The organism is Curtobacterium sp. AB7 (genome assembly GCF_044909335.1).
GTDB lineage: Bacteria > Actinomycetota > Actinomycetes > Actinomycetales > Microbacteriaceae > Curtobacterium.
The window spans coordinates 507617-964237 of sequence record NZ_JBIYED010000001.1 but is presented as its reverse complement, the minus strand read 5'-3'; the positions used below and the strand labels follow the sequence as shown (position 1 = coordinate 964237).

General features: G+C 70.9%; 435 protein-coding genes, 5 tRNA genes and 3 pseudogenes (2 of these 443 only partly in view). 181 read left to right on the top strand and 262 right to left on the bottom strand.

What is annotated here, in order from left to right; all coding sequences use genetic code 11:
- The 18 genes from ABH929_RS04800 to ABH929_RS04715 all read right to left on the bottom strand — a co-directional run.
- Positions 1-1804: the 5' portion of a fructose-specific PTS transporter subunit EIIC gene (locus ABH929_RS04800; protein ID WP_263091249.1), read on the bottom strand. The gene continues 281 nt to the left of window position 1, outside the view; only the first 1804 of its 2085 coding nucleotides appear in the window; the start codon lies at positions 1802-1804; the stop codon falls past the left edge of the window.
- A 95-nt stretch (positions 1805-1899) separates the two neighbouring features.
- Positions 1900-2895 carry a 1-phosphofructokinase family hexose kinase gene (locus tag ABH929_RS04795; protein WP_404560332.1) on the bottom strand — a complete coding sequence of 332 codons (996 nt, stop codon included), beginning with the start codon at positions 2893-2895 and terminating at the stop codon, positions 1900-1902.
- Complete coding sequence (locus ABH929_RS04790; RefSeq protein WP_205463808.1) at positions 2892-3680, bottom strand: DeoR/GlpR family DNA-binding transcription regulator; 789 nt, start codon at positions 3678-3680, stop codon at positions 2892-2894. Before ABH929_RS04790 ends, ABH929_RS04795 begins: the two co-directional genes overlap by 4 nt.
- 239 nt (positions 3681-3919) lie before the next feature.
- Positions 3920-4726: a carbohydrate ABC transporter permease gene (locus ABH929_RS04785; RefSeq protein ID WP_240347571.1), complete on the bottom strand. Its 807-nt coding sequence runs from the start codon at positions 4724-4726 to the stop codon at positions 3920-3922.
- A 77-nt stretch (positions 4727-4803) separates the two neighbouring features.
- Positions 4804-5847 (bottom strand): carbohydrate ABC transporter permease, encoded by a 1044-nt coding sequence (locus ABH929_RS04780; RefSeq protein ID WP_404560331.1) that lies wholly within the window; start codon positions 5845-5847, stop codon positions 4804-4806.
- A 3-nt stretch (positions 5848-5850) separates the two neighbouring features.
- Entirely contained in the window at positions 5851-7176 is a 1326-nt protein-coding gene (locus ABH929_RS04775) for a sugar ABC transporter substrate-binding protein (protein ID WP_404560330.1), read from the bottom strand.
- Between the two features lie 284 nt (positions 7177-7460).
- Positions 7461-8648 carry an ABC transporter permease gene (locus ABH929_RS04770; RefSeq protein WP_404560329.1) on the bottom strand — a complete coding sequence of 396 codons (1188 nt, stop codon included), beginning with the start codon at positions 8646-8648 and terminating at the stop codon, positions 7461-7463.
- Positions 8645-9382, bottom strand: coding sequence for an ABC transporter ATP-binding protein (locus ABH929_RS04765; protein ID WP_404560328.1), 738 nt, complete (start codon positions 9380-9382; stop codon positions 8645-8647). Before ABH929_RS04765 ends, ABH929_RS04770 begins: the two co-directional genes overlap by 4 nt.
- Complete coding sequence (locus ABH929_RS04760) at positions 9379-10470, bottom strand: peptidoglycan-binding protein (protein WP_404560327.1); 1092 nt, start codon at positions 10468-10470, stop codon at positions 9379-9381. The genes ABH929_RS04765 and ABH929_RS04760 overlap by 4 nt, the downstream gene beginning before the upstream one ends.
- The gene (locus ABH929_RS04755; protein ID WP_263055007.1) at positions 10467-10973 is read right to left on the bottom strand and encodes a hypothetical protein; all 507 of its coding nucleotides are present in this window, start codon (positions 10971-10973) and stop codon (positions 10467-10469) included. Before ABH929_RS04755 ends, ABH929_RS04760 begins: the two co-directional genes overlap by 4 nt.
- A 17-nt stretch (positions 10974-10990) precedes the next feature.
- The gene (locus tag ABH929_RS04750) at positions 10991-12208 is read right to left on the bottom strand and encodes a sensor histidine kinase (protein WP_404560326.1); all 1218 of its coding nucleotides are present in this window, start codon (positions 12206-12208) and stop codon (positions 10991-10993) included.
- Positions 12205-12858, bottom strand: coding sequence for a response regulator transcription factor (locus tag ABH929_RS04745; protein WP_263055005.1), 654 nt, complete (start codon positions 12856-12858; stop codon positions 12205-12207). Before ABH929_RS04745 ends, ABH929_RS04750 begins: the two co-directional genes overlap by 4 nt.
- 186 nt (positions 12859-13044) lie before the next feature.
- Positions 13045-13605, bottom strand: a complete 561-nt coding sequence (locus tag ABH929_RS04740; RefSeq protein ID WP_263055004.1) for a DUF2231 domain-containing protein — start codon at positions 13603-13605, stop codon at positions 13045-13047.
- Between the two features lie 82 nt (positions 13606-13687).
- The gene (locus tag ABH929_RS04735; protein WP_404560325.1) at positions 13688-15856 is read right to left on the bottom strand and encodes an ATP-dependent Clp protease ATP-binding subunit; all 2169 of its coding nucleotides are present in this window, start codon (positions 15854-15856) and stop codon (positions 13688-13690) included.
- A gap of 53 nt (positions 15857-15909) precedes the next feature.
- Positions 15910-17310 carry an MFS transporter gene (locus tag ABH929_RS04730; protein ID WP_404560324.1) on the bottom strand — a complete coding sequence of 467 codons (1401 nt, stop codon included), beginning with the start codon at positions 17308-17310 and terminating at the stop codon, positions 15910-15912.
- Between the two features lie 127 nt (positions 17311-17437).
- Positions 17438-17728 (bottom strand): twin-arginine translocase TatA/TatE family subunit, encoded by a 291-nt coding sequence (gene tatA / locus ABH929_RS04725; RefSeq protein ID WP_263055002.1) that lies wholly within the window; start codon positions 17726-17728, stop codon positions 17438-17440.
- 169 nt (positions 17729-17897) lie between these two features.
- On the bottom strand, positions 17898-19370 hold the full coding sequence (locus tag ABH929_RS04720; protein ID WP_404560323.1) for a sugar transferase: 1473 nt from the start codon (positions 19368-19370) through the stop codon (positions 17898-17900).
- 123 nt (positions 19371-19493) lie between these two features.
- Positions 19494-22235, bottom strand: coding sequence for a glycoside hydrolase family 2 protein (locus ABH929_RS04715; protein WP_404560322.1), 2742 nt, complete (start codon positions 22233-22235; stop codon positions 19494-19496).
- A 237-nt stretch (positions 22236-22472) separates the two neighbouring features.
- On the opposite strand from ABH929_RS04715, the gene ABH929_RS04710 reads away from it, so the two are divergent.
- The gene (locus ABH929_RS04710; protein WP_404560321.1) at positions 22473-22892 is read left to right on the top strand and encodes a pilus assembly protein CpaE; all 420 of its coding nucleotides are present in this window, start codon (positions 22473-22475) and stop codon (positions 22890-22892) included.
- Positions 22893-22965: 73 nt separating this feature from the next.
- Entirely contained in the window at positions 22966-23796 is an 831-nt protein-coding gene (locus ABH929_RS04705; RefSeq protein WP_404560320.1) for an aldo/keto reductase, read from the top strand.
- 88 nt (positions 23797-23884) lie between these two features.
- On the opposite strand, the gene ABH929_RS04700 is transcribed toward ABH929_RS04705, so the two are convergent.
- Entirely contained in the window at positions 23885-25027 is a 1143-nt protein-coding gene (locus ABH929_RS04700; RefSeq protein ID WP_404560319.1) for a class I SAM-dependent methyltransferase, read from the bottom strand.
- 112 nt (positions 25028-25139) lie between these two features.
- Here ABH929_RS04700 and ABH929_RS04695 point away from each other — a divergent pair, with 112 nt between their 5' ends.
- A complete protein-coding gene (locus tag ABH929_RS04695; RefSeq protein ID WP_404560318.1) occupies positions 25140-27746 on the top strand; it encodes a hypothetical protein in 2607 nt (868 codons plus the stop codon).
- 75 nt (positions 27747-27821) lie between these two features.
- On the opposite strand, the gene ABH929_RS04690 is transcribed toward ABH929_RS04695, so the two are convergent.
- The 4 genes from ABH929_RS04690 to dnaK all read right to left on the bottom strand — a co-directional run bounded on the left by ABH929_RS04690 (position 27822) and on the right by dnaK (position 31896).
- The gene (locus ABH929_RS04690) at positions 27822-28232 is read right to left on the bottom strand and encodes a heat shock protein transcriptional repressor HspR (protein ID WP_263092185.1); all 411 of its coding nucleotides are present in this window, start codon (positions 28230-28232) and stop codon (positions 27822-27824) included.
- A 125-nt stretch (positions 28233-28357) separates the two neighbouring features.
- On the bottom strand, positions 28358-29368 hold the full coding sequence (locus tag ABH929_RS04685) for a DnaJ C-terminal domain-containing protein (protein WP_404560317.1): 1011 nt from the start codon (positions 29366-29368) through the stop codon (positions 28358-28360).
- 23 nt (positions 29369-29391) lie between these two features.
- Positions 29392-30033 (bottom strand): nucleotide exchange factor GrpE, encoded by a 642-nt coding sequence (locus tag ABH929_RS04680; RefSeq protein WP_404560316.1) that lies wholly within the window; start codon positions 30031-30033, stop codon positions 29392-29394.
- Positions 30034-31896 carry a molecular chaperone DnaK gene (gene dnaK / locus ABH929_RS04675; protein ID WP_404560315.1) on the bottom strand — a complete coding sequence of 621 codons (1863 nt, stop codon included), beginning with the start codon at positions 31894-31896 and terminating at the stop codon, positions 30034-30036. It lies immediately after the preceding gene.
- A gap of 1039 nt (positions 31897-32935) precedes the next feature.
- Between dnaK and ABH929_RS04670 the strand changes: the two genes are divergently transcribed.
- From ABH929_RS04670 to ABH929_RS04660, 3 genes are all read left to right on the top strand, one after another.
- On the top strand, positions 32936-36334 hold the full coding sequence (locus ABH929_RS04670) for a hypothetical protein (protein WP_404560314.1): 3399 nt from the start codon (positions 32936-32938) through the stop codon (positions 36332-36334).
- 91 nt (positions 36335-36425) lie between these two features.
- The gene (locus ABH929_RS04665; RefSeq protein WP_404560313.1) at positions 36426-36878 is read left to right on the top strand and encodes a DUF3060 domain-containing protein; all 453 of its coding nucleotides are present in this window, start codon (positions 36426-36428) and stop codon (positions 36876-36878) included.
- Between the two features lie 10 nt (positions 36879-36888).
- Positions 36889-38406: an oligosaccharide flippase family protein gene (locus ABH929_RS04660; RefSeq protein WP_404560312.1), complete on the top strand. Its 1518-nt coding sequence runs from the start codon at positions 36889-36891 to the stop codon at positions 38404-38406.
- A 61-nt stretch (positions 38407-38467) separates the two neighbouring features.
- Here ABH929_RS04660 and ABH929_RS04655 read toward each other — a convergent pair whose 3' ends face one another.
- Genes ABH929_RS04655 through ABH929_RS04640 form a run of 4 tightly spaced genes read right to left on the bottom strand, consistent with a single transcriptional unit; the run spans position 38468 to position 42712 of the window.
- Positions 38468-39613: a glycosyltransferase gene (locus ABH929_RS04655; protein WP_263091499.1), complete on the bottom strand. Its 1146-nt coding sequence runs from the start codon at positions 39611-39613 to the stop codon at positions 38468-38470.
- Positions 39610-40716, bottom strand: a complete 1107-nt coding sequence (locus ABH929_RS04650) for a glycosyltransferase (RefSeq protein WP_263054988.1) — start codon at positions 40714-40716, stop codon at positions 39610-39612. The genes ABH929_RS04655 and ABH929_RS04650 overlap by 4 nt, the downstream gene beginning before the upstream one ends.
- On the bottom strand, positions 40713-41306 hold the full coding sequence (locus tag ABH929_RS04645; protein WP_263054987.1) for a hypothetical protein: 594 nt from the start codon (positions 41304-41306) through the stop codon (positions 40713-40715). The genes ABH929_RS04650 and ABH929_RS04645 overlap by 4 nt, the downstream gene beginning before the upstream one ends.
- On the bottom strand, positions 41303-42712 hold the full coding sequence (locus ABH929_RS04640) for a polysaccharide biosynthesis tyrosine autokinase (RefSeq protein ID WP_263054986.1): 1410 nt from the start codon (positions 42710-42712) through the stop codon (positions 41303-41305). The genes ABH929_RS04645 and ABH929_RS04640 overlap by 4 nt, the downstream gene beginning before the upstream one ends.
- 72 nt (positions 42713-42784) lie before the next feature.
- On the opposite strand from ABH929_RS04640, the gene ABH929_RS04635 reads away from it, so the two are divergent.
- Together ABH929_RS04635 and ABH929_RS04630 are read left to right on the top strand one after the other, a co-directional pair.
- Positions 42785-44176, top strand: a complete 1392-nt coding sequence (locus ABH929_RS04635) for a hypothetical protein (protein ID WP_263054985.1) — start codon at positions 42785-42787, stop codon at positions 44174-44176.
- A gap of 10 nt (positions 44177-44186) precedes the next feature.
- Entirely contained in the window at positions 44187-45392 is a 1206-nt protein-coding gene (locus ABH929_RS04630) for an ankyrin repeat domain-containing protein (protein ID WP_263091497.1), read from the top strand.
- Between the two features lie 13 nt (positions 45393-45405).
- On the opposite strand, the gene ABH929_RS04625 is transcribed toward ABH929_RS04630, so the two are convergent.
- From ABH929_RS04625 to ABH929_RS04595, 7 genes are all read right to left on the bottom strand, one after another.
- Complete coding sequence (locus ABH929_RS04625; protein WP_374114440.1) at positions 45406-46599, bottom strand: glycoside hydrolase family 1 protein; 1194 nt, start codon at positions 46597-46599, stop codon at positions 45406-45408.
- Between the two features lie 8 nt (positions 46600-46607).
- Positions 46608-47477, bottom strand: coding sequence for an alpha/beta fold hydrolase (locus ABH929_RS04620; RefSeq protein WP_263054983.1), 870 nt, complete (start codon positions 47475-47477; stop codon positions 46608-46610).
- Positions 47474-49333 (bottom strand): ABC transporter ATP-binding protein, encoded by a 1860-nt coding sequence (locus tag ABH929_RS04615; protein ID WP_404560311.1) that lies wholly within the window; start codon positions 49331-49333, stop codon positions 47474-47476. The genes ABH929_RS04620 and ABH929_RS04615 overlap by 4 nt, the downstream gene beginning before the upstream one ends.
- Positions 49330-50280: an ABC transporter permease gene (locus ABH929_RS04610; RefSeq protein ID WP_263054981.1), complete on the bottom strand. Its 951-nt coding sequence runs from the start codon at positions 50278-50280 to the stop codon at positions 49330-49332. Before ABH929_RS04610 ends, ABH929_RS04615 begins: the two co-directional genes overlap by 4 nt.
- Positions 50277-51257 carry an ABC transporter permease gene (locus ABH929_RS04605; protein WP_111085432.1) on the bottom strand — a complete coding sequence of 327 codons (981 nt, stop codon included), beginning with the start codon at positions 51255-51257 and terminating at the stop codon, positions 50277-50279. The genes ABH929_RS04610 and ABH929_RS04605 overlap by 4 nt, the downstream gene beginning before the upstream one ends.
- On the bottom strand, positions 51254-53011 hold the full coding sequence (locus ABH929_RS04600; RefSeq protein WP_263054980.1) for an ABC transporter substrate-binding protein: 1758 nt from the start codon (positions 53009-53011) through the stop codon (positions 51254-51256). The genes ABH929_RS04605 and ABH929_RS04600 overlap by 4 nt, the downstream gene beginning before the upstream one ends.
- A gap of 280 nt (positions 53012-53291) precedes the next feature.
- On the bottom strand, positions 53292-54353 hold the full coding sequence (locus tag ABH929_RS04595) for a LacI family DNA-binding transcriptional regulator (protein ID WP_263091496.1): 1062 nt from the start codon (positions 54351-54353) through the stop codon (positions 53292-53294).
- Positions 54354-54619: 266 nt separating this feature from the next.
- Here ABH929_RS04595 and ABH929_RS04590 point away from each other — a divergent pair, with 266 nt between their 5' ends.
- Positions 54620-54772, top strand: coding sequence for a hypothetical protein (locus ABH929_RS04590; protein ID WP_263054978.1), 153 nt, complete (start codon positions 54620-54622; stop codon positions 54770-54772).
- A 155-nt stretch (positions 54773-54927) separates the two neighbouring features.
- Here the strand turns inward: ABH929_RS04590 and ABH929_RS04585 are convergent, their stop codons facing one another.
- The gene (locus ABH929_RS04585) at positions 54928-55629 is read right to left on the bottom strand and encodes a GntR family transcriptional regulator (RefSeq protein ID WP_263054977.1); all 702 of its coding nucleotides are present in this window, start codon (positions 55627-55629) and stop codon (positions 54928-54930) included.
- 75 nt (positions 55630-55704) lie between these two features.
- Between ABH929_RS04585 and ABH929_RS04580 the strand changes: the two genes are divergently transcribed.
- Positions 55705-56922, top strand: a complete 1218-nt coding sequence (locus tag ABH929_RS04580) for an MFS transporter (protein WP_263091495.1) — start codon at positions 55705-55707, stop codon at positions 56920-56922.
- Between the two features lie 118 nt (positions 56923-57040).
- Here the strand turns inward: ABH929_RS04580 and ABH929_RS04575 are convergent, their stop codons facing one another.
- Positions 57041-58204 (bottom strand): Vms1/Ankzf1 family peptidyl-tRNA hydrolase, encoded by a 1164-nt coding sequence (locus tag ABH929_RS04575; protein WP_404560310.1) that lies wholly within the window; start codon positions 58202-58204, stop codon positions 57041-57043.
- 187 nt (positions 58205-58391) lie between these two features.
- Here ABH929_RS04575 and ABH929_RS04570 point away from each other — a divergent pair, with 187 nt between their 5' ends.
- From ABH929_RS04570 to ABH929_RS04555, 4 genes and pseudogenes are all read left to right on the top strand, one after another.
- The gene (locus ABH929_RS04570; RefSeq protein ID WP_404560309.1) at positions 58392-59750 is read left to right on the top strand and encodes an ABC transporter substrate-binding protein; all 1359 of its coding nucleotides are present in this window, start codon (positions 58392-58394) and stop codon (positions 59748-59750) included.
- Positions 59747-60667 (top strand): annotated as a pseudogene (locus tag ABH929_RS04565) (carbohydrate ABC transporter permease); the annotation flags it as partial. The gene ABH929_RS04570 and the pseudogene ABH929_RS04565, both read left to right, overlap by 4 nt.
- 167 nt (positions 60668-60834) lie before the next feature.
- Positions 60835-61770: a carbohydrate ABC transporter permease gene (locus ABH929_RS04560; RefSeq protein ID WP_240347563.1), complete on the top strand. Its 936-nt coding sequence runs from the start codon at positions 60835-60837 to the stop codon at positions 61768-61770.
- A complete protein-coding gene (locus tag ABH929_RS04555) occupies positions 61767-64826 on the top strand; it encodes a glycoside hydrolase family 2 TIM barrel-domain containing protein (protein WP_404560308.1) in 3060 nt (1019 codons plus the stop codon). Before ABH929_RS04560 ends, ABH929_RS04555 begins: the two co-directional genes overlap by 4 nt.
- Positions 64827-64937: 111 nt before the next feature.
- Here the strand turns inward: ABH929_RS04555 and ABH929_RS04550 are convergent, their stop codons facing one another.
- Positions 64938-65363, bottom strand: a complete 426-nt coding sequence (locus ABH929_RS04550) for a DUF3151 domain-containing protein (protein WP_404560307.1) — start codon at positions 65361-65363, stop codon at positions 64938-64940.
- Between the two features lie 274 nt (positions 65364-65637).
- On the opposite strand from ABH929_RS04550, the gene ABH929_RS04545 reads away from it, so the two are divergent.
- Entirely contained in the window at positions 65638-67209 is a 1572-nt protein-coding gene (locus ABH929_RS04545; RefSeq protein ID WP_404560306.1) for an ABC-F family ATP-binding cassette domain-containing protein, read from the top strand.
- Between the two features lie 37 nt (positions 67210-67246).
- Here the strand turns inward: ABH929_RS04545 and ABH929_RS04540 are convergent, their stop codons facing one another.
- The 11 genes from ABH929_RS04540 to ABH929_RS04490 form a co-directional block, all read right to left on the bottom strand.
- Positions 67247-67942 (bottom strand): SDR family oxidoreductase, encoded by a 696-nt coding sequence (locus tag ABH929_RS04540; RefSeq protein WP_404560305.1) that lies wholly within the window; start codon positions 67940-67942, stop codon positions 67247-67249.
- A gap of 10 nt (positions 67943-67952) precedes the next feature.
- Positions 67953-68444, bottom strand: coding sequence for a DedA family protein (locus ABH929_RS04535; RefSeq protein WP_404560304.1), 492 nt, complete (start codon positions 68442-68444; stop codon positions 67953-67955).
- Positions 68445-68486: 42 nt separating this feature from the next.
- Positions 68487-69518, bottom strand: a complete 1032-nt coding sequence (locus ABH929_RS04530) for a YihY/virulence factor BrkB family protein (RefSeq protein ID WP_123310554.1) — start codon at positions 69516-69518, stop codon at positions 68487-68489.
- Positions 69519-69522: 4 nt separating this feature from the next.
- Positions 69523-70038, bottom strand: a complete 516-nt coding sequence (locus tag ABH929_RS04525; RefSeq protein ID WP_123672087.1) for a hypothetical protein — start codon at positions 70036-70038, stop codon at positions 69523-69525.
- Positions 70039-70194: 156 nt separating this feature from the next.
- Positions 70195-71238 carry a Gfo/Idh/MocA family protein gene (locus ABH929_RS04520; RefSeq protein WP_404560302.1) on the bottom strand — a complete coding sequence of 348 codons (1044 nt, stop codon included), beginning with the start codon at positions 71236-71238 and terminating at the stop codon, positions 70195-70197.
- Between the two features lie 230 nt (positions 71239-71468).
- Positions 71469-72395, bottom strand: coding sequence for a prenyltransferase (locus ABH929_RS04515; RefSeq protein ID WP_123672088.1), 927 nt, complete (start codon positions 72393-72395; stop codon positions 71469-71471).
- On the bottom strand, positions 72392-72808 hold the full coding sequence (locus tag ABH929_RS04510) for a lycopene cyclase domain-containing protein (protein WP_263054964.1): 417 nt from the start codon (positions 72806-72808) through the stop codon (positions 72392-72394). The genes ABH929_RS04515 and ABH929_RS04510 overlap by 4 nt, the downstream gene beginning before the upstream one ends.
- On the bottom strand, positions 72805-73137 hold the full coding sequence (locus ABH929_RS04505; protein WP_111085416.1) for a lycopene cyclase domain-containing protein: 333 nt from the start codon (positions 73135-73137) through the stop codon (positions 72805-72807). The genes ABH929_RS04510 and ABH929_RS04505 overlap by 4 nt, the downstream gene beginning before the upstream one ends.
- Complete coding sequence (crtI, locus tag ABH929_RS04500; protein WP_404560299.1) at positions 73137-74777, bottom strand: phytoene desaturase family protein; 1641 nt, start codon at positions 74775-74777, stop codon at positions 73137-73139. Before crtI ends, ABH929_RS04505 begins: the two co-directional genes overlap by 1 nt.
- Positions 74774-75712, bottom strand: a complete 939-nt coding sequence (locus tag ABH929_RS04495) for a phytoene/squalene synthase family protein (protein ID WP_404560297.1) — start codon at positions 75710-75712, stop codon at positions 74774-74776. Before ABH929_RS04495 ends, crtI begins: the two co-directional genes overlap by 4 nt.
- Entirely contained in the window at positions 75709-76767 is a 1059-nt protein-coding gene (locus tag ABH929_RS04490) for a polyprenyl synthetase family protein (protein ID WP_404560295.1), read from the bottom strand. The genes ABH929_RS04495 and ABH929_RS04490 overlap by 4 nt, the downstream gene beginning before the upstream one ends.
- 21 nt (positions 76768-76788) lie before the next feature.
- On the opposite strand from ABH929_RS04490, the gene idi reads away from it, so the two are divergent.
- From idi to ABH929_RS04460, 6 genes are all read left to right on the top strand, one after another.
- Positions 76789-77331: an isopentenyl-diphosphate Delta-isomerase gene (gene idi, locus ABH929_RS04485; protein ID WP_111085474.1), complete on the top strand. Its 543-nt coding sequence runs from the start codon at positions 76789-76791 to the stop codon at positions 77329-77331.
- Between the two features lie 348 nt (positions 77332-77679).
- Positions 77680-78744, top strand: a complete 1065-nt coding sequence (locus tag ABH929_RS04480) for a magnesium and cobalt transport protein CorA (protein ID WP_404560293.1) — start codon at positions 77680-77682, stop codon at positions 78742-78744.
- A gap of 164 nt (positions 78745-78908) precedes the next feature.
- On the top strand, positions 78909-79928 hold the full coding sequence (locus tag ABH929_RS04475; RefSeq protein ID WP_404560291.1) for a LacI family DNA-binding transcriptional regulator: 1020 nt from the start codon (positions 78909-78911) through the stop codon (positions 79926-79928).
- A gap of 367 nt (positions 79929-80295) precedes the next feature.
- Entirely contained in the window at positions 80296-81819 is a 1524-nt protein-coding gene (gene mmsA, locus ABH929_RS04470; RefSeq protein ID WP_181437544.1) for a multiple monosaccharide ABC transporter ATP-binding protein, read from the top strand.
- Entirely contained in the window at positions 81816-83108 is a 1293-nt protein-coding gene (gene mmsB, locus ABH929_RS04465) for a multiple monosaccharide ABC transporter permease (protein ID WP_205463748.1), read from the top strand. The genes mmsA and mmsB overlap by 4 nt, the downstream gene beginning before the upstream one ends.
- A gap of 62 nt (positions 83109-83170) precedes the next feature.
- Positions 83171-84274 (top strand): sugar-binding protein, encoded by a 1104-nt coding sequence (locus ABH929_RS04460; RefSeq protein ID WP_205463747.1) that lies wholly within the window; start codon positions 83171-83173, stop codon positions 84272-84274.
- A gap of 160 nt (positions 84275-84434) precedes the next feature.
- On the opposite strand, the gene ABH929_RS04455 is transcribed toward ABH929_RS04460, so the two are convergent.
- From ABH929_RS04455 to dcd, 3 genes are all read right to left on the bottom strand, one after another.
- A complete protein-coding gene (locus ABH929_RS04455; protein WP_205463746.1) occupies positions 84435-84782 on the bottom strand; it encodes a DUF86 domain-containing protein in 348 nt (115 codons plus the stop codon).
- Entirely contained in the window at positions 84779-85294 is a 516-nt protein-coding gene (locus ABH929_RS04450) for a helix-turn-helix domain-containing protein (protein ID WP_404560288.1), read from the bottom strand. Before ABH929_RS04450 ends, ABH929_RS04455 begins: the two co-directional genes overlap by 4 nt.
- Before the next feature lie 153 nt (positions 85295-85447).
- Entirely contained in the window at positions 85448-86035 is a 588-nt protein-coding gene (dcd, locus tag ABH929_RS04445; RefSeq protein WP_111085408.1) for a dCTP deaminase, read from the bottom strand.
- A gap of 89 nt (positions 86036-86124) precedes the next feature.
- Between dcd and ABH929_RS04440 the strand changes: the two genes are divergently transcribed.
- The 3 genes from ABH929_RS04440 to ABH929_RS04430 all read left to right on the top strand — a co-directional run bounded on the left by ABH929_RS04440 (position 86125) and on the right by ABH929_RS04430 (position 90095).
- Positions 86125-87219 carry a GNAT family N-acetyltransferase gene (locus tag ABH929_RS04440; protein WP_404560286.1) on the top strand — a complete coding sequence of 365 codons (1095 nt, stop codon included), beginning with the start codon at positions 86125-86127 and terminating at the stop codon, positions 87217-87219.
- A 9-nt stretch (positions 87220-87228) separates the two neighbouring features.
- A complete protein-coding gene (locus tag ABH929_RS04435) occupies positions 87229-87927 on the top strand; it encodes a DUF6882 domain-containing protein (protein ID WP_404560284.1) in 699 nt (232 codons plus the stop codon).
- Between the two features lie 107 nt (positions 87928-88034).
- A complete protein-coding gene (locus ABH929_RS04430; RefSeq protein WP_404560282.1) occupies positions 88035-90095 on the top strand; it encodes a cytochrome c oxidase assembly protein in 2061 nt (686 codons plus the stop codon).
- A gap of 28 nt (positions 90096-90123) precedes the next feature.
- On the opposite strand, the gene ABH929_RS04425 is transcribed toward ABH929_RS04430, so the two are convergent.
- Both ABH929_RS04425 and ABH929_RS04420 read right to left on the bottom strand, forming a co-directional pair.
- Positions 90124-90471, bottom strand: coding sequence for a hypothetical protein (locus tag ABH929_RS04425; protein ID WP_123293483.1), 348 nt, complete (start codon positions 90469-90471; stop codon positions 90124-90126).
- Positions 90461-91576, bottom strand: coding sequence for a DUF6177 family protein (locus ABH929_RS04420; protein ID WP_404560279.1), 1116 nt, complete (start codon positions 91574-91576; stop codon positions 90461-90463). Before ABH929_RS04420 ends, ABH929_RS04425 begins: the two co-directional genes overlap by 11 nt.
- Before the next feature lie 199 nt (positions 91577-91775).
- Here ABH929_RS04420 and ABH929_RS04415 point away from each other — a divergent pair.
- The 8 genes and pseudogenes from ABH929_RS04415 to ABH929_RS04380 all read left to right on the top strand — a co-directional run bounded on the left by ABH929_RS04415 (position 91776) and on the right by ABH929_RS04380 (position 98991).
- Positions 91776-91849, top strand: a tRNA-Gly gene (locus ABH929_RS04415).
- A 14-nt stretch (positions 91850-91863) separates the two neighbouring features.
- Positions 91864-92364: pseudogene (locus ABH929_RS04410) on the top strand (GntR family transcriptional regulator); the annotation flags it as partial.
- Positions 92289-92543: a hypothetical protein gene (locus tag ABH929_RS04405; RefSeq protein ID WP_404560277.1), complete on the top strand. Its 255-nt coding sequence runs from the start codon at positions 92289-92291 to the stop codon at positions 92541-92543. The pseudogene ABH929_RS04410 and the gene ABH929_RS04405, both read left to right, overlap by 76 nt.
- A gap of 26 nt (positions 92544-92569) precedes the next feature.
- Complete coding sequence (gene bla, locus ABH929_RS04400) at positions 92570-93541, top strand: class A beta-lactamase (RefSeq protein WP_404560275.1); 972 nt, start codon at positions 92570-92572, stop codon at positions 93539-93541.
- Between the two features lie 101 nt (positions 93542-93642).
- Positions 93643-94911 (top strand): NAD(P)/FAD-dependent oxidoreductase, encoded by a 1269-nt coding sequence (locus ABH929_RS04395; protein ID WP_404560273.1) that lies wholly within the window; start codon positions 93643-93645, stop codon positions 94909-94911.
- Positions 94908-96044 (top strand): FAD-dependent oxidoreductase, encoded by a 1137-nt coding sequence (locus ABH929_RS04390; protein ID WP_404560271.1) that lies wholly within the window; start codon positions 94908-94910, stop codon positions 96042-96044. Before ABH929_RS04395 ends, ABH929_RS04390 begins: the two co-directional genes overlap by 4 nt.
- A complete protein-coding gene (locus tag ABH929_RS04385; protein ID WP_404560269.1) occupies positions 96041-97600 on the top strand; it encodes an ABC transporter substrate-binding protein in 1560 nt (519 codons plus the stop codon). The genes ABH929_RS04390 and ABH929_RS04385 overlap by 4 nt, the downstream gene beginning before the upstream one ends.
- A complete protein-coding gene (locus ABH929_RS04380; protein ID WP_404560267.1) occupies positions 97597-98991 on the top strand; it encodes a M20/M25/M40 family metallo-hydrolase in 1395 nt (464 codons plus the stop codon). The genes ABH929_RS04385 and ABH929_RS04380 overlap by 4 nt, the downstream gene beginning before the upstream one ends.
- A gap of 132 nt (positions 98992-99123) precedes the next feature.
- Here the strand turns inward: ABH929_RS04380 and ABH929_RS04375 are convergent, their stop codons facing one another.
- From ABH929_RS04375 to ABH929_RS04350, 6 genes are all read right to left on the bottom strand, one after another.
- Positions 99124-102693: an HtaA domain-containing protein gene (locus ABH929_RS04375; RefSeq protein WP_404560265.1), complete on the bottom strand. Its 3570-nt coding sequence runs from the start codon at positions 102691-102693 to the stop codon at positions 99124-99126.
- A gap of 70 nt (positions 102694-102763) precedes the next feature.
- Positions 102764-103339, bottom strand: a complete 576-nt coding sequence (locus ABH929_RS04370; RefSeq protein WP_222659337.1) for a hypothetical protein — start codon at positions 103337-103339, stop codon at positions 102764-102766.
- A complete protein-coding gene (locus ABH929_RS04365) occupies positions 103336-104394 on the bottom strand; it encodes a hypothetical protein (protein ID WP_404560263.1) in 1059 nt (352 codons plus the stop codon). Before ABH929_RS04365 ends, ABH929_RS04370 begins: the two co-directional genes overlap by 4 nt.
- Complete coding sequence (locus ABH929_RS04360; RefSeq protein WP_404560262.1) at positions 104391-105194, bottom strand: heme ABC transporter ATP-binding protein; 804 nt, start codon at positions 105192-105194, stop codon at positions 104391-104393. Before ABH929_RS04360 ends, ABH929_RS04365 begins: the two co-directional genes overlap by 4 nt.
- Positions 105191-106294, bottom strand: a complete 1104-nt coding sequence (locus tag ABH929_RS04355) for a FecCD family ABC transporter permease (protein ID WP_374114439.1) — start codon at positions 106292-106294, stop codon at positions 105191-105193. Before ABH929_RS04355 ends, ABH929_RS04360 begins: the two co-directional genes overlap by 4 nt.
- Positions 106291-107418: a hemin ABC transporter substrate-binding protein gene (locus ABH929_RS04350; protein WP_404560260.1), complete on the bottom strand. Its 1128-nt coding sequence runs from the start codon at positions 107416-107418 to the stop codon at positions 106291-106293. The genes ABH929_RS04355 and ABH929_RS04350 overlap by 4 nt, the downstream gene beginning before the upstream one ends.
- 118 nt (positions 107419-107536) lie before the next feature.
- Between ABH929_RS04350 and ABH929_RS04345 the strand changes: the two genes are divergently transcribed.
- Positions 107537-108568 carry a glycerate kinase gene (locus tag ABH929_RS04345; RefSeq protein WP_404560258.1) on the top strand — a complete coding sequence of 344 codons (1032 nt, stop codon included), beginning with the start codon at positions 107537-107539 and terminating at the stop codon, positions 108566-108568.
- Positions 108569-108682: 114 nt separating this feature from the next.
- Positions 108683-109729 carry an NAD(P)-dependent alcohol dehydrogenase gene (locus tag ABH929_RS04340; protein ID WP_205463722.1) on the top strand — a complete coding sequence of 349 codons (1047 nt, stop codon included), beginning with the start codon at positions 108683-108685 and terminating at the stop codon, positions 109727-109729.
- 77 nt (positions 109730-109806) lie between these two features.
- Here ABH929_RS04340 and ABH929_RS04335 read toward each other — a convergent pair whose 3' ends face one another.
- From ABH929_RS04335 to ABH929_RS04320, 4 genes are all read right to left on the bottom strand, one after another.
- Entirely contained in the window at positions 109807-111231 is a 1425-nt protein-coding gene (locus ABH929_RS04335) for a hypothetical protein (RefSeq protein WP_404560257.1), read from the bottom strand.
- Positions 111221-112060 carry a TIGR03943 family putative permease subunit gene (locus tag ABH929_RS04330; protein WP_404560255.1) on the bottom strand — a complete coding sequence of 280 codons (840 nt, stop codon included), beginning with the start codon at positions 112058-112060 and terminating at the stop codon, positions 111221-111223. The genes ABH929_RS04335 and ABH929_RS04330 overlap by 11 nt, the downstream gene beginning before the upstream one ends.
- Positions 112047-113060, bottom strand: a complete 1014-nt coding sequence (locus tag ABH929_RS04325; RefSeq protein ID WP_404560254.1) for a permease — start codon at positions 113058-113060, stop codon at positions 112047-112049. Before ABH929_RS04325 ends, ABH929_RS04330 begins: the two co-directional genes overlap by 14 nt.
- Positions 113061-113226: 166 nt before the next feature.
- Positions 113227-113805 (bottom strand): TetR/AcrR family transcriptional regulator, encoded by a 579-nt coding sequence (locus ABH929_RS04320; protein ID WP_240347556.1) that lies wholly within the window; start codon positions 113803-113805, stop codon positions 113227-113229.
- Positions 113806-113901: 96 nt separating this feature from the next.
- On the opposite strand from ABH929_RS04320, the gene ABH929_RS04315 reads away from it, so the two are divergent.
- Both ABH929_RS04315 and ABH929_RS04310 read left to right on the top strand, forming a co-directional pair.
- The gene (locus ABH929_RS04315; RefSeq protein ID WP_263091473.1) at positions 113902-114216 is read left to right on the top strand and encodes a multidrug efflux SMR transporter; all 315 of its coding nucleotides are present in this window, start codon (positions 113902-113904) and stop codon (positions 114214-114216) included.
- A gap of 1 nt (position 114217) precedes the next feature.
- Positions 114218-114586, top strand: coding sequence for a DMT family transporter (locus tag ABH929_RS04310; RefSeq protein WP_404560252.1), 369 nt, complete (start codon positions 114218-114220; stop codon positions 114584-114586).
- Positions 114587-114728: 142 nt separating this feature from the next.
- Here the strand turns inward: ABH929_RS04310 and ABH929_RS04305 are convergent, their stop codons facing one another.
- The gene (locus tag ABH929_RS04305) at positions 114729-115898 is read right to left on the bottom strand and encodes a CE1758 family FMN-dependent luciferase-like monooxygenase (RefSeq protein WP_404560250.1); all 1170 of its coding nucleotides are present in this window, start codon (positions 115896-115898) and stop codon (positions 114729-114731) included.
- A gap of 86 nt (positions 115899-115984) precedes the next feature.
- Positions 115985-116884: a phosphatase PAP2 family protein gene (locus tag ABH929_RS04300; RefSeq protein WP_205463716.1), complete on the bottom strand. Its 900-nt coding sequence runs from the start codon at positions 116882-116884 to the stop codon at positions 115985-115987.
- Between the two features lie 238 nt (positions 116885-117122).
- On the opposite strand from ABH929_RS04300, the gene ABH929_RS04295 reads away from it, so the two are divergent.
- A complete protein-coding gene (locus ABH929_RS04295; RefSeq protein WP_165901145.1) occupies positions 117123-117572 on the top strand; it encodes a DUF4383 domain-containing protein in 450 nt (149 codons plus the stop codon).
- A 123-nt stretch (positions 117573-117695) separates the two neighbouring features.
- Here the strand turns inward: ABH929_RS04295 and ABH929_RS04290 are convergent, their stop codons facing one another.
- From ABH929_RS04290 to ABH929_RS04235, 12 genes are all read right to left on the bottom strand, one after another.
- Positions 117696-119021, bottom strand: coding sequence for an ATP-dependent RecD-like DNA helicase (locus ABH929_RS04290; RefSeq protein ID WP_194648368.1), 1326 nt, complete (start codon positions 119019-119021; stop codon positions 117696-117698).
- Positions 119018-120955 (bottom strand): bifunctional copper resistance protein CopD/cytochrome c oxidase assembly protein, encoded by a 1938-nt coding sequence (locus ABH929_RS04285; protein WP_263055400.1) that lies wholly within the window; start codon positions 120953-120955, stop codon positions 119018-119020. Before ABH929_RS04285 ends, ABH929_RS04290 begins: the two co-directional genes overlap by 4 nt.
- A gap of 190 nt (positions 120956-121145) precedes the next feature.
- Positions 121146-121433, bottom strand: coding sequence for an HU family DNA-binding protein (locus ABH929_RS04280; protein WP_111085379.1), 288 nt, complete (start codon positions 121431-121433; stop codon positions 121146-121148).
- Positions 121434-121722: 289 nt separating this feature from the next.
- Positions 121723-122028, bottom strand: coding sequence for a 30S ribosomal protein S14 (gene rpsN / locus ABH929_RS04275; protein WP_111085378.1), 306 nt, complete (start codon positions 122026-122028; stop codon positions 121723-121725).
- Between the two features lie 2 nt (positions 122029-122030).
- Positions 122031-122201, bottom strand: coding sequence for a 50S ribosomal protein L33 (rpmG, locus tag ABH929_RS04270; protein ID WP_017886456.1), 171 nt, complete (start codon positions 122199-122201; stop codon positions 122031-122033).
- Positions 122201-122437: a 50S ribosomal protein L28 gene (gene rpmB / locus ABH929_RS04265; RefSeq protein WP_111085377.1), complete on the bottom strand. Its 237-nt coding sequence runs from the start codon at positions 122435-122437 to the stop codon at positions 122201-122203. The genes rpmG and rpmB overlap by 1 nt, the downstream gene beginning before the upstream one ends.
- Before the next feature lie 230 nt (positions 122438-122667).
- Positions 122668-123360 (bottom strand): alpha/beta fold hydrolase, encoded by a 693-nt coding sequence (locus ABH929_RS04260; protein ID WP_404560246.1) that lies wholly within the window; start codon positions 123358-123360, stop codon positions 122668-122670.
- 10 nt (positions 123361-123370) lie between these two features.
- Entirely contained in the window at positions 123371-123814 is a 444-nt protein-coding gene (locus ABH929_RS04255) for a Fur family transcriptional regulator (protein ID WP_263055398.1), read from the bottom strand.
- On the bottom strand, positions 123811-124779 hold the full coding sequence (locus ABH929_RS04250) for a metal ABC transporter permease (protein ID WP_404560245.1): 969 nt from the start codon (positions 124777-124779) through the stop codon (positions 123811-123813). The genes ABH929_RS04255 and ABH929_RS04250 overlap by 4 nt, the downstream gene beginning before the upstream one ends.
- Positions 124779-125624, bottom strand: a complete 846-nt coding sequence (locus ABH929_RS04245) for a metal ABC transporter ATP-binding protein (protein WP_263092215.1) — start codon at positions 125622-125624, stop codon at positions 124779-124781. Before ABH929_RS04245 ends, ABH929_RS04250 begins: the two co-directional genes overlap by 1 nt.
- A 47-nt stretch (positions 125625-125671) precedes the next feature.
- Positions 125672-126583, bottom strand: a complete 912-nt coding sequence (locus ABH929_RS04240; protein WP_404560244.1) for a metal ABC transporter solute-binding protein, Zn/Mn family — start codon at positions 126581-126583, stop codon at positions 125672-125674.
- A gap of 127 nt (positions 126584-126710) precedes the next feature.
- Positions 126711-127976: a PTS transporter subunit EIIC gene (locus ABH929_RS04235; RefSeq protein WP_205463710.1), complete on the bottom strand. Its 1266-nt coding sequence runs from the start codon at positions 127974-127976 to the stop codon at positions 126711-126713.
- Positions 127977-128154: 178 nt separating this feature from the next.
- On the opposite strand from ABH929_RS04235, the gene ABH929_RS04230 reads away from it, so the two are divergent.
- Both ABH929_RS04230 and ABH929_RS04225 read left to right on the top strand, forming a co-directional pair.
- A complete protein-coding gene (locus ABH929_RS04230; protein WP_071253138.1) occupies positions 128155-128391 on the top strand; it encodes a PTS transporter subunit EIIB in 237 nt (78 codons plus the stop codon).
- Positions 128388-128840 (top strand): PTS glucose transporter subunit IIA, encoded by a 453-nt coding sequence (locus ABH929_RS04225; protein WP_404560242.1) that lies wholly within the window; start codon positions 128388-128390, stop codon positions 128838-128840. The genes ABH929_RS04230 and ABH929_RS04225 overlap by 4 nt, the downstream gene beginning before the upstream one ends.
- Before the next feature lie 102 nt (positions 128841-128942).
- Here ABH929_RS04225 and ABH929_RS04220 read toward each other — a convergent pair whose 3' ends face one another.
- Positions 128943-129677 carry a GntR family transcriptional regulator gene (locus ABH929_RS04220; protein ID WP_123293453.1) on the bottom strand — a complete coding sequence of 245 codons (735 nt, stop codon included), beginning with the start codon at positions 129675-129677 and terminating at the stop codon, positions 128943-128945.
- A gap of 128 nt (positions 129678-129805) precedes the next feature.
- A complete protein-coding gene (locus ABH929_RS04215) occupies positions 129806-130387 on the bottom strand; it encodes a GNAT family N-acetyltransferase (protein ID WP_263055393.1) in 582 nt (193 codons plus the stop codon).
- Positions 130388-130509: 122 nt separating this feature from the next.
- On the opposite strand from ABH929_RS04215, the gene ABH929_RS04210 reads away from it, so the two are divergent.
- Both ABH929_RS04210 and ABH929_RS04205 read left to right on the top strand, forming a co-directional pair.
- Entirely contained in the window at positions 130510-131568 is a 1059-nt protein-coding gene (locus tag ABH929_RS04210) for a hypothetical protein (protein ID WP_263092213.1), read from the top strand.
- Positions 131565-132401, top strand: a complete 837-nt coding sequence (locus ABH929_RS04205) for a hypothetical protein (protein ID WP_263055391.1) — start codon at positions 131565-131567, stop codon at positions 132399-132401. Before ABH929_RS04210 ends, ABH929_RS04205 begins: the two co-directional genes overlap by 4 nt.
- A 6-nt stretch (positions 132402-132407) precedes the next feature.
- Here the strand turns inward: ABH929_RS04205 and ABH929_RS04200 are convergent, their stop codons facing one another.
- The 4 genes from ABH929_RS04200 to ABH929_RS04185 all read right to left on the bottom strand — a co-directional run bounded on the left by ABH929_RS04200 (position 132408) and on the right by ABH929_RS04185 (position 137350).
- Positions 132408-134018 carry a dihydrolipoamide acetyltransferase family protein gene (locus tag ABH929_RS04200; RefSeq protein WP_404560240.1) on the bottom strand — a complete coding sequence of 537 codons (1611 nt, stop codon included), beginning with the start codon at positions 134016-134018 and terminating at the stop codon, positions 132408-132410.
- Positions 134019-134064: 46 nt separating this feature from the next.
- Entirely contained in the window at positions 134065-135024 is a 960-nt protein-coding gene (locus ABH929_RS04195; protein WP_123312162.1) for an alpha-ketoacid dehydrogenase subunit beta, read from the bottom strand.
- An 86-nt stretch (positions 135025-135110) separates the two neighbouring features.
- On the bottom strand, positions 135111-136247 hold the full coding sequence (locus ABH929_RS04190; protein ID WP_263092073.1) for a thiamine pyrophosphate-dependent dehydrogenase E1 component subunit alpha: 1137 nt from the start codon (positions 136245-136247) through the stop codon (positions 135111-135113).
- A 23-nt stretch (positions 136248-136270) separates the two neighbouring features.
- Positions 136271-137350 (bottom strand): histidinol-phosphate transaminase, encoded by a 1080-nt coding sequence (locus ABH929_RS04185; RefSeq protein ID WP_263092074.1) that lies wholly within the window; start codon positions 137348-137350, stop codon positions 136271-136273.
- Between the two features lie 71 nt (positions 137351-137421).
- On the opposite strand from ABH929_RS04185, the gene ABH929_RS04180 reads away from it, so the two are divergent.
- From ABH929_RS04180 to ABH929_RS04160, 5 genes are all read left to right on the top strand, one after another.
- Positions 137422-137820: a phage holin family protein gene (locus tag ABH929_RS04180; RefSeq protein WP_111087052.1), complete on the top strand. Its 399-nt coding sequence runs from the start codon at positions 137422-137424 to the stop codon at positions 137818-137820.
- 47 nt (positions 137821-137867) lie between these two features.
- Positions 137868-138380, top strand: a complete 513-nt coding sequence (locus ABH929_RS04175) for a low molecular weight protein-tyrosine-phosphatase (RefSeq protein ID WP_111087056.1) — start codon at positions 137868-137870, stop codon at positions 138378-138380.
- Positions 138377-139762, top strand: a complete 1386-nt coding sequence (gene purB / locus ABH929_RS04170; protein WP_404560238.1) for an adenylosuccinate lyase — start codon at positions 138377-138379, stop codon at positions 139760-139762. The genes ABH929_RS04175 and purB overlap by 4 nt, the downstream gene beginning before the upstream one ends.
- Before the next feature lie 189 nt (positions 139763-139951).
- The gene (locus tag ABH929_RS04165; RefSeq protein WP_404560237.1) at positions 139952-141070 is read left to right on the top strand and encodes a hypothetical protein; all 1119 of its coding nucleotides are present in this window, start codon (positions 139952-139954) and stop codon (positions 141068-141070) included.
- A 101-nt stretch (positions 141071-141171) separates the two neighbouring features.
- Complete coding sequence (locus tag ABH929_RS04160; RefSeq protein ID WP_404560236.1) at positions 141172-141999, top strand: L,D-transpeptidase family protein; 828 nt, start codon at positions 141172-141174, stop codon at positions 141997-141999.
- 140 nt (positions 142000-142139) lie between these two features.
- Here the strand turns inward: ABH929_RS04160 and ABH929_RS04155 are convergent, their stop codons facing one another.
- Positions 142140-143054: a LysR family transcriptional regulator gene (locus ABH929_RS04155; protein WP_263092077.1), complete on the bottom strand. Its 915-nt coding sequence runs from the start codon at positions 143052-143054 to the stop codon at positions 142140-142142.
- A 71-nt stretch (positions 143055-143125) separates the two neighbouring features.
- Between ABH929_RS04155 and ABH929_RS04150 the strand changes: the two genes are divergently transcribed.
- Positions 143126-144097 (top strand): EamA family transporter, encoded by a 972-nt coding sequence (locus tag ABH929_RS04150; RefSeq protein WP_404560235.1) that lies wholly within the window; start codon positions 143126-143128, stop codon positions 144095-144097.
- Here the strand turns inward: ABH929_RS04150 and ABH929_RS04145 are convergent.
- Entirely contained in the window at positions 144066-145043 is a 978-nt protein-coding gene (locus tag ABH929_RS04145) for an epimerase (protein WP_404560234.1), read from the bottom strand. The genes ABH929_RS04150 and ABH929_RS04145 overlap by 32 nt on opposite strands.
- Before the next feature lies 1 nt (position 145044).
- Positions 145045-145710, bottom strand: coding sequence for a DUF4166 domain-containing protein (locus tag ABH929_RS04140; protein WP_404560232.1), 666 nt, complete (start codon positions 145708-145710; stop codon positions 145045-145047).
- 47 nt (positions 145711-145757) lie between these two features.
- On the opposite strand from ABH929_RS04140, the gene ABH929_RS04135 reads away from it, so the two are divergent.
- Positions 145758-146678: a cation diffusion facilitator family transporter gene (locus ABH929_RS04135; RefSeq protein WP_404560231.1), complete on the top strand. Its 921-nt coding sequence runs from the start codon at positions 145758-145760 to the stop codon at positions 146676-146678.
- Between the two features lie 196 nt (positions 146679-146874).
- Here the strand turns inward: ABH929_RS04135 and ABH929_RS04130 are convergent, their stop codons facing one another.
- Both ABH929_RS04130 and ABH929_RS04125 read right to left on the bottom strand, forming a co-directional pair.
- Positions 146875-147480, bottom strand: a complete 606-nt coding sequence (locus ABH929_RS04130; RefSeq protein WP_404560230.1) for a hypothetical protein — start codon at positions 147478-147480, stop codon at positions 146875-146877.
- Positions 147481-147562: 82 nt separating this feature from the next.
- Positions 147563-148690, bottom strand: a complete 1128-nt coding sequence (locus ABH929_RS04125; protein ID WP_404560228.1) for an MFS transporter — start codon at positions 148688-148690, stop codon at positions 147563-147565.
- Between the two features lie 236 nt (positions 148691-148926).
- Between ABH929_RS04125 and ABH929_RS04120 the strand changes: the two genes are divergently transcribed.
- Positions 148927-149805, top strand: coding sequence for a LysR family transcriptional regulator (locus tag ABH929_RS04120; RefSeq protein WP_404560227.1), 879 nt, complete (start codon positions 148927-148929; stop codon positions 149803-149805).
- A gap of 72 nt (positions 149806-149877) precedes the next feature.
- On the opposite strand, the gene ABH929_RS04115 is transcribed toward ABH929_RS04120, so the two are convergent.
- The 6 genes from ABH929_RS04115 to ABH929_RS04090 form a co-directional block, all read right to left on the bottom strand.
- Positions 149878-150621 (bottom strand): hypothetical protein, encoded by a 744-nt coding sequence (locus ABH929_RS04115; RefSeq protein WP_404560226.1) that lies wholly within the window; start codon positions 150619-150621, stop codon positions 149878-149880.
- Positions 150611-151150, bottom strand: coding sequence for an RNA polymerase sigma factor (locus ABH929_RS04110; RefSeq protein WP_404560225.1), 540 nt, complete (start codon positions 151148-151150; stop codon positions 150611-150613). The genes ABH929_RS04115 and ABH929_RS04110 overlap by 11 nt, the downstream gene beginning before the upstream one ends.
- Positions 151151-151274: 124 nt before the next feature.
- Positions 151275-151538: a hypothetical protein gene (locus tag ABH929_RS04105; RefSeq protein WP_111086912.1), complete on the bottom strand. Its 264-nt coding sequence runs from the start codon at positions 151536-151538 to the stop codon at positions 151275-151277.
- Complete coding sequence (locus ABH929_RS04100; protein ID WP_404560224.1) at positions 151535-152194, bottom strand: DUF308 domain-containing protein; 660 nt, start codon at positions 152192-152194, stop codon at positions 151535-151537. Before ABH929_RS04100 ends, ABH929_RS04105 begins: the two co-directional genes overlap by 4 nt.
- Before the next feature lie 145 nt (positions 152195-152339).
- On the bottom strand, positions 152340-154298 hold the full coding sequence (locus tag ABH929_RS04095; protein WP_404560222.1) for a hypothetical protein: 1959 nt from the start codon (positions 154296-154298) through the stop codon (positions 152340-152342).
- Positions 154299-154408: 110 nt separating this feature from the next.
- Positions 154409-156052 (bottom strand): alpha-amylase family glycosyl hydrolase, encoded by a 1644-nt coding sequence (locus ABH929_RS04090; RefSeq protein ID WP_404560220.1) that lies wholly within the window; start codon positions 156050-156052, stop codon positions 154409-154411.
- Positions 156053-156158: 106 nt separating this feature from the next.
- Between ABH929_RS04090 and ABH929_RS04085 the strand changes: the two genes are divergently transcribed.
- The 5 genes from ABH929_RS04085 to ABH929_RS04065 all read left to right on the top strand — a co-directional run bounded on the left by ABH929_RS04085 (position 156159) and on the right by ABH929_RS04065 (position 160013).
- A complete protein-coding gene (locus ABH929_RS04085; protein ID WP_111086916.1) occupies positions 156159-156716 on the top strand; it encodes an NADPH-dependent FMN reductase in 558 nt (185 codons plus the stop codon).
- 152 nt (positions 156717-156868) lie between these two features.
- Positions 156869-157381 carry a MarR family winged helix-turn-helix transcriptional regulator gene (locus ABH929_RS04080; protein ID WP_111086917.1) on the top strand — a complete coding sequence of 171 codons (513 nt, stop codon included), beginning with the start codon at positions 156869-156871 and terminating at the stop codon, positions 157379-157381.
- Positions 157382-157489: 108 nt separating this feature from the next.
- On the top strand, positions 157490-157996 hold the full coding sequence (locus ABH929_RS04075; RefSeq protein WP_111086918.1) for a Dps family protein: 507 nt from the start codon (positions 157490-157492) through the stop codon (positions 157994-157996).
- Between the two features lie 8 nt (positions 157997-158004).
- Positions 158005-158805, top strand: a complete 801-nt coding sequence (locus ABH929_RS04070) for an SDR family NAD(P)-dependent oxidoreductase (protein ID WP_263092091.1) — start codon at positions 158005-158007, stop codon at positions 158803-158805.
- A gap of 14 nt (positions 158806-158819) precedes the next feature.
- Positions 158820-160013, top strand: coding sequence for an NAD(P)/FAD-dependent oxidoreductase (locus tag ABH929_RS04065; protein ID WP_404560218.1), 1194 nt, complete (start codon positions 158820-158822; stop codon positions 160011-160013).
- Positions 160014-160112: 99 nt separating this feature from the next.
- On the opposite strand, the gene ABH929_RS04060 is transcribed toward ABH929_RS04065, so the two are convergent.
- From ABH929_RS04060 to ABH929_RS04040, 5 genes are all read right to left on the bottom strand, one after another.
- Positions 160113-161192 (bottom strand): alpha/beta fold hydrolase, encoded by a 1080-nt coding sequence (locus ABH929_RS04060; RefSeq protein WP_263092093.1) that lies wholly within the window; start codon positions 161190-161192, stop codon positions 160113-160115.
- Positions 161193-161263: 71 nt separating this feature from the next.
- The gene (locus ABH929_RS04055; protein ID WP_263092094.1) at positions 161264-162139 is read right to left on the bottom strand and encodes an SMP-30/gluconolactonase/LRE family protein; all 876 of its coding nucleotides are present in this window, start codon (positions 162137-162139) and stop codon (positions 161264-161266) included.
- 61 nt (positions 162140-162200) lie between these two features.
- Positions 162201-163034, bottom strand: coding sequence for a DUF1206 domain-containing protein (locus ABH929_RS04050; protein ID WP_263092095.1), 834 nt, complete (start codon positions 163032-163034; stop codon positions 162201-162203).
- 120 nt (positions 163035-163154) lie between these two features.
- Entirely contained in the window at positions 163155-163772 is a 618-nt protein-coding gene (locus tag ABH929_RS04045; protein ID WP_404560216.1) for a DUF6226 family protein, read from the bottom strand.
- A gap of 1 nt (position 163773) precedes the next feature.
- Positions 163774-164940, bottom strand: a complete 1167-nt coding sequence (locus ABH929_RS04040) for an RtcB family protein (protein ID WP_404560215.1) — start codon at positions 164938-164940, stop codon at positions 163774-163776.
- 566 nt (positions 164941-165506) lie between these two features.
- Between ABH929_RS04040 and ABH929_RS04035 the strand changes: the two genes are divergently transcribed.
- Together ABH929_RS04035 and ABH929_RS04030 are read left to right on the top strand one after the other, a co-directional pair.
- Positions 165507-167336, top strand: a complete 1830-nt coding sequence (locus ABH929_RS04035) for a glycoside hydrolase family 15 protein (protein ID WP_263092098.1) — start codon at positions 165507-165509, stop codon at positions 167334-167336.
- A gap of 13 nt (positions 167337-167349) precedes the next feature.
- On the top strand, positions 167350-167952 hold the full coding sequence (locus ABH929_RS04030; RefSeq protein ID WP_404560213.1) for a DUF1992 domain-containing protein: 603 nt from the start codon (positions 167350-167352) through the stop codon (positions 167950-167952).
- A gap of 82 nt (positions 167953-168034) precedes the next feature.
- Here ABH929_RS04030 and ABH929_RS04025 read toward each other — a convergent pair whose 3' ends face one another.
- The gene (locus ABH929_RS04025; RefSeq protein WP_131922103.1) at positions 168035-168715 is read right to left on the bottom strand and encodes a hypothetical protein; all 681 of its coding nucleotides are present in this window, start codon (positions 168713-168715) and stop codon (positions 168035-168037) included.
- A 197-nt stretch (positions 168716-168912) separates the two neighbouring features.
- Between ABH929_RS04025 and ABH929_RS04020 the strand changes: the two genes are divergently transcribed.
- The 5 genes from ABH929_RS04020 to ABH929_RS04000 all read left to right on the top strand — a co-directional run bounded on the left by ABH929_RS04020 (position 168913) and on the right by ABH929_RS04000 (position 174006).
- Positions 168913-171309 carry a phosphoketolase gene (locus ABH929_RS04020; protein ID WP_404560211.1) on the top strand — a complete coding sequence of 799 codons (2397 nt, stop codon included), beginning with the start codon at positions 168913-168915 and terminating at the stop codon, positions 171307-171309.
- Positions 171310-171402: 93 nt separating this feature from the next.
- On the top strand, positions 171403-171753 hold the full coding sequence (locus tag ABH929_RS04015) for a hypothetical protein (RefSeq protein ID WP_205463683.1): 351 nt from the start codon (positions 171403-171405) through the stop codon (positions 171751-171753).
- A 229-nt stretch (positions 171754-171982) separates the two neighbouring features.
- Positions 171983-172666 carry a fumarylacetoacetate hydrolase family protein gene (locus ABH929_RS04010; RefSeq protein WP_404560210.1) on the top strand — a complete coding sequence of 228 codons (684 nt, stop codon included), beginning with the start codon at positions 171983-171985 and terminating at the stop codon, positions 172664-172666.
- 159 nt (positions 172667-172825) lie between these two features.
- A complete protein-coding gene (locus ABH929_RS04005) occupies positions 172826-173818 on the top strand; it encodes a sugar phosphate isomerase/epimerase family protein (protein WP_404560209.1) in 993 nt (330 codons plus the stop codon).
- A gap of 11 nt (positions 173819-173829) precedes the next feature.
- The gene (locus ABH929_RS04000; RefSeq protein ID WP_205463679.1) at positions 173830-174006 is read left to right on the top strand and encodes a hypothetical protein; all 177 of its coding nucleotides are present in this window, start codon (positions 173830-173832) and stop codon (positions 174004-174006) included.
- Positions 174007-174071: 65 nt separating this feature from the next.
- Here the strand turns inward: ABH929_RS04000 and ABH929_RS03995 are convergent, their stop codons facing one another.
- From ABH929_RS03995 to ABH929_RS03970, 6 genes are all read right to left on the bottom strand, one after another.
- Positions 174072-174401 (bottom strand): hypothetical protein, encoded by a 330-nt coding sequence (locus tag ABH929_RS03995; RefSeq protein WP_404560208.1) that lies wholly within the window; start codon positions 174399-174401, stop codon positions 174072-174074.
- The gene (locus ABH929_RS03990; protein ID WP_404560207.1) at positions 174398-174967 is read right to left on the bottom strand and encodes a hypothetical protein; all 570 of its coding nucleotides are present in this window, start codon (positions 174965-174967) and stop codon (positions 174398-174400) included. The genes ABH929_RS03995 and ABH929_RS03990 overlap by 4 nt, the downstream gene beginning before the upstream one ends.
- Positions 174964-175494, bottom strand: a complete 531-nt coding sequence (locus ABH929_RS03985) for an RNA polymerase sigma factor (RefSeq protein WP_404560206.1) — start codon at positions 175492-175494, stop codon at positions 174964-174966. Before ABH929_RS03985 ends, ABH929_RS03990 begins: the two co-directional genes overlap by 4 nt.
- Positions 175495-175731: 237 nt before the next feature.
- Complete coding sequence (locus ABH929_RS03980) at positions 175732-175887, bottom strand: hypothetical protein (protein WP_205463676.1); 156 nt, start codon at positions 175885-175887, stop codon at positions 175732-175734.
- A 166-nt stretch (positions 175888-176053) separates the two neighbouring features.
- Positions 176054-178570 carry an ATP-dependent DNA ligase gene (locus tag ABH929_RS03975; protein ID WP_404560204.1) on the bottom strand — a complete coding sequence of 839 codons (2517 nt, stop codon included), beginning with the start codon at positions 178568-178570 and terminating at the stop codon, positions 176054-176056.
- Positions 178567-179457, bottom strand: a complete 891-nt coding sequence (locus ABH929_RS03970) for an SDR family oxidoreductase (protein WP_404560203.1) — start codon at positions 179455-179457, stop codon at positions 178567-178569. The genes ABH929_RS03975 and ABH929_RS03970 overlap by 4 nt, the downstream gene beginning before the upstream one ends.
- 106 nt (positions 179458-179563) lie before the next feature.
- Between ABH929_RS03970 and ABH929_RS03965 the strand changes: the two genes are divergently transcribed.
- Positions 179564-180586 carry a Ku protein gene (locus ABH929_RS03965; RefSeq protein ID WP_404560202.1) on the top strand — a complete coding sequence of 341 codons (1023 nt, stop codon included), beginning with the start codon at positions 179564-179566 and terminating at the stop codon, positions 180584-180586.
- Positions 180587-180632: 46 nt separating this feature from the next.
- A complete protein-coding gene (locus ABH929_RS03960) occupies positions 180633-181253 on the top strand; it encodes an antibiotic biosynthesis monooxygenase (protein WP_404560200.1) in 621 nt (206 codons plus the stop codon).
- Here ABH929_RS03960 and ABH929_RS03955 read toward each other — a convergent pair.
- From ABH929_RS03955 to ABH929_RS03930, 6 genes are read right to left on the bottom strand one after another with little or no spacing between them, the layout of a single operon-like run.
- Positions 181250-181858 carry a TetR/AcrR family transcriptional regulator gene (locus tag ABH929_RS03955; RefSeq protein WP_404560199.1) on the bottom strand — a complete coding sequence of 203 codons (609 nt, stop codon included), beginning with the start codon at positions 181856-181858 and terminating at the stop codon, positions 181250-181252. The genes ABH929_RS03960 and ABH929_RS03955 overlap by 4 nt on opposite strands.
- Positions 181855-182565: a DUF998 domain-containing protein gene (locus ABH929_RS03950; protein ID WP_404560197.1), complete on the bottom strand. Its 711-nt coding sequence runs from the start codon at positions 182563-182565 to the stop codon at positions 181855-181857. The genes ABH929_RS03955 and ABH929_RS03950 overlap by 4 nt, the downstream gene beginning before the upstream one ends.
- Before the next feature lie 19 nt (positions 182566-182584).
- Positions 182585-183529: a Ppx/GppA family phosphatase gene (locus ABH929_RS03945; RefSeq protein ID WP_404560195.1), complete on the bottom strand. Its 945-nt coding sequence runs from the start codon at positions 183527-183529 to the stop codon at positions 182585-182587.
- A 28-nt stretch (positions 183530-183557) separates the two neighbouring features.
- Entirely contained in the window at positions 183558-184439 is an 882-nt protein-coding gene (locus tag ABH929_RS03940) for a ribokinase (RefSeq protein ID WP_111085834.1), read from the bottom strand.
- Positions 184436-185866: an MFS transporter gene (locus tag ABH929_RS03935; RefSeq protein WP_111085835.1), complete on the bottom strand. Its 1431-nt coding sequence runs from the start codon at positions 185864-185866 to the stop codon at positions 184436-184438. The genes ABH929_RS03940 and ABH929_RS03935 overlap by 4 nt, the downstream gene beginning before the upstream one ends.
- A 5-nt stretch (positions 185867-185871) precedes the next feature.
- Positions 185872-186912, bottom strand: a complete 1041-nt coding sequence (locus ABH929_RS03930) for a nucleoside hydrolase (protein ID WP_404560194.1) — start codon at positions 186910-186912, stop codon at positions 185872-185874.
- A gap of 163 nt (positions 186913-187075) precedes the next feature.
- Here ABH929_RS03930 and ABH929_RS03925 point away from each other — a divergent pair, with 163 nt between their 5' ends.
- Positions 187076-188074: a LacI family DNA-binding transcriptional regulator gene (locus tag ABH929_RS03925; RefSeq protein ID WP_404560193.1), complete on the top strand. Its 999-nt coding sequence runs from the start codon at positions 187076-187078 to the stop codon at positions 188072-188074.
- A 245-nt stretch (positions 188075-188319) separates the two neighbouring features.
- On the opposite strand, the gene ABH929_RS03920 is transcribed toward ABH929_RS03925, so the two are convergent.
- The 9 genes from ABH929_RS03920 to ABH929_RS03880 form a co-directional block, all read right to left on the bottom strand.
- Positions 188320-190023 carry an MDR family MFS transporter gene (locus ABH929_RS03920; protein ID WP_263091085.1) on the bottom strand — a complete coding sequence of 568 codons (1704 nt, stop codon included), beginning with the start codon at positions 190021-190023 and terminating at the stop codon, positions 188320-188322.
- On the bottom strand, positions 190020-190640 hold the full coding sequence (locus ABH929_RS03915) for a TetR/AcrR family transcriptional regulator (RefSeq protein WP_404560191.1): 621 nt from the start codon (positions 190638-190640) through the stop codon (positions 190020-190022). Before ABH929_RS03915 ends, ABH929_RS03920 begins: the two co-directional genes overlap by 4 nt.
- Before the next feature lie 52 nt (positions 190641-190692).
- Positions 190693-191175: a GNAT family N-acetyltransferase gene (locus ABH929_RS03910; protein ID WP_404560189.1), complete on the bottom strand. Its 483-nt coding sequence runs from the start codon at positions 191173-191175 to the stop codon at positions 190693-190695.
- Positions 191176-191241: 66 nt separating this feature from the next.
- Positions 191242-191931 (bottom strand): HAD family hydrolase, encoded by a 690-nt coding sequence (locus ABH929_RS03905; RefSeq protein ID WP_404560188.1) that lies wholly within the window; start codon positions 191929-191931, stop codon positions 191242-191244.
- Positions 191932-191986: 55 nt separating this feature from the next.
- Positions 191987-192628, bottom strand: coding sequence for an MBL fold metallo-hydrolase (locus ABH929_RS03900; protein WP_404560187.1), 642 nt, complete (start codon positions 192626-192628; stop codon positions 191987-191989).
- Positions 192629-192685: 57 nt separating this feature from the next.
- Positions 192686-193111, bottom strand: coding sequence for a MarR family winged helix-turn-helix transcriptional regulator (locus ABH929_RS03895; RefSeq protein WP_404560186.1), 426 nt, complete (start codon positions 193109-193111; stop codon positions 192686-192688).
- Between the two features lie 78 nt (positions 193112-193189).
- Positions 193190-193762 carry a DUF3618 domain-containing protein gene (locus ABH929_RS03890; RefSeq protein WP_404560185.1) on the bottom strand — a complete coding sequence of 191 codons (573 nt, stop codon included), beginning with the start codon at positions 193760-193762 and terminating at the stop codon, positions 193190-193192.
- Entirely contained in the window at positions 193759-194205 is a 447-nt protein-coding gene (locus ABH929_RS03885; RefSeq protein ID WP_404560183.1) for a phage holin family protein, read from the bottom strand. The genes ABH929_RS03890 and ABH929_RS03885 overlap by 4 nt, the downstream gene beginning before the upstream one ends.
- Complete coding sequence (locus tag ABH929_RS03880) at positions 194202-194960, bottom strand: hypothetical protein (protein WP_404560182.1); 759 nt, start codon at positions 194958-194960, stop codon at positions 194202-194204. Before ABH929_RS03880 ends, ABH929_RS03885 begins: the two co-directional genes overlap by 4 nt.
- A 148-nt stretch (positions 194961-195108) precedes the next feature.
- Here ABH929_RS03880 and ABH929_RS03875 point away from each other — a divergent pair, with 148 nt between their 5' ends.
- Positions 195109-195864 (top strand): glycosyltransferase family 2 protein, encoded by a 756-nt coding sequence (locus ABH929_RS03875; RefSeq protein WP_404560181.1) that lies wholly within the window; start codon positions 195109-195111, stop codon positions 195862-195864.
- A gap of 35 nt (positions 195865-195899) precedes the next feature.
- On the opposite strand, the gene ABH929_RS03870 is transcribed toward ABH929_RS03875, so the two are convergent.
- Positions 195900-196523, bottom strand: coding sequence for a helix-turn-helix domain-containing protein (locus tag ABH929_RS03870; protein WP_404560180.1), 624 nt, complete (start codon positions 196521-196523; stop codon positions 195900-195902).
- 67 nt (positions 196524-196590) lie between these two features.
- Here ABH929_RS03870 and ABH929_RS03865 point away from each other — a divergent pair, with 67 nt between their 5' ends.
- Positions 196591-197580: an NAD(P)/FAD-dependent oxidoreductase gene (locus tag ABH929_RS03865; RefSeq protein ID WP_404560178.1), complete on the top strand. Its 990-nt coding sequence runs from the start codon at positions 196591-196593 to the stop codon at positions 197578-197580.
- Between the two features lie 62 nt (positions 197581-197642).
- Here the strand turns inward: ABH929_RS03865 and ABH929_RS03860 are convergent, their stop codons facing one another.
- The 14 genes from ABH929_RS03860 to ABH929_RS03795 form a co-directional block, all read right to left on the bottom strand.
- The gene (locus ABH929_RS03860; RefSeq protein WP_205463662.1) at positions 197643-198308 is read right to left on the bottom strand and encodes a pentapeptide repeat-containing protein; all 666 of its coding nucleotides are present in this window, start codon (positions 198306-198308) and stop codon (positions 197643-197645) included.
- A gap of 34 nt (positions 198309-198342) precedes the next feature.
- The gene (locus tag ABH929_RS03855) at positions 198343-198762 is read right to left on the bottom strand and encodes a DUF6314 family protein (RefSeq protein WP_404560176.1); all 420 of its coding nucleotides are present in this window, start codon (positions 198760-198762) and stop codon (positions 198343-198345) included.
- 9 nt (positions 198763-198771) lie between these two features.
- Complete coding sequence (locus tag ABH929_RS03850; protein WP_404560174.1) at positions 198772-199026, bottom strand: SHOCT domain-containing protein; 255 nt, start codon at positions 199024-199026, stop codon at positions 198772-198774.
- Positions 199023-199376, bottom strand: a complete 354-nt coding sequence (locus tag ABH929_RS03845; RefSeq protein WP_263091114.1) for an SHOCT domain-containing protein — start codon at positions 199374-199376, stop codon at positions 199023-199025. Before ABH929_RS03845 ends, ABH929_RS03850 begins: the two co-directional genes overlap by 4 nt.
- A 174-nt stretch (positions 199377-199550) precedes the next feature.
- A complete protein-coding gene (locus ABH929_RS03840) occupies positions 199551-200597 on the bottom strand; it encodes an NAD-dependent epimerase/dehydratase family protein (protein WP_263091117.1) in 1047 nt (348 codons plus the stop codon).
- On the bottom strand, positions 200597-201790 hold the full coding sequence (locus tag ABH929_RS03835; protein WP_404560172.1) for a zinc-dependent alcohol dehydrogenase: 1194 nt from the start codon (positions 201788-201790) through the stop codon (positions 200597-200599). The genes ABH929_RS03840 and ABH929_RS03835 overlap by 1 nt, the downstream gene beginning before the upstream one ends.
- A 124-nt stretch (positions 201791-201914) precedes the next feature.
- Entirely contained in the window at positions 201915-202802 is an 888-nt protein-coding gene (locus tag ABH929_RS03830) for an aminoglycoside phosphotransferase family protein (protein ID WP_404560171.1), read from the bottom strand.
- A gap of 106 nt (positions 202803-202908) precedes the next feature.
- Positions 202909-203466: a TetR/AcrR family transcriptional regulator gene (locus tag ABH929_RS03825; protein ID WP_263091121.1), complete on the bottom strand. Its 558-nt coding sequence runs from the start codon at positions 203464-203466 to the stop codon at positions 202909-202911.
- 8 nt (positions 203467-203474) lie between these two features.
- Positions 203475-205007 (bottom strand): MFS transporter, encoded by a 1533-nt coding sequence (locus ABH929_RS03820; RefSeq protein WP_404560169.1) that lies wholly within the window; start codon positions 205005-205007, stop codon positions 203475-203477.
- Positions 205008-205076: 69 nt separating this feature from the next.
- Positions 205077-205721: a DNA alkylation repair protein gene (locus ABH929_RS03815; RefSeq protein WP_404560168.1), complete on the bottom strand. Its 645-nt coding sequence runs from the start codon at positions 205719-205721 to the stop codon at positions 205077-205079.
- A 116-nt stretch (positions 205722-205837) separates the two neighbouring features.
- Positions 205838-207031, bottom strand: coding sequence for a peptidoglycan DD-metalloendopeptidase family protein (locus ABH929_RS03810; protein ID WP_194648933.1), 1194 nt, complete (start codon positions 207029-207031; stop codon positions 205838-205840).
- 123 nt (positions 207032-207154) lie between these two features.
- On the bottom strand, positions 207155-207631 hold the full coding sequence (locus ABH929_RS03805; RefSeq protein ID WP_404560167.1) for an SRPBCC domain-containing protein: 477 nt from the start codon (positions 207629-207631) through the stop codon (positions 207155-207157).
- Positions 207628-208044: an ArsR/SmtB family transcription factor gene (locus ABH929_RS03800; protein ID WP_404560165.1), complete on the bottom strand. Its 417-nt coding sequence runs from the start codon at positions 208042-208044 to the stop codon at positions 207628-207630. The genes ABH929_RS03805 and ABH929_RS03800 overlap by 4 nt, the downstream gene beginning before the upstream one ends.
- Before the next feature lie 77 nt (positions 208045-208121).
- Positions 208122-208877: an AraC family transcriptional regulator gene (locus ABH929_RS03795; RefSeq protein ID WP_404560164.1), complete on the bottom strand. Its 756-nt coding sequence runs from the start codon at positions 208875-208877 to the stop codon at positions 208122-208124.
- 77 nt (positions 208878-208954) lie between these two features.
- Here ABH929_RS03795 and ABH929_RS03790 point away from each other — a divergent pair, with 77 nt between their 5' ends.
- The gene (locus ABH929_RS03790) at positions 208955-209773 is read left to right on the top strand and encodes a TSUP family transporter (RefSeq protein ID WP_404560163.1); all 819 of its coding nucleotides are present in this window, start codon (positions 208955-208957) and stop codon (positions 209771-209773) included.
- Between the two features lie 29 nt (positions 209774-209802).
- Positions 209803-211680 (top strand): gamma-glutamyltransferase family protein, encoded by a 1878-nt coding sequence (locus ABH929_RS03785; protein WP_404560161.1) that lies wholly within the window; start codon positions 209803-209805, stop codon positions 211678-211680.
- 107 nt (positions 211681-211787) lie between these two features.
- On the opposite strand, the gene ABH929_RS03780 is transcribed toward ABH929_RS03785, so the two are convergent.
- Positions 211788-212831 (bottom strand): NAD(P)-dependent alcohol dehydrogenase, encoded by a 1044-nt coding sequence (locus ABH929_RS03780; protein WP_404560160.1) that lies wholly within the window; start codon positions 212829-212831, stop codon positions 211788-211790.
- A 287-nt stretch (positions 212832-213118) separates the two neighbouring features.
- Between ABH929_RS03780 and ABH929_RS03775 the strand changes: the two genes are divergently transcribed.
- Together ABH929_RS03775 and ABH929_RS03770 are read left to right on the top strand one after the other, a co-directional pair.
- On the top strand, positions 213119-213559 hold the full coding sequence (locus ABH929_RS03775; protein WP_111085865.1) for an OsmC family protein: 441 nt from the start codon (positions 213119-213121) through the stop codon (positions 213557-213559).
- A 113-nt stretch (positions 213560-213672) separates the two neighbouring features.
- On the top strand, positions 213673-215202 hold the full coding sequence (locus ABH929_RS03770) for a threonine/serine exporter ThrE family protein (RefSeq protein WP_404560159.1): 1530 nt from the start codon (positions 213673-213675) through the stop codon (positions 215200-215202).
- Positions 215203-215211: 9 nt separating this feature from the next.
- On the opposite strand, the gene ABH929_RS03765 is transcribed toward ABH929_RS03770, so the two are convergent.
- Positions 215212-215895 (bottom strand): TetR/AcrR family transcriptional regulator, encoded by a 684-nt coding sequence (locus ABH929_RS03765; protein WP_404560158.1) that lies wholly within the window; start codon positions 215893-215895, stop codon positions 215212-215214.
- Positions 215896-216073: 178 nt separating this feature from the next.
- On the opposite strand from ABH929_RS03765, the gene ABH929_RS03760 reads away from it, so the two are divergent.
- Complete coding sequence (locus tag ABH929_RS03760; RefSeq protein WP_205463648.1) at positions 216074-216391, top strand: hypothetical protein; 318 nt, start codon at positions 216074-216076, stop codon at positions 216389-216391.
- Between the two features lie 91 nt (positions 216392-216482).
- Here ABH929_RS03760 and ABH929_RS03755 read toward each other — a convergent pair whose 3' ends face one another.
- Positions 216483-217409 (bottom strand): SDR family oxidoreductase, encoded by a 927-nt coding sequence (locus ABH929_RS03755; RefSeq protein WP_404560157.1) that lies wholly within the window; start codon positions 217407-217409, stop codon positions 216483-216485.
- A gap of 198 nt (positions 217410-217607) precedes the next feature.
- Here ABH929_RS03755 and ABH929_RS03750 point away from each other — a divergent pair, with 198 nt between their 5' ends.
- Positions 217608-218336 (top strand): hypothetical protein, encoded by a 729-nt coding sequence (locus ABH929_RS03750; protein WP_404560156.1) that lies wholly within the window; start codon positions 217608-217610, stop codon positions 218334-218336.
- A 1-nt stretch (position 218337) separates the two neighbouring features.
- Here ABH929_RS03750 and ABH929_RS03745 read toward each other — a convergent pair whose 3' ends face one another.
- The 3 genes from ABH929_RS03745 to ABH929_RS03735 form a co-directional block, all read right to left on the bottom strand.
- Positions 218338-219120, bottom strand: coding sequence for an endonuclease/exonuclease/phosphatase family protein (locus ABH929_RS03745; RefSeq protein WP_263091143.1), 783 nt, complete (start codon positions 219118-219120; stop codon positions 218338-218340).
- Between the two features lie 34 nt (positions 219121-219154).
- Entirely contained in the window at positions 219155-220648 is a 1494-nt protein-coding gene (locus ABH929_RS03740) for an LCP family protein (protein ID WP_404560155.1), read from the bottom strand.
- Positions 220649-220737: 89 nt separating this feature from the next.
- Positions 220738-222090 (bottom strand): MFS transporter, encoded by a 1353-nt coding sequence (locus ABH929_RS03735; RefSeq protein ID WP_404560153.1) that lies wholly within the window; start codon positions 222088-222090, stop codon positions 220738-220740.
- A gap of 108 nt (positions 222091-222198) precedes the next feature.
- On the opposite strand from ABH929_RS03735, the gene ABH929_RS03730 reads away from it, so the two are divergent.
- Together ABH929_RS03730 and ABH929_RS03725 are read left to right on the top strand one after the other, a co-directional pair.
- The gene (locus ABH929_RS03730) at positions 222199-224445 is read left to right on the top strand and encodes an FAD-dependent oxidoreductase (protein WP_404560151.1); all 2247 of its coding nucleotides are present in this window, start codon (positions 222199-222201) and stop codon (positions 224443-224445) included.
- Positions 224446-224474: 29 nt separating this feature from the next.
- Positions 224475-225251 (top strand): IclR family transcriptional regulator, encoded by a 777-nt coding sequence (locus ABH929_RS03725; protein WP_404560150.1) that lies wholly within the window; start codon positions 224475-224477, stop codon positions 225249-225251.
- A gap of 105 nt (positions 225252-225356) precedes the next feature.
- Here the strand turns inward: ABH929_RS03725 and ABH929_RS03720 are convergent, their stop codons facing one another.
- Together ABH929_RS03720 and ABH929_RS03715 are read right to left on the bottom strand one after the other, a co-directional pair.
- Positions 225357-226007, bottom strand: a complete 651-nt coding sequence (locus ABH929_RS03720; protein ID WP_404560149.1) for a GntR family transcriptional regulator — start codon at positions 226005-226007, stop codon at positions 225357-225359.
- Between the two features lie 12 nt (positions 226008-226019).
- Positions 226020-228140 (bottom strand): MMPL family transporter, encoded by a 2121-nt coding sequence (locus tag ABH929_RS03715; protein ID WP_404560148.1) that lies wholly within the window; start codon positions 228138-228140, stop codon positions 226020-226022.
- Positions 228141-228250: 110 nt separating this feature from the next.
- Here ABH929_RS03715 and ABH929_RS03710 point away from each other — a divergent pair, with 110 nt between their 5' ends.
- Both ABH929_RS03710 and ABH929_RS03705 read left to right on the top strand, forming a co-directional pair.
- The gene (locus tag ABH929_RS03710; RefSeq protein ID WP_205463644.1) at positions 228251-228664 is read left to right on the top strand and encodes a MarR family winged helix-turn-helix transcriptional regulator; all 414 of its coding nucleotides are present in this window, start codon (positions 228251-228253) and stop codon (positions 228662-228664) included.
- Positions 228665-228742: 78 nt separating this feature from the next.
- Positions 228743-229783 carry an LCP family protein gene (locus ABH929_RS03705; RefSeq protein WP_404560147.1) on the top strand — a complete coding sequence of 347 codons (1041 nt, stop codon included), beginning with the start codon at positions 228743-228745 and terminating at the stop codon, positions 229781-229783.
- Positions 229784-229849: 66 nt separating this feature from the next.
- Here the strand turns inward: ABH929_RS03705 and ABH929_RS03700 are convergent, their stop codons facing one another.
- The 6 genes from ABH929_RS03700 to ABH929_RS03675 form a co-directional block, all read right to left on the bottom strand.
- Positions 229850-230542 carry a transglycosylase family protein gene (locus ABH929_RS03700; protein WP_404560146.1) on the bottom strand — a complete coding sequence of 231 codons (693 nt, stop codon included), beginning with the start codon at positions 230540-230542 and terminating at the stop codon, positions 229850-229852.
- A 302-nt stretch (positions 230543-230844) separates the two neighbouring features.
- On the bottom strand, positions 230845-231996 hold the full coding sequence (rlmC, locus tag ABH929_RS03695; RefSeq protein ID WP_404560145.1) for a 23S rRNA (uracil(747)-C(5))-methyltransferase RlmC: 1152 nt from the start codon (positions 231994-231996) through the stop codon (positions 230845-230847).
- Positions 231997-232003: 7 nt separating this feature from the next.
- A complete protein-coding gene (locus ABH929_RS03690) occupies positions 232004-232882 on the bottom strand; it encodes an SMP-30/gluconolactonase/LRE family protein (protein ID WP_404560144.1) in 879 nt (292 codons plus the stop codon).
- 37 nt (positions 232883-232919) lie between these two features.
- Positions 232920-233540 carry a DedA family protein gene (locus ABH929_RS03685; RefSeq protein ID WP_404560143.1) on the bottom strand — a complete coding sequence of 207 codons (621 nt, stop codon included), beginning with the start codon at positions 233538-233540 and terminating at the stop codon, positions 232920-232922.
- Positions 233541-233606: 66 nt separating this feature from the next.
- The gene (locus tag ABH929_RS03680; protein WP_404560142.1) at positions 233607-234266 is read right to left on the bottom strand and encodes a FadR/GntR family transcriptional regulator; all 660 of its coding nucleotides are present in this window, start codon (positions 234264-234266) and stop codon (positions 233607-233609) included.
- Entirely contained in the window at positions 234263-234985 is a 723-nt protein-coding gene (locus ABH929_RS03675; RefSeq protein ID WP_404560140.1) for an SDR family oxidoreductase, read from the bottom strand. Before ABH929_RS03675 ends, ABH929_RS03680 begins: the two co-directional genes overlap by 4 nt.
- Positions 234986-235043: 58 nt before the next feature.
- Between ABH929_RS03675 and ABH929_RS03670 the strand changes: the two genes are divergently transcribed.
- Entirely contained in the window at positions 235044-235793 is a 750-nt protein-coding gene (locus tag ABH929_RS03670; RefSeq protein WP_404560139.1) for an SDR family NAD(P)-dependent oxidoreductase, read from the top strand.
- A gap of 4 nt (positions 235794-235797) precedes the next feature.
- Here ABH929_RS03670 and ABH929_RS03665 read toward each other — a convergent pair whose 3' ends face one another.
- A complete protein-coding gene (locus tag ABH929_RS03665) occupies positions 235798-236205 on the bottom strand; it encodes a MarR family winged helix-turn-helix transcriptional regulator (protein ID WP_111085883.1) in 408 nt (135 codons plus the stop codon).
- An 81-nt stretch (positions 236206-236286) separates the two neighbouring features.
- On the opposite strand from ABH929_RS03665, the gene ABH929_RS03660 reads away from it, so the two are divergent.
- The 8 genes from ABH929_RS03660 to ABH929_RS03625 all read left to right on the top strand — a co-directional run bounded on the left by ABH929_RS03660 (position 236287) and on the right by ABH929_RS03625 (position 244712).
- Complete coding sequence (locus ABH929_RS03660; RefSeq protein WP_404560137.1) at positions 236287-237231, top strand: zinc-binding alcohol dehydrogenase family protein; 945 nt, start codon at positions 236287-236289, stop codon at positions 237229-237231.
- 109 nt (positions 237232-237340) lie between these two features.
- On the top strand, positions 237341-240253 hold the full coding sequence (locus ABH929_RS03655) for a Na+/H+ antiporter subunit A (protein WP_404560135.1): 2913 nt from the start codon (positions 237341-237343) through the stop codon (positions 240251-240253).
- Entirely contained in the window at positions 240250-240702 is a 453-nt protein-coding gene (locus tag ABH929_RS03650; protein WP_308202611.1) for a Na(+)/H(+) antiporter subunit C, read from the top strand. Before ABH929_RS03655 ends, ABH929_RS03650 begins: the two co-directional genes overlap by 4 nt.
- Positions 240699-242390, top strand: coding sequence for a Na+/H+ antiporter subunit D (locus ABH929_RS03645; RefSeq protein ID WP_404560133.1), 1692 nt, complete (start codon positions 240699-240701; stop codon positions 242388-242390). The genes ABH929_RS03650 and ABH929_RS03645 overlap by 4 nt, the downstream gene beginning before the upstream one ends.
- Positions 242387-242971, top strand: a complete 585-nt coding sequence (locus ABH929_RS03640; protein ID WP_123294606.1) for a Na+/H+ antiporter subunit E — start codon at positions 242387-242389, stop codon at positions 242969-242971. The genes ABH929_RS03645 and ABH929_RS03640 overlap by 4 nt, the downstream gene beginning before the upstream one ends.
- A complete protein-coding gene (locus ABH929_RS03635; RefSeq protein ID WP_404560132.1) occupies positions 242968-243312 on the top strand; it encodes a sodium:proton antiporter in 345 nt (114 codons plus the stop codon). The genes ABH929_RS03640 and ABH929_RS03635 overlap by 4 nt, the downstream gene beginning before the upstream one ends.
- 5 nt (positions 243313-243317) lie before the next feature.
- Positions 243318-243665, top strand: coding sequence for a monovalent cation/H(+) antiporter subunit G (locus ABH929_RS03630; RefSeq protein ID WP_228505532.1), 348 nt, complete (start codon positions 243318-243320; stop codon positions 243663-243665).
- A 210-nt stretch (positions 243666-243875) separates the two neighbouring features.
- Positions 243876-244712 (top strand): hypothetical protein, encoded by an 837-nt coding sequence (locus ABH929_RS03625; protein ID WP_404560131.1) that lies wholly within the window; start codon positions 243876-243878, stop codon positions 244710-244712.
- Positions 244713-244767: 55 nt separating this feature from the next.
- Here ABH929_RS03625 and ABH929_RS03620 read toward each other — a convergent pair whose 3' ends face one another.
- Positions 244768-246033, bottom strand: coding sequence for an MFS transporter (locus ABH929_RS03620; protein WP_263091171.1), 1266 nt, complete (start codon positions 246031-246033; stop codon positions 244768-244770).
- A gap of 206 nt (positions 246034-246239) precedes the next feature.
- On the opposite strand from ABH929_RS03620, the gene ABH929_RS03615 reads away from it, so the two are divergent.
- Positions 246240-247286: an aldo/keto reductase gene (locus ABH929_RS03615; protein WP_404560130.1), complete on the top strand. Its 1047-nt coding sequence runs from the start codon at positions 246240-246242 to the stop codon at positions 247284-247286.
- An 8-nt stretch (positions 247287-247294) separates the two neighbouring features.
- On the opposite strand, the gene mgrA is transcribed toward ABH929_RS03615, so the two are convergent.
- Positions 247295-248338, bottom strand: a complete 1044-nt coding sequence (gene mgrA, locus ABH929_RS03610; RefSeq protein WP_404560129.1) for an L-glyceraldehyde 3-phosphate reductase — start codon at positions 248336-248338, stop codon at positions 247295-247297.
- A gap of 139 nt (positions 248339-248477) precedes the next feature.
- On the opposite strand from mgrA, the gene ABH929_RS03605 reads away from it, so the two are divergent.
- Positions 248478-249524, top strand: a complete 1047-nt coding sequence (locus ABH929_RS03605; RefSeq protein WP_404560128.1) for a YdcF family protein — start codon at positions 248478-248480, stop codon at positions 249522-249524.
- A gap of 79 nt (positions 249525-249603) precedes the next feature.
- Complete coding sequence (soxR, locus tag ABH929_RS03600) at positions 249604-250086, top strand: redox-sensitive transcriptional activator SoxR (RefSeq protein WP_111085894.1); 483 nt, start codon at positions 249604-249606, stop codon at positions 250084-250086.
- Here the strand turns inward: soxR and ABH929_RS03595 are convergent.
- Positions 250083-250523, bottom strand: a complete 441-nt coding sequence (locus ABH929_RS03595; protein WP_404560127.1) for a MarR family winged helix-turn-helix transcriptional regulator — start codon at positions 250521-250523, stop codon at positions 250083-250085. The genes soxR and ABH929_RS03595 overlap by 4 nt on opposite strands.
- A gap of 46 nt (positions 250524-250569) precedes the next feature.
- Here ABH929_RS03595 and ABH929_RS03590 point away from each other — a divergent pair, with 46 nt between their 5' ends.
- Positions 250570-251811, top strand: a complete 1242-nt coding sequence (locus ABH929_RS03590; RefSeq protein ID WP_404560126.1) for a multidrug effflux MFS transporter — start codon at positions 250570-250572, stop codon at positions 251809-251811.
- Positions 251812-251892: 81 nt separating this feature from the next.
- Here the strand turns inward: ABH929_RS03590 and ABH929_RS03585 are convergent, their stop codons facing one another.
- Complete coding sequence (locus ABH929_RS03585) at positions 251893-252591, bottom strand: phosphatase PAP2 family protein (RefSeq protein WP_194648962.1); 699 nt, start codon at positions 252589-252591, stop codon at positions 251893-251895.
- 89 nt (positions 252592-252680) lie between these two features.
- Here ABH929_RS03585 and poxB point away from each other — a divergent pair, with 89 nt between their 5' ends.
- Complete coding sequence (gene poxB / locus ABH929_RS03580; RefSeq protein ID WP_205463627.1) at positions 252681-254405, top strand: ubiquinone-dependent pyruvate dehydrogenase; 1725 nt, start codon at positions 252681-252683, stop codon at positions 254403-254405.
- 66 nt (positions 254406-254471) lie between these two features.
- On the opposite strand, the gene ABH929_RS03575 is transcribed toward poxB, so the two are convergent.
- The gene (locus ABH929_RS03575) at positions 254472-255155 is read right to left on the bottom strand and encodes an SDR family NAD(P)-dependent oxidoreductase (protein WP_404560125.1); all 684 of its coding nucleotides are present in this window, start codon (positions 255153-255155) and stop codon (positions 254472-254474) included.
- A gap of 101 nt (positions 255156-255256) precedes the next feature.
- Between ABH929_RS03575 and ABH929_RS03570 the strand changes: the two genes are divergently transcribed.
- The 3 genes from ABH929_RS03570 to ABH929_RS03560 all read left to right on the top strand — a co-directional run bounded on the left by ABH929_RS03570 (position 255257) and on the right by ABH929_RS03560 (position 257918).
- Entirely contained in the window at positions 255257-256099 is an 843-nt protein-coding gene (locus tag ABH929_RS03570; protein WP_404560124.1) for a helix-turn-helix transcriptional regulator, read from the top strand.
- A 141-nt stretch (positions 256100-256240) separates the two neighbouring features.
- Positions 256241-257722, top strand: coding sequence for a putative Ig domain-containing protein (locus tag ABH929_RS03565; RefSeq protein WP_404560123.1), 1482 nt, complete (start codon positions 256241-256243; stop codon positions 257720-257722).
- 1 nt (position 257723) lies between these two features.
- Positions 257724-257918: a hypothetical protein gene (locus tag ABH929_RS03560; RefSeq protein WP_404560122.1), complete on the top strand. Its 195-nt coding sequence runs from the start codon at positions 257724-257726 to the stop codon at positions 257916-257918.
- Positions 257919-257939: 21 nt separating this feature from the next.
- Here the strand turns inward: ABH929_RS03560 and ABH929_RS03555 are convergent, their stop codons facing one another.
- Positions 257940-258239 (bottom strand): Dabb family protein, encoded by a 300-nt coding sequence (locus ABH929_RS03555; protein WP_404560121.1) that lies wholly within the window; start codon positions 258237-258239, stop codon positions 257940-257942.
- Between the two features lie 17 nt (positions 258240-258256).
- Positions 258257-259144, bottom strand: coding sequence for an SDR family oxidoreductase (locus tag ABH929_RS03550; protein WP_404560120.1), 888 nt, complete (start codon positions 259142-259144; stop codon positions 258257-258259).
- Between the two features lie 187 nt (positions 259145-259331).
- On the opposite strand from ABH929_RS03550, the gene ABH929_RS03545 reads away from it, so the two are divergent.
- On the top strand, positions 259332-261098 hold the full coding sequence (locus ABH929_RS03545) for a hypothetical protein (protein ID WP_194673814.1): 1767 nt from the start codon (positions 259332-259334) through the stop codon (positions 261096-261098).
- 17 nt (positions 261099-261115) lie between these two features.
- On the top strand, positions 261116-261949 hold the full coding sequence (locus tag ABH929_RS03540) for a family 16 glycosylhydrolase (RefSeq protein ID WP_404560119.1): 834 nt from the start codon (positions 261116-261118) through the stop codon (positions 261947-261949).
- 96 nt (positions 261950-262045) lie between these two features.
- Here ABH929_RS03540 and ABH929_RS03535 read toward each other — a convergent pair whose 3' ends face one another.
- Positions 262046-262777, bottom strand: a complete 732-nt coding sequence (locus ABH929_RS03535; protein WP_404560118.1) for a S1 family peptidase — start codon at positions 262775-262777, stop codon at positions 262046-262048.
- Between the two features lie 134 nt (positions 262778-262911).
- On the opposite strand from ABH929_RS03535, the gene ABH929_RS03530 reads away from it, so the two are divergent.
- On the top strand, positions 262912-263229 hold the full coding sequence (locus tag ABH929_RS03530; protein WP_404560117.1) for a hypothetical protein: 318 nt from the start codon (positions 262912-262914) through the stop codon (positions 263227-263229).
- A 57-nt stretch (positions 263230-263286) separates the two neighbouring features.
- Here ABH929_RS03530 and ABH929_RS03525 read toward each other — a convergent pair whose 3' ends face one another.
- On the bottom strand, positions 263287-265425 hold the full coding sequence (locus ABH929_RS03525; protein WP_404560116.1) for an Ig-like domain repeat protein: 2139 nt from the start codon (positions 265423-265425) through the stop codon (positions 263287-263289).
- 93 nt (positions 265426-265518) lie between these two features.
- Positions 265519-266805: a HupE/UreJ family protein gene (locus ABH929_RS03520; protein ID WP_404560115.1), complete on the bottom strand. Its 1287-nt coding sequence runs from the start codon at positions 266803-266805 to the stop codon at positions 265519-265521.
- Positions 266806-266927: 122 nt separating this feature from the next.
- Here ABH929_RS03520 and ABH929_RS03515 point away from each other — a divergent pair, with 122 nt between their 5' ends.
- Positions 266928-267650 carry a hypothetical protein gene (locus ABH929_RS03515; protein WP_404560114.1) on the top strand — a complete coding sequence of 241 codons (723 nt, stop codon included), beginning with the start codon at positions 266928-266930 and terminating at the stop codon, positions 267648-267650.
- A 23-nt stretch (positions 267651-267673) separates the two neighbouring features.
- Here the strand turns inward: ABH929_RS03515 and ABH929_RS03510 are convergent, their stop codons facing one another.
- The 5 genes from ABH929_RS03510 to ABH929_RS03490 form a co-directional block, all read right to left on the bottom strand.
- Positions 267674-268597, bottom strand: a complete 924-nt coding sequence (locus tag ABH929_RS03510) for an ROK family protein (RefSeq protein WP_404560113.1) — start codon at positions 268595-268597, stop codon at positions 267674-267676.
- Complete coding sequence (locus tag ABH929_RS03505) at positions 268594-270282, bottom strand: ABC transporter ATP-binding protein (protein WP_263091188.1); 1689 nt, start codon at positions 270280-270282, stop codon at positions 268594-268596. The genes ABH929_RS03510 and ABH929_RS03505 overlap by 4 nt, the downstream gene beginning before the upstream one ends.
- Entirely contained in the window at positions 270282-271175 is an 894-nt protein-coding gene (locus ABH929_RS03500) for an ABC transporter permease (RefSeq protein WP_111085912.1), read from the bottom strand. Before ABH929_RS03500 ends, ABH929_RS03505 begins: the two co-directional genes overlap by 1 nt.
- A gap of 55 nt (positions 271176-271230) precedes the next feature.
- Positions 271231-272190, bottom strand: a complete 960-nt coding sequence (locus tag ABH929_RS03495; protein WP_404560112.1) for an ABC transporter permease — start codon at positions 272188-272190, stop codon at positions 271231-271233.
- Between the two features lie 93 nt (positions 272191-272283).
- Entirely contained in the window at positions 272284-274080 is a 1797-nt protein-coding gene (locus ABH929_RS03490) for a peptide ABC transporter substrate-binding protein (protein ID WP_404560111.1), read from the bottom strand.
- A gap of 216 nt (positions 274081-274296) precedes the next feature.
- On the opposite strand from ABH929_RS03490, the gene ABH929_RS03485 reads away from it, so the two are divergent.
- From ABH929_RS03485 to ABH929_RS03460, 6 genes are all read left to right on the top strand, one after another.
- Entirely contained in the window at positions 274297-275481 is a 1185-nt protein-coding gene (locus ABH929_RS03485; protein WP_205463619.1) for an ROK family protein, read from the top strand.
- On the top strand, positions 275474-277039 hold the full coding sequence (locus tag ABH929_RS03480; protein WP_404560110.1) for a M81 family metallopeptidase: 1566 nt from the start codon (positions 275474-275476) through the stop codon (positions 277037-277039). The genes ABH929_RS03485 and ABH929_RS03480 overlap by 8 nt, the downstream gene beginning before the upstream one ends.
- Positions 277036-277776, top strand: coding sequence for a copper homeostasis protein CutC (locus tag ABH929_RS03475; RefSeq protein WP_404560109.1), 741 nt, complete (start codon positions 277036-277038; stop codon positions 277774-277776). The genes ABH929_RS03480 and ABH929_RS03475 overlap by 4 nt, the downstream gene beginning before the upstream one ends.
- Before the next feature lie 90 nt (positions 277777-277866).
- Entirely contained in the window at positions 277867-278886 is a 1020-nt protein-coding gene (locus ABH929_RS03470; protein WP_404560108.1) for a Gfo/Idh/MocA family protein, read from the top strand.
- The gene (locus ABH929_RS03465; protein WP_404560107.1) at positions 278883-279911 is read left to right on the top strand and encodes a Gfo/Idh/MocA family protein; all 1029 of its coding nucleotides are present in this window, start codon (positions 278883-278885) and stop codon (positions 279909-279911) included. Before ABH929_RS03470 ends, ABH929_RS03465 begins: the two co-directional genes overlap by 4 nt.
- 49 nt (positions 279912-279960) lie before the next feature.
- Entirely contained in the window at positions 279961-281202 is a 1242-nt protein-coding gene (locus ABH929_RS03460) for an MFS transporter (protein WP_205463616.1), read from the top strand.
- Positions 281203-281217: 15 nt separating this feature from the next.
- On the opposite strand, the gene aztA is transcribed toward ABH929_RS03460, so the two are convergent.
- The gene (aztA, locus tag ABH929_RS03455) at positions 281218-281850 is read right to left on the bottom strand and encodes a zinc ABC transporter ATP-binding protein AztA (RefSeq protein WP_404560106.1); all 633 of its coding nucleotides are present in this window, start codon (positions 281848-281850) and stop codon (positions 281218-281220) included.
- A gap of 50 nt (positions 281851-281900) precedes the next feature.
- Between aztA and aztB the strand changes: the two genes are divergently transcribed.
- The 4 genes from aztB to ABH929_RS03435 are packed head-to-tail and all read left to right on the top strand — an operon-like array spanning position 281901 to position 286103.
- Positions 281901-282779: a zinc ABC transporter permease AztB gene (gene aztB, locus ABH929_RS03450; RefSeq protein WP_404560105.1), complete on the top strand. Its 879-nt coding sequence runs from the start codon at positions 281901-281903 to the stop codon at positions 282777-282779.
- Complete coding sequence (locus ABH929_RS03445; protein WP_404560104.1) at positions 282776-283990, top strand: ABC transporter; 1215 nt, start codon at positions 282776-282778, stop codon at positions 283988-283990. Before aztB ends, ABH929_RS03445 begins: the two co-directional genes overlap by 4 nt.
- Positions 283987-284895, top strand: coding sequence for a metal ABC transporter solute-binding protein, Zn/Mn family (locus tag ABH929_RS03440; protein WP_404560103.1), 909 nt, complete (start codon positions 283987-283989; stop codon positions 284893-284895). The genes ABH929_RS03445 and ABH929_RS03440 overlap by 4 nt, the downstream gene beginning before the upstream one ends.
- Positions 284896-284924: 29 nt before the next feature.
- Positions 284925-286103, top strand: a complete 1179-nt coding sequence (locus tag ABH929_RS03435; RefSeq protein ID WP_404560102.1) for a hypothetical protein — start codon at positions 284925-284927, stop codon at positions 286101-286103.
- 78 nt (positions 286104-286181) lie between these two features.
- Here the strand turns inward: ABH929_RS03435 and ABH929_RS03430 are convergent, their stop codons facing one another.
- A complete protein-coding gene (locus tag ABH929_RS03430; protein WP_404560101.1) occupies positions 286182-286538 on the bottom strand; it encodes a VOC family protein in 357 nt (118 codons plus the stop codon).
- A gap of 178 nt (positions 286539-286716) precedes the next feature.
- On the opposite strand from ABH929_RS03430, the gene ABH929_RS03425 reads away from it, so the two are divergent.
- Both ABH929_RS03425 and ABH929_RS03420 read left to right on the top strand, forming a co-directional pair.
- A complete protein-coding gene (locus ABH929_RS03425; protein WP_123312179.1) occupies positions 286717-287175 on the top strand; it encodes a DUF4383 domain-containing protein in 459 nt (152 codons plus the stop codon).
- 141 nt (positions 287176-287316) lie between these two features.
- The gene (locus ABH929_RS03420; protein ID WP_404560100.1) at positions 287317-288138 is read left to right on the top strand and encodes an aldo/keto reductase; all 822 of its coding nucleotides are present in this window, start codon (positions 287317-287319) and stop codon (positions 288136-288138) included.
- 71 nt (positions 288139-288209) lie between these two features.
- Here ABH929_RS03420 and ABH929_RS03415 read toward each other — a convergent pair whose 3' ends face one another.
- Both ABH929_RS03415 and ABH929_RS03410 read right to left on the bottom strand, forming a co-directional pair.
- Positions 288210-288797 (bottom strand): HEAT repeat domain-containing protein, encoded by a 588-nt coding sequence (locus ABH929_RS03415; protein ID WP_404560099.1) that lies wholly within the window; start codon positions 288795-288797, stop codon positions 288210-288212.
- On the bottom strand, positions 288797-294406 hold the full coding sequence (locus tag ABH929_RS03410; RefSeq protein WP_404560098.1) for a putative toxin: 5610 nt from the start codon (positions 294404-294406) through the stop codon (positions 288797-288799). The genes ABH929_RS03415 and ABH929_RS03410 overlap by 1 nt, the downstream gene beginning before the upstream one ends.
- A 1068-nt stretch (positions 294407-295474) precedes the next feature.
- On the opposite strand from ABH929_RS03410, the gene ABH929_RS03405 reads away from it, so the two are divergent.
- Together ABH929_RS03405 and ABH929_RS03400 are read left to right on the top strand one after the other, a co-directional pair.
- Entirely contained in the window at positions 295475-298663 is a 3189-nt protein-coding gene (locus ABH929_RS03405) for a hypothetical protein (protein ID WP_404560097.1), read from the top strand.
- A 227-nt stretch (positions 298664-298890) separates the two neighbouring features.
- On the top strand, positions 298891-302133 hold the full coding sequence (locus ABH929_RS03400) for a LamG-like jellyroll fold domain-containing protein (RefSeq protein WP_404560096.1): 3243 nt from the start codon (positions 298891-298893) through the stop codon (positions 302131-302133).
- A 13-nt stretch (positions 302134-302146) separates the two neighbouring features.
- Here ABH929_RS03400 and ABH929_RS03395 read toward each other — a convergent pair whose 3' ends face one another.
- Entirely contained in the window at positions 302147-302521 is a 375-nt protein-coding gene (locus tag ABH929_RS03395; protein WP_404560095.1) for a hypothetical protein, read from the bottom strand.
- A gap of 148 nt (positions 302522-302669) precedes the next feature.
- Between ABH929_RS03395 and msrA the strand changes: the two genes are divergently transcribed.
- Positions 302670-303191, top strand: coding sequence for a peptide-methionine (S)-S-oxide reductase MsrA (msrA, locus tag ABH929_RS03390; RefSeq protein WP_205463610.1), 522 nt, complete (start codon positions 302670-302672; stop codon positions 303189-303191).
- Positions 303192-303281: 90 nt separating this feature from the next.
- On the opposite strand, the gene ABH929_RS03385 is transcribed toward msrA, so the two are convergent.
- The gene (locus ABH929_RS03385) at positions 303282-304283 is read right to left on the bottom strand and encodes an aldo/keto reductase (protein WP_404560094.1); all 1002 of its coding nucleotides are present in this window, start codon (positions 304281-304283) and stop codon (positions 303282-303284) included.
- A gap of 103 nt (positions 304284-304386) precedes the next feature.
- Between ABH929_RS03385 and ABH929_RS03380 the strand changes: the two genes are divergently transcribed.
- The 4 genes from ABH929_RS03380 (at position 304387) to ABH929_RS03365 (ending at position 308797) form a co-directional block, all read left to right on the top strand.
- A complete protein-coding gene (locus ABH929_RS03380) occupies positions 304387-306624 on the top strand; it encodes a hypothetical protein (RefSeq protein WP_404560093.1) in 2238 nt (745 codons plus the stop codon).
- A gap of 117 nt (positions 306625-306741) precedes the next feature.
- On the top strand, positions 306742-307650 hold the full coding sequence (ppk2, locus tag ABH929_RS03375) for a polyphosphate kinase 2 (protein WP_240347528.1): 909 nt from the start codon (positions 306742-306744) through the stop codon (positions 307648-307650).
- An 86-nt stretch (positions 307651-307736) separates the two neighbouring features.
- Positions 307737-308285, top strand: coding sequence for a hypothetical protein (locus ABH929_RS03370; RefSeq protein WP_111086462.1), 549 nt, complete (start codon positions 307737-307739; stop codon positions 308283-308285).
- A complete protein-coding gene (locus ABH929_RS03365; protein WP_404560092.1) occupies positions 308282-308797 on the top strand; it encodes a DUF6611 family protein in 516 nt (171 codons plus the stop codon). The genes ABH929_RS03370 and ABH929_RS03365 overlap by 4 nt, the downstream gene beginning before the upstream one ends.
- A gap of 42 nt (positions 308798-308839) precedes the next feature.
- On the opposite strand, the gene ABH929_RS03360 is transcribed toward ABH929_RS03365, so the two are convergent.
- Positions 308840-309649, bottom strand: a complete 810-nt coding sequence (locus ABH929_RS03360; RefSeq protein ID WP_404560091.1) for an N-acyl homoserine lactonase family protein — start codon at positions 309647-309649, stop codon at positions 308840-308842.
- Between the two features lie 76 nt (positions 309650-309725).
- On the opposite strand from ABH929_RS03360, the gene ABH929_RS03355 reads away from it, so the two are divergent.
- Positions 309726-310376 (top strand): cyclase family protein, encoded by a 651-nt coding sequence (locus ABH929_RS03355; RefSeq protein ID WP_205463605.1) that lies wholly within the window; start codon positions 309726-309728, stop codon positions 310374-310376.
- Positions 310373-311059: an alpha/beta fold hydrolase gene (locus ABH929_RS03350; protein ID WP_404560090.1), complete on the top strand. Its 687-nt coding sequence runs from the start codon at positions 310373-310375 to the stop codon at positions 311057-311059. The genes ABH929_RS03355 and ABH929_RS03350 overlap by 4 nt, the downstream gene beginning before the upstream one ends.
- A 30-nt stretch (positions 311060-311089) precedes the next feature.
- Here ABH929_RS03350 and ABH929_RS03345 read toward each other — a convergent pair whose 3' ends face one another.
- The 10 genes from ABH929_RS03345 to ABH929_RS03300 form a co-directional block, all read right to left on the bottom strand.
- Complete coding sequence (locus ABH929_RS03345; protein WP_404560089.1) at positions 311090-312367, bottom strand: amidohydrolase family protein; 1278 nt, start codon at positions 312365-312367, stop codon at positions 311090-311092.
- A gap of 19 nt (positions 312368-312386) precedes the next feature.
- Positions 312387-313205, bottom strand: a complete 819-nt coding sequence (locus ABH929_RS03340) for an ABC transporter ATP-binding protein (RefSeq protein ID WP_111086467.1) — start codon at positions 313203-313205, stop codon at positions 312387-312389.
- Positions 313202-314944 carry a dipeptide/oligopeptide/nickel ABC transporter permease/ATP-binding protein gene (locus ABH929_RS03335; protein ID WP_235035917.1) on the bottom strand — a complete coding sequence of 581 codons (1743 nt, stop codon included), beginning with the start codon at positions 314942-314944 and terminating at the stop codon, positions 313202-313204. Before ABH929_RS03335 ends, ABH929_RS03340 begins: the two co-directional genes overlap by 4 nt.
- Positions 314937-315998 (bottom strand): ABC transporter permease, encoded by a 1062-nt coding sequence (locus ABH929_RS03330; protein WP_111086468.1) that lies wholly within the window; start codon positions 315996-315998, stop codon positions 314937-314939. Before ABH929_RS03330 ends, ABH929_RS03335 begins: the two co-directional genes overlap by 8 nt.
- A gap of 93 nt (positions 315999-316091) precedes the next feature.
- Positions 316092-317672 (bottom strand): ABC transporter substrate-binding protein, encoded by a 1581-nt coding sequence (locus ABH929_RS03325; protein ID WP_165918706.1) that lies wholly within the window; start codon positions 317670-317672, stop codon positions 316092-316094.
- Positions 317673-317782: 110 nt separating this feature from the next.
- Positions 317783-319174, bottom strand: coding sequence for an amidohydrolase (locus tag ABH929_RS03320; RefSeq protein ID WP_404560088.1), 1392 nt, complete (start codon positions 319172-319174; stop codon positions 317783-317785).
- Positions 319167-319772, bottom strand: coding sequence for a cysteine hydrolase family protein (locus ABH929_RS03315; RefSeq protein ID WP_111086471.1), 606 nt, complete (start codon positions 319770-319772; stop codon positions 319167-319169). The genes ABH929_RS03320 and ABH929_RS03315 overlap by 8 nt, the downstream gene beginning before the upstream one ends.
- Before the next feature lie 113 nt (positions 319773-319885).
- The gene (locus ABH929_RS03310; RefSeq protein WP_404560087.1) at positions 319886-320440 is read right to left on the bottom strand and encodes a hypothetical protein; all 555 of its coding nucleotides are present in this window, start codon (positions 320438-320440) and stop codon (positions 319886-319888) included.
- A complete protein-coding gene (locus tag ABH929_RS03305) occupies positions 320437-321198 on the bottom strand; it encodes an amidohydrolase family protein (RefSeq protein WP_111086473.1) in 762 nt (253 codons plus the stop codon). The genes ABH929_RS03310 and ABH929_RS03305 overlap by 4 nt, the downstream gene beginning before the upstream one ends.
- Before the next feature lie 141 nt (positions 321199-321339).
- Positions 321340-321840, bottom strand: coding sequence for a hypothetical protein (locus ABH929_RS03300; RefSeq protein WP_404560086.1), 501 nt, complete (start codon positions 321838-321840; stop codon positions 321340-321342).
- A gap of 110 nt (positions 321841-321950) precedes the next feature.
- Between ABH929_RS03300 and ABH929_RS03295 the strand changes: the two genes are divergently transcribed.
- Positions 321951-322646 carry a GntR family transcriptional regulator gene (locus ABH929_RS03295; RefSeq protein ID WP_263054853.1) on the top strand — a complete coding sequence of 232 codons (696 nt, stop codon included), beginning with the start codon at positions 321951-321953 and terminating at the stop codon, positions 322644-322646.
- A 102-nt stretch (positions 322647-322748) separates the two neighbouring features.
- Here ABH929_RS03295 and ABH929_RS03290 read toward each other — a convergent pair whose 3' ends face one another.
- The 5 genes from ABH929_RS03290 to ABH929_RS03270 are packed head-to-tail and all read right to left on the bottom strand — an operon-like array spanning position 322749 to position 330096.
- Positions 322749-324182, bottom strand: a complete 1434-nt coding sequence (locus ABH929_RS03290; protein WP_263054852.1) for an amidase — start codon at positions 324180-324182, stop codon at positions 322749-322751.
- The gene (locus tag ABH929_RS03285; RefSeq protein ID WP_404560085.1) at positions 324182-326182 is read right to left on the bottom strand and encodes a primary-amine oxidase; all 2001 of its coding nucleotides are present in this window, start codon (positions 326180-326182) and stop codon (positions 324182-324184) included. Before ABH929_RS03285 ends, ABH929_RS03290 begins: the two co-directional genes overlap by 1 nt.
- Before the next feature lie 28 nt (positions 326183-326210).
- Positions 326211-327767: a gamma-glutamyltransferase gene (locus ABH929_RS03280; RefSeq protein ID WP_404560084.1), complete on the bottom strand. Its 1557-nt coding sequence runs from the start codon at positions 327765-327767 to the stop codon at positions 326211-326213.
- Entirely contained in the window at positions 327764-328858 is a 1095-nt protein-coding gene (locus tag ABH929_RS03275; protein ID WP_404560083.1) for an FAD-dependent oxidoreductase, read from the bottom strand. The genes ABH929_RS03280 and ABH929_RS03275 overlap by 4 nt, the downstream gene beginning before the upstream one ends.
- On the bottom strand, positions 328855-330096 hold the full coding sequence (locus ABH929_RS03270; RefSeq protein WP_131844896.1) for an aminotransferase class V-fold PLP-dependent enzyme: 1242 nt from the start codon (positions 330094-330096) through the stop codon (positions 328855-328857). The genes ABH929_RS03275 and ABH929_RS03270 overlap by 4 nt, the downstream gene beginning before the upstream one ends.
- A 100-nt stretch (positions 330097-330196) precedes the next feature.
- Between ABH929_RS03270 and ABH929_RS03265 the strand changes: the two genes are divergently transcribed.
- Positions 330197-330703: a RidA family protein gene (locus tag ABH929_RS03265; RefSeq protein WP_131844897.1), complete on the top strand. Its 507-nt coding sequence runs from the start codon at positions 330197-330199 to the stop codon at positions 330701-330703.
- On the top strand, positions 330700-331902 hold the full coding sequence (locus tag ABH929_RS03260; protein WP_159572869.1) for an MFS transporter: 1203 nt from the start codon (positions 330700-330702) through the stop codon (positions 331900-331902). The genes ABH929_RS03265 and ABH929_RS03260 overlap by 4 nt, the downstream gene beginning before the upstream one ends.
- Here the strand turns inward: ABH929_RS03260 and ABH929_RS03255 are convergent.
- Positions 331889-333343, bottom strand: a complete 1455-nt coding sequence (locus ABH929_RS03255; protein ID WP_404560082.1) for an aldehyde dehydrogenase family protein — start codon at positions 333341-333343, stop codon at positions 331889-331891. The two genes, ABH929_RS03260 and ABH929_RS03255, sit on opposite strands and share 14 nt — an antisense overlap.
- Positions 333344-333389: 46 nt before the next feature.
- Positions 333390-334409, bottom strand: coding sequence for a hypothetical protein (locus ABH929_RS03250; protein WP_404560081.1), 1020 nt, complete (start codon positions 334407-334409; stop codon positions 333390-333392).
- Positions 334410-334633: 224 nt separating this feature from the next.
- Between ABH929_RS03250 and ABH929_RS03245 the strand changes: the two genes are divergently transcribed.
- The 9 genes from ABH929_RS03245 (at position 334634) to ABH929_RS03205 (ending at position 345527) form a co-directional block, all read left to right on the top strand.
- Positions 334634-336262, top strand: coding sequence for an APC family permease (locus ABH929_RS03245; RefSeq protein WP_404560080.1), 1629 nt, complete (start codon positions 334634-334636; stop codon positions 336260-336262).
- 13 nt (positions 336263-336275) lie between these two features.
- Entirely contained in the window at positions 336276-337115 is an 840-nt protein-coding gene (locus ABH929_RS03240; protein WP_263054846.1) for an urea amidolyase associated protein UAAP1, read from the top strand.
- Entirely contained in the window at positions 337115-337819 is a 705-nt protein-coding gene (locus tag ABH929_RS03235) for an urea amidolyase associated protein UAAP2 (protein WP_134195549.1), read from the top strand. The genes ABH929_RS03240 and ABH929_RS03235 overlap by 1 nt, the downstream gene beginning before the upstream one ends.
- 26 nt (positions 337820-337845) lie before the next feature.
- On the top strand, positions 337846-341511 hold the full coding sequence (gene uca / locus ABH929_RS03230) for an urea carboxylase (RefSeq protein ID WP_404560079.1): 3666 nt from the start codon (positions 337846-337848) through the stop codon (positions 341509-341511).
- Positions 341508-343226, top strand: coding sequence for an allophanate hydrolase (gene atzF, locus ABH929_RS03225; RefSeq protein ID WP_404560078.1), 1719 nt, complete (start codon positions 341508-341510; stop codon positions 343224-343226). The genes uca and atzF overlap by 4 nt, the downstream gene beginning before the upstream one ends.
- A 23-nt stretch (positions 343227-343249) precedes the next feature.
- On the top strand, positions 343250-343942 hold the full coding sequence (locus tag ABH929_RS03220; RefSeq protein WP_404560077.1) for a TetR/AcrR family transcriptional regulator: 693 nt from the start codon (positions 343250-343252) through the stop codon (positions 343940-343942).
- Between the two features lie 45 nt (positions 343943-343987).
- A complete protein-coding gene (locus ABH929_RS03215) occupies positions 343988-344596 on the top strand; it encodes a biotin transporter BioY (RefSeq protein ID WP_248704406.1) in 609 nt (202 codons plus the stop codon).
- A gap of 287 nt (positions 344597-344883) precedes the next feature.
- Positions 344884-345108 (top strand): hypothetical protein, encoded by a 225-nt coding sequence (locus ABH929_RS03210; protein WP_404560076.1) that lies wholly within the window; start codon positions 344884-344886, stop codon positions 345106-345108.
- Positions 345108-345527, top strand: a complete 420-nt coding sequence (locus tag ABH929_RS03205; protein ID WP_131844908.1) for a hypothetical protein — start codon at positions 345108-345110, stop codon at positions 345525-345527. Before ABH929_RS03210 ends, ABH929_RS03205 begins: the two co-directional genes overlap by 1 nt.
- Positions 345528-345543: 16 nt before the next feature.
- Here ABH929_RS03205 and mpaP read toward each other — a convergent pair whose 3' ends face one another.
- From mpaP to ABH929_RS03145, 12 genes are all read right to left on the bottom strand, one after another.
- Complete coding sequence (mpaP, locus tag ABH929_RS03200) at positions 345544-347166, bottom strand: daptide biosynthesis intramembrane metalloprotease (protein WP_404560075.1); 1623 nt, start codon at positions 347164-347166, stop codon at positions 345544-345546.
- Positions 347163-347918 carry a hypothetical protein gene (locus tag ABH929_RS03195; protein ID WP_404560074.1) on the bottom strand — a complete coding sequence of 252 codons (756 nt, stop codon included), beginning with the start codon at positions 347916-347918 and terminating at the stop codon, positions 347163-347165. The genes mpaP and ABH929_RS03195 overlap by 4 nt, the downstream gene beginning before the upstream one ends.
- A complete protein-coding gene (locus tag ABH929_RS03190; RefSeq protein ID WP_263054837.1) occupies positions 347915-348637 on the bottom strand; it encodes an ABC transporter ATP-binding protein in 723 nt (240 codons plus the stop codon). The genes ABH929_RS03195 and ABH929_RS03190 overlap by 4 nt, the downstream gene beginning before the upstream one ends.
- Before the next feature lie 138 nt (positions 348638-348775).
- Positions 348776-348934 (bottom strand): hypothetical protein, encoded by a 159-nt coding sequence (locus ABH929_RS03185; protein ID WP_181433321.1) that lies wholly within the window; start codon positions 348932-348934, stop codon positions 348776-348778.
- 66 nt (positions 348935-349000) lie between these two features.
- Positions 349001-349153 (bottom strand): daptide-type RiPP, encoded by a 153-nt coding sequence (locus tag ABH929_RS03180; RefSeq protein ID WP_263054836.1) that lies wholly within the window; start codon positions 349151-349153, stop codon positions 349001-349003.
- Positions 349154-349182: 29 nt separating this feature from the next.
- Positions 349183-350361 (bottom strand): iron-containing alcohol dehydrogenase, encoded by a 1179-nt coding sequence (locus tag ABH929_RS03175; protein ID WP_404560073.1) that lies wholly within the window; start codon positions 350359-350361, stop codon positions 349183-349185.
- A complete protein-coding gene (gene mpaD, locus ABH929_RS03170) occupies positions 350345-351616 on the bottom strand; it encodes a daptide-type RiPP biosynthesis aminotransferase (RefSeq protein WP_404560072.1) in 1272 nt (423 codons plus the stop codon). Before mpaD ends, ABH929_RS03175 begins: the two co-directional genes overlap by 17 nt.
- Positions 351609-352418 (bottom strand): daptide-type RiPP biosynthesis methyltransferase, encoded by an 810-nt coding sequence (gene mpaM / locus ABH929_RS03165; protein ID WP_263054833.1) that lies wholly within the window; start codon positions 352416-352418, stop codon positions 351609-351611. Before mpaM ends, mpaD begins: the two co-directional genes overlap by 8 nt.
- A complete protein-coding gene (locus ABH929_RS03160) occupies positions 352415-353371 on the bottom strand; it encodes a hypothetical protein (RefSeq protein ID WP_404560071.1) in 957 nt (318 codons plus the stop codon). The genes mpaM and ABH929_RS03160 overlap by 4 nt, the downstream gene beginning before the upstream one ends.
- A 105-nt stretch (positions 353372-353476) precedes the next feature.
- Positions 353477-354064, bottom strand: a complete 588-nt coding sequence (locus tag ABH929_RS03155; protein WP_404560070.1) for a hypothetical protein — start codon at positions 354062-354064, stop codon at positions 353477-353479.
- Positions 354065-354069: 5 nt separating this feature from the next.
- Positions 354070-354249 carry a hypothetical protein gene (locus tag ABH929_RS03150; RefSeq protein WP_263091214.1) on the bottom strand — a complete coding sequence of 60 codons (180 nt, stop codon included), beginning with the start codon at positions 354247-354249 and terminating at the stop codon, positions 354070-354072.
- A 440-nt stretch (positions 354250-354689) separates the two neighbouring features.
- Positions 354690-354779, bottom strand: a tRNA-Ser gene (locus ABH929_RS03145).
- A gap of 143 nt (positions 354780-354922) precedes the next feature.
- Here ABH929_RS03145 and ABH929_RS03140 point away from each other — a divergent pair.
- A complete protein-coding gene (locus tag ABH929_RS03140; protein WP_404560069.1) occupies positions 354923-355888 on the top strand; it encodes an SGNH/GDSL hydrolase family protein in 966 nt (321 codons plus the stop codon).
- Positions 355889-355898: 10 nt separating this feature from the next.
- The gene (gene radA, locus ABH929_RS03135) at positions 355899-357260 is read left to right on the top strand and encodes a DNA repair protein RadA (RefSeq protein WP_185021261.1); all 1362 of its coding nucleotides are present in this window, start codon (positions 355899-355901) and stop codon (positions 357258-357260) included.
- Between the two features lie 58 nt (positions 357261-357318).
- Here the strand turns inward: radA and ABH929_RS03130 are convergent, their stop codons facing one another.
- Positions 357319-357702 carry an SseB family protein gene (locus tag ABH929_RS03130; RefSeq protein WP_131922013.1) on the bottom strand — a complete coding sequence of 128 codons (384 nt, stop codon included), beginning with the start codon at positions 357700-357702 and terminating at the stop codon, positions 357319-357321.
- Between the two features lie 281 nt (positions 357703-357983).
- On the opposite strand from ABH929_RS03130, the gene ABH929_RS03125 reads away from it, so the two are divergent.
- Positions 357984-358193 (top strand): cold-shock protein, encoded by a 210-nt coding sequence (locus tag ABH929_RS03125; protein WP_017887662.1) that lies wholly within the window; start codon positions 357984-357986, stop codon positions 358191-358193.
- Between the two features lie 216 nt (positions 358194-358409).
- Here ABH929_RS03125 and ABH929_RS03120 read toward each other — a convergent pair whose 3' ends face one another.
- A complete protein-coding gene (locus ABH929_RS03120) occupies positions 358410-359066 on the bottom strand; it encodes a hypothetical protein (protein ID WP_404560068.1) in 657 nt (218 codons plus the stop codon).
- Between the two features lie 64 nt (positions 359067-359130).
- Positions 359131-359673 carry an amino-acid N-acetyltransferase gene (locus tag ABH929_RS03115; RefSeq protein WP_404560067.1) on the bottom strand — a complete coding sequence of 181 codons (543 nt, stop codon included), beginning with the start codon at positions 359671-359673 and terminating at the stop codon, positions 359131-359133.
- A 98-nt stretch (positions 359674-359771) separates the two neighbouring features.
- On the opposite strand from ABH929_RS03115, the gene ABH929_RS03110 reads away from it, so the two are divergent.
- From ABH929_RS03110 to ABH929_RS03090, 5 genes are all read left to right on the top strand, one after another.
- On the top strand, positions 359772-360224 hold the full coding sequence (locus tag ABH929_RS03110) for an SRPBCC family protein (protein WP_123311007.1): 453 nt from the start codon (positions 359772-359774) through the stop codon (positions 360222-360224).
- 211 nt (positions 360225-360435) lie between these two features.
- Complete coding sequence (locus ABH929_RS03105; protein WP_263054826.1) at positions 360436-360879, top strand: hypothetical protein; 444 nt, start codon at positions 360436-360438, stop codon at positions 360877-360879.
- The gene (locus ABH929_RS03100) at positions 360876-361334 is read left to right on the top strand and encodes a hypothetical protein (protein WP_263054825.1); all 459 of its coding nucleotides are present in this window, start codon (positions 360876-360878) and stop codon (positions 361332-361334) included. The genes ABH929_RS03105 and ABH929_RS03100 overlap by 4 nt, the downstream gene beginning before the upstream one ends.
- Positions 361331-362281 (top strand): hypothetical protein, encoded by a 951-nt coding sequence (locus ABH929_RS03095; protein ID WP_263054824.1) that lies wholly within the window; start codon positions 361331-361333, stop codon positions 362279-362281. The genes ABH929_RS03100 and ABH929_RS03095 overlap by 4 nt, the downstream gene beginning before the upstream one ends.
- A complete protein-coding gene (locus ABH929_RS03090; RefSeq protein ID WP_404560066.1) occupies positions 362278-363312 on the top strand; it encodes a hypothetical protein in 1035 nt (344 codons plus the stop codon). Before ABH929_RS03095 ends, ABH929_RS03090 begins: the two co-directional genes overlap by 4 nt.
- 254 nt (positions 363313-363566) lie before the next feature.
- Here ABH929_RS03090 and ABH929_RS03085 read toward each other — a convergent pair whose 3' ends face one another.
- Positions 363567-366086 (bottom strand): ATP-dependent Clp protease ATP-binding subunit, encoded by a 2520-nt coding sequence (locus ABH929_RS03085; protein WP_404560065.1) that lies wholly within the window; start codon positions 366084-366086, stop codon positions 363567-363569.
- Between the two features lie 223 nt (positions 366087-366309).
- Positions 366310-366786 carry a Clp protease N-terminal domain-containing protein gene (locus ABH929_RS03080; RefSeq protein WP_404560064.1) on the bottom strand — a complete coding sequence of 159 codons (477 nt, stop codon included), beginning with the start codon at positions 366784-366786 and terminating at the stop codon, positions 366310-366312.
- An 83-nt stretch (positions 366787-366869) separates the two neighbouring features.
- Here ABH929_RS03080 and ABH929_RS03075 point away from each other — a divergent pair, with 83 nt between their 5' ends.
- Entirely contained in the window at positions 366870-367802 is a 933-nt protein-coding gene (locus tag ABH929_RS03075; RefSeq protein ID WP_111086944.1) for an NAD(+)/NADH kinase, read from the top strand.
- A 148-nt stretch (positions 367803-367950) separates the two neighbouring features.
- Here the strand turns inward: ABH929_RS03075 and ABH929_RS03070 are convergent, their stop codons facing one another.
- The 14 genes from ABH929_RS03070 to tilS all read right to left on the bottom strand — a co-directional run bounded on the left by ABH929_RS03070 (position 367951) and on the right by tilS (position 380768).
- Positions 367951-369009: a sigma-70 family RNA polymerase sigma factor gene (locus ABH929_RS03070; RefSeq protein WP_111086943.1), complete on the bottom strand. Its 1059-nt coding sequence runs from the start codon at positions 369007-369009 to the stop codon at positions 367951-367953.
- A 381-nt stretch (positions 369010-369390) separates the two neighbouring features.
- Positions 369391-369522 carry a hypothetical protein gene (locus ABH929_RS03065; RefSeq protein ID WP_258373406.1) on the bottom strand — a complete coding sequence of 44 codons (132 nt, stop codon included), beginning with the start codon at positions 369520-369522 and terminating at the stop codon, positions 369391-369393.
- A 164-nt stretch (positions 369523-369686) separates the two neighbouring features.
- The gene (locus ABH929_RS03060; protein ID WP_111086942.1) at positions 369687-369890 is read right to left on the bottom strand and encodes a hypothetical protein; all 204 of its coding nucleotides are present in this window, start codon (positions 369888-369890) and stop codon (positions 369687-369689) included.
- 29 nt (positions 369891-369919) lie between these two features.
- On the bottom strand, positions 369920-371446 hold the full coding sequence (gene lysS / locus ABH929_RS03055; RefSeq protein WP_263054819.1) for a lysine--tRNA ligase: 1527 nt from the start codon (positions 371444-371446) through the stop codon (positions 369920-369922).
- 249 nt (positions 371447-371695) lie between these two features.
- Positions 371696-372388, bottom strand: coding sequence for a Rossmann-like and DUF2520 domain-containing protein (locus tag ABH929_RS03050; protein WP_185002924.1), 693 nt, complete (start codon positions 372386-372388; stop codon positions 371696-371698).
- The gene (locus ABH929_RS03045) at positions 372385-374142 is read right to left on the bottom strand and encodes a PH domain-containing protein (protein ID WP_404560063.1); all 1758 of its coding nucleotides are present in this window, start codon (positions 374140-374142) and stop codon (positions 372385-372387) included. The genes ABH929_RS03050 and ABH929_RS03045 overlap by 4 nt, the downstream gene beginning before the upstream one ends.
- Positions 374143-374151: 9 nt before the next feature.
- Positions 374152-374673, bottom strand: coding sequence for a PH domain-containing protein (locus tag ABH929_RS03040; protein ID WP_205463570.1), 522 nt, complete (start codon positions 374671-374673; stop codon positions 374152-374154).
- A gap of 89 nt (positions 374674-374762) precedes the next feature.
- Positions 374763-375251: a DUF3180 domain-containing protein gene (locus tag ABH929_RS03035; RefSeq protein ID WP_159572844.1), complete on the bottom strand. Its 489-nt coding sequence runs from the start codon at positions 375249-375251 to the stop codon at positions 374763-374765.
- A complete protein-coding gene (folK, locus tag ABH929_RS03030; protein ID WP_404560062.1) occupies positions 375248-375805 on the bottom strand; it encodes a 2-amino-4-hydroxy-6-hydroxymethyldihydropteridine diphosphokinase in 558 nt (185 codons plus the stop codon). The genes ABH929_RS03035 and folK overlap by 4 nt, the downstream gene beginning before the upstream one ends.
- A complete protein-coding gene (gene folB, locus ABH929_RS03025) occupies positions 375802-376191 on the bottom strand; it encodes a dihydroneopterin aldolase (protein WP_263055428.1) in 390 nt (129 codons plus the stop codon). Before folB ends, folK begins: the two co-directional genes overlap by 4 nt.
- Complete coding sequence (folP, locus tag ABH929_RS03020; protein WP_404560061.1) at positions 376188-377054, bottom strand: dihydropteroate synthase; 867 nt, start codon at positions 377052-377054, stop codon at positions 376188-376190. Before folP ends, folB begins: the two co-directional genes overlap by 4 nt.
- A 9-nt stretch (positions 377055-377063) precedes the next feature.
- Entirely contained in the window at positions 377064-379052 is a 1989-nt protein-coding gene (ftsH, locus tag ABH929_RS03015; protein ID WP_205463568.1) for an ATP-dependent zinc metalloprotease FtsH, read from the bottom strand.
- A gap of 135 nt (positions 379053-379187) precedes the next feature.
- Entirely contained in the window at positions 379188-379739 is a 552-nt protein-coding gene (gene hpt, locus ABH929_RS03010; protein ID WP_205463567.1) for a hypoxanthine phosphoribosyltransferase, read from the bottom strand.
- Positions 379740-379748: 9 nt separating this feature from the next.
- Positions 379749-380768 carry a tRNA lysidine(34) synthetase TilS gene (gene tilS, locus ABH929_RS03005; RefSeq protein ID WP_205463566.1) on the bottom strand — a complete coding sequence of 340 codons (1020 nt, stop codon included), beginning with the start codon at positions 380766-380768 and terminating at the stop codon, positions 379749-379751.
- 64 nt (positions 380769-380832) lie between these two features.
- Here tilS and ABH929_RS03000 point away from each other — a divergent pair, with 64 nt between their 5' ends.
- Positions 380833-381324 carry an inorganic diphosphatase gene (locus tag ABH929_RS03000; protein WP_111086931.1) on the top strand — a complete coding sequence of 164 codons (492 nt, stop codon included), beginning with the start codon at positions 380833-380835 and terminating at the stop codon, positions 381322-381324.
- 205 nt (positions 381325-381529) lie between these two features.
- Here the strand turns inward: ABH929_RS03000 and ABH929_RS02995 are convergent, their stop codons facing one another.
- Both ABH929_RS02995 and ABH929_RS02990 read right to left on the bottom strand, forming a co-directional pair.
- Positions 381530-382999, bottom strand: a complete 1470-nt coding sequence (locus tag ABH929_RS02995; RefSeq protein ID WP_404560060.1) for an NlpC/P60 family protein — start codon at positions 382997-382999, stop codon at positions 381530-381532.
- Positions 383000-383032: 33 nt separating this feature from the next.
- On the bottom strand, positions 383033-384310 hold the full coding sequence (locus ABH929_RS02990) for a M23 family metallopeptidase (protein ID WP_205463564.1): 1278 nt from the start codon (positions 384308-384310) through the stop codon (positions 383033-383035).
- Between the two features lie 258 nt (positions 384311-384568).
- Here ABH929_RS02990 and ABH929_RS02985 point away from each other — a divergent pair.
- The 3 genes from ABH929_RS02985 (at position 384569) to ABH929_RS02975 (ending at position 384845) form a co-directional block, all read left to right on the top strand.
- Positions 384569-384641: transfer RNA gene (locus ABH929_RS02985), tRNA-Glu, on the top strand.
- 53 nt (positions 384642-384694) lie between these two features.
- A tRNA-Asp gene (locus ABH929_RS02980) sits at positions 384695-384771 on the top strand.
- A gap of 1 nt (position 384772) precedes the next feature.
- Positions 384773-384845, top strand: a tRNA-Phe gene (locus tag ABH929_RS02975).
- Between the two features lie 209 nt (positions 384846-385054).
- Here the strand turns inward: ABH929_RS02975 and ABH929_RS02970 are convergent.
- Positions 385055-386065, bottom strand: coding sequence for an aldo/keto reductase family protein (locus tag ABH929_RS02970; RefSeq protein ID WP_263092228.1), 1011 nt, complete (start codon positions 386063-386065; stop codon positions 385055-385057).
- Positions 386066-386305: 240 nt separating this feature from the next.
- On the opposite strand from ABH929_RS02970, the gene ABH929_RS02965 reads away from it, so the two are divergent.
- Together ABH929_RS02965 and ABH929_RS02960 are read left to right on the top strand one after the other, a co-directional pair.
- Positions 386306-386938 (top strand): hypothetical protein, encoded by a 633-nt coding sequence (locus ABH929_RS02965; protein WP_404560059.1) that lies wholly within the window; start codon positions 386306-386308, stop codon positions 386936-386938.
- Between the two features lie 58 nt (positions 386939-386996).
- Positions 386997-387989, top strand: a complete 993-nt coding sequence (locus ABH929_RS02960) for an NAD-dependent epimerase/dehydratase family protein (RefSeq protein ID WP_404560058.1) — start codon at positions 386997-386999, stop codon at positions 387987-387989.
- Positions 387990-388075: 86 nt separating this feature from the next.
- On the opposite strand, the gene rocD is transcribed toward ABH929_RS02960, so the two are convergent.
- Both rocD and ddaH read right to left on the bottom strand, forming a co-directional pair.
- Positions 388076-389305 carry an ornithine--oxo-acid transaminase gene (gene rocD, locus ABH929_RS02955; RefSeq protein ID WP_404560057.1) on the bottom strand — a complete coding sequence of 410 codons (1230 nt, stop codon included), beginning with the start codon at positions 389303-389305 and terminating at the stop codon, positions 388076-388078.
- Positions 389305-390207 (bottom strand): dimethylargininase, encoded by a 903-nt coding sequence (gene ddaH, locus ABH929_RS02950; RefSeq protein ID WP_404560056.1) that lies wholly within the window; start codon positions 390205-390207, stop codon positions 389305-389307. Before ddaH ends, rocD begins: the two co-directional genes overlap by 1 nt.
- Before the next feature lie 247 nt (positions 390208-390454).
- On the opposite strand from ddaH, the gene ABH929_RS02945 reads away from it, so the two are divergent.
- Both ABH929_RS02945 and ABH929_RS02940 read left to right on the top strand, forming a co-directional pair.
- Complete coding sequence (locus ABH929_RS02945) at positions 390455-390892, top strand: Lrp/AsnC family transcriptional regulator (protein ID WP_111083794.1); 438 nt, start codon at positions 390455-390457, stop codon at positions 390890-390892.
- A gap of 147 nt (positions 390893-391039) precedes the next feature.
- A complete protein-coding gene (locus ABH929_RS02940; protein ID WP_263092233.1) occupies positions 391040-391813 on the top strand; it encodes a YqjF family protein in 774 nt (257 codons plus the stop codon).
- Here ABH929_RS02940 and ABH929_RS02935 read toward each other — a convergent pair.
- Positions 391785-392447: a hypothetical protein gene (locus tag ABH929_RS02935; RefSeq protein WP_404560055.1), complete on the bottom strand. Its 663-nt coding sequence runs from the start codon at positions 392445-392447 to the stop codon at positions 391785-391787. The genes ABH929_RS02940 and ABH929_RS02935 overlap by 29 nt on opposite strands.
- Before the next feature lie 100 nt (positions 392448-392547).
- Between ABH929_RS02935 and ABH929_RS02930 the strand changes: the two genes are divergently transcribed.
- The 4 genes from ABH929_RS02930 (at position 392548) to ABH929_RS02915 (ending at position 394746) form a co-directional block, all read left to right on the top strand.
- The gene (locus tag ABH929_RS02930) at positions 392548-393543 is read left to right on the top strand and encodes an SDR family oxidoreductase (RefSeq protein WP_404560054.1); all 996 of its coding nucleotides are present in this window, start codon (positions 392548-392550) and stop codon (positions 393541-393543) included.
- Positions 393540-393887, top strand: a complete 348-nt coding sequence (locus ABH929_RS02925) for a hypothetical protein (RefSeq protein WP_404560053.1) — start codon at positions 393540-393542, stop codon at positions 393885-393887. The genes ABH929_RS02930 and ABH929_RS02925 overlap by 4 nt, the downstream gene beginning before the upstream one ends.
- A 108-nt stretch (positions 393888-393995) precedes the next feature.
- Positions 393996-394538, top strand: coding sequence for a dihydrofolate reductase family protein (locus tag ABH929_RS02920; protein ID WP_404560052.1), 543 nt, complete (start codon positions 393996-393998; stop codon positions 394536-394538).
- 10 nt (positions 394539-394548) lie between these two features.
- Positions 394549-394746, top strand: a complete 198-nt coding sequence (locus ABH929_RS02915) for a hypothetical protein (protein WP_123339214.1) — start codon at positions 394549-394551, stop codon at positions 394744-394746.
- Positions 394747-394864: 118 nt separating this feature from the next.
- Here the strand turns inward: ABH929_RS02915 and ABH929_RS02910 are convergent, their stop codons facing one another.
- Positions 394865-398437 carry a proline dehydrogenase family protein gene (locus ABH929_RS02910; RefSeq protein ID WP_404560051.1) on the bottom strand — a complete coding sequence of 1191 codons (3573 nt, stop codon included), beginning with the start codon at positions 398435-398437 and terminating at the stop codon, positions 394865-394867.
- 128 nt (positions 398438-398565) lie between these two features.
- Here ABH929_RS02910 and ABH929_RS02905 point away from each other — a divergent pair, with 128 nt between their 5' ends.
- Entirely contained in the window at positions 398566-399042 is a 477-nt protein-coding gene (locus ABH929_RS02905) for a MarR family winged helix-turn-helix transcriptional regulator (protein ID WP_111083786.1), read from the top strand.
- A gap of 160 nt (positions 399043-399202) precedes the next feature.
- On the opposite strand, the gene ABH929_RS02900 is transcribed toward ABH929_RS02905, so the two are convergent.
- The 3 genes from ABH929_RS02900 to ABH929_RS02890 are packed head-to-tail and all read right to left on the bottom strand — an operon-like array spanning position 399203 to position 401108.
- Positions 399203-399910, bottom strand: a complete 708-nt coding sequence (locus ABH929_RS02900) for an anti-sigma factor family protein (protein ID WP_404560050.1) — start codon at positions 399908-399910, stop codon at positions 399203-399205.
- Positions 399907-400422, bottom strand: coding sequence for a sigma-70 family RNA polymerase sigma factor (locus tag ABH929_RS02895; RefSeq protein WP_123294523.1), 516 nt, complete (start codon positions 400420-400422; stop codon positions 399907-399909). Before ABH929_RS02895 ends, ABH929_RS02900 begins: the two co-directional genes overlap by 4 nt.
- Positions 400419-401108, bottom strand: coding sequence for a YceI family protein (locus ABH929_RS02890; protein WP_404560049.1), 690 nt, complete (start codon positions 401106-401108; stop codon positions 400419-400421). Before ABH929_RS02890 ends, ABH929_RS02895 begins: the two co-directional genes overlap by 4 nt.
- Positions 401109-401175: 67 nt before the next feature.
- Between ABH929_RS02890 and ABH929_RS02885 the strand changes: the two genes are divergently transcribed.
- The 5 genes from ABH929_RS02885 (at position 401176) to ABH929_RS02865 (ending at position 405084) form a co-directional block, all read left to right on the top strand.
- Entirely contained in the window at positions 401176-401514 is a 339-nt protein-coding gene (locus tag ABH929_RS02885) for a hypothetical protein (protein ID WP_159573718.1), read from the top strand.
- A 109-nt stretch (positions 401515-401623) separates the two neighbouring features.
- Positions 401624-402634 (top strand): TerC family protein, encoded by a 1011-nt coding sequence (locus ABH929_RS02880; RefSeq protein WP_123294520.1) that lies wholly within the window; start codon positions 401624-401626, stop codon positions 402632-402634.
- 13 nt (positions 402635-402647) lie between these two features.
- Positions 402648-403160 (top strand): GNAT family N-acetyltransferase, encoded by a 513-nt coding sequence (locus ABH929_RS02875; RefSeq protein WP_404560048.1) that lies wholly within the window; start codon positions 402648-402650, stop codon positions 403158-403160.
- 56 nt (positions 403161-403216) lie between these two features.
- A complete protein-coding gene (locus tag ABH929_RS02870; RefSeq protein WP_404560047.1) occupies positions 403217-404074 on the top strand; it encodes an NAD-dependent epimerase/dehydratase family protein in 858 nt (285 codons plus the stop codon).
- Between the two features lie 65 nt (positions 404075-404139).
- Positions 404140-405084, top strand: a complete 945-nt coding sequence (locus ABH929_RS02865) for a hypothetical protein (RefSeq protein WP_404560046.1) — start codon at positions 404140-404142, stop codon at positions 405082-405084.
- Positions 405085-405190: 106 nt separating this feature from the next.
- Here the strand turns inward: ABH929_RS02865 and ABH929_RS02860 are convergent, their stop codons facing one another.
- Positions 405191-406087, bottom strand: a complete 897-nt coding sequence (locus ABH929_RS02860) for a DNA-3-methyladenine glycosylase family protein (protein WP_404560470.1) — start codon at positions 406085-406087, stop codon at positions 405191-405193.
- A gap of 202 nt (positions 406088-406289) precedes the next feature.
- On the opposite strand from ABH929_RS02860, the gene ABH929_RS02855 reads away from it, so the two are divergent.
- The 6 genes from ABH929_RS02855 (at position 406290) to ABH929_RS02830 (ending at position 412039) form a co-directional block, all read left to right on the top strand.
- Positions 406290-407318, top strand: a complete 1029-nt coding sequence (locus tag ABH929_RS02855; RefSeq protein ID WP_111083779.1) for a 6-phosphofructokinase — start codon at positions 406290-406292, stop codon at positions 407316-407318.
- Positions 407319-407441: 123 nt separating this feature from the next.
- Entirely contained in the window at positions 407442-408419 is a 978-nt protein-coding gene (locus ABH929_RS02850) for an MDR family oxidoreductase (protein WP_404560045.1), read from the top strand.
- Between the two features lie 85 nt (positions 408420-408504).
- Complete coding sequence (locus tag ABH929_RS02845; protein WP_404560044.1) at positions 408505-409173, top strand: GntR family transcriptional regulator; 669 nt, start codon at positions 408505-408507, stop codon at positions 409171-409173.
- 5 nt (positions 409174-409178) lie between these two features.
- Positions 409179-410540, top strand: coding sequence for an FCD domain-containing protein (locus ABH929_RS02840; RefSeq protein WP_404560043.1), 1362 nt, complete (start codon positions 409179-409181; stop codon positions 410538-410540).
- A complete protein-coding gene (locus ABH929_RS02835) occupies positions 410537-411325 on the top strand; it encodes an ABC transporter ATP-binding protein (RefSeq protein ID WP_404560042.1) in 789 nt (262 codons plus the stop codon). The genes ABH929_RS02840 and ABH929_RS02835 overlap by 4 nt, the downstream gene beginning before the upstream one ends.
- Before the next feature lie 120 nt (positions 411326-411445).
- Entirely contained in the window at positions 411446-412039 is a 594-nt protein-coding gene (locus tag ABH929_RS02830; RefSeq protein WP_111083775.1) for a hypothetical protein, read from the top strand.
- 226 nt (positions 412040-412265) lie between these two features.
- Here ABH929_RS02830 and ABH929_RS02825 read toward each other — a convergent pair whose 3' ends face one another.
- The 12 genes from ABH929_RS02825 to hemE all read right to left on the bottom strand — a co-directional run bounded on the left by ABH929_RS02825 (position 412266) and on the right by hemE (position 422425).
- Complete coding sequence (locus tag ABH929_RS02825) at positions 412266-412730, bottom strand: DIP1984 family protein (protein WP_205463545.1); 465 nt, start codon at positions 412728-412730, stop codon at positions 412266-412268.
- A 46-nt stretch (positions 412731-412776) separates the two neighbouring features.
- A complete protein-coding gene (gene hemL / locus ABH929_RS02820) occupies positions 412777-414108 on the bottom strand; it encodes a glutamate-1-semialdehyde 2,1-aminomutase (RefSeq protein ID WP_404560041.1) in 1332 nt (443 codons plus the stop codon).
- Positions 414105-415160 (bottom strand): porphobilinogen synthase, encoded by a 1056-nt coding sequence (gene hemB, locus ABH929_RS02815; RefSeq protein ID WP_404560040.1) that lies wholly within the window; start codon positions 415158-415160, stop codon positions 414105-414107. Before hemB ends, hemL begins: the two co-directional genes overlap by 4 nt.
- On the bottom strand, positions 415157-415873 hold the full coding sequence (locus ABH929_RS02810) for a uroporphyrinogen-III synthase (RefSeq protein WP_404560469.1): 717 nt from the start codon (positions 415871-415873) through the stop codon (positions 415157-415159). Before ABH929_RS02810 ends, hemB begins: the two co-directional genes overlap by 4 nt.
- Positions 415874-415908: 35 nt before the next feature.
- The gene (gene hemC / locus ABH929_RS02805) at positions 415909-416868 is read right to left on the bottom strand and encodes a hydroxymethylbilane synthase (protein ID WP_194647159.1); all 960 of its coding nucleotides are present in this window, start codon (positions 416866-416868) and stop codon (positions 415909-415911) included.
- Entirely contained in the window at positions 416865-418100 is a 1236-nt protein-coding gene (locus ABH929_RS02800) for a ferrochelatase (RefSeq protein WP_404560039.1), read from the bottom strand. The genes hemC and ABH929_RS02800 overlap by 4 nt, the downstream gene beginning before the upstream one ends.
- Positions 418097-418840: a hydrogen peroxide-dependent heme synthase gene (gene hemQ / locus ABH929_RS02795; RefSeq protein WP_228509865.1), complete on the bottom strand. Its 744-nt coding sequence runs from the start codon at positions 418838-418840 to the stop codon at positions 418097-418099. Before hemQ ends, ABH929_RS02800 begins: the two co-directional genes overlap by 4 nt.
- A 68-nt stretch (positions 418841-418908) precedes the next feature.
- A complete protein-coding gene (locus ABH929_RS02790; protein ID WP_111083767.1) occupies positions 418909-419139 on the bottom strand; it encodes a DUF3618 domain-containing protein in 231 nt (76 codons plus the stop codon).
- 32 nt (positions 419140-419171) lie between these two features.
- Complete coding sequence (locus ABH929_RS02785; protein WP_263055086.1) at positions 419172-419630, bottom strand: phage holin family protein; 459 nt, start codon at positions 419628-419630, stop codon at positions 419172-419174.
- Positions 419627-419881, bottom strand: a complete 255-nt coding sequence (locus ABH929_RS02780; RefSeq protein ID WP_017887727.1) for a hypothetical protein — start codon at positions 419879-419881, stop codon at positions 419627-419629. Before ABH929_RS02780 ends, ABH929_RS02785 begins: the two co-directional genes overlap by 4 nt.
- 100 nt (positions 419882-419981) lie before the next feature.
- On the bottom strand, positions 419982-421322 hold the full coding sequence (locus ABH929_RS02775; protein WP_404560038.1) for a protoporphyrinogen/coproporphyrinogen oxidase: 1341 nt from the start codon (positions 421320-421322) through the stop codon (positions 419982-419984).
- A complete protein-coding gene (gene hemE / locus ABH929_RS02770) occupies positions 421319-422425 on the bottom strand; it encodes a uroporphyrinogen decarboxylase (protein WP_404560037.1) in 1107 nt (368 codons plus the stop codon). Before hemE ends, ABH929_RS02775 begins: the two co-directional genes overlap by 4 nt.
- A gap of 47 nt (positions 422426-422472) precedes the next feature.
- Here hemE and ABH929_RS02765 point away from each other — a divergent pair, with 47 nt between their 5' ends.
- Positions 422473-423795, top strand: a complete 1323-nt coding sequence (locus tag ABH929_RS02765) for a glutamyl-tRNA reductase (RefSeq protein ID WP_404560036.1) — start codon at positions 422473-422475, stop codon at positions 423793-423795.
- The gene (locus tag ABH929_RS02760; protein WP_404560468.1) at positions 423792-424229 is read left to right on the top strand and encodes an NUDIX domain-containing protein; all 438 of its coding nucleotides are present in this window, start codon (positions 423792-423794) and stop codon (positions 424227-424229) included. The genes ABH929_RS02765 and ABH929_RS02760 overlap by 4 nt, the downstream gene beginning before the upstream one ends.
- 3 nt (positions 424230-424232) lie before the next feature.
- On the opposite strand, the gene ABH929_RS02755 is transcribed toward ABH929_RS02760, so the two are convergent.
- On the bottom strand, positions 424233-424508 hold the full coding sequence (locus ABH929_RS02755; protein WP_205463534.1) for a hypothetical protein: 276 nt from the start codon (positions 424506-424508) through the stop codon (positions 424233-424235).
- Between the two features lie 99 nt (positions 424509-424607).
- Here ABH929_RS02755 and ABH929_RS02750 point away from each other — a divergent pair, with 99 nt between their 5' ends.
- Positions 424608-425306 carry a DUF4232 domain-containing protein gene (locus ABH929_RS02750; protein WP_404560035.1) on the top strand — a complete coding sequence of 233 codons (699 nt, stop codon included), beginning with the start codon at positions 424608-424610 and terminating at the stop codon, positions 425304-425306.
- Between the two features lie 7 nt (positions 425307-425313).
- On the opposite strand, the gene ABH929_RS02745 is transcribed toward ABH929_RS02750, so the two are convergent.
- The gene (locus ABH929_RS02745; RefSeq protein WP_404560034.1) at positions 425314-426297 is read right to left on the bottom strand and encodes a zinc-binding alcohol dehydrogenase family protein; all 984 of its coding nucleotides are present in this window, start codon (positions 426295-426297) and stop codon (positions 425314-425316) included.
- Positions 426294-426776, bottom strand: coding sequence for a MarR family winged helix-turn-helix transcriptional regulator (locus tag ABH929_RS02740; protein ID WP_263055091.1), 483 nt, complete (start codon positions 426774-426776; stop codon positions 426294-426296). The genes ABH929_RS02745 and ABH929_RS02740 overlap by 4 nt, the downstream gene beginning before the upstream one ends.
- A gap of 75 nt (positions 426777-426851) precedes the next feature.
- Here ABH929_RS02740 and ABH929_RS02735 point away from each other — a divergent pair, with 75 nt between their 5' ends.
- A complete protein-coding gene (locus tag ABH929_RS02735; RefSeq protein WP_263055092.1) occupies positions 426852-427274 on the top strand; it encodes an ester cyclase in 423 nt (140 codons plus the stop codon).
- Between the two features lie 30 nt (positions 427275-427304).
- A complete protein-coding gene (locus ABH929_RS02730) occupies positions 427305-427724 on the top strand; it encodes a GNAT family N-acetyltransferase (RefSeq protein ID WP_263055093.1) in 420 nt (139 codons plus the stop codon).
- A 42-nt stretch (positions 427725-427766) separates the two neighbouring features.
- On the opposite strand, the gene ABH929_RS02725 is transcribed toward ABH929_RS02730, so the two are convergent.
- A complete protein-coding gene (locus ABH929_RS02725) occupies positions 427767-428705 on the bottom strand; it encodes a serine hydrolase (protein ID WP_404560033.1) in 939 nt (312 codons plus the stop codon).
- Positions 428705-430669: a M13 family metallopeptidase gene (locus ABH929_RS02720; protein ID WP_404560032.1), complete on the bottom strand. Its 1965-nt coding sequence runs from the start codon at positions 430667-430669 to the stop codon at positions 428705-428707. The genes ABH929_RS02725 and ABH929_RS02720 overlap by 1 nt, the downstream gene beginning before the upstream one ends.
- 81 nt (positions 430670-430750) lie before the next feature.
- On the opposite strand from ABH929_RS02720, the gene ABH929_RS02715 reads away from it, so the two are divergent.
- The 3 genes from ABH929_RS02715 (at position 430751) to ABH929_RS02705 (ending at position 433504) form a co-directional block, all read left to right on the top strand.
- The gene (locus ABH929_RS02715) at positions 430751-432088 is read left to right on the top strand and encodes a uracil-xanthine permease family protein (protein WP_404560031.1); all 1338 of its coding nucleotides are present in this window, start codon (positions 430751-430753) and stop codon (positions 432086-432088) included.
- Positions 432089-432267: 179 nt separating this feature from the next.
- Positions 432268-432669 carry a hypothetical protein gene (locus ABH929_RS02710; RefSeq protein WP_404560030.1) on the top strand — a complete coding sequence of 134 codons (402 nt, stop codon included), beginning with the start codon at positions 432268-432270 and terminating at the stop codon, positions 432667-432669.
- A gap of 22 nt (positions 432670-432691) precedes the next feature.
- Positions 432692-433504 carry an isocitrate lyase/phosphoenolpyruvate mutase family protein gene (locus ABH929_RS02705; RefSeq protein ID WP_404560029.1) on the top strand — a complete coding sequence of 271 codons (813 nt, stop codon included), beginning with the start codon at positions 432692-432694 and terminating at the stop codon, positions 433502-433504.
- Positions 433505-433633: 129 nt separating this feature from the next.
- On the opposite strand, the gene ABH929_RS02700 is transcribed toward ABH929_RS02705, so the two are convergent.
- The 3 genes from ABH929_RS02700 to ABH929_RS02690 form a co-directional block, all read right to left on the bottom strand.
- Positions 433634-434530, bottom strand: coding sequence for an exonuclease domain-containing protein (locus tag ABH929_RS02700; protein WP_404560028.1), 897 nt, complete (start codon positions 434528-434530; stop codon positions 433634-433636).
- Positions 434531-434635: 105 nt separating this feature from the next.
- Positions 434636-435043, bottom strand: coding sequence for a hypothetical protein (locus ABH929_RS02695; protein ID WP_404560027.1), 408 nt, complete (start codon positions 435041-435043; stop codon positions 434636-434638).
- A gap of 85 nt (positions 435044-435128) precedes the next feature.
- Positions 435129-435719, bottom strand: coding sequence for a hypothetical protein (locus tag ABH929_RS02690; protein ID WP_404560026.1), 591 nt, complete (start codon positions 435717-435719; stop codon positions 435129-435131).
- 160 nt (positions 435720-435879) lie between these two features.
- Between ABH929_RS02690 and ABH929_RS02685 the strand changes: the two genes are divergently transcribed.
- Both ABH929_RS02685 and ABH929_RS02680 read left to right on the top strand, forming a co-directional pair.
- Positions 435880-437190 (top strand): MATE family efflux transporter, encoded by a 1311-nt coding sequence (locus ABH929_RS02685; protein ID WP_404560025.1) that lies wholly within the window; start codon positions 435880-435882, stop codon positions 437188-437190.
- A gap of 74 nt (positions 437191-437264) precedes the next feature.
- Positions 437265-438437, top strand: a complete 1173-nt coding sequence (locus ABH929_RS02680) for a lipopolysaccharide biosynthesis protein (RefSeq protein ID WP_404560024.1) — start codon at positions 437265-437267, stop codon at positions 438435-438437.
- A 132-nt stretch (positions 438438-438569) separates the two neighbouring features.
- On the opposite strand, the gene ABH929_RS02675 is transcribed toward ABH929_RS02680, so the two are convergent.
- On the bottom strand, positions 438570-439385 hold the full coding sequence (locus ABH929_RS02675; protein ID WP_404560472.1) for a hypothetical protein: 816 nt from the start codon (positions 439383-439385) through the stop codon (positions 438570-438572).
- A 105-nt stretch (positions 439386-439490) separates the two neighbouring features.
- Positions 439491-439625, bottom strand: a pseudogene (locus ABH929_RS02670) (DUF4236 domain-containing protein); the annotation flags it as partial.
- 912 nt (positions 439626-440537) lie between these two features.
- Here ABH929_RS02670 and ABH929_RS02665 point away from each other — a divergent pair.
- Entirely contained in the window at positions 440538-441332 is a 795-nt protein-coding gene (locus tag ABH929_RS02665) for an ABC-three component system protein (protein WP_404560023.1), read from the top strand.
- Positions 441333-441547: 215 nt separating this feature from the next.
- Positions 441548-443284 carry a DUF2326 domain-containing protein gene (locus ABH929_RS02660; RefSeq protein ID WP_404560022.1) on the top strand — a complete coding sequence of 579 codons (1737 nt, stop codon included), beginning with the start codon at positions 441548-441550 and terminating at the stop codon, positions 443282-443284.
- A 94-nt stretch (positions 443285-443378) separates the two neighbouring features.
- Here ABH929_RS02660 and ABH929_RS02655 read toward each other — a convergent pair whose 3' ends face one another.
- Positions 443379-444512: a LacI family DNA-binding transcriptional regulator gene (locus ABH929_RS02655; RefSeq protein ID WP_404560021.1), complete on the bottom strand. Its 1134-nt coding sequence runs from the start codon at positions 444510-444512 to the stop codon at positions 443379-443381.
- A gap of 118 nt (positions 444513-444630) precedes the next feature.
- Here ABH929_RS02655 and ABH929_RS02650 point away from each other — a divergent pair, with 118 nt between their 5' ends.
- From ABH929_RS02650 to ABH929_RS02635, 4 genes are all read left to right on the top strand, one after another.
- Complete coding sequence (locus ABH929_RS02650; protein WP_404560020.1) at positions 444631-446007, top strand: MFS transporter; 1377 nt, start codon at positions 444631-444633, stop codon at positions 446005-446007.
- A gap of 9 nt (positions 446008-446016) precedes the next feature.
- Positions 446017-446712, top strand: a complete 696-nt coding sequence (gene nucS, locus ABH929_RS02645) for an endonuclease NucS (protein WP_123311144.1) — start codon at positions 446017-446019, stop codon at positions 446710-446712.
- 127 nt (positions 446713-446839) lie between these two features.
- Positions 446840-447496, top strand: a complete 657-nt coding sequence (locus ABH929_RS02640) for an HAD hydrolase-like protein (protein ID WP_123294473.1) — start codon at positions 446840-446842, stop codon at positions 447494-447496.
- A complete protein-coding gene (locus ABH929_RS02635) occupies positions 447493-448815 on the top strand; it encodes a CynX/NimT family MFS transporter (protein WP_404560019.1) in 1323 nt (440 codons plus the stop codon). The genes ABH929_RS02640 and ABH929_RS02635 overlap by 4 nt, the downstream gene beginning before the upstream one ends.
- Positions 448816-448830: 15 nt before the next feature.
- Here the strand turns inward: ABH929_RS02635 and ABH929_RS02630 are convergent, their stop codons facing one another.
- A complete protein-coding gene (locus tag ABH929_RS02630) occupies positions 448831-449664 on the bottom strand; it encodes an SDR family oxidoreductase (RefSeq protein WP_404560018.1) in 834 nt (277 codons plus the stop codon).
- A gap of 37 nt (positions 449665-449701) precedes the next feature.
- Complete coding sequence (locus ABH929_RS02625) at positions 449702-450340, bottom strand: nucleoside/nucleotide kinase family protein (protein ID WP_404560017.1); 639 nt, start codon at positions 450338-450340, stop codon at positions 449702-449704.
- Between the two features lie 54 nt (positions 450341-450394).
- Here ABH929_RS02625 and ABH929_RS02620 point away from each other — a divergent pair, with 54 nt between their 5' ends.
- Positions 450395-450763, top strand: coding sequence for a VOC family protein (locus ABH929_RS02620; protein WP_404560016.1), 369 nt, complete (start codon positions 450395-450397; stop codon positions 450761-450763).
- A 9-nt stretch (positions 450764-450772) separates the two neighbouring features.
- Here ABH929_RS02620 and ABH929_RS02615 read toward each other — a convergent pair whose 3' ends face one another.
- The 5 genes from ABH929_RS02615 to ABH929_RS02595 form a co-directional block, all read right to left on the bottom strand.
- Positions 450773-451213, bottom strand: coding sequence for an NUDIX hydrolase (locus ABH929_RS02615; protein WP_111083749.1), 441 nt, complete (start codon positions 451211-451213; stop codon positions 450773-450775).
- Positions 451214-451292: 79 nt separating this feature from the next.
- Entirely contained in the window at positions 451293-451883 is a 591-nt protein-coding gene (locus ABH929_RS02610; protein ID WP_404560015.1) for a TetR/AcrR family transcriptional regulator, read from the bottom strand.
- A gap of 63 nt (positions 451884-451946) precedes the next feature.
- On the bottom strand, positions 451947-453269 hold the full coding sequence (locus ABH929_RS02605) for a carboxylesterase family protein (RefSeq protein ID WP_404560014.1): 1323 nt from the start codon (positions 453267-453269) through the stop codon (positions 451947-451949).
- Positions 453270-453279: 10 nt separating this feature from the next.
- On the bottom strand, positions 453280-454512 hold the full coding sequence (locus ABH929_RS02600) for an MFS transporter (RefSeq protein ID WP_404560013.1): 1233 nt from the start codon (positions 454510-454512) through the stop codon (positions 453280-453282).
- Between the two features lie 4 nt (positions 454513-454516).
- The gene (locus ABH929_RS02595; RefSeq protein ID WP_111083746.1) at positions 454517-455815 is read right to left on the bottom strand and encodes an MFS transporter; all 1299 of its coding nucleotides are present in this window, start codon (positions 455813-455815) and stop codon (positions 454517-454519) included.
- 256 nt (positions 455816-456071) lie between these two features.
- Here ABH929_RS02595 and ABH929_RS02590 point away from each other — a divergent pair, with 256 nt between their 5' ends.
- Positions 456072-456621 carry the 5' portion of a sugar phosphate isomerase/epimerase family protein gene (locus ABH929_RS02590; RefSeq protein ID WP_404560012.1) on the top strand. 251 nt of this gene lie beyond the right edge of the window, so 550 of the gene's 801 nt are visible here — the first part of the coding sequence; it begins with the start codon at positions 456072-456074; the stop codon falls past the right edge of the window.

Genomic DNA, 456621 nt, shown 5'->3' with positions numbered 1-456621 from the left:
CACGCAGCGGGTCGGCGGCCGCGAACGGGATCGCACCCTCGGAGATGAAGGACGCTCCGAGCAGCCAGGCGGCCTTGCCGTTCTCGCGCTCGGGCTTCGTGAACCCCTTGCGGTACAGGACGGTCGACGCGAGTGCCAGGGCGAGCGGCGGCACCATGCCGGCTGCCATGACGGCGGCCATGATCTCGAACGGCACGACGTTCGTGGCGGTCCCGGCACCGAGCCCGGCGACGGCGAACGCGTAGGCCACCTTGTTGACCGGGCCACCGAGGTCGAACGCCATCATCAGGCCGAGGATGATGCCGAGCAGGATCGCCGAGGCACCGGACAGCGAGTTGAGGAACTCGGTCAGCTGTGTCATCAGCCAGGCGATCGGTCCACCGAGCACGAGCAGCATGAGGCCGGAGGCGATGATCGACGCGAAGAGCGGGATGATCACGACGGGCATCAGGCCGCGCAGCCAGCGCCAGGTCGGGATGCGCCCGATCCAGTACGCGGCGGCACCGGCGATGAGGCCGCCGATCAGGCCGCCGAGGAACCCGGCGTTCATGAACACGGCGATGGAGCCGGCGACGAAGCCGGGCGCGATGCCGGGTCGGTCGGCCATGGCGTAGGCGATGTACCCGGCGAGCGCTGCGACCAGGAAGCCCAGCGACACGGAGCCGATCTGGAACGCGGCGGCACCGAGGTAGTAGCGGAGCCCCTCCGGCGGCAGGTCGACCAGGTTGTAGTGCTGGAGCGCGAAGACCGCGTTGTTGACGCCGTCGTCACCGTGGGTGAGTGCGATGCCGTACCCGGCGAGCAGGAAGCCGAGCGCGATGAGCAGCCCGCCGCCCGCGACGAACGGGATCATGTAGCTGACGCCGGTGAGCAGCCAGCGCTTCAGCGCCTGGCCGAAGTGCTCGTTCTTCGTGTTCGTCTCGGTCGTGGCGGCACCACCCTGGACCCGCGCGGCGTTCGGGTCGTCCGAGGCGCGGATGGCCTCGGCGATCATCTTGTCGGGCTCGTCGACGCCGCGCTTGACGGGGCCGGAGACGAGGGGCTTGCCGGCGAAGCGACCGCGGTCGCGGACGTCGACGTCGACCGCGAACACGACGGCGTCGGCGCGGGCGATGAGGGCCGGGTCGAGGGGCTCGACCTGCGAGGAGCCCTGGGTCTCGACGTGCATCTCGGCGCCGGCGCGCTGCGCCGCGGCGACGAGGGCGTCAGCCGCCATGTAGGTGTGCGCGATGCCGGTCGGGCAGGCGGTGACGCCGACGAAGACCTTGCGGCCCGGCGCCGGTGCGGCGGTCGGACTGGAGGCACTGCTCGCCTTCCCGACGCCGGCTTCGGACACCTCGCCGCTCACCTCGCGGTCGACGAGCTGGACGATCTCGTCCGGGGTGGCTGCGGCGCGCAGGGCGGCGGTGAAGTCGTCACGGATGAGCGCACGGGCCAGGGTCGAGAGGACCGTCAGGTGGTCCTTGTCGGCGCCCTCGGGCACGGCGATCATGAAGACGATGTCGGCGTCGCCGTCCGGGGCGCCGAACGACACCTTCCGGGCGAGGCGAGCGAACGCCAGGGTCGGCTCGGACACCGACGCCGAACGGGCGTGCGGGATCGCGATGCCACCGGGCACGCCGGTGCCGACGCTGGCCTCGCGCTTGATGGCGTCCTCGGCCAGGACCCGGCCGTCGGCGGCGCGGCCGGTCGCGGCGACGCGGTCGGCGAGGACGCGGATGACGTCGGCCGAGGTGGCACCGAGGTCCTCGTCGAGGCCGACGAGCTGGGCGCTGATGAGGCGCGGACTCGAGTCTGCGGACATGTGCTTGCTCCTTCGCAATGGCGCTGGTCGCGCGGGTCGTGCAGGTGTTCGGGGAGTGGGGGTGTTCTGGCTGGCTGGGGCGGGGTCGGGCGGGGTCAGGCGGGCTCGGGTGCCGGGTGCGTGGTGAGCACCCGGACCGAGATCGCCGTCGGGTCGGTGTGGTCGAGGGCGGGGACGTCACTGCCGGGCAGGGCTGCGGCTGCGGCTCCGGTCGCGACGGCCTGGGCGAGGCGCTGCTCGGGCGACGCTCCGGCCACCTCGGCGAGCAGGTAGCCCGCGAGCGAGGAGTCCCCTGCGCCGACGGTGGAGCGGGCGACGATCCGCGGTGCTGCGGCGGCGAAGGCACCCTCGTCCGACACCAGCACGGCGCCGGCGCTGCCGAGGGTCAGCAGGACCGAGCCGACGTTCCGGTCGCGCAACCGCTCTGCAGCGGCGACGGCGGCGTCGAGGTCCTGCTCGTAGGTGTCCGGGTCGCCGCCGACGACCTCGGCGAGCTCCTCGGCGTTCGGCTTGACCAGGTCGATCCGCTCGCCGGACTGCAGCAGTGCGGTGAACGGGACGCCGGACGAGTCGACCGCGATCCGGACGTCCTCACCGTGGCGTGCACGGACGGCACGCACGAACACGGCGAGCGCGTCGTCGGGGAGTCCGGGCGGGAGCGATCCGGCGAAGACCACCCAGCGGGCGGCGGGTCCGGTGGCGGTCGCCGCGGCAGTGTCGGCGACCAGGTCGGCCAGGTCGTCCAGCCGACCGGCGAGCGACGGACCGGGCTCGTTGAGCTTCGTGGTGGTGCCGGTCGGCTCGGTCACGGTGACGTTCGAGCGGAGCGGCGCACCGATCGGCAGGGCGGCGGTCGGGATGCCGCGCGTGGCGAGCCCGAGCAGCACGGGGTCGAGCTCGTCGCCGGGCAGCACGGCGATGGTGTCCCCACCGCTCGCGACCACGACCCGGGACACGTTGACGCCCTTGCCGCCGGGCTCCGCGGTGGAGCGGGTGGCGCGCTGGACGGCGCCGCGCTGCAGTTCGCCGGAGAGCTCGATGGTGCGGTCGAGGCTCGGGTTCGGCGTGACGGTGACGATGCGGCGGCTCATGCGACGACGACCTCGACGTCGGCGTCGGTCAGGGCACCGGCGAGGTCGGCCGGCGGCTCCTGGTCGGTGACCACGGTGTCGATCTCGTCGAGCCGGGCGAAGCGCATCAGGGCCTCGACCCCGTGCTTCGCGGCGTCGGCGAGCACGACGGCTCGGCGGGCGGCGAGGACGTAGGCGCCCTTGACGGCGGCCTCGTACTCGTCCGGGGTGCTCAGCCCGAAGCCGGCGGACAGGCCGTTCGTGCCGACGAACGCGATGTCGGGCCGCAGGGCGCTGATCTGCTCGACGGTGGCGGTGCCGACGGCGGCGCTCGTGACCCCGCGCACCCGGCCACCGAGCAGGTGCAGCTCGACGTGCTCGCTGTGCTGCAGGGTCGCGGCGATCGGGACGGAGTTCGTGATGACGGTGAGGGTCGCGCCGGCGGTGGCGGGTTCCCACCGTGCGAGTTCAGCGGCGACGGCGGCGCAGGTGGTGCCGGCGTCGATCGCGATCGACCCGGTGAAGGTCGAGGGCACGAGGCGCATCGCGGCGCGGGCGATCTCGGACTTCGCGGAACCGTGCTGCCCCTCGCGCTCGGCGACGGAGAGTTCGACGACGCTCGAGCGGCCGATCGGCACCGCTCCCCCGTGCACGCGGCGCAGGACCCCGGCGGACTCGAGCGAGTCGAGGTCACGGCGCACGGTCTCGGTGGTGACGTCGAAGTGCTCGGCCAGGTCGGCGACGGAGACCCGGCCGGCGTCCTGCAGCGCTGCTGCGATGGCGTCGTGCCGCTCGGTTGCGTACATGCCCGAACTCCTTCGTTCCCGTGGGTTTCAGGAACCATAAGCCACAAACCCACACAATCACAACCACCCCGCCCGCGTCCCCCTCCACCGAGGTTCCGAAATCTCGGCATCTCGCGGCGCCCACAGCCCGTCCGTGGAACCTCGGCGTCCAACACGCGGCATGTCGTGGAACCTCGACGGACGGCACACGCACGACCACCCCGCCGTGCTCGTGCACGACGGGGTGTTCGGTACGACGGTCAGCCCTTGACGGCTCCCGCGGTCATACCGCTGACGAGCCGACGCTGCACGATGAGGAAGAAGACGACCACGGGGATCGAGAACAGCACGCTCGCCGCCATCAGCCCGCCGAAGTCCGTGCCCTTGTTCGTCGAGAACCCGGCCAGCCACACGGGCAGCGTGTACATCCCCTGGTCCTTGAGCATCACGTACGCGATCAGGTAGTCGTTCCACGCCGCGATGAACGCGAACACGCTCGTGGCGATGACCCCGGGCATCACGAGCGGGAACAGCACGCTCCACAGGATCCGGAAGGTTCCCGCCCCGTCGACCTTCGCGGCCTCCTCGATCTCGACGGGGACCGCCACGAAGAACCCGCGCATCACCCAGATCGAGAACGGCAGCACGCTCGCGACGTACGCCAGGATCAGCCCGACGTAGCTGTTGAGCAGCCCGAGGGTCTGGAACGACAGGAACAGCGGGATGAGCAGCGCACCCGACGGGATCATCTGCACGAACAGGATGCCCACCAGGATCGCCCGCCGCCCGCGGAACCGGAATCGCGACAGCGCCGCCGAGGCCAGGAACCCGACCACGATCGACAGCAGCACGGCGGCCACCACGACGATGGTCGAGTTCCGCAGGTAGACCAGGAAGCCCTCTTGGGTGAGCGCGCGGGTGAAGTTGTCGAGCGTGGGGTGCAACGGCGCCCAGATCGGGGTCATGGTGGTGACCTCGTCCGCCGGCTTGAAGGCGGTGTTCACCATCCAGTAGATCGGGAACACCCACACCAGGCAGAACACCACCGCGATGGTGTTCGCGACCACGCGCGGCTTCCGCCTTCGCGAACGCGCGGGAGCCGGCGCGGACGCGGGCGCCCGCACCGGCGCAGCATTCGAGACGGTCACAGGTCCTCCTCCCCGCTGCGGACGAGCCGGCGGATGTAGTAGCTGGTGAGCGCGCCGAGGATCACGGTCGAGATGACGGCGATCGCGGCGCCCTGGCCGTACGCGTTGGAGACGAACGACTTCACGAACGTCCAGATGCCGAGCGTCAGGGTGGCCTCTTCCGGACCGCCCCTCGTGAGCAGCCAGATCTGGTTGAAGACGTTGAAGTCCCAGATCACCGACAGGATCGACACGAGCAGCAGGGTCGGGGCGAGTGCCGGCAGCGTGATCGCGCGGTACATCGTCCAGGTCGAGGCGCCGTCGAGCGCTCCGGCCTCGTAGTACTCCGGCGCGATCTGCGACTGCGCGGCGTACAGCGTCAGGGCGACGAACGGCACGGCCTGCCAGATCACGAGCGTGAGCACGATCGTGTACGCCTGCCCGGGGTGCGACGCCCAGTTGTCCTGCGTGTGGTCGCCGAACACCCGCAGCTGCGTGATGAGCCAGTTGAGCACGCCGTAGAACGGCTGGAACAGCCACTGCCAGACCAGGCTCGAGGCGACGTTCGGCATCGCCCAGGCCAGCACGAGCACGACGCTGACCACGGTGCGCATCGCGACGCCGAGCCGGGTGAGCAGTTGCGCGGCGCCCATCCCGATGACGATGGTGCCGAGCACCATCGCCCCGGTGACCAGGACGGTACGCAGGATGACCGGCCAGAAGCTGGCGTCGGTCAGGACGTTCGTGTAGTTCGAGACGCCGGCGAACCCGGCCTGCCCGGTGAAGATCGCCCGGAGGCCGTAGTCCTGGAACGAGATGACGACGAGCCGGACGAGCGGGTACACGACGAGCGCCAGCAGCAGGATCGCCGCGGGGGCCAGCAGGACGAGCGGTGCGCGCGACGCCACCGCCGACCGACGACGCGCCCCGCGGCCGGGACGAACCGGCCGCCCCGACCCGGCACCGCCGATGGCCCCGGTACCCGCACCCCCGGTCCCCCCGCCGCCGGCGACCGGCTCGGACTGCTCCGAACCGGTCGCCTGCTCTGCAGTGGAGGTCATCGACTACGGCTGCGCGTTCAGCGCGGTCGTGAGGTGCTTCGAGAAGCCCTCGGCAGCCTGCTCCGGCGACTTCCGCCCGGTGGCGATGTCCGCGAACATCGACTGGAACGACGCGTCGCCCTCGATGGTCGCCCAGCCCGGCGTCGCCGGGGTCGGACGGCTCGTGCCGGCTGCCGCGAAGTACGGCTTGTGCAGGGTGTCGACGTCGTCGGCCACGGCGTCGAGCAGCTCGGTCGAGTTCGGCTCCCAGCCGTCCACACCGAACACCTGGTCCTGCTGGAACTCCTTCGAGGTCAGGATCTTCAGGTAGTACAGCGCGAGGTCCTGGTTCGCGGCCTTCGCCGGGATCCCGAGGTCGGACCCGCCGAGGAACACCGGCTGCGTCTTCCCGTCCGTCTGCGACGGCATCGGGAACGTGCCGATCTGGTCGGCGAGCGCCGGCTTCGCGGTGGTGATCGAGCCGATCTCCCACGCCGATCCGAGGAACGCCGAGGTGTTGCCCTGGGCGAAGACGTCGCTCTGCGAGGGCTTGTCGGTGTTGATGTCCTGCGTCGACGTCGCGGAGTAGTCGTTCTGGAACGTCTTCCACGCCGTCAGGCCCTTGACCGCATCGGCCGAGTCGAGCTTCCCGGTCCACTTGCCGTCCTTGTCGGAGGCGATCTCGCCGCCGGCGTCCCAGACCCACTGCAGCCCGCCGTACCAGTACTGGCCGGGCATGTAGAAGGCGGAGAAGTCGCTCGCCGTGTTGGCCGCCTTGACCTTGTCCAGGTCGGCGGTGAGCTCGTCGTAGGTGGTCGGCACGTCGGTGACGCCGGCGTCCTTCCAGACCTTCTTGTTGTAGACGACAGCGCGGTTGCCGGCGAACAGCGGAGCGCCGTAGAGCTTGTCGTCCACCGTGGCCGGCCCCTCGAGCCCGGTGAGCCAGGTCTGGCCGTCCTTCAGTTCGTCGCGGTACGGCGTCAGGTCCATGAGACCGCCGGCCGCCGCGTAGACCGGCACCTGCGTGTTGCCGAGGTCGACGACGTCCGGGGCGTCGTCCTGGGCGAGGGCCGTGGTGAGCTTCGTGGTGATCCCGTCCCACTGCTGGGTCTGGATCTTCACCTTCGCTCCGGTGTCCTTCGTGAACTGCTCCTGGGCTGCGTCGAGGACCTTGTCGCTCAGGTCGCCGTTCATCATCCAGACGGTGATGGTCTTGCCCTTGCCATCGGGTGTGCCGATGGCCTTCGTGCCGCCGTCGGAAGCTCCGTTGCTTCCGGCGGAGCACCCGGTGAGGGCGAGCGCGGCCGCCAGGCCGAGCGCACCGAGTGCGGCGAAACGCGTGCGTGTCACGTTGACTCCCTTGGTCCGACCTTTATGAAAGGACGTTGCGTATTCGCAATAGAAGACCTTCCGGGAGCCCTTGTCAACCGTTGGATCGGTCCCTGTGAGCGGGTTCGATCCGCGTGTTTCCGGGGGATCACGGATGTCGAACAGATCGTCGCCAACGCTTGACGCGACTGGTCATGACCAGGCATGATCTGCGCCGCGCGTCGGCGGGGTGGACGGGGCGACCGGGAGGCCCGGTGCCGGTCTCGCAGACCGGCACCGGGCCTCCCGGATCACCACCACTTCCGTCAGACGGCCGCCAGGGCGGACGTCGGTGGGATGCGCGCTGCGCGCGCCGCCGGGTACCACCCGGACACGCCGCCGATGACGACGGTCGCGCCGAGCCCGCCGCCGACGGCCCACAGCGGGATCGCCACCGGCCACCCCTGCGCCAGGGCGAAGGCGACCGTGACCCCGACGCCGATCACCACACCGGCGACGCCACCCAGGAACGACAGCAGCAGCGACTCGACCAGGAACTGGTCACGGATGTTCCGCCGTCGTGCGCCGAGGGCACGACGCACCCCCACCTCGGCACGACGTTCCAGCACCGTGATCACCATCGTGTTCGCGACCCCGATGCCGCCGACGAGCAGGGCGACACCGCCGATGCCGACCAACAAGCCGGTGAACGAGTCGTCGGTGGCGTCCTTGGCGGCGAGCGCGTCCGACGGTCGGGTGACCCCGACGTCCTGCGGCGCTCCCGGACGGACCGCCCCCGCGAGCCCATCACGGGTCTCCTCGACGCGAGACGGGTCGACGCGCGTGTAGACCGCGGTCGGCGCGCCGTCGAACCCGAGCTGCCCGGCGAGGGTCCGGGGGACGAACACGCTGTTGTCGAGGTCCTCGGCGAGCGCGAGCGGTCGCAGGACCCCGACGACCTGTACCCACTGCCCGCCGATCCAGACCCGGCTGTCCGATCGGACCTCGTCGATGCCGAGGGCATCGGCGGCCTCGGCCCCGAGCACGACCTGCGGGGCCGCTCTCCGGGTGTCGTCGATCCACCGGCCGGCGGCGAGCTCGCCGCCGAGCACCTCCGGGACGTCACCCCAGGCCGCCAGCACGGAGATGCCCTTCGTCTCCGGGGCCGGGACGAACCCGTTGCGGTAGACCGCGATCTCCGGGACGGTGCCGATCGCGGCCGCGGACTCGACGTCGTCCTGACGCTGCACCGACTCGAGGGCGGTGTCCGGCAGCGGCGGCGTCTCACCGAATCCCTGCGCCTGGGTGACGGTGAGCACGTTCGTGCCGAGGGCGTCGAGGACCTGGTCGACCTTCGCCTTGCTCGACGACGAGATGCCGACGACCGCGATCATCGCCGCGATGCCGATGGCGATGCCGAGGGCCGACAAGACGACGCGGCCGGGCCGGGTCCGCAGGCCGAACACCCCGAGCCGGAGCAGGTCCGCCGGGCTGACGGTTCCTCGGGCGCTCACCGGTCGCCCCGGATCGCGGCGGCGAGTGCTTCGGCCCCGCCCGCGGCGTCGTCCTGCGAGACGAGACCATCGCGCATCCGCACCTGCCGGGGCAGCGAGGCCGCGAGTTCGAGGTCGTGGGTGATGACGAGCACAGTGGTCCCGCCGTCGTTGAGCTGGCGCAGCAGTCCGAGGACCGCAGCGCCCGAGGCGGTGTCGAGTGCCCCGGTCGGCTCGTCCGCCAACAGGATGGTGGGTTCGCCGACGATGGCCCGGGCGATCGCCACCCGCTGCTTCTCGCCGCCGGACAGCTGGTGTGGGCGGTGGTCGACCCGGTGCTCGAGCCCGACCCGGCCCAGTGCTTCGACCGCACGTCGGTGCCGGTCGCGGCGCGGGATGCCCGCGTAGAGCAGACCGTCGGCGACGTTCTCGGCGGCGGTCGCCCCGGCCTGCAGGTGGAAGTGCTGGAACACGAAGCCGATGTGGTCGGCCCGCAGTCGCGACAGGGCGTCGTCGGACATCGTGGCGACGTCGTTGCCGGCGATCGTCACGGTACCGGACGTCGGCCGGTCGAGCGTCCCGATGATGTTGAGCATCGTCGACTTGCCCGATCCCGAGGGGCCGACCACGGCGACGAGCTCACCGGCCGCGACCTCGAGCGAGACGCCGCGGAGCGCGCCGACGTCCCCGTACGTCTTCACGACGTCCTCGAGCGACAGGACGACTCGACGGTCCGCCATGGTCGTGGGGGTCATCCGGGCACCACCACGCGGTCACCGGCCGCGACGTCGCCGCTGATCGCCACGCGGCCGCCGGCGGTGAACCCCGGTTCGACGGGTACGCGCTCGGTCCGGCCGCCCTGCTGCACGACGTCGACGGCGTACGAGCCACCGGAGCCCGCGACGAGCGCCGACACCGGGACCGACAGCACACCCCGTTCGGTGGTGCCCTTCGCGTCGATCTGGGCGGAGGCGGCCGCGGGCAGCTTCCGGTCGCCGGGGTCGAAGGACACCGACACCACGACCTTGGTGCCGCCGTCCTCGCCGGTCTCGGGCTGGATGTCCGCGACCTCTCCGCGCATCGCGGCGCCGGTCCCGTTCACCCGGACGTCGACCCGGGTTCCGACCGCCAGGCGCTCGGCCTCACGCTGCGAGACCGTGGCCGAGACGACCCGCCTCGTGCTCGTGACCTGCAGCACGTCTCCGCCGGCGCCGCCGCCAGCACCCTCCGCGCCGGCGGCGCCGGTCGACTGGCCGAGCTTGCCGTCCACCGACGCGACGCGCACTGCGCCGTCGACGAACGCGATGTCGTCGGCGGTGAGGACCCCGGTGACCTCGTGACCGCGGTCCTCCTGCCACCGGCGCACCGCCGCCTGGGTCCGCGGCCCGAACTCGTCGTCCACGGACACGTCGTAGCCGAGGGTCGCGAGGTTCTCGTTGAGCTGCCGCACGTCGGTGCCGCGCACGCCACGGGACAGGTCGCGCCAGACCGGCACCGTGCCGTACATCGACCGCACACCGCGCTCGTCCACCGCGTACAGGTACTCGTCACGCTGGATGACGTCGCCGGGGCGGGGCAGCCACGTGATGGTCCCGGCGGCCGCGGCGGGCACGCCGGTCGGGGCGCCGTAGCCGAGCGTGCCGGCGAAGACCTTCGAGTCGGTCAGGTCGCCCTTCGTGACGGCTGCCGTCGAACCGGCGCGGGTCGGACGATCCGAGGACGACGCGGACGCTGCGCTGCCACCCCGCAGATCGAGGAGCGCCCAGGTCCCGGTACCGGACGCGAGCACCGCGATGAGACAGACACCGACGACCACCGTGCGGCGTCGGCTCGAGTGCCTCACTGGTCGACCGCCGTCCCGGCGGTGCCGAACGCCTCGTCGGTGCACGCACGCGCCACCTCGTCGAAGGCCGCACTGTCGTCAGCCCGGTACGCGCGCTGGCCGTCTTCGTCGTCTGGGTAGTCCGAGAAGCCACCGTCGCGGATGCACTCGGCCACTTCGCGGAGCGTCTCCTCGCTGCCCGGCATCGGCTTCGCCGCCTTGACGTCCCCGGCGCCCTCGTCGTCCCCGAGGCACTCCGCGAGATCGCTCTGGTACTGCTCCGGGTCGACACCGTCCGGCACGCTGAGGCGCATCGTCGATCCGCCGCCCGACGGGTCCGGCATGTCGTGGCCCTTCCCGCGCATGCACTCGGCGAGCGAGGACCCCTTGGCCGCCGACCCCGGTGCCGTGTCGGCTTCGTCGTCCGGGCTGGCCGTGCAGGCGGCGAGCAGGCTGGGCAGCAGGAAGGCGGCTGCGGCGAGGGCGAGCAGGGAACGGGTGCGGCGAGTGGTCGTTGCGTTCATGGTCCCAGGACACCGGATCAGCTGTTTCGTACCGCGTCCCTGGTCGGTTGCACCGACGAAACACCGACGCGCACCACGAGTCCGCCGAACGGTCGAGCTGCGATCGACAGCGTCCACCCGTGCGCGTGCACGATGGACGCCACGATCGACAGCCCGAGTCCGCTGTGCCGGCCTCCTGCGGGACCGGACGGGCAGCGGCGGAACGGTTCCGCCAGGCGCGACGCCTCGCCCGCGGGCACCACCGGTCCCGAGTTCTCGACGACGAGTCCGTCCGCCGAGGTGGTCACCCGGACGAACCCACCCGGTTCGTTGTACTCGACGGCGTTGCCGACCAGGTTCTCGAGGAGCTGCCGCAGCAGCGTCGGCTCAGCGTCGACGATGAGGCCGGGAGGCCCGGTGTGGGCCTCGTGCGTCAGCGCGACCCCGGCGTCGGCCGCGATCCGGGCCGTCCCCGCGAGCACCTCGGCGGTCACGTCGTCGACGTGGACCGCCTGCTTCGTGCCGTCGAGCCCGCGGTCGGCCTCGGCGAGCACGAGCAGCGACTCGACCAGGTGCTCGGTCCGCCGGTTCTGCTCGAGCAACTCGTCGCGGACGACCCGGACGTCCTCGGTGTCGAGGCCGTCGTGCAACCCGATCTGCAGGGCGGCGCGTTGCACCGCGAGCGGGGTGCGGAGTTCGTGCGACGCCTGCGCCACGAACCGCCGCTGGCTCTCGAACGCCGTCTCGAGCCGGTCGAGCAGGTCGTCGACGGTGCTCGACAGCCGCCGGAGCTCGTCGTCGGGACCGACGAGGGCGATCCGCTCGTGCAGGTTCGATGCGGTGATCCGGACCGCGGTGGCGGTGATCCGGTCGATCGGGCGGAGCATCCGACGGCTGACCAGCCAGCCGATGCCGCCCGCGAGTGCCCCTGCCCCGGCGACGCCGATCGCCGACCACTGCCACTGCTGCACGGCGACGAGCTGCACGACCGCGACGGTGGCCCGCTCCCCGCCGCCGAACGGCGGGGCGGAGTCGTCCCCGGTCGGTACGGGCTCGGCGGTCGGGAGCGTCCGCGCCGGGCGGGTCTGCACGAACGACGCGGTGTCGAGTCCGGCGCCGACCCCGGCCAAGGCCATCAGGTTGGTGAACACCACGACCCCGGCGGTGAGCGCCATCGCGGCGAGTGCGAACGCCAGCGCGGTACGGGTGCGGATGCTCCACGAGCGTGGCCGCCACCGTGCGCCGCCCGGACTCACAGGGCGTACCCCTGGCCGGGCACCGTCCGGATCGGGTCCGGGTCGCCGAGCTTGCGGCGGAGTTTCGACATGGTCACCCGGACGGCGGCGGTGAACGGGTCGATGTTCATGTCCCAGACCTTCTCGAGGAGTTCCTCGGCGGGGACGATCCGGCCGTCGGCACGCAGCAGGGTCTCGAGCACGCCGAGCTCCTTCGCGGTGAGGTCGAGCGGGCGGCCGTCACGCGTCGCCATCCGCCGGTTCGTGTCGACGAGTACTCCGGCGCGTTCGAGCACCGGCGCGACGGGGGCGACGCTCCGGCGGCCGAGCGCACGGACCCGCGCGACGAGCTCCGGGTACTCGAACGGCTTCGCCAGGTAGTCGTCGGCGCCGAGTTCGAGGCCGTTCACCCGGTCGGTCAGTGTCGTCGCCGCAGTGAGCATGAGGATGCGGGTGAGGCTCCCCCGCGCCGCGAGCCGCCGGGCCACCTCGTCGCCGTGCATGCCGGGGAGGTCCCGGTCGAGCACGACGACGTCGTAGTCGTTCACCGCCAGGAGCTCGTCCGCGTGGTCACCCCGGTGGGCGACGTCGACCGCCATGCCCTGCCGGGTCAATCCCGTCGCGACGAGGTCGGCGAGGGCTGTCTCATCATCCACCACGAGTACGCGCATCCGGACATCACATGCGATATTCCTGTGGATCGGCTGGGTCGACACGGACGATGCCGGCTTCTTCGTCGACGTGTACCACGAAACCGGTGCTGCGAGGGGCCGGAGCGAACGTGAGCGGGACGGTGTCGATCGTCAGGGGATCCGTGTGCCCAGCCTGGGGTGGCGACTGTTTCGCCGCCGTAACGGTCAGCGCGACGCGTCGAACGGGACCTCGCCGTGGTCGCTCACGCCGGCGCGCTGGCGGTAGGCCAGGTGCCCGCCGAGGTACCCGCCAACTCCCACGACACCGAGCGCAGCGAACCCGAGCACCTTGCCGGCGCCGTGGTTCCCGTTCTTCCGCTGCCACCACGACAGCCCGTACAGCGAGATGCCAACCCAGTTGACGGCCTGGTGCACCCACCCGGTGCGCAGCTGTTCGCGGTTCAGCTCGGACCAGTCGACGTAGCCGGCGACGCTCGCGCTGCCGGAGGACACGAGCCCCACGCCGACCAGCGTCTTCGCGGCCTTCGCGTTGCCCTTCCCGCCGAACACGTCGAGCACCGCGGCGGAGATCCACGCGCCGAGCGGCACCTGCACCATGAGCGGGTGGATCGGGTGGCCGAACGGCACGCCGTGCAGCAGCTGCCGCAGCGCCTTCGGCTTCGCGAGCACGCTCACCACCGCCCGGTCGACATCGACGGCCTTGTCGAGCACGCTCGCGTGCTCGACGGACTCGGTGAGGCGACGGAACGCGCGGATCTCAGGCATGCCCTGGACGGTAACGGCGGAGGCCCGACACCGGTCCCAGGAACCGGTGACGGGCCTCCCGTCGGTCACCCCGCGCGCTCGCCTACTCCTCGACGACCTCCGCCAACTGGAAGGGCTCGACGGTCAGGCCGTCGCCGTCCTCGGCGACGTCCACCCGCACGGTGTCGCCGTCGCGGACGTCACCGGACAGGATCGCCCGTGCCAGCTTGTCGTCGATCTGCCGCTGCATGAGGCGGCGGAGCGGCCGTGCGCCGTAGAGCGGGTCGTACCCGCGTTCGGCCAGCCAGCCACGCGCCTCGGGCGTGACCGCGAGCTCGAGCCGGCGGTCGGTCAGGCGACCGGCGAGCCGGTCGACGTAGAGCGACACGATCTGGCCGAGGTCGTCGGCCGTCAAGGCCTGGAACACCACGATGTCGTCGAGGCGGTTGATGAACTCCGGCCGGAACGCCTGCTGCACGAGTTCACGCACGGCCGTCTCCCGCTGGTCGTCCGTCAGCGTCAGGTCGGTCATGAACTGCGAGCCGAGGTTCGACGTGAGCACGAGGATCGTGTTCCGGAAGTCCACGGTGCGCCCCTGACCGTCCGTCAGACGGCCGTCGTCGAGCACCTGGAGCAGCACGTCGAACACCTCGGGGTGGGCCTTCTCGATCTCGTCGAGCAGGATCACCGAGTACGGACGACGTCGGACGGCCTCGGTGAGCTGCCCGCCCGACTCGTAGCCGACGTACCCGGGAGGCGCACCGATCAGCCTAGAGACCGAGTGCTTCTCGCCGTACTCGCTCATGTCGATGCGGACGAGGGCCTTCTCGTCGTCGAACAGGAACTCCGCGAGCGCCTTCGCCAGCTCGGTCTTGCCGACGCCGGTCGGCCCGAGGAACAGGAAGGAGCCGGTCGGACGGTCCGGGTCGGAGATGCCGGCGCGGGTGCGGCGGACGGCCTCGGACACGGTGTTGACAGCGGTGCGCTGCCCGATGATCCGGCGGCCGAGTTCGTTCTCCAGGTGCAGGAGCTTCTCGGTCTCGCCCTGCAGCAGCCGTCCGAGCGGGATGCCCGTCCACTGGGCGATCACGGCGGCGATGTCCTCGTCGGTGACGCTGTCGTTGACCATGCGGTCGGCTGACTCGGCCTGCTCGGCGGCGGCGAGCTCCGCTTCGATCCGGGGCTTCTCGGCGTACTCGAGGCGTGAGACCGTCGCGTAGTCGGCCTCGCGCTGCGCGCGCTGGCTGCGCATGTTCAGGTCGTCGAGCTGCTGCTTCAGCTCACCGATGCGGTTCAGGCTCGCACGCTCGGCCTGCCAGCGCTGCTCGAGCTCGGCCAGTCGTTCCTCGCGCGTGTGCAGTTCGTTCCGCAGGGTCTCGAGCCGGGCCTTCGAGGCGTCGTCCTTCTCCTGCTTGAGCGCGAACTCCTCGACACGCAGCCGGTCCACGTTCCGCTTCAGTTCGTCGATCTCGACCGGGCTGGAGTCGATCTCCATGCGGAGCCGACTGGCGGCCTCGTCGATCAGGTCGATCGCCTTGTCGGGCAGTTGGCGGCCGGAGATGTACCGGTTCGACAGGCTGGCCGCAGCGACGAGGGCGGAGTCGTTGATCGTGACCTTGTGGTGCGCCTCGTAGCGTTCCTTGAGCCCGCGGAGGATCGCCACGGCGTCCTCGACGCTGGGCTCCCCCACGTAGACCTGCTGGAAGCGGCGCTCGAGGGCGGCGTCCTTCTCGATGTACTCGCGGTACTCGTCGAGCGTCGTCGCACCGATGAGCCGCAGTTCGCCGCGCGCGAGCATCGGCTTGAGCATGTTCGAGGCCGCGACGGACCCTTCGCCGCCGCCGGCCCCCATCAGCGTGTGCAGCTCGTCGATGAACGTGATGACCTGCCCGTCGGAGTCGTTGATCTCCTTGAGCACGGCCTTGAGGCGCTCCTCGAACTCGCCGCGGTACTTCGCACCGGCGATGAGCGAGGAGATGTCGAGCGAGACGAGCCGCTTGTCCTTCAGCGAGTCGGCAACGTCGCCGGCGACGATGCGCTGCGCGAGCCCCTCGACGACGGCGGTCTTGCCGACGCCGGGCTCGCCGATGAGCACGGGGTTGTTCTTGGTGCGGCGGGTGAGCACCTGACTAACGCGTCGGATCTCGGAGTCGCGTCCGATCACCGGGTCGAGCTTGCCGCTGCGAGCGATCGCCGTCAGGTCGACGCCGTACTGCTCGAGGGCGGTCTTCTGTCGCTCTTGCGAGTCAGGAGCACCCTGGAGGTTCGCCATGCGTTCCGTCCTTTCGTTGCGGTGGTGTTGTACTTGAGTCTACTCCACTCAACTTACGTCGGCGCGGGCACATTCCGGATCCCGACGGCGCTGACCACGGCACCGCCGACGAGCAGGACCGCCATCACGACGACCGCCCGGTGCAGACCGGCGACGCTCATCTCCCCGCCGAGGACAACGCCCGCGAGCGCCACCATCACCAGACCGGCGATCCGCGCGATCGCGTTGTTCACGGCCGACCCGACTCCGGCCTCGGACTGCGGCACCGACCCGAGCACGGCACTCGTCAGCGGCGTCACCATGAGCGCGATCCCGAACCCGATGAGCACGAGGCCCGGGAACACGGCGATCCAGTACCCGCCCGGCCGTGCTCCGACCAGCAGCATCAGGAGCGCACCGACCGCTGCCACCGCCGGCCCGGCAGCCATGAACCAACGCGGACCGAACCGTCCCGCCAGGCCGCCCACCGCCGAGGACACCAGCAGCAGGACCACCGTCGGCGGCAGCGTCGCCAGGCCGGCGAGCCAGGCCGGGAACCCCCAGACCTCCTGCAGGAACAGGGTGACCACGAAGAAGACCATGCTCAGGGCGCCGTAGATCGACAGGGTGGCGAGGTTGCCCACCGCGAAGTTGCGGGCACGGAACAGCGCGAGCGGCACCAGCGGCGAACCGGTCGTCCGGGTCACGTGGAGTTCCCACGGCACGAAGGCCACGAGCGCCAGCGCGCCGAGCACCAGCGCCGCGACCACGACGGGCGCGCCCCACCCGAGCCGCTCCTGCTCGATGAGTCCGAGCACGGCCCCACCGACCCCGACGACCGCGAGCACGGCGCCCACCACGTCGATGCGTGGTCGGACGGCGGGGTGCACGTCACCGGTGATCCGCAGCACCAGCGGGATCGTCACCGCGATCGGGACGGCGGTCAGCACGAAGATCCACCGCCAGCCGATGCTGTCGACCACCAAGCCACCGACCACGGGGCCGAGGATCGTCGCGGCGCTCGACCACGCGGTCCACGTGCCGATCGCCTTCGACTGGGCGGCCCCACGGAACGCCGCCACGATGAGGGCGAGCGCACTCGGTGTCACCAGGGCCCCGCCGACGCCCTGGAACGCCCGCGAGATGATCAGGAACTCCCCCGTCGGGGCGATGGCGCACGCGACCGAGGCGATCCCGAACACCACGAGCCCCCACGTGATGATCCGGACCCGGCCGAACACGTCCGACAGCGATCCGGCGACGAGGATGAGCGAGCCGAGCGTCACCAGGTACGCGTCGACGGTCCACTGCTGCACGACCAGCCCACCGCCGAGCTCCTGCCGGATCGCGGGGAGTGCCACGTTCACCACGCTCGAGTCCAGCCCGACGACGAACGACGACAGGATCGCCACCACGAGCACCGTGCGCCGGTCGTCGCGGAGCGGCGCGGTCGTGCGGGGTGCGGCAGTGGTCATGTGCTCATCCTGCTCCGGTTGCGCCGACCGGGCAGCACGGGCAGCCCAGGCACGAAGAAGCCCCCGCGACCAACGAAGGTCGCGGGGGCTGCCGACAGGACGGGGCTGGGTGTCCTGAGCTGGGTGACTAGCGCCGGGAGTCGGTGTTCGGCTGCGCGCTCGGGCCGGGGTTCAGAACCGGACCGGCAGCGGGCTCGGCGGGAGCGGTCGGCACGGTGGTGTTCGTCGCCGCGGTGTTCTGCACCGTGGTGTCACCGGCCTGCGCCTTCTTCTCGTCGTCGCTCATCTCCTTCTTGAAGATGTTGATCGACTGCCCGAGGCCCTTGGCGAGCGCCGGGAGCTTCGTCGCACCGAACAGCAGGATGACGATCCCGAGGATGATCAGCAGGTGTACGCCGCCGAGGTTACCGAGCATCATGACTCCTTGATCTGGAACTGGTCGCCGTCCGGAGGTCTTCTTCGACCCACGCGGCGGAAGTCCGTGTGCTCCCCATCGTAACTCCCCCGCTCCCCGATGCCCAGGCCGGGCACCGGAACGGACACCGTTCGCACAGGGAAGGGCCTGCGCCGATCCGTCGCGGAGTGCGTCAGTACGCGCCGCGCGACCGGAGCACCGACGGCACCGTCCGGGCGAGGATCACCAGGTCGTGCAGGAACGACCAGTTCTCGACGTAGTGCAGGTCGAGGCGGACCCCTTCGGCCCAGTCCAGGTCGGACCGACCGCTGACCTGCCACAGCCCGGTGATCCCCGGGGTGACCAGGAGCCGGCGGTCGGCGAAGTCCTCGTACAGGGCGACCTCGCGCGGCAGAGCGGGCCGAGGGCCGACCAAGCTCATCGAGCCGGTGAGCACGTTCCACAGCTGCGGCAACTCGTCGAGCGAGGTCTTCCGCAGGAACGCCCCGACCCGGGTGATCCGGGGGTCGTCCTTCATCTTGAACAGGGGGCCGGCGCCTTCGTTCGCATCGTGCAGGGCAGCCATCCGGGCCTCGGCGTCGATGCACATCGTGCGGAACTTGAGGATCGGGAACTCCTTGCCGCCACGGCCCACTCTGGTCTGCCGGAAGAACACCGGGCCTCCGTCGTCGAGCCGGACCGCCAGCGCGATCACGGCCAGGACCGGTGCCAGCAGCACCAGCCCGAAGCCCGCGCCGACGACGTCGAGCAGCCGCTTGCCAGCCCGGCGTCGGTAGTCGGGCGTCTCGACGTGCATCAGCGGCAGGCCGTCGACCGGGCGTTCGTGCACGCGCCCTGCGGCGATGTCCGAGAGCGGCGAGGACACGACGAGTTCGACGCCGTGCTCCTCGAGTTGCCACCCGAGGCGGCGCAGTCGCTCGTGCCCGCCGCGGACGGCCCCGGCGACGACGACCGCCGAGACACCCTCGGAACGAGCCAGCGCGAGGACGTCGTCGATCCCGCTGACCACCGGAGCGGACGCCGGCCCGAGGTCGATCGTCGTCCCCACGGGCTCGCAGTCGGTCACGACCGCGCGGACCCGGTACCCGGCGCTGGGCGTCGCCGCGATCCGCCGCCCGACGTACCGGACGTCCTCGGTGTCGCCGACGATCAGGACGTCCTGCAGGCGCAACCCCCGCGCCCGACTGCGGGCAAGGGCGGTGCGGACCCCCCAACGACCGACGGCGAGCAGGAGCAGACCGAGCGGGAAGGCGATCGCGACGTACCCGCGCGCGAGGTCGAGCTGTGCCGCGTACGCCACGACCGCGACCACCGCGACGGAGACCAGGCTCGCGGTGACGAGGCGTCGGTACTCGTCGCCCCCGATGCCGGCGATGCGCGGGTCGCGGGTGCGGAACGTGGACAGCAGGACCATCCAGATCAGGATGATCGCCGGAGCCGTCGCGAACTCCACCCAACCGGCCCGGGGCCGGACGACCGACAACTCCCAGGGGAACCGGACCACGTGTGCCGTCGCGAAGGCCACGATCAACAGGCTGGCGTCCAGCAGGGCGACCGCAGGGGCGAAGCCGCGGCGAGCACCGGCCGGCGCCGTCACCGGCGCCGTGATCGGGGGGACAGCGCGTGCTGCCGTGGGTGGACGCATCGCGAGCGACATCGTGGGACCTCCTGTCGACGGGCCGACGGGAGGTCGACCGGACGCCGGGGTCGTCCGGGTCAGGACAGCGAGCGGCGCACCGCCGAATATATCACTGTGTCGTTCTGCATATCAACGGCCGAGCACGCGGTCCAGGCTCCACAGGACGGGTTCCGCACGGAGTGCCGGGATGTCCGCCTCGGTCACTCCGGTGATCCGGAAGGTCACCCGTTCCCCGGGCAAGAGGGTCATGAACCCGCGGTCCACCGCACCGGTCGCGCTCACCCGGTCGGGCTGGACGAGCAGGTCCCGCACGAGCGACTCGGCCTCGACGGTCAGGTCGAGCCCTCCGTCGGCGGGCGTGAACGACGTTCGGTAGCGTGCCGGCTCCCACCGCGTGTCGACGTCGGGGCCCGGTGTCCAGACCGCTCGTCGCCAGTCCATGTCCGCCACGATGAGCTCGTTCGTCGGGTCGTCGACCACGCCCACGGACTCGGGCAGCGCGACGACCGCCACGCCGGCGGACGACAGGCGCACCGGCAGGGACACCTCGGCCAGGATCGTGCCGGCCGTGGTCACCCGGCGCACCCGCACGACACTGTCCTGCCCGCCCCGAACCGACCGGACGGCGACCTCGACGGGCGAGGAGCCGAACGCGCCGGGCGAGACGCCGAGGGACAGGGTGTCCGCCACGTCTCCCGGATCAGCCGTCTCGCCGACGGCGGCCGATCCACCCGGGTGATCCGGGCCTCCCGTCCGATCCGCACCGGACGCGACCGGCGAGGCGGGCGCGACCGTCCCGGAGACCGGAGAGGCGGGCGACGGCGCCGGAGACGCAGCCGGTCCGGACACGGCGGACGGCGCGACCGCCACCCGCGACACCGGACGGATCGTCAGCAGGACGTCGTCGTACAGCCGGCGCAGCTCGTGCGCGAGCGGCTTCAGCCGCCCAGCCGAGTCGATCGCCGACCACGACGACACCGGCCACAGGTCGTTGAGCTGCCACATGACCACGCCGGCGTTCCGCGGCCAGTGCGTGCGCCAGTGCTCGATGCCCGTCGCGATGGCCCGCGCCTGTTGCAGCTGCGTCAGGTAGTGCCACGCATCGAACGAGAAGGGCCCCGTGCCGAACCGCGGCGCCAAGCCGCGGGCCAGCTTGCCCATCCCGTCGGCCGCCTTCTGGTGGTGGACCACCCCGGGTGCGTCCTGCGACAGCACCTCGTCGGCGACGCCGTCCCGCAGCGTCCGCCAGGCCGGGGGCGCCTGCCAGCCGAACTCGGACACGAAGCGCGGCACGGACCCGCGGTAGGCGGTGTCGGGCAGGCGGTTCCAGACGTCCCACGAGTGGTGCGTCTCGTGGTCGACGTCGTTCGCGGGCAGCGACTCGGAGCCCGACCACGGCGACGCCACCGTGTAGAAGCGCGACGGGTCGACCGCGTCGACGATCGTCGGCAGCAGGTCGAGGTAGTAGTCCAGGCCCCAGCCGCGATCGCCGAGGGACTCCGCCCAGCCGTCCACGTCGTGCAGCCAGATGTTCTCGTTGTTCCCGTTCCACAGCACCAGCGAGGGGTGTCGGGCGAGCCGGGCGACGTTGTCGCGGGCCTCGGCGATGACCTCGCTGCGGATCGGTTCGACCTCGGGGTAGGCGGAGCACGCGAACGGGAAGTCCTGCCAGACGAGCAGGCCGAGCTCGTCGCAGACCTCGTAGAAGTCACGCGACTCGTACACGCCACCGCCCCACACGCGCACGAGGTTCGTGCCGAGCGACGCCGCCGCGCCCAGACGGGACTGCAGGCGAGCGCGGTCGACCCGCGAGACGATCACGTCGTCGGGGATCCAGTTCACACCCCGCACGTCGATCAGTGTCCCGTTCACGTGGATGCCGAAGGGACGACCCATGTCGTCGACCTGTGTGTCGATCCGGGTCGACCGGAAGCCGGTGCGGAACGTGTCGCGGTCGAGCACCTCGCCGTCCACCGTCTGCAGCTCGACGACCACGTCGTACTGTGCCTGCGCGCCGTAGCCGCGGGGCCACCAACGCAGGGCCTCGGGCACGCGGACCGTGACGACGGTCTCGTCGTCCTTCGGCGTCAGCTGCGCCCGCGACCGCTGCCGCGTCGGCGTGCCGTCCTCCTTGAGACCGCTGACGGTCACGACGAGCACCAGGTCGTCGTCCTCGCCGTCCTGGTCCAGGTCGTTCAGGCCCGAGCGCTCGACCGTGATGTGCGCGTCGAGCACGCCCTCGCCGGCCTCGACGTCGACGAGCGGTCGGACCTCGCGCAGCCGCGCGGTGGACCACCGCTCGATGGCGACCGGTCGCCAGGGCCCGCTCGTGACGGCGGTGAGGCCCCAGTCCCAGCCGAAGTTCGAGGCCATCTTGCGGATGTACGGGAACGGCTCGTCGTACGGGCCCGGCATGCTGCCGGCCTTCGCGGCGACCCGGCCGGCCTCGCGGTACGGCGACTCGAACAGGATCTCGAGGTCCTTCGTCGTCGCCCCGGACCCCGACTGCACGCGCGCGTCGAAGCGGTAGCGCCGGTGCATGTTCCGCGTCGTGCCCACGACGACACCGTCAAGGCTGAGCTCGGAGACGGTGTCCAGGCCGTCGCACACGAGGTCCACGCGTTCGTGGCCGCGGGGGTCGACGTCGACCGAGGTGCGGTACGACCAGTCGGCGCGGCCGACCCACTTGGCGGCCTGCTCGTTCTGGTCGAAGGTCGGGTCCGGCAGCAGGCCCTCCCGTTCCAGGTCGGTGTGCACCTGGCCCGGCACCGTCGCCGGCATGGTGCGGCCCGCAACGCCGTCCGGCGCACCGGTTCCTCCGGCCATCGTCACGGTCCAGCCGTCGCGGAGTTCCTCGCGTTCGAGGGTCATGCGGGTCCTTCTCTTCGGCGGACGGGGTGTCCGTCGCCTCGGTCGGGACGCCGGCCGGTGGCCCGCCCCGTGGCCGGTTGATCGACCTGGAGGCGCGGCACCGGTTGTCCGGGCGTCGTCACGTCGCGCGCGCGATCGGGTGGCGCTCGCGCGTGGGGGTGCTCGGCGATGCTAGTACGGGATGCTTTCGGCAACCTATGTGGTGACAGCGCGGTGTCGCGCGTGCAGGGTGGGGAGGTGATCACAGTTGCTCTCGCCGCGGCCCTGCGTGACGCCGGACTCCGCTGGCACCCCACGACCGGCGACCGGTTCGTCATCGACAAGCCCGGCGTCGACGACGACGTCTACACGGTGTCGGAGATGACCGTCGAACGCCACGACTCCCCCTCCGGCACCGTGCTCGGGTTCAACGGGACGACGGAGTGGGCGCTCGACTCGGTCGACGCCGCCGAGTCGCTGTGGCTCCCGCGCGAGGACCAGCTCCGCGAACTCCTCGGGCCGTCGTTCATCGGATTGACGCGGGTGGCGGCCGGCGGACGAGTGGTGTTCACGGTGACCGCGACGATCGGCGGCGTCGACCGGAGCTTTGCGTCGGAGACCCCTGCGATCGCCTACGGCCAGGCACTCCAGGCGTACATCGCCGCCGCGCTGTCCTGAGCGGCATGCCCGGAGTCGCCGATCCTGGACGTTCCCGGAATGCGCGCTGAGGGGCGTTTGGTTGCATGACACCATGACCGTTCCGAACATCACCCTGAACGACGGCAAGGCCATCCCGCAGCTCGGCTTCGGCGTCTTCCAGATCGAGCCCGAGAAGACCAAGGAAGCGACACTGACCGCCCTGGAGGTCGGCTACCGCCACATCGACACCGCCGAGATGTACGGCAACGAGAAGGAGGTCGGCGAGGCGATCGAAGCCTCCGGCATCCCGCGCGAGGAGATCTTCGTCACCTCGAAGCTCAACAACGGGTTCCACGACCCGGAGGCAGCGCTCGAGAACGGCAAGAAGTCGGCCGACCTGCTCGGCGGCTACACCGACCTGTTCCTCATCCACTGGCCGCTCGCCACCGTCGTCGACTTCGTCCCGACGTGGCAGTCGATGGAGGAGCTCTACCGCGGCGGCACCGCCCGCTCCATCGGTGTGAGCAACTTCCAGGCGCACCACCTCAACCGCCTCGCCGCCGAGACGACGATCACGCCGGCGGTGAACCAGATCGAGGTGCACCCGTACCTGACGCAGGACGAGCTCCGCGCGTACGGCCGCGAGCACGGCATCGCGACCGAGGCCTGGTCCCCGATCGCCCAGGGCCTCGTGCTCGACGACGAGACCATCACGCGCATCGCCGGCGCCGTCGGCAAGTCCCCGGCCCAGGTCGTCCTCCGCTGGCACATCCAGCGCGGTGACATCGTCTTCCCGAAGTCGGTGACGAAGGCCCGCGTGCAGGAGAACTTCGACATCTTCGACTTCGAGCTCTCCGACGGCGACATGACCGACATCTCGTCGCTCGACAAGGGGCACCGGACGGGGCCGGACCCGGACACGTTCGACTACGTCCCGGCGTAGGTCCGAGAGTCGTCACCACCTGACGGCCAGGAGGCGCGGTGCCGGACGGCACCGCGCCTCCTGGCCGTTCCGGCCGCCTCGGGGACCGTCAGCCGCGTCGCGACGCGGTCACCGTGAACTTCGGGGTCCGCACCACCTGTCGGGTGGGCCCGACCAGCCGTTCGAGGACCGGCCGGTAGCGCAGGTGCGAGTTCCAGACGCACCACAGTTCACCGCCGGACTGGAGGATCGTGGCCGCGTTCCGGAACATCGCCCCGGCCGCGTCGGTGGTCACGGTGGTGTCCGCGTGGAACGGTGGGTTGCACAGGACGAGCTGCGCGGAAGCATCGCCGAGCTCGTCGCCCGCGTCGGTCCGGACGACATGGACCCGGTCGGCCACACCGTTGGCCGCTGCAGTTGCCCGCGTCGAGGCGACTGCGATCGCGGAGACGTCGGTCGCGACCACCTTGAGCGATGGACGACGCCGAGCGATGGCACTGGCGATGACGCCGTTGCCGCACCCGAGATCGACCGCCACCCGCGCACTGGGGACGGCGGCGTCCATCGCGTCGAGCAGCACTCGCGTGCCCTGGTCGAGTGAATTCCCGGCGAACACCCCGCCGTGTGCAACGAGGGTCATGCCGAGGTCGTCGACGTGCACCGAGCGCGGCCAGGGGTTCGTCGCATCCGCTCGTGTGGCCGAGGCGCGGAGCGGGTCCTGCGCGATCAGCAACCGGGACTTGCCGCGACCCCGAGACGCAGTGACATCGCCGAAGTACCGGCGGAGGACGTCGTTCTGCGACAGGTGCATGTGCTTCGTCACGCCGCCGCACAGCAGGACGACGTCGGGGGCGGCCCAGCGGGCGACCGCCCGCGCGACCTCGTCGAGCCGGTCGTTCGACTTCGAGAGTCGCAGGAGCACGAGCCGCACGTCGCGGAACGCCTGCTCGAGCGTCTCGGGGTGGTGGAAGCCGCGCCGGCCGAAGGTCCCGGCGTTGGCCTCGAGCGCGCGGACGCCGATGAGGGAGTCCTGCACGACCCGGACGTCGGATGCCCCGTGGACGGTGATCGCGCCGAGCGTCAGCACCCCGAACCGGTCGTCGACGACCGCGACCTCCCCCGGTTGCCGGAGCGCGTCGCCGTGCGCGTGCGGGGCCTCGTCGAGGATGAAACGGTCCGTGCCGTCGATCGCGATCAGGTCGGCCGCGGCGTCGTCGCGGCGGCGGAAGAAGTCGGCGAAGTCCGGTGGCACCGCGCCAGCGTATCCGTGGCCCTTCAACTCGAGCCACATCGCATGCGGCATGTTCACATGTCGCGCATACGGAATATCAATATTGTGGTGTTCCCCCACAGAAGGAGCCCCCATGGCACCGTCTCCGTTCCGGAGCACTGCAGTCGTCTGCAGCATCGTCACCGCGTCCCTCGGCTTCGGCCTCCTGACGCCTGCCGTGGCCACTGCGGCCGCGCCCACTCCCTCGACGGCATCGTCGGTCGCGCAGGACCAGCCGGTCGACGCGATCCCCTTCGACCCTGCGCTCGACGCCCCGCGCGTGCTGAGCATCACCGACACCACGACCGGCGCACGGGCCGTCCTCGGTTCCGCCGGGGGCGACCAGGTCCTGCTGCTCGCCGGCGACACGATCGTCGGGAACTGGCAGGCCGGCCAGGGAGCGTTCTTGATCTTCGCGATCGACAAGTACCGCGACGACGCTCTCGACCTCGTCCGCGTACACACCGCGGCGGACGGCACGAAGACGCGGACGGAGCGGACGGCCCTGCCACGCACGCTGCAGGTCGACGGACTCCGCGACCAGAACGTCTTCACCCCCGGCACCCAGCGGTTCGCCGGGACCGCCAGCGCCGGCGCGACGATCGTCGCTGCCGACGAGGACGGGACGGAGCTGTTCCGCGCCGAAACGTCGTCCGCGCGCACCGCCGCTGGCTCCTGGTCCGCCGAGGCCGACCTCGACGGCTCGTCCGACCACAAGGTCACCTTCACGCAGACGCTCCCGGACGGCCGCACGAGCGTCATCGAGGACGTCGTCTTCTCGCCGGCAGCGACCGACGCCCCGGCCGCGCCGGTGGCCGAGCCGGCGGAACGCCGCCTCGACGGCGACTTCACCGTGCAGGGGTCGGTCGACGAGCGGACCGCCCGCGTCGAGATCCGGGACACCGCTGGCACGCCGATCGGCGAGACCCGCATCGCGGAGGGCTGGGTCACCGGCACCGTCCCGCAGGACCACCTCGGCGAGCGTGTCGACCTGGTCGCCATCGCCGAGGACGGCATCGAGTCCGCTCCCACCCCCGTCGAGCTCGAGCCGCTCCCCGTCGACGCTGCGGTCACCGAGCCGGAGGTCCGCGCGACGAACGTCCTGCCGGACGGCACGATCCAGGTCGTCGGGGAACGGCAGGACGTCGCGGGCACGCAGGTGCTCGACGGCGATCGCGTCGTGGCTTCGATCGGGCCGGACAACAACGGCTGGTCCTTCACCATCGGCAAGCAGTTCACCGGCAAGCAGCTCGACCTCGTCCACCTCGGGTTCGACGGGCAGCGCTACTCGGCCACGTCCGAGCGCGTGGCACTGCCTCGCCTGCTGCAGGTCGACGGCATCGCCGAGGAGAACACGTACACGCCCGGCGAGCGCACGTTCACGGGGTCCGCAGAAGCCGGTGCGGCCGTCGTCGCGACGGACCAGGACGGCGAGGAGCTCTTCCGCACCGAGGCGAAGCAGACTCGCTCCGGCGTCGCCGAGTGGGAAGCGAAGGCTGACCTGTCGAGCAAGGACGGCTACGAGGTCACCTTCACGCAGACCACAGCGGACGGCCGCACCTCGGTGATGGAGGCCATCTCGTTCACCCCCCAGGATGACGCCGGCGTCGCTGCGCCGTCGGCGGAGGGGTACTTCCCCGTCGACATCGCGCAGTGGGCCGGGATCGCCGGTGTCGCGGAGGTGGGTGCAGAGGTCGTCGTCAAGGCGACGGACGGCACGGAGATCGGCTCCACCACCGTGACCGACCCGAGCGGTACCTACAACGTCGGCGTCGACCCGACGAAGGTCGGGACCGGCGTCCAGGAGTTCATCGTGACGCAGACCGTTGACGGCACGACCTCCGACGGCACGTCGGCGGAACTCGACTACGGGCAGAACGCTCCGACGTTCACCGACCCCGCCGAGGGCTCGACGATCGGCGGGACCGACCTCCGCTTCGACGGCGCCGGGACGACGGGTGGGACGGTGTCGCTCAGCGGGACCGACTTCACGCAGACGCAGCTGATCGGTACTGCATCGGTCGTCGACGGCCGCTGGCAGATCGAGAACGACGAGCTCGACCTGCCGACCGGCGACTACCAGTTCTGGGCGTCGCAGCGCACGAGGGGCGGCAAGGTGGCGTTCGCCGGGCTGAACGTCCACGTGCAGTCCGCCTCGCTGTCCGCTGAGGGCTACTTCCCCGAGGACGTCGCGCAGTGGGCGGGCATCGCGGGCACCAGCACGCCGGGCGCCGATGTCGTGGCACGGGATGGTGCGGGCACCGAGATCGGACGCACCCGCGTCGAGGACGAGCGCGGCTACTACAACATCGGCATCGACCCCGCGAAGGTCGGCTTCGGCGAGCAGCGGCTCGCGGTCACCCAGGAGCTCGACGGCAAGGAGTCGGACCCGATCGAGGTCGTGCTCGACTACGGCACGAACGCCCCGACGTTCACCGGTCCGGCTGACGGGAGCCGCGCGTCGTCCGATGACCTCGTCTTCACCGGGACCGGCGACCTGGGCGGACACATCGTCCTCATGGGAGTCGGCGCGGACGCGGTCCCGACGATCGGCTCCGCAGAGGTGCGGGACGGTGCCTGGACGATCACGAACAAGCTGGAGCTGCCGGACGGCCCGTACCAGTTCTGGGCACACCAGCGCACCAAGGGCGGCAAGATCGCGAACACGGGCCTCAACGTCCAGATCGAATCGAACCGCTGACACTGACATCGTCGCTGACGAACGGATGAGCCCCCGGGACCGAGGTCCCGGGGGCTCATGGCGTGTGTGGGTCGGTCAGCGCGGCCCGCGGTACAGCACGATCTGCGTGTTCCGCTGCGGCCGCGAGCCGGCCTTCAACGAGATGGCGGCACCGGACGCCGTGGCCGCGAACACCCGGGCGCCCGGTCGGTTGATCAGCTGGTCGGCCAGCGCGGTCTCGAGTTCGCTCACCCGCTGGCGCAGTTCCTGGTTCTCGTTCTCGAGGTCGAGCACGCGCCGGATGCCCTCGAGCGAGACGCCCTCGGAGCCGAGCCGCGCGACCTCACGCAGCTGCGCGACGTCGCGCATCGAGTACCGACGGGACCCACCCCGGGTGCGGCCCGGCACGACCAGGCCGAGCCGGTCGTACTGCCGCAGGGTCTGCGGGTGCATCTCGGCGAGCTCCGCAGCCATCGCGATCGCGAAGACGGGCGAGTTCTCGTCCATGTCGGTCATGGCGTGTTCCTTCCGTCGTTCGCGTGGTCCTGGAACCAGTCTGGAGGAACGGTGCGGCTTCCTGACGGAGCCGCACCGTTCCTCCAGGGCGGGTCTACTGCTCTGGTCGCGTGACGCTAGTCGCGCGCCTTGGCGAGGAGGTCCTCGCGCGGGTTCTCGTCGGGCAGGACCTCCGCCAGCGCCTCGACGGCCTCGCGCTGCTTGTCCGACAGGTGCGACGGCACCGCGACCTGGACGGTCGCGAGCAGGTCACCCGTTCCGTTCTTCGTCGCGACACCGCGGCCCTTGACGCGCAGGACGCGACCCGAGGGCGTGCCGGGAGCGACCTTGAGCTTGACGGGCTCACCGCCGAGTGTCGGCACCTGGATGGTGGCGCCGAGCGCTGCCTCCGGGAACGTCACCGGGATGTCCACGCGGAGGTTGAGCCCGTCGCGCTCGAAGACCGGGTGCTTGCGGACCGTGACGGCGACCACCAGGTCACCGGCCTCGCCACCATCCGGCGAGGGTTCGCCTCGGCCGCGCAGCCGGATCTTCTGGCCGTCCGCAACCCCGGCGGGTATGCGGACGTTCACCGGGCGACCGTTGCCCTGCGACAGCTTGACGGTGTCGCCGGCGATCGCGGTGGTGAAGTCGAGCGTCGTCGACGCAGTGACGTCGCGACCCTTCGTCGGCCCACCGAAGCCGCGGTACCCGCCGGAGGTCTGGCCGAAGCCACCACCGCCGCCGAACATCCCGCCGAGGATGTCCTCGAAGCCGCCGGCACCGCCCGGGCCGCCCTGGCCGAAGCGGACGCGCTGCCCGCTCCCGCCCTGCTGCTGCCCGAACATCCCGCCGAAGACGTCCTCGAAGCCGCCGCCCTGGCCACCGCCGCCCGCCGTGAAGCGGGCGCCGGAGCCCATGGCGCGGACCTGGTCGTACTCCTGGCGCTGCTCCTTGTCGGAGAGCACCGAGTAGGCCTCGCTGATCTCCTTGAAGCGGTTCTCCGCCGCGGCGTCACCCGGGTTGGAGTCCGGGTGGTACTGCCGCGCGAGCTTCCGGTAGGTCTTCTTCAGCTCGGCCTCCGACGCGTCCTTCGACACTCCGAGGACCTTGTAGAAGTCCTTGTCGAACCAGTCCTGACTGGCCACTGGTACCTACCTTCCGTTCCGGCTCAGGCTGGGACCGCCACCGCGACCTTGGCCGCACGCAGGACGCGCTCGCCGAGCTTGTAGCCCGGCTCGACGACGTCCGCCACGGTCTGGCCGGTGGCACCCGGGGTCGGGAGCTGGACGATCGCCTCGTGGATGTTCGGGTCGAAGGCTTCACCCTTCTCGCCGATCTGCACGAGCTTGAACTTGTCGAAGCCCCCGCGGATCTTCTGACCGATGACCTGCATCGGACCCTCGGCGAGGTCACCGTGGGCCTCGGCCCGGGTGAGGTCGTCGAGCGCCGGGAGGAGCGCACGCACGACCTCGGCGATGGCGACCTCGCGGTTGGCCTCACGGTCACGCTCGACGCGCTTCCGGAAGTTCACCAGCTCCGCCTGCGCACGGAGCATGTCCGCACGCATCTCGGCGACCAGATCGCGGTCCTCGGTGCTGAGCTTGTCCTCGGCAATGCCGCGAGCGGCGTCGGCGAGGAGTGCCTCGTCCTCGGGGGAGAGGTCGGTGGCACCCCCTGCCGGCGCGTCCGTCGGGACCTCGACGTCGGGGCCTTCGGCCTCGATGAGGTCCTCCGGCTGCTCCGCGTTGGTGGCGTCCCCTTCGACCTGGGGCTCGTCCTCGTTGGGGACGTTGTCCTTCGGGTCCGTCATCTACTTCTTGTCCTTGTCGTCCTCGTCGTCCACGACCTCGGCGTCGACGATGTCCTCGTCGTCCTGCGCTGCCTGGTCGGCGGTGGGCTGCTCACCAGCCGGGGCGCCAGCGTCCTGCTGGGAGTAGATCGCCTGGCCGAGCTTGCCCTGCGACTCGTTGAGCTTGTCGAACGCGGTCTTCACGGCCTCGTCGTCCTCACCCGCGAGCGCGGACTTCAGCGCGTCGACGTCGGCCTGCACCTCGGACTTGACGTCCTCGGGGAGCTTGTCGTCGTTCTCCTTGATGAGCTTCTCGATCGAGTACACGAGCTGCTCGGCCTGGTTGCGACGCTCGTTGGCCTCGCGACGGGCCTTGTCCTCGGCGGCGTGCTCCTCGGCCTCGCGGACCATGCGCTCGATGTCCTCCTTCGGCAGCGACGAGCCGCCGGAGATGACCATCGACTGCTCCTTGCCGGTGCCCTTGTCCTTCGCGGACACGTGCACGATGCCGTTGGCGTCGATGTCGAACGTGACCTCGACCTGGGGAACGCCACGGGGAGCCGGCGCGATGCCGGTGAGCTCGAACGTGCCGAGCGGCTTGTTGTCGCGGGTGAACTCGCGCTCGCCCTGGAAGACCTGGATCGCGACCGACGGCTGGTTGTCGTCAGCGGTCGTGAAGGTCTCGCTCCGCTTGGTCGGGATCGCCGTGTTGCGGTCGATGAGCTTCGTCATCAGGCCGCCCTTGGTCTCGATGCCGAGCGACAGCGGCGTGACGTCGATGAGCAGGACGTCCTTGCGCTCGCCCTTCAGCACACCCGCCTGCAGTGCGGCGCCGACGGCGACGACCTCGTCCGGGTTGACGCCCTGGTTCGGCGACTTGCCACCGGTCAGCGACTTGACGACCTCGGCAACGGCGGGCATGCGGGTCGAGCCACCGACGAGCACCACGTGCGCGATCTCGTTGACCGAGACACCGGCTTCCTTGATGACGTCGTTGAACGGCTTCTTGGTGCGGTCGAGCAGGTCGGAGGTCATCTGCTCGAACTGCGCGCGCGAGATGGTCTCGTCGAGGTTGAGCGGACCCTCAGCCGTGAGCGTCAGGTACGGGAGCTGGATGTTCGCCGACATCTGCGACGAGAGTTCCTTCTTCGCCTGCTCGGCGGCTTCCTTCAGACGCTGCTTGGCGATCTTGTCCGTGGACAGGTCGACGCCGTGCTCGTCCTTGAACTTCTTGATCAGGAAGTCGACGATGCGCTGGTCCCAGTCGTCGCCGCCGAGGCGGTTGTCGCCGGAGGTCGCGCGGACCTGGATCGTGGAGAAGTCGTCGTCCTTGCCCACCTCGAGCAGGGAGACGTCGAACGTGCCGCCACCGAGGTCGAAGACCAGGATGAGCTCGTCTTCCTTGCCCTTGTCGAGGCCGTAGGCCAGCGCGGCAGCGGTCGGCTCGTTGATGATGCGCAGGACGTTGAGGCCGGCGATCTCACCGGCGTCCTTGGTGGCCTGTCGCTCGGCGTCGTTGAAGTACGCCGGCACGGTGATGACCGCGTCGGTGACGTCCTCGCCGAGGTACTGCTCGGCGTCGCGCTTGAGCTTGCCGAGGGTACGGGCCGAGATCTCCTGTGGCGTGTACTGCTTGCCGTCGATCTCGACGGTCCAGTCAGTGCCGATGTGGCGCTTGACCGACGCGATGGTGCGGTCGACGTTGGTCACGGCCTGGCGCTTGGCGGTCTCGCCGACGAGCACCTCGCCGTCCTTCGTGAAGGCGACGATCGACGGCGTGGTGCGGAGGCCCTCGGCGTTCGCGATGACGGTGGGCTCACCGCCCTCGAGCACGCTGACGACCGAGTTGGTGGTTCCGAGGTCGATGCCTACTGCACGTCCCATGTGGTGTTGCTCCTTCGATTGGTGCGGAAGTCGTTGGACTTGCGTCCGATGGACTCAACTCTACTCCGGACGGGAGGCGCGTCAACCGCGAGCGGACAAACTTGCGTCGTTCGCACTCAACTCACAGAACGGCCCTTGGCGGCATCGCTGTCCATATATTGGTATGTCACGTGATATTCTGGATGTACATGCAGCGACGGTCCGGCCGTCGCGTGTGTGCTTCCCTCCCGCACAGCCGCCGTCGCGCGGCCTGTCCTGAAAGATGCACATGTCTCACAAGAAGAGGGCCGCGACGGCCTTCAAGTCCATCGGGGCGGCCGGGCTGGCCGCTGCCACCATCGTGTCAGGATTGTCGTTTGGCGCGCCTTCAGCAACTGCTACTACGACGACAGGCCTAGAGGTCAACTCCGGCTCGTTTGTGGTGGGGCCGTTGGTGACCGTCACTCGCTTGTCCGGAAACGGGCGATACTCAGCCCCTTCGGCAGATGGACGATATGTCCGCCAAAACGTGTCAGACACCCTTCACGAGGCGGAGGCAAAAGCGCAAGACTGGATTCTTCCAGCTCCCGGAGAGAAAGGCGTAGTTCGCCCGGTCGCGAATCCGAGTATGTGCCTTCTAGCAAACCGCGATTCCCAAGTCTCTGCCCTCACCAGTTGTAATCCCGAAAGCCATGGGCAGAACTTCTACCTGGCGGAGAACTCAGGCAAGTCTGACCCCAAGGGAACCGGACTGCGGCACGTCGAGTGGGACAATTGGTTCGGGACGGCTGGGCCCGCAAAATACATGATCTTCCAGGCGTACGGTGGAGCAGATTCAATCCCGACCATCGGGAAGTTCAGTTCGGCATTCTCGGCATCTGTGACCAGCGTGAGCAACATCGGACGATCAGCCGTCATCTCTGGAGTGGGCGTGCCAGGCTTGGTCGTTGCCATCGGTCAAGAGACCGCAGTAGTCGAGGAAACCGGCCACTGGTCTCTGCAGGTCGAAGGCTTGAAAGACGGAGGTAATGAACTCACTGTTGTTCAACGCAGGGGCACCGTGGAAATCAGTGAGGCAACCGTCACGGTCCACATCGTGGATGGTGGCACGCTCGTGGGTGTTGACCAGGGCCCGATCGACCTGGCCCGTGGTGCATCCACGAAGATCCCGATGATCGTGCAGAACAACGAGTCGCGCGCGAACACGACCGGAACCGTGACGCTCACCGCGCCCGAGAGCACCACCTTCGACGGCCAGACCCGGATCGACGCCTCGTGGCGGCAGGTCGGCAATGAGTCGTGGAACCCGGTCAGCTCCATCCCGCTGACCAACGGTCGCCTGTCGAACGACCACAAGACGATCACCTTCGACGTGAACTGGGTCGAGAACCACGGCGCGCCCGAGCAGTACCGGTACATGCTCAACGTGACCGCTGACTCCGACGCGCCCGCCGGCGCAGGCCAGATGGGGTTCGTGTTCGCTGGTGACAGCAACAAGGGCGACTTCCGCGCGGCGGGCAAGACGACCACGAACCTCGAGGTCGCGCAGCCTGAGCTGAGTGCGGAGGTCGAGTCGGTCGATCACAATGCGGGGTCGGCGACGCTGGTCGGGAAGGCCACTCCGGGCGCGACGATCGTCGTCGGGGACCAGAGCACCGAGGTCACCGAGAGCGGCGACTGGGAGCTCGTGGTCACCGACCTCACCGAGGGCGTCAACAACCTCAAGGTCGAGCAGAAGATCGGCGACGAGGTCGTCAACTCGAAGGACCTCGAGGTCACCATCAACACCGCCGCGGTCATCGGCAAGGACGGCACCGCCGTCACGCTCGAGCGCGGCACGTCGACGAAGGTCGAGGCGCAGTTCACGACCCAGGGCAGCGTGTCCCGACCGGACGCGAAGGTCACCTTCACCGCTCCCGAGGGCACCACGTTCGCCGAGGGTCAGGACACCATTCAGGGCAGCTACCGGAAGCCGGGTGAGGACTGGGTGAACCGTTCCACGACCCTCACCGACGGCGACCTGTCAATGGACGGCACGACCTACACCTTCACGTTCAAGCCGAGCACGAGCACGTGGACGCTGCCGGACGCGTCGCTGCTGCGGTGGAACATCGAGGTCGAGACCCCGGCGGGCGCCGCGGAGGGCACCTCGTCGATGAACACCAAGCTCGTCGGCACCGCCGTCGAAGGGTCCTTCAACGCGACCAGCACCACGCAGACGACCGTCGATGACTCGCGCCCGGCTGCGCCGTCGGCGACGGGGTTCTTCGACACGGACGTGTCCGCATGGGCCGGTGTCCGCGGTCAGGGCGCGGCGAACGCGACCATCGTGGTCAAGAACGCTGCGGGCGAGGAGATCACCCGGACGACCACGAACAGCACCGGTAGCTACGAGGTCCGGATCGACCCGAACAAGGTCGGCTTCGGCGAGCAGCGGCTCGTCGTCACCCAGACCGTGGACGACGCCACCTCGGACGGCATGGACGTCACCCTGGACTACGGGCAGAACAACCCGCAGTTCACCTCCCCCACCGAGGGCGGATCCCTGCCGAACCGTGACTTCACCCTCGAGGGCACCGGCAACGCCGGCGGCAAGATCCAGGTCAACGGTGTCGACCTCCGCAACGACGACGAAGCCTCCATCGGCTCCGCCGACGTCACCGACGGCCGCTGGACGGTCCGCAACACCGAGGTCACCCTGCCCAACGGCCCGTACCAGTTCTGGGCGAACCAGCGCACCAAGGGCGGCAAGATCGTCTTCAAGGGCCTCAACGTCACCATGGAGCAGGCCAAGCCGGCTGCACCGACCGCGACCGGGTTCTTCGACACGGACGTGTCCGCATGGGCCGGTGTCCGCGGTCAGGGCGCGGCGAACGCGACCATCGTGGTCAAGAACGCTGCGGGCGAGGAGATCACCCGGACGACCACGAACAGCACCGGTAGCTACGAGGTCCGGATCGACCCGAACAAGGTCGGCTTCGGCGAGCAGCGGCTCGTCGTCACCCAGACCGTGGACGACGCCACCTCGGACGGCATGGACGTCACCCTGGACTACGGGCAGAACAACCCGCAGTTCACCTCCCCCACCGAGGGCGGATCCCTGCCGAACCGTGACTTCACCCTCGAGGGCACCGGCAACGCCGGCGGCAAGATCCAGGTCAACGGTGTCGACCTCCGCAACGACGACGAAGCCTCCATCGGCTCCGCCGACGTCACCGACGGCCGCTGGACGGTCCGCAACACCGAGGTCACCCTGCCCAACGGCCCGTACCAGTTCTGGGCGAACCAGCGCACCAAGGGCGGCAAGATCGTCTTCAAGGGCCTCAACGTCACCATGGAGCAGGCCAAGCCGGCTGCACCGACCGCGACGGAGTTCTTCCCGGAGGACATCGAGCAGTGGGCCAGCATCACCGGCCGTGGCACCGTCGGCGCGACGCTGACCGCGAAGAACGCGGCCGGTGACACGATCGCCGAGATGGTCATCGTGAACGCGGACGGCTCGTACAACCTGCCGATCGACCCGAACAAGGTCGGCGACGGCGTACAGACCCTCACGGTCACGCAGACCCTGAACGGTGCTCCTTCGGACGGCATCCGGGTCGACATGGACTACGGCTACAACACGCCCACGTTCACGAGCCCGGGCGAGAGCGCGGTCGTCGCGAACCGGAACCTGACGTTCACGGGGACCGGCAACACCGGTGGGCGCCTGCAGATCAACGGCGTCGACCTCAGCAACGACGAGTCGGCGCGGATCGGTGAGACCACCGTCGCGAACAACACCTGGACGATCACGAACAACCAGATCACCCTGCCGACCGGCTTCTACCAGCTCTGGGCGAACCAGCGCACCAAGGGCGGCAAGATCAGCTTCACGGGTCTGAACATCCAGACCGTGCAGGCAGCTCCGGCTGCTCCGACGGCGGTCGCCTTCTTCGGGCCGACCCTCGACGCCTGGGGAGGGATCTCCGGCACCGGCGAGGTCGGCGCGGAGATCATCGTCGTCGACGCGGACCACAAGGAGATCGCCCGCACGACGATCACCGACACCCGAGGCACCTACAACGTCGGGATCGACCCGTCGAAGGTCGGCTGGGGCGAGCAGCGCTTCACCGTGACCCAGACGGTCAGCGGAGTCCCGTCGAAGGGCATCGTCGTCAGCCTGGACTACGGCCAGCAGACCGCTCCGACGATCACCTCGCCGACGTTCGGTCAGCAGATCGACGGCTCCGGTGAGCTCACGTTCACCGGCACCGGCTCGAACGGATCGAAGATCGTCCTCACCGGAACCGACTTCACCAACGACGCGGCGTTCGGCGACACCACGGTCGAGGACGGCCGCTGGAGCATCACCTCCGACCTCGACCTCCCCGCCGGCAACTACCAGTTCTGGGCCAGCGAGCGGAGCCAGGGCGGGAAGTACTCCCTGACCGCAGTCGACGTGAACATCACCGACTGACGTCCTCCACAGGAGCGGGGCACCTCCGGGTGCCCCGCTTTTGTATTTCACATGCTAGGATAATGAACACCACAACCGGAAGGAACTCTTCGTGAAGACCCGCAACGCCCTCGGCCTCCTCTCCGTCGCCGCACTCTCCACTGTGCTCCTCGCGGGCTGCACCGCTGGCGAGGAGACCAAGCCGGCCAAGACCGCCTCGGCCTCGTCGTCGGCGAAGGCCGAGAAGACGCCGAACCCGACGTCGGAGATCACCGGGCCGCCGATCGAGAAGGCGGACGTACCCTGCACGGACGGCACGGCGACGATCGCCGACGTGAACAACAAGTCCGTCACCATCGGCGACTGCGCCACCGTGATCGTCGAGTCGAGCAACACCGTGATCCACCTGGGCGCCGTGAAGAGCCTCACGGTGAAGGGCGCCATCAACGGCATCGACGTGAAGTCGGTCTCCACCGTCACGATCACCGGCGACGGCAACCGCGTCTCGACGGACTCGAAGCCGAAGGTCAAGGACTCCGGCAAGAGCAACACCGTCGGTCGCTGACCCGACGAACATGCGCACCCGACGCACCACCGCGGCCGACTGGGGCACCTCGACGGTGCTCGGGTCGGCCGCGGCCCGTGGAGCCCTCGTCTCCGCATCGACCACCTGGCTCCGGTTCGCGCTCCAACTCGCGACGATGGTGGTGGTCGCCCGCGTCGTCGGACCGGCACAGTACGGCGCAGCCGCGACGGCGCTCGTCGCAGTCACGGCCGCGGAGCTCGTCCGGTCCGGCGGCATCACCTGGCTCATCGGCCGCCTCCCCGACCTGTCAGCAGCCTCGACCGCGGCGCTCCACTGGTTGAGCGTCGGCATCGGCGCTGCGGTCGGCGCTGTCCTGCTCGTGGTCGGCGCCATCGTCCCGCCTGCGCAGCTCCCCGCTGGTCCCTTCACGTTCCCCCTGCTCGCGCTCGTGTTCGTCGCCGCGGGGATCGGCGCCGTGCCCACGGCACTGCTCGGGCGCAACCTGGCGTTCCGACCGATCGGTGCCGGCGAGGTCGGAGCCGCGGTGGTGTCCTGCGTCGTCTCGGTGACTGCCGCGGCCATCGGCGCTGGATCCGGCGCGTTGCTCCTGCAGGCAGGGACGTACGCCCTCGTCCTCGTCGTCGTGATCGTCAGCGTCACGCCGTGGCGCCCTGGACGACCTGCTCCGCTCCGGTCGCTCCGTGCTGAGCTCGGCTTCGCCGCGAACGCCACCGTCTCGCAAGGTCTGGAGTGGGTCGTCCGGAGCTTCGACCGGCTCATCGTCGCCGCACTCTTCGGAACCGCCGCGGCTGGCTTCTACGTTCAGGCGGCGCAGCTCGTCACGCTGCCCACGGAGCAGGTCAACGGACCGCTCCGGCGGGTCGCCGTGCCGGCGCTCGGCAGACTCGTCGGGACGCCCGCGTTCGGGCGGGCGTTCCGGACCGTGCTGGCGTTGTCCTGCGCGGTCCTCTGGCCGCTCCTGGCGGTCCTCGCCGTGCTCGCGCGGCCCCTGGTGTCGACGGTGTTCGGCGCCGAGTGGCTGCCCACCGTCCCGGTGTTCACCGCGATGGTCCCGATGGGGCTGGCGTCCGTCGTGAGCGGCGTGACGACGTTCGTCGCCCTGGCGGCGGGACTCGCCGGACGCCAGACGGTCTGGGAGTGTGCCGTATCTCGTCCGCTCACGCTCGTGGGGTTCTTCGTGGGCAGCCTCTGGGGCGTCACCGGAGTGGCTCTCGGCGCATCAGCTGCGACCGTCGCACTCGTCGTCCCGGGCTTCCTCGTGATCGGTTCGAGGGCGGCTCTCACGCTCCGAGACCTCGTCGTGCCGCTCGTCGAGCCGGCGATCGGGACGGTGGTCTGCGCGATGTCCGCGATCGCGGTCACCGCCTTCGTCGAGGGCCCGCTCATCCTGCTGCTGTTCCTCGGCGGCGGCGTTGCAGTCATCGTCTGGATCGCCGTGTTCCTGGCACTCCCCGGCACTCGACGCGTCGGTCGTCAGGTGCTCGGTGCGGTGCGCCGACGTCCGGGTCCCGCACCGAACGACGTACCGGCGACGTCGGCAGCGTGAACACGAAGACCTCCGATCGACTCGTCGATCGGAGGTCTTCGTGCGTGTCCGTGGCAGCTGTTCACCTCCGCGCGTCGAGCAGGATCGATTCGAGACGGTGCACGATGCCGTCGAGTGTGAATCCGGCCGCACGACGGCGCCCGGCGTCTCCCAGCGAGTGTCGGAAGGCCGGGTCGAGCACCGTCCGACGCATGGCCGCGATGAGCGCGTCGATGCTGCCCGGTCGCACGAGGAGCCCGTCGACCTCGTCCGTGACGATCTCGGCGGGACCACCGGCCGAGCTCGCGATCACCGGACGCCCGGCGGCCATCGCCTCGACGACGACCTGCCCGAACCCTTCCTCGACGACGCTCGCGTGGACGGCGACGTCGCATCGCGCGAACTCCGCGGCGACGTCGTCCACCTGGCCGACGAAGTCGACCCGTTCGGCGATCTCGAGCTCGTGGACGAGCTCCCGGAGCCGAGCCTCGTGAGCATCGTCACGGTCGAAGAGCGCGCTCCCGACGAGCCGCAGTCGCGCACCGGGGAGCGTGTACTCCTGCACGATCGACGCGAAGGCCTTGATGACGAGGTCCTGCCCCTTCGATGGCGACAGTCGGCCGACGACGGTGAAGACCGGACCGTCCGGCGGCGCCGGGACCGTGTCGGGGATCGTCACCGGACAGCCCACCACGTGCACCGTGCGCCCGCCCAGCCGTGCCGAGTCCGCAGTGACCCGTGAGTTCGCGACGGCGCTGGTCGACAGCACACGGAGTGCTCCTCGCAGGAGTGCCGTGTTGCGCGGCCCGGCATCGCCGGACCCGAGGACGGCGTGGAGGTGCGCGACGACCGGCAGACCGACGAGACGGCCGGCGACACCGCCGTACAGGTGTGCCTTCGCAGAGTGCGTCGTCACGACGGAGACCTGTCGACGACGGAGGAGCGCGGCCAGCCGCGTCGCGACGCCGAGGACGGCGGAGCCCTTCCGCACGAGCGCAGCCGGTCCGGAGCTGGTCCGTCCCGTGTGCGCCCGGACCGAGGCGCCGAGGGGGACGACGGCGACGTCGACCCCCTTCGCGGCGAGAGCGCCCTCGAGTGGTCCGCGCTCCCCGAGGACCACCAGCGGCCGGATTCGTTCCGCAGCAGCCGTGACACGCAGGACGAAGAGCTCCGCACCCGACAGCTGCGCGGAGTGCGTGATGAACGCGACGACGGGGAGCCCGGTCACGAGTGCATCCACGAACGCACTTCGCGCCGGAAGCGTTCCGATGCGAAACCGTCTGCCGCGGATCGGCAGTCTTCGGGATCGAGCAGGACCGCTCGGTCGACCGCTTCCCTGAGCTCATCGCGGTCGGTGCTCGACAGGTGGACACCGGTCAGCGCGCCGACCGTGTCCCGAGCGCCGCCGTGGACCGAAGCGATCACAGGCGTCCCGAGCGCCATCGCCTCGACGGGGACGATGCCGAAGTCCTCGACGCCGGGGAAGGCGAACACGGCGGCGCGTTCCAGCAGGTGTGCGAGCATCGCGTCCGAGGGGGCGATCACGAAGGTGACGTCGACGGAGGCCAGATCGGCCACCGCTCGGAGGCGTGGCTCGTCGGGCCCGCATCCGGCGAGCACGACAGGGCGGCCGGCAGCAGCACCGGCCGCGATGACGGTCTCGAGCTCCTTGTAGGGAACGAACCGGGACGCACCGAGCACGAAACCGTCCGGCAGACCATCGAGCACCGATCGCTCACTGCCGCTGAGCAACTCAGGCGACGAGACCGCTCGGCGGACCCGGGTGACGTCGACCGGCGGGTGGATCACGGTCGACTCCACTCCCCAGGTCCGTCGCACCCGCTCCTGCACGAAGGCGCTGTTCACGGCGACGTTGCGGAGTCGCTGCGCGCGCCGACGATCGAGCCGTCGCAACGGCGGAGCCGCCACACGCACCGGGAGCGACCGCCCGCGGTGGTCGAGCTCCGGCGTCCACAGGTAGCGAGCCGGGGTGTGCACGTAGGTGAACTGTCGCTCCGGAGCGACGCCGGGGACGACGACATGGTGTGCGAAGAGGTGCGAACTGACCAGGGCCCAGTCGTGCTCACCGAGGGATCTCGCCGCCCGGGACCACACTGCGGGCATGATCGGGAGGGCGGCCGCTTTGTGACGGCGCAGAGCCGTGGCGGCGAGCAGGCTCTCGTGCACCCGGTCGCCGTACCGACCGGGGTCGTCGTTCCACAGTGCGAGCACATCGGCGTCCGGGTACATCCCGGCGAACTCGTCGAGCACCCGCTCCGCTCCGCCGATCCGCTCGATCCACTCGTGGACGAGCAAGCCGTGGCCGGTCATCGAACAGCTCCGGCCATCGACGAGTCGAACCGGACGAGCAACGCGACGAGCTCGTCCACGGCGCGGTCGATGCACGACGCCATGACGGCGAACTCCGTCGGGCCGCCGAGGACGGGGTCCGTGACGTCGTCGTCCGCTGACGTCGAGCCGGAGCCGGATGCGCGCTGGCGGCCGAGGAGCTCGTGTAGCGTGTCCCCGGCGCGGACCGTGTCGGCGTTCCAGGCGTCGAGGACGGGCGCTGCGAGCCGCTGCACCTCCAGCAGCGTGAACGTCCGCCTGAGCGCCGACGGCACGAGGTCGAGCACGGCACCACGCTGCGTCCGCTCCATCGTCAGGACGAGGTCCTGCTCACGCACGATGGACGCCGTGAGCTGCCGAGCGATGTGCCCGTCGAGCGAGCTCGGGGTCCTCAGGTGCGCACCGAGGAGTTCGTGCGCGGCTGCCCCCGCGACCGCTCGGGTACCCGAACTCGAGACGACCGTCGGACGGGCGCCGGCGAGCGTCTCCCAGCGTTCCGCGAAGGCGGCGGCCGCGTACGGCGATCGGCAGATGTTCCCTTCGCAGACGAACAGGATGCGCCGCGCGGTCACCGCGAACCACCATTCGCCCGCTCGCGTCGTGCACGACGGGGGCTCTCGCTGGTCGGTGCAGTGGGCGCGTAGCCGTAGTAGTCCGCGGGCCGCCGCAACCGGCGCACGCGGTTGGCGACGATGCCGAGGACGCGCGCACCGACGGATTCGAGCGTCTCGAGCGCGCGGGCGACGTCGCCTTGCAGCGCCCGACCGTCCACCGACGTGACGAAGAGCACCCCGGTCGCGTGGGCGGCGAGGACGGTGGGGTCGGTGACCGGCAGGACCGGCGGAGCGTCGATCACGACGGCGTCGTACTGCTGCTGCACCGTCTCGAGGAGCATCTCCATCTGACGCGAACCGAGCAGCTCCGCCGGGTTCGGGGGCACTCGTCCCGCAGCGAGGACGTGGAGGCCGTGTGCACCCACCGTCTGCACGGCGTCCTCGAGCTCGACCTGGTGCGTGAGCACCGTCGAGAGGCCGACGCGGCTCTCGATGTCGAGGTACACGCTCGTCGCCGGGCGTCGCATGTCCGCATCCACCAGGAGCACCCGCTGGTCGTTCTGGGCGAGCATCAGCGCGAGGTTCACCGCGGTCGAGGACTTGCCCTCACCGGGGACGGCACTCGTGACGACGACCGTCTGCGTGCCGCCGTCGAGGTTGGTGAACGTCAGGTGCGTGCGCAGCTGTCGGAAGGCTTCGGCACGGCCGGAGTAGACGTTCCCCGTGTCCACCAACGGCTTCGCCGCCGCCTCGTCGTCGAACGGGATCTCGGCGAGGACCGACGAGGCCGTCACCGAACGGATCGTGTCGACGGACCGGACCTTCCGGTCGGCTGTGTCACGGAGGAGCGCGACGCCGATACCGAGCCCGAGCCCGGCGAGGAGCCCGATGGTGAGGTTGACCGGGATCCGTGGCGATACCGGGACGCTGGGCACGATCGCGTCCTGGTAGACGCTGACCTGGACCAGGGCCGTGCCGTCCGTGTCGGTCCGTTCGATGCTGCCGATGACCTTCGTCAGCTCACGGGCGACCCCGTCGGCGAGCGCTGCTGCCCGCTCCGGATCGGACTGGGTCGCGGCGATCGTGAGGATCACCGTGTCACCGGAGGGCGACGCCTGCACGGCTGCGCGCAACTCGTCGAGCGTCGCGTGCACCCCGGCGGTCTCTGCGGCTGCTTCGAGGACGCGAGGGGACGTCGCGAGTTTCGCGTAGGAGGCGACGCGGGCCGCCGAGAACGCGCTCCCCTGACTGAGGTCGGACGCCGAGGCGCTCCCGCTCACCGACACGAAGAGCGAGGCCTCGGCGCGGAAGAGGGGCGTCTGCAGAAGCGAGAGCACGAGCGCCCCGCCGACGCCGAGCACGGTCAGCGTGGCGATCCACCAGCGCCGACGGCGGACGACGGCGAGGAACTGCGTGAGCGTCATGGGGACTCCCGATCGGTTGAGACAAACTAATATATAGCGTACCATGCAATGCATATCAGCTGAAAGGAAAACATGACCGTCCTCGGAGTGGCTCTCCTGTTGCTGGGCGCGGTGGCCCTGCTCCGTCGCGATCCGCGATGCATCGCCGTCGCACTCGGCGCTGGCGCCGGGCTTCCCGCGACCGCGGGGGTCTCCCTCGGCGGCATCAGCGTCAACCTGTTCGTCCTCGCGTGCGTGTTCGCGGCTGTTGGCTGGGCGACGACCCGGACGCGAACCGTCACCTCGGCGGCGGTGACGTTCCTGGTGGCGTTCGCGGTGTGGAGCACCGCTGCGACACTCCTCGGCCCCTGGGCGTTCCACGGCGTCCCGGTCCTCCTGCCGGAGAACGGGATCGACGAGCAGGTGAAGGCGCCGTCCGCGCTCGCCGTCACCGTCAGCAACCTCGCGCAGCCCGCGTTCCTGTGGGCATCGATGCTCGCGGTGCTCTTCCTCGTGCGGACCGGAACGGCGCGCACTGCCCTCTGGACCGCTGCCTGGACGGGTGTCGGGGGCAGCCTCGTCCGCGGGCTCCTCAAGGCGGTCGGGGCCGACGTCACCGGTCCCGTCCTGGACACGCTCGACATCGACTACAGCGCCCCTGGCGACCCTCGCCTGCGCGGTGTGTTCGCCGAGCCGAGCGAACTCGCGACGTTCTCACTCGGGGTCGCGGTCCTCGCTGTGGTCACCGTCGCCACGACGACAGGTCGCCGGCGCGCCTGGGCAGCGGTGCTCGCGGTCCTCGCCATCGCGGCAATCCTCGCGTCGGCGTCCGGCACGGCGGTCGCCGCGAGCGGGATCGTCCTGGCCGGGCTCCTGGCGGTCGTGCTCCTCCGGTACGTGGCGTCGCAAGGGCGCGGGACGCCGTGGATCGTGCTGAGCGTCATCGTCGTCGCGATCGCCGCACTGGCCGCGGGCGAGCGCCTGCTCGGCCCCGTCCTCGGGATCGTCGACGACAAGATCGGCAGTCAGTCCTACGACTCCAGGACGGCAGCCGATGCGCTCGGCATCCGGGTCCTCTGGGACACCTGGGGTCTCGGCGCGGGCCTCGGGAGCAACCGTTCCTCGTCCTTCGCGGTGACGCTGCTGAGTACCGTGGGCATCCCGGGCGTCCTCCTGTTCGTGTGCGCGATCGGCGCGGTCACCGTCGGCGCCGTCCGTCACCGACGGCTGATCGCCCCGATGGCCGGTCTGCTGGCGCTCCTCGTCGCGAAGTCGATCGCGGCACCCGACCTCTCGACCCCGCTGCTCTGGCTCCTGGTCGCCGCCACACTGCCGGTGGTCCGCACGGAAGCGGCCCGTCACGCCACGTCCACGACGGGCTCGACCGACGTCGAACCGAGACCCGCGACGACGCACGGAAGCGTCCTTCCCCGTCGTACTCCACCGGTGATCCGTCCGAGCGGCCGACGGCACGCTGCCCGGTAGTGTCGACCTCGTGCGATGGAGTCGAGTGAACTGGCCCGCGGTCGGCTACGTGTCGCTCGAGGACTTCGAGGGCGCCACCGAGCACCTGATCCGCCTGCTCGAGGACGCCCCACCACCCGTCGCAGCGCTCGCCACCGTGCGCTGGGTCGACGCCCGGATCGCATCCCTCACCGTCGAGGTGCCCGGCCGACACGGTGGCAGGACGTCTGCCCCCGACGAGGACACCGAGACGTCCGCCGCGGACATTCCCGGGCACGGCACCCCGGACCCGGTGACCGTGCACGCCGAGGTCGTCGTCCGCAACGACGAGGTGCTCGACACTGCGGACGGCCTCTGGCGGCGCTGGAACCACGCCCTGGTCACCCTCCGCCTCGACGACGCCGTGATCGACCCGCCGACCGTCGATCCCGCCGACCTGCTCGCCGGCGACGCGCACATCGCCCGCGGCGAGCTCGAACACGTGGGCGGCCTCGACGCGTGGGAGCTCCGCTTGCTCGTCTCCCCCGTCGGCGAGGTCTCGATCCGCTTCACGGACGCCCGGGTGTCGGTGCGCAGCGTCCCGGAGTCCGTCTACACGGCGCTGGACCAGCGACCGGCGCGCGGTTGGCACGGCCCCGTGCCGGACGGTTGGGTCGAGTACGCCACCGAGGTCGTGCGTGCCGCTTCGTACGGCGACCTGGGCGGGCTGCACCTGGCTGACGACGCGAGCGACGTCGACGACGTCGACCCGCGCTGGGGCTTCGCCCCGCTGCACGCCGCCGCCTGGTTCGACCGGCCCGAGATGCTCGAGGAGCTCCTGCGCCGCGGTGCGTCACTGCAGCTCACCGACACCGAGGGGCGGACGCCGCTGACGCTGGCGATCGACCGCGACGCTCGGCGGGCAGTCGAGGTGCTGACCGGCGCGGGCGCCGACCTGGAGGCACGGGACGCCGACGGCAACACCCCGATCGTCCGCGCTGCGTGGGGTGGCCACGCCGCGATCGTGCGTTCGCTCGCCGGCGCGGGTGCGGACACCAGGGCGTTCGGCTCACGGGGCGCGTCCCTGCTGATCGCCGCGGTCGACTCCGGTGACCTGGACACGGTGCGGTCCGTGCTCGCCCTCGACGTCGACGTGAACGCCGAGGACGACGAGGGCTCGACCGCCACCGCTCGCGCAGAACTGCTCCGCGACCGTGCGGTCGCGGAGCAGTTGGCGCACTACTACTCGGGGAGCTGATCGAGCGGGCGGACTACTCCGCCGTCTCGAGGGCGTTCGCCTGCGCGACCGTGCCGTACCAGCGGGCCGAACCCTTCGGCGTGCGCTCGAACGTCTCGGCGTCCCACGAGACCAGGCCGAAGGTCGGACGGAAGCCGGACGCCCACTCGTAGTTGTCCAGGAGCGACCAGTGCTGGTAACCGAGGACCTCGATGCCGTCGTCGATGCAGCGGTGGATGCCCTCGAGGGCGCCCTGCGTGTACGCGATGCGACGGGAGTCGTCGGCGGTGGCGATGCCGTTCTCGGTGATCATCAGCGGGACACCGCCGGACAGCTCCCACGCGCTGCGCAGCCCGTCGGCCGAGGCCTCGGGGTAGAACTCCCAGCCGGTGAGGGTCGTCTCGACGTCGTCCGCCACGGGCAAGGGGCCGGAAGCGCCGATGAAGGTCCGGGTGTACGCCTGCACGCCGAGGAAGTCGTCGCCGGCAGCGTTCTCGAGGTACCAGTCGTCGCGCGGGTACCCGTACTCGCGGAGCATCGCGTCCGCGCCAGGCTCACCGTTTGACTTGAACGCCTGCGTCGCGACGGTCCAGCCGCTCTGGATGCCACCCACCTGGGAGAGCACCTCCCGCGAACGCTTGTGGGACTCGAGCAGGGCGTCGGCCACGCCCAGGTCCGGGTTCGGCAGGCCGTACGCCACCAGGTTCGACGCGTCCTCGCCGCCGGCGAGCATCGCCGCGATGTTCGGCTCGTTGATCGTGCAGACGTACCGGACACCGTCGGACACCACGGGCAGCGCGGCTTCGGTGTAGCGGGCGAACAGGTCGGCCGCGTCGGGTGCGCGCCAGAAGCCGTCGCGTTCGAACCAGCGCGGCACCGTGAAGTGCATGAGGGTGACGATCGGCTCGATGCCGAACTCGTGGCACGTCTCGACCATGCGCCGGTAGTGGTCGACCTCGGCGCGGCTGACGAACCCGCGCTCGGGCTCGATGCGCGCCCACTCGATGCTGAACCGGTACGAGTTCAGGCCGAGCTCGGCGGCGATCCGGATGTCCTCGCGGTAGCGGTGGTAGCTGTCCGCGGCGTCGCCGGACGGCTCGACGATGGTGGTGTCGGGCTCGTGCTCGTGCACCCACCAGTTCGAGTTGACGTTGTTGCCCTCGATCTGGTGCGCAGCGGTGGCGGCGCCCCAGAGGAAGCCGTCGGGGAAGTTCAGCGTGGTGATGATGGGTCCTTTCAGTGCTGACTCAGGAAGGCGTCGAAGACGGCAACGGTCCCGAGCGGGTTCTCGATCTGGGGGCCGTGGTAGCTCTCGGCGATCACCTCGTACGACGCACCGAGACGCGAGGCCATGTCCGCCTGCCACGGGATCGGCCAGGCGCCGTCCCAGACGCCGTGCGCGACGAGCAGCGGCAGCCTGGTTGCGCGGAGTTCCTCGGTGGTGTCAGCGCGGTCCTCGAGGATCGCTGCGCCACCGAGCACGCTGAGCACGCTCGTGTGGTCGAAGCGCTCGCGGACCATCCGGGCGTCGTCGGGGAGCTCGGCGTCGGGGCGGCCGGCCCAGAGCGGGTTCTGCGCGTCGAACAACGCACGGTTGGAGCACGTGTCGGCGACGATCGTCTTCTCCGCGGCCTTGCGGTACGACCAGCCGTGCGGGCCGGAGCAGAACATCGTCACGTCGCGGAACGACGTCGGCGAGGCGATCGCCGCGGCACGGACGATCACACCGCCGAGCGAGTGGCCGATGAGGTGGACCGGAGCGCCGTCGTCGAGCAGTTCGGCGACGCGGACGACGTCGGCGGCCTCCTGCTCGAGCGTGTACGCCGTGCGGTCGTCGGGCGAGACCGAGTCGGCCTGTCCACGGCGGCTGATCGCCACCGCCGACCACCCGGCGTCGCGGAGGAGCGGCAGGAACGTGCGCCAGTCCTCCTTCGAGCCGGTGTACCCGGGGACGATGAGCACGACACCCTTCGACACTCCGGACGGCACGATCCGGTACGCGGTGAGCCGTCCGACGGGCAGGTCGATCCCGACGACGTCCACACCGTCCGGCGTCGGCAGATGGCCGAACGCCGGCACCGCCGGGAAGTCGTGCAGCGTGGTCACAGCCGACCCCGCTCACCGACCGAGCTCGCAGGCTCGCTCGGCACTGGCGTCGCGGCGCCGCTTCGCGACGCTCCCAGCCCCAGCGTGCGACGCGGGTTCGGCACGGCGTCGAGCAGGGCGATCGTGTACGGGTCCTGCGGGTTCTGCAGCACCTCGGCCGTCCGTCCCCGCTCGACCACGGCACCCTCGTGGAGCACCATGATGTCGTCGGTGATGAGGCGCGCGCTGAGCAGGTCGTGCGTGATGTAGAGGAGCGAGACGCCCCACTGCTCGCGCAGGTCCTCGAGCAGGGCGAGCACGCCGGCGCGCAAGGTCACGTCGAGCATCGAGACCGGCTCGTCGGCGATGATCACCTGCGGGTCGGACGCGAGTGCACGGGCGATGACGACGCGCTGCCGCTGCCCACCGGAGAGCTGGTGCGGGAGCTTCTGCGCGAACTGCTCCACCGGGGTCAGGCCCACGGTCTCGAGGAGCTCGAGCACGCGGCGCCGCGCGTCCTGCCCCTTCAGGTCCGTGTAGTTCGCGATCGGGCGGGACAGCGTGTACTCCACGGTGTGCAGCGGGTTGAGCGCCGCGTACGGGTCCTGGAACACCATCTGCACCTCGGACCGGAGGTCCCGCAGGCCGCGCTTGCCCAGGCGTGCGACGTCGAGGTCGCCGAACCGGACAGTGCCGGTCGTCGGCTTCTCGACCCCGGTCAGGAGCTTCGCGATGGTCGACTTGCCCGAACCGGACTGGCCGACCAGGGCGAGCGACTGCCCCGGCTCGAGGGTGAACGACACGTCGCGCACCGCCTGCACGGGCTGCTCGCCGCGACGCGGCGCCGGGTAGGTCTTCACGATGTTCGACACGACGATCGGGTTCTTCGCCGCCGAGCGCTCACGCGACCCGACGGTGCTGAACGACGACGTCGCTTCCTGCCGCTTCTCGCCGGACGTCGCACGCTGCGACCGGTCCGGGAAGCCGGGCAGGGACACGACCTCGGCCCGCGGGTCGGCGTAGTGCGACAGCAGCATCTGCGTGTACTCGTCCTGCGGGTTGCGCAGGAGCTCCTTCGAGCCGCCGTCCTCGACGATGCGGCCCTCGTGCATGACGAGCACTCGCTCGGTGGCCTCGAGCACGATGCCGAGGTCGTGGCTGATCAGGATCGCCGTGAAGCCCTCGGACTGCTGCAGCTCGATGATCGTGTCCATGACGGCGTGCTGGACGAGTACGTCGAGCGCCGTGGTCGGTTCGTCGAACACCATGAGCTGCGGTTCGAGCGACAGGGCCAGGGCGATCGAGACACGCTGCCGCATGCCGCCGGAGAGCTCCCCCGGGAAGCGGGCGAGCATCGACGTCGGCAACTTCACCTTCTCGATGAGCTCCTTCATCCGGGCGTCCCAACGGTCGCGCGACACGTGGCCGTGCGCCTTGAAGATGTCGATGAAGTGGTTCCGGACGGTGCGCACCGGGTTGAGCGCGTTCATGCCGGACTGCAGCACCATCGCGAAGCCGCCCTGGCGCTGCTGCCGGAGCGCTTCCTCGTCGAGGTCACGGATGTCGTGGCCGTTGAAGACGATGCTGCCGCCGTTCGTCCGCGCCGGCGGCTTCTGCAGACGCGTCAGCGCGTAGCCGAGCGTCGACTTGCCGGAACCGGACTCGCCCACCAGGCCGACGAACTCGCCCTTCCGCAAGCTGAACGACACGTGGTCGACCGCCTGGACGGCCGTCTGGCCGGCCGATTCGTACACGACCGACAGGTCGCGGACGTCCAGCAGGACGCCCTGGGCGTCACCACCGTCGGACGGGAGGCCCGTGGCGGCGCCGTCCCGCGCCTCCAGGCCGTCATCTGCGTACGTTCGCGAGCCGCTCATGCGGTCGCCTCCTTGCGCTTCGGGCGCGCGCCTTCGCGCAGCCGCGGGTTGGACACGGCGTCGACGCCGAAGTTGATCAGAGTGAGGCTCATCGCGAGCAGCGCGATGCAGAGGCCGGGCGCGAAGAGCAGGATCCACTGGCCGGTGAGCAGCGCGTTGGAGTTCTGCGCCCAGTAGAGGATCGTGCCCCAGCTGACGATCGACGAGTCGCCGAGCCCGAGGAACTCGAGGCCCGCCTCGGCCAGGATCGCGCTCGTGGCCGCCCCGAAGAACGAGCCGACGATGAGCGAGGTCATGTTCGGCAGGATCTCGCGGAACACGATGCGGGTCGCACCGTCACCGGAGAACTGCGCGGCGGTCACGAAGTCACGGCCACGCAGGGACTGCGTCTGGCTGCGCAGGACGCGCGCGCCCCAGGCCCAGCCGGTGACGACGATGACCGCGATGATGACCGCGATGCCGCCGTTCTGCAGGTACGCCGCGATGACGATCATCAGCGGCAGGCCCGGGATGACCAGGAACAGGTTCACGATGAAGCCGATGACCTCGCCGATCCACCCGCGGACGTAGCCCCAGCTGAGGCCGATCGCGACGGCGACGAGCGTCGACAGGATGCCGGCGACGGCGCCCACCATCACGGAGATCCGAGCACCGTAGATGATCTGGGACAGGACGTCCTCGCCGGCGGCGGTAGTGCCCATCCAGTGGTCGGCGGTCGCGTCGGCGGACCGGGCGAAGCCGTTCTGGCTGGCGCCGTACGGGGCCAGGAGCGGCGCGAAGATCGCGACCAGCACGAACACCGCGAGGATGATGATGCCGATCCGGGCCTTCGAGTTCGACCAGACGACGCCGAACTGGCGGGCGATGCTGCGCCAGCGGCTCGGAGCCGTCTGCTCGTCCTGGGTCCGAACGGCGACGGTTGCGTTGGGGGTGCTCGTGTTGGTCATCGACGCGTCCTCGGGTCCAGGACGCCGTACATGACGTCCACGATGAAGTTGGCGATGAGCACCGACACGGTGATCATCAGGAAGAGGGCCTGCATCAGCGGGTAGTCCTGCCCGATGACGGCGTTGAACAGCAGGTAGCCGATGCCGGGGTAGCCGAAGACCTGCTCGACCAGCACCGAACCGCCGACCACGCCACCGAGTGCCAGGCCGAAGCCGGTCAGGTTCGGCAGGATCGCGTTCCGCGCCGCGTACCGGACGGCCACGGTGCGGCCGCGCAGACCGTTCGCCTCGGCGAAGGTCACGTAGTCGTCACCGAGCGTGTTGATCATCGCGTTGCGCATGCCGATGATCCAGCCACCGAGGCTCGTCACCAGGATCGTGACCGCCGGCAGCACCGCGTGCTGCAGGGCATCGGCTGCGAACGCTCCGTTGAGCCCCGGGGTGGTGGTCGCCGAGTAGGCACCCGTGGTCGGGAACCAGTGCAGCACGTATCCGAGGAAGAACAGCAGGAGCAGGGCGGTCCAGAAGTACGGGAACGTCGACATGAACGACCCCGACAGCGTCGGGAGCGAGTCCAGCCAGGTGCCGCGCTTCCACGCCGCCGCGACGCCGATCAGGGTGCCGAGGACGAACGCGAGGATCGTGACGACGCCGACCAGGATGAGCGTGTACGGCAGGGCCTTCGACACGAGGTCGCCGACGGGCTGCGGGTAGAACGTGTAGCTCACCCCGAAGTCGAGCGTGACGACCTGGTGCAGGTAGTTGACGTACTGGTCCCACAGGTTGCCCGTGGGGACGCCGAGCTGGGCCTCGATGGCCTTCTTGGTGGCTTCGGTGACGGGGCCGTTCTGGCTGAGCTTCGCCAGCGCGGCGTCCGACGGGCTGCCCGGCATCAGGCGTGGGAGCACGAAGTTCAGCGTGACCGCGGCCCAGAGGGTCAGGACGAAGAGGACGAGTTTCTGGAGGATGTACTTCACTTCTGGTCCTCTTGCTGCTTCAGGATCTCCTGGCCGGCTGCGCTGTCCCGGAGCCGGAGCTTCGAGAAGATGAGCAGCGGTGCGGAGTCGTAGTTCTGCGGGGCCATGTACGGGTCCTCGGCGCTGGGCCAACCGACGAACTTGCCGGTGTTGAACAGCCCCCAGAGCCCGCCGTAGTACATGCCGATCACGGGCAGCTCGTCGTACACGATCTCCTGCAGCTGATTGAGGATCTCCTGCTGCTTCGCCGTGTCCGTCGTCGCCTTGTACTCGTCGAGGAGCTTCTGGGTGTCGGCGTTCTTGTAGCGCTCGTAGTTGTTCACCGTCGACTTGCCGACCGGCTGGTAGAAGTCGCTGCTGAGCAGGGAGTTGAACGCCTGGTAGACGTCACCGTTGCCCATGCCGCCCATCGCCATGTCGAAGGTGCCGTTGTTGATGTTCTGCTGGTACCCGGCGGGCTGTGGTGCCTGGATCGTCACCTTCACGCCGATGGCCGTCAGGTCACGACGGACCTCCTGCGCGGCGCGGAGCCAGTCCGAGTAGCCGTTCGCGGTCATGATGGTGATGGACAGCTGCTTGCCGTCCTTCACGATCTTCCCGCCCTGCTCGGTCCAGCCGGACTTCGCGAACGCGGCCTTCGCAGCGTCGACGTCCTGCGTGATCATGCCCTTGTCCGGGATGTCCGGGTTGAGGTACTGCTCCTGGTTCGGCAGGATCAGGCCGGTCTGGCCCGCTGCTGCCAGGTTGCCCTCGGACGCGGTCTCGGCGATGTCGTCACGGTTCAGCGCGAGCGAGATGCCCTTGCGGACGTTGACGTCGTTGTACGGCGCCTTCGTCAGGTTCGGGATGAGGCCGATCACACCACCGGCCGGGAACCACCACTGGTTCGTCTTCGACGCGGCGCCCCAGGTGCCCTTGACGTCCGAGATGAACGAGTACGCCCAGTCGTAGCCGCGGGTGACGGTGTCGAGCTGCGTGTTCGTCGCCGGCAGGATGAGGTGCTTGATGGCGATCTTGTCGGCCTGCCAGTACGTCGGGTTCTTGTCCATCGAGTACTGCTGGTCGGTGTAGTTGCCGAGCACGAACGGACCGGTGCCGACCGGGTTCGGGTCCCGCCAGGTGGTGGGGTCCTTCACACCGCCCCAGTGCTGCTCGCCGAGGATGTACGTCGCGCCGATGATGTTCAGACTCGGCACGTCGTCGCTCTTGAGGTGGAAGACGACGTGGTCGCCGTCCACCTCGATGCTCTTGATGTGCTGCCAGGCGCCCTTGACGTCCATCGCCGGGAACTTCTTGAGCAGGTCGAACGTGAAGACGACGTCCTTCGCGGAGAACGGCGAGCCGTCCGACCACTCGACGCCCTGGCGGATCGTCATGTCGATCGTGCTGGCGTCCGGCTGGCTCCACTTGCTGGCCAGCCACGGGGTGCCCTTGCCGTCGAGGGGGTTGATCTCGATGAGCGGCTCGTACATCCACTTGGAGGCCGTGCGGGCGTTCGCGATGTACGGGTTGAAGTTGCGGTCGAACAGCGGGTTGCCGTGGTCCGCGTTGATGAGCATCGTGTCCTTGCCGATCGTGGGATCGGGTTCGGACCGGACCTGGATGCTGCAGCCCGTGGCCATGAGGGCCACGGCTGCGAGCCCGGCGATCGCCGCGACGAGGCGTCCGCGTCGTCGGGTGCTGCCGGGGCGCGTTCCGGGAGCGCGGGTCCCGGGGTCGCGCTTGCCGCGCGTGCGCTGTGGGGGAAGCGTCATTGCTCGGTCGACCTCCGTGTCGAATCGGTACTGCGCCAATGTATGCGCTTACATCGCGTCGCGCAACACCGGGGTTCCGTGCCGGGGCGGTACGCAGCTGCGGGCGGCAGCAGCGAGGGTCGGAGCGAGGGTCGCTGCGCACGGTGCGCGTTCCGTCGCCGGGCGCGAGGCTGCCCGCTCCGTGCGCGGTTACAGGCCCGCACCGGGCGGTCAACGTCGCACGGGATGAGCAAAGCCGCACGGTGCGGACGCACCGCCGCACCGCTCGCCGCGCCGCTCGTCACAGCGCCGGCGGGCAGCTCTCGCGCAGCAGCACCTCGACCGGCAGCCGGACGGCGCGCGGCGGCCCCTCGCGACGGTCCAGCCGATCGACGATCGCCCGCACCGCCGCACGTCCGAGCTCCCCCATCGGCTGGTGCACCGTGGTGAGCCGCGGCGACGAGAAGCGCCCGGCGTCGATGCCGTCGAACCCGGTGACGACGACGTCCTCGGGCACGCGCAGGCCCCGGGCAGTGGCGGCGTCGAGCACTCCGAGCGCCGACTGGTCGTTCGAGCACACGATGGCCCGGGGCACGTCGTCCGCCAGCAGCGTCGCCGCCAGCTCGCGCGCCCGCGCCCGACCGAAGTCACCGTGCACGACCCGGACCGACGACGCCGGCACCCCGTGGTCCGCCAACGCCGACCGGAAGCCCGTCGAGCGCTCCATGTCGTCCGGCGAGTCGATCGGCCCAGCGACGTACGCGAGCGACCGGATGCCGAGCCGCCCGATCACGTGCGATGCGAGCGTCCGCATGCCGGCGCTGTTGTCCACGCTCACGGAGTCGAACCCGTGCGACCGCCGATCGTCGGCGAGCACCACGACCGGGATCCGACGGGCGACGTGCTCGAGCAGGTCGTCCGGCACGGTCTGCGCGAGCACGGCGAGGCCGTCCACCCGGCCGGCGACGTCGTTGACGATGACGTCGCGCGAGGACCCACGACCGGCGGCCACCATGAGCGCGAGTCCGCGCTGCCAGGCCTCGGTCTCGGCGCCCCGCAGGACCTCGTCGAAGTACAGGTTCGAGGAGAACGGCTGCGTCACGTGTCGGCGGTCGTCGACCACGCGGACGCCCCCGTCGGTGACCAGGTCCGGCCGTTCGTCGGGCACCACGTCGAACCCGGGCAGCAGCAGACCGACGACGCCGGTGCGCTTGCCGGCGAGGGCTCGGGCGTTGCCGGAGGGGACGTAGCCGAGGCTGCGGATCGCCGCCTGGACGCGGTCCCGGGTGCCCTCGCGGACGGCGTCCGGCGTGCGGAGCACGCGCGAGACGGTCGCGATCGAGACGTTCGCGGCACTGGCCACGTCGTAGACCGTGGGAGGTGCGGTACGTGGTGCAGCCAAGCCGTGCCTCCCGTCCGACGTCCGCTGGTGCGCACCGGGGCGGCGCGGCCGCACCATCCTAGGCACGCTCCGTCACGGCACTTCTCCACATGTGACGAAAGCCCTTGCGGCGGCCGGAGCGACCGCGCGACACTGTCACGACCTCAGTACGTCCCGTGAGGAAGCGCACCGGCGGGCAGGATGCCCGCGCACACCACGATGCCCACACGCAGGGGAAGGACACCGACATGTCACAGGCGACACGATCCGGAAGCAAGCTGGCGAACCGCGCGAGCCACGACGAGGCCGAGGTGCGCGACGCGCTCCTCGAGCGAACCGCCGGCGACGGTTCGACGTTCGACCAGCTCGACGCGACGGAGGAGCGCGCGGACCGCCCGTAGCGGGTCACGTCCGACGTCGACCGGGCGACGGCCAGGAGGCGCGGACCGGCACGTGTTGTCGGGTCGCGTCTCAAGCAGGGTCGCGTCCAGGGCCCGGCTCGCGCCACGGCGGACCGGTCTTGCGCCGCGCGCCCCGTCAGGTCACGCGGTTCGCGTCAGCGTTCGGTCGCCCCGACGATCGTCATGCCCGCGCCGCGCAACCGACGGCGTTCCTGGGCGATCCAGCCGAGCAACCGGTCGTTCGTCCCGGCGACGTGCGCTGCGACGAGCTCGGCCGCACGGTCGGCGTCGCCGTCGCGCACGGCGTCGATGATGGCGCTGTGCTCGTCCCATGCGGCGTCGCGGGCCTCGGGCGTGCGCACCTCGATCCACCGGGTGCGCTCGAGACGGGTCAGGGCATCGGCGATCGCGTCGGTGACGAACCGGTTGCCGCCGAGCGCCGCCAGGTCGAGGTGGAACGTCGAGCCCATCCGGATGCCGGCCTGCTGGTCGGGCGTCGGGCGCAGGGCGTCGAGGTGCCCGCGGACCTCTGCGAGCTGTTCGGCGCTCGCCCGCTCGACCGCGAGTCGGGCAGCGGCGGGTTCGAGCACGCCCCGGAGTTCGGCGAGCGAGGCGATCTCGTCGAGGTCGATCGGAGTGACCGTCCACGAGCGACCCTCGTGCAGGATGAGGCCCTCGCGCTCGAGTCGCGACAGTGCGGCACGGACGGGGGTCCGCGAGGCGTGGAACCGCGCTTCGAGACCGCGCTCCGAGATACGCTCGCCCGGCGCGATGTCGAGCGTCAGGATCGCGGCACGCAGGTTGTCGTAGAGCTGGGCCGTCTGCGACACCGGGGTTGCATCGGTCGTGTCGGTCACGGCCAACAACTCTAGCGGGGACACCGTCGGAATGGTATACCGTTGTGGTATACCAATTGCTTCCGAGATGAAACGATGCGAGCCACCACGATGACCGCGACCGCCGCACCACCGACGCCCACCACGATCGGCCGCAGAGCGTGGGCGATGCTCGCGCTCGGGGTCGCCGCGCAGGCCGCCGGGACCCTCGTGGTGACGGCTCCCGCGCTGCTCATCCCGTACCTGCACGCGAACGGCACGTCCCTGACCGTCGCAGGCGTGCTCGCCGCAGCACCGACGTTCGGCATGGTCCTGACGCTCATCGCCTGGGGCGCGATCACCGACCGGATCGGTGAACGGATCGTGATCGCCGGCGGACTCGTGCTGACGACCCTCGCGGTGGTCGGGGCCTGGCTCGCCGCGGGTGACCCGGTCCTGCTCGGGCTGGCGTTCCTGCTGGGCGGCATGACGAGCGCGTCGACGAACGCCGCGAGCGGCCGGGTCGTCGTCGGGTGGTTCCCGAAGGAGCGGCGCGGGCTCGCGATGGGCATCCGGCAGATGTCGCAGCCGCTCGGGGTCACGCTCGCGGCGGTCACGGTGCCACAGCTCGCCGAGGGATCCGGGATCCGCGCGGCCCTCGTCCTGCCGATCGTCCTCTGCGCCGTGCTCGCGGTGCTCTGCGCCGTCGGCATCCAGAACCCGCCCCGACCGGCCCGGCACACGGCGCCGGCCGATGCGACGGCGAACCCGTACCGGGCGAGCGGGTTCCTCTGGCGGATCCACGCGGTGTCGATCCTGCTCGTGGTGCCGCAGTTCACGCTGTCGACCTACGGGCTGGTGTGGCTCGTCGGACTGGGCTGGTCGACGGCCGGGGCGGGGCTGCTCGTCGGGGCGTCGCAGTTCGTCGGGGCGATCGGGCGGATCCTGGTCGGGGTGTGGAGCGACTGCGCGGGCTCACGCGTCGGCCCGCTGCGGATCGTCGTCGTGAGCGCCGCCGTCGTGATGGGGCTGCTCGCGCTCGTCGACGTCACGCACCTGGCCGTCGGAGCCGTGTTCCTGGTCATCGCGACGAGCGTCACCGTGGCGGACAACGGCCTGGCCTACACGTCGGTCGCCGAGGCGGCCGGGCCGTTCTGGTCCGGTCGGGCCCTCGGCACGCAGAACACCGGGCAGTTCATCGCGGCGAGCGCCGTCGGTCCGGGCATCGGCGCCCTGGTGACGGCGCTCGGGTTCGCGGCGTCGTTCGGCATCGTGGCCGTGTTGCCACTGCTGGCACTCCCGCTGGTCCCGCGCGCGGACCGGTCGCACGACTGAGCGCCGGACCGGTTCGTTCCTTCCCAGGACGCGTGCGATGCACTGTAGGAACGGGCGTACCTGGTCGAAAGAACTGACCAGGTACGCCCGTTTCGACCAGGTACGCGCGCGCTCCGGCTCAGGCGGGGACCACCGGGCCGACGGGCCAGCGGAGCAGTGCGGCGGCGGGAGCGCCACCGGGCAGCGACGCGGCGTTGACGAGCACGAGCTCGGCGTCGGTCAGCACCGCGGCCCGCACGAGCGCGCACACCGCCGGCACCGCGCCGATGACCGGCGTCCCCGCGGCCTGCTCCGGTGCGGTGGCGACCCACGGCGCCCCGGCGAGCGCGAGCAGTGTCCGGTCGCCGATGGCCACGGCGTCGAGCGCGACGGTCGCGCCCTGGGCCTGCTGCAGCGCTTCGACGACGGGTCCGAGGCCGGTGACGACCTGGTTGTCGCCACGGCCGACGTGCGTGCGGAGGGAGTCCTCGAGGTCGTGACGGCGGGTGGCGACGACGCGGGCCAGCGCGGTCTCGACGTGCTCGACGAACGCCTGCTTCGAGCCGGCGTCGGCACGGGGGTCGCCCGGGAACACCGACACGAGTGCACGGGTCTCCGACGAGAGCGCCTTCACCAGCAGCTCGCGCGCGGTGACGTCACCGGCCACGACGACGAGTCCGGGGCGGATCGTCCGCACGACCTCGTCGACGGCGGCGGCGGTCTCCGACGAGTTCTGCTTCCAGATCTCCTCGGTGTGCTGCTGCCAGTGCGGCTGCTTCCACCCGGTGCCGGCCTTGGCGTAGTGCAGGGTGTCGTTCCGGCCCGCCACCTGCTGCTCGGACGCGTCGGCCGCGACCGGGGCGTGGCCGAGGCGGTAGGCACGGAAGGCCCCGCCCTCCTTGCCGGCGTGGACCACCAGGAACGGCAGGTCGACGGGACGGTGGGCGACGAGCGGCACCAGGTCCGGCACGGCTCCGACGCCGACCGACTCCGATCCGTGCAGCGGCCCGGGCAGGACCTCGCTCAGCACGACCTCGCCGTCGTGCACGAGCACGTACCGGGTGACGGGTGAGGGGACACCGGGCTCCTGCTCGAACTCACCGGCGACGGCGTCGACGACCTCGTCGGACGCCCCCTGTGCCCGGAGCCCCTCCTCGACACCGCGGAGCTTGAGCGCCGCCTGTCGTCGGGGATCCTCGACGTTGCCGGAGACGTCGGCGTAGGCCCAGGCCCAGGTGCCGCCGCCCTCCAGTCGCTCTCCCAGGATCCGGTGCAGTTCGCTCGTCGCGTTGGTCGACGTCATGGCAGCTCCTCTCGGACGGTTGCCGGAGCCGATGAGCCCCGGCGCTCTCACGTGCGACCACACTCCACCTCGCCGCCACCGGGCGTCCACAGTCGGGAGCGAACACCCAGGCGCGAATCTGCAACGACGCTCGGTTTTGTGGTTGGCTGACCTGGACCCCGAATCGACGACGAACCGGAGTGCGGCAATGACGCCACGACCACGACCCATCTCCAGACGACAACTCCTGGGCTTCGGCATCGGCACGGCGGCGGCAGGGCTGCTCGCCGGCTGCACGGTCCCCGGTTCCACCAACGTGAACAAGGCCGCCCTCGTGCCGGCCGCCGCGTCGGGCGAGACCGTCCAGCTCACCTACTGGGCCTGGTTGAAGGACCTGCAGAAGGTCTGCGACGTCTGGAACAAGACGCACCCGGACATCCAGGTGTCGGCGAACTGGATCCCCGGCGGCAACAGCGGCGGGTACCAGAAGATGTACTCCGCGCTGGCGGCCGGCGGCGGTCCGGACATCGGTCAGGTCGAGCTCCGGCAGATCCCCGAGTTCATGCTCGCCAACGGTCTCGTCGACCTCGCCCGCTACGGCGCGAAGGACTTCGAGTCGAAGTACGACGAAGCCGCGTGGGCGCAGGTGTCCTTCGTGGACGGCGTCTACGGCATCCCGCAGGACACCGGCCCCATGGGGTTCTACTACCAGACCGCCCTGCTCGAGCGGGCCGGCGGCGAACCCCCGACGACGTGGGACGAGTGGCGCGACCTGGCCGAGAAGGTCCGGAAGACCGGCAAGCAGAACTACCTCGAGGTGTTCCCGGTCTCGGACGCGTCGCCGTTCGCCGCGTACGCGCAGCAGGCCGGCGCCCGCTGGTTCAAGGTCGACGGTGACGAGTGGGTCGTCGACATGACCGACGACAAGACCCTGATGGTGGCGGACTTCTTCGACGGGGTCATCGACGACGAGCTCGTCGACACCAGCGCCGGTGCGTACTCCCCCGGCTGGTACGCCTCGGCCGCGAGCGGCAAGATCGCCGCGGTCACGAGCGCGAGCTGGGGCGACGCCCTGATCGAGTCCGTGCAGGGCGGCGAGGGCAAGTGGAAGGTCGCCCCGATGCAGAAGTGGGGCGCCGACGGCTTCGGCTCGAGCGCCATCGGCGGTTCGACGGCGGCGGTCCTGGCCAACGCGAAGCACCCGAGGGAAGCGCTCGAGTTCATCACCTGGATGACCACCTCGAAGGAGGGCATCGACGCGATGATCAAGTACTGCGGCATCGGCTGGTCGCCCGCGGTCGACTACATCGGCAAGCAGCGCGAGCAGCCGTCGAAGTGGTTCTCCGGCCAGAACTACAACGAGGATGTCTTCGTGCCTGCCTCGAAGGAGCAGAACATCGACTGGTCGTGGTCCCCCGTGACCCAGTCGGCGTTCACGAGCCTGCAGAACCAGTTCCGCCGGAAGCTCACCTCCGGCCTCAAGCTCTCCGACGCGGTGGAACTCGCCCAGCGGGAGATCGTCCAGTCCTTCAAGGACAAGGGCCTCAGCGTCAGGACGGCACGATGAGCCAGCAGACCAGCACGCGACCCGCCTTCCGCACGAGCACGAAGGCCACGAGTGCGCAGAAGCGTGCTCCGTGGATCCTGCTCGCGCCGTTCCTGGCCCTGTTCCTGCTGACGTTCATCATCCCGATCATCAGCGCCCTGTTCCAGTCGTTCACGACCGTCGACCGCGAGGGTCTGTTCGGCGAGGACGGCGTCGTCGGCAAGTTCGCCGGCTTCGACAACTACGCGATCGCCCTGCAGGACTCCGGCTTCGTCGCCTCGATCGGCCGCATGTTGCTCTTCGGCATCGTGCAGGTCCCGGTGATGATCATCGCCTGCACGATCCTGGCGCTGCTGCTCGAGTCGGCGAGCGCCCGCTGGCCGGGCTTCTTCCGCGCGATCTACTTCATGCCGTACGGCGTCCCCGGCGTCATCGCGACGATCCTGTGGTCGTTCCTGTACGTGCCCGGTCTGTCGCCGATCGTGTCGCTGCTGCAGTCGATGGGGCTGCAGCCGGACTTCCTCGGCGCGAACAGCGTGCTGTGGTCGATCGCGAACATCGTCACGTGGACCTACACCGGCTACAACATGCTCATCATCGTGGCGCAGCTGAAGTCGATCCCCGGCGAGGTCTACGAGGCCGCCAAGATGGACGGTGCCGGCCCGTTCCAGGTCGCATGGCGGATCCAGATCCCGCTCATCGCGCCGGCCCTGGTGCTCACGACGGTGTTCTCGATCATCGGGACGCTGCAGCTCTTCGCGGAGCCGCAGATCCTGTCCACGGTTGCCCCGGCGATCGACACCGAGTACACGCCGAACTACGCCGCGTACACGAACGCGTTCGCGTTCAACGAGTACGGCGTCGCGAGTGCGCAGGCGGTCATCATCGCGCTGGCCGCGTTCATCCTGTCGTTCGCGTTCCTCGCGTTGACGAACCGCGCGCCGAAGGACGAACGCGACCGGCGCAAGCGCGCCAAGCGTGACGGCCTGGAGGCCCGCACCGCGCTCCAGACGCGCGCCGCGGCAGGCAGCACGGGTACTTCCCAAGCCGCACCGGGCCTCCAGGCCAGGTCCGGTCTGCAGAACGGAACGAAGGGGGCGGACGCATGACCAGCGAAGCCATCGAAGCGCCGGCCACGGCGAAGACCGCCGTCCCCGTGGACACCACGTCGATCTCCGCGCACCAGCGCCGCAAGCTCGACCGGTCCCCCCGCTCGCAGATCGTCGTGACGGGCATCCTCGTCATCGTCGCGCTGTACTTCCTCGTCCCGCTGTACTGGGTCGTCATCGCCGCGACGAAGACCACCGGCGCGCTGTTCTCGACGAACGGGTTCTGGTTCGGCGGCGAGTTCGCACTGTGGAGCAACCTGCAGCAGGTCTTCACGTACGACGGCGGCATCTTCGTCCGCTGGATCGCGAACAGCATCCTGTACTCCGGCGTCGGTGCGGTCCTGGCGACCTACTTCGCGGCGGCCGGCGGGTACGCCCTGGCGAAGTACGACTTCAAGGGTCGGCAGTTCGTGTTCGGCACGATCCTCGGCGGCGTGCTCGTGCCGGGCACCGCGACGGCGCTGCCGCTGTTCCTGCTGTTCTCGACCCTCGGCCTGACCGACACCTACTGGAGCGTGCTCATCCCGAGCCTCGTCTCCCCGTTCGGCTTGTTCCTGTGCCGCGTGTACGCCGCTGCGTCGGTGGACACCACGCTCCTCGAGCAGGCACGCATCGACGGCGCCGGCGAGCTCCGGATCTTCCACACCGTCGTGCTCCGCCAGATGACCCCGGCCCTGGTGACCGTGTTCCTGTTCCAGGTCGTCGGCATCTGGAACAACTTCTTCCTGCCGCTCATCATGCTGGCAGACCAGAAGCTGTACCCGATCACACTGGGGTTGAACAACTGGCGCTCGCAGGTCGACCGCCTGCCGGAGTTCTACCAGCTCACCACCGGCGGGGTGCTCGTCTCGGTCATCCCGCTCGTCATCGCCATCATCGTCCTGCAGCGCTTCTGGCGCGGGGGCCTCACGGAAGGATCGGTCAAGGGTTGACCAACTCCGCACTCGACGACCTCCACTCGACCTCGCCGGGTTCGGCATCACGGCTCCCTCCGCGGGCCGCGCTCCACACCGACGCACCATCGCTGTCACTGAACGGCGACTGGCGCTTCCGGTGGTCGCCGGTCGCGTCGGTGTCCGACGCGTTCGCGACCGGCGCCGCCGTGGAGGACGACCCCGCGTGGGGCGAGCTCCCGGTGCCGTCGCACTGGGTGCTGCACGGGCACGGGTCGCCGAGCTACACGAACCTGCAGTACCCGTTCCCGATCGACCCGCCGCACCCGCCGGACGAGAACCCCACCGGTGACCACCGGCGCACGTTCGAGCTGCCGGCGTCGTTCGCAGCGGCCGGTCGGGTGCTGCTGCGGTTCGACGGGGTCGAGTCGCACTTCCGGGTGTGGCTGAACGGCACGCTCGTGGGATGGTCGACCGGGTCCCGCCTGGCGACCGAGTTCGACGTGACCGAGCTGCTCCGTCCGGGGTCGAACGACCTGGCCGTGCGGGTGCACCAGTGGTCGGCGGCCTCGTACCTGGAGGACCAGGACCAGTGGTGGCTGCCGGGGATCTTCCGCGACGTCACGCTGCTCGCCCGTCCCACGGCGCCGATCGACGACGTGTTCGTTCGGGCTTCGTGGGCTCCGACGCTCGGCACCGCTGCGACGGCCGGGACGGCGGCGTCCGGACGACCGGCGACCGGCAGCGGGACCATCACGTTCCCGACGCTGGACGCCGGCTTCCCGGTGCGGTTCGCGGTGCCCGACCTGGGCGTCGACGTGACCTGGGCGACGGCTGACGACATCGCCCCGATCGAGGTCGAGGGCGTCGAGCCGTGGAGCGCGGAGCTGCCGAAGCTGTACGACGCCACGCTGTCGACGGACTCTGCCGCGACCGGGACGGCGGCGGGCGGCGCCGACGGTGGCGAGACCGTCTCGCTCCGGCTCGGCTTCCGCACCGTGTCGATCGAGGGCGACCGGTTCCTGGTGAACGGCGAGCGCGTGGTGTTCCACGGCGTGAACCGGCACGAGACCCACCCCGTGCGCGGCCGCGTCTTCGACGAGGAGCACGCCCGCGCGGACATGGCGCTCATGAAGCGCAACAACGTCAACGCGATCCGCACCTCGCACTACCCACCGCACCCCCGCGTGCTGGACCTCGCCGACGAGCTCGGCTTCTGGGTGATCCTGGAGACCGACCTCGAGACCCACGGGTTCATCTTCACCGGCTGGGTCGGCAACCCCTCCGACGACCCAGCCTGGGCGGACGCCTACCTCGACCGCGTCGCACGGACCGTCGAGCGGGACAAGAACCACCCGTCCATCGTGATGTGGTCGCTCGGCAACGAGTCCGGCACCGGCCGGAACCTGGCGGCGATGTCGCAGTGGGTGCACGACCGCGACGCCGAGCGGCCCGTGCACTACGAGGGCGACTACACGGGCGAGTACACCGACGTGTACTCGCGGATGTACCCGTCGCTGCAGGAGACCGAGTCCATCGGTGGCGGCACCCCGACGCCCCTGCTCGGCTGCGGTCCGGCCGAGGCCGCACGGCAGCGCTCGAAGCCGTTCATCCACTGCGAGTACGTGCACGCCATGGGCAACGGCCCCGGCCAGATCGCCGAGTACGAGGCGCTGGTCGACCGGTACCCACGCCTGCACGGTGGGTTCGTGTGGGAGTGGCGTGACCACGGGCTCCTGGCGCAGACGGCGTCCGGGCAGGACTACTACGCCTACGGCGGCGACTTCCACGAGGTCGTGCACGACGGCAACTTCGTGATGGACGGCCTGGTCCTGCCCGACGACTCCCCGACGCCGGGGCTCGCCGAGTTCGCGGCCGTCGTCGCCCCGATCCGCCTGGCGGTGTCGGACACCACGATCCTGGTCGAGAACCGGTACCACTCGGCCTCGACCGCCGGGCTGCGGTTCTGCTGGACCCTGTCGCGCAACGGCGTCGTCGAGGCGTCCGGTCGGTTCGCCGCCGGTGTGGTGGCGGCCCGCGAGTCGGCGACCGTCCCGGTGCCGTCCGAGGTGCTCGACGCGGCCACGGCCGAACTCGCCCCCGGCGACGAACTCTGGCTCGACCTGACCGCCGAACTGGCGGGCCCGACCGCGTGGGCGGACACCGGCCACGTCGTCGCACGCACCCAGCGGCTCGTCGCGAGCCGTGTGGCGGACGCACCACGGGCCTCCCGGCAGGGGTGGGACGGCGACCGTCTCGGCGACGGGACGTTCTCGGACCGCGGCGACCTGGTGTCCTGGAAGGGACACGAGGTCGCGGGCCCTCGCCTGGAACTCTGGCGCGCCCCGACCGACAACGACCGACTGGCGTCGCAGGGCGGCTACGAGACGGCCGACCCGGTGCTGACACACGGTGTCGGTGACCCCGATGCTCCCCCGTCGGCATCGCGCTGGCGTGACCGTGGACTGGACCGGCTGACCCACCGCCTGGTGTCGGTGGCACGGACCGACTCCGGCCTGGAACAGCGGGTGCGTGTGGCGGCTGCGAACAGCGGGTGGGGCCTCGAGGTCACGCACCGCTGGACCCTGACGTCCGACGGGCTGGTGCTGCAGACCGACGCGGTGCCGTTCGGGGCGTGGGACGTCACCTGGCCGCGGATCGGGGTGCGGTTCGACCTGCCGGCCGGGTTGGCCGACGAGACGGCCACGTGGTTCGGCACCGGACCGCTCGAGTCGTACGCGGACTCGTCGCACGCTGCCCGTGTCGGTCGGTTCACCGCCCCGGTGCGGTCGCTCGGGGTCGAGTACTCGCGGCCGCAGGAGACCGGGCACCGACCGTTGTTGCGGGAGCTGTCGGTCGGGCCGTTCACGGTGTCGACCGTGGGGGCGCACCGTGCGGGCTTCACCCTGTCGCCGTGGACCGCGCAGCAGATCGACCGCGCCGAGCACCCGTACGAGCTGCCGACGTCGGACCACCTGTACCTGTACCTCGACGCGGCGCAGCACGGGCTCGGCAGCCGGGCGTGCGGCCTCGACGTGCTGCCGGAGCACCAGCTCTGGCCGCAGGCGTTCTCGTGGAGCGTGGTGCTGGCGTAGGGGTCGGGTGGGGTCCGGCCCGTCCGCGCCCCGCTGGCGTCGTCGCGCCCCGGCTCTTCGGGGCGCGACGACGATCACGGGGCGCGATCTGTCGACCGCGCCGCGACCGCGCTACGCGCCCGCGGACAGGGCGCGCAGGGCCTCGGGGTCGCTCGCGTTCAGGAAGTCGGTCAAGCGCTCGGGCTCGCCGGGCTCGTCGATCGCCTCGGCCGCACGGCGCAGCGCGAACAGGGCCCGCAGGACCCCACGGTTGGGGCCGTGCGACCACGGCACCGGACCGGCACCGCGCCACCCTGCCTTCCGCAGGGCGTCGAGCCCGCGGTGGTACCCGACGCGGGCGTAGGCGTAGGACTCCAGGCTCGCGCCGCGCTCCCAGGCCTCGTCGGCGAGCAGAGCCCACGCCAGGCTCGACGACGGGTGCGACACCACCACGCTGGCGACGGGGGTGTCGGCGGCGAGCGCCGCGGTCACCTCGGGTTCGGCGGGGAGCAGGGTCTCGGGGTTCGTCGAGGGGTTCGGCAACAGGTTCTCCGGCATGCCCCCAGCCTGTCATCCCTTGCGCGTCCCCGTGGCCGGGATTACCGTGGGAGCCACCTCGTCGTCATCACGAGGCCCCCGGGGCGGGAGACCGACCGGCGGCACGGATGGCGGACACGGGGGTACCCGACGGAAGAAGACGGATTGCTGTCGATCACCGGTTCTGCTCAGCCCACGCGCTGACACCGTGATCGCGCGCGCCCGTCGGGCGCTCCACCGCTGAAGTGGTGGGTTCGGTGTCGTGCGCCCAGCATCGACACCGGGAGGCATCCCCATGCCCAGCAGTCCATCCGTCGTCCTGCACGACGTCACCTTCGCCTGGCCCGACGGCACCGTCGCGCTCGACCACCTCACCGCCGCCTTCGGGCGTGGCCGGACCGGCCTGGTCGGGAGGAACGGGGCCGGCAAGTCAACGCTGGTCCGGCTCGCCACCGGCCGGCTCCACCCCACGTCGGGCACCATCTCCACGTCCGGCCCCGTCGACCACCTGCCGCAACGCCTGGCAACCGGGATCGACGACGCCGTCGCCGACCTGCTCGGCATCCGGTCGACGCTCACCGCGCTCCGGGCCGTGCTGTCCGGTGACGCGTCGCCCGAGCACTTCGAGGCGGTCGGCGACGACTGGGACCTCGAGGAACGGGCCGCCGCGGCGATCGCGAGTGTCGGACTCGACGGCGCCGATCTGGAACGCCCGGTGTCGACGCTGTCGGGCGGCCAGTCCGTGCTCGTCGCCGTCGCCGGGGTGCGGTTGCGCGGCCGTCCGATCGCGTTCCTGGACGAACCGACGAACAACCTCGACCGTCGGGCACGGGGGCTCCTGCTCGACCTGGTCGACGACTGGCGCGGCACCCTCGTGGTGGTCAGTCACGATCGGGAACTCCTCGAGCACGTCGACGAGACGTGCGAGCTCCGCGCCGGCGCGATGACCGTGTTCGGCGGGACGTTCAGCGCGTTCGAGGAGCACCTGGCCGTGCAGCAGGCGGCCGTCGAACGCGAGGTCCGGGTCGCCGAACAGCGACACCGCACCGAGAAGCGGCAGCGCATCGAGGCCGAGACGAAGATCGCCCGGCGCGCCAAGGCCGGCGAGAAGGCGGGCCGCTCGATGCCGAAGATCCTGGCGAACGAGCAGCGGAAGAAGGCACAGGAGACCGCCGGTCGGCTGCGCGTCGGGTACGCGGACGACGAGGCCGCCGCACTCGCCACCAAGCGCGAGGCCGAACTCCGGCTGCGCGACGACGAGTCCATCCACGTGACCCTGCCCGACCCGGACGTGCCGGCGTCACGGCAGATCGCGACCGTCACGGTGCGGGGGCGGGACGTGATCCTGCAGGGGCCGGAGCGGGTCGCGGTCACCGGGGACAACGGCGTCGGCAAGTCGACCCTGCTCGAACAGCTCGTCGGGGCGCCGGATGCCCGGGAGCACCCGCTGCCCGACACCGGTGCCGTCGCCCACGTCGAGCGGATCGCGTACCTGCCGCAGCGGAAGGACACCCTCGTCGACACCGCCACGGTGCTCGACAACGTGCGCCGGGACGCTCCGCACGTCCCCGTCGCCGAGGTCCGGAACCGCCTCGCGAAGTTCCTCGTGCGCGGCGACACCGTCGACCGGCTCGCCGGGGCGCTGTCCGGCGGGGAGCGCTTCCGGGTGGCGTTGGCGAGCCTGGTGCTGGCCGACCCGCCGCCGCAGCTGCTGGTGCTCGACGAGCCGACGAACGACCTCGACCTGACGAGTGTCGACCAGCTCGTCGACGCACTGCGGGCCTACCGCGGCGCGCTCGTCGTGGTCAGCCACGACGAGACGTTCCTCGACCGGCTCGAACTCGACGCGCGCATCGAGCTGCGGTGAGGAAGCGCCCGCAGCGCCCGCAGCGCCCGCAGCGCCGTCAGCGCCGTCGGGTCGGTCGGATCGCGAGCGACTCGACGGTGCCGCGCTCCGGCAGGTCGACGACCGTCCGGACCGCCGCGGCCACGTCCTCCGGCGCCAGGTAGTACGCGGTGTCGTAGTCCTCGCCGAGCTTCTCGGTCAGGGCCCGCTGCATGTCCGAGTCCGTCCGGCCCGGGTGCACGCTCGAGACCCGGACGCCGTTGACCCGTTCTTCTTCGCGCAGGGCATCGGCGAAGGCCCGCAGTGCGAACTTCGACGCCGCGTACACGCCACCGCCAGGGCTGGAGTGGAACCCCGACCCGCTGTTGATCGGCACGACGATGCCCCGTGCCGCCCGGAGCGCCGGGAGCGCCACCCGGGTGAGCTCGGTGACCGCGAACACGTTCGTGGCGAAGACCTGCTCCCACACGGCACGCGGGGTGTCGGCGATGGTCGTGCCCTGCTCGACGCCGGCGGAGTGCACGAGCACGTCGAGCCTGTTCGGCAGCGCCGGCAGGTCCCCCGCGCCGAGGTCGCCGACGAACGGCGCAGCACTCGGCAGCTCGGCGACGAGGGCGTGCACCGCGTCGGCGTTCCGTCCGCCGACGAACACGTGGTGGGTGCGCCCGAGGTCGGTCGCGATCGCGCGGCCGATGCCGCGGGTGGCACCGGTCACCAGGGCGACCGGACGGTTCTGGAGCTGTTCTGTCGTCACGCGGACCAGCCTACGGAAGCCGGGCCGGGCCTCCCGACCGGTTCCGGGATCTGTGGAGAACCGTCACTCCGACGGCTGCGGCGACCACCAGGACGGCCACCGCTGCGATGCCCCACGGCGAGCCCGCCAGCGCGGCGACGACCGCCCAGAACACCGCGAGCCCGACGGTCGCGTAGAGGAAGGCCCACGCGACGCACCCCGGCACCATCGCGATCGTGTACCGCCACCACGCCACGCGGGCGAGTCCCGCGGCCGCGTTCATCACCGTCTGCAGCCCGACCACCACGAAGCTCACCGTCACCACCGGCAGGCCCCAGCGTTCGAGGAGGGCGGAACCGCGGCGGATCGCAGGCGAGTGCAGCCAGCCGCCCCAGCGGGAGCGGGACGCACCCGTGACCGCGAGTCGCGCGACCCAGTACGTGGCCTGCGCGCGGCAGAACACGATCACGAAGAGCGCGAGGACGAGCCACCGAAACGGCAGTTCCTCGAGGAAGTCGGGCACGGTCGCACCGTAGCGCCTCCGTCCGGAGGAACGCCCGGTCGGTCAGTCGCCGTCGGCGCCCTGCCGGATCCTGATCCCCTCGAGGACGTCCTGCGCGCGCTTCTCGTCCTGCTTCTCGATCTGGCGGGTGTCGCGCTCGGGGAGCTGGATGTCCTCCTCTGCCCGGATGCCCGCCTGCAGCTCGCGGCCGCGCTCGATCTCGGCGTCGAACTCGGCACCGAAGAGCAGCGCGTTGTTCGTGATCCAGATCCACAGCAGGAACACGATGACCCCACCGAGGGAGCCGTAGGTGGCGTTGTAGTTCGAGAAGTTCCCGACGTAGAAGCCGAAGCCGACGCTCGCGATGATCCAGATGAGGAGCGCCAGGATCGACCCGCCGCTGACCCAGGTGAACTTCGGCTGCTTGACGTTCGGCGACCAGTAGTAGAGCACCGCGACCACGACGATCGCGATGATCAGCAGGATCGGCCACTGCACGATGAGGAGCACCGTCGCAGCGACGTCCCCGAGGCCGATGACGTCACCGAAGCTGCGGGCGAGCGGACCGGAGACGAGCGTCAGCAGTCCGAGGACGAGCAAGATGACGGTCGCGAGCGTCACGCCGAGCATCGTCGGGCGGAGCTTCCAGATCGGACGCCCCTCGCGGACGTTGTAGATCCGGTTCATCGCCCGGCCGAAGGCGCCGACGTAGCCGGAGGCCGACCAGAGGGCACCGACAAGACCGACGATGAACGTGACCGGGGCGGCGGGCGAGCGGACGAGTCCCTCGATCGGGTCCTGGAGCAGGTCCGCGACCTGGCCGCCGCCGACGTTGCGGACGACGTCCAGCAGCGACGTGATGGTGTCCGACGGGTTCGACACGAGACCGAGGATCGAGACGATCGCGAGCAGTCCGGGGAAGAGCGCGAGGACCGTGTAGTACGTCAGGCCCGCTGCGAGGTCGGTGCACTGGTCGCTCGAGAACTCGCGCAACGTCTTCTTCAGCGTGTAGACGAGCGTCGGCTTCGTGAGGTCAGTGGGGTTGTCCGGCTTCCGGGAGTCGTCCGGATCCGGCTTCTGCTGTTCCTGCGCCATCGGACTACCCCCGCGCCTTCAGGGCCTGCTTCGACCGCTTCACGGCGGCCTTGCGGTTCTTGTTCGCCCGTCGCTGAACCGCGGCGATGCCGGTCTGCTGCTTCACGCGGGCCTTGTGGGCCGGGTCACGGTCCAGCGCCTGCTCGGCGGCCTTCGCCCGGGCCTTGCGCCCCTTGCGGCCGGACTGTGCCTGCTCCTTCGCCGAGGGGCCGTCGCCGCGCGCGCCGAAGGGCAGCAGCGCGGTGAACGCCGAACTCGCCGGTGGCGTCGCCAGGTGTCCGGCGGGGCGGTTGCGGATCGCGATGCCGGTGATGATCGCCGCGATCCCGGTGAGACCGGTGATGCCCATGGCCACGAGGGGCGTGGGGTCACGGTGCCAGCGCTGGCGGGTCTTCGCGGCTGCGAGCCGTGCCCGCGCCGGGAGGTTCGCACGGCGCTTGAGCTCGGTGACGGTGTCGGTCATGCGCTCACGCGTGCGGACGTTCGCGAGTTCGAGCTCGGGGAGACTGTCCTTGGCCATTCCCCAGTTTCTACACGGCCGGGCCGGGGGCGCGCCCAGATGGCCGCGGTGCGGCCACCCGGTCGGTCTTGCTCCCGCGGCAGTGGACACGACCCCAGGGCGGACGGGAGGCCCGTGGCGGGCCCGCCACGGGCCTCCCGTCCGTCGGTCACGCGTTCAGGACGGGACGACGACGTCCTCGGGTTGGCCGCTGGCAGCCGAACGACCAGCTGCCTCCATGAGTGCGAGGCTGCGCAGGTTGTCGCGGCCGCTCGTCGCCGGTGCCGGGCCGCCCTCGATCGACCGGGCGAATGCCTGCAGCCCGCCCTGGCGGTCGGTGTGCTCGAGCACGGGCAGCTCGACGGACTCGGCCTCGTCGTCCTGGGTGCGGCGGAGGGTGACCACGTCGCCGTCGACCGCGTTCGGGGCACCGTCGCGGCTGGTGAACCAGAGTTCGCCGCCCTCGCCCTGGATGCTCCACTCGCCGGCCCACGCCGTGCGGGGGCCGCGGCTCAGCCAGCTGCCGCGGTAGCTGACGACCAGCCCACCGTCGAGCTCGATGAGCATCGAGGCGATGGCTTCGTCCTGGTACTTGCTGTACGACGGGTAGGTCGCCTTGGCGAAGACCCGGACGGCCTCCTGTCCGGTGACCATCCGCAGCAGGTCGAAGTGGTGGATCGCCATGTCGTTGATCATGGCGTGCGGGAACTTGTAGTGCGGGTGCTCCTCGAACGCCAGGTCGTTGTCCCACTGGCGGAAGTCGATGTTGATCGCGGAGATCTCGCCGACCACGTCCGCCTCGAGCATCTCCTGGACTGCGCGGGGAGCCGGGTACCAGCGGTAGTTCTGGCTGACCTGCAGCACGAGGCCGAGCTCCTCGGCACGGCGCACGGCGGTGACGGCTTCGTCGGTGGTGTTGGCGAACGGCTTCTCGACCAGGACGTGCTTGCCGGCATCGAGGGCCTCGAGCGCGAGCGGCACGTGGGTGACGGCGGGGGCGGTGATGACGACGGCGTCGGCCTCGACCCCGGCGAGCGCCTCGGTGAGGGACGCGAACGCGGCGGACTCCGGCAGTCCGAGGTCCTGCTGCACGGCGGTCAGCGTCGCCGGCACCGGGTCGACGATCCCGACCACCTCCACTTCGGAGACCTCTGGGATGGCGGTGCGGGCCCAGTTGCCGCCCCACCCTCCGAGACCGACGTGGATGATCCGGACCGTCATGCGTGCACTCCTTCGTGGCTGCCGCGTCACGACTCCCGTGACGCGTCCGTCCAGTCTGTCAGTGCTGCGCGCGGCGGGCGTCGTCGGTGCTGCGTTCGGCGGCCGTCGAGGTTCCACGACATGCCGTGTGCGCGGCGCCGAGGTTCCACGGAGCGCGCCCGACGACGTCGAGATGCCGAGATTTCGGAACCTCGACGGGACGGGACGGGACCTCGACGGGACCCGGGCGCTCAGTGTGTGAAGGCGTAGGCGATGAGCGCCATCGTCACGATGAACCCCGCCAGGTAGTTGATCCAGAGGAACCGCTTCCACCCGGCGTTCGCGGCCTCAGCCCCCTGGTCCGTGATGTTCCACCACGGCAACACGTTGAGCGCGTACGGGATCACGACGACGGCGGCGATCGGCCCCGGGAAGGCCGAGAACAGCAGCGCGACACCGGCGACCAGGTACGCGACGAACGCGAGTCGCACGGTCGCCCGCGCACCGATCACGGTGGCGACGGACCCGATGCCGCCGGCCCGGTCGGCCAGGACGTCCTGCACCGCACCGAACGCGTGCGAGGCCACGCCCCACAGGAAGAACGCGATGCAGACGGCGACGAGCTGCCCGGTCCAGTGCGGTCCGGCGAGCGCCAGGCCGTAGATCGCGGGCGAGACGAAGTGGGTCGACGAGGTCAGCGAGTCGAGGAACGGCTTCTCCTTGAACCGCAGCCCCGGCGCCGAGTACGCGATGACGGCGAACACGCTGATCGCCAGGACGAGCCACGACCACGGCCCGTTCCCGCTCACCGCCCCGAGGACGACGAGCGCGACCAGGAACGGCACGTTCGTGACGACGACGGCCCAGAGCGTCGTGCGGTGGACGCTCTTGTCGAGCAGGGCACCCTCGACGCCGCCCTTGCGCGGGTTGCGCAGGTCGGACTCGTAGTCGAAGACGTCGTTGATGCCGTACATCGCCAGGTTGTAGGGCACCAGGAAGTACACGACGCCGACCAGGAACGCGACGAGCGAGAACCCGCCGCCGCCCTCGACGCCGACCCCGCTGCCGAGCAGGTACGCGGCACCGAACGGGTAGGCGGTGTTCACCCAGCTGATCGGGCGCGACGAGACGAACAGTGCTCGCAGGGTCGACGGCCTGGAGGCGGTGCTGGCGTTCACGGGTTGTCCTCCGGTGGTGCGGTGGTCGGGTCGGGCGCGGGGCGCGGGGTGGCCGGATCGCGCGGGCCCGCCCGGTCGAACAGGACCCACAGGCTCGGCAGCAGCACGATCGCCGCCATCGCGTACGCGAGGTCCTCGACCGGGATCGCCCCGATCTTCGCCCCGCTGATGAGCGAGGGGTCGTAGGCGACGATGCGCAGGGTCACGATGACGTTGTCGAACACGATCGTCATCACGAGCAGCGCGATCCCGGCGACGAGCGACGTGACGAGCGCGACCCGGCGGCCGGGCCCGGGTGCGCGTCCCGCCGCTCGTGCACGGCGCGCGGCCACGATGCCGGCGACGACCGCCACCACCACCACGACGGCGAAGAACGGCAGGGCTAAGAGGGCGTAGGCGCCGGAGCCGGTCACGGGCGCCTCCGTCCGAGCGACCGCTGCACGACGGGCCGGACGAAGCCGACCAGGTCCATCGTCGAGTAGCAGAGCAGCAGCAGGAAGAAGAGCTCCTCGAGCGGGACCTCGGGGGCGAGCAGCACGCCGGTCAGCAGGTGCTGCGGGCCGATGAAGAAGATGCCGTACGCGACCCCGGCGACGTCCCACACCATGAAGAACGCGACACCGACGACCATCACCGCAGCCGCACGCCACGGCGCTCGCCAGAAGAACAGCCGGAAGCGGGCGTCGAGCACGGTCATGCCGATCAGCGACACGACCAGGCCGGCGAGGTACAGCCCCGGCATCAGACGGTGCCGGCCTGGTTCCGCGGGGTGCCGAGCGGCGTCGGCAGCGGCTCGGTGCTCGTGTCGCCGTGGATCCGCTTGAGCAGGACCTCGGCGCTGATCAGGCACATCGGCAGACCGATGCCCGGGATCGTGGACGCCCCGGCGTAGTACAGGCCCTCGACCTTGGCCGACGCGTTCTTCTCGCGGAAGAACGCGCTCTGCTTGAGCGTGTGCGCGGGGCCGAGCATCGACCCGTTCCACGCGTTGAGGTCGTCGGCGAAGTCGCGCGGGCCGATCGTCCGGCGCACCCGGATGCGGTCCCGCAGGTCGGGGACGCCCGAACGCTCGGCGACGACGTCGATGGCGCGGTCGGCGATCTGCTCGACCTCGTAGTCACCGGCACCGTCGATCCCGCCCTTGCCGATGGACAGGTCGGCGGGCAGGGGCACCAGGATGAAGAGGTTGCTCGAGCCGCGTGGCGCGACGGACGGGTCGGTCTCCGACGGCGCGCAGACGTAGATCGACGCGGGGTCGGGGACGTGCCGGTCCTTGCCGAAGATCGCGCCGAAGTTCGCGTTCCAGTCCTCGGTGAAGACGAGGGTGTGGTGGAGCAGGCCGGGGGTCGGTCCGTCGATGCCGAGGTAGACGAGCACGGCGCTCGGTCCGGGGTCGCGGGTCTTCCAGTGCTCGGCGCCGTGGGTGCGGTGCTCGCGGTCGAGCAGCTGCATCTCGGTGTGCTGCAGGTCGGCGGCGCTCACGACCAGGTCGGCCGGGGCGGTGTGCTGCACGCCGTCGCGGTCGCGGTGCACGACCCCGGTGGCGACGCCGTCCTCGACGACGATCCGTTCGACCTTCGCTCCGGCGATGATCTTCGCGCCCTCGGCACGGGCCACGCGTTCGACCGCGGCGATCACCTCGGTGATGCCGCCCTTCGGGTAGAGCACCCCGTCGGCGAGGTCGAGGTGGCTCATCAGGTGGTACATGCTCGGGGCGGCGTACGGGCTCGTGCCCAGGAAGACGGCCGGGTAGCCCAGGATCTGCCAGAGCCGCCGGTCCTTGACCGCCGAGGCAGCGCGGGACGACAGCGGCTGCAGCAGGAGTCGGGCGAGCTTCGGCAGGCGACGGAGCACGTCGGGGGCGGCGAGCTTCGTGAGGTCCTGGAACGTCGTGTACAGGAACCGGCGGATCGCCATCGCGTAAGTGTCCTCGGCCGAGGCGAGGTACTTACGGATCCGCTTGCCGGCTCCGGGCTCGACGGACTCGAACAGCGCGATGTTCGCCTCGGCGTCGGCGCGCAGGTCGATCGGCTCGCCGTTGCCCTCGCTGTAGACGCGGTACCCGGGGTCGAGCTTGACCAGGTCGAGTTCGGCGTCAGCCGAGGTGCCGAGCAGCTGGAAGAAGTGGTCGAACACCTCGGGCATGAGGTACCACGACGGCCCGGTGTCGAACCGGAAGCCGTCGCGCTCCCACGAACCGGCACGGCCGCCGAGCTGCGACCGCTGCTCGAGCACGGTCACGGCGAAGCCGTCCCGCGCGAGCAGCGCCGCGGACGCCAGTCCGCTGATGCCGCCCCCGATCACGACGGCGCGTCGAGCGGGCACCTTGCGCCGGGTGGTGGCGGCGACGTTCTGCGGACGGGAGGCGCGGGGCGGGGTCATGACGTGCCTCCTGGCTGACGGGTGGCCACCTTCGACCGCACGGGGGTGCGTCCGGCGAGCACCTGTGCGGCCAGGCGTGCCTTCACCGGGTTCGGGACGCGCACGCGCGTCGTCACCAGGCGCGTCGCCGGCGTGCGGGCGATGCGGTCGTTGAGTTCCTGGAACAGGGCGTGCGCGAGCCCGACGGCGTTCCGGGCGTCGGCCGGCAGCAGCCGGATGGTCCGGGCTGCGTGGTCGAGGTCGACTTGCACGTCGGCGACAAGGCGTTCCTTCGTGGCCTCGTCGAACGAGCGGATGTCGACCCCCGGGAAGTACGAGCGGCCGAGCACCTCGAAGTCGGCGTGCAGGTCGCGCAGGAAGTTGACCTTCTGGAACGCTGCGCCGAGCGCACGGGCTCCCGCGATGAGCTCCGCCTGGTCGAAGGTCGGACGGCCGGCACGGTACACGAACGCTCGCAAGCACATCAGCCCCACGACCTCGGCCGAGCCGTACACGTACGCGTCGAACGAGGCGTCGTCGTGCTCGGTGCACTCGAGGTCCATCCGCATCGACGCGAAGAACGGCTTGGTGAGCTCCGCGCCGAAGCCCGTGACCCGTGCACTCCGGGCGAACGCGTGCACGACGGGGTTCACCGAGAAGCCGAGGGCGATCGCCCGCTCGGTGTCGGCCTCGAGTTCGTCGAGGACCGTCCGTGCCAGGTCGGGGTCGAGCCCCGCCTCGGTCGCGGGACCGTCGACGACCTCGTCGGCGACGCGCACCAGCGCGTAGACGTTGCGGATGTGCTCGCGGGTGTCCTTGGCGAGCAACCGGCTCGCCAGGCCGAACGACGTCGAGTAGCGGTCGATGACGACACTCGACGCTGCCTCGGCCGTGGCGTCGTACAGGGGGAGCCGACCGGACGGCGCGCTGCCGGTCCGGGTGGTGTCGGTCGTCACCGGGCGCGCTCCACGAGTTCGGTCACGAGGCCCTCCAGGCGGTCGGCGAGGTCGTACGGCAGTCCGGAGAGCTCGGCACGGGCGAGTGCGACGTGGTCGGCGATCCGGGACTCGGCTGCGGCACGGGCACCGCAGGTGACCAGGGTCGCACGGAGTTCGGCCGCGCGTTCCTCGGTCAGGTTCGGGTCGCCGAGGTAGGGAGCGATGTCCGGCCAGCAGTCGGTCGTGGCCGCGTACGCGATGAGCATGGTCCGCTTGCCCTCGCGCAGGTCCCCCAGCACGCTCTTGCCGGTGGTCGTCTCGTCACCGAACACCCCGAGCAGGTCGTCGACGATCTGGTAGGCGATGCCGATCTCGCGGCCGAAGGCGCCGAGCGCGGTGACGACGGTCTCGGGCGCGCCGGCGAGCACGGCTCCGGACTGCAGCGGCGCCTCGAACGAGTACACGCTCGTCTTCGCCCGCTCCATCGCCAGGACCTCGTCCACCGTCGGCATCACGCCCAGGGCCAGGTCGACGTCGGTCATCTCACCGGCGGCGCTGGCGAACACGGCTTCGTCGAGCAGCTCGAGCAGACGCCCACGACGCTCGCCCGTCACACCAGAGGACTCGATGAACCGCGGTGCGCCGGAGAGCGCGAGGTCGCCCGCGATCACGGCGGCGCTCATCCCGCGGTGCTCGGCGGTCGGCAGCGGCAGCCCACCGGTGGTGCCGGCGTCGCGGTAGGAGCCCGCGACGTTCGGCTGGCCGCGGCGCGCCCAGTCGCGGTCGATCACGTCGTCGTGCACCACCAGCGCGGTGTGCAGGAGTTCGTAGGCAGCTGCGACGTGCGCAGCAGCGCGCACGTCGTCCCCGCCGAGGCCGAGGTACGCGGTCAGCACCATGCGCGGCCGGAAGCGCTTGCCGCCCATGCTCGCCTTGCGGAGCACCCGCCAGAGTTCCTCGGACGGACGGCCGTAGCGCGCGGCACGAGCCGAGGACACGACGAAGAAGCGCTCGAGACAGTCGTCGACGAGCGCGAGGTCGATGTGCGCCACGGTGGCCGCTTCCTCGCTCATTGGCCTAACCTATCGGTGCAGATGAGCGCTTTCCCGGAAACCGTGGTCCTGCTGGCCGACGACCGTACCCCGATCGGCACAGCGGACAAGTTCACGGTGCACACAGACCACACGCCCCTCCACCTGGCCTTCTCGTGTCACGTCCGCAACACCGACGGGGACGTCCTGGTGACCCGTCGCGCCCTGTCGAAGAAGACGTGGCCCGGTGTCTGGACGAACACGTTCTGCGGGCACCCCGGCCCCGACGAGTCGTTCGAGGACGCCATCGCCCGCCGGGCATCACGCGAGCTCGGCATCACCGTGCGCGACGTCGAGCTCGTGCTGCCGGACTTCCGGTACCGCGCGGTCGACGCCTCGGGCATCGTCGAGAACGAGGTCTGCCCGGTGTTCCGCGCTGTCACCGACGACCTGCCCGCCCCCGCGGACGACGAGGTCGCCGAGTACGCGTGGGTCTCCGAGGACTCGCTCCGGGCCGCCGTCGCCGGTGCGCCGTTCGGCTGGAGCCCCTGGCTGGGCTGGCAGCTGACCGAGCTCGAGGCCGCGGGCCTGCACATCACGCGCTGACCCGGCGCGGCCGCCTGGGCCGAGACTCGGGCTCAGCGACACTCCTCGTGCCGGCGAGCACGAGAACCGTCGCCCAGGCCGGGTCTCGGTCGAGCGCGGCCGAGCGCTTGGCTCCCTCGTGCGTCCGGAGTATGGTCGGACGTCGGCCACGGTTGTGGCCACGAGGCTGCGCACCGCGGCCGCACGACCAGGAGAAGGGCAGGTGAGGCGCGATGTCGGGTGACCATCCTCGCGCGGGCCGGCAGCCCCTCCCCCTCGCCGCCGCGCCCGTGTCCTAGATCTCCTCCGCCCGCCGCGGTCCGCCCGCGGCATCGCGCCTGCCTGCTCCCGACCACGAGGAGCACGCGCATGGCAATGATCGACAACGCGATCTACGTCGAAGGACGTCGCATCGACTCTCCGTCGACCCTGTCGCTCGGCGCACGCCACGAGGTCGCACGGTGCGACCTGGCGTGGATCGGGCTGCTCCGTCCGGACCCGCACGAGCTCGACGCCGTCGCGACCGAGTTCGACCTGCACGAGAACGCGGTGGAGGACGCCCGCAAGGGGCACCAGCGCGCGAAGCTCGAACGGTACGGCGACACGCTCTTCCTGGTGCTCCGTCCGGCGTGGTTCGACCGCGGCGCGGGCACGGTCGAGTTCGGCGAGGTGCACCTGTTCGTCGGCGACCGGTTCGTGGTGAGCGTCCGGCACGCCGAACGCCCCGACCTCGCGGATCTCCGCGCCCAGGTCGAGGCCGACCCCGAGTTCCTGGCGCTGGGCTCCGAGGCCGTGACCGCCGCAGTGCTCGACGAGGTCGTGGACGGCTACGCCCCGGTGGTCGAGGTGCTGCAGGACGGCATCGACGCCATCGAGGACCAGCTCTTCGCCGGCCAGGTCGACCCCGGTGTCTCGAAGCGCATCTACCAGCTGCTCAGCGAGGTGCTGTCCTTCCAGCGCGCCACGAAGCCGGTGCCCGCGATGGTGAAGGGCCTGCTCCGCGGGGCCGACAAGTACGGCGTCGACGACGAGGTGCAGCACCGGCTGCGCAACGTGCTCGACCACGCCCTGCGCGTGACGGAGCGGGTGGACTCGTTCCGGTCCCTGCTCGAGAACGCCCTGACCCTGCACGCGACCCTGGTGTCGCAGGAGCAGAACGAGGCGATGCGGCGGATGACCAGTGCGAGCCTGGCGCAGGGCGAGGAGAGCCGGCAGCTCGCCCGCGCTGCACACCGACAGGGCGAGGAGGTCAAGAAGATCTCGTCGTGGGCGGCGATCCTGTTCGCTCCCGGTCTGATCGCCGGCGTCTACGGCATGAACTTCGACCACATGCCCGAGCTGCACTGGCGGTACGGCTACCCGGTCGCGATCCTCGGCATGCTCGCCCTGATGGGTGTGTTGTGGGCGATCTTCCGCAAGCGCAACTGGCTCTGAGCCACTGCGAGGGTGCAGCGAGGCTGCGGCCCAGCATGCCACCGGGCCGCAGCCTCGAGGACGTTCAGGTGGCGTCGATCCGCCGGACGTGCATAATGATCTGGCCCGGAATGTGAACGTGCACATCGACGTGCCACGGCCCCGGGCGGAAACGAGCAGCAGCAATGGCGTCATCGCGGGCACAGCAACCGCGTTCGCCCAGCATCCGTGACGTCGCACGGATCGCGGGCGTCTCCCACCAGACCGTGTCGCGGGTGCTGAACAACTCCGACGCCATCCGCGACGCCACGCGCGACAAGGTGCTGGCGGCGATGGAGCAGCTGCAGTACCGGCCGAACCGTGCGGCGCGGGCCCTCGTCACGAGCCGCACACACACGATCGGCGTCCTGACGGCCCGGCGCGCCCACTACGGCCCGGCGGTCGCCCTGCAGGCGATCGAGGACGCAGCGATGCTGCGCGGGTACTCGGTGACGACGGCGAACATCGCCGAGGCGACCGACACCGCCGTGCGCGAGGGGCTCGGGCACCTGCTCGACCTGGACGTCGAGGGCATCGTCGTCATCGCACCACAGCAACGGGTGTTCGACCTGATCGAGGAACTCGGCATCCGCACGCCGTACGTCACGATGCGGGCCAGTGTCGGCGAGGACCCGACGGCCCTGTGGGTCGACCAGATGGAGGGCGCGAGACTCGCGACCGAGCACCTGCTCGACCTGGGCCACGAGTACGTCCGGCACATCGCGGGCCCGCAGGACTGGATCGAGGCGGACGCCCGCATGCAGGGCTTCCTCCGTGCCATGTCGGACCGCGACATGTCCGTCGTCCCCCCGATCCTGGGCGACTGGACGGCGGACTTCGGATACCACGCCGGCCGCGAACTCCTGCGGTGGCGGGACTGCACCGCGGTGTTCTGCTCCAACGACCAGATGGCCCTGGGCGTCATGCACGCGGCCCGCTCGTACGGGCTCGACGTGCCGGGCGACCTGTCGGTGGTCGGCTACGACGACATCCCCGAGGCGAAGCACTTCTGGCCACCGCTCACCACGGTGCAGGTCGACTTCGCCGAACTCGGGCGACGCTGCGTCGACCTGCTCCTGCCCGGCGACGACGAGCTGCTCCGCCCGATCGACATCGTCCCGCAGCTCGTCGTGCGCGCGTCCACGGGAGCCCCGCGCGGTCGTTGACGCGCCCAGGGTCGATCCGCAGGACGCAGGGCGGACCGGCACCGTGCCTCCCGTCCGGGGGACGTTCGTGCGGGATCACGCAGGCCGTTACGAAAACGCGACCAATCCGAATTGACAGCCACACCGGGGCTGTGCGTAAATTACCTCCGTCCAGCCGATGTGACCGTTCACATGAGCGTCACACCAGCGGGGCACCGGACGCGACAACGAAGTCCACGCAGGCCACCTGCGCCCATTCGCTGCCGCAGCAGAACCACCCGAACAACTGCCGCATCGCAGCGGCAGAAGGAGATGCACTGTGGCGTCAACCCCGATCGACACCGGCCTCGAGACCCGGTCGATCACCGCACCCGAGACCATCCTCGAGATGCGCTCGATCACCAAGGAGTTCCCTGGTGTGAAGGCGCTCTCCGACGTCTCCCTCAGCGTCCGCGCCGGCGAGATCCACGCGATCTGCGGCGAGAACGGCGCCGGCAAGTCGACCCTGATGAAGGTCCTCTCGGGCGTCTACCCCTACGGCACCTACAGCGGCGAGATCGTCTACGAGGGCGAAGAGGTCCGCTTCTCGAACATCAAGCAGTCCGAGCAGGCCGGCATCGTCATCATCCACCAGGAGCTGGCGCTCATCCCGGAGCTCTCGATCACCGAGAACCTGTTCCTCGGCAACGAGCCCGGCCGCTTCGGGCGCATCGACTGGACCGCCGCGCAGCTCCGTGCGCAGGACCTGCTCGCCCGCGTCGGCCTGGCCGACGACCCGGACACGCAGATCAAGAACCTCGGTGTCGGCAAGCAGCAGCTCGTCGAGATCGCGAAGGCCCTGCACAAGGACGTCAAGCTCCTCATCCTCGACGAGCCGACCGCCGCGCTCAACGAGAACGACTCGCAGCACCTGCTCGACCTGATCGTCGGGCTGAAGGCCAAGGGCATCGCGAGCATCATCATCAGCCACAAGCTCAACGAGATCGAGCAGATCGCCGACGAGATCACGATCATCCGCGACGGCAAGGCCATCGAGACGCTCAACGTCAAGGCGGACGGCGTCAACGAGGACCGCATCATCCGCGGCATGGTCGGCCGCTCGCTCGAGAGCCGGTTCCCGGACCGCACTCCGAAGATCGGCGAGACCTTCTTCGAGGTCCGCAACTGGACCGTGCAGCACCCGCTCGACTCGTCACGTCTGGTCTGCAAGGGCTCGAACTTCCACGTCCGCCGCGGTGAGATCGTCGGCTTCGCCGGCCTGATGGGCGCCGGACGCACCGAACTCGCGATGAGCCTGTTCGGTCGCTCGTACGGCACCTGGCTCGACGGCCAGATCATCAAGGACGGCCGCGAGATCAAGGTCACGAACGTCCAGCAGGCGATCGAGAACGGCCTCGGCTACGTCTCCGAGGACCGCAAGGCGCTCGGCCTGAACCTGCTCGACACGGTGAAGCGTTCGACGGTCGCCGCCGACCTGAAGAAGATCTCGAAGGTCGGCGTCGTCGACTCGCTCGAGGAGTACTCCGTCGCCGAGAAGTACCGCAAGATGCTCCGCACCAAGGTGCCGAGCGTCGAGGACAACGTCGGCAAGCTGTCCGGTGGCAACCAGCAGAAGGTCGTCCTGTCCAAGTGGATGTTCACCGACCCGGACATCCTGATCCTCGACGAACCCACCCGCGGCATCGACGTGGGCGCGAAGTTCGAGATCTACGGCATCATCCAGCAGCTCGCGGCCGAGGGGAAGGGCATCATCCTCATCTCGTCCGAGCTCCCCGAACTCCTCGGTCTCTCCGACCGGATCTACACCATCTTCGAGGGTCAGATCACCGCTGACCTCCCGGCCGACCAGGCCGATCCCGAATCGCTCATGCGCAGCATGACCTCCGCGCGGAAGGGCGCCACCGCCTCATGAACAACCTGAAACTGCTCTTCGGCAAGGGCAACAGCATCGGCCAGTACGGCATGATCATCGCCCTCATCGTGCTGTTGGTCTTCTTCTCGGTCACGACGAACGGGCTCATCCTCGAGCCGACCAACGTCATCAACCTGTTCCTGCAGTACTCGTACATCCTGATCCTGGCGCTCGGCATGGTCATGGTCATCATCGCGGGGCACATCGACCTGTCGGTGGGTTCGGTCGCAGCGGTCGTCGGCATCGTCGTGGCGCAGTCCATGGCCGTGTGGGACTTCCCGGTGTGGGCCGCCATCATCCTGGGCCTCGTGTGCGGTGCCCTGATCGGTGCGTGGCAGGGCTTCTGGGTCGCGTTCGTGAAGGTCCCGGCCTTCATCGTGACGCTGGCCGGTCAGCTCATCTTCCGTGGTGTGAACCAGATCATCGGCAACTCGACGTCGGTCCCCGTCCCGGACGCCTTCACCCCGATCGGCGCTGGCTTCCTCGGCGACTTCGGCCCCGACTTCGGCTTCAGCAACGGCACGCTCCTCATCGGCCTCGTCACGATCCTCGCGCTCATCATCATCGAGGCCCGAGGCCGTGCCCGCCGCCGGAAGATGCAGGCCGAGGTCCCGCCGCTGTGGGTCTCGATCGTCCGCACCGGCATCCTGGTCGCCGTCACGCTCGTCGCCACGTACCTGTTCGGCGCCGGTCCGGTCGGCACCTCGGTCCCGATCGTCGCGATCATCCTCGGTGTCCTGACCATCGTCTACGGCTTCGTCACGAAGAACACGATCTTCGGTCGCCAGGTCTACGCCGTCGGTGGCAACGCCAACGCGGCCGTCCTGTCCGGCGTCTCGGCACGACGGGTCAACTTCTTCGTCATGATGAACATGTCGATCCTCGCCGCGATCGCGGGCATGGTGTTCGTCGCCTACTCCGGCGCCTCGGGCCCCGCGGACGGCACCGGCTGGGAGCTCGACGCGATCGCCGCCGTGTTCGTCGGTGGTGCTGCGGTCGCCGGTGGCGTCGGCACGATCTCGGGCTCGATCATCGGTGGTCTCGTCATGGCGCTGCTGTCGAACGGTCTGCAGCTCATGGGCCTCGAGTCCAACCAGGTGCAGATCATCCGCGGTCTGGTCCTCCTCGTCGCCGTCGCCTTCGACGTCTACTCGAAGTCGCAGGGTCGTCCGTCCCTGATCGGCGGCATGCTGCGGCAGTTCCAGCGGAAGGACACCGAGCAGAACACGGTGGCCGCCCAGCAGCCGCGGTCCATCGAGGACCAGCCGGACAAGATCACCCTCCCCTGACCCACCCCTCCCGACGACGGGGCTCCTGCCCCGCACCTCCTCAACGAAGAGAAAGCAATCACATGCGCAAGAAGATCGTCGCCGGCCTCAGCCTGGCGCTCATCGCGGGCCTGGCCCTCAGCGGCTGCTCGGCACGCGGCTCGTCCGACGACGCCGGCAGCACCAGCAACATCAAGAAGGGCGACCTCATCGGCGTCGCCCTGCCGGCCAAGACCTCGCAGAACTGGGTCCTGGCGGGTGCAGCCTTCAAGAAGTCCATCGAGGACGCGGGCTTCAAGGCCGACATCCAGTACGCCAACGCCGGCAACCCCGTCCCGGACCAGCAGTCGCAGATCTCGGGCATGATCACCAAGGGCGCCAAGGCCGTCATCATCGGTGCCGCCGATGGTTCGCAGCTGACCGCGCAGGTCAAGTCCGCCAAGGACCGTGGCGCCGTCGTCATCGCCTGGGACCGCAACATCCTGAACACGAAGAACGTCGACTACTACGTGGCGTTCAACAACTTCAAGGTCGGCCAGCTGCAGGCCGAGGCGCTGCTCAAGGGCCTCGAGGAGAAGAAGGGCGACAAGCCGTACAACGTCGAGCTCTTCGCCGGTTCGCCGGACGACGCCAACGCGACCGTGTTCTTCAACGGTGCGATGGACGTCCTGCAGCCGAAGATCGACGACGGCACGATCAAGGTCGTCTCCGGCCAGACCACGTTCCAGAAGGTCGTCACGCAGGGCTGGCTCGCGCAGAAGGCCCAGTCGCGCATGACCGACCTGCTCTCGCAGTACTACACGGGTGACACCGAGCTCGACGGTGTCCTGTCGCCGAACGACACCCTCGCCCGTGCGATCCTCACCGCGACCAAGGCCGCCGGCAAGGACAACCCCGTCGTGACGGGCCAGGACTCGGAGACTGCGTCCATCCCGCTCATCATGAAGGGCACGCAGTACTCGACGATCTTCAAGGACACGTCGAAGGAGGCCCAGGCGGCCGTCGACCTCGTCTCCACCCTGTCGAAGGGCGACAAGCCGGACACGAAGATCGACAAGACGAACAACTACAACGGCAAGAAGACGGTCCCCGCGATCGAGCTCACGCCGGTCCTGGTCACCAAGGACAACGCCGTCGAGGCCTACAAGGGCAACGACACCCTCGAGGAGCTCGCCAAGAAGGGCTGATCTCCCCGGCACCACGGACGGCCCCGTCTCGCTTCGGCGAGTCGGGGCCGTCCTGCGTCGTCGTGGGGCCGGCCACGGACCGGACGGGAGGCGCGGGGCACGTCGTGATCCGTGCCTCCCGTCCGCCTGCACGCACGTCCAGTGCCCGCGACGCGGCGGGTCAGCGTCCGGTCGCGCGCAACCGCCGCGCCGCCTCCGCCAGGGACGGCACGTCCGTGCGGGCGGTGCCGAAGACCACCGCCCGGGTGGTGTCGAAGTAGCGCCGGGTCAGGCGGTCGCCGAGGTCGGACACGCGGGACCACGGGATGTCCGGTTCGCTCGCGGTGACGGTGCTCGGCAGGACACGGACCGCCTCGCCGATCTCGACCAACCGCATCCGGACGGCGTCGTGCACCAGGTCCTCGGGCAGCCGCTCGTCACTGACGTACCGGCCGATGGCCTCGCACGCGCCGATGACGTCGTCGAGTCGATCGCCGACCAGCCGGCGCGTCACCGGTTCCTCGCTCACAGCGGCACCGCGCGCCGGACGACTTCGGGTCTCATGCCGGCGGCGTCCACGACGTCGACGCGCACGCCGAGCAGTCGTTCCGCCGCGTCCTGTATCCGCATGAGCGCGAAGATCCCGAGGCCGGCGTCGACGTCGATCATCAGGTCGACGTCGCTGCCCGGGCCGTCGTCCCCGCGGGCGACGCTGCCGAACAACCGGGGGTTGCGGCCACCGAACCGCTCCACGACGGCGATCAGGTCCAGCCGAGCGGCGGCGACACGGTCGCGCAACGGCGGTGGATCCTCGACCGGCAGCAGGTCGATCGACGTGGTGAATCCCGCGGCACGGAGCATGCGCTGGAGTGCGGCGAGCGAGGGCTCGCGGCGACCGTTCTCGTACGTGCTGATGACGCTCTGCGTGACGCCCGCGCGACGGGCGAGCTGGACCTGCGTCAGTTCGGCTCGATCGCGGGCGTCGTGGATGAGCGCGGCCGCCGACACCGGGGACGTCGGACGTGGTGCAGCTTCGGACATGCTGCAACGATACACAGAATGCGACATTTCGTCCGCAGGATGACGCGGCGGTGACATCGCGGTGGGGTCGTCGCGGCACGGCAGGCTACCTGGAACGACATCATCGACGTCGCACGACGTCGATGATGTCGTTCCGGGTCGAGTGGACCGCGGTCAGGGGCGTGCTGACACGTCCGCGCGGTGGAAGTTCTGCGCCGAGCGGGACGGGGTCGGCCCACGCTGCCCCTGGTACCGCGACTGGTACTCGGCCGAACCGTACGGCTTGTCGGCGGGACTGGACAGCTGGAAGAAGCACAGCTGCCCGATCTTCATGCCGGGCCAGAGCTTGATCGGCAGCGTCGCGACGTTCGACAGCTCGAGCGTCACGTGGCCGGAGAACCCGGGGTCGATGAAGCCCGCGGTCGAGTGGGTCAGCAGGCCGAGGCGTCCGAGCGAGCTCTTGCCCTCGAGCCGCGCGGCGATGTCGTCGGGCAACGTGACGACCTCGTACGTCGAGCCGAGCACGAACTCGCCGGGGTGCAGCACGAACGCCTCGTCCGGGTCGGTCTCGACCAGCCGGGTCAGGTCGGGCTGGTCGACCGCCGGGTCGATGTGCGGGTACTTGTGGTTGTCGAACAGCCGGAAGAACTTGTCGAGCCGGACGTCGATGCTCGACGGCTGGACGAGCGAGGCGTCGTGGGGGTCGAGACCGATCCGGCCCTCGGCGAGCTGGGCGGTGATGTCGCGATCGGAGAGCAGCACGCCGTGCAGCCTAGCGGCAGCGGACCCCCGCCGATATGCTGCGAGGCTGTCCGGGGCCGGGCGGCGTCGCACCGCCGGGAGGAACCGACATGACCGCGTACACCGTCCACGAACTCATGGTCCCCGCCACGATGCACGACGACCCGGGGACCGTGCGGGCGTTCCGCGAGTGGGTCGACGTGCAGAACCGCGCCGAGGTGTCGATCACCGGACTGCCGGAGCTGCTCTGGACGCCCGAGGAACAACTGCCGTACCTGATCGACCCCGACGCGCCCAGCAGACTGTTCCTGGTCCGTGACGACGAGGGGGCCGCAGTGGGGGCCGGCTCGTACGAATCGAAGGCGGTCGCGGACGCCCCGAACTGCTGGATGGCGGTCAGCGTGGCGCCCGAGCACCGGCGCCGTGGCATCGGCACGCTCCTGGCCGAGCACGTCGAAGCGGTCGCGACGCAGCAGGGCCGCACGCAGTGGAAGACGTACGCCGTGTCACGGCAGGTCGGTCCGGCCGCGGGCCCCGGGTACCTCCGTGCACCGACCGGGTTCGGTGTCGTGCCCGAGGACGACCCCGGAGTACGGTTCCTGACGGGCCGGGGTTGGCGGTTCGGCCAGGTGAACCGGATCAGCCGACTGGAGCTCCCAGCCGAGCCCGATGCCCTCTCCGGCATCCGCGCGGCGGCGACGCGGGCGGCGGCCGACCGGTACCGCGTGCACACCTGGGCCGGACCGACTCCGCGCCTGTGGCAGACGGACGTCGCACTCCTCCTGACCCGGATGAGCACCGATGCCCCGTCCGGCGACATGGCCGAGCCCGAGGACGCCTGGACGGTCGATCGACTCCGAACGCACGAGCAGCACCTCGACGACGGCCCGCGCACGATGCGCACCGTGGCTGTGGAGGACGTTCCGTCCGGCTCACTGGTCGGCTTCACCCAGCTCGCCGTCCCCGGGCCCGTGGTCCAGCCGGTGATGCAGGGCGACACCCTGGTGCTCCGCGAGCACCGCGGACACCGGCTCGGGTGGCTGCTCAAGGTCGTCGGGATCGAGACGATCGAGCGTGACCACCCGGGGCACCCGTCGATCATCACCTTCAACGCCGAGGAGAACCGCCCGATGCTCGACGTGAACGAGGCCGTCGGGTTCGTCGGCGTCGGCAGCGAGGGGATCTGGGAACACCGCCCGGCGTAGGGTTCCCCCATGGCGCGCTCACGGGGGATGGACGATCTGGTCAGCGACGGGGTCTTCCTCGCCTGGGAGGCGCAGCTGCAGCTCGCCGACCTGTACGACGACCACGAACGCTGGAACGTCGACCTCGCCGCCGGCACCCTGCAGTTCGTCGGGCCGCATCCAGGCGAGTTCCGCATCCAGCTCCTGGGGTCGGCGGCACCGGGGCCGCGCAGCTGGCTCTGGGGCTGGGCGAACCCGTCGCAGTACCCCGCGTCGGTGCTCGCGGCCGCGAACGCCACCCGCGCGCTGGGCGAACGGCTCGGCATCCCGGAACTCGTGCAGGGCGAGGTCCCGTTCGGCGAGCACCGGCAGGCCGACGCCGCAGACGCCGGGTATGAGTTCGCGTGGGACATGTCGATCGCGGCACGGCTGGCGACCGGCTCGTGGTTCGGCTTGGGCGGGCACGTCGGCGGAGGTTCCCGCCTCTGGGTGCTGTTCGAGGGTCTGCTGTTCGCGCCACCGACGGTCCCCCGAATGATCCGGGTCTTCGGTGAGGGCCTGCAGACGACGGAGGTGCACGACCACCGCCGCGCCGTGGGGAGCTGGGCATCGCTGCGCGGTGTCCCCTGGGACGGGCGCACACTGACGTTGGCGGACGGGACCATCACGGTCGACTTCGACGAGCTGGGCCGGATCCGCGACCTGCAGGGGTCGTCGGCGCGAGCCTGAGGCGGGCCGCAGCCGATTCCGGCGACTCGCGCCGTGCCTCCAGACCGACCCGCTTACCATGGAGGGTCCGCGGTCTCGCGGACGCACGCGTCCCTGGAACAAGGTTGATGACCGTCACGTCCCCCGCAACCCAGCCCGGAGGCCCGGCGCCGGAATCCGCGCCCGTCACCGCGCGCACGTCCACCGTCGCGACCGTGCTGGTCGTCGCCATCCCGCTCGCGATCGCGTGCTCGCTCCTCGGCCTGACGATCACCGGGGCGTTCACCGCGAACCAGCAGCTGGTGTCCGCCGGCGACGTGGTCGAGTACGGCCTGCCGATCGCCCGCGTGGTGCACGACACCATGGCGGCGCTGACCGTCGGCCTGCTCATCGTCGCCGCGTTCGCGCTGCCGGCGCAGAAGAAGGACCACCGGGCACTCTCGAGCGTGCAGCACCGCGCCACGCGCTGGGCGGCGGCGACCGGATCGATCTGGTTCCTCGCCGCGGCCGTGACCGTCGTGCTGACCGGCGCCAACACCCTCGGCGTCCCGCTCACCAGTCCGGTGTTCGCCCGCAACTTCATGCTGTTCGCGTTCCAGGTGGAGATCGGCCAGGCGCTCGTGGTCTCGGCGGCGGCGATCCTCATCGCGACCGTGCTCGCCGCGTTCGCCACCCGGGTCACGACGCTCGCCGTCGCCACCGTGTTCGGCCTCTTCGCGCTGCTCCCCCTAGCCCTGTCCGGCCACGCCGCCGGCTCGCTCGAGCACGCCAACGCCGTGAACTCCCTCGCGATCCACCTGATCGGGGTGTGCGTCTGGGCCGGTGGGCTCGTCGCCGTCGTGCTGCTGCGCACCCGCACGAAGGGCGCGACCGGGCGGGTGGTCTCCCGCTACTCCACGCTGGCCGGGTGGTCGTTCGGCGCCGTCGCGTTCTCCGGCATCGTCAACGCCTCGCTGCGACTGACCGGTCCGCTCGACCTCGTCACGACCCCGTACGGCGCACTCATCACCGTCAAGGCCGTCATCCTGGTGCTGCTCGGCGTCGCCGGTGTCGTGCAGCGCCGCAAGCTGGTGCCCGGGCTGCTCCGCGCGCCGCTCGACCGCCGTCGGTTCACCCGGTTCGCGCTCGCCGAGATCGTCTTCATGGCCGTGGCGATCGGTGTCTCGGTGGCCGTGTCCCGCTCACAGCCGCCGATCCCGCAGACGCCCGAGACCGGCGAGGACACCCGCTCCGGCCTGATCGGGTTCCCGTTCCCGCCGGCCCAGACGATGCACACGTACCTGACGCAGTGGCACATCGACTGGGTGTGGCTCGGGCTCGCCGTCGTCGGTGCCGTCTGGTACCTGCTCGCGGTGCGGAAGCTCCGGAAGCGCGGCGACAAGTGGCCCGTCGGGCGCACCATCGCCTGGGTGATCGGCTGCGCCCTGTTCATCTGGATCACGTCGGCCGGACCGGCCGTGTACGGCATGATCCACTTCTCGTCGCACATGGTCCAGCACATGCTGCTCATGATGTTCGTGCCGCTGCCGCTCGTGCTCGGCGGCCCGGTGCTGCTGGCCATGCGCACCCTGCCGGTCCGCAACGACGGTTCCCGCGGGGCCCGCGAGTGGCTCATGCTCTTCGTGCACTCGCGGTACATGCAATTCATGGGGAAGCCCGCCGTCGCCGGTGTGATCTTCGCCGGGTCGCTCGTCGTGTTCTACTTCACACCGGCGTACCAAGCGGCGATGCAGTCGCACGAGTGGCACGTCGCGATGGTCGTCCACTTCGTGCTGAGCGGCTACCTCTTCTTCTGGGTGTTCGTCGGCGTCGACCCGGGGCCGAAGCGGCCGCCGTACCCGATCCTGATCATCGCGCTGCTCGCGACGCTGGCCTTCCACGCGTTCTTCGGCGTCGCCGTGATGACCTCGCAGTCGGTGTTCGCGATCGACTGGTTCCACGCACTCGGCCAGACGAACGACGCCGCGCTGCTCGACGACCAGCACACCGGCGGCGGGATCGCCTGGGGCGCCTCCGAGCTGCCGATGGTCTTCGTGGCGCTGCTCGTGGTGCGGAACTGGATCCGGACGGACAAGCGTGACGCGAAGCGGCTCGACCGCAAGGCCGAGCGCGACGGCGACGCCGACCTGAAGGCGTACAACGAACGTCTGGCGGCGATCAACGCGACCGACACCGCGCGCCGCGACTGACGCGCGCGTCCGTCAGCGGCTGTTCTGGTCAGTCGCCGTGGACGATGCAGACCGCGTCGAGGTCCAGGGCGGCCTCGAGCGCCGCCGAGATCCCGGACTCCCCGTCGGCCCCCGCGGGGGTGACGGTGTCGACCCACCACAGCGGCGTCGCGATCGTCGGGGCATCCGGCAGGATCCGTTCGACCTCGTCGAACGAGTCGACCCGCCGCACCCCGAGCACGGTGATCACCGGGTGCGTGGCGTCGCGGCAGACCTGCAGCATGGGGCCGTCGTCGAGGGCTCGGACGCCCCAGGACTCGTCGTGCAGGAGCAGCGCCTCGGCGACCTCCCGCGGCTCGACCGGCTGGCGGCAGAGGATGGTGACGTCACGCGGCACCGTGACCGCCTGCCACCCGGGCGTCCCGCACGTGTCCGTCGAGCGTGCCCTCGTCGTGGGCGGGGTCGAGGGGCGCTCCGCCGACGAGCTGCAGGAAGCGGTCCTCGTCGATGCGGTCGAGGAAGGACTCGAGGGCTTCCCAGCCGTCCTCGAAGCGGACGATCATCCCGCCGTCGACGACGTCGCTGTCGCTCGCCCCGGACCGGTCCCTTGCCCCGGACCGGGTGCCGAACGTCGCCGTCGTGGTGCGCGGTGGCGGCCAGACCCCGTCGCGGTCCAGGAACTCGGAGGCTTCCGGTCCGACGACGACGGCAAGCGGCGACGGCTCGCCGTGCGACACCGAGCGGATCAGGTGGTCGGCGTCCCCCCGGCGCTGCATCACCACACCGAAGACGGGCACGACCTGGTCCGCGACCTGCTGCACGGCGTCGAACAGGCGGTTCGCGAGCTCAGGGTCGGTGTTCTCCTCGGGCACGGTCAACACGGCGGACATCGTCTCGACGACGACGCCACCGACCAGGTGGGCGGTCATCGTCGCGGAGAAGCCCTCGCCGACGGCGTACGAGGTCGACACCCCGGGCGCCTCGTGCTTGGCGTACTGCGTGACGACCCATCGGTCCCACGGCACGGTGAGCGGTTCGGCGGTGCCCCAGCGGGTGGGGCAGGTGCCGACGGTGTGGCACAGGGCCTCGATCGCGGACCCCATGTCCACAGCACGCTCGGCGTGGTGGCGGAGCGTCAGGTCGATGCTGATCTGGCGGACGGAGTCCGCTGCGACGGGGTGCTCGGGCGAGGGCGTGCCGACGAGTTCGGGGCCGCGGTGCACGAAGTCCTCGATGCCCGAGGCTGCTGCACCCGTCCGGCCGTCGCGCAGTGTCCCGTCGAAGTCTGCGACGGCCCACGCGGCACCGTACGCACCGAGCGCGTGCCGCAGGGCGGGGGTGATCGCGGATTCGCTCCCCGTCCGCAGCACGACCATGCGGCCGGCATCCGCCGAACGACGGAGCAGCGAGGCGAGCGCGTCCGTCAGCCACACGACCGGCGAGGCGGACTCGACCACGATGGCGGGACCGACCACGTCGTCGATGAGGGGATGCCTGACCATCCGGGTCCTCCTCGGGTTCTTCAGCGCTGGAACTCCCTGGACGGTACACACGAGGACGACACCTGTCCGTCAGGCTGGCGTGCTCACAGCGGAGACTCGGGAGGCACGACACACGCCCGACAGGAGGCGTACGGTGCGCGGTCGACTGGCTTCCAGGCGAGAATCCGCTAGGCTTGCCGAGTCCCGTTCTGCGGGGCACGCGAGTGTAGTTCAATGGTAGAACTCCAGCTTCCCAAGCTGGTAGCGCGGGTTCGATTCCCGTCACTCGCTCCAACTAGCATCGTGCTGTGGAGTCCAAGCCGGCATCTGTCCTCAAGGCGATCAGGGCCGAGATCATCGCCGGCACGCTCGCCCGTGGCCCCCGGCTGAAGGAAGACGCCCTCGCCGAACGCTTCGGCGTCTCGCGGGTCCCCGTGCGCGAAGCACTCCGGCAGCTCGAGACCGAGGGGTTCGTCGAGTCCGAGAAGTTCAAGGGCGTCCGGGTCGCCGACTCCTCGACCGAGGTGGTCATCGAGCTCATGCAGATCCGCCGGGGGCTCGAGGTGCTCGCCGCCGAGCTCGCCGCGCGTCGCCAGGGTGGCGAGTGCGCCGACCTGCTCCGCGCCGTCGGTCACGAGAAACGGTCCGACCAAGAGGTCGAGGCTGCGCACTCACCGCTGTTCGCGTTCCACGGGCTGGTGGCACGCGCCTCGGGGAACAGCCGGCTCGAGACGTGGTCGTACCGGAGGTCCGGCGCGTGGTCGAGGGGGCGCTCCCGCAGGACCTCCACCCGGCGGAACTCGGCGAGGTCGTCGCCGGACGCGCACCCGGCCGGACCGGGGACGACGAGATCACCGTGTTCGACTCGGTCGGGCTCGGCGCGCAGGACCTCGCCGTCGCGGCCCGGCTGATCGACCTCGCACGCGAACGCGGTGTCGGGACGCAGGTCTCCGTCGCCCGGGTCGGGGTGCCGGTTCCCGGCGTGTGACCAGGGTCGAGCGGCAGGGTGCTCCCATGCGCCGTGCTCTCCCCCTGGTCGTCGGCGCCACCGTCGCCGCGCTCGTCCTCGCCGGGTGCTCCGGTGGCGGCCCCGGTGCACCGACCGCGTCGGCCACGTCGTCCGCACGGTCCACGAGCACACCGACGAGCACCCCTGCGACGACGACGCCGCCGCCGCGGACGGACGCCGCGACCACCGCCACGGTCCGCCGAGCACTCGCGGGCCTCGAACGCGAGTACGACGCCACGGTCGGCGTCGTCGCGACCGACACCGTCACGGGTGAGACGGTCACGTACAACGGCGACCGACGCTTCGGCTACGCCTCGACCATCAAGGCGTTCGCCGCGGCACAGTTCCTGCGCTCGGTGCCCGCGGACGCCCGGAACGAGGTCGTGCACTGGACGGCCGCGGACGTCGCCGCTGCCGGGTACTCCCCCGTGACGGAACAGCACGTGGCCGACGGGCTGTCGTACGGGCAGCTGGCCGAGGCCGCCGTCCGGATGAGCGACAACACGGCCCTGAACCTCGTGCTCACGCGCATCGGCGGTCCGAGCGGCCTGGACGCCGCGCTGACCGGGCTCGGCGACACCACCACCGAGGTGGTCCACGGCGAGCCGGACCTCAACACCATCGAGCCGGGCAGCACCGAGGACACCACGACCCCGGCGGCGTTCACCGCAGCCCTGGCGACCGTGCTCGACGGCAGCACCCTGGACCGCGCCGACACCGCGCTGCTGGTCGACTGGATGGGCGGCAACGCGACCGGTGACGCACTCATCCGCGCTGGCGCACCCGACGGCTGGGTCGTGGTGGACAAGTCCGGGGGCGCCGGACCGATCCGGAACGACGTGGCGCGGGTGACCCAGCCCGGCGGCGACCCGATCGTGCTCTCGGTCCTGACCACCCGGAACGACCCCGACGCCGCCTACGACGACACCCTGGTGGCCCGGTCGGCATCGGCGGTGCTCGGCGCGTTCGACCGCTGATCGGCCGCTGATCGACCGGGGCGGCGATCGCCGTTCTGCACCGCGTCACACGGCGTCATGAACGACACCTGTCGGGGACCTCGGGACACTACGCTCGCTCCATGTCCTCCTCCGGATCCCCCGTGGTCGTCGTCGGCGCCGGCATCATCGGGCTGAGCGCCGCGTGGCACCTCGCCGTGCTCGGGCAGCGGGTCCTGCTCCTCGACAGCGGCACGGTCGCCGGGGGCACCACCACCGCGGGCGCCGGGTTCGTCGGCCAGTGGGCAGCCGGGTACGCCTGGTACTGGAACGAGTCCGAGCGCGACGTCGAGCAGTACGGCATCGACTTCTACCGCGACCTCGCCGGCGCCGGCCACGGCCCGACCGGGTACCGGCAGAACGGCAACGTCTGGCTGACCGTCACCGAGCAGGGCCGGGCCGACCACCTGCCGCCGTTCGAGCAGCACCCGCTCCGGCCGGCCGGGGCGCGGACGCTGACACCGGCCGAGGCGGCCGACCTCGTGCCCGGACTCGACCCGGCAGCGGTCACCGCGGGCTTCCTCCATCCGGACGGCATCCAGATCAGTGCGCCGGACACGGCCGCAGCGCTGGTGCACGCCGTGCGTGCGCGGGGCGTCGAGATCCGCGAGCACACGCCGGTCGCCGGTCTGGAGGCCCGTGGGGGCTCCGTCGCGGGCGTCCGGACCGCGAACGGCGAGGTCATCGACGCCGCGCGGGTCGTCCTCGCCGCCGGCAGCTGGACGAACGCCCTCCTCGCCCCCTTCGGGCGCGAGCTGCCGACGGTCCGGGTCGTCGCCAGCCGGCTCGTGACGACACTGTTCGGTCTGCCGGGCACCCTGCCGACCCTCATGCTGCCGGAGCTGCACGGCCTGTGGATCCGTGAGCACCGCGGCGGCCTGACGTACGGTGCCGGCCCCGGGTACGAGCCGCTGCACCTCGGCGGTGCGGACCGGAGTGACGAACCCGACCGCCGCCCGGTGCGCACGGACCTGCTCGACGCCATGCGGACGTACCTGCACCCGATCGTCGCCCGGCTGCTCCCCGCCGCCGCGAGCGTGCTCGGGGTCGACGAGACCCCCACGCAGGGCGTCGTCTCGATGACCGCCGACCGGAACTTCATCGTCGGGGCGGTCCCCGAGCTGCACGGGCTCGTGGTGGCCGGTGGCGACAACGAGTCCGGCGTCACGCACGGCCCCGGCCTCGGGCGGATCGCGGCGGAACTGAGCGTCACGGGCACGACCACCCTCGGCGACGCGAGCCGCTACGCCCCGGCACGGTTCCCGGCGGCGGCCCCGACCGAGGCCGAGGTGCTCGCGATGATGCCGGCGCGACGCGAGGCCGACGCCCGACGAGCCGGAGCCGTGGCATGAGCGACGTGCTGAGCAACCGGGCCCCGACGCACGTCGTGATCGGCGGCGGGGTCGTCGGCGCCGCCACGGCGTACGCCCTCACCCGCCGCGGCGAGCGCGTCCTACTCGTCGAACAGCACGAGCGCGGGCACCACAACGGCTCGTCCCACGGCGCGACCCGGATCTTCCGACAGGGGTACGCCGACCCCGAGTACGTCGCCCTGACCTCCCGCGCCCTGGTGCTGTGGGAAGCGCTCGAGGGCGCTGCGGGCGAGGAGCTCATCGTCCGCACCGGTGCCGTCGACCACGGTCGCGCCGAGGTCGTCGACGCCATCGCCGCCGCACTGACGGACGCCGGCATCCCGCACGAGACCCTCAGCCCGGACGCCGCGGCCGCACGCTGGCCGGGGATCGCGTTCGAGGGGCACGTGCTCGCACACGCCACAGCCGGTCGCATCCGGTCCGACCGCGCGATCGAGGCCTTCCTGACCCTGGCCGAGCGGACCGGGCTCGCCGACCTGCGCTTCGACACGCGGGTCAGCGGGCTCGACGACCACGGCGACGACGTGACCGTGACGCTGTCCGACGGGTCCACCCACCGCAGCTCGTCCGTGGTGGCGGCCGTGGGGTCGTGGGCGCCCGCGCTGGTCGGCGACCTGCTCGCCGGACGCGGGGCGGGCCTCCCGGCCATCCGCGTCACCCAGGAGCAGCCCGCGCACTTCCCCAGCCGTCTGCCGGACCAGGCGTGGCCGAGCTTCGTGCACTGGGCTGCCGACGACGACGTCTACGGCCTGCTCACCCCGGGCGAGGGCGTCAAGGTCGGGTTCCACGGCACCGGCCCCGTCGTCGATCCGGACCACCGCGACTTCACGCCCGTGCCGGCCGAGGCCGAGCGGCTGCAGGCCTACGTCGCGCGGTACGTGCCCGGTGTCGACGCGACGAAGCCGACCTTCATCAGCTGCCTGTACGACAACTCCCCCGACGAGGACTTCGTCATCGACCGACGTGGTCCCGTCACCGTCGCGACCGGGTTCTCCGGCCACGGCTTCAAGTTCGCACCGCTGCTCGGCGACATGATCGCCGACCTCGCGACCGGCGGGGCCGCACATCCCCGTTTCTCCCTCTCGAAACCATCCCCCTCAGGAACCCCGTGACGACCCGACTCCTCTCCGCGCTCGCGCTCTCCGCCGCCGTCGCCGCCGTGCTCACCGGCTGCGCCTCGACCGGGGCGTCCACCGACGTCTCCGACGGCCTGGTGATCGGGACGACCGATCCCGTCACGTCCCTCGACCCGGCCGGCGCCTGGGACCGCGGCAGCTACACGGTGCAGACACAGCTGTACCAGCACCTGCTCACCTACCCTGCGGGCGGGACCACGACGAGTCCCGAGGTCGCCGAGTCGTGCGACTTCACCGACGGCACCCACTACGTGTGCCGGATCCGCGACGGGCTCACGTTCTCGAACGGTGACGCCCTGACGGCGAAGGACGTCGTGTTCTCGTTCGAGCGCCAGGTCGGCATCGGCTCCGAGAACGGTCCGGGGTCGCTGCTCGCCAACATGGCGTCCGTGGCGGCCGACGGCGACGAGGTCACGTTCACCCTGAAGCAGGCGAACGACCAGACGTTCCCGTACGTCCTGGCGAGCATGGCCGGGGCGATCGTCGACAGCAGTGTGTTCTCGAAGACGAAGGTCCACGCGGACGACGGGGTCGTCGGCTCCGGTCCGTACGCGCTGCAGCAGTCCGCCGACGGCGGGGCGACCATCGCGTTGACGGCGAACAAGGAGTACGACGGCACCGCACCGGAGTCGTCGAGCGTGACGATCAAGCAGTACACGAAGTCCGCCGACCTCAAGCTCGCGGTGCAGGAGGGCGACGCCGACGTGGCGTACCGCCAGCTCACGCCGACCGAGGTCACCTCGTTGTCCGAGGACGACGGCCTGCAGCGGGTCCAGGGCTCGTCGGGCGAGATCCGGTTCCTCGGCTTCAACCTCGACACGATGCCCGGTGACGACACCGCGCAGAAGACCGCGATCCGCCAGGCCGTCGCCGCGACGGTCGACCGCGCGGCGATCGCGAAGGACGTCTACCAGGGCACCTACGCTCCGGCGTACTCGATCGTGCCGTCCGACTTCACCGGCGCGACCGATGCCTTCCAGACGGAGTACGACGGCGCCGACCCCGCGGCCATCCTCGAGGAGGCCGGCGTGCGCACGCCCGTCGCACTGCCGATCGAGTACACGACCGACCACTACGGCTCCGGGTCGGACGACGAGTACGCGCTGATCAAGCAGCAGCTCGAGGACACCGGTCTGTTCACGGTCGACCTGCAGTCGGCGAGCTGGGACACCTACGTCGGGAACGTCGGCAAGGGCGAGTACCCGGTCTTCCAGCTCGGGTTCTTCCAGGACTACCCCGACGCCTCGTCGTACCTGACGCCGGCCTACGGTTCCGAGGACGTCAACCTGCTCGCGAACCACTTCGACGACCGGGCCGTGCAGCAGCTGGTCGCCGCGCAGGCGGTCGAGGCCGACGCGACCGAGCGGACGAAGCAGATCGAGGAGATCCAGCAGGACACCGCCGAGTCCGTGCCGCTCATCCCGTTGCTCGCCGGGCAGGAGAACGTCATCGGGCAGAAGTCGCTCACCGGCCTGACGAAGTCGGTCGACGCCTCTGGCGAGTTCCGCATCTGGGAGATCGGGCGCTCGTGAGCACCGGCGACGCAGCGCAGCAGGCGACCGTGTCCGCTGACCCGCTCCGCGACGCCGTCCGCACCGGGATGCCCGCGGGGCTCGACGAGCTCGCGGCGCTCGTCGCCATCCCGTCCGTCCACGACCTGGCCGTGCAGTCGCTCGACGACTGCCGCCGCGTCGCCGAGCGCGTGCGGGGTGCGTTCGACGGCCTCGGCCTGACCTCGCGCCTCGTCACGACGCCGGACGGCTCGCAGGCGGTCCTCGCGACCCACCCCGCGCCGGCCGGCGCCCCGACGGTCCTGCTCTACGCCCACCACGACGTCCAGCCCGCCGGCGACCTCGCAGCGTGGACGAGCGACCCGTGGACCCTGACCGAGCGCCAGGGCCGGCTGTACGGTCGCGGTGCTGCTGACTGCAAGGGCGGGGTCGTCACCCACCTCGTGGCACTGCGGGCCCTGCTCGACGTGCACGGCTCGTTCCCGGTCGGGCTCGTCGTGGTCGTCGAGGGGTCCGAGGAACAGGGCACCGACGGGCTCGAGCAGTACGTGTCCACCCACGCAGTGGACTTCGCCGACGTCGACGCAGCCGTCGTGATGGACGCCGGCAACGCCGCCGTCGGGGTCCCCGCGCTCGTGACCACCCTGCGCGGAACGGCGTTCGTCGAGCTGCGCGTCCGAGCGCTGCACGGCAACGTGCACTCGGGGATGTTCGGCGGTGCGGCGCCCGATGCCGTCGCGACCCTGGTGGCCCTGCTCGCCACGCTGCGCGACGACGCCGGGGACACCACCGTCGACGGACTCGAGGCCTCGCAGACCTGGGACGGCCTGCCCTACGACGCCGACCGGTTCGCCGCCGACGCCGGGCTGCTCGACGGCGCGGTGCCGATCGGGTCCGGGGACCCGGCATCCCAGGTCTGGGCACGGCCGGCGCTGACCGTCGTCGGCATCGATGCGCCGGCCGTCGCCGGGTCGTCGCCGTCCGTGCAGGCGACCGCCGGTGCCGCGCTGAACCTCCGGGTCCCGCCGGGTGTCGATCCCGCCGCCGCTGGCGAGCTGCTCGTGGCGCACCTGCTGCGGCGAGCGCCCGCCGGGGTCGAGGTCACCGCGCGGGTCACGGGCACGGGCGACGGCTTCCGGGCGACGGCGGGGCAGTACTCGTCGGCGTTCCGGAGCGCACTGGCATCGTCGTACCGGGTGTCCTCCGTGGGCTCCCTCGGCGGCGGCGGATCGATCCCGCTCTGCGCGACGCTCGAGCGGGCGATCCCGGGGGTCGAGGTCATCCTGGCGGGGGTGTCCGAGCCGGCTGCGAACGTGCACGCGCCGGACGAGAGCGTCGATCCGTCCGAGATCGAGCACATGGCCCTGGCCGAGGCGACTTTCCTCGCCGGGCTCGGGTGCGCCCGCGCTTGACGTCACACGACGCCGTCGTCATCGCCGGCCGCACGACGCCGTCGTCATCGCACGACGCTCTGAAGTCGGCGAGACGCCCCCGGATTCGGGGGCGTCTCGCGCACTCGGGGGCGTCTGGCGCAGACGCCGGCGTCAGACGACCGCCGGCGAAGGTCCGGCCCGCGGCTTCCGCCGCGTCCGAACCTGCAGCACCCCCGTCAGCAGCAGCACGACCAGGCCGACCGCGAGCACCACGAGCCCGCCGAGGAACCCGATCACCACGAGCAGCAGGGTCTCGGTGGTCATCCCACCGCCTGCACCGCCGTCTGCCGCCGCCGTGACGGTCCCGGCTCCGGAGTCTGCCGACTGGGCGACCGCTCCGACGCCGTCGACCACGGTGAACGGCACCGCGACGACCGTTCCCTGGTCACCGACGAGCACGACGTGGTGGTCGCCGACCTCCAGGCCGGTGGTGTCGACCGCGGCGGTGGCCATGCCGTCCTCGACGGTGAAGTCGTCGCCCTGCACCGGTTCGGAGTAGGTCCACACGCTCCCGCCCTCGTCGTCGCCCGTCCACGACAGGCGGAGCTCGAGCTGGTCACCGGCGGTGACCTCGTCGGGGATCCCGGCGTCGGCGGCCGCGACGGTGGTGATGTCGCCGGCGTCGATCTTGCGCACCAGCTCGTCGGAGTCCGCGGCGGGGGCCGTGGGTGGCTCGGCGGCGGCGGGGGCCTTCGCACTGTTCCGGGGCTGAACGGCGGTGTTCCCCGGCGCAGCGGTCGGCACAGCCGTCGGCGCCGTGTCCGAGGCGTTCGTGATGGTCGGTGCGGTGGCGGCCGGCGGCAGCTGCACGACGGGCGGCTGGATGACCGTGCCGCCGTTGCCACCACCCGTGCTCGGACCGGTCGGCAGGGTGCCGGGGACCGTCTGTCCGGCGAAGTACACCGGCGTGAAGGTCTCGAGCGCGGCGTCGGCGGCGCCGTGTGCGCCGATGGTCAGGACACCGCACTGCACGGCCCCGGACAGGCAGTCGACGCGCTTGGTCGACTGGCCGGTGAACGTGGAGCGCGCGATGACACCACCCTGCGTGAAGCCGGCGTCCTTCGTGCCGCTGAGCTTCGCGGTCGCTGCGGCGCCGGTGCCGGTGTTGTCGGGCCAGGCGACGAAGCCCTGGCCGTCCTGCCCGGTGCCGCCGGACCCGGGGACGTAGTCGTAGCCCGCGCCGGCCGCTCCCCCGGCGCTCGGGTGCTTCGTGACGTACCCGAACAGCACGTACAGCCCGGAGCCGTTGGTGTTCTTCGTGAAGCCCGAGCCCGTCACGGTGAGCTTCGAGCCCGCCGCGGCGGTCGAGAGTCCGGTGGCCGGCCGCACGTTCGTCGAGGCGCCCCGAGCGTTCTCCGCCCCGGTGATCGACCCGTCCGCACCGACGACGGTCGACCCGCCGCCGCCGTTCCCGCCGCCCGGGTTCGTCGGCGCCTGCACGGTGACGCGCAGGGTCGCGGTGTCCGAGGCGACCCGACCGACGACGGTCGTACCGAGGACGTTCGTGGCGACTGCGCGGTACCGGTCGCCGTTCAGCCCTTCGGTGGCGGTGATGCGGAGTGTGCTGGTCATCGCGCCGGCAACCGTGGGACCGTCCTGCAGGTCGGCCCAGCCGGACGGGGTGTGCTGCTGCCACTGCACGGTGGGCGTCGGGGTCCCGGTCGTGGTGACCGCGAAGGACACCTGCTGCGGCGTGGCGGGGGTGGTGCTGCCGTCGGTTCCGGTGGTCGCGCCGGTCAGCGTCACGGCGACGTCGGCCGGCTGCTCCGTGATGGTCGGGGTGGTCACGGCCGTGAACGTGCGCAGCCCTTGGTCGGCGGCGTCGGTCGCGGCGTTCACGACGCCGAGCACCGCGCGGCCGTCGGCGGCGACGACGATCGGGTCGCCGGTGTAGGTGGTGCCGGGCGTGTACTCGGCACCGAGCGTGGGCGCGGTGCTGCCGTCGATCGCGTACGCGCGGACGACGTTGCCGGTGTCGGTGCTGCCGGCGGCCGACACCCAGAGGCGCTTCGCGGCCTCGTCGACGGCCAGGTACGCGGCACCACCGACCCGGTCGATCGAGGTCGTCACGGCCGGGGTCCCGCGCAGCGACACGGCTCGGAGGGTGGCGTCGCCGTCGTTGCTCCACCACGCCCGGCCCCGGGAGTCGACGACGGTCCCGCCGGCGGCCCCGGACGTCGCGGTGGCGCCGATCGACACGTCGGCGACCGAGGCTCCGGTGTCGAGGGCGACGACGCGGGCGAGAGCGGCGGCCTGGTCGAAGACGACGGCGCGCTTGCCGGTCCAGTCGACGCCGACCGAGGAGATCGTCCCGGTGACCGAGCCGATCAGGGTGGCCGTGCGGGTGACGGCGCGGACGGTCCCGCCAGCGGGGCTGGTGCCGACCTCGGACACCGCACCCGAACCAGAACCGGAACCAGCGCCGGAGTCAGCACCGGAACCAGAACCGGATCCGGCACCCGCCCCGACGGCGGCCACCCGCAGCAGCCCCGCGGACCCGCCGTTCGCGGCCGGGGCGACCTGCGCGACGATCGAGCCGTCGGCGGGGTCGATCGCGAACGCCTTCGCGGCGGGCACCGCGACGGACGGCTTCACGTGCACGACGTCCCGGTACGCGGCGTCCGTGCCGCGCGCGACGACGACCCAGCCCTGGACGTTCGCGCCGGTGCCGCCGAACTCCGCGGCGGGCAACGACGCGGTCGCGACGATGTTGCCGGTCGACGGGTCGACGCTCGGCTTCGAGGTGGCGACACCGGGGTCGATCGGCCCGGCGACGCGTTTGCCGTCGTCGTCCACGACGAAGTAACTTGCCTTGGCGGTTCCGGCAGCCGGTACCTGCACGACGTTCAGGGCGCGCGCGGCGTCCCGCACCACCGTGGTGACCCGGCCGATCGTGCTGTCACCGACCGTGGTCTGCACGCCGGTGCTCACGAGTCCCTGGACGCCGGGGTCGCTGAACCCCTGGTCGCCGTCGGCGCCGCCGTCACCGTCCGTCCCCTCGGCAGCCCAGTCGCCCGTCACGGCGACCGAGAGCGGGTCCAGCGCGGTGCCCGCGGCGTAGAACTGCGTCGGGTTGCTGCCGCCGGTGACGTCGGCTGCGAAGGCCGCTGCACCCGCCGCGGTGATCGTGGTGGGCAGACCGGTCCACGAGTACGCCCCGTCGGTGACCGATCGGGTGCCCTTGGTGACGTCGATCGTCGCGAACGCGATGCGCTTCGTCCCCGGGTCGGACGTCGTGGCACCGGTCGTCGGGTCCACGAGCCGCACGTCGACCCCGGCAGTCAGGGTGCCGGTGGTCGGCGTGAGCTCGATCGCCGGGTCGCGCAGCGAGATCACGAACGTGTGTGCCCGGTAGTCGAACACCGCGGCACCGGAACCCGTGACGGTGAGCTTCCGCGTGGCGGTGTCGTAGCTGCCGCCCGATGCGGTGAACCGGAACGTGCCGTCGGCGTTCCTCGACGCACCGCCGGACACCGACTGCCCTGCGGCCGGCACGTAGTTCCGGAACGACTGCTTGAACCCCCAGTCGAGCGTGCCGCCCGTGACGGACGTGCTCGGCCCCGAGGCGGCGGTCGCCGCAGTGGGCACGGTGCCGGCGACGGCCGCGGTCAGGCCGATGATCGCGGCGACGGTGGCGCTGAGCGCGCGGAGGCGACGGGCCGGTCTGGTCTGGGTGTGCATCGGTTCCTCGGGTCGGGGTGGTGCGCGTGTGGGAGACGGTGCCCCGGGCGGACCCGGGGCACCGCGTGGGTCACCAGGTGACGGGGACCTGGACCTCGTCGAGGTCGACCGGGTCGTTCGCGACGCCGTGCGCCGAGAACGTCTGGACGAAGCACTCGTACTGCCCGAGGGCAGCGTTGGCGGTCGCGGTCTTCGTGGCGTCGTAGTCGCAGCTGACGGTGGCGGCCGCGTCGCCGGTGTGGTGCGGGTCCGCGGTGTAGGACTTCGCGACGTCGATCGTCGTGGTGAAGCCGCCGCCGGCCGTGAAGGCGCTCTTCGACACCCACTGGGCGGAGCCGAACCAGCCCGAGTTGGTGGCGTAGTCCGCCTGCTTGGGCCCGTAGACGACGTAGACGCCGAAGCCGCGCCCCTGCGCGTCCCCGTCGAAGCCGCTGCCGGTGACCGTGACGGTGCCGTCCGAGACGCCGTGGAGCGCCCCCGGGCCGTCGGTCACGACCGAGGCCGGACCGCTGACGGAGAGGCTGGCGCCGTAGTCGTTCGTGACCGCGGTGGCCGCGGACGCGCTGACCGCGGGCAGGACGGCGATGCCGACCGCGGCGACCCCTGCCGCCAGCGTGATCCCGAACGAGCGTGCGATTCGTGTCATGTTCGTGTTTCCCTCTCGATGTGGGCGCCCCCTGTGAGCACCCGGGTCCGGTGGTCCTCCGGCGCGACGTCGGTCGCGGCGCGTCGTGCGGCACGGCGGGAGTGCACGATCGCGAAGACGACGAGCGCAGCGACGGCCACGACGAGCGCGGACAGGCCGCCGAGCACGATCCGCAGAACGCCCGGGTCGATCCCGCCTGACGAGCCGTCGGCAGCTGCCGCCACCGCCGAGGGCGTCGACCCGGCCGGCGCGGTGGCGGACGCCGATGCGGTCGGCTCCGCGGTGGCACTCGGCTTCGCGGAGCGCGCGGACGGCTTCGTGGTCGCGCGGGTGTCGGCGCTCGCCTCGGATCTCGGCTCGGCGGCCGGACGGGAGGCACTGCCCGCGTCCGTCGTGTCGGCCTGCGCCTGCCCGGTGGTCGCCCTGGTGCCGCCACCGGCCAGCGTGCCGCCGCTGCCGTACAGGTTCTGCACCGAGACGGGTGTGAACGACTCGTTGTTCGCGTTCGCGACGCCGTGCGCGCCGATCGTGATGATCCCGCACTGCACGACCGTGCAGTCGACGGTCTTCGCGGCGCCGTTCCGGTCGAGCGCCTGGAACGTCGAACCGGGGACCTTGAGGGTCGCGGACCAGGTGCCCGTGGCGGAGTCGACCGTGCCGCCGTTCGCCGCCGATGCGGTGGTGCTGCCCTCGAAGGCCACGAAGTCGAGGTACCCGGTGGGGTTCGACTCGTCGTCGGGCACGTAGCTGTAGTCCGCGCCCGTCGCCCCGCCCTTGCTCGGCTGCCACGTGCCGTTCACGGTGCCGAACGCCACGTAGATGCCGCCGTACCCGTTCTTGATGCCCTGGAACCCGGAGCCGCGCAGGCGCAGCGTCGTCAGGTACGTCGAGTCGACCTGGTTCGTGACCTCGGGGTGCCCCTCGATCGCGACGCTGACACGGCCGGCTGCCGATGCGGGGGCGACGCCCACCAGGGCGGCTCCCCCGGCGCTGAGCGCGACGATCAGTCCGGCGAGCGCGAGCCGCAGCGGGCGGGTGCGGGTGCGGGTGGTCACGAGGAGGCCTCCTGGAGGGTTCGGGACGGCACGACGACGGGCGTGCCGGTGTTCGGGTCGGGCACGACGGTGACCGGGTGCCGGTAGACGGTGCCGATGCGGTCGGCGGTCAGCACGTCGGTGGGGGTGCCGTCGGCGACGATCCGGCCGCCGGCGAGCATGGCGACGCGGTCGGCGTACGCCCCGGCGAGGCTCAGGTCGTGGAGCACCACGACGACGGCGCCGCCGGCCCGGGCGTGTGCGCGGGCGACGGCCAGCACGGCCTCCTGGTGCCGCAGGTCGAGGGCGGCGGTCGGTTCGTCGAGCAGGAGCACCGGGGTCGACTGCGCCAGGACCCGGGCGAACGAGGCCCGGGCTCGCTCCCCGCCCGACAGCGAGGGGAACGCCTGGTCGATCCGGTCGGCGAGTTCGACCTGGTCGAGCACCCGCGCGACCACGGTGTCGTCGTCGACCGCTCGCGGGGTCCCCCGCCACGGCGCCCGGCCCATCCGGACGACCTCGCCGACGCGGAACCCGAAGGCCACGGCGGTGTCCTGCTCGAGCACGGCACGCCGACGAGCGGTGGCGAGCGGTGCTTCGCCGCCGGTGCGCACGCCGTCGATCGCGATCGTGCCGCTGTGGGCGAGGTCACCGGCGATCGCCCGGAGCAGGGTCGACTTGCCGGCGCCGTTCGGACCGACGAGCGCCAGGACCTCGCCCGCGCGCACCGTCAGGTCGACGTCGGCGAGCAGCGGTCGCCCGTCGATGACGACGCCGATCCCGGAGGCGACCACGGCGCCGACAGCGCTCGTCTCGATCATGCCCAGCCTCCCGACCGTCGGCGGGCACGGCGCAGGAGCCAGAAGAAGAAGGGTCCGCCGACGAGCGAGGTCAGCATGCCGATCGGCAGGTCCGCGTACGGCACCAGGGTGCGCGCGAGCAGGTCGGCGATCGTCAGGAGCAGGGCCCCGCCGAGCGTCGAGACCAGCAGCAGCGGGCCGTGCGCCGGGCCGATGACCATCCGCATCAGGTGCGGGACGACGAGCCCGACGAACGCGATGATGCCGGCGAACGCGACCGCTGCGCCGACGAGCAGGGCGACCACGACGATCGCGACGACCCGGACGGCCTCGACCCGCACCCCGACGTGCCGCGCGGCCCGGTCGCCGAGGGCGAGCAGGTCGAGCGAGCGCGTCAGCACGACGGCGCCGACGAGCCCCGCACCGATGACGGGGGCGATCGCTGCGGCCTGGTCCCACATCGAGCCGTTCAGCGACCCGAGCTGCCAGAACACGATCTGCTCGCGCGCCTGCTGGTCGCCGAGGAACGTCAGGAAGGCGAGCCCCGCCCCGGTGAACGCGTTCACGGCGATGCCGGTGAGCAGGAGCGTGACGACCTCGGTGCGGCCACCGGCACGGGACAGCCCGTAGACGAGCAGCGTCGCGACCAGGCCAGCGGCGAAGGCCATCAGCGGCGTCGTCCAGTACCCGGCGAACTGCAGCCCGAACACGATCGAGGCGCAGGCCCCGAACGCCGCGCCACCGGACACCCCGACGACGCCGGGGTCGGCCAGGGGGTTCGCGAACACGGCCTGCATGAGCACACCGGCTGCGGCGAGCGCGGCCCCGATCAGCAGCGCCATCACCACCCGCGGGAACCGGATCGTCCACAGCGCCTGGGTGACGAGGTCGTCGGCGGGACCGTCCACGGGCAGGCCGAGCGACCGGCCCACGGTCCGGAGCACCTCGGCGGGCGAGATCCCGAGCTGCCCGACGCTCGCCGACACCAGCGTCGCGACGACGAGTGCCACCACGAGCCCGGTGGTGAGGAGCGCGATGCGGCCGACCCGCGACCTGGACGTGACCGCCGGTGCGGCGGGGACGCGCGTGGCGGGCGCGATCCGTTCCTCCCGGACGGTCACGAGGGGTCCGCCGGACCGTAGATCGCCGCTGCCAACGCGGCCACGATCCCGGGCGTGCGCGGCCCGAAGCTCATCACCGTCGTGTCCGCCATGTCCACGATGCGGCGGTGCTCGCCCGCTGGCGTCTTCGCGATCGCGGGGACCCGCTGGAGCAGTCCGTCGACGCCGTCGACGGACTCGAGCCCCTTGGTCATCATGATGACGAGGTCCGGCTGCATCGCGACGAGCGCCTCGGCGTTGACGGGGCGCATGCCCGTCCAGTCCTGTTCCGTCGCGACGTCCCGCCCGCCGACGGCGTCGATGAGCGAGTCGGCGCCGGACTCGCTGCCGAACAGGTAGTAGATCCCGGCGTTCCCCCGCACGTACAGGAACACCATCTTCAGCTGGTCGGCCCGAGCCGACGGCGCGATCCGGGCCACCTGCGCGGCGACGGCCTGCTCCTGCGCGTGCACCTCGGCGGCCAGGCGGTCGCCGGTCGCCGGGACGCCGAGCGCCGTCGCGACCTGCTCGATGATCGCGTCGGTGTTCGTGGTGTCCCGGTGCGGGTCCAGGACGACGACGGGGACGCCGGCCTCGCGGATCTGCAGGACGACGTCCCACGGGCCGAGCGAGGTGTCGGTCAGCAGCACCGTCGGGCGGAGCGCGAGGATCGCCTCGGCGGAGAGCTCGTGGCCGTTCCGGGTGACGAGCGGCAGGTCCTCGGTGCCCGAGAAGCCGGTCGAGACGTCCCGTCCGACCAGGTGGTCCCCCAGGCCGAGGCCGTACACGGTGGACGACAGCGTGCCGGAGATGTCGAGCGCGAGGATCCGGTCCGCACTCGTGACGGTCACCTCGGTGTCCTGGTTGTCGGTGACGGTGACGGGCAGCTCGGGCTCGTCGACCGTGCTCGCCGTCGGCGGCAGGTCCGTCGCCAGGGTCGCGGTGCGCTCGCCGGTCACGTCCTTCGCGTCGGTCACCGGGGCGATGGCCTGGAGGCTCGCGGCCGGGTCCGTCGCACTCGTCCCGCGACCCGCCGCGTGCGTCGCCCCCGCGGTGGCGGTGCCGCCGCCGGTGCAGCCGGTCGCCACGGCGAGGACGACGAGGGCGGACGCTGCGGCCGTGAGGGCGCGACGGAGTGACGACATGGAGATGATCCCGAGTGCTGGTTCGTGAAGTTAGGTGAGCCTCACCTAACCGTTAACTTAGGTGAGCCTTGCCTACCTTGTCCAGCACGTGTCGCCGCCTCCCCGCTACGGTGGTCCCGTGCGCATCGTGGTGGCTCCGGACTCGTTCAAGGGCACCGCGACCGCGGCGTCCGTCGCCCAGGCGATCGCGGACGGCTGGCTGACCGAGCGCCCCGACGACGACGTCGTGCTCGCGCCGATGGCCGACGGCGGCGAGGGCACCCTCGAGGCGTTCGCGACTGCGGTCCCCGGTGCGGTCCGGGTCCCCGTCACGGTCACGGGCCCGGCTGGCACCCCGGTCGACGCCCACTGGCTGCGGCTGCCCGATGGGCGTGCGGTGGTGGAGCTCGCGGCGACGAGCGGTCTCCCGCTGCTCGACGAACTCCTGCCGGACACCGCGACGAGCCGGGGGTTCGGCGAGGCGATCGCCGCCACGCTCGACGCCGGCGCCACGGGGCTCGTGCTCGGCATCGGCGGGAGCGCCTCGACCGACGGCGGCCGGCCCGTGCTCGAGGCGCTCGGTCTGGACGGAGCGGGGCTGCCCGCCCTCCCACCACTCGGCGTCACCGTGCTGACCGACGTGACCGCTCCGCTGCTCGGCCCGACCGGCGCGGCTGCGGTCTTCGGCCCGCAGAAGGGGATCGAGCCCGCACGGGTCGTATCCTTCGACGAGCAGCTGGCCAGCTGGGCTGCCCGCTTCCCATCGGTGGACCCCACGACCCCGGGCGCCGGCGCCGCGGGTGGCGTCGGCTTCGGCCTGCTCGTCTGGGGTGCGACCCTGGCCCGCGGCGCGGACGGCGTCGCCGAGGTGCTCGGGCTCGCCGACCGGCTCACCGGTGCTGACGTCGTGATCAGCGGCGAGGGCCGGTACGACGGGCAGTCCGCCGCCGGCAAGGTCCCGTCGGTGGTGTGGTCGCTCACGGCGACGCACGCCCCCGGGGCCCGGTCGATGCTCGTCGCCGGCGCGATCGAGGCCTCCCTCGACGACTACGCCGCGGCCGCCTCGCTCACCGTGCTCGCCACGCAGACCACCGGCGAGCCGGACGACGCCCTGGCCGACCCGCTGCGCTTCGCCACGATCGCGGGCCAGCGGCTCGCGCGACTGGCCTGAGCACCCCGATTCCCGTACTGGGGAGCCCCAACGGAACCTCCCACGCTGTGGCGCGCTCCATCAGACTGGTGTCGGGCCGGAACCGGCCCGCAACGCACCCCCACGAGGAGATCATTGCGCACCGTCAACGCGTACGCGGCACCGTCAGCGACCGAGCCGCTCGTCAAGACCACCATCACCCGTCGTGACGTCGGAGCGAACGACGTCGAGATCGACATCGCCTACGCCGGCATCTGCCACTCGGACATCCACACCGTCCGCGGCGAGTGGGGCCAGATCCAGTACCCGCAGGTCGTCGGCCACGAGATCGTCGGCCACGTCACCGCCGTCGGCGAGAACGTCACGAAGCACCAGGTCGGCGACCGTGTCGGCGTCGGCTGCATGGTGAACTCCTGCGGCGAGTGCGAGCAGTGCGTCGCCGGCCAGGAGCAGTACTGCCTGAAGGGCAACATCGGCACCTACACGAGCGTCGACCCGGCCGACGGCTCGATCACCCAGGGCGGCTACTCGCAGGCGATCGTCGTGAACGAGGACTTCGTCCTCCGCGTGCCCGAGTCGCTCGACATCGAGAAGGTCGCGCCGCTGCTCTGCGCTGGCATCACCACGTACTCGCCGCTGCACCACTGGAAGGCCGGCCCCGGCACGAAGGTCGCGGTCATCGGCATGGGCGGCCTCGGCCACATGGCCGTCAAGATCGCCGTCGCCCTGGGCGCCGAGGTCACCGTCCTGTCGCAGACGACCTCGAAGGAAGCCGACTCGCTCCGCTACGGCGCGAAGGCTCACTACGCGACGAAGGACCCGGAGACGTTCGAGAAGCTCGCGAACTCCTTCGAGCTCATCATCAACACCGTGTCCGCGAAGATCCCGATGGGCTCGTACCTCGGCCTGCTCAAGGTCGACGGCACGCTCGTCAACGTCGGTGCTCCGTCCGAGCCGCTCGAGGTCCCGGCGTTCGCCCTGATCCCGCGCCGGCTCAGCTGGGCCGGGTCCGCCATCGGCGGTATCCGCGAGACCCAGGAGATGCTGGACTTCTGCGCCGAGCACGACATCCTGCCGGAGACCGAGCTCATCAGCGCCGACCAGATCAACGAGGCCTACGAGCGCGTCCTGTCCTCGGACGTCCGCTACCGCTTCGTGATCGACGCGGCCACACTGGCGTAGTCGGGACCAGGCTCAGACGGGAGGCCCGTTGCCAGCCGGCAACGGGCCTCCCGTCTGTCTGCCTGTCCGTCGGGCCGTCAGCCGACCTCGTCGCCGGACGGCAGCGCGCCGCACCAGTCGACGGAGCCGGCGTCGATGCTCGCCTCGAGCGCACCGGTGGTCGCGTCGACGATGCTCACCAGCTCGTCGGTCGCCGACTTCGTCGCGACCGCGACGAACTGGCCGTTCGGGGACGGGCAGACCGCTGTGACGCTCGCGTCGTCCGGGATGGTCACCGGTAGCCGGGAGGCCCGCTCCCCGTCCACGCGCACGATCCGTGCCGAGACGGTGCCGTCCGACCGCACGTCCCCCAGCAGGCGCAGGTACGTGTCGTCCGCCAGCGGGGCGATGCGGCCGAGCACGGCCGCATCGGTGCTCGCAGCGGGGGCACGCAGCGCGGTCTTCGCGCCGTCGGTCAGGTCGAGGCGCTCGATGCCCGTACCGGTCTCGACCACGGCCGTGGTGCCCGAGCCGACGAACCCGTGCAGGTACGTGGCGCTGCCGAGTCGGACGGCGTCGGCGCGGCCGCTCATGTCGACGAGCACCAGGTCGTCGCTGCCCGTCCGCACCAGGGCGCTCTCGGTCCGGGGCACGTAGGCCCACTGTCCGACCGTCATCGGCACGGCGCCCGTCTGCGGCTTCCCGTCCGCGGCGATCGCGGTGGGCAGGTGCGTGCCCGTCATGTCGACCACGTACAGGCCGGTGTTCCGCGACTGCCCGGTGGACGTGTCGGCGTACTCGAACCCGAACGACGCCCCGTCGTCGGCGACGTGCAGCGCGGTGACCCGCCCCTGCGACGACGGCAGGGTGAGGTGCTCCACGGGGGCGTCCGGGTCCCGCACCCCGCCGGTCAGTGCGATCACGTCGACCGAGGAGCTCGCGTCGCTGCCGCTGACCACCACCAGGGACCGTCCGAGCCGGGCGTACTCCGAGATGTCGGCACCCTGGTACACGGTCGTCGCACCGCCGGCATCGAGGGAGCGGCGCACGATGCGGTCCTTCGCACCGCCGGCTCCCGGCACGAGCGCGAGGACGTCGGTGCTGCCGGTCCGGATCGCGGTGGTGAGGTCCGCCGTGGCGCGCTGCCCGGGAGCCCGGACGTTCGCGACGGTCACCGTGTAGTCGCGGTCGTAGGCCAGGGGTCCGGCGAACTCGACCGCGATCGTGTTGCCGCTCGAGGTCACGGTGTGCGCGGCCGCCGGGGTGACCCGGACGTCGGCGGCGGACACCTGCTGCAGTGCCTGGTTCGCCGTCAGGATCACCCGCTGCGCCGGGCGGGACACCAGACCGGTGGCGTCGTACGACACGTCGCGCAGGCGCGGCCCCTGCTGCGACCCGACGACGGCGGCGAGCGCGGCGACGACCGCCAGGACGAGCACGACGGCGAGGTACCGGCGGTGGAACCGGCGAGTGACCGGGCGGCGGTCGGTGCGGTCGGTGCGGTCGGTGCGCTCAGTACTCATACGGGTCCTCGGGCTGCGCGATGTCCTGCACCTTCGCGGCCTTGATGACGATGCGGGCGTCGGCGGACTGGTCCGGGTTCGCCGCGAGTGCGCCGGTCACCGTGACCCACTGCCCCTCGTCCGGAACGGAGCCGTCGGCGTCGTCCGTCACCACGCCGAGGCCGACGGGCTGGGCGTCGACGGCGCAGCAGCTGATCACGAAGCGGGTCAGGGTGAAGGAGCCGCCGTCGCCGGGCACCACGAACCCGGACAGCCGCACCTGCTTGCCGACCAGGGCCGTGGTGTCGGTGGTCTGCCGGATCAGCGCCGCCCAGTCCTTGACGCCGTACTCCGAGGTGTCGACGCCCTCGCTGCCGAGCAGGGACACCGCCGCGTCGGAGCCCGTCGCGTTCGACAGGGTCGCCGAGTCCACGCTCCGCTGCTGCGCGGTACGGGCGGACAGCGTCGTCGGGGGCAGCACCAGCATCGACACGGTGACGCCGATCGTGACGACCGCGGCTGCCCCGCCGAGGGCGAGGCGGACAGCGCGACCACGGCCGGGGCGCGGCTGTTCGGCGTCGGCGTCGTGTCCGTGGGCATCGGCGTCGTGCTCGTCCGCTTCGTCGCCGTGCGTGTGGCCGTGGCCGCGTGCGATCACCACCAGGCCGGCGATCGAGGCGGGTACCGCGACGGCGGCGAGCACGATCGTGAACACCGAGTACCGCGGGTTGATGTACAGGTCGAGGTGGCCGACCAGTGCGAGCCAGAGCGTGCACACGGCGACCGCCAGCACGGACCCGAGCCCGAGGTAGGCCGGAGCGTTGCTGCTGGGTGCGTCAGACGAGGACATTCATCACCAATCCCACGGCGCCGGCGAACAGGACGCACACGACGGCGAGCAGCACCAGGAACCGGACCCGGAACGTCGTACGGAGCAGGGCGATCATCTTCACGTCGATGATCGGCCCGATGATCAGGAAGGCCGTGATCGACCCGGGCAGGAACGTCGAGGCGAACGACAGCGCGAAGAACGCGTCGACGTTCGAGCAGAGCGACACCGTCATCGCGAGCAGCATCATCGCCGCGACGGAGAGCACCGGGTTCGAGCCGATCGCGACGAGCGTGGAACGGGGCACGGCGACCTGGATCGCCGCAGCCAGGCCGGCGCCGACGAACAGGGCCGGCATCATCGTCGCGGTCTCGCCGCCGAACTGCGCGGCGCTCTCCCGCCAGCGGTTGCGGCTCCGAGGTGCGCCGATCGCAGCGCGGCACCGGGCCTCGAACGCGGGCAGCAGCAGGTCGGCCGGACGGCGGTGCGCGGCGACGATCCAGCCGACCAGGTTCGCGATCACGAAGCCGCCGACGATCCGGACCGGCAGGATCCAGCCGGACCAGCCGAACGCCTGCGCCGTGCTGATGATCACGAGCGGGTTGAGGATGGGGGCGGCGACCAGGAACGTGACGGCCTCCGCGGGGGTGAACCCGCGCATCATCAGGCCACGGGCGAGGGGCACGTTCCCGCACTCGCACACCGGGAACAGCATGCCGATCAGCGAGATCACGGCGCGGCGGCCGAAGGCGTTCTGCGGCAGGACCCTCTCGAGCGCACCGACGGGCACCCACACCTCGACGACGATCGACAGCACGATCCCGAGCACCACGAACGGCAGCGACTCGACCACCACGCTGATCGCCAGTGTCAGGAAGTCCTGCACGACGTCCGGCAGGCCGGCGGTCCCGATGCTCGGGGACAGCATCCGGATCCCCAGGAGCACGACGACGGCGAGCAGCACGAGGCCGGGGCCCGTCAGGGAGCGGGAGCGCTGCTGCGGCGGCGTGGTCGTCGTCACCCGGAAAGGATAGGCGACGCGTGCTGCGTGGCGGTCCGCGCGCGGCCGCCTGCGCACCGTGCGAGTTCGTTCACCCCGTGCAGGGTTGCTCGCTCGGTGCAGGCCTGGAGCGCCGCACGGAGCCACCAACAACGCACGGGTTCGCGAACCCGGCAGCGGGCCGCAGTCAGACCTGGGCGATGCCCGCCACGTGCCGGTCGAGCGTGTCGATCGCCCACGAGGCGTCGCCCCCGGGATCGACCCGCACGATGTGCATCGCGAGCCCGTCCACCAGGGCGTGCAGCCGCCGGGTCTCGTAGGGCACGTCGGCGTCCGGCACCCCGAGCGCCCGCAGGATCCGCCCGCACCACTCCCGCATCTCGTCGACGACCCGGTCGTGGAACGGCCGGAGCTCGGCGTCGGTCAGCGCCGCCGTGCCGAGGCCCAGGTAGACGTCGAGCTCGATGCGTCGCTCCTCGTCGAGGGGCAGGAGCTCGAGCAGGACCGCGTGCGCGTACGCCGTGCCCCGCAGGTCCGCGGGCACGGCGTCGATCCGGGCCGCGGTCGCGTCGAACACGAGCTCGAGCGCGTGCGACCGGACGCTCGCCTGGGTCGGGAAGGTGTAGCGGACGGTGCTCGGCGGCAGTCCGGCCTCTGCCGCGACGTTCCGGACACTGAGCGCCCCCAGCCCGTCGCGGGCGAGCACCCGGCACGCGGCTTCGGACACGGTGCGGCGCCGCTGCTCGACGTCCATGCTCCTGGCCACGACGCCATACTCGCACAGTCGTACGAACTCGTGCTACCGTCGATGCCGTTGTCGCACAGTCGTGCGACTATGCGATCGAAGGAAGGGAACATCGCCATGGCATGGGTCGTCCTCGTGCTGAGCGGCGTGCTCGAGGCCGTCTGGGCCACCGCACTGAGCGCCTCGAACGGCTTCAAGAAGGTCGTGCCCACGATCGTGTTCGTCGCCGGCATGGCGCTGAGCATGGTCGGGCTCGCGTTCGCGATGAAGTCGATCCCGGTGGGCACCGCCTACGCCGTCTGGGTGGGCATCGGCGCCTCGCTGACGGTCGTCGTGTCGATCCTGCGCCGGCAGGAAGCCGCGTCGCTCGCACGCCTCGGCCTCGTGTTCGGCCTGGTCGCCTGCGTCGTCGGCCTCAAGGTGGTGAGCTGAGGTGGCTTGGATCGTCCTGTTCCTCAGCGCCGCGCTCGAGACCGTGTGGGCGACCGCCCTCGGCGAGAGCGACGGCTTCACCCGGCCCGGCCCGACGATCGTGTTCGCGATCACGATCGTGGTCAGCCTCGTCGCGTTCGGCTACGTCCTGGGGCACATCCCGATCAGCACCGCGTACGCCGTGTGGACCGGCACCGGAGCAGCGCTCACGGTGCTCTGGGGCATGGCCACCGGCACCGAGCCCGTCACCGTGCTGCGCGTGCTGTTCATCGCCGGGATCGTCGGCTGCGTCGTCGGCCTCAAGCTCGTGCCGGCCCGTCCGGCGGTCGTGCCCCGGGTCTCGGCGGGGCGAGCCCGAGACTCGGTCTGAGCGACCGATCTCGCGCCGCGTGCCCCGAGATTCGTCGCTGACCCCGAGACTCGGGTCGCGCTCGCGACACAGGCGGTGACGGACGGGAGGCCCGGTGCCAGCTGGCACCGGGCCTCCCGTCCGTCAGGTGGTCACGTGACGATCAGACGGAGGCACCCGTCCACTCGTCCTCGGCGGCGACGTGGTCGCTGCCGACCGTGCCGGCGGCGAGCGCCGCGGCGGCGAGCGCCGCGGCGGCGAGCGCCGCGGCGGCGCGTTCCGTGTGGCTCGGCGGGTTCGACGGCACGTCGGACGGACGGCCCTCGTCGCCGAGCTTGCGGAGCTCGGGGACGATCTCGTCGGCCAGGATGTCGATCTGCTCGAGCACGGTCTTGAGCGGCAGACCCGCGTGGTCGATCAGGAACAGCTGTCGCTGGTAGTGGCCGACGTGGTCCTTCATCGCCGCGTACCGGTCGATGACCTGCTGCGGCGAACCGACCGTGAGCGGGGTCTGGGCGGCGAAGTCCTCCATCGAGGGGCCGTGGCCGTAGACCGGAGCGTTGTCGAAGTAGGGCCGGAACTCGTTGACCGCGTCCTGCGAGTTCTTGCGGGCGAAGAACTGCCCACCCAGACCGACGATCGCCTGGTCGGCACGGCCGTGACCGTAGTGCTCGAAGCGCTGGCGGTACAGCCCGACCATCTGCTCGGTGTGCTGGATCGGCCAGAAGATGTTGTTGTGGAAGAAGCCGTCGCCGTAGTACGCGGCCTGCTCCGCGATCTCGGGCGTGCGGATCGAGCCGTGCCAGACGAACGGGGGAACACCGTCGAGGGGGCGCGGCGTCGAGGTGAAGCCCTGCAGCGGCGTGCGGAACTTGCCCTGCCAGTTGACGACGTCGTTCTCCCAGAGCTGGCGGACGAGCGCGTAGTTCTCGATGGCCAGGTTGACGCCTTGGCGGATGTCCTGCCCGAACCACGGGTAGACCGGGCCGGTGTTGCCGCGACCCATCATGAGGTCCATGCGGCCGTCGGAGATCACCTGGAGCATCGCGTACTCCTCGGCGATGCGCACCGGGTCGTTCGTGGTGATGAGTGTCGTGCTCGTCGAGAGCGTGATGTCCTTCGTCTTCGCCGCGAGGTAGGCCAGCAACGTGGTCGGCGACGAGGCGACGAACGGCGGGTTGTGGTGCTCGCCGGTGGCGAAGACGTCGAGCCCGGCCTGGTCGGCGTGCTGCGCGATGGTGAGGATGTCACGGACGCGCTGCGTGTCGTCCGGCGTGGTGCCGGTCGTGGGGTCGGTCGTGACGTCACTGACCGTGAAGATGCCGAACTGCATGTTGCGCCGCCTTTCGCGATATCGATGCGTTTGCATCGACTTGCTGGGTACAACGTAGCGTACGCCGGTGCATTCCCACCAGGGCGTCAGCGCGCTGCGGGCAGCACGGCGGGGTCGGTCCGGGCCGCGTGGTGCATGCCGTCGAGGAACCACACCGCGGTCACCACCGCCAGGACGCTCGCGCTCGAGGCCAGTCGTCCGGCCATCAGGATCGCGGCGTGGTCGTGCGCGCCGTCCCCCGTCAGGCCGACGACGAGCGCGGCGACGCCGACGGCCAGCGTGACCCCGGTCGCGACGAGCAGGACGACGCTGACCACCCGGCGCGGTCCCCGTCGGCCGTCCCGGTCGCCCCGGAGCCCCCGGTCGACCCTCGGACCGAACGCCCGGACGACGCCGAGCCAGAACATCGCGATCGCGCACGCCCCGATGATGTCGCTCACCCGGTGCCAGCCGTAGACGACCGTCTGGTTGGCGACGAACACCGCGTAGGCGGCACCCAGCAGGGTGACGATCGGCCGGAAGCGACGGGGCGTGACCATCAGGACGGCGAACAGTGCGGCCAACGCGATGGTCGCGTGCCCCGAGGGGAACGAGTTCGGCGTCGTCGACTGGGCGATCTCCGGGCGCTCGGCGATACGCTTGACGAGCGTCGAGGTGGCCGCCGACGCGAGCACCACTGCACCCGCGCCGAGCCCCACCGAGAGCCGTCGCCTGGCGAACGCCACCGCGACGATCACGACAACGAGCAACAGGATCACCGGCACCGAGATGACGTTGAGCGCAGTGTCCGAGCTGAACAGGTCGGACTCACGGACCCCGCCGAGCGCGGCGTCCTCCATGCGCTGCCCCACCGGCGTCAGCACCGCGGCCGCGTAGACGGAAGGCACGATCACGAACCCCAGAGCCGCCAGCACACCCCACCGCAACCGCCGCGAGACGCTCGGTCCACGCGACTCCGGTGCATTGCGCTCGGGTGTCAAGGTCACCGGGCTGGTCCTCCTCGGAGTGGTCGTCGTCGGTCTCGTCGCACGCCTGGTGACGGCGCTGCGATTCGGACGGTCGGGGTCGGACACGATACCGTTGGCTCACCGGCCGGAGGCTGGGAACCGCGCGGCCGTCACCCGCGGATCCCGCGCTGTGCCGCTCAGTGCCGCGCCGCGCAGTCCGGCGGGCACCGCCGGACTGACGCACGTCGCGTCGGCAGTGTACGAGGAGGAGACCGAAGTGGCCATCAAGGAACCGGGCATCACCGCCTCACCGAACCGCGGGCTCGCGCTCACGGTCGGTGGCGTCCTCGCACTCTGGGGCATCCTGGGCTTCTTCTTCGCCGCCGACGGCGACCCCGGCTTCTTCAGCCGCCAGGGCGGGATGCTCTGGAACGCCTTCGGGGTGAACCCGCCGCTCGCCCTCATCTGGGTGCTGCTCGCCGCGGTCCTGCTCATCACCGGCCTCGGCACCACCATCGGTTCGCGGAACGGCAACCTGGTCGTCGGTGCCGTGCTCGTCGTACTGGCCGTCTACGGCTTCGTCTTCGTGAACACCTCGGCGAACATCTTCGCGCTGAACACCACCGACAACGTGTTCCACGCCATCGTCGGTGTCATCCTGCTGCTGACGGCGCTCGGTGCCGACAAGGAGAACCTCCGCGCGCTGCGTGCGGCGGCTCGCGCCTGACGCTCTGACACGATCCCCGACGCCCGTCTGCCGCTCCGGCAGGCGGGCGTCGTCGTGCGGGCGGAGCGAGTGCGAGGAGCGGGGGTGCGGGGCGTGGGTGCGGGGGTGCGGGGCGTGGGGGCGTCAGGCGTCGTCGTCGGAGTCGTCGTCCGGTTTCGGCTTCCGGGCTTCGAGTGCCGTCGCGACGATGCGTGGCGCCTCGGACATGAAGCGTCGGACGTCCGTGTCGACGATGATGTCCTGTGGCCGCAGGGGCCGGGTCAGGTACAGCCCCTCGAGCGAGGTCAGGCGTGACAGCGCGACGTAGGTCTGTCCGGCGCTGAAGACCCGGTTGCCCAGGTCGACCACCGCGCGGTCGTAGGTGCTGCCCTGGGACTTGTGGATCGTCACCGCCCAGGCGAGCCGCAACGGGAACTGCTGGAACTCACCGACGGTGTCCTTCTTGAGTTCCTTCTTGTCGGCGTCGTAGGAGTACTTGAACTTCTCCCACACCGACGGCTGGACCTCGAACGATTCTCCGTCGACGTCGACCCACACCGTGTCACGGATCGCCGTAACGATGCCGAGCGTCCCGTTCACCCACCGCTGGTCGGCGTCGTTGCGCAGGAACATCACGTGCGCGCCCGGCTTGAGCTCGAGGGCTTCGTCGGCCGGGAAGTTCCGCCCGCCGAAGTCGCCGTTGACGTCGGCCTTCGCGGTCTTCACCTTGCCGGGCAACCGCTCGAGCGCCGCCTTGTTGATGCGTGCGACGGTGTCGTTCCGGGTGGCGAGGGTGATGGCGTCGTCGGGTGAGGGTCGGGCGCCCGCGGTGTTCAGCTGGTCCGCGATCTCGGCCGTGACCCGGCCGTGCCGCACCGCCGTGAGCATGGCGGCGAAGGCGTCGTCGCGCTGGCGGTGCACGGTGGCGAGCTCGATGATGTTCAGCTTCGCCTCGAGCCACACCTTGGCGTCGAAGAACCACATCGACCGGTAGTGGTCGGTGAAGTAGGCGCGTTCGTCGGCACCACCCGGGACCGGCGGCAACTGGTAGGGGTCGCCGAACATGACCACCTGGACACCGCCGAACGCCTCGAACTGCCGCCCGCGGGCCTTGCGGAGCGAGCGGTCCATCCCGTCGAGCAGGTCGGCGTTCACCATCGAGACCTCGTCGATCACCAGGGTGTCGATGGTGTTCAGGAGCTTGCGGGTGTCCGGCCCCTGGCGCAGCTCGGCGTCGGCGATGAGCCCGATCGGCAGGCGGAACAGCGAGTGGATCGTCTGACCACCGACGTTCAGGGCCGCGACCCCGGTCGGTGCGCAGATCACGACCTGCTTCTCGGTGTTCCACGACAGGTGGTTGAGCAGGGTCGACTTGCCCGTGCCGGCACGACCGGTGATGAAGACGTGGTCACGGGTGTGCTCGATGTACTCGAAGACGGCCCGCTGCTCGTCGCTGAGCTCGACGCTCATCGTGCGTCCTGCTCGAGGGTGCGCCCGTCCGCTCCGAGCGTGCGAGCCGGCGATCCGGCACGCCGCAGCTGCACGAGCACCACCACGACGACCGCCAGCAGGAGCAGCACCCCGGCGGCCACGAGCACGAGCCCACCACGGGCCTGGTCGACGAGCGGATCGGGGCCCCACGTCCGCCCCATCGCCCCGAACCACGACGCCTGCAGCAGTCCGAGCGGCCCGCGCATCGCGACGCCGAGCGACACCGCTCCGGCGGCGACGACCGCGGCCCCGACGATCCGGACGACCGCCGCACCGCGGGTCGGGTGATGCTGGCCCGCTGCGATCGGTGTGAAGAGCGTCGGCATCGCCAGGAGCCCGACGAGCAGGAAGCCCACGTCGATGACCGTGCGCCCCGTGGAGTCGCTCACCGACCACCGGACGGCGTCGGTGGCGAAGTACGCCCACCACACCGCCGCGGCGAGCAGGAACGCGGGGAAGGGCTGCACGAGGTAGCGGACCGCAGCGTTGTCGACCAGCACACCGGTCCACTCGCGCACCCCGGTGCTGTCGTCGTCGCGCGGGTGGACCGCGGCCCGGATGAGCACGACCGGAGCCGCCGCCCACACCAGCGCCGGCACCACCAGGCCGAGCAGCACGTGCGCGCCGACGTTCGCCGACACCAGGAACCGGTCGTACTGGTGCAGCGAACCGGACGTCGCGACGACGAGCGAGACGATCGCCAGGGCCGCCGCCACCGAACGGTGCACCGGCCAGCGGACCCCGGCGCGGCGCAGGCGCACGACACCGGCGGCGTACGTCGCGGCGAGCAGCACGGCGGCCATCAGCCAGAACAGGTCGATGTTCCACTGCGTCAGCCAGCCCCAGGCCCCGGGCGCGTGCGGCAGCAGGTCGTCGGTGAGCAGCTCAGCAGGGCTCGGGTCGGTCGTCTTGCTCAGCGCGATCTGGTCGACCGGAGTGGCCGTGCGTCCGAGCGCCGCGGCGAAGCCCGATGCGACGCCCATCACGGCGAGCTCGACCACGATCAGGGTCCAGAACGGGCGGTGCCGTGCCGGCGCCTCGGTCAGGGAGCGGATCGCGCGCCGACGCTGCACGGCACCGAGGACCCCGATCGCCACGATGGCGCCGATCTTGACCAGCACGAGGGTGCCGTACGGCGTGAACAGGTTCGACAGGGCACCCACGCGGATCTGTGCCGAGGCGACACCCGACACCGCCACGAGCACGAAGCACCCGAGCGCGATGCTCGAGTACCGCGCGACGACCACGGCCAGGCGATCACCGGGCAGCACGCCGCGCAGGAGCACGAGCATGGTCAGGCCACCGACCCAGAGCGCGGCGCCGACCAGGTGCAGCCCGAGGGCGGTCACGGCGGCGTCGTGGCTCGCGGTGCCCGCGGCGTGGCCCTGCTGTGCGAGCGGGACGAGGCCGATCATCGAGATGCCGGCGGTCAGGGCGACCATGCCCCGGGAGCGGACGGCGAAGCAGAGCACCGTGACGGCGGCGGCGACGAGCACCGTCACGAGCCAGGCGAGCCCGAGGTCCGTGCCGGTGAGGAACACGCCCATCGACTGGCCGAACTGCTCGTCGATGCTGATCTTCGAACCGGCGACGCTCAGGAACGTGAAGAAGGTGGTGACCGCGGACGACACCGTCCAGAGCCCGCTGGCGGCAGCCGCGACGTCGATGGCACGGTTCCACTCCGGACCGGAGCGCGAGAGTCCGACGGTGGCCAGCGCGAGACCGCCGATCGTCGCAGCGGCGGACAGGTCCACGACCAACCGGGAGATCGGCAGACCGAAGCGGACCAGGGCACCGGGGTCGGCGATCAGCGCTGCGTTCGCACCACCACCGATGACGAGTGCCGTGAGCAGCGCCACGAACCCGACGAGCAGGAGCACGGCGGGACCGGCGATGCGCGCGATCCGATTCACCCGTCAAGCCTAGGCGGTGCCCACCCGGCCACCGAACCGGCCGGGCCGACCTGTGGGAACCGGCACGGGCCTCCCGGTCGACGCGGCAGGACGAACGCGACCCGACGCGACCCGAGCCGGCCCGACGAACGCGCCCCGGGAACGACGAAAGGGACGGCCGAAGCCGTCCCTCCCGATGCGCGGAACAGTCTTACTTGACCGCAGCCTTGAGCTTCGAGCCGGCGCTGACCTTGACCGAGTCGCTCGCGGCGATCTCGATGGCCTCACCCGTCTGCGGGTTGCGGCCGGTGCGGGCGGCGCGGTGCGTCTTCTCGAAGGCGATCCAACCGGGGATCGTGACCTTCGTGCCGTCCGCGACGGACGACGAGACGACGCTGAAGAGCGCGTCGACGACGCCGTTGACGGTGGCCTGGCTCTGGCCGGACTCGGCGGCGACGGCAGCGACGAGCTCGGTGCGGTTCAGTGACTTGTCAGCCATGGATGTCCTCCTCGGACTTCTTGCAGTATCGGTCGGACGCACGTGTCGTCCGGCGCCCGGAGCGGTTGCCCCGTGCCACGGTGCCAGTGGGCCGAGGGCCCGGCGGAACCGGAGTTGAACCTACCAGCCACCGGGGGTGAAAACCGCCGACTCGCCCGGATTTCCGGGGTTGTCGGGGCTTCGAGGGGGTGCTGGAGGGGCAGATGTGACCACTGAGGCGCCCTTGTACCCCGGACACAGCGAACGCCCCGCCACCAGGAGGTGACGGGGCGTCGGGTACTGCGAGTGCTTACCAGGAGCTCTTCGTGATGCCGGGGAGCTCTCCACGGTGGGCCATGTCCCGGAAGCGGACACGGCTGATGCCGAACTCGCCCAGGTGGCCACGGGGGCGGCCGTCGATCGCGTCGCGGTTGCGGTAGCGGATCGGGGATGCGTCGCGGGGCAGCTTCTGCAGGCCCACGCGAGCGGCCTCACGCGACTCGTCGGAGCCGTTCGGGTCCACGAGGGCCTTCTTCAGCTCGAGACGACGCTCGGCGTAGCGCGCGATGATGACGGCACGCTGGTTGTTCTTCGCGATCTTGCTCTTCTTCGCCATGCTTAGCGCTCCTCACGGAAGTCGACGTGCTTGCGGATCACCGGGTCGTACTTCTTCAGCACGAGACGGTCGGGGTTGTTCCGACGGTTCTTCTTGGTCACGTACGTGAACCCGGTGCCCGCCGTCGAGCGGAGCTTGATGATCGGACGGATGTCCTGACCCTTTTTCGCCATCAGATCTTCTCCCCACGGGCGAGGACGTCCTTGACGACGGACTCGATGCCCCGTGCGTCGATGACCTTGATGCCCTTAGCGCTGACGTTGAGCGTCACGTTGCGACGCAGCGACGGCACGTAGTACGTCTTCTTCTGCACGTTCGGGTCGAAGCGGCGCTTCGTCCGGCGGTGCGAGTGCGAGATGTTGTGACCGAAGCCGGGAACGGCGCCGGTCACCTGGCACACTGCTGCCATGGTTTCCTCCTGAGGTACCGTGCGACCGGACGGCCGCACCCAAGTTCACTTGCCTGGTGCGCACGCGCAGGACCACCGGAGTGGCGCATGCGAGGGGGTTGTGCACACCGCCCAGGCCCGCAGCCCCTGTCGAAGGGGGAACGGACACCACGCGACCGCGGCGTTCGCGACGGTCGGAGGGCTTGGAACAACGGGTCCACCACGCGGACGTGGAGGACCAAGGGAAGAGCTTACGCGAGCTCCGGGCGTGTCGCAAGCGCGCGCACCATGAGCTCGCCGAGTTCGAGCGGCGCCGTGAACATCGGCCAGTGTCCGGTCTCGAGTCCGACGATGCTGAGCTCCTCGGTCGCGACGAGTTCCTCGGCCCAGGCCTGGTGGTCGGCCACCATCGTCGCGAGCTCGGTCGCCGGGATCTCGCAGGTGATCACCGTCGCGGGGATCGTGTGCCGGGCGGCGTCGGCGTAGTGGAACCGGTCGGACGGCACGGCTGCCGGCTCCGGGATCGCCCGGTGCTCGAAGGACTCCCGCAACGCCGGCGACATCCCGCGCACCGTGGCCGGCTCCCAGACGTCCCACGACGGCAACGGCACCACACCGTCGACCACGGGCAGCTCGTCGTTCACGCAGCCGCCGGCGGGACCGGGGAACGTGTCGACGTAGAGCAGGTGCGCGACGAGCGAGGGCCGCTGGTCGGCAGCCATGTACGCGATCGGCCCGGCGCCGGAGTGACCGGCGAGCACGACGGGCTCGTCCGGGCTGGCGACGTCGTCCAGGCGCTCCACGAGCGCCGCGACCTGCTCGTCGAGCGTGTCGCCGTCGCGGGTGATCGCCTCGACGGTGTGACCCGCCTGCAGCAGCACCGGGGCGACGTCGTCCCACGCGCTCGCATCGAGCCAGAACCCGGGGACCAGGATGACGTGCATTGCCCGGACGCTACTCGCCGGCGGCGTCGCCGGGCCGCGGTCCCGCTGCGGCGGCAGATGCCGTGCACACCGCGCACTCGCCGAAGATGTCGACGACGTGGCTGGCGTTCGTGAACCCGTTCGCGGCGGCGACGTCCTGCGCCCACTGTTCGACGGGGTCGGCCTCGATCTCGACGGTGCGGCCGCAGTTCCGGCAGATCAGGTGGTGGTGGTGGGCGTCCGTCGTGCAGGCCCGGTACAGCGATTCGCCGTCCTGCTGCAACGAGTCGGCGTCACCCTCGGTCGCCAGGTCGGCGAGCGCCCGGTAGACGGTGGCGAGGCCGATCGTCGAGCCCTCGTCCCGCAGGTGCTGGTGCAGCGCCTGCGCGCTGACGAACCCCTCGGTGGAGTCGAGGGCACCACGCACCGCTTCGCGCTGCCACGTGTTCCGCTTGACCTTCTGCACGGCGTTCATGCTGGTGCACCCACCTTCGTTTCGGCTGACGTTCCGGCTCCGGCTCCGTCTGTTCCGGTTCCGTTCGTTCCGGACAGGAGGCCCGGTGCGCCCCCGCCACGCTGGTCGCGGCGGACGACCCGGTCGCGTCCACGGCGGTCGCGCCTGGCCCCGACGATCCGGCAGACCACCCAGATCGCGAACGAGATGGTCGTCACGTAGGGGCTGATCGGCAGTCCGCCGCCGAGTGCCAGCAGGATGCCGCCGACGACCGACACCACGGCGAACACCGTGGACAGCACCGGCACCACGACCGGGTGCGAGCTGAGTCGCAGTGCCGCAGCGGCCGGGGTGACGAGCAGCGACAGCACGAGCAGGGCGCCGACGATCTGCACCGACACCGCGGTGGCCAGGCCGAGGACGAGCATGAACACGATCGCGAGCGTCCGCACCGGGATGCCGGCGGCCGCGGCCACGTCGGGGTCGACCGACGCGAACATGAGCGGCCGCCAGATGACGAGCAGGGTGGCCACGACGATGGCGGCGATGACGATGAGGAACGTCAGCTGCGGGTTGTCCACCGACACGATCTGGCCGGTGAGCAGCCCGAACTTGTTGGCCGCACGCCCCTTGTAGAGCGCCAGGCACAGGATGCCGAGCCCGAGACCGAACGGCATGAGCACGGCGATGATCGAGTTGCGGTCACGAGCGCGCGACCCGAGCACCCCGATGAGCAGCGCCGCGATCACCGACCCGACGAGCGAGCCCGTGACGACGTTGACGCCGAGCAGCAGGGACGCGCTCGCGCCGGCGAAGGACAGCTCCGAGATGCCGTGCACCGCGAAGGGCATGTTCCGGGCCACGACGAACGGGCCGATGAGCCCGCCGACGATGCCGAGCACCGCGCCGGCCCAGATCGAGTTCTGCACCAGGGTCACGAGCTCGCCGTAGTCCTGGAACGAGAAGACCGTCGACAGGACGTCCATCAGATCCGCCCTTCGTCCGACGCCGGGGCGTGCGGGTCGACCTCGCCGTGGTGGTGGTCGTGCGCGTCGTTCGCGCCGACGATGACGATGCGGCCCATCGTGCGGACGACGTCGACGGGGGTGCCGTACAGGTCGCTCAGGACGTCGGCGCGCAGGACGTCGTCCGGGGATCCGATCCGGAACCGGCCGCCGGCGATGTACAGGACCCGGTCGACGACGTCGAGGATCGGGTTCACGTCGTGCGTCACGAAGAGCACGGCCGCATCGTGCTGCCGACGCTGCCGGTCGATGAGCTCGGTGACGCCGCGCTGGTGCCGCAGGTCGAGTGAGATGAGGGGTTCGTCGCACAGCAGCAGTGCTGGGTCGGCGGCGATGGCCTGACCGACGCGGGTGCGCTGCTGCTCGCCGCCGGACAACTCGGCCACCGGGGCGTCCGCGAACGCGGTGGCGCCGACCTCGTCGAGGATGCGGTCGATGCGGGCGCGGTCGGCCTTCGACGTCGGCAGGACGCCCCACCGGTGCCCCGTCACACCCTGCGCGATCATGTCCCGCGCGCGCAGCGGGGTACCGGCCTCCATGAGCCGCTGCTGCGGGATGTAGCCGATCTTGCGGTGCCCACGACGGACGGGCTGATCGAGGAACGACATCGTGCCGCTCGTCAGGCGCTGCTGCCCGAGCACCGTGCGCAGGAGCGAGGTCTTGCCGGCGCCGTTCGGGCCGAGGACCGCGACGAACTCCCCCGGCGCGATGTCCAGGTCCAGGTGTCCCCAGAGCTTCCGTTCGCCGAAGGACAGCCCGGCGTCGCGCAGGGCCAGGACCGGACGGGCCGCAGCCCGGTCGTCCACCGAGGTGGTCGCCGGGCTGTCGGTCGTCGCTGCTGCGGTCGAGGTCGTCACTTCTGGAGCGCCGCCTGCACCGCGTCGATGTTCGCCTGCTGCCACGAGACGTAATCCTGCCCCTTGGGGAGCGTCTCCGTGACACCGACCACCGGGACGTCGTTCTGGTCGGCGGCCTTCTTGACCTGTTCGGTCTCGGCGCTCGAGGTCTGGTCGTTGTAGGCGAGCAGCTCCACGCGCTTGCCGCTGAACAGCGCGAGGGTGTCCTTGAGGGCTGCCGGCGGGACGTCGTCGCCCTCCTCGATCGCCTCGGAGAACGCCTCGGGGGTGACGTTGTCGAGACCGATCGCGTCGAAGAGGTAGCCCGGCACCGGCTCGGTGTACGCCACCTTCTCACCGTCGTACGACTTCTTCAGGTCGGCGGTCCGGGATTCGAGGTCCTCGAGCTTCGTCGTGAGCGCGTCGGCGTTCTTCTCGAACGTGGCCTCGTCGCCCGCATCGAGCGCGGACAGGCGCTTCGTGACGTCGTCGACGAGCTTCACCATCGTCGGGTAGCTGTAGAACACGTGCTCGTTGAACTCGGCGTCGCCACCCTTGTCCAAGCCGGACAGCTGCACGACGTTGATGGTGTCGGCCTTGGTGTCCGAGGCGTCGGCGAGCGTGGTCATGAAGTCGTCGTACCCGCCGCCGTTCTCGATGAGCAGATCGGCCTTCGACACCGCGAGCTGGGTGCGGGCGCTCGACTCGAACGAGTGCGGGTCCTGCGAGGGGTCGTTCAGGATGCTCGTGACCGACACCTGGTCGCCACCGATCGACTCGACGATCGAGCCGTAGACGTTGGTCGAGGCGACGACGGCGATCTTCCCGTCGCTGCTGGCGTTGCCCGAGGCCGAGGAGGTCGCGCAGCCCGTCAGGGCGAGCGCGGCGGCGCCGGCGACGAGCGGGAGGGCGAGGAGGCGGTTGTGCATGCTCCGACGGTAGCGCTTGCTGATAACGATTGTCAAAACCGGTATCGGCGCTCTGGTGGTGACGACAGACGGACAGGAGGCGCGGTGCCAGCTGGCACCGCGCCTCCTGTCCGTCACGTGGTGACGTCTACGGCTTGGTGGCCGCGTCGATCGTGTTCTCGGCGATCGTGTCCTCTTCACGCCCGGGCGTGCGGAGGTTCCACTTCTTGATGACGAAACTGAACAGGAAGTAGTAGACGACGGCGTAGCCGAGGCCGATCGGGATGAGCCAGATCGCCCCGTCCGCCTTGCCGAAGTTCAGCACGAAGTCGATCGCACCGGCCGAGAAGGAGAACCCGTCGCGGATCCCGAGTGCGTTGACCAGCGCCAGCGACGAACCGGTGAGCACCGCGTGGATGACGTACAGCGGGAACGCCACGAACATGAACGAGTACTCGAGCGGCTCAGTGATGCCGGTCACGAACGAGGTGAGGGCGGCGGAGAGCATGATGCCACCGACGAGCTTGCGGTTCTGCGGCTTGGCGTTGCGCCAGATCGCGAGGGCACCGGCGGGCAGCGCGAACATCATGATCGGGAAGAACCCGGTCTGGAAGATGCCAGCGGTCGGGTCACCCGCCAGGAAGCGCTGGATGTCACCGTGGTAGGTGACGCCACCGGTCGAGAAGCTGCCGAGCTGGAACCACGGGAAGAAGTTGAGCAGCTGGTGCAGGCCGATCGGGATGAGCATGCGGTTGACGAACCCGAAGACGCCGCCACCGATCACCGCGTTGTCGGCGACGGCCTGGCCGGCGGCCGTGAGCGCGATGTCGAAGTAGCGGTAGACGAACGACATGAGCACGGCGATGATGAGCGCGGCTGCAGCAGTCAGGATCGGGACGAGGCGCCGGCCGGAGAAGAACCCGAGGAAGTCGGGCATCTTCGTCCGGTGGAACTTCTCCCACAGCACGGCGGACACGAGGCCCATCACGATGCCGCCGAGGACACCGAAGTTGATGGTGGCCTGGTCGCCGTTGGCGTCCTTCACCCCGGCGAGGACGATCGGCGACATCGCCGCGAACACCTGGTACATGACCATGTAGCCGACGACGGCCGCGAGCGCGGTCGTGCCGTCCGACTTCTTCGCCCAGCCGATCGCGATGCCGACCGCGAAGAGCAGCGGCAGCCAGGTGAACACACCGTTGCCCGCGGCGGCGATGATCGTCGCGCCCTGCTCGAAGCCGGGGATGGCGCCGAGCATGTCGGACTGACCGAGGCGCAGCAGGATGCCCGCGGCGGGCATGACCGCGATCGGCAGGAGCAGGCTCCGCCCGAGGCGCTGCGCTTGCGCGAACAGCCGGGACTGCTTCTTCGGCTTCTTCTTCTCCGGCACGTCCGTGGCAGTGGTGGCGCTCATCGGAGGTCCTCTCGTCATTGGGTGGAGCTGTCGGGGTGAGTTGAGTCGTGCAGCCAGCGCAGGTAACCTCGGCGGTGTCGCCAGGTCCGGTCCTGTCCGGTCATGACCAGTTCCGTAGTCTGAACCGAGACCGGTCCCGTGTCAACCTGTTGCGAGAACCCTTAACGAGGAGGAAACGATGGCCGACATCAAGGCAGCCGACATCATCGCCGCGCTCGGCGGTGCCGACAACATCGAAGAGGTCGAGGGCTGCATCACGCGCCTCCGCGTCGAGGTCGAGGACGGTGACCTCGTCGACAAGGCCGCGCTGCAGGCCGCGGGCGCTCAGGCCGTCGTCGGTGGCGGCACCGGCTGGCAGGTCATCGTCGGCACGGTCGCCGACAACCTCGCGCAGGACATCCAGGACGAACTGTGACGAGCGTCCGGACCCCGTTCGCCGGCCCGGTCGTCGCCCTCGCTGACGTACCGGATCCGGTGTTCGCCGGCCAGCTCGTCGGCGCCGGTGTGGCCGTGGACCCGACGGGCGTCGAGGGCGCGGTCACCGCGGTGGCCCCGGTCGACGGCACCATCGTGAAGCTGCACCCGCACGCGTTCGCGCTGCAGGGCTCGGCGGGCACGGACGTGCTCGTCCACGTCGGCATCGACACCGTGAAGCTCGCGGGCGAGGGCTTCGAGCTCCTCGCGGCCGAGGGCGCGACGGTCACTGCCGGCGACCCCGTCGTCCGGTTCACCCCGTCGGTGATCTCGGCCGCCGGCTACTCGCCGATCTGCCCCGTCGTGGTGCTCGGCTCCGCGCCGGACACCGTCGACCAGGGCGCGGTGGGCACCTCGGTGCTCGACGGCGACACCCTGTTCGAGGTCTGACCCGGGCCCACCCCGGTCCTTCCCCGGTTCTTCCCGCCGAAGCGACTGTGTACCGCGAACTGTTCGCGGCACACAGTCGCTCTCGCGTACCCGGGCGGAAACTCAGGCGACCGCAGGGGTCGCGGTGACCTCCATCTGCACGCGGTAGCGGTCCGAGCGGTACCAGCTGCGGGTGTGCTCCACGGGGCGCTCCCCCGCGTACGACACCCGGTCGAACTCGAGCACCGGGGCACCGGTCTTCGTGCCGAGCAGGGTCGCGACGTCGTCGGCGGCCGGGTTCGCGGCCACCGTCTGCTGTGCCCGGTCGATCGGGGTGCCGTACTCGTTCGCGATGATCGAGTACACCGACCCGGACAGGTCGTGGTCGAGCAGGCCCGGGAACGCATCGGCCACGAGCCAGGCGTCGTCGATCGACACCGGAGCGCCGTCCGCCATCCGGAGTCGCTTCACGTGGAAGGCCGACACCTCGGCGTCGAGCCGCAGGGCCGCCACGGTGTCGCTCGGCGGCACGCGCTCCTCGCGCACCAGGACGACGGTGGTCGGCACGTGGCCCATCGCCCGCATCTCCTCGGTGAACGACGCCAGGTGCAGCGTCGACTGCACGGGGCGGTGCGCCACGAAGGTGCCCTTGCCGCGCACTCGCTCGAGGTAGCCCTCGTTGACGAGCTGCCCGAGGGCTTCGCGCACGGTGATCCGCGAGACGCCGTACTCGGCGATGAGCTGGCGTTCGGACGGGATCGCGGCGCCGGGGGCCAGGCGTGCGGTGGCGAGGTCGAGCAGGATGCGCCGCAACTGCTGGTGCTTCGGTTCGGCACCCTCGGTGATGCGGCTCGTCATGCGTCCCTCGTGCTCCGTTGCTGGTCCTGGGTGGTGGTCATGCGCGGACATGACCAGTTCCCATCACAGTAGCGAGTCGACCTCGGAACGCCAACGTGCGTGACGATCCGCGAGGACCGGCGGGAGGTTCAGGCGTTGTGGACGAGCCAGGCGAACTGTTCGTCGGAGAGCAGCCGGTCGGTCCAGACCTGCCCCTCGACCCCCGCGGCGGAGGACGTCTGCACACCGGGAGCCCCTTGCCACACGAGCGACAGTCCGGCACGACGGAGCACCGCTGCGGAGGCCGGGTTGTTCGTGAGCACGCGCCCCGTGACGGGGACGTCCGGTGCGGTGTCGGCAGCCGCGCGCACGGCAGCGAGGGCGATCTCGGAGGCGAAGCCCTGCCCCCAGGCGGAGGGTGCCAACCGGTACCCGAGGTTCCAGACCCCGCCGGCAGTCATGTCCACGCCGCCGACCCCGACGAACGCGTGATCGGCAGCGGTGCGGACGGCCCACGAGCCGAGTCCGTGTCGAGCCCGACCGCCGATCTTCCGCTGCACCATGTCCACGCTCGAGCTCCGGGCGACGTGCCGTCCGCTCGGCAGGTGCTGCCACGTCCGGGCGTCGAAGAACACCGCGTGCACGTCGTCGATGTCGGCCGGCGTGAGCGGGGTGAGCAGGAGGCGATCCGTTCGGATCTCCTGCGAGGGGGTCAGGAGCTGGTGGACCATGTCCCGATCATGCCCCGCACCACCGACATCCGTGTGAACACCACGCGACGTTTGCGGAACCCGGCTGATCCGCAGACCGGAACCGTTTCACTCTGACACCCTTTTCATTGTACAGTGAAAACGTGACTGTTCTCGAAAATCGAGCAGCTGCAGAAGCAGCACTCCGTGCAGCGCTCCCGCGCGGCTCCGTGTCCCTTCGCACGAGAGCCGACGGCGACTTCAGCGCGGTCTTGCCGGACGGGACGAGGAAGGCACTGCACCTCGCCTGGGCCGGGTACGGGTACCCGAGGGACGTCGAGCGGACGCTTCGCGACGAGCGCGTGATCGATGCACGCTCGAAGGAGGACCTCGTGGTCATCGCGGCCCGAACACTGTCGGACGGGGCTCGCCAGTTGTTGCGTTCGGAGGGGCTCTCCTGGCTCGGCCTCGACGGCTCGGCAGAACTGCGACTCGGCACGGTGTGGGTCGACCGGGACGGCAGCAGGACGAACCCAGCGCTCCGACCTGCGATCGGTTGGACCCGAGGCAGGGCAGACGTCGCAGAGGCTCTCTTGGCGATCATGGCGAAGCGGGAGCCAGAGCGTCCCGGAGCAGACGACGTTCCCGAAGTGGAGGCGCTGGCGGACCTGTCCGGCCGATCGCTGGGAACCGTCGCGAACACCCTCGCCTCGTTCGACGCCAACGGCTGGACAGCCCCAGGAAGGCAGTCGCGCAGTCGGATCGTCGCAAACGCTCCGGCACTCCTCGACTCGTGGGCGGAGTGGGAGTCCACCCAGCGGCGACGGTTCGACGGGTACCACTCGATCCACCGCGAACCGCAGCGCGTCATCGACGATCTCAGCGCCGCGTTCGGCCGGTCTCTCATCCTCACCGGAGCGGCTGCGAGCGAAGAGATCCGCCCGATGCTCACGGGGAGCTGGGTGGTGACTGCGTACGTCGACACGACGGACGGGTGGCCGGGGGTGGACCTCCGTACCCGGCGCGCGAAGATGATCCCCGCCGCAGCGCCTCGGATCCGCCTCGCGCCGGCTTCCCAGGTGATCGTCAAGACGAGGGGTCCTGGACACCTCGCCTGGGTTTCCTCCCCCGCTCGCACGTACGCGGACCTGCTCGCCGGCTCAGAACGCGAGCTCGAGGCCGCGGAAGCCTTCCGAGAGCTCGCTCTCCGGCAGTTCTCGTGAACGCGTCAGCTCCACGCAGCCGGGATGCGCGCGCACTCGCGGAAGCCGGGTTCGCCGCACTCCTCAAGGCAGTGGGCCCGAACCGCGGGCGGCTCCTGCTGATCGGCGGGCTCGTGCCCGAGCACCTGGTGCACTCGGACGAACCACACCAGGGCACCAACGACGTCGACATCCTCCTCGACATCGGTCTCGTCTACGACCGAGACGGCCTCGACTTCGCGTGGCTCGAGCAGGCGCTCGAGACCGCAGGGTTCGTCACGTCGACACCCAACACGGGGTGGCGATGGTTGAAGGAGATCAGTGGTTTCCCGATCCAGGTGGAGTTCCTGGTGGACGTCCCCGACAACCTGGACCAGGAGATCGCGCTACCGGGCGCCGAGACCCTGGGGGCCAAGAACCTCCGGGGTCCGGGGCCGGCGCTCCGGGACGTCCACGACACGGTTGTCGCCGGCGAGCGCGCGACTGTGACCGGGATCGGCGGGTACCTCTCCGCCAAGGGCGCGAGTGCGTACTGGCGCCGAGCGGACAAGGACCTCTACGACTTCGCCTGGGTGCTCGTCGCCGACCTCCGCTCAGGAGAACGGCGAGCGGCCAGAGCCGTGCAGCGAGTCCTGGACCCACTGACGGAACGCGACCGAGCCGACGCACTCCTCGCGGTCTGCGACCTGTTCAGCGGGCCCGGCGCGGTCGGCGCAACGACCTACGCCCGGCTGTCGATCGCGGCGGGCGGTGTCGATGCGACGGAGAACCTCGCCCTCGACGCTGTGGTCGCCGTCGGAGCCTTCCGCGCGGAACTCGCCGCGCTGCTCGACGACCGACGCGTCGGTCCCTGAACGCACTCAGTCGAGCAGGAGCGCCGGCTCCTCGAGCACCGAGGCCACGTCGTGCACGAAGCGCGACGCCACGTCGCCGTCCACCACGCGGTGGTCGAACGAGGCACCGATGGTCGTCACCATGCGCGACCGGACCTCGCCGTCGACGACCCACGGCTTCGGCTTGATCGTGCCCATGGCGACGATCGCGACCTCGCCCGGGTTGAGGATCGGGGTCCCGGTGTCCATGCCGAACACCCCGATGTTCGTGATCGACACCGTGCCGTTCGCCATCTGCTTCGGCGTCGTCTTGCCGTCGCGGGCGGTCAGGGTCAATTCCTCGAGCGCCTGCGCCAGCTCGAGCAGCGACATGTCCTGCGCGTCCTTGATGTTCGGCACGATGAGCCCACGCGGGGTCGCCGCGGCGATGCCGAGGTTCACGAAGTGGTGGACGATGATCTCGCGGTCGGTCCAGGTCGAGTTCACCGAACGGTTCCGGCGGACGGCCCAGATGACGGCCTTCGCGACGATGAGCAGCGGCGAGACCTTGACACCGGCGAACGTCGGCGAGGCCTTGAGCCGCTTGACGAACTCCATCGTGTGGGTCGCGTCGACGTCGACGAACAGCGACACGTGCGGTGCGGTGAACGCCGAGGTGGTCATCGCGGTCGCGATGGCCTTGCGGACGCCCTTGACCGGGATCGTCTCGCTGCGCACCTCACCCCACTCGGGCGTCTCGATGTTGCGGAAGACGCTGGCCTGCTTCGCGTGCCGGATGACGTCGTCGCGGGTGACCTCGCCCGCCAGTCCGGTGGCGACGATCTCGGTCAGCTCGACCCCGAGGTCCTTCGCGAGCTTGCGGATCGGGGGCTTCGCCAGCACGTTGGTCGCGGCGCTCTGCTTGCGCCCGGACCCCGAGCCGAGCGCGCTGATCGCCTCGGCGGTGCTGTCCTCACCGGGGTCGACGGCGGCTTCCGCCGCTGCTGCGGCATCCACACTGGAGGCACGGCTCGCCTCGGCCGCCAGGGCTGCGGCCCGGCGGGCGCCCGGCTTGCGACGCGACGGCGACGAGGTCGCGGAGCCGTAGCCGACGAGGACGGCGCCGGAGGACTCGTCCGTCCCGACGACGGAAGCGCCGTCGGCGACGGGCTGCACCGGCGCTGCCGGTGCAGCCGCAGGCGCGGCAGCGACGACGGGAGCAGGGGCAGCAGCGGGTGCCGGGGCCACCGTGGGGGCGGGCGGGGTCTGCGCGACCGGAGCTGCCGGGGCGGGCGCCAGAGGCGGGGTAGGGGCGACCGCGGGCGAGGTCGGGACGCTGTCCGCGACCGGTGCCGGGCCTCCCGACTGAGCGGCCGGCGCGGCCGGAGCCGTGACGGGCGCGCCGGACGCGACCGACGCGTCGGACTCGACACGGATGATCGGCTTGCCGACCTCGACCGTGTCACCCTCGGACACGAGCAGCCCGGTGACGGTACCGGCGAACGGCGACGGCAGCTCGACGAGCGACTTCGCGGTCTCGATCTCGACCAGGACCTGGTCGACGGTGATCTCGTCCCCGATCGCGACGCGCCACTGCACGATCTCGGCCTCGGTGAGGCCTTCGCCCACGTCGGGCAGGGGGAATTCGGCGACGGCCACTGACGGCTCCTTCGGCGTTCGGACGAGTTGGGTCGGTCGATCAGGATCAGTACGCGAGGGCGCGGTCGACGGCCTCGAGGACGCGGTCGGCGTCCGGCAGGTGCAGGTGCTCCAGCTTCGAGACCGGGAACGGGACGTCGAACCCGGACACCCGCAGCGGCGGCGCCTGCATCGTGTAGAACGCCTTCTCGGCGACCGTGGCGGCGATCTCGCTGCCGACGCTGACGAAGCCGGAGGCCTCCTGCGCGATGACGAGGCGACCGGTCTTGCGGACCGAGGTGAGGATCGGTTCCCAGTCGATGGGCGAGATCGAACGGAGGTCGATGACCTCGCAGCTCGTGCCCTCGGACTCGGCGAGCTCGGCGGCCTGCATGAGGGTCGCGACCATCGCACCGTGGCCGACGAGGGTGACCTCGGTGCCGGTGCGCGCCACACGCGTGGTGTGCATCGGGACGTGCCCGTCGACGAGGTCGACCTGGCCCTTGGGCCAGTAGCGCGACTTCGGTTCGAGGAAGACGACCGGGTCCTTCGAGGCGATGGCCTCCTGGATCATCCAGTAGGCGTCGTTCGGAGTGCTCGGGCTGACCACGCGCAGACCGGGGGTGTGCGCGAAGTACGCCTCGGGGGATTCCTGGTGGTGCTCCACGGCGCCGATGTGGCCGCCGTAGGGGATGCGGATGACGACGGGCAGCGACATGTGCGCCGGCAGCCGGTTTGCCATCTTCGCGAGCTGCGAGGTGATCTGGTCGAAGCCGGGCCACACGAAGCCGTCGAACTGGATCTCGACGACCGGGCGGTAGCCGCGCAGAGCAAGGCCGATCGCGGTGCCGATGATGCCGGCCTCGGCGAGCGGGGTGTCCCGCACGCGCTCCGGGCCGAAGCGGTCCTGCAGGCCCTCGGTGATGCGGAAGACGCCGCCGAGCTGGCCGATGTCCTCGCCCATCAGCAGGACCTTGTCGTCCGCCTGCATCGCCGCGGCGAGCCCGGCGTTGAGGGCCTTCGCCATCGGCAGTGTCGGGGTGGGGTCGCTCGGGACCTCGCCGGCGCCCGGGTGGGACCGCAGCGTGTAGTCGAAGAGCTGCTCGGTGGTGCTCATGCGTGGGCGCCCCCTTCGAAGCCGGCCTCGTACTGTTCGAGCCAGGCCTTCTGCTCGGCGACCAGCGGGTGCGGCTCGCGGTAGACGTTGTCGAACATGACGTCGACGGACGGCGGGGTGAGCGCCACCGTGCGGCGGCGGACGTCGGCGGCGATGTCCTCGCCCTCTTCGTCGAACGCGGCGAACTGCGCGTCGGTCGCGCCCTTCGAGCGCAGGTACGCCTCGGAGCGGGTGATCGGGTCGCGGCGGACCCAGTCCTCGAGCTCGCCGTCGGCACGGTACCGGCTCGGGTCGTCCGAGCTCGTGTGCGCGCCGATGCGGTACGTGTCCGCCTCGATGAACGCGGGCCCCTGACCGCTGCGGGCGTGGTCGGTGGCGACGACGGACGCCGTGTACGAGGCGAGGATGTCGTTGCCGTCGACCAGCACGCTCGGGATCCCGAAGCCGCGGGGACGGTCGACGAGCGGCGTCGGCGACTGCACCGACACTGGCACCGAGATCGCCCAGTGGTTGTTCTGCAGGAAGAAGACGACGGGCGCCTTGGTCGACGCCGAGAACACGTACGCCTCGTTCACGTCGCCCTGGCTCGTCGCGCCGTCGCCGAAGTAGACGATGGAGCACGCGTCACGGTCGGGGTCGCCCGTGCCGACGTCGCCGTCGAGCTTCTGGCCGAGCGCGTAGCCGGTGGCGTGCAGGGTCTGCGAGCCGATCACCAGGGTGGAGATGTGCGTGTTGCCGCGCTGGTCCGGGTCCCATCCACCGTGGGTCTGCCCGCGGTACATCGCGATGATCTCCATCGGCTCGACACCGCGCTGCATCGTGACGGCGTGCTCGCGGTACGAGGGGAAGACGTGGTCCTGGGCGCGCAGGGCGAAGGCGGAGCCGGTCTGTGCGGCTTCCTGCCCGTGACTCGGCACCCAGAGGCCGAGCTGGCCGGTGCGCTGCAGGTTGTGGCCGGCGTGGTCGAACCGTCGGGTGAGGACCATGCGGCGGTGCATCGCCAGCAGGGTCTCGTCGGGGATCGCCCGCGCGGCGGCGGCGAACTCGGCGTTCTCGTCGGTCTCCACGAACCGACCCTCGGGGTCGAGGAGCCGGACGGTGGTCGTCGCGGGAGCCGCGGCGCGGAATGACATGCGGGCCAGCGTAGCGGCAGGCATCAGTCGGCCACCTGGAGGTCCCCCACAAGCGAGCGGGCCGTTTCGAGGAGCGTTTCCACAGCCTCGTGCTCGCCGATCGAGATGCGGATGCCCTCCGGCGGGAAGGCCCGCACGATGATGCCGGCCTCCTCGAAGGCGGCGGCCGCGGCGACCGTGCGGTCCCCCGTCGGCAGCCAGACGAAGTTGCCCTGGGCGTCCGGCACGGCCCAGCCCTGCTCGCGGAGCTCGGTGACGATGCGGTCGCGCAGCGCGGCGATCTCGGAGACCCGCTCGAGCAGTTCTCCCTCGCGTTCCAGGCTGGCCAGTGCGGCCGCCTGGCCCTGGGCCGTGACGGAGAGGGGGATCGCGCACGCGCGGACCGCCTCGAGCACGTACACCGGGCCGAGGGCGTAGCCGACGCGCAGCCCGGCGAGACCGTACGCCTTCGAGAAGGTCCGGAGGACGACCAGGTTCGGGTACCGGGCGAGCAACGGGTGCCCGTGCACGGCGGCCTCGTCGGTGGCGAACTCGGCGTATGCCTCGTCGAGCACGACCAGCACGGACTGCGGCACCGCGGCCATGAAGGTCGCGAACTCGGACTCGGTCACGATCGGACCGGTCGGGTTGTTCGGCGAGCAGACGATCACCATGCGGGTGCGGTCGGTGACGGCAGCGGCCATCGCGTCGAGGTCGTGTCCGCCGTCCGGCCGGTTCGGCACCTGCACGCTCGTGGCACCGGCGACGGTGACGACGCCGGGGTAGGCCTCGAACGACCGCCAGGCGTAGACGATCTCGTCGCCCGGGCCGGAGGTCGCACGGGCGAGCTCGTGCAGGATCGCGACGCTGCCCGGGGCGACGTGCACCTCGTCAGCGGTCAGACCGAACCGGTTCGCGAGTGCGGCACGGACGGCGAGGGCGGTGGCGTCCGGGTACCGGTTGAACGCGGTCTGCGCCTGCACGGCCTGGACCACCCCGGGGAGCGGGGGGAACGGGTTCTCGTTGCTCGACAGCTTGAAGGCGTCGTCGGCGGCCTGGCGTCCCTGCTTGTAGGCGGGGAGGACCGCGATCTCCGGCCGGATGTGGACTCGCTGCTCGCTCACCTGCACAGGCTACCCGCGGCCGTGCGGGCGGTGTTGGTGACTGCGCGGGTGTCGGAGGGCATCATGGGTGCATGCGATTCCTCGTCCGCCTCGTCGTCAACGCCGTGGCCCTCTGGCTCACCACGCTCATCGTCAGCGGCGTCTCCGTCACCGCGTTCGGCGACGGCGGGACCACGGCGACCGTGCTCACCTACCTGCTCGTGGCCTTCGTGTTCGGGCTCGTCAACGCCGTGATCGGCACGCTGATCCGGATCGTGGCGTTCCCGATCTACATCCTGACCCTCGGGCTGATCTCCTTCATCGTGAACGCGATCCTGCTGCTCATCGTCGCGGGCATCTCGGACGCGTTCGGCTTCGGGCTCGAGGTCGAGTCGTTCGGCTGGGGCATCGTGGGCGCCTTCGTGCTCGCCGTCTTCGCCTGGCTGATCGGGCTGTTCGTCCGCCCGGTGCTGAACCGCCAGCGGGCGTGACGCGGACGGACCTCGCGGAGGACCCCTCCCTGCGTCATGATGTGACCATGGCCCCGGACGTCGACGCCCCGTTCCGCGTCTCGTTCGTCTGCAGCGGCAACATCTGCCGGTCCCCCATGGCCGGCGTCGTCTTCGCGCAGATCGCGGCGGACGCCGGGCTCGCCGACCGCTTCCACGTCGAGTCGGCCGGTACCGGTGACTGGCACGTCGGCGAACCGGCCGACGAGCGCACGATCGCAGCCCTCGCGGCACGCGGATACGATGGCAGCAGGCATCGCGCCCGTCAGTTCGACCCGGACCGGTTCCCGGACCTCGATCTGGTGGTCGCACTCGACCGCTCCCACGAACGCGTCCTGCGATCGTGGGCTCCGACCATGGACGACTCCGCCAAGGTGACGCTCCTGCTGCGGTACGACGACGCCTGGCCCCAGCAGACCGACGTGCCGGACCCGTACTACGCGGACCGGCACGAGTTCGACCGAGTGCTCTCGACCGTCGAACGGGCCTGCCGGGCGCTCTTCCACCAGCTCGAGCCGGCAGTCCGTCAGGGAGCCCCATGACCCCCCTTCCCCCGCAGCCGATCAGCCCGCTCGACGGGCGCTACTACCCGATCGTGCACACGGTGGGCGAGCACCTCTCCGAGGCCGGGCTCAACCGCGCGCGCATCGTGGTCGAGGTCGAGTGGCTGGTCTTCCTGACCGACCACGCGATGTTCACCACCTCGCCGCTCAGCGTCGACGACAAGGCCGCGCTCCGGCGCATCGTGGAGACCTTCGGCCACGACCAGATCGCCGAACTCGCCGAGATCGAGGCGACGACCCGGCACGACGTCAAGGCCGTCGAGTACTTCGTGCGCCGCCGCCTGTCCGAGCTCGGACTCGACTCGATCGCCGAGCTCACCCACTTCGCCGCCACGAGCGAGGACGTCAACAACCTGTCCTACGCCCTGACCGTGCGGGACACCGTCGACCAGGTCTGGCTGCCGGCCTTCCGTGCCGTGCTCGAGAAGCTGCGGGCCCTCGCCGTCGAGCTGCGCGCCGTCCCGATGCTCTCCCACACGCACGGGCAGCCCGCGACCCCCTCGACGCTCGGCAAGGAGCTCGCGGTCGTCGTCTACCGGCTCGAGCGCGTCCTGGCCCAGATCGAGGGCGGCGAGTACCTCGGCAAGTTCTCCGGTGCGACCGGCACCTTCTCCGCCCACCTCGCCGCCGACCCCGAGGCCGACTGGCCGACGCTGTCGCGCGAGTTCGTCGAGGGCCTCGGGCTCACCTGGAACCCGCTCACCACGCAGATCGAGTCGCACGACTGGCAGGCTGAGCTGTACGACCGGATCCGGCACGCCAACCGCATCCTGCACAACCTGGCGACCGACGTGTGGACCTACATCTCGATGGGGTACTTCACGCAGATCCCGGTCGCCGGTGCCACCGGGTCGTCGACGATGCCGCACAAGATCAACCCGATCAAGTTCGAGAACGCCGAGGCGAACCTCGAGATCTCGTCGGCGCTGTTCTCCACCCTGTCCGAGACCCTGGTGACGAGCCGTCTGCAGCGCGACCTGACCGACTCCACCACGCAGCGGAACATCGGCGTCGCGTTCGGGCACTCGCTGCTCGCGCTCGACAACCTGCGCCGCGGCCTGGGCGAGATCGCGGTGAACGAGGTCAAGCTCGCCGACGACCTCGACCACAACTGGGAGGTCCTCGCCGAGGCGATCCAGACGGTCATCCGCGCTGAGGTCACCGCCGGGCAGTCGAACATCGAGGACCCCTACGCGATGCTCAAGGACCTCACCCGCGGCAAGCGCGTGACCCAGCAGGACCTCATCGTGTTCGTGAACGGCCTGGACATCTCGGACGGCGCGAAGGCACGGCTGACGAACCTGACGCCGGCGACGTACACGGGCCTGGCGGACGAGCTGGTCGACCACCTCGACGTCTGACGTCGGACGTCGGACGTCGGACGTCCAACGTCCGACGTCCGACGTTCGACGTTCCCGGACATCCGCGTGACGGGCGACGGTTCCTCACGTAAGCTCGCGTCGGATGCTGGGGGGACCGCGACGTCGCGGAGCACGGAACCGGGTCCGCGCTGCACCCCGCTCGGGTGTCCGAACCGGAAGAACCCATCCATGCGTCGTACCACCCTCGCCACCGCCGTCGCGGTGACCGCGCTCGCAACCGCGCTCGTCGCCCTCCCGGGCGTCGCCACGGCCGAGAACGCGCCGAGCCCGACCCCCACAGCGTCCCAGCAGTCCATCACGGGCACCGCGGGCGAGGGCACCGCTGCGAAGGCCTCGCCCGAGAGCCGTGCCGCGACGCCGGCCGGCACCGAGTGGGTCGCCGCGGACGACCTCACGACCTGGACGAGCGGCGCCTTCCCGGCGACCTGGTTCACCACGGGCGGCACGCCGACGTTCGGCGCGAGCGGCGCGACGCTGCCGACCGGCACGCTCCTCGCACACGCCACGACCGGCAGCGCCGCGACCGACCTCACCGACGTCCGCAGCACGGTGAAGGCATCGCGGGAGGGCCTCGGCCTCGGCACCGCCGACCTCATCGCGTCGGGTGACGCCCGCTACGCACTGGTGATCGACACCGCTGGTTCGACCGACAACGCCCCGGGCGACGGCGTCGTCCTGACCACCTCGGCCACCGGACCCACCGCCGTCGACGGCACCTGGACGGCCACGCTGCCGGTCGGCACCATCGCCGCTGGCACCGCGGCGACCCTCGCTGCCTTCCAGGCCCAGTTCGCGGCGACCACCCCGGACGCCACCATCAACGCGTACGGCGCGGTGACGCTCACCGGGACCGGCACGGTCACGGGGATCTCCCGGAACCAGGACAACACCTACTTCACCCCCGAGCCGACCGGCACGATCCGGGTGCAGACGCCGACCACGCAGTCGTCGCTCCGCGACCCGGGTGTGCAGGTCACCGCGACCGGCTTCCTGCCGGGTGAGAAGGTGCTGCCCGCGATCCTGCTGCCGGACCTCGAGTACGTCGGTGCGGACCAGGTCTTCACCGCCGACGCGGACGGCAACGTCACCGGGACCGCCACGTTCAGCGCCGACATCCCGGCCGGCGACGTCGCCCTCATCCTGAGCGGGGACGACAGCGGCATCCTGGTCAGCTTCGCCGTGACGATCGTGGCCGACCCGACGACGCCGGGCACCGACCCCACCCCGATCGACGACCCGGCTCCCGTCGCGGTCCCGGTCCCGGGCAACGCGGCCTTCACCGGCTGATCCGCAGCACTGACCGAACCGACGTCCTCCGCGGCGTCCGACGGCGTCCGGCGAGTTCCACGCCGGGCGCCGTCGCCACGTCCGAACCGAGGAGCCGTACCGTGCCCCGACCGTCGTCGTCCCGCTTCCGCCCCGGGGTGCTCGCCGCTGCCGTGGCGATCGCCGTCGCTGCGGTGATCGTCGTCCTGGCGATGCGCCCGTGGTCCGCTCCGGCCGCCGCGCCCACCTCGGCGCCCTCGCCGGTCGCATCGAGCACGCCGACAGCGGGCGCGACCCGGGGACCGACGCCGACGCCGACGCCGACCGCGAGCCGCGGCCCGGTGGACGCGGTGCACGCCCCGGCGACGTCGACGGTCGCTGCGGTCCGTGGCGCGTCGATCGCGGTGCACACCGCCCCGGGCGGCGCGGTCACGACCACCCTGCCGAACCCCCAGGCCTCCGGCGCCCCGCTCGTGTTCCTCGTGGTGGCGCAGCAGGACGGGTGGGTGCAGGTGCAGCTCGCGCAGCGTCCGAACGGCAGCACCGGCTGGGTGGAGAAGACGTCCGTCGACCTGTCCGCCGACCCGTACGCGATCGTGGTGACGACGTCGACCAACACCCTCGAGCTCTACAAGGCCGGCAAGGTCGTCGACAGCTACCCCGTCGCGACGGGTACCGGTGGGACGCCGACGCCGACGGGCCGCTTCGCGCTGACCGAGCTGTTGGCGCCGACGAACGCCGGGTACGGCCCGTACGCCTACGGTACGACCGCGTTCTCGGACGTGCTGAACTCCTTCGGTGGCGGCCCGGGACAGATCGGGCTGCACGGCACCGACGACACCTCGAGCATCGGTACCGCCGCCTCGCACGGCTGCGTCCGCATGCACAACGCCGACATCACCGCGCTCGCGGGGCTCCTGCCGCTCGGCACCCCGATCCAGGTGCGCTGACGCCCCTGGCGCCCACTGAGTGAGCAGAACAAATCGAGTCGCGGCGCGGGACCCGACCGCTTCTGCTCACGAAGCGGGTCTGCCGCAGCGCCCACGCGGCCGGGAGGCACGGCGTGCGTCCGGCAGTGGGCACGACCGTCTCAGGTGGTGACGTCCAGGGCCTCGGCGACCAGCGCCTCCAGGACGGTGCGCACCACGGGCCGGACCGCACGGTCGGGGCGGACCAGCGCCTCGATCCGGCGCCCCGCGCGCACGTCCGCCAGCTCGGCCAGGTGGAACCGGCCGGACGCCCGGGTACCCGAGGTGTAGCGCGGCACGAGCGCGACGCCGTGGCCCGCGGCGACCAGGTTCTCGATGACGGGCAGGTGGATCGTCCGGAAGGCGACGCTCGGCGGTGCGTCCGACGCCGCTGCCATCGCCTGCAGGACCCGGTCGATCGGGTACCCCTCCGGCACGCCGATCCAGGTCTCGCCGACGACCTCGTCGATCCCGACGCGCTGACGACCGGCGAGCCGGTGCCCCGGCGGCAGGGCCACGTCGAGCGGTTCACGCAGGAGCGGGACCGTCTCCACCGATCCCTGGTCCGCCGGCCGCACCCCGTCCGACCGGTGTCCGACGACGATGTCGTGGTCGGCGGCGAGGGGTGCGAACTCCCCCTCGCTGACGTCCACGTCGACGAGGGCCAGCTCGATGCCGGGGTGCGCGCGCATCCGGGTGAGGACTCCGGGCAGCAGCAGTTCGGCCGCCGACGGGAAGATCGCGAGGTCGACGCGGCCCGTCGCGCCGCCCAGGTGCTCCTGCCACGCGGCGTCGACCCGGGCGATCGCCGTGGCGACACCGGTCGACAGTCCGGCCAGCACCTCGCCGTGGGCGGTGAGCCGGACGCCGCGTCCCACGCGCTCGACGAGCGGGACGCCCACCTGCCGCTGCAGCGTCTGCAGTTGCTGCGACACCGCGCTGGGGGTGCGGTGCGTGGCCTCGGCGACGGCGGTGACGCTGCCGCGTTCGGCGAGCTCGCGGAGGACGGCGAGCAGGTGCACGTCGAAGTCGACCATGCAGGGAGGCTACAACGTCGGTTGCGAACAATTCGCTGGTCCTACACCTTCGCAGCCACCACGATCGGAGCATGACCACCCGTGACCGCCTCCTCGCCCTGGTCGTCGCCGTCGTCTGGGGCCTGAACTTCCCCGCGACGGCGCTCGCCCTCGAGCACTTCCCGCCGTTCCTGCTCGCGGCCCTGCGGTTCACGATCCTGGCGATCCCGACGCTGCTGTTCGTGCCGCGGCCGAAGATCCCGTTCGGGCGATTGCTGCTCGTCGGGTTCGGGCTCGGCGTGCTGCAGTTCTCGTTCCTGTACCTGAGCATGGCGTCGGGGATGCCGTCCGGGCTCGCCTCGCTCGTGCTGCAGGCCTCGGCGCCGTTCACGGTCGTGCTCGCCGGGGTGTTCCTGCGCGAACGACTCACCGGCCGCCAGGTCATCGGCGTGACGATCGCGGTCGCAGCCCTCGGTCTGATCGCCCTGCACCGGTCACAGACGGCGGCCCTGCTGCCGGTGGTGCTGGCGCTGTGCGGCGCCCTCGGGTGGGCGATCGGCAACGTCGCGACCCGGCGAGCAGGAGCCGCGAACCCGCTGCACCTGACGCTCTGGTGGTCGGTCGTGCCGCCGATCCCGATGGCAGTGCTGTCGTTCGTGGTCGAGGGGCCGGACCGCATCGGCACCGCACTCGGCACGGCCTTCACCGCCGAGGCCCTGCCGGCCGACCTCGGCCTGCTCTACATCGTGCTGGTCGCGACCCTGGTCGGCTACGGCATCTGGTCGCGGCTGATGGCGACCTACCCGTCGAGCACGGTCGCCCCGTTCTCGATGCTCGTGCCGGTCGTCGGTGTGCTCGCGTCGTGGGCGGCCTTCGGCGAGATGCCCGACCTGGTCGAGGTGCTCGCCGGCGCCGTCGTGGTCGGGGCGGTGCTGTGGTCGTCGCGACCGGCACGCGCGTCGGGTCCGTCGCACTCGCCGCCTTCCGCGGTCCCGGTGCCGACGCCGGTCGACGGGATCCCGGTGCCGGCGCTCAGCCCCGGTGCTGGCGACGCTCCGCGATGATCCCGGCGAGCGCACCGCGCAGGTGCGGGTACCGGAACTCGTAACCCGCCTGGGTCAACCGCGTCGGCACCACCCACCGGCTCTTGAGCACCAGTTCGGTCTCGGTGCGGATGGCGAAGGAACCGACCTCGAGCATCCACCGCGGCGTCGGCAGTCCGAATCGGCGCCCCACGGCATCGCGGATCGTCGCCATCACGGTCCGGTTGTCGGACGGGTTCGGGCTCGACACGTTCACCGGCCCCTCGAGCTCCGGGTGGTCGCGGACGAACCGGATCGAGCCGAGGACGTCGGCGATGTGGACCCAGCTGAACCGCTGTCGGCCGCGGGTCGGCCGGTGGTGGTGGTACGTCCCCGCCCGCAGCCGGGAACGCGTCGGCACCCAGGCGCCGTCGTACTGCGGCCCGCCGAGGCCCGTCTGCGCCAGCCGGAGGAGCGGCACGAGCGCGCTGCCGTCGCCGAACACGATCGCCATCCGGAGCGCCACCCGGCGCGTCGACGGCAGGTCGGCGCCGAAGAAGGCGTCCTCCCACGCGCGTGCCACCGAGACCGAGAAGCCCTCGCCGAGTTCGCCGGACAGTTCGTCCTGTGGGCGGTCGTCGGCGTGCCGGTAGATCGTCGCGGTCGAGGCGTTCAGCCACAGCGGCGGCGGGTGCTCGGCGGTGCGGATCGCCTCGGCGAGCTCGAGCGTGGTGTCCACCCGGGAGCGCATGATCTCGGCGCGGTTGCGTCGGCCGTACCGGCAGTTGACGCTCTTGCCCGCCATGTTCACGACGAGGGCTGCACCGTCGACGAGCTCGCGGATGCGCAGGGTGTTGCCCCACACCGCGTCGCCCGTCCGGCCGACCGTGACGACCTGGTAGCCCTCTTCGGTGAAGGCGTCCCGCAGGTACTGCCCCACGAACCCGCTCGCTCCCGCGATCACGACGCGGCCCTTCTGGTCGCTCATCTCATCCCCGTTCCCTGTCCGGCGCGATCTCGTACCGGAACGCCCCCTCGTACCGGTACAGCGTGCCGAGTACCGGCGCTGCGAGCACCAGGGACACGCGCTGCAGGTCGGCTTCGTCATCGAATCGTTCCGTCAGCGTCACACGTGGTGACAGGGCGGCCGGGAGGCGCACCTCGCGTCCCAGCGCACGGAACGTCACGCGCGTGGAGACCAGGCGCAGGGCGCCCGCATCCGGCCCGTGCGCGTCGACCTCCGCCCGGAGCCGGGCGCTGACGCGCCCGTGGCGACCGAGGTGGTCGACCAGGCCGTCCGGTTCGGCGGTGATGGCGTCCACCATCGTGCGGCTGCCGGAGCGGAACCGGAACGTGCGGTGCGCGCGGACCGCGGGGCGGGCCTCCCGTCCGGCACGCCCGCGACGGACGTGTGCCGGGCGGTTCTCGACCGTGAACGGGACGTCCCGTTCCCAGACCGGGAACATGACGGAATCGCGGGCGAACCAGGCGAGCAGCGGCCACAGCCACCGGCGCGGTGTGCCGACGACGTCGAACACCCCTGCACCGCGGCCGACGTGGCCGGGCGGGATCGCGCCGAAGTACGCCGTCAGCCGCGGGTGCAACCGGGCCAGCACGTCGGATGGTGTGGACAGCTCGTAGGGCGACCGGGTCACGTCCCGATCCTGGCATGTCGTCGGTGCGGATCCCTACGATGTGGCACATGGGTCACGACCACGGAGCAGGGCACTCGCACGGGCACGCGTCCGAGCGCGCGCTGCTCATCGCGTTCTGCATCTCGGCGACGATCCTGCTGGCCGAGGTCGTCGGCGCCGTCGTCACCGGCTCCCTCGCGCTGCTGGTCGATGCCGGGCACATGGTCGTCGACACCGGTGGGCTCGGCATCGGACTCGTCGCGACCCGGCTCGCCCGCCGCAGCCCGACGACGCAGCGCACGTGGGGCTTCCAACGTGCCGAGGTGCTCGGTGCCACCGCCCAGGCGGCGATCCTGCTCGCGGTCGGCGTCTTCGTGATCATCTCCGCGATCCAGCGGCTGTTCGTGCCCGCCGAGATCCACTCCGGGCCACTGCTCGTGTTCGGCATCATCGGACTCGTCGGCAACCTCGTGGCGTACGGCGTGCTGCTGCGGGCCTCGGGCGAGGGGTTCACCTCGCGCGCCGCCCGGCTCGAGGTCCTCAACGACACCCTCGGTTCGGTCGCCGTCATCGTCGCCGCGGTCGTGCTCATGCTGACCGGGTGGGAGCGTGCGGACTCGGTCGCGGCGATCCTCATCGGCCTGCTCATCCTGCCGCGGGCGATCCGGCTGCTGCGCGAGACCGCGAACGTGCTGCTCGAGTCGACGCCGCCGGGGCTCGACCTGGACGACGTGCGGGGACACATCCTCGAGCTCGAGCACGTCATCGCGGTGCACGACCTGCACGCGACCCTGGTGGCGACGGGCGTCCCGAACCTGACCGCCCACGTGGTGGTGGACGACGAGTGCTTCTCGACGGCGCACGCTCCGCGGATCCTCGACGAGCTGCAGCAGTGCGTGGCGGAGCACTTCGACGTGCCCGTGGAGCACTCGACCTTCCAGCTGGAGCCCGCGTCGCACCGGCGGCACGAGCACGAGGTGCACGCGTAGGCTGCGTCGCTGGCGGCTGGCTGGCGCACCTGTCGACGCGGAACGACTTCGCCGACGTCGTACGACATCGGCTTCGTCGTTCGTTGCACGCGCGCACTGTTGCCGGTGCCCCGAGACGACATCCTCGACGTCGTACGACATCGAGAGTGTCGTTCGGGGTCGGCGGACGCACTCACCCGCGCCCGCCGTGCCCGCGTCAGCAGTCGTCGGTGCGCGTCGGGTACGCCGTGATGACACGGTCGGTGGTGGCGGAGACGATGACCTTCACGAACGGGTCTGCATCGGGACGCGACCCGTCGTCGAACCGCACCGGTGCCGCGTAGCAGACCTTGCCGTCGCCGGCGTCGACCGGGAACCCTGCTCGCGGCGACACCAGCGCCGTCTGCACGGCCGTGAGCATCGCGTCGTCCCAGTCGCGGGAACCGTGGCCGGACACGACCTCCTGCCAGTCGGCGGTGTGCCGCTGCCGGATGTGCTCGTAGCCCTGTGCCGACGTGCCGCACTGCAGGGTGACCCGGCCGAGCGCCGCGGTGTCGTACTGGGCGACGGCCGCCTGGGTCGTGGAGTCGCACCGCGCCAGGGTGGTGTCGCCGGGCAGGTCCGGCCCGGTGCGGGTGATCGTGACGGTGCCGTCGCCGGAGGCGGTCGGCGCGTCGCTCGGCATCCCGGAAGTCGATCCGGCACCGATGGTCGGGTCGTCCGCGCCCTGCCGCGCCGTCAGGAACAACCCGCCGGCGAGGAGACCGGCGGCCACCACGGCCGCGATCCCCGTGATCACGGGACGGTTGCGGTTCTGGGGCACGCGCCCAGTATGCCGGGCGCGCGACCCGGACGACGGAACCGAGTTCCGGGATGCGTCGGGCGGACGGGAGGCCCGCCCCGCGTCAGGCGCGCGCGGCCAGTCGGGTGCCGGCGATGACGGCCAGGACGGCGACGAGCACCACGTACCCGATCAGGACGGGCAGGGTCGGGATCACCAGGAGCGCCGCCCCGACGGCCACGACCGGCACCGTCAGCCCGGCGTAGGCGATGAGGAACGTGGCCGCGAGCACCCCGCCCCGACGCTCGGGACCGACCAGGGCTCCGGCGCTCGCGATGCTGGCCCGGAAGAGCAGCCCGACCCCGGCGCCCGCCACGACGCCACCGCCGATGAAGCCGGCGACCTGCAGCAGGACCGCGGCGACGGCGAGCACCGCCAGGCCGCCGACCAGGAGCACCATGCCGAGTCGGATCTGCGTGCGCTGCGTGAGTCGGGCGAACACGATCTGCGAGACGGCACTCGCGGCGAACACCCCGAAGGTCGTCGCACCGGCCGCCAGTCGGTCGGTGACGTGGAAGGTGGTGCCGAGGAACGTCGGGGCGACCGAGGTGAAGAGCCCCTGGACCGCGAGGGCCGCGAACGCCGCGGCACCGGCTGCCCAGAACGCGGCGGCCTTGCCCTCGGGTGCCTGCATGCGCTGCGGGCGGTAGGGCACGCGGGTCTCGGGGCGGGCGACGGTCTCCGGCACGACGAGGACGAGCACGAAGGCCACGGCCAGGGCGACGACGAACACGACGTACGGCACCATGAGCGGCGCTCCGACGAACTCGGCCAGTGCACCACCGACGAGGGCGCCGAGTGACAACCCGCCGAGGTTGACGGCGCCCGCTGCCACGCTCGCGCCCTTCGCCGAGTCGGACGAACCGGTCGCACGGACCCGGAGCTCCCCGAGGTGGGCGGTCGCCGTGGCGGTGAGCGTCCCGACGCCGAGGCCGGTCACGAGACGCGCGACGATCAGGCCGGTGACGTCGTTCCAGACCAGGAACAACACGGCGGCGACGAGCTCGAGCGCGATCGACACGAGGATGAGCGGCTTCCGCCCGTGCACGTCGCTGAGGTGTCCGGCCAGGTACAGGGACCCGACCACCCCGACGCCGTACGCGGCGAAGATGATCGTGGTGGTGAACGTCGGGAAGCCGTCCCGTGCCTGGTAGATGACGTACAGCGGCGCGGGGACGGTCGCGAAGGCCATCACCGACAGGAACGCGAAGGCGACGGCCCAGAAGCCGAAGCCGTGGCGCCGACGGGTGTGCGCACGACGGCCACGGGGGGCCGGGACCCGCTCGCTCGCGGGCGCGGATGCGGGGCGGGGAGCGCGCCCGTCGGGGTGTCGGTCACGGTTGACATGCTCCGATGATCGCGCGGCCTGTGCATCGAGTCCAACGGATGCTCTTGATGCCGCCCATCGATCGGATCGATGATGGGGCGATGGAGACCCGCCTGCTCGAACAGTTCGTGACCGTCGCCGCCGAGGGCAGTGTGACCCGCGCGGCCGAACGGCTCTGGGCGGCGCAGTCCACGGTGTCTGCGGGGATCGCCTCGCTCGAGCGGACCTTCGGCGTGCGGCTGTTCGACCGCACCGGACGACACCTCGTGCTCACGACCGCCGGCGAGGACCTGCTCCCACACGCCCGCGCCGTGCTCGAGTCGCTCGACCGGATGCGCGACCTGGCGACCGTGGACGACGCCGATCTGCGCGGACGGGTGCGGCTCGGCATCTTCACGAGCATGGACATCGTCGATCTGACCGGCGTACTGCAGCGGTTTCGGCGGCGGCACCCGCTCGTCACCGTGGAGCTCATGACCTCGCCGTCCGGCACGACCGGGCTCGTGCAGGACCTCGTCGCCGGGCGGCTCGACCTCGCGTACACGGGGCTGCCGACGGTGCCGGCGGGTGTGGTGGTCGAACCGTTGCGCGAGATGCCGTTCCGGGTCTTCACGGCGTCGGACCACCCGTTGGCCGGGCGCCGCTCGGTGTCGCTCGCCGACCTCGCGGACGAACCCTTCGTCGACACCGCGCACGGGTTCGGCAACCGGATCATCCTGGACGCCGCACTCGAGCGGCTCGGGATCCGACGGCGGATCGTCGCCGAGATGAACGACATGCCCGCGGTCATCCGGTTCGCCTCGGCGGGGCTGGGGGTCGGGGTCGTGCCGGACTCCGGAGTGCGGCACGACGGCGCGGTCGTCGAGCTCGAGGACGCGGTCGAACCACTCCGCATCGGCCTGGCGATCCGCACGAGTCCGGAGCCGAACCGTGCGGTCCGGACGCTGGCGCGCGACATCGTGGCCGCGCGCGTCGTCTGACGCGGCGCCGGTGGGTGGACCCCACCGACGGACAGGAGACACGGGGCGGGTCCGCCACGAGCCTCCTGGCCGTCAGTCCCCCCACACCTCCCCGACGACCGCACCCAGCAGGTTGTCGGTCGGGAAGCCGATCTGGTCGACGACGACGTAGGTGTCGCCGCGGACGTACAGGGTGTACGCCTTGGCGGCGCCGTCGTCGAGGGTCGCTCGGAGCTGACACAGCGTGCCGTCCGGTCGCTCCGTGCAGGTGCCGCCGGCCTCGTCACCGAACGTGTCGACCTGGTCCCGGGCCTGCTCTGCGGTCGTGGTGAAGACCGTGACGTACAGCACCCCACCGTCCGCACCCGGCGCCCGCCATTCGCAACTCAGCCCCGTACCGGCGATGCCGCCGCCGTCCGTCGAGTCATCGACGTCCTGATCGGTCGCGGTGATGTCCCCGAAGAACCGGGAGTACTCCGACGCAGGCACGACCGCGCGGCAGTCCGTCGGGATCGTGGCGGTGGTGTTCAGCGGCGTCGACGTCGCGGTGGGGCGGGGTGTGCCGGTGATCGGGGCCGAACTCGGGATGGTGGCCGTCGGCGAGGGCTCGGGCGCCTGCGTCTGGGTGGGTGCGGCGACCGGGGTGTCCTGCTGCGAGAGCGTCAGCGCGACGGCTCCGGTGGCGGTGCCGACGGCGAGCAGCGCGACGACGCCGATCACGATCCCCGACCGACCACGACGGCGCTTCGGACGCGGGGTGGCACGTTCGAGGACGTGCTGCTTCATCGAGACGAGCATGCGCTGCAGGTCGTCTCCCTCGGGAGGCTCAGTGTTCATCGTGCATCACCACCTTCTTGAGTCGGCGTCGGTTGCGGGAGACCCGCTGGGTAACCGCCCCGACGCTGAGGCCCAGCAGCTCGGCGGCCTCGGCGTAGGAGTGCCCCTCGAGCAGGCAGAGCTCGCAGATGCGGCGGTCGACGTCGGGGAGTGCGGCGATCTCCGTCCGGACCCAGCGCAGGGTCTCGCGGGCCTCGTCGTGCTCGGCCGGCGACGAGAGGTGCTCGGGGAGCTCGTCAGCGCGCCGACGGGCCTGCTTGCGCCCGGTGTTGAACGCGTGGTTCCGGCAGACGACGAGCAGCCAGGGCAGCACGGTGTCGGCCGGGAGCTCGAGCGCCACCGCCCGCTGCCAGAGCGTCAGGAACGTGTCCTGCACGATCTCCTCGACGTCGGACCGGTCGTCGACGAGTGCCCAGGCGTACCGGGTGAGCGTGGCGGCGTAGCGGTCGAACACCCGTGCGAGCGCACCGGTGTCCCCCTGCGCGATCGCACGGACGAGTCCTTCGTCCGTGTCGGTGCCCGTCGTCACGTCCACATCCCACCTCCTTCACCCAGAGGTGTCGGCAGGACGCGCGATCCTGACAGGACCGTGGCGGAAACGTGATCCCGGGCGTGTCCCTGACCGCGGTGCGATCGGCGGCGCCCGCCGTGCATCAGTGGAAGTCGTCGCCCTCGCCGTCGCCGGGCGTCTTGTGCCCGCCGAGCATGTCGTTGTCGTCCTGGTCACTGGTCGACGCGAGCTGGAGCATCGCCAGCACCACGACGACGACGATGAACGCGACGCCGAGGAAGATCACGGCCAGCTGCAGTTCCCGCGTCGAGAACAGCACGACGAGCCCGGTGAACACCGCGATGATCGCGGAGATCCCGAGGAGCTCGACCGGGCGCAGACGGTCACGACGGCTGGGGGTGGTCATGCGTGTGGTGCTCCGTCCGGGGCGACGGCCGGCGTGGCCGTACCCCACTTGTGCGAGAGGCCGGCGATCACGTGGAAGACCGCCGTGATGGCGAGGTAGGCGCCGAGCAGGCCGACCAGGACGATCGAGGCGTCCAGCGTGCCGGTGACCTGCTCCACACCACCGAGCTGCTGCGAGTAGTCCGGCGGGGTGATGAGGAAGGCGATCGCGAGCAGCAGGGTGAGCGCGCCGATCGTGGTCCAGTCGCGCGCGAAAGGGGAACGACGACGAGCCCGCAGACCCTGTGCCAGCTCGAGCGCCCCGGTGAGCACCGCGAAGGCGACGATGACCGAGATGAACGCCGGCAGCCCGAGGCCGTTGCCGGCGAACCCGACGACGGCGGCGAGCAGGGTGATGACGGCCTGCAGCAACGTGGTGCGGCGGGACCGACCGTCGAGCGGGAGCCGCGCGACGCCGGCCCACAGGAGCACGAGCCCTTCGACCAGCGCGAAGCCCGCGAACAACAGCAGGCCGTAGCCGGCGGCGTGGTTCGTCGAGAAGGTGATGACGAGCGCGACGACCGCGGCGGGCACCGCCCGGAGGATCGGGATCGGCCAGTACCGCGCGCGTTGGGTCGCCTCGCTCACGGTGGTGGCGTCGTCCACGGTGTCGGACACGGGACCTCTTTCAGGCATGCGGATCGTGAGATCGATCCTACCGCCGCGGTGGCAGCCGACCGACCGCCGGGGGTTGCGCAGCACTGAGGATGCTCGAATGCCGGCCGGGGTGGCGTCGCCCGGACGACGCCACCCCACCGCTGGATCAGGACCGGGGCTGGTCGTCCGTCACCACCGACCGCCGTCCACGCCGACGAGCGAGCCACCAGCAGGTCGAACCGGCCGTGACGACCACCGCGGCGAGCGCGGCGACCAGCCCGAGGTCCTCGACGCCGGTGTAGGCGAGGGCGCCCCGTGCGGCCTGCGGCGCCGCGTCGGTGACGGGGCCACGGGGACCCCGGTCGCCGTCGCCGTCGTCACCGCGGGGAGCATCCGGCACCGATGCCGCGTCGTCGGGGCCGGGCGCCGGGGTCGGGAACGGGCTCGGCGCGGGACCCTCGTCGTCCTGGTCGACGACGATCGCGACCTCGGTCGACGGGTCGCCGCCGTCCGGGTCCGTCGGGGAGGTCGCCGTGGCCACGTTCACCACGTCGGACCCGTCGCCCCCGTACTCCGGGTCGAGCACCGCCCGGAGCCGGAAGTCGTGGGTGTCCCCCACGGCGAGCGCGACCTCGGAGCGGCAGGTCACCCGCTGCCCCTCGGCCACGCATTCGTCGTCGGACCCGACGAACCGCATCGCGTCGGGCAGGTCGTCCACCGCGCCGACCTGCTGGGCGACCGCTGGTCCGCGGTTCCGGGCGGTCACGGTGTACACGACCTCGTCGCCGGGCTCGACGGTCGTGGGTGAGACGGACTTGTCCGTCTCGACGTGCGCCGCGGCCACGGCCGTCACGGCGGTGGTGCTCGCCCGCGAGGTGTTGTCGGCCTCGTTCGTGTCGGACATCGACGACGGCGGTGCGATGGTCGCGACGCTCTCGAGCGGCCCCTCGGCACCGTCGGCGATGCGCCCCTCGACGGTGACGACGGCTGATCCGCCGCGGGGCAGGGCGAGGTCCGTCTCGACGTCGCCCGCGCCTGAGGCGACGGCGCAGCCCGAACCCGCTGCCGGCGCGCAGGTCCAGGTGGCGTCCTCGATGCCCTCGGGCACGTCCACCCGCAGTGGGCTCGGCTCGGCGTCGTTCGGACCGGGGTTCCGTGCGGTCACGGTGTAGCGGACGGGGCTGCCGGCGACGGAGGTCGCGGGCAGGTCGTGCTCGACGGACAGGTCCGCCGGCTTCCGGACCCGGAGGGCGTCGATCTCGTGCGTGTTCACGTGGCTGCCGGTGGCGCCCGCGAACCCGAGCCGCAGCGTGCTCGGCATCGGCACCTGTCCGTCGCCGTGCAGCGGGACCCCGTCGAGCACGGTGCGCATCACCTGACCGACCTGCAGCCGCACCGTCAGCGTGAGCTCGCCGTCCTCGCCCGGCAGCAGCGTGACGCGGACCGTGCGCGGCGTCGAGCCGGTCGTCACGGTGCCGCCGGGTGCCGGAGCCCCCGCGACGTAGCGGTAGCCGTCGTTCTCGTTGCCGGACCCGCGGACCACGACGTGGTCGGCCTGCGCGCCGGGGCCCGAGCCGTTGATCCGCGACGAGAAGTTGCCGTAGTGGTCGATCGCGATCGCGGCGAACCCACCCGGGACCCCGGGCAGGTCGCACGGCTGTCCGCCACCCTCGGTCTGCGTGCTCCGGCAGGCGTACCCGAGGCCGGCGCCGAACGCCCCGACGCCCTGCGCGGCGGCGCCGTCGGCGAGGAAGAGCAGCAGGCCGTCCGCGCCGGGGTCGTCCTCGTCGGTGTGCATCGCGTAGTCGAACGCGATCTCGAGCCCGGTGTCCGACGGGAACGTGTCGTTCGTCGACCACGCCCCGGCCTGGTTCCGGACGTCGTCGGTCAGGCGAAGACGGTCGTCGACGATCGCGGCGTCACCGCTCAGGGTGCCACCGGCCGCGCTGGTGAACGAGTTGTCGTAGGGGAAGTCGAGTGCCGCCGCACTCGAGCCGGTGGGCAGGATCGCAGGAGCCGCGAGGACGGCGAGGGCGGTCAGCGCGGTGCACACCGTCGCGAAGCGACGGGCAGCCCGCGACCGGAGCGGGTCCGGGACGGATGTCGGAGCAGTGGGTTCTGTCATGTCCCGATCGTCGCGATCGAGCGGCCACCGCAGGTCGGACCGAAGCCGATCTGTGGAACGCAGCCACGGGCCTCCTGGCTGTGGAGGAAGAACGGACGGAGCCGGTCCGCTCAGGCCAACCAGACCGTCGTCTCGCCCGGCAGCACGCCGGCCGCGGCACCGAGCGGCCCGGACGCGACCACGACGTCCCCCGACGGCAGCGGCACGGGCGTCGTGCCGAGGTTCGTGACCGACCGCCACCCGTCGTGCCGGGCGAAGGCGACCACGTCGTCGGGGGCGTCCAGCCAGGTGAGCTCCTCGCCCTGCTGCAACCGGCGACGCGCGTCGAGCGCCTCCCGGTACAGCGTCAGGGTGGACGCGGGATCGCCGTCCTCCGCCTGCACCGACGACGACCCGAAGTCAGCCGGTTGCGGCAGCAGCGGCGCGACCTCCCCGAAACCGAACGACGGCCCGGAGGTCGTCCACGGGATCGGCACACGGCACCCGTCCCGGCCCTTCACGGTGTGTCCGGAGCGGAGCCACTTCGGGTCCTGCAGCTGGTCACGCGGGATCGCGGCGGCCTCGTGCAGGCCGAGCTCCTCGCCCTGGTAGACGTACGACGACCCGGGCAGCGCGAGCATCAACAGGGTCGCGGCGCGGGCTCGGCGCAGGCCCCGCTCCCGGTCGAGCTCGGGCGTGGTGCCGTCCGTCAGGAGCCACGCGTCGGTGTCGGTGTCGTCCGGCAGGCCGTACCGGCTGGCGTGTCGCACCACGTCGTGGTTCGACAGCACCCAGGTACTCGACGCGCCGGACTGCTCGGACGCCGCCAGGTTCCGCTCGATGATGCTCCGGAACGCAGCGGCCTCGAACGGTGCCTCGAGCAGGTCGAAGTTGAACGCCTGCCCGAGTTCGGTGGGCCGGGCGTACAGGACGCGTCGCGGTGCCGGCGCCCAGGCCTCGGCGACGGCGGCCCGGGGCGGGTCGTACTCGTCGAGCACGGTGCGCCACGACGCGAAGATCCCGTGCACCTCGTCGCGGTCGTACAGCGGGTCGGAGCCGTCGAGCGGCAGCGCGTGCTCGTTCGATGCGCGGTACGGCGTCGACAGGTCCTTCGCCAGGCCGTGTGCGACGTCGACCCGGAACCCGTCGACCCCGCGGTCCGACCAGAAGCGCAGCGTGTCCTCGAAATCCGCACGGACGGACGGGTTCGACCAGTCCAGGTCGGGCTGCTCGGGCGCGAAGAGGTGCAGGTACCACTGACCGTCCGGCACCCTGGTCCAGGCGCTTCCCCCGAAGTTCGACACCCAGTCACTCGGCGGGAGTTCCCCGGCGGGACCGCTTCCGTCGCGGAACACGTACCGCGCCCGTTCCGGCGACCCCGGCGCGGACGCGAGCGCCGCGCGGAACCACTCGTGCTCGTCCGAGGTGTGGTTCGGCACGATGTCCACGATCACCCGCAGGTCGTGCTCGTGCGCGGACCGGAGCAGGGCGTCCAGGTCCGCGAGCGAGCCGAGTCGCGGATCGACCGCCCGGTAGTCGGCCACGTCGTACCCGCCGTCGGCGAGGGGTGACGGGAAGAACGGCGAGAGCCAGAGGGCGTCGACGCCGAGCGCCGCCAGGTAGGGCACGCGGCTGGTGATGCCCGCGACGTCGCCCAGGCCGTCGGCGTTCGAGTCCGCGAAGCTGCGTGGGTAGACCTGGTAGACGACGGCGTCGCGCCACCAGTCCCGGTTGGTCGTGCGGGGCGTGCTGGCCGGCGTCCGAAGCGTGCTCACGTCGCCACCGTACCCAGCGGTCTGGGAATAGCACGCCGTACGCTCGGATTGGTTGTCGCAGACACCTTTCCGTCCCAGAACAACGTCTCGAACCAGAAGGATCACCATGACGAACGTCCTCGCACTCGTCGGCAGCCTCCGCGCCGACTCCATCAACCGCAAGCTCGCCGAGGCCGCGGCACACCACGCGCCGGAGGGCATCGAGGTCACCACGTTCGACGGCATCGTCGACCTGCCGTTCTACAACGAGGACATCGACGGCGACACCCCGCCGGCCGCAGCCGTCGCCTTCCGCGACGCGATCGCCGCCGCGGACGCCGTCCTGCTCGTCACCCCCGAGTACAACGGCACGATCCCGGCCGTGCTGAAGAACGCCCTCGACTGGGCATCGCGTCCGTTCGGCGCCTCGCCGCTGTCCGGCAAGCCGCTCGCCGCCATCGGTTCCGCGTTCGGGCAGTACGGCGGCGTGTGGGCCCACGACGACGCCCGCAAGGTCGCCGGCATCGCCGGCGCGAAGGTGCTCGAGGACGTCAAGGTCGCGATCCCGCAGTCGGTCGTCCGCTTCGCGGAGACCCACCCGCGCGAGGACGCCGAGGTCACCTCGCTCGTCCAGGGCGCGCTGAACGCGCTCGCCGACGCATCGACCGAGCAGGCCGCCGCGTAGAGCGTCCGGGTGCGGTCGACCGCACCACAGGACGGACGGGAGGCCCGTGGCGACCCCGCCACGGGCCTCCCGTCCTGCACGCGCGAACGGAACAGGCACACCCACAGGAATTCGCTAGACGGCCTCCATACGAGACGGACTAGCCTGTGGCAATGGCAACGCAGGAGATCACCGAGGCGTCCGGGTACTGGTTCCCCGACGACGACGCGACCCAGCGCGGGGTCGCCGTGCTCAACGCCCTGCGTCGCTACCGGGCCGCCGAGACCGCGATGCGCCGCCGCACCCGCGACTCGATGGGCATGGGCGAGACCGACCTGCTCGCCGTGCGATTCCTGCTGCAGTCGCAGCGCTCGGGCCGCAGCGTCAGCCCCAAGGACCTCGCCGCCTACCTGAAGATCTCGTCGGCCTCGACCACGATCCTGATCGACCGCCTGGTGAAGTCGAACCACGTTCGCCGCGACCCGCACCCCACCGACCGTCGAGCGCTCGTGATCACCCCGACGACCGAGACCGACGACGAGGTCCGCGCGACCCTCGGCATCATGCACCGCAGGATGATGTCGATCGCCGAGGGACTGCCCGCGTCCGAGGCCCGCATCGTCGCGTCGTTCCTCGAGCAGATGCGCGGCGCCGTCGACCAGGTCGACCCGGCACCGGCGCACTGACCGCCGCGAGCACGCCCCGGGGGACAGTGCAGTTCCGTGCGCACTGAGAGTGGTCTCGGCCGCACCGCGTAGACCAGAAGGGTCACCGACGCGAAAGGAGCCACCACCATGCACGCTTCGGACAAGATGGCCAAGAACCTCCAGGCGGTCCTCGTGGACCTCATCGACCTGCACCTCCAGGGCAAGCAGGCCCACTGGAACATCCTCGGCACGAACTTCCGCGACCTGCACCTGCAGCTCGACGAGATCGTCGACGCCGCACGCGAGTTCGCCGACGACACGGCCGAGCGCATGCGCGCCCTGTACGCCGTGCCGGACGGACGCTCGAGCACGGTCGCGGCGTCGAGCCACCTCGACCAGTTCCCCGACGGCGAGATCACGACGCACGACGCCATCGACCAGGTGACGCTCCGCCTCTACCAGGCGACCGGCACCATGCGCGACGTGCACGACGAGGTCGACGAAGAGGACCCGACGACCGCGGACCTGCTCCACGGCTTCATCGAGCGCCTCGAGCAGCTCGCGTGGATGGTCTCGGCCGAGAACCGCGCACCGAGCACGCCGCTGGCCTCCGCCACGACGCCTGCCGTCGCCGACGCCTCGGCGCACGCCTAGCGGGCCCCGTGGACCTCGGCATCCAGGGCAAGACCGCTCTCGTCTTCGGTGCCGACTCCGGCATCGGCTGGAACACGGCTCGCATCCTCCTGGCAGAGGGTGCGACCGTGGTCGTGAGTGACCTCGACCAGGCGCAGCTCGACAACAGCGCCGACCAGCTCGAGGCGCCGCTCGGCAGACTGCACGCGTTCGCCGCCGACGTCACGAGCGCGGCGAGCCTGGCGGACCTGCACGGCAAGGTGCGGGACGCCGTCGGCGCGATCGACATCCTGGTGCAGTCCTCGGGCGTCACCGGCGCGCAAGGGCTGTTCCACGAGATCGACGAGCAGGGCTGGGCCGACACCATCGACGTCGACCTGATGGGTCCTGTCCGCATCACGCGCGAGTTCATCAGCGACCTGCGGCAGGGCGGTTGGGGCCGGATCGTGTACCTCGTGTCCGAGGACGCCTCGCAGCCCTACGACGACGAACTGCCCTACTGTGCCGCGAAGGCCGGGGTCCTGTCGTTCGCGAAGGGCCTGTCGCGCACCTACGCGCAGGAGGGCGTGCTCGTGAACACCGTCAGCCCCGCCTTCATCCACACGCCCATGACGGACGCGATGATGAACAAGCGGGCGAAGGAGACGAACCAGAGCTTCGACGACGCGATCACGAGCTTCCTCGACGAGGAACGTCCCTACATGGAGCTGAAGCGCCGCGGTGAGCCGGAAGAGGTCGCGAACGTCATCGCGTTCCTCTGCTCCGACCTGGCGAGCTTCGTCAACGGCTCCAACTACCGGGTCGACTCCGGCTCGGTCGCCACGATCTGACGCCAGGAGGCACCGTGACCGACTACCGATACCTCATCATCGGCGGCGGGATGGTCGCCGACGCCGCCGCCCGCGGTGTCCGCGAGCTCGACGCCGACGGCACGATCGGCATCCTCAGCGAGGACGTCGATCGGCCCTACGCCCGCCCGGCCCTGTCGAAGAAGCTGTGGACCGACCCGGACTTCAGCTGGGACGAGAAGGTCGACCTGCACACCGAGGAGACCGGGGCGTCGTTCGTCCTCGGGATCGCGGTGACGGGGATCGACCGTGCCGCGAAGACCGTGACCACGGCCGACGGCCAGACCCACGGCTACGAGCGGCTGCTCATCGCGACCGGCGGCAAGCCCCGCGGGTTGCCCGGTCTGGAGCCCTCGGACCGGGTGCTCGACTACCGCAGCGCCGACGACTACCGGAAGCTCCGCGAGCTCGCCGACGCCGGGGCGCACGTGGTCGTCGTCGGTGGCGGCTACATCGGCCAGGAGATCACCGCCGGGGTCGTGCAGAACGGCGCCCGCGTCACCCTGGTCGACCCGGACGAGGTCGTGGGCGGACGGATGTTCCCGGACGACCTCGCCCGTGCCTTCCAGCAGCGCTTCGTCGACGCCGGCGTGGACCTCCGACTCGGCCGCCGGGTCGAGTCCGGCACGCAGACGGCCGACGGGGTCACGCTCACGCTCGACGACGGCTCCGTGCTCGAGGCGGACGCCGTGGTCGCCGGACTCGGCATCGAGCCCGCCACCCAGCTCGCCGCCGACGCCGGCCTGACCGTGCGCGACGGCATCGTCGTCTCGTCGACGCTGCTCACCGACGACGACTCGGTCTTCGCGGCCGGCGACGTCGCCGAGTACCCGGACCGGATCCTCGGGACCCGCCGGGTCGAGCACGTCGACAACGCGCAGCAGCAGGGTCGCCAGGCCGGCCGGAACCTCGCCGACGCCGACGAGACCTACGACCACACGCCGATGTTCTACTCCGACGTCTTCGACATGGGGTACGAAGCGGTGGGGCAGGTCGCCACGAAGCTCCGCACCGTCGAGGACTGGCAGGACCCGACCGTCACCGGCGTCGTCTACTACCTGGACGACGACGACCTCGTGCGCGGCGTGCTGCTCTGGAACGTGTGGGACAAGACCGACGAGGCCCGCAAGGTCCTCGCCGAGGCGCACGCGCTGACGCCCGACATGCTGCCGGGCCGCATCACGGCCTGACCGGCGCACAGGTCGCCCTGGACGCGACCGACGGGAGGCCCGGTGCCGGTTCACGGAACCGGCACCGGGCCTCCTGTGCGTCGCGAGCAGTACCCGGTGTCAGCGGTTCGGGTCGGCCTCGGGTGCGACCGCGTCGACGACCGCCTTGCGGTCGGCAGGGTCGACCGGCAGGTCGTCCCCGTCGGCCATCGCGACCGCGTGGGCGGACTTCGCCGCCTCGAGCGTCTCGTCGTCCTTCCTCGCCATGCCGACCAGTTCGACGAAGCGCGACTTCACGAGCATCCACGCCTCGCTCGGGCTGAGACGCGACAGGTCCGAGGCCGTCGAGTCGTCGCGCACCCGCTGCAGCGAACCGACCCCGCGGTCCGGCAGCCGGTGGTCGACGTGCGCGACCGCCAGCTGCGCGACCGCGTCGGCCTGGGCGTGCATCACGGAGTGGGCGCCGTCGACGACCTCGCGCAGCACCGCGTAGGGGAACACCCGCGCGAGTCGGCGGATCCAGTCCCGCGGGACCATCGCGTCGTGCTCGCCGCGGACGATGAGCGTGCGCGCCTGCACGTGGGCCGCGCGCTCCTCGATCGGGAACGCGATCATCCGGGGCAGCACCTTCGAGAACCAGTGCCAGCCACACAGCGCGTACGCCGTGATGCCGTGCCAGCGGACCGCCGAGGGCTCGTGCAGCGTCGAACGGAGGAACCGGAACGCGGACTGGCGGACCGTGCGCGCGTGCGAGTCGACGACCGGGCTGATGAGCACGAGGTCCGAGATCTCCGGGTGACGCGCCGCGACCTCGGTCACGACCTGGGTGCCCATCGAGTGGCCGACCAGGACCGGGTCGACCAGGCCGAGGTCGTCGATGACCTTCTCGACGGCATCGGCGTAGCGCTCGATCGAGACCTTCCCGCGGAACCGGGGGACGCCCGCGAAGCCGGGCAGGTCGAGGGCGTGCACCGGGCCGTTCTCGTTGAGGTGCGGGGCGAGCCGCTCGTAGTAGGTGGCCGCGATGCCGAGGCCGGCGACGAGCAGGAACGCCCGCTCCCCCGGCTCCCCGATCGAACTCACGCGGACGTACGTGCCGTCGACCGCGACCCGGTCCACCTCGACGGTGACGTCGGCGTCCTCCGCCTTCGCGAGTTCGCCTCCCGGGTCCGGGGTCGCTGCCGTGCGCTCGTCGTTCACGTGGGTCTCCTCGGGTCGGGCGAGCGCCCACGATACCTGCGGACCCCGACGCTGCGTGCGCTCCCGCCCGGTCAGCCGCTGAAGGTGTTCGCGGGGAACCCGTGCACCCGCGTCGGCACGGCCAGGATCGCCCCCGAGGACGGGTGCTGCTCCAGCTGCTCCTCGGTGAGGTTCTCCCGCGCCGAGGCGACGAACAGCGTCGACATGTCGGGGCCGCCGAAGGCCACCGACGTCACGTTCGGGGTCGGCAGCTCCACCGTCTCGAGGTGCGATCCGTCCGGGCCGTACCGCTCCACCCGGCCGCCGCCGTAGATCGCGCTCCAGGAGCAGCCCTCGTCGTCGCGGACCAGACCGTCGTGGGCGTGACCGACGACGAACGGTTCGAGCTCGCCGAGTTCGCCGTCCGGACCGTACGACCCACGGTAGATCGTCGATGCGCTCGTGTCGGTGACGTACATCACGGTGCCGTCGTCCGACCACTCGAAGCCGTTCGTCACGCCGAAGCCGCCACGGAGCAGCCGCGTCGTGCCGTCGGCCTCGACCGAGTACAGCGCGCCGTCCGGCTCGCCCGTCGTCAGGTTCATGCTGCCGACCAGGAACCGGCCGAACGGGTCGCACTTGCCCTCGTTGAACCGGAGCCCGGCCGTGGCGTGCTCGACGCGGGTGAGTTCACGCTCGATCGCCCCGTGCTCGTCCGTCACGACGACGGTGTCGCCGAGGGCCGCGACGAACCCGCCGGAGGCCCGCGGCTGGAAGCTCGCCAGCGGCGGTGGGAGCGGGACGGTCGACACCACGGTGCCGTCGGACTGCGCGGTGACGAGGGTGCCGAGGGTGATGTCGGTCCAGCGGAGGAGCTGCGCCGACGGATCCCACACGATGCTCTCGGCGAGGACCGCCCGGGCGTCGGAGAAGACGGTCACGGGTCCGGTCGTCGCGCTGGTGCTCATCGGACCGGTCTACCGGCGTCGGCTCCGTGCTCCCCCAGACGGACTGAGCTCGCCCGGCACGTCAGAGGCGGGCGTACCGCGCGCGGAAGAAGCTGTAGACGCCGAAGGCGAGGAACCCGATGCCGATCGCGACCAGGACGAACACGCCGCCGGGCATCGAGCGCACGGCGTCGAATGCCGCGTCGAATCCCGTCGCCTGGTCCGGGTCGCTCCGCAGTCCGGCCACACCGATGAGCACACCGACGATGACCACGGCGATGCCCTTGCCGACGTACCCGACGACCCCGAGCACCGTGACCACCCGGTCGAGGGCACCGGACGGTCGGGTGATCTGCTTCCGGAACGTCCGCCGGCATCCGATCACCACGAGCCCGATGCCGACGGCGACCGCGATCGCGCCGGCGAGGAGCAGCACGAACACCCCGCCGGGCGTCGCGAGGGTCTTCGCCGCGGCACTCTGCGACGAGCTGCTGGAACTCGACCCGGCACCGAGGGCGTACGACGCCGACGAGTACGCGATGATGCCGTAGACAACGGCCTTCGCGACGTCCTTCGCCCGGGCGAGCCACCCGCGCGTGCTGTCCGACCGGCCGCCGACGACGGCCTCGACGATCAGCCGCACGGTGAGTGCTGCCGTGCCGATCGCGATCAGCCAGAGCAGGAAGACCCCGCCCGGAACGGCGGCGATCTGCTGCAGTGCTCCGGACTGGTCGGTCTCACCGCCGGAGGACGCGTTGCCGATGCCGAGCAGGATCGCGAGGTACCCGATCAGCAGGTGGACGATGCCGCTGCCGACGAAGCCGGCGCGAGCGGTCAGCTCGAACCAGCGGCTGTCCGCCGCTCGTCGGACCTGTCGTCCGGTCTCCCGTGCTGCGTGCTCTGCTGTGTCGCTCATCCGGTCAAGCGTGCCCGACGCGGGCCGGTCTGTCCGGGCCGCGCCGGGCAGTGGACGCTGCCCGGCACCAGACGGGAGGCGCGGGGCGGGTCCGATCCGCGCCTCCCGTCTGCACCGTCGTCAGCGCACCCACCAGGCCGCGCCGACCAGGGTGCGCCGCCCCCGACGGCGCTCGCCGCGCCGCGCTGCGGCGACCGCCGCAGCGACGTCCCCGGTGTTGCCCGTGGCACTCCAGCCGTCCGCCGTCGCGACGATCCACGAGTGCTTCGAGTCGATGAGGACGAAGCCGCCACCGAGGATCCCGACGAACATCTCGTCGACCGCCTCGAGCAGGGTCTCGGAGCCGTCGTCGCACGCATCGCACCCGCAGTTCGGCTGTGATCCGACCACGGCAGCCGGGTCGCCGACGGAGAGGTCGACGGCGGTGCCCGGGAGACCGTCCATCGACCTGACGTCGACGTCGAGCGACAGCGCGCCGTCGACGGCCGGGACGAGCCGGAGGACGCCGTCGGGCCGCGTGGTCCGCTCGGCCAGGCCGAGGTCGACGAGCACCTCGACCCAGACGGCCACGCGCGCACCGATCACGAGGTGCCGCTCGGGGTCGGTGACGCGGGAGTACTCCTCGTCCAACGGATCGCGGTCCGGATGCGGGGCCGGCCACGAGACGTCACGCTCGGGCCGCGCCACCCACGCGGACTCGACGGCGCGCAGGACGTCGGGCAGGGTCGCGACCGTCACGTCAGTCCCCCTTCACGTTGACGACCTGCCGCAGCGTGTGCCGGATCGACACGAGGTCCGACGCATCCGCCATGACCTGGTCGATCGGCTTGTACGCGCCCGGGATCTCGTCGAGGAACGCGTCGGTGTCGCGGTACTCGATGCCGACCATCGCCTCGCGCAGCTGGTCGTGCGTGAAGGTCCGCCGTGCGGCGCTCCGCGAGAACAGCCGGCCGGCACCGTGCGGCGACGACTCGAGCGACGGCTTGTTGCCGAGGCCCTCGACGACGTACGACGCCGTGCCCATCGACCCGGGGATCAGCCCGGCCTGTCCGGCCGTCGCCTGGATCGCTCCCTTGCGGGACACCCACACGGACTTCCCCCAGTGCATCTCGCGCTGCGTGAAGTTGTGGTGGCAGTTGATCCGCTCCTGCTCGTCGACGGGGGTACCGACGACCTCGGACAGCTGCCGCGCGACGCGGTCCATCATCTCCTCGCGGTTGAGCAGGGCGAAGTGCTGTGCCCACCGCAGCTCGGCGATGTACCGGTCGAACTCCGGCGTGCCCTCGACCAGGTAGGCCAGGTCGGGGTCCGCCAGCTGGATCCACCAGCGCTCCATCAGCCGCTTGGCGACCGTGATGTGCCGCTGTGCGATCTTGTTGCCGACGCCCCGCGATCCGGAGTGCAGGAAGAGCCAGACCCGGTCCTGCTCGTCGAGGGAGACCTCGATGAAGTGGTTCCCGGAACCGAGCGTGCCGAGCTGGTTGCGCCAGCCGCCGTGCGCCTGCGCGGGGTCGAACCCGGCGGCGTCGGCCATCGCCTCGAGCTCGGCGATCCGCGGCTCGGCGGTCGCGACGATCGTGCGGTTCGACGCGCCCGCCGACAGCGGGATCGCGCGCTCGATCTGCTCGCGCAGCTCCTGCAGGTCGTCGGGCAGGTCGGCCTCGGTGAACTGGGTCCGGACCGCGATCATGCCGCAGCCGATGTCGACGCCGACGGCAGCCGGCATGACCGCGCCGAGCGTCGGGATGACGGAACCGACGGTGGCGCCGAGGCCGAGGTGGGCGTCGGGCATCAGGGCCAGGTGCGGGAACACGAACGGCATGCGTGCGGTCGTGCGGGCCTGCTGCTCGGTGTTGTCCTCGAGCATCGAGGCCCAACTCAGCAGCCGGTCGTTGATCTTCTTCATTGCTTCGTCTCGCTTTCAGGACGGTCGTCTGGACGGTCGTCTGGACGGTCTTCGATGACGGTCCGGACGGTGTCCGGCCTGCGCTCCGGGCGACGTCGAGCGCGACGTGGCGAGGATGAGCAGGACGACGAACGCCCCGGGCCGGGTGGGCACGGGGCGTCGTGGGACGTTCCGTGCCTACGCGGGATAGCGGAGGGACCACTGCTGCTGCGGTTCGGGCAGCACGGCGGTCGCGTCGAGCTGGAGCTCGACGCGCTCCTCGTTGTGCTGCACGGCGCGCATGCGCGGTCCTTCCGGTGTGCCCGGGGCGGGCGTTCCTGCCGGCGGCGTTGATGCCGCTGGCGTTCCTGCCGGCGGCGTTGATGCCGCTGGCGTCCTGCCGACGACGTTGATGCCGCTGGCGTCCTGCGGATGGGCAGGAGAGCGACAGTAGTGCGACACGCCCGGGGTGCGCAACTCACCCGGGCGTGTCGCGGGTCGTGCACAGCTGTGGGCCCGTTCCGTGTCCTCCACAGCGGGGTACGTCCGCCTGATGGTCGTGCCTCGGGCCAGGGCAGTCTGGGTGCATGACGGAGCGCACCGAAGACACCCTCGACGCGGTCGACACCCACGCACGCACCGACGGGTACGCCCCGCTCCGCACCTACGGCGCGATCGGCGACGGCCGGACCGTCGCGCTCATCGCCCGCGACGGGCAGATCGACTGGCTGCCGATCCCCTCGATGGACTCACCGCCCGTGTTCGCGCAGATCCTCGACGGCGAACACGGCGGCCACGTAGCGCTCCGGCCGGTGGACCGGTCGGCCGAGGTCACCCGCGAGTACCTGCCCGGCACCAACGTGCTCGTCACGACGTGGACGACACCGTCCGGGCGGGTGACCGTGACGGACGCGATGGTCACCGGCGTCGCCGGCCGCCTGCCGTGGGCCGAAGTCGCGCGCTGCGTCCAGGGGGTCAGCGGCTCGGTGGAGTTCGAGTGGGCGGTGGTGCCCGGCACCCTGCTGAACACCGCTGAACCGAAGCGCCTCGACACCGCGAACGGCGCCGTCATCGGCATCGACGGCATCACGATCGCGATCGTCGAGCAGGGGTTCGACCCGGTGGACGACGACCGCCCACGCTTCTCCGGCCGGTTCACCACCGGCGACGGATCGAAGCACATCCTGACCATCGTCGGCACGCACGACGAGCCGATCTTCATGCCGCGGCCGGAGAGCGCACTCGCCGCGATGGACCGCACGATCGACAACTGGGCAACCTGGTCGGAGGAGTTCTCCTACGACGGCCCGTGGGCCGAAGCGGTGCAGCGCAGCGCCCTCGCCCTGAAGCTGCTCATCTTCTCGCCGACCGGAGCGATCGCAGCAGCGCCGACCACGAGCCTGCCCGAGGACCGGACCGGCGGCAAGAACTGGGACTACCGGTTCGCCTGGGTGCGCGACCTGTCGTACACCGTGCACGCCCTGACCCGGTTCGGCCTGCGCGAGGAGACCCACGCGGCGGTGTCGTGGGTGATGCGCACCATCGCCGAGCACGACGAGGACATGCCGATCTTCTACGAGCTCGACGGCACGAAGAGCGACGACGTCGAGGAGCGCGACGTCCCCGGGTGGAACGGCATCGGCCCGGTCACGGTGGGCAACCGCGCCGGCGACCAGCTGCAGCTCGGGGTCTGGGGCGACGTCTTCGAGATCCTGCGCCAGTACGTCGCCGCCGGCAACGTCCTGGACCGGAAGACCGCGGCCGTCCTGCAGCAACTCGCCGACGACGCCTGCCACCGGTGGGAGGAGGCGGACTCGGGCATGTGGGAGCTCGAGGACACCCAGCACTACGTCACGAGCAAGATCGGCTGCTGGCAGGCACTCGACGCCGCAGTGGACCTCCACGACGCCGGCATGATCGACGGACCGCGCGAGAAGTGGATCGAGAACCGCGAGCTCATCGAGCAGTGGGTCGCCGAGCACGGCTGGGACGAGGAACGCGGTCACTACGTGATGTACCCGGGCTCGGATGCGCTCGACACGTCGATCCTGCTGCACGCGATGAGCTCCTTCGACCGCGGCCCGCGCATGGCGTCGACCATCCGGGCGATCGAGGAGCACCTGCAGCGCGGGCCGCTGGTGTACCGCTACTCGGGCATCGAGGACGAGGAGTCACCCTTCGTCGCGTGCTCGTTCTGGCTCGCTGCTGCGATGGCCTGCACGGGCCGGATCGACGACGCACGGTCCCTGATGGACGAGATGGTCGGCCAGGCGAACGACGTCGGGCTGTTCAGCGAGATGATCAGCGAGGACGGCTCCTTCATGGGCAACCTCCCCCAGGGGCTGTCGCACCTGGCGCTCATCCAGGCAGCGCTGACCATCGAGGAACTGACTGGCGAGGACGACCGCTCGGAGTGATCATGGAGGGGTCATGAACGACGTCGATGCACGGATGGACCGGCTCCGCAGGGCCGCTCGCTACCGCTACCAGCAGCTGGTCGACAGTGAGATCGAGCAGGGGTCGCTCGACCCGGACGAAGTGCGTGAGGAACGCCGACTACTGAAGGCGGCCGACGTCGCCGCGCACGCTCGGGCGCAGATCGAGGAGGCCGAGCGCCGCGGCGTCTTCGAGGGCAATCCGTACCACGGCAAGCCCCTGCCCGGGAACGACGGGCAGCACGACCCGGACTGGTGGATCCGCTCCAAGATCGAACGCGAGGACATCCGCGGGATCGCTCCGCCCGCCCTCGCACTCCGCACCGAGGACGCGGAACTCGACGATGCCCTCGACGCACTGTCGACCGAGTCCGACGTGCGCGATGTCCTGGTGGACTTCAACGCCCGGGTGAAGGAAGCCCGACGCCAGCTGCTCGGTGGGCCGCCGGTCGTGACGCCGCTTCGGGACGTCGACGACGAGGTCGTCGCGTGGCGTGACCGCCGGGAGGCCCGTCTCGCTGAGGCCGCAACGGCTGCGGCTGCACTGGCAGCCGGGTCTGACGACGGACGTCGCCGGTGGTGGCGCCGGCGTCACTGAACGCGCAGAAGGGCCGTCCCGGTTGCCCGGGGCGGCCCTTCTCTTGTGCTGCGGTGGTGCGGTGGTGCGGTGGTGCGGGGTGTTACTTGATCTGTGCGGTGATGGTGGCGGTGCCGACGAGGAGGCCGCGCTTGACGGCGTCGGTGCCGAAGGTCTTGTTCAGCAGGCCGGCGGCGTCTTCGGAGACGTGGACGGTGGTGCCGGTCAGGATGGCGTTGTCGCCCTCGAGCTGGAGGGGCTTGAGCGAACCGCCCCAGAGCTCGAACAGGAACGCGTTCGACGCGGCGACCTTGCCGTTGACCAGGACGTCACCGTAGAGCTTCGAGGAGCCCGGGTTCACGACGAAGTTCTCGAGCGTGACGGTGGTGTCGCCGGCCTTCAGGGTCAGGCCGGAGTCGTCGTGGTTGAGCAGGCCCTGCACGTAGGGCTTGTAGTTGCCGTCCGGCGACCAGTACGTGACCGACCCGGCGGTGATCGGGAACGACACCGACCCGTCAGCGAGGGTCGCGTCGCCGGAGACGCCGGGGGTGAGCTTGAGGGCGGTGAGGGCGTCGGTGAAGCCGGAGTCGAGCTTCACGGCGGTGGAACCACCGAGGACCTCGGGGACGGAGGCGACCGGTGCGGGGATCTTCGACGACGACGACGAGACCGTGTGGATCGCCGGGGTGGAGGCCTGGGCGGAGGAGATGCCGAACGCGGCACCGCCGAGCACGAGGGCGCCGGTCGTGGCGAGGGTGATGGAGGTCTTCAGGCTCTTGCGCATGGTGATCATTCCTTTGCTGTGTGGGCACCCCGGCCGACGGCCGACGCATGCTCCTGTGCGTACGCTGAACAACGGCCATGTCTGACCGGAGAGCGCCCTGGGCTTTTGCCCTGTGCAACTCATTCGGTGCACCCCCGCGATCGGTTTGGGACGGGTTTCCTGAGGTTCACGGGCTCGGCGTTTCGTAGCGTGGGGGCATGGCTCCTGCACAGCTCTCCACCACCGACCGACTCCGGGCGGTCGACGCCTGGTGGCGTGCCGCCAACTACCTGACGGTCGGACAGATCTACCTGCTCGACAACCCCCTGTTGGGGCGGCCGATCGAACCCGACGACATCAAGCCCCGGCTGCTCGGTCACTGGGGCACCTCGCCTGCCCTCAACCTCGTGTACGCGCACTGCAACGCGCTGATCGCCGAGACCGGACGCGAGTTCCTGTACGTCTGCGGCCCGGGCCACGGCGGCCCGGCGATGAACGCGAACGCCTGGCTCGACGGCACGTGGGGCGAGCTGTACCCGGACGACGACCTGCAGCGCTTCTTCCGGCAGTTCTCGTTCCCCGGCGGGATCCCGTCGCACGCCGCACCGGAGACACCCGGCTCCATCAACGAGGGCGGCGAACTCGGCTACTCCCTCGCCCACGCGTACGGAGCGGCCCTGGACAACCCCGACCTGGTGGTCGCGTGCGTCGTCGGCGATGGTGAAGCGGAGACCGGACCGCTCGCGGGGTCGTGGCAGGCGCACACCTTCCTCGACCCGGTGTCCGACGGTGCCGTGCTGCCGATCCTCAACCTCAACGGGTGGAAGATCGCGAACCCCACCGTCCTCGCCCGCATCCCCGGTGACGACCTGACCGCTTACTTCCGGGGTCTCGGCTACGACCCGATCGTGGTGGACTCGAAGCGGGTCGACGACGACCCGTACGCCGTGCACGCCCTGTTCGACGGCGCCCTGCGTCGAGCACTCGCATCGATCGACGACATCCAGGCCGCGGCCCGGGCCCAAGCCGAACGTGCGGCTGCCGGGCAACCCGCAGGCGCCGCCGACCTGCGCCCGCGCTGGCCGATGATCATCCTCCGCAGCCCGAAGGGGTGGACCGGGCCGAAGGAGGTCGACGGCCAGCAGGTCGAGGGGACGTTCCGCGCCCACCAGGTGCCGCTGTCCGAGGTCCGCGAGAACTCCGCACACCGCGCCCAGCTCGAGGAGTGGATGCGGTCCTACCGACCCGAGGAGCTCTTCGACGCGGACGGGAACCCCCTCGGGATCACGACGACGATCCGTCCGACCGGCGACGACCGGATGAGCGCCACGCCCCACGCCAACGGCGGACGCATCCGGACGGCCCTCGACCGGCCAGCGCTCGACGCGTACGGGGTCCCCGCCGGCTCGACGGCCTCGGCCACCGGCACGCTCGGCCCGTGGCTCGCAGCGCTGATCACGAAGAACCCGTCGACGTTCCGGCTCTTCGGCCCCGACGAGACGATCTCGAACAAGCTCGACGCCGTGTTCGACGTCACCTCGCGCGTGTGGCGGGCACAACGCGCGGTCGGCGACGAGCACCTCGCTGCCCGTGGACGCGTGACCGAGGTGCTGTCGGAGCACCTGCTGGAGGGCATGCTCGAGGGCTACGTCCTCTCCGGCCGGCACGGGCTCCTGAACACCTACGAGGCGTTCGCCCACATCATCGACTCGATGGTCGGGCAGTACGCCAAGTGGCTCGAGTCCTCGACCGACATCGACTGGCGTGCGCCCGTGTCGAACCTGTCGATCCTGTTGTCGTCGCACGTCTGGCGGCAGGACCACAACGGGTTCTCCCACCAGGACCCCGGGTTCCTCGACGTCGTCGCGTCCAAGCAGCAGGACCTGGTCCGGATCAAGCTGCCCGCCGACGCGAACACCCTGCTGGCCGTCGCCGCGCACGCGTTCGAGACCACCGACCGCATCGAGGTGATCGTCGCCGGGAAGCACCCCGAACCGGTCTTCCTCTCGCTCGCGGACGCCGTCGCGCACGCCGACGCCGGGCTGGGCGTCTGGGACTGGGCTGGCACCGAACAGACCGTCGGACGCGTCGACGTCCTCCTCGCCAGCGCCGGAGACGTCCCCACGGTCGAGACCCTCGCCGCGGCGGACATCATCAGGAAGCACGCGCCCGACGTGGGCGTCCGGGTGGTCAACGTCGTCGACCTGCTGTCGCTCGGGGACCACCGGAAGCACGAGCACGCCATCCCCGACGAGCAGTACGACGCGCTCTTCCTGCCCGGGACGCCCACGGTGTTCGCGTTCCACGGCTACCCGTCGCTGGTGCACCAGTTGACGTACCGCCGCAACGGCCACGACGACCTGCACGTGCACGGGTTCCTGGAGCGGGGCACGACGACCTCGCCGTTCGACATGCTCATGCTCAGTGAGATGGACCGGTTCTCCCTGGCCCACGACGCGCTCACGCGGGTCGATGCCGGCGCGCATGCCGAGTTGCTCGACCGGCTGTCCGCTGCACGGGACGCCGCCCGCGAGTACGCCTACTCGCGGGGCGAGGACCACCCGTCGGTCGACGGCTGGGAGTTCTCGGGGTGGCCGCAGGACCCGTCTGCCTGATCCCTCCTGCACAGGCCGGGAGGCCCGGATCACCGTCCACAGGACCGGTCGCGCCCGCCGCTTGGCCGGTCCTGTGGCATGAAGGTGGTCCGCATGGATGTCGCGGTGACGAGTGCGGTCGTGTCGGTGGTCGGTGCCCTCGTGGCCGTCGGCGCGTTGGTCGTGTCGGTGGTCAACGGGCGGGCCGGGCGGCGAAATACCGAGTTCTTGGGGCACCGGGATCTCTGGTGGCAGCGTTGGTCATGGGTCGCCGACCGCGCGACCTCGGATGACGAGGACAGGCGCGCGGCAGCGGCCGTGATGTCCGCGGCACTGGTGACCCGGAGCTGGACGACTGATGACGACACATGGACGTCCACAGCGCTCGCCGACTTCGAGGCAGCACGAGCGGAAGCCCGGACACAACAGGAAGGACTGGTCACAGATGATCTCGAGACTGACTGATGAAGAGTTCAAACGATGGCTCGACAACCGCGAGATGACGACACCACGGCTCCTCGCGAGCCCCCACTACGGTCCGCTCATGCGCGCCAAGGGCGCCGAAGAACAGCTCGCGCAGATGCGGCTCGAGTGGCGCGAACGGCAGGAGCGCGCCCGCGCGCGGAAGCTCAAGTACGAGGCGTCCTTCGGTGAGAGCTGAACCGACGCCCTGCGAGCCTGCCACGCTGAGACCGTGACCGACCTCGTCATCCCGGCCCCGAGCCTCCCGACCGTCCCCACGACCACGGGCGCACGCTTCCCCGTCCGACGCGTCTTCTGCGTCGGTCGGAACTACGCGGCGCACGCACGAGAGATGGGGCACGACCCGGACCGCGAGCCGCCGTTCTTCTTCACCAAACCCGCGGACGCCGTCGTCGTCGACGACGCGGACACCCCGTATCCGCCGCAGACGACCCAGCTCGAGCACGAGGTCGAACTGGTCGTCGCGATCGGCACCGGCGGCGCGGACATCGGCGTCGACGACGCGCTCACCCACGTCTGGGGCTTCGCGGTGGGCATCGACCTCACCCGACGCGACCTCCAGGCCGAGGCCAAGCGCCTCGGCCGGCCCTGGGACACGGCGAAGGGGTTTGACGCCTCGGCACCGATCGGCGCGATCGTCCCGGCGCAGGGCACCGACCCGACGGCCGGTGTGATCGAGCTCGTCGTCGACGGCGAACGACGGCAGGTCGGTGACCTGGCGGAGCAGATCTGGTCGGTGGCAGAGACGATCGCGGCGCTGTCGCGGTCGGTGACGCTCGCCCCCGGGGACCTGCTCATGACGGGGACGCCCGAGGGGGTCGGGCCTCTGGAACGCGGGCAGCTCGCCGTCGGGACGATCGCCGGCATCGGCACGGTGCGCACCCGGATCATCTGACCGGCGTTTCCGCGGTGTGACGAGCCGCTGGGAACGCTCGCAGACACGCGGGGTATTCCTGGTGCGACGCCAGGTGGGGATCGCGGCGTCGCACACACGGGGCAGGACCATCGCGACGGGCGTCTGCAGCTGCTCCGGGATGACGGAGGTACAGCCGTGATGGAACACGATCTGCTGGCGACGTCGTGGACGTGGGCGGGCGCCGAGCCCATCCGCGAACGGGTCCACTCGGTCGGTGCCGCTGGGTTCGCCGGACTCTCGTTGTCACTCGACGACCTGCACGAGGTGCGTGCGACGACGGGTTTTGCCGAACTCCGCCGCATGCTCGACGGTGCAGGGATCGTCTGGGTCCAGTTGGGCCCGCTCGACCGCTGGTGGACGTGCACGAGCCGAACCGACGACGACGTCGCCGACCGTGGGGTGGTCCTCGAGGCCGCAGCGGCGCTCCGCGCCTGGCAGGTGATCGCTCGTGCCGACACGACGTTGCCCGGCGCATCACCGATCACCATGGCCGCCGACTGGACCGTGCTGGCCGACCAGGCCGCGGCCGTCGGCGCGCAGCTCGTCCTCGAACCCGAGCCGTGGTCGAACCTGCCGACGATCGAACGGGCCTCGCGGTTCGTCGCGGCGGCGGGGCACCCGAACGGCGGGCTGCTGCTCGACGCGATGCACACCCTGCGGGGCGGGTCCACGTTGGCGTCGATCCGCCAGGCGGTCGCGCCCGCGACGCTCGCGGCGGTCGAACTGAGCGACGGGCTCCTGCACACCCCGGCCGGCATGACCCTGTCCGAGGAATCCCGCGAGGCACGGTACCTGCCCGGCGCGGGCGCGTGGGACCTGCCAGGGCTCGTGCGCACCGTCCGGGAGCTCGGCTTCGACGAGCCGTGGGGTGTCGAGGTCCGGACGCCCGGCCACCGGGCGATGCCGATCGGCGACGCCCTGCGGACGGCTGCGGCGGCGACGCGCGCCGTGCTCGACGCGGCCGACGCGTACGGCGCACCGGCCGCGCCGGCGATGCCCTCGTCGCCCGCTCCGACCTCGGCGGTCGACTTCGAGCCACCCCACCCCACGGCCTCTCCGCGGGGCGGGACGCGCCTGGGATCGCATCGACCGGCCGGACGCCGGGACGCCGACACAGGCACGCCCGCGTAGCGTCCTGCAGCATGAGTGACCAGACTGCACACGACGACGACCTCCTCCGCCGCTCGCAGGAGTCCATCGACGAGGCCAAGGCCGCCGCGGCCGAGGTGTCCGAACCCGGCGAGGACGAGCTCGTCGACGAGGGCCTCCCCGTCGCGGACGACGCCGAGCCGTCGGACGGACCGGCGCCGGCCGCCTGATCCTCGCCGCGCCGACCGAGCCGCCGGCATCCGCGCCGGTCGCGGCGTCCGCTCCGGTCGCGGCGTCAGTCGATCTCGACGACACGGACCGTGACGTCGGAAGGCGGTGCCCCGAGGAAGTGGCGCGCGGCGGTCACGACGGCGTCACGCACGGCCCGGATGACCGTGGTCGTCGGCACGGACCGGTCGGTCGTGACGACCACGCGGACCCGCGCTCCGTCCGGACGGTCCTGCACGAGCACGGCCCCGCCGTCCCGCGGGATCTCGAGCACGGAGCGGACGTCGCGGACGAGCGTGGCGAGGCCGGGTCCGGGCGGCAGGACCGACCGGACGCCCGGCACCGCGAGGACGGCCGCGGTGAGTTCGCGGGAGAGCACCCGGACGTCCGCGGTCACGGTGTCCCCCCGACCACGACGTCGGCGACACGGACGACGACACTGCGGATCCGGAACGGTGCGTGCGCGCCGAGCACCGACGTGATGTGTGCCCGGAGCGCCTCGGCACGGTCCGACACGGACGCTTCGAGCGTGGCCACGATGGTGACGTCGACGTCCACGGCCCCTCCGGGGGTGGAGACGTCACCACTGAACCGGGTCCGTCGGACCACGACGCCGGGCACGTCGTCACCGAGGGTGCGGACGAGTCCGCGCAGAGCCCCCTCGGTCACGACCAGGTGCGCGGCGGGATCGTCGTCGGGAACGGGGATGTCCCGTCCGGCGTGGGCGGTGGTCCGGATGGACGCGAGCACCGAGCTGATCCAGCGCTCGTCGCCGTCCGCCGATGCCTCGGTGTCGAGCAGGTCCCGTGAGGCCACCCGCAGGGCCTGCAGCCGCTCGAGTGCGGCGACCGCTTCCGGATCACCCTCGATGTCCGCCCGCACCGGGATCCGGTCGGCGTCGAGGTAGTCGGAGAGTTCGTCCAGCGTGAAGGCACCGTGACGGTCGTCGACGTCGTCGGTCATCGCCACCCCTCCATCTGTTCGAGCACGTGTCGCCGCGCACGTGCGAGCAACCCGCGGACGGTCGGCGCGGGCAGCCCGGTCGCCTCGGCGATCTCGGCGTAGGGCGCCCCACCCACCTCGCGCATCACCCAGACGGCGCGCTGTGCATCCGGGAGTGCCTGCACGATACGCGCGAGTTCCCGCACCTGCATCCGTGTGGCGACCACTTCGTCGACGGGTCGTTCGTCCGGGGCGTCGAGCATCGCTTCGAGGTCGGCGTGCGGGTGTCGCCTGCGGAGCCGGTCGAGGGCCTTGTTGGCCGCGATCCGGAAGAGCCAGTTGCGCACCCGCTCCGGGTCCTCGACCCGGTCGATGCGCTGCCAAGCCTGCAGTGCGGCCTCCTGGACGGCGTCGTCGGCCTCGCCGTCGCCGTACCCGAGGATCCGCGCCGCGTAGGCCCGCATGTGCGGTCCGTACCGACGGATCAGCACCCCGAACGCGGCCGTGTCGCCGTCGGCGCTGCGCTCGACGAGCGACGCGTCGGACAACGCCGCGAGGGCTTCGTCGCTGGACAGGAGCAGCTCCTCTTCGCGGATCTCGGATTCTCGTGTGACGAATCGGGCGTTCGTCTCGTCTTCAGTACGTGCCTACCAGGTGCGCCTCCGCGCGCCTGGTTCGAGCGCGCCGTGGTCGGCCATCCCTGAAGAGTCGGTCACGGTGCTTCGACGGCGGCCCGTGCGCTCCCTGATCCGGTGCACGGGCCGTCTTCTCCCCCGCCCCGGCGGCTACTCGTCGGTCTCGTCGGCGAGGAAGTCCGCGTAGGTCGCTTCGGTGTCCGTCACGACGACCCCCGGATCGACCGGCGTCCGTGCTGCACGGTCCCCGTTGATCGCGACGCGCTCCTCGGCCGTGAACGGCGGCAGGTACTTGCTCGAGCTCATCCCCAGGCCCTTTCGTCCCGGTGAACGTAACAGTCGGCGGCGGATCGGCGGCCGGACGAGTGGAAACGTCCCCCGCCCGAGCGATGGACGGGGGACGGAATTTCGCCACGGGCGGACCCCATGCGCACGCATCAGCGCGTTCGCGAGCTGGCACACGGCAAGCAGGTCAGTATTCGCGCACCACGTCCTCGGGGTCCTTGTCCGGACGCCAGCCCCGCCAGGACGGCTGCCGGAGGCGCCCGTCACCGGTCCACTCGGCGAACTCGACCTCGCCCACCTGCTTCGGCGTCACCCAGTGCGCGTCCCGTGCGTCGATCCGCGGCACGTCGAGGAAGGGCGAGGTCTTCCGGTCGAGCGGTCGCAGCGATGCGGCGATCTCGTCGAGGTCGCGGTCGCGGAACCCGGTGCCGACCTTGCCGACGTACTCGAGACCGTCCGGACCGGGCACGCCGAGCAGCAACGAGCCGATGCCGCCCGCTCGACGACCACTGCCCGGCTTCCACCCACCGACGACCACTTCCTGCGTGGCGTGGTGCTTGAGCTTCAGCCAGGCCTCGGACCGCCTGCCCTCGGCGTACTTCGAACTGCGCTTCTTCGCGACGACCCCTTCGAGGCCCTGCTCCTGCGACGACGCCATCACGCCGTCGAGGTCGCCCTGCGAGGCCGGCGGCACGTCGATCGCCCCGCCGGGCTCGACGACCGTCTCGAGTGCCTGTCGCCGGGCGTCGTACGCCAGGCGGGTGAGTTCGTGCCCGTCGGCCTCGAGCACGTCGAAGAGCAGGAACCGCACGGGGGTCGCCTGCTGCGCCGCCCGCACCTCACGCGCCTTCGTCAGGCCCATCCGGTTCTGCAGGAGCTGGAAGCTCGGGCGCCCCCGGTCGTCGAACGCGACGATCTCGCCGTCGAAGACGCCGTCGACCCCGGCACGGTCGCCGAGTTCCTGGAGTTCCGGGTACTGCGCCGTCAGGTCGTTGTCGTTCCGGCTCCGCAGCGTGACCGAGCCGTCCCGGACGGTGGCGAGCGCACGGACGCCGTCCCACTTCATCTCGAACGCCCAGTCGGCCGGGTCCAGCCGGGGTGCGTCCTTCGCCAGGGTGGCCTGCATGGTCCGTCGGTCCCCCGGAGCGGTGTCCGCCGGGCTGGCTCCGCTGATGCGCCGCTGTCCGTCTCGGTGCGCGGCAGATGGACGGGAGGCCCGCCCCGCGTCGGTCGCGCCGCCGGTGTCCGCCATGCGGTCGGGCTGCTCCTTCGTGCGGTGGATGAGCCAGTTCTTCTCGTCGCCCGCTCCGCCCCGGCCGCGAGTGTGCAGGAGCGCCAGTCGGCGAGCGCCGCCGGTCCGGCCGTGCAGGGTGACGATGACCTCTTCACCCTCGCGCCACTTCTCGAGCTCGTAGGTGCCGTCGTCCCAGAGCGTGACCGTGCCACCGCCGTACTCGTCCTTCGGGATCGTGCCCTCGAACGCGCCGTACTCGAGCGGGTGGTCCTCGGTCTGCACGGCCAGGTGGTTCTTGCCCGGGTCGGTCGGTTCGCCCTTCGGCAGTGCCCAGCTCACCAGCACGCCGTCGTGCTCGAGCCGGAAGTCGTAGTGGTCGCGGGTGGCGTGGTGCTCCTGGATCACGAACGTCGGGGTGCCGTCCTTCCGGACCGTGGGGGCTCCTTCGGGAACCGGTTCCGGCGTCTTCGAGGCGTCGCGCTTCGCGCGGTAGGCGGTGAGCCGGTCGCGAGCCGGCTGCTCGGCGTCGTTCGCACGCTCGGTCCGGTCGCTGTCCCAGTGACCGTGGTCGTCGCGTCCGACGGCCAGCGAGGCGGAGGCGACCGGGTGCAGGTGGTCGCCGTGCGCCTCCAGGCGCTCGAGGACCTCGTCCAACGTGAGCTGCGCGAGCCCGCGTTCCTCGAGTTCCTTCCAGGTGCGGGGTGCTGCGACCGTCGGCCGCCCGCGGCCGCGCAGCGAGTACGGCGCGATCGTCGTCTTGTTGCCGTTGTTCTGCGACCAGTCGACGAACACCTTGCCCGTCCGCTCGGCCCGGCTCATCGACGACAACACCAGGTCGGGCAGGTCGTGCTCGAGCGCCTTCGCGAGTTCGTGCGCGACGTCGGAGACGTTCGCCGTGGTCGACCGGCCGTCGAGGGCGGCGTAGAGGTGGATCCCCTTCGAGCCGGAGGTCACCGGGTACGGGTCGAGCCCCATGCCGTGCAGGATCTCGCGTGCCGCGACCGCCACCTCGACGCACTCGGGCAGGCCGACGCCCTCGCCGGGGTCCAGGTCGAGCACGAGCCGGTCCGGGTTCTGCTGCCCACCGCGCGGGCCGAACCGCCACTGCGGCACGTGCAGTTCCAGCGCGGCCTGCTGCGCCATCCACACGAGGGTCGGCAGGTCGTCGACGATCGGGTACTCGTTGTCGTGCTCGGAGTGGTGGATGGTGTGGTGGCGGACCCAGTCCGGGGCGGAGTCCGGCAGGTTCTTCTCGAAGAAGACCTTGCCGTCGACCCCGTTCGCCCACCGCTTCCGGGTCACCGGGCGGTCCTTGACGTGCGGGATCATCCACGGCGCCACACGCTCGTAGTACTCGATCACCCGTCCCTTGGTCGTGCCGGTCTCGGGGTAGAGCACCTTGTCCGTGTTCGTCAGCGCCAGTCGCCGATCGCCGACCACGACGACGGTCTTGCGGGCCGCCGGACTCACAGCGCCACCCCGGTCGCTCCCGCCACCGTCAGGGTCGTGCCCGAGGTGTACGACGACTCCGGCCCCGCCAGGTACACGTAGGCGCCGCCGAGTTCGACGGGCTGCGCCGGCCGGCCGAAGGGGGTGTCCTGGCCGTACCGTGCGATCTCGTCGCCCGGGTAGCTGATCGGCTGCAGCGGCGTCCACACCGGCCCGGGCACCACGGTGTTCGCCCGGATGCCCTTCGCGGCGAGCTGCCGCGCGAGGCCGTTGGTGTAGGTGATGATGGCGGCCTTCGTCGCCGCGTAGTCGATCATGCGGTCCTGCGGCTGGTACGCGGACACCGAGCTCGTCGTCACGATCGAACTACCCGGCGCCATGTGCGGGACCGCGGCGCGGACCAGCCAGAACAGCGAGTACAGGTTGACCTTCATCGTGCGGTCGAAGTCCTCGGTCGACTGCTCGGTGACGTCCTCGTGCACCAGCTGGTGTCCGGCGACCAGGACGAGGGCGTCCAGCCCGCCGAGGTCGCGCACCGCCGTCCGGACGAGTTCGTCGCAGAAGGCCTCGTCCGTCAGGTCACCGGGCAGCATCACGGCGTTGCGACCGAGGTCGGCGATGACGTCACGGACCTCGGTCAGGTCGTCGATCTCCTCGGGCAGGGCGTTCAGTGCGACGTCGGCCCCTTCCTTCGCCATCGCGATCGCCGCGGCCCGGCCGATGCCGGAGTCCGCACCCGTGACGAGCACGCGGTACCCCCGCATGCGCCCCGTGCCGAGGTAGGAGACCTCGCCGTGGTCGGGCGGCGGGTCCATCGCACTCGCCAGCCCGGACCCCTGCTGTGTCTGCGCGGGGAACGGCGGTCTGGCGAACTGCGAGCGCGGGTCCTGCTTGTCGAGCTGGCTCATGCGCCCATCGTGCTCGCGTCGACCGGTCGACGGTCCAGCGAACCCGGATCTGTGGAGAACCCGTCGGCTGCGGGCACTCCCGTGCGGACACGGGCATCATGTGCGCATGAGGTCGATCTGGAAGGGCTCCATCGCGTTCGGGCTCGTCAACGTGCCCATCAAGGTGTACGCGGCCACCGAGACCCACGATGTGTCCCTGCACCAGGTCCACGACGAGGACAAGGGCCGCATCCGCTACAAGCGCGTCTGCGAGTTCGGCCACGAGGTCGAGTACGCCGACATCCAACGTGCCTACGACGACGGCGACAAGACCGTGGTGCTGACCGCGGACGACTTCAAGCAGCTCCCCGAGGAGCAGTCGCACGAGGTCGAGGTGCTCGAGTTCGTGCCCGTCGAGCAGGTCGACCCGATGATGTTCGAGAAGACGTACTACCTGGAGCCCGACTCGCGCTCACCGAAGGCCTACGTGCTGCTGCGCGAGACCCTGGCGAAGACCGACCGCCTCGCGATCGTGCAGTTCACGCTGCGCCAGAAGACCCGGCTCGGCGTGCTGCGCGTGCACGACGACGTCATCCTGCTGCAGGGGCTGCTCTGGGGCGACGAGGTCCGGGCCGCCGACTTCACGGCGCTGGACTCGTCGGTGAAGGTCAGCGCGAACGAGCTGAAGATGTCCTCGTCGCTCGTCGAGAGCATGTCGACGGACTTCGATCCGGACCGGTACACCGACTCCTACCAAGAGGAACTGCAGCAGCTCATCGACGCCAAGCTCGACGCCGGTGACGACATCGACACCGAGAAGACGTTCGGCGCGAAGGACGACGAGGACGACGAGGGCGAGGGCGGTGACGTCCTCGACCTGATGGCCGCCCTGCGTGCGTCCGTGGACAAGAAGCGGACAGGAGGCTCGGGGTCGCGTTCGTCGTCCAGCTCGCGTTCGTCGTCGGGTTCCGACTCGAGCGCGTCCGGCTCGACGAAGAAGGCGCCTGCCAAGAAGGCGCCTGCCAAGAAGGCCCCGGCGAAGCAGGCGACCACCGAGAAGGCGCCGGCGAAGAAGGCTCCGGCAAGGAAGGCACCCGCCAAGAAGCCCGCGGCGAAGAAGGCGCCCGCCGAGAAGAAGCAGGCGAGCTAGGACCGTTCGACACGAGCCGGTAACACGCGTCCGCGAGACTGGACACATGACTCCACAAGAGCCAGGGAGCCTCCAGTCGTCACCCGAGACCGCCGGCCCGCCCGTCACCGTGTCCATCACCCGCCTGGTCGAACCCGACCGCATCCCGGACGTCACCCGCTGGGTGCAGTCCGGCGTGAACCTCGCCAACCGCTACCCGGGCTTCCTCGGCTCCGGGTGGGTGCGGTCCCGGGCACAGTCCCGCGAGTGGCACATGCTCTACCGCTTCGCCGACCACGACTCGCTCGCCACGTGGGAGAACTCCGACGACCGGCTCCGCTGGCTCGACCTCGGCCGCGACCTGGTCGTGGAGTCCCGCGTCGAGAAGCGCACCGGCATCGAGGGCTGGTTCGACGTCCCGCAGGACGCCCCGGCCTCGAGCGCTCCCCCGCGGTGGAAGCAGGCGGTGAGCATCTGGCTCGGTTTCTTCCCGGTGAACCTGGCGTTCACGATCGTCGTCGGGCTGCTCGTGCCGTCGTTCGCGGGACTCGCAGCGCTGCCGCGGGTGCTCATCACGACGCTCGTGCTCACGCCGATCATGACCTTCTGGGTGCTGCCGTTCGTGACGAAGCTGATCCGTCCGTGGCTGCTCGCTCCGCCGAGGTCCGCGCGGACGACACGGACCTAGCCGACCGCCCCCGGCACGTCGCCACCGTGTCCGAGGGCGTCCCACGCCACCCGCAGCACGTGCGGCCGGGCCTCGGTCGCCGAGGCGTCGTTCTCGTAGGTCAGCGCGAGCATCATGATCGCGCCGAAGGCACCGGACACCCGGGCTCGTCGGTCGAGCGACGCGGCCGCGGGGTCGCCGAGGTCCAGGCCGAAGAGTTCGAGCAAGATCGCTGCGACCGGGACCAGCCGCGCACCGACGTCGTCCCCGCGTCGCAGCGTGAACGCGGCGAGGGCGAGTTCTGCCCACCCCGGCCGGGCGAGTGCGAGGTCGGTGATCCCCGCGAGCGCCGCAGCGTCGCGGTCCGGACCGACCGGCATCCGCCGGATCGTCTCGCGCACCGTGTCGGTCTGCGCGGTGCACTGCGCGAGCGCGGCCTCGACGAGCAGCTCCTTGCTCGCGAACCGGGCGAGGATGCCCGCCTTCGAGTAGCCGGCCTGGTCGGCGACGGCCTGCACGGCGGTGTCCTTGATGCCGCGGCGGGCGATGAGCCCGGCGGTGATGTCCAGGACGTCCCCGTTGATCTCCTCGGCCGAGGGCCGAGCCCGGCGCGCGGGGCGGGTCACGCGCCGACCGCTGCGGCCCGTGCCGCCCGCCGGCGCCGGGCCCCCGCGACCAGCAGGGTGATCCCGGTCACGAGCTCCCACGCGACGATCGTGTACACGGACGCACGCTCCCACACGCCGTCGGGGAGCACGTCGATCACCGTCGACGACGAGTCGACGACGAGCATCACGAGGGAGACGAGGCCGACGATGCCGAGCACGACACTCGTGATCCGGTAGGCCGCCGGCGCCCGCAGCGCCCGAGACCCGATGCCGGCGGTGATCGCCACGAGGTTGCCGGTCGTGATCGCTGCCGCGGCGCCGAGCACGTGGAACACGATGGTGCCGCCGTCGGTGCTCGTCTGGCTGCCGTGGAACGAGCCGACCAGCACCATCCCGACCAGGTGGACCACGGCGAGGACCGCGGTCGCCACCCGCGCACGGCGGGACGCGGCACGGAACACCACGACGGCGAGCACCGCTGCGATCCCGAACAGGACGCCCTGCCCGATGAACGTCGTGTTCATGAGCACGTGCAGCGGTGAGTCGATCGACCGCCCCTGGAACGCGCCGACGTCGGGGACCCCGAGGTCGGAGATGTAGTTCGTCGCGTAGCTGTAGCCGGGGAACGCCGACGCCGAGACGGCTTCGCCGACGAGCCAGCCGACCCCCGCGACCGTCCAGAGTGCGCCGGGGATGGACGTACTGGGAGTGTCCGATCTGGTCATTCCCTGACCATAACGGTCACTACTGGGAGTTGCCCAGCACCGACAGCTGGTCGAGTCGCTCGAGGATCACGCCCTCGCGGAGCGCCCACGGGCAGATCTCGAGCGCCGGCAAGTCGAAGATGTCGAGGCAGGCCTCGGCGACGAGCGCTCCCGGCACCACCTGGTGCGCACGGCTGGCCGACACCCCGGGCAGCTCCCCCAGCTCGGCGACCGACATGGTCAGGAGCGCCGGCAGCTTCGACCGGAGCACGTCGCCGTCGAGCACCCGCGGCACGAGCGGACCGGCGCCCGACGGCGCCGCCCCGCAGATCCGCGCGATCGACCGGAAGGTCTTCGAGGTCGCCACGGCTCGGTCCGGCCGACCGGCACGGAGCAACTTGCCGGCGTCGCGAGCGATCTCCACGCGGATCTCGTGCCGGATGCGGCGGACGTCGTCCTCGGTCGGGGTGCCGGCCGCGAAGTACGAACGGGCGAGTCGAGCTGCGCCGATCGGCATCGACCACGCGACGTCCGGGGCCTCGTCGGCTCCGCCGGCGATCTCGAGCGAGCCGCCGCCGATGTCGAAGACCGCGAGCCGTCCGGCGGACCACCCGAACCACCGCCGGACGGCCAGGAACGTGAGTCGCGCCTCGTCGCCGCCGGACAGGACGGCCAGCTCCACGCCGGTCGAGGCCTCGACGTGGGCGAGCACCTCGTCGGAGTTCACCGCGTCGCGCACGGCCGAGGTCGCGAAGGCGAGCATGTCCTCGCAGCCGCGTTCCTCGGCGACGCGGACGGCATCCGCGACGAACCGCGTCAGCGCGTCGACGCCCTGCGGCGTCACCGCCCCGGCGTCGTCGAGGTGCTCGGCGAGCCGCAGCGGCTGCTTGAACGAGGACGCCGGCAGCGGCGCGGCGCCGCCGTGGGCGTCCACGACGAGCAGGTGGCCGGTGTTGGACCCGATGTCGAGGACTCCCACGCGCATGGCACCACGCTAGCGGCCGGGCAAGCGATCAACGGCCGGGAGGCCCGTCCTCCGCCCGCAGGAACGCCTCGAGTTCCGCCGTGGTCGGGTACGAGGCCTGCGCGCCCGCCTTGGTCGCGGCGTACGCCCCGACCCCCACCGCGAACCGTGCGGCGTCGACGAGGGAGTCCCCCGCCGCCAGCCGCAGGGCCACCGACCCCATGAAGGCGTCACCGCAGCCCGTGGTGTCCACCGGCTCGACCCGGACGGCGTCGATCGACACCGGTTCATCGTCGCCGTCGTGCACGACGCAGCCCGAGCCGCCGCGGGTGACGATCGAGCGCGCGACGCCGTGCTCGCCGAGCGACTCGGCCTCGTGCTCGTTGACGAGCAGGACGTCGGTCAGCTCGAGCAGCTCGGCGGGGACGTCCCCGAAGGGCGACAGGTTCGTCAGCACCGTGACCCCGGCGGCGTGCGCTGCCCGGGCTGCGGCGAGGACGACGTCGATCGAGACCTCGAGGCAGAGGCCGAGCACGCCGGCGTCGTCGAAGGCGTCGGCGGGCACGTCGTCCGGCGTCAGCGTGCCGTTGGCGCCGGCGGAGATCACGATGGTGTTCTCCCCGGCGCCGTCGACCGTGATGACGGCGGTGCCGGTGGCCACGCCCTCCCGGACGGCGACGTGCGTGGTGTCCGCACCCGCAGCCGCGACGGAGTCGCGGAGCAGCGCACCGTTCCCGTCGTCGCCGACCGCACCGATCATGCGGACCGTGCCCCCGAGCCTCCCGGCAGCCACCGCCTGGTTGGCGGACTTGCCACCCGGCAGGATCGCCAGGTCGGACCCGTGCAGGGTCTCACCGGGCTTCGGGAACCGCTCGGTCCGGACCACCAGGTCCGCGTTGAGCGATCCGACGATCACGATGGTCTGGGTCAACGGACGGTCTCCTTCTGCGGCGCGACGGACGTGGTCTCGGCGCTCTCCGGGCGGGGGATGAGGAACGAGATCGCGAGCGCAGCGGTCGTGATCACGGCACCGAGCAGCATGCCACCGGAGTACCCGGCGGTGCCCGCGGACCCGCCGACCCCGAGCGCGATCTGCAGCGCCGGCAGGACGGCGAAGCTGACCCCGGCGCCGAGGTTGAACGCACCGGCGTTCAGACCGGGCAGGAAGCCGGGGTTCGACTCCGGCGAGAGCACGATGCCCAGGCCGTTCAGGATGATGTTCGCGATGCCCGCGTACGTGATGCCGATCAGGACGGTCGCGGTGACCAGGACCGGCAGCGAGTGCACGCCCACGAGCGCCATCAGGACCGTCGAGACGATGCTGCCGATCAGCCCGAAGCGGAGCACGGCGCGGTAGCCGATGGTCGGCGCGAGGCGTCCCGCGAACGGACCGACGATCCAACCGACCAGCGCGTACGGGGTGAGGAACACCAGCGAGGCGAGGTCGGGTTCCATGCCGAAGCCGGCGTCACCGTTCTGCGCGAGCGACGTGACGAGGCCGTTGACGACCGCGAAGACGCCCGTCATGGTCAGGAACGTCGTCGCGAGGAGCGCCCACGTGGCACGGCGCTTCAGGAACCGGGTCTCGACGAGCGGCTCCTGCACGCGGGACTCGACCGCCCAGAAGACCGCGAAGGCGGCGAGCGCGACGACGACACCGCCGATCACCAGTGCCGGGTTGGCGGCGCCGAGCTTGCCGGCCTCGTTGAACGCGGTGAGCAGCGCGCCGACGCTCACCACGAGGGGGACGACGCCGATCCAGTCCATCCGGGTCCCGGCGGACGGCTTCGACTCCACACCCCACACGGCGACGAGCGCCAGCGCGATGACGGTGACGACGGCGATGACCCAGAAGATCCCGCGGAACCCGAAGTTCGTGGCGATCCAGCCACCGGCCAGTGCGTCCACGCCGGCGATGCCGCCGTTCACGGCGGTGAGCAGGCCGAGTGCGGCGCCGTAGCGCTTCGGGTCGGCGATCTCGTTGCGCAGGACGAGCAGGCAGATCGGGACGACCGGCCCCGTGACGCCCTGGATGATCCGGCCGGCGAACAGCATCGGCACGTTCACGGCGAGCGCGGCGACGATGCTGCCGACGAGCATCACGGCGAGCATGCCGAGCAGGACGCGCTTGCGGCCGACGATGTCGGACAGGCGCGGCAAGAACAGCGAGAAGAGCGCCGCGAGCGTGAAGTACAGGGTCTGCGAGAGCCCGATGGTGGCGTCGTCGGTCTTGAGCTCGCGCGCCATGGTGACCAGCGCGGGGCTGAGCATGCTCGCGTTGAGCTGGAACGCGATGCACGCTGCGAGGAGCGCCGCGGTGAGGGCGCCGATCGACTTCTTCGTCGATGTGGTGGTCATGGTTCTCAGATCTCCGAGGTCGTGGTGGTCGTGGCGAGGCGCGGGGTCCAGCCGGTGTCAGGGGTCTCGCCGATGCGCTCGAGGGCGTCGACGACCAGGTCCCAGAACCGTTCGTGGTCGAGCTCCAGGGCGGCGCTCGTCCGACAGTCCTCCGGCGCGGGCGCACGGAAGTCGGCGACGGTCATGCCCAGCGTCAGGGTGCCCTGGGTCTCGATGTGGATCGGGACCTTCACGGCGCGGACGATGGTCGGGTCGATGACGTAGGCGACGGCGCAGGGGTCGTGCACCGGCGGGGCGTCGAAGCCCTGCGCGTCCTTGTAGGTCTGGCCGAAGAAGTCGAGCAGCTCGCCGACGAACGCGGCGGGGGCGGTGCCGACCGCAGCGATGCGTGCGGCGACCTCGGGGGTGGCGAGGGCCTGGTGCGTCAGGTCGAGTCCGACCATGACGACGTCCCAGCCGGCGTCGAAGACGATCGAGGCGGCTTCGGGGTCGATGACGATGTTGAACTCGGCGACGGGGCTCCAGTTGCCGACGTGCACTCCACCGCCCATGAGCACGACCTGCTTGACGCGCTCGACGATGCGGGGTTCCTTGCGGGCCGCGAGGGCGATGTTCGTCAGGCCGCCGGTCGGCACCAGCGTGACGGTGCCGGGCTCGTGCGCCATGACCGTCTCGATGATCAGGTCGACGGCGTGCCGCTGGTCGAGCTCGAACGAGGGCTCGGGCAGCATCGGCCCGTCGAGTCCGCTCTCGCCGTGGATGTCCGGCGCGACCTCGATCTGACGGAGCAGGGGGCGGTCGGCGCCCGCGGCGAACGGCACTCCGGTGATGCCGGCGATGCGCGCGACGGCAAGGGCGTTGCGGGTGACCTTCGGCAGCGTCTGGTTGCCGACGACGGTGGTGACGGCCAGGAGCTCGATGTCCGGGTTGCCGTGGGCCAGCAGGATGGCGACGGCGTCGTCGTGGCCGGGGTCGCAGTCGAGGATGATCTTCGCGGGCTGGGTCGCAGCAGGCTGGGTCGCAGCGGTGTTGGTCGCACTGGGCACGCTGGGCGCTCCACTTCTTCGGGGAATCGAGGGGTCTGTGCTGGACGCGGTGGGGATCCGCGGTCCGACAGAGCGTCGTCGCGCAGCGCGTCAAGCGTTTGACATCGAAACACGTCAAGCGTTTGACGTCAAGTCGTCGAGGCGTCCTCGGTAGCATCGACCCGTGCCTTCATCCGTCGCCCCGGGCCGCCGTGTGACCGCTGCCATGGTGGCCGAGCGCGCCGGCACGAGCATCGCCACGGTCTCCCTGGTCGTCAACGGCAAGGACCGCGGCCGGGTGTCCGTCCCCATCGCCATGCGGGTGCGCGACGCCGTCGACGAGCTCGGCTACGTCGTCGACCACGCCGCGAGCTCCCTGGCACGGGGCAGCGGCGACCTGGTCGTCCTCATCGCCCCCGACCTGTCGAACCCCTTCTTCGCCGAGGTCATCCGCGGTGTGCGCGACACCATCGGCGACCGGTTCCAGCTCGTGCTGTCGGTCACCGAGCGCGGCGCGCAGCCCCTGGCAGCCGACGTCCGCCGCTTCGAACGCCTCCGTCCGGCCGGCATCCTCGTCGACGCCCCGGCCGCGGGCGAGTCGATGTCGGCGAGCGTGCCCGTGGTCCTCCTCGACGCCCCGGGTGGCACCGAGGCCGTCAACTACGACCTCTCCCCCGGCGTCCACGACCTCGTCGCGCACCTGCACGAACAGGGCCATCGTCGCGTCGGGTACCTCGACGGGACCTCCCGAGCAACGACGTTCGGGGTCCGGCGCAACCTCTTCGAGCAGGAGTGCGCCGCCGCCGGCATCACCCTGTCCGAGGTCACCGCCCGCGCCGACCTCACCGTGGACGCCGCAGCCTCGGCCACCGAGCACGTCATCGAGGCCTGGCAGGACGACGACGTCACCGCGGTCGTCGCCGCGGCGGACACCCTGGCCTACGGCGTCCTGCGCGTCGCCGGGTCGCTGGGCATCGCGGTCCCCGGGGAGCTCGCGGTCGCCGGCTTCGACGACCTGCCGTCGTCGTCGGTCACGGCCCCCGCGCTGACGAGCGTCGCCCTGCCCGGCGCCGACCTCGGGCGCGCAGCCGCGGAACGACTGCTCGCGACGCTCGACGGCACCGCGGCCGAGCCGGTGGCGCTCCCCACTCGCCTGGTCCGGCGCGCGAGCACCGGCGCGTAGCGCCCGGCCGCCGCGAGACTCGACGCTGTCGCGGCGAGACTCGGCTTGGGCGACAGTTCTCGCGCCGACGAGCACGAGATCTGTCGCTGAGCCTGAGACTCGGGGCCGGCCGCGGCAGTGAGCGCGACCGGACGACGGACGGGAGGCGCGGTGCCAGCTGGCACCGCGCCTCCCGTCAGCACGCCGCCGTCTCCACAACGCGCCCCGCCATCCGCAGGACGCCCCCGGATCCGGCGGCGCCGCGCTCAGTCGGAGGCGTCCCGGCGGGACGCCGGCGTCTCACCACCCGACGACACGGACTCGGACGACACGGACTCCGCCCGGCCCGCGCGCTGTGCACGCTCGAGCTCGTCAGCCTCGTCGCCACCGACGGCCTCACCACGGGCGACCATGCCGGCCGTGTCGGAGAGCGTGATCTGCGGCAGGAACAGGGCGAGCAGGAACGCCACCGCGATGAACGGCAGCAGGTACCAGAACACGGGCGCCAGCGAGTCGGCGTACGCGTTCACGATGCCGTCCTGCACCGCCTCGGGCAGCTTCGCCACGGTCGCGGGGTCGATGCTGCCCGCCGACGACGCCGCATCGGTCGCCGAGCCGCCGGCGCCGGTGAACACGTCGGTGAGCGACGTCGTGAGCCGGGCCGTGAACAGCGCACCGAACACGGCGGTCCCGAGGGAGGCGCCGACCTCGCGGAAGTAGTTGTTCGTCGAGGTCGCGGTGCCCACCTGCTCGGCCGGCACGGCGTTCTGCGCGACCAGGACGACCACCTGCATGATCAGTCCGAGCCCGGCGCCGAAGACGAACAGGTACGCGCAGATCAGCCAGATCGGGGTGGCCGCGGCGAGCTGGGTCATCGCGAGCATGGCGATGGCGACCAGGACCGTGCCGATGATCGGGAACATCCGGTAGCGGCCGGTCTTGGTGATCAGGTTGCCGGACGCGATCGAGGTGCCGATCAGGCCGACCATCATCGGCAGCATCAGCAGACCCGACACGGCAGCCGAGGTGCCTGATGCCATCTGCAGGAACGTCGGGACGAAGCCGATCGCCGCGAACATGCCGATGCCGAGCACCAGGCCGATGCCGGTCGCGAGCAGGAACGTGCGGTTCTTGAAGAACGACAGCGGCAGGACCGGGTCCTGCGCACGCGACTCGACGAGCACGAGGAGCGCCGCGGAGACGACGAGCCCGGCGAACCAGGCCCAGGTCTCGGGGGCGTCCCAGCCGTGGTCCTTGCTGCCGCCGAACTCCGAGAAGAACACCAGGCACGTGGTCGCGGCGGACATGAAGAGCACGCCGAGCACGTCGATGCGCTTCGTCGCCTTCTTGTTCGGCAGGGTCAGCGCGAACCACGCCACGAAGAACGCCGCGATGCCGACCGGGATGTTGATGTAGAACGCCCAGTTCCAGGTGAGGTGGTCGACGAAGAAGCCACCGAGCAGCGGGCCGCCGATCGCGGACAGGCCGAAGATCGCACCGAGCGGGCCGAGGTACTTGCCGCGCTGCGAGGCGGGCACGATGTCGGCGATGATCGCCTGCGACAGGATCATCAGACCGCCGCCGCCGAGCCCCTGCATCGCGCGGAACACCACGAGCTGCGTGAAGTCGCCGGCGAAGGCACACCCGGCCGACGCGATGGTGAACAGGGCGATCGCGATGAGGAACAGGTTGCGGCGGCCCAGGACGTCACCGAACTTGCCGTACACGGGCATCACGATGGTCGAGGCGAGCAGGTACCCGGTCGTCAGCCACGCCTGGTGCGCGACGCCGCCGAGTTCGCCGACGATGGTGGGCATCGCCGTCGAGACGATGGTCTGGTCGAGGCTAGAGAGCAGCATCCCCGCGATGAGCGCGGAGAAGATGATCCAGATCCGGCGCTGCGTCAGCAGCAGCGGCCCGTCGGTGCCGGGGCGGGCACGCTTGGTGGTGCCCGGCGCGGTTGCGCTCATGGTGTGGAGTCCTGTCCGGTGGTGATGGCCGCCCTCATCAGGCGGAGGTTCTGGGTGAGCAGCTCGTCGAACGTCGGGCCGGTGGCCTCGTCGAAGGCGTCGTCGAAGTAGGTCTCCGCCGTCACCTTCAGCAGCCCCGCGGCGGCCTCGGTGACGAGGCGCGCACGGCGGTCGGCGGGGTCGTCCCATCCGAACCGCAGCCGCACGGCGTCCGTGATCCGGGCGAGCTGCACGTCGGTCGCCGACAGGAAGCGCGCGACGAGCGCCGGCTCCCGCTCGAAGACCCGGCGCACCAGGACCTCGTCCGCGCGATCGATGCCGACACGGTGGAACTGGTCGATCGCCAGCGCGACGATCGAGTCGAGCGGGTCGAGTCCGCCGGGGACGATCCCGCCCTCGGCGTACCGGTCGATCGCCTCGACGTCGGCGTGCAGCTCGATGCCGAGCACGGCGTCGTCCTTCGACGCGAAGTGGTTGAAGAACGTGCGCCGTGACACCCCGACGGTCTCGCAGAGCTGCTCGATCGTGAAACCGCTCAACCCGTGCTCGACGGTCGCCCGACGTGCTTCGCCGATCATGCTCCGGCGCAGCGTGCGGGTGCGTTCAGTGGTGCTCACCGAGCAAGAATTGCACTATCCGCCTGAAAGTGCAATCGGAAGGGTCGTACCCCTAGAGGGTCTTCTCGAAGCAGAACGACCACGGCATCGTCGCCGCGTACGGCGCGTAGACCGGGATCGGGCTCCACCCGGTCTTCTCGTACAGGGCGACCGCGTCGGGCTGCTTGTCACCGGTCTGCAGGATCAGCCGGGGCACGCCGAGCTCGCGGCCGATGCGCTCGCACTCGTCGAGCAGTGCGGTGGCTGCCCCCTTGCCGCGGGCCGACGTCAGCACGATCAGCCGCTTGAGCTCCACCTCGTCGCCGAGACGCCGGATCGCGATGTGCCCGACGGCTTTGCCGGACTCGTCGAGCGCGAGGACCGAGGTGACGACGGCCGACGGTTCGACGGAGAGCGCGCGGCTCCGTTCGGCCGTGATCGCCGGGTCCTCGTCGCCGTTCGCCGAGCCGTAGCGTTCGTGCATCTCGTCGTCCATGCGGGCACGGAGCAGCACGGATCGGGGGTCGTCCCAGGACACGCGTTCGATCGTGATCACGGTCGACGATCCTGTCACGGATGCCGGCGACGACGCACGCTCACGCGCGCCCATCCGGACGCATGCTCACGCGCGCCCACCCAGTGCCGCGATCGCGCCGTCCTCGGACCGCAGCGCGGCGAGCACGGCAGCGGCGTCGTCGTGGACCTCGGCGGCACCGGCTCCGCGGAGTTCGTCGCCGCCGATGCCGCCGGTCATCACCGCGACGCAGGTCACCCCGACGCGTCCGGCCGCTTCGACGTCCCACATCGCGTCGCCGACCATGACGGCAGCGTCAGCACGCACACCGGCCCGGTCGAGCGCCACCTGGATGATCCCGGGGTCCGGCTTCGCCTGTTCGACGTCCTCGGAGCTCGTCACCGCGGTGAGCCACTCCTCGGCGTCGAGCAGTTCGCGCAGCCGCGTCAGTTCGTTCTCCGGCGCACTCGTCGCCAGGACGACGGCGTGCCCCGCCTCGGCGATCGCACGGAGCAGCTCTCGGGCGCCCGGCAGCAGCCGCAGCTGCGGCATGTGCTCGGCGAAGTAGGCGGTGTTGAACTGCTCGACGGTGTCGCGCGTCTCGTCGGAGGCGTCCGGCAGCAGCGTCTCGAGCAGCTTCGCGGAGTCCATGCCGATCGCGCGGTGGATCCGCCAGGCGTCCACGGACTCGCCCGCTGCGCGGGCAGCGCGCCACCAGGCGTCGATGTGGGCGTAGTTCGAGTCGACGAGCGTGCCGTCGATGTCGAAGAGGACTGCGGTCGAGGGAGCGTCGGACATCCCTCCATGCTGCCCGGGAGGCGCGGATCGCCTCCCAGGAGCACGGTCGCGTCCGTCAGACGGTGATCGATTCCCCCGCGGGCAGGATCAGGACCGGCACCGGTCCGAGACCGTCCGAGCCGAGGAACCGCGCGGTGGACTGCTGGCCGAGTTCGCTCAGCATCGCCTCGTGGATCTGCACGGCACGCTCCGGCGCCACCGATCGGACGTAGTCGACCGCGGCGGCGGTGCTCGTCCACGGACCGCTGGTCGGCAGGAGCAGCGTCTGCACGGGGACACCCGGCTCGAGGTACGCGTCGCCCGGGTGGAACACCGTGTCGTTCACCAGGTACCCGACGTTCGCGATCGTCGGGATGTCGCGGTGGATGACCGCGTGCTCCTCGCCGAAGGCCTGCACCGAGAACGGGCCGATCTCGAACGCGTCACCGGCACGGACCGCCCTCACGTGACCGTCATGGTCGCCGAGCTGTTCGACGACCGCACCGGGAGCCCGCACCACGAGGGCGTCGTTCGCGGCGAGCCCGGCGCGGACGGCCTCGACGTCGAAGTGGTCGGGGTGCTCGTGGGTGATGAGGACGCCGGCCGCTGCGCGGACGAGGTCGGCGGCCTCGGGCGTGAACACACCCGGGTCGATGACGAGGGTGGTCCCGTCCTGCTCGAGGACGACGGTGGCGTGGGTGTACTTCGTCAGCTCCATGGCAACGACTCTACAACTGTGTTGTACTTCTGGTGACGGATCCGGGTGAGGGAGCACTCAGTCGGCGCGCCGGGCCAACCGCTCGAAGATGCCGGGCAGGCGTTCGAGGGCCGCGCGCTCCTCGTCGTCGAGTTCCTCGCGGATCGCCGTCGCCAACCAGTCGGCCCGCGCCGTCATGTCCCGGCGGAGGACCTCACTGCCGATGTCGGAGATGCGGATGACCGACACGCGGCGGTCGGTGTCCGACGCCGTCCGCTCGACGTACCCGAGGTCGGCGAGCTCCCCCACCGTGCGCGACTGCCCCTGGTGCTTCACCGCCCGGCGACGTGCCAGCTGCGCGATCGGCATCGGCCCCTCGCGCTCGAGGAACCCGAGGGTCGTCGCGTGGGCGGTCGGCAGCGAGTCCGCCTCCCGCTTCGCAGCGCGCACGACGCGACCGATCGCGTGCCGGAGCTCCACGGCGAGTTCGTCGGTCCGGTCCATGCCCGGAACGCTACCGCCTGGACGACGGCAGGCGCGGTGCCAGCCGGCACCGCGCCTGTCGTTCGTGAGCCCGTTGCGTCAGCTGCTGCGGACGTCGTCCGCTGCGCCCTTCGCGTGGTCCTGCACGTCCGAAGCGGCGCCCTGCGCCTCGTCCTTGACGGTCTGAGCGGCGTCCTGCGCAGTGCCCTTGAGGTCCTGCGCGTGCCCCTTCGCGGCGTCCCCGAGCTGCGACCCGGCGTCCTTCGCCTGTTCCTTGACCTCGTCGACCAGGGGCGCTGCCTTGTCCTTGAGTTCGACGGCCAGCTCCTCCTCCTTGTCGCTCGCGGGGATGAGCGACGACACGAGCCAGCCGACACCGAAGGCGATGAGTCCGATCGCCAGCGGTGCCCCCTTGGCCTGCTCGACCCCGCGCTGGGCGACGTCCTTCGCGTGGTCCGCAGCACCGGACGCAGAGCCCGAGGCGCTCGACTTCGCGGAGTCCGCGGCGCCCATCACGGACTCGCGGACGCCCTGGAACCGGCTCTTCACCTTCTCGGTCTGGCGGTGGGCGATCGACGACGGGCTGACCTTGTCGGCCAGGGCGTCGACGTCGGAGCCGAGTTCGCCGCGGGTGCGCTCGATGTCGGCGCGGATCTCGTCTGGGGTGCTCATGGCTTCCTCCCGGTGGTGGTGGGCTTGAGTGCTTCGGGGACTTCCTTGGCGGTGGCGACCGTCTGGGGCAGGCCCGTGATCTCCTTGGCCGCAGCGCGACCGCGGAGACCGAGGACCACGGCGACGATCGCGTAGACCGCGGCGACGATGAGGGCGGACCACGCGTTGCCGACGGCGTACCCGATGGCCCACCACGCGGCGATCGAGACAAAGAGCAGCGAGAAGAACGCGGTGAGTCCGGCGCCGCCGAACATCCCGCCCGCCTTGCCGGCCTTCTTCGCCGAGTCGGTCAGCTCCGCCTTCGCGAGGGCGATCTCCTGCCGGAACAGGCTGGAGAGGTCGCGGGACACGTCGGAGAGCAGCTCGCCGAGCGGTGTCGTGGCGGCCCGCTCCTCGGGTGTCGGATCACCCGGCGGGGTCGGACCCGGGACGGTGTGGCTCACAGGGCGCTCCCGGGGCCGGTGCCGGTGTGGGTCGTGGTGGGCCCGTCGCCGGCTTCCTTCTCGTGCTTGGCGTCCGCGGCGAGCGCCTTCGTCAACCGACCGGCGAGGATGCCGGCACCGGCGGCGATGGCGATGAACGTGCCCGGACGCTTCGCGGCGAAGGTCTTGACCTCGTCGAGGAGCGAGCCCGGGTCGCGGTTCTCGAGGAACCCGGCGGCCGAGGTCGCACGGCCGGACAGGTCGCGGACGACCTTCGCGGCCACGCCCTGGTCCTCGTCGTTCTCGGCCATGCGACCGAGCTGCTCGCCGAGGCTGCGGAGGCCGCCTGCGGCACGTTCCTGCTGCTCGCCGGCCTGCTGCTTGAGGTTCTCCGACGCCTGGCCGTACAGCTGCTTGGCGTGGTCGGTCGCCTCGGAGGCGACCTTCGAGGCCTGCTCCTTGGCCGTGCCGGCGACGTCCGCGGCCTTGGCCTTCGCGTCCCCGGCGACGTCCTGCGCGGCACCCTTGGCCGCGTCGGCCTTGCCGGACTCCGCATCGGCGGGGACGGCGGCGAGGGGTGCGTCGAACGGCACCTCGGCGTCGTCGCCGTACGGGTCGTACGCCTGCGCGACGTCGGGGTCCGTCGGTCCGGCCGCGGGCACGCCGCTGGCGAACGAGGGGACGGTGACGCCGGGGGACACCTCGTGACCCTCGGAAGCCACCGTGCGGTCGTGGATGGGGGTCCCGGAGTCGTTCCCGGGTGGGTTCGTGGTCATGGTCGGCCTTCCGGTTGTCCGTCGCCACCGATGGGCACCGGGGGCGTTGCCTGACCGAAGGTGCGCGCCCTCCGATGTGCTCCAGCGCAGGAACGCCACGGAACGCGGACCGGCTGTCCGCACAGCGGACCTCCGGTTGGATCGGAGGATGGTCCGCGTCTCCGTCGTCATCCCCGTGCGCGACGACGCCGCGCACCTGCGGCGGTGTCTCGACGCCCTCGCGGGGCAGACGTTGCTCGCCGACGAGGTCGTCGTGGTCGACAACGGCAGCCGCGACGACAGCGCCGAGGTGGCCGAGGCAGCAGGGGCGGTCGTGCTGACCGAACGCATCCGCGGCATCGCCCGGGCCTCGGCGCGCGGCTACGACCGGGCTTCCGGGGACGTCCTCGTCCGGCTCGACGCCGACTCCGTCCCGCCGCCGGGGTGGATCGCCGACGCTGTGCGGCTGCTGGCCGACCCGTCGGTCGTCGCGGTGACCGGACCCGGATGCCCGCACGACGGCGGACCGCTGATCGGCCGGCTCTGGGACGCCGTCTACATGCGGCCGTACTTCGCACTCATGTGGGCCGCGCTCGGGCGCCCGCCGCTGTTCGGTTCCGCGATGGCGATGCGGCGGTCGACGTGGGCCGCGGTGCGCGGCCGAGCGCACCGCGAGGACCCCGAGGTGCACGACGACGTCGACCTGAGCATGCAGCTCGACCCGGCCTGGCGGGTGGTGGCCGACCCCGTGCTCACGGTGCAGGTGTCCGCGCGACCGTTGTCGGGCCTCCCGTCCGCCCTGCTGCGGACGCGACGCGCCTTCCACACGTTCCGCGTGAACGGCCGGCGGGCGAACCCGGTGCGCCGGTGGGCGCGGCGGGTGCGCGCGGGGCTGCGGGTACGCCGCGGGTGGCGCACGCGCTGATCGGCTTGCCGGAACGGTGACGCTCGCGCGTGCCGTCAGCGCGTCGGCCTCGACCGCACGTGCGCCCGTTCACCCTGGGGCCCGTACAGGCACAGCACCTCGGTCACCGAGTCGGTGACGTTGCCCATCCAGTGCGGGGTGTGGGTGTCGAACTCGGCGACCTCACCCGGCCCGAGGTCGAGGTCGTGCTCGCCGAGCACGAGGCGCAGGCGGCCGGACAGCACGTAGAGCCACTCGTAGCCCTCGTGCGTCTTGAGCGACGGTTCACCGCCCGGTGTCTTCGGTGGGAACAGCTGCTTGAACGACCGCACGCCGCCGGTGCGCTTCGTCAGCGGCACCACCACGCGTCCGCCGTGCACCTCGGGCTTCATGTGCACCCGGGGGTCTCCCGTCTGCGGTGCTCCGACCAGGTCGTCGAGCGGCACCTGGTACGCCCGTGCCAGCGGGAGCAGCAGTTCGAGGGTCGGCTTGCGCTGCCCCGACTCGAGCCGCGAGAGCGTGCTCACCGACACCCCGGTCTGCTCGGAGAGTGCGGCGAGCGTGACGTCCCGGTGGGCCCGGAGCGCGCGCAGCCGCGGCCCCACCCCGTCGACGACCTGCGCGGTCGTGCGCGGAGCCGTCGGTTCCTGCGGGCCGTGCCCGTGTGGAGTGGTGCGCATGCTCGTCATGTTGCCACAACGGCAAGGTTCCTTGCTGTCTGCGCGCGATGGGCCGCATGCTCCTTGCATGCGTGATCACTACGACGTCATCGTCATCGGCGGAGCAGCCGCCGGCCTCTCCGCCGCCCTCGTCCTCGGGCGCTCCCGCCGCTCCGTCCTCGTCGTCGACGCGGGCGAGCCCCGCAACGCGCCGTCGGCCGGCGCCCACAACTACCTCGGGCGCGAGGGCATCGCCCCCGCCGAGCTGTCCGCGATCGGTCGCGACGAGGTCGCCGCCTACGGAGTCGAGGTGACGGCCGGGAGGATCGTGGCCGCGTCCGCCACGACGGGTGACGGCACCGACCCGGTCGGCTTCTCGGTCACGCTGGACTCCGGCACGGTCGTCGCCGCCCGCAGGCTCGTCGTCGCCTCCGGCGCCGTGGACGTCCTGCCGCAGGTACCCGGCCTGGCCGAACAGTGGGGACGCGGGGTCGTGCACTGCCCGTTCTGCCACGGGTGGGAGATCCGCGACCAGCGCATCGGCGTGCTCGTGACGACACCGAACGGCGTGCACCACGCGCTGATGTTCCGGGCGTTGAGCGAGCACGTGACGGCGTTCGTCACTGATCCGGCACTCGTCGACGACACCGCCCGGGCCGGTCTGCAGGCCCGCGGTATCGAGGTCGTCGACGACACGGTCACGCAGGTCCGCTCGTCGGAGGGCACGCTGACCGGGGTCACGCTCGGCTCCGGCGAGGTCGTCGAACTCGACGCCCTGGCCGCGGCGAGCACTGCTGAGGCGCGCGTGGACTTCCTGTCCGGCCTCGGTCTGGTCGCGACCGACCAGTTCATGGGCGATTTCCGGTACGCGAGCGCGCTGACGGTCGACCCGGCCGGGCAGACCTCGGTGCGCGGTGTGTACGCGGCCGGCAACGTGGCGGCCCCGATGGCGACGGTCATCGCGTCCGCCGCCGCCGGGGTCCAGGCGGGAGCGGCCGCGCACGGCGACCTGGTGCAGGCCGACCTGGCGGCGGCCCTCGCCACGGCGGCGGCGGGCTCTGGGCGAGTCTCGGGCTGAGCGACGGTCCTCGCGCTCGGAGCTGCGAGAAGTGTCGCCCACCCCGAGACTCGGGGCAGCCGTCAGTCGACGCGGTAGCCCGCCTGCGCCGCCAGCAGCGGGGCGAGCGTGTAGAGCTGGTCGGCGCCGATCGTCGCGCCGCGAAACCCCTCGAGGCGCTCGACCCGGTCGAGGTCCGCACCCCGCAGGTCCACGTGGTCGATCCGGGTGTTGGACCCCTCGGCGTCGCGGATGCTGCTGCCCTCGAACGACACCCGGAGCAGCTTCGCGTCCGCGATGTCGAGCTCGTCGATCACGCAGTCGCGGAACACCACGTCGGTGAGCGTCGATCCGCGCAGGTTCACGAACCCGAACTTCATCCCGACGAACTCGACGCCGTTCAACCCCGAGTCGTACAGCTCGCCAGAACCGATGCGACCGCCGGACACCCGGACCTCGCGCCACGAACTGCTCGACGCCCGCAGCACCGGGGCGTCGAGCGTGTCGATGATCGAGTCGTGCACCCGCAGGCCACGGAAGTCGGCGCCGTCGCCGCGGAGCGTGTCGATGACGCACTCCTCGATCTCGAGGTCGGGCAGGCGCTCACCGGCCAGGTCGAGCACGCCGATGCGCTTCCCCTCGATGCGGTCGCCGGTCAGGACGTCGCCGGGTCCGGGGACCCAGTCCTGCAGGTCGACGGGCTCGGTCAGGGTGATGCGCGGGGTCTCGGTACCGGAGGAACGTGCCATGGCCTCAGTCTGGCGCGTGCCGGTGACGTCGTGGTCACGCCGATGCGCGGGTGAGCACGCTGTCGAGCCGGTAGTCCTTCGCCGGGCCCCGGGCTTCCCAGCGCACGGTCCACCGCCGCTCGTCGCCGTCCAGTGCCCCGGTGTAGTCGTCCGGTGCGCAGGCGTGGGCCACCCTCTCACCCCAGACCCAGTCGTGGAACACCCGGCCGTCGGCGAAGTGCACGGTCCAGTCGTGCGGGCTCCCCGTGGTGCGGCGACGCACGACGAGCGTCCGCGACACCGGGGTGGCCCGACCGTCGAAGGTCATCATGCCCGCTTCGCCCCAGCGCACCTCGTCCGCGCCGACCGCGGTCAGCGTCGTGGTGCCGGTGACGATGCCCTGCACGCCGGCACGCCGGTCGTCCAGGGTCCGACGGAGCACCCACTCCCCCAGCAGGTCCGTCGGCAGCAGCACCGCCCCAGGCTAACCGCGCAGGGCCTCGGCTCGCGCCGACCGGTGCTCGTCGTCGGTGATCGCCCCGCGGGCGTGCAGGTCGTCGAGTTCCGCCAACCGCTGCTCACGGAGCGTCCGCGGCGCACCCTGGGAGCGACGGCTCCGGACGACCGCGATCCACACGGTGACGACGACGGCGACCACGATGAGCCCCATCACCACGCTCCACACGATGTCGTACAGCGGCGGGATGAGCGGGTTGTGCAGCTCCTCGGAGGCGATCATCCGCGCAGGGCCTCGGCTCGCGCCGTCCGGTGCTCCTCGTCGGAGATCACTCCGCGGGCGTGCAGGTCGTCGAGTTCGGCGAGCCGCTGTTCGAGCGGCTTCTCGGGCGCGAGGGTGCGGCTCCGCATCGCCTGGTACGCGATGTCCTCCTGCAGGGTGAGCGGGTTCTGACCGCGGTCGGCCATCCGTTTGCCGCGGTAGAGCGTCAGGACGACGATCGTCAGGGTGGTGAGGATCGTCAGGGCTGCGACGACCCCGAACGCGATGCCGAACCAACCGCCGAACAGGTCGGGCATAGCCGAGCCGCCCGGTCCCTCGAGTTCACTGAACGCCGACCAACTGAGCACCATCGCGCTCCCCCTTCTCACAACGACGAGCGAATCGTAGCGCGACCCGATCGCCCGTTCCTTCCCATCACACCCGCGATGGAACGCGGAAACAGGCGTACCTGGTCGAAACTTCCGACCCGGTACGCCCGAAAGCACCCGGTACGCCCCGGCAGCGCCCGCCCCCGCCCAGCCCAGCTACCCCCGCAGCGGATCCGACGCGGCGACGTGCGCACCGTCCGCGAACCCGGCCACGAGCGCACGCAACGCGTCTTCGGAGGTGTGCCGGGCCTCCCATCCGAGCACCGACCGGGCGCGGTCGGTCCGCATGATCGGCACCCCGGCCGCGATGTCGATCCAGCCGGCGTCCGTCGGCTGCAACCGCAGTCGCCACGTCAGCGTCACGATCCCGCGCAGCAGTCCGAGCGGGATCCGGACGGCACCGAGCATGCCGAAGGCCCGGGCCAACCGCGGCGGGTTGAGCACGGGCGACGCGGCGATGTTGAACGCTCCGCCGGCCCGCTGGTCGACGGTCCGCCAGTAGGCGTCGGCGACGTCGTCGGCGTGCACCGCCTGGAACACGAAGGGGTACGGCAAGGGCAGCACGAGCCACCGGATCCACCGCACGATCGACATCGGCACGAGGTGTCCGAGGAACAGTCCACGGATCTCGGCGGCGGCGTCCCGCTGGAAGATCAACCCCGGGCGCAGCCGCGTGACGACCACGGACGGATGGGCTGCCTCGAAGGCGTCCATCGCCGCTTCGTTCGCGGCCTTGTGGATCGAGTACGTCGCGGTGGGGATGCCGTCGGTCGGCCAGCTCTCGTCGACCGGGGTCCGCTTGCCCGCGGCGTCGACGCCCCGGTAGGCCCCCACCGACGACGCGACGACGACCTGTGGGACCCCTGCACGAGCAACGGCCGACAACACGTTCGCGGTGCCGGTGACGTTGGTCCGGTACTGCAGCGGGATGTCGTGCGTCGGCTGCAGCGCCCAGGCCAGGTGGATCACGGCGTCGGCGCCGGTGAAGATCGCAGTGAGCTGGCCGACCGCGTCGGACGCGCCGACGTCGACGGCGTGCCAGACGGCGGAACGGTAGGGCTCCACGTGCACGTCCGGCAGGCGCCGTGCGACGCCGACGATCTCGACACTGTCGTCGCGTCCGCCGGCGGCCCGGGCCTCGGCGAGGCGACGGAGCACCGCCGTCCCGACGTTGCCGGTCCCGCCGACGACGACGATCCGCATCAGGCGGCGGCCAGGGCGGGGTCGAGCACGACCTTCACGCAGCCGTCCTGCTTCTTCTGGAACACCTCGTACATGTGCGGGGCGTCCTCGAGCGACACCCGGTGCGTGGTCAGGTCGAGCGTGCCGAGCGGGTCCGACGGGTCCTGCACGAGCGGCATGATGTCGTCGATCCAGTGCTTCACGTTGCACTGTCCCTCGCGGATGGTGATCTGCTTGTCGAAGAGCGTCATCATCGGCATCGGGTCGGCCATGCCGCCGTAGACGCCGCTCAGGGAGACGGTGCCACCGCGACGCACCAGGTCGATCGCGGCGTGCACGGCTGCGAGCCGGTCGATGCCGGCGGTCTCGATCGCCTTCTGCGCCAGGGCGTCGGGCAGCAGCCCGGCCGCACGCTGGGCGAAGCCGGCGACGGGGTTGCCGTGCGCCTCCATGCCGACGGCGTCGACGACGCCGTCCGGGCCGCGGCCGTCGGTCAGGTCGACGAGCTCCGGCACGGTGTCCTTGGTCAGGTCGAAGACCTCGGCGCCGTGCTTCGCGCCCAGGTCGCGGCGGACCTGTTCGGGGTCGACGGCGAGCACGCGGTAGCCCAGGTGCTTGCCGATGCGGGCGGCGAACTGGCCGACGGGGCCGAGTCCGAGCACCGCGAGCGTGCCGCCCTCGGGCACGTTCGCGTACTGCACGGCCTGCCACGCGGTGGGCAGGATGTCGCTGAGGAACAGCCAGCGGTCGTCGGGCGTGCCGTCGTCCGGGATGACGATGGGGCCGTAGTCCGCGTGCGGGACACGGAGGTACTCGGCCTGGCCGCCGGGGACCTGGCCGTACATCTTCGTGTAGCCGAAGAGCGCCGCTCCCGAGCCGTACTCGGTGACCTGGGTGGTCTCGCACTGCGACTGCAGGCCGTTCTTGCACATGAAGCAGTGGCCGCACGAGATGTTGAAGGGGACGACGACGCGGTCCCCGACCTTCAGGTTCGTGACGGCGCTGCCGACCGCCTCGACGATGCCCATGGGTTCGTGGCCGAGGACGTCGCCCTTGTCGATGTACGGGCCGAGCACCCGGTACAGGTGCAGGTCGGAGCCGCAGATCGCGGTGGACGTGATCCGCACGATCGCGTCGGTCGGCTCCTGGATGGTCGGGTCGGGGACGGTCTCGACGGACACCTTCTCGGTGCCCTGCCAGGTCAGTGCGCGCACGTCGCGTTCCTCTCGTGGTCGCTTCGGGCCGGCCGGGAGGCACGACTCGCTTCTCCCTCCTCGGTACGCGCCCGCCCCGTGGCGCGTTCACAGCCCCACGCACGACCCCGGGCGCGCCGTCGCGTCAGACGACGGGGTCGGCGAGGACCGCGGCGAGGACGCGTTCGTGCTCCGTACGGTCGCCGGGCCCGGCACTGCCGGCGAGCATGATGAGCGCCTTCCAGAGTGCCCAGCCCCGCCCGCGCGCCCAGGTGTCGGTGTCGAGCCCCACGGCCTCGCGGAACACCGGGCGCGCCGCCGGTTCGAGGAACGTCCACGCGAGCACGAGGTCGCACGCCGGGTCACCGACCCCGCACGTGCCGAAGTCGATCAGGGCGGCGAGCCGTCCCGCACCGTCCACGAGCAGGTTTCCCGGCGCCACGTCCCCGTGGAACCAGACCCCCGGACAGTCCCACGCGGTGGCGACCGCGGCGTCCCAGATGCGTTCGCACGCGGCACGGTCGACCCGCGCACCCAGGGTGTCGAGCGCCGCGACGACCTCGGCGCCGTACACCGACGGGTGCTCGCCGCGGTGGAACGAGTGCACGCCGGCGGTCGGACCCCCGGTGGCGGGGAGGCTGCGGAGCTGCCGGAGCACCGCGCCGACGTCGGCGGCGAAGCGCTCGTGGTCGAGGTCGACCGCACGCAGGGCCACCGTCCCGTCGAGCCATCGCCGGACCGACCACGGGAACGGGTACCCCTCGCCCGGTTCGCCGAGCCCGACCGGTTCGGGGACCGCGACGTCCAACCGGCGCGCCAGGTACGGCAGGACGTCCTGCTCCTTCTCCACCCCGGGCACGTAGCCGGCGGCACTCGGCAGCCGGACGGACAGCGCGTCGCCGAGTCGGTACGTGCGGTTGTCCCAGCCCTGGTGGTCGACCTCGCGCACGGGCAGGCCGCTCCACTCGGGGAACTGCGACGCGACGAGTCGTTCCACGAGAGAGACGTCGATCCGGGGCACTTCGGTGTGCATCGCCCCAGGTTAAGCCGACGACACCGACTGAACCACGGGGGTCGGGCCGGCCGCCTGCCCAGGTGACCGGCGGGGCGGGCGCGCACCGGGCCTCCTGGCCGGGTCGTCAGGCGGGTTCTGCCAGGGCGAGCAGCGCGTCACGGGTGACCGCCAGCTCGCGTGCATCCAGGTACGGCGGCATGGCGGCAGCTGCTGCGAGCCCCTCGGCCGCGTGCCGGACGACCAACGTGCGGTCCTCGGGCAGGCCGTCGCGCGCGAACACCGCGCGCCAGTCCTCGGCGTCCGCGGCGACGACCGCCTCGACCCCCGGCACCGCCATCAGACCGGTCCAGTGCGCCGTCGGCGAGAAGACCTCCATGGCGCGCTCGCTGCCGCCGCACAGGGTCCGCACGTAGGCGCGGAGGACCTTGCCGGGGCGGTTCTCGGCCAGGTCGACGTGTCGCAGCACCTCGTCCTTGAACGTCGCGAGACCGTGCGCGGCGACGGCGAGGAGCAGCTCGTCCTTCGACGGGAAGTGGTGGAGCAGGCCGCTCTTGGAGACGCCGGCGTCCGCCGCGATCTCGGCGACGCTCACCCGGGTGCCGCGCTCGGCGAGCAACCGCTCGGCGGCCTCGAGGACCGCCTGGCGGGTGCGCTCACGATCGCGGGTGCCGTCAGTGCTCATGACGACCTTCAGTGCTCATGCGGTCCATCCTGCCGGTTCGGGATCACCCGGAGTGCGACCGCGGCGGCGACGGCGAGCGCGACGGCCGCGCAGATCGAGGCGAGCTGCATGCCGCCGGTGAAGGCGTGCCGCGCGTGTTCGAGGATCGGGTCGCCGTCCTGCAGGACCTGGGACGCCGACGCCAGGGACTCACGGATCCGGTCGCCGACACCGCCGCTGACCGCGCCGCTCGTCACGTCGAGGTTCGACCGGTAGAACGCGGTCTGCAACGAACCGAGCACCGCGATGCCGAGTGCGACGCCCAGTTCGTACCCGGTCTCGGAGATGGCCGAGGCCGCACCAGCACGCTCCCGAGGTGCCGCGGCGACCACTGCGTCGGTGGCCAGGGTCATCGAGACCCCGACGCCCAGACCGACCACGGCGAGCGCGATCGCGATGCCCCAGTACGTCGGCAGCCCCTCGGCGAACGCGAGGCCGGCCATGCCCACGGCGGCGACCGCCAGGCCGAGGCCGATCGACCGGCCGGGTCCGACCCGCCGGGACAGCAGCCCGATGATCGCGATCACCGCGATCGAGGCCAGGGTCGCCGGCAGCTCGGCCGCGCCGGCGAGCAGCGGCGTGAACCCGCGGACCAGCTGCAGGTACTGCGAGAAGAAGAACAGCAGTCCGCTCAGCGCGAAGACCGACAGCGAGTTCGCGACGACGGCGCCCGAGAACGCCGGGATCCGGAACAGCTGCAGGTCGATGAGCGGCGTCGTGAGGCGCTTCTGCCGGCGGACGAACCACCAGCCGGCGCCGATGCCGAGGAGCGCCGTCAGGGGCACCGTCCAGTCGAACCCGTGCCCGGCGACGTGCTTCACGGCGTACACGAGCGGCACGATCGCCAGGACCGAGAGGACGGCGGAGAGCAGGTCGATCGGGGTGCGCGAGCCGCCCCTCGACTCGGGCAGCAGGATCGCGCCGGCGATGACGATCACGACGATGACGGGGATGTTGATGAGGAAGACCGAGCCCCACCAGAAGTGCTCGAGCAGCGCACCGCCGACGAGCGGTCCGGCGGCGGCACCACCCGTCGCACCCGCCGACCACACCGCGATCGCGGTGGTGCGCTGCCGGGCGTCGCGGAAGATCGTGCGCACCAACGACAGGGTCGACGGCATCAGGGTCGCTCCGGCGATGCCGAGCAGTGCCCGCGCGGCGATGAGGAGTTCGGGCGTCTGTGCGAACGCCGCGGCGGCCGAGGCCAAGCCGAACGCGACCGCGCCGATGAGCAGCAGGCGCTTCCGACCGATCCGGTCGGCGACGTTGCCCATCGTGACGAGCAGCCCCGCGAGCGCGAACGAGTAGACGTCGCCGATCCAGAGCACCTGGGTCGCGGTCGGGTCGAGGTCGGCGGTCAGCGACGGGACGGCGAGGGCCAGCACGGTGCCGTCGATCGCGAGCAGCACCACGGCCAGGGTGAGGACACCGAGGGACGCCCATTCACGGACGGAGGCGCGGTGGATCGGGGCGGTGCTGGTGCTCGGGGTGGTTTCGGTCACCCGGTGACCCTAACCGACCACATGGTCGGTAGAGCCGACTGCACAGTTGGTTGCCAGCGTCGTTGGTGCTCAGCCCCGCAGGCGGTCGCGATCCGCCGGCGGCAGGTGCTCGGTCGCCGTCTGGCGTGCCGCAGGGGTCAGGAACCGTCCGCTCTTCTCGAGGAACGCCACGAGCGCCGGCTCCGACGCCCGCTTGCCCGTCTCGCGCAGAACCCACCCCAGCGCCGACTGCACCGTGTCGCTCCGCTCCCGCACCAGGCGTCCGGCGATGCCGAGCGGCACCTCGGCGTCGCCCTGCTTCGCGAACGCCAGGGTCGCCACGACCGCGATCCGGCGCACCATCGCCACGTCGGACTTCACGAGCGCGAACAGCGGGCCCGTCGAGCCGCCCACGAGCGGCGTACCGACGAGCTCCTCGGCTGCCAGGTCGACCAGCGCCGGGTCGTCGAAGCGCTCGGCCTTCGCCGCAGACAGGTACTCGTCGGTCAGCTCCGGATCGGGGTGCTCGCGCATCGCCTGCACCAGCAGCAGTACGGCGATGAGCTTCGCGCCGTCGTCCTCGCTCCAGAGCAGCGCTGAGCGCTCGCCCTCGTCGAGGCCCGCGAACCGCCGTGCGACCCGGCGCGCTGCCGCGACGTCCCCGCTGGAGTGCGCGAACGCGACGAGGACGGCTTCCGCGTCCGCCCCGTTCCCGGTCCCGCCGCGCGATGTCATCCGGTCAAGGGTATCCGCGCCGCCCCGCCCGCACTTCGTGAGCAGGAATGGTCGGGTGCCCGAAGGCGACCCGACCATTCCTGCTCGCGAAGCGGCACGCCCCGCGCGACCCCGGATCAGCGGAAGTGCATGTTCTTCAACGGGTCGACGAGCGTTCCGTTGCGCCGCATCTCGACGTGCACGTGCGGCCCGGTCGACTGCCCGGTGTTGCCGGACTTCCCGATCTCGGTGCCGAGCTTCACGATCTGGCCCTTCTTCACCCCGATCTTGCTGAGGTGGGCGGTGAGCACCGTGGTCATGCCGTAGGTCACGACGATGTAGTTGCCGTACGAGGCGTCGTTCGCCACGGTCTTCGTGACCGTTCCGGTACCCGCGCCGTACACGGGGGTGCCGACCGGGACCGGGGCATCGGTGCCCTGGTGGTAGCGCGGGACGTGTCCGGCGCCTCGGTCGTCGCCGTACCTGCCGGTGATCTTCGTGCCCTTCACCGGCCAGGCGAGCCCGGTCACGGGGCGGCTCGACCACACGCGGGTGTCCTTCGCCCCGTAGATCACGAGGTTGCCGTCGACCTGCAGGAGCAGGTTGCTCGAGCCCGCGGTGGTGGTCTTCGTCGTCCACAGTGCGACCTTGCGCGCCGGGTCCTTCGACCAGATCACGAAGTTGCCGTTCTTCTGCAGCTCGGCCCAGGCTCCGGGGTGGCCACCCGTCTTCGTGTGCCAGACCACTGCACCGTTCACCCGTTGCACCAGGTTGCCGTCCGCGCGCATCTCGAGCGTGCGGTTGGTGGTCGCGTCGGAGCGCAGGACGGTGCCGCTCAGCAGTGCACCACCGGAAGCGATCCGGTCTTGGAACGTGTTCCACTTCACGACGACGGAGGTGCCGGCGAGCAGCGCCATGGTGCCGTCCGCACGCACGGCCAGCGCAGTCGAGTTCGCCCGGCCTGCCGAGGCCCAGCGCGCCACGCGCTTGCCGTTGCGCATGATGTCGAGTGCGCGGTCCCGCCCCACGACGGCGTAGACGTTCGAGGAGCCCGCGGTGTTCGAGGCCCACAGCACGCGGTTCCCGATGCCGTACTCGACCAGGTTCCCGTCACCCTGCATGATGAGCCGGAACTGGCCGTTCTGCGAGGTGACCTGGTCACCGGGCAGGAGCTTCGTGCCGGCCGGGACCGAGCCGACCCACACTGCGGACGCTGCGGCGGGTTCGGCGGTGGCGACGAGCGCGCCCGCCGCGAGGGCCAGCGCCATCACGGCGCCGGCGAAGCGTGGGAGTCGGCGCGCACGTGCGACGGTCGACGGAGTGGTGGTCATGGATCCCCTGACTCGGAACCGACCACGCCCCTGCGCGGTCGTTCGGCGCTCGCCCTGCACGAGTCACCGAACGATGGTCGCTTTTCTACGCGGGGTGCACAACCCCTTGACAGGGGGGTGCGGCTACGGCTGCTGGAAGAACTCCTTCGGTGTCGCCAGCAGCGCTTCGAGCTTGTGGAACGACTGCGTCCACCCGGCGATGTTCATGTCGCGCATGAACTCGGGGAACGGTCCCTGGGTCAGGGTGACGATCGTGCCGTCGCCGTCCTCGACGAACTCGAGCGTCAGGGACAACGCGGTGCCGTCCTCGACCCCGGGGATGCCGTGCGCGGTCGAGGTCCCGACGATGATCCGGTTCTCCTCGATCTGCTCGAGGGTCGAGGTCACCGGTGACGACCACTCGGCGTTGTCGTTGCTGACCATCGTGAGGTTCCAGGCGCCGCCGACCCGCGCGTCCACCTCGACGGTGGCGACGGGGACGTGGAAGCCGAGGGGGCCGAACCAGAGCGCGAGCAGCGCCGGGTCGACGAACGCCCGGTACACGTCGGCGACGGGGTGGGCGAACCGGTGAGTGGCGTGGGCGGTGAACTGTTCGGTCATGACTGCTCCTGCGGATCGACGGTGAAGGCGGGACTGGCGGAACTGGTGGGACTGGCGGGTGGGGCGGCGGACGGGCTGCCCACCGGGGCGGGCGTGCGCTGGGCGGCGAGCAGGGCCTCCAGGCGGTCGAACCGGCGGTCCCAGTCGGGACGCAACCGGCCCAGCCAGGCGCCGAGCTCGTCGACGGCCTCCGGCCGGAGCCGGCACGTGCGCCACGTGCCGTGCCGCTCGCGCGTGATGAGGCCGGCGCGCTCGAGCACGCCGAGGTGTCGCGAGATCGCCGGAGCGCTGACGTCGAAGGGCTCGGACAGCTCGGAGACGGTCGCTTCGCCCTTGCCGAGCCGTTCGACGATGCGCCGTCGGATCGGGTCGGCGAGCGCTGAGAGGACGACGTCGGTGTGGTCGGGTTCCATCGCGCCTCCTCGGTGAACCGGACAGTTAATTAACCGTCCGGTTCAGTGTGCGCGCGCTCCTGGCGGAGCGCAAGACCTCAGCGGAACCGGGACGGCGGGGCCCCGAACGCCCTCGAGAAGGCGGCGGTGAACGCCGCGGGGGTCGCGTAGCCGAGTCGGCCCGCCACCTCCGTCACGGTGCCGCGTCGCAGGGCCGGCAGGCTCGACAACAGTCGTGCACGCACCCGCCAGCTCGCGGGCCCCACCCCCGTGGCCGCGCGGAAGTGGCGATCGAGCGTGCGCTCCGAGACGGCCGCCGCACGCGCCCAGTCGGCGTTCGTCACGTGGACGTCGGGCTCGGCCAGGTACGCCCGACACAGGTCGCGCAGGACGCCCCGTGGCGGCAGCGAGACACTCAACGGGATCGGTGCGACGCGTTGCAGCTCGTGCAGGGCGAGCCGGACGAGGGCGCCGTCCCGGCCGCCGTCGTCGTACGGCACGTCGAGCGCGGTGGCGGCGCGCAGCACCTCGCGCAGCAGGGGCCCGACCTCGACGACGGTGCACCGGGTCGGCCACCAGGGCACGGCGTCCGGCTCGACGTACAGGCTCCAGGTGCTGACGTCGAGCATCCGGACCTCGTGGGGCACCCCGGGCGGGATGAGGACCGCCCGGTCGGTCGGCACCGTCCACGAGCCGTCGTCGGTCTCGACGAGCATCACGCCGCTCGCGCCGTAGAGCAGCTGCGCCCGTCGGTGCTCGTGCCGGGCGAGCAGGTGGTCCGGCGGGTAGTCGGTGCCGATCGGCAGGACGTCGAACGGCTGGTGGTCGAACTCGGAGACCGGGACGTTGCGCACACGACGAGGCTAGGTCTCGAAGGAACCTGCCGCACACCCGATCGTCCGCCGTGGCGATCCCCGCTGGGATGGAGGGCATGTCGTTCATCGTGCTCGTGGTCATCGGGGTCCTGGTCGGGGTCACCACCGTCCTGTTCGGGTTCGGCGGTGGGTTCGTCACCGTGCCGATCATCACCGTCGCCGATGCAGCCCTCGGTGGCGACGCCGTCCGGGTGGCCACGGCGACCTCGGCCCTCGTGATGCTCGTGAACGCCGCCGTGGCCACCGTCTCGGCCCGGCGCGGCGCACTCGCACCGCTCCGGGGCCGTTCGTCGCTGTTCGTCCTGCTCGGGGTCGGCGGCGCGGTCGGGGTGCTCGCCGCACGAGGGGCCCCGGACGCGCTCCTGCGCTGGGGCTTCGTCGTCTACCTCGGGGTCACGGTCGCCGACCTGCTCCTGCGCCCGGGCTTCCTGCGCGACGCGGCGACGGATCGCGCAGTCGCGACCCGCGGCGGTGGACGCGACCACGGACCGACCCGCACCGGCGTGCCGACCGCCACGGGCCTCCCGATCGGTGCGGTCGCGGCGTTCCTCGGCGTCGGCGGCAGCGTGATGACGGTCCCGATGCTGCGCCGGTCCGGTGCCACCATGACCGCGGCGACCACGCTCGCGAACCCCCTCACGCTGGCGATCACGCTGCCCGCCGCCGCGGTGACCATGCTGCTGCCGGCGGTCGTCCCGCACGCCGCGGGACTCGTCGGGGCCGTCGACGTCCGGGCAGCCGCGGCCCTGCTGGTCGGCGCGACGCCGGTCATCGTGCTGCTCCGACGTCGCCCGCCGCACCTGCCCGAGGTCGTGCACGCCTGGGGCTACGTCGCACTGCTCGTCGCAGCGGGGATCGTCGTGGCCCTGGGCTGAGCAGCGAGCCCCGGGGACAGTATGGGTGGATGCCGACGCCGAACCCCGCCTTCGTCCCGCCCGCCACGCAGACCTCGCGCCCGGACCTGCAGGGCACGTTCGGCATGGCGGCCGCGACGCACTGGATCGCGACCGCCACCGCGCAGTCGGTGCTCGAACGCGGCGGCAACGCCTTCGACGCAGCCGTCGCGGGCGCGTTCGTCCTGCACGTGGTCGAGCCGCACCTGAACGGCCCGGGTGGCGACCTGACGGCGGTGTTCGCGACGGCGTCGGACCCGACGCCGGTCGTGCTCGTCGGCCAGGGTCCGGCACCGGCCGGTGCGACGCCCGAGCACTACCGCGCCGAGGGCCTCGACCTCGTCCCCGGCTCCGGCGCGCTCGCCGCCACCGTGCCGGGTGCCGTCGACGCGTGGCTCCTGCTGCTCCGCGACCACGGCACGTGGGAGCTCGCGGACGTCCTCGCTCCGGCGATCGGCTACGCCCGTGACGGCCACCCGGTCGCAGCCGGGGTGGTCCGGACGATCACCGCCGTGCAGGGCCTGTTCCGTGACCACTGGCCCACGTCCGCCGCGCAGTGGCTGCCGGGAGGCACGGCGCCGGTCCCCGGGGACCTGGTGCGCAACGAGGCGCTGGCCGCAGTGCTCGACCGGCTCCTCGACGCCGGTGACGGCTCCGGCAGTCGGACCGCCCGCATCGACGCCGCACGGAGCGAGTGGGCCGAGGGCTTCGTCGCCGAGGCGATCGACCGCTTCGTGCGGGAGCCCCACCGACACGCGTCGGGCAGCGACCACGCCGGGGTCGTCCGGGCGTCGGACCTGGCGGCGTTCCGGGCGTCGTACGAGCCCGCGGCGACAACGGAGTTCCGCGGCTGCACGATCGCGAAGACCGGTCCCTGGGGTCAGGGTCCGGCGCTCCTGCAGACCCTGCGGCTGCTCGAACCGCTCGACGACGCACTGCTCGACCCGTCGACGTCGGTCGGCGCACACACCATCGTCGAGGCGCAGAAGCTCGCGATGGCCGACCGCGAGGCGTTCTACGGGGACGGCGACGTCCCCCTCGACGTGCTGCTGTCCGACGCGTACACCGACGTGCGGCGAGCGCTGATAAGCGAGCGGGCCTCGGCCGAGCTGCGACCGGGCACGATCGCGGGCGTCGAGCGGGCGATGCCGCCAGCCCGGACGTCGTACTCCGCCGGCGAGGGCGCTGGTCTCGGCGAGCCGACCGTGCAGGTCGCGCGGGACACCGAGCGCGCGCCGGTCGCGCCCGTCGCGCCGGTCGAGGACCGCGGCGAGCCGTTCGTGGCCCCCGACGGCGAGACCCGGGGCGACACCTGCCACATCGACGTCGTGGACCGCTGGGGCAACATCGTGAGCGCGACACCGTCGGGCGGCTGGCTGCAGTCGTCGCCGACGATCCCGGAGCTCGGGTTCTGCCTGGGCACCCGGCTGCAGATGACCTGGCTCGAACCGGGCACGGCGTCGACGCTGCGCCCCGGCGAGCGCCCCCGCACGACCCTGACGCCGACCCTGGTGCTGCGTGACGGCGTGCCCGTGGCCGCGGTCGGTTCGCCCGGCGGTGACCAGCAGGACCAGTGGCAGCTGCTGTTCCTGCTGCGGTGGATCGTCGGCGGGTACACCCCGCAGCAGGCGATCGACGCCCCGGCGCTGCACACGACGTCGTTCCCGGGGTCGTTCTGGCCGCGCACGTGCGAGCCGGCGGGGCTCGTGGTCGAGGACCGACTCGGCGACGACGTCATCGCGGAACTCGAGGCCCGCGGACACGTCGTCACCCGCGCCGGCGACTGGTCGCTCGGACGGTTGTCCTGCGTGACACGGGACCCGGCCACCGGGGTGCTCGGCGCCGCGGCGAACCCCCGCGGTGCTCAGGGGTACGCCGCGGGCCGCTGACCCGGGGTCGTTCTTTCCCAGGACACTCGCGATGGGAAGCGGAATCGGGCGTACCTGGTCCGAAGTTCCGACCAGGTACGCCCGATTCGACCAGGGACGCCGCGAGGTCAGAGCGTCGGGACGACCACCGCGCGACCCGACAGCTCGCCGGCCTCGAGCTTCCGGTAGGCCTCGAGCGCGTCCGACAGCGCGTAGCGCTCGACGTCGGGGACGATCTGCCCGGCGCGGTACATGGCGACGACCTCGTGCAGGTCCTCGATGGTGCCCCAGTAGGTGTTCGTGATCGTCGACTCGTACGGCGTCCGGAAGAAGTCCCACTCGGTGGTGCCACCGGCGATCCCGACGACGGTGAACCGGCCGCCGACGGCCATGGACGCCTGGGCGACCTTGATGGTGGGCGTCGCTCCGACGAAGTCGAACGCGGCGTCGACCCCGCGGCCGCCGGTGATCTCGCGGATCGCGGCGGCCTGGTCCGGCCCGCCGGGCACCGTGATCGCGCCACGGGCGGCAGCGCGGTCCATGGCGTCCTGCTTCATGTCGGTCGCGATGACCGTGGCGCCGGTGAGCGCGGTGAGGATCTGCACGGCGATCTGCCCGAGGCCGCCCAGCCCGACGACCAGGGCGTACTTGCCGCCGCCCGCCAGGTTCGGCAGCGCGTTCTTGATCGCGTGGTACGGCGTGAGTGCGGCGTCGCTGAGCGGTGCGGCGGCGATCGGGTCGGCGTCGCCGAGCGGGACGAGGTTGCGAGCGGGGACGCTGACGTACTCCGCCATGCCGCCGTCGCGCCCGAGACCGATGCCCATGTACGGGTTCGTCGCGGCGTTCTCGCAGTAGGTGTCCTGCCCCTTCGAGCAGTACGAGCAGTGCCCGCAGCCGACCGGCCCGTAGACCAGGTAGGCGTCGCCCTCGGTGAACCCGGTCACGCCGTCACCGACGGACTCGACCCAGCCGGAGTTCTCGTGCCCGAGCACGAACGGGGGCTGCTGCGACCCCGGAGCACCGGCGGCGAACTCGCGGTAGACCGCGACGTCCGAGTGGCACGCACCGGCGCCGGCGACCTTGAGGAGCACCTCCCCCGGACCCGGGGTGGGCTTCGGGACCTCTGTCAGGGACGGGAAGGTCTGGTACTGCTCGAACACGACGGCGCGCATGGTGGGTCTCCTTTGAACGCCATTCAGGCTACACCTGTCGTTGAACACGACACCTGTCGCCCAGCCTCCGGAGTTCGGTTCTTCCCAGAGCGCCCGCGATGGCACGAAGGATCGGGCGTACCTGCCAGAAAGTTCCGACCAGGTACGCCCGAACTCACCAAGTACGCGCGGAACACCCGCTAACCCTGCGTCTTCGCCGTGAGCCGCTTGCGAGAACGCGCGTTCTCCGCTTGACTCGGCTGCGACGGTCCCACTCGGGTCCGATCCCCCACACGAAAGGAGCGGCCATGCCCACGCGCACCGCACGCACCGCCTGGAACGGCGGCCTCAACGACGGTTCCGGCCAGGTCGAACTCTCCAGCTCGAAGGTCGGCACCTACGACGTCTCGTTCCCGAAGCGCGCCGCCGACGAGGCCGGTGGCAGCACCAGCCCCGAGGAGCTCATCGCCGCCGCGCACTCGGCCTGCTACGCCATGCAGTTCTCCGCCGTCCTCGGCGAGGCCGGCGGCACGGTCGAGGCCCTCGACGTCAAGGCCGACGTCTCGCTCGGCCCGGACTCCGCCGGCGGCTTCAAGCTCACCGGCATCGCCCTGACCGTGCACGGTGAGGTCACCGGCATCGACGAGGCGACCTTCCTGAAGGCCGCCGAGGACGCCAAGGCGACCTGCCCGGTCAGCAAGGCACTCACCGGCGTCGACATCACGCTCGACGCGACGTTCGAGCAGTAGTCGGCTCGCGTCCGAGACGCGACCGACCACCGGACGGGAGGCCCGGTGCCAGCTGGCACCGGGCCTCCCGTCCGCTCTGGTCGCGTCCAGATCGCGACTGGCACCATGGTCGGATGGCCGAGCAGCACTCCCCCGGCGAACCGAAACCGGGGCGCCCACACCGGCCACCCCGCCCCCGACGCCGCAGCCTGGCGCAGCACGACCTGCGCGACGCACGTGCCCGACTGCGTGGCACGATCTACGAACACGTCGAACCCGACGCCAAGGGGCGCGACCAGTACACCGCCGCCCAGATCGTCGACTTCTGCCTCGACCTGGCCGAGGTGATGCTCGCCTCCGGCGCCGACACCCGCAGCGTCGAGACCGCCGTCGTCGCGGTGTCGACGAAGTGGAACCTGGCCCCGCTCGACCTCGACTTCTCCGGCAGTTCGGTGACGCTCCAGTACGCACCGGCCGACATCCCGCCGCTCGTGAAGGTCCGGACAGTGAGCTCCGACGGATCCGACCTCGACCGACTCGCGCGCGCGAACCAGATCGTCGACGACCTGATCCACGACGTACGGGACATGACCTCGGGCGTGAACGCCCTCGTGGCGGTGCTGCGGATGCCGCCGCGCTGGCCCACGTGGCTCGCCGACGTCGGGCTCTCGATCCTGGGGACCTCGATCGCGATGCAGGCCGGTGGCGGGTGGCGAGCGGGCATCGGCGCCTTCGTGCTGATGTTCGGGATCATCCTGTCCGGGCGCTGGCTGACCGGTCGTGGCTACCCGCAGTTCTTCGTGTCCGGGGCACAGGGAGCGGTCGCGTCGGTGATCGGCACCCTGGCCATCGGCGCGGGCGTGCTGCACCCGGCGGGTGCCGCCACGATGGTGGCGGCCCTGGTGGTGCTGCTCCTGCCGCACGTCTCGCTCGTGACGTGGGCGCAGGACGCGATCTCCGGCTTCCGTGCGATGGCGGTCGCCCGGGCCTTCTACATCGGACTGGTCATCGCCGCGATCGTCGTGGGGGTGCCCGCGGGGATCGCGATGACGAAGTGGCTGCACCTCGAGGTCGACCCGTCGGGCATCGTCACCCAGGCGCTGCCGTTGTGGGCGTCGCTCTCGCTCACGGTGGTGTCGGCCGGGGCGAACTGCTTCGTGCAGCAGGCCAGTGCACGGGTGATCCCCGTCGCGGTCGTGTTCTCGGTGGCGGCGGGTGCCTCGCTGTGGGGGCTGCGGCAGCTCGGCCTGCCGCTGCTCGGAGCGACGTTCCTGGCGGCGGTCCTGCTCGGCGTGCTGTCCACCTACGCGGCGGCGCGGATGCGGACCGCGGTCGCGGCGATCGCGGTGCCGGCGTTCTGCGGAGCGCTGCTGCCCGGTGTCGCCGTGTCGAACGCACTGCTGAACTTCATGTCGGGCTCGTCGAGCGCGGCCCTCGACTTCGTGGCCGCGGTCTCCGTGGCGCTCGGGATCGGTGCCGGGCTCGTGCTCGGCGGCCTGTTCGCGACACCGGGCGCGCGCCGAGCGCTCCGGCGGACCCGCCGGGTCGTCGTGCACTCGGTCCACAACGACACCACCGCGCTCCGGGTCATCCGCGACACCGGGTACGACCCCGGTGACGGCTCGGTGCCACGCGGGTCGCGGTCGGCGCCAGACGGTCGCTGACGGTCTGGGCTAGATGTCCCAGCTGCCGTCGTCGCCGTCGCTCCACGTCGCGTGCCGGCGGGCGGCCTGCGGCTCGTAGCGCTCCATCCAGCCGCGCTCGAGTCGGGCCACCGCACGGTCGAACGCCGGGACCAGGTCGAGGTCCGATCGGAGCAGGGCCTGCAGCTGCAGCCCCTCGTACAGCGCGATGAGCTGCTCCGCGCCGCGACGGGGTTCCATGGTGTGCGGGGCGCGGCCGACGGCGATGTCGTGCTCGAGACCGCGCTTCACCTGTGCGTAGAAGAGCTGGTAACGCGAGCGCAGGTAGGTCGCCATCGGGTGCTCGGGGTTGCCCGCGACGGACAGCAGGGCGACGAGCAGGCGCATGAGCGCGGGGTCATCGGCGTTCGACGCGACGATCGCGCGCAGGAGCTCGACGGTCGAGCCGTCGCCGACCTCGCGGGTGACCTCGTCCATCCGACCGCCGTTCCAGCGGTCGACGGCTGCGAGCACCAGGCCGTCCCAGGACGGGAAGTGCTGCTGGAGCTCCTCGACGGGGATGCCCATCCGCTCGGCCACGTGCACGGCGCGTGCTTCGTGGAAGGGGACGTCACGGAGCAGGTCGACGGTGGCCCCCACGATCGTGATCCGGAGGTGCAGGGTCGCCGCCGCGGCCGCTGCGGCCTGCGTGTCGGCGCTGGTGTTCTCGAGCATCGTGCCCTCCGTCGTTCCACGGACGTCCTGTCCGAGGTCGCCCCGACCCGGGGCACGTCCATCCAAACGCAGAACGGGGGACAACAGAATCCCCGGTACGGGTGTCAGCACATGGGGGGACACGGACACGGTCACCACGCCCAGCGCGTTCGCACGGATCCGTGTGACGATGCCGGGCATGACCCCGAACGACCCCACCGCACAGGGACTCGCGACGATGGCCTCGGCCGGCTTCGAGTTCGGCGGCGACCCGGAGCAGGTCGCACACGACGTCCGCGCGATGTGGGAGCAACTCGGTCGACCCACGGGAGCGTTCGACGCCGCCGCCCGGGCCATCGCGGTGCTGCCGCAACGCCCCGAGGTGCCGATCGTCGACCAGGCACGTCGCCGCGCGTTCGAGCACGCGATCGGCATCAACCCGGTCGAGGTCGAACTCGCGGCAGCACTGTCGGCGCGGGAACTCCTCGAGCGGATGGCGCGCGCCGTCACCTGCTGACGTCACCACGGCCCGCAGACGGGACCACCCGGACGACGGGAGGCGCGGTACCCACCGGCACCGCGCCTCCCGTCAGCCCGTCGGCGACGCGCTACGGCGTCGGCATCCCACCGTCGACGTGCAGCGTCTCGCCGACCACGTAGGACGACTCACCGCTGGCCAGGAACACGTACGCCGGGGCGAGCTCGGCCGGCTGCCCCCAGCGGCCCAGGTAGGTCTGCTCGCCCGCGGACGGCAGCGCCTCGGGCGGCTGACCGCCGGCCGGCTGCAGCGGCGTCCAGATCGGCCCCGGAGCGACGGCGTTGACGCGGATGCCCTTCGGCGCGAGCTGCGCCGCCAGGCCCTTCGCCAGGTTGTTCACGGTGGCCTTCGTGGCCGCGTAGTGCACCAGGTGCGGCGACGGCGCGTAGGCCTGGATCGACGTCGTGTTGATGATCGTGGAGCCCGGCTGCAGGTGCGGCACGGCGGCCTTCGTGATCCGGAAGGTCGCGTAGGCGTTCGTCTTGAACGTCTCGTCGAACTCCTCGTCCGAGATGTCCTCGATCGAGGAGACGTTCTGCTGCTTGCCCGCGTTGTTCACCAGGATGTCGATCCCGCCGAGCTGCGCGACGGTGTCGGCGACGATCTGCTCGCAGACCGCGAGTGAGGTGATGTCGCCGGGCAGCGCGACGGCCTTGCGTCCGGCTGCCTCGATGAGCGCGACGATGCGGTCGGCGTCCTCCTGCTCCTCGGGCAGGTACGAGATCGCGACGTCGGCGCCCTCGCGTGCGTAGGCGATGGCGACGGCTGCACCGATGCCCGAGTCGCCACCGGTGACGAGTGCCTTGCGGCCCTCCAGTCGACCGGAGCCGCGGTAGGTGTCCTCGCCGTGGTCGGCGGGGACGTTCTCCGCCATCTCGGCGTCGGTGCCGGCGCCTTCGAGGTACTGCTCGTCCGGCTTCTTGTCGGCGTACATCTTCGTCGGGTCCTGCATGGCGTATTGGTCGAGCCCTGCCTGGTCGTTCTGCTGGTCCGTCATGCCGCCGACGGTACGCAGGCGCGCACCACGGGCCGTCCAGGAGGCTGTCCCCCGGCGCGCGGAGCGGCCAGCGTCCGCCGGCCGCACCGGTCCAGGGCCGCAGGTGCGTCTTCCTCGTTTGTCACGGTCCGGTGACGGCCAGGACCCGATTCGGTAACACCTGTCGTTCTGGACCGTCCGGGGTCGTACCGTCGAACGGTGACCCCTCGGACCCTGCTGGCGCTCGCTGCCGTGCTCGCCTTCTCGGCAGGTGCGCTGGCGCTCGACGGCACCACCGGGCTCGGGGCGGACACCGCCGTCGCAGCGGAGACGTCGCACGACGCCGCTCCGGTGCACGTGTCGAACGCGAAGCTCCGGCGGGTCGACTCGATCGAGCTCGACGCCGAGTCCCTGGTGCTCCGCAACGGTGGGAAGACCGTCGTCGAGTCGTCGATGCGCGACTCCCGGTTGACCGTGAGCCTGCTCGACCGTCTGCTCGGCACCCCGTCGCGCACCCAGACGGCCGAGGGCGACGGCGGCGCGTGCTTCCCGGCCGGCACGACCTACACGTGGGGCGGCGCCATCCGCGTCGCGGCCCTGGCCACCGATGCGCGGGCGGGCAACGCCGTCGAGATCCGGGTGCTGCGCGACCAGGTCCGCAGCCGGCTCGGTGCACGGATCGAGCTGACCGGTCCCGGCGGCGTGCAGGTCGGTGACGACATCGCCGACGAGATCGCGGACGCCCCGCGCTCGGAACGGGTGTCCTACGGTGCGGACGACTCCCGCGCGTGGCAGTTGCTGCTGCGCGAGGGCTGGGTCGACCCCACCTCGGACGACGAGACGACGGACGACTCCGCCGGCACCAACGGCGTCTCGGCCCTGACGAACGAGACCACGGTCACGGTGCTCGGCTCCCCGATGCCCGTGCACGCGCAGCGGACCTGCTGACTCACACGCGGATCGTCGCGATCACCGGGAAGTGATCACTGGCGAACCACGTCTCCGGACCGTCGTGGTCGATGACGACCCGGTCGACGCCGGCGACCCCGCGGGTCAGCACCCAGTCGATGCGCTCACCGGTGTCCACCGGCGGCTGCCAGTCGTTGAACGTCGCCGTCCGGTCCCCCGGATCGCCCGCGAGCAGCCAGGTGTCGTCGAACCCGGCGTCGGCGAAGACCCGTGACGCGGTGCCGGCACCGGCCGGCTCGTTGCAGTCCCCGGCGACGATGACCGGGCCGGTCTCCCGCGCGAGCCGTTCGACGATGAGCGCCGCACTCTTGCCACGCACCTCGTCGCCGTGCTCGCCGGGTTCGTGGTCCAGGTGCGTGGTGAGCACCGTGACCGCAGGTCCGTCGGTGTCCAGGAACACGGCGTGGTTCGCGATGCGCGGGAACAGGCTGCCCCACGTGTTCGAGACCGGCTCGTCCGGGGTGTCCGACAACCAGAACGAGCCATCGTCCGTCGGTCGGAACCGGTCGCGACGGTAGAACACCGCCGGGTGTTCCCCCGCGGTGCCGCCCTCACGGCCCTGCCCGACGTCCGCGTGGCCCGGCAGCCCGGCGCGCAGGTCGTCGAGCTGGTGCGCGAAGGCCTCCTGCACGCACACCAGGTCCGGGTCGTGCCGGCGGATGACGTCGAGGACCACGGGGAGTCGGGCCGGCCAGTCGTGCTCCGGATCCGGGTTCTTGATGTTGTAGGTCATCAGGACGATCGGACGCGCTGCGCTGCTCACCCCTCGAACCTAGCGATCCGGTGCGGCCGCGGCCTCAGTTGATGCAGGTGCCCGCGGTGCCGTAGTTGTGCACGTCCGTCGACTTCGGCGCCGGCTCCTTGGTCGCCTGCTTGCTCGGCTTCGACCCCGAGCCGGTGTCGGCAGGCGTCGAGGCGGGTGCGCTCGGCGCGCTGGCGGCCTTCGGGGCCTTGCCGTCGGTACCGAGCACGAGCGTGACGCCGGTGACGGCACCGGTCCGGACCGCGACGGCACCGGGCACGGCCGCCGCGACCGCCTTCGCCTGGGATTCCTGGCCCGCGGGGTACTGCACCTGCGTGGCCGTGGTGGGGTCCGAGGAACCGGCCGGTGCGACCTGGAACCCGCGGCTCGTCAGGACCTGACCCGCTGCGGCGGCGGCCCCCGTGACACCGCTGCCGTTCAGCACGGTGACCGAGGTGTTCGCGGGCTGCGCGGCCGCGGCCTTCGTGTAGGTGTCCGGTTCGCCGACCAGTCCCTGCACGAAGGCGGGCAGCCCGACGGTGTCGATCTCGACGATCGACAGCGCGGAACCGTTCACGTAGATGGTCGGCGTGCCGAGGGTGGGGATCGTGGCGGACTGGATGTTGGCCGGCCGCAGGTTGCTCATCTGCGAGGCGAGGTCGAGCAGGTTCGTGTCCGTCTGGATCGAACCCCCGACCGCCTTCAGGATGTTGCCCATCTTGACCGGGTTGAGCAGCGTGCCCGCGGACGTGACCTTCCGGGCTTCCTGCGACAGGAAGTACTGCTGACGGACGTTGCGGTCCAGGTCGCCGTTCGGCAGACCGTGGCGCTGGCGGACGAACGACAGGGCCTGCTTGGCGTCCAGCGTGGACTTGCCGGCCGGCAGGTCGACGCCGGAGTACGGGTCGTTGGTCGCCTGGTTCAGGCAGACCTCGACCGGGCCGAGCTCCTTGACCACCTGGTAGAAACCGAGCAGCGAGACCCGGACGTAGTGGTCGATCTGCAGGCCACTCAGGTTCTCGATGGTCTTGATGAGCATCTTCGCGCCACCGGTGTCGCCGCCACCGTTGAGCGTGCCGTAGTAGAAGGCACTGTTGAGCTTGCCCTTGCCGACGTCCGGGATGTCGACGTACGAGTCGCGGGGGAACGAGATCATCGTCGCCTGTGAGCCGTCGGCGTTGATGTGCAGGACGATCATCGTGTCGGTGTTCGTCGCCCCGCCGTCCGACTCGGTGCTCAGTTCGGCGAGCTGCTCGGGGGTGGCGTTGTCCGGCCGGTGGTCGTCGCCGACCAGCAGGATGTTCTGCGCCTTGCCGTCGACGTCGTTCTTCGTGTCCTTCTTGCCGGTGATCGCGTTGACGATCGTGACGCCGCCGGACAGCTGGTTGTAGGCGTAGGCCGCGTACCCGCCACTCAGCAGGACCGCCATCGTGAGCACGCCCGCGATCGCCGGGAACACCACGCCCGCTCGTCGCTTCTGGCGCCCGTGGCGCGGCGTCACGGCACCGCGGCGCGCGGGTTCCGTCGTCTGCTCGGGTTCGTTGCTCACCGGGAAACCATAACCGGAGCGCGCGCAGGGGACATGGAATCCGCCTGGTAGGTCACCCCACAGCCCCTGCGACACCCCTCACGTGCAGCTCACTCGGCGACGAGTCCCTGCTTGTGCGTCTCGCGTGCCCGGAGCACCGTCACGCCGGTGATCGCGGCGGCGGCCATCACGTAGAAGGCCGGCGCGAAGGTGTTGCCCGTCGCACTGATCAGCCACGTGGCGAAGTACGGGGTGATGCCGCCGAAGAGCGCCACGCTGATGTTGTACGCGATGCCCATCGACCCGTAGCGGATGGCGGTCGGGAACAGTTCGGCCATCGCGGCACTCACCGCCCCGTCGAACGCCGCCATGAACAGCCCGAGCAGCACCATCGCGGCTGCGGCGGCCCAGAAGTTGCCGGCGTCCATGAGCATGAGCGTCGGGTAGGTCAGCACCAGGAACCCCGCGCAGCCGGCGAGCATGACGGGCTTCCGGCCGATCTTGTCCGACAGCAGGCCGAAGAACGGGACGAGGCCGGCGATCACCAGGAAGCCGATGACGACGACCCCGTACGAGACGAGTGGCGAGTACCCGAGGTCCGCCTGCAGGTACGAGGGCATGAAGGTCTGCAGGATCCAGTGGCCGACGGCCTTGAGGACGACGAACCCGACGCAGAAGAGCAGGGCCTTCCAGCCGGTCCGGAGCGAGCGGCGGAGCGGGTTCTTCGCGAGTTCCCCCTTGGCCTTGAGCGCGCGGAACTCCGGGGTGTCCTCGAGCTTCGTGCGCAGGTACAACCCGACCAGACCGAGCGGCACCGCGACGAGGAACAGGACACGCCACCCCCACGACTCGAGGGCCCCGTCCCCGGCGATCGCCGTGAACAGGAAGACCAGGCCACCACCGACGATGAACGCCGCGAAGCCGAAGACGTCGATGAAGCTCGTCACGAAGCCGCGCCGGTTCGACGGGGCGTACTCAGCCAGGAGCGTCGTCGCCCCGGCACCCTCGCCACCGGCGGCGAAGCCCTGCACCAGCCGCACCACGACGAGCAGGATCGGCGCGAGCATCCCGACACTCTGGTACGTCGGCAGGATCCCCATCACGGCGGTCGCGCCACTCGTGATGAGGATGACCGTCGCCAGCGTGGTCTTCCGACCGACCCGGTCACCGAGCGATCCCCAGAACAGCCCGCCGAGCGGTCGCATCACGAAGCCGGCACCGAACACGGCGAAGGCCGACAGCAGTGCGACCTGCGGGTCGCCCTGCTTGAAGAAGTACAGCGAGATGACGGTCGCCAACGTGCCGTAGAGGCCGAAGTCGAACCACTCGACGAAGTGGCCGACGCCTGCGGCGACGATCACCTTCCGCATGCCCTGGCGGCGTGCGTCGTCGCCCAGGGCCGCCTGGACGTCGGGGGCGGTGGCGGCATCGACGCTGGGTTGCGTCCGGGTTCCGTCGCTCATGAGTGGGCCTCTCACTTCGTTGTCGAGAATTCGTTGACGATAGCACTCGTCGGGCACACATTGCCACACAGTGGGAAAGACACGCCACCGAGTGATACCGTTCCGACCATGCAATCCCGTGAACACCACCACGACGTCGTGGTCGTCGGTGGCGGTCTCGCCGGTGTCAGCGCGGCCGTCGCCGCCGCCCGCCTCGGCTCGAGCGTCGCCCTCGTCACCAACCGCCCGGTCCTCGGCGGCAACGCCTCGAGCGAGATCCGGGTGTGGGTGGTCGGTGCGACGGCGCACGGCACGCAGCGGTTCGCCCGCGAGACCGGGATCATGGGCGAACTCTTCCTCGAGAACCAGTACCGGAACCCGCAGGGCAACGCGGTCTACTGGGACCAGGTGGTGCTCGACCTGGTCCGGGCCGAGCCGAACGTGCACCTCCACCTCAACACCGACGTCCGGACCGTGCAGACGACGGACGACGCCGGCGGCGCACCGCGCATCACCGCCGTCACGGGCTGGACCATGGGGTCCGAGATCGAGACGACGTTCACGGCGCCGGTGTTCCTCGACTGCACGGGCGACGGCCTCGTCGGGGCCCTCGCCGGCGCCGAGTACCGCATCGGGCGCGAGGGCCGCGACGAGCACGGCGAAGCCTGGGCACCCGAGCAGGCGGACGACGAACTGCTCGGCAGCTCGATCTTCTTCTCGACGCACGACACCGGCCGGCACGACCGGTTCGTCCCGCCGTCGATCGCCGTCGACCTGGCCACGACGCCGATCCTGGCGAACCGAGCGATCCGGACCGGCGACAACGGCTGCAACTACTGGTGGATCGAGTGGGGCGGCGAACTCGACACCGTCGCCGAGAACGAACGCATCCGCGACGAGCTCTGGGGTGTCGTCTACGGCATCTGGGACCACATCAAGAACTCGGGGGCGTTCGACGCGGACACCCTGACGCTCGACTGGGTGGGCGCGATCCCCGGCAAGCGCGAGTACCGCCGGTTCGTCGGCGACCACACCCTGACGCAGCAGGACCTGCTCGAGCAGCGCTCGTTCCCCGACACGGTGGCGTTCGGCGGTTGGTCGATCGACCTGCACCCCGTCGAGGGCGTCTACGCCGAGACCGCCGGCGCCCAGCAGCGGTACACCGACGGCACCTACGACATCCCGTTCCGGTCGCTGTACTCGGCGAACGTGTCAAACCTGCTGTTCGCCGGCCGGGACATCTCGGCGTCGCACGTCGCGTTCGGGTCCACCCGGGTGATGGCCACCTGCGCAGCCCAGGGGCAGGCAGCCGGCACCGCCGCGCACCTGGTCTCCCGGCACGGCACGACACCACGATCCCTCGGCACCGAGCAGATCGCCCTGCTGCAGCAGACCCTGCTGCACGAGGACGCACCGATCATCGGCGTCCGCGCCGACGACCCAGCCGACCTGGCCCGTACCGCCCGCATCACCGCGAGCAGTGAGCTGACCACGATCGACACGACGCCGTTCGCGACCGCGGACCGCTTCGACCTGGACCGCGACGTCGCGGTCCTCCTGCCCGCCGACCCCGCGCTCGGCGAGTTCCGGCTCCGCACCGAGGCGGACGACGACACCGATCTCACCATCGAGCTCTGGACCACCGGCAAGCCCCAGAACTACGCCCCGATCGACCACGTCAGCACGCACTCCGCACACGTCGCCGCCGGACCGGGCGAAGCGGTCGTGGACCTGGACTTCCACCCGGACGCACCGTGCAACGCGGTCGTCGTGGTCCGTCGGCAGCCCGGCGTCCGCCTGGTCCTGACCGACGGCCACCCCTACGGCGTGATGGCCCTGCGCGCCCGCGCCGCCGACGACGAGCAGCTCGACGACCACATCCCCGAGGAGTCCGGACAGCCCGTGACGGACTGGGAGGCGCGCGCCCTGCGCGGACACGCGTTCGCGTTCACCGCAGCCGGCGAGACGGACGCGTGGCGGGCCTCCCGGGTCAGCGACGGCCACCAGCGCCCGTTCGGCGGACCGCACATGTGGTCGTCCGACGCGGGTGCCGGCGCAGCCGTGCTCTCGCTCGACTGGGCGGAGCCCGTCGACGTCCGCCAGGTGCGCATCGTCTGGAACGACGACGTCGACGCCGACCTCGTCAACCTGCACCACCACCGCACCCCCTGGGACGCCGTGCCCACACTCGTCCGCGACTACCGGATCGAGGCGTGCGTCGACGGGACCTGGCGGACGCTCGCCGCGGTCGACGCGAACCGGCACCGCCACCGCGTCCACGACGTCGATCCGGTGCGCACGGCCGCCCTGCGGGTCGTCGTGACCGCGACGAACGGATCCCCGTTCGTCACCGCGAGCGCCGTGAAGGTCTCCTGACGCGCGCCGGGACGGGCCAGAATGAGGGGATGGCGACCACCCCTCCGAACCAGAGCATCGAGCGAGCCGCAGCGGTCCTCGGTGCGCTCGGCGCGTCCGAGGGCGCGGTGCGCGCCTCCGACATCGCGCGGGCGATCGGACTGGGGACCTCGACCACCGGGCGGCTCCTGGCGACGCTCGAGTCGCTCGAGTACGTCCGACGCGACCCGGAGACGCAGGCGTACTCGGTCGGTCGGGCCGTGCTCGAGCTCGCCAGCCAGGGGCTCAACCACAACCCGGTGCACCGCGAGAGCCGCTCGGCGGCGCAGGAACTCGCGCAACGGGTCGGCCTGACCGCCAACGTCGGCGTGCAGGACGCCGCGTCGTGCATCTACCTCTGCCACTTCGAGGGGTCGCTCGCGCCGAAGTCGCACACGATGATCGGGATGCGGCAGCCGATGCACGCGTCCGCACTCGGCAAGGCGCTGATGCTCGACCTGTCGCCGGACGAGCGACGCTCGCTGCTCGGGGACGACCTGGCCCGGTACACCGACCACACGATCACGACGCACGACGCCCTGACGGCCGATCTCGCCGCCTCGGCGAAGCGCGGTTGGTGCGAGGAGAACCAGGAGCTGGCGCTCGGCCGGTTCTGCATCGCGGCACCGATCCGGAACGCCTCGGGGCGGATCGCGGCGGCGCTGTCGATCTCGGGGCGCCTGACGCAGCTGCGTGACCGCGACCTGGACTCCCTCGCCGAGGACCTCATCGAGGTCGCCGACCGCATCAGCGTCGGTCTCGGGATGATCAGCGCCGTCGCGCACTGACGCGGGCGTCGCGGCTCGCGACGCGCGTGACGGCGGACGGGAGGCCCGTGGCGGGATCGCCACGGGCCTCCCGTCTGTCTCCTGGTCGCGCGGGGCGACGGGGCGCTACGCGCGCGACGGCAGCAGGTGGATGGCCTCCATCGCGAGCTCGGCCGCGATCGGGTCCTTCGCCAGGACAGCGGCCTTGAGCTTCTCGATCTCGGGCAGGATCGCTTCGGGCGGCACGACCTCCGCGAGCTCCGGCACGCGGAGCTTGAACGCGAGTCCGTCGGTGGTCGACCGGCAGAGGTTCACGAGCGACGGGTTGCCGCAGGCGTCCGCCCACAGCGAGTAGAGGTCGGCGCCGTTGCGGAAGACGTCGGCCTGTCCGTCGGAGCCGATGCGGGAGTGGGCGTCGTCGAGCATCTTCACGATCTTCTTGCGCTGCGGCTCGGTGAAGTTCGGCACGGCCAGGCGCACGACGCCGCCGTAGATGACGCCGAGCGTGCGGTAGGCGTCGAGGAGCTCGTCCTTCGTCGGGGCCGCCACGCGGGTGTAGCGGTTCGGTGCCATCTCGATCAGGCCGGCGCGGGCGAGTTCCGCGAGCGCCTCGCGGATCGGGGTGCGGGAGACCCCGAGCCACGCGATCAGGTCGTCGTCGTTGAGCCGTTCGCCGGGCTCCAGCGTGCCGTCCATGATCGCGTCGCGGATCTTGTCCTGCACGGTGTCACGGAGGAGCTTGCGCTCGGCGGCGGGCTGCGTCGAAGGAACTGGCATGCACCCAGCGTGTCACATGTGATGGTTCGCGCGCGAGAGGCGCGACGGCCACCAGGCCCGCCGCCCGAGGTCGTACGCGATCGCCGGCACGAGCAGCGAACGGACGACGATCGTGTCGAGCAGGACGCCGAACGCCACGACGAAGGCGATCTGCACGAGGAACAGGATCGGGATGACGCCGAGGGCCGCGAACGTCGCCGCGAGTACCACGCCCGCCGAGGTGATCACTCCGCCGGTGACCCCGAGTCCGCGCAGGACCCCCTCGTGCGGACCGTGCCGCAGCGCCTCTTCCCGCACCCGCGTCATGAGGAAGATGTTGTAGTCCACCCCGAGCGCGACGAGGAACACGAACGAGTACAGCGGCACGCTCGGGTCCGCACCGGGGAAGTGGAACACGTGGTCGAACACGAGCGCTCCGACGCCGAGGGCTGCGGCGAACGACACGATCACGCTGCCGATGAGCACGAGCGGGGCGACGACGCTGCGGAGCAGGAGCATCAGGATGAGCAGGATCACGACCAGCACCACGGGGATGATCAGCGTGCGGTCGCGGATCCCGGTGTCGTTCGTGTCGACGGCCGTCGCGGTGACGCCGCCGACGATCGCGCCGGGATCGACCCGTTCGACGGCCGTGCGGAGGTCGCGGACCGTCTGTTCGGCGGCGTCGGAGTCGGCCGGGTCGGACAAGGTCGCCTCGAGCAGCACGTCCCCGCGCGACGCCGTCGGAGCGGCGGCGCCGCTCGAGGCCGAGTCGCCCGCAACGGGCACCGTGCCGGACGGGGCGTCCTTCGCGGCGGCGACGACCCCGTCGACGCCGTCGACCCCCGTGACGGCGTCGACGAGTGCGTCGAGGTCGCGCTCCGACCCGATGACCTGCGCCGGGCTGCCGGAGCCGCCGGGGAAGTGGTCGGCCAGGACGTCCTGGCCGTCGCGTGCCTGCGAGGCCCCGATGACCAAGTCGCTCTGCGGGACCCCGTCGGCCTTGAGCCCGACCAGGCCCGTGCCCATCGCGAGCAGCCCCACCGTGCAGACGATCCACACCACCCGGGAACGCCTGGCGACGAGCCGACCGACGCGGGCCCAGACACCGCGGGCGTCCGGTCCGGTGAGCACCGGGTGGGCGCTGCCGTACGCGGGACGGAGCGGCCAGAACGCGGCACGACGGAACCCGAGCAGCAGGGCGGGCAGCAGCGACAGGGCGGCGAGCAGGCTGAACGCGATGCCGATCGCCGCGACGGGGCCGAGGGCCTTGTTCGAGTTGAGGTCGGAGAGCAGCAGGCAGAGCACGCCCACGATGACGGTGCCGCCCGAGGCCAGGATCGGCTCGAGGCTCCCCCGCAGGGCCGCCTTCGTCGCACCCCAGCCGGTGCGGTGGTCGCGCAGCGCCTCGCGGAAGCGCGCCGTGTAGAGCAGCGCGTAGTCCGTCGCGGCACCGATCACCAGGATCGACAGGATCCCCTGCACCTGGCCGTTCACGGTGACGATGTCGGCCTTGGCGAGCCACCACACCACGAGGATCGAGGCGCACAGGGCGAACGTCGCGGTGCCGAGCACGAGGATCGGCAGCAGCGGTGACCGGTAGACGATGATCAGGATCACGAAGACCGCGGCGAGCGCCACCCCGAGCAGCAGGCCGTCGATGCCGGCGAACGCCTCGGTCAGGTCGGCGGTGAACCCGGCCGGTCCGGTGACGTACCCGCTGACACCGCTGGGCAGGGCGTCGTCGACGTCGGCGCGGATCGCCTCGACCGCGTCACCGGTGTCGGCTGCCGTGGTGAGGGTCGCGACGATCTCCACCGCGTCGCCGTCCTCGCTCGGGATCACCGGGCTGACGGCTTCGACGTCGTCGCGGTCACCGAGCTGGGTCGCGAGGTCCTTCGCCGCGGTCAGGTCGGACGACGACATGCCGGCGTCGCGCTCGAGCACGATGATCGCGGGTGCGCCCGACTCCTGCCGGAACTCCGACGACCGCTCCTGCACCTTCGTGGCGTCGGCCGACGCCGGCAGGAACGAGGTCTGGTCGTTCGTGGACACCTCGGAGATCTTGCCGAAGTACGGACCACCGACGGAGGCGATCGCGAGCCAGACCACGATGACGAGCGCGGGGAGGACGATGCGGAGGAAGCGGGACACGACGGTGAGCGTACACCGGTCGTCAGCATGCTGATTACTAGACGGTCTCGAAGACACTGCGAGGCCGCCTGCGGGCCGACTGCGACAGCCGTCGACCGTAGACTGCACCCATGGACGACACGACCGAGCAGTGGCCCCTCGGCCGGCTGCTGTCGGCCGCGGCGCGCTCGGTCGAGCGGGACTGGGACGAACGCCTCCGTGCCATCGGGTTGCCGCACGCGGCCCTCATCGCGGTCGACATCCTGATCCGCACGGGCCCCACCGGCGCCGACACGATCGCCCGCACGGCACGGGTGCAGCCGCAGACGATGTCACGGACCCTCGAGCGCATGGAGCGGGACGGCCTGGTCGAGCGCACCCCGCACCCCGACGACCGACGGCGGCGCCTCGTGACGGTGACCGATCACGGACGCCGGGCGTGGGAGACCGCTCGACACATCGAACGCGAGGTCCTGCCGGACGACCCGGCACTACGAGCCGCCCTCAGTGAGCTCCTCAGGAAGCCGTCACCGACCGAACGGTGACACCCTGTACGTGAAATACCACATGCGGTAGGATCGATCGGTCGGCGGCACAGCCGACCGAATCCGCAGGAGTCCCGCATGTCCGAACGACGGGCGGCCCGTCAGGCCGCCGAGACCGCAGCACGGACCGCCCGCCACCCGGAGCGCCGACGACCCTTCCTCGTGGCGCTCATCGCGACGATCGGCTCGCTGGTCGGCATCGCCACCGTGATGGCCGTCGTCGCGAGCATCTTCGTCGGCGGCCTGGCGCGCAGCTTCGACGCCCACACCGACACCATCACCGATTCCTTCCCGGGCGGCGACCGCCCCGCGGCGACACGGGGCGCGGAGAACATCCTGCTCATCGGCTCGGACAGTCGGGCGAGCGACGACCCCGACGGCGACGGAGTCTCGGGCGGACGGTCCGACGTCCTCATGCTCGCGCACGTCCCCGCCGACCGCCGGGCCGTGTACCTGATGTCGATCATGCGCGACTCGTGGGTCGAGATCCCCGGGCACGGCCGGGCGAAGATGAACGCCGCGTACTCCTGGGGCGGCGTCCCGCTCACCGTGCAGACGGTCGAGCAGCTGCTCGACGTCCGCGTCGACCACGTCGCCGAGATCGACTTCAGCGGGTTCAAGGGCCTGACCGACGCACTCGGCGGCGTGACGGTGGACTCCCCCGAGGCGTTCGACGCCCGCGGCCACTCCTTCGCCGCCGGACCCAACCGACTCGACGGAGACGCCGCGCTGGCCTTCGTCCGCGAGCGGTACTCCTTCGCCGACGCCGATCACACCCGCGTGCGGAACCAGCAGGCGTTCATGCGCGGCATCGCACAGGGACTGCTCTCCCGCGGCACGATCACGAACCCCGGACGGATCCAGGACTTCGTCACCGCGACGAGCAAGCACCTCGCCGTGGACCCTGGGCTCACGTTCCCGACGCTGGTCGGTCTCGGGTGGTCCCTGCGCGACGTCCGCCCCGACGACCTGCGGACCTTCACGGTGCCGACGGCCGGATCGGGTACCTCGCCGGACGGACAGTCCTACGTCACGCTGAACGACCTCGGGGTGCGCTCGCTGTCGCAAGCGCTCCGCTCCGACGACGTCGCGAGCTGGCTGGCGGACGAGCCGCAGTAGCCCAGGACAGCACGACGCCCCGCGACCGAGGTCGCGGGGCGTCGTCGTGTCCGTCCGGTGGAACGATCAGGCGGGGAGCTGCAGCTCCTGGCCCGAGTAGATGAGGTTCGCGTCGTCGATGGTCGACGTGTTCGCGGCCCACAGCTTGTTCCAGCCACCGTCGATCTTGAGCTTGGTGGCGATGCTGTCGAGCGTGTCGCCCGAGGCGATCGTGTACGTCTTGCCGCTCGTCTTCACGGCGGCGGGCTTGCTCGGCGCGGTGGCTGCCGGGGCGGCCTCCTGCGTGGGTGCCGGAGCCTGCGTGCTCGGCGCGGCCTGCTCGGGGGCAGCGGGGGCCGGTGCGGCCTGCTGCGTCGGGGCCGGAGCAGCGGGGGCTGCCGGAGCCGGAGCAGCGGCGGCCGGTGCGGCACCGCTCGTGCCGCTCAGTCCGAGCTGGGCCGAGCAGGCGGGCCAGGCGCCCCAGCCCTGCGTGGCGAGGACACGCTCGGCGACGGCGATCTGGGCTTCGCGGCTCGCGCCGGCAGGGCTGCCGACGCCGCCGTTCGCCTGCCAGGTGCCGAGGTTGAACTGCAGGCCGCCGTAGTAGCCGTTGCCGGTGTTGATGGCCCAGTTGCCGCCGGACTCGCACTGCGCGAGGGCGTCCCAGGTCGAGCCGGACGCAGCGTTCGCGGGGGTTGCCGCGAGGCCGACACCGGTCGCGGCGATGCCGGCGAACGCGAGGCCGCCGACGATGGTGCGGGTACGGGAAAGCTTCTTCATGTGATTGCTCCACCGGGGTCACGAGCCGCGTCGAACGCGGAATCCACTGCCCACCCCGACCGATCGCGGTCAGTTGTGGGGTGCGCCACCGGGGGCAGTGGTCATCGGGCCGGCGGCACCTCGGTCGGCAACCATAGGAAACTCTTCACCGTTATCAAACCGAGACAAACGGTTCTACCCGTTGGTGCTATGTACCCCGCACTCGAACCTGTACGCCTCGATGCCCATGGCCATGGTCATCGACCCGTACCCGGGTACGTCACCTTGGCAATTCCCTGGCAATGACGGCCAGGAGGCCCGGATCACGCCCGCGACAGCAGCGTGACGGCCTCGAGATGGCCGGTCTGGGGGAACATGTCGAGCACGCGCGCGCGGCGCAGCCGGAACGACGGCATGCGTGCGAGGTCCTTCGCCAGGGTCACCGGGTTGCAGCTCGAGTAGACGACGTGCTGCACGTCGGACGCCTCGAGCCAGGTCGACAGCGCTTCCCCGATCCCGCGACGTGGCGGGTTCACCAGGACGAGCTCGGGCACCGTGTCGGGTCGGGCGCGCAGTGCGTGCTCGGTGGCGTCGTCGGCGGCGAACCGGAGCCCCTCGAGCCCGGCCTCGCGCGCGGACTGCTTCGCCGACCGGATCGCCTCGGCACTGGTCTCGATGCCGGTCACCGCTCGGCCAGGTCGCGCAGCGTGCAGGGCGAACCCACCCACGCCGCAGTACAGGTCCCACATCGACGCCGGGTCGAGCTCGTCGATCCACGCCGAGGCCTGCGCGTACAGCTCGGTGGCGACGACGGTGTTGGTCTGGAAGAAGCTCTGCGGCCGCAGGTGCATCGTGATCCCGCCCAGGCGCATCGGCAGCGTCTCCTGCTCGGTGAGCACGATCTCCCGGTCGCCCTCGGTCACGGCCTTGTGCTCGGCCAGCAGGTTCGCCGTGACGACCACCACGTTCGGCAGGGCGTCGCGCAGCACGTCGAGGTACTGCCGGATCCGAGCCACCTGCCCCTCGGACCGCAGGACGAACCGCACCATGAGTTCGCCGTCGGGCGACTCGGTGACCAGGACGTACTTCAGCTCGCCGCGTCGGGCAGCGACGTCGTACGGGATCAGCCCCGCGGTCTGGACGAACTCGGCGAGCAGGGGCAGCGCATGTCGGATGCCGGGCGTGCAGATCCCGCAGTGCCGCAGGTCGACGCCGCGCTGCCGGTGGTCGAGGATGCCGACGGTCGGGTGCTCGGTCGAGCCGCCGACCACCATCTTCGCCTTGTTCCGGTAGCCGGACTCGGGGCTCGTGATCGCCGGTGACCACGTGACCGCTCCGGGGCCACCAGCCGCCTCGACGGCGTCGTGCAGGAGTTCGCGCGTGCGGAGCTCCTTGTCGAGGACCTGGTCGGCGTAGGGCTGCCCCATGAGCGTGCAGGACCGGCACACCCCGCGGTCGAAGTAGTCGCACTGCATGGCCGAGTCAGGATACGGCAGCGTCCCGCGTCGTCGTGGCGATCCGGTACACCGACGTCGTCGCCGTCAGGAACAGCGTCGTGCCGTCGTCGCCGCCGAAGCACAGGTTCGACGTCACCTCGGGGACGGCCACCTCGCCGATCCGCTCACCGAAGGGGTCGAACACCACGACGCCGCGGTGCGACGACGACCACACGTTGCCGTGCACGTCGACCCGGATGCCGTCCGGTGCGCCCTCGCCCGGCTCGAGTCGCGCGAACACTCGCCCGTTCTTGAGCAGGTCGCCGCCGTCACCGCGGCGGTCGTAGGCGCGGATGACCGGTTCGTCCCCCGACGAGCTCGCGATGTAGAGGACCTGCTCGGACGGGTCGAAGGCCAGGCCGTTCGGCTCGTCGACGTCGGTCGCGACGGGCCGCAGGTCCTCACCGGACGGTCCGCACCGGAACGTCCAGTGGTCGCCGTACTCGCGCACGCCAGGGTGCCCTTCGCGCGGCTGGGTGATGCCGTAGGCCGGGTCGGTGAACCACACGCTGCCGTCCCGGGCGACGACGACGTCGTTCGGCGAGTTGAACCGCCCGCCGGCCCAGGCGTCGACGATCGGCGTGACGACACCGTTGCGGTCCCGCTCCACCCGCCGGAGCCCGTGCGAGCACTGGACGACGCTGCCGTCGCGGTCGAGGGTCCGGCCGTTGGTGAACTCGACGCCCTCGGCGTACGTGGAGGTCTTGCCGGAGTCGGCGTGCCACTGCAGGATCCGGTCGCCGGGGATGTCCGACCAGCGCAGGGTGCGGGACGACGGGATCCAGCAGGGTCCCTCCGCCCAGGTGCTGCCGGTGGCGATGCGCTCGAGCGCGTCAGGGTCGGGCACGAGGTCGTCGAGCAGCACGGGTTCTCCTTCGAACGGTGTACCCACACTACGTTCGTCAGGCCGCGGCCGCCGCCTCGCTTCGTCGTCGCACGGCCTTCTCGATCGCCGAGATCGCGAGGCCGAGCAGGATCGACGCCACGACTGCGAGGGTCGTGACGAGGAAGGGCTGCTCGCGGCTCCAGCGCCCGGTGGCCGCCGCGATGCCGACGCAGTACGCGGCCCACACGACGTCGGCGAGCACGCAGCTGACCAGGAACCGCCGGACGTCGAGCCCGCTGTCCGCGCCGACCAGGTTGGTCGTCAGCCGGCCCATCGGGATGAAGCGTCCGAGGACCGCGATGCGCCCGGGAGCGGCACAGTAGCGGCCGTCGATGGCGTCCCGGGCCCTGCGGACCTTCGGACGCGCGAACCACGACCTCGAGCCGAGGTCGACCGAGCGCGCCAGGTGGTACAGCCCGAGGTCGCCGAGGACCATGCCGATCGCGGCCGCGACGACGAGGACGAGGACCGGCAGGAGACCGCCGTCACCACCCACCAGGAGCGTGCCGACCGCGACGACGAGCGCCTGGCTGGGGAGGAAGACCGCGACACTGCCGACGGCGAGCACGAGGCCGACCACGACGAACGTCCACGGGGTGCCGATGAGCTGGACGACCAGGTCCTGTGCTGCGTCCACGCTCACCCTCCTCGAGCGCCGGAGGAGCGCACCGGACTCCATCTTCCCAGGTCCGAGGCACTCCGCTCACGTGCGGTCGACGATCGCCCGCATCGTCGAGGCCGCCTCGTCCGGGCGGCCGTCGAGGACGGCATCGGCGAGTTCGAGGTGGAGCCCGGCGTCGTGCCGGTCCGGGCGGATGCTCCCGCGTTCGCGCAGCACCTGGCCGACCACCTGGTGCAGCCGTCGGTACAGCGCGTTGCCGGACAGGTCGAGCACGAGCGCGTGGAACCGCACGTCCGCGATCACGAAGTCGAGGCGGTCGTCGCGGGTCGCGGCAGCGGCGAGTTCGTCCGCGGTGGTGCGGAGCGCCTCCCGTCGGTCCGCGCACGCGTCGAGCGGCGCCCGCCGGGCCGCTGCGGCAGCGGCGACGGGTTCGATCGCCGCACGCAGCTCGCGGAGCTCGACCGCCACACGGTCACCGTCCGGTCCCCGGAGGCGCCACCGCACCACGCGCGGGTCCAGGACGTCCCACTCCCGCACGCCGAGGACGGTCACGCCGACCCGGCGCCGCGCGGTGAGCAGGCCGAGGGCGACGAGGACGCGGACGGCCTCGCGGACGATGCTGCGACTGGCCCCGGTCGACGCCACCAGGTCGTCGATGCTCCGGCGGCTGCCCACGGCGATGGCACCGGAGACCACGGCGTCACCGATCTGGTCGAGGACGCGGTCGAACGTGCTGGTCACCGCTGCGACACCGGGCTGACCACGAGCTCGTCGACGCGCATGTACGCCGGCGCCTCGAGCACGAACGACACCGCTCGGGCGATGTCCTCCGGCTGCAGCATCACCGATCGTGCGGCGGCGTCGGGCACCGAGGGCCGCTGGTCGAGGAAGTCGGTCGCGACGTCACCGGGGCAGAGGTGCGTCGCCCGGACCCCGTGGTGCGCCTCCTGCTGGTTGAGGCTCCGGACGACCGAACCGAGCGCGGTCTTCGAGGCGGAGTACGCGACGCCGGCGCCGGGTTGGAAGGACCACCCGGCGTAGGACGACACCACGACGACCACACCGCCGGACTCGCGCAGCGCAGGCAGTGCAGCGTCGACGACCGTGACCACCGCGGTGAGGTTCGTGTCGACGATCGCGCGGAAGTCCGGCAACGACTGGTCGTCCCAGCGGCGCCGCGGCGCGTTCAGCCCGGCGGCGAGCACGACCGCGTCGAGTCGTCCGAGCCGCTCGAGCACGGCGTCCCGCGCAGACGCGACGGCAGCGGGATCGGCAGCGTCGAGGGGCAGGACCTCCGCCGTGCCGCCGGCGGCCGTGATCGTCGCAGCGACCTGCTCGAGCCGGTCCACGCGCCGCCCGCTGAGGACCACCGTCCACCCGTCTCGCGCAGCGGCCTCGGCACTCGCGGCCCCCATGCCGCTGCCGCCGCCGGTGACCCAGAGCACACGCTGATCCGTCATGCTCGAATAGTATGCCTATTGCGGTCACCGATGATCCGCACCGACGACAGGAGCAACGATGCACCTCGACCTGACCGACCGTGTGGTGGTCGTGACCGGCGCAGCACGCGGGATCGGACGCACGCTCGCCGATCGCTTCGTCGCCGAGGGGTGTCGCGTCATCGCCCTCGACCTCGCCTTCGAGCCCGACTTCCCGCTCGACCACGTCGTGTGCAACGTCGCCGACCCCGAGTCGGTCCGGGCCGCCGTCGACGAGGTCGTCGCCCGGCACGGCACGATCGACGTGCTCGTGAACAACGCCGGCATCAACGTCGAGGGCACCGTCGCCGAGCTGCGGTGGGACGCCTGGCGCCGGTGCATGGACGTCAACCTCGGCGGCACCTTCCTGATGAGCCAGGCCGTCGCGCCGGTGATGCAGGCCGCAGGCCGGGGGCGGATCGTCAACGCCGCCTCGTTCGCCGCGATCGTCCCGAGCGTCGGCAGCGCTGCTTACGCGGCGTCCAAGGCCGCGGTCGTCTCGTTCACCCGGGTGCTGGCGTCGGAGCTCGGCCCCTGGGGCATCACCGTCAACGCGTACGCGCCGGGCATGGTCCCGACGGCGATGAACGGCTTCGCGACCATGCCGACCGAGGCCCAGGACCGCCTGCTCGACACCCTGTCGCTGCGCCGGTGGGAGACCGCGGACGACGTCGCCGACCTGCTCGTCTTCGTGGCGAGCGACGCCTCGGGCTACATCACCGGCACTCTGCTCGACGTCTCCGGCGGCAAGCTCGCGACGCAGATCCCGGCACGCGCACACGGCCGCTGAGGGTTCAGCGCAGCATCCGCTCCAGGAGCGCGCGCAGCTGCCGCCGGTCCCGCTCCGGCAACCGAGCGGTGAGCGGCAGCAGGGCATCGCGGATCGCGCCCTCGAGCGAGCGCGCCACCTCGAGACCGGCGTCGGTGATCACGACGTCCACCGCACGGGCGTCGTCCGCGTTCGGCTGCCGTGCGAGCAGTCCCTTCTTCTCCGCGCGCGCCACCAGCCCGGTCATCGTCGACTTCTCGAGCCCCAGGTACTGCGCCAGGTCACCGATCCGCAGACGACGGTCACGCAGGATCGCGAGGACCCGCAGCTGCGTCAGTGACAGCCCTGCATCGGCCGCGAGCCCGGTCAGCGGACCCATCGTCCGGAAGGCGGCCTCGCCCAGGGCATCGACGAGCTGCTCGTCCTCGGTCATCTCCTGCACGGCTCCAGCGTAGTTGACGAACTTCGTGATGCGAACTACTTTGTTCGTAACACGAAGCAACTGGAGGACACCATGCACGCAGCAGTCGTCACCGAGTTCGGCCACGCCCCGACCTGGCAGGAGTTCGGCGAACCGACTCCCGGACCCGGCGAGGTCGTCGTCGACGTCGTCGCGGCCGGGCTCCACCCGCGGGTTCGGTCGCAGGCCGACGGTTCGCACTACACGAGCGAGGGCGCGCTCCCCATGGTCCCCGGCGTCGACGGCGTCGCCCGCTTCCCCGACGGCACGCTCCGCTACGTCGCCGTCGCGAGCGACACCCGCGGCACCATGGCCGAGCGCGTCGCGGTCGACCCGCGGGCGAGCGTCGTCCTGCCCGACGGTGCCGACCCGGTCACCGTGGCCGCCGGCGTGAACCCGGTGCTGTCGTCGTGGGTGGCCCTGCGCCGGCGGATCGAGTTCGCCCCGGGCAGCCGCGTCCTCGTCCTCGGCGCGACCGGGGCCTCGGGCACCGCGGCGGTGCAGGTGGCGAAGCACCTCGGTGCCGCACACGTCGTCGCGAGCGGTCGCGACCCGGAGCGGCTGGCGGCGCTCACCGCCCTCGGCGCCGACGTCGTGCTGCCGTTGACCGACGTCGACGCCCTCGGCGCAGCGGCAGCCGACGTCGACGTGGTCATCGACTACGTCTGGGGCCGGCCCGCGGCCGACGTGCTGCGTGCCGTCGTCACCGCCCGCACCGACCCGGGCCGCCGACTCGACTGGATCGCGATCGGTTCCACCGCGGGCCACGAGGCGACGATCCCGTCCGCGGCGCTGCGGGCCTCGGGCCTGACGATCGTCGGCAGCGGGCAGGGATCGGTCGGTCGCGCCGGGTTCGTCGCCGAGCTGCCAGGCATCGTCGGTGCGATCGCGGACGGCACCGTCCGGGTGGACGCGACGGCCGTGCGGTTGGCGGACGTCGAGGCGACGTGGGCCGGACAGCCCGCCGGGAGCACGGGCAGAGTGGTGTTCACAGTGTGAACCGAGCGCGAGCAGGCTGTCCGGTCGCACAGGTTCTCCACATGCCACTCTTCGTAGGCTGTGAGGGCCCAGTGAGCCGGACTGCAGCCCGACCCCGAGGAGGTGCCCGATGGTCCTCGTCCTCGTCGCGTTCGCGATCGTCGCCCTGATCGTCCCCGCCCTGACCCCCGCCCTCGGCCGCCGCGTGTTCTACGTCGCAACCCTCGCGCCCGCAGCCGCCGCCGTGCTGACGGTGCTGCAGACGGACGCAGCCCTGCACGGCAGCGTCGTCGAACGGCACCGGTGGGTCCCGCAGCTCGACCTCGAGATCACACTGCGGATGGACGCCCTGTCGTGGGTGCTCGCGCTCGTGGTGTCGATCGTCGGGGCCCTCGTGCTCGTCTACTGCGCCTCGTACTTCGGGCGCGACGAACCGGGGATCGGCCGGTTCGCAGGCGTGCTGACCGCGTTCGCCGGGTCGATGTTCGGCCTCGTCCTCGCCGACGACGTCATCGTGCTCTTCGTCCTGTGGGAAGCCACCACGGTCTTCTCGTACCTGCTCATCGGACACGACGCCGACAAGCGTGCGAGCCGTGCGGCCGCGATGCAGGCCCTCGTCGTCACCACCGCCGGCGGTCTGGCGATGCTCGCCGGTCTGGTCATGCTGTCGGTCGCGGCGGGCACGACCTCGCTCTCCGGCATCATCGCCGCTCCGCCGACCGGACCGATCGTCACCGTCTCGGTGGTCCTCGTCCTGCTCGGCGCGCTGACGAAGTCGGCGATCGTGCCGTTCCACTTCTGGTTGCCGGCGGCCATGGCCGCTCCGACCCCGGTCAGCGCGTACCTGCACGCCGCAGCGATGGTGAAGGCCGGCATCTACCTCGTGGCCCGGCTCGCTCCGGCGTTCGCACTGCTCGACGGCTGGCGCGAGACCATCACCGTGCTCGGTGTCCTCGGCATGCTCATCGGTGGCTACCGAGCGCTCCGCCAGACCGACCTCAAGCTCCTGCTCGCCTACGGCACCGTCGCGCAGCTCGGGTTCCTCGTGCTCGCCGCCGGGTGGGGCGCGCCTGCGGTGGCGCTCGGCGGAGTCGCGCTGCTCGTGGCGCACGCCGCGTTCAAGTCCACGCTCTTCCTGGTGGTCGGTGCGATCGACCACACCACCGGCACCCGCGACCTCGGGCGCCTGAGTGGCCTCGGCCGGAAGGCACCGTGGCTGGCCGTCGTGGCCGTCCTCGCGCTCGTGTCGATGGCCGGCATCCCGCCGACGATCGGCTTCGTCGCGAAGGAAGCCGTGCTGACCGGCTTCACCGAGTCGCTGCACGGCCCCGACGCCGGCTGGGCGTGGACCGCCCTCATCGGTGTGACCCTCGGCTCGGTGCTCACCGTGGCGTACTCACTCCGGTTCTTCTGGGGAGCGTTCGCCCGCAAGCCCGACGTCGCCCAGACGGAACCGCACGCGCTGCACGGCCTGGGTGTGGTGCCTTCGATCCTGGCGCTGACCGGCCTCGCCCTCGGCTTGCTGACCCCGGTCGTCGCGCACGGCATCGAGCCCGCCGCGACGGTGGCCTCGCTCCCCGGCGAGGAAGTGCCCCACCTCGCGCTCTGGCACGGCCTCGAACCGGCACTCGGCATCTCCGCCGTCACCCTGGTCGGCGGCCTCGCGCTGTTCGCCCTCCGACGACCGGTCGAGGCACTGCAGCACCAGCTCGCCGGGTTCCCGAGCGCCTCGGGCACCTACCGGCACCTCATGCGCGGCCTCGACCGGTTCGCGACGGGCCTGACCGCCGGTGTCCAGCGGGGTTCGCTCCCCTACTACCTGACGGTGATCCTGTCGGTGTTCGTCGCGGGTGCACTCGCGAACCTCCTGCTCGGCGGGCCGTGGGAGTTCCACGTCCGGTTCTCGGACTCGTGGGGGCAGATCCCGGTCGTCATCGTGATGTCCGTCGGTGCCATCGCCGTCCTCACCGCGAAGACCCGGTTCGCCGCCGCCGTCCTGGTGGGTGTGACCGGCTACGGCATGTCCGTCCTGTTCGTGCTGCACGGCGCGGTCGACCTCGCACTCACCCAGCTCGTGGTCGAGACCGTCACCCTCATCGCGTTCGTCCTGGTGCTCCGGCGGCTCCCCCCGCGCATCGCGACGACGAACCCGAGCCGGTTCCGCATCGTGCGCGCGCTCTTCGCGGGGCTGGCCGGCCTCACGCTGGCGGTCGTCGTCATCGTCGCCGCCTCGGCGCGCACCGCCGACCCGATCTGGCCGGACCTGCCGGCGCTCACGAGCTCGTTCGGGCACGGCCTCAACGTCGTCAACGTCGCCCTCGTCGACCTGCGCGGCTGGGACACCCTCGGTGAGCTCACCGTCGTCGTCGCCGCGGCCACGGGCGTCGCGAGCCTCATCTTCGTGAACTCCCGCGAGGACACGCTGCCCCGGCTCCGCGACCTGCCGGAGACCCTGACGGCCGACGGCCAGCGCACCGACGGCGAGCCGCGCGCCTGGCTGCCGACGAGCGCCGCCATCCCGACCGGCCGCTCGGCACTCCTCGACGTCGTGGTCCGACTGCTGTTCCACGGGCTCATCGTCCTGTCGGTGTACCTGCTGTTCGCCGGGCACAACGCGGCCGGCGGCGGCTTCGCCGGTGGCCTCGTCGCCGGCATCGCCCTGGCGGCCCGCTACCTGGCGGGCGGCCCGGCCGAACTCGGCGCCGCCGCCCCGGTCCGGGCCGGTCGACTGCTCGGGCTCGGTGTCGCGACGGCGGCGATCACCGCGATCGTGCCGCTGTTCTTCGGGCGCGAAGCCCTGTACTCCGAGTTCTTCGAGGCGACCGTCCCGATCCTCGGACACGTCGAGTTCGTCACCGCGACGTTCTTCGACATCGGCGTGTACCTGGTCGTCGTCGGCCTGGTGCTCGACGTCCTCCGCAGCCTCGGCGCCGAGGTGGACCGGCAACGCCTCGAGGACGCCTCGGCGCCCACCCGCGACACCACCGAGGGGTCCGTCCGCGACACCCTCGAGGCCCCCACCCCGGAAGGGAGCGCCACATGACCGTCACCCTCGTCCTCGTGATCGCGATGGCCGTGCTGTTCTCCTGCGGCGTCTACCTGCTGCTCGAACGGTCCCTGACCCGGATGCTGCTCGGCTTCCTGCTGCTCGGCAACGCCCTGAACCTGCTCCTGCTGGTGATGTCCGGCGCCGCCGGCAACCCGCCGATCGGCAAGTCCTCCGAGGGCATCACCGACCCGCTCCCCCAGGCCTTCGCGCTGACCGCGATCGTGATCACCTTCGCCGTCAGCGCGTTCCTGCTCGCCCTCATCCACCGCTCGTGGCAGCTGTCCCGCGCCGACGAGGTCGAGGTCGACGAAGCCGACGTCGCCATCGGCCGCCCGCGCGACGACCCCGACGACGACCCCGAAGCCGACTTCGACCCGAAGTCCCCCGAGGACGCCGACGATCCGCACGAACACCAACCGCACCAGGACGGAGTGACCCGATGACCTGGCTCGTCCCGCTCCTCGTCCTCGTCCCGCTGCTCGGCGCAGCCGTCGCACTCGGCCTCCTGCGGCACCAGAAGCTGCAGCGGGCGATCACCGTCGTGGTGCTCGTCGTCGCACTCGCCGTCGCCGCGACCCTCATGGTGCTCGTCGACCACCACGGCACGATCGTCGTGCAGGTCGGCGGGTGGGACGCCCCGTACGGCATCTCGCTGGTGGTCGACCGGCTGAGCGCCCTGCTCCTCACGGTGAGCGCCAGCGTGCTGCTCATCGTCCTGCTGTTCTCGATCGGCCAGGGGCTCGCAGCCGACGACGGTGAAGCCCCGGTCACGATCTTCTACCCGACCTACCTCGTGCTGGCCGCGGGCGTGCTCGACTCGTTCATCGCCGGCGACCTGTTCAACCTGTACGTCGCGTTCGAGATGCTGCTCGTGGCGAGCTACGTGCTCATCACCCTGGGCGGCAGCGAGCAGCGGGTCCGAGCCGGCACCACGTACATCGTCACGAGCCTGATCGCGTCGGCGATCTTCCTCGCCGCGATCGGCCTGGTGTACGGCGCGACCGGCACGGTCAACATCGCACAGATCAGCGAGCGCGTCGCCGACCTGCCCGAGCACGTGCAGCTGCTCCTGCACACCATGCTGCTCATCGGGTTCGGCATCAAGGCGGCGGTCTTCCCGCTGGCCTTCTGGCTTCCGGACTCGTACCCGACCGCCCCGGCCCCGGTCACGGCCGTCTTCGCCGGTCTGCTGACGAAGGTCGGCATCTACGCGATCATCCGCCTCGAGACGGTGATCTTCCCCGGGCCGCAGTTGAACAACGTGCTGCTCGTGGTGGCGGTGTTGACGATGGTCGTCGGGGTGCTCGGTGCGGTGTCCCAGACCGACGTCAAGCGTCTGCTGTCCTTCACGCTCATCAGCCACATCGGCTTCATGGTGATGGGTGTCGGGCTCGGTACGGTCGCGGGGACGGCTGCCGCGGTGTTCTACACGGTGCACCACATCGTCGTGCAGACCACGTTGTTCCTGGTGTCCGGCCTGATGGAACGCGTCGGTGGGACCACGTCGACCCGGTCGCTCGGCGGGTTGTTGAAGGCCGCGCCGCTGCTGGCCGCGCTGTACCTGGTCCCGGCGTTCAACCTGGGCGGCATCCCCCCGTTCTCCGGCTTCATCGGCAAGCTCGGGCTGTTCCGCGCCGCCGCCGAGGACGGCTCCACGCTGGCGTACGTCACGATCGCCGCCGGCGTGGTCACGTCGCTCCTCACGCTGTACGCGCTGATGCGTGTGTGGGACGCCGCCTTCTGGCGGCCGAAGCCCGCGGCCGAGGCCGCGGCGCCGCACGCGACGACCGCCGAACCGCACGCCGCCCTGCGGTCGCCGGAACCCGCCCCCCTGACCGTCTCCGAGGAGACGGGTGAGGCCTTCCACCCGGGAGGCTCGGTGACGGTCACCGACGCACCCCACGCGAGCAGTGCCTCCCGTCCGACCACCGGGTCGACCGAGACGGTCGGCGAAGCGCCCACCAAGGTCCGGCTGCCGCGCATGCTCGTCGGCGTGACGACGGTCGCGGTCCTCGGATCCGCCGCCCTCACCGTGGTCGCGGGACCGCTCTACGGGTACGCGAGCCGCGCAGCGGAGTCGCTCGAGTCGCCGGACCGGTACGTGCAGGCCGTCCTCGGGGGTGACCGGTGAACACCGACACCCGACACGTCGCCAACGCCCGCCGCATCGCGGTGGCGTGGCGGTACGACGTCCCGCTCGTCGCCGGTCTGACCGTCCTGTGGGCCCTGCTCTGGGGCTCGTGGACGCCACTGACCCTGCTCTGCGGCATCGTGGTGGCACTCCTCGTCACCCAGGCGCTGCCGCTGCCGCCGGTCCCGCTGTCAGCCCGGTTCTCGATCGTGCACGCCGTCCGGTTCCTCGTGGTGTGGTCAGGGCTCGTCATCACGGCGTCGTTCCGGGTCGCCTGGGTCGCGTTCCGCCCGCGGGGCGTCCGCCGCAGCTCCATCACGCTCGTGCAGCTGCACTCCACCGCCGAGATGACCTTCACGCTGGCGACCCTCGCGATCTCGCTGGTGCCCGGCTCGTACGTCGCCGACGTCGACCTGCGGCGCCGGCGCCTGCTGCTGCACGTGCTCGACACCGAACGGGTCGAACAGGTCGAGGCCGCTCGTCGCGAGGCCCTCGGCATCGAGGCCATGGTGATCCGTGCCCTGGGGTCGAAGCAGGACGTCTCCGAACTGTCCGAACCGCTGCCGGAGGTCACCCGATGAGCGCCGCCGTCGTCGTCATGGGGATCGGCATCGCCCTGGTCCTGGCGCTGCTCGGCGCCACCCTCGCACTCGCGGTGTTCCGGATCGTGCGCGGCCCGACGATCCTCGACCGGATGATCGGATCGGACATGGTCCTGACGACCGTGCTCGTGGTGATCGCAGCGTCGATGGTGGTCCGGCGCGACCTGACCGGGGTCCCCGTGCTCGTGGTGATCGCCGCGACGAGCGTGTTCGCCACCGTTGCGGTGGCCCGTGCGGTCACGCCCTCGTCGGACCCGACCGACGAAGGGCTCACCGTCACCACCCCCGAGCACGCCGCCGAAGCAGAGGAGCAGTCGTGACCGAGATGATCCAGGCGTTCCTCGACGGCGCCGGCGTGCGGGCGTGGATCGCGCTCGCCCTGCTGCTCATCGGTTCGCTGCTGTCCCTCGGCGCCGGCGTCGGCATCGTGCGGTTCCCGGACCCGCTCGTCCGCCTGCACGCCATGGCGAAGCCGCAGGTGCTCGGGCTGGCGTTCGCCCTGGCCGCGATCGTCGTCGCGGTGGGGACCTGGACGGCGTTCTGGGTCGTCCTGCCCATCATGGTGTTCCAGCTGTTCCTGGTGCCCGTCTCGACGCACATGATCGCCCGCGCCGGGCTGCGGGCGGACGACTACCGGCACGAGGACCTGTTGGTCGACGACACCGAGTCCTGATCTTTCGAGTGTTATCCCATTTTATCTGCGATGACTAAAACGAGGTAAATCCGCGAAGGTCTGGCGCATGGACGGCAGACGATGGCCTCGCTCCTCCGGTCGGCACTGCTCCAGATCTCTCCACGCAAGCGATGGACGGATCGCGCGCGACGGGCGGCCGAAGTCCTGACCGCCTTCGGCATGTCCGTGGACCACACCGGTACATGGTCGATGACCTGGGATGTCGAGCCGGCGGAGGGGTTGGCTGATCACGGCGACCTCGCCCTGGACCTGACGGACGTCCTCGTCGCGCTCGGACAGGCTGCGCAGGAACACGGTCGGGGCGTCGCGATCCTCGTGGACGAAGTACAGTTCCTGCGGTCAGCGCAGCTCGAAGCCATGATCCAGGCCCTGCACAAGACAGTCCAGCGCAAGCTCCCGATCACCTTCGTCGGCGCCGGGCTCCCCCAGATCGCCGAGCTCGCTGGCGACGCGAAGTCCTACGCGGAGCGCCTCTTCAGGTTCCCGGAGATCGACTCGCTCGGCGACGACGACGCCAGGGAGGCGCTCATCCGCCCGGCCGAGCTGGAGGAGGCCTCGTTCGCTTCCGACGCCGTCGACCTCGCACTGGAGATCACCAAGGGGTACCCCTACTTCCTCCAGGAGCTCGGATACCAGGCCTGGGAGATCGCCGCTGGTCCGGAGATCACCGCCGACGACATCGACGCCGCTCGCGAGGGGTACCTCACCAAACTGGACCGGTCGTTCTTCCGGGTGCGCCTCGACCGCGCAACAGGATTGCAGACCGCCTACCTCCGGGCCATGGCGGAGCTCGGACCGGACGCGCACAAGGCCGCCGATGTTGCTCGAGTCCTCAAGCGGGAGTCCACGCAACTCGGGCCGACTCGAGCGGAGCTGATCGACATGGGCCTCTTGTACACCCCCGAACACGGATACGCAGCGTTCACCGTCCCGGACTTCGACCAGTTCATGCTTCGAGCTGTGCCGGAGCTCGTGGTCCCGGAAGTCCGACGCCGTGCTCGTCGGACCAGCGACGGCCATCCCTGAACGGCGACAGGGCTCGGACGCCAAGGAGACCGCGATCGGCGCGGTGCGATCTGCTTCAGGCAGCCGTCCGGCGACGCAGCAGCAGGTTGACGACGGCCGCCAGCACGACGACCGCTGCCGAGGCCGCGGGGAGGACCATCGCCGCGGCTGCGCCGTGCTGCTCGGCCAGGTCGCCCGTGACGGCGGAGGCGATCGACTGCCCGACGATCACGGCGGAACCGAGGATCGTCATCGTGGTCGCGGACCGGCCGACCGGTGAACGGTCAGAACCGAGGCTGTACTGGGCGACGAGGGTCGGGCCGATGCCGACGCCCATGATCGCCAGGACGATGCCGACCGCCACGACGGAGTCGGCCTGCGAGAACGCGATCGCGCCGCCGAGCAGCACGACGCCGAACACGAGCCAGCGCCAGCCGAGGCCGAACGACCGCGGGAACGCTGCGGACCCGAGCGCGAGTCCGGCAGAACCGATGCCCATCAGGCCGTAGAGCAGGCCGGCCTGGGACGCCTCGCCGTGGGTCTCCATGAACGCCGTCAGCGACGTCAGGGTCGAGCCGAAGAACAGGCCGATGCCGAGGATCCCGACGACGACCACCACGAGCCGCGGACGCAGGAGCTGACGCGCCGGGGCCTGGGTCAGTTCCTCGTGCTGCCCGAGCACGAGCTTGCCGGTGGGGTGCAGCGCGAACGCGGTCACGAACACGAAGGTCAGGGCCGAGGCGCCGGCGACCGCGACCCACGGGGCGATCGCGCTGGCGAGGATGCCGACCAGGAACGGGCCGATGATGAAGACGGTCTCGTCGGCGGCCGACTCGTACGCCATCGTGCCGCTGAGGGTCTTCTCGCGGCGGGCCGGCCGCATGCGCTGCGCGATGATGGCGACGAGCCGGGTACGGGACATCGGCGCGACCTGGGGCGCGGACGCCCCGATGCAGAACGCCATCGCGAGCACGGCCAGGTCCGGCGCGCTGCCGCTGACGACGAAGGGGAACGCGCCGAGCAGCGCCGCGTTGACGAGGCCGACGGGGACGAGCACGGCACGCTGGCCGAACCGGTCCGCGGCGGCGCCGACCATCGGTCCGAACACCGCGGCACCGATGCCGACCGAGGCGGAGTTGACGCCACCGAGGGCGACGGAGTCACGCGCGGCCACGACGAGGGTGAGGACCCCGACGACCATCATGGCGAACGGCAGGCGGGCGATGAACGCCACCGGGAAGTACCAGCGTCCGGCGAGGGAGACGAGCGAGGCGTCTCCGGCGGTCGCGGTGGCCGTGCGCTCCGGGGCGGGCGCGGACGGGGAGGGACTGGTGTGGAGCATGGGGGTGTGCCTTCTCGGCCCGGCCCGGTTCGGTGGGGGCGGACCCATCGGGTGCCGCCGTTGTCCGCCGGGGAGCCGGCGGCCGGTAGATACACACTGCGTGTTTCAGAACTGCGCCCATCGTACCAACCGTTCCGGTCGGAGCCAGGGGTAATGCTTCGTCACCGGACCGTCCTGCGGCCCGCACGGCCCATATCGTGGCGCGCATGGAACAGCGACGCATGGGGCGCACGGGGGCGCCCGTCAGCTCGCTGACGCTCGGGACGCGTGCCGTCGCCGGCGTCGCGGCCCACGACCCGTCGGCCGGTGTGACCCTCGTGCTCGAGGCACTCACCCGCGGCGTGACGTCGGTCGACGTCTCGGACGCCGACGGCGCGGGCCTGGCCGAGACCGCGGTGGGCGCGGCGATCGCCGGACGGCGCGAGGACGTGTTCCTGTCGGTGCGGTTCGGCGCCCCGGTCGACCAGGACCCGGCGCACCGGGGCAACGGGCGGCGGTGGATGTTCCGTGCCGTGGAGCGGAGCCTGCAGCGACTCGGCACCGACGTCATCGACCTGTACCAGCCGGCGCTGCCGGACCCGGCGACGTCGCTCGACGAGACGCTCGACGCCCTCGCCGACCTGGTCGCACAGGGCAAGATCCGCGCCTTCGGCCTCCCCGGGTTCCCGGCCGAGGAACTCGTCGAGGCGCAGTGGCTCCGGTCCGGGGCGAAGAGCGCCACCGCGACGCACGTGCCCTACTCGGTCCTCACCCGCACGGCGGAGCGCACGGTGTTCCCGGTCGCCCGTCGCTTCGGCCTCGGGGTCCTGGCCGGAGCGCCCCTCGCCGGCGGCTGGCTCGCGGGGACCTACCGCGCGGGCACCGTCCAACCACGCTCACCACACGTCGACGAACAACCGGACGCGTACGACATCGGCGCCCCGCGGAACCGTCGGAAGCTCGAGGTCGCCGACCGGCTCGGACGCCTGGCCGACGACTCGGGGTTCACGGTGTCGGAGCTCGCGGTCGCCTTTGCCCTGACACACCCCGACGTGTCCTCGGTGGTGATCGGGCCGCGCACCGTGTCGCACGTCGACGCCTACGTGCAGGCGTCCGAGATCGTCCTCGACGACGGGCTGCTCGACGCGATCGACGCGATCGTCGCGCCGGGCACCCACGTGCTCGAACGGGACACCGGGTTCGCGCTGCCGGCGCTCAGCCGCGAGCGACTCCGCGGTCGCACCCCGGTGGGTGCCGGACCGAACCGCTCGTAGGTCCGCGGTCAGGAGACCTCGCCGGCACGCGCTCCCGCCCACAGGTCGACGTCGGTGATGCCGACGGAGTGCTGGTCGATGGTGCGGAGCTCCTCGTCGGTGAACGAGGTGTTCGCCAGCGCCGCGACGTTGTCCTCGAGCTGCGACACCTTCGACGCCCCGATCACGAGCGAGGTCACCCGCTCGTCCCGGAGCGCCCAGGCCAGTGCGAGCTGCGCCAGGGACTGTCCACGAGCGGCGGCGACGTCGTTCAGCGCTCGGAGGTGCCCGACGACCTCTGGTGTGATGCTCGAGGCGTCGAGCGACTTGCCGGCGGCGGCTCGGGAGTCCGACGGCACCCCGTCCAGGTACTTGCCGGTGAGCAGGCCCTGCGCCAGTGCGGTGAACCCGATCACGCCGAAGCCCAGCTCGCCGGCGGCGTCGAGCAGCCCCTCGGTCTCGATCCAGCGGTTGAGCATCGAGTACGACGGCTGGTGGATGAGCAGCGGCGTGCCGAGGTCGCGCAGGATCGCGGCCGCTTGACGGCTGCGTTCCGCGTCGTACGACGAGATGCCGACGTACAGCGCCTTGCCCTGCTGGACCGCCGTGTGCAGCGCGCCCATCGTCTCCTCGAGCGGGGTCGAGGCGTCGAGTCGGTGCGAGTAGAAGACGTCGACGTAGTCGAGACCCGTCCGCTGCAGGGACTGGTCGAGCGAGGCCAGCACGTACTTCCGTGAACCGCCGCCCTGACCGTACGGCCCCGGCCACATGTCCCAGCCGGCCTTGGTCGACACGATCATCTCGTCGCGGTAGGGCCGGAAGTCCTCACGCATCAGGCGCCCGAAGTTCACCTCGGCGGCTCCGTACGGCGGGCCGTAGTTGTTCGCGAGGTCGTGGTGGGTGATGCCGAGGTCGAAGGCCCGACGGCTGATCGCGCGCTGCGTCTCGAACGGCACGTCGTCACCGAAGTTGTGCCAGTACCCCAGGGAGAGCAGCGGCAGGTCGAGGCCGGAGCGGCCGGTGCGGCGGTACGTCATCGAGTCGTAGCGGTCGTCGCTGGCGATGTAGGTCATGGTCCGAGCCTGCCACCAGCGCCATCGGACGAGCGCAACGAGCGTGATCGGGTGCATGATCGACGCACCGGCACGGGGCGGTCTCCTGATCCCCGGGCGGGTACCGTGAGCGCGTGACCGCGCTCCGTTCGGCCGACCGATGACCGCCCTGGGCGCAGCGCCCGTCTTCGCCCTGGTGTTCCTCGTGCTCTACCTGGTGGGGCGGCGGCGCGACCCGCGGATGCTCCGGAACGGCGTGTTCCTGACGGCAGCGGCGTTCTTCGCACTCGCCACGGCCGTGTCCGCCCTGACGATCGTCGTACCGGGGTTCAGCCTGGTCGTCGGCATCGTGTTCCTGCTCGTCCCGCTCGCGGTCGCCGTCCTCGGCGTGGCCCTCATCGCGAACGGTTTCCAGATGCTCCGCTCCGAGGGGCGCAGTCTCGGCAACACGCTGTCGCTGGTCGCCGGGGTGCTCGTGTTCGTGCTGCCCGCGGTCGCCATCGCCCTGTTCGTGTCCGCCAGCGGCGAGGGCTTCACGCTCTGGGACGGCACCCGGATCGCGGTCGCCGTGCTGATGGTGTTCGTCTGCGGGTACTTCGCGGTGTCCCTCGTCGCGTTCGCCGTGTACTCCGTGGTCTACGGCCGGATGCGCCACGGGACGGTGCCGGACGCGATCGTCGTCCTCGGTTCCGGGCTGATCCGTGGCGAGGTGCCGCCCCTGCTCCGCAGCCGTCTCGACCGGGCGCTCGTGGTCTACCGCGCCGAGCGGGCCGCCGGGCGCCGGCCACTGTTGATCCCCTCCGGCGGGCAGGGCGACGACGAGCCTCGCCCCGAGGGCACCGCGATGGCCGAGTACCTGCTGGCGAACGGCGCGGACCCCGACGACGTCCGGCCCGAGACCGAGTCACGCAACACCCGCGAGAACCTGCGGTTCTCGCGCGCCGTCCAGGCCGAGGCCGGGCGCGACGGTCAGGTCGTCGTGGTCACGAACGACTACCACGTGCTCCGCGCCGCCACCCTGGCCCGGCGGCTCGACCTGCCGGCACAGGTGGTGGGTTCGCGGACGGCGCCGTACTACGTGCCGAGCGCGTTCCTGCGCGAGTTCGTCGCGGTGGTCGTCGAGCACCGGTGGCTCAACGTGGTGGCGTGCACGCCGTTCGTGCTGTTCACCGCGTTCCTGCTCTGGGAGTCGTTCCAGCAGCGGTAGACGTGACCGACGGACGGACGGGAGGCCCGTGGCGGGCCTGCCACGGGCCTCCCGTCCGAGCCACCGTAAGATCTCGACCATGGTCGAGATCCAGCCGCCCCGCCCGACCGACCTCCTCCCGATCGGCGAGATCGTCCGACGCACCGGCGTCGCCGCGTCGGCCCTGCACTTCTACGAGCGCAAGGGCCTGATCCGGCCCGAGCGCACCGACGGCGGCACGCGGATGTACCCGCGACACGTCGAACGGCGGATCGCGATCATCCAGGTGGCGAAGCGCCTCGGCATCCCGCTCAGCGAGGTCGCCGAGCAGTTCGGCACGCTGCCGGCCGACCGGATGCCGTCCCTGCGCGACTGGAACCGACTGAACGAGCGGTGGCGTGCACGACTCCGGGCCCGCCAGCTGGAACTCGAGCGGCTGCAGCAGGAGATGACGCAGTGCATCGGGTGCGGCTGCGTCTCGCTCGGGGCGTGTTCGGTCGTGAACCCGGGCGACACGCTCGGCGACGAAGGACACGGCGCTCGGCGGCTGCTGCCGATCGAGGACGACGCGCCGCAGGACTAGACCCCGCGGAGCCCCTCGTCGATCCGGTCGAGCAGCGCGAGCGCCCCGGGCAACCCGGCGTCGTCGTCGCCGAGCGCGTCGCGGAGCTTGCCGGCCCAGTGCGCGCGGAGGCGTCCGATGCTCTCCCGTGCCACGTCGGTCGAGTGCAGCTGCACGGTCCGCGCATCGTCCGGGTCCTGCCGCCGTTCGACCATCCCCTTCGACACCAGGGAGCGCAGCGCGACACTGAGGTTGCTGCGCTTGAGTGCGGTCGCCACCGCCGTCGCGCTCGGCGAGGTGCCGGGGTTGCGGTCGACCCAGCGCATCACGAGCGCCTCGGTCCCGGTGAGCGGCACGATGTCGAGCGCCCCGGCGCCGTGCGGGTCGATCTCCCGCGAGATCCGCAGCACGACGTCGGCGAGGTCGGCGAGGACGTGGTCGGACACGGCGGAGTGCATGTCCGTACTGTACCGAGGATCGGCAATGAGTTATGCTTTCATAACAATGACCACGGACACCGGAACCATCCGCGCGCACGTCGCGACACCCACGACCAGGCAGCAGGGCATCACGACCCCGCTGCTGCTGGTGCTCGGCCTGCTCAGCGCCGTCGCCCCCTTCGCCACCGACCTGTACCTGCCGGCGTTCCCGCAGATGACCACCGAGCTCGGTGCGAGCGCCACCACCGTGCAGCTCACGCTGACCGCGTTCCTGGTCGGTGTCACGGCCGGCCAGCTGGTCTTCGGCCCGCTGTCCGACCGGTTCGGCCGCGTGCCGCCGCTCATCGCCGGCGCGGCGCTGTGCGTCCTCGCGAGCGTCGCCGCGGTGCTCGCACCGAACATCGGCGTGCTCATCGCGGCCCGACTCCTGCAGGGCCTGGGCGGTGCGGCCGGCATGGTGATCAGCCGTGCGGTCATCTCCGACCTGGCGACCGGCAAGCCCGCAGCCCGCGCGTTCTCGCTCATGATGATCGTCGGCGGGGTCGCCCCCGTCGTCGCTCCGCTGCTCGGCGGCCTGCTCACCGGCCCGATCGGCTGGCGCGGACTGCTGTCGATCGTCCTCGGTCTGTCCGTGGTCATGCTCGTCGCGGTGCTCGCCGTCATCCGCGAGACCCACCTGAAGGCGCACCGCGACGTGCTGCGCGAGGAGCGCAAGGGCTCCGGTTCGCCGCTCCGCGCGCTGCGCTCCCGCACCTTCCTCGGCTACATCGCCGTGTTCGGCTTCGCATTCGCCGTGATGATGGCCTACATCTCGGCCTCGCCGTTCCTGTACCAGGACATGATCGGGCTCGGCACCGTCGGCTACGGCCTGGCCTTCGGGCTGAACGCGCTCGCCCTGATGGGTGTGAGCATCGTGTCCGCCAAGCTCACCGAGACCCGTTCGGTCACCGGCGTGCTGTCGCTCGGCATCGCCCTGGTGTTCGCGTCGACGGTGGCGTTCGCGTTGCTCGTCGTCTTCGCGGCGCCGGTGTTCTGGCTCGCCGTCCCGCTGTTCACCGCGGTCGGCTCGCTCGGCCTGGTGCTCGGCAACGCCACGGCGCTGGCACTCGGTGCGGTCCCCGCCGCTGCCGGCAGCGCGTCGGCCGTGCTCGGGGCGTTGCAGTTCGGGCTCGCGGCGCTGGTGTCCCCGCTCGTCAGCATCGGCGGCTCGGTGACGGCGGCACCGCTGGCGATCGTGATGCTCGCGGCAGCCGTGGTGGCCGTCGTGGCACTGCTCGTCGCCCGGGGTCGCACCCGCCTGGCCTGACCCGGTCGGGGTCGACCCGGAACGACTTCATCGACGTCGCACGACAACGAGGACGTCGTTCCGAGTCGGCAGCCCCGTCGACTACCGCCCCCGCAGGAACGGGATCCGCGGCATGAGCCAGTCGACCCACACCACCCGCACCCCCGGGGCCACGGCGAGCGCCCACAGGATCGAGGCCACCGCGTCGGTGGGGTAGTGCACGGCGTCGATCGACACCGAGAAGAACACCACCACGATCGCGACGACCCCGAGCGTGCGTGCGAGCCGGTGCCACCGGGTCTCGCGCAGCAGCCAGATCAGCGCGATCACGAACGCCGTGATGTAGACGGTGTGCCCGCTCGGGTACCCGGGGTCGGGCTGCACGGGGAACGGGTGCGGCAGCACGGCGACGTCGGGCCTGGCGCGGTGGACGATCTCCTTCACGACCGCGGACGGCACCCACGTGATGGCGATCGTGCCGCCGAAGGCCAGGGCCGGGCGGAGACTCCGGGTGCGCCACCAGATCACGGCCACGACGACGACGGTGATCCCGATCGCCGGACCCGGACTGATGACGTGGTAGACGGCGGTGGTGAACGCCCCGATCGCGCCGGTGTGCAGGGCGTTCAGGGCCTTCGACAGTCCGAGGTCGACCGTGCCGAGGGCGAACCCGACGAGCGTGATGACGACCACGGCGATGACCGCGATCGCGACGGAGACGAGCGGGTACGGCGACGGCTCGAGGATCCCGGTGCCGTCGGACTCCGGTCGGCGGGGGCGGAGCAGCGGCGCGTCGGTCATCCGACCATCGTCCCAGCCCGGACTCCGACCGAGGGCCCCGCGAGCCTCTGAAAGCACTCAGCGCAGCCGCCCGCGAGTAGACAGGAGGCATGCCAACCGTTGCCGAGAACATCGTCGCCACCCTCCGCAAGAACGACGTCGCCCGCGTCTACGGCCTGCCGGGGGACTCCCTCAACGGCTTCACCGACGCGCTGCGCAAGGACGGCACGATCCGGTGGGAGCACGTCCGCCACGAGGAGGCCGCCGCCTTCGCCGCGAGCGCCGAGGCCGAACTGACCGGCGAGCTCGCGGTCTGCGCCGGCAGCTGCGGCCCCGGCAACCTGCACCTGGTCAACGGCCTGTTCGACGCCAACCGGTCGCGCGTCCCGGTCCTCGCGATCGCCGCGCACATCCCCACGGCGGAAATCGGCTCCGGCTACTTCCAGGAGACCCACCCGCAGGAGCTTTTCCGCGAGTGCTCGGTCTACGTCGAGTACGTCGCCGACCCGACCCAGATGCCCCGCCTGCTCGAGATCGCGATGCGCGAGGCCGTCGAGAAGCGCGGGGTCGCGGTGCTCGTGATCCCCGGCGATGTCCTGCTCGCCGAGGCGAAGGACGACCGCACCACCCGCATCGAGCGCACGACGCCCCGCATCGTGCCGAGCGAGGCCGAGCTGCTCCGCACCGCCGAGCTGCTGAACGGTGCCGACAAGGTCACGATCCTGGCCGGTGCCGGCGTCGCCGGGGCGCACGACGAGGTCATCGCGCTGGCCGAGCGTCTGCAGGCCCCGATCGTGCACGCCCTGCGCGGCAAGGAGCACATCGAGTGGGACAACCCCTACGACGTCGGCATGACGGGCCTGCTCGGTTTCGCGTCCGGGTACCGCGCGATGGAGGACGCCGACGTCGTGCTCATGCTCGGCACCGACTTCCCCTACCAGCAGTTCTTCCCCGCCAAGGCGAAGCACGTGCAGGTCGACATCCGCGGGTCGCAGCTCGGCCGGCGGCACCCCGTCGACATCGGCCTGGTCGGCACCGTGAAGGACACCGCGCTCGCGCTCATCCCGCTGCTGACCGGTTCGCACCCGACGACGCACCTCGACAACGCCCTGAAGCACTACCGGAAGACCCGCGAGAAGCTCGACGACCTGGCCGTCCCAGCCGGCCGGAAGAAGCCGCTGCACCCGCAGTACGTCGCTCGTGTGCTCGACCGGATCGCTGCAGACGACGCCGTGTTCATCCCGGACGTCGGCTCCCCCGTGGTGTGGGCGTCGCGCTACCTCACGATGAACGGCAAGCGTCGTCTGATCGGCTCGTTCGTGCACGGCACGATGGCGAACGCCGTTCCGCAGGCGATCGGTGCGCAGACGGCGTTCCCGGACCGCCAGGTGATCGCCCTCGCGGGTGACGGCGGTCTGACGATGCTGCTCGGCGAGCTCATCACGATCGTGCAGAACAAGCTGCCGGTGAAGATCGTCGTGTTCGACAACTCGTCGCTGAACTTCGTCGAGCTCGAGATGAAGGCCGCCGGGTTCGTGAACTACGGCACGGAGCTGCAGAACCCGGACTTCGCCGCGGTCGCCGAGGCGATCGGCATCAAGGGCTTCAAGGTCGACGTGTCCGACGACTTCGAGGACGCGATGGCCGCCGCGCTCGCGCACGACGGCCCCGCGCTCGTCTCGGTGCGCGCGAACCGGCAGGAGCTGTCGATGCCCCCGGCGGTCACGCTCGAGCAGGCGAAGGGCTTCACGCTCTACGCCATCCGCACGGTGTTGTCCGGACGCGGCGACGAGCTGCTGGACCTCGCGTCGACCAACGCGCGCCAGCTGCTGTAGACGCGACCGCACGGCGGACGGGAGGCACGGTGTCAGCTGGCACCGTGCCTCCCGGCATCGACGACGTCACCACCCGAGCGGCTGGCCGTCCTCCAGGAACACGCCGGTCGGGCCCTCCGGGCCCACGCTCGCGGCGGCCGCGACGGTCGCCGCGCTCACCTCGACGGGGCGACCGTGCGGGTTCGGCACCCCGCCGAGCTCGGTCGCCGTGTAGCCGGGCTCGAGGACCACGAAGCGCACCTCGGGTGCGATGCGGGCGTACTGCACCGTGAGCATCGAGACGGCCGACTTGCTCGCGCCGTAGACCGCGGCCTGCACGGTCGACGCCGCGCTGTCCGGGTCGTGGACCGCCGTGAACGAGCCGAGCGCGCTCCCGACGTTGACGACGAGGGGGCGCTCCGATCGGCGCAGGATCGGCAGCGCGGCCTCGGTCGTGCGGACGATGCCGACGGCGTTCGTGTCGAAGACGGCGAGCGCGTCCGGCCCGTTCAGACCCCACATCGCGATGCCGGCGTTGTTGACCAGGACGTCCAGGCCGCCGTTCGCGTCGATGTGCGCGAAGGCTGCGGCGACCGAGTCGTCGTCGCGGACGTCGAGCTGGACGGGGCGTGCGCCGATCTCGGCGGCGACGGCCGCTCCCTGGTCGGCGTCGCGAGCGCCGATCCAGACGGTGTGGCCGGCTGCGACGAGCTGGCGGGCGGTTTCCTTGCCGAGGCCACGGGTGGCGCCGGTGATGAGTGTCGTTGTCATGGGTCCAGCGTCACGCTCGACGCAGTCGGCAGGGAGTCGCCCGGTTGTCGTAGGACTGACGGGGCCAGGACGCGGCCGCGACGTGCGCGCAGACTGGGGGCATGGCGGACACGGACTTCGGGCACACCCTGCGACGGCTCCGCGACCACGTCACCCCCGCCGCTGCCGGCATGACCGTCGGGCCGCGCCGTCGGGCGGCGGGGCTGCGGCGCGAGGAACTCGCGGGGCTCGCGGGGATCTCCGCCGACTACCTGACCCGCCTGGAGCAGGGACGCGCGACGTCGCCGTCCGCCCAGGTGGTCGAGGCCCTGACACGTGCCCTCCGGGTCTCGGATGCCGAACGCGAGCTGCTGTACCGGCTCGCCGGGCATGCCACCCCGGGTGCGGACGTCGTGCCGTCGCGGATCCCGCCGAGCGTGCAGCGGCTGCTCGACCGGCTGGCGGACACCCCGGTCGCGGTGCTCGACGCCGCCGGGAACCTGCTCGTCGCGAACGCTCCGCACGAGGCCCTGATGGGGCCGATCGGCGGGATGCGTGGGAACGAGCGGAACACCGCATGGCGGCACCTGGTCGGTGCCGGCAGCCGCGCCGTGCACACACCCGCGGAACAGGCGGCGTTCGAGGAGAACCTGGTCGCCGGACTCCGCATGACCGCGGCCCGCTACCCGCTCGACCGGCAGTTGCAGCAGCTCGTGCGCGACCTGCGGGCGGCGAGCCCGCGGTTCGTCGAGCTGTGGGACTCGGGTGCGACGACCCTGGGCGAGACGGCCCGCCGCAAGGTGATCGACCACCCCGACGTCGGGCGCATCACGCTCGACTGCGACACCCTGGTGGTCGGGCCGGAGGACCTGCGGATCCTGGCGTACACGGCGGTGCCGGGGTCGGTGGACGCCGAGCGCTTGGCGCTGGCGATCGTGCTCGGGACGCAGTCGTTGGTGGAGTGAGCACTCGCCCCCAATTCGTGGGGGATGCTCGCGACGAGGTCCACAGCGCATCCCAAGGTTGGCTACGATCCGAGAGCGCCGGTGTCCGGCGATCTCAGACGTCCGGTCTCCTGCCGGACTGCACACCCGAGGGGACCACCCGTGCAGCACAGCACTGCAACACTTCGACGCGCCTGCGCGATCGGCGCGACCATCGCCGTCATCGGTCTGAGCACCGGCTTCGGCGCGTTGACGGCCACGACCGCCTTCGCCGACGAGCAGCCCGTCGCACCGACGACGACCGCGACCGCGTCCCCGGCGCAGGGCACTGACAGCACGGCCGACGGCGCTGACGAGTCGGCTCCGCCGGTTCCCGGGGCGACGGCCACGCCGACGGCCGAGGCGACAGCTGATCCCGCCGCGGAACCGTCCCTGCCGGTCAGCACGCCGGCCGCGACTGCGACCCCCGATCCCACCGCGCCCGTCGCAGCAGAACTGGCCGCGACGATCACCGGGCACGCGACCGTCGGCAGCACGCTCACGGCGGTCGGACACGACTTCACCGGCGAGCTGACCTACACGTGGGCCAGCGGCGACGCGATCCTGCCGACCACCACCGACTCGTACGTCGTCGCTGCCTCGGACGCCGGCAAGACCATCCGCGTCACGATCACCAGCGACACCGACGAGTCCGCGACGACCACGACGGCCGTCGTCACGCAGGAGGCGGCCTTCCCGGAGGCCTCGACCGAAGACGACCCGATCACGTTCTCCGCGGTCGCCGGTGAGCGTTTCACCCACACGTTCGCCGCCGAGGGCTTCCCCGCACCGACGTACTCGGCTGCGTACTACTCGCTCGACGATCCGTACGCGAGCGAGGACGATGGTGACGAATCCGGGTACCTGCCGTACGGCCTGTCCCTGGACCACACCACCGGCGCGCTCTCCGGGACGCCCCGCTACTCCGGCACCTACGCGTTCCGCATCGTGGCGACGAGCGGCACCACGACCGCATCGCAGTACGTCAACATCACGATCGACGCCGCCGCACCGCTCGGCGTGGAGGTCACCGCGGAGGACAAGGACACCTTCCTCACCGCGCACTCCACCAGCTGGGTCATCGAACGCGACGGTACCGTCTGGACGTTCGAGAACGAGACCACCCGTCAGCCCGACGGTGGGTACACCGGGTTCGGGGTCGGGTTCGAGGGCGGCCAGCCCACCATCGACCAGGGCGGGACCCTGCTCGTCAGCGGCCACCTGGTCGACCGCTTCGGCAACGAGGTCGACGACGCCGACGGCTACCCGGTGCCGTTCACGGTGACCTCGGATCACCCTTCCGACGTCATCACGCCGAGCCGCGATCCGTGGGTCGCGACCGACGTCACGTTCCCCGAGGCGTCGACGCACTCCCTCGAGGTCGCCTCGAGCGGGTTCGCGACCGCCTTCACGGTCGTGGTCCAGCCCACCGCGGCTCTGGCTGTCTCCCCCACGGGCACGGTCGCCACCCCGACCGCCACCACGGGCGAACTCGCCTACACGGGCTCCGACGCGATGCACCTGCTCCCCTGGGCCGGCGGGCTCGCCGTCACCGGAGCAGCGGTCATCGCGCTGCAGGCCTCCCGTCGCCGGAAGCAGCACTGACGTGGGGGCGAAGAAGCTCATCCCCGAAGCCGCGCTCGTCGCCTACCTGGTCGGCGTACCCCTGGCCGTGATGGGTGCGATCGCGGCGTTGATCCTCGGTGGCGTCGGAGGTGCCGTGGTCGGAGCGTCGGCGTTCGTCGGCGGCATCCTGTTCGTGTGCACCGGCATGATCGTCAGCACGATCGACCGGCGCTGATCCGGACGGAGGCGCTGCCGGCTACGCGGCGTCCTCGACGTCGAACACCACGACCCGCGCACTCGCACCACCGATGAACTCCGCCACCGGCCGGTGCTCCGGGTGCGGCAGGTACCCGGCGAGCGCCGCACGGTCGCGGAACCGGACCACGAGCATCCAGTGGAACCCGCCTTCGAGCCCCTCGGTGCTCACGCTCGTCCCCGACTGCACAGACTCGACACCGTCGATCCGTGGCAGGTGCTCACGCGAAAGCGCCGAAGCGTCGGAGGACCGGTCGGCCCCGTCCCACGCCACCAGCACGGTGTGCGTCACTGCGGACATGTCAGTACCTCCGAGACTCAGAACGCGGGCGTTCCACCGGCGATCGTGATCGTCGACCCCGACTGGTAGCTCGACTCCGGGCTCACCAGGTGCACGTACGCGGCACCGAGCTCGGCGGGCTGTCCGGGGCGGCCGAACGGCGACGTCTCGCCGAAGTGCGACACCGTCTCAGCGTCGTCGGAGCCCGGCTGCAGCGGCGTCCACACCGGTCCGGGGGCGACGGAGTTCACGCGGATGCCCTTCGGCGCGAGCTGCTGGGCGACGGCCTCGGTGAAGAGCTTGATCGCACCCTTCGACACGGCGTAGTCGATCTTGTCGGCGGAGGGCGTCGATGCCTGGATCGAACCGGTCGTCACGATCGTGGAGCCCGGCTCGAGGTGCGGCACCGCTGCCTTGGTCAGCCAGAACAGCGAGTAGATGTTGGTCTTGAACGTCGAGTCGAACATCGACGTGTCGAGGGTCAGGATGTCCTCGTTGCTGTCCATGCGGCCGGCGACCATGACCAGGGTGTCGAGACCGCCGAACTCGTCGACGCCCTTCTGCACCAGGTCCGTGCAGTACTGCTCGTCGGAGATGTCCCCGGGGAAGAGCACGGCGCGACGTCCCTCTGACTCGAGCAGGTCGCGCACCTGTTCGGCGTCCTCCTGCTCGTCCGGCAGGTAGGACAGCACCAGGTCGGCGCCCTCACGCGAGAGGGCGATGGCGGCGGCGCGACCGATGCCGGAGTCGGCGCCGGTGACGATGCCGCGGTAGCCGGTCAGCCGCTCCCGGCCGACGTAGCTCTCCTCGCCGTGGTCGGGCTTCGGGTCCATCTTCCACGCGGCACCCGGCAGCGACTGCTCCTGCTCCGGGTACGGCGGGGCCGGGTAGAGGGTGTTCGGATCGCGCTTGTCGTACTGGCTCATGCGTTCCACTGTCGTCGTCGCGCGTGGACGCGCGTTCAGCGTCGTGCGCCGGGGTCGGTCCGCTGCGAACAGGGACCGCCACTGGTCCCCATTTCGTCCGACTGTCTGCGCGCTCCGACAGGTCTACGGTCTGTTCCGTGTGGCAACGACGCCGCACGATGACGAATCGAGCATCATGCAACGACGGATGAAGCAACTCGTCGCGATCGCGTTGAGCGCCGGTGTCGTGGGGGCCCTCGTCCCCGCGATCTCCGCCCAGGCGGTCACGACGAGCGACACCCCGGACTTCGGGAGCAACGTCAAGATCTACGACCCCTCGGTGCCCGCGTCGACCATCCAGGCCGACGTCGACGCCGCCTTCACCGGTCAGCTCCGCAGCACGAGCGCGCAGTTCGGCACGCAGCGGTACGCGTTCCTGTTCAAGCCCGGCAACTACGGCCGCGTCTGGGCGAACCTGGGCTTCTACACATCGGTCGCCGGGCTGGGGAAGAACCCCGACGACGTGACCATCAACGGTGCCGTGAACGTCGATTCCGGATGGAACGCCGGGGACGAGAAGAACGCGACGCAGAACTTCTGGCGGTCGGTCGAGAACGTGGCGATCGTGCCAGAGGGCGGCACCGACCGGTGGGCGGTCTCGCAGGCCGCGCCGATGCGTCGGGTGCACATCAAGGGGAACCTGACGATGGGACCGTCGAACCAGGACGGTGGCCAGGGGTACTCGTCAGGCGGCTACATCGCCGACACCAAGGTCGACGGCACCGTGACGTCCGGGTCGCAGCAGCAGTGGTACACCCGGAACTCGACGATCGGTTCGTGGCAGGGCGGCAACTGGAACATGACGTTCTCGGGCGTGAACGGCGCCCCCGCGAACGACTTCTCGAAGAGCTACACCACGCTCGCAACCACCCCGACGACACGGGAGAAGCCGTACCTGTACGTCGACTCGTCGAACAAGTACCACGTGTTCGTCCCGTCGCTGCGGCAGAACTCGAGCGGCGTCACGTGGCCGAACACCGGCGGCACCGACATCCCGATGCGGAACTTCTACGTCGCCCACCCGGGCGACTCGGCGGCGACGATCAACGGCGCGCTGGCCCAGGGGCTGAACCTGTTCTTCACCCCGGGGACCTACCAGCTCGACGCGGCGATCAACGTTACCCGGGCGGACACCGTCGTGACGGGCATCGGGTTCCCGACGCTCGTGCCGACCAAGGGCAACGCCGTCCTGACCTCGACCGACGTCGCCGGGGTGAACGTCTCGAACCTCGTCGTCGATGCCGGGACCCAGAACAGCGCGCAGCTCGTCCGCCTCGGCACGTCAGGGTCGCACGTCGACCACGCCGGCGACCCGCAGAGCATCCAGGACGTCTTCTTCCGCGTCGGCTCGAGCGTGCAGGGCAAGGCCTCGACCACGCTGCAGGTGAACGCCGACGACACGCTCATCGACCACATCTGGGCCTGGCGCGCGGACCACGGCGGCGCGCCGACCGGATGGACCGTGAACACCGGCGCGACCGGCGTCGAGGTGAACGGCAACGACGTCCTCGCCACCGGGCTGTTCGTCGAGCATTACCAGAAGTACGAAGTGCAGTGGAACGGCAACAACGGCAAGACGATCTTCTTCCAGAACGAGATGCCCTACGACGTGCCCGACAACGCCTCGTGGCAGAGCCCGACGGGCGCCGGCTACGCCGCGTACAAGGTCGCCGCGAACGTGACGAGCCACGAGATCTGGGGCGGCGGCGTCTACTGCTTCTTCAACACGAACCCCGCGGTGCACGCCGACCGCGCGTTCGAGGTCCCGCAGACCGCCGGCGTCCGAGCGCACGGCCTGGTCACGGTCTCGCTCGGCGACACCGGCACCATCTCGAGCGTCATCAACGGCGTCGGTGGTGCGGTGCCGACACCGGCTGGCAACACCGCCCCGAACCGCGTCGCCTCGTACAACTGATCCCGGGAGGACCGATGATGCACACCACTCGGAAGCGGCGACTGGTCGCTCTCACGGTCGCCGGAGCGGCGGCCCTCGCACTCGGGGCGGGCCCCGTCCTGCAGGGAGCGGACCCCGCGAACGCCGCGAGCGGCGACGTGGTCTGGTCGCAGGACTTCGACGGAGCCGCGGGCAGCGCACCGGATCGATCGGCCTGGACGAACGAGACCGGAGGCGGCGGCTGGGGCAACAACGAGCTCGAGGACTACACGGACTCGCGCGACAACTCGGCGCTCGACGGGCAGGGCAACCTGGTCATCACGGCGAAGCGCGAGGCCGACGGTTCGTACACCAGCGCCCGACTCACGACGCAGGGCAAGTACACGCCCCGGTACGGCCGCGTCGAGGCCCGGATCCAGATCCCGCGCGGCCAGGGCATCTGGCCGGCGTTCTGGATGCTCGGCTCCGACCTGCCCCAGGTCGGCTGGCCGAACTCCGGCGAGGTCGACGTGATGGAGAACGTCGGGTACGAGCCGGCGACGGTGCACGGCACGGTCCATGGGCCCGGGTACTCCGGCGGCCAGGGCATCACGTCGAGCTACCAGCACCCACAGGGGTGGTCGTTCGCGGACACGTTCCACACGTTCGCGGTCGATTGGAAGCCCGCATCGATCACCTGGTCGGTCGACGGTGTCGCCTACAAGACGGTCACGCCGGCCGACACGGGTGGCAACCCGTGGGTCTTCGACAAGCCGTTCTTCATCGTGCTGAACCTCGCCGTCGGCGGCAGCTGGCCCGGGTACCCGGACGGCACGACGCAGTTCCCGCAGCAGATGAAGATCGACTTCGTCCGCGTGATCGACAACTCCTGACCCAGCGGGGGGGGCGACCAGCCGCTCTGGACGCGGCTGATGACGGACGGGAGGCCCGTGGCGACGTCGCCACGGGCCTCCCGTCCGCCTGTTGGTTCAGACGCCCGCCGTGGTCTTGATCCAGGACGAGGCCTGCGACAGCAGGGCGTAGTTCGAGCCGGCCTTGGTGTCGGCACCGGGGTCGGCGCTGTCACCGGTCGAGCAGACGGCGACGACCTTGCCGTTCACGAGCAGGGGGCCGCCGGAGTCGCCGTGGTTCGAGGCGCCGGTCACGCCGGTGAGGTGCTGGGCACGACCGCTGTAGGCGTCGGTGCTCGCGCCGGTGAGCGAGACGGTGGCCTGGTAGAGCCCGTCGGACTGGGTGGCGTTCGCGCGCAGGCCGTACCCCTGGATGGTGCCGGTGCCGGTCGACTTGGCGGTCGCGGTGAGGTCGAGCGGGGCGTACGTGGACAGCGAGTAGGCGGTCCGCAGGTGCACGAGCGCGATGTCGCCTGCCGGTGCTGCGGAGACGCGGTCGACGGCGACGGCGGTGCCCCGGTTGGTGGTCGAGTTCGAGTGGTAGACGTTCATCGCACCGATGCCGTCGATGCAGTGGCGGGCGGTGAGGATCCACGAGGCGTTGATCTGCTCGCCGGTGCAGTTGCTGACGTAGCCGGACGGGATGGAGCCACCCGAGGCCTCGAGCTGGACCGCCCACGAGGTGGTGGGGGCCTTCTCGCCACCGACGACCTTCGTGCTGGCCGGCAGGGCCGAGGCGGGTGACGCGGCGAACACGCCCGCGGTGATGACGGCCGCGGCGGCGAACGCGGCTGCGATGGACTTCTTCATGACGACTCCTCTGTCGGGGGAAGCACCTGACCCGTTGCGTTGTGCAACTGGTCAGCATCTTGACCCTCGTTCGGGGGCCGCACCAGTCCGCACTTCGGCGGACGGGCCGTCGTCAGCGCTGTCACACTCGGGACATGGGGAACGACGGGGGCCAGGAACGCACGGTGGACGACGACACGGGGCGTGGTGCGCGAGCGGCGGCGGTCGCGGTGATCGGCTCGGTCGTCGGATCGGCCGTCGCACTGTCGAGCCTCCTGCTGTGGTTCGCGCAGGACATGTCCGCCTTCTTGAGCCTCGCGGTGGTAGCCGTGCTCGGCACGCCCGTGGCGATCGTCGTCCTCGCTGCCTGCGGTGCGTACGCGCGCGAGCACCGCGTGTGGCTGATCGCCGTCGGAGTCGCCCTCGTCGCAGCACCGGTCGCGGGCTGGGCGTTCACGATCGCACAGCGCTGAGGGACGCACGAGGGCCCCGCGACCGGAGTCGTGGGGCCCTCGCTCGGTGCACTGGTGCTACTTGATGACGATCGACTGCACCGGGCTGGTGCTCGTCGCCAGGGTGCTGGTGCCGGCGAAGACGGCGTGCAGCTTGTGCGTGCCCTTCTTCTTCAGCGTGAGCGCCGAGGTGACCTTGCCGTTCTTGACGGTGACGGTCGCCAGGCGCTTGGTGCCCTGGTAGATCCGCGCGGTGCCGTTCACGGTGAAGCCCGTGGCCTTGACCTCCACGGTCGCCTTGCCACGGCTGTACTTGAGCGCCGTGTGGGACGGGGCCTTCGTGACGGTGACGGTGACGGCCTTCGCGGTCGCCGAGTCCGTGCCGGAGAACGTCGAGTCCGCGTTGACGAACTTGGCCGTGAGCGAGTGCTTGCCGATGGCCAGGGCACTCGGGAGCGTCATGGTGGCGGTGCTGTTCTTGACGGGGACGGTGCCGAGGACCTTCTTGCCGTCCGAGACCGTCAGCGTGCCCTGCTGCTTGCCGATGCCACCGGCGATGGTCGCGGTGACCGTGACGGGCTTGGCCGTCTTGTACGGCTGCGACGCGGCGGAGACCGCGAGCGTGGTGGTGGTCGCCGGCAGCGTGGCGTGCAGGTCGAACTGGTCGACGGTCGAACCGATCGCAGCCGGGTCGGCGGTGGCGGTCGGCTGGAGCGTCACGCCGCAGCTGTCGACGTTGCCGTGCTGGACCGCCGAGTTGAGCGTGGTGCAGTCGCCGGCGCGGATGTCCTGCACCGAGAGCTTCTCGTCGGTGACCGAGACCTTGACGAAGGAGCGGACGTGCTCCTGGTTCTCGACCGAGTTGGCCCAGTGGCGCTTGCCCGTCGGGTCGAGCGGGTCTGCGCCGTAGCCGCTCTGGGTGGCGTCCGGAGCGGTCAGGTCGTAGTACTTCGAGCCGGACGCCGAGTTGGCCGTCATGTAGATGACGCCGCCGGGGCCGGAGAAGACCTCGGGAGCTGCAGGCTGCTCGTTGACGTTGGCCTTCTTGCCGTTCTTGATCGCGTAGCTCCGCGAGTAGGAGTGGTCGTGACCCTGCAGGACGAGGTCGACGCCCATGTCGGAGAACGCACGCGTGAAGTCGAACCGGCGCTGCTGGTTGTCCTTGTCGTTCGCGTGGTCGGCCGGCGAGTAGATCGAGTGGTGGTAGACCAGCGTGGTCCACTTCGCGTCGTCGCCGTAGCGGGTGATGACGTCGCGCACGTAGTTCACGTGGGCAGCGTCCGAACCAGCCGCGTAGGCATTGGAGTTGATGTCGATGAACAGGACGCCCTTGTACATGTACCAGTAGTCGCCACCCGAGTTCGCGGTGGTGTTGCCGCCCGGGTAGAAGTCCGGCACCTTGAGCGAGTTCGGCACCTGGTTGTGCTGCTCGTACGCCTTGCCGCCGACGTCGTGGTTGCCGATGGTCGAGGCCCACGGGTAGCGCTTGAGGACGTCGCTGCTGTCGGCGAACGCACCCCACTCGTACTCGTTGTTGGCGTGCTCGATCTGGTCGCCACCGGAGACCAGGAGCTCGGCGTCCGGCTCGGTCGTCGTGGCGTACTTCAGCGTGTCGGCCCAACCCGCGCCGTCGTCGTCGACGTAGCCCGACGAACCGATCTGCGGGTCACCGAAGAACAGGAAGTCGAAGTCGCCGGAGAAGCTCTTCGTGGTGAACGTGTACGACGCCGACCAGGCCGATCCGTCCGCCGCACCGACGTGGTAGGTGTACGAGGTGTTCGGCTCGAGGTCCGAGATCGTGGCGTGGGCGTTGATGTAGCCCGACTCGGCGGCGATGCCGTCGATGCTCTTCGTGTTCGAGTCCGTCGTGCTCGTGTCGACTGCGGTGTTCGCGGCCTTCGACGCGGCGATCGTCGACTTGGCGTCGGTGAAGACGCCGTCGGTCATCGACGCGGTCTTCTGGATCTCGAGCGACTGCGCGACGTTCGTCGGGAAGTACCACGAGGCGATGCGCTGGCTCTCGGTGGCACCGACGCCCAGCAGGATGTGGATCGGGCCGCCGGTGGAGATGTTGGTGGTGGGGGTGTTCGTCGCGGCGGAGGCGACGTTCGTGCCGACCATCGAGGCACCGGCGATGAGCGCGGCCCCGACGACGGCTCCGCACACGCGGAGGGTGGTGGTTCTGCGCCGTGTGGTGGCGCCGGACAGGAGACTCATGGTGGTCCGTTTCTCAGACGTGGGATGGTGCAGCACGGAAGACTCTGCATGCACTGCGAAACGTCTTGGTAAACGCTGAGTGACAAGTCGTGGTCATCCCGCTGCGAGCCGCTCGACGAACCAGATCATCCCCATCACGAACACCCCGGCGGTCACGACCCCGGTGACCCAGACCGAGACCCGGTGGGCCTTCCGACGCAGGAGGGACAGCGGCGGGAAGACGATGACGATGATCGCGAGCTGCACCGCCTCGATGCCGACGTTGAAGACGAGGAGCGACACGAGCAGCTGCCACGAGAACGCCTCGTGGATGCCCAGCGCCCCGGCGAACCCGAGTCCGTGGATGAGCCCGAACGCGAACACGACGGCCAGGCGCGTCCAGCCGGCCCGGTCCAGCGAGAAGTGCCCGTGTCCACCGACCACGAGCTCGTCGGCCCGCGACCGGCGCCGCCAGAGCCGCCACAGGTACCAGCCGGCCACGGCGGCGATGGACAGGGCGATGAGCGGCTCGACGACGATCGCGGGCGGGCTCACCACCCCGAGCGCGGCGAGGATGAACGTGATCGAGTGCGCGATCGTGAACGCCGACGCGGTGTAGACCACCTCGCGCAGGCGCCGTGACCCGGCGATGAGCGCGACGAGGAACAGGATGTGGTCGATCCCGGTCAGCAGGTGCTCGGCACCGAGGCGGAAGAACTCCCAGAAGCGCTGCCCGGCCGACTGTTCGGTCGAGAACGACGGCTGCGAGGCGTCGAGCGTCGCCGATCCCTGCTTCGCGTCGACGTCGTAGGTGACGATCGTCTTGGTGTCCCGGACGAAGGACTCGCTGTCCGGGAAGAGCCGCGACGTCACCACGTGTCCGGTCTGCGTCTCCGACGGCTCCGGGCAGGTGAAGTCCGCGGCCACGTGGGCGTACGGCACCTCGTCCTGCAGGTCGACCGTCACCGTCTTCCCGAGCACGGCCGTGCAGCGCTGCCCGCCGGCCCCCGTCACCGAGAAGCGGTCGACGACGTACTTCCCGAGCGCGTCGGTGTGCGCCTCGGCCGCCGACACCATCCCGGGGAAGTCGCCGTCGTCCCAGGCCGCCTGCCCCTGCGTGTGGAACGCGTCGTCGTGCTCGCTCGTGGCGACCGACACGAGCATCAGGTCGTACTCGAGCCCGAGCTCCGCGTGCACCACCGTGGGCCCCGTCGACGTCACCTTCGCGTAGACCACCGAGCTGAAGCCGTGCGCCGACGCCGGTGCCGCCCCGGCCAGCACGCCGACGACGACCACGCCGAGCAGCAGGAGCGCGGCGGCGACCAGCGCGGACGGGCCGGACGGACGGACAGGGCTGGCAGGGCGGGCGCGCACCAGCGCGACGGGGGTTCCGGAAGGCACACGCAGACGATCCGGCTCTCGAGCGACCGGCAGGTGAACAGGTGGTGACCAGCAGAGGGACAGGCGTCGGACAGCCGCCGGAGCCGGCCCGGTGCGGCGCACCGTCGTGTTTCGATGTCGCAGTGACCCGCCTCGCTGCTCGGACGACCGTCCTGCTGACCGCCGTCGCCCTCGTCGGCACCGGCGCCGCCCTGCTGGCCGGGTGCTCGGCGACGCCCGGCGGGACCGACGCACGAGCCGACGCCGGCACCGGTACGTCGGCGACGGCGCACGCCACGGCCGGTGGCCTCGGCGCGGGCTTCTCCGACCCGACGCAGCCGCCGGCACCCGAGGCCACCATCCACCCGGAGCCCGGTTCGTGGTCCGGGGTGCACGCCCCCGACGGCTACGACGTCGTGCTCCTGTCGGACGCCGGCGACGCCGACGACGCCCCGACCCGGACCCTGCTCGACGCCGTCACGTCGTGGGCGGCGGACGAGGACGTCACCGTCACGAGGGTGTCGGCGACGGACGCTGACGACCGGATCGCGGCGGTCACCCGGGCGGTCGACGAGCGGTCCGACCTGGTGATCAGTGTCGGCAACCACATGGTCGACCCGCTCGCCGCGGTGTCGCCGTCGGCGCTGCACCAGCAGTTCCTGGTGGTCGGCGCCGAGATCGCCGAGCCGACGTCGAACGTGACGGCCGCGGACTGGACCGGCGGCGGCTTCCGCGGCGAAGGGCTCGGGCCGTCGAGCCACTACGACCCGTCCACCTTCACCGAGGACCGTGCCGACCGCGCACTCCGTGCGGGGCTCGCGGCGGTGCTGCACGACCTGCGCGGCATCGTCGTCTGGGTGCGCTGACCCGAGCCGTCCCCGGTCCGCCGCTACGCCGGCTCGGCTTCGAGCACGAGCGCGCGCACCTGCGACGCGGCACCGAGCGCCACGGCGTCCGACCCGAGGGTCGACTGCGCCAGCCGGATCGTCGCACCGCTCACCGGCGGCTCGGCCGCGATCGCCGCGGTGATGGCCGGTTCGAGCAGGTCCCACGACCGCGCGATGCCGCCGCCGATCACGATCGTCGTGACGTCGAGGATCCCCGCGGTGAGCAGGGCGGCGCGCGCCAGTCCCCACCCCGCGACCTGGAAGACGGCAGCGGCGTCCGTGTCACCGGCCCGTGCGGCGACGGCGACGTCGCGCGCCGACAGCCGTCGGCCGGATCGTTCGGCGTACCGGTCGGCGATGCCCCGCGCGCCCGCGATGGTCTCGAGGTGTCCGACCTGTCCGCAGGTGCACAGCGCGTCGCCGAATCCCGGCACGTGGCCGATCTCGCCGGCGGCGCCGCGCGGCCCCGCGAACAGCCGTCCGCCGAGTACGAACGCACCGCCGACCCCGGTGCCGAGGGTCATCCCGAGCACGTCGGACTCCCCCGCGACGGCACCCGTGGCGATCTCGCCGAGCAGGAACGCGTTCACGTCGTTGTCGAGCGTCGCCGGCACGCCGAGGGCGTCGTTGACCGCGCGGGTCACGCCGTAACCGGCCCAGCCGGTGAACGAGTTGCCCGTCACCAGGACGGTGCCCGTGGCCGCGTCGACCACGCCGGCCGCGCCCACCCCGACACCCGTCAAGGAGGCCCGGTGCCGGACGAGCAGGCCCGTCACCGCCCCGACGGCGGCCGTCACGATCGCCGCCCCGCCCGCGTGGGCGGGCGTCGGCAGGTCGACGCGGTCGATGACCTCGAGGTCCGGGGTCGTCAGGACGACCTTGGTGTTCGTGCCGCCGACGTCGACGCCGGCGATCACCCGGGTCACGCGGTCACCGCCGCGAGCGAGGCGAGGCGCTCGGTCCGGCGCTGCCGTTGCAGGACGGGGTCCGGCACGGGGACGGCGGCGAGCAGGCGTCGGGTGTAGTCGGTCGTGGGGTGCAGCAGCGTCGTGCCGGTGGTGCCCTGCTCCTCGACGACGCCCTGGCGCATCACCACGACGCGCTCGGCGAAGTGCTGCACGACGGCCAGGTCGTGCGAGACGAACAGGCACGCGAAGCCCAGGTCGTCCTGCAGTTCACCGAGGACCTCGAGCACGGTCTCCTGCACGCTGACGTCGAGCGCCGAGGTCGGTTCGTCGGCGACGAGCAACCGCGGCTCGAGCACCAGGGCACGGGCGAGGGAGACCCGCTGGCGCTGGCCGCCCGAGAGCTCGCGGGGTGCACGCGACGCGAGCGACCGCGGCAACCGGACGGCGTCGAGCACCTCGTCGATCCGGCGACGCCGGTCCGCCGACGACATCCCACGGCGGTGCACGGCGAGCGGTTCGGCGATGCACTCCGCCACGGACATCCGGGCGTCGAGCGAGGCCACCGGGTCCTGCAGCACGACGCCGATGCCGGACCGGAGCGCCCGTCGATCACGACCACGGGCGCTGCGCAGGTCCTGCCCGAACAGCGACACCGTGCCGGACGTCGGCTTGACGAGCCCGAGCGCCACCCGGGCCGCGGTGGACTTGCCGGAGCCGGACTCGCCGACCAGGCCGACCGTCTCGCCCGCGTGCACGGCGATGTCGATCCCCTGCAACGCGTGGACGGCGCGCGCCCCGCGCCCGAACGTCACCGTGACGTCCCGCAGGTCGACCACCGGGGCCGCACCGGGCCTCCCGGCTGCCGCGTCAGCGGACCCCGTGTCGACGGGAGCGGCGGGACGGTCGCCCGCCACGTCGAGCCGTGGCACCGCGGCGAGCAGCCGCTTCGTGTACTCGTGCTCCGGACGGAGCAGGACGTCCTCGACGCTGCCGGTCTCGACGATCTCGCCCTGCAGCATGACCGCGACGCGGTCCGCGAAGTCCGCGACGACGCCCATGTTGTGCGTCACGAGCAGCACGCCCGTGCCGGTGTCGACGGCGAGCTTCCGGAGCAGTTCGAGGATCTCGGCCTGCACGGTCACGTCGAGGGCGGTCGTCGGCTCGTCCGCGATGAGCAGCTTCGGCGAGTTCGCGATCGCCATCGCGATCACCACGCGCTGGCGTTGCCCGCCGGACAGCTGGAACGGGAACGACCGGGCCCGCTGCTCCGGCGACGGGATCCCGACGCGACGGAGCAGGTCGACGGCCTCGGCCGCGGCCTGCGCGGCGGTGACCGTTCGGTGGTTCCGGATCACCTCGGCGATCTGCGCACCGACCCGGGTGAGCGGGTCGAGGGCCGTCGCGGGCTCCTGGAAGACCATCGAGACGGTCGAGCCCCGCAGTGCACGGAGCGACGGCTCGGACGCGCCGACGACCTCGTGACCGGCGACGAGCGCGCTGCCCGTCGCCGTCGCGTTGCCGGAGAGCAGGCCCATCGCGGCGAGCGCCACCGTGGACTTGCCGGAGCCGGACTCGCCGACCAGGGCGAGCGTCTCACCCGGCGCGACCGTCAGGGACACGCCCCGGACGGCCGACACGGTGCCGGACTCGGTGCTGAACGAGACGCCGAGGTCGGTCGTTCGCAGGATCGGTTCGGTGGTCATCAGCGGCCCCTCACGTCGAAGGCGTCCCGGAGTCCGTCGCCCACGGCGTTGAACGCGCAGACGATCAGGATCACGGCCAGGCCCGGCGGCACGATGAGCCACCAGCGTCCGGAGTACGCGGCGGTGAGTCCCGCCGAGAGCATGCCGCCCCAGTCCGTCGCGGGCGGCTGCACGCCGAGCCCGAGGTACGAGACGTAGGCGACGAGCAGGATCGCGTCGGCGACCTGGAAGGTGGCGGCGACGACGATCGTGGACACCGAGTTCGGCAGCAGGTGCTTGCCGATGGCGCGGGCGTGCGAGCCGCCGATCGCGCGCAGGGTGAGCACGTAGTCGCGGTTCTTCAGCGTCAGGGTCTCGGCGCGGATCAGGCGGGACGGCACCAGCCACGAGACCAGCCCGAGGATCAGGATGAGCCCGGCGACACCGGGGGTCGTGATGGCCGAGATGACGAGCAGGATGAACAGCGCCGGGATCGCGATGCCCGCGTCGACGACGCGCATCATCAGCGCGTCGACCCAGCCGCCGACGTAGCCCGCGACGGAACCCCAGAGGGTGCCGACGACGGTGGCCAGGACCCCGGCGGCGATGCCGACCATGAGCGAGACCTTGCCGCCGTACATCAACCGGCCGAGCACGTCGTGGCCGACGGCGTCGGTGCCGAGCCAGTGTGCGGCGCTCGGTCCCTGGTTGGCCTGCTCGAGCAGGGTGTGGGTCTGGTCGGTCGGGTACAGGAACGGTCCGACGAAGCAGAACAGGACGATGACGACGATCACGGCCAGGCCGATCACGGCGAGCGTGTTGCCGCGGAACCGGCGGGCGGCGAGCCGGAACCCGGTGGCCGCGACGGTGACGGGAGCGCCCGGTGCTTCGGGTGCCAGTTGTACGGCGCTCATGCGCGGTCCGCCTTCACGTCATGGGTGGACGCAGTGTCGATGACTGACGTGGCGCTCATGCGCGGTCCGCCTTCACTCGGGGATCGATGAGGGACTGGGCGACGTCGGCGACCAGGGTGCCGATGACGGTCGCGATGGAGATGACGAGGACGCAGCCGAGCAGCGTCGGGTAGTCCGACGACTGCGCCGCGTTCCAGAACAGGAGCCCCATGCCGGGGTAGTTGTACAGCTGCTCCGTGACGAGGGCACCGCCGAACAGCACGGGCAGGTAGTAGCCGAGCATCGCGACGACGGGCGTCAGCGAGTTCCGGAACACGTGCCGGCGCAGGATCGTCATCGTCGAGGCACCACCGGCGCGCGCGGTGCGGACGTAGTCCTCCTGCAGGTTCTCGAGGGTCGATGCCCGCATGTACCGGCTGAACACGGCGATCATCGCGAGCGCTCCGGTGACGACGGGCAGGACGAGCCCGGCGGGGTCCTGGAACACCTCGGCGAGCGTGTTGCCACTCGGCGCCTGCGACGGCAGCCACGGCAGCTGCTGGCTGAACACGATGATCAGGACGAGGCCGAGGAAGAAGGCCGGTGTCGAGTAGAAGACGAAGGCCAGCGCGGTGGCGGCGTAGTCGACCGCGCCGTTGCGGCGTGCGGCCTGGAGCATGCCGACCGGGATCGCGACGACGAGGCCGAGGACGGCGGAGATGCCGGTGAGGACGAGGGTCTTCGGCAGGCGCTCGGCGATGAGCTGTGACACCGGTTCGTTGAGCGTGTACGAGGTGCCGAGGTCACCGGTGAGCAGGCGGCCGAGGAACCGCAGGTACTGCACCGGCAGGGCCTGGTCGAGTCCCTGCGCCTGGTTGAACGCGGTGATCTGCGCGGGCGTCGCGGAGACGCCGAGGACACCGCGGGCGGGTCCGCCGGGCAGCGCGTGCAGCAGGCAGAACACCACGATCGTGACGATGAGGATCACCGCGAGCGCCTGCAGGACGCGCCTGGTGAGGTAGAGGACTGTGGTCATGCGGCTTCCGTCGTCTGGGTTGTTGCGTCGGAGCGGACGGGAGGCGCGGTGCGCGTCGGGCGCACACCGCGCCTCCCGTCCGTGGTCACGTTCCTACTTGGTCCACTTCCACTGGGCCGGGTGGAAGTTGGCGAGCGAGTCCTGGTCGAACCCGGACAGGCCCTTCTTGACGACCGAGATCTGGTAGTCGGGGCTCGGCAGCCAGATCACCGGCAGGTCCTTCGCGACCGCTGCGCTGTAGTCCTGCACGGCGGTGGCGTCGGTCGAGGTGGTGGTCGCGTCGATGAGGTCGTCGACCTGCTTGTTCGAGTAGCTGCCGAAGTTCGCCGAACCACCGGTCTGGAAGAGCGACTCACCGGTCGGGTAGGCGGGGAAGTACCAGCTGCCCGCGGTGCCGAAGAACGACAGGTCCCAGTCACAGCTGGCCTCGTCGCTCGTGCACGTCGGGGTCTGCGACAGGACGCTCGACACCGGCGCGGTCTTGATGGTGAAGCCGATGCCGGTCTTCGCGAGTGAGGACTGGATCGCGCTCATCATGTTGTCGGTCACGGTCGAACCGGACTGCGACAGCACGTTCATGGTGAACTTCGTGCCGTCCTGCACGCCCTCGCCGCACTGATCCGCCGACGTGCCGGGGTCGGTGCAGACCATCGTGCCGCCCTGCTCCTCCCAACCGTGGCTGGTCAGCAGCTCCTTGGCCTTCGACGTGCTGAACGGGTACGGGTTGTCCTTCTGCACGTCGGAGACGTAGTCCGACTCCTGCGCCTGCGGGATCGGGCCGTAGGTCGAGGTGGCGGTGCCGTTGAAGACGACCTTCGACAGCGACTTCTGGTCGATCGACATCTGCACGGCCTGGCGGGCGTACAGCTGCTTGAAGACGGCGCCCATGTCCGGGTTGTTGAAGTTGTACGGCATGTAGGTGATGGCCCAGCCGGTCCACGGCTCGACCTCGTAGCCCTTCGCCGTGAACGAGGACTCCTGGTCCGTGTCCGTGGCGTTGATGTAGCCGTAGTCGACCTCGCCGGAACGGACCGCGTTCACCTCGGCGTCGGCCGTCGTGAACGGCAGCAGGTTGACGGTCGTGATCGAGGGCTTCTCGCCACCGTCGTACTTCGTGTTCGCCGTCAGGGTGACCTTGCCGGCCGTGGTGAAGGTCTTGACGCCGTAGGGCCCGGAGATGGTCTTCCACAGGTCGTCGGTGGCGTAGTCGGAGATCTTGCCGGCCGCGGTGTTCAGGTACTTCCAGACCTGCTTCGCGCCGGCGGTGGTCTCGTCGGCGTCGGTGACCTTCGCGCTCGCGCTCGTCTTGTCCCAGGCGTGCTGCGGCAGCGGGATGATGTGGCTCAGCTGGTTGGCGAGCATCCAGTCCGAGTTGTACGCCTTGTCGAACGTGATCGTGAAGTGGGTGTCGTCGACGGTCTTGAAAGCGGTCCAGTTGTCCGGCGCCTTGCCCTTCGAGTACGAGCCCCACTGGTCCTTGTTCGCCTTGATCAGGTTGAACCAGAACTCGACGTCACGGCTCGTGATCGCCTCGCCGTCGGACCAGTGCCGGTCACCGAGGGTGATCTCGACGCTCTTGCCGTCGTCGGCGAACTTCGCGTCCGTGGCGACGGAACCGTCCTTGTTCCACGCGATCTTGCCGGTGGAGCCGTCGTACGCGACGAGCGGCTCGTACAGCGACTGCGCGATGGAGCCGTTGTTCGTGTTGAGGTGCGCGGCGGTGCCGATCGGCAGGATCCAGTTGGGCGTGAAGTTCGCGGGGAGGGCGTAGTCGATCTCGTCCGGGTTCGCGTTCGAGGTGGGGGAACCGCCCCCGGAACATCCGGCGAGCAGGGCGCTCACGGCGATCGCTGCTCCGGTGAGGAGCGCCCAGCGGCGGGGCTTGGTCATGTGTGTCTCCTGGTGCGTGGGAGTTCTGGGGAGGTGGAGCACGCGTGCCGAGCGGCACGGACACAGTCAATGGCCAAAGCCGTTGGAAAAACAAACATCTTCGTGTAAAAACTGCGTTTCTGCCATTTGGACGAAAGGGTGAACGGGCCGTTCCGCCGGTTAGGCTCCGGGTGATCGGTCGGTTCGACCGTCGTTTCCCCCGGATTGGAGAAAGTCGTGACGGACCTCTCTGCTCGCGTCCTCGAACTCGTCGCGTCGGGTCAGGCGTCGAGTCGCACCGAGATCGCCACGCTGCTCGGCGCCGCTCCGTCGACGGTGTCGCACGTCGTCACCCAGCTGCTGTCGCACGGGCTCCTCGCGGAAGAGGGCACCGACGTCTCGACCGGCGGACGCCCCCGCAAGGTGCTCCGCATCGGCGGCGTCGACGAGTACGCGGTCGCCGCGGACGTCGGCGGCGGGCACGCACGGGTCGGGATCGTGCTGCCGGGAGGCGCGCTCGAGTCCGTCGCGAACGTCCCGTTCGCACTCTCCGACGGCCCGACCGCGGGCCTGCAGCGGTTGGCCGGCCTGCTCGAGCGGCTCGCCGACGACCGTGGCCGCGCCGGTCTGCGCGGGGTCGGGCTCAGTCTGCCCGGACCCGTCGACGTCGAGGCCGGTGTCGTCGACCTGCCGAGCCGGATGCCGGGCTGGAACGGGTTCCCGGTGGCCGCCTGGCTGTCCGACCGCTTCGGCCTGCCGGCGATCGTCGACAACGACGCGAACTGCATGGCCGCCGGCGAGCAGAGCGTGCAGCCTCCGGGACGCCGGCAGACCATCACGATCAAGGCCGGGTCGGCGATCGGCGCGGGCATCGTCATCGACGGCCGCCTGTACCGCGGATCCACGGGCTCGGCGGGCGACATCACCCACGTGCGGATCGACGCCGCCGGCGACACCCCGTGCTCGTGCGGGAACACCGGGTGCCTCGAGACCGTCGCGTCCGGAGCCGCCCTGGTGCGGATCCTGTCGAGCGCCGGGGTCGACGTCTCCTCGACCGCCGACGTCGTCCGACTCGCCTCGGACGCGCACCCCGAAGCCACCCGTGCCGTGCGCCTGGCCGGTCGGTACCTCGGCGAGGTGCTCGCGGCCAACGTGAACTTCTTCAACCCGGACGCCGTCTACCTGGGCGGCATCCTCTCCACCCTCGACCCCTTCATCGCGGCCGTGCGCAGTCAGCTCTACGAGAGCTGCCACCCGCTCATGACGCAGCACCTGGCCATCGAACCGGTGTCGCTCGGTGCCGACGCCGGGCTCGTCGGTGCCGGCCAGTTCGCACTGCAGCGGGGCCTCGCCGCCTCGCTCGAGGAACTGTCCACCCCCATCCCGCAGTCCACCACCAGGAACAGGAGCGTCCGTGTCTGAGACCGTGTCCGCCACCCCCGCCGTCCCCGCCGACCCTGCCGGTGCCCGCCGTCCGGTCGTCGCCGTCGCCGGACTGGCCATCGAGACGTCGACCTTCACGCCCACCCGCACCCACGCGCCGGCGTTCCACCCGGACCGTGGCGACGAGGTCGTGGCGCGGTACCCGTTCCTGTCCGCGATGTCGGACGCGGCGGACTTCCGCGGGGCGCTCATCGGGCACGCACTGCCCGGCGGCATCGTGGACCGGGCGTCGTACGAGGAGCTCGCGGCCGAGATCGTCACGCGACTGCGCGCGATCGTCGACGCCGAGCACGTGGACGGCCTCTGGTACGACATCCACGGCGCGATGGTCGTCGAGGGGCTCGACGACGCCGAGGCAGACCTGCTCGGACGGATCCGTGCGGTGATCGGCCCGGACGTCATCGTGTCGGCGTCGATGGACCTGCACGGCAACGTCACGCGCGAGCTCGCCCACCAGGTCGACCTGGTCACCTGCTACCGGATGGCCCCGCACGAGGACGCCATGGAGACCAAGGAACGTGCCGTCCGGAACCTGGTCGACGTGCTCACCACGCGTCCCGCCGGAGCGCAGCGCCCCGTGAAGGCCTGGATCCCCATCCCCGTCCTGTTGCCCGGCGAGCAGACCTCGACCCGCCTCGAACCCGCCGCCTCGCTGTACGCCCAGGTGCCGCTCGTCGAGCAGACCGACGGCGTGCTCGACGCCGCGATCTGGGTCGGCTACGCCTGGGCGGACCAGCCCCGCGACCAGGCCGTCACCGTCGTCACCGGGTGGGACGAGGCCGCCGTCGCCGCCGGGGCCGAGCGCCTCGCCCGTGCCTTCTGGGACGTCCGCGAGGACTTCGTGTTCGTCGCACCCACCGGCACGTTCGACGAGTGCCTCGCCGCCGCGCTCGCGCCCGGCGCCGCACACCCGTACTTCGTGTCCGACTCCGGCGACAACCCCACCGCGGGCGGCTCCGGCGACATGACCTGGGGGCTGACCCAGGTGCTCGCGAACCCGGCCTTCGCGAGCGCCGACGGCCCCACCCTGATCTACGCGAGCGTCCCCGGCGCTGCCGCCGTGGCGACCGCGGTCGAGGCCGGTGTGGGTGCGACCGTCACGGTGACCGCAGGTGCGTCGGTCGATGCCGTGCACGCCGGACCGATCACGATGACCGGCCGTGTGCACGCGATCAAGCACGGCGACCGCGACGCCGAGACCGAGGTCGTGCTGCAGGTCGGCAGCGTCTTCGCGATCCTGACGAAGCTGCGCAAGCCGTACCACCACGAGCACGACTTCACCGACCTCGACCTGGCACCACGGCAGGCCGACGTCGTCGTGGTGAAGATCGGGTACCTCGAGCCGGAGCTGTTCGACATGGCCGCCGACTGGATGCTCGCGCTCACCCCGGGTGGTGTCGACCAGGACCTGCTGCGCCTCGGGCACCACAGGATCGAGCGGCCGATGTTCCCCTACGATCGAGTGTTCCCCGAGGCCCCGGACCTGACCGCCAGGATCATCCCGGCCTCGGACCAGCCACTCGGAGCCTCTGCATGACCCCTTCGCCCGTTGCACTCGAGATCGCGGTCACCTCGCCGCAGGGTGCGGTCGTCGCACGGGACGGCGGGGCCGACCGGGTCGAGCTCTGCGTCGGGCTCGAGCTCGGGGGGCTGACCCCGTCGCAGGCCCTGGTCGAGACGACCCACGAGACCGGGATCCCGGCGCACGCGCTGGTCCGGTGCCGCCCCGGCGGGTTCGTGCACACCCCCGACGAGGTCGAGCTCATGGTGCGCGAGGTCCGGACGGTCCTGCGCTCCGGTGCCGCCGGCGTCGTCGTCGGTGCGCTGCGCCCGGACCGGACCCTCGACGAGGACGCCCTGCGCCGCTTCGTCGACGCCGCCCGCTCGGTCAGCACGACCGCCGAGATCACCCTGCACCGGGCGATCGACCACGCGGTGGACCCCGTCGCGGCAGCAGCCACGCTCGCGGCGCTCGGCTTCACGCGCGTGCTGACCTCCGGTGGCGCGCCCACCGCTGGAGCCGGCGCTGCCACGATCGCCCGGATGGTCGACGCAGCCGGGCCGGTGCAGGTCATGGCCGGTGCCGGCGTCATCCCCGCCGACATCCGGGCGCTGGTCGCGACGGGTGCCGCCGCCGTGCACCTGTCGGCCAAGCGTGCCGCGCCGGACAGCGCCCATGCAGGGGTCCCGATGGGTGGGGCCGACGACGGTTCGGCGCACTTCGTGACCGATGCCGAGGTCGTGGCGGCCGCCCGACGCGCCCTCGACGCCTGACACCGAGCCCGCGTCAGCCGCGACGCCCCGCTCGGTAGCATGGCGTCGTCCCCGTCATCGTCGACCGGCCCACCCCGCGAAGGAGCCCCGATGCCCCCGACCCCTCCCCGGATCGGCCTCGTCGGCGCCGGCGGCATCGCCCACGCGCACATGCCCGGCCTGCTCCGCCTCGGCCCGGTCGTCGTGTACGCGCAGGACGGCGCACCGGAGCTCGCGGCGGCGTTCGCCCCGGCGGCAGCCGCCGCGGGGTCGTCGATCACCGTCGTCGACTCGCTCGACGACCTGTTCGCCACCGTCGACGTCGTGGACGTGGTGACGCCGACCTTCGCCCACGCCGAGGTCGTGCGCGCCGCACTCGCCGCCGGCAAGGACGTCGTGTCGGAGAAGCCGCTCGCCCGGACCGACGCCGACGCTGCCGACCTGGTGGCCCGTGCGCAGGACGCTGGCCGACAGCTCTTCCCGGCCCACGTGGTGCGCTTCTTCCCCGCGTACGTGCGCCTGCACGACGCCGTCACCACGGGCCTCCTGGGCGACCTGGCGGTCCTGCGGTTCGTGCGCTCCGGGGCCTTCCCGATCCGCACCGCGTGGTTCGCCGACCGGGCACTGTCCGGCGGCATCGTGATGGACCAGATGATCCACGACCTCGACATCGCGCGCTGGGTCGCCGGACCCGTCACCACGGTGTCGGCAGTCGGCGTCCGTGCCGGCACCGAGGCCGAGCCGGTGGAGGCGGCGCACGTCCTGCTCACGCACGAGTCCGGGGCGATCAGCCACGTCGCCGGGATCTGGGGACCGCAGCACCTCGCGTTCTCGACCGAGTACTCGGTGACGGGCACACGCGGCAGCCTGGCGCACCGGTCGCTCGACGAACAGGACTACGTCGCCGACCTCGCGGTGCCCGACGCCGCGGACGGCTTCCTGCCCGAGGTCGACCCCGCCGACGACCCGTACGGACTCGAACTGGCCGAGTTCCTCGGAGCGTTCGCCGGCGGTGCCGCTCCACGGGTGACGGCGGCGGACGGCGCCGAGGCGGTCCGGATCGCGAACGCGGCACTCGAGTCGATGGACACGGGGCAGCCGGTGTCCCTGATGACGGGGGCTCGCGCATGAGCGCCCTGAAGATCGCCGTGATGTCGTTCGCCCACACCCATGCGATCGGCTACCTCAGCGCCCTCGCCGCGATGCCCGGGGTCGAGGTCCGGGGTGCCGACCCGGACGGCGTCAGCACGGGCGAGACGGTCATCGAGCTGCGCGGCCGCGACCTGGCCGACGAGCTCGGGGTCGCCTACGCGGAGACGTACGACGAGCTGCTCGCCTGGGCCCCGGACGCCGTCGTCGTCACGAGCGAGAACGCCCGGCACCGCGAACTCGTCGAGGCCGCGGCCGCCGCCGGTGCGCACGTCCTGTGCGAGAAGCCGCTCGCGACCACGTGGGCGGACGGCCTCGCGATCCGCGACGCCGTCGACGCGGCGGGCGTCATGCTCATGGTGGCGTTCCCGGTGCGGTTCACCTCGGCGTTCGACAAGCTCCGAGCGGCGCACGACTCCGGTGCGCTCGGACAGCTGTTCTCGGTCCGCGGCGCGAACAACGGCATGCTCCCCCTGACCCGGTCGTGGTTCACCGAGCCGGAGCTGTCCGGCGGTGGCGCGATCGTCGACCACGTCGTGCACATCGCGGACCTGCTCGAGGGCCTGATGGGCTCGGCGCCCGTCACCGTCACGGCCGTGGCGAACCGCACGCTGCACGCGGCCCGGGCACGGGCGGAGACCGCCGGACTCGTCACGATCACGTACGCGAACGGCGTCGTCGCCGCGATCGACTGCTCGTGGAGCAAGCCGGACACCTCGGCGGTGTGGGGTGGACTGACGCTCGACGTCGCCGGGACGGGCGGCACGGTGTCGCTCGACTTCTTCGGTGCGGCTGCTCGCGGGATCGTCGCGGAGACCGGGCTGCCGATCGAGTCCCGTTACGGCGCCGACCCCGATGCCGTGATGCTCCGGATGTTCGTCGACGCCGTCCGGTCGGGCGTGCAACCGCAGCCGGACGTGCACGTCGGGCTGCGGACGTTGTCGATCGTGCTCGCGGCGCAGGAGTCGGTGGCGTCGGGCCGCACCGTGTCGGTAGCCAGCGAGTAGCGACACGACACGCGGGAATGGCCCGCGACCGGCGCTGCTTGACGAACCCATGACCTCGTCAGCAGAGCGCCGCGGGTGGCTCGGTGTCACGTCCGTCGCACTCGGGTCCTTCGTCCTCGTGCTCTCCGAGTTCCTGCCGATCGGACTCCTGCCCGCCATCGCCGCCGACCTCGACGTCGGGATCGGCACGGCCGGGCTCATGGTCGTCGCCACGGGGCTCGTCGGTGCCGTCGCGGCACCGGTCGTCACGGTCCTGACCTCGCGGGTGGACCGCCGTGTCGTGCTCGTCTCGCTGACCGTGCTGCTCGTGGTGGCGGACGGCCTCGCAGCGATCGCCCCGTCGTTCGGTGTGCTGCTCGTGGCGCGCATGCTCCTGGGCGTCGGCATCGGCGGGTTCTGGGCGATCGGCGCCGGCATCGCCGGTCGACTGGTCCGGCCGGCCGCCACGATCCGGGCGACCTCGCTCATCACCGCCGGCGTCTCGGTCGCGACGGTCGTGAGCCTGCCGCTCGGCGCCCTCGTCTCGTCGCTCGCCACCTGGCGGCTCGCGTTCGTCATCGGTGGTGTGCTCGGTCTGGTCGCGCTCGTCTTGCAGCTCGCGATGCTGCCGCGCATCCCCGCGCAGCAGCAGGTCCGGTTCGCGACGCTCGGCTCGCTGCTCCGCGTCCCCCGCGCCCGTGTCGGTCTGATCGCCGCCGCGTTCCTGTTCGCCGCACAGTTCGCCGCGTACACGTACATCGCGCCGTACCTGCAGGACCTGGTCGGGGTCGGCCCGGACACCGTCACGCTCGCGCTGCTGGTGTTCGGCGTCGCGGGAATCGTGGGGAACTTCGCCGCCGGCTTCACCCTCGGGCGGAGCGTGCTCGGGACGATCAGCGTGTCGAAGGTCGCCCTCGCGGCCGCCGTGGTCCTGCTTCCCCTGCTCGCGCACTCGGTCGTCGGGGTGTTCGTGCTGCTCGTGGTGTGGGGGCTGGTCTGGGGCGCGTTGCCGCTCGGCATGCAGACGTGGATGTCCACGGCGTCACCCGCCGGGTCCGAGACCGGGCTCGCGCTGTTCGTCACGACCATCCAGCTCGCGATCGCCGCGGGGTCGGTGCTCGGCGGCGCGGCGGTGTCGTCGTTCGGGCTCGCCGCGGACTTCTGGTTGTCCGGAGGGGTCGCCGTCGTGGGCGCGATCGTGCTCGTCTCCCTCGGACTGCGCCGCTCGAGCGCAGCGCCGGTCGCCGACGAGGCTCCGGCACCGGCGCCGGTGACGACCTCGACGGGTTCCGTCGCCGTCGCCTGCCCCTGACTGCCGCCCGCGCCGTCAGGGCGCGGAGAGGGTGACCACGGCGTCGGCTGCGGCGATCGCTGCAGGGTCGTGTGCAGCGTGCACGACGACGACGCCGTCGGCAGCCTCGGCGGCGAGCGCCGACACCACGAGCGCCGCGGACGCCGCGTCGACCCCGGCCGTCGGTTCGTCGACGAGCAGCACCCCGGCCCGCTGCGCCAGCCCGAGTGCCACGAGCGTGCGCTGCCGCTGCCCGCCGGACAACGCGTCGAGGGGCCGGTCCGCCAGGTCAGCGATCGCCATCCGCGCGAGCTGCGCGTCGACGACGGCTCGGTCGTCACGTCCGAGCGGACGCCACCAGGCCCGGTGACGCCACCGGCCCATCGCGACGGCCGCGCGGACGGTGAGCGGGAGCGTGGTCGGTGGGACGGACTGGCTCACGTGGGCGACGCCGTCTGACGGGAGGCCCGTGACGCGCCCGGCGGTCGGCCGCAGCACGCCCGCCACCACGTCGAGCAACGTCGACTTGCCGGATCCGTTGGGTCCGGTCAGCGCGGTGACCCGGCCGGCAGGGAAGGTCGCGTCGAGGCCGTCGAGGACGGTCCGCTCTCCGCGGCGGGCGGTCACCTGCTCGAGGCGGACGGCGGGCATCGGATCGGTCGCGAACACCTGAGCACGCTATCAGTATCGATAGTCGTTTTCATGTAGCGTCTCGGATCGTGACCTGGCTGACCGACCCCTTCACCGTCGACTTCATGGTGCGTGCCCTGACCGGTGGCGCCCTGGCCGCGGTGCTGTGCGCCGTCGTCGGGACGTGGGTGCTCGTGCGTGGGATGGCGTTCCTGGGCGAGGCACTGTCGCACGGCATGCTGCCCGGCGTCGCGATCGCAGCGCTCACCGGCGTGCCCGCAGTGCTCGGCGCCGCTGTGAGCGCCGGGGTGATGGTGTTCGGCGTCGGGGCGCTGCGACGACGCGGTGGCTTGTCGTACGACACCTCGATCGGGCTGCTCTTCGTCGGGATGCTCGCGCTCGGGGTCATCATCGTGTCGGCATCGCGGTCCTTCGCCACCGACGTCACCGCGATCCTGTTCGGCGACGTGCTGGCCGTCACCCGCGCCGACCTCGTCGGCCTGGCGATCGCCGTCGCCGTCGCCCTGCTCGTCGCCGCCGCGTTCCACCGACCGTTCACGGCACTGGCCTTCGACGTCCGCAAGGCCGCGACGCTCGGCCTGCACCCCCGCCTCGCCGAGGTGGTCCTCGTCGGCCTGGTCACACTCGCCGTCGTGGCCTCGTACCGGGCCGTCGGCACCCTGCTGGTCGTGGGGTTGCTGCTCGCGCCCGCCGCCGCGGCCCGCGCCTGGACGAAGCACGTGGCCTCGACGATGCTCCTCGGCGCGATGCTCGGTGTCGCCGCCGTCCTGGTCGGCCTGCTCGTCTCGTGGCACGTCGGAACCGCCGCCGGCGCCAGCATCGCGGCCGTCGCCGTCGCCGGGGTCGCCCTGTCCCGTGTCACCGCCGCCGTCGTCCGCAGGGTCGCGCGCGCGACCACCAGGTCCGTCGAACACCCCGTCCGAGCCACAGCACGAGAGGCACCATGAACCACGACCCGACCACCGACCGCACACGCGCACGACGCACTCGACTCCTGGGCGCCCTGGGCCTGACGACCGGCCTCGCGCTCACCGTCACGGCGTGTTCCACCGCGTCGACACCGCCGGCCGACGACGCCAGCGCGACCACGGCCCCGCACGGCTACGTGGCGGGCGCGACCGAGTCCCAGGAACCGCAGCTGGGCCTCCTGGCCGTCTCCGCGACCGGCGAGACGGCCCGGCACGACCTGCTCACCGGCGACACGACCGACCTGGACCGCGTCGGCGCAGCCGAGCACTCCGCGACCGACGGTCGGTTCCTGGTGACGAGCGACGGCGACCGCACCACGGTCGTCGACGGCGGCTCCTGGACCGTCGACCACGGCGACCACACGCACTACTACGCCGCCGAGCCGCGCGTCGTCGGGACGCTCGAGGGCGGCGGTCCGGTCCAGGTGCACTCGTCGGAGACGATGACCACGATCGCCTGGCCGGAGCGCGGCGAGGCAGTGGTGCTCGACCGCGCGGCACTCGGGCAGGGCGAGCTCGACGAGACCGCCCGACTCGACGCGACCGTGCTGCTGCCGCTCGGCGAGCACCTGGTGGCCGCCGACGGCGACACCGTCCGCGTCCTCGATGGCGACGGAGCGCAGACCGGGTCGACCGGGACGGCCAGCGCCGGACACGCCTGCACCGACCCCGCTGGTGGGATCGTCACCCGCGCCGGCGCCGTGGTGGGCTGCGCCGACGGAGCGGTCGTCGTCGACGATGCCGGCGACGCCTCGTTCGTCGCGCTGCCGGACGACGCCGAACGACCGACCGCGTTCGCCGCGCGGTCCGGTCGCCCCACGGTCGCCGGACTCGCGGGCGACACCGGTTTCTGGTTGCTCGACGTCCGACAGGGCTCCTGGCAGCACGTGCCGACCGAACGGCCCCTGCGTGCGGTGGTCGCCGTCGACGACCAGGACGAGCACGTGGTCGGGGTCGACGACGCCGGTCGGGTGGTCGTGGTGACCGCCTCGACCGGGAAGGTCGCGACGACCGATCCCCTGGTCGACGGCGACCGAGCGCCGCTGCTGCAGCTCGACGCGCAGCGTGCGTACGTGGCCGACCCCACGACCCCCGTCGTCCACGAGGTCGACTTCGCGGACGGCGCCCGCGTGGCCCGGACCGTCGAGTTCCCGTTCGCGCCCGTCGCCTTCGCCGAGGTGGGACTGTGAGGGTGTGCGGGCGCGCACTGACCGCAGCACTCGTCGTCGCAGCCGTCGCCGTCACGACGGCCGGCTGCACCACGACCGGCTCGGACCGCCCACTCGTCGCCGTGACGACGAACATCCTGGGCGACGTCGTGACCGAGGTCGTCGGCGACGACGTCGACGTCATGGTGCTCATGCCCCCTGGCGGCGATCCGCACTCGTTCGAGGTCTCCGCGCAGCAGGCGGCGCGACTCCGGAGCGCCGACCTCGTGGTCGAGAACGGCCTCGGGCTCGAGGAAGGGGTGGCCCACCACGTCCGCGCCGCGGCCGACGACGGCGTGCCCGTGTTCACCGCCGGCGACGCGATCGACGCCCTGGAGTGGACCACCGACGACGACAGCGGCCCCGATCCGCACTTCTGGACGGACCCCGCGCGGATGGTCGACGTGGTCGAGGCCCTCGACGACGAACTGGACGCCGTCGGCATCGACACACCCGGCGCCGAGGCCTACACCGACCGGCTCGATGCCCTCGACGACGACATGACCGCCGCGTTCGACACCGTCCCCGCCGATCGGAGGGCCCTGGTGACGAACCACCACGTGTTCGGCTACCTCGCCGACCGCTACGGGTTCCGGGTGGTGGGTGCCGTGATCCCGAGCGGCACGACCCTGGCGTCCCCGAGTGCCGCCGACCTGCGTGACCTGGCGGACGCGATCGAGCAGGCGGGCGTCCCGACGATCTTCGCCGATGCCTCGCAACCCGCACGCCTGGCCGAGGTCCTGGCGGAGGAGGTCGACGTGCAGGTGTCGATCCGCTCGCTGGCGACCGAGTCCCTGACCGAGGACGGCGCCGCGTCGACCTACCTCGGGATGATGCGCTCGAACACCGAGTCGATCGTCGACGGCCTGACGGCTCCGATTTCTTGATGAGAATGAGAATCAGTACAGTGTTCGACATGACCAGAACCCAGACCCTCCGCGCCGCAGCACTGCCGGCCGCGCTGCTCAGTGCCGCGGCCCTCGCCCTGACCGGGTGCGCCACGAACGCCGCCGATGCCGAGAGCACCTCGGCCCCGAAGGCCGACGGCACCCGCATCACGCTGACCTACGACGGCGGCCTGCTCGTGCTCGACCAGGACCTGCAGGTCGTGGCCGACGACGCCGTCGACGGCTTCACCCGGGTGAACCCCGCCGGCGACGGCCGCCACGTGCTCGTCACGGTGCCCGAGGGTTTCCGGGTGCTCGACACCGCAGCGGACCCGGCCCTCACCGACGCGGTCTTCCCGGCCGACACCGGTGGGCACGCCGTCGTGCACGGTGACCACACCGCCCTGTTCGCCGACGGCACCGGCGACGTGACGACCTTCGACAACACCGAGCTCGACGGCGACGCCCTGCCCGACGCCCGGACCACCGAGTCCGAGGCGGCGCACCACGGCGTCGCGATCGAGCTCGAGGACGGCACGCTCCTGACCACCATCGGGACCGAGGAGAGCCGCTCGGGCGTGCGCGCCCTGGACACCGACGGCAAGGAACGCACGCGCTCCGAAGCCTGCCCGGACGTGCACGGCGAAGGTGCGGTCCAGGACGAGGTCGCGGTCTTCGGCTGCACCGACGGCGCGCTCGTCTACGCCGACGGCGCGTTCGAGAAGCTCGACGCCCCGACCGAGTACGGCCGCACTGGCAACCTGTTCACCACGCCACACTCGTCGGTTGCGGTCGGCGACTACAACGACGACCCGGACAGCGAGGGGTACCTGCTCGACCAGATCGCCCTGATCGACGCGGCCTCGGGGAAGTACACCGTCGCGGACATGCCCGACGGCGTCGGCTTCACGTTCCGCGACCTCGCACGCGGCCCCGGCGACGAAGCGGTGGTCCTCGGCGACGACGGCGCCCTGCACACCTTCGACGAGACCACCGGTGAGCAACTCGACTCGTTCCCCGTGATCGACGCGTGGGAGGGCCCGGCCGAGTGGCAGGACGCCCACCCCGCCGTGAAGGTCGCTGGCGACATCGCCTACGTCACCGACCCCGCCGAGCGGAAGGTCCACGCCGTCGACCTCACCACCGGGAAGGTCGTCGCCTCGAGCGATGCACTGCCGGGCGTGCCCAACGAGATCGCTGTCGCGTAGCGCTCTGCAGGCGACCGCGCGCAGACGGGAGGCCCGGTGCCAGCTGGCACCGGGCCTCCCGTCTGTCCTGGGGTCGCGTCAGCCCTGCGGCGGCGCGTAGAACTGCAGGTCGTTGCCCTCGCTGTCCTTGAACGGGACGATCTTGCCCCACGGGTGCTCGCTGATCTCGCCCTGCACGTCCGCACCACGCTCACGGATGCTCGCCAGCTCGTCCTCGATCGACCCGTCCGGCTGGAACGTGATGACCGCTCCCCCATCGCTCGACGGGCTCGCCGACTCGCGACCGTTCAGCCCGATCATGAGACCGTTCGCGTCGATCTCGCTCCAGTCGTCGGACTCGTCCGTGACCGTCAGCCCGAGGGTGTCGCGGTAGAACGCGACCGCCCGGTGCATGTCGGTGACCGGGACCCATACCGCTGCGACTCCGCTTGCCATGGTGTTGCCTTCCGTCGGGTGTTGCCGTGTTGCGGAGCGTAGGCAGCACGGCATGCGCACCGACTCAGCAGGTGCACCGACGTTCGGAAATCGGATCGTCCCTGCAATCCGACTGCGCATCGACTACGAATGCCCTGTGCGTCACATCCGCGACGCGTACGAGATGAGAGGTCCAACCATGACCAGCAACGCAGCAACCGCTCGCAACCGCACCGGCTCGACGTGGACCCAGAAGGGTGCACTCCTCTTCGGGGTCGTCTTCCTGATCGTCGGCATCGCCGGCTTCATCCCCGGACTCACGATGGACATGGGCTCGATGTCGATGGCCGGCCACGGTTCCATGGCCCTGCTCCTGGGGCTGTTCCAGGTGTCGGTCCTGCACAACATCGTGCACCTGCTCTTCGGCATCGTCGGACTCATCGCAGCCCGTTCGGCGTCGGGCGCTCGCCTCTACCTGGTCGTCGGCGGCATCGTCTACGCCGTCCTGTTCGTCTACGGGCTGTTCACGGCCGGCATGGCGGACCCCGCGAACTTCGTCCCCTTGAACAGCGCGGACAACGTCCTGCACGCGTTCCTCGCCGTCGCGATGATCGTCCTCGGCTTCGTGCTGCCGCGCATCGGCGCGCGCACGCGCTGACAGTCGTCCGTCGCCTGACGCGTTCGCGCCCCCAGGCGGGCATCGCACCCACGTGAGTCGGGGCGCGATGCCCGTGCAGGGGCGCGGTGCGCGGTGGCGGCGCTCCACACGTCCACCAACCCGCGGCGTACTGTCCGTCGCATGCCCGCTCTCACCGACACGTTCACCCTGTCCAACGGCCTGCACATCCCGAAGATCGGCTTCGGCACCTGGCAGATCCCGTCCGGCGACGACGCCTACGACGCCACGAAGACCGCCCTGGACGCCGGCTACCGTCACATCGACACCGCCCTGGCCTACGGCAACGAGGCCAGCGTCGGCCAGGCCATCCGTGACAGCGGCGTCCCGCGCGACGAGGTCTTCGTCACCACGAAGCTGCCCGCCGAGATCAAGACCGCCGACGGCGCCCGCGAGGCCTTCGAGACCTCGAGCCGCAACCTCGACGTCGGCGTCATCGACCTCTACCTCGTGCACGCACCGTGGCCCTGGGACGCCATCGGCTCCGACCACCGCGACGGCAACGTCGAGGTGTGGAAGGTCCTGGAAGAGGTCTACGACGCCGGCAGGACCCGCTCGATCGGTGTCTCGAACTTCGCCGTCACCGACCTCGAGGACCTGCTCGGCCGCACCGACGTCGTCCCGCACGCGAACCAGATCCGCTGGTTCATCGGCAACACCCAGGACGAGACGACCGCGTTCGACCGCGAGCACGACATCCTCACCGAGGGCTACTCGCCGCTCGCCACCGGCGGCCTGCTCGAGAACACGCAGATCGCCGAGATCGCGGCGAAGTACGACAAGTCCGTCGCCCAGGTCGCGATCCGCTACCTGCTCGAGAAGGACGTCCTGCCGCTGCCGAAGTCCACGACCCCGTCGCGCATCGCCGACAACGCCGACGTCGACTTCGTGCTGGCCGCCGAGGACGTGGCCGCGCTCGACGCGCTCGAAGGCACCGCGAGCTGACGCGGACCCACCCCGGACTGGAGGCACGGTGCCAGCTGGCACCGTGCCTCCAGTTCGTCAGCTGCTTCGCTTCACTCGATCTTCTTCAGCCCGAGCGCCGCCTTCTTCCGCACCCACGGGCGGTCGTCGGTCAGCTTCTCCTCGAACGCCGCCCGCGCTCGAGGATTCGGCCGCTTGCTCAGTGCGAACACCGCATGCCCGCTGACGTCGTGGTCGTCCATGAGTTGCAGGAGGACGTCGACCGCTTCGGGCCGCTTCGACTTCCCCAGCGCGAGGGCCACCATCTGCCGTGCACGTCCATACTGGGGATCGAGCGCGAGCGCTGCCACGTCGTCGAAGTACGCGTCCACGTACGCGGTCTCGATCGAGTTCCCCACCGCCCAGCGCGTGCCCGCTTCGTCAGGGAAGTTCCGGAACGCCTCGACCAGCGCGGGCATCGCGATTCCCTTCGCGGATGGATTGCTCAACGCCCGAGCGAGGTCCTGTTGCATCGCCGGCGTCCGCGCCTTCCGCAGCCACTCGATCAGCAGGGGGATCGCGTCCTTGTAACGAATCCCGGCCTGGGCGAAGACGGACAGGTTCGAGAAGTCGTACCCCAGCGCGCGGAGGTCGGCCAGGATCGCCGCCTGCTCGGCTGCTTCTTCTGGAGTGAACGGCATCAGGACCTCGGGAGCACTCGGTGGATCGTCACGAGACCGTCTTCCTCGGCCTGCAACAGTCGCGACGACGGTGTGGTGTTCTTTCGAACATAGAGGTTGAAGGTCACATTTTGCTGTTTCGCAATCTCAGCGAAGTCCTGCAGTTGCGTGGTCCAACCTTGGCGAGACACGTTCTTGATCTCTGAGAGACTCTCGCCTCGTTTGAAGAAGTCCGGGATACGGTAAGCGACCTTCCCGCTTGGCGCATCGAACCGTCTTCCATTCTTGTTCATCTTGAGGTAATCGGCAGCCCATGCCTCACCTGCTCGGCCCTTCGCTGAATTCGCGGCCAGCCTGGACGCAACCGCTTCCGCCGCCGCCGCCGCGTCCGCGCGAGCCTGCGCAAGCTGATAAGTCCTTGCAGTAGCACGCCCCCCTGCCCCGGCCACTCCCACAGCGGCCGCGCCCTTCTCCGCCGCCCCCTCGAGGGGAAGGGCGTTGAACAGGTCGAGGAGCTGACCGAGCTGCCAGGCGGCCCATTGCGTGCGCGCCTCGCCTGCCAGTGCCTGCTTCCTGGAGACCTCGAAGTTCGAGTACGGTCCGACCGGGTGGGGCTGCGCGAGGCGAACACCGCTGACGTACGTGTAGGTCGTTGCCGGTCGGGGCGCAGACGGTCGGCGGGGGATGGTCACCCAGACACGGCCGTTCGCGCCGTGGTTGATACCGCTCGGGGCGTGGGGGTTGACGTGCTCCACCCCACCGCCACAGTTGCCGCCTCCGCCGATGGCCAGGTAGCACTCGCCGGTCGCGTCGGTGTTGTTGACGGGGTCGTTCGCACCGTAGCCGTACGCGTTGTTCTGACGAGGGTTGTCCGTCCCGGAAACGGGGTCGACCGAAAGGAATCGTCCGAGCGACGCATCGTAGGCACGCGCTCCGAGTTGCACGAGCCCGGAGAAGTCCGACGCGGGTGCATTGAGGAAGCCTCGCTTCGATCCCCACGTCGGCGAGGGCTCGCGCAGGTTGCCGAACGGATCGAACCAGCGTCGGACGACCTTGCCGTCCGAGACCGAACTCTCCAGGTCGGCGTTCCCATTGATGTCGCTGTCGAGCGCCGTGACGACCTGACCCGTCGGTTCGACGGAACGCTCAGCGATCAGGACGCCCGCGAGGGCGTACGTGCGCGTGGCTCTCGGCTCTGCATCCGAAGGCTCTTGCCGGAGCTCGGTGTCACCGAGGAAGAGAGCGGCGCCGTCGACCGGGTCGATCTGGAGCAGGAGCGCTCCTTCGGCGTCGTAGATCTCCTGCTGTTGCCCCGAGCCAGACTGGATCGACGACACACTGCCGTCGGCGCCGTACGACAACGAGAGGTCGTCGTTCTGGATGGTGTTGCCGGCGGGATCGTAACTGTAGGTCGAGTTCTCGACAGCTGATCCGGCTGTCGCCTGAGCAACCTGCTCCACGGCGTGGGGATGGGCGGACCCTGGCGACGCATAGGAGTAGCTGGAGACGACGTCACCGCTGGCTACGTGCTTCGTTTCCGAAGTCCGGTTCCCGGTTTTCGTGTCGTACTCGTACGAGTGCCAGAAGGGGCTTGCGCCGCCGAGACCGCCGACGACGGGATCATTCGCACAGCTCGCTGTCGGGGTCCATGCTTCGGTCAGTTCCTGCAGGGAGTCGTACGCGTAGCACTCGAGTTCGCTCCCCGCTGTGCCCGTCGTAGACGTCGACGTGATCGATCCGGCAGCGTTCCTCGTGTAGGTCCGCTTCGCCTGGACGACCGTCGATGAGCCCGTCCCGGTTTGATCCAGGATCCCGGTGAGCGCACCGGTGGCCGCATCGCGCGTGTACGCCGTCGTGTTGACCACGGTGCCGTCACGATCCACCTGTGCGACCCGGTTGAGCGCGTCGTACGTCAGTCCGGCGTAGCTCTTGATGCCCGCGAGACTGCTCGGCGCCCCCAGTGCGTTGTACGTGTACGTGGAGCGCTCTGCAGCGATTCCCCCGATCGCGGGAGCGGTCACCGAAGCGAGCGATCCGTCGGCGTTGTAGGCCTGCTTCGTCGTGTAGGTGGTTCCTCCGAAGGCCGGAGCATCAGCCGGGATGCTGACCGTGCGCGCGGTCGGCTGGTTGGAACCGTCGTAGCCTCCGATCGAGGTCGTGTAGGCGCTCCCGGGGTGACCAGGAGTGGAACCGACGTACCGCGTGCTCGAACTGAGTTGTCCGATCTTGACCGAGTCGTAGGTCCACGAGCTGTCGATGGCGCCGTTGGTACCACCGACGTAGCGGGCGGTCTCACGATCGAGGTCGTCGTACTGCGTGGTCAACGTCACGCCACGCGCGTCGGTGCTGCTCGTCTGGCGACCCGCTGCATCGAAAGCGTACGTGGACGAGCCAGCGTCTGGATCGTTCGCTGCGACACGACGGCCCAGCACGTCGTAGGACCACGACCACTGGTTTCCCGCGGGGTCCTGCATCGAACTCAGCGCGCCGCGCCCGTCGTAGGTATAGCGCGTGTCTTGGCGCTCGGTCGAACCGAATGCACCGAGGTACTCACGGTAGGTCGTCTTCTTGCCGAGCGAGTTCGTGAAGGTCGATGTCGGCGTGCCCCCTGCCGGCGGGAGGACGTCCACTTCGTCCGCACCGAGGTAACGGGTCGTCGTACGGTACTTCTCGACCCCGTACGACGACGTGATCTCCGCCGTGGAACGGCCGACGGCGTCGTACTGCGTCTCGACGCTGGACTGGATCTGCTGCTGACTCACTGGGAGGAACAGCTTGTTGGACGGAGCGCTTCCGCTCGACCAGTAGTCGTTGTTCACCAACGTGGGTCGGCCTTGGCTGTCGTAGGCCGTGTCGGAGACGACGCTGCCCCCGGAACTCGACGGGCGCTGCGTCTGCACTTGCCGACCGAGCCCGTCGTAGAGCGTGAAGGCGGTGGTCGTTCCGGTCGCGTTGAGCGAGGTGGTCGCCACGGCGAGAGGGGCAGTCTGGGACTCGGTGTAGGCGTAGGCGTAGTTGGGCGCTGAAGGAAAAGCAGCCTTCGCCCGTCCTGGCATCCAGACCTGGGTCCGCCGACCGAGCGGGTCGTAGCTCGCCGTCGTGACGCTGCCGTCGAAGTCAGTCACGCTCAGAACCGAGTTCCGCCCCGGCTCCAGCGTCTCCGTGTGCTTCCAACCCTTGACGTTCGTCGTGGTCACAGCCGTGACCGGGCCGCCGGTCGTCGGTGCGTAGGTCGTCGCCGTCGTCCGTCCGATCTCGTCAGTGGAGGAGGTCACCCTGCCCATCGCGTCGAACTGCGCAGCAGTCGCCTTCGTCCACACAGGAGCCGACCCGGAGTACGACGAGACGGTCTCCACCTTCGTCGGATCAGCGTGCGTCGGGACGGCCCCGAGCGCATCGTTGTCGTACGTCGTCCGAACATCCGACATGACGTCGCTCACATCGGGCGTCTGCGTGTCGCACGGGACATCGACGACCTTCTCCTCGAGCGGCACGCCGACCAGCCAGGTGGTCGTGTTCGCCGGAGCGTAGGTCGTTGTCGAGCAGGTCGAGCCAGCGTCGGAACTCCGCGTCTCCTCCTGGATCTCCTCACCGTGGGAGTCGTAGTCCTTCGATGTGACCACTGACCTAGTCGCCCCAGAGGAAGTCGGCTCCGTCACCCTCGAGGTTCCGTCGTCGACCCGACGAGCTTGCAGCGTTCCGTCGTCCGCCAGGACCGACGAAGACCACGGAGTCTGCACCGTGGTGGAGATGACCGCTCCGCCGACCCCGGCCCGGACGACCGTTTCACGCGTCCGTCCAGCGAGCCACGGTGAATCGTCGACTCCGGACGCTCCGGTCACCGTGACGGACTTGGTGCCACCCGCGTCGGAAGCCCTGTCGCCGTCGAGCCCCCGGTAGAAGACGTACGCGGTGACCTGTTGATCGGCCGGCGAGGACTTGGCTCCATCACGCACTTCTACGGTGTCGTAGCCAGCGTAGTTCGACCAGGTCCGGTACTTCGACGGCACGAACGGCGTATTCGAGTAGCGCCATGCCGGCTTGCCGGTGTACGCGTAGCTCGTCTCGTGCGGCCGGTCGTTGCCCCCACCGGTGCGGGGATCATCCACGACGCTCGTCACGACGTACTTGTGGAAGAAGTCGAGTTTCGGTTCTTGCGCCGGAACGACGTTGCCCGTCCACCACTGCGGGAAGCACCGCCGCACGTTGTCCGCCAAGTCGCCCTTGAGCGACGGGACTTCTGCCGGCGTGCAGTCCTGGCCCGAGTAGTTGACGGATGTCACAGCACCTGTCTCGGAGGTGATGGACGAGATTCGCTGCTTGTCCAACGGTGCGAGGCCATCGACCGCCCAGACCCGGTTCTGCATCGCCACACCGCCGAACTTCACGGCGGGCTCGGTGAGCGAGCTGCTCCCTGAGTACCCGGTGTGCTGCACCTGCGTCATCCACAGCGCAGCGTTCGTACCGTCTCCGGGCGACGGGAACGAATGCGACAGCGTCCACTTGTCGACGGTCGCGTAGGAAGATCCCGACCGCACCGCTGTCGTCACCGTATCCAACATGCCATCGGTCCAGAAGCTCGGGACAGTAGTGGCGGTGCATGCCGACGTGCAGAACTGGTCCCACGGCACGTCCGGGTAGTAGGTCGGCTTCGCGGGCTTCGTCGCTGCAGCTGTTATGGCTTCACTCGTGCAGTTTGCGTGGGTCGAGTCGCTGCAGCGTCCGTACGCGTTGTAGCCGAAGGTGACTCGTCCGCTCGCGGCGTTGGCCGTGTAGACAGTGCCGGCAGTGAGTCCGTAGTCGATGTGATCGAGCTGGCCGCCTCGGACGTAGCTGGTGGCGCCCGAGCCGTTCTTGCCGTAGCTGTTCGTCTCCGCGTCGTAGTAGAAGGCCTCGGCATTCCCATGGACATCGACGACGTAGTCCAGGTTCCATCGCCACGCCTGTGTGCAGGATGACGCAGCGAACGTCGACGCATGGCAAGGTTCCCCGACGTCGTTCCCGAACACCGGAACCGTCCAGGTCGAGTTGGTCGTGGCCTTTCCGGACGCCCATCCAGGAAGCTGGTTCTTCCCGAAGTAGTACTGCGTTCCGTCGGTCGTCGTGACGCGCCAGCAGTCGGTGTCGTAGGTCCCGTTCGGAGAGCAACCGGATCCGGTGCCGACGAGGTGCTCGATGCGCGACCCGTCATCGGACTGCATTTTCCACGTTCCGGAAGTCTTGTCGCGAACCAGCGCCGCATTGTGGCCTGCCAGGGAGAGCGTCGCATTGTCCGCTCTCCAGCACTGGTCGCCGGAAGTCTTCACCGGACCGGACGCACCGTCGTCCTGGGAACATGGCACGTATCGGCGCTCGATGGAACCGGCCGCCGCGAGGTCCCACCCGTCTCCGACGGCCGAGGGCTGGTTGTTCGTCGAGCCGGTCTCGCCGTCGACACTCTGCGAGTCGTACGCAAGCGCGATATTTGGGCTCGGGCCTGCCGGCGGTGCAGGAGCCGCCATCGGGTACTGCCAGGTGAAGTCTCCGGTCTGCGCGGACACGTCCCACGACCCGGATTCCCTCATGGACGTCGCGGAGAAGCTCCCCGAGCCACTGCTCGACGCCGTCGCACTCGTTGCGGCGAGGGTCACCGTGCGAGCAGCGAGCATCGGTGTCAGGACCACGCTCTTCGCCGAGGTCACCGTTGCCACCGGCACCGCCGCTGCCGCAGAGTACGGCTTGTCGCCATCCAGCTGCACCCAACGTGTGCGGTGTGCGTAGTCCGCACCGAACTGCTGTGCGAGCAGCTTGGTCGGTACCTTCACGGCGACGGGAGCAGCGTTCTTCCGGTTCGTCGGGCGCGTGAGCTTGATCACGACACCTTGGAGGTGTTGGTGTTTCGCTGCGGCGCGAGAGGCCACCCGTGCGGTCACGTGTTCGAGGACACCGGTCGAGGTGTCGGCACGTGCGGCGGCGACTTCGAGTCCCGTGCCACCGAGCGCGCGCCATGCACCGCTCACCCGTGCTGCGGTACCCCCGGCAGAAGCAGAGGTGACGAGGCCAGTCCCCGGCAGCTCCCCACCGAGGGAGAGATCCCAGCTGTTCGCCGTCAGGTGCTTCGTCGGAGTCGTGACCGTCTTCGATGACGACGCCTGGACGTGCTGGTCGATCGCACCCGCATGGCGACCCGAAACGGAGGTCCCCAGATCGGCGACGATGCTCGAATCGCCGGAATTGACGTAGGTCAAGACGGAGGTGGTGACCGCCACGACTGCGATCAGGGCGATCGATGCTCGAGTCCTCAGGCGCTTACGGGTCTGCGGCCGTGAACGGTGCCGGCTCACGCGTCAGCGCCTTCGACCGCAAAGCGAACGGTTACAGCTGCTCGATGCACGAGTCCCCCCAGTTTTCGGTTCAGGGCCGCGCGCGGAGCTTCCGTGGACGGCTTCCGGATCGTATCGATCAGGAACACACAGACAGGTGCCCCCCGAACGCGGGTGATCCGGGCCCGATCCGCGGAGATCCGGGGCTCGCGCCTCTGCAGCTGTGAGGACTATCACCCACCTGGCCATGCCCGTCGGTCCGGGCGAACTCCGCCTCGTGGCTGTGCGCTGTGCCGTGTTCGGGGGTCTTCGTCGGGTTCGGGGTCTCGCTACGGTGTGCTCGCGCAGTTCGCGCTCGGGATGTTCACAGGGGGTTCAATGCCGCACGGCAGAACCGTGGTCGCGACAGTGGCCACATCAGCGTTGGTGCTCGGTCTGCTCGCGACGACGGGCGCACCCGCGTTCGCCGACGGGTCCGCCGCCACCACACCGACCATCGCGGACAGCCGGTCCTCCGCGACCTCGGCGGACGCCTCCGAGATCGCGCAGGCCCACGACCACGGCGTGACCGTCTCGGACGAAACCACCCCGACGAGCCTGCTCACGGCGAACCCGGACGGCTCGTTCACCGTGACGCAGGACACCATCCCGGTCCGCACCCAGCAGGCCGGGCAGTGGATCCCCGTCGAGACCGACCTCGTTCCCGTCGACCAGTCCTGGATCGCACCGAAGGCCACCGACACCCACGTCCGGTTCTCCCGCGGCGGCACCGACACCGTCGCACAGGTCCAGACCGACACCGGCGCCTGGGTCAGCGAGTCCTGGCCCGCCGGCGGCGCCCTGCCCTCGCCGACCATCGACGGCGCCACAGCCACCTACGCAGACGTCCTGCCCGAGGTCGACCTGCGCCTCACCGCAACACCGTCAGGCATGGCGGAAGTGCTCGTCGTCAACACGCCAGAAGCTGCCGCGAACCCGGACCTGCAACAGGTCGAGCTGCAGATGCACGGCGCCACCGTCTCGACCTCGTCGACAGCATCAACAGCGACCGCGACCGATGGATCCACCCTGCAGTCGTCGAAGCCGACCTGGTGGGACTCCTCCGACGGCGGCGATGCCGACGGCCCCGGCGGCGCCGGCAGCGCCACCCCGCTCGAGCACACCACGACCGCCACCGCAGTCACGCTCGACGTCACCGACGCAACCGACAGCGCACCGACGTTCCCCGTGTTCGTCGACCCCGACTGGTCCTCCGGTCAGAACGCACTCTGGTTCGACGACATCGCCTATCCCACCCAGTCCTACCTCAACGGCCAGGCAGCGAACGGCTACCAGAGCGTCGGCTACGCCGTCGAGAACGGCAAGACGTTCATGTCACGCGCGTTCTGGCAGTTCAACCTCGGCCCCCTCGACGGCAAACACATCACCGAAGCGCACTTCAACGCCATCGCGAACTACAGCTGCGGCGAAGCCACCGTCCAGGCCTGGCGCTACGGCAACGTCACACCCGGACAGAACTGGAACGACGACCAAGCCAACCAAGGCCAATGGCGCGACCACATCTCCGACGCCGAGATCCCCAGCGTCGCCGGCTGCGCCATGCCCGGCAAAGCCGTCGGCTGGGACGTCACCCGCGGCGCCGCCGCCACCGCCGGCAACACCCTCCAGATCGGCCTCCGCTCCCCCACCGAAGGCAGCCTCAGCCGCAAACACTTCGCCTACAACGCCACACTCACCATCGAGTACAACACCGTCCCGAGCGCCCCGACGCACTTCCGGATCACCTCGCCGACCCGCACGTGCGGGGACTCGACTGATTCCGCCGCATGGATCAACAACGATGCGCAGAGCCTGACCCTCTCGGTGCAGAGCTCGGATCCCGACGGGGAGAACCTCGCGACGAAGTTCTACGTGTACAAGGCGTCGGACCTGGCAACGCACGTCGGTGACGGAGTCGTCTCTGTCCGAGCGGCACCGGGAACACAGACGGCAGTCCTGCCGAAGGGCTACCTGCCCGACGGAGACTTCGCTGTCCGCGCGCGTTCGAACGACGACAGCGAGTGGGGCGGCTGGTCGTCGTGGTGCTACATCCACTCCGACTCGACTCCTCCGAAGGCTCCGTCGGTGACGGGTGTGGACAAGCCGCACACCGTCGGGGTCGCGACCTCCGTCACCGCCACCACGCCGACGGACGCGTCGATCGCCGGGTTCGCGTGGTGGGTGAGCGCTTCTCGCTCGGACATCCAGCCGGTCACGGCAGCGGCGAACACTGCCATCGGATTCCCGGACTGCGGCCTGCACGACGGGATCGTGACGTACGTGTGCGCCACGCCCTCGCGGACCGCGACCATCCGGTTCGCACCGACCGACAACAGCAGCGTTCTCTGGGTGAAGAGCATCGACAAGGCCGGCAACGTCTCCGTCACCGCGGCATCCCCGGACACCTCGAACCAGGGTTGGCCCATCGTGGCGGACTCCGATCCGACCGTGGACAGCGAGAGCGCTGCACACACCTGGACGGGGAGCTCAGGGCACGTGGCAGGCGACGGCACTTCCGGGTCACGAAGAGTCCTCCTCGACGAAGCATCGACCCCGACCAGCCCCCGGTCGTTGACCCTCGACCCGAGCGCGGTCACGAGCGGCCCCATCGATGACACCGGGTACGCCGGTCCGTTCGACGCCACGCGTGTCCACCAAGACGACCTCGTCCGGATCAACCGCTACTACGGCGATTATGGTCACATCGCCGTCACAGCGCGCACGCGAGCCGGCAAGGACTTCCAGTCCACGCTGGGCGAGCTCCTGAGCCCCGCCGCACCCGCGCCTTCGCACAGTCGGCTGCTCTGGTCGTGTCCGACGTCGGTCGGCGACATGACGACCGGACGTGCCTGCAGCGACTCTGGTGTGCAGCTCGGCTACTCGTGGACGGTGGCGGCCGATGTGCCGACGGGGACGAAGCCCGTACACGCGTACCGGTGCGAGCACGGCGACGTCGACTACTTCACCTCCATCGACCCGGACTGCGAAGGCTTCACCAAGGACAGCGACCTCGGCTTCTTCGCCGCGGCAGGGACCAGCACGACCTCGGGTCCCATCGTGGACACGACGAAGAGCTACACGGTCTCCGCATGGCTCCGGCCCTCGAAGACCTCCGTCGACGAGACCAACACGGCGATGTCCCTCGACGGTCAGACCAATTCGCCGTTCTACCTGCAGTACGTCAACGGCAAGTACCGCTTCTGCGTCAAGGAACAGACCGACACCCCGTCAGTCGACTGCACCAGTCCCGCTCAGACGTCCGCGTCCCCGGGCACGTGGGCCTTCGTCACGGGTGTCTGGGACCCCGCGAACAACCAGGTCCGGATCATGGTCAACGCGTCGTCGTCCGGGGTGGGCGTGACCGGTCACTCGCTCGGAGCAGGCGAGAGGTCGAGCAGCGACGGCCTCCTCCTCGGCAGCGGTGTCAGCGACGGAGCGCCCGTTGATTCGTGGAGTGGTGACATCGCGATGCCGTCCATCACCCAGGGCGTCGCAACCCGGACGCAGCTGCGTTACTTGATGACCTCCGGGAGCTACCGCTACTGACGGTTGGTCCGCGCGGCGTGCTGAGTGGATGTTCACAGGACGACGGCGTGGGTCTCTCCGACGGCACATCACCGAGTTCTCGGGGTCGGTCCGGGCGAACTCCGCCTCGTGGCTGTGCGCTGTGCCGTGTTCGGGGGTCTTCGTCGGGTTCGGGGTCTCGCTACGGTGTGCTCGCGCAGTTCGCGCTCGGGATGTTCACAGGGGGTTCAATGCCGCACGGCAGAACCGTGGTCGCGACAGTGGCCACATCAGCGTTGGTGCTCGGTCTGCTCGCGACGACGGGCGCACCCGCGTTCGCCGACGGGTCCGCCGCCACCACACCGACCATCGCGGACAGCCGGTCCTCCGCGACCTCGGCGGACGCCTCCGAGATCGCGCAGGCCCACGACCACGGCGTGACCGTCTCGGACGAAACCACCCCGACGAGCCTGCTCACGGCGAACCCGGACGGCTCGTTCACCGTGACGCAGGACACCATCCCGGTCCGCACCCAGCAGGCCGGGCAGTGGATCCCCGTCGAGACCGACCTCGTTCCCGTCGACCAGTCCTGGATCGCACCGAAGGCCACCGACACCCACGTCCGGTTCTCCCGCGGCGGCACCGACACCGTCGCACAGGTCCAGACCGACACCGGCGCCTGGGTCAGCGAGTCCTGGCCCGCCGGCGGCGCCCTGCCCTCGCCGACCATCGACGGCGCCACAGCCACCTACGCAGACGTCCTGCCCGAGGTCGACCTGCGCCTCACCGCAACACCGTCAGGCATGGCGGAAGTGCTCGTCGTCAACACGCCAGAAGCTGCCGCGAACCCGGACCTGCAACAGGTCGAGCTGCAGATGCACGGCGCCACCGTCTCGACCTCGTCGACAGCATCAACAGCGACCGCGACCGATGGATCCACCCTGCAGTCGTCGAAGCCGACCTGGTGGGACTCCTCCGACGGCGGCGATGCCGACGGCCCCGGCGGCGCCGGCAGCGCCACCCCGCTCGAGCACACCACGACCGCCACCGCAGTCACGCTCGACGTCACCGACGCAACCGACAGCGCACCGACGTTCCCCGTGTTCGTCGACCCCGACTGGTCCTCCGGTCAGAACGCACTCTGGTTCGACGACATCGCCTATCCCACCCAGTCCTACCTCAACGGCCAGGCAGCGAACGGCTACCAGAGCGTCGGCTACGCCGTCGAGAACGGCAAGACGTTCATGTCACGCGCGTTCTGGCAGTTCAACCTCGGCCCCCTCGACGGCAAACACATCACCGAAGCGCACTTCAACGCCATCGCGAACTACAGCTGCGGCGAAGCCACCGTCCAGGCCTGGCGCTACGGCAACGTCACACCCGGACAGAACTGGAACGACGACCAAGCCAACCAAGGCCAATGGCGCGACCACATCTCCGACGCCGAGATCCCCAGCGTCGCCGGCTGCGCCATGCCCGGCAAAGCCGTCGGCTGGGACGTCACCCGCGGCGCCGCCGCCACCGCCGGCAACACCCTCCAGATCGGCCTCCGCTCCCCCACCGAAGGCAGCCTCAGCCGCAAACACTTCGCCTACAACGCCACACTCACCATCGAGTACAACACGAAGCCGAACACGCCGAGCGGCATCACGATCACGAGTCCGACACGCGCCTGTGGCACGAGTGACGCCAACAGCGCGTTCGTCAACAACGCAGCCCAGCCCATCACGTTGCAGGTCAAGGCGAGTGATCCCGATGGTGGACTCGTGCGCACGACCTTCCACGTCATGCGCTCCGACGACCCGGACACGATCGCCTGGTCGGACGGCGTCGACCTGACGAGCGCAGGGCCCCAGAGCGTCCAGATCCCGAAGGGCGCCCTCGCTGACGGCCACTACATGTTCCGTGCGAAGAGCAACGACGGTACCGACTGGGGCGGCTGGACGGGCTGGTGCTACTTCTCCTCCGACAGCACCGTGCCGAACCCTCCGACCGTTTCCGGGCTGCCCGCCTCGTACAGGGTGGGCACGAAGGTGACCGCCACGGTGACCGCCAGCACCAAGGACAAGGACATCCGCGGGTTCCAGTACTGGCTCTCCGACGGCGGCAGCTTCCAGCCGGTCCAGCCGGTTTCGGAAGCCGTGTCCACCGCGACCGGGTACCACTCGTGCGACCTCCGTGACGGAATCGTCGTCTACGTCTGCGCAGATGCCAGCGGTACGGCGAAGGTCAGCTTCACACCGTCCGACAGCACGAGTCGACTGTGGGTGAAGAGCATCGACAAGGCCGCCAACGTCTCGACCGCGTACGCCGGGAGCGGCAGAGACGGCCTGGTGGTCCCCGGCAACAGCGTGGCCGCAGATGACGATCCCCGTGTCGGTACCGGTCCCTCGAACGCAGGGCACGCCTGGTCGGGCCAGCAGGGCGAATCAGTGTCGGGTCGCGGAACCGTCGCCTCGCCGACCGTGATCGGCGACGACAGCTCGTACTCCGGTGCCGGTGCACGTGCCGCGCAAGCGCTGACGCTCGACCCCACCACGAGCACGACGCCACTCGACGTGGGGGCGATCCCGTTGGGGGCCCCCTCCATCGAGCAGGACGACGTGGTTCGCGTCAACCGCTACAAGGGTGGGGGTGCGCACTCGACGTCTGCGACCGGCAAGACCTACGAGATGGGGCTCGGCGGACTGCAGGTCTACGGGCCGTCGGCCGACGTCCCGTCGAACATGATGCAGGTCAAGACCTGCACGAGTGGCATCTACACGGCCACGGTCACCGGCGCGTGCCCATCTGGTTTCACCATGCAGGTCGGCGCGGACGGGAAGCCCAAGGCGCTCGGGTACGCCTGGAAGACGGCAGCGGACATCCCGACCAAGTGGAACGGGTCAGCCGAGGTCTTCCAGTGCCTGTCCGGTGAGGACTACTTCCTGTCGCGCGACACCGCGTGTGAGGGCAAGACGAAGAAGTGGAGCCTCGGCTACTGGGCTGCCCTCTCCGGCTTCAACCGCACCGCCTCAGCGCCGATCGACACGACGAAGAGCTACACGGTGTCTGCCTGGATGAAACCGTCGGCGGCTCAGGAGGGTCGGTACGGAACGGCCGTGTCGATGGACGGACCGACCGGATCGGTCTTCTACCTGCAGTGGGCGGGAGACGACTACCGCTTCTGCGTGAAGTCGCAGCCCGACCTGACGAGCGGCACGTGTGTGTCACCGGCGCGAACTCGGGGGCTGACGGACCAGTGGACGTTCGTCACCGGTGTCTGGGACGCGGACAACCAGCAGATCCGGATCGTGATCGACCACGACGCTGCCGGCGAAGGCGTCGCGTACCACGCCCTGGCCGCGGACGAGCAGGCGAGCACCGGAGGACTCCGCGTCGGGGGCGCTGTCAGCAGCGGCGGCCCATCGGACACCTGGACCGGCGCGATCGCGATGCCGACGATCAGCCAGGGTGTCGCGACGATGACCCAGCTTCGGGTGTACTCCGTGCAGGGCACCTACGCGTACTGAAACGCGGACACGATCACCTGATCGACAGGTTGATCGCGACGACACCGAATACGAAGATCAGGACGATGACCACGAGGCCGATCGCAGGCGTCAGCACCCGGCGCCGCAGCGTGGGAGCACCGAACACCCCGATGACCCATGTCGTGATCGCGACGACGAGTGCGCAGAGCGGCACGATGAGCTCCGCGACATCGCCAACCGCGTACGAACACCGCATCGTCTCGACGGAGCCACACGACATGTACTGCGTCTGCGCGACGAGCATCCCCGGCAGCGAGCCGATCACCGCGAACACCTCGAGGAACACCAAGGAACAGAACGCAAGTCCGAGCAGCCACCAACCACGCGAGCGGCGCGGGACGTCGTCGGGCAATGCTGACCTCTTCATGTGAGCCCGACCGTACCGCAGGGGTGACACGGAGCACGTCCTCGTACTGTCGAGGTGTGCCGGCCCGGCGACGGGAACACCGCAGCCCCGTCGCCGGTTGCACCACACGGTGCCGCAGCCAGCGGCACGACGACCTCAGGAGGCCACCATGACCACCACCGAAACCGCCATCCTCGCCGGCGGCTGCTTCTGGGGAGCGCAGCAGCTCCTCCGCCGCCGTCCCGGCATCATCAGCACCCGCGTCGGCTACTCGGGTGGCGACACCCCGAACGCGACGTACCGCAACCACGGTGACCACGCCGAGGCGGTCGAGATCGTCTTCGACCCGTCGGAGATCTCGTACCGCGACCTGCTCGAGTTCTTCTTCCAGATCCACGACCCGTCGACGAAGGACCGCCAGGGCAACGACGTCGGCCGTGCGTACCGTTCGGCGATCTTCTTCACCTCGCCCGAGCAGGAGCAGGTCGCGCGCGACACCATCGCCGACGTGGACGCCTCCGGCATCTGGCCCGGCAAGGTCGTCACCGAGGTCGAGCCCGCGGGCGACTTCTGGCAGGCCGAGGAGGAGCACCAGGACTACCTCGAGAAGTACCCCGCCGGGTACACCTGCCACTTCGTGCGCCCGGGTTGGAAGCTCCCGCACCGCGACGAGGCGACCGCGGCGGTCTAGGGCAACCCACCAAGAGACGGGAGGCACGGTGCCAGCTGGCACCGTGCCTCCCGTCCGTCCAAGGGTCACGCCCACTGCATCCGGCGTGCGTCAGCCGCGTGGCACCAGGGCGTCGATCGCCGCGAGCTCCTCGTCGGTGAGCGGGGCACCCGCGAGGGAGTCGAGCGTGCCGTCCAGCTGACGGACGCTCGATGCCCCGACCAGCGCCGACGTGACGGCTGGCTGCCGGAGCACCCACGTGATCGCGAGCTGGGCGAGCGTCTGCCCGCGTGCAGCCGCGATGTCGTTGAGCGCCCGCGCCGTGGTCAGGTACTCGTCGTCGATGCGGTCCGCACCGAACCAGCGACCCTCGGCCGCACGCGACCCGACCGGCACCGAACCGTCCAGGTACCGGTCCGTCAGCAGCCCGCCGGCCAGCGGCGAGAACACGATCGCACCGGTGCCGAGTCGCGTGAGCTCGTCGAAGAGCCCGTCCTCGGGGACCCGGTCGAACATGTTGTAGCGCGGCTGGTGGATGAGCAGGTGCATGTTCTCGGCGGCGAGCGCCTCGGCTGCCGCAGCGGTCTGCGCCGGGTCGTAGTTCGAGATGCCCGCGTAGAGCGCCTTGCCCGAACGGACCGCGGTCACGAGCGCGCTGACCGTCTCCTCGATCGGGGTCTCGGGGTCGGGACGGTGCGAGTAGAACACGTCGACGTAGTCCAGCCCGAGGCGCCCGAGCGACTGGTCGAGCGACGCGAGCATGTACTTGCGGGAACCCCGGTCACCGTACGGGCCCGGCCACATGTCGTAGCCGGCCTTCGTCGACACCACGATCTCGTCACGGTACGGACGCAGGTCCGACTCGAGGATGCGGCCGAACTGCTCCTCGGCCGACCCGGCAGGCGGACCGTAGTTGTTCGCCAGGTCGAAGTGGGTGATCCCGCGGTCGAAGGCGTGCAGCACGATGTCGCGCTGCGTGGCGAGTGCGCGGTCGGCGCCGAAGTTGTTCCACAGGCCGAGGGAGATGCGCGGCAGCATGAGGCCGCTCCTCCCCACACGCTGGTACGGGAGCTGCTCGTAGCGGTCGGCGGCAGGCAGGTGGACGTCAGGCATCGTTGCTCGATCCGGGGTCGGGGGATTGGCCGTTGTCGACGCTAGCGGATGGCGGAGGGGCTGACAGGATGGGGGCACGTCCGAGACCAGGGGGAACCAGACGATGCACGACGAGCAGATCAGCGACAGCGCGCCACAGGAGTCCGCGACGAGCAAGCTGTTCGGGCCGCCGCCGGCGGGGGCGCTCGCGTTCAGCGGCACCGCCCCCGCGATCGCCTTCGCCGTGCCGGTGGTCGTCTCGGCGCTGCTGGCCGGCCTCGTCGTGGTCGTGCTCGGTGGTCGTGGTGCACTCGCGATCGTCAACGGTTCGTTCAGCCAGGTCGACCCCGGCCCGACCTGGCTCGCCGTGGTCGTGACGGCCGGTGCGCTGCTCGTCCTGGGGAACGCGTTCGGGATCACTGCGGCGACGATCGCCATGGTCGGCGCTGTCGGGTCCGCGCGGGCGGCATCGTCGGCGCGGGGTGCCTGGCACGCTGCGGCCCGACGGGCGCCAGGGGTGCTGCTCGCGTTCCTGGTCACAGCGCTGGTGCTCCTGATCGCCGTCGCTGCGACCGTCGCGACCGCAGTGTCGCCCTGGCTCGCCCTCGCGATCACCCTGCTCGTGTTCGTGGCGCTGGTCGTCGCGGCGCCACTGCTGATGGCGTGGCCGCAGATCGCGGTCGGTGGCACCACGTGGCGGACGGCGTTCGCGAACGCCTGGCGGACCCGTGACGTCCAGCAGTCGCCCGACGTCGAGGTCTTCCGCTCGCCGCGCCGAGCCCTGGTGACCACGGGGCTCGTCCTCGGGGTGGTCCACGTCGGCCTCGCCGCCCTGGTCGGGGTGCAGTCCCCCTCGGTCGTCACGGCGGTGCTCAGCGCGGCGATCTCGTTCCTCGTGCCCGGCGCGACCGTCCTGCTCCTGGTCGCGATCGCCGTGCGAGGGGCGGCTGTCCGCTCCACGTCCGTGTGGTGGACCGCTCCCGCTGCTGCGCCGGTGCCAGTGCCAGCGGCCGCGGCAGGCTCGGCTGAGGGGTCGCCCGGCCGTCTCCGGGGCGGGGCGTTCGTGGGACTCGCGACGCTCCTCGTCCCCGCGATCGTCCTCGTGCCGACCGTGCTGGCCAACCCGTTCGGGTTCACCAGCTACTCCGCCGCCCAGACTCCGCAGATCTGGCGGGGGGCGGCGGTCACCGAGGTCGGCGCGGACACCGTGGCGCTGAGTGGACTCGGGGGTGAGGGTGCACAGGTGGACCGGTGCTCCGGCGCGACCTGTGACCCGTCGCTCGAGCCGGCGTCGATCCTCGGTACCGCGATCGCCGGCCTGCCCGACGGCGCGATGATCACCGCGCAGTGGCGTCCGGTCGAGGGGTCGGGGTCGGGATCCGACCGCTTCGAACTCGACGTCGTGCACAGCACGCCCGCCCAGCTCCACCGCTGGGCGACCGGACCGGCGACGCACGGCTTCTCGACCCCGAACGGCACCCGAACGACCGTCGCCGGCTTCGACGTGGCCTTCCGCAGCGGTGAGTCCGTGTTCGCACGGAGCAACGCCACGCTGACCGCGGCAGCCGTCACCACCACGGGCGAGCACCCCGTCGTCGCCGGCATCGTGCGCGGCGTGTCGGGAGCACGGGCGCAACTCTCCATCACGTTCTGCGACGACGACCTGTGCTCCACCTCGATCACCAAGCGTGTCCCGCTCGACTGGGTACCGACGTTGTCGGCATCGGGCACCCTCGGCATCACGGTCACGAAGAGCGGCACCGCGGTCATCTCGCTCGTCGACAGCGGGCGGGACCTCGAGCTGCCGAAGCTCAGGATCGTCTCCACCACCGTCGCGGGCGAACCGCGGGTCGAGACGCCGGACATCACCACGGGGAAAGCCGACTCGTCGACCTTCGACATGACCGACGGCGCGCAGATCGGTCTCGGCACCCGCGACCGGCCGATCGTCCTCTACCGGCCCGCCGGCAGCACGACGCAGCAGCTGATCTCATGCGACGACGCTGCCTGCGGAGCCTCGACCGTCGTCGACCTGGACCTGCCGGGGGCCGACCAGCAACCTCCCGCCGTGGTCGTGGACGACACCGGCAGGCCACTCATCGCGGTCCGCAACACCGACCGGCAGTCGATCGACCTGGTGTCGTGTCTCGACCGCACGTGCTCGACGACCCGGACGAGCACCATCGCGCGGTACGTCCCGGACGAACGATCCGAGGACGGCGGTGGGTTCGCGATGGGCCTCACCGCCGACCAGGCACCGGTGCTCGCGGTGGGCGATCGTCGGGTCGATGCCGGGAGCGCGCACCCGACCTGGGACGGCAGCGTCATCAGCTGCACCGAACGACGCTGCGGTGTCGGCTGAGCGGGACGAGCTTCACCGGGGCGACACGCGTGGTTCGGCATCCGTGGGGCTGTGCAGGACAGGATGGGCACGAGCCGACCGACGAACCGTCGATCGGTGGGCAGTGAGGGAGACACCGTGGACACAGCGCCGTACTCGCAACCACTCCGGGAGTACATCGAGCAGCTCCGGACCGAGGGCTACAGCGTCGCCGACGGGCACACTGCTGACCCGGACCTCATCGACCCGCACGGCAACCCCGTCCTGACGTGGCGCGACGACTACCCGTACGACGAGCGGCTGCCGCGCGAGGAGTACGAGTACGCGAAGTACCAGCTGCAGATCGAGCTCCTGAAGTGCCAGTACTGGCTCGAGGACACCGGCCAGAAGGTCGTCGTGCTGTTCGAGGGGCGTGACGCCGCGGGCAAGGGCGGCACCATCAAGCGGTTCACGGAGCACCTCAACCCCCGCACCTCGCGCGTGGTGGCGCTCAGCAAGCCGAGCGAGCGGGAGCGCGGTGAGTGGTACTTCCAGCGCTACGTGCAGCACCTGCCGTCGGCCGGCGAGATGGTCCTGTTCGACCGCTCCTGGTACAACCGCGCCGGCGTCGAGCGGGTCATGGGGTTCTGTGACGACGACCAGTACGAGTCGTTCATGACCCAGGTGCCGCAGTTCGAGCGGATGCTCGTCGACTCCGGCATCCACCTGACGAAGTTCTGGTTCTCGGTCACCCGCCGCGAGCAGCGCACCCGGTTCGCGATGCGGCAGCTCGACCCGGTGCGCCGGTGGAAACTGTCCGACATCGACCTGCTGTCCCTCGACCGCTGGGAGGACTACACCGAGGCGAAGATGGCGATGTTCACGCGCACCGACAAGCGGTACGCGCCGTGGACCATCGTGCGGTCGAACGACAAGAAGCGCGCCCGACTCAACGCGATGCGGTACTTCCTGACGCAGTTCGACTACCCGGACAAGGCGGTCGACGTGATCGGCAAGCCGGACCCGCTGATCGTGCGGCGCGGCAAGCGGGACGTCGACATCGAGTGAGCGGACCGTCAGGAGTCGGCACTCGGGCGTAGGGGTTCCGTCAGGGCACCTTCCCCCTTGCCTGTCCGCGCGGGAACGTGTCCGGTGTGACACTGACAGCGATCATGCCGACGCTCCGCGCGTCCCTGCCGGATCCGATGGACCCGGTCCTGTGGCCGGCCCACACCGTGGCGACCACGGACGACCTGGTGGTCGCCGCGATCTCGATGGTCCGGCTCGCCGACCTGACCGGCACCCCGAGCGTGCACACCGCGGAGCAGTCGCCGCCGCGCTACCGCCCACGCGGCTGGACCCCTCGAGACGTCAGCGTCGCGGTCGCGTCGGTCACCCGGGTCCGACGGCCGCGCACCGGGGTGGTGCTCCTGGAACTGGACGCGGTCCTGCCGACCTGCGCCGTGCTCGACCAGGTGCGTCTGATCGGACGCCGGAGCACCGCTCCCCTCGCCACGATGTACGTCGTCACCCGATGTGACGGTCAGGCCGACGGTCCGTTCCACCGCCTCCCGGCTCCGCTGCCGGCCGATGTCCGCGATGGTGACCTGGTCTGCTTCCCCTGCCTCACGACCGTCCGGCACCGGGACGTCGTCAGCACGGCCGTGCCCGTCCGCGCCGAGCTCCTGCCGGTGGAGCGGTGACCACGGCGACGTCGGTCCGCGACCGCCTGATCGACGGGCCGCACCTGTGGGGCCGGTACACGATCAGGCCGGTGGGACGCACGATGTGGACCTCGCGGACACTCGTCGTGTTCCCACCCGGGACGAACACGAGCGAACGCCTGCTGCTCCGGGCATGGCACGTCTGGCCCGCGGTCGGGGCGTTCACCGCGCTCGTGGTCGTGGTCCTGACGGTCTCGGTGCCGGCGGCGGGCATGCCCGTCGGACTCGCGCTGTACGCCGCGGGGTTCGTCGTCCTCGGCCGGGCCACTCGGCGGCTCCGTCCGCGGGTGCGATCGGTCACCGTGACCACGTTCCTGGGCAACGGTCGGCCGGAGGTGCACGGCGACGAGCGGCTCCTCGCCGGGTCGCTCGACGCGCTCTCGATCCTGGAGCGGGCGGTGCGGGCGCACCGGCTCGCGCCCGTCGAGTTCGAGCTCATCTGGGCGGATGTGTGGGCCGCACTGCCGGAGCAACCACGGCGGGCAGGGTGACCCATCCCGAGCACGGTGCCCCGCTGGCTCGGACCCGCCGGCTCAGCGCCGCCAGGCTGCCCACTCGGGGTCGTGCCCGGGCCAGACCTCGACGCCGGGCTCGGCGGCCAGGTCCGCCAGCCGGTCGATCGAACGCTGCGCCTCGAGCTCGTCCCCGGCCCTCCCCACCCACCCGCACGGAGTCCGCTCGGTGAGGTTCCGCTCGAGGTCGGCGGCGTCGCACGCGAGCACCACGGTCCGATCCGGCAGGTCGACGCGGAACGACTGGTGCCCCGGCGTGTGTCCGCGGGTGTCGAGTGCGGTCAGGCCGGGTGCCAGTTCCGTGTCCCCGTCGAGCAGGAACACCCGGACGTCGGCGTCGAGCACGTCGTCGACGACGACCGTCTCCCGCCGACCGATGCCGCTCTGCAACCAGTCCCACTCCCGTCGCTGCAGCGCGACCGGGGTGCCCGGTGGGACGAGCCGGAGGCCGCCCGTGTGGTCGAGGTGCACGTGCGAGATCGCGCAGAGCGCCAGGTCGTCCCACGCCAGTCCCGCAGCCGCGACCCCCTCGGCGAGCGCGTCGCCGGGCGGTACGACCGCCGTGTAGCTCTCGTACTCGTAGTGCGCGGCCCGCTCCTCGGGGTCGCGCACGCGGTCGACGTTGAACCCGCCGTCGAGGAGCACCCAGCCGTGGTCGAAGACGACGGCCGCGGCGGTGACGGGTTCGAGCAGGAAGCGTGCGGGATCGCCGCCCCGCAGGGAGATCGACTCGGGGATCGGTTCCCACCCGAGTACGAGCGGCACGAGCCCACGTGGCCGGCCCCCGAGCGCAGCTCCGGTCCGCACCGCCCCGTCGAACGTCTTCGCCATGCCTTGCACCTCCGGCCTGATTGGATACAATTTGAACCAATCCGAATCCATTGTGCCGGAGTTCCGGGAGGACGCCATGACCGACGCGATCGACATCAACATCCCCATCTCCCCCGAGATGCTGCACTGGGGCCGGCGCCCCACCTTCGAGATGGTCGAGGAGATCGCGAACGGGTACCCGTCGGACGTCTCCCGCTGGCTGATCGGTGCGCACACGGGCACGCACGTCGACGCCCCGTCGCACTTCGTGCCCGGTGCGACGACCGTCGACGAGATCGCGCTCGAGAGCGTGGTCGGCCCGGTCCGCGTCCTCGACCTGCGACACGTCGTCGAGGAGATCACCGCCGACGACCTCGAGGAGGCGGGTGCGGCCGGCGCCGAGCGCGTGCTGTTCCGCACGCGCAACTCGACCGACGCGCTGACCCGCAACGAGCGGTCGGAGACGTGGGTCGGCCTCGGCCCGAGCGGCGCGCAGTGGCTGGTCGACCGCGGGGTCCGGTTCGCCGGCATCGACTACATGACGATGGAGGCCCCGGCGCACACCGAGGCGTGGCCGACACACGTCGCCCTGTGCGGCGCCGGCGTCGTGATCCTCGAGAACGCGGACCTGTCCGAGGTCGAGCCCGGCGACTACCTGATGGTCTGCCAGCCGGTGCCGTTCGCGGGGCGCGAGGCCGCTCCCGCTCCGACCGTCCTGCTCCCCCTCGCCGTGGCGACCCACGCATGAGCGTCCACGTGGTCCTGGTCCACGGCGCCGGCGGTTCGCCGTCCACCTGGTCGTCCGTCGCCCCGCTCCTGCGCGACCGCCGTATCCCGTACACGCTCGCCGACAACGCGATGACCTCGCTCCGCGACGACGAGGCATCGGTCCGCGCCCTGGTCGACGGCATCGACGGCCCGGTCCTGCTCGTCGGCCACTCCTACGGCGGCGCCGTCATCACGAACGCGGGCACGCACGACCGCGTCGTCGGACTGGTCTACGTCGCAGCCTTCGCCCCGGACGCCGGCGAGTCGGTCTCCGGGATCGTCGAGACCCGGGAACCCGCTCTCGTCTCGCAGTACATGCACCGCGGCCCGGCCGGCGAGTGGATCGCACAGGACGACGAGGAGTCGCGGCTGGCGCTCGCTTGGGACGTGCCCGAGGACGCGCTCCGGGCCGCACGTGCCGAGGGGCGAGTCACCGCCGACGCCGCCTTCCAGCAGCCCACGGCCGAGCCCGCCTGGCGGACCCGCCCGAGCTGGTACCTGGTCGCCACGAGCGACCGGCACCTGCTGCCCGCGATCCAGCGCGACTTCGTCGCCCGGATGGGAGCAGTGGTCGACGAGGTCGACACGAGTCACGCCGTCGCGCACGCCGCTCCGGACCGGGTCGTCGCCGTCATCGAGCGCGCGGTGGCCGCGCTGCGCTGACCACCGCCGGCTGCGCGGGTGGTGCCACGGTCAGGAGGCCGTGGTCACCAGTCCGTCCAGGTCCTTGACCACTCGACCCGCCTGCAGGACCGCGCGCACGCTGGCAGCGTCGGCCAGCGCGCCGACGTCGGCGAGCGGGTCGACGCCCGAGACGACCAGGTCACCGGCCTTGCCGGGCTCGACGGAGCCGAGCCGGGCCTCCAGACCGAGCAGCCGGGCACCCTGCAGCGTGCCGGCCGTGATCGCGGCGAGCGGCGAGAGCCCGACCTGCACGAGGCGGGCGAGCTCGGCGAGGTTCCGACCGTGCGGGTGCACACCCGCGTCGGTGCCGAGCGCGACGGGCACGCCGGCGGCGACGGCACGTCGCACGCTGTCGAGGCCGCGAGCGTGCAGTGCCGCGCGCTGTGCGAGGCGTTCCGCAGAGGCGGTGGACGGGTCGAGTTCGCGCAGGAGCGTGCTGAGGGTGGGGACGAGCACCGTGCCGCGTTCGACCATGAGCGCGATGGTGTCGTCGCGCAGGTCGTAGCCGTGTTCGATGCTGGCGGCTCCGCCGAGCACGGCGGCGCGGGCCGCGGCGTCGGTGAGCGCGTGGGCGGTGACCGGGCGGCCGCCGCGTTCGCCGACCAGGTGGACGACGAGCCGCACCTGGTCCTCGGTGATGCCGACGTCGTCCGGGTCGTCGGTCGGCGAACCGACCCCACCGGACGTGGAGACCTTGATCGCGTCGGCGCCGGTGCGGAGCAGCGAGCGGACCGTCCGGACGACGTCCTCGTCGGTGTCGACGACGCCCGGCGCGGGCATGCCCGGCCGGACGGCCCAGGCCGGCAGCGACCCGTTCGGCCGGACCGGGTCGGCGTGGCCACCGGTCGGCGAGAGCATGGCGATCGCGAGGTGCAGGCGCGGACCGACGACGGTGCCCCGGGCGACGGCGTCGCGGTAGCCGGGGGTCAGCCCGTCCAGGTCCCGCGCGGTCGTGACGCCGGCGTGCAGGGTGCTCCGGAGCACCTCGGCGACCTCGAGCACGTGCTCCTCCGGGAACCGTGCCCGCTGTTCCTCGGGCGTCGTCGGCACCATGCTGAGGTGCACGTGCGCGTCGACGAAGCCGGGCAGCAGCCACCGGCCGGACAGGTCGACCGTCGGCACGTCCGCAGCCGAGGCACGCCGTGGACCGACGTAGGTGACGTCGCCGTCACGCAGCTCCACCTCGGCGTCGGCGCGGGGCGGAGCACCCGTGCCGTCGACCAGGGTCGCGCCGACCAGTCGGAGCACGCCGTCGGCGTGCGGGGTCGTCGGGAGTCGTGCCGCCACAGCGGGCCTTCCGGGTCGGTCAGCCAGCCAGGCTGAAACGGGCGGAACCGGGGTCCGCGTCGAGGAGACGACGCGTGTACCAGTGCTGCGGATCGGCGTAGATCTGCTCGACCGGACCGGCCTCGACGACCTCACCCTGGTACAGCACGACGACCTCGTCGCTCACACGCTGCACGACCGCCAGGTTGTGCGAGATGAACATCATCGTCAGGCCGAGGGACTCCTTGATGTCGGCGAGCAGCTCCAGGATCTGCGCCTGCACCGAGACGTCGAGCGCCGAGGTGATCTCGTCGGCGATGACCAGGTGCGGGTCGATGACGAGGCCGCGGGCGATGGCGATGCGCTGCCGTTGCCCGCCGGAGAACTCGTGCGGGTAGCGGTGCATCATGTCCCGTGACAGCCCGACCCGCTCGAGCCAGCCGCCGATGCGGTCCTCGTGGGTGGCGACCCGGGGGCGGACGGGGTCGATCGCCTCGGCCAGGGTCTGCGCGACGGTCCGTCGCGGCGAGAGCGACGAGTACGGGTCCTGCGGGATCATCTGGATCCGACGGCGGTACCCGCGCAGGGTCGACCGGTCGGCCGCGGTCAGGTCGACGCCGTCCACCGCGGCGCTGCCCGAGGCGGGCTTCACGGTGCCGACCAGGACCTTGGCGAGGGTGGACTTGCCCGAGCCGGACTCGCCGACGACGCCGACGGTGCGACCTCGCTCGAGGCGGAGGTCGACGCCGTGCAGGACGGTCGTCGAGCCGAACGCGACGTCGAGGGCGCGGACGTCGATCATGGGGGCCGTGCCGGTGTCGGTTGCGCGGCGTTCGCGCGTCGTCGTGGTGTCGGTCATGCGTGTGCCTCCGCCTGCTCGGTGCGCGTGGACTCCGTGGGCACGGTCACGACCGGAGTGGCCGCCAGGAGCTGCTTCGTGTACGGGTGGTCGACGGTGTCCGGGGAGAGCCCGGCGACGTCGTCGATGCGCTCGACGATCTCGCCGTTCCGCATCACCAGGACCCGGTCGCACAGTGCTCGGACGACCCCGAGGTCGTGGGAGATGAACAGCACGGCGGTGCCGGAGTCCTCGTTCATCCGCTTGAGCACGGTCAGCACCTCGCGCTGGACGGTGACGTCGAGGGCGGTGGTCGGTTCGTCTGCGATGAGCAGGTCGGGCTTCGTGCTCATCGCCGACGCGATCATCGCGCGCTGCTTCATGCCGCCGGAGAGCTGGTGCGGGTACTGGCGCAGTCGACCCTCGGGATCGGTGAGCATCACGGCGCGGAAGCCCTGCGTCAGGAGTCGGATCGCGTCACGTCGGCTGTGTCGCAGCCGCATCCGCAGCACGTCGGACAACTGGATGCCGAGCACCATGGCCGGGTTCAGCGCGGTGCCCGGGTCCTGGTAGACGAGCCCGATGCGGGAGGCGAGCACCCGGTCCGGCACACGACCGAGCAGGTCGACGCCGCCGAGTTCGAGCCGCCGCGCGGAGCCCTCGAGCCCCTCGCCCAGCAGCTTGGCGACGAGCGAGGCCGTCAACGACTTGCCCGAACCGGACTCGCCGACGATCCCGAGCACCTCGCCCCGCCGGATGGTGAACGAGACGTCCTTGACCAGGGCGCGTCCACTGGCGGCGTGCTGCACCGAGATGCCGTCCGCGACGAGTACGGCGTCGTCCTCGACCGCGAGCGTCGACGGGCCGGTCGCGCGGGTGGTGCGGGACCGCGTGGTGTTCGACCGCGGGTTCGCGGCAGCGGCCAGTCCGTCCCCGACGAGCAGGGCGGCGAGGGAGGCGAAGGTCAGCGCGACCGCGGGGCCGACGATGACGACGGGGTTCACGACGATCCGGTCCAACCCGTCGTTGAGCAGGGTGCCCCAGTCGAACGCGGGGGTCTGCGCGCCGAGGCCGATGAAGGACAGTCCGGAGATCTCGACGAGCGATCCGGAGAAGGCGCCGGCGATCAGGATCAGCGTCGGCTCGGCCATGTTCGGCAGGACGTGTCGCATCGCGACGCGGTGCGCGGGGACCCCCATCAGGCGTGCCGTCGTGACGTACTCGCTGGTGGAGATCTTCGCCGCCAGGTTGGCGGTCAGACGGGCGAAGCCGGCGATGTTCGCGACGGCGATGGCCACGACGACCTGCACCATGCCCTGCCCGAGGATCGCTGCGACGATGATCGCGACGAGCATCGTCGGGTAGCTGACCGCGAACTCGATCCCGCGCAGCCCGAGCTCGCGCACCCGGCGGGGGGCGAGCCAGACGCCGATGCCGAGCGCGATGCCCACGATCGCGGACAGGGCCGTGGCGGCGAGCGCCATCAGGACCGTGGCCCGGGTGGCGACCAGGGTGCGCGCGAGCATGTCGCGGCCGAGGGTGTCGGTACCGAGCGGGTGTTCGGCGGTGGACCCCAGCCCAGAGGTACCGCCGATGCCCGTGGCCTGGGCGCCGAACACGAACGGTGCGACGACCGCCACGATCAGGATCAGCCCGAACATCGCCAAGCCGACGATCAGCCCGCCGTTCCACGCGAAGGTGCGGGGACGCGATGCCGGGTCGGTCGAGGCCGCCTGGACGGCGGTGATGGTGTCAGCCACGCTTCTCCCCGAGGGTGCGCGGGTCGATGAGACCCAGGATGATGTCGATGACGAGCGTGATCACGAGCGAGATGAGCCCGATCACGAAGACAGCGGCGCGGATCACGGGGTAGTCCTTGTCCACCGCGATCGCCTGCACGATGACGCCGCCCAGGCCCGGCCACGCGAAGACCGCCTCGGTGATGAGTGCCGAGCCGAGCAGGGCCGTCAGGATGATCCCGGACAGCGTCAGTGCGGTGGTGAGCAGGTTCGGCAGCATGTGCTTGGCGTAGATCGACAGCGCCGGCAGCCGCCACCCGCGTGCGGTGCGCATGTAGTCCTGCTCGAGGATGACGGCGGTCTCACGGCGGACGATGCGGGCCACCGAGCACGTGCCGCCCACGGTGAGCGAGGCGATCGGCAGGACCGCCGCCGCGCCGAAGTCGTAGGCCGGCGAGTACGCGGGCGGCAGCACGTGCAGCAGGACCGCGAAGACGACGACGAACCCGGTGGCGAGCACGTACGTGGGGATCGACGAGATCAGGCCGGTGACCGCCGAGAACGAGACGTCGAGCCAGCGGTGCCGGTCGCCGCGGGTGAGGACACCGACGGTCATGCCGAGTGCGAGTCCGAGGACGAGCAGCAGCAGGACCGCGGCGATCGTGATCGTCAGCGTGTACGGCACGGCCGTCATGACGATGTCCATCGCCGGCGCGCGGTACTTGTACGAGTCACCGAAGTCGCCCTGCACGACGCCGGCGACGTAGTGCCACAGCTGGACGGGGATCGGCTGGTCGAGACCGAGTTGGTGCCGGACGAGCTCGACCTGGGCGAGCGTCGCGGTGTCGCCGGCGATGGCCGTTGCCGGGTCGCCGGGGATGAGCTGCACGATGAGGAACGTCACGAGGACGAGCAGCGCCAGGTTGATGACGAGTCCGACGGCACGGCGGAGCAGGAAGCGGCGCCATGCGCCACCGAGGCTCGCGGCCCGGGGTGCGGCGGCGGTCGGGGTTCCCGGAGACCCGGGGGTGCCCGGACCGGGCACGGGGAGATGGTCGACGGTGGTGGTGCTCATCGCGGGTCCTCCTGGTGCTCCGGTCCGGGCTGGGGTGGTGCGGTGGTGCTCGGTGCGTGGTGCGTGATGCGTGGTGCTCGTTCGGTCAGGCGATCAGGAGACGATCCGCATCGCGGAGACGTCCCAGTAGCCCGAGAACACGTGGGTCTCGAAGCCCTTGCGGGCGACGTACCGGTGCGTGTCCGTGATGAGCGGGGTCATGTCGACGCGCTCGAGGATCGACTTCTGCGCGGTGGCGAAGTCCTCGCACTGCTGGTCGGCGTCCGACGTGGCCATCGCCGCCTGGTAGGCCGCGAGTCCCTCGGGGTTGTCGCTCGAGGACACGTTCGTGCCGCCCTCGGCGTAGGTCGGTCCGACGTAGCGCGCGATCGAGGTGTTGATCAGCCCGGTCTGCGCGTCTTCGGCCGCCACGGCGACGTCCCAGGTCTTGGGCTCGGTGCGCATCTGCTTGGTCCAGTCGGCAGGGTCCGGTGCCGAGACCTTCACGGTCGCACCGGCGTTCCGCAGCGACTCCGCCAGGAAGTCGGCGGCGGGGTCCCAGTTCGACATGATGAGCAGGCGGATCGTCTTGCCCGTGAGCTCCTTCGTCGCGGCCTTCGCGTCGTAGGACTGCACGAGCGACGAGTCGTCCACCGCGCAGCGGTAGCTCGCCGCGTTCACCGTGTTCTGCTCGACCCCGAGTCCGTCGAGACCGGCGTTGTTGAACCCCTTCGTGTCGATCGCCTGGGCGACCGCGGCACGGAGCGGCTGGTCGTCGGCGAACACCGAGCCGGAGCCCTCTGCCTCGTTGAACACGAGGTTGTAGGCCGAGCTGGCGAACTGCACGGTGGAGTAGTCGTCGCCGCTGAAGCGCTCGGCGTTCGAGTCGTAGAAGCGTGCGACGTCGACACCGCCGGACTGCAGCAGGTTGGCGCTCGTGTTCGAATCGCCCTGCACGGTCAGGTTGATCGTCTTGGCCGGCTCACCGGTGACGGTCTTCCACGCCGGCCAGGCGTCGTAGTCGGACCGCAGCGCGTAGGAGACGCTCTTGCCGGCCGAGGACTTCGCGAGCGTGTACGGGCCGGACCAGGCGCCGTCGACGGTGCCGGCCGCGAGGCCCTTCGTGTCGGCGAGACCGGCCGGGCAGATGATCCCGGTACCGGGGCGGGTCAGGCCGCCGAGCAGCTGCGAGTACGGCTCGCTGAGCGAGATCGTCAGCGTGCCGGCGGCGTCGTCGGCGGTGAACTTCGGGTCGCCCGAGCCGAAGGCCTGGTTCTTCCAGGTCTGCGCACCCGAGTCGTCGAGGCCGACCAGGTACTCGAAGGACTTCTCGACGACCGTCGGCGTGATCTCGGTGCCGTCGGAGCAGGTGGCGCCGTCGCGGATCGTGAACTCGTACTTCGACGCCGACTCGGCGTCCCACTTCGTCGCGAGTCCGCCGATGTAGCCGCCGTCGTCGCCCTCGCCCTGCCGGAGCAGGGTGTCGAAGCCGAGTCGTGCGACCTCGACGTCCGAGCTGGCCGAGGCCTTCGCGGGGTCGAAGGTCGCCGGGGCGTACCAGAGCTCTGCGTTGATCGTGTCGGTGCTCGACGAGCTGTCGCCGCCGTCAGCGGAGCCGGACGCGGTGCACGCGCTCAGGGAGAGTCCGACGGCGGTCGCCAACGCGACGCCGACGAGGATGCGCTTCCTCACCATGGTGCTGTCCTCCAGTGGGATTCGGGGTGATGCCAGGGAGTCAGTCCCAGGGGCGGGTCCAACTTGGATCCAATTTAGAACAATCCGCATCCAACTGTGTTTCGAGTGGATTACATCTGCCCGAGACGAGCCGCGACGTCGAAGACCGTCACGCCGCCGACGTCGGTGCGCAGGACCCGCGCCGCGGCGAACTCGTCGACCGTGCACGCGGCCGGGTCCACGTCGAGCAGCACCCAGTCCGCCAGGGCGCCGGCGCGCAGCACGCCGCGACGGTCCTCGGCGAAGGACGCGTGTGCCGCACCGCGCGTGTAGGCCTCGACCGCCTCGAGCACCGAGAGTGCCTGTACCGGGCCGATCGGCTCGTCGAGGCCGCGCATCCGACGGGCCGCGGCGACGGGGACCACCTCACGCGGGTCGAAGGGGAAGTACGGCGCGTCCGAGCCCATGGCGACCGTGGCACCGGCGTCGACCCAGGTCCGCATCGGGTTGACCTCGTCGACACGGCTGCCGAGCCGGCGCTGCAGCCCGGCGGCGTTCTTCCAGGCGATCGAGGGCTGCAGCGAGGCCACGACACCGAGGCGTGCCGCACGGTCGGCGCTCGCGACGCTCGGTTCGAGGTACGCGTGGATGAGCTGGCAGCGGAGTCCGGCGACCGATCGCCCCGTGTCCCGTTCCGCTGCCTCGAGCCCGTCGAGCACCTCGGCGACCGCTCGGCTGCCCACCGCGTGGACACCGAGCCCCCACCCCGCGGCCACGCACGACGCTGCAAGGCGGGCGAAGTCAGCCGCCGCGATCCGCTGCACGCCGTGGTCGTCGCCGGTCCAGGGCCGTTCGAGCAGCGCCTGCCCCTTCATGCCCTCGCCGTCGTAGTAGACCTTGACCGGGCCGAGCCGGAGGCGGTCGTCGCCGTCACCGGTCACGCCGTCGATCGAGTCGAGCACCGCCAGGGCCGCATCGACGTCGGGAACCGCTGCACTGCCGAGCTCGGGGTAGGGCATCGCGACCACGCGCAGGGTCAGGAGTCCCTGCCGGTGCGCCTCCCGGTACCCCTCGAGCTCGGGCAGCGTGACGGCCGGGTCGACGACACCGGTGAACCCCATCGCGTGCAGCAGCGGCTGGATGCGGCGGATCGCGGCGAGCCGGTCCCCGAGCGTCGGCGGTGCGTCCCCGATCCAGTCCGGGGCGTCCGGGTCCGCGTCGCCGTCGGCGAGCATCGCGGCCGAGAACGTCGCTGCGTCGGCGTCGCCGTCCACGAGCTGCAGCGCTTTGAGTCCGGCGCGCTGCGCGTGCGCGTGCGCGTCGGTGAACCCCGGCAGGACGGTGCCCTCGACGTGGTCCTCGGCCGTGCCCTCCGGAGCCGCCGCCCGCACGTCATCGAGCGTCCCGACCGCCGCGATCCGGTCACCGACGACGAGCAGGGCCTCGGCGGTCGGCACCCCGGGGTCCATCGTCCGGACGTGTCCGACGACGAGCCGCGCGGACCGGCCGGCCGCCTCACACACCGACGGGCTCCCGCTCGTCGAGCCAGGTGCGCACGTCCGCAGCGGTCACGAGGGCGTCCCGCTGCAGGTACCCGATCGCCTCCAGTGCCGCGTCGTGCGCGCGTTCGCTCGACCCGGCGACGCAGTCGGTGAGGACCCGGACGGCGTAGTCGTGCTGGTGGGCGTCGGCCGCCGTGTAGTGGATGCAGACGTCGGTGAGTCCGCCGACGAGCAGGACGGTGCCGGCTTTGTACGCCTTGAGCACGATCTCGAGCTCGGTGCCGAAGAACGCCGAGTAGCGCCGCTTGCGGATGACGAACTCCTCGGGCCGAGGATCGATCCACGAGGCCAGCTCGGTCTGCTCCTCACCCTCGATGCAGTGCGGGCCCTCGGCGCCGTCGAGCTCACGGCCGATGTCGACGAGGTCCGGCTTGTGGACCTCCTGGATGAAGACGACGGGCACACCCGAGGAGCGGCAGTGCTCGATGAGGTCACGGACGCGCGGTGCGCGCTCGGCACGGCCGCCCATCACGGGGATGCCGGGCGTGGGCATCGTCGAGGCAGCTCCGCCCTGGATGTCGACGACGATCAGGACGGGGTTGCCGGAGACGGCGAGCATGCTGGTGGTTCCTTCCGGGACGGATCGTGCAGCGGGTGGGGACCGGTGCGCGCCGTCGCCGTCATCCTCTGACGGGATCCGGCACCGCAGGGGTCCGGGGTGTTTCCGCGGTGTTAAACCTCAGGTGTCGCCGAACCGGGCGGTGTCGCCGAACCGGGCGGTGTCCCCGAACCGGGCGGTGTCCCCGCGGGCGCCGTCACCGCTCCAGCCGCCGCCCGCGCGCTCCGCCGCCGCCGGAAGGGAAGCAGCTCGGCGACCCCGACCGGCCCGAACCCGTTCCCGACCGCGACCCACACCCGGGCGTCGGGCGCGTGGTCACCGAGCAGCTCCGCGCAGACCCCGCACGGCTCGATCAGGTGCATCGTCCCGCCCGGCCTGCGGAGCACACCCACGACCGACACCACCGGCGACCCGGCGACGACGGCCGCACTCAGCGCAGCGGACTCGGCGCAGACCGACGCGCGACCGGCCGATGCCTCGACGTGCAGCCCGGTGACCACACTGCCGTCGGCGAGCCGGAGTGCTGCGGCGACCTCGTGCACCCCCGTGCGGTACCGCCGGTCGAGCACGTCGGTCGCGATCCGGAGCAGCTCCTGGTCCGCGGCGCCCATCCCGGACGGCGGGCCGGCGAGCACCGGTCGGTCAGACGCGGGCGAGCCGCTGCTCACGACCAGCCCAGGATCCGCGCCATGTTGCCACCCTCGACCAGGGCCCGGTCGGCCTCGTCCGGGATCGCCTTCGCGATCTTCATGCGCTCGAGGTCGAAGTCGCTGCCCGGCCACTCCGACCCGAGCAGGATCTTCTCCGCGCCGAGGCGCGCGTACGCCCGCTTGACGTCGGACATCAGGGTGGCCGAGGTCTCGAGGTAGACGTGCGGGTTCCGCTCGGCGACGATGATCGCCTCGGGCACGTTCCACACCGCACCCATGTGGGCGATGATCGTCGGCACCGTCGGGAAGTTCTTCGCGATCTCCTCGATGGAGAACGGTGCACAGAACGCGTCGTCGAGTGCGTTGATCAGCACGGGCAGGCCGAGCTCGGCGCATACCTCGAACAGCGGGTCGAGCAGGCCGTGGTCCGCGACGTGGTAGCCGTGCAGGCTGGGGTGCAGCTTCAGGCCGACCAGCCCGCCCTCGGCGAAGCGACGGATCTCGTCGGTCGCGTTCTCCCACTGCGGCATGACCTGGCCGAAGCCGAACAGCCGGTCCGGGTGCGCGGCGACCAGGTCCATCAGGAAGTCGTTCTCGATCCCCTGCGCGAGCGAGCAGACCATGGCGCGGTCGACCCCCGCGGCGTCCATGCGGTCGAGGATCCGGTTCGCGTCGAACGGCGTGTACGCCGGCGGCTCCTCGCCCGGGCGCACCCCGCTCAGGTAGTCACTGCGGCCGCGGCGGTCCTGCGTGGTGTTGTAGGCGTCGATGATCATCGTGGGCGTCTCCTCGTCGGCGGCTCGTGGGGCGGAACTCCCGCACATGTGATCCGATACTGCCAGAATTGGATCCAATTTGGTAGCACTGGGGTGCGAGACACCCAGCCTGGAGGCGCGACGCACCCCCGCCGCGCCGGCTCAGTGCACGACGACCATCGCGCCCATGGCCAGTACGCTCACCAGTGACGCCGCCCGGCGCACGGACTCGACCCGCGGCACCCGGCCGCCGACGACGTTCCACAGCACCACACCGGCGTGCACCGCGACCGCCACCCCGACCGGCAGCAGCACCGCACCGTGGGAGTGCACCGCGCCGGCACCGGCACCGGCGTGACCACCCGCGAGCAGCACGAACACCGCGCCGAGGAGCATCCCGAGCGCGTGCAGGTGGTCACCACCGGGGCGACTCCGGCGACGCCACCGGTCCACCGCAGCCGTGCCCATCGCGCATCCACCGAGCAGGAGCGCCCAGAACGGCGCCGGCACCATGTGGAGCGCCGGCACGTGGACGTCGAGCATCGCGACGAGCATCACCGCCTCGGCGACGAGTGCGACCGACCCGACCCGTCGCCCGCCAGCGATGCCGAGCCCGAGCGCACCGACAGCTGCGACGAGCATGACGACGAGCAGCACGGACATGATTGGATCCAATCACGAGCGAGTCGGATACGGCAACGGGATCCAACACCTGGCAGGATTGGATCCGCAGCGGGGGCTCGCTGTGACGACGTACCGAGGGAGACCACGACGTGACCACCAGCGACGGCAATGCACTCGTCGACGACCTCGCCGCCCGGATCCGCGCGAAGATCATGTCCGGCGAGATCCCCATCGGCGCGCCGCTCCGCCAGGCCGACCTCGCCGCGCAGTTCGGCATCAGCCGCACCCCGGTCCGCGAAGCGCTCCGGCAGCTGCAGACCGGCGGCCTCATCGAGGTCGTGCCGAACCGTGGCGCGGTGGTCCGGGTGCCGGTGCCGTGGGAGGTCCGCGAGGCCTACGAGGTCCGCGCCGAGCTCGAGTCGCTCGCAGCCCGTCGCGCCGTGGACCGGCTCGACGACGCCACCATCGCGCAGCTCCGCTCGGTGAACCAGGCGATGTACGAGCGCTCCCTGGCGGCGGCCGAGGGCGAGCAGCCGAAGCAGCGCGAGGGCAGCGACAACGACCAGTTCCACGGGCTCATCTACCAGGCCTCCGGCAACACCCGGCTGACCCGGATGCTCGTCGAGATCAACGACGCCTTCCCCCGGAACGTCTCGGCCCTGGTGCTCCGCGAGAACTCCCGGCACCGCGAGGAGAACTTCCGCGAGCACGAGGAGCTCATCGAGGCGCTCGTCGCCGGCGACCGCGAGCGCGCCGCCGAGCTCATGCGCGACCACGTCCTGCGCGCCGGCGAGCACCTGGCGCACTGGTACGAGCGCCGCTCGTCCACCGTCTTCACCGGCTGACCCGGCGCGACCAGCGAAAGCGGCACGAGAGACCGGGCCGCTCAGCGCCGCACCGACGGGGCGGGGCCGACCCGCGCCTCCCGACCGGGCCGCGCCGGCCGTCTACAGGACCGGCGCCCGCCGGATCCAGCCGGTGGCCTCCTCGATCGCGCGCGTCACCGCGAGCAGCTGGGCCTCGCGGCCGTACCGCCCGACGACCTGCACGCCGACCGGCAGCCCCTCGGGCGTGAACCCGGCCGCGGTCACCACGACCGGGTGCGCCGTCAACGTCAGCCGGTTCGCGAGCATCTGCCACGTGAAGTAGCGGTCGAAGCGGTGGCCGTCGACCTCGTCGACCCACTCGACCTCGGCCGGCGGCGCGACCACCGGCGTCGCCGGCAGCACGAGCACGTCGTGCCGGTCGAGCACCGCAGCCGTGTCGCGGTACATCCGGGTCCGACGCTCGTACGCATCGGCGAGCTGCGCCGCCGTGGTGGCGCGCCCCTGCTCGACGTTGCGGACGTAGTCCGGGCGGAACCCGGTGGCACCGGCGTCGACGGCGTGCCGCCCACCCAGGAAGAACTCGAACGTCTCGATGGTCTCCCACGCTTCGTCGGCACCCGCGAAGTCGGGCTCGTCCGCCTCGACGACCGCTCCGAGCCCGGCGAGCTGCTCGGCGAACGCCCGGTGCACGGCACGCACGGCCGGGTCGATCGGCAGGCCGCCGGCGTCCTCGCTCCACGCGACGCGCAGGCCGTCGAGCTCCACCGGACGGACCGGGTGCTGCGTCATGGCGGACATCGGCCAGACGGTCTTCTCGACGGCCAGGGCTTCCATGAAGCGTGCCGCATCGGCGGAGTCGCGTGCCATCGGGCCGGTGACGCCGTGCGGCGTCCAGGCGTTGCCGGTCCGGCCGCTCGGCACCCGGCCCGGGCTCGGCCGGACGCCGACGACGTTGCAGAACGCGGCCGGGTAGCGCAGGCTCCCGCCGCTGTCGGAGCCGTCTGCGATCGGCAGCATCCGCCCGGCGAGCGCCGATGCGGCACCACCGCTGGACCCACCCGCGTGCCGCGAGGTGTCCCAGGGGTTCACGGTCGTGCCGAACACCGGGTTGAAGGTCAGCACGCCCTGGCCCATCTCCGGCGTGTTCGTCTTGCCGATGATGATCGCGCCTGCGTCGCGGAGCAGCGTCGCGAGGACGCTGTCCTGCTCGGCGGGGCGCGCGTCGGCGAACGCCGCCGACCCGTTCGTGGTCGGCAGTCCGGCGACGTCCATCAGGTCCTTCACCGCGGTGGGCAGGCCGTGCAGGAGCGGGAGCGGTTCGCCCGCGGCGCGTGCCGCGGCGGTGCGGCGGTCCGCCGCTTCTGCCGCGGCCAACGAGACCGAGTCGGGCTGCTGGGAGACGACGGCCTGGAGGCGCGGGTTGCGTTCCTCGATCCGGTCCAGGTGGGCGCGCATCACCTCCACCGCCGACACCTCGCGGTTCGCGACGGCGTCGGCCAGGCGGACGGCGGACCAGTCGGCGAGGTGCTCCGCGGTGTGCTCGGGCGCGGGCATCAGCGGCCGCCCTCGTGGTCGTGCTGCTGCTCGGCGTGCACGTGCCCGTCGTGCGCGGCGTCGGCGTGGTGGTCGTGCGCCGCGTGGTCGTGGTCGTGGCCGGAACCCGGCGCGCAGTGGTCGGTCGCCGACGGCGGGACGTCGAGCGAGGGGTTCCGGTCGAAGAAGCCGTCCGGTTCGAGCCGGAAGCCGATCGTGTCGACGGGCATGATCGGCCACTGCTCCGGCCGCGGGAAGTGGTGCACGCCGAGGACGGGCCACAGCACGAGGCGCTCGTTCTCGAGGGACCGGTCCGCCTGCTGCCAGACGTGCACCCCGTCGTCACCGAGCTCGCCCTGGTTCGGGTACTCGCCGGCGATGAAGCGCTCCTCGGGGTCGAAGGCGCTCGCCCAGAGGTGCTTCGCGACGAACGGCGCCTTCCGCTCGACGATGCTGCCGGGGCGGACGTGCAGCTGCGCGGTGTTCTGGACCGCCAGGCGGTAGGCCGTGCTCTCGCCGTAGCGGTTCTGCGCGGACTCGCTCTCGATGCGCCAGTGCAGCGCGCGGGCCGGGTCGGTCATCCGGGCGCCGTCGGCCTCGGAACCGATCGGCGTCTCGACCGCGATGCAGGCGTTGCCGTAGGGGTTCAGGGCCTCGTCGGGCTCGGGCTCGGCGTGCACCTCGACCAGCCGGTTCAACGGCCCGTCGACGGCGGTGTCGAGCCGGACGGCGAAGTAGTGCTGGTGCGTCGGGGCCTGCACGTTCGGTGCGACCATCCGGCCGTACCGCGGGGTCTCGCCGTCGGCGATGCCGGACACCGACATCAGGCCGGTGAGCTTCACCTCGAGCTCGACGGAGCCGTCCTGGTACAGCGACCAGTAGAAGCCGTAGTCGTAGTTCGCCACGGTCGCGAAGCTCGAGATCACGAGTCGGCGGCTGCGACGGACCTCGGCGCTGCCGGTGCGGGTGTTGACGTGCTTCCAGAGGATCGAGTCGTCCTCCTCGTGCAGGCAGATGCCGTTGACGATCGTCTGCGCTTCGCCGTGGCCGTCCAGGAAGTCGACGTCGAAGTAGCGGATCTCCCCCAGGCAGTCGCAACCGAGCTCGAGGCTCGCGGTCAGCGGGCCGGCGCCGTACTCGCCCCAGTCGAAGAAGTTCTTCCGGTACGCGGTCGGGTCGCTGTCCAGGTACGGCACGTACATCTCGTTGACGGCCGCACGGTGCAGCACCGGGCGCTCGACGTCGCCGTCGCGGTAGGACAGGTCGTGCAGCACGAGCCCCTCGCGATGTGAGAAGCCGACGCGGAAGGTCCAGTTCTGCCAGCGGACCTCGTGCCCGTCGATCGTGAAGCCGGGACCGTTCGGCTGGACGATGTCGAGCGCGGAGACCTCGCGGTCGGGGCCCCAGGTGCCGGAGGTGTAGACGCCGGTCTCGCTCGCCATCGGGATGACGCCGTGGTCCTCGATCCGGATGACCTCGAGGGTGTCGAGGTCGAGGATCGGGACGAGCCCGGCGACGGGTCGTGCGTAACCGTTGTCCTCGGGGAACTCGCGGTACCAGACCGTGCCCCAGCTCAGGCGGCGGTCGGCGAGGTCCTCGGGCACGAAGCCGGTGATCGACTCCGGGTCGACCCAGACGAGCGACGTGTCGGTGATCCCGCGCTTCGCGAGCGCCTCGATGATGAGCGGCGACTTCCGTGCGGCCTGCGCGATGAGCCGTGCTTCGTCACTCGAGACGCCGGGGCGACGGTGGTCCACGTCGGTCCACAGCTCGACGATCGCGGGCGAGTCCGGGCCGGCGGTCCACCCGCGCACCTCCCACGCGGCGTGGGCGTCCGGGTCCATCACGACGATCCGCACCGGACGGGCGCCACCGGCGGTCGTGCCCCTGGCCTTCTCCTCGTCGAGCGCGATCCCCCAGAAGCGCGGCCGGTCCCCGATGCGCCCGGAGGCACGGACGGCGGTGACGAAGGAGGCGATCTCGACGGAGGTCAGCGGATCGAGGACGTGGGTGCTGCTCATGGGCTTCCTTCTCGGGTGGATCGTGCGGTCAGTGGGCGTCGAGGACGACGGCGCGGCCGTCCGCGCGGGGGTCGCTCGCGGCGCCGAGGTGTCCGTCGGCGTGCAGCCGGACGGTCTGGACGTGCCCGGCCTCGTCGACGGGGCCGTCGGTGCGGGCGACCGGCAGGCCGAGGGCGTCGGCTGCGGCGATCGCGTCCTCGGAGCCGGGTTCGGCGACGAGCGTCATCACCTCGTGCCCGAGGTCGCGCGCACCGATCACGAACCGCGGTCGACCGAGGACCTCGGCGGGGTCGCTGCCCGCGGCGACCAGGTCACGGGCGAGCTGGGCGAGGATCCACGGCTGGGCGCTCCCGCCCTGGCAGCCGAGGCCGAGCACCAGGTCGTCCGTCTCGGCGATCACCGGCAGCAGGGTGTGCGGCGGTCGCAGGCCCGGTCCGACGTGGGCGGGGTGTGCGGGGTCGGTGCTGAAGGCGGAGCCGCGGTTGTGCAGGACCACGCCCGTCCCCGGGTCGAGGATGCCGGAGCCGAAGAGCTGGTAGACGCTCTGGATGAGCGTGACGACGGTGCCGTCGCTGTCCGCAGCGGTCACCGCGACCGTGTCGCCGAGGGCACGGCCGGCGCGGGGCAGTGCTCCGACCCGACCGGAGTCGCGTGGGTCGAGCATGGCCGCGACGTCGATGGAGCCGCCGCGGGGGTCGCCGAGTTCCGCCTGACGGACGAGTGCGGCACGGTGCACGGCGTCGACGAGGTCGGCGGTCGCGGAGGTCGCGGTGCCGTGCTCACTGCTGCCGGCGAGTGCTTCCGGCAGGATCCCGAGCAGCACGACACCCTGCGTGGGTGGCGGCGCGACCCACCACCGAGCGCCGCCGATCGTCGTGCCGCGGGGCTCGACCAGCTCGGCGTCGTGCGCGGCGAAGTCGGCTTCAGTGTGGGTGCCCCCGAGCGCCCGCAGCCGAGCGGTGATCGAGGCGGCGATCCGTCCCCGGTACATCGCGCCCGGGTCGGCAGCGAGTTCGGTCAGGGTCGCGGCGAGTGCCGGCTGCACGAGCGGGTCGCCCTCGGCCAGGAGCACCCCGGCGTCGTCGGTGAAGACCTCGCGCATCCCGGGGTCGGCGTGGAGCTCGTCGGTCCGGACCGCGATCGCACGGCCGAGTCCGGCGGAGACGGGGACCCCGTCGGCCGCGAGTCGTGCTGCGCGGGTCAACGGGTCGGCGAGCCCGAGCCGGCCGCCGAGTGCGTCGATCGCCTGCCATCCCGCGACGACGCCGGGGACCGTCACGGTCTGGGCGCCCTGCCGCGGCATCCGGTCCTGCTGCGCGAGCGCCGCGACGTCGATGCGAGCCGGTGCGGCGCCGGCGGAGACCACGGCGACGACGGGCTGTCCTGGCCGACGGACGAGGGCGACGAGGTCCCCGCCGATGCTGCACTGGTGCGGGTAGACGACGGTCAGTGCGGTGGCCGCCGCGAGCGCGGCGTCGATGGCGTCCCCGCCGGCCGCGACCGCCTCGGCGGCGGCGTCGAGGGCAGCGGGGTGCGGTGCGGCGACGGCGACGCGTCGGGTGGAGGGTGCTGCTGGGGCGGTCATGCGGTGGTCACCATCCGTGCGGGGCTGAGGAACGCGAGGTCGGGGCGGTCGATGCCCTGCACCAGGTCGGCGACGGCCGCACCGATCGCCGGCCCGAACTTGAAGCCGTGGCCGGAGCAGGCTGCGGCGAGGAGCACCTCGGGCTGCTCGGGCAGGGCGCCGACGACGAACCGCTTGTCCGGGGTCATCGTGTACAGGCACGCGACGGCCTGGGCACCGGCGGTGACGATACCGGGGACGAACCCTTCGAGGAGCTCGGCCAGGTGCGCGACCTCGGCCTCGGTCGGCGGTGCGACGGGCACGTCCGGGTCCCACACGGGTCCGGCGTCGATGCCGATCTTCGCGCCGGATCCGGCGGTCTCCGGGAGCCCGAAGACGAGCCCCTCCGGCAGGTCGACCGAGAAGCACCCGAGCGCGGGTGGCTGCGCCACGGTCTGCCCCGTCGGCGCGGTGAGCGTGACGATGCGCCAGACCTCGAAGAACGCGGCGGCCTCGGGTACCAGGTGCGACGCCCAAGCGCCGCCGGCGAGCACGAGCCGTCGCGCGCGGACACTGCCGGCGTCGGTCCGGACGGTGACGACGCCGTCGTCGACCTGCCAGTCGAGCACGGTCTCGCCGTACCGCAGGTCGGCGCCGGCCGCCGCGGCGGCGGACTGCGCGAACGCGAGCGCCCGTGCGGCCTCGAGCACACCGGCGTCGGGGTCGTGGACCGCGCCGTACGTCTCGGGCGGACGCAGCGAGGGCGCGAGCGTCGGCCAGGCTGCGCGGTCGACCGGGAGGCTCGCCCCACCCTGCATCGTCGGCTCGCCCCGGTGCGCGTACAGTCCACCGGTCCGGTGCAGGAAGGGCGCGCCGGCTGCGGTTCCCCAGCGGTCCCACCCGCGGTACGCACGGTCGACGAGGTCGTTCCACACCGGGTGTGGGTAGGCGCGGCGGATCATCCGGGTGGCGCCGTGCGACGAGCCGCGCTCGTGCCCCGGTGCGAAGCGCTCCACCGCGACGACGTCGAGGCCGCGACGCGCGAGCTCGTACGTGGCGGCGGATCCGTGGATGCCGAGTCCGAGGACGACGACGTCGTGCACGGCCGTCACGCGCGGACCTCGGCGACGACGTCCGCGACGCCCTCGAGCAGGACCCGGACGTCCTCGTCGTCGTTGTACACGTGCGGCGAGACGCGGACGACGCTCGGCAGGCCACGGGCGCCCAGGTCCCACTGCGCGTGGCTCGCGGGGACGGAGATGGAGTCGATGCGGCGCTGCCGGAGCCGGGCCGAGACCTCCTTGCCGGCGACACCGTCGACCGTGAAGGTGACGATCGCGGACGCTGACGCGGACGGGTCCGCCACGGTGACGCCGTCCACGGCGTCGAGCGCGGTGCGCAGGTGGGCGCCGAGGCCGACCAGGTGCGCCTCGGTCGCCGCCGGCCCGCGGTCGAGCGCTTCGCGCAGCGCCACTCCGAGGCCGAGCCGTGCGGCGACGGAGCACTCCCACGTCTCGAGCTGTCGCGCGGTGCCGTCCATCGTCCACTCATCCTCGCCGGTCCAGACGGCTCCGCGGACATCCGGCGCCCATGCACCGACGCCCTCGAGCATCCCGCGGCGCAGGTAGGCGATCCCGGTGCCGCGCGGCCCGCGCAGGAACTTCCGGCCGGTGGTGACGAGGGCGTCGCAGTCGACGGCGCGCACGTCGATGTCGATCTGGCCGACGGACTGCGTGGCGTCGACGACGGTCAGGGCGCCGTGGCGACGGGCGACGGCGCTGATCTCCGCGATCGGTTCGACGAGGCCGGACGAGGTCGGCACGTGCACCGCGCTCACGACGACACGGCCGCTCGCTCCGGCGACGGCGCGGTCCAGGGCCTCGAGGTCCATGGCACCGGTGGCGTCGCTCGGCACGACCTCGAGCCGCACGTCGTCGTGCCGCTGCATGGCCAACAACCGGAGCGCCTGGCTGACGTAGCTGGATCGGGGTGCGACGACCGTGTCCCCTGCGCCGAGCCGCAGCGCGTCGAAGACACCGCGCAGGCCGCTCGTGGCGCTGTCGAACAGGGCGATCTCGTCCGGCGCCGACCCGAGCAGGGTGGCGGCCGCGGTGTAGACGCCGGCGACCTCGTCGGCGACCTGGTTGGCGGCTTCGTACCCACCCACCCGCTGTTCCCGGCGCAGGTGGGTGACCACTGCCTCCAGGACGCCGTCGCTGACCAGGCCCGCGCCGGCCGCGTTGAAGTAGTGGCGCCCTGCGGTGCCGGCGGTGCGGGACCGCTCGGCGGCCACGTCGATCGCCGTCACTGCCTGGGCGGCCATCGTGCCGTCCTCGAGACCGATCGTCATGTCGCGGGTCCTCCCTCGTGCGCGCCACCCCCGGACGCTGAATGGATCCCATCATAAACAGGTTGTATCCATTACCGCCACCGCCGGATACTGTTGAGCCATGGAGCACTCCGCTGAAGCCCGCGCGCAGGAACTCGGACTCGTCATCCCGGACTACGCGAACCCGCCCTACGGTGGCCGGTACGGCAGCTCGCTCCGCGCGTTCCACCGCACCGGGGACCTGCTGGAGCTGAGCGGCATGACCCCGGAGTCACGGGACGGCACGATGCTGCACCCGGGGTCGGTCGGGGTCGACATCACCCTCGAGCAGGCTCGTGAAGCGGCCCGCTACACCGCGGTCAACGCCCTCGGCATGATCCGCTACGCCCTCGGCTCGCTCGACGAGGTCACTGCGCTGTCCCGCGGGCTGTGCTTCGTCCTCTGCCCGCCCGGGTTCGAGCAGCTCAACCAGGTGTCGAACGCGGCCAGCGACCTGCTGTTTGACGTCTTCGGACCGGACGTCGGCCGGATGGGCCGCGCGTCGATCGGTGCGACCGCCCTGTCGCGGAGCGCCTGCTTCGAGCTCTGGCTCAGCTTGGAGTGCCGCCCCCGCCGAGCCGGGGAGTGAGACCACTCGCCGAGACCGGCACGCGGGGGACCGCGTTCTGGCTCCTCGTCGTGGCGTCGACCGCCGGCTACGTCGTCAACGGTGCGAGCACCCCGGTGGTGCCACGGGTGGCGACGGACCAGCTCGGCGCCGACCCCGCCGTCGGTGGGCTGCTCGTGTCGCTCGCGGGGTTCGTGGCGATCGGCGCGATGCCACTCGCCGGCATCCTGAGCGACCGGCTCGGTCCACGACGTGTCCTCCTCGGTGCCGGGTTGCTGGCGGCGGCCGGACTCGGCATCGTGCTCGTCGCGCTGAGCGTCCCGAGCCTCGCGGTCAGCCGGCTCGTCTTCGGCGCCGGCAACGCGGCGACCGCCACCGCCCTGACTGCCTGGGTCGTCGCCGAGGTCCCGGTGACCCAGCGGAGCCGCGCACTCGGCCTGTTCGGGCTCGCCGTCTGGATCGGTCTCGCCCTGGGGCCCGTGGTCGGCGAGAACCTGTACCAGTCGGCCGGACACCGCACCGTGTGGGTCGTCGCGATCGGCATCCAGCTCGCCGGGCTCGGAGTGGCACTGCTCACGCGGGGCGGGTCGGCTCCGGTGCACCGCAGCCCGGCACGACCGGCCGGTGCGGGTCTCGCGGCGGTGCTGCGGGCCGTCGTACGACCGGGTGCGGCGGGACTCGTGGCCTGGGCGGCCGAGGGCTTCATGATCGCGTTCCTCATCCAGCACCTGGTCGGGCAGGGCGTCGGCGCGCAGGGACTGACCGGGGCCGCGAACGTCTTCACGGTCTTCGCAGCGAGCGTCGTCGGGGTGCGACTGCTCCTCGGCGGACTGCCGGACCGGATCGGGCCCGTCCGCACCGCACGAGGAGCCCTGGTCGTCCTCGCCGCAGGGCTGGTCGTCCTCGCGGTCGCACACGACTTCCCGACCGCGGCCGCCGGTGCCGTCCTGGTCGGTGCCGGGTACTCGCCGCTGTTCCCGACGCTCACGATCCTGAGCACCCGGACGCTCGACGACCGCACCCGGGCCACCGGCGTCGGCGTCTTCTCGGCCGTCACCAGCGCGGGCTACGCCGTCGGCTCACTCGTGGGCGGGGTCCTGGTGTCGGCGGTCGGTTCCGGGTGGGCGCTCGTCGTCCTCGCCGCCCTGCAGCTCGCCGCGGTGCCCGCACTCGGCAGGCACGACGGCGGCGGCACCGGTCGCGACCTCAGAGCGCGATGACGACGCTCTTCGACTCGCAGAACGCGCGCAGGGCCTCTTCGCCGAGGTCGCGGCCGAGGCCGGACTCGCCGACCCCGCCGAAGGACAGTGCCGGGTCGAACAGGTTGTAGGTGTTCACCCACACGGTGCCGGCGTGCAGCCGCTGGCCCATCCGGTGGGCGCGGGACAGGTCACGGGTCCAGACCCCGGCGGCGAGGCCGTACGTCTGGTCGTTCGCGATGGCGATCGCCTCGTCCTCGTCGTCGAAGGGGATGACGCCGACGACGGGCCCGAAGATCTCCTCGCGCGCGATGGTCATCGTGTTCGAGACGCCGGTGAAGAGCGTCGGCTCGACGTAGTAGCCCGGGCGCTCGGGCACGCCGCCGCCGACCGCGACCGTCGCCCCCTCGGCCTTGCCCTGCTCGATGTACCCGAGCACCTGCTGCCGCTGCTCCTCGGACACGAGCGGTCCGACGGTGATCCCGCCGTCGAGCCCGTCGCCGACGGGGACCTTCCGGACGGCGGCGACCAGGCGCTCGGTGACCTCGTCGAGGACCGACCGCTGCACGAGCAGGCGGCTGCCCGCGGTGCACATCTGGCCGGAGTGCCCGAACGACGCACGCATCGCGGTGAGCACGACGGCGTCGAGGTCGGCGTCCTCGAACACGATGTTCGGGCTCTTGCCGCCGAGCTCGAGGGTCAGGCGCTTGAAGTCCGCACTCGCGGCGGTCATCACCTTGCGGCCGACCTCGGTGCTGCCGGTGAACGAGACCTTGTCGACACCGGGGTGCGCAGTGAGCGCGGCACCGACCCGGCCGTCGCCGGTCAGGACGTTGACGACCCCGGCGGGCACACCGGCTTCCTCGCAGATCGCGGCGACCCGGAGCATCGTGAGCGGGGTCTGCTCGGCCGGCTTGACGACCACCGTGCAGCCCGCGGCGAGCGCCGGTGCGAGCTTGAACGCGCCGGTCATGATCGGGAAGTTCCAGGGCAGGATGAGCGCCGCGACGCCGACCGGTTCGAGGGTCGTGTACACGTGGTGCGCTCCGCCGTCGACGGGGACGACCGTGCCGGTCAGGCGCGAGGGAGCGCCGGCGTAGTAGCGGAACACCCGGGCCGAGGTCGCGGTGTCGGCGCGGGAGCGCTCGATCGGCTTGCCGTTGTCGCGGGTCTCGAGCACGGCGAGTTCTTCGAGCCGCTCCTCGATCAGGTCCGCGACCCGGTTCAGGATGCGGCTGCGGTCGTGCGGGCTCATCCCGCTCCACCGGCGGTCCTCGTGTGCCCGGCGCGCGGCGGCCACGGCGGCGTCGACGTCGGCGGGACCGGCCTGCGGCACCCGGGTGAGCAGCAGCTCGGTGGCGGGGTCGAGCACGTCGAGGAGTTCGGCGCCGTCGGGTGCGGTCCAGGTGCCGTCGACGAGGAACGGCTCGAGCGGGGACAGGGGTGCGAGCGTGTCTCTCATGACGGTTCCTCCGTGGGACGTGGGCGCGGTGGGTCGGGGTGCTCGGTCAGGGGCGGTCGAGCAGTCGAGCGGGCTCGTCGACCGTGATCCGGGCGAGGACCTCGTCGGGCACGCCGAGTGCGCGGAGGCCGGGGACGACCCGGGCGGTCAGGTGGTCGAGGCCGTGTCCGCCGTACCGACGGAGCTGGCCCTTCGTCCAGGTGGCGTGGCCGAAGACCCAGCGGGTGTCGGGGGCGCTCTCGCGCAGGGCCAGGAAGGCGTCGAGCCGTTGCGGATCGCTGGCGTTGCGGATGCGACCGACGTGCGAGCCCTCGTTGCCGAAGCAGAGTTCGAGCACGGCTCCTGCCTGGCCGAGGTCGCGCAGGTAGGGCAGGTCGAGGAACTCGTCGACGGTCGAGAACACGACCCGGCTCGGGTCGACCCCCTCGGCCACGACGTGCGCGAGCACCTCGAGGCCGTTCCGGGCGTCGGCGGCCAGCCGGACGACGACGGCCGCGCCGGTGGTCGCCGCCGCTCGTGCAGCCGCCGTGAGACTGCGGCGTTCCTCGAGTCCGTCGGCGGTCGCGAACGCCGTCGTCGTCCCCATCAGGCCGAGCAGCCCGGCGCGGTACGTGGTGCCGGGTACCGAGTCCGTCAGCGCCCGTTCGAAGAGCCCCTGTCGCCCGTCGGTGTCCAGGTCGAGGTACCACTCGGGCAGCAGTCGTGGCAGGTAGGCCCCGTATCCGGCGACGATCCCGACGCCGCTCGCCCGTGACAGCTCGGGCAGCCGGGCGTGGTCGGGGCCGAAGCCGAGGGAGCTCAGGTCGACGGCGAGCCCGAGGCCGCTGTTCCGCGCGGTGCGGAGTTCGTCGGCGAGCAGGTCGACGTCGTCGAGGCGCAGGTTGTCCGCGAGTGCGAGCTGGCTCCACCGCAGGGCGGCAGCCAGGTCCGCGGTGACCGCGAGGCTCGGTTCCAGCGCTTCGACACCGGGCCGCTGCAGGGCGCTCGCGTCGGTCAGCAGGTGCTCGTGCATCGACACCGCACCGATCCCGGACGACTCGACGGGGCCGAGGACGGTCTGGATCACGACGTGCCTTTCGCGGTGGCGGACTTGACGGATCCAATCTACATCAGTTTGGATCCCTCTTGTCCACACGTGTCGCCGAGCTCCTCGCTCGACTCCGAACGTTTACACGCGAGCCCCTTCCGTCACGTGCCCGAAACAGCCGGGCAACGACGGCGACACGGGTCCGCACGACACTGGTCGCACTACCTGTCGCCCGACAGGTACTCCGCGAAAGGTCTGCAGCCATGCGCTCTCCAGAGTCACCGCTCCACGCACCGCGCGCCACGTCCAGCGTCGACCCCGTCGACACCCAGGGCTCCGCCCGACTCGGCTACGAGCAGGAACTCCACCGCGGGGTCGGCTCGTTCTCGTCGTTCGCGGCCGGGTTCTCGTTCGTCTCGATCCTGACCACCGTCTTCCAGCTGTTCGGCCTCGGATTCGGACTCGGCGGTGCCGCGTTCTTCTGGGCCTGGCCACTCGTCTTCGGCGGCCAGCTGCTCGTCGCGCTGAACTTCGCGCAGCTCGCCGCCCGGTGGCCGATCTCGGGCGCGATCTTCCAGTGGTCCAGTCGTCTGGCGGGCGCGCGCTTCGGGTGGTTCACCGGGTGGACGATGATCATCGGGCAGATCCTCACCGTGGCCGTCGCAGCCATCGCGGTGCAGGCCGTGCTCCCTGCGATCTGGAACGGGTTCCAGGTCGTCGGCGGCCCCGGAGCCGACCCCTCCCTCGCCTCGTCGACCGGTGCTGCGAACGCGGTGGTGCTCGGCATCGTGATGCTCGTCGTGACGACCCTGGTGAACATCACGAGCGTCCGGCTGATGGCGCGGGTCACGAGCTTCGGCGTGCTGATCGAGATCATCGGCGTCGTCGTGCTCATCGGCGCGCTCTTCCTGCTGCCGCACCGCAGCCCTGCGGTGGTGTTCACGACCGCCGGCTCGACGAGCACCGAACCGTACGTCTGGGCGTTCCTGGCATCGTCCCTGATGGCTGCCTACGTGATGGTCGGCTTCGACTCCGCCGGTGAGCTCGCCGAGGAGACGCACAACCCGCGCCGGACCACCCCGAAGACGATCGTCCGCGCGCTCACCGTCTCCGGCCTCGGCGGCGGGCTGCTCATCATCGGCGCCCTGGTCGCCGCCCCGAGCCTGACCGACGGCAAGCTGGCGACGCAGGGACTCGCCTGGGTGATCACCTCGACGCTCGGCGACGTCTTCGGCCGCCTGCTGCTCTGCACCGTCGCGGTCGCCGTGTTCGCCTGCACCCTCGCCGTGCAGACCGCCGGTGCGCGCATGGTCTACTCGATGGCCCGCGAGAAGGCCCTGCCCTTCCACCGCACGCTCGCTCGGGTCTCACCCCGGACCGGGACACCGATCGCCGCGTCGATCGTCGTCGGTGTCGGTGCCGGCCTCGCACTCGCCGTGAACATCGGTCAGTCCGCGATCTTCACCGCCCTGTCCAGCCTGTGCATCGCGATGCTCTACCTGGCCTACCTCGGCGTCACCGGCCCCCTGCTGGTCCAACGCATCCGGCTCCGACGGTCCGGCTTCCCCGCCGGCGTGGACGAGGACGGCAAGCCGCTGTTCACACTCGGCCGGTGGGGCATCCCGCTCAACGCCCTCGCCGTCGCCTTCCAGATCGGCATGGCGGTCAACCTCATCTGGCCGCGCCCGGAGATCTACGACCTGACCGGAAACTCGTGGTGGCTGCAGTACAGCGCCCTGCTGTTCATCGGCACCGTCCTGCTCGTGGGTTGGGTGTGGTCGGCCCGGCGGCACCGTGCGCACGGACCGATCACCCTCGCCGAGGTCCCGTCCACCGCCTCGGTCCCCGCCGTCCAGGCACCCGCCTCCGCGACCGCGACCGTCGAAGCCTGACCGAAGGAACCCCATGCGCGACCTCCACCAGACCGACAGCGTGCTCGCCTCGCGTTCCGATGCGCGCGCCCAGGCCGGGACGCAGTCCGAGTACATGCCGTACCTGCCGGCGTCGACGTCCCCGTTCGCCCCCGAGGGCGTGGACCGCGCACAGCTCGTCTGGGCAGAGACGGTGGCCCCCGGCGGGTACACGCACAAGGTCCTGGCCAGGGGCTCTCGTCTCCGCTTCGACGACCCGACGGGGCAGGCCTGCGCCAACCTCCTGGTGTTCAACGCGCTCGAACCGTGGGAGCGGTTGAACGTCGCCGACACGCAGAAGATCCCGTGGCAGGCCTACCTCGGTGTCGGCACGCCGCTGCTCAGCGGGGACGGCCGTGCCCTGGCGACGGTGGTCGAGGACACCTCAGGGCACCACGACGCCTTCTGCGGCACGTCGACCGACGCCTGGAACGAGCGGAAGTACGGCGGTGCGGCACCCGAGGGGCCCAGCCCGAGCGGCCGGTCGCTCTTCGCGAAGGCCGCCGCCAAGCACGGGCTGACGAGGCGTGACCTGCCGCCGAGCGTCTCGTTCTTCCAGGGCGTCCGGATCGACGACGAGGGGGCGATGACCTTCACGGGGTCGGCCGGAGCCGGGCACCACGTCACCCTCGTCGCCGAGCTGCCGCTGCTCGTGCTCGTCGCGAACGTCGCGCACCCCATCGACCCCCGGCCGGAGTACGCCGTCGGCCCGCTCCGGGTGCACGCCTGGCGTGGGGCACCGACGACCGACGCGGACGAGCGGTTCACGGCGACGCCGGAACTCACCCGCGCCTACCTGAACGCGATCGACTACGCGGAAGCACGAGGCCTCTGATGCCCGACACGACGACGCACACCCGCACCTCCACCGTCCCGGTCGGCGCCGTCCACGCCCCCGACGTCGCCCTGGACTGGAGCGAGTCCCTCGTGCCCGGCGAAGTCGTCCGCGACGACCGGGTCGAGCCGCTCGCGCCCTGGTCCGCCGTCGTCCGCGCCGGCCAGGTGCTCACGATCGTCGACGTCGGAGGCAACCAGAGCGCCGACTGCCTGGTCTACGACGCGCACGACCCCGACGAGCGCTACAGCGTCCCGGACACCCTCGCGGCCCAGGGGAACGCCTACGTCCGCACCGGCACCGTGCTGATGTCGAACGAGGGGCACCCGCTCATGACGGTCGTCGCCAACGAGATCGACCGGCAGGACACCATCGGCGGCGCGTGCTCGAAGGAGTCCAACACCCTGCGGTACGGCCACCACACCCAGTACCAGCACGGCTGCCGCGAGAACTTCCTGGCCGAGGCCGGCCGGCACGGCCTCGGCGCCCGCGACATCGTCTCGAACCTCAACTGGTTCATGAACGTCCCGGTCGAGGCCGACGGCGCCCTCGGGATCGTCGACGGCATGAGCGCACCGGGCAAGCGCGTCGCCGTCCGGGCCGAACGCGACGTGCTCGTCATCGTGTCGAACTGCCCCCAGATGAACAACCCGTGCAACGACTTCTCCTGCACCCCACTGCGCATGATCGTGGTCCAGCCGTGATCGCCGCACCCGACACGGAGGACACCGTGCCCCAACCACCCGCGCTCTCCACCGACACCGTCCTCGTCGCGAACCGCGGCGAGATCGCCCGCCGGGTGATCCGCTCCGCCAAGGCCCTCGGCATGCGGACCGTCGCCGTCTACTCCGACGCCGACCGCGCCGCGCCGCACGTCCGCGAAGCCGACGTCGCCGTCCGCCTCGGCCCGGCGCCCGCCCGCGACTCCTACCTGCGCATCGACGCCGTGGTGCAGGCAGCGAAGGACACCGGCGCCGGCTTGGTCCACCCCGGCTACGGGTTCCTGTCGGAGAACACGGACTTCGCCCGCGCCTGCGAGGACGCCGGCATCCGGTTCGTCGGGCCGACCGCCGACCAGATCGTCCGCTTCGGCGCGAAGCACACCGCGCGCGAGCTCGCCGCCGCTGCCGGGGTCCCGATGCTCGCCGGCACCGGCCTGCTCGAGAACGTCGACGACGCCGTGGCCGAGGCCGAGCGCATCGGCCTGCCGGTGATGCTCAAGGCCACCGGTGGCGGCGGCGGCATCGGCATGCAGGCGTGCGCGACCCTCGACGAGGTGCGCGCGGCGTACACGAGCGTCACCCGCACGGCCACCGCGGCCTTCGGGTCCGCCGGCATCTTCCTCGAACGCCTGGTGCGACCGGCCCGGCACGTCGAGGTCCAGCTCTTCGGCGACGGCCAGGGGCGCGTCGCGGTGATCGGCGACCGGGACTGCTCGTTGCAGCGTCGGAACCAGAAGGTCATCGAGGAGGCCCCGGCGCCCGCGCTGCCCGAGCACGTCCGCAGCGAGCTGCACGAGTCCGCCCGTCGCCTGGCCGCGAGCGTCGGGTACCGCAGCGCCGGCACCGTCGAGTTCGTCTACGACCCAGTGCGCGAAGAGGCGTCGTTCCTCGAGGTGAACACCCGCCTGCAGGTCGAGCACCCGGTGACCGAAGAGGTCTTCGGAGTCGACCTCGTCGACCTCATGCTCCGCCTGGCCCGTGACGGCGCCGACGGCATCGGCGACGACGTCTTCGACCGCACCTGGACCCCGAACGGCCACGCCGTCGAGGCCCGCGTCTACGCCGAGGACCCGGCGAAGGGTTCGTTGCCCTCCAGCGGCCTCGTCACCCAGGCGGTGTTCCCGAGCGCGACCACCGAGTCCGGCGACCCGAGCGGACTCCGCGTCGACGGCTGGGTCGAGACCGGCTCCGAGGTCTCGGCGTTCTACGATCCGATGCTCGCGAAGGTCATCGCCACCGGCGAGACCCGCGACGACGCCCTCGACCGGCTGCGCGACGGCCTCGCCGCCACGCGGATCGACGGCATCGTGACGAACACCGGGCTGCTCCGTGCGCTGACCGACGACCTCGAGCTCCGCACCGCCACGCACTCCACCTCGACGCTCGACGAGACCGACGACCCGGACCCGCGCATCGACGTCCTCGCCCCGGGCACCATGACGATGATCCAGGACCTGCCCGGCCGGGTCGGGTACTGGCAGGTCGGTGTCCCGCCGAGCGGACCGTTCGACGCCGCGTCGTTCGCCGAGGCGAACCGCGCCGTGGGCAACCCCGACGGCGCCCCCGCGCTCGAGATCACGGCGACGGGTCCGACGCTGCGCTTCTCGACCGCCGCCGTCGTCGCGCTCACCGGCGCACCGGCGCCCGCGACCCTCGACGGTGATCCCGTCCCGCTCTGGAAGCCGATCGACGTCGGCGCCGGACAGACCCTGGCGGTCGGGACGGCGCCCGGGCCCGGCCTGCGCACCTACCTGGCCGTCCGCGGTGGCTTCGACGTCCCCACCTACCTCGGCTCCACCGCCACGTTCACGCTCGGCGGCTTCGGCGGCCACGCCGGTCGCGCGCTGCTCGCCGGCGACGTCCTGCGGCCGGGCTCCCCGGACTCCGACGCGGCGCACCCCGCCTTCCCCGGGGACGCCCGATTGGGCCTGGTCGGCGGTCCGACCCCGGCCGAGCACCGCACGGCACTCACCGACGCGTGGGAGATCGCCGTGACCGAGGGGCCGCACGCCGCCCCGGACTTCTTCACCCGCGCGGACCTGGACGTCTTCTACGCCACCGACTACGGCGTGCACCACAACTCGGCGCGCACCGGCATCCGGCTCATCGGGCCCCGACCCGAGTGGGCGCGGACGGACGGCGGCGAGGCCGGTCTGCACCCCTCGAACATCCACGACACCCCGTACGCGGTCGGTGCGATCGACTTCACCGGCGACACCCCGATCATCCTGGGTCCGGACGGGCCCTCGCTCGGCGGGTTCGTCTGCCCCGCCGTGGTCGCCAGCGGCGACCTGTGGAAGCTGGGCCAGCTCCGACCAGGTGACACGGTCCGGTTCGTCCCCGTCCGCGAAGCCGACGCCGCCGCGCTCGAGGCGAACCGGGCCTCCCGGACCGTCCCCCGCACCGGGGGCGACGGCGACGACGGCGTGATCACCCGCCTGGAGGCGACCGACGTCCGTCCGAGCGTCGCCTACCGACGCGACGGCGACGACAACGTGCTCGTCGAGTACGGCGACATGACGCTCGACATCGCGCTGCGCATGCGCGTGCACGCACTCATGACGAAGCTGCAGCAGGAGGCGCCGAAGGGCGTCCTCGACATCACCCCGGGCATCCGCTCGCTGCAGGTGCACACCGACGCGTCGGTCCTGAAGGCCCGTGACGTGGCCGGGCTCCTCCGCGAACTCGAGGACGAGATCCCGCCCACCGACCAGCTCGTCGTGCCGTCGCGCACCGTCAAGCTCCCGTTGTCGTGGGACGACCCCGCCACACGCCTCGCCATCGAGCGGTACATGAACGGCGTGCGGAACGACGCACCGTGGACCCCCTGGAACATCGAGTTCATCCGGCGCATCAACGGTCTGGAGAGCGTCGACGACGTCTTCCGCACCGTCTTCGACGCGAGCTACCTCGTGCTGGGCCTGGGCGACGTCTACCTCGGCGCCCCGGTCGCGACGCCGCTCGACCCTCGGCACCGCCTGGTCACCACGAAGTACAACCCGGCCCGCACCTGGACCGCCGAGAACTCCGTCGGGATCGGCGGTGCGTACCTCTGCATCTACGGCATGGAGGGGCCGGGCGGCTACCAGTTCGTCGGGCGCACCGTGCAGATCTGGAACCGGTTCCGCCGTGGCGGACTGTTCCAGGAGCACCCGTGGGCGCTGCGCTTCTTCGATCGCATCGAGTGGTACCCGGTCGGCGCGGACGAGCTGCTCGAGCTGCGGGCCGAGACCGACGCCGGACGGGGCTCGTTCGAGACCGTCGACGGCGAGTTCTCGATCGCGTCGTACAACCGCTTCCTCGAGGCGAACGCCGGCTCGATCGCGGACTTCCGGGCGCAGCAAGCGCGAGCGTTCGGCGAGGAGAAGGAGCGGTGGCGAGCCTCCGGCGAGTTCGACGTGCGCGACGAACCGGCCGCCGTCGTGGCGGACGAGGTCGTCCTGCCCGCCGGGGCGACGGCCGTGACCGCGCCCTTCACCTCGACGGTGTGGCAGGTGGACGTGCGACCGGGCGACCGGGTGGACGAGGGACAGAAGTTGTTGGCCGTGGAGGCGATGAAGATGGAGTCGATGGTGCACGCACCGGTGGAAGGCCACGTGTTGGAGGTCTACATCAAGCCGGGCGACCAGGTCGCACCGGGGCAGGTCCTGGCCGCGATCGGAGCGGGAGCGTGAGCGCGGCGAGCGCCGCTGCGGACCGCGTCCGCGACGCCTTCGACCGCATCGACGCCGCCGACCGGCCCGAGGTCTGGATCACCCTGCGCGACCGCGCCGCGGTCCTGCAGGAGGCCGAGGCCGTCGACCCGACGCTCCCCCTCGCCGGCCTGCTGTTCGCCGTCAAGGACAACATCGACGTGGCCGGCTTGCCCACGACCGCCGCCGCACGCTCCTACGCGTACGAACCCGCCGCCGACGCGACCGCCGTCGCCCGCCTGCGCGCCGCCGGCGCGGTCGTCGTCGGCAAGACGAACCTCGACCAGTTCGCCACCGGCCTGGTCGGCACCCGGTCGCCCTTCGGCGCGGTCCGGAACGCGTGGGACCCGACGCGGATCTCCGGCGGCTCGTCGAGCGGCTCCGCCACAGCCGTCGCGCTCGGCATCGTCGACTTCGCACTCGGCACGGACACCGCGGGCTCCGGCCGCGTGCCGGCGGCGCTCGGCAACCTGGTCGGTGTGAAGCCGACCAAGGGCCTGGTGCCGAACACCGGTGTCGTGCCGGCCTGCCGCTCGCAGGACTGCGTCACGGTCTTCGCCCGATCGCTCGACCTCGCCCGCACGGCGGCGGAGCTGATGGCCGGGCTGGACGACACCGACCCGCTCGCCCGCATCGACGTCGCCCTCGCCGACGTGCCCGCCGTCCCGCGGATCGCGATCCCGCTGCCGTCGCAGCTCGAGGGCCTCGCGCCGGGCTGGGCAGAGGCCTTCGCCGCCGCCGTCGAGCGCTTCCGCGCACTCGGCCACCAGGTGGTCGAGGTCGACATCGCACCCCTGCTCGACGCAGCGTCGCTGCTCTACGACGGCGCGTTCGTCGCCGAGCGGTACGCCGCCGTCGGCGCGCACGTCGAGGCGCACCGCGACCTGGTCGGCGACGACCTGGACCCGTCGGTCGCCACGATCGTCCTGGGTGGCGCCCGACCCACGGCAGCGGACCTCTTCGCGGACCAGGAACGCCTCGACGTGCTCGGCGCCGCGGGACGCGCCGCCCTCGCTGGCACCACAGCGCTCCTCACGCCCACCACGACGTGGCACCCCACCCTCGACGAGGTCGCGTCCGATCCGATCGGCGCGAACAGCCGGATGGGCCGGTACACGAACTTCGCCAACCTGCTCGACATGGCCTCGCTCGCCGTCCCTGCCGGGTTCGTCGACGGCCTGCCGTTCGGGGTCATGCTGACCGGTCCCGCGTTCACCGACCGACGGCTCGCGGCGCTCGGCGCCGCGTTCCTCGCGCCCACCGTCGACCTGCTGGTCGTCGGAGCGCACCTCCGTGACCAGCCGCTGAACGGCCAGCTGGTCGCGTCCGGCGGATCGTTCGTCCGGGAGGCCCGCACCGCGTCCGACTACCGGCTGTACGCCCTCGACACGGTGCCGTCAAAGCCCGGGCTGGTCCGGGTGGGGCCGGTCGCGTCCGGCGCTTTCGCGCCGGGGTCGGGGTCGGGGTCGGGCTCGGGGTCGGGCTCGGGCTCGGGCATCGCCGGTGAGGTCTGGCGGCTGCCCGCCGCCGGGTTCGGCACCTTCGTGGCGTCCCTGCCCGCGCCGATGGCCGTCGGCACCGTGGCACTCGAGGACGGCACCGACGTCACCGGGTTCCTGGTCGAACCCTTCGCCGTCGAGGGCGCACTCGACATCACGGCGTTCGGCGGCTGGCGGGCCTACCGCGAGCAGGCATGACGCCGCGCTGGGAGGATGACTCCATGTCCTCCGACGACCGACCGGCCAGGCCCGGTCGCCCGAGGGCCGTCCCGAACGCCGACTCGGCGCTCAGTCCCCGCGACCAGATCCTCGACGCCGCCGCCGCACTGTTCGTCGAGAACGGCATCAGCGCCACCTCGACCCGAGCCATCGCGGAGCGGGTCGGCATCCGCCAGGCCTCGCTGTACTACCACTTCGCCGGCAAGGACGACATGCTCGTCGAACTCCTGACGACCTCGGTCCGGCCGAGCCTCGAGCTCGTCCGCGAGCTCGAACAGCGGGTCCCGGCGTCCGCCACCGCCGCCGGTGCCCTGGCCGCGCTCGTCCTGATCGACGTGGAGACCCTCGCCCGCACCGCGCACAACATCGGCACGCTGTACCTGCTGCCCGAGGTGCAGGGGGAGCGCTACGACGGGTTCCGCGCCGAGCGGATCGAGCTGCGGGACGCCTACGGGCGCCTCGGGTCGCTCGCCGCCGCCGACGACGTCGATGCCTCGATCGTTCCCGCCCGGCTCGGCGGAATCCTCATCCAGCTCGCCGAGACCGTCATCCAGCTCCGCCGCGTCGGAGGTGTCGAGGAGGCCGACCGCGACGCCATCGTCGCGACCTGCCTGCGGGCGTGCGGGCTCGACACCGCTGCAGTCGCCGATGCCCGGCGCGAGTCCGAGTCGTTGCTCGTCGCCGTCACCGTCTGACCCGCTGTTCCGTTCGTCTCCGTCGCCCCATCTGGAGGTTCTGCCATGACCGCGCTCTCCCCCACCGCACACCGTCCGCTCGCCGACGCCCTGCTCCCCCGCACCGCGGTCGTGAGCACCGCGCTCGTCCTCGGCGGTGCGCTGCTCACTGCCGGCGCCGCACAGGTGTCCGTCCCGCTCTGGCCCGTCCCGATCACCGGGCAGACGCTCGCCGTCCTCCTGGTCGGCAGCGCCCTCGGTGCGCGCCGCGGTGCCCTGTCGATGCTGGTCTACGCGCTGCTCGGAGTCATCGGGCTGCCGGTCTTCGCGGGTGGCTCCGCCGGGTTCGGCGTGCTCGTCAGTCCCTCCGGCGGGTACATCGTCGGGTTCATCGCCGCCGCTGCCCTGGTCGGGTGGATCGCCGAACGCTTCGGCGACCGCCCGCTGCGGAACTCGGTGCTGTCCTTCGCGCTCGGCACCGTCGTGACGTTCGCCATCGGCATGGGCTGGCTCGCGGTGTCGCTCGGGCTCGACCTGCAGCAGACGCTCGAGTTCGGGCTGTACCCGTTCGTCCTCGGCGGCGCGGTGAAGGCGCTGCTCGGTGCCGGTGCCATCTCGCTCGGGTGGACGGCGGCGGTTCGGCGACGCGTGGCTGCGCGGGACGCAGGCCGTTGAGGCGGATTCGGCGGGCCATCGTGTTAGGTTGTGCACAACATGATTGCGCACAGCCGATGACCCGGTCTGCCGGCACGCTCCTCGCACTGCACGGAGCAGGCACGTCGATGACGCGACCCCTGCCGGTCCGGGCGCACCGGATGCGGGAACGCGGTTTCGTCCCCGGGCTCCCGCACGCAGTGCTGGTGCCCTTGCTGGAGATCGCAGCCGGGGCAACCCTCGCACGAAGCCAACGACGGTCGACCACAGCTGCTGCTGCCGCTGCCGCTGCGACGGCGCTCGGAGCGGTGCGCACCAGCATCGACCTCGAGGACCGCACCGTCACCGTAGGGACCGTCGCCGCCGCAGCGCTGGCCGTCTCCGGCGCGACGGCGGTGGCCCGCGCGCATCGCGTCGGCCTCCTCGCGGCGACCGGTGCAGTGATCGTGTTCGAACGCACCCGCCGGCGTCGCATCCGCAGCGTCGGTCGACGCACCGCTCCACCATCCCCTGTGAAAGGCACGTGCCCCTGATGACCTCCCGCCGCCGCACTTCCCGCTCGACCAAGCCCCGCACCGTCGTCCGCATCCTGCTGGGAGCCGCCATGACCTGGGCCGGCATCAGCCACCTCACCGTCGCACGCCAGGAGTTCCGGGCCCAGGTGCCGGAGTTCGTCCCGCTGGACCCGGACGTCACGGTCCTGGCATCGGGCATCGCGGAGATCTCCCTCGGCGCCGCCCTCGTGCTGCTGGTCCGCCGGCAGGCCACCGTCGGGTGGGTCGCCGCGGTGTTCTTCACCGCCATCTTCCCCGGCAACATCGCACAGTGGATGCACCACCGTGACGGCTTCGGCCTGGACACCGACACCAAGCGGTTCGTCCGGCTCCTGTTCCAGCCCGTGCTGATCGCCGTCGCACTCTGGGCCACGAACGCGCTCCGCAAGCGGCGCTGAGCCGGACTCCCGCGGGTCAGACCAGGGCGCCCCAGAGCGCCAGCCACAGCGGCGCGGGCGCCCCGTACACGAGCGCCTGGCCTGCCGGATCCAACTCCTCGATCTCGGCCCGTTGACCCTTGATCGCGAGCGGGGCGGTGAGGCCGCGGAACTCGACACTCGAGGTCCGCACCGGAGCGACGGCCGCGAACGGCACGACCTCGGGTTCGAAGCGCGTTCCCGCTGCGACCCCAGCCTCCACCGCACCCTCGTGCAGGAACAGTCCGTTGCTGCGCAGGACGGCACGAGCCGGCAAGGCAAGGGAAGCACTGTCGGCACCGACCGGGAGGACGAGGCGAACATCCTCGCCGTCCCGCACGTAGCCGCTCACGGTGACCGTCGGCGTCGTGATGAGGAGCCCCGCTGCGGCCACCACGCCGACCAGCACGACGGCCGAGGCGCCCGCACGGACGACGTGCACACCGGCGTCCATCGCCGTTCGGAGTACTCGACCAACCTCACGGGCGATCGCGACGACGAACGCGAGGACGGCCACCAGCCCGATCACGCTCCCGACGGTCCCGAAGGCACGGAGGTCACCGAGCCACAGCCACATCGCCGAGGCGACCAGGTAGGCCGGGAAGAGGATGCAGCCGATCCCGTACCAGCGCAGCCACCGGACCTCGGGGAACGCGTACGTCACCCGTCGGGTGAAGAACGCACGGGCGAGCAGCCGGCGTCCCTCGACGATCGCGTCGCGCCGGAGGAAGTTGTGGCCGGTGAGCGCCATGAGGGCGATGTACCCGTCGAACTTCACGAACGGGATGGCGTTGACGAGGGCCGCGAGGAACGAGACGACGCCGAACGCCGCGAGCAACTCCTGCCAGGTCGACCCTGCCGGCAGCAGCGCGGCGACGACCTCGGCCAGCCCAGCGAGTGTGACCTGCACGAGGACACCGCTCGCCGCGACGAGCGCCCGTTGGCGCCGGTCCCCCACCCGCCAGGCATCGGAGACGTCGCAGAAGAAGGCGGGCAGCAGGTAGAAGAGCATCACACCGACGCGGCGAGGGCGGCCGCCGAGGCGTGCGAGCGCGGCAGCGTGCCCGGCTTCGTGCAACGCGGTCGCGACGGTGAGCATCGCCACGAGCAGCAGGTACTCGGACAACCCCAACGGATGGGTCACACTCGTGATCACGACGTCCCGGTTGATGACCGCTGCGACCAGACCCGCGACCACTGCCGACGCCGCGACCGCGAACACCGTCCGAGTACTGACCTTGCCGAGCAGTCGCTGCAGGAGCGAGAAGAGCCGTTCCGGGTTGGCGAGCGTCACCTGCACCGTGAGGGGTGGCACGTACCGGACCCGTCGCTTCTGCGACGCAGCCGACCCGGTCTCGTCGTCGAGGAACCCGAGCTGCGCGAGTTGTCCACGGGCCTCGGACAGGTCCGCGTCGGTCCACTCCTGACCTGTGTCGGCGCGCAACCGACTCCGCAGCTCCTCGTCCGTCCGGACGCTCGCCAGCGCGATCGCGTACAACGCGATGGCCGGACCGAGCCCGTACGCCTTCCCGTGCGGGTTGACCCCCACCCATCCCTCGGCGGTGTGGTTGACGGACGCAGCGGGAGCGAGGGTCGGTATCGCGCCGAGGGGTTCCGTCAACGAAGGTCCTTCGTACGGGTCAGTTGGAACGCGCCGAGCCCGAGCACGACGAGCCAACCGACGATCACGGCGCTCGCGCTCGGCACCGACAGCAGGTGCTCCTGTGCGTCGATGTAGACCGATGCCATCGCGTTCGTCATGAAGAACTTCCCGACGCTCGGCAGGAATGCCTGCAGGGCCGGTTCGACGAGCATGCACAGCGCGAACACGACGATGATCGCCACGATCGCGTTGCGGGTCAGGAGGCCGATCAGCGTCCCCCACAGGCCTGCGACGGTGTTGATGACTGCGCAGCCGAGCACGATCAGCCACGCCTCCTTCGACATGTGCAACGCCGAGTCGTTCATCGCCAGCAGGATCGCGGCGAACCCGACGGAGGCCGCAGCGCCGAGGAGCGCGCCGACGAACCCGGTCAACGCGCCGATCGCAGCCTTCCCGGTGAAGTACGCCGTGCGGCTGCCGAGGGCCGTGATCACCCGGCTCGCCACACCCGAGCTGACCTCGCGTGCAGCGTCGAAGGCCGTCGCCATCCCGATGAACAGGGACAGCGCGAACCAGGTGCGGACCATCGTCACGGTGACGTCGACGTCGCCGTCGGGCGTCCGGAGCTGGTCCGTCACACCCGAGAACGTCCCCGCCGCCGACAGTGCGGTGAGCAGGACGCCGAAGACCAGGAAGTAGGGGACTGCCCTGCCGAGCCAGGCGCGGCGGACCTCGGAACGGAGCATGGTGGCGGTGGTCATCCTGCTCACCGCCCCGATCCGGCTGCAGCGGGCGTCGGGACGAGGTCGAAGAACCGGTCCTCGAGTGATGCCCCGCCGACCGTCAGGTCAGCCAGGGTGCCCGAGTAGCGGACCGTCCGGTCGAGTATGACGACGTCGTCGACCGTGTGTTCGACCTCGGCGAGCATGTGGCTGGAGATCAGCACGCTGTTCCCTTGCTGGGCGTAGTGACGGATGAGTTCCCGGAGCCACCGGATGCCCTGTGGGTCCAGGCCGTTCGTCGGCTCGTCCAGGATGAGGAGGCGAGGTTCGGCGAGCAGCGCGATCGCCAGCGCATGGCGCTGCTTCTGCCCCGTCGACAGCTTCTGGACGCGCGTGCGGCGGTGCTCCGTCATGCCGACGATCTCGAGCAGTGACTCGACACGGTCTCGCGAGGCGCCGACGAGCTCCGCCCACGTCCGCAGGTCATCGCCGACCCGGGCATGCTGCAGGGATTGGACGCCGTCGACGCTGTACCCGACGACCTTCGCGGGCTGCGACAACGTCGAGAACGGCACGCCGTGGACGAGCGCTCGTCCCGACGTCGGTCGGACCAGGCCCAGGAGGCCGCGCAACGCGGTGGACTTGCCAGCACCGTTCTTGCCGAGCAACCCGACGACGCGTCCCTCGGGGACGGCGAACGTCAGGTCGGCGACGACCTGTCTGCCGCCGTAGGTCTTGCTGAAGCCGTCGAACTCGGCCAGGTTCATGATGCGTTCCTCTGGGTACTCGGGCAGGTGGTCGGGTACTGGCGGGTGTGCGGATCTCAGCGGATCTCAGCGGATCTCTGCGGATCTCTGCGGATCGAGGGGCGATCGACGCAAGCGCCGACCGCCCCTCGACGGTCATCAGGTGAGGATCAGGACCCCACCGGCGACCATGCCGGCGCCGACGACGGCACCGGCCGCGAAGCCCGCGGCCGTGTCCCAGAAGCCGGGTGCCTCGAGGTCCTCGAGCTCGCTCACGGCGAAGTCGAGGGTGCCCACCGAAGTGATCGTCTCGGTCATGTCACACTCCTTTTCAGTTCGTTGTCAGATGGTTGGTCGACCTGTTCGCCCCAGAAGGGCCGAGGATCAGGTCAGTGCCACGATCGCGGCTGCTGCGCCGGCTGCGGCGATGGCCGAGCCGACACCGACCACGAAGCCGCCCCAGAAGTCCGGTGCCTCCATGTCCTCCAGCTCGGTCGCGCCGAGGTTGAGCATGGTGTTCGTCTTGAGTTCCTGCATGTTTGTCCCTCCCTTCAAACAGTTCTTGGTCACACGGTCAGTGCGACCGATCTCCCTCGAGCGAGTGCTGCGTCGATGACCTTGCGGACATCGTCACGACCCGCCTCCCCCATGAAGGGAAGTCCAGCGCCCCAACGCTCCGTGACGCGCGCCGCGAAGGCGTCGTCACCGAGCCGCGTGAGCTCGTCGGTCGACGGCCGGCGGAGCCGACCGTCGATGATCTCGTCGAGCGCCTCGGCAGGCGACGCCGCCCCCGGCATCGCCTCCGCCCAGAGCTCGCACAGTCTCCGGTACGACCCGAGCCGGCCGTCGCCGTCGCGCATCACGGACCAGTAGCCCGGCAGCACGAGCGAAGCGGCGACCGCCTTGGTGCAGGACCACGCGATGGATGCCTCCGTCGTGACGATCCACGGCAGTGTCACCATCGGCGGTCGATCGCGCGCCAGCCACCCGGTGTGACTGAAGGCGCTGATCGAGGCGATCGCGCGGAGGTCGGCCGGTACGCGTCCACCGGCACGAAGACGCGGGGCCACCTCCATGAGCTGCCGGAGGCTGGCCCGCGTGACGACGTCCGCGAACGACGCCGCCTCGCCCGCGGCGTACAAGGTCGTGAGTCGGAGGACCACCTCGACGAGCCCCTCCGTCATCTGCTCGTCGTCCAGGCTGGCGAGCAGATCCGATCGGGCGAGCACGAGGTCGGCGCCGAGCGCAGCGCCCGAGACCAGTCGCTTCCGTTCCCGGGACGTGACGCAGGCCGACGACGAGAGCTCCGAACCGGTGCCGAACGTCGTCGGGACCAGGGCGACCCGTGTCGACCGCGGGCCGTCGGGCAGCACGACACGACTCGACCGGCCCGGCGACGTGACCCGCCGCATGGCGTCGGCGTCGAGGCCGACCAGCTTCGCGACGTCGAGCGTCACGCCGCCGCCGATCCCGATCACCACGTCCCAGGGGCCGACGTCCGCGATGCTCCTGACGAGCTCCTCACTGTCGTCGGACGCCAGGTGCAGCTGCGCGCCGAGGCGTTCGACGAGCGTGTCGACCAGCTCGGCGATGGTCGGAACGGATGCGTGGTTCCGGTCCGCCACGAGGCAGACCCGGCCGGCACCGGTCCACTCGGAAACCCGGCGCACGAATGCGTCGAGTGCGTCGACGGTGAGCGGACCGGGGTGGACGACCCACCCGAACCCGTCAGCGGAGGTAGGCATCGTCGTACTCCTGGAGCCCGACCCGGACGGCGTCGAACAAGGAACGCACGTCGCCGACGGTGTAGGTGAGCGCTGGGACGAGCTGGAACCCGTCCGGGCCCGGGTGCACGACCGCCCCCGCTCGGCGGATCGACCGGCGGAGCGCGGCGAGCGCTGCCTGGTCCCGCTGCGGCTGGCCGTCCCGATCCGCCACGGCGACGGCGCGGAAGTTCCCGGCTCCCCGGGTCGCGAGCACCGAGGGATGCTGCGCGGCCAAGGCGGTGAGCTCGGTCTCGAGGGTCGCTGCGAGCTGCTGCGACCGGTCGACGACCGAAAGCCGATCGAACTCGTCGATCGTCGCGCTGATCGCCGCTCCGACGACCGGGGTCCCCGCCTGCGTCTCCGCGTGCACGAACACGCTCTCGTTCCCGGTGAACCGAGCGGTGATCCGGGACCCCACCAGGATCGCTGCAGCGGCCTGGGTGCCGTTCGTCAACCCCTTCGAGGCGATCAGGACGTCGGGGGCTGATGGCCAGGACTCCGACGCGAACATCAGGCCCGTCCGACCGAAGCCGGTGGCGACCTCGTCGGCGACGATGAGGAAGCCGTGACGGTCTCGGAGTTCGCAGAGACGCTGGACGTACTCGTCGGCGAGGGCGAACGCTCCGGAGCCGAGGATCGGTTCGACGATCACCGCAGCGATCCGGTCACCGGTCGCGGCGACCAACCGCTCCAACTCGTCGAGGTCGTTGGGGGTCACGTGACGGACCTGCCGCGAGTCGACGCCGTAGAGCGATTGACCGAGGTCGTCGCCGCTGAGTGCATGCGCCCCGTACGTGAGTCCGTGGTAGCTGCCCTTGAGCCCGACGACGGTCTTCCGCGCCGGCTGGCCGTCGAGGATGGCGAAGTGTCGAGCAAGCTTCATGACAGCGTCGTTCGCCGAGCCACCAGCAGTCGTGAAGAGGACTCGCGCGTACCGATCGGCGCCCGCGACTTCGCGGAGCCGCACGGCGGCTTGCTCGATGTCCTCGCTCCAGTAGCGGAACAGGGACACGTACGACGCCCGGACCATGGCCTCGTGGACGGCGTCTGCGATGCGCTGGTTGCCGTAGCCGAGGTTCACGTTCCACAGCCCGCTCGTTCCGCAGAGAGCCTCGGAACCGTCCGCGAAGGTCAGCGTCGTGCCGGAGGCGGCGACGATCTGCGAGTCGAGGTCGTTGTGCGCTGCGAGCGGGACGAGCGCTGGCCAGACGCTGTTCGGCCGCCGGTCAAGCACGCCACACCGCTTCGAGGATGACGATGGGATGGGCGCCGTCCGGGGTCGCCACCGGTCGGACCGCACGGACCTCCAGGCCAGCGACGGCGAGTTCTGCCTCGAGGACGAGCGGCGGGATGGCGCGGACGTGCGTCAGGAAGACGGTGAGCGATCCGCGCCCCAGGTCGTCGAGATCGATCACGCCGACGTGCCGGATCGACGCAACCGGGTCGATCTCCTCGAACAGCCGGTAGCGCTGGCCGGCCAACCCGGGGAAGTCCTGGTACCTGCCGGTGGTGTCACCGAGCTTCGTCGTGTCCGTGGTGGACATCAGCAGGACGCCGTCGGCCGCGAGCCAATCTGCCGCACCGCGGAAGAAGCGTGCGCGTTGCGCGTCGTCGAGGAGCGAGATGGAGATGCACCCGAGCAGAGCCGTCGAGTACTGCGTCCCGTCGTCGTACGTCGTCATGTCGGACACTGCGGTCCGCACCGACGCTCGGAGCGCAGCATGTCGCCCGGCGAGCTTGTCGTCGAGCAGCGCGATCATCGCCGGTGACAGGTCCACACCGACGAGCTCGCGGCCAGCGGCGGCGAGTGGCAGGGTGAGGCGTCCGGACCCCGCGGCGAACTCGAGGATCTCGGCGGTGACGCCTCGGGTCGCCCGGATGAGTTCGCGGATCTCGTGGGTGTCGTGAACAGCCGCCGCTTCGTACACGGTCGAACCCTGGTCACCGTAGAGGTCGGCGATGTCGACCTGACCGGCGTACCCGTCAAGCAGACGACGCAGTTCCGTGGGGAGGGCATCGAGCCCGATCGTCGTCACGCGTCGACCCGCTCGGCGTCGTGCGCCTGGAGCAGTGGGTCGAGGAACGAACGCACCTGGGACAAGGCGGACTCCCGTTCCGAGCCGGAGAGACTGCGGAGCGTGTCCGATTCGTCCGTGTGCTCGAGTGCGCGGTCGCCGAAACGGAGCTGGAGCTCGACGAGGGACGCCAGGTCCCGCGTGAGCGCGTAGGTCTTGTGGCGCGTGGAGACGTGGAGCAGCTGCTGCTCGCGGTCGAACAAGAGCACCGCGCCCGGGTTCGGCTCCGGACGCTCCGATGCGGTCGACGTGTCGCTGTCGAGGTAGGCGCCGTACCCCGACACGGACAAGCCGCTGAGGCCGCGCGCTGCGGCGTAGCGAAGCGCCTCCACTGCCTGCAGGAAGTGCAGGGCGCCGTCCGGACCAGATCGGTGCGCCGAGTCGGCCTCCGGAGCGAGTTCGCCGTCCACGAGCCGGCCGAACCGCGGACCCCACGGCGACGACGAAACGGTCCCGTCCTCGGCGACGAAGACGAAGTCCGGTTCAGTGGGGACGGCACCACCCACCCATGCGAGCCGGTCGCCGATGACCACCTGCGGGTCGGTGAGGACGTCGGGGAAGACGCCGTCGGCACGTGCTGTCGCCAGATCGGCCGCGAAGGCCTCGAGGTCGCGATCCGTCTGCGGGACCAACACGGTCGGACCGGGGAAGCTCAGGAACTCCGCGACGGCGTAGTTCTGGAACTGGATGATCAGGTCGTCGTCGAGGCGGACTTCGCCGTCCTCGACGAGCTCGCCGCTGAAGCCCACGATCGGCGTGCCGTCGGTCTCGTGGTCCTGCGCGTCAGGCGCGAACACGACGTCGAAACCGCGGCCGAAGCGCGAGGTCACGACGGCTTCGGCGTGCTCCGCCGACTGCACGAAGGCGACGCGCTGACGTACTCGAGTGGCCTGCGCCCCCTGCATCCAGCTCATCGCGAACCCGTGGATGTCTCCCCCAAGAAAACTCACGCCGTGAACGTAACAGGTTCCGCGACTGAACGTTCTATCCCGCGGATGGGGTCAGGGAAGAAGCCGTCCTCACCGGCGTGTCGCGTCGTCCGGGGGGATCGGGACCGGGCGCGAGAAGTAGACCCACGGGAACGTCCCACCGGGCACCACACCCCAGCCCTCCTCCAGCATTCGAGACGACTTCCGACTGCCCTGGACCGCCCGTGCGTGCTCCCACGGCCGCGAGTCCTGCACGAGCTCGTGCGACTGGAGGCCGACCCGGATCGCGTGCCAACCGTCTGCCCCGAGCTGCGCGAGCTTGCCCATCTCGTCGAACGCGGTCACGGGGAAGAGCGTGCGCACTGCCGGCTCCAGCGGGACCGATGACGCCTCCGCAGTGATCGGTGGCGAGCCGTAGAGCTGCTGCGCCGCTTGACGGGACGACCCCAGGATCTTCCCGATCTCGGCCCAGGAGGCACCGTTCCTCCGAGCGCCGTCGACTGCCGACTGGGTCACGTCCCGGAGCGAGGCGCGCATCGACAAGCACAGCTCGACGGCTCGGAGCGACTGCTCGCGGGATGCTTCCGGGGCGACGTCAGAATCGTGCTCGTCCGCCTCCGGCATGTTGCGCGCCAGTACCTCACGCAGCTGCGTGGTGAGGCCGTCATCGCCGTCCATGGCGCTCAGCGCTGGGTTCGAGCCGCACTCACGGCGAACACGGCGAACACGAGTCCGAAGATGATCGCGCCGATGGCGGCGGCGAGCAGTCCGCCTTGGCGCCCGACGCTCCAGGCGTAACCGGTACCGATGGCGACGAGCCCGAAGGCGACGGCGATGAGTCCGAGGATCATGGTGTTCCGCATGCCGACAGGATTCCCCACCGCCCCGGTCGTGTCAACCGCAGGTTGACACGAGATGGCGCGCATGCGCCCCGAGTTCGGTCGGTCGGGGGCTCTTCTCGGGGGTGCCGTTCGCGAACGGTCTTGTGGAATGGCGGGTCATTTGCAGGTCCCGCTGATCCGCGGTGCAGAGCCGATCGGAGCCCGTGGCGGTGATGGTTCGCGCTGAGTTCCCCCTGAACCGCGCGCAGTTCTCGACCTGTGTACAGCGCGGAGCTGCGGTGAGCTTCGTTCCGGTTCGCCACGCGGGCGACAGAGGCGAAGACTTGCGCTTCGCTGCGCATGATCGCGGGACAGATGGAAGGCAGCCGCGGCACGGATCGGTCAGCTCAAGAGGTGCATCAGATGCGCACCGGAGCCACTGCCCGAAAGAAGAAAACCCCCGTGTGAACGGGGGTTTTCTGTGGCGGTACCGGTGGGATTTGAACCCACGGTGGAGTTGCCCCCACACATGTTTTCGAGACATGATCCTTCGGCCGCTCGGACACGGTACCGGGAAAGATCTTACACGATCCGGGAGGCCCGTCACGCCACCCGACGTCGGCTCGCCCTCCACAGGCGGTCCCCCTCACGGCTCTTCCCACACCCACAGGCCGCCCACGTCGTCGACTCGGCCTGCGGGCGTACCGTCCACGGCATGAAGACCCGCACGCTCATCGCACTCCTGACGTCCGTCCTCGGTGGTGCCGGTGTCCTCGGCGCTGCTGCCGTCGGGGCCCGCGCCGGGGTCAAGGGGCAGCGGGCGGCTGCGCAACGGGTGGTCGACATGCTGCCGATCCACGCTGACTGGTGGCACGAGCGACAGCAGCACGAGGGGCAGCTGCTGTACGTGGCGATCGGCGACTCGGCGGCGCAGGGCGTCGGTGCGACGGTGCCGTCTCGCGGCTACGTGGGCCTGTTGGCGCGACGGATCCGGCACCGGTCCCACGAGTCGGTGCGGGTCGTGAACCTGAGCGTCTCGGGCTCGACGACCTGGGGCGCCAAGCGCGACCAGTTGCCGAAGCTCCGGCAGTACACGCCCGACATCTGCACGGTGTCGATCGGGGCGAACGACATCGCCGACTTCGACCCGGACAAGTTCGAGCGGAACATCCGGGCGATCTACGGTGCGGTGCCGTCGCACGCCGTGGTGGCGGAGTTGCCGTGCATGTTCGTGCCGGACCGTGAGCGCAAGGTCGCGGTGGCGAACGAGATCGTGCACCGTGTGGCCGCCGAGTTCGGGCTCACGGTCGCGCCGCTGCACACGATCACGAAGCGGGTCGGGGTCCGCCGCACGTTCTTCAACAGCTACGGCGACCTGTTCCACCCGAACGACCGGGGGTACGAGGTCTGGGCGAGCGCGTTCGAACCCGCGATCGACGCCCGGGTCGACACGGTCGCGGCGATCCGGCACTACCTGTCCGCGCGCGAGGCGGAGAACCTCGGGCGTGAAGCCGGAGCCGTCGCGAACGCTCGTGCCGAGCAGGACACCGACGGTGCCGAGGCAATCGACCACGCCAACCGGCCGAGTCCCGTCGAGCGGATCCGCAACCGGATGACGGGGTCGATCGCCCTGCCCGACGAGCCGGTGCACCGCTCCGGCGATGTCGGCGGCACGGCCTAGCCTCGACGACATGGCGCGCCCGCAGTCTCTCTACCGATGCACCGAGTGCGGCTGGACCAGTGTCAAGTGGGTCGGCCGCTGCGGCGAGTGCCAGACCTGGGGCACGGTCGAGGACTCCTCGGCGGTCTCGGCGAGTACTCGTGGCACCGCAGCTGTGGCCGTCACCGGTGCCCGAGCGGCGCGGCCCATCACCGAAGCCCGCGGCACGACGGTGCAGCGCTGGCAGACCGGCATCGGCGAGTTCGACCGCGTGCTCGGCGGCGGGGTCGTCCCCGGCGCTGCGGTGCTGCTGTCCGGCGAACCCGGCGTCGGCAAGTCGACACTGTTGCTCGAGGTCGCTTCGCGCGCGGCGGCGTCCGGCAAACGCGTTCTCTACGTCAGCGCGGAAGAGTCCGTCGACCAGGTCCGGCTCCGCGCCGAGCGCACCGGCGCGATGCACGACGACCTCTACCTGGCGAGCGAGGTCGACCTCGGCGTCATCATCGGCCAGATCGACCAGGTCAAGCCGGATCTGCTCATCGCCGACTCCGTGCAGACCATCTCCTCCAGCTCGATCGACGGCATCGCGGGCGGGACGTCCCAGGTGCGCGAGGTCGCTTCGACCCTGATCCGCATCGCGAAGGACCGCGCCCTCCCCGTGTTGATCGTCGGCCACGTCACCAAGGACGGCACGATCGCCGGGCCGCGCCTGCTCGAGCACCTGGTCGACGTCGTCTGCCACTTCGAGGGCGACCGGCAGACAGCGCTCCGCTTCGTCCGTGCGTTGAAGAACCGCTTCGGGCCCACGGACGAGGTCGGGTGCTTCGACATGGGTGGTGACGGCATCCACGAAGTGCCCGACCCCAGCGGCCTCTTCATGTCCAAGAACGCGACCCCGGTCTCCGGCACGTGCGTGACCGTCGCGCTCGAGGGGCGCCGGGCACTCCCGGTCGAGGTCCAGGCGCTCATCGTCCCGAGCTCCGCACCGCAGCCCCGACGGGTCGTGAACGGCGTCGACGCCTCACGCGTGGCGATGCTGCTCGCGGTGCTCGAGCGCCGAGCCGGCCTCAAGCTCTCCGATGCCGACGTCTACGTCTCGACGGTGGGCGGCATGAAGCTCACCGAACCCGGTGCCGATCTGGCGATCGCCCTGGCCCTGGCGAGTGCGGCACGGGACCGCCCGTACCCGCACACGCTCGCCGCCGTGGGCGAGATCAGCCTGGCGGGCGAGATCCGTCCGGCCACAGGGACCAAGCAGCGGGTGAACGAAGCGAGCCGACTCGGCTTCACCACCGTCCTCGGCGCCGACTCCGGGCACCTGCGCGAAGCACTGCGTGTGGCGTTCTCGATGACGCAGTCGGCTCGCGAGCGCGAGCTCGACCGCGCGTTCTGAGCCGACGGCCCACCGCGGACAGCCCGACGGCGCACCGCGGACAGCCCGACGGCCAGTCCTAAGCGCGCAATGCGGCCAGCAGGTCCCCCGGGGTCGCCTGCATGGTGTTCGGCCCGGCGATGTCGAAGAACACGCCCTCGAGCATGTCGAGGTGGGCGGCGAGGAACTCCTCGAGCCGCGGTCCGTCGTAGACCATCACCTGCCGGATCTTCTCGTCCGGCACCATCGCCGTGTAGGCGTCCGCCGACGAGAACAGCAGCAGGATGCGCTGTTCAGAGCCTTCGCGCCCGAAGACCCGGACCTGCATGTCCTTCTTGCCGGTCACGAGTCGGGGGACGATCACGATGTCGTTGCGCAGCGCGAACGCCACCGCCGCGACGTCCTGCTTCGCGAGGGCTTCCTCGAGTTGTTCACTCCGGAAGCGCTGTTCCTTGTCTGCCATCTGAGCAATTCCACCAGATTTTCGTCGTTCAGTGACGCACGGGTAGCCAGTCGGCTCTGAGCACGCTAGCCTGATGGAACCGCTTCGGCGGCGCTCAACGTTCGAGCGAGGTGGTTTGCCCCTCAACTCGGACTACCAGGGTCACTGGCCATCAGGCCTGACCCCGAACCCGTCCCGCCGGCACCTGCCCGCGTGGCGCATCACCCCCGTCGACGTACGTCGGGGCTCCGCAGGTGCGATCGCACCATGGCGGAACGCAAGAAAGCTAAGGAAACGCCATCATGGCATCTACCGGTACCGTCAAGTGGTTCAACAACGAAAAGGGCTTCGGCTTCATCGCCCCGGACGACGGAAGCGCTGACGTCTTCGCGCACTTCTCCGCGATCGCCGGCAACGGCTACAAGTCGCTGGAGGAGAACCAGAAGGTGGAGTTCGACATCACCGAGGGTCGCAAGGGCCCGCAGGCGGAGAACATCACCGTCCTCGGCTGATCACATCAGCTTCGAACGGCCCCGTCGTCCTCTGGACGGCGGGGCCGTTTGCTGTCCCGGGTCGCCGAGCGCTCTGCACCGTCGCACAACCGAAAGCACCTCGAACCCGCCACAATGCGCGGCGCGGTCACACTGTGGTTGTGCGAACGGCAACGGCGCCGCAACGCACCGCCCGGCGCACCGCCAGACGACCCCGCACCCCCACGCCGCGCCCCGTCAGTTCAGGATGAACTGCACCGAGGACTTCGACTTCAGGTTCCCGACCGCGACCTGCAGGTGGTAGCTCGCCCCCTCGGCGGAGACAGCCGGGCGGGACGCGTCGCACGTCGTGGTGGACGATCGGGTGCGGTCCCAGGCGATCGCCGGCGTGGTCAGGGTCTGCCCGGCCTTGATCGTGACGTCCTGGTTCGTGCCGCCGGTCTGGCAGTCCTTCGACGACCAGTACTGCTCCTCGCCCGAGCTGATCGTCAGTACCTGCTGCGCTGACCCGAGGTCGAGGTGGCACGAGTTCGTGCCGGTGTTCTTGATCGACATGGCGATCTTCGGGTCCTCGGTGGGGCCGTACGCGTCCTTGTCGAGCACGGGCGTCAGGACGACCTGGTCCTTGCTGCACGTCGACCCGTCGGCAGCGCCCGACCCAGACGCCGACGCAGATGCCGACGCCGAACGGGACGGGGCAGCGGACGACGCACCACCGGCCGAGGCGGTCGGCGAGGACGTGGGCGCGGCCGTGGAGGTCGACGCGCTCCCCCGGCCGACGACGATGAGCACGATCACCACGACGATGATCACGAGTGCGCCGAGCACGGCTGCACGACGGCGCCAGTACACGACCGGCCTCTCGGGCCCGACGGGGTGACGCAACGACGACATGCGCACAGGGTAGACAACCACGGATGCCCGGTGCGGGACCCCCGCCGGGTGCCGCGCGAAAGCGTCAGAGGATCTTCAGCATGCGGGTGTTGCCGAGGGTGTTCGGCTTGACCCGGGCGAGATCGAGGAACTCCGCGACCCCTTCGTCAGACGACCGGACCAGCTCGGCGTAGACCGAGGGTTCGACGACCTGCTCGCCGATCTCCAGGTACCCGTGCTTCGCGAAGAAGTCGACCTCGAACGTCAGGCAGAAGATCCGCGCGACGCCGAGTTCGCGGCCGTCGTGCTCGAGCGCCTCGAGCATCCGGTGCCCGACGCGCTTGTGGATCCAGTCGGCGTCGAGGGCGAGCGTGCGCACCTCGGCGATGTCGTCCCAGAAGACGGCGAGGGCACCGCAGCCGATCGGCACACCGTCGGGGCCCTCAGCGATCCGGAACTGCTGGATCGAGCCGTACAGCGCGACGTTCTCCTTGCCGAGCAGGATGCGCCGGTCGACGTAGGGGGCGATGAGCCGCTGGATGTGCGGGACGTCGGAGGCGAGCGCCGGTCGCACGAGGATCCCGTGCTCGTCACGGACGTCGAACGCGTGCTTCCCGTGCTCTGTCATCCCGACAACCATAGCCGCGCCCGGACGAGCGGCAGCAGACCGCCCCGGGGGACACCCCGCTGGACGGTGCACAGGCTGAGCCGCCTACCGTCCACACCATGCCTCAGATCATCGAAACCGTCGACGTCAACGTCCCCGTCTCCGCAGCGTACGGTCAGTGGACCCGCTTCGAGGAGTTCCCGCACTTCCTCGACGAGGTCGAGAAGATCGTCCAGGTCGACGACAAGACCACCGACTGGACCGTGAAGGTCGCCGGCCAGGAGCGCGAGTTCCGTGCCGTCATCACCGAGCAGCACCCCGACGAGCGGGTGGCATGGACCGTCAAGGACGGCGAGACCGACCACGCCGGTGTCGTCACCTTCCACAAGCTGTCCGACAACGAGACGCGCGTCACCGCGCAGATCGACTGGGAGCCGTCCGGCTTCCTCGAGAAGCTCGGCGCAGCGGTCGGCGTCGGTGGCCACGCCATCAAGAAGGACCTGCAGAACTACAAGGAGCGCGTCGAGTCCGCTCCGACCGACACGGGCTGGCGCGGCGACGTGCAGGCGTGATCACGGCCTGAGACGTCCGCGCGGACGAGACGGGAGGCCCGGTGCCAGCTGGCACCGGGCCTCCCGTTTCGTCCGTGCACCGGTTTCGTTCGGCATCCCCCCACGACATGCCGACCTGCCGGTCCGGCGCGAGCCTGGCAGAGTGGTCACACTGGCCGTCGCGCTGGTCCAGTTTTATCATGTCTGAGACAGATGTACAGGGCGGGGAGACATGATCGAGTACAACGACGACGATGCACACCGGCGAGAACTCTCCCGGAAGCTGCAGTTGCTGATGGACGTCGTCGAGGCGAATGCCGGGCAGCGACCGTCCTACAAGGAGATCGCAGCTGAGGTCGAGGCACAGGGTGCGTCGATGAGCCGGCCGCGGTGGGGCTACATGCTCGGGGGCAACGGCCCGGCCGTCCGCGACCAGCATCTGCTCGCAGCACTCGCCGGCTACTTCGGCGTCCCGGCGGAGTACCTGACCGACGCGGCGGGCAACACCGACGTGCCCGAGCGGGTGCAGGCGCAGCTCGAACTCGTCCTCGAGCTCCGCAAACGCGAGGTCGTGGCCTTCGCGACCCGACGCCTCGGCGAGTTCGCCTCCGCCGACGAGATCCGGGACTTCACCGAGCACCTCCGGCGGCTCGACGAGTCGGGGTCCGCGCCGTGACCGGCGTGCGCGAGCGGTTCGGCGCCCGGCGTCGGCAAGCCGTCGCCCGGCGGAGCGTGCGGCGGCTCGGGCTCCCCCGGCGACTGACGCTGCCCGCCCTCCTCGCCCGCGCCGAGTCGACCCTCGGCAAGCCGATCCGGCTGCGGACTGCCGACCTGCCCGGTGACCTCTCCGCACGGTTCATCCAGCGCGCCGACCACGCACTCCTCGAGACCCGTCCGGACCTGTCCGAGCGCTCCCGCGTGGCAAGCGTGCTCCACGAACTCGCCCACGTGTTCCTGGCGGACCCCGGCTGCGACCACCAGGCCTACACCGGGCTGCTCACCGGCCGGACGGCGTTCACGCGGTCGCTGGACACCCCGCACGAGCAGGCGGTCGAACTCGTCGCCGACGAACTCGCGCTCCGGATCGGGCTGCTCGACCCGGACGACCGCGAGCCCGGGATCTTCCGGTGACGCTGCACGTGTGGGGATCGACCCCGGTGTGGGTCATCCTGACGGTGCTCGTCGTCCGGCTGCTGCTGGTGCGGACCCAGTCGGCGAGCGTCACCTGGCTCATGGCCTGCTGCGGCTTCGTCGCCGTCGGCCTGACGATCAACCAGCCCGACGTCACCACGTTCCTCGCCGGCGTCACGCACGTGCCCAACATCGCAGACCTGGTCGGCCGGTGCCTCATGGTGTGCGGCATGTTCGCCCTGGCCCAGTCGGTGGAGGCCGCTGCGCGCTCGGCGAAGCTCCTGCGCGTGAGCCGGATCGTCGTCTGCGTGGTCGTGCTCCTGACGCTCGTCGTGCTCTTCACGATGGTCGATGCTCCGACCCCGACGGCGCAGTTCATGACCGTCTACGGCGACCAGCTGCCGACCGCGCTGTACTCCGCGGTCGAGATGACGTACATCGCGGTCGTGATCGCGCGCTCCGCCGCCGCCGTCCTGCGCGGGTTCCGGAGCGGCGACGGCCTCGGCCGGATGTACTGGCTGTTCGTCGTCGGGGCCATCGGGCTGGTCCTGCTCGCCGTCATCGCGATCGCGCTCGACGCCGTCCACGTAGCCGGCGTCGACGGCGCGGTCCGGGTGCTGTCCACCGTGTACGCCCCGGTGTTCCTGCTGTCCATGGTGCTGCTCGCCGTCGGCGCCGCCGGGGGCGTGCTGCCGGACGCGGCACGGGAGTTCCGCGACTGGCGGGACACCCGACACCGGTTCCGCAGCCTGGAGCCGGAGCTCCGGCGGCTCGAGGCGGCCTCGGGCAACACCGGGCTCTACTTCACGATCGCCTGGCAGCGTCGCCAGTGGCGCAGCCGGTTGCACCGACTTGCCGTCGAGATCGAGGACCGCGCACGCGAGGCCGGGCAGGACGTCCCGGCTGCGGCGACCCTCACCACCGCACGACTCAGGGAGCTCTCATGACAGCCGGACGCACGACCGCACTCGGAACCGCACTCGGAACGACAGTCGGCACCGTCGGGACGCTCGGACTGGGCGCCTTCGTCGCCCGACGACTGCTCTTCCCCGCCCCCTACACGGCGACCGCCACCGTGCGGAGCAGCACCGGGACCGAGGTCGAACTCGTCGCCACACGCGACACCCGCCTGCCGGGGACGTACGACCTGCAGCACGACGACGCCCGCGTCCCGGTCGGCGCGATCGTCGCCGCGAGCACGAAGACCGGGCCCAGCGGGGACACCATCCGCCGCCGCGTCACCGGAACCGTGGCGACCGGTGACTGGGCCTGGGACGCCCTGCGGTACGACGGGCCGGCCGACGTCCCCGGCGCCGAACCCGAGGCCGCCACGACCCACGTCGTCCACGTGCACGGCCAGTCCCTCGGGCCGCGGCAGGTCCTCCGCGGCGTCGGTGTCTGGCGCGGCCTCGGCGCGACGTCCGAGGTCCTCGACATGACGGACCTGCCGCTCCGGTCGCTCGACCCGGGGGCAGCAGACCGCATCGTCGCCGCGGTCCGTGCCGCCCGTGCCCGCGGTGCCCGCCGGGTGGTGCTGCAGGGGTGGTCCGCCGGCGCCCTCGCCTGCTCGGTCGCGGCCGGCCGGGTCGACGTCGATGGGATCGTGGCCGTCTCGCCGCTGCTCGACGTCGCGTCGGCACTCCGCGGAGCGGTCCGTGGGGCACGACTGCCCGCCTTCGTCGGCACCGTCGCTGCGCGCATCGCGACGACCCCGGTGCTGTCCCGCCTGGCGGGAGCGTCGGCACCGGTCACGACCACGGCTTGGCAGGACGCGACGACGCCGACGCTCGTGGTCCACTCCGAGGCCGATGCGCTGGTCGCAGCGGACGACGTGGCGGCGATCACCGCTCGCCCGCACGCCACCGCCACCGCCGTCGCCTTCGCCACGGCACCGCACACGCTCGAGTGGAACGAGGACCCGGAGCGCTGGGAGGACGCGGTCCGCCGCTTCGTCGGGACGTTGCCCGCCATCGCGTAGCGGACGTGCAACGGCCCCGGTCTGCGAACAGACCGGGGCCGGCAGCAACTCGATCCGTTGGGGGGAACCGATCGAGTGCGACGCGCGAGGAGTTGGGGGGAACGTCTCGCGCGCCGGTCCCACCGTACCCCCGGACGGGGGTCCGTGGACGCGGGACGCGCGCATCGGCGATCCGGGATCTGGACCGACCCGATGACAGACGGGAGGCCCGGTGCCAGCTGGCACCGGGCCTCCCGTCTGTCTGGTGTCGGGTCCTAGGACTCGATCTCACCCTGGGGCGCGTCGGTCGCGGTCTCGACCGCGGCTGCGCCGGCGAGGACCTCTTCGCGGCTCGGCTGACGCCCGGTCTCGAAGTGGAAGGCGCCGTCGACGAAGTCGACCTTCACGTGGTCGCCGGCGGTGAGCTCACCCTGCAGGATGTGCTCGGACAGCTGGTCCTCGACCTCGTGCTGCATCGCGCGACGCAGCGGGCGTGCACCGAGGGACGGGTCGAACCCGACCTTGATGAGCTGCTCCTTGGCGGGGAGGGTGAGCTCCACCGTCATGTCGCGGTCGAGCAGACGGTCTGCAAGGCGCTTCACGAACAGGTCGACGATCTGCAGCAGTTCGGACTGCGACAGCTGCGGGAACACGATGGTGTCGTCGACGCGGTTGAGGAACTCGGGCTTGAAGTGCTTCTTGAGCTCCTCGTTGACCTTGCCGCGCATGCGGTCGTAGCCGACGGCCGAGTCACCCTCGACCTGGAAGCCCACCGGGCCACCGGCGATGCCCTGCGAACCGAGGTTCGTGGTCATGATGATGACGGTGTTCTTGAAGTCGACCACGCGGCCCTGACCGTCGGTGAGACGGCCTTCCTCGAGCACCTGCAGCAGCGAGTTGAAGATGTCCGGGTGGGCCTTCTCGATCTCGTCGAACAGGACCACGGAGAACGGCTTGCGGCGCACCTTCTCGGTGAGCTGGCCACCCTCTTCGAACCCGACGAACCCGGGAGGGGCACCGAACAGACGCGAGACGGTGTGCTTCTCACCGAACTCCGACATGTCGAGGGAGATCAGTGCGCCCTCGTCGTCGAACAGGAACTCGGCGAGCGCCTTGGCGAGCTCGGTCTTGCCGACGCCCGTGGGCCCGGCGAAGATGAACGAGCCCGAGGGGCGGTTCGGGTCCTTCAGGCCCGCACGGGTGCGGCGGATGGTCTTGGACAGGGCCGAGATGGCTTCTTCCTGACCGATGACCCGCTGGTGCAGTGCCTTCTCCATGAAGACGAGCCGCGAGGTCTCCTCTTCGGTGAGCTTGAACACCGGGATGCCCGTGGCCTGCGCCAGGACCTCGGCGATGATGCCCTCGTCGACGGTGCCGGACGCGGCGACGTCACCGGCACGCCACTGCTTCTCGAGGCGGAGACGCTCGCCCAGGAGCTTCTTCTCCTCGTCGCGCAGGCTGGCGGCCTTCTCGAAGTCCTGCTCCTCGATGGCGGCTTCCTTCTGCCCGCGGACCGTCGAGATCTTCTCGTCGAACTCGCGGAGCTCCGGGGGCGCCGACAGGATCGAGAGGCGCAGGCGTGCGCCGGCCTCGTCGATCAGGTCGATGGCCTTGTCCGGCAGGAAGCGGTCCTGCACGTAGCGGTCCGCCAGGTTGGCGGCCGAGACGATCGCACCGTCGGTGATGGACACCTTGTGGAACGCCTCGTACTTGTCGCGCAGGCCCTTGAGGATGTTGATGGTGTGCGGCAGCGACGGCTCGTTGACCTGCACCGACTGGAAGCGACGCTCGAGTGCTGCGTCCTTCTCGAAGTGCTTGCGGTACTCGTCGAGCGTGGTGGCACCGATGGTCTGGAGCTCACCGCGGGCGAGGAGGGGCTTGAGGATCGAGGCGGCGTCGATCGCGCCCTCGGCAGCACCGGCGCCGACGAGCGTGTGGATCTCGTCGATGAAGACGATGATGTCGCCGCGGGTGCGGATCTCCTTCGTGACCTTCTTCAGGCGCTCCTCGAAGTCACCGCGGTAGCGGGACCCGGCGATGAGCGATCCGAGGTCGAGCGAGTAGAGCTGCTTGTCCTTCAGTGTCTCGGGCACGTCGCCCTTGACGATCGCCTGGGCGAGGCCCTCGACGACGGCGGTCTTGCCGACGCCGGGCTCACCGATCAGGACGGGGTTGTTCTTGGAGCGGCGGGAGAGGATCTGCATGACCCGCTCCATCTCCTTCTCGCGCCCGATGACGGGGTCGAGCTTGCCGTCGCGCGCGGCCTGGGTGAGGTTCCGACCGAACTGGTCGAGGACCTGCGAACCCTGCTGCGCGTTCTGCTGCTGCTCGCCGCCGACGGCGACCGCTTCCTTGCCCTGGTAGCCGGACAGGAGCTGGATGACCTGCTGGCGGACCCGGTTGAGGTCGGCGCCGAGCTTCACGAGGACCTGGGCTGCGACGCCCTCGCCCTCGCGGATCAGGCCGAGCAGGATGTGCTCGGTGCCGATGTAGTTGTGGCCGAGCTGCAGCGCCTCGCGCAGGGACAGCTCGAGCACCTTCTTGGCGCGCGGCGTGAACGGGATGTGCCCGGTCGGCTGCTGCTGACCCTGGCCGATGATGTCCTGGACCTGGTCGCGCACGGCGTCGAGCGAGATGCCGAGCGACTCCAGCGCCTTGGCCGCAACGCCCTCGCCCTCGTGGATCAGGCCGAGGAGGATGTGCTCGGTGCCGATGTAGTTGTGGTTGAGCATCTTCGCTTCTTCTTGAGCGAGGACGACAACCCGACGGGCTCGGTCGGTGAATCTCTCGAACATGTGCTCTCCCTTGGCCCTTTCTGACGGAGCCGACAGCTGGTCCGGTCTCGTCTGAGTCCGGTCACGTACTCCGAGAGTAACCAGCGCTCCCCGTGCGGGCCGCCCCTGTTCGCCGTGGGCGTGACCTCACTGCGCGATGTGCGCAGTGAGCGAACGCAACAGGAGACGGGAGGCCCGTGGCGGCGTCCGCCACGGGCCTCCCGTCTCCTTCCCCGGTCGCGTCTCAGGCGCGCCGCGCTGCCCGGCGCAGGGCACGCCGGAAGCGGCGCGGCTCGACGCCCAGGGCGTCGAGGACGTCGTGCGCAGAACCCATGAAGGGGTCGTCGACCCCGTCGAGCACGGCGAGCACGACGTGGACCGGGCGGACGCGCTCGGCAGGGTCGGCGAGGACGGCTGCTCGTGCGAGGACCCTGGCGGCCGCCGGGGTGCAGGCGACCCGGTCGTGCTCGTCGGGGCAGGCGGCCCGCGCACCGACGAAGACGCTGATCTCGGAGCGGACGGCTTCGGGGCTGACCCCGTGCGCCTCGAGGACCGGGCGGAACCGGGGCATCCCGTTGCAGAGGGTGACGGCGGCGAGCAGGAGGTGCTCCGCGTCGACGAAGCCGAAGCCCGTCTCGTGGGACTCGAGGTCGGCGAGCAGCACGATCTCGCGACCCTGCCGGACGGTGGGGAGGGCGACGGACAGCTGAGCGATCTGCATGTATTCAGAATATCGCATGCGATGACAATTGAACAGCCCTCGGTTCAGCGCGGCTCGGTACCGCGGCTCGGTACCATCCGGTCATGGATCAGCCCGTCGTCGGCCTCGTCGTCCACCCGACCAAGAACGTGCAGGAGTCCGTCACGACCCTGCAGCGCTGGAACGCGTCCGGCCGGGGCGAGCTCGTCGCCCGCCGAGCCGACGCACAGCGGATCGGCGGAGGCATCACCGCGGTGGAGGACGACGACTTCACCGCACGGGTCGACCTCGTCGTGGCCCTCGGCGGCGACGGCACCATGCTCGGCGCCATGCGACTCGTGGCGAAGCGCCCGGTCCCGGTGCTCGGCGTGAACTACGGCAACGTCGGGTTCCTGGTGGAGATCGAACCGCCCGAACTCGAGGCAGCGCTCGACCGACTGTCGGCCGGGGAGTACCAGCTCGAGCCGCACCACGCGCTCGAGGCCCGGCTGTCCTGGAGCGGCGCTCGCACGGACTACCTGGCGTTCAACGACCTGACGATCGTGCGGCGGCCCGGCTCCGGCCAGGTGTCGGCGGACCTCAGCGTCGGCGGACTCGGCTACGGGTACTACCGCGCCGACGCCATCGTCGCCGCGACCCCGGCTGGCTCCACCGCGTACAACTACGCCGCGGGCGGTCCGGTGCTCTCCCCCGCGCTCTCCGGGTCCGTCGTCACCCCCGTCGCCCCGATGGCGGGCATCGACCGCGCCGTGGTGCTCGCCGCCCGCGAGCGCTACCGGTTCGACATCGCCGAGGGCACCAGGAGCGCAGCACTCGAGGTCGACGGGCTCGTCGTCGGCGAGGTCGCCACCGGAGCGCAGATCGACGTCCGACTCCGGAAGGACGCCGGCAGCGTCGTACGGCTCGATGCCGAGCGGCACGGACGCACCGGGCGGGTGAAGCTGAGCCTGCTCGACCTGCCGGTGCGGCCCGACCAGCTCATCGAACTGATCCCGAGCGACCTGCGGCAGAAGCTCGGGCGCGAACTCGACCAGTAGCGGTCCGGGCCGGCGTCGCGCCTCAGAACGTGAATGGCCCGCTCGAGCGGTGCTCGAGCGGGCCTTCCCATCACCCCACCGGATCGTCTTCCCACAGACCGACCCGGGTTCCCCTGCCGACGCGAGCGCCAGCCGAAGCCTGCTGACCTCAGTCGGTCAGGTACAGCTGCATGTCCTGCGAGACCGCCTTGGCGAACAGGCGCAGCTTGGCGCGCGACTCCACCCGGCTGACGGCCTGGCGGGTCGTGTGCACGATCTTCGAGATCTCGTCGAGCGTCATCGGCTTGTCGTCGTCGAGGCCGTAGCGCATGCGGATCACGTTGGCTTCCTCGCTCGGCAGCTCGGCGACGATCGACCGGATGTCGCGGTGCAGGAGCGTGGTCTCGGTGAGCTCGTTCGGGGACGCAGCGTCCTCGTCCTCGATGAAGTCACCGAGCTCGCTGTCGTCCGAGTCGCCGACCACGGTGTGGATCGAGACCGGCTCGTGCGAGCGGCCCTTGAGGTCGACGAGCTCTTCGACCGACATGCTCAGCTCGGCGGCGACCTCGTCGGGCATCGGCGCACGGCCGAGGTCGACGGTCAGGTCGCGCTCGGTGCGGGAGATCTTGTTGATCAGCTCGACGGTGTGGACCGGGATGCGGATCGTGCGGGCCTTGTCGGCGAGACCACGCGAGATCGCCTGGCGGATCCACCAGGTGGCGTAGGTCGAGAACTTGTAGCCCTGCGTGAAGTCGAACTTCTCGACCGCACGGACCAGGCCGAGGTTGCCCTCCTGGATGACGTCCATGAACGGCAGGCCACGCTGCGAGTAGCGCTTCGCGATGCTGACGACCAGACGGAGGTTCGAGGTGATCATGCGCTCCTTGGCGCGCTCACCGTCGCGGACGAGCCAGCGGAGTTCGCGCTGCAGGGTCTTCGCGAGGCCCTTCTCGGTCGCGAGCTTCTCTTCCGCGAACAGGCCGACCTCGATGCGACGGGCGATCTGCGCTTCTTCCTCGGCGGTGAGGAGCGAGAGGCGACCGATGTGGCGCAGGTAGTCGCCGACCTGGTCGACGGAGGCGCCGCGGACGCCGGCGAGCTGCTCGTCGGCCTCGACCTCGGTGTCGAGGGAGGTCGTCGTGGACTCGGCGGCCTGGGTCTTCGATGCCGCTGCCTTCTTCGTGGTGGCACGGCGGGTGGTGCTCGGTGCAGCCGGTGCGATCGTCATGGTGTTGCTCCCTGCGTTCGGCGGTGATGGCTTCGTGCGGTGGTGCTGGGGGGGGTGGTGCTTCTGGGTGCTGCTTGGGGTGTTCACGAGTAAAGCGGTCCGGAGGTGTACCCCACAAACCGATCGGAATGATTCTCAGGCTTCTCCGTGCTTCGTCATCGAAACCGTCCCCCGTGGGGTACAGCGATGCTGCCAGTGTGGTCCCCCGAACCGCCGCGGATCAAGGGTGTGACGTGATGTTTCCGGCGTTGCAGGCGTGTTTCTCACGCGTTTCCGAACCTGTACCCCGTGGTACCGCGCCTTCCGGACATGCAAAAGGGGTACGTCCGGCCGGATCAATGCGATCCGGTGGTCGTACCCCGAAAACCGAGTGGGTGGGGGTCACCAGGAGGGTTCGAGCCACCCGTCCCGGCGCTTGGACGCCTCGAGGTCGGCGTCTCGGTCGAACTCGTCGTACTCGCTCTCGATGTCACCGACGAGGCTGCGACCCGTGAAGGGGTGTGTGGTTGCCATGCGGACGATGCTCACCCCGGCGCGCGACGGCGAGGTGAACGGCGCGTGACCGGTCGAGGGCGCAGAGACGTCGAGGGGGCGCGGACGTCGAGGGCGCACCGACGTCGAAGGCCGCCGTCCACGGTGTGGACGGCGGCCTTCGGGCAGGACTGGGTCGGGCGGCGCTACTCGGCCGAGGCCGGTGCCGGCGCGGGGACGCCGTGCTCGCGCTCGAACCGGGCACGTTCCTCGGCCTCGACCTTGGCGTACGCGGCACGCTCGGTGCGGTCGGCCCGCATGATCGCGCGCATCACGAACCAGAAGATGAGGCCGACGACGATGGTCGGCGTCAGGGCGAAGATGATCCCGGTCACGACTCCATGCGGCACCGGAGCATCGTACCCCGGGGAACCGGGACTCACTTGACCAACGGGAACAGGATCGTCTCGCGGATGCCGAGGCCGGTGATCGCCATGAGCAGGCGGTCGACGCCCATGCCCATGCCACCCGACGGGGGCATCGCGTGCTCGAGGGCCCGCAGGAACTCCTCGTCGACGCGCATCGCCTCGGGGTCACCGCCGGCTGCGAGCTTCGCCTGCTCGACGAAGCGCTCCCGCTGCACGACCGGGTCGACGAGCTCGGAGTACGCCGTCGCGAGCTCGAAGCCGCGGACGTACAGGTCCCACTTCTCGACGATGCCCGGACGGGTGCGGTGCTCGCGGGTGAGCGGCGAGGTGTCGACCGGGAAGTTCATCACGAACGTCGGGCGGTCGAGCGAGTCGATGACGAAGTGCTCCCAGAGCTCTTCGACGTACTTGCCGTGCGTGGCGTGCGCGACCTCGACGCCCTCGGCAGCGGCGAGCTCCTGCAGCGCGGACAGCGGCGTCTCCGGGGTGATCTCGCGACCGGCGGCCTCGGACAGCGAGCCGTACATGTCGATGCGCGGCCACTCGCCGCCGAGGTCGTACGTGCTGCCGTCGGGCAGGGTGACCTCGAGCGAGCCGCCGGTCACAGCCCGCGCAGCGCGCTGCACGAGCTCCTGGGTCAGGTCGGCCATCTGCTCGTAGTTGCCGTACGCCTGGTACGCCTCGACCATCGCGAACTCGGGCGAGTGCGACGAGTCGGCGCCCTCGTTGCGGAAGTTCCGGTTGATCTCGAACACCCGGTCGATGCCGCCGACGACTGCGCGCTTCAGGAAGAGCTCGGGCGCGATGCGCAGGAAGAGCTCGGTGTCGAAGGCGTTCGAGTGGGTCACGAACGGACGAGCCGAGGCGCCACCGTGCTGGGTCTGCAGCATCGGCGTCTCGACCTCGAGGTACTCGTGCTCGGTGAAGGTCTGGCGGAGCGAGGACATCACCGCGGCACGGGCGCGGACGGTGGCGCGTGCTTCGTCGCGGACGATCAGGTCGAGGTAGCGCTGGCGGACGCGCGTCTCCTCGTTCAGTTCGTTGTGCAGGTTCGGCAGCGGCAGGATCGCCTTCGCCGCGATCGCCCACTCGTCGACCATGATCGAGAGCTCACCGCGGCGCGAGGAGATCACACGGCCGTGCACGAACACGTGGTCGCCGAGGTCGACGAACTCCTTCCAGCGCGCGAGGGACTCGTCTCCGACCTCGGCGAGGGACACCATCGCCTGGATGCGGGACCCGTCGCCGGACTGCAGCGACGCGAAGCAGAGCTTGCCGGTGTTGCGCGAGAACACGATGCGGCCGGCGACACCGACGACGTCCTGCGTCTCCTCGCCGGTCTCGAGGTGTGCGTACTGCGCGCGGACCGCCGGGATCGTCGTCGTGATCGGGAGCTCGGCGGGGTACGCCTCGATGCCGGACTCGAGCAGCTTCGCGCGCTTGTCGAGCCGGACCTGTCGCTGCTCGCTGGTCTCCTGCTCGGCCAGTGCGGCGGCGTCGGCGATCGCGGTGTCGGTGGTGGCGGTCTCGTCGGTCATGCGGGTGCGGCTCCGATGGTCGTGGGGGTCGGGGGAAATGCTACCCGCGCCGCGCTCCCGCCCTCGAACCGCGCCCGGACCACGCCCGGACCACGCCCGGGTTGCACCCGCCGACCGGTCACGACTCCCCGTCGTCACGATGCCGAGCGGTCACGAACTGTCGGCTGCGGCGCGCTCGGCAGACAGTTCGTGACCACTCGGCGGAAGTGAGCGGGGAGTCGTGACCGACCCCGACCGGCCCCGGCCCGGCTACAGCGTGGACTGCCCGTCGGCGGCCGTCAGTGCGTTGTCGACGGCGGAACGGACGAGCGCACCGAGCACCCGGCCGGGGTGGTCCACACCGATGCCGGAGAGCGTGCCAGCCGACTGGTCCACGATCGCGGTCGAGAAGCTCACGGCGGCGCGGACGGCATCGGCGTACGCGGGCCGGTCCCCCTCGGCGATGACGAACGGCTCGGCACCCATCTCGACCACCAGGGCCTGCGCGATGGGCAGCACGGGCGACGGAGCGGTGACCGCGCAGTAGGCGTCGCGGAGCCGCGACAGGTCGACGCTGGTGCCGGTGAACGCCATCGCGGGGTGGATGGCGAGCGGGATGGCCCCGGCCGCCATCGCCGGAGCGAGGACCCCGACGCCGTGGTCCGGGCTGGTGTGCACGACGAGCTGCCCGGGCTGCCAGATGCCGGCGTCCGCCAGGCCCTGCACGAGCGAGGCCAGCTGGTCGTCCGGCACCGCGAGCAGCACGAGTTCGCTCCGCTCGACCAGGTCCGGCGTCGCGAGCACGGGAGCGCCGGGCAGCATCGCCTCGGCGCGGTCACGACTCTCGGCGGACACGGCGGTCACCCCGACGACCGCGTGCTCCGCGTTCGCCAGTGCGGCGCCGAGCACGGGTCCGACCCGTCCGGCACCGACGACGCCGACGCCGAGGCGCCCGGCCCTCATCGGACGGCCCCGGTGGGCGGGACGTCGCTCCACCCCGGTCCGGGAGGCACGGTGCCGGGCCGGTGGTCGGCGTCGGGTCCGGCAGGGGCTCCGGATCCGGGCCACGGCACGTCCGCAGCGTGCCCGGCGGACTCGGGATGGGCCTCCCGCTCGCGCCACCGGTGGGACGTGTCGACCGCAGCGGCCTCGACGGCACGCTGGGTCGTCTCGGACCACAGACGCTGCGCGTCCCGAGCGTCGAGCGCACCGACGCGGGCCGAGACCGGCCCGGCGACGGTGTGCACGTGGACGGCGGCGAGCCGCAGGGCACGCTCGAGCGGACCCTGCTCGACCTTGACGCTCTGCACCCGGGGCAGCGGCACGATGACGAGCGACCGCCAGACGGCGCCGAGCCGGAGCAGCACCGCGCCCTGCACGAACCGGTACCCGTTGCGCCGGAACGCGAACGGGCGGAGCCACGCACCGCGGCGCGGGGAGTGCACGAAGCCACCCTGGTCGCCGCTCGTGGTGAGGCTGTCGTCGACGACGCTGACGGCCTCGGCGGAGCCTTCCCGCAGGGCCTCCTGCGAGGCCTCGGGGCCCGCGACGGCAGTGCCGACCAGGCCGGGCAGGATGATGTCGAGGACCTCGCGGACGTCGGCCGCGGTGCCCACGGGCAGCACGATGGCCGAGGCCTGCTGGTTGCTCGATGCCCCGTTGCCGGAGTTCGTCGCACGGTTGATCCGGACGTCCCACCAGCCGAACGGGCGCCAGAGCAGCGGCTGCGCGACGCTGACGGCGTGGATGCGGCCGGGAGGCAGTGTCTCGTTCGAGGTCGAGACGAGGCCGAACCCGATCCGGATGCCGTCGCGGGTCTCGGCGATCGTGTACTGCAGCGACCGCGAGAACTTGCGGACGTAGTAGCTGCCCGCACCGATCACGGCGGGGAAGAGGCCGAACAGGATCCCGTACTCGCCGGTGAGCGCGACGCTGACGATCATCGCCGCCACGGCCAGCAGGATGAAGACGGTGGTGCCGGAGAGCAGCATCGACGCGATCAGGCGACCGGGCTTCACCTTGACGATCCGGGTGGCCTGCACCGCGGCGGGGTCGAGCTCGGGCGAGAACATCTCGTCGACGCGGTCCTGCAGCACGCCGTTCGACGCGTGCGCCGGACCACTGCCACGGTCGTCGTCCTTCGCACCCGAGGCGAGCACGAGGATGCGCAGCCGCAGGTCGTCGGCGGCCTTCACCCCGAGGTACGCGAGCTGCACGTTGGCGTCGTTGCCGGCCTGGGCGATCTCGAGCTTCGCGGTGCCGAACACCCTCGGGATGAGCGGACGCGAGATGTTGATGCCCTGGATCCGGTCGAGCCGGGCCTTGCGGTGGTTCCGGAACAGCACGCCCGAGCGGACCTCGACGATCTCGCCGGTGACCCGGAACTCGTGCATCCGCCAAGACAGGTAGAAGAGTCCGATCAGCACGAGCAGGAACACCGCGACGCCGAGCAGCACCCAGCCGACGACGCCGTGCTCGTAGACGTAGCGGACGGGGTCGCCGTCCTGCTGCTCGCCGCCCGGGATGAAGAATTCGACGAGCTGGTCGCGCAGGCTGTTCAGCACGTAGCCGAGGATGACGATCAGGAAGATCCCGCCCTTGAGCAGCGGGGTCAGCGGGTGCAGGCGGTGCCACTCGCCGTCGGTCAGGGGCGCTGCGGCAGCGGCGTTCCCGCGCGTGGGCGGGGCGGGCGGCGGCGGGCCGGGTCGGAAGGTCACCGCGAGCCCCTACAGCCCGGCGCGGCGGGACTCGGCGAGCTCGACGAGCCGGTCGCGCAGTTCGTCGGCGTCGGTCGCGGGGATGCCGGGGATGCGGACGTTCGTGGCGGCCGCGGCGGTCACGAACTTCAGCTCGCTCATGCCGAGCGCCCGGTCGAGCGGACCGCGTGCCACGTCGACGAGTTGCATGCGCCCGTACGGCACCGCCGTGAAGCGCTGCCACATCAGGCCGCGGCGGACCACCAGGTCGTCGTCGCGCAGGGCGTAGCCGATCGCACGGACCCGGCGGGGCGTCAGCGCCGCGGTGACGAGGGTGATGACGAGCACCGCGATGCCGATGAGCAGCCAGACCGTTCCGGCGCCCGAGCCGAAGCCGTCGTTCACGATCCCGATCAGGACCAGGCCGGCGGTCACCACGAGCCCGATCACCAGGGTCGTGATGAGTTCGGTCCACACGAGCTTCGCGGACACCCTGGTCCAGTCGATGCCGGTCAGGCCGAGGCCCGGCTCGTCGAGTCGTTCACGCGCCATCGCGGGCCTCCAGTGGGTGTGCTCGGGTCGGTTCGCCGCCGTGCGGGGTGCGGTCGGGCCGGTTCGCCGTCGCGCGGGGTGCGCTCGGGTCAGTTCGCCGTCGTGCCGTTCCGGGGGTCGCCCGGCTCGTCGTCGTCGCCCGGAGGAGCGATGCACATGCGCTCTGCCACGAGTGCGCAGACCGTCAGCACGATCCCACCCCCGACGGCGACCACGTTCGGCAGGGTCGAGCCTAGCGAAGGCGTCACCGAGCGGGTCAGGAGGTACACGACCAGCCCGATCGCGAAGCCGCCGAACAGGACGCCGCAGATGCTCGAGGCCTTCGCCAGCACCACCACGCGCGTGGCGTAGAGCGGGTCGACCGGACGCTGCCGGCCGGCGCCCTCGCGGGCGTGCCGACGGACGGGACGCGCCATGAGCACGACGGCGACGCCGATGAACGCGAGCGTGATGCCGAGCGGCACGGCGAGCAGCAGCGTCGGCGACTGTCGCGAGGCGAGCACGGCGTCGAACGCGAACCCCGCCACCGCGGTCACGACGGCGATGCTGAACAGGGTGGAGGGACGAGTCGGCTTCACGGCTGGGTCACGTTCCCTACGACGCTGGCCCGGGAGGCACGGGGCACGTCCGCGAACAGGCGCGGCTCGTCGACGCGCTCGGTGTCGTCCCCCACTGCGGCGAGCAGGTCGGCCACCGGTCCGACGCCGGGCAGGACGGCCGCGGGGTCGGCGTCGAGCCACGGTGCGAGCACGAACGCCCGCTCGGCGGCACGGGGGTGCGGCACGGTGAGCGTGGCGGTGTCGATGCGCAGGTCGTCGACGGCGACGACGTCGAGGTCGAGGGTCCGGTCGCCCCAGCGGACGTCGCGGGTGCGGCCGTGCTCGTCCTCGATGCCGTGCAGCGCGTCGAGGAACGCCTGCGGCTCGAGGTCGGTGTCGACGACCACGACGGCGTTGCGGTACCGCGGCTTGGTGTCGTCGCGGCCGTCCAGGGTGACGGCGACCGACTCGACCTCGTGGCTCGACGCCACCGGGTGGACCCCGGGCAGCTCGGCGACCGCTCGGGCGGCGGCGCGGAGGGTGCTCCCCCGGTCACCGAGGTTGGCGCCGAGCGCCACGACGACGCGGCTCACGCTTCTTCCTCGTCCGGCACGGTCGCCCCGCGGGCACGGCGGATGGTGATCGAGACGTCGGTGAACGGCACGGTGATGGGTGCCTGCGGCTTGTGCACGGTGACCTCGGTCGCCAGAGCTGCACGGTGGGTGAGCACAGCGGCCGCGATGCGTTCGGCGAGGGTCTCGATCAGGTCCACCGGGTCGCGTTCGATCTCGGCGACGACCTGCTCGGCGAGCACGCCGTAGTGCACGGTGGCGTCGAGGTCGTCGCTGCCCGAGGCCGCGCGGGCGTCGAGCTCCACGGCGACGTCGACGACGAAGTCCTGACCGTCGGCACGTTCGTGGTCGAAGACCCCGTGGTGGCCGCGGGCACGGACCCCGACGAGGCGGATGGTGTCGTTCACGAGCGAGCTGCCCTCCAGGCGTCCCAGACGTCGAGCACGGCACGGGTCGGTGCCGGGTCGTGCACGCGCACCCCCCACGCGCCGCGTTCGGCGGCGAGCAGGCTGATGGCGGCGGTGGCGAGGTCGCGGTCCTTCGGCGGGGCGCCCTCGGGGCTGCCCACTCCGTCCAGGAACCGCTTGCGTGATGCGGCGACGAGCACCGGCAGGCCGATCGAGGCGAACCGTTCGTAGCCGGCCAGGATCTCCCAGTTCTGCACGCCCTGCTTGGCGAAGCCGAGGCCCGGGTCGATCACGACCTGCTCCTGGCGCACCCCGAGGACGATGAGCTCGGCGACGCGCATCTCGACCTCGCGCCGGACCTCGTCGACGGCGTGCACGTACTCGGCGTTGCGGTACATCCGGTCGCTGTGTCCACGCCAGTGCATGACCACGAACCCGGCCCCGGTCGACGCGACCACGCGGGCCATGTCCGGGTCGGCCAGGCCGCCGGACACGTCGTTGACGATCGCGGCGCCGAGTTCGACGGCCCGTTCGGCGGTCGAGGCGTTCATCGTGTCGACGCTCACCGGGATGCCCTCGGCGACGAGCTGTCGGACGACCGGCAGGACGCGATCCTGCTCGACCGGCACCGGCACGCGCTCCGAGCCCGGCCGGGTCGACTCCCCACCGACGTCGATGATGTCGGCACCCGCGGCGACGAGGTCACGCGCGTGCTGCACGGCGGCGTCGTAGGCCTGGTGCAGCCCGCCGTCGCTGAACGAGTCGGGCGTCACGTTGAGGATGCCCAACACCCGCGTGCGGTCCGCTGTCGGACCGCCGCGGGTGTCGAGCCGACGAGCACGTCTCGTCGGCAGGTCGGTCATGCCGGCCCCCTACGCCGGGGCGATACCCGGGTTGCCGAAGGGGCGACGACGGGGCTTCGAGGTCGACTCGCTGTCCGACGGGTCCGCTGCGGTGGCGGCGGCCTGACCGGGCACGTCGATCGCGGGCAGGTTGCTCACCGGACGCTTGTCGCTGGAGAGCCACTGCGGGCGCTCCGGCAGCTTGCGGACGTCCTTGAAGATCTCCACGAGCTCCGGGGCGTCGAGCGTCTCCTTCTCGAGGAGCTCGCCGGCCAGGCGGTCGAGGATGTCGCGGTTGTCGTTGAGCACCTGGTAGGCCTCGTTGTGCGCGGCTTCGAGCAGTGCACGGGTCTCGGCGTCGACGGTCTGCGCGATGTTCTCCGAGTAGTCGCGACCGGTCCCGCCGCTCATGTCACGGCCGACGAACGGCTCGCTCGACCCGGAGCCGAGCTTGACAGACCCGACGGCCTGGCTCATGCCGTACTCGGTGACCATCTTGCGCGCGGTGCCGGTGGCCTTCTCGATGTCGTTCGAGGCGCCGGTGGTGGGGTCGTGGAACACGATCTCCTCGGCGACGCGTCCACCCATGGCGTAGGTGAGCTGGTCGAGCAGCTCGTTGCGGGTGACCGAGTACTTGTCCTCGAGCGGGAGCACCATCGTGTACCCGAGGGCACGGCCACGCGGCAGGATCGTGATCTTCGTGACCGGATCGGTGTGCCGCATCGCCGCTGCCGCCAGGGCGTGGCCGCCCTCGTGGTACGCGGTGATCAGGCGTTCCTGGTCGGACATGATCCGGGTCCGGCGCTGCGGGCCCGCCATCACGCGGTCGACGGCCTCGTCCAGCGCGCGGTTGTCGATGAGCTGCGCGTTCGACCGGGCGGTGAGGAGCGCGGCCTCGTTCAGGACGTTCGCCAGGTCGGCGCCGGTGAAGCCCGGCGTCTTGCGGGCGAGCAGCTCGAGGTCGACGCTCGCGGCGAGCGGCTTGCCCTTCGCGTGCACCTCGAGGATCTGCTGGCGGCCGGCCATGCCCGGTGCGTCGACACCGATCTGGCGGTCGAAGCGGCCCGGACGCAGGAGCGCGGGGTCGAGCACGTCGGGACGGTTCGTCGCGGCGATGAGGATGACGTTCGTCTTGCCGTCGAAGCCGTCCATCTCGACGAGCAGCTGGTTGAGCGTCTGCTCGCGCTCGTCGTTGCCGCCGCCGATGCCGGCACCGCGGTGGCGACCGACGGCGTCGATCTCGTCGATGAAGACGATGGCCGGCGAGTTCGCCTTGGCCTGCTCGAAGAGGTCACGGACACGGCTCGCGCCGACACCGACGAACATCTCGACGAAGTCCGAACCGGAGATCGAGTAGAACGGCACACCCGCTTCGCCGGCGACGGCGCGGGCGAGCAGGGTCTTGCCGGTTCCGGGAGGGCCGTACAGCAGCACGCCCTTGGGGATCTTGGCGCCGACGGCCTGGAACTTCGCCGGCTCCTTCAGGAACTCCTTGATCTCGTGGAGTTCCTCGATCGCCTCGTCGGAGCCCGCGACGTCGGCGAACGACACCTGCGGGTTCTCCTTGTTGTTGATCTTGGCCTTCGACTTGCCGAACTGCATGACCTTCGAGCCACCGCCCTGGGCGCTCGAGAGCAGGAACCAGAACAGGGCACCGATGATCAGGAACGGGAGCAGGACGCCGAGGAGCGACAGGAACCAGTTGCCCGTGTTCACGTGGTCGTCGTAGCCCTTGGGCAGGTTGGCGTCGTTGACGGCCTGGATGACCTCTTCGCCACGGGGCGTGGAGTAGTAGAACTGCTCCTGCTTGTCGCCGTCGCGGGTGATCATGTCGACCCGCTGCTCGGTGGAGTTGACGATGACGGACGAGATCTTGCCGTCGGCGAGCTGCTCGAGGCCCTTCTGGGTGCTGACCTCGGTCGTGCTGCCCTGGCTGATGACGCTCCAGCCGATGAAGATGCCCGCCAGCGCGATCAGCACGTAGAGGTACGGGCCGCGGAAGATGCGCTTGAAGTTCATGTGATCCGGGCGCGAGTGCCCGACACCTTTCTCTGCCGAAGTTGCGTGCAGGTCAGCATACGGCCGCGATTCTGTGGCGAGAATGGGTGTCCTCTGCGGGCGAACTCAACCCGAAGCGCGTACCCCCTGGACGGGTTACGAGTACACGTGCGGCGCCAGGACGCCGACACCGCGCAGGTTCCGGTAGCGCTCGTCGTAGTCGAGGCCGTAGCCGACCACGAACGCGTCGGGGATGTCGAAGCCCACGTACTTGACGTCGACCTCGACCTTGGCGGCCTCGGGCTTGCGCAGCAGGGCGACGATCTCGACGCTCGCGGCACCGCGGGACTGCAGGTTCTGCTTGAGCCAGGACAGCGTCAGACCGGAGTCGATGATGTCCTCGACGATGAGGACGTCGCGGCCGTGCAGGTCGGTGTCGAGGTCCTTGAGGATCCGCACCACACCGGACGACTTCGTGCCGGAGCCGTACGACGACACCGCCATCCAGTCCATCCGCGCCTGCATCTTGAGGTGCCGCGAGAAGTCCGCCATCACCATGACGGCACCCTTCAGGACACCGACGAGCAGGGGGTCGCGGCCCGCGTAGTCGGCGTCGACGACCGCCGCGAGTTCGGCGAGCTTGTCGTCGATCTGCTCGGGGGTGAAGAGGACTTCGGACAGGTCTGCCTGGACGTCGGAGAGTTCCACCGGTCCAGCCTAACCGGCACTGAACGACAGGCGGTCACCGGATCGCGACGCCCGGACGCCCGGCAGGTCGATCGGCCCCTGTCCGCTCCAGTCCGTGACGAGCCGGCAGACCTCGAGCGTCTGCACGCGCGACAGCGTCACCCCGAACTCGCTCTCGACCGCCAGGCGCACGAGTCGCTGCCGGAGCGCCGGCGGGTTCGCCCCGAGCGCCCGGACGGACAGCGAGATGCCGGCCTCGGAGTGCTCGGCGATGTCCTCCGCCAGTTCCTCGGCGAAGTGGTCGAGTGCCGCCGAGTCCTCGCGCAGCTGGTCGGCCGTCCGCGCCAGCGCCTCGGGCACCCCGGCACCGAGTTCGCGCTCGAGCACCGGCATGAGGGTGTTCCGCACGCGGACACGGGCGTAGGCGGGGTCGTCGTTCTGCGGGTCGTGCCACGGCGCCAACCCGGCGGCGGCGCACGCCTGCCGCGTCGCGTGCCGACGCACGGCGAGCAGCGGGCGGCCGTAGGCCGGCCCCTGCTCGCGCCGCGCGAGCGGCAGCATGCCCGACAGACTGTCCGGCCCGCTCCCGCGCAGCAGGCCCAGCAGCACCGTCTCGGCCTGGTCGTCCAGGGTGTGTCCCAACAGCACGAGAGGCGACCCGGTGGCGGAGGCGACCTCGGCGATCGACGCGTGGCGGGCCTCCCGGGCGGCGCCCTCCGGACCACCGTCGGAGCCGACCGCGACCCTGCGGACCTCGACCGGGTCGAGACCCAGCTCGGATGCCTGCCGGGAGGCGCGGCTCGCGACCGCCTCGGAGCCCGCCTGGAGCGCGTGGTCGACGACCACTGCCCCGGCTCGGAGTCCCTGCTTGCCCGCCTCGAACGCGGTGGCCGCGGCGAGCGCGAGCGAGTCCGGTCCGCCGCTCAGCGCGACCAGCACGAGGTCACCCGCGGTGACGACGCCGTCGTCGAGCGCGGTGGCGAGCAGGTCGCGGACCGCCAGGCGGGTCTCGGCGACGGCAGGGTCCAGCCGGGGACGCGGAGAGTTCACCCGGTAACGTTAGCCGCGCTCTCGGGACCACCGACAGCCCCACCGACACACCAGGAGTACAGACATGGCCGCGTACGACGTCGTCGTCGAGATCCCCAAGGGCAGCCGCAACAAGTACGAGGTGGACCACGAGACCGGTCGTGTCTACCTCGACCGCGTGCTGTTCACGTCGTTCGTCTACCCGACCGACTACGGCTTCTTCGAGAAGACCCTGGCCGACGACGGCGACCCCGTGGACGCGCTGCTGCTCCTCGAGTTCCCGACGTTCCCCGGCGTGGGCGTCAAGGTCCGTCCGGTCGGCGTCTTCAAGATGAGCGACGAGGCCGGCAAGGACGAGAAGGTCCTCGTGGTCCCCGCGAAGGACCCGCGCTGGACGCACATCCAGGACATCTCGGACGTCGACGAGCAGACGAAGGCCGAGATCGCGCACTTCTTCGAGCGCTACAAGGACCTCGAGCCGAACAAGTGGGTCAAGGCCGAGGGCTGGGGCGACGCCGCCGAGGCCGAGGCGATCGTGCAGGCCGGCCAGGCCGCGTACGTGCCCGCTGGTCACTGACGCTTCCTGAGGCTTCCTGACGCCGAACGGCGCCCGCTCTCCATCCGGAGGGCGGGCGCCGTTCTGCGTTCGTGGGGTGCTTTGCCGTGTGGTGCGGTGCGGGGGCGTACCTCGTGGGAACGGGCGTACCTGGTGCTCTGATCCGGGCAGGTACGCCCGATCCCGCTTGCTACCGCAGCCGCTCTGGGAAAGACCGGGCTGCGGGCTACAGGGAACCGCTCGGGCGGGCGACGTACGGCAGGAGCTGACTCGGCGTCCAGACCGCCCGCTCGACCACGCCGACGCCCGGTCGGGCCGCTTCGACCATCATCCCGTTGCCGGTGTAGATCGAGTCGTGGTAACCGCCGGACGCGGTTCCGTTCGACGAGTAGAAGAGGATGTCGCCGGGCTGGCGCTGCGAGAGCGGCACGAGACGGCCGATCGAGCCGAAGTAGTTGTACTGCCAGACGACGTTGTGGCCGCCGGTCGCGATGCCCTGCGAGCTGTAGGCCATCATCACGAGGCCGGAGCAGTCCCAGCTGTTCGGGCCCGCGCCACCGATGAGGTACGGCTTGCCGAGTTGGGTGCGGGCGTAGGAGATGGCGCCTGCGGCCTTCGACGGGCTGCTCGGGGCGGGTGCCGGGGTCGTGGGCGCCGGGGTGCTCGGCTTCGACGGCGTCGGCGTGCTGGGCTTGGCGGGGGCGGGGGCGGGAGCTGGAGCGGCCGGGGTGCTCGGCTTGGACGGGGTGCTCGGCTTGGACGGGGTGCTCGGCTTGGACGGCGTGGTCGTGCCGCTGCCGGAGCCGGTGTCGGGGCCCGTACTCGTGCTGCCGCCGCCGGTGCTCGGGCTCGTGGAGGTGCCGGTGCCGCCGCTGTCGCTGCTCCCGCTGCCACTGGTCGCGCCGCCGCCGCTGCTCGTCTGGGCCGCCAGGGCGGTCTCGGCCGCCTTGGCCTGCTGCGCGCTCCAGTACGCGCTCTCCGTCGCGACGCTCGTGCCCTTGAGGTACGCGAGCTGGCGGAGGACCTCGTCCTGCTGGTCCTGCTGCTTCTGCACTCGGGCCTGGGCATCGGCGGAGACGTCGTTGGCGGTCGCGAAGGCTTTCTTCGTGGCCTCGGTCGCCTTGCTCAGTGCCGTCGTGGCCACGGCCTGCTGGTCGGCGAGCGAGTCCACGGTCTTCTGGTCGGAGCGGGCCTGGGCCAGGATCGTCGCCGACCGCTCGGACAGGTGCGACATCGTGCCGACGCGGTAGAGCAGGTCGCCGGAGTCCGAGGCGTCCGTGAGCATCGTCGTCGACAGGTCGCCGCCGCCCGTGCGGGACAGCTCGACGACGAGCGCCGCGACCTGGCCCGCGGAGTCGTCCGCCTTGCCTTTGGCCCGCTTCGACTGTGCGGACAGGTCGGCGAGGGTGTCCTTCGCCTCCTGCTGCTGCGAGGCAGCGAGGGCGTAGGCCTGCCCGGCCTGCTGCTCGACGATGCCGGCGCGGTCCGCGGTGGCCTGCAGCGAGGTCAGCCGGTCGCTCAGCTCGTCCACCGTCTGCTGCGCGTCGGCGGCGTCCGACTTCGCGGCCTTGACGTCGTCCCAGGACGGCGCCGACGGCGCGGCCTGGGCGGGTCCTGCAACGACGACCGAGAGTCCGATGCCGAGCACGGCGACGGTGGCGATCCCGCAGGAGAACGAGCGAGCGGACAGGGTCATGGCGGGGTCAACGCATCCCGGCTGCGCTGATGCTCATACCGAGATCCCCCGCGCTGCCATGAAGGGGACCGGGTCGACGGCAGCACCGTTGACCCGGGTCTCGAAGTGGAGGTGGCACCCGGTCGACCAGCCGGTCGAACCGATCTTGGCGATCTGCTGCCCGGCGGAGACGTGCTGGCCGTTCGCGACCATGATCCCGCCGTCGACGATGTGTCCGTAGGCCGTCGAGATGCCGCCGCCGTTGTCCAGGATGACCTCGTTGCCGTAGCCGCCGCCGTTGCCGGCGAAGGTCACGGTGCCGTCGTGGGCCGCGTAGATCGGGGCGTAGCAGGCGGGAGCGAGGTCGACCCCGGCGTGCAGTGCCGTGGCGTGCGTGTACGGGTCGACGCGGATGCCGTAGCCGCTGGTCTGGAAGCCGCCTGCCGGACGGACCCACCCGGCGGAGTTGGCCGTCCCACCGCCGGTGCCGCCCTGGCTCGTCGCCGCGGCCTTCGCGGCTGCCTTGGCCGCAGCAGCGGCGATGCGGGCCTGTCGGGCCTTCTCGGCGGCGACGCCCTTGCGGTAGTCGGCCTCGACACCGCGCTGCTTCGTGGTGAGGGCGGTCAGCTGTGCCTCGAGCCGCGACTCGTTGTCGTTCTGGGCGTCGACGGCGGTCTGCGCCGCGTCGGCAGCACCCTGCGCCTGCTGCATCTTCGACTGGGCTGCGTCGGCGAGGTCTCCCAGCGCCGCCTTGGCCTTGTCCGCCTTGTCGGCCTGCGCCTGGGCGGTGCCCCGGTCCTGCGACGCCTGCGAGTAGATGCCGTCGGCCTGCTCGCTGAGCTTCGACATGGCGCCGAGCTCGTAGAGCAGGTCACCGGAGTCCGAGGGGTGCGTGAGGATGTCGGTCGTCACGTCGTTGGCGCTGGCCCGACCGAGCTGCGCGGCGAGCTGACCGGCCTGCTCCTCGGACTGTGCGGCGGTCTGCTCGGCGTCGTCCGCCTGCGACTGGAGCGTCTTCTGCTCGAGGGTCGCCTCGTCGTACTTGTTCTGTGCAGCCTGGTAGGCCTCGCCGGCGGCCTGTGCGGCCTTCTGCTTCGCAGCAGCTTCGGACTTCAGGGTCGAGATGAGCGACTTGATCTCGGTGACCTTCGCCTGCTGGGCACTCGTCGACGACTTGGCCTTCTGCACCTCGGACCAGCTCGGGTAGCTCGCGGCACTGGCCGACGTCGCCGGAGCGAGGACCGCGAGGGTGCTGCCGGCGAGCGCGACGGCGACCGCGGCGGCGACGAGGCGGCTGCGGTTGCGGAGGGAGAGCGAAGGTGAGGTCGACATGTATCTCGATTTCGTAACAGCGCGGCAAGGCTCACGCACGTAACACTGTTAACAGACGCAACAGTAACAACAGGTGTCGCAGCCCCACAGCCCCTCGGACGAGGGGCGTGGAGCCGACGACGATGCTCGCACCGCAACCTCGACACCCGGTGCCGGGCGGGCGCGACACGCCGGGGATTCCGCGGGAACGCGGCCCGATTTGCGAACCCCCGGGGGCATCCGTATGCTTGTCCATCGGTAGCGCGAAGCACCACTTGCGGCCCTATCGTTTAGTGGCCTAGGACACCGCCCTTTCACGGCGGCAGCACGGGTTCGAATCCCGTTGGGGTCACTCTCCGAGTGAGCGAGCAAGTAGTACTGAGCAACACCACAGCAATTCAACATGGCCCTGTAGCGCAGCTGGTTAGCGTGCCGCCCTGTCACGGCGGAGGTCGCGGGTTCAAGTCCCGTCAGGGTCGCCACGGCTGGATAGCTCAGTTGGTAGAGCGTTCGACTGAAAATCGAAAGGTCCACGGATCGATGCCGTGTCCAGCCACCGGTGAAGGCCCCCTGCTTCGGCAGGGGGCCTTTTCCGTTGCCTGAGCCGTCTGGTCGCGAGCGCTCGTCGGTCGTCGCGCACAACCGAAGTCACCCCGAACCACGCAACTGTGCGGTTCGGGGTGACTTCGGTCGTGCGGCTCGCGTTCGCGCCGGGTCCCCGACAGCCTGGAGGCGCGGATCGCGCCCGCCTGCCGGCCTCCGGGCTCAGGCCTCGCGGGTCTTCGGGCTGCTGTCGTTCGTCTTCGCCGGGTCACGCTCGACGACGGCACCGAGGGCGTCGTCGATCCGGGCGAGCAGCTCCGCGGGGATCGTGACACCGGCAGCGCCGGCGTTGTCGTGCACCTGCTCCGGACGCGACGCCCCGATGATCGCGCTCGCGACGTTCTCGTTCTGCAGCACCCAGGCGACGGCGAGTTGCGCCATCGACAGGTCGAGTTCCTTCGCGATCGGCTCGAGCTCCTGCACCGAGGACAGCACCTCGTCGCGCATGAAGCGCTTGATCATGTCCGCGCCGCCCTTGTCATCGGTGGCGCGTGAGCCCTCGGGCAGCGGCTGACCCGGCTTGTACTTGCCGGTCAGGACACCCTGCGCGATGGGCGACCAGACGATCTGCGAGATGCCGAGCTCCTTCGAGGTCGGCACCACCTCGTCTTCGATGACCCGCCACAGCGCCGAGTACTGCGGCTGGTTCGAGATGAGCTGGAACCCGAGGTCCTTCGCCAGGGCGGCGCCGGCACGGAGCTGCTCCGCGGTCCACTCGCTCACGCCGACGTACAGGACCTTGCCCTGGCGCACGATGTCGGCGAAGGCCTGCATCGTCTCCTCGAGCGGGGTCTCGTGGTCGAAGCGGTGCGCCTGGTACAGGTCGACGTAGTCGGTCTGCAGGCGGCCGAGCGAACCGTCGATCGACTCGAGGATGTGCTTGCGGGACAGCCCGGTGTCGTTGTGCCCCTTGGGCCCGGTCGGCCCGAACACCTTCGTGGCGATCTCGAGCGACTGGCGCCGCTCCCCCTTGAGGGCTTCGCCGAGGACGGTCTCCGCGCCGGTGTTGGCGTAGACGTCGGCGGTGTCGAACGTCGAGATGCCCACCTCGAGGGCGGCCTTGACGCAGGCGATGGCCGCGTCGTTCTCGACCTGGGATGCGTGGGTGAGCCAGTTGCCGTAGGTGATCTCGGAGACCTTGAGGCCCGAGTTGCCGAGGTAGCGGTACTCCATGTGCGTGTCACTCCTGTCGTGGGGCGCGTCGATGCGACCCGAACCGTGACGGTAGTCGCGCCGCCCCCAGGAGCACTCGGCCAGGAAGCGGGTACCTGTACGCTGAAGTTTCAGATGCAGCAGCCCAAGACGAAACCCCGGCGATGTGGACTGAGCCAGTGATCGTTCCGGGGTCTTCGATATATGAGTCTATGGGACGAGCGTTCGATGTCAACTGGAGGTCGCGTGGAGCCGGCGGACGTGGTCGACCTGCTGACGCGGGAACGCCTTCGTTCCTACTTCCGAGCCCTGCCCGACGACGCACGCGCTGTCGGGCTCTACGAATGGAACATGCGAGCTGCAGCTGCCGTGATGGAGCTGACCGGGGCCGTAGAGGTCGTGGTGCGAAACGCTGCAGACGTGCAGCTCCGCGCTTGGGCAACTGCTCGTCGCCCAGGCTCATCCTGGCTCGACGTCGTTCCCCTCGACGCACAAGGCAGGAACGATCTGGTCGTCGCACGAAGGCGTGCCACGCGAGGGGGGAAACGAGCAGAGGTGCACGGGCGAGTCGTTGCCGAACTGAGCTTCGGGTTCTGGCGGTACCTGTTCGAGTCTCGCTACCTGACGGCCCTGTGGACTCCAGCACTCCACCGCGCGTTCCCACACGGCCCAGCGGATGCGCTGACTCGCCAGCGCGAGGTTCGGACACGGATGCAGCAACTGCACTTCGTGCGCAACCGGGCCGCACACCACGAGCCGATCCATGGGCGTGATCTTCGGCGGGACCACGACTACGCGATCGAACTGCTCGGATGGATCCACCCCGGCGCCGCGGCTTGGGCACAGGACGTGACGATGCTCGGCACGGTGCTCGATGCCCGACCCAGCATCTGAGGGGCAGGATCGGAGGGGTTCGGCGCAGGGCTGCGCCGCGGAGAGCGAGGGAGCATCCATGACCGGAGCCAGCGTGTTGTTCATCGGCGGAAGCGGCGTGATCAGCGCCTCCTGTGTGCGGGAGGCGACCGAACAGGGCCACGCCGTCACGGTCCTGAACCGGGGGACCACCGGGGGCAGGCCGATCCCGGAGGGTGTGACGCGCCTCCAGGCCGATGTGTCGGACCGCAGCGCCCTGGCGGACGCACTCGGCGACCGCCGCTTCGACGTGGTCGTGAACTGGGTGGCATTCACGCCGGACCAGGTGCAGGCCGACATCGACTTCTTCGCCGGACGGACGCGGCAGTACGTGTTCATCAGCTCGGCCTCGGCGTACCAGACCCCGGCGACGCACCTGCCGATCACGGAGTCGACGCCGCTGAAGAACCCGTACTGGCAGTACTCGCGCGACAAGATCGCGTGCGAGGAACTGCTGATGGAGGCGTACCGGGAGCAGGACTTCCCGGTGACGATCGTGCGGCCGTCGCACACCTACGACGAGACGAAGCTGCCGCTGACGGGCGGCTGGACCGCGGTGGCGCGGATGCGCGCCGGCAAGCCGATCATCATCACCGGTGACGGAACGTCGTTGTGGACCCTGACGCACAGCCGTGACTTCGCGGTCGGGTTCACCGGGCTGCTCGACCGTGCTGAGGCGATCGGCGAGGCATTCACGATCACGAGCGACGAGGCGCCGACGTGGAATGCCATCGCGCACGAGATCGCGGCAGCGGCTGGTGTCGACGACCTGCACATCGTGCACGTGCCGGCGGATGCGATCGCCGCCGCCGATGCCGAGTGGGGTGCGGCGCTGCTCGGCGACAAGGCCAACAGCTCGGTGTTCGACAACAGCAAGGTCCGGTCGCTCGTGCCGTGGTACCGGCCGCGGACGCCCTACCGGCAGGGTGTGCGCGAGGTCATCGCCTGGTACGAGGCGCATCCAGAGGAGCAGGTCGTCGACGAGCGGCTCGATGGCCTGATGGACGAGTTGGCGGCGCGCTGGGCGGTGTGAGCCGCGCTTGGTGAGCAGAAATGGTCGGGTGCCGTGTGGCGACCCGACCATTTCTGCTCACGAAGCGAGCGCGTGGACCGCGCCCGTCAGGCGCGCGACGCCAGGACGTCGGACAGCGTGCCGATCGCCGTGCGCAGCTCGTCGTCGGTGACCACGAGCGGCGGGGCGAAGCGGATCGTCGAGCCGTGGGTGTCCTTCACGAGGAGTCCGCGGTCGGCCAGGTCCTTCGAGATCTCCTTGCCGGTGCCGAGCGCGGGGTCGATGTCGATCCCCGCCCAGAGTCCGGCGACACGGTGCGACACGACGCCGTGCCCGACGAGCCCGTCGAGCAGTCCGCGCAACAGCGGTTCGCCGTCGAGGGCGCGCTGCTGGAACGTGCCCTCGCCGAGCATCGCCACGACCTCGGCCCCGACGGCCGCGGCGAGCGGGTTCCCGCCGAAGGTCGAACCGTGCTCGCCGGGACGCAGCACCCCCAGGACGGACGCCGAGCCGACGACCGCGGACACCGGCACGATGCCGCCGCCGAGCGCCTTGCCGAGCGTGATGAGGTCGGGACGGACCCCGACGCGCTGCACGGCGAGGGTGTGGCCCGTGCGGCCGAGGCCGGACTGGATCTCGTCGGCGACGAACAGCGCGCCGAACTCGTCGCAGAGCTCCCGGACAGCAGGCAGGTACGAGGCCGGTGGGATGACCACGCCGCCCTCGCCCTGGATCGGTTCGAGCAGCACGGCGACGACGGTCTCGTCCATCGCTGCGCGCAGGGCTTCGGCATCGCCGTACGGCACGGTCCGGAAGCCCGGGGTGTACGGACCGAAGTCGTTGCGGGCATCGGGGTCGTCCGAGAAGGAGATGATCGTGGTGGTGCGGCCGTGGAAGTTCCCGGACGCCACGATGATCGTCGCGCGGTCCGCAGGGACCCCCTTGACGCGGTAACCCCAGGCGCGGGACACCTTGATCGCGGACTCGACGGCCTCGGCACCGGTGTTCATCGGCAGGACCATCTCGGTCTCCGTCAACGCCGCCAGCGCCGTGGCGAACGGCCCGAGCTGGTCGTTCACGAACGCGCGGCTCGTGAGCGTCACCCGGTCGAGCTGCGCCCGGGCGGCGTCGAGCAGCCGCGGGTTGCCGTGGCCGAAGTTCACCGCGGAGTACGCGGCGAGCCCGTCCAGGTACTGCTTGCCGTCGACATCGGTGACGGTCGCTCCGGAGCCCGACGCGATGACGACGGGCAGCGGGCTGTAGTTGTGCGCGAGGGCGCGGTCCTCGACGGCGAGCGCCGCCGCGGTGTTGACCCCGAGCGACGCTGCCGCCGACATCAGCTGACCCCGAGCGAGCGGGCGACGGAGTTGCCGGTGCCGACCGGGTGCAGGTCGAGGGTGCAGCACTTCACGCCGCCACCGCCGAGCAGCAGCTCGGACAGGTCGACGCCGATCGGGTTGTAGCCCTTCTCGCGCAGCTGCGCCGCGAACGTGGTCGCGCGTGCGGCGATCACGACGTTGTACCCGTCGGAGTACGAGTTCAGGCCGAGGATCGCTGCGTCCTCTTCCGTGGCGATGATCGCGTCGGGGAAGCGCTCGCGCAGGATCGCCAGCGACGGCTCGTCGAAGGCGCTCTCGAGGTACGCGATGTTGCTGGTGCCGTCAGCGGCGGGCTCGGGGTCGAGCACGGCGATGGCGGTGTCGAGGTGGTAGAAGCTCGGGTTGATGAGCTTGAGGGTGACGACCTCACGGCCGAAGATCGTCGCGAGCTCGTCGTGCGAGGTGCTGTCCGACCGGAAGCCGGTGCCGGCGAAGATCGTGTTCCCGATGAGCAGGAAGTCACCCTCGCCCTCGTTGGTCTGCTCGGGCTCGGCGACGGTCAGGCCGGCCTGACGGAACCAGTCCATGTACGCCGGACCCTCGGGCTGGCGCTCGGGGTACTGGAACTTCGCGCCGTAGGCGATGCCGTCGAGCACGAACCCGCCGTTGGCCGCGTAGACCATGTCCGGCAGGCCGTCGATGGGGTCGATGTACGAGATGTCGAAGCCGAGCTGCTCGTACACGTCGACGAGCGTCTGCCACTGAGCGACGGCCTTCGACGTGTCGGTCGGCTCCTCCGGGTGCATCCACGGGTTGATCCGGTAGCTCACCGTGTAGAAGTCCGGCTTGCACATCAGGATCGTCCGCTTGGTGGCGGTACGGGCCGGTGCATCGGTGGTCGAGGGTGCGGTGTTCGACATCAGTCCTCCTGAGAAGGGACCGGGGCCCGAGCCTGCCAGGAACCGAAACGGAACGAAGGAGAGGTGCTCCGGCGAGATGCAGGCTCACTCGCCGTAGCGGACCAGGTCGACGCCACTCGAAAGTCTGGCATGAACCGTCCGAAGAGTGCAGTCCCCCATCCGTCGGACCATGACACCCGTTCGGGTGACGCACGTTTCGTGCGTCCGACCCGCCGACCTCGCAAGAAGTCCGCGTACGATGGGTGCAATGGATTCGCTCGACCACCGCATCCTGGATCAACTCCGGGACAACGCCCGCGCCGGCTACGGCGACATCGGGTCGGTGGTCGGACTCTCGGCATCGGCCGTCAAGCGCCGTGTCGACCGGCTCGTCGGCGACGGCGTCATCCAGGGCTTCACGATCAAGGTCGACCCCGCCGTCGAGGACCGCGGCACCGAGGCCTGGGTCGAGCTGTACTGCCGCGGCACCGTCTCCCCCGACGAGCTCCGTGCGCTGCTCGACACCGTGCCCGAGGTCATCGACGCCGGCACGGTCACGGGGAGCGCCGACGCCGTGGTGCACATGCGCTCGAAGGACCTGTCCGCGCTCGAAGAAGCGCTCGACAAGGTCCGCCTCGCACCGCAGGTGGACCACACACGGTCCGCGATCGTGCTCTCCAAGCTGGTCAGTCGCGACACCGCGTAACGTCCGGCAGGTGCCACGTGACGCGCAGGCCGGGAGGCCCGTGCGGACTCCGCCGGACCGCGAGCAGCGACCCGTCCGGTCGCCGCCGACCCCGTCGCTGACGCGACCCGGCATGCCCGGACCCATCGAACCGGAGGCGACCACACCGTGACCGACACCCGACCCACCCGGAGCGCCCCGGGCCTCCCGTCCATCGCCCCCGGCCTGCCGGGCCGCCCCTGGATCTCGCAGGACTGGCTCGACGTCGTCTTCGTGCACTGGCGCGTCGACGTGTCGGCGGTGGCCCCGCTGCTGCCGGCCGGCACGCGACCCGACACGATGGCGCTCGACGGGACCGACGACGGGGTGACCACCTGGGTGGGCCTCATCGCGTTCCGGTTCGAGGACACCCGCTTCCCGCCCCTCGGGGCGCTCGGGCGGACCGGCTCGATCGGCGACTTCGTCGAGGTGAACGTCCGCGTCTACACGGTCGACGAGCAGGGCCAGCACGGCGTCGTGTTCCTGTCGCTCGACGCCGGCAAACTGCTGCCGACGCTCGGCGCACGCGCGGCCACCGGGCTGCCCTACTGGTGGGCGCACGCCGAGTCGCGGAGCGGCGACGGCCGCGTCGGGTACGCGATGCGGCGGCACGGGACGCACCTGCGGTCGATGCTCGACGTCCGCGTGGGCGAGGTACTCGACGAGCCGGGGCCGCTCGACACGTTCCTGACGGCACGCTGGGGCATGCACGTGCACCGGGCCGGGCGGACGCGGTTCTGGCCGAACGAGCACGACGCGTGGCCGCTGCACCGGGCCTCGGTGGTGTCGCTGCGGGACGACCTGATCGGGGCCGCCGGGCTGCCGTTCGGGTTGACCGAGCTCGAGCCGGACTCGGTGCTCTACTCGTCGGGGGTCACGACGCGGTTCGGTCGGGGGCGGTGAGGCCGAGCTCGAGCTCGTCGCGCGGCGCCCGGGCGGCTGCCCGGAACTGGTGAACGGCAACGACGGCACCGAAGAGCCCGAAGAAGGACCCGCCGATCCAGGCGACGGTCCGGTACTCCGGGAGGTCGGGCACGGTGAACCCGATCACGGCGAGGGTCGTGCAGATCACCGCCACCGACGCCGAGGCCCACGCGACGACGAGGTGGTCGATGCGCGGGACGACGCGCGCGAACCGGAACGCCATCGGGATCCCGGCGATCGCGCCGAACACCAGGCCGGATGGAGTCCCGACCACCAGGCTCGCCACCGCGACGACCGCCACGCTCGTCACTGCCACCACCACCCGGGTGACGTGGCAGCGCCACGAGGCCGCACGCGTCTGCTCGTCGTACGCGCGCCAGCCCGTCACGAGCAGCGCGACTGAACCCATCCCGAACACGACCGCAGCGGCGATGCCGACGACGAGCGCGAAGACGCCCCCGAAGGCGATGCCGAGGGCGACGTGCACGGCGGCGAGGAGCAGCTCGAGCACGGGGTAGAGCCAGACCTCGAGCAGCCGGTTCGGGGTGTTCAGGACCCAGCCGGGAGGGGTTTCCTCAGCGAGCTCGTCGCTCTCGGGGTCTCGGGTCTCCACGTGGCCAGCATGCCCGGTCGGTGTGATCGTGGTTCGGTGCCCGCCGATCCGGGGGACACCGGCTGAGTGGTGCGCGGTCGGCCGCAGGTACAAGTGAGCCATGACTCGAGTGGCAGTGGTGACCGGTGGATCCGCAGGACTGGGGCGTGCGACCGTCCGGGAGCTCGCCGCGCGGGGGTGGGACGTCGCCGTCCTCGCCCGTGGACGGGACGGCGTCGACGCCGCGGTGGCCGAGGTCGAGGCCGCGGGGCGTCGCGGGCTGGCCCTGGTCGCCGACGTGTCCGACCGCGAGGCCGTCGAGGCCGCGGCCGACCGCGTCGAGCAGGAACTCGGGCCGATCGACCTGTGGGTGAACGGCGTGATGGTCGGGGTGTTCGGCAAGTTCCTGGACACCGCACCCGAGGACTTCGAGCGCGCGCTCAACGTGACCTACCTCGGCTTCGTCAACGGGACCCGAGCAGCGCTCTCCCGGATGGTGCCCCGCGGCCAGGGGCACGTCGTCCAGGTCGGCTCAGCACTCGGCTTCCGGGGCATCCCGCTGCAGGCCGCGTACTGCGGCGCGAAGCACGCGATCGTCGGGTTCACCGAGTCCGTCGTCTCCGAGCTGCTCGAACAGGGCAGCAAGGTGAAGGTGTCGCGGGTCGACATGCCCGCCCTCAACACGATCCAGTTCGGGTGGGTGAAGTCGAAGCTGCCGCACCACCCGCAGCCGGTCGCACCGATCTTCCAGCCCGAGGTCGGTGCCCGCGCGATCGCTGCCGTGGCCGAGCGGCCGCGCCGTCGCACCTGGGTCGGCGAGTCGACCGTCTACACGATCCTCGGCAACCGGATCAGCGGGCGCTTCGCCGACTGGTACGCCGCCAAGACGCTCGTCTCCGGGCAGCAGGCACCGGACAAGGACGGGCAGGAACTGCAGGACAACCTGTACGAGCCGGTGCCGGGCGACCACGGCGCGCACGGTGTGTTCGACGAGTCGGCACACGCATGGTCGCCGCAGACCTGGTGGGTGGAGCACCGGCGGGTGGGCAACGGTCTGATCGGTGCGGTGCTCGGTGCCGCCGGGGCCGTCGCGCTCGTGGCGGGACGACGACGATGACGCGCCGTGCACGAGCGGGGTCGTCGCCGGCCGCATCGGCGGTCGAGCTGGGCCGAGCGGTGCTCGGCGTCTGGCACCTGAGCCGATCGTTCCGTGGACGCGACCAGGCCGTGCTGCACGGCGTGCTCGGCGTCCGGCAGCTCGTGCAGGCTGCCCTCGTCGCACGCACGGGCTCCGGGAACGCGCACACGCTCAGCGCCGCCGTCGACGCGGTGCACGGCGTGACGATGGTGCCGCTCGCCCTCGATCCACGACGCCGCACGTTCGCCCTGCAGCAGGTGTGGATCGCCACGGTGCTCACCGTCGCCGAGGTCGCGGTCGTCGGTCGGGGCGGCAGGCGCTGACGGCTGGCGGGGCCGGCGCCGCCGACGGCTGTCGGGGCCGGCGCCGCCGACCGCTGTCGGGGCCGGCGCCGCCGACCGCTGTCGGCGGTGCTCGGTAGCGTCCGGGGCATGGGCACCACCTACTCCGTCGCGTCCTCGCTGGACGGCTTCGTCGCTGCACCGGACGACGACCTCGACTGGCTGCTGCAGTTCGGCTTCGAGCCGTTCCAGGAGCACCACGACCGGTTCTTCGCGGGCATCGGCGCGGTCGTCATGGGCTCGACCACGTACGAGTGGCTGCTCGAGCACGACGACACGTGGGCGTACCCGGACCTGGCGACGTGGGTGTTCACCACGCGTGACCTACCGGTGCCGGACGGCGCCGACGTGCGCTTCGTGTCGGGCGAGGTCGCGGACCACCAAGCCGACCTCGAACGTGCAGCCGGCGAGCGCGACGTCTGGGTCGTCGGCGGCGGACTCCTCGCGGCGCAGTACCAGCAGGCCGGACTGCTCGACGAACTCCGGGTCACCGTGATGCCCGTGGCGCTCGGTGCCGGTGCGCCGCTGCTGCCGGTCGCGGCGCCGACCCCGGTGTTCGAGCTGGTCGGGACGACGCCGTTCAGCGGCGGTGCCGTCGAGCTGCACTACCGGTCCGCAGCCACCGCGGCGTAGCGTCCGAGCCATGAGCGACAACGAGCAGACCGAGCCCGTCATGGACGGCGCGAACGAGGCCACGAACCACGAGAAACTGCACGGCCTGATCGAACAGGTCGACCACGACCACCACGGCGAGGGCGCCGGAGCGATGGCCGACCACCTGCGTGACCGGATGGACGAGACCGGCGTCGAGGACGAAGAAGCAGGCGACACCGAGGACTGACCCGAGCCAGCGCCACGCCGCGCACTTCGTGAGCAGGAATGGTCGGGTCCGCCGCAGCGCACCCGACCGTTTCTGCTCACCGAGCGGCAGCTGTCAGACGCGCAGGAAGCGGCAGCTGTCAGACGCGCAGGTCAGCGAAGTCCGCGTCGACGTCCCCGAACCGGTGGGCGGTGATCGAGACCGACTGCTCTCGGATGAACGGGAGCATCTCGATCAACCCGGCCTCGACCACCGGCGCGTCGTGGATCGCGACGTCGATGCTCGCTCCGAGGGCTTCCTCGAGCGCCAGGGCATCGCCACCGATGAGCCGGATCCGTGCGCCGGGGCCGCCGAACGCCGTGTGCACAGGTCGGTCCTGCCCCTGCGCGAGCATGTCGCCGAGGGCGTCGGCGGGCTCGGCGTCCTCATCGCTCGTCCAGTTCGCCTGGAACACGGCGCCGGACGACGCACGGGCGTGGAAGTCCTGGTCGGACTCGACCAGGTGGTCGACGACGTCCAGCGGCGATCGACTCGACGCCAGCAGCTGGCTGAGCGGACCGGGCAACGGGCGGGCGGTGCTGAGCAGGACGTGGGCGCGGGCAGCCGTGGCGGCGACGAGCGCCCGGACCAGGTCACCCGCCGAGGCGTCCTCGGCCTGCCGCACGATGACGGACTGCGGTCGGTGGCGCAGCACGTTCCGCTGCACCACGAGCCCCGACAGGTCGTGCGATCCGCCGTACAGCTCCTCGCGCGCACGGACGTCGCTCAGCGCACCGGCCCGCACCTGGTCGAACTCCTCGAACGACAAGCCGCTGCGTGCGGCCTCGATCACCGAGGTCACGCGCGGCGGGAGACCGTGCAGCTGGATGCTCTTGTGCACCGTGCGCGGGACCGGCTCCCACCGGCCGAGCGTCGCGACGTACATCGGTCCGCCCGCCTTCGTGCCGGTGCCCACCGACGACCGCTTCCAGCCGCCGAACGGCTGCCGACCGACGACCGCACCGGTGATCCCGCGGTTCACGTACAGGTTGCCGGCGCGCACACTCGCCAGCCAGTCCGCCACCTCGTCGGCGTCGAGCGAGTGGATCCCCGCCGTCAGGCCGTAGTCGGTACCGTTCTGGATCGCGATCGCCTGCTCGAGCGTCTCGGCGCGCATGATGCCGAGCACCGGGCCGAAGTACTCGGTCTGGTGGAAGTCGCTGCCTGGGCGGACGCCGTCACGGATGCCGGGCGACCAGAGCCGCCCGGAGTCGTCGAGGGCCGTCGGCTGCACGAGCCAGGACTCCCCCGGCCCGAGTTCGGTGAGGCCTTGTCGCAGCTTGCCCTCGGGCTCGGCGATGACCGGGCCGACCTGGGCGGTGGGGTCGTCGGGCCAGGCGACCCGGAGCGTGCGCGTGGCGTCCACGAGCTGCCGACGGAAGCGTTCACTCTCGCCGACCGTGCCGACCAGGACGACCAGGGACGCCGCGGAGCACTTCTGGCCGGCGTGGCCGAAGGCGGACTGCACGATGTCCTGCACCGCGAGGTCGATGTCGGCGCTCGGCGTGACGACGATCGCGTTCTTGCCGCTCGTCTCGGCGCTGAGCGGGAGACCGGCGCGCCACCAGCGGAACGATCGCGCGGTGTCGGCCGAACCGGTCAGGATGATGCGGTCGACGGCGGGGTGTCCGACCAGGTCACGGCCGAGTTCGTCCTCGGCCAGGTCGACGAGCTGCAGCAACGAGTGCGGCACGCCGGCGTCCCAGAGCACGTCGGCCAGCAGCGCACCACTGCGCTTCGCCTCGGGTGCCGGCTTGAGCACGACTCCGCTGCCCGCGGCGAGCGCCGCCAGCACCCCACCGGCGGGGATCGCGACGGGGAAGTTCCACGGCGGCACCACGACGGTCAGGCGTGGCGGGACGTACCGGGCACCCTCGACGTCGCCGAGACGACGGGCGCGCTCGGCGTAGTAGTGAGCGGCGTCGACGGCTTCGGTGACCTCGGTGTCGGCCTCGGAGAACGTCTTGCCGGTCTCCGCGGCCATCACCTCGATCAGGTCGGCGCGGCGGGTCTCGAGCTCGTGTCCGATCAGGTCGAGGAGCTCAGCACGGTCGGAGGGGTCCTGTCGCCCCCAGTTCACGCCGGCCTGCGCGGTGCGGGCCATGATCCGTTCGAGCTTGGAGCGGTCGGCCACCTTCGCCCCGCGGATCGTCTGCGCGCCGAGCTGCGAGCGCGGTACCCGGCGCAGGACGTCGAGCGCCCACGCACGGTTGGCGGGGACGGCGGGGTCGGTGTCCGGGGCGTTCCGGAACGCGTCGCGCAGGACGGGTTCGCCGAGTGCCAGGTGGCGGTCCTGGGTGCGGTGCGTCGCGTGCACCGGCTCGTCGAGGGCGGCGACCGACGCCAGGTACCGGCCGTGTTCGCGGTCGAACACGCTGGCGTCTCGGTCGATGTCGGACGCCGCGGCGATGAAGTTCTCGGGGCTCGAGCTCTCCTGCAGGCGGCGGGCGAGGTACGCGATCGCGGAGTCGAACTCGTCCGGCTGCACGACGGGTGTGTAGAGCAGGATCTGTCCGACGTCGGCACGGACGGCGTCGGCGTGCGTCGATGCCATGCCGAGCAGCATCTCGACGTCGACTCCGTCGGTCACCCCGCGGCGCTGGGCGAGGACCCACGCGGTCGCCAGGTCGAACAGGTTGTGCCCGGCGACGCCGATGCGCACGGCGTCGGTGCGCTCCGGGGTCAACGCGGCGTCGAGCATCCGCAGGTAGGCGGTGTCGGTCTCGCGCTTGCTGCCCCAGGTGGCGAGCGGCCAGTCGTGCACGATCGCGTCGACGTGCTCCATCGCCAGGTTCGCGCCCTTGACGAGCCGCACCTTGATCGGTGCGCCGCCCCGGGCCCGGCGTTCCTGCGCCCAGGCCGTCAGGGACTCGAGCGCCCCGGCGGCGTCGGGCAGGTAGGCCTGCAGCACGATGCCGGCCTGCAGCCCCGCGAACTCGTCGCGGTCGAGCAGGGTCCGGAACACCGCGAGGGTGACGTCGAGGTCGCGGTACTCCTCCATGTCCAGGTTGATGAACTTGGCCTGGCCACCGGACGCCAGCGGAGCGGCCGCGAGCCGGTACAACGGCACGAGCCGGTCGACGACCCGCTCGACCGTCTGGTCGAACGCCCACATCGACATCTGCGGCACGACCGAGCTGACCTTGATCGACACGTGGTCGACGTCGTCGCGGGCGAGCAGGTCCATCGTCCCCTGCAGCCGACGGTCGCTCTCGGCGCTGCCGAGCACGGCTTCGCCGAGCAGGTTCACGTTGAGCCGGGTGCCCGGCCCACCGACCTTCGCGAGCGCCGGACCGAGCTTCGCCGTGCTCGCGTCGATCACCAGGTGGCCGGTCATCCGGCGCAGGATCCGCCGTGCGGTGGGGATGACCGCCCACGGCGCCATCGTCGCGAACCCACCGCCGAGCGTCACCGCGCCGCGCAGGTACCAGGCGAGGAAGTCGGGGACGTCGCGGCTGACCTGTTCGAGGTTGCGGGCAGCGACCCGGGGGTCTTCTGGCCGGATGACCTTGTCGACGAAGCTGCGCGTGAAGTCGAGCCCACGCTCGTCGCGCAGGGCTTCGGCGAGACGGGCGGCACCAGCGTCCGGCTTCGCCCCGGCGGACGCCGCCAGCCACTTGCGGACCAGCGCAACGGCGTCGTCGGTGCAGTCCTGGAGGCGGGCGCTCGGCATGCTCCGATCGTATGCCGCACCTCCGACCTCACCTTGGAGCGCGCCGCACGTCGGCCAGGAGTCATCCGCATGGATGAAAGACACGGCCGCGGGGTCCGTGGGTCCCCGCGGTGGATACGCTGGTCGGCATGTCGACGCAGGGCAACGATGGCCATGACTGGGCGACGTGGGACGCCTACCACGACGTCTGGCGACGCCTCGACCGAGCGCTCGACCAGGCCGTCCAGGCGGGCGCCGGCATCTCCATCCCCGAGTTCGAGATCCTGATCGGGCTGCAGCGTGAGCCGGACCACCGGCTGCGCGTCCGCGACATCGCCGCCGGCATCGGTTGGGAGAAGTCGCGCGTCAGTCACCAGGTCACACGGATGGTCTCCCGCGGCCTGGTCGGACGCGCCGACTGCCCGACCGACGGCCGCGGCAGCTGGGTGGAGATGACCCCCGACGGCCGCCGCGCGGTGCTCGCTGGCATCCGCGCGCACACCGGTGCGCTGGAAGACCTGTTCTGGAGGCCCGTGGGGACCGACGCGGACACGCTCCGGTCCGTCAGTGCGCGCGTCCAGGACGCGATCGGCCCCGACGTGTCGGACGAGGCCGTCTCGGGCTAGCCGCCACCGCACGTCAGCCGAGGTTCCACGACTCGCCGCACGGGGAGCGCCGAGGTTCCACGAACGGCTCCGTGGCCCACCCAGATGCCGAGATTTCGGAACCGCACGGGCTTGGGCGCGGGCGGGGCGGGCGGGCTTGGGCGCGGGGACGGCGGGTCGGCTAGAGGTCGACGACGGCGAGGGCTCCCTGTTCGCCGCGGAGCCGCACCTGCACGCTCGCGATGTCGTCGCGCGGGATGTCCGTCGACGCCGACAGCCCCTTCGCGTCCTCGCCCGCGGCCGTCCACGAGCCGACGATCTGCGCGGTGCCGTCGGACCGCACCACGACGAGGTCGTACATGACCGATCCGTCCGCCGCCCACTCCTTGCCGCCGTACGAGCAGCCCCAGTCGAATCGTGTGCCCCATTGTTCGCCGCTGACGGCGAGCTCGACATCGAGTCCCTGGGCGCCGGTCATGTCGTAGCGGTCCGCGGTCGCCGAGGCCGAGACGTCACGTCCGGCCTGCACCGAGCCGCGGTCCCCCGCCGTGCCGACGGCGAGTCCGCCCAGGACGGCGGCGACCACCGCGAGCCCCGCGGTGGCGGCGACCCAGACCCGGCGACGGCGGCGACGGTGTCGAACGCGGTGGGCGACGGAGGCGAGGGTGCTCTCGGAACCGGTGTCGGGCCTCCCGTCCGGTTCGGCGATCTCGATCGCCTGGTCGGCCGGCAGCTTGGCGAGCAGACCCGGCAGGCCGACCAGCTCGGCGACGGCGGCCGTGCAACGGTCGCACGTCTCCAGGTGCTGCTCGTACTCGAGCCGCTCGTCCGGGCTCAGGGACCCGAGCACGTACGCTGCGTCCCACTCTGCGTACCGGTCGTCGCTCATCGGGTCACTCCTCGTTCCTGCAGTGCGAGCCGCAGGGCTCGCAGCCCGTAGTGCAGCCGCGACTTCGCGGTGCCCTCGGGGATGTCGTGTCGTCGTGCGATCTCCGGCACCGTGTGGCCGAGCCAGTAGGCGTCCACGACCACGCGGCGGTGGTCCGGGGAGAGCGATGCGAGCGCATCGGCCACGACGATGCGGTCGAGCACGGCGTCGGTTCGGTCCGACTCGGCACGGTCGACGGGGTGTTCGGTGCCGAACTCCCGGCGGTTCCGGGCGGACCGGGCGTCGTCGACGACCAGGTTGCGTGCCACGGTGAACAACCAGGCGCGTGCACTGTCCGGCGCGCGTTCCAGCACCGCCGGTCGCTGCCAGGCACGGACCATGGTCTCCTGCACGACGTCCTCGACCGCCGAGCCGTCCCGCGTCAGGTGCCGGACGTACCGGGTGAGCGCGTCACCGTGCTCGCGGTACAGCGTCGCGAGCAGCTCGTCGGCGGAACGACTCGACACGGTCACTTCTGCAGGTCGAGGGAGAACTCGACGGAGCCCTTCCCGTCCACGGTGACGAAGCCGAGCGAGGGAGCCTTCACGCCGTAGTCGGCGAACGTGATCGGCACCGAGCCGGCGACCTGGACGGTGCCACCCGTGCCGACCGCCACCTGTGCGTCGGCGGTGACGGCCTTCGTGACGCCGTGCAGGTCCATCGTGCCGGTCAGGGTGACGTCCTGCGTGCTGCCGTCGAGTGCCTTCGAGACGTCGACGGGCTTCGTCAGCGTGAACGTCGCCGTCGGGAACTTGTCCGTCTCCAGCGCGGTGTCGCGGAAGTAGGCGTCGCGCGCGGACTCGGGGGTGGTGATCTTCGCGACCTGGACCGTGACCGTCGCCGTCGCGAGGGAGCCGCCGTCGACCTCGGCGGTGCCCTCAACGTCCTTCGTGCGTCCGACCACGTTCACATCATTCCCCTGCAGCACCTCGTGCACCCGGTAGCCGGCGTACGAGGTCCCCGTGCTGGTCCAGGTGCCGTCGGCGTCCGCCGCGTCGAGGCTGGCGGACGACGTCGCCTGCAGCGAGGGTGCGGCGGCGGCCTGTCCGTTGACGGTGTTCGCGTAGATGGACGGACCGGCGATGACAGCGGCGGCCGCGATGACCACGACGCCGGTGGAGATGCCGATGATGACCTTGGTGCGTGTGCGGAGTCCCATACCCGGTCAACGAGGTGGCAGTCTGGATCGTTCACCGTCGACGGGACGACGATGCCGAAGGAGGTCGATGCACGTGGAACTGGTCATGCTGCTGGCGGCCGTCGGCGTCTCGATCGGCACGATCGTCGTCGTGCTCCGACGTACCAGGGATGCCGGATGGGTCCGGGACGCACAGCTGACGATGAACGCGAGTCCAGGCTGGACGGTGGTCTCGCTGGTGTTCCACGGGCTCGGAGCCGCAACGGGGTTCGTCATCGGTTCGGTCTTCATCGCCGGCGGCCACCCGGCGGCCGGATGGGTGTTCCTGTGCTTCGGCGGGATGCTCGGTGTGCTCGTCGGAGTACAGATCTGGGTCGCACGACGGCCGTTCCCACCGGACCCACCGGTCGACGGCCCCGGTCGCTGAACGCGGGGCGCGGTCGCTCGGCGCGCGAACGTCCCCGACACTAGAGGGGACAGCAACCGAGCCCGGCCGTGCTCGACGGCCCGCCCACCACCAGCAAGGAACGCACCAGATGCCCGAACTCCCCGTCGTGTTCGAAGTCGGCTCGCTGATCGCGATCGTCGCGATCCTGCTCGCCGACCTGCTCATCGTCGCGCGCCGGCCGCACGTGCCGACGCTGCGCGAGTCGGCGACGTGGGTGGGCGTCTACGTGGGGCTCGCGCTGGTCTTCGCGGTCCTGATGCTCGTGTTCGCTGGCGGCGACTCGGCGGGCGAGTTCCTGGCCGGTTGGCTCACCGAGTACAGCCTGAGCATCGACAACCTGTTCGTCTTCGTCATCATCATGGCGCGGTTCTCGGTGCCGAAGAAGATCCAGCAAGAGGTGCTGATGCTCGGCATCATCATCGCGCTCGTGCTGCGCGGCATCTTCATCCTCGTCGGTGCCCAGCTCATCGAGAACTTCTCGTGGATCTTCTACATCTTCGGCGCCTGGCTGATCTGGACGGCGATCCAGCAGCTCCGCGGCGAGGACGATGCCGACGACCAGAAGGACAGCTTCATCGTCCGGCTGCTCCGCCGTCGGGTGCGCCTCACCGACACGTTCGACGGCATGAAGTTCCGGACCACCCACGACGGCGTGCGGCACTTCACCCCGTTGCTCATCGTGCTGATCGCCATCGGCACCACCGACCTGCTGTTCGCACTCGACTCGATCCCCGCGATCTTCGGCATCACCGAGAGCCCGTTCATCGTGTTCACCGCGAACGTCTTCGCCCTGATGGGTCTGCGGCAGCTGTACTTCCTGCTCGGTGGACTGCTCGAGCGGCTCGTCTACCTGAAGTACGGGATCGCGGTGATCCTCGCGTTCATCGGTGTGAAGCTCGTCCTGCACGCACTGCACGACAACGAGCTGCCCTTCCTGAACGGTGGCGAGCACATCGAGTGGGCACCGGAGATCAACACGTGGGTCTCCTTGATCGTGATCATCGCCGCGATGGCGCTGTCGACCCTGGCCAGCGTCGTGCGGATGCGCCACGACGGCGTCGAGGCGAAGGACGAAGAACCCGCTCGTACCTCGGACTGACGGCGGCGATCAGATGTCGGCACTCGAGACGGAAGGGTTGCGCCTGCGGCCGTGGCGGAGCACCGACGCCGCGTTCCACCGTCGGCTCTGGGCCGAACGGGATCCACGCGTGCCGCCGCATCGACGGCTCTCGGCCGACGGGCACCCCACCGTGTCCGATCTCGAGGAGTGGGCGCGCGGGTACGACCAGACGCCGGCGCCCGGTCTGCTCGTCGTCGAGCGCCGGGACACCGGTGCTGCTGTCGGCTACTGCGGCCTCGTCGCGAACGGCGTCGGTGTGTCCGACGAACCGGAGCTGGCGTACGAGTTCCTGCAGGCGTCGTGGAACCACGGGTACGCCACGGAAGCATCCGGCGCGGTCATCGATGCGGCACGCGAGCACGGGTACCGCCATCTGGCGTCCACGGTCCGCGACTGGAACACCGCGTCGCTCCGGGTGCTCGGCAAGCTGGGCTTCGTCGACACCGGGGAGCGTGAGCGCGACCAGCAGCACGGTGACTCCGTGCTGCTGCGGAAGACGCTCTGAGCGGCAGCGGACCGGGCGCGGGAGCGTCCACCAGGTGTCCGTGCCAAGGTCGATGGGTGCACAACAACGACACCGTCGTGATCGCCGGCTGCGGCGACCTCGGGACCGAAGCCGGCCTCCGCTTCGCAAAGCAGGGACACCACGTGATCGGCCTCCGACGCCGCGCCGAACTGGTCCCGGCCCCGATCACCGGCCGCAGCGCGGACCTGCGGCACGAGGTCCCCGAGATCCCCGCCGACACCTCTGTCGTCGTCGTGGCCTTCGCCGCGGGCAGCCGTGACGTCGACGAGTACCGCGCGACCTACGTCGACGGCCTGCGGAACGTGCTCGACGGCATCGACGCCTCGGACGCCGATCCACGCCTGCTCGTGGTGTCGTCGACCGCGGTGTACGACGTCGACGACGGCAGCGAGGTCACCGAGGACACCCCGGTGCACGGTGCGACCCCGACCGCCGAGGTCCTGGTCGAGGCCGAGGCGCTGCTGCGCGACCGTGCTCCCGACGCCGTGCTCGTGCGCCTGTCCGGTGTCTACGGTCCGGGCCGCGAGCGCCTGATCGACCAGGTCCGCTCCGGTTCTGCGCGATTGGCTCCGAGTGCCTCGCCGCACACGAACCGGATCCACCGCGACGACGCCGCCGCGGCGCTCGTGCACCTGGCGACCGTGGAGGACCCGGCGCCGACCTACCTCGGCACCGACGACGAACCGAGCCGACTCGACGACGTGCTCCGGTTCCTGGCCGACGAGCTCGGCGTTCCCGAGCCCGTCACCGGTGACGGCGGTGCCCGGCAGTCCGGTGGTGACAAGCGCTTGTCGAACGCGCTGCTCCGGTCCACCGGCTGGGCGCCGCAGTACCCGACGTTCCGCGAGGGCTACCGCGCCGTGCTGGCCGGCGAGGGCACCCGTCACCCCTGACCCGTGACGACGCGTGCGGTCACAGCCGGTTGACACCGCCTCCCGACGCCGGTACGAATACCAGCATGGGGAATATCGGCGGCTTGTTTGCTGCGACCGGATCGGTGTCACTCGCGGACAAGGGGGCTGATCTGATCGTCACGCTGGTCGCTGCCGTGATCATCGCCGTGTTCAGCCTCGCCGTCGGCGGGAAGGGCAAGTCCGCGAGCGGATCGGGGTCGCCGTTCCAGCAGGTCACGAACAACAGCGGGACGGTTGTCCAGGCCGGACGAGATGTACACGACGTGCACATCTACGACCAGCGGATGTCGATCCAGCAGAACATGACCGTCCACGCACAGCAGGACCAGCCGAGTTCGGGAGCCGGCGACTGGTGGCCGTTCATCGTCGCAGCCGCTGTCGCCGCGATCGCTGCCCTCGGCTTCGTCTCGTACTCGAACCTCGCGTTCGGACTGCTGATCGGTGCAGCCGCTGGCGGCGCGGTCGGGCTCGTCGTCGCGTCAGCCCGATCAGCGAGACTCGGTGTGCTCGGCGACCGCCGGGTGATCCGCATCATCATCGTCGTCCTCGTCCTCGCGGCCGAGAGCGTGCTGATCGTCACGTTCGCACTGCACCGGACCGTGTGGGGCAGCCATCGCCTGAGCGACTTCCAGGCCCTCGCCGAGAGCGTCAGGGGCAACGACTCGCCCTGGTCGATCCAGTACCCCGCGGAGGTCGCCCAAGCCCTGCACGGGCCGGCGATCTGGGTGAGCGGTCTGCAGATCACCGTGGTCTTCCTGGCCGCACTCGTCGCGGTGCTCTTCGCGATCGTGCAGATCCTCGAATGGCAGAACATGCTCCGCATCGTCGGCGGGACGATGTCCAGTCGAGCGTCAGCGCGCGCCGAATCGTTCGCCGAGGCGTCGGTCAAGTCCGACTTCGGGTACGTCCTGCTGCCCGTGCTCTTGGTGGCCGTCATGTGGATCGTGAACGCCTTGGCGAACGGAGACCTCGCCGGGGTGTTCCAGTAACGCCCGAACCGCACGCGCACCCCTTCTCCGACACGACACCACGTGATCACCTGGTGCCGTGTCGCGAACCGGGGGCGGACGGCAGCGGGCCGGCACCCGCGACCCCTCAGTGTCCGCGGTGGTCCTGGATCGTGAGCCGCGGCCCGAACGACGGCTTCCGGAACCCCGAGCCGCCGATCAGCCGCACGACCCGTTCCCGGTGCCCCCGCCACGGCTCGAGCAGCTCGAGCATCCCGTCGTCGTCCACCGGTCCCCCGGTCAGCGCCCACCCGACCAGGGCCGGCACGTGGAAGTCCCCGACGCTCGGCGAATCGGGGTCTCCGTGGGAGCGCTGTGCGGTCTCGGCAGCCGTCCACTTCCCGATACCGGGGATCGACTGGAGCCGCGCCGACACGACCGAACCGCCGCGACCGAGCGTCAGGGTCCGCTCGAGCGCCGGCGCGAGTTTCACCGCGCGCATCACCGTCGCCGACCGTCCGGGCTCGATGCCGGCCCTGTGCCACTCCCAGCTCGGGATCCGCGCCCACTCGTCGGCCGTCGGCGGCACGGTGAGACCGTCCGGCGCGGGGCCCGGCGCGGGCGTGCCGTACCGGCGGAGCAGGTACCGCCATGCGCCCCACGCCTGCCGTGAGGTCACCTTCTGCTCCATGATCGCCGGCACGAGCATCGCGACGACGGTGTTCGTCCGGAGCAGCCGGAGTCCGGGCTGCCGGTGTCGGGCCGTCGCCAGGAACGCGTGCCCGGAGACGTCGAACCCGTCCCAGTCGTCGCCGCGACCGAGCAGCTCCGGCGCGTGCTCGACCGCCCACGCAGCACCGTCGCCCCACGCCGAGACCGCGATGGTGTCGCCAGCCGGCCGGATCGCCACGGCAGCGGGGCCGGTGGGCGTCCGCAGGGCGAGCCACACGACCGAGCCGACCACCTTGTAGGCGGGGTCGCCGGAGCCGCGCTGCAGGGGCCGCAGGGTCGACGTGACGTTCACCGGGCCTCCCGGTCGGTACACGGTGTCGACGCGCGCCGCGTCGCCGGACGCACCAGGAGCACCGGACGCGTCGCCGGACGCACCTGGAGCACCGGACGCGTCGCCGGACGACGAGGCGGAGTCGAGCAGGGTCACACCGGGATGGTAATGCGCAACCACCGTCAGTCATGATGGTCGCAGTCCCCCACGACCCCCACCCGCACCACCCGACGACGGAGTTCCCATGCGCATCGGCATCCTCACCTCCGGAGGCGACTGCCCCGGTCTGAACGCGGTCATCCGCGCGATCGTCCTCAAGGGCATCGCCATCCACGGCCACGAGTTCGTCGGGTTCCGGGACGGCTGGCGCGGCGTCGTCGACGGCGACATCGTCCCGCTCGGCCGCAAGGACATCCAGGGCATCGCCAAGCAGGGCGGCACGATCCTCGGCACCAGCCGCACGAACCCCTTCGAGGGCCCGAACGGCGGCGTCGAGAACATCTCGAAGACCCTGGACCGCCACGGCATCGACGCCATCGTCGCGATCGGCGGTGAGGGCACGCTCGCCGCGGCGAAGCGCCTGACCGACGCCGGGCTGAAGATCGTCGGCGTCCCGAAGACGGTCGACAACGACCTGGGCGCCACCGACTACACGTTCGGCTTCGACACCGCCGTCGCGATCGCGACGGAGGCGATGGACCGCCTGCGCACCACCGGCGAGTCGCACTCCCGGTGCATGGTCGCCGAGGTCATGGGCCGGCACGTCGGCTGGATCGCCCTGCACTCCGGCATGGCCGCCGGTGCGCACGCGATCCTGATCCCGGAGCAGAAGACGAGCATGGAGCAGATCGCGAAGTGGGTGCGCGCCGCCTACGACCGCGGGCGCGCACCGCTCGTCGTGGTGGCCGAGGGCTTCGTCCCCGACCACGAGGACAACGCGCACACCGAGCGCGGGCTCGACGCCTTCGGGCGTCCGCGCCTGGGTGGCATCGGCGAGCGCCTCGCGCCCCTCATCGAGGAGATGACGGGCATCGAGACGCGTGCCACGACCCTCGGGCACATCCAGCGTGGTGGCACGCCGACCGCGTACGACCGCGTGCTGTCGACGCGGCTCGGCCTGGCGGCCATCGACTCGGTGGTCGAGGAGCGGTGGGGCCGGATGGTCGCCCTGAAGGGCACCGACATCGTGCACGTGTCGTTCGACGAGGCGCTCGGCGAGCTGAAGACCGTGCCGCAGGCGCGCTTCGACGAGGCCGCCATCATGTTCGGGTAGCGGTCGCCGCGCGCCTACCTGACCGTTTCGGGCGTACCTGGTCGTTTCTTTCGACCCGGTACGCCCGGTTCCGCCAGGCATCGTGGCAGGCACAGCCGGGAGGCCCGGGGTAGCGTCCGGCGCATGACCCGCGCCGTAGTCGTGTCCAGTTCAGCCCCGCCCACCGTCGCCGACGTCGACCTGCCCGATCCGGCCGAGGGCGAAGCCCTCGTCGACGTCACGTACTCGAGCGTCAACTACAAGGACGGCCTCGCCCTCGCCCGGAACCCCGGCGTCGCGCGGGTCGACCCGCTCGTGCCCGGCATCGACGTCGTCGGGACCGTGTCGGCGCTCGGACCGGGCGTGCACGACGTGTCGATCGGCGACCGCATCGTGCTGAACGGTGCTGGGCTCGGCGAGTCCCGGCACGGCGGTTGGGCCCAGCACGCCGTGGTGCCGTCCGGTTCCCTCGTGGTCCTGCCCGAGGCGATCGAGGACTCGTTCGCGGCGGCGATCGGCACGGCCGGGTTCACGGCGATGCTCAGCGTCCTCGCGCTCGAACGGTTCGTCGAACCGGGTGCCGGGCCGGTGCTCGTCACGGGTGCGTCCGGCGGGGTGGGCACCGTGGCGATCGCCCTGCTCGCCGCGCGCGGGTACGAGGTGACCGCGTCGACCGGGCGGAGCACCAACGAGGCCTCGCTCCGACGCCTCGGCGCGACGGCGGTCGTGCACCGGAGCACCCTGTCCGAGCCCGGCAAGCCGATGCAGCGTGCGACGTGGGCTGGCGCCGTGGACAGCGTCGGCGGGGCCACCCTGGCGAACGTGCTGGCCGGCACCCGGTGGGGCGGTGCCGTCACGGCGTGCGGGCTCGCCCAGGACGCTGCGCTGCCCACGACGGTGCTGCCGTTCATCCTGCGGGCGGTGTCACTGCTCGGCATCAACTCGGTGGACGCCCCGCCGGAGCTCCGGCACCGGGCGTGGGAGCGGTTGGCGACCGACCTCGACCCCGCGCTGCTGGCGGGTGTCACGCGGACCGTGACGCCGGAGCAGGCGATCGAGGTCGGCGTTGAGGTGGTCGCCGGACGCGTACACGGTCGAACGGTGGTCGACCTCCGACGGTGAAATACTCCTGTACCACAATTTCACAAGCGCTTGCAAATTGACACGTTAGGATTCCAGTACCGAGTCCGATGCACGAGGAGATGACATGCCGGTCCCGAAGTCCACGGTCGAGAACTCACCCCGCAAACTGCTCCGCGACGTCGTGTACGAGAAGATGCTGGCAGCCCTCCGCGACGGCACGCTCCAGCACGGCGAACGCCTGAACGACGACGAGCTGGTCCAGTGGCTCGGAGTCAGTCGCACCCCCATCCGCGAGGCGATCGCGAAGCTCGTCGACATCGGCCTCGTCGAGATGGAGGCGAACCGGTACACCCGCGTCGCAACCCCCACGTTCGACGACTGGGTGACCGCGACCCGTGCAACGGCCGGGTTCTTCGAGCTCAGCCTGCGCTGGGGCGTCCCCGAGTACGACGACGCGGACGTCGCGGCGATGCAGAAGCTGCTCGACCGTGCCGACGGACTCCGCAAGGTCCGCGACCTCGGCTTCAGCGGAGCCGTGACCGAGATCATCGAGTTCGCCGTGGCCCACTCCGGCAACCCGCTCGTGCAGGTCGCCGCCGAAGGTGCGCTCGAGCGCGTCCGGTTCACGCTCAACCCCACCCCGGCGTTCGAGCAGTACGGTTCCGAGGCGTTCTTCTCGATCCTCGGCGAGGCCCTCGAGGAGCGCGACGGCGAGACGGCGGCCGAGGCCGGGCGTGCGCTGACGCGGAACTTCGAGCAGCACATCGAGTCGGTCCGCTCCACGCGGGGCTGACGGTGGTGGCCGCGCAGTCACCCACCGACTGGCGTCCGCTGTTCGACGACGCGTTCACCCGGGTACTCGTCGCGCTGCGGAGCGGCACGCTGCGGGACGATCGTGAGCACGACCTCCTCGAACTCTGCGAGCGCTTCGACGTCCGGCCGTCGATCCTCGCCGGAGCACTGCAGCGGCTCGCCGACATCGGACTGGCCCGCCTCTCGCCCGGCGATCGGGTGCGCTTCCCGGAGCTCGGCCCGGTGCCGTGGGCCGAGGGCAGCTGGATGCTCGTCGGACTCGTCGAGGTGGCCATGCGCGCCACCGTGCCGACCGCCACCGAGGACGACGTCGCGGTCTACGCCGGACTCGTGGCGAGGGCGAGACGGGCGGCGACCGAACGCGGCGACGAACTCGACCCCGCGCTGTTCGCGACGATCGGGTTCTGGGCCGAACGCACCCCGGACCGCCTGACCGCCAGGTTGCTCGTGCGCACGCTCCAGCAGCTGCGGTACGGACCACGGGCCACCCTCCCCTGGCAGGTGGTGGAGATCGAGTCCTGGCTCGCCGCATCACTCCAGGCGCTCCGGCTGCGTGACCGGAGCAGTGCCGAGCGCGCAGCGCATGTGCTCACCCGGCTCTGGCGCCGCTACCTCGAGATGTCCGCTGCGACCCTCGGCGTCGACCCCGCGAGCCTGCTCCGACCGGTCGGCGGCACGTCCGAGGACCTCTACTGGGCCGACTGGCGCCCGGATGACGACTGGATCGAGGTACTGGGGTCGATCCGGGACCACACCCTCGACCCGGGGCGCGAGTACACCCTCCGGGACCTCACCGCTCGGTTCCGCGTCCCGATGCCTCGGCTGCTGCCGATGGTCCGGCGGCTCGAGGTCATGGGGCTGGTGCACGCGGGGCCCGACCGCGAGGGCAGCGTGCTCGTCGCGGTCCCGACGGTCGACGACTGGGCGGAGACGGTCGGCCTGCTCCTCGGGCTGCAGGAGATGTGCGTCCGGTCGGCGATCCCCGCACTGACCGATGCGGACGTCGCGCAGCTGGACGTGCTGCTGGCGCAGGTCCGACGAGAGGCTCGGGTCCGCGACTTCTCGTTCACGGCCACGCTGCTCGAGATCAACCGGTTCTTCGCGTCCCGCAGCCCGAACCGCGCGATACGGGAGACGACGACCGTCACGATCTCCCGTCTGGCGTACATCCTGCCGGAGCCACCCCCGTTCCGACAGTGGGCGATCGAGGACTTCCTCGAGCTCCTCGACGAGGCGGTCCGGGCGCGGGACCCCGAGCTCGGGTCCGAGGCGTGCCACGCCCTCTCGGCGCACTTCGACGCGCACGTCGCCGACGTCCGAGCGCGGTACGGCAGCATGGAGTCGTGAACGACGACGTCCTGATCAACGCCACCGGTGTCCGCGTCACGCGGTCCGGGCGCGACCTGCTGCACGACATCGACCTGACCGTCCGGCGCGGCGAGCACTGGGCGCTCCTCGGTCCGAACGGTGCCGGCAAGTCGACGCTGCTCGCGGTGCTCGGAGCAACGGGCCACCCCTCGGCGGGCACGGTCGAGGTGCTCGGCCGGCGCCTCGGACGCGTCGACGTCCGCGAGCTGCGTGAGCACATCGGCCACGTCGACCCGCGGCACCGGATGCTCTCCCCGCTCACCGTGCTCGAGACGGTGCTGACCGGCCTGACCGGAACGACCGACCTCATGATGCGGTGGGAGCCCACCGCCGCCCAGGTCGAGGCGGCCGAGCAGCACGTCGCCGACGTCGGCCTCACCGCACGGCGGGACGCTCGGTGGCCCGTGTTGTCCCAGGGCGAACGCGGACGAACCCTCATCGCACGGGCGCTGATGTCCGAGCCGCAGTTGCTGCTGCTCGACGAACCGGCGACCGGGCTCGACGTCGCCGCGCGAGAGCACCTGCTCGAGACGGTCGATGCCCTGCGACACCGGCACCCCGAGCTCGGCAGCGTCATGGTCACGCACCACCTGGAGGACCTGCCGGTGTCGACCTCGCACGCGATGCTGCTCCGTGACGGTGCCGCGGTGGCACAGGGCACGGCGGACGAGGTCATCACGTCGTCGGCGGTGTCGCACGCGTTCGACTTCCCGCTCGCGATCCTCCGGTCCGAGGGTCGCTGGGCAGCACGGCGTTCCGCCTGACGCGTTGCGGCGCTTCGGCCTGTGCTTGGATGGTCGCTCAGGTGTCTGCGGCCCGTGTCGGGGAGGGACCCGATGCCGGACGACGGTGTCAGACCGCGCACCGCAACGAGGGGGAACACCATGACGAACACGCCGCCGCCCTACCCGGGGTCCGAGCCGCAGCCGAACGCCGGCCCGCAGCAGCCCGGCCCGCAGCAGCCCGGCCAGCAGCCCTGGGCGCAGCAGCAGCCGGGCCAGCAGCCGTACGCGCAGCCCGCTCCCGCCGGGGCCCCCTACGCGCCACCGCCCAAGCAGTCCCGTGGCAAGCGCGTCCTCATCTCGCTGCTCGGCGTCGTCGTCGCGGTGGTCGTCGCGTTCCTGGTCCGCCAGGCGCTCACCGCCGCGTTCAGCGACTCGACGGAAGAAAAGGTCTCGAAGGCCGTCGTGCAGATCCGCGAGCAGAGCGACCTGCCGAAGCAGGTCGACTCGGTGACGTCGTGGACGGGCGTCGAGGCCGAGGGCAACGCGATCCACTACGACTACACGGTGTCGTCCAGCGTCGACCCCGCCTCGATCACCGAGAGCGCCATCCGCGATTCGGTCGGCCCGACGCTCTGCTCGAACAGCGACACGAAGGACCTCCTCGACGAGGGCGTCGACATGCGGTACACCTACGCGTTCGACGGCACCTCGAAGACGCTCGACACGACCTTCACCAAGGCCGACTGCTCCTGACCCGTCGAGGGTGGGGCGGTGCTGTCCCCTGTCCCGCCCTCGTCGGTCCGGTCGGTACGCGGTTGTGCGTGGTGCGGTGTGCACCGTACCTGGTGCGCCGTACTGGGCTGCGATGTGCACGGCTCTCGCCATGGCGCTGCCCGCTGCGCCGACAGGTGACCGGATTGCCCGCCGGTCGTCGGGTCCGTACCCGCCCCGGTCCGTCTACCGACGCACCGCCCGTTGCTCAGTCGACCAGGGTGACCTCCCAGTTGGTGCGCTGGACGACCGCGTCGAGTTCGCGGATCTCCTTCGCCAGGGCGTCGGCCCGCGACCGGAGCTCGGCGGTCGGCAGCGCGGCGAACGTGCGGAGTTCGCTGCGGAGCTGTCGGTAGCCGCCGTTCGTGCCGGCCGTGGCGTCCGCCGCTCCGGTGACGAGCGCGTGCCGCAGCCGGAGGGCATCGCGTCGGGCGAGCAGCGCGGTGACGGTCTGTCCGGAGGCGACGGTGGTGCTGGCGTTCGTCGCGTTGATGCGGGCGAGCAGGACCTCGAGCGCGTCGATCGACCGCTCGGCCTCGGCGAGGAGCTCACGGGCGTCCTCGTCGGGCTCCTCGCCCTCTTGGAAGCGGGCGTTCGCGGCGATGCGGCCGCGCAGTTGTTCGATGCGCTTCTGCAGGTCGGCGCGCTCGATGAGGGCCTCGGCGAGTTGCATGCGGCCAGTCAACCAGCCGAGGGCTCGGCGCGGCGCGCGCCGACCCCTACGCGGTCGCGGCAGCCGCTGCCGTCGCCGCGGCGGGCAGGGCGTCGAGGATGCGTCCGACGGCCCGCTCGTCGTGGGCGGCCGTGACGAACCACGCCTCGAACACGCTCGGCGGCAGGGTCACGCCGGCGTCGAGCATCGCGTGGAAGAACGGCGCGTACCGGAACGCGTCCTGCGCCCGCACGTCGTCGTAGTTCCGCGGTGCGGTGTCCGTGAAGGCGAACGAGAACAGGTTGCCGGCCCGCTGCACGGTGTGCGCGACGCCCTCGGCGGACAGCGCGTCCGACGTGGCCGCGGAGATGACCGAGGCCGTGCGGTTCAGCGACTCGTACACCGACGGCGTCGCGGCCCGGAGCGTGGCGATGCCCGCGGCGACGGCGAGCGGGTTGCCGGACAGGGTGCCCGCTTGGTACACGGGGCCGAGCGGGGCGAGGAAGTCCATGACCTCGCGTCGGCCGCCGAGCGCGGCGAGGGGCATGCCGCCACCGATGACCTTGCCGAACGTGATCAGGTCGGGCTTCCAGCCGGCGCCGTCGGGGACGACCTTCGACGCCTCGAGGCCCCACCAGCCGGCCGATCCGACGCGGAACCCGGTCAGGACCTCGTCGACGATGAGCAGCGCCCCGTGCGCCTGCACGATCTGCGCGAGCGCGCGGTTGAACCCGCGCTCGGGAGCGAGCACGCCCATGTTCGCCGCGGCGGCCTCGACGATCACGCCGGCGATGCGCTCGGAGTGCTCGTCGAACGCGCGGCGGACGGCGTCCAGGTCGTTGTACGGCAGCACCAGGGTCTGCGCCGCGGTCTCCTCGGTGATGCCCGCGCTGCCGGGAAGGGCCAGGGTGGCGACCCCCGAACCAGCCTCGGCGAGCAGGGAGTCGGAGTGCCCGTGGTAGTGCCCGGCGAACTTCACGAGCAGGTCGCGGCCGGTGTAGCCGCGGGCCAACCGGATCGCCGTCATCGTGGCCTCGGTGCCGGTCGACACCATGCGGAGCTTCTCGATGGGGCCGTCGCCGTCGACCGACACCCGCTGCTTCACGAGCTCGGCGAGCTCGGTCTCGCCCGGGGTCGAGGCCCCGAAGGACAGTCCGCGCGCGGCAGCCTGCTGCACGGCCTCGACGGTACCGGGGTGCGCGTGACCGAGGATCGCGGGGCCCCACGACGCCACGAGGTCGACGTACTCACGTCCCTCGGCGTCGGTGACGTACGCTCCCTTCGCCGACACCAGGAAACGCGGAGTGCCGCCCACCGATCCGTAGGCACGGACGGGCGAGTTCACGCCGCCGGGGATCGCGTTCTTGGCACGGCCGAACAGCTGGTCGTTCGTGGTCATTCGGGGGCCTTCCCGGTCGAGGCGATGCCGGCGACTGCGGCGGTGGTGCCGGAGGTGCGGAGACCGGCCTCCTGGTTGAGCTTCCGTGCGATGTCGACGGCGAAGTAGGTCAGGATCGCGTCGGCGCCGGCACGCTTGATGCCGATGAGCGACTCCATCGCGGCGGCGTCGCGGTCGATCCAGCCGTTCTGTGCGGCTGCCGTGATCATCGCGTACTCGCCGGAGATCTGGTAGGCCCAGACCGGCACGGGCGACGTCGCAGCCGTCTCGGCGAGCACGTCGAGGTAGCTCATCGCCGGCTTCACCATCACGACGTCGGCGCCCTCGTCGACGTCGAGCGCGACCTCGCGCAGCCCCTGCCGACCGTTGGCGGCGTCGATCTGGTAGGTCCGCCGGTCGCCGACGAGCGACGACGACACGGCCTCGCGGAAGGGTCCGTAGAAGGCGGACGCGTACTTGGCCGCGTAGGCCAGCAGCGCGGTGCCGGTGTGCCCGGCGACGTCGAGCGCGTCACGCGCGGCGGCGATCTGGCCGTCCATCATCCCGCTCAGGCACACCAGTTCGGCGCCGGCCTCGGCCTGCGCGACCGCCATGTCGCGGTAGCGCAGCAGGGTGGCGTCGTTGTCGACCGTGCCGTCCGCCGCCAGGACACCGCAGTGGCCGTGGTCGGTGAACTCGTCGAGGCACAGGTCGGACTGCACGACCAGGTCGTCACCGACCTCCTCCTTCGCCACGCGGATGGCGACGTTGAGGATGCCGTCGGGGTCGGTCGCCCCGGATCCGGTCGCGTCCTTCGTGGTCGGCACGCCGAACAGGTTCACGCCCCCGATGCCCTGGCCGGCGGCCTCGACGAGTGCGCGACGGAACGAGTCGAGCGAGTGCTGCTGCACGCCCGGCATGCTCGAGATGTCGACGGCGTCGGTTGCGCCCTCGCGGATGAACATCGGCAGCACGAGCTCGGCTGGGTGCAGCCGGGTCTCGGCGACGAGCCGTCGCATCGCGGGGGTGGCGCGGAGTCGACGGGGGCGGACCTGGGGGAAACGGCCGGTCACGGGTGGCCTTCCTGTTCGGGGGTGGTGGGGTTCAGGGCCTCGACGACGGCGTCGAGCAGGGCTTCTGCGGACCGGGTGGGTCCGACGACGTGGACCGGCAGTCCGGCCGCGCGCGCGTGGGCGGCGGTTCCGGGGCCGATGCAGGCCACGAGGGTGCGGGGGTCGAGCGGGGTCATCCGGCGGGCGATCTCGCGGGCGACGCTGCCGCTCGTCACGAGCACCGCGTCGGGCACCGCGTCGAGGGTGATCGGCTCGTCGCCGGTCCCCACGGTACGGTACGCGACCACGTCGTCCACGTCGATGCCGCGGGCCCGCAGCCCGTCGACGAGCGTCGGCGCGGCGATCTCGGACCGCGGGAAGAGCACGGTGCCGTCGGTGTCCGGCAGGGCTTCGACGAGGGCAGCGGCCGAGGCCTGCTCCGGCACGAGGTCGACGACCCAGCCCGCAGCACGCGCGGCACGGGCGGTCGGCTCGCCGACCACCGCAACGCGGACACCGGACGGGAGGCCCGCCACGCGTTCTGCGAGCACCGTCACGGCGGTCGCACTGGTCACCACCACCCACGCGTACCCTGCCAAGCGGGCGACGGCACGGTCGAGGGGGCCGTCGTCGAGCGGCGGCTCGGTCGCGATGAGCCGGACGATCCGCGGGTCGAGGCCGCGCTGCCGAGCCGCCGCCGCGACGCGCTCGCCCCACGCGCCACCCCGGGGGATGACGACGACGGGAGCGGGCGTGTCCGTGACGGGCTCTACTTCACCGAGTCGGCGAGGTCCGCCAGGTCGCCGGCACCGTTCTCGAGCAGCTCGGCGGCCACGCGGCCGCCGACCTCGAGTGCTTCGGCAAGGCGGTCCTGTGCGGATCCCTCGAGCACGGCCGCGTGCGACGCCGTGCGGTACTCGGCGCCGTCCGGGCTGTAGACGGTGGCGGAGACGAGCAGGAGCTCGGCGTCCACGACCGCGGTCGCGCCGATCGGGGCGGAGCAGCCGGCCTCGAGCTTCGCCAGGACCTCGCGCTCGGCCGACACCGTCAGGCGGGTCGGGGCGTGCTCGATCTTGCGCAGGGCGGCGAGCAGGTTCGTGTCGGTTTCACCGGCACGGGTCTCGATCGCCAGCGCGCCCTGTCCCGGAGCGCTCGGCCAGAAGCCGAGGTCGAGCAGTTCGGTGGCGGCCGACAGCCGGTCGATGCGGGTGAGCCCGGCGGCGGCGAGCACGACGGCGTCGAGGTCGTCGTCCACCCGGCCCAGGCGGGTGTCGATGTTGCCGCGGATGTCGATGACGTCCAGGTCGGGGCGCTTCGCCTTGAGCTGCGCGACGCGACGCGGTGAACCGGTGCCGACCTTCGCACCCTCGGGCAGGCTCTCGACCGTGGCGCCGTTCCGCGCGACGAGGACGTCGCGGGCATCGGCACGCTTCGGCACGGCAGCGATCGTCAGGCCCGGGTACGGCGCGGTCGGCAGGTCCTTGAGCGAGTGCACCAGGACGTCGACCTCGCCGGCGACCAGGGCCTCGCGCAGGGCGCTGGCGAACACACCGGTGCCGCCCAGCGACGCGAGCGATGCGCGGTTCGTGTCGCCCTCGCTCGTGACCGTGACGAGCTCGACCGGACGACCGGCCGCCGCTGCCAGGCGGTCGGCGACGTCCTGCGACTGCGCGACCGCGAGCCGGCTGGCGCGGGTGCCCAGCCGGATCGGGGTCGGAGCGTCGGTCACGGGGCGACGCCGGCGGCAGCGGGCTTGAAGCCAGCGCGGACGTTCTCGCAGCAGCCCGGGCGGCAGACGTCGTACCAGGGACCGATGTCGGTCAGGTGCGGACGCTCACTGGTCGGGGTGCCGTTGACGCGCTCGAGCACCAAGTCGACGAGTCCGGAGACGTAGGCCGGGTCGACACCGGGGGTCTGCGTGCGGACCGACCAGAAGCCGAGCTCCTGCGCGGTCTCGGTGGCTTCCTCGTCGAGGTCCCACATGACCTCCATGTGGTCGCTCACGAAGCCGAGCGGGACGATGAGCACGGCGCGGGTTGAGCCGCCCTTGAGCTCCTCGTTCATGTAGTCGTTGATGTCGGGCTCGAGCCACGGCTGCGTCGGGGGGCCGGAGCGCGACTGGTAGACGAGCTTCCACGCGGGCTTGGACGTGCCCTGCAGGTGCGCGTGCTCGGGCTGCTCGAGCAGCTCCGCCCACGCCTGGTCGAGGACGACCTGCGCGACGGCGAGGTGCTGGGCCTCGTAGGCGCCGTGCTCGTCGAAGCCGCGGTAGTCCGGGCCGGACTTCGCAGCGTCGGTCGACGGGATCGAGTGCGTCGAGAACAGCACGTGCAGCTCGGTCGCGACGTCGAGCCCGTCGTTCTCGGCGATGGCCCGGGCCATGCCGTCACGGACGCCGTCGACGAACGGACGGACGAAGCCGGGGTGGTCGAAGAACTGCCGGATCTTGTCGATCTCGATGGTGCCGAGCAGACCGGTCTCGTCGAGCACGCGCGCGTAGTCCTCGCGGTACTGGCGGCAGCTCGAGAACGACGAGTAGGCGCTCGTGGCGATCGCGATGAGCTTGTTGTAGCCCTTGTCGGCGGCCTCGGTGAAGGCCTGCTCGAGGTAGGGCTCCCAGTTGCGGTTGCCCCAGAGCACCGGCATGTCGATGCCGCGCGATGCCAGCTCGGCCTCGAGTGCCGCCTTCAGTGCGCGGTTCTGCGCGTTGATCGGGCTCACGCCGCCGAAGTGCCGGTAGTGGTGCGCCACCTCCTCGAGACGCTCGTCCGGGATCCCGCGGCCGCGGGTGACGTTGCGCAGGAAGGGGATGACGTCGTCCTGGCCCTCGGGGCCACCGAAGCCGGCGAGCAGGATCGCGTCGTACGCGGTCGGGACCTCGACGTGCTCCGGACCGGAAACGGCCGCCGGGGTGGCGGCGAGGACGGGCTGACCGTTCGTGATCAGGCTGGTGTCGGTCATGACAGCACCTCCGGGAGTTCGGCGGTCGTCACGCGACGACCCGTGAAGAAGGGGACCTCTTCGCGCACGTGCAGACGGGCCTCGGTGGCACGCAGGTCGCGCATGAGGTCGACGAGGTCGACGAGCTCGGGGCTCTCGAGCGGCAGGATCCACTCGTAGTCGCTCAGGGCGAAGGTGGCGATGGTGTTCGTGAGGACACGGCGGTACTTGGCGCCGGCGATCCCGTGGTCGCGCAGCATCTTCGAGCGCTCGTCCTCGGGCAACAGGTACCACTCGAAGGATCGGACGAAGGGGTACACCGTGATCCACGCCTCGGGGTCCTTGCCACGCAGGAACGCGGGGGTGTGCCGTTTGTTGAACTCGGCTTCGCGGTGCATCGCCATGACGTGCCACACCGGCTCGGTGTCCTGGAACAGCCCGGTGCGGCGGATCTCGCGCAGCACGGCCTGGATGACCTGCGCGTCGTCGCCGTGCAGCCAGATCATGACGTCGGCGTCGGCACGGAAGCCGGAGACGTCGTAGAAGCCACGGACGGTCACCCCGCGCTCGGCAGCGGACGCGATGACGGCGTCGAGCTCGGCCACGGCGTCGTCACCGACGCGGTGGACCGGGCCGAGCGGCCTGCGGAACACGGCCCAGAGGGCGTACGCCGTCATGAGGTTGGGATCGATCCCCGTCGCGGGGTCGGTCTCGTGCGGAGAGGTGTGCGCAGTTGCAGGAGCGGGCGCGTCGGAACTCATGGATCCTTTGTCCTATCGGTTGCCAGGGTTGTGGCCGCCCCGCACCCGGTGGACCGCGCTCGGGCGGTCTACCGCCGTCGGAGCACCATCACGACGATACCCCCGACCACCGCTACTCCGGCTGCGAGCCCGGCCAGGTACGGGACCGGCTTCTCGTCGATGCCGCGCTTGACCTTCGACGCCGCGATGCCGATCTGCTTCGGCACGTTGAGCTTGTCCTCGATCGCGTCGAGGGTGTCGAACAGCTGGGCGCGGGTCGCGGCGACGCGGTCTGCGAGATCGTCGTGCGGATCGGTCACGGTTCCTCCGTCGGTGGTGCGGCTGTCGGGGCTCAGAACCGGCCGCCGACGTCCGGCTTGCGGCTGCCGTACTGGTTCGGCGGGGTGGGCTTCTTGCCCATCCCCTTCACCGCGTTGATGTCGTTCTTGACGCTGTCGATCGTGCGCTTCGGCGTGATCGGGAGGCCCTTCTGCAGGCGCTTCCAGCCGATCCACCCGAGGATGGCGGCGACGATCAGCATCACCACGGCGATCACGAGCGCTGCGAGCCAGGCCGGCATCACGGTCGCAAGGCCCATCACGGCGGCGGTCAGGAGCACGCCGATCGCGTAGAGCACGATGACGAGCGCACCGACCAGCAGCCCCGCTGCGAGCCCGAAGATCTTGGCCTTCGTGAGCATCTCGGCCTTGAGCAGGTCGATCTCGCCCTTGACCAGGCCCTTGACGAGCTTCGGGACGTCGCCCACCAGACCGAACAGCGAACGCGACTTGCGGTCGCGGGTGTCGGTCATGAGGTGGTGGTGTCCTTCTTCTGGCCGACCTTGCGGACGGCCTTCTTCGTCGTCTCACCGATGAACTCGGCGACGTCCGGGGTCTTGTCGGCGATGAAGTCCTCAGCGACGTGCACGCCCTTCTGGACGCCGTTGCTGTTCCAGACCTTGCCGCTGACGGTCTTGATCTGCTCGTACCGCGCCCGTCCGGCTCGCGATCCCAGGACGTACCCGAGTGCGGCGCCGGCGACGAACAGGAGCTTTCCGCGCATGTGCGATTCCTCCGTTGGTTCAGTGTGCGGTGGTCATGCGTCGAACGGAATACGTCCGACGGTCTCACCAACAGTAGCCCCAGGGCGCTCCGGGGTCCGCTCAGGAATCCAGGATCTGTCCAGCGGCGGTGCGGGCGGCCGCGATGATCCCGGCCAGGCCCCGACCGGTCGCGACCTCGCCGACACCGATGACGCCCGCTCCGAGGCCGGCAGCGGTCAGGTCCGGACCGTGCCAACGGACGCGCGCAGCGCCCACGACGTGCGTCGCCGTCAGGGGGACGCCGAGCAGCGTGGCCGCGTCGTGCAGCGCCCGGGTGCCGACGGGTCCGTCCGGGTCGACCGGGAGGCTCGTGGCCGCGTCGTCCGGACCGCTCGCGCCGTGCGCATCGGTCGCGACACCGGGCGTCGCGTAGCTCAGGCGCAGCACGTGACGGCCCGCAGCCGCCTCGGCGAGCCACGGCCACTTCACCGTCGCGTGCGTCAGGGCCTTCGCCGACACGGCCTGCGCGTCCGGGTGCACGAGCATCCCGGTCCCGCGGGGGGCAGCGTCGAGTTCGGGCTGGTCGACGACGAGCGTGACGAGCTCGATGCCGGTCCGGTCCGGCGCCTCGGTGCGCTCGGGATCGGGCACCGACGAAAGAGTGTAATGGGCGGGCAGGCGTTCGACCGTGCCGTCGGCGGAGACGACCTCGACCGCGTGCGCCTCGATCCGGGTCGCCCGGGTGTGCAGCCGGACGTCGACGCGGTAGGTCTCCATGTCGGCGACGAGTTCGTCCACGAGCCGGACGATCCCGCCGCGGATCCCCTGCACCGGGGTACCGGCGGCAGCACGGGCCCGGAGTGCCAGGACCGCGCGGGCCAGCGAGCCCTCGCGGAGCAGTGCTGCACGGAGGCCGGGAGCCACCCGCTCGGGGTCGAGCTGGTCCGGGTGGGTGGAGTGCACCCCGCCGGCGATCGGAACGACCAGGTCGTCGAGGACCCGCGCCCCCATGCGCCGCCGGACGAGCTCGCCGAGGGACTCCGCCTTGGCGCCGACGGGTCCGGGCAGCAACGAGTCCATCTGTGCGCGGAGTCCGCCCTTCTGCCCGACGACGGCGAGCACGTCGGCGGCCATCGGCGTGCTCGGGATGCCGAGGAGCCCGGTCGCGGGGATCGGCGACGTCCGGCCGTCACGGGTCATCAACCAGGCGCCGCGCGGGTCCGGAGCGACGACGTCGTTGCCGAGCCCGAGTTCGATCGCCAGGCGGCCGACGGCGTCCGTGCGGGTCGCGAAGGAGTCCGCCGCCATGTCGAGGTCGAGGCCGCCGACCGTGTGCCGCCGGATCATGCCGCCCAGCACGCCGGACGACTCGACGAGCACGACGTCCGCGCCGCCCTTCGCCAGGTCACGGGCCGTGACGAGTCCGGCGATCCCGCCGCCGACCACGACGACGTCGGTCACGCGGCAGTCCCGTCGGTCCCGTCACCGAGCGAGTGGACCAGCTCGACGACGCGCGTCAGCACCGTCGGGTCGGTCTCGGGCGGCACACCGTGGCCGAGGTTCACGACGTGCGCGCGGGCGGCGCCACCGCGGCGGACGACCTCGCGCACATGCGCTTCGAGGACCTCCCACGGGGCCGCGAGCATCGCCGGGTCGATGTTGCCCTGCACGCTCACGCCGGTGCCGACGCGGCGGACGGCGTCGTCGAGCGGGAGCCGCCAGTCGACCCCGACCGCGTCGACGCCGACCGTGTCGGTGCCGAGCGTGGTCATGTCGGCGAGGACCTCGCCGCTGCCGACGCCGAAGTGGATGCGCGGCACGCCCAGGTCGGTCACGTGGGACAGCGCCTGCGCCGAGTGCGGCGCGACGTACCGGACGTAGTCGGCGCGCGACAGCGATCCGACCCACGAGTCGAAGAGCTGTGCGGCCGAGGCCCCGGCGAGCACCTGGGCCCGGAGGAACGCCCCCGACACCTCGGCCGCCCAGGCCAGCAGCCGCGACCAGGTCTCCGGCTCCGCGTGCATGAGGGTGCGTGCGCGGATGTGGTCCTTCGACGGGCCGCCCTCGACCAGGTACGCGGCGAGCGTGAAGGGTGCGCCTGCGAATCCGATCAGCGGGGTGTCGCCGAGCTGCTCCACCGTGCGGGCGACCGCCTGCCGGATCGGCTCGAGTGCCGCCGGGTCCAGCGGCTCGAGGGCGTCGACGTCCGCCGCGGTGCGGATCGGTGAGCCGAGCACGGGGCCGCGACCGGGCACGATCTCGACGTCCACGCCCGCGAGCTTGATCGGCACGACGATGTCGCTGAAGAAGATGCCGGCGTCCACCCCGTGCCGGCGGACGGGCTGCAGCGTGATCTCCGACGCCATCTCGGGGTCGAGGCACGCGTCGAGCATGGCCGTGCCCACCCGGAGCTCGCGGTACTCGGGCAACGACCGACCGGCCTGCCGCATGAACCACACCGGCAGCGTCTCCGGACGGTCACCCCGCAGGGCCCGGACGAGGCGGGACCCACTCGTCCGCCCTGATGCCAGGGGGTGGGAGTCGGGGAGGGATGTGGTCGTCACGTCGGTCACCGGATGATTGTCCCATCGAGCGCGTTACCATTGGCTACGTGCTCATCTGTCTCACGGCGTCGCATCGCAACGCCAGCTTCGACCTCTTGGAGCGACTGAGCATCGCTGCCCCGGCCGCAGCAGGCCACCTCGTCACGGATTCCGACGTCCTGGACGGCGCCGTCGTCCTCGCCACCTGCAACCGTTTCGAGGCCTACCTCGACATCGCCGGCGACGACCGCGACTCCGCCGTCGCCGCCACCGTGCAGGCCGTGGCCGCCGCGAGCGATCTGGACGCCACCGAACTGCGTGATTCGGTCAACGTGCTCGGCGGCAAGGACGTCGTGCAGCACCTGTTCGCCGTGTCGAGCGGACTCGAGTCCGTCGTCGTCGGCGAGACCGAGATCTCCGGGCAGGTCCGCCGGTCGCTGGAGGACGCCCGGAGCAACGGCACCACCACCTCGGACCTCGAGCGGCTGTTCCAGGAAGCCGCCCACACCTCGCGCGGCGTCAAGACCCGCACCCGGATCGGGGCCGCCGGTCGTTCGCTGGTGCGCCTCGGCCTGCAGCTCGCGTCGTCACGCGTCACCGACTGGGCGCACACCCGGGTGCTGCTGATCGGCACGGGCAGCTACGCCGCGACCACCATCGCAGCCCTGCGCGACCGCGGCGCCGTGCACATCCAGGTGTTCTCCCCCTCGGGCCGTGCCGCCTGGTTCGCCGCGAAGCACGACCTCGTCGCCGCACGTGACCTGCGCCACGCGATCGGCACCAGCGACGTCGTGATCACCTGCACGTCGAGCGAGGTCCCGGTCGTCGCTCCGGCCGACCTCGACGACGGCATCCGTCGCATCGTCATCGACCTCGGACTCCCCCGCAACGTCGACCCGGCGGCTGCCGGTGTGGACGGCGTCGAGCTGCTCGACCTCGAGACCATCAGCCTGCACGCCCCGATCTCCGAGCTGAACGCCGAGTCCGAGGCCCGCGCGATGGTCGACGACGCCGTGTCCCGCTTCCGGGCGCAGGCACTCGAGCAGTCGACCACCCCAGCCCTGGTCGCCTTCCGCAAGCACGTGTTCGACATCCTCGACGACGAGATCGACCGTGCGAAGCGCCGCGGGGACGCCGACGGCGAGTCCGCCGAGCACACCGAGCGGGCGCTCCGGCACCTGGTCGGCGTCCTGCTGCACCGCCCCTCCGTCCGGGCACGTGAGCTCGGCCGCGCCGGTCGTGGCGAGGAGTTCGTCGGGGCCATCGACGCCCTGTTCGGCGTGCGGCCCGAGCCCGAGGCGGAGCTGCCGGCGCCCGTCGTCCCGCTCGCCGATCGCACCGCCCTGGACCCGACCGTCTCGGAACGCGACGACCAGGCGGACGCGAGCTGAGCCTCCAGACAGGCTCGCAACCACCCACGCTGCGTGTCAGTGCGCTCCTGCTGATCCGTGATCGACGGGTGCTGATGGTGCGCGCGCGAGCGCGCGACGTGCTCTACCTGCCCGGTGGCAAGGCCGAACCGCACGAGACCGACCTCGACGCCGCCATCCGCGAAGCACACGAGGAGACCGGCCTGCGGGTCGCCGCCGAGGACGTCGACCCGTTCGGCGTCGTCCTCGAGCCGGCCCACGGGCAGGCGCCCGGCACGATGGTCGCGATGACGCTGTTCCTGGTCCGACCAGGAGGCCCGTTGGACTCCGCCACGCCCGTCGCCTCGGCCGAGGTGGACGAGGTCGAGTGGGTCACCTCGGCGGACGCAGATCGCTGCCCGCCAGCGGGCGTGGAGACGCTCCGCCGCCTGGTGGCGGCGGAGCGCATCGACTAGTCGTCAGGCCTTGTCGGTGTCGGTGTACTCGCCGACCTCGCCGTTCTGGGCCGGCTCGGCCTCACCCGGGATGTCCGAGTCGACGTACTCGCCGTCGGGTCCGGTTCCGGTCGGACGTGTCTCCCCGGGGATGTCGCTCGAGACGAACTCCCCGATCGGCTCCGTCGACTCGACGTGCCCCTCGCCCGGGATCTCGCTGTCCGTGAAGGCACCTGCGCGGGTCTCGACCCCGTCCGCGCGGCCCTCGTCGCCACGTGCCTGTTCGTGCTTGCCCGTCATGTCCGACCTCCGCTGCTCGGGTTCCTTGCTCCGGAGTGTGCTCGCGGTCCCTGGACGCCGACCGAACCGCGATCTCCCGGTGGTGGTTGCCTGAGCACCATGCAACGCAGCAGCCGATCGAAGTTCCTGCTCGCCGTCACCGGGCTCGTCGCAGTCGGGGCGTTGGCGGGTTGCGCCTCGGGCGGGGAACCCTCCGCCACCGAGACGGTGACCGCACCCGCGCCGTCGCCGTCCGCGTCGTCGTCCTCGTCGGCTTCGTCGTCGTCCGCGACCCCGTCGTCCGGCGCTTCGGCATCGGCCGGTGCCGGTGCTGGGTCCCCCGGATCCGGGTCGTCGGGATCCGGGTCGGCCGCTGGCAGTCGCTGTACCGCGTCCTCGCTCGCCGCCAGCATCGAGCCGGGCAGCGGCGGTGCGGCCGGCAGCGTCATCGTGCACCTCGCCCTGCGGAACACCGGTTCGGCGACCTGCACGCTGCAGGGGTGGCCGGGCGTCTCGTTCGTCGGCGGTGGCAACGGCAGTCAGATCGGTGCCGCGGCGACGCAGGAGAAGAGCTCACCGCACCCGACCGTGACCCTGACCGCCGGGCAGACCGCCGTGGCCCCGCTCAAGATCGTCCAGGCCGGGAACTACTCGAAGGCCGACTGCTCGCCGAGGACCCCGGACGGCTTCCGCGTGTACCCGCCCGGATCCGAGCAGTCGCTGTTCGTGAAGGACACCGACCACCAGGCGTGCTCGTCCGCCGATGCGTCCGTGCTGTCCGTGCAGGCGCTCGTGCCGGAGGGACAAGCGACGTCGTAGCGGACGATCAGCGGGTGGTGACCACGAGTTTCCCGGAGCGAGCCCCGTCCTCCATGTCGCAGTGGGCCTGCACGATGTCCTCGAGCGGGTAGACCTTCGCGATCGGTACCGTCGTGGTCCCTGCTGCCACGGCGTCGAGGAAACCCTGCAACACCGGTGCCGGCAGGTCGCTGGCTGCACCGGAGTACGCGGTGAGTCGGACCCCGTTGGGGATCACGTCCATCGGGTAGAAGTCGGGGATGGTCCAGACATCGGAGAGCATCCCGGTGAAGGACACGGTGCCGTGGACGGCGGTGGCCCGCAACGTGTCGGGCAGGGTGTCGGTACCGATGAGCTCCACGGCACCGTCGATCCCGGCCGGCACGATCCGGCGGACCGCGTCGGCGATGCTGCCGGTGTCGATCACGACGTGGTCGGCGCCTGCGCGGTGCAGCCGCTCGGTACGGTCCGGGTTGCGGCTGGTGGCGATGACGGTCATGTTCTGCTGCTTCGCCAGGACGATGCACGCGAGCCCGACCGACGAGGTGCCGCCACGGACCAGGAGCGTGTCGCCCGGCTGCGCGTCCACACCAACCGTGAGGGAGCCGTGCGCGGTCTGCAGCATCTCGGGGACGGCACCGATCGTGGCCCAGTCGAGGGTGCTCGTGAACGGCACGACGCTGCTGGCCGGAACGAGGGTGTACTCGGCGTAGCCGCCGTCGTGGTCGCGGCCCATCCCTCCCATCAGGGCGGCGACCTGCGTTCCGACCGCGTACTCGCCGCCGGGTGCTGCCACCACGGTCCCCACCGCTTCGATCCCGGGCACCCGCGGGAAACTCCCGAAGTGCCCCATGCCCCGGCGGAAGTGCAGCTCGGATCGGTTCAGGCCGAAGGCCTCCACCCGGATCAGCACCAGGCCCGGAACGGGGATGGGTACCGGGACCTCACGCAGTCGCAGGACCTCGGGACCACCGGGCGCATCGATGACCACGGCGCGCATCGTCGCCGTCATCGCGCGCCCTCCAGCGCGGCCTGCAGCCGCCCGAGGGCGGCAGTCGCGGAGGCGATCGCCTCGACGTCAGCGGCGGCGAGCACGGTGTCCAGCGCCGCCTCGAATCGCTCCTGCGCCACGGCGACGGCCTCCCGACCCCGGAGTGAGAGGGTGCTGCGCACGCTGCGGCGGTCACCCGGATCCGTCGCTCGTTCGACGAGACCGTCGGCGGCGAGTCGGTCGAGGAGACGACTGGCCGCTGCGATCGACGTGCCGACCCCGGTCGCGACGTCCTGCACACGCGCTCCCGTCGGCGCCGCGTCGACGACGCGCAGGACCTCCAAGCGGGCCAGGCTCAACACGCCCTCCCCGCGCATCCGCCGCTCCACCGTGTTCCACAGATCGGTCTCGTGCCGTACCAGGGCGGTGAAGTACGCGCGGGCACGAGATCCTCGCTCGTTCCCGGCTGTCTCGCTGCGGGAGGTCGGTTGCACGCTCATGCGGCGATCCTACCCTCGTTGCTTGCTATGTAAAGTAGTCGGCTCACGCACGCTCGCTCCGTCGACAGGACCACCATGACCACCGACACCCACACCGCCATGCAGCGATTCGTCGACTTCATCAACACCGGCGACGCGTCGATCGGCCGTCAGGTGATCTCACACGACGCGGAGTTCCTCACGCCGTTCTCGCCGGAGCCGTTTCGTGGCCTCGAGGGGTACCTGCAGATCCTGGCGATCATGCGGAGCGCGTTCTCGGACGTCCAGTGGCGCATCGAGCGGCTCGTCGTCGAGGGCGACGCCGTCGCAGCGCGGTTCGAGCTCCGGGGCACGCACGACGGCGACTTCCTCGGGACAGCCCCCACCGGGCTGCCGGTGGCCGTCCACGCGAGCAACTTCTACCGCTTCGCCGACGGCCTGATCGTCGACGAGGTCGGGCAGCCGGACTTGATGGGGCTGCTCGGTCAGATCGGGGCACTCCCGTTGTCCGTCGTCTGAACTCCACAGAACGCCGGCAGGATGGTCACCGTGGCCAGCACGATCAGGGACGAACGACCATGCACGGACGAGGTCGTGGCGCTGTACGACGCCGTCGGGTGGACCGCCTACACCGATGATCCCGCGGCCCTGACGGCTTCGATCGCCGGATCCCACTCGGTGCTGACCGCCCGCGACGCTGCCGGTCGGCTGCTCGGTCTCGTCCGCACGATCTCCGACGGGGTGACCGTCGTGTACGTGCAGGACGTGCTCGTCGTGCCGTCAGCGCATCGGCTCGGCATCGGCGGTGCGCTGCTCGATGCGGTGCTCCGTCGGTACGAGGGCATCCGGCAGACCGTCCTGCTGACCGACGCCGAACCGGGCCAGCGGGCCTTCTACGAGTCGCGCGGGTTCATCGAGGTGCACGACGTCGAGCCGCGGCCGCTGCGCTCGTTCGTGCTGCTCCGCTGAGCGGAACGACACCGCACCGACGTGGGACTGCGCCCGCCCGGATCAGCGGTGGGCGGGGGCGTGCACTGCCTCGAGCAGTTCGGTTCCCATGGTCCGCAGCGCCTCGATGACGGCCAGACGCCGCTGCAACGAGGCGTCGTCGAACGTCACCGTCACGGCGTAGCTGACCGACGACCCGGGCCCCCGCAGGATCCCGGCCTCGGCGCGGACGCCCGTGCTCGATCCGGTGACCGCGACGACCTGCAACCCGTGGTCGAGCGCACGGTGCGCCAAGGGGTCGAGGCCGAACGAGCCGGCGACCAGGTTCAGGTCACTCGCCAGCGACAGCCAGCCGAGCACCCGGTTCGAGACCGCTTCGTCCACGACCTCGCCGAGCGCCAGTCCGCGCATCACCCACGCGAGCTCACCCGTCGGGGCCACCGAGGCATCCGGGGCGTCGTCCGGACCACGACGGTCGCGCACCCGGTCGATCAGCGCGGTCCGCTCGATGCCGAGCGACTCCGCACGCTCGCGGACGGCGTCGATGCCGACCGTCGACAGCAGTGCGTTCATCGCCCACGTGTCACCGGTGGCACCGACCAGGGTCGCCAGGTCGGGTACCTGCATCGTCGGCTCCTGCAGGAACTGCCACAGGCCGGCACCGGTCGCGGTGTCCCGCGCCATGCGCTGGAGGCGGTCGCCGTGCAGGCGGCCGTCCTCGAGCTGCGCCGCGACCTCGATCAGCAACAACACGCGCCCGAGGCTCGCGACGGGCTGCACCAGGGTGTCGTCGACCGCGAGCAGGGCCTTGCCGGTCGAGGTGTCGATCACCGACGCGCTGACCCCGGCGCCGTCGAGCGCCAGGGCACCGAGGGCCTCGGTCGTGGCGCCGAACCGGTCGTCCGGCCGACCGGTGTGCCGACCGCGGACCCGACCGCCACCACCCGAGCGATCCTCCGGCCGCCGACGGCGTGACGACCGAGCCGCGTCCGGCTCCACCATCACCAGATCGCGACGCGCTCGGCGGGGTCGAGGTACATCGCGTCCTTCTCGGTCACGCCGAACGCGTCGTAGTAGCCGTCGATGTTGCGGACGACCTGGTTGCACCGGAACTCGTTCGGCGAGTGCGGGTCGATCGACAGCAGGCGCGCGGCTTCCTCCGGACGGATCGCCATCTGCCACGCCTGGGCCCAGCTCAGGAAGAACCGCTCGGCACCGGTCAGTCCGTCGACGACCGGGGGCTCCTGGCCGTCGAGCGACAGCAGGTACGCCTTCCACGCGATCGACAGGCCACCGAGGTCGCCGATGTTCTCGCCGATCGTCAGGGCACCGTTGACGTGGCCGTCCGGCACCTCGGTCGGGACGAGCGCGTCGTACTGGGCGATGAGGGCCTTCGTGCGCTCCTCGAACGCCGTGCGGTCGGCCTCGGTCCACCAGTTCTCGAGCTTGCCGTCGCCGTCGTACTGCGAGCCCTGGTCGTCGAAGCCGTGCCCGATCTCGTGGCCGATGACGGCACCGATCGCACCGTAGTTCGCGGCGGCGTCGCGGTTCGCGTCGAAGAACGGGAACTGCAGGATCGCCGCGGGGAACACGATCTCGTTGAAACCGGGGTTGTAGTACGCGTTGATCGTCTGCGGGGTCATGAACCACTCGTCGCGGTCGATCGGCTTGCCGATCTTGCCGAGCTCGCGGTCGACCTGGAACGACGCGACGGCGCGGACGTTCGCGACGAGGTCGTCGGACACGACCGGCAGCGCCGAGTAGTCGCGCCACTTGACCGGGTACCCGATCTTCGGCGTGAACTTGTCGAGCTTGTCGAGGGCACGGGCACGGGTCTCGTCGGTCATCCAGTCGAGCGCCGTGATGCTCTGCCGGTACGCCTCGACCAGGTTGGCGACGAGGTCGTCCATCGCAGCCTTCGAGGTCTCGTCGAAGTGCTCCTGCACGTAGATCCGGCCGACGGCCTCGCCCATCGCGCCCTCCACCAGGGAGACGCCGCGCTTCCAGCGCTCGCGCTGCTTCGGTGCTCCGGTGAGGGCGGTGCCGTAGAACGAGAAGTTCGTGGCCGAGAACGCGCTCGTCAGGTACGCGGCCGAGCCACGGATGACCTGCCAGCGCAGCCAGTCCTTCCAGACCTCGAGCGGCTGGTCGCGCAGCAGCTCGGCCAGGCCCGTGATGAACGACGGCTCGCGCACCACGACGGTCTCGAACGCCCCGGCCGGGGCGTCGATGGCCTGCCACCACGTCTGCAGGTCGATGCCCTCGGCGAGCGCCGCGACCTCGGCCCACGGCAGCTTGTTGTAGGTCTTCTGGCTGTCGCGCGTGGTGACGTTGTCCCAGTGCTTCGACGCCAGAGCGGTCTCGAGCGCGATGACGTGCTCGGTGCGGTCGCCGCCGTCCTCGAACCCGGCGAGCGGGAACATCGCTGCGACGAACTCGCGGTACTTCGTGCGGATGTCGGCGAAGCGCTCTTCGCGGTAGTAGGACTCGTCGGGCAGCCCGAGGCCGGACTGCTCGAGGAACACGACGTAGGACTCGGGGTCCCCCGGGTCGTTGTCGACGAAGAGCTGCAGGAAGCTCGGCAGGCCGAGGCGCTCGAAGCGTCCAACGGTGGCGATGAGCTCGGGCACGGACTCGATGGCCGTGATCTCGGCGAGGAGCGGCTCGATTGGTGCAGTGGCGAGCTCTTCGAGCCGTGCTTCGTCGGTGAAGGAGGAGAAGAGGTCACCGACCTTGCGTTCCTCGGTGCCGGGGGCGGCCTGCTGCGAGCGCTCGATGATCGCGCGGACGGCGAGTTCGGCGGCCTCGGCCAGCACCGTGAAGGAGCCGTACCGGGCCTTGTCGTCGGGGATCGGCGTCGCCTCGATCCAAGTCCCGTTCACGTGGCGGTACAGGTCGTCCTGGGGGCGCACCGCGGGGTCGAGTTCGTCAGTGTGGATGCCGGAGGCACGTGCGACGTCGGTCATGCGGTCCACGATAGCCACCGACGCCATGCAGCAGGTCGGTGTCCGTCGTCACCTGCGCACGGCTGCCGGTACGGTCATCGCATGGGACTTCCGTGGAAGCTGCACGGCGACGGCAAGACCGTCTCCGCGACGACGATCGTGGCACCGGACGAGCGACTCACCTGGGGCCGGACGATCGGTCTCGGCGTGCAGCACGTCGTCGCGATGTTCGGCGCCACCTTCCTGGTGCCGCTGCTCACCGGCTTCCCGCCGTCGACGACCCTGCTCTTCAGCGGCATCGGCACGATCCTGTTCCTGCTCATCACGGGCAACCGGCTGCCGAGCTACCTCGGGTCGTCGTTCGCGTTCATCGCGCCCATCGGCGCCGCCACGAAGATCGGCGGCATCCCCCTCGCCCTGTCGGGCATCATCGTCGTCGGTGCACTCCTGGCGATCGTCGGGCTCGTGGTGCACCTGGCCGGCGCCGGCTGGATCGACCGCCTGATGCCGCCGGTGGTGTCCGGCGCGATCGTCGCCCTGATCGGCTTCAACCTGGCTCCGGCGGCGAAGAACAACTTCACGGCAGCCCCGGTCGTCGCGGTCATCACCCTCGCCGCGATCATCCTGGTCACCGTCCTGTTCAAGGGGTTGATCGGTCGCCTGTCGATCGTCATCGGCGTCCTCGTCGGGTACGTGGCGGCGCTGATCGGCGGCCAGGTCGACTACTCCAAGGTCGACGCGGCACCGTGGATCGGCCTGCCGACGTTCACCGCTCCCGCGTTCGACCCGTCGCAGCTCGCGATCTACCTGGCGTTCGTGCCGGTCGTGCTGGCGCTCGTCGCCGAGAACGTCGGCCACGTGAAGGGCGTCGGACAGCTCACCGGCCGTGATCTCACGCCCCTCACCGGTCGCGCGCTCTTCGCCGACGGCGTCTCCACGGTGCTGGCCGGCGTCGGCGGCGGCTCCGCCACCACCACCTACGGCGAGAACATCGGCGTGATGGCCGCCACCCGCGTCTTCTCCACCGCCGCGTACTGGGTCGCTGCGATCGCGGCCGTCCTGCTCGGCCTCTCCCCGAAGATCGGTGCGGTCATCTCCTCCGTCCCCGCCGGCGTGCTCGGCGGTGCGACCACCGCCCTCTACGGCCTGATCGGTGTCATCGGCATCCGGATCTGGGTCGAGAACCGGGTCGACTTCTCGAAGCCGAAGAACCAGCTGACCGCCGGCATCGCGCTCATCATCGGCATCGCCGACTTCACGTTCGCGTTCGGCCAGGCGAGCTTCGGCGGCATCATCCTCGGCACCATCGCCGCGATCGTCGTCTACCACCTGATGGACCTGATCGGGCGGGCGCGCGGCACCGACGAAGCGACGCCCGCTGCCTCAGAGGAAGCGCACGCCGCCACCGGCGCCGTCCCCGCCGAACCGCGCGTCGACTGACGCAGGACGGCGGCTGGACGAGACCCGTCGCCTGAACACGTGGGACCACCGGACGGGAGGCCCGTGGCGGCGCCGCCACGGGCCTCCAGTCCGTCATGACGCACGTCGACGACGTGGGCCGGCCTTGGCACCCACGTCCAGTCATGCGGTCACGACCGCGACGGCGCTAGCGTCGGACCGTGACTGACTTCGTCCGCTACCAGAGCGCGGTGCCCAACCGACGTGGTCGTTTCCCCGGGATCTTCGCGCTGACCAACGGTCTGCGCGCGGCCGGAGCCCTCTCCGACACCGACGACCGCTGGCTGGTCGCCGCGAACCAGCGAGCAGAGGGGCTGTACGTGGACCCCTCGACCGTGGAGACGCGGCTCTTCGACGAGGCACGCAATCCAGGGACGCGATCCTGGTTCCGGACGAGTGCCACGGCCCTGCTCACGATGAGCGCGGACTACCTCGACCTGCTCGACCGGTACGGAGTCGCGTGGGTGGAGCTGCGGACCAACAGCCCTGGACGGATCGCCTACCAAGACGACGTGCAGATCGTGGCAGTGCCGCTGACCCACCCGTCGGACTGGCCGTTCTGAGCCGGTGTGCTGAGATTGCACGATGAGCACGCACCTCGAGCGCACGCGCACCTTCACCGCGATGCACGTCCCCGGCGCACCGGTCGTCCTGCCGAACGTGTGGGATGTCGTGTCCGCACGCATCGTCCTCTCGGCCGGGGCGGATGCGATCGCGACGACGAGCGCCGGCGTCGCGTGGTCACGCGGCCACCGCGACGGCAACGATCTGACCCGGGACGGCGCGCTGGACGCCGTGCGGCCGATCGCAGCGGCAGTCGACGTCCCGTTCACCGCCGACATCGAGCGCGGGTACGGCGAGACACCGGGCGACGTCGCCTCGACCGTGTCCGCGTTCCTCGAGCTCGGAGTCTCCGGCGTGAACATCGAGGACTCCCTCCGGCCGGTGGCGGAACAGGAGGACCGCATCCGCGCAGCCCGCCAGGCTGCGGATGACGCCGGCATCCCACTCTTCGTCAACGCTCGGATCGACACCCACCTGCTGGGCGTGCCCGGGAGCGACGTCTGGGTGGAGGAGACGCTCACCCGTGCGAACGCCTACGCCAGGGCCGGCGCCAGTGGCGTCTTCGTGCTCGGAGCGCTGTCGGCCGCCACGATCTCGATGCTCGTGGACGCGATCGAGCTGCCCCTCAACGTCGCGTTCGGGCCCGGGACCCTGTCGGTCGGTGACCTCGCACGGGCGGGGGCGAGCCGGGTCAGCGCTGGATCGGCCATCGCCGAAGCCTCGTACAGCGTCGCCAGCGACTGGGCTGCACAGATGTTCGGCACGCCGGGTGCTGTCGTCTCGGCACCACCGACGCTCGGCTGGGCCGCGATCAACGAGGTCGTCCGCGACTGAACTCGCGAAACGCGGGACCACCGGACGGGAGGCCCGTCACGACGTCAGCCGAGGACGGGAATTGGGTTCTGATCACCCAGACCGGGAACTTGCTCGATCCCATCTCCCGGGAATGCGCCGGAGCTCGGGCTACGCGACGGCGACGATCTCGAGGAACGTCTGCTCCGTGACGATCTCGATGGTCTGGCCCGTGGCGGCGAGGTCCTTCGCTCGTTGGACCTTCCCGCTGAGGGAGGTTCCGGGGCGCAGCGTTGCGGGGTCGAAGCCGCCCATCACGACCAACGTGGTCTTCTTGGTGACGTTGCCCGAGACAACCGCTCCGAACGAAGCGACGAGCGTCTGCGCCTCGGTGCGGGTGTAACTGTCGAGGTCGCCAGAGAAGCACACCACCTCTCCGAACAGGGGGTGCGCCGGGTCAGCCTCTGCGGCCGGTTGAGGAAGGTCGGCCTTTCGCTGGTACACACGGCCAGCGCGGTTGGTGCCCTTCGACCGGATTGGTACGGCAGCCCACAGTTCGTCGACGCTCTCGACCTGCTGCTCCTCGGCGATTCGCAGGATGATCAGCGCGCAGGCGAGCGAGTCAGCGCCGGCTTCGTGGTGGTGGAAGTCCGGCAACGCAAAGTGTTCGACGACCAGCGGAAGACGGTGGCTGGGCAGTTTGCAGTGATGCCGGACCACGGCGAGCGCATCGAGGAAGTTCAGTTGCGGGTCGAGTGCTCCTGTGAGCGAGTTGGCCGCGTTGTAGACGCCCTTGTCGAAGGGACTGTAGGCGACGACGGGAAGCCCGTTCGTCACGGTGCGCAGCTGCTCAAGGGTCTCGGACCACGTCGGGGCACCGTCGACGTCGTCCGGCCCGATGCCGTGGAGGTACGTGTTGGTGAAGTCCAGCCCAGTGGGCGGTTCGACGTACCAGGACGTCGTGGACTGGACAGCCCCGTCGATGACCGTCGTGAGGCCAACGGCACAAACCGATGCACGGTCGAAGTTGGCCGTTTCGAAGTCGAGGGCGACGAAGCTCAGCGTCATGCTGGTAGCTTAGGTGAGAAAGGCTCGTTCTTTGCTCCGTCTGCCCTCGACTGGAGCGTCCGTCATCGCTCGAGTGTCACCGACAGTCGAGCGAGTGCAGAGGGATCAGCGTCGGCTGCAAAACGGGATGTGGCCCCACCAGCCCAGGCCAGCGGCGGCGAAATCGAGGATGTCGAGGTAAGCGCCAAGTGGTTCGCCGATGTTGAAGTCCGCGACCTCCTGTCCGAACTCTTCTGGAGTCGACTGGTCGCCGGTTGCGTAGGCGTCCGTTCGGTCGATCGTCGTCCACCGGTTGCGGATGATCCCGACGCGAGGACCTTGCCACGGGGAGTCGTAGACGACGCGGAACTCGTCAGCCGTGGCCCAGGCGTCGTGCACGACGACGCTTGCCGCCTCGGTCGGGCCGCCGTCGCGGAGTTTTCGGAGGCATCCGAGCAGAGCCCGCTGACCCCATTCCTCAGCACGAGATGCCTCGAGCTCTGCGATCAGCTCAGCATGTCGAACGCTCTCCATGTGGCGAACGTATCAAGCGAATCGTCCGGCGACGGACCTGGCCTCGATCGGTGCGGCGATGCTTCCGAAACGTGCGCCGACGGAATCAGGCGTCCGCCCAAACTGGACGGTTCAAGAGCCAAGGGTGCCCCTCTGGGAGTCCGACGCGATCGCCGAAGGCGAGGTCTTCGAACCGCGCGGGCAACATGACCGGCACAGCAGCGGTCGGCTGGGCGAGCAGGTCCCACCGATCCTCGTACCGACTCCAAACGCTGATGTGCACACGGGACCTGTCGACACCCGCGTTCCGGGTTCCCGGAACCGCGTCGGGGTCCGTTCGCCAATCTTCATGCGCGATGAAGGCTGCAGCCGCAACGTGGTTTCGGGGAACGATGAACGAACGGGGCGCCGAGACGTAGTCGGACTGTTCCGGCAGGCTCACGAAGACGAACCACTCTCGATCCGAGCGCGCCGTCTGCTGCGAGTTCAAGCCGAGTGGGTAGTTCACGTTGGAGGCTGCTCGAGCCGCTTTGACCTGCACCTCGATCGCGGGGCGCGAGAGGTCCTCGGTGTGCACGGCGAGGATGTCCGTCCGCGCGAGCCCATCGCGCGTCAGCGCGGCACCCCAACCCTGTCGAGCGAGCATCGAACACACCCAGTGTTCCCCAGCGGACTTCGTCATCTTGTTGTCGGCCATCAGTGCTTCCCTTCGATGTGGATGGGCCTATCGACAACGCACGGCGGCATGTTAGGGATTCTCACTTTCCAAGCGCCTCGGGATCCGGGCCGGGCCACGAAACGCGCGCACTCGGCATCGCCGACAGAATGGGTCGGTGCACCAACCGACGCGACCCGCTGTGAGCGCTGAGCGGCGCGCAGTCGACCGCGACATCGTGCGGCTGGCGGTGCCCGCGCTCGGAGCGCTCGTGGTCGAGCCGCTGTTCCTGCTGACCGACACCGCGCTCGTCGGGCACCTCGGGGCGACGCCGCTGGCGGCCGTCGGGCTCGCAAGTGCCGTGCTGTCGACCGTGACCGGGCTCCTGGTGTTCCTGGCGTACTCGACGACCCCGGCCGTGGCGCGGGCGCTCGGCGGGGGCGACCGTCGCGGAGCCGTGCACGCCGGCATCGACGGGATGTGGCTCGCGCTTGCGCTGGGGGCGGTGCTGGCGCTGGTCGGGTGGCCGCTCGCCGGTCCGCTCGTCGACCTGTTCGGCGCCTCGGCCGAGGTGTCGGCGGCCGCGACCGCGTACCTGACCATCTCGCTGATCGGACTGCCCGGGATCCTGGTCGTCACTGCCTCGACCGGGCTGCTGCGTGGGTTGCAGGACACGAAGACCCCGCTCGTCGTCGCGACCGTCGGGTTCGCCGCGAACGGGCTGTTGAACGCCGTCCTGATCTACGGCGCGGGCTGGGGCGTCGAGGGGTCCGCCGCCGGCACGGTCATCGTGCAGTGGGCGATGGCGATCGTCTACGTCCGGATCGCGGTGCGCGCCGCGCGATCGTCGGGAGCGCCGCTGCGGCCCGGCGCCTCGGGCGTCGTCCGGGCGCTGCGGTCCGGAGCCTGGCTGTTCCTGCGGACCGCGTCGTTGCGGATCGCGATGCTCGCGACCGTCGGCGCGGCCGCCGGACTCGGGACCGCGGGACTCGCGACGACGCAGGTCGGGCTGACGGTGTTCTCGACCCTGGCGTTCGCGCTCGACGCCCTGGCCATCGCGGGGCAGGCGCTCGTCGGGCACGGCCTCGGGGCGCGGGATCCTGAGCGGGTACGGCTGGTGACGCGGCGGCTCGTGCTGCTCGGGATCATCGGTGGGGCGCTGCTCGGGGCGCTGACCCTGGCCGTGAGCGGGGTGCTCGGGCCGGTGTTCTCCGACTCGTCCGCCGTGCGGGACGCGCTGCCGCTCGTGCTGGTGCTCATCGCCGTCGGGATGCCGGTCGCCGGGTACGTGTTCGTGCTCGACGGGGTGCTGATCGGCGCCGGGGATGCGCGGTACCTGGCGATCGCGGGCGGTGTGAACTTGGTCGTGTACCTGCCGCTGCTGTGGTGGGTCGGTGGGACGCTCGCCGGGTTGTGGGCAGCGTTCGCCCTCGGGTACATCGGGGTCCGGGCGGTGACGCTCGGGGTGCGCGCGCATCGGCGTGGATGGGTGGAACAGGCGTTGGCGCGGTGAGCGGCTCTTCTGGTCCTGGTGCTGGTGCTGGGGCTTCGCCTGTCGCGTCGTCGTCTTCGGTGGCATCGTCGGCTGTGCTCGCCACGGTCGGGATCGGGGTGCAGGGCGTCGCGAAGCTGCTCGTGACCGTCGTCGTCGGGCGGGTGTTCGGCACCGAGACCCTCGGGCAGACCACGGCGCTGCTGTCACTGTCGGTGTTCGTCGCGCTGCTCTGGCCGAACGCCGCGGGCAACACCGCCTCTCGGTACCTGGCGATCGCGTTGCGGGGTCGGCGGTCGGACGCCGCGGTGAACCGGCTGCTCGGGCTGTCGATGCTGGTGTCGACCGTGGTGCTCGCAGCGGTCACCGTGCCGGTCGCGGTCGCCTGGGGCAACGGCCCCGGCATGGTGCTCGGTGGTGTCGGGGTCGTCGTCGGCTACGGGTTGTACTGCTACGCCCGCGGCGCGCAGCTCGGCTACGGCCGGGCGCCGCGGGTTGCACTCTGGGACTCGGTGACGAGCGTGCTGGCGCTCGGGTTGCTCGTGGTGGCGTGCGTCACCCGCCTCGAGCCGTTCGTGCTGCTGCCGCTCGCCATCGGCTACACGGTGTTCGCGATCGCGTGCTGGCCGCGGGGGAACGGTTTCGGGTCTGCTGCTCGCGAACCCGCCGCCGGGGTGCTCGGGTTCGCGGCGTGGAACGTGCTGGCGGTGGTGACGTCGAACGGGTTGCTGCAGTTGACGATGATCTCGGCGCAGGTGACGTCGTCGGCGCACGAAGCCGGGGTCTACGCCGCGGCGTTCACCCTGGCGACGCCGGCGTCGATGCTCGGGCAGGCGCTGGGGCAGGTGCTCGTGCCGGCGTTCGCGCACCGGACGGATGGTGGGTCGTTGCGGTCTCGCGGAGCGCTGATGCTCGTCGTCGGGTTCGCAGCTGCTTCTGCCGTCGTGTTCGGGCTGGTGGCGCTGCTCGCCGGGTGGTTCCTGCCGATCGTCTACCCCGCCGAGGGCGCTGCCGCCGTGGCGGACCTGCGGTACCTGATGGTCGCGGTGTGGGTGTTCACTGTCGGGCTCGTGCCGGCGGCGCTGCTGCTCGCGTCGGGGCGGTCACGTCAGGTCGCGCTGGCGTCGGTCGCCGGGTTCGTCGTCGGGGCGGTGCTCATGGCGGTGCTCGGGCCCGTCGCGGGGGTCGCGGGTGGGACGACGGGCTTCTTGGTGGGGAGTGCGGTGAACCTGGTCGCGGTGGTGGGGCTCGGAGTGCGGCGGCGCTGAGCCGAGCCACGCCTGATCACGCGGCGGTACCGGTCCAAGAACGTTCACAACACCCGCTGCAACTCACGACACCCGGCCATCGGCTACGCCGACCTGGCGCAGTTGTGTCAGCGCAGCAGCAAGCTACTCGCGTCAACGAGGCGCGGTCCCGAGGAGTGAGCCAGCTTCATCGAGGGCGGAAACACGTGAGGACTGCACGCTCCAGAACAAGCCTTGCGCGGTGCTGATGTCGAGCTGTCCGTATTGCACGACGGGGAGGGTTGGATTGTTCTTGAAGCGCCGGTCGGGGCCGCCCTTGACGTTGACGTACTGCCAGGTCTGGCCAATCAGCTGGGTGTCTTTCGGCACGTGTCCGGGTTGTTCAACGAAGCGGGTCGCTGAGCGCCGCACTGTCAGGTGCCGGTAGCCGACGTCCGAGTAGCGCTTGCCGGAACCCACGAGGAGCCGATCCGGCAAAAAGTAGAGCACCTCTTTCCCCGCCCGGACGGTCGGAATGTCGATATTCGTGGACAGGTACTTCGGCTGCTGGATCCTCGCCTCGGCGGTGACCCGTTGAACGATGGACCCGACGCCGGCGTTGACCTTGTGCTGGTAGGTGGTCTGGACTTGGCCTGACTGGACGGTTCGCCACAGCTTGTCGCTGCTCGACGTTGCATCCCACGAGGTGACAAAACGGTCGAACCAAAGAGCTGCGCTGCCCTCGAGGTCGTAGAAGAGGACAACGTTCTTCCGAAGTCCGTCACGGAGGAAGAGCCACCAACAGCCGGGGATAGCGAGAGCCCAGACGATGAGACCCCACGGCATGAGTGCCGCCCCGATCACGAAAGCGACGATCGCAGCGATCCAGCCCCAGCGGGGTCGTCGCGCAGCCTCATTGAGCTGCTGCACGATGTCGTCACCCCCAGTGGGTCGGAGTTCGAGAGCGGATAGCCCGCTGGTGTCGTCCATGAGGACTTCAGCTGGGTTCCACGGCACAGATGGGACTGGGGGCGCCTCGACTCTGGAGCCACTCCGCCTGGGTTTGGATGACAGGTACATTGCTCCGCTGGAACCAACCCGTACGTAGTTTCCCCGGGGCCCGGAACCAACACGGAGCCCCGGCAATCCCGCGCTGACGCCGATGCCTGACTTTGAAAGGTTGAACCGCAGCGGCCCAGCCTTCACACTCTTGCGGATCGAGATCCCCATGTGCCCCTCCCTAGGGTCTCGCTCATGATGCAGGACGACAGCGTGGGAGGCGAGTGATGGATCCCGTTACTTCACCCGTTGGGCAGCCTTGCCCCCTCATCTGGGGGAGCTTCACTGGGGCCGCGGCCAGTGACCACCGGCAGCGGTGCGAGTACCCCCTCAGTCGACGCGCCTGCCTCGTATCCAGCGCGTCACTACGTTGGGTGCCTTAACTTCGGCCGCGCCAGACACCTCGAGAGAGCATCCGAATCACGATTGAAACGAAGCCGGCCCCGATCCGAAACGAAGCCCGCCCCTAACACCTGCTGGCCGTGTCGGAAGCCGACCGTAGCATCGCGGATAGCTCACGTCCGTGAGCGCTGATGGCAAAGGAGCCAATCATGCGAGTTGCCGCGTACCACTCGACCAACCAGTCGGATCCCGACGTCCACCACGTGGACAACGACTGCCCGGTCGGAAGACAGATACCGTCCTACAACAGACAGCCCGGAACCAACGGCTGGCGCCGCTGCGATCGCTGCAAGTAGAAGGTGCCGCGGGCTTAGGCGAAACAGCCTTTGCCCGCGGCGACCTACCGACGCCCGGACGGACGGTCTGAAACACGCTGACCGGTCGAGTCCTGCTAGCCCCCGATCAGGCGCTCCTGCGACGCGGGCCGCCCGCAAAGCGAGACCTCTGTGAACGGCCTAACCACGATCGCCTCCTCTTCCACAACCATCGTGACGCGGCGCGCTTCCACCTATCCCCTAAGCCGTGCGTGAACACCACACAACTGGCCGATCCCAGTCCCCTACGCCACTAGACGTGCGCCAGACGACGTCCACCGACCACTCCACCGGAGAGCCACGCCCATGGGTGCGCTCACCTGCGCACGCCCGAATCGCCTAGAGTCTGCTCTGAAGGAGACTCAACTTGCCACGAAAGCCGCTCTCAACACCTCAGCTCAAAGTTCTATTGATGCGCTCCGGTCAAATTTGCGCCTTTGATGGCTGCAATGAATTACTATGGGAAGAAGCTGGTGACCCGCGGGATCAGGACACAGTAGTTTTCGAGATCGCACACATCCTTGCCGCGAGCCCGGGCGGGGCGCGTTATGACGAAAACCAGGACGACGATGAACGGGTCGACATATCGAATCTGATGCTCCTTTGCGATCGGCATCACAAGATCATCGATTCACAACGAGCCGCATATCCTGCCGAACGCCTGTTCGCGATGAAGACAAAGCACGAACAGGCCGTAAGCCGTGGACAGCGCTATGCAATGAATGCCGTGGGTTTTATCGAACTTGAGGCGGTTTGTTCATCGTTGCGCCTAACTATCGCGCAAGCACCTTCGACTTTAGAACCACTGACACTACCGCCGGGCGTCGCTGATAAGATCAGAATCAATAGCTTGGGTCATTCCTCGGAAGCCATGATCAAAAGCGGACTATCCAAGACTACTGCAGTAGCGGACTTTATCACCTTCAGTGAGAAAGGGAACCCTGGTTACTCACAGCGCCTGCGGCTCTGGTTCAAGGCGAAATACGCCGGGGGTATTCTTTCGAATCTGTCGGGAGACGACCTCTTTGATTTCATTTATTCCGAAGCCCTGGAGAATGCTGGGGTGAATCGGAACGAACTACTAGAAGCAGCCGCCATCGCCGTGATAGTCCATCTCTTCGAGATATGCGAGATATTCGAGTCCGCACATGCTGCTTCCTGACAAGTACATTACCCCTGCAGCGTCCTTACTCGGAACGGGACTGCTCTTCTGGGATGCAATGCCGGGTGCCGTAACTATTGGCGAGGGCTGGTACCTTTACCGGACCACAATCGACTCGACAGCGAGCTTCTTTCGATACGTCCTCATGCTCGACGTGCTGTTCACGTTGGAGCGAATCGATTGCACTGAAAATATTCTTACCAAAAGGACCTCTGTTGCTAATTGAGATTGCTGCAAACAAGGCCGAGTTTGAACCGATCTCCTTCCGGTCCGGCATGAACGTCATACTCGCAGATCGTACGGCAGAAGCCAGTAAGACGGATAGTCGCAATGCGCGCGGCAAGTCCAGCATCCTCGCCGCCATCAATTACTGCCTAGGATCGAACTTCCCGTCGGAGTTTGAACCCCTCGGAACAGATGGCTGGGCTTTCGTGCTCACACTCGGCATCGACAACGGAGTCGTGCGAATCACTAGAAGCTGCTCAACTCCACGCAGTCGAGTCTCGGTGGAGCACCTCTCAGGACCTGCACCCGCTTGGCTCTCTCTCCTCGAGGAAAGCACCCTTCGGGTGGATACCTGGAAGCAAATCCTGGGTTGGAAATGGTTCGGTCTACCAGATGAAATTGACGATGACGAGAAGGCACGCGTTTCTTCCCGGACGCTACTTGGCTACTTGATAAGGCGTAGCGCACCCGACGACCCCACGAAAATTTTTCCTCAACAACCGGCCCGTTCTTCTCGCATCCACACAGCGTACCTTCTCGGTTTGGACTGGGAGGTTAGTCATCGACTAGCCGACCTCAAGGACGAGCAGCAGCTATATAAGGCCATCGATTCTGCAGCTGCATCAAAGTTCTTGTCCGGCACAGTAGGCAGTGAGGATGACCTACTGATGGAACGCCAGGAAGCCGCCATCGCACGGGACAGGGTAGCCGAGCAGACCCGAGAATTTGTATTGCTCGACGACCCAAACGACCTGGTTTCACAGGCTGATTCGTTAACATCCGAAGTGAACGGTCTACGCAATGAGGCGTACATGGCGCGTCAGATCATCACGCTTCACGAGGCGTCTCTCGCCGATTCAGAGGCAACGACTTCCGATGAGACGCTCGCCCTCCTGCGTGCGGAGATGATCGAGGCTTTTACCGATGGTGCGCGACTCCGCTTAGATCAGGTAGGAGAGTTTCACAGTCGGGTCTACGGAAACCGGGCGGCATACCTGGGCCAAGAAATTGAAGATCTTCGGGCTCGCTTGAGAGATTACGAGCGACGGCTGACCTCCGCACTAGAGCGACGCACAGCCATCCTCCGACAGATAAACGCGGGCGGAGTGCTGGATGAACTACTCGCCCTTCAGCGATCTCATATCGAGCTAGACGCACATGTTCGTGACCTCGATATGCAGATCGACGCGCTGCGACGGTGGGATCGGGCTCGCGAAGAGCTTAACGTGACCAAGAGCGCGTTGCGCGCTAGGGCCTCCGAGACACTGACTGCTGAGCAACCTAACGTGGATCGATTCGCTCGCCGTTTCGATTTCCTAATTAGGTCGCTTTACGGTAAGGGTGGGGCCATGACTGTACGGGTAGATGATGATGGTTACAAGGTGGCATTGCGAGTTCCGGCATCAGCCAGTACCGGGGTCAGCAAGATGAAGCTCTTTAGTTACGATCTAACCCTACTGACAGAATCAGATAGCCGCGTCCATCCCAAGTTCCTCGTTCACGATTCCGTGGTCTTCGATGGGGTCGATACGGTTCAGGTACAAACCGCTTTGGAGACGGTTCGTGAAATTGTTCAAAATCAAAGCAACACTGATTTTCAGTACATCGTGACTCTAAATAGCAATGAGGTTCCCGCAGAGTTCAACGAGTCTCCATGGTTCGGAAGCTCCGTGCGCCGTCGGATTTTAGAAACCGAGATCGGCGGAGCGTTCGGTGTAGTTTTCTAGATCTGGATCGGCTGCATGCGCGCAACTCAAAGGTGGAAGTTCCATCGTGACCGCTTTAGCCCGATGCTAGATGCAGTCGATTGCGACGCGTGCGTTAGTAGGTAGCCGGGTTGGGCGGCGGCCCCGTCGTGTCCCCCACCCGCAACTCCGACGTGAACGATGCCGGCTGCGGCTCCGCCCCCTCGAGCATGGCCAGCGCAGCACGAGCGGCAGCTTGGCCCTTCTGCACGAAAGGCTGCACCAGGGTGGTCAGGTGCCGGATCGGGGTCCGGTGCAACAGGCTGTCGTCCACCGTGATGCCGTCGAACCCGACGACGCTGACGTCCTCGGGCACCCGCAGCCCGGCGTCGAGAGCGGCCGAGATCACCCCGACGGCGATCAGGTCACTCTGCGCGATGACCGCGGTCGGCCGTGGCCCGTCCGCGGCGAACAGCTCGACACCAGCCAGACGTCCTTCTTCCACCGAGCTGCCAGCAGTCTCGATCGCCGCGGCGGAGGGGTAGACCTCGCGCACACCGCGGAGCCGTTCGAGCGTGGTGAACGCGATGCCCGAGGCGAACCGGTCGTCGTCGATCGGCCCCCGCCGACGAGCAGCGTCGAGCGGCAGCGTCACCACCGTGACGTCGGCGTGCCCGAGGTCCTGCAGGTACGCAGCAGCACGGCGCGAGGCATCCCGGTTGTCGAGCTGGACGGGCACGGCACCCTCGATCTCGTCCGCCTCGATCGCGACGACGGGGATCTGTCGACGCCGCAGCACCGCCACGGCCGGGTCGATCCGGACGTTGCACCCCACGAGCACGACGGCGTCCATCGGGGCATCCACCAGCGGGCCGGCACCCTGCTCATCGTCGAGCGGACTCCGGACCAGCAAGAGCGAAGCCCCCGCAGCCCCGGCCACCTCGGCGATGCCGTCGAGCGTCAGGACGTTCACCGGATCGCGGAAGGCGTCGCTCAAGCGTTCGTCCATCACGACACCGATGACACCGGAACGGCCTCGGCGGAGCGAACGCGCACGGGGGTCGGGGCCGCCATAGCCGAGCTCGGCGGCGGCGGCGAGCACGCGTGCCTTGGCGTCCTCGGACACCGGGCCGCTGCCGCTGAACGCGAGCGAGGCCGTCGACGGCGCGACACCGGCGGCACGGGCGACCGCGGCCAGCGTCGGGCGCGACCGACGGGTGACGCCGCCGCGGGAAGGCGACGCGCCGAGTGCTGTTGCCGGTTCGTCCATCGCCGGTTAGCGTAGCGGGAGCAAGCGGTCGAATCGATTCGATAGCGGCCGACCCAGAACAAAACGCGCAGCGCGACCCGCACGACGACCACCAGCAACGAAGCACGATGGGACCACCATGACGACGCCGTCCACCCGCACCGTTCCGACCACCAGGGCCTGGATCATCGCGGTGTTCGTGGTGTTCACCCTGTCCGGGCTCGACATCGCGACGTGGCTCGGCCGGATCCCGAGCGTCCGCGACTCATTGGGCGCGAGCACGTTCGAGATGGGTCTGCTCGTCCTGGGCATGGCCGTCGGTTCCATCGGTGGCCTGACCTTCGCCGGCCACATCGTCGCCAAGCTCGGCGCACGGCGCGGGCTCCAGATCGCCGCCGCCTGCCTGGCGCTCGGCATGGTCTTCGCCGGCATCGCGGTCACGCTCGAGTGGGGCTTCGCCGCCATCTGGATCGCGCTGATCGCCTTCGGGTTCGGCAACGGCCTGTGCGACGTGTCGATGAACGTCTCCGGAGCCGCCGCCGAGAAGGCCGGCGGGCGAACGATCATGCCGCTGTTCCACGCAGCATTCAGCCTCGGCACGCTGGCCGGCGCCGGGCTCGGTGCCCTGGCCGAGCGGCTCGAGATCCCGGTCTCCGTGCACTTCATCGTGCTGGTCGTCATCACGAGCGCCGTGATGCTCGTCGCCGTCACGAAGTTCCAGGACGAGCACCGCTTCGCCGAGCAGGTCTCCACCGACACCAGCCCGGTCGCGACGCCGCTCACGCGCATGCAGGTCTGGGCACAGCCGTCCACGATCTTGATCGGCGTGATCGTGCTCGGCATGGCCCTGGCCGAGGGCTCCGCGAACGACTGGCTGCCGCTCGCGATGATCGACGGCCACGGGCTCGACAACGCTGCCGGCGCCGGGGTGCTCACGGTGTTCCTCGCCGCGATGACCGTCGGCCGCGTCGCCGGCAGCCCCCTCATCGACAAGTTCGGGCGCGTGCCGATCCTGCGCATCAGCGCCGCCGTCGCGGTGGTCGGCCTCGGCATGCTCATCTTCATCGACAACGTGCCGCTCGCGATCGTGGGCGTCGTGCTCTGGGGCCTCGGTGCCAGCCTCGGCTTCCCGATGGGCATGTCGGCCGCCGCCGACGACCCCCGCACCGCCGCCGCGAAGGTCAGCGCCGTCGCGACCATCGGGTACGTGGCGTTCCTGGCCGGGCCGCCACTCATCGGGTTCCTCGGCGAGCACGTCGGACTGCTCGGTGCGCTCCTGGTCGTCTTCGTGTTCATCATCGCGGCGGGACTCGCGTCGGGTGCCGCCCGTGAGACCGGCGCCGCCGCCAGGCCGACCCGCGGGGGCGGCGACGGACACGGCGGGGGCGAGCCGCGCCTCCCGGCCGACAGCGCTGACCACGCCGACAACGCTGACAACGCGACGAGCGCTGCCAACGCAACCAGCGCTGCCGACGCGACGAGCGCGCCGTCCGGGTCGGGACGCGACGCCCGTTAGGCTTCCCGGGTGCGTCTCGTCATCGCCCGCTGCTCCGTCGACTACGCCGGCCGGCTCTCAGCCCACCTGCCGCTCGCGACCCGTCTGCTCATGCTCAAGGCGGACGGATCGCTGCTCGTGCACTCCGACGGTGGCAGCTACAAGCCGCTGAACTGGATGAGCCCGCCGTGCTCGATCGAGATGAGCGAGCCCGACGAGGAGCAGGCCGTCGGCGGCATCACCGAGGTCTGGACGGTGACGCAGAAGAAGACCCAGGACCGCCTGATCGTGTCCATCCACGAGGTCATCGCGGACCAGACCCACGACCTCGGCGTCGACCCGGGCCTGGTGAAGGACGGGGTCGAGGCGCACCTGCAGCAGCTCCTCGCGGAGCAGATCGAACTGCTCGGCGACGGCCACACGCTGGTCCGCCGCGAGTACATGACCGCCATCGGGCCGGTCGACATCCTGGCGCGCGACGACGCCGGCGCGAGCGTCGCGGTCGAGATGAAGCGCAACGCCAACATCGACGCGGTCGAGCAGCTCACGCGCTACCTCGAGCTCATGAACCGCGATCCGCACCTGCGGCCGGTGCAGGGCGTGCTGGCGGCGCAGACGGTGGCGCCGCAGGCGCGCACCCTCGCCGAGGACCGCGGCATCCGCGTCCTCGTGCTCGACTACGACGCGATGCGCGGCATCGAGGGCGGGCACACCCGCCTGTTCTGAGCGCGGTCGCGGCGCAGCGCGTTGATGCGTTGCCCGCCGCCCGACCGGGAGGCCCGGCGCACGTCCGCCCCGTCGCCCACGGCACCCGGGTGGTCCCGTCGACCGCCGCAGGTAGGGTGGGCAGGACATGACCAGCCCGTTCTCCGCCATCCTGTTCGACCTCGACGGCACCATCAGCGACTCCGCGCCGGGCATCCTCGAGAGTCTGACGCACACCTTCCGCACCGTCGGCGTCCCGGTGCCCGACCACGACACCCTGATGTCGTTCGTCGGCCCGCCGATCATGGACACGTTCCGGGTCGCGATGGGCATGGACGAGGCGCAGGCGGAGCACACCCTCGCTGTGTACCGCGAGCACTACTTCTCGCACGGCGCCCTCGACTCGACGATGTTCCCCGGCATCGACGTCGTGCTCCGCACCCTGCACGACGCCGGGCTGCCGATCTCGACCGCGACGAGCAAGCCCGAGACGCCGGCGACGTACATCCTCGAGCACTACGGGCTCACCGGCGACATCGACATCATCACGGGCGCCAGCGACGACGAGGTCCGGTCGAGCAAGGCCGACGTCGTCGAGGAAGCGCTGCGCCGCCTCGACGCCCGCGGGTTCGACATCAGCCGTCCGGTGCTCATCGGCGACCGGGTGCACGACGTCGAGGGCGCCACGGTGCACGGTGTCCCGGTGGTCTTCGCCGAGTGGGGGTACGGCTCCCCCGCCGAGGCCGAGGGCACCATCGCCACGGCCGCCACCCCGCTCGACCTGCTCCCGATCCTGCTGCCGTGACGGGCGGGACCGACGCGACGAGCGGTCACGGCCGGACCGGCGCGACGCGGCAGGGGCTGCGTGCCGCCGCGTGGGTGTTGCCCGCCGCCATCGTCCTCATCGCCCTGAACTTCCGCGGGCCGATCGTCGCGACGGCTCCGGTCATCGGCGACGTCCGGCTCGACCTCGGCCTGACGTCCACGATCGCCGGGCTGCTGACGACGATCCCCGTGCTCTGCTTCGCCCTGGCGACGCCGTTCGCCAGCTGGGTCATCGCCAAGGCCGACCCCGAGCGTGCGGTGTCCCTGTCGCTCGTCATCGTGCTCGCCGGGACCGTGGTGCGCTCGATGCCGTCGTCGGCCGCACTGCTCATCGGCACCGCGGTGATCGGCATCGGCATCACGATCGGCAACGTGGTGATCCCCGTCGTCATCCGGCGGGACACCTCGCCGGAACGCGTCGGCCTGGTCACCGGCGTCTACACGTCGGCGCTCAACGTCGGGTCGATGATCACGTCGCTCGCGACCGCTCCCCTGGCGGCGCTGTGGGGCTGGCCGATCGCCATCGCCGTGTGGGCGGTCTTCGCGGTCATCGCCGGGTTCGCCTGGACGTACGCGGTGGGTGCCCGGGCCGCGTGGCGCCGCCCGGTGCGCTCGGACGACGACGAACCCCTGCCGATCACCGGGCCGATCGACCAGGTGCTCGACACCGGGGCGATCCGGACGATCCGCGCCGACCGGGCCGCGGCGGCCGCTGCTGCCACCGCCGCCGAGCCGGTCCGCCCCGCTCGACGACTCATCACGTGGGGTCTCACGCTGGCCTTCGGCGGCCAGGCGTTCTCGTACTACGCCCTGACCGCCTGGATCCCGACCCTGCTGCACGACGAGATCGGCTTCTCGAAGGCGTCGTCCGGGGCGAGCTCGTCGGTGTTCCAGATCCTGGCCGTGGTCGGTGCGCTCGGGGTCCCGCTGCTCGCGGCGAAGTGGCGGCCGGCGGCGATCATCGCGCTCGTCGGGACGCTGTGGTTGGCGATGCCGCTCGGGCTGCTGTTCGCCCCGCAGCTCTGGCTGCTGTGGTCGGTGCTCGGCGGCGCGGCCCAGGGCGGCGGCATCACCGTGATCTTCATCGTGATCGTGCGGATCGTGTCGAGCGACGCCGATGCCCGTCGGATGTCCGCGTTCGTGCAGGGCGGCGGGTACCTGATCGGTTCGGCCGGACCGCTCGTCGCGGGCGCGCTGCACGGTGCGACCGGCGACTGGACGGCACCGCTGCTCGTCGTGCTCGTGTCGGTGCTGACGCTCGGGGTCGTCGGCACGATCGCCGCGCGCCGCGTGTCCTGAGGGGCGCCGCGCCCGCTACCCGGCGGCGAGCACCTCGCGCAGCGACATCGGCGCCCTGCCCGTGATGCGTTCGACGTCGCCGGACACGTGCGCAAGCGCCCCCTCGGCGATCGCCGTGTAGGTGCTCACCCACGCATCGGCCTGCCACGGCTCGGGGTTCCACTGCGCCCGAGACGCGTACGCCTCGTCCAACGTCTCCGGGTGGTAGGTCACCGTGCGGCCGCGCACCTCGGACACCACCGCAGCGGCTTCGGCGAGTGTGATCGCCGCGGGCCCGGTCAGCTCGTAGGTGCGGTCCACGTGCGCTCCCGGGTCCTGCAGCACGGTGGTCGCGACCCGTGCGACGTCCGCACGTGCGACCGCCGCCATGGCGCCGTCGCCTGCCGGCCCGCGGATCACGCCGTCCTCGCCGACCAGGTCCTCGACGAAGTCCAGGTAGAAGCTGTCCCGCAGGAACGTGTACGCCGTGTCGGTCGCGCGGATCGCCTGCTCGGTCGCCCAGTGGTCGCGCCCGAGGGTGAAGGTCGCGTCCTCGGCCGCGCCGAGGAACGACGTGTAGACGACGTGTCGCACGCCGGCTTCGGCAGCTGCTGCGACGAAGGTGCGGTGCTGGTCGAGCCGGTCCTCGGCCTCGGCCGCCGACACCATCAGGAGCACGTCGACCCCCTCGAGCGCCGCGCGGCTGGCGTCGGCGTCGGCGAACGTGGCGACCGCGACCTCGGCGCCCGGCAGCTCCGGGGCGCGCGCTGCGTCGCGCACGATCATCCGGAACGGAACGCCGTCCGCGGCGAGCGCGCGTGCGACGGCGCCCCCGATGTTGCCGGTCGCTCCGGTGATGGCGATGGTCATGGTCGCTCCTTCGATCGGTGTCACGTCGTTCTGCTGGTCACGTCCGAACCGTCCTGGAGGCACGGGTCACCGTGGGCGCGACCCTCGCCGCGTTCACGCCGTCGACCTCCACCGCCCACGCGCGCGCCGCGTCGTGGTCGCGTCCGTGCCGCATGTGCCGACCGACCAGGCGGTCGACCCGCACCCCGTCGTCGACGGCGCAGAACCAGGTCTCGGTGAACAGGTTGCCGAGCGCTGCCCACGGTTCGGCGTCGTCGAGCAGGTAGTTCCCCTCGGAGACCACGAGCCGGGCGGTCGGCGGGACGGCGATGCTGCCGGCGACGGGCTCGTCGATGCGGCGGTCGAAGTCCGGCGCCCAAACGGTGCTGTCGGCAGCGACGAGTCGTCGGACGAGAGCGACGTACCCGTCGGCGTCGAAGGTGTCGACGGCGCCCTTGCGGTCGTGCCGGCCGAGGGCGTCGAGCGCCGCGTTCGACAGGTGGAAGCCGTCCATCGGCACCTGCACCGCTGTGCCGTCCCCGAGTCGCTCGTCGACGGCGGCGACCACGCGGCGGGCCAGGGTCGACTTGCCGGCACCGGGAGCACCCGCGATGCCGAGCACTGCCCGTGGCCCCGCCGAGGCCAGCTCGACCGCACGCTCGACGGCGTCGTCGACGCTGCTGTCCGGGTGGCTCACGGCCCCATCCTGGCAGAGCGCGCCGACACCGGACCGGGGTGGTTCACTGGCCGCATGGTCGATGCGACGAAGGCGTTCAGCGGGTTCTCGGTACGGGACGTCCCGGAGGCGAAGGCGTTCTACCAGGACGTCCTGGGGGTCGAGGTCACCGAGGACCACGGCATGCTCTTCCTGCAGCTCGGCGACGGCCACGGTGTCCTCGTCTACCCGAAGGGCCCTGCGCACGAACCGGCTGCCTTCACGGTGCTGAACTTCCCGGTGCCGGACGTCGACGCCGCGGTGGACGAGCTCACCGAGAAGGGCGTCGCGTTCCTGCAGTACGAGGGGATGACCGACGAGAAGGGCGTGAACCGCAAGGGCGGCCCGCTCATCGCCTGGTTCACCGACCCGTCGGGCAACGTCCTGAGCGTCGTCGCCGAGTAGCGAGTCGCGTCAGCGGGTGAGCGCGCCCGCCCACGCCAGTGCGACGGGCACGAGCAGCCCGTGCCGGTGGTGCGGGAGCTCGGCGATGGGCAGCCAGCGCGACTCGTCGGTCGACCCGTTGATCTCGTCGCGCAGTGCGCCGCCGACGACCGTCGCGCGGAACACGACCTGCACGGCCTTCATCGGGCGCCCGTTGGCGTGGATCCGGCGCTCGGCGGGGACGACGTGGTGCCGGACGCCGAGCAGGGCACCGACCTCCGACTCGTACCCGGTCTCCTCGCGGACCTCGCGCACGACGGCCTGCTCGACGGTCTCGTCGAACTCGACGCCGCCGCCCGGCAAGGTCCACGTGCCGGCTTCGGGGAAGCGCAGCTTCGCCAGGAGCACCCGGTCACCGTCCGTAATCACGCCGTACGCGGCGAGCCGGGTGTCGTAGTCGGTGTACTCCATGGGGCCGACCATGCCAGGTGGGCGAGCCGACGCAGGCAAGCCGCGCCGTGCCTCCCGTCCGTGCTCCCGCGCGGATCGGTCAGGCGTCGACGCGCGCTGCCGCCCAACCGACTCGCATCCGCGCGACGGCGCGGTCGAAGCCGCTCAGCGGCTCGGCGCCGTCGCGGACCATCGCCTGCAGCTGCAGCCCCTCGAACAGTGCCATGAGCTGCTCGGCTGCGTGCCGGGGCGAGGCGCCGCGCGGTTCGCGGGCAGCGACGACGTCACGGACCAGGGCGAGGGTGAGGTCCTCGAACGCCCGGGTGTACTGGGTGCGGAACCACCCGGCTGCGGGGTGGCCGGGGTTCGACGCGGCGCTGAGCACGGCGATCCGGAGCCGGACGAGGGCCGGGTCCGTGATGCCGGCCTCGAGCCGGGCGCGCAGGTACGCGACGGCACCGTCTCGTTCGGCGACGGGCCACAGCGCGAGTCGGCTGCCGTTGTTCCACCGGTCGATGACCGCGACGACGAGGAGTTCCCACATCGGGAACGCTCGGCCGACCTCGGCGACCGGCACCCCGGCGTGCTCGGCGACCTCGTCCGGTCCGACCCGGTGGAAGTCCGTCGCGCGGTACGCCTCGATCGCACCGGACACGATGCGTGCACGGAGATCGGCGTCGGGCGTGGGCATGCTGACGATTGTCCGGTCCCGGGGGAGACCACGCGACCGCCAGTTCAGGGGGCGCGGAGACGGTCAGTGCCGATCGAAGGTCAGCGTCTCGTCGTCCGGGGCGGTGACGGCGCCGGTCCGGGCGAACTCGGCCCAGATCGCACGGAAGGCCCGGCCGCGCCGCTCGACCTCGGGCCAGTCGCGCTCGGGGACGAAGCGGGTGCCGGCCCAGGCCTCGCGGCCGCCGAGCAGCAGCGGCAGGTCGCTCATGTGGACGGCGCCGGTCGGCACGGTGGTCACGCCACGGAGGAGCCGGTAGGACGTCGCCCGCCCGCCGGCTCGACGGTGCCGCGCGGTGAAGCGTCGGACGTCGCGGCCGTAGATGACGTCGGAGAGCGGACGGACCACCCACCAGCGGAGCGCCGGGCGCAGGATCCGCGACCGGGCGACCCGCGACAGACCGCGGACCAACGGCACGTACATGCCGGTCTCGTCCGTCGCGGAACCGATCAGGACGTCGACGTCGGGAGCGACCCGACTCCAGGCCGCGTCGAGGTCGCGTTCTCGGGGCAACGGGGCGAACCCGTACTGGGTGCCGAACGGCATCCCGCCCGCGAGTCCGTACGGCGCGGCCGCACGGGTCCCGAGGGCCTGCCGTTCGAGCAGGTCGTCGAGTGGGGTGTCGGCGTGCACGGCACCGACGGCCCGCATCATCGCGCGGTTCATCCGGGACCGACCGCGGGACAACCCGAGCGGTGCGCTCTGGATGATCGCTCGGCGGAACAGCCCGGCCGCGCCGTCGCTGATCATCAGGTGGGCTGCTGCGTCGCCGCCGGCGGACTGCCCGAACACCGTGACGAGGTCGGGGTCGCCCCCGAACGCGGCGATGTTCGCCTGCACCCAGCGGAGCGACTCGAGCAGGTCGAGCAGCCCGAGGTTCGCCGGGATCGACGCCCCGTCGCCCAGGAACCCGAGGACCCCGAGCCGGAAGGTCACCGACACCACGATCACACGCTGCTCGGTCACGAGGTCGCGGGCGTCGTAGATCGGTAGGTCGCCGCCGCCGATGACGTACGAGCCGCCGTGGATCCAGACCATCACGGGCAGGCGCTCGTCGGGCGTCACGTCGGCGGGCAGCGTGATCGACAGGCGCTGGCAGTGCTCGTCGACCGTGATGTCCTCGACCTCGCCGAGCAGCTGGTCGACGAACTGCGCGTGCGGCTGCGGTGCCACGGGGGACGGCGTCGACGCGTGCAATTCGCTCGCGAAGGGCGGCATCGGCTCCGGCGGCGCGAACCGCTCGGCCCGCGCGTAGGGGATCCCGAGCACGCGCACCACGGTGCCGTCGACCGTCCCGACGATCCGGCCGGCCGGGGTGTCGAACGGGGCAGGCGTCGCGTCGAGCATGGGCTCCACGCTACCGAGGGTCGCTGACCCGCTCGTGGGTCGGCTCGGCGACCGGACGCAGCGATCCGGATGCAGCGAAGGCGGCCACGAAGAGCACGGCGATCAACCAGAGTGCGCTGAGCGCGCCGACCTGCTCGGCGATCGCGCCGATGACGGGCGGGCCGGCGAAGTTCGCGAAGTACCCGATCGACGCGACGACGCTGACCCGGGCAGCCGGGTTCGGGCCGCTCTGCGCCGCTGCCGACATGCCGAGGGGGAACCCCATCGAGACGCCGACCGCCCAGAGCACCACGCCGATGAGCGTGAGCCACCAGGTCGTGCCGACGATGAACAGGACGGCGCCGAGGATGCCGAGCGCGGTCGTCCAGCGGACCGTCCGGACGCGTCCGAGTCGATCGACGACGGGGCCGGCGAAGACGCGCGTCGCGGCCTCGGAGACCGCGAACACGGTGAAGAAGAGCGCGCCGACCGTCGCCGTCTGGCCGTGTCCGTCGGTGGCCGCGAGGGCGAGCCAGTTGTTCGCCGACCCCTCGCCGAGTTCGACGCCGAGCATCACGACGCCGATCAGCAGGAGTCGGACGTCCGCCCAGCCACGCGCCCACTGCCGCAGGCGCTGCCGCGGGGTGAGCGTCGTGTCGTGCTCCTCGGCGCGCGTGCCGTCCGGGATCGCGCGCATCGCGATCACGCCGACCACCAGGATGACGACGGCCTCACCGATCAACTGGGCCGAGGGGGTGATGCCCAGCCACGCGCAGAGGGCGGCGATCCCGGCGCCGAGGGCCGCGCCTCCCGACCAGGCGGCGTGCATCAACGGGAGCAGCGTGCGACCGGCGAGCACCTCGATCGCCGTGCCCTCGACGTTCGCCATGACGTCGAGCGCACCGATCCCGGCACCCGCGATGACGAACCCGACGCTCGCGAGCGGCACGGAGTGCAGCGCGGCGGCGACGCCGATGAGCGCCAGTGCGGCGGGGACCAGGACGGCGACCGCCGTCAGGGCACGTCGGCCGCCCAGGCGCCGGAGCAGCGGGGCGGCGCTGAGCAGGCCCCCGATCGAGCCGATCGTGACACCGCCGAGCATGAGGCCGATGGTGCCGATGTCGACACCGAGTTCGACGCGGAGCTCCGGGAGCCGTGGACCCCAACCGGCCAGGCTGATCCCGCCGATGGCGAACGCGACGATGATCGCGTTCCGCCACCCGGCGAGCTGGCTGCGGTCCACGTCGACCCCGGAGGTGTGCATCCGGCTATCGAACCCGCTTGATGGGGATCACCACAAGGGCACCGATGATGGCGATCGCGCCGGCGGCCCAGCACATGAGCGTGTAGTTGTCGGCGGCGTCGCCCGACCCGATCTTCAGGAAGAACAGTGCGACGGCCGGAGCGAGCGACTGCGGCAGCGCGTTGGCGATGTTGATGACCCCGAGGTCCTTGCCGGGGCGGTCGGCGTTCGGCAGCACGTCGACGACGAGCGCGGTGTCGATGGCCGAGTAGATGCCGTACGCGAAGCCCATGATGACCTCGGCCACGTAGAAGCCGTTCACGGTGTCGGCGTGCGCGAGCACGACCAGGCCGACGGCGAACATCGCCGTCGAACCGCCGACGAAGACCTTGCGACGACCGATCTTGTCGGACGCCCAGCCGGACAGTGCCGCGCTGACCAGGAGCGCGATCGTGTAGAGCAGCACACCGAAAGCGACCGCCGCGGTGGCCTCCTTCGCGTCCTCGATGCCGAGGTGCTTCTCCATGTAGAGCAGTCGGTAGGTCGTGAACATGAAGGTGGCGAAGATGATCAGGAAGCGCGACCACCAGGCGAATGCGAAGTCCGGGTTCTTGATCGGGTTCGTCCAGAACGAGGCGATGAGGTTCAGGAACGTGAACTTCTTCAGCTTGTACGTCGGCAGGTCGTCACGGGCGACCACGGCGTACACCGCGACGAGGATGATCGCCAGGATGCCGGGCGCGATGAACAGCACGGGCAGGTTCGCGACGAAGAACACCGACAGGTAGGTGCCGGCGAGCACGGCGATGTTCTGCGCGAGGGCGATGATGCTCGACGAGCGGCCGCGCTGCAGCTGGGGGACGTTGTCGGCGAAGCTCGCGAGCAGGGTGGCCAGCGTCGCGTTGGCGGCGAGCTGGGCGAGGAGCCAGGCCAGCGTCAGGTTCAGGACGTCGGGCGAGTAGGCGATCCAGGCGAGGGCGATCGCGAAGACGACGACACCGCTCAGCAGCCATGGCCGACGACGACCCCAGCGGGTGCGGGTGCGGTCGGACAGCGCGCCGGCGAGGGGGTTCATGATGAGCGCACCGAACGCGCCGATCGGCAGCACCGAGCCGATGACGTTCGCCGCGTCGTCACCGACCAGGGCCTGCGCCTTGAGCTGCATGCTGACGTAGACCGGTGCCATGAGTGCGACGAAGAGGCCGAACTGCCCGAGGAACAGGGCGATCTGGTAGCCGATGCCCACCTTCACGGTGCTGATCGGCTGTGTGATGCCCTCTTCGGGGTTCAACAGTGCCGGGCTGCCGGGTTCGGGTGTGCTCATGACGCCTCCTTGAGTCGATGCTGGTGACCAAAACCATCCTCTGCACGGTTTTGACTGGCTGAGCATACATCGACAGGTGTCGTTCATGTACCGACGTGCGACACGAGAGGACGCAAAAACTACACACCGGGTGGTTTTTGGGGTAGCGTCGTCATCGATCTCGCCGTGGAGCATCGCTCCTCGACGGACTGCGACACCCGGTGCTGTGCCACCTGGGTGCCGCGACACCCAGACAGGACCGAAGGAGCCTTGAGCAATGCCCACCACTTCTGTGCAGCTGTACTCGCTGCGAGACGCCATCGCCGAAGACCTCGACAAGGCCATCGCCCGCGTCGCCGAGATCGGCTACGAGAACGTCGAGCCCTACGCGTTCGTCGAGCGTGCCGCGGACCTCGAGCGGGCCTTCGCCGCGACCGGCCTCAAGGCACCGTCCGGCCACGTCGCCGTGATCGACGCCGAGGACACCGCCCCGATCTGGGACGCCGCCGAGCGCCTCGGGATCCAGACGGTCATCGACCCGTTCATCCCGACCGACCGCTGGCAGACCGCCGACGACGTCGCGAAGATCGCCGAGCGCGTCAACGTCCTGACCGCCGAGGCAGCCTCGCGCGGCCTGAAGTTCGGCTACCACAACCACCAGTGGGAGTTCACGAACAAGGTCGACGGCCGCACGGTCTACGACCACTTCGTGTCGCAGATCAGCCCGGAGACGGTGCTCGAGCTCGACACCTTCTGGGCGACCGTCGGCGGCGCCGACGCCCCCGCCGTGCTGCGGGCACTCGGCGACCGCGTCGTCGCCATCCACG

What these genes read in the sequence shown, in the direction of transcription:
- ABH929_RS03770 (WP_404560159.1), top strand. Translation starts at nt 213,673, where the DNA reads ATGGCCGAGCAGCACTCCCCCGGCGAACCGAAACCGGGGCGCCCACAC.
- ABH929_RS03080 (WP_404560064.1), bottom strand. Translation starts at nt 366,786, where the DNA reads ATGCAGATCGCTCAGCTGTCCGTCGCCCTCCCCACCGTCCGGCAGGGT.
- ABH929_RS03350 (WP_404560090.1), top strand. Translation starts at nt 310,373, where the DNA reads ATGAGCGTCCACGTGGTCCTGGTCCACGGCGCCGGCGGTTCGCCGTCC.
- ABH929_RS03190 (WP_263054837.1), bottom strand. Translation starts at nt 348,637, where the DNA reads ATGAACCTGGCCGAGTTCGACGGCTTCAGCAAGACCTACGGCGGCAGA.
- ABH929_RS03550 (WP_404560120.1), bottom strand. Translation starts at nt 259,144, where the DNA reads ATGAGCCAGTACGACAAGCGCGATCCGAACACCCTCTACCCGGCCCCG.
- ABH929_RS04260 (WP_404560246.1), bottom strand. Translation starts at nt 123,360, where the DNA reads ATGCACGTCATCCTGGTCCCCGGGTTCTGGCTCGATGCGAGCGCGTGG.
- rpsN (WP_111085378.1), bottom strand. Translation starts at nt 122,028, where the DNA reads ATGGCGAAGAAGAGCAAGATCGCGAAGAACAACCAGCGTGCCGTCATC.
- ABH929_RS04135 (WP_404560231.1), top strand. Translation starts at nt 145,758, where the DNA reads ATGGGTCACGACCACGGAGCAGGGCACTCGCACGGGCACGCGTCCGAG.
- ABH929_RS03665 (WP_111085883.1), bottom strand. Translation starts at nt 236,205, where the DNA reads ATGACCGAGGACGAGCAGCTCGTCGATGCCCTGGGCGAGGCCGCCTTC.
- ABH929_RS03075 (WP_111086944.1), top strand. Translation starts at nt 366,870, where the DNA reads ATGGATCAGCCCGTCGTCGGCCTCGTCGTCCACCCGACCAAGAACGTG.
- ABH929_RS04740 (WP_263055004.1), bottom strand. Translation starts at nt 13,605, where the DNA reads ATGCCTGAGATCCGCGCGTTCCGTCGCCTCACCGAGTCCGTCGAGCAC.
- ABH929_RS03800 (WP_404560165.1), bottom strand. Translation starts at nt 208,044, where the DNA reads ATGGAACCCGACCACACCGACGTCGTCCTCTCAGCGCTCGCCGACCCG.
- ABH929_RS04545 (WP_404560306.1), top strand. Translation starts at nt 65,638, where the DNA reads ATGCCCAGCAGTCCATCCGTCGTCCTGCACGACGTCACCTTCGCCTGG.
- ABH929_RS04025 (WP_131922103.1), bottom strand. Translation starts at nt 168,715, where the DNA reads ATGCGCAAGAGCCTGAAGACCTCCATCACCCTCGCCACGACCGGCGCC.
- ABH929_RS03545 (WP_194673814.1), top strand. Translation starts at nt 259,332, where the DNA reads ATGAAGCAACTCGTCGCGATCGCGTTGAGCGCCGGTGTCGTGGGGGCC.
- ABH929_RS03355 (WP_205463605.1), top strand. Translation starts at nt 309,726, where the DNA reads ATGACCGACGCGATCGACATCAACATCCCCATCTCCCCCGAGATGCTG.
- hemQ (WP_228509865.1), bottom strand. Translation starts at nt 418,840, where the DNA reads ATGAGTTCCGACGCGCCCGCTCCTGCAACTGCGCACACCTCTCCGCAC.
- ABH929_RS04040 (WP_404560215.1), bottom strand. Translation starts at nt 164,940, where the DNA reads ATGAAGAAGATCAACGACCGGCTGCTGAGTTGGGCCTCGATGCTCGAG.
- ABH929_RS03735 (WP_404560153.1), bottom strand. Translation starts at nt 222,090, where the DNA reads ATGAGCGACGGAACCCGGACGCAACCCAGCGTCGATGCCGCCACCGCC.
- ABH929_RS03775 (WP_111085865.1), top strand. Translation starts at nt 213,119, where the DNA reads ATGCCCACGCGCACCGCACGCACCGCCTGGAACGGCGGCCTCAACGAC.
- ABH929_RS03340 (WP_111086467.1), bottom strand. Translation starts at nt 313,205, where the DNA reads ATGACCGACACCACGACGACGCGCGAACGCCGCGCAACCGACACCGGC.
- ABH929_RS03125 (WP_017887662.1), top strand. Translation starts at nt 357,984, where the DNA reads ATGGCATCTACCGGTACCGTCAAGTGGTTCAACAACGAAAAGGGCTTC.
- ABH929_RS03470 (WP_404560108.1), top strand. Translation starts at nt 277,867, where the DNA reads ATGCCCCCGACCCCTCCCCGGATCGGCCTCGTCGGCGCCGGCGGCATC.
- ABH929_RS03180 (WP_263054836.1), bottom strand. Translation starts at nt 349,153, where the DNA reads ATGCAGGAACTCAAGACGAACACCATGCTCAACCTCGGCGCGACCGAG.
- ABH929_RS03920 (WP_263091085.1), bottom strand. Translation starts at nt 190,023, where the DNA reads ATGAGCGCAACCGCGCCGGGCACCACCAAGCGTGCCCGCCCCGGCACC.
- ABH929_RS03815 (WP_404560168.1), bottom strand. Translation starts at nt 205,721, where the DNA reads ATGACATCGCGCGGCGGGACCGGGAACGGGGCGGACGCGGAAGCCGTC.
- ABH929_RS03435 (WP_404560102.1), top strand. Translation starts at nt 284,925, where the DNA reads ATGACCAGAACCCAGACCCTCCGCGCCGCAGCACTGCCGGCCGCGCTG.
- ABH929_RS03890 (WP_404560185.1), bottom strand. Translation starts at nt 193,762, where the DNA reads ATGAGCACCCCAGACGAGATCCGCGCCGACATCGAGCGCACCCGCGGC.
- ABH929_RS04120 (WP_404560227.1), top strand. Translation starts at nt 148,927, where the DNA reads ATGGAGACCCGCCTGCTCGAACAGTTCGTGACCGTCGCCGCCGAGGGC.
- ABH929_RS03725 (WP_404560150.1), top strand. Translation starts at nt 224,475, where the DNA reads ATGGCGACCACCCCTCCGAACCAGAGCATCGAGCGAGCCGCAGCGGTC.
- ABH929_RS03385 (WP_404560094.1), bottom strand. Translation starts at nt 304,283, where the DNA reads ATGCCTGACGTCCACCTGCCTGCCGCCGACCGCTACGAGCAGCTCCCG.
- ABH929_RS04490 (WP_404560295.1), bottom strand. Translation starts at nt 76,767, where the DNA reads ATGAGCGAGGAAGCGGCCACCGTGGCGCACATCGACCTCGCGCTCGTC.
- ABH929_RS04530 (WP_123310554.1), bottom strand. Translation starts at nt 69,518, where the DNA reads ATGGCGCAGGAACAGCAGAAGCCGGATCCGGACGACTCCCGGAAGCCG.
- radA (WP_185021261.1), top strand. Translation starts at nt 355,899, where the DNA reads ATGGCGCGCCCGCAGTCTCTCTACCGATGCACCGAGTGCGGCTGGACC.
- ABH929_RS02640 (WP_123294473.1), top strand. Translation starts at nt 446,840, where the DNA reads ATGACCAGCCCGTTCTCCGCCATCCTGTTCGACCTCGACGGCACCATC.
- ABH929_RS03950 (WP_404560197.1), bottom strand. Translation starts at nt 182,565, where the DNA reads ATGACCAGATCGGACACTCCCAGTACGTCCATCCCCGGCGCACTCTGG.
- ABH929_RS03215 (WP_248704406.1), top strand. Translation starts at nt 343,988, where the DNA reads ATGACCGCGCTCTCCCCCACCGCACACCGTCCGCTCGCCGACGCCCTG.
- ABH929_RS02725 (WP_404560033.1), bottom strand. Translation starts at nt 428,705, where the DNA reads ATGGTGGAGCCGGACGCGGCTCGGTCGTCACGCCGTCGGCGGCCGGAG.
- ABH929_RS02945 (WP_111083794.1), top strand. Translation starts at nt 390,455, where the DNA reads ATGGATTCGCTCGACCACCGCATCCTGGATCAACTCCGGGACAACGCC.
- ABH929_RS04175 (WP_111087056.1), top strand. Translation starts at nt 137,868, where the DNA reads ATGGCCCCGGACGTCGACGCCCCGTTCCGCGTCTCGTTCGTCTGCAGC.
- ABH929_RS03900 (WP_404560187.1), bottom strand. Translation starts at nt 192,628, where the DNA reads ATGGAGCTGACGAAGTACACCCACGCCACCGTCGTCCTCGAGCAGGAC.
- ABH929_RS02830 (WP_111083775.1), top strand. Translation starts at nt 411,446, where the DNA reads ATGACGAACACGCCGCCGCCCTACCCGGGGTCCGAGCCGCAGCCGAAC.
- ABH929_RS03255 (WP_404560082.1), bottom strand. Translation starts at nt 333,343, where the DNA reads ATGAGAGACACGCTCGCACCCCTGTCCCCGCTCGAGCCGTTCCTCGTC.
- ABH929_RS03755 (WP_404560157.1), bottom strand. Translation starts at nt 217,409, where the DNA reads ATGACGGACCAGCAGAACGACCAGGCAGGGCTCGACCAATACGCCATG.
- mgrA (WP_404560129.1), bottom strand. Translation starts at nt 248,338, where the DNA reads ATGACCTACATCGCCAGCGACGACCGCTACGACTCGATGACGTACCGC.
- ABH929_RS02970 (WP_263092228.1), bottom strand. Translation starts at nt 386,065, where the DNA reads ATGGAGTACCGCTACCTCGGCAACTCGGGCCTCAAGGTCTCCGAGATC.
- ABH929_RS04590 (WP_263054978.1), top strand. Translation starts at nt 54,620, where the DNA reads ATGTCACAGGCGACACGATCCGGAAGCAAGCTGGCGAACCGCGCGAGC.
- ABH929_RS04765 (WP_404560328.1), bottom strand. Translation starts at nt 9,382, where the DNA reads ATGACCCCCACGACCATGGCGGACCGTCGAGTCGTCCTGTCGCTCGAG.
- ABH929_RS02880 (WP_123294520.1), top strand. Translation starts at nt 401,624, where the DNA reads ATGCCCGAACTCCCCGTCGTGTTCGAAGTCGGCTCGCTGATCGCGATC.
- ABH929_RS04145 (WP_404560234.1), bottom strand. Translation starts at nt 145,043, where the DNA reads ATGAGCGACCAGAAGGGCCGCGTCGTGATCGCGGGAGCGAGCGGGTTC.
- rpmG (WP_017886456.1), bottom strand. Translation starts at nt 122,201, where the DNA reads ATGGCGAAAAAGGGTCAGGACATCCGTCCGATCATCAAGCTCCGCTCG.
- ABH929_RS03155 (WP_404560070.1), bottom strand. Translation starts at nt 354,064, where the DNA reads ATGGACGGCGATGACGGCCTCACCACGCAGCTGCGTGAGGTACTGGCG.
- ABH929_RS03265 (WP_131844897.1), top strand. Translation starts at nt 330,197, where the DNA reads ATGGAGCACTCCGCTGAAGCCCGCGCGCAGGAACTCGGACTCGTCATC.
- ABH929_RS04035 (WP_263092098.1), top strand. Translation starts at nt 165,507, where the DNA reads ATGACGGAGCGCACCGAAGACACCCTCGACGCGGTCGACACCCACGCA.
- ABH929_RS02630 (WP_404560018.1), bottom strand. Translation starts at nt 449,664, where the DNA reads ATGACCATCGCCATCACCGGAGCGACCGGCAACATCGGGGGCGCCGTC.
- ABH929_RS02995 (WP_404560060.1), bottom strand. Translation starts at nt 382,999, where the DNA reads ATGACCCTGTCCGCTCGCTCGTTCTCCTGCGGGATCGCCACCGTCGCC.
- ABH929_RS03065 (WP_258373406.1), bottom strand. Translation starts at nt 369,522, where the DNA reads ATGGCAACCACACACCCCTTCACGGGTCGCAGCCTCGTCGGTGACATC.
- ABH929_RS04220 (WP_123293453.1), bottom strand. Translation starts at nt 129,677, where the DNA reads ATGACGAGCCGCATCACCGAGGGTGCCGAACCGAAGCACCAGCAGTTG.
- ABH929_RS04600 (WP_263054980.1), bottom strand. Translation starts at nt 53,011, where the DNA reads ATGACGCTTCCCCCACAGCGCACGCGCGGCAAGCGCGACCCCGGGACC.
- rocD (WP_404560057.1), bottom strand. Translation starts at nt 389,305, where the DNA reads ATGTCGGCGGCAGCGTCGCTCGGGGTCAACACCGCGGCGGCGCTCGCC.
- ABH929_RS04575 (WP_404560310.1), bottom strand. Translation starts at nt 58,204, where the DNA reads ATGACGTCGACCAACGCGACGAGCGAACTGCACCGGATCCTGGGAGAG.
- ABH929_RS04105 (WP_111086912.1), bottom strand. Translation starts at nt 151,538, where the DNA reads ATGACCACCCCCAGCCGTCGTGACCGTCTGCGCCCGGTCGAGCTCCTC.
- ABH929_RS04190 (WP_263092073.1), bottom strand. Translation starts at nt 136,247, where the DNA reads ATGTCATTCCGCGCCGCGGCTCCCGCGACGACCACCGTCCGGCTCCTC.
- ABH929_RS03575 (WP_404560125.1), bottom strand. Translation starts at nt 255,155, where the DNA reads ATGACAACGACACTCATCACCGGCGCCACCCGTGGCCTCGGCAAGGAA.
- ABH929_RS04055 (WP_263092094.1), bottom strand. Translation starts at nt 162,139, where the DNA reads ATGAGCACCAGCGCGACGACCGGACCCGTGACCGTCTTCTCCGACGCC.
- ABH929_RS04030 (WP_404560213.1), top strand. Translation starts at nt 167,350, where the DNA reads ATGAACGACGTCGATGCACGGATGGACCGGCTCCGCAGGGCCGCTCGC.
- rpmB (WP_111085377.1), bottom strand. Translation starts at nt 122,437, where the DNA reads ATGGCAGCAGTGTGCCAGGTGACCGGCGCCGTTCCCGGCTTCGGTCAC.
- ABH929_RS04735 (WP_404560325.1), bottom strand. Translation starts at nt 15,856, where the DNA reads ATGGCGAACCTCCAGGGTGCTCCTGACTCGCAAGAGCGACAGAAGACC.
- ABH929_RS03175 (WP_404560073.1), bottom strand. Translation starts at nt 350,361, where the DNA reads ATGCCTACCTCCGCTGACGGGTTCGGGTGGGTCGTCCACCCCGGTCCG.
- ABH929_RS03865 (WP_404560178.1), top strand. Translation starts at nt 196,591, where the DNA reads ATGCGTGATCACTACGACGTCATCGTCATCGGCGGAGCAGCCGCCGGC.
- ddaH (WP_404560056.1), bottom strand. Translation starts at nt 390,207, where the DNA reads ATGTCGAACACCGCACCCTCGACCACCGATGCACCGGCCCGTACCGCC.
- ABH929_RS04560 (WP_240347563.1), top strand. Translation starts at nt 60,835, where the DNA reads ATGACCAGCGAAGCCATCGAAGCGCCGGCCACGGCGAAGACCGCCGTC.
- ABH929_RS02655 (WP_404560021.1), bottom strand. Translation starts at nt 444,512, where the DNA reads ATGGACGAACCGGCAACAGCACTCGGCGCGTCGCCTTCCCGCGGCGGC.
- ftsH (WP_205463568.1), bottom strand. Translation starts at nt 379,052, where the DNA reads ATGAACTTCAAGCGCATCTTCCGCGGCCCGTACCTCTACGTGCTGATC.
- ABH929_RS03605 (WP_404560128.1), top strand. Translation starts at nt 248,478, where the DNA reads ATGACCGCCCTGGGCGCAGCGCCCGTCTTCGCCCTGGTGTTCCTCGTG.
- ABH929_RS04480 (WP_404560293.1), top strand. Translation starts at nt 77,680, where the DNA reads ATGGCAATGATCGACAACGCGATCTACGTCGAAGGACGTCGCATCGAC.
- ABH929_RS03505 (WP_263091188.1), bottom strand. Translation starts at nt 270,282, where the DNA reads ATGACCACCGAACCGATCCTGCGAACGACCGACCTCGGCGTCTCGTTC.
- ABH929_RS04280 (WP_111085379.1), bottom strand. Translation starts at nt 121,433, where the DNA reads ATGGCTGACAAGTCACTGAACCGCACCGAGCTCGTCGCTGCCGTCGCC.
- ABH929_RS03270 (WP_131844896.1), bottom strand. Translation starts at nt 330,096, where the DNA reads ATGACGATCGGTCTCGAGGACGGCACGATGGCCGCCCAGGCAGTGACG.
- ABH929_RS03945 (WP_404560195.1), bottom strand. Translation starts at nt 183,529, where the DNA reads ATGCGCGTGGGAGTCCTCGACATCGGGTCCAACACCGGCCACCTGCTC.
- ABH929_RS04315 (WP_263091473.1), top strand. Translation starts at nt 113,902, where the DNA reads ATGGCATGGGTCGTCCTCGTGCTGAGCGGCGTGCTCGAGGCCGTCTGG.
- ABH929_RS04240 (WP_404560244.1), bottom strand. Translation starts at nt 126,583, where the DNA reads ATGCACAACCGCCTCCTCGCCCTCCCGCTCGTCGCCGGCGCCGCCGCG.
- ABH929_RS03960 (WP_404560200.1), top strand. Translation starts at nt 180,633, where the DNA reads ATGACTCCACAAGAGCCAGGGAGCCTCCAGTCGTCACCCGAGACCGCC.
- ABH929_RS04370 (WP_222659337.1), bottom strand. Translation starts at nt 103,339, where the DNA reads ATGACACGAATCGCACGCTCGTTCGGGATCACGCTGGCGGCAGGGGTC.
- ABH929_RS03705 (WP_404560147.1), top strand. Translation starts at nt 228,743, where the DNA reads ATGTCCGAACGACGGGCGGCCCGTCAGGCCGCCGAGACCGCAGCACGG.
- ABH929_RS03300 (WP_404560086.1), bottom strand. Translation starts at nt 321,840, where the DNA reads ATGTCCGTGCTGCTCGTCGTCATGCTCGTCGCAGCTGTCGGTGCGCTC.
- ABH929_RS03150 (WP_263091214.1), bottom strand. Translation starts at nt 354,249, where the DNA reads ATGCGGAACACCATGATCCTCGGACTCATCGCCGTCGCCTTCGGGCTC.
- ABH929_RS04095 (WP_404560222.1), bottom strand. Translation starts at nt 154,298, where the DNA reads ATGACAGAACCCACTGCTCCGACATCCGTCCCGGACCCGCTCCGGTCG.
- ABH929_RS03535 (WP_404560118.1), bottom strand. Translation starts at nt 262,777, where the DNA reads ATGAAGAAGTCCATCGCAGCCGCGTTCGCCGCCGCGGCCGTCATCACC.
- ABH929_RS03660 (WP_404560137.1), top strand. Translation starts at nt 236,287, where the DNA reads ATGCACGCAGCAGTCGTCACCGAGTTCGGCCACGCCCCGACCTGGCAG.
- ABH929_RS03555 (WP_404560121.1), bottom strand. Translation starts at nt 258,239, where the DNA reads ATGTCCGCAGTGACGCACACCGTGCTGGTGGCGTGGGACGGGGCCGAC.
- ABH929_RS03475 (WP_404560109.1), top strand. Translation starts at nt 277,036, where the DNA reads ATGACCCCTTCGCCCGTTGCACTCGAGATCGCGGTCACCTCGCCGCAG.
- ABH929_RS02890 (WP_404560049.1), bottom strand. Translation starts at nt 401,108, where the DNA reads ATGGGACTCCGCACACGCACCAAGGTCATCATCGGCATCTCCACCGGC.
- ABH929_RS03530 (WP_404560117.1), top strand. Translation starts at nt 262,912, where the DNA reads ATGGGGAACGACGGGGGCCAGGAACGCACGGTGGACGACGACACGGGG.
- ABH929_RS03830 (WP_404560171.1), bottom strand. Translation starts at nt 202,802, where the DNA reads ATGCACACCGAAGTGCCCCGGATCGACGTCTCTCTCGTGGAACGACTC.
- ABH929_RS03590 (WP_404560126.1), top strand. Translation starts at nt 250,570, where the DNA reads ATGACCACGGACACCGGAACCATCCGCGCGCACGTCGCGACACCCACG.
- hemL (WP_404560041.1), bottom strand. Translation starts at nt 414,108, where the DNA reads ATGACCACGAACGACCAGCTGTTCGGCCGTGCCAAGAACGCGATCCCC.
- ABH929_RS03670 (WP_404560139.1), top strand. Translation starts at nt 235,044, where the DNA reads ATGCACCTCGACCTGACCGACCGTGTGGTGGTCGTGACCGGCGCAGCA.
- ABH929_RS02600 (WP_404560013.1), bottom strand. Translation starts at nt 454,512, where the DNA reads ATGCACACCTCCGGGGTCGACGTGGACCGCAGCCAGCTCGCCGGGTGG.
- ABH929_RS02785 (WP_263055086.1), bottom strand. Translation starts at nt 419,630, where the DNA reads ATGACCGACACCCGCGACCGCAAGTCGCGTTCGCTGTTCGGTCTGGTG.
- ABH929_RS04020 (WP_404560211.1), top strand. Translation starts at nt 168,913, where the DNA reads ATGGCTCCTGCACAGCTCTCCACCACCGACCGACTCCGGGCGGTCGAC.
- ABH929_RS04150 (WP_404560235.1), top strand. Translation starts at nt 143,126, where the DNA reads ATGACCACCCGTGACCGCCTCCTCGCCCTGGTCGTCGCCGTCGTCTGG.
- ABH929_RS03040 (WP_205463570.1), bottom strand. Translation starts at nt 374,673, where the DNA reads ATGGCGCGTGAACGACTCGACGAGCCGGGCCTCGGCCTGACCGGCATC.
- ABH929_RS04450 (WP_404560288.1), bottom strand. Translation starts at nt 85,294, where the DNA reads ATGTCCGAAGCTGCACCACGTCCGACGTCCCCGGTGTCGGCGGCCGCG.
- ABH929_RS03120 (WP_404560068.1), bottom strand. Translation starts at nt 359,066, where the DNA reads ATGTCGTCGTTGCGTCACCCCGTCGGGCCCGAGAGGCCGGTCGTGTAC.
- rlmC (WP_404560145.1), bottom strand. Translation starts at nt 231,996, where the DNA reads ATGCAGTGCGACTACTTCGACCGCGGGGTGTGCCGGTCCTGCACGCTC.
- ABH929_RS04000 (WP_205463679.1), top strand. Translation starts at nt 173,830, where the DNA reads ATGAGTGACCAGACTGCACACGACGACGACCTCCTCCGCCGCTCGCAG.
- ABH929_RS04180 (WP_111087052.1), top strand. Translation starts at nt 137,422, where the DNA reads ATGCGATTCCTCGTCCGCCTCGTCGTCAACGCCGTGGCCCTCTGGCTC.
- ABH929_RS02595 (WP_111083746.1), bottom strand. Translation starts at nt 455,815, where the DNA reads ATGAGCACACCCGAACCCGGCAGCCCGGCACTGTTGAACCCCGAAGAG.
- ABH929_RS03305 (WP_111086473.1), bottom strand. Translation starts at nt 321,198, where the DNA reads ATGATCATCGACGCCTACAACACCACGCAGGACCGCCGCGGCCGCAGT.
- crtI (WP_404560299.1), bottom strand. Translation starts at nt 74,777, where the DNA reads ATGACCCCGCCCCGCGCCTCCCGTCCGCAGAACGTCGCCGCCACCACC.
- idi (WP_111085474.1), top strand. Translation starts at nt 76,789, where the DNA reads ATGAGCGCTTTCCCGGAAACCGTGGTCCTGCTGGCCGACGACCGTACC.
- ABH929_RS03380 (WP_404560093.1), top strand. Translation starts at nt 304,387, where the DNA reads ATGCACGACGAGCAGATCAGCGACAGCGCGCCACAGGAGTCCGCGACG.
- ABH929_RS02720 (WP_404560032.1), bottom strand. Translation starts at nt 430,669, where the DNA reads ATGACCGACGTCGCACGTGCCTCCGGCATCCACACTGACGAACTCGAC.
- ABH929_RS02900 (WP_404560050.1), bottom strand. Translation starts at nt 399,910, where the DNA reads ATGAGCGACGACCGGTACGCAGAGTGGGACGCAGCGTACGTGCTCGGG.
- ABH929_RS04155 (WP_263092077.1), bottom strand. Translation starts at nt 143,054, where the DNA reads ATGGTCGACTTCGACGTGCACCTGCTCGCCGTCCTCCGCGAGCTCGCC.
- ABH929_RS02865 (WP_404560046.1), top strand. Translation starts at nt 404,140, where the DNA reads ATGGGGAATATCGGCGGCTTGTTTGCTGCGACCGGATCGGTGTCACTC.
- ABH929_RS04235 (WP_205463710.1), bottom strand. Translation starts at nt 127,976, where the DNA reads ATGAGCGCCACCACTGCCACGGACGTGCCGGAGAAGAAGAAGCCGAAG.
- ABH929_RS03185 (WP_181433321.1), bottom strand. Translation starts at nt 348,934, where the DNA reads ATGACCGAGACGATCACTTCGGTGGGCACCCTCGACTTCGCCGTGAGC.
- ABH929_RS03105 (WP_263054826.1), top strand. Translation starts at nt 360,436, where the DNA reads ATGATCGAGTACAACGACGACGATGCACACCGGCGAGAACTCTCCCGG.
- ABH929_RS04730 (WP_404560324.1), bottom strand. Translation starts at nt 17,310, where the DNA reads ATGACCACTGCCGCACCCCGCACGACCGCGCCGCTCCGCGACGACCGG.
- ABH929_RS04390 (WP_404560271.1), top strand. Translation starts at nt 94,908, where the DNA reads ATGAGCGACGTGCTGAGCAACCGGGCCCCGACGCACGTCGTGATCGGC.
- ABH929_RS03980 (WP_205463676.1), bottom strand. Translation starts at nt 175,887, where the DNA reads ATGAGCTCGAGCAAGTACCTGCCGCCGTTCACGGCCGAGGAGCGCGTC.
- ABH929_RS04290 (WP_194648368.1), bottom strand. Translation starts at nt 119,021, where the DNA reads ATGAGCGTCGAGCTCAGCGACGAGCAGCGGGCCGTCTTCGAGTACATC.
- ABH929_RS04475 (WP_404560291.1), top strand. Translation starts at nt 78,909, where the DNA reads ATGGCGTCATCGCGGGCACAGCAACCGCGTTCGCCCAGCATCCGTGAC.
- ABH929_RS04435 (WP_404560284.1), top strand. Translation starts at nt 87,229, where the DNA reads ATGGCGCGCTCACGGGGGATGGACGATCTGGTCAGCGACGGGGTCTTC.
- ABH929_RS03965 (WP_404560202.1), top strand. Translation starts at nt 179,564, where the DNA reads ATGAGGTCGATCTGGAAGGGCTCCATCGCGTTCGGGCTCGTCAACGTG.
- ABH929_RS02745 (WP_404560034.1), bottom strand. Translation starts at nt 426,297, where the DNA reads ATGACGGCGACGATGCGCGCCGTGGTCATCGATGCGCCCGGTGGTCCC.
- ABH929_RS03140 (WP_404560069.1), top strand. Translation starts at nt 354,923, where the DNA reads ATGAAGACCCGCACGCTCATCGCACTCCTGACGTCCGTCCTCGGTGGT.
- ABH929_RS03780 (WP_404560160.1), bottom strand. Translation starts at nt 212,831, where the DNA reads ATGCGCGCCGTCGTGTTCGAGCAGTACCAGACCTTCCCGTCCCTGACA.
- ABH929_RS03070 (WP_111086943.1), bottom strand. Translation starts at nt 369,009, where the DNA reads ATGACGATCGCACCGGCTGCACCGAGCACCACCCGCCGTGCCACCACG.
- ABH929_RS03990 (WP_404560207.1), bottom strand. Translation starts at nt 174,967, where the DNA reads ATGACCGACGACGTCGACGACCGTCACGGTGCCTTCACGCTGGACGAA.
- ABH929_RS04550 (WP_404560307.1), bottom strand. Translation starts at nt 65,363, where the DNA reads ATGCCGGAGAACCTGTTGCCGAACCCCTCGACGAACCCCGAGACCCTG.
- ABH929_RS04115 (WP_404560226.1), bottom strand. Translation starts at nt 150,621, where the DNA reads ATGAACACTGAGCCTCCCGAGGGAGACGACCTGCAGCGCATGCTCGTC.
- ABH929_RS04335 (WP_404560257.1), bottom strand. Translation starts at nt 111,231, where the DNA reads ATGAGTACTGAGCGCACCGACCGCACCGACCGCACCGACCGCCGCCCG.
- dnaK (WP_404560315.1), bottom strand. Translation starts at nt 31,896, where the DNA reads ATGGGACGTGCAGTAGGCATCGACCTCGGAACCACCAACTCGGTCGTC.
- ABH929_RS03110 (WP_123311007.1), top strand. Translation starts at nt 359,772, where the DNA reads ATGCCTCAGATCATCGAAACCGTCGACGTCAACGTCCCCGTCTCCGCA.
- ABH929_RS03630 (WP_228505532.1), top strand. Translation starts at nt 243,318, where the DNA reads ATGATCCAGGCGTTCCTCGACGGCGCCGGCGTGCGGGCGTGGATCGCG.
- ABH929_RS04610 (WP_263054981.1), bottom strand. Translation starts at nt 50,280, where the DNA reads ATGACCAACACGAGCACCCCCAACGCAACCGTCGCCGTTCGGACCCAG.
- ABH929_RS02650 (WP_404560020.1), top strand. Translation starts at nt 444,631, where the DNA reads ATGACGACGCCGTCCACCCGCACCGTTCCGACCACCAGGGCCTGGATC.
- ABH929_RS02675 (WP_404560472.1), bottom strand. Translation starts at nt 439,385, where the DNA reads ATGGACGACACCAGCGGGCTATCCGCTCTCGAACTCCGACCCACTGGG.
- ABH929_RS03875 (WP_404560181.1), top strand. Translation starts at nt 195,109, where the DNA reads ATGGTCCGCGTCTCCGTCGTCATCCCCGTGCGCGACGACGCCGCGCAC.
- ABH929_RS02750 (WP_404560035.1), top strand. Translation starts at nt 424,608, where the DNA reads ATGCAACGCAGCAGCCGATCGAAGTTCCTGCTCGCCGTCACCGGGCTC.
- ABH929_RS03205 (WP_131844908.1), top strand. Translation starts at nt 345,108, where the DNA reads ATGACCTCCCGCCGCCGCACTTCCCGCTCGACCAAGCCCCGCACCGTC.
- ABH929_RS03970 (WP_404560203.1), bottom strand. Translation starts at nt 179,457, where the DNA reads ATGAGCCAGCTCGACAAGCAGGACCCGCGCTCGCAGTTCGCCAGACCG.
- ABH929_RS02780 (WP_017887727.1), bottom strand. Translation starts at nt 419,881, where the DNA reads ATGCGCGGAAAGCTCCTGTTCGTCGCCGGCGCCGCACTCGGGTACGTC.
- ABH929_RS02740 (WP_263055091.1), bottom strand. Translation starts at nt 426,776, where the DNA reads ATGAGCGTGCAACCGACCTCCCGCAGCGAGACAGCCGGGAACGAGCGA.
- ABH929_RS03620 (WP_263091171.1), bottom strand. Translation starts at nt 246,033, where the DNA reads ATGCTCCACACCAGTCCCTCCCCGTCCGCGCCCGCCCCGGAGCGCACG.
- ABH929_RS02920 (WP_404560052.1), top strand. Translation starts at nt 393,996, where the DNA reads ATGGGCACCACCTACTCCGTCGCGTCCTCGCTGGACGGCTTCGTCGCT.
- ABH929_RS03420 (WP_404560100.1), top strand. Translation starts at nt 287,317, where the DNA reads ATGCCCGCTCTCACCGACACGTTCACCCTGTCCAACGGCCTGCACATC.
- ABH929_RS03490 (WP_404560111.1), bottom strand. Translation starts at nt 274,080, where the DNA reads ATGACCAAGCCCCGCCGCTGGGCGCTCCTCACCGGAGCAGCGATCGCC.
- ABH929_RS03570 (WP_404560124.1), top strand. Translation starts at nt 255,257, where the DNA reads ATGGCGGACACGGACTTCGGGCACACCCTGCGACGGCTCCGCGACCAC.
- ABH929_RS03085 (WP_404560065.1), bottom strand. Translation starts at nt 366,086, where the DNA reads ATGTTCGAGAGATTCACCGACCGAGCCCGTCGGGTTGTCGTCCTCGCT.
- ABH929_RS04795 (WP_404560332.1), bottom strand. Translation starts at nt 2,895, where the DNA reads ATGAGCCGCCGCATCGTCACCGTCACGCCGAACCCGAGCCTCGACCGC.
- ABH929_RS03525 (WP_404560116.1), bottom strand. Translation starts at nt 265,425, where the DNA reads ATGAGTCTCCTGTCCGGCGCCACCACACGGCGCAGAACCACCACCCTC.
- ABH929_RS03585 (WP_194648962.1), bottom strand. Translation starts at nt 252,591, where the DNA reads ATGACCGACGCGCCGCTGCTCCGCCCCCGCCGACCGGAGTCCGACGGC.
- ABH929_RS04195 (WP_123312162.1), bottom strand. Translation starts at nt 135,024, where the DNA reads ATGGCGAAGGCCCTCAACGCCGGGCTCGCCGCGGCGATGCAGGCGGAC.
- purB (WP_404560238.1), top strand. Translation starts at nt 138,377, where the DNA reads ATGACCCCCCTTCCCCCGCAGCCGATCAGCCCGCTCGACGGGCGCTAC.
- ABH929_RS03840 (WP_263091117.1), bottom strand. Translation starts at nt 200,597, where the DNA reads ATGCGGATCGTCGTCGTCGGCGGGACCGGCAACGTCGGGACGGCGGTG.
- ABH929_RS02960 (WP_404560058.1), top strand. Translation starts at nt 386,997, where the DNA reads ATGACCGGAGCCAGCGTGTTGTTCATCGGCGGAAGCGGCGTGATCAGC.
- ABH929_RS03500 (WP_111085912.1), bottom strand. Translation starts at nt 271,175, where the DNA reads ATGAGCGCCGTACAACTGGCACCCGAAGCACCGGGCGCTCCCGTCACC.
- ABH929_RS04705 (WP_404560320.1), top strand. Translation starts at nt 22,966, where the DNA reads ATGACCGTTCCGAACATCACCCTGAACGACGGCAAGGCCATCCCGCAG.
- ABH929_RS04520 (WP_404560302.1), bottom strand. Translation starts at nt 71,238, where the DNA reads ATGACGGTCCGGATCATCCACGTCGGTCTCGGAGGGTGGGGCGGCAAC.
- ABH929_RS02875 (WP_404560048.1), top strand. Translation starts at nt 402,648, where the DNA reads ATGTCGGCACTCGAGACGGAAGGGTTGCGCCTGCGGCCGTGGCGGAGC.
- ABH929_RS04005 (WP_404560209.1), top strand. Translation starts at nt 172,826, where the DNA reads ATGGAACACGATCTGCTGGCGACGTCGTGGACGTGGGCGGGCGCCGAG.
- ABH929_RS04250 (WP_404560245.1), bottom strand. Translation starts at nt 124,779, where the DNA reads ATGGACGTCCTGTCGACGGTCTTCTCGTTCCAGGACTACGGCGAGCTC.
- ABH929_RS04255 (WP_263055398.1), bottom strand. Translation starts at nt 123,814, where the DNA reads ATGAACGCCGTGCAGAAGGTCAAGCGGAACACGTGGCAGCGCGAAGCG.
- ABH929_RS03160 (WP_404560071.1), bottom strand. Translation starts at nt 353,371, where the DNA reads ATGAGCTGGATGCAGGGGGCGCAGGCCACTCGAGTACGTCAGCGCGTC.
- ABH929_RS02605 (WP_404560014.1), bottom strand. Translation starts at nt 453,269, where the DNA reads ATGCTCGACGCGACGCCTGCCCCGTTCGACACCCCGGCCGGCCGGATC.
- ABH929_RS03860 (WP_205463662.1), bottom strand. Translation starts at nt 198,308, where the DNA reads ATGGCACGTTCCTCCGGTACCGAGACCCCGCGCATCACCCTGACCGAG.
- ABH929_RS03905 (WP_404560188.1), bottom strand. Translation starts at nt 191,931, where the DNA reads ATGTCCGACGCTCCCTCGACCGCAGTCCTCTTCGACATCGACGGCACG.
- ABH929_RS04640 (WP_263054986.1), bottom strand. Translation starts at nt 42,712, where the DNA reads ATGACGCTCACGCAGTTCCTCGCCGTCGTCCGCCGTCGGCGCTGGTGG.
- ABH929_RS04755 (WP_263055007.1), bottom strand. Translation starts at nt 10,973, where the DNA reads ATGAACGCAACGACCACTCGCCGCACCCGTTCCCTGCTCGCCCTCGCC.
- ABH929_RS04505 (WP_111085416.1), bottom strand. Translation starts at nt 73,137, where the DNA reads ATGCCGGGGCTGTACCTCGCCGGCCTGGTCGTGTCGCTGATCGGCATG.
- ABH929_RS03245 (WP_404560080.1), top strand. Translation starts at nt 334,634, where the DNA reads ATGCGCTCTCCAGAGTCACCGCTCCACGCACCGCGCGCCACGTCCAGC.
- ABH929_RS03825 (WP_263091121.1), bottom strand. Translation starts at nt 203,466, where the DNA reads ATGAGCACTGACGGCACCCGCGATCGTGAGCGCACCCGCCAGGCGGTC.
- ABH929_RS04230 (WP_071253138.1), top strand. Translation starts at nt 128,155, where the DNA reads ATGGCCGACATCAAGGCAGCCGACATCATCGCCGCGCTCGGCGGTGCC.
- ABH929_RS03280 (WP_404560084.1), bottom strand. Translation starts at nt 327,767, where the DNA reads ATGACCGCCCCAGCAGCACCCTCCACCCGACGCGTCGCCGTCGCCGCA.
- ABH929_RS03290 (WP_263054852.1), bottom strand. Translation starts at nt 324,182, where the DNA reads ATGCCCGCGCCCGAGCACACCGCGGAGCACCTCGCCGACTGGTCCGCC.
- ABH929_RS04525 (WP_123672087.1), bottom strand. Translation starts at nt 70,038, where the DNA reads ATGGCCAAGGACAGTCTCCCCGAGCTCGAACTCGCGAACGTCCGCACG.
- ABH929_RS04165 (WP_404560237.1), top strand. Translation starts at nt 139,952, where the DNA reads ATGCGTCGTACCACCCTCGCCACCGCCGTCGCGGTGACCGCGCTCGCA.
- ABH929_RS02825 (WP_205463545.1), bottom strand. Translation starts at nt 412,730, where the DNA reads ATGCAACTCGCCGAGGCCCTCATCGAGCGCGCCGACCTGCAGAAGCGC.
- ABH929_RS03315 (WP_111086471.1), bottom strand. Translation starts at nt 319,772, where the DNA reads ATGCTCGCCGTCTCCGGCAACCCCGTCCTGATCGTCGTCGACATCCAG.
- ABH929_RS03220 (WP_404560077.1), top strand. Translation starts at nt 343,250, where the DNA reads ATGTCCTCCGACGACCGACCGGCCAGGCCCGGTCGCCCGAGGGCCGTC.
- ABH929_RS04460 (WP_205463747.1), top strand. Translation starts at nt 83,171, where the DNA reads ATGCGCAAGAAGATCGTCGCCGGCCTCAGCCTGGCGCTCATCGCGGGC.
- ABH929_RS02855 (WP_111083779.1), top strand. Translation starts at nt 406,290, where the DNA reads ATGCGCATCGGCATCCTCACCTCCGGAGGCGACTGCCCCGGTCTGAAC.
- ABH929_RS04680 (WP_404560316.1), bottom strand. Translation starts at nt 30,033, where the DNA reads ATGACGGACCCGAAGGACAACGTCCCCAACGAGGACGAGCCCCAGGTC.
- ABH929_RS02885 (WP_159573718.1), top strand. Translation starts at nt 401,176, where the DNA reads ATGCACGTGGAACTGGTCATGCTGCTGGCGGCCGTCGGCGTCTCGATC.
- ABH929_RS04305 (WP_404560250.1), bottom strand. Translation starts at nt 115,898, where the DNA reads ATGCAGTTCGGCATCTTCACGGTCAGTGACGTCACGACCGACCCCACG.
- ABH929_RS03850 (WP_404560174.1), bottom strand. Translation starts at nt 199,026, where the DNA reads ATGATCGCCTCCGAGGAGCTGCACAACCCGCTCATCCCGCCGCTGTAC.
- ABH929_RS02615 (WP_111083749.1), bottom strand. Translation starts at nt 451,213, where the DNA reads ATGGAGTACACCGACTACGACACCCGGCTCGCCGCGTACGGCGTGATT.
- ABH929_RS04615 (WP_404560311.1), bottom strand. Translation starts at nt 49,333, where the DNA reads ATGAGCGGCTCGCGAACGTACGCAGATGACGGCCTGGAGGCGCGGGAC.
- ABH929_RS02925 (WP_404560053.1), top strand. Translation starts at nt 393,540, where the DNA reads ATGACGCGCCGTGCACGAGCGGGGTCGTCGCCGGCCGCATCGGCGGTC.
- ABH929_RS03810 (WP_194648933.1), bottom strand. Translation starts at nt 207,031, where the DNA reads ATGACCACCACTCCGTCGACCGTCGCACGTGCGCGCCGACTCCCACGC.
- bla (WP_404560275.1), top strand. Translation starts at nt 92,570, where the DNA reads ATGCGCCGTGCTCTCCCCCTGGTCGTCGGCGCCACCGTCGCCGCGCTC.
- ABH929_RS03870 (WP_404560180.1), bottom strand. Translation starts at nt 196,523, where the DNA reads ATGCGCACCACTCCACACGGGCACGGCCCGCAGGAACCGACGGCTCCG.
- ABH929_RS04715 (WP_404560322.1), bottom strand. Translation starts at nt 22,235, where the DNA reads ATGACCCTCGAACGCGAGGAACTCCGCGACGGCTGGACCGTGACGATG.
- ABH929_RS03935 (WP_111085835.1), bottom strand. Translation starts at nt 185,866, where the DNA reads ATGACCACCACATCGACGAAGAAGTCGATCGGCGCCCTCACCGCGGCG.
- ABH929_RS02910 (WP_404560051.1), bottom strand. Translation starts at nt 398,437, where the DNA reads ATGCCGAGCGCCCGCCTCCAGGACTGCACCGACGACGCCGTTGCGCTG.
- ABH929_RS03595 (WP_404560127.1), bottom strand. Translation starts at nt 250,523, where the DNA reads ATGCACTCCGCCGTGTCCGACCACGTCCTCGCCGACCTCGCCGACGTC.
- ABH929_RS03445 (WP_404560104.1), top strand. Translation starts at nt 282,776, where the DNA reads ATGAACCACGACCCGACCACCGACCGCACACGCGCACGACGCACTCGA.
- ABH929_RS04790 (WP_205463808.1), bottom strand. Translation starts at nt 3,680, where the DNA reads ATGTACGCAACCGAGCGGCACGACGCCATCGCAGCAGCGCTGCAGGAC.
- ABH929_RS03655 (WP_404560135.1), top strand. Translation starts at nt 237,341, where the DNA reads ATGGTCCTCGTCCTCGTCGCGTTCGCGATCGTCGCCCTGATCGTCCCC.
- ABH929_RS04420 (WP_404560279.1), bottom strand. Translation starts at nt 91,576, where the DNA reads ATGGTCAGGCATCCCCTCATCGACGACGTGGTCGGTCCCGCCATCGTG.
- soxR (WP_111085894.1), top strand. Translation starts at nt 249,604, where the DNA reads ATGGTCGAGATCCAGCCGCCCCGCCCGACCGACCTCCTCCCGATCGGC.
- ABH929_RS02905 (WP_111083786.1), top strand. Translation starts at nt 398,566, where the DNA reads ATGTCGACGCAGGGCAACGATGGCCATGACTGGGCGACGTGGGACGCC.
- ABH929_RS04695 (WP_404560318.1), top strand. Translation starts at nt 25,140, where the DNA reads ATGGCACCGTCTCCGTTCCGGAGCACTGCAGTCGTCTGCAGCATCGTC.
- ABH929_RS04440 (WP_404560286.1), top strand. Translation starts at nt 86,125, where the DNA reads ATGACCGCGTACACCGTCCACGAACTCATGGTCCCCGCCACGATGCAC.
- ABH929_RS03790 (WP_404560163.1), top strand. Translation starts at nt 208,955, where the DNA reads ATGTCGTTCATCGTGCTCGTGGTCATCGGGGTCCTGGTCGGGGTCACC.
- ABH929_RS03130 (WP_131922013.1), bottom strand. Translation starts at nt 357,702, where the DNA reads ATGGCAGACAAGGAACAGCGCTTCCGGAGTGAACAACTCGAGGAAGCC.
- ABH929_RS03325 (WP_165918706.1), bottom strand. Translation starts at nt 317,672, where the DNA reads ATGGTGAGGAAGCGCATCCTCGTCGGCGTCGCGTTGGCGACCGCCGTC.
- ABH929_RS04430 (WP_404560282.1), top strand. Translation starts at nt 88,035, where the DNA reads ATGACCGTCACGTCCCCCGCAACCCAGCCCGGAGGCCCGGCGCCGGAA.
- ABH929_RS03650 (WP_308202611.1), top strand. Translation starts at nt 240,250, where the DNA reads ATGACCGTCACCCTCGTCCTCGTGATCGCGATGGCCGTGCTGTTCTCC.
- tatA (WP_263055002.1), bottom strand. Translation starts at nt 17,728, where the DNA reads ATGATGCTCGGTAACCTCGGCGGCGTACACCTGCTGATCATCCTCGGG.
- ABH929_RS04780 (WP_404560331.1), bottom strand. Translation starts at nt 5,847, where the DNA reads ATGACCTCCACTGCAGAGCAGGCGACCGGTTCGGAGCAGTCCGAGCCG.
- ABH929_RS03700 (WP_404560146.1), bottom strand. Translation starts at nt 230,542, where the DNA reads ATGAAGAAGCTTTCCCGTACCCGCACCATCGTCGGCGGCCTCGCGTTC.
- ABH929_RS02845 (WP_404560044.1), top strand. Translation starts at nt 408,505, where the DNA reads ATGCCGGTCCCGAAGTCCACGGTCGAGAACTCACCCCGCAAACTGCTC.
- mmsB (WP_205463748.1), top strand. Translation starts at nt 81,816, where the DNA reads ATGAACAACCTGAAACTGCTCTTCGGCAAGGGCAACAGCATCGGCCAG.
- ABH929_RS03115 (WP_404560067.1), bottom strand. Translation starts at nt 359,673, where the DNA reads ATGACAGAGCACGGGAAGCACGCGTTCGACGTCCGTGACGAGCACGGG.
- ABH929_RS03625 (WP_404560131.1), top strand. Translation starts at nt 243,876, where the DNA reads ATGACCTGGGATGTCGAGCCGGCGGAGGGGTTGGCTGATCACGGCGAC.
- ABH929_RS03845 (WP_263091114.1), bottom strand. Translation starts at nt 199,376, where the DNA reads ATGGTGCTCAGTTGGTCGGCGTTCAGTGAACTCGAGGGACCGGGCGGC.
- ABH929_RS03765 (WP_404560158.1), bottom strand. Translation starts at nt 215,895, where the DNA reads ATGCTCGAGAACACCAGCGCCGACACGCAGGCCGCAGCGGCCGCGGCG.
- ABH929_RS03720 (WP_404560149.1), bottom strand. Translation starts at nt 226,007, where the DNA reads ATGCCAGTTCCTTCGACGCAGCCCGCCGCCGAGCGCAAGCTCCTCCGT.
- ABH929_RS03675 (WP_404560140.1), bottom strand. Translation starts at nt 234,985, where the DNA reads ATGACGGATCAGCGTGTGCTCTGGGTCACCGGCGGCGGCAGCGGCATG.
- ABH929_RS03285 (WP_404560085.1), bottom strand. Translation starts at nt 326,182, where the DNA reads ATGAGCAGCACCCACGTCCTCGATCCGCTGACCTCCGTCGAGATCGCC.
- ABH929_RS03615 (WP_404560130.1), top strand. Translation starts at nt 246,240, where the DNA reads ATGGAACAGCGACGCATGGGGCGCACGGGGGCGCCCGTCAGCTCGCTG.
- ABH929_RS04395 (WP_404560273.1), top strand. Translation starts at nt 93,643, where the DNA reads ATGTCCTCCTCCGGATCCCCCGTGGTCGTCGTCGGCGCCGGCATCATC.
- folP (WP_404560061.1), bottom strand. Translation starts at nt 377,054, where the DNA reads ATGACCGACCTGCCGACGAGACGTGCTCGTCGGCTCGACACCCGCGGC.
- ABH929_RS04745 (WP_263055005.1), bottom strand. Translation starts at nt 12,858, where the DNA reads ATGCGCGTACTCGTGGTGGATGATGAGACAGCCCTCGCCGACCTCGTC.
- ABH929_RS03805 (WP_404560167.1), bottom strand. Translation starts at nt 207,631, where the DNA reads ATGACCGAACAGTTCACCGCCCACGCCACTCACCGGTTCGCCCACCCC.
- ABH929_RS03495 (WP_404560112.1), bottom strand. Translation starts at nt 272,190, where the DNA reads ATGACCACAGTCCTCTACCTCACCAGGCGCGTCCTGCAGGCGCTCGCG.
- ABH929_RS04215 (WP_263055393.1), bottom strand. Translation starts at nt 130,387, where the DNA reads ATGGTCCACCAGCTCCTGACCCCCTCGCAGGAGATCCGAACGGATCGC.
- ABH929_RS04125 (WP_404560228.1), bottom strand. Translation starts at nt 148,690, where the DNA reads ATGGCCTTCGCGACCGTCCCCGCGCCGCTGTACGTCATCTACCAGGCA.
- ABH929_RS02930 (WP_404560054.1), top strand. Translation starts at nt 392,548, where the DNA reads ATGACTCGAGTGGCAGTGGTGACCGGTGGATCCGCAGGACTGGGGCGT.
- ABH929_RS04375 (WP_404560265.1), bottom strand. Translation starts at nt 102,693, where the DNA reads ATGCACACCCAGACCAGACCGGCCCGTCGCCTCCGCGCGCTCAGCGCC.
- ABH929_RS02705 (WP_404560029.1), top strand. Translation starts at nt 432,692, where the DNA reads ATGAGCACGCACCTCGAGCGCACGCGCACCTTCACCGCGATGCACGTC.
- ABH929_RS03635 (WP_404560132.1), top strand. Translation starts at nt 242,968, where the DNA reads ATGAGCGCCGCCGTCGTCGTCATGGGGATCGGCATCGCCCTGGTCCTG.
- ABH929_RS03415 (WP_404560099.1), bottom strand. Translation starts at nt 288,797, where the DNA reads ATGCCGTTCACTCCAGAAGAAGCAGCCGAGCAGGCGGCGATCCTGGCC.
- ABH929_RS03880 (WP_404560182.1), bottom strand. Translation starts at nt 194,960, where the DNA reads ATGACCACGAACCCACCCGGGAACGACTCCGGGACCCCCATCCACGAC.
- ABH929_RS04075 (WP_111086918.1), top strand. Translation starts at nt 157,490, where the DNA reads ATGCACGCTTCGGACAAGATGGCCAAGAACCTCCAGGCGGTCCTCGTG.
- ABH929_RS03090 (WP_404560066.1), top strand. Translation starts at nt 362,278, where the DNA reads ATGACAGCCGGACGCACGACCGCACTCGGAACCGCACTCGGAACGACA.
- ABH929_RS04720 (WP_404560323.1), bottom strand. Translation starts at nt 19,370, where the DNA reads ATGCGTCCACCCACGGCAGCACGCGCTGTCCCCCCGATCACGGCGCCG.
- ABH929_RS04690 (WP_263092185.1), bottom strand. Translation starts at nt 28,232, where the DNA reads ATGGACGAGAACTCGCCCGTCTTCGCGATCGCGATGGCTGCGGAGCTC.
- ABH929_RS03240 (WP_263054846.1), top strand. Translation starts at nt 336,276, where the DNA reads ATGCGCGACCTCCACCAGACCGACAGCGTGCTCGCCTCGCGTTCCGAT.
- ABH929_RS03425 (WP_123312179.1), top strand. Translation starts at nt 286,717, where the DNA reads ATGACCAGCAACGCAGCAACCGCTCGCAACCGCACCGGCTCGACGTGG.
- ABH929_RS02610 (WP_404560015.1), bottom strand. Translation starts at nt 451,883, where the DNA reads ATGCCCACGCCCGACGCCGATCTCCGTGCACGCATCGTGTCCGGTGCG.
- lysS (WP_263054819.1), bottom strand. Translation starts at nt 371,446, where the DNA reads ATGACCGACGAGACCGCCACCACCGACACCGCGATCGCCGACGCCGCC.
- ABH929_RS04360 (WP_404560262.1), bottom strand. Translation starts at nt 105,194, where the DNA reads ATGATCGAGACGAGCGCTGTCGGCGCCGTGGTCGCCTCCGGGATCGGC.
- ABH929_RS03430 (WP_404560101.1), bottom strand. Translation starts at nt 286,538, where the DNA reads ATGGCAAGCGGAGTCGCAGCGGTATGGGTCCCGGTCACCGACATGCAC.
- ABH929_RS04570 (WP_404560309.1), top strand. Translation starts at nt 58,392, where the DNA reads ATGACGCCACGACCACGACCCATCTCCAGACGACAACTCCTGGGCTTC.
- ABH929_RS02620 (WP_404560016.1), top strand. Translation starts at nt 450,395, where the DNA reads ATGGTCGATGCGACGAAGGCGTTCAGCGGGTTCTCGGTACGGGACGTC.
- ABH929_RS02700 (WP_404560028.1), bottom strand. Translation starts at nt 434,530, where the DNA reads ATGACGCTGAGCTTCGTCGCCCTCGACTTCGAAACGGCCAACTTCGAC.
- ABH929_RS02715 (WP_404560031.1), top strand. Translation starts at nt 430,751, where the DNA reads ATGGGACTTCCGTGGAAGCTGCACGGCGACGGCAAGACCGTCTCCGCG.
- ABH929_RS03330 (WP_111086468.1), bottom strand. Translation starts at nt 315,998, where the DNA reads ATGAGCACCACCACCGTCGACCATCTCCCCGTGCCCGGTCCGGGCACC.
- ABH929_RS04580 (WP_263091495.1), top strand. Translation starts at nt 55,705, where the DNA reads ATGCGAGCCACCACGATGACCGCGACCGCCGCACCACCGACGCCCACC.
- ABH929_RS03760 (WP_205463648.1), top strand. Translation starts at nt 216,074, where the DNA reads ATGACCCCGAACGACCCCACCGCACAGGGACTCGCGACGATGGCCTCG.
- ABH929_RS03360 (WP_404560091.1), bottom strand. Translation starts at nt 309,649, where the DNA reads ATGGCGAAGACGTTCGACGGGGCGGTGCGGACCGGAGCTGCGCTCGGG.
- ABH929_RS03000 (WP_111086931.1), top strand. Translation starts at nt 380,833, where the DNA reads ATGGCCGCGTACGACGTCGTCGTCGAGATCCCCAAGGGCAGCCGCAAC.
- poxB (WP_205463627.1), top strand. Translation starts at nt 252,681, where the DNA reads ATGCCAACCGTTGCCGAGAACATCGTCGCCACCCTCCGCAAGAACGAC.
- ABH929_RS03050 (WP_185002924.1), bottom strand. Translation starts at nt 372,388, where the DNA reads ATGAGGGCCGGGCGCCTCGGCGTCGGCGTCGTCGGTGCCGGACGGGTC.
- ABH929_RS02735 (WP_263055092.1), top strand. Translation starts at nt 426,852, where the DNA reads ATGACCACCGACACCCACACCGCCATGCAGCGATTCGTCGACTTCATC.
- ABH929_RS04350 (WP_404560260.1), bottom strand. Translation starts at nt 107,418, where the DNA reads ATGTCGTCACTCCGTCGCGCCCTCACGGCCGCAGCGTCCGCCCTCGTC.
- mmsA (WP_181437544.1), top strand. Translation starts at nt 80,296, where the DNA reads ATGCGCTCGATCACCAAGGAGTTCCCTGGTGTGAAGGCGCTCTCCGAC.
- ABH929_RS03785 (WP_404560161.1), top strand. Translation starts at nt 209,803, where the DNA reads ATGCCGACGCCGAACCCCGCCTTCGTCCCGCCCGCCACGCAGACCTCG.
- ABH929_RS04085 (WP_111086916.1), top strand. Translation starts at nt 156,159, where the DNA reads ATGACGAACGTCCTCGCACTCGTCGGCAGCCTCCGCGCCGACTCCATC.
- ABH929_RS03730 (WP_404560151.1), top strand. Translation starts at nt 222,199, where the DNA reads ATGCAATCCCGTGAACACCACCACGACGTCGTGGTCGTCGGTGGCGGT.
- ABH929_RS02755 (WP_205463534.1), bottom strand. Translation starts at nt 424,508, where the DNA reads ATGACGGGCAAGCACGAACAGGCACGTGGCGACGAGGGCCGCGCGGAC.
- ABH929_RS03540 (WP_404560119.1), top strand. Translation starts at nt 261,116, where the DNA reads ATGCACACCACTCGGAAGCGGCGACTGGTCGCTCTCACGGTCGCCGGA.
- ABH929_RS04080 (WP_111086917.1), top strand. Translation starts at nt 156,869, where the DNA reads ATGGCAACGCAGGAGATCACCGAGGCGTCCGGGTACTGGTTCCCCGAC.
- ABH929_RS03710 (WP_205463644.1), top strand. Translation starts at nt 228,251, where the DNA reads ATGGACGACACGACCGAGCAGTGGCCCCTCGGCCGGCTGCTGTCGGCC.
- ABH929_RS03465 (WP_404560107.1), top strand. Translation starts at nt 278,883, where the DNA reads ATGAGCGCCCTGAAGATCGCCGTGATGTCGTTCGCCCACACCCATGCG.
- ABH929_RS04015 (WP_205463683.1), top strand. Translation starts at nt 171,403, where the DNA reads ATGGATGTCGCGGTGACGAGTGCGGTCGTGTCGGTGGTCGGTGCCCTC.
- msrA (WP_205463610.1), top strand. Translation starts at nt 302,670, where the DNA reads ATGACCACCACCGAAACCGCCATCCTCGCCGGCGGCTGCTTCTGGGGA.
- ABH929_RS04330 (WP_404560255.1), bottom strand. Translation starts at nt 112,060, where the DNA reads ATGTCCTCGTCTGACGCACCCAGCAGCAACGCTCCGGCCTACCTCGGG.
- ABH929_RS04050 (WP_263092095.1), bottom strand. Translation starts at nt 163,034, where the DNA reads ATGAGCGACACAGCAGAGCACGCAGCACGGGAGACCGGACGACAGGTC.
- ABH929_RS02695 (WP_404560027.1), bottom strand. Translation starts at nt 435,043, where the DNA reads ATGGAGAGCGTTCGACATGCTGAGCTGATCGCAGAGCTCGAGGCATCT.
- ABH929_RS04650 (WP_263054988.1), bottom strand. Translation starts at nt 40,716, where the DNA reads ATGACCGGCCACGGCTTGCTCGTCCACGAGTGGATCGAGCGGATCGGC.
- ABH929_RS02690 (WP_404560026.1), bottom strand. Translation starts at nt 435,719, where the DNA reads ATGGCCGACAACAAGATGACGAAGTCCGCTGGGGAACACTGGGTGTGT.
- ABH929_RS03395 (WP_404560095.1), bottom strand. Translation starts at nt 302,521, where the DNA reads ATGAAGAGGTCAGCATTGCCCGACGACGTCCCGCGCCGCTCGCGTGGT.
- ABH929_RS02990 (WP_205463564.1), bottom strand. Translation starts at nt 384,310, where the DNA reads ATGTCGACCTCACCTTCGCTCTCCCTCCGCAACCGCAGCCGCCTCGTC.
- ABH929_RS03645 (WP_404560133.1), top strand. Translation starts at nt 240,699, where the DNA reads ATGACCTGGCTCGTCCCGCTCCTCGTCCTCGTCCCGCTGCTCGGCGCA.
- ABH929_RS02800 (WP_404560039.1), bottom strand. Translation starts at nt 418,100, where the DNA reads ATGACCGACACCAGCCTGATCACGAACGGTCAGCCCGTCCTCGCCGCC.
- ABH929_RS04660 (WP_404560312.1), top strand. Translation starts at nt 36,889, where the DNA reads ATGCGCACCCGACGCACCACCGCGGCCGACTGGGGCACCTCGACGGTG.
- ABH929_RS03895 (WP_404560186.1), bottom strand. Translation starts at nt 193,111, where the DNA reads ATGGACCGGACCGACGAACTCGCCGTGGAGCTCCGGCACGCGATCGGT.
- ABH929_RS03460 (WP_205463616.1), top strand. Translation starts at nt 279,961, where the DNA reads ATGACCTCGTCAGCAGAGCGCCGCGGGTGGCTCGGTGTCACGTCCGTC.
- ABH929_RS03235 (WP_134195549.1), top strand. Translation starts at nt 337,115, where the DNA reads ATGCCCGACACGACGACGCACACCCGCACCTCCACCGTCCCGGTCGGC.
- ABH929_RS04635 (WP_263054985.1), top strand. Translation starts at nt 42,785, where the DNA reads ATGACCGTCCTCGGAGTGGCTCTCCTGTTGCTGGGCGCGGTGGCCCTG.
- ABH929_RS02850 (WP_404560045.1), top strand. Translation starts at nt 407,442, where the DNA reads ATGACCCGCGCCGTAGTCGTGTCCAGTTCAGCCCCGCCCACCGTCGCC.
- ABH929_RS02915 (WP_123339214.1), top strand. Translation starts at nt 394,549, where the DNA reads ATGAGCGACAACGAGCAGACCGAGCCCGTCATGGACGGCGCGAACGAG.